Genomic DNA, 336,347 nt, shown 5'->3' on the forward strand with positions numbered 1-336,347 from the left:
CTTTCGGTGGTGCTGCCGGGAGAGACGGGGAACATCCGGGGGTTGGTCGTTTCGCTCGCCGACGGAGCCGGAGCGGAGCTCGCCGCGGACTCGCCCGCCCGGCCGCCGCTCGCCGCGGCCAGCCTGCTGCGGCGCGCCCGCAACCTGCGCAGGATGCGGCGCGCGGACAGGATCACCAGCAGCGCGCTGGCGATGGCGGTGAACCCGACGGTGAACGGGTCGTAGGTGTAGGACTGCAGCTGGATCCGCTTGGCCGGGCCCAGCTCGGTGCCCGCCTCGGTGACCACGTCCATGTCGACGGTGAACTGCCCGGCGCGGTGCACCTCGGTCTCCAGCCGGAAGTGCCTGCGGCCCTGCGCAGGCACCCGGATGACGCCGAGGTCGCGGGTCTCGATCCCGGCGGTCGCGGGGATGCGCAGCCGCACCGACACGGTCACCGGCAGGTCGTTGGTGACGGTCATCGGGATCGGCGCGTTCGACGCCGTGAGCGTGATCTTGCCGGCGAACTCGTCGAGCCGGACGCGGGCGAGCACGCCGTTGAGGGTGTCGGTGGCGACCCGCACCCAGTGCCGCGCGGCGGCCGGGTTGTCGCGCCAGGCGCTGGAGGCGCCGCGCAGCAGCCCGTTGCGCAGCGGCGTGGTCAGCGCGGCCGGGTCGAGATCGGCGGCCGGGTCCTTCTGGGTGGAGCGGTAGAGGTCGCCGACCTTGTAGTTCTGCTCCGCGAGCTGGTCGAGCACCGGCCGCGGGATCTCCTCCGCCGCGTTCTCCTGCGGGTAGTCCAGCCGGGACACCGGCAGCGCGGACTCGCTCTGCTCGGCCTGCCCGGTGGTCTCCGGCAGCCCGGCGGGCCGCACGTAGCCGGCGTCGGCCAGCCCGCGCATCCCGTCGAGCAGCGCGCGCAGGTCCTCACCGCTGAGGTTCCACCGCCGCGGCGGCGCCAGCACCGAGGTCGCGCCGCCCTGCGCTCCTGCGGTCGCGCGGAACGCGAGCGCGCCGAGGGTGTTCTGCACGGTGGCGGCACCGTTGCCGTCGGGCGACATCGCCGTGGTCTCCAGCGGGGAACCGTGCATCGGGTCCAGTGCCTCGGACAGCAGCGGGTCGACGGGCACCGCCACCGGCCCGTCCTCGTAGAGCCGGGACGGGGCCAGCGAATCGGTGGACATCGCGGACGGCTCCATCAGCATCGTGCCGATGCCGAAGTCCGCGAGCTTGCGGGCGGTGGACTCGTCCAACGCGCCTTCGATGGGCCACAGCACGCTGCGCCGCGGTTCGACGCCCAGCACCTGCTGCACCACGCCCGCGCCGTCCAGCGAGCCCTTGATCAGGTCGGGCAGGTCGGCGTGGTCCAGCGCGGCCACGTCCGAGTCGGCGTAGGGCAGCGCCAGCACGCAGCGGCCTTCGGTGGCTTCGCGCAGCTTGTTCAGCCACAGCTGCGCCGAGGCCGAGCCGGTGCCGTCGCGCAGCCCGCCGTCGGCCTGGCGCACCAGGTAGCCGCGGCTCATGGCCTGCACGGTGGCCAGCAGGTCCGGGTCGATGGCGAAGCACAGGCCGTTGCCCAGCGGGGATCCGCCGCCCGCGTTGTCCACGACGGACTGCACGAGGTCGTAGAGCCGCCCACCGGGGGTGAGCGAGCCCGCGAGCGCGTCGTCGGCGAGCACGGCGCGCTGGCCGGGCGTGCCCTCCTGCTGCATCCGCGGGTAGTCGACGATCGGCAGCAGCATCGCGACGGGCGCGGGCTCCGCGGGTTTCGCGGGCGGAGCGCCGGGCGGCGCGAGCACCGGCAGCAGGAAGTGCGACTCGCCGATGCGGGCGCGGCCCCCGTCGCCGGGCTGGCCGTTGACGTTGACCAGCAGCGGGAACACGCCGGGTTCGGTGATCTCCAGCGAGTCCGGGCCGTTGACGGGCACCCGCAGCTCGAACGGGGCCTGCTGCCCCGGAGCGAGGGTGTCGATCATTGGGCGGAAGCTGGTCTCGTTGACAGTGGCGGCGTTGCCGCGCAGCGCGTCCTGCGCGGCCGGGACGGACTGCGTCGGGTAGCCGCGCTGCACGCGGGCCTCGATGCCGTTGATCGTGGCGCCGGTCGTGTTCGTGATCCGGCCGCTGATCGTCACTTCACCCGGCGCACCCGAGATCACCGATGGGGTGACCTTGGTCACTTCGAGTCGGGTCGTGCTCGAATCGCCCTGCGCGCTCGCCGTGCGGGCCGCGGTGATCGGAATCCCGCTGACCAGCAGGACCGCGACCACAGCGGCTAGCAGACACCTCACCCCGGCTCCGTTCCCGTGTTCCGGGGAGGTTTCCGGCTCCCCGTCTCCGCCTCGCCCGTGCCCGGCAGCGCATCGCCGAGCAGCGTCAGCGCGTGCCGCACCAGACGCCGCTCGTCGGCGTAGGCCAGCACTTCGTCCAGTTCACCTAGCGGCACCCAAGCCACCTCGGTGACCTCCACGTCCTCGTCCGAAAGTTCTCCGCCGACCGCGTCCAGCAGGAAGTGGTGCACCGTCTTGTGCACGCGCCGGTTACCGGCGACGAACCAGTAGTCGATCGTGCCGATCGCCACCGTCACCCGTCCGATGATCCCCGTCTCTTCCGCGACCTCGCGCACCGCGGTCTGTTCCGGCGTCTCACCAGGCTCGATGTGGCCCTTCGGCAACGACCACAGCAGTCGCCCCCTGCGGTCGGACCTACCGATGATCGCAGCGAGCCGTTCGGCGTCGGCGACCACCAGCCCCCCGGCCGATGTCTCGTCCACGGTCTGCAGCCGCCGGCGCCGGCGCCGGTTCCGGCGCCCCGGCTGTGCGCCGCCGGAGCGGCCGGGCGACGGAGGCATGCGGCCGATGGTAATGCGATCAGAGCGGGTACCGGCGGTCGAACCGCTGCGGGCCGAGGCCCGGAGATCCTCGGCTGAGCAGCCGATATCCTCCCCCTGTGGCCCCTTCGACCCGTGATGCCCCCGACGACGCCGACCTGCGCGCCCGCGAACGCGAGGCCCAGCGCAACGCGGTCGTCGAGCTCGTGAAGGTCGCCCCGGTGGCCGAGGAGCTCGCCGAGCGGTTCGCCGCGGCGGGCCACCGGCTGTACCTGGTCGGCGGCAGCGTCCGGGACGCGCTGCTGGGCAGGCTGGGCACCGACCTCGACTTCACCACCGCCGCCCGGCCGCACCAGGTGCGGGAGCTGCTCGACGGGTGGGCGGAGACGATCTGGGACACCGGGATCGACTTCGGCACCCTCGGCGCCTACAAGCGCGGGACGACCGTGGAGATCACCACGTTCCGCGCCGACAGCTACGACGGCGTGACCCGCAACCCGGAGGTGGCGTTCGGCGACACCATCGAGGGCGACGTGCTGCGCCGCGATTTCACGGTGAACGCGATGGCCATCGAACTGGGCGCGCGCGAGTTCGTCGACCTGCACGGCGGCCTGGAGGACGTGGCCGCCGGGCGGTTGGACACGCCCGCGACGCCGCAGGAGTCGTTCGCCGACGATCCGCTGCGGATGCTGCGGGCCGCCCGGTTCGCCGCGCAGCTCGGGTTCGAACCGGCCGACCGCGTGCTCGCGGCGATGCGGGAGATGGCCGACGAGCTGGCCCGGATCACCCCGGAGCGGGTGCAGGCGGAGCTCTCGAAGCTGCTGTGCGGGAAGTTCCCCCGCAAGGGTGTGGAGCTGCTGGTGGAGACCGGGCTGGCCGAGCACGTGCTGCCCGAGGTCTCGGCGATGCGGCTGGAGATCGACGAGCACCACCAGCACAAGGACGTCTACGAGCACTCGCTGGTCGTGCTGGAGCAGGCCATCGACCTGGAGCAGGCGGCGGACCCGGACGGCGAGCCGGACCTGGTGCTGCGGCTGGCCGCGCTGCTGCACGACATCGGCAAGCCCGGCACGCGGCGGTTCGAGCCGGGCGGCGGGGTGAGCTTCCACCACCACGAGGTGGTCGGCGCCAAGATGGCCCGCAAGCGGCTGCGGGCGCTGCGCTACTCGAAGGAGGTCGTCAGCCAGGTCTGCGACCTGGTGTACCTGCACCTGCGGTTCCACGGTTACGGCGAGGGCCAGTGGACGGATTCGGCGGTGCGCCGCTACGTGACCGACGCGGGACCGCTGCTGCCCCGGTTGCACAAGCTGGTGCGGGCCGACTGCACGACTCGGAACAAGCGCAAGGCCAACGCGCTGCAGCGCTCCTACGACGACCTCGAGGAGCGGATCGCGCGGATCGCCGCGGACGAGGACTTGGCGCGGGTGCGGCCGGACCTGGACGGCAACGAGATCATGCGGCTGCTCGGGGTGCCGCCGGGGCCGCAGGTGGGCCGGGCGTGGAAGCACTTGAAGGACGCCCGGCTGGATCGCGGTCCGATGGAGCACGAGGAGGCCGTCGCGGAGCTGTACCGCTGGGCCGCCGAACAGGGCATCGAGGTCCCCGGCGAGTCCTGATCCGCGGGCCGCGCGGCGACGGTCGGGCGCGGTTGGCACCGCGTGGCGTTCGCGACTCCGCCGGATCGCGTATCTCGGCCGCGTCGGGCGGCGCAGCGGTGGCAGTCGCGGATTCATTTCAGCGTTCTTGCTGATCAGCGCGTTCTATTAATACTCAGGTGGACAACTGAGTACGCGCGAATCGCTGCTCCTAATCGTTGGACATGAACGTGCGGCTGCACCGGGCGGAAATCCGCCGCGTTCGCGGCACGGTCACGCCAGGCGGGGCTCCGCTCTGCGATCATGCGGAGGTGGAATCAGACGCGGAGGTGGAGCCGGGGACGCTGCTGGTGGCTGCTCCGCAGCTGCTCGACATGAACTTCCGCCGGACGGTGGTCTACATCATCCACCACCGGGGCGAGGGCACTCTCGGCGTCATCCTGAACCGGCCCAGCGAGGTCGCCGTCAGCGACGTGCTGCCGCAGTGGGCGCCGCACGCCAGCGAGCCGCCATCGCTCTACGTCGGCGGACCCGTGGAGCAGCGGACCGCGATCTGCCTGGCCGCGCTGCGCGCCGGGGAGGACGTCAAGCGGATCAGCGGCATGGTCGGGGTGCGCGGCCCGGTCGGGCTCGTCGACCTCGACGGCGATCCGGACGACCTGGTGCCGAGGGCGCGCGGGCTGCGGTTCTTCGCCGGCTACGCCGGCTGGGACGCCAAGCAGCTCGCCGGGGAGATCGAACGCGGCGACTGGATCATCGTGCCCGCCCTGCCCGACGACGTGATCGCCGCGCCCGGCGCGGACCTGTGGGGGCGCGTGCTGCGCCGCCAGAGCACCCCGCTGGCCTTCCTCGCCACCCACCCCGGCGACGTGAAGCTGAACTGACGCGAGCCCCGGAACAGCAGAACGCCCGCGACCGGGAAGTCGCGGGCGTTCGTGTCGTGGTCGGGGGTCAGCCGCAGCAGCCGCCGGGGCAGCCGCCGCAACCGGCGGTCGCCGGTGCGGGGATCGCCTCGGCCGCCTTGTTGCCGAGGACGCCGCCGACGACCATCAGCGCGAACGCGCCGGCGATGCCGAGCACCGCGACGACGACCGCGCTGGTCACGGTGGTCAGCAGCGGCTCGGAGACGCCCGCGAGGATCGCCACCGCGCCCCCGGCCAGCATCGCGGGCGCGCCCACCCGGTTGCCGAGCGCGAACGCCTCCTCGCTGCGCAGCGTCGCGGGCGTGCGGACTCCCACGTAGCGGTTCGGCGGCAGCTGGCTTCGCAGTCCGCGCCACCCGATGAACACCAGCGCCGCTCCGAGCACAACGAGCAGCGCGCACAAGATCACCTGCACAGCCATCACCTGGACAGGGTACGGCTGCCGCTTTTCCGACATCTGTTCGCTACCTGGCTGAGGTTCGCTGGGTCACATGAGCGCGAACAGGTTCCCCGTCGCCCTGGCCGCCGCGGTGCTCGCGATGGCGGCCGCACCGGCGGCGTGCGCCGCGCCCGCGAGGCCCGCGCCCCCGGACGGGGTGCGCCTGCTGGGCGAGCGGACCCTGCCGTGGGCGACGACGTTCCAGGGCACCGCCGTCGGCGGCCTCTCCGGCCTGGACCACGACCCGCGCACCGGCCGGTGGGTGTTCGTCAGCGACGACCGCTCGGAGCAGGACCCGGCGCGCTTCTACACCGCCGACGTCGAGGTCCGGGCCGACGGGCTCGGGGCGTGGACCCTCACCGGGACCCACCCGTTCCGGCGGCCCGACGGCGCCACCTACCCGCCGATCTCCGCCGGTGACGGCACCACCGTCGATCCCGAGGAGATCCGCTTCGACCCGTGGTCGCACGACGTGTGGTGGACCAGCGAGGGCGAACGGGACCCGCGGTCGATCGACCCGTCGATCCGCTCGGCGGCCCCGGACGGCTCGTTCCGGGCCGAGCTGCCGTTGCCGCCGAACCTGGTCCACCGCCCGGACTCGGGTCCGCGGCGCAACGAGTCGCTGGAGTCCCTCGCGTTCGCCGACGGCGGTTCGCTGGTGGTCCACGCCGTCGAGTCCGCGCTGCTGCAGGACGGCGACCCGCCGACGACCGAGCACGGCGCGCTCAGCCGGATCACCGTGCAGGACCGCGGCGGGCGGGTGCTCTCGCAGCACGCCTACCCGGTCGACCCGGTGTTCGCCGAGTCCGGCGGCGAGCCCGGCGACAACGGGATCGCCGCCGTGCTCGACGCCGGTGACCGCCTCCTCGTGCTGGAGCGGGCCTACGTCGAGGGCGCGGGCAACTCCATCCGGATCTACGAGGCGGACCTGCGCGGTTCGGACGACGTCAAGGACGTGCCCTCGTTGCGCGACGCACCGGTCCGCCCGGTGCACAAACGACTGCTCGCGGACCTGGCGCAGTTCGACCTCGGCACCGTCGACAACGTCGAAGGCCTCACGTGGGGGCCGCGCCTGCCCACCGGTGAGCGCACCCTCGCCCTGGTCAGCGACAACAACTTCTCCCCCACCCAGACGACCCGGCTCATCGTGCTGGCGCTGCGGTGAGCGGTCACCGCGGGCAGAGGTCGCGCGGGCGCTGCTCCCACAGCATCGGGACGCGGTCGTAGCGACCGGCCTGCTCGGGCAGCGTCGGCGACAGGTGGTCCAGCACCCGGTAGATCTCCGCTCGCCGCGCTGGCAGGTCCAGGTGGAAGATCGGCTCGTGGTGCATGATGCGGTTGCGCAGCTCCAGCAGGCCGGACAGCCGTTCGTGCAGGTCCCGCCGCGGGCCGCGGAACCGGGGGAACGCGCCGTGCAGGGCGGGCACCCAGAGCGTCCGGTCGTACCCGCGCCCCTTGCTCGTCAGCGACACCCAGAAGCCCAGCGACAACTTCGCCACCACGTCGTCGGCGGTGAAACCGGCCTGCTTCTGCCGCTTCAGCTTGGCGTGCTCCTTGGTCACCGCTCGCCTGCCGTAGCCGGTGAGCTGCACGAGCTCCCACCACTGCCCGCTGCCGAAGTGCTCCCGCAACCGCTCGTGCACCCCGTTGCGCAGGCCGATCTCCAGCCAGTGCAGCGGCGCGTAGAAGGCCGCCGAGACGTCCAGGTTCCACCGGTAGAGCCGCAGGGCGTCTGCGTGCTCGCCGTTCGCGGCGGTCAGGTACCGCTGGAAGCGAGCCGCGGACAGCGTGCTGTGGATCCAGGCGGGCTGGTCGCCGGACATCGAGGTCCCCCGGGTCGTGGAGTGATCGGGACGCGCCGGATTCGTGCTACGGTGGCGGCGTAAGCCCCAGGTTCGCCTCTGCGATCAGTTCGCACGCCACCTGGGGCGTTTTGCGTCTGCATCCCGCTGGTGGTGATCAGGTTAGGGAGTGCCGCGCCCGCGCTGTCGATCCGCGCCCGGTCGCGGTGTTCCCGACCGCCCGGCGGCCCCCGCCTCGGTCAGGGGCGGGCCGCGGAAAACCGGTTGGGGGTGGGCGGCACACTGGGGGTGTGCGATCCGCGCGGTGAGCAGGGAAGGAAACGCAGGTGATGAGCGGCCAGGCAGCAGGCGTGACGAGCGAGCCGACGGGAGATCCGTCGACGGGGAGCTCGGCGAACGGGAGTGAGGAGACGCCCCGGTTCCGCTACACCGCGGAGACGGCGGCGCAGGTCGAGCAGCGCTGGCAGCAGCGGTGGGAAGAGCTCGGCACCTTCCACGCGCCGAACCCGGCCGGTCCGCTGAGCACCGGTTCCGAGCTGGATGCGGCGAACAAGCTGTTCATCCAGGACATGTTCCCGTACCCGTCCGGTTCGGGGCTGCACGTCGGGCACCCGCTGGGCTTCATCGGCACCGACGTCTACGCCCGCTTCCACCGGATGCTGGGCCGCAACGTGCTGCACACGATGGGCTTCGACGCCTTCGGACTGCCCGCGGAGCAGTACGCGGTGCAGACCGGCACGCACCCGCGCACCACCACCGAGCAGAACATCGAGCGCTACCTGCGCCAGATCCGCAGGCTGGGCCTGGGCCACGACGAGCGCCGGCGGGTCGCGACCACCGACGTCGAGTTCTACAAGTGGACGCAGTGGATCTTCCTGCAGGTCTTCCACGCCTGGTACGACACCGAGGCCGACGGCGGCAAGGGCCGGGCGCGGCCCATCGCCGAGCTGGAGAAGCAGTTCGCCGACGGTGAGCGCGCCACCCCGGACGGCCGCGCGTGGAGCGAGCTGGGCCGCACCGAGCAGCGCGAGCTGATCGACTCCTACCGGCTGGCGTACCTGTCGGAGGCGCCGGTGAACTGGGCGCCCGGCCTGGGCACGGTCGTGGCGAACGAGGAGGTCACCGCCGACGGCCTGACCGAGCGTGGCAACTTCCCGGTGTTCCGCCGGAACCTGAAGCAGTGGATGATGCGGATCACCGCGTACTCCGACCGCCTGGTGGACGACCTGGACCGGCTGGACTGGCCGGACAAGGTCAAGAGCATGCAGCGGAACTGGATCGGCCGCTCGCAGGGCGCGAACGTCACGTTCCAGCTGGACGGGTCCGCCGAGCGCGTCGAGGTGTTCACCACCCGGCCGGACACCCTGTTCGGCGTGACCTACCTGGTGCTGGCCCCGGAGCACCCGCTGGTGGACGAGCTGACCGCCGCCGAGTGGCCCGAGGGCACCCGCGACGGGTGGACCGGCGGCGCGTCGACCCCGGTGCGGGCGGTCGCGGACTACCGGCGCACCGCGTCGATGAAGTCCGACATGGACCGCCAGGAGAACAAGGACAAGACCGGCGTGTTCACCGGCGCCTGGGCCACCAACCCGGTCAACGGCAGCCGGATCCCGGTCTTCGTCGCCGACTACGTGCTGATGGGCTACGGCACCGGCGCGATCATGGCGGTGCCCGGCGAGGACACCCGCGACTGGGACTTCGCGCAGGCCTTCGAGCTGCCGGTGGTGCGCACCGTGCAGCCCACCGACGACCACGTCGACGGCGCGTTCACCGGCGACGGGCCGCGGATCAACTCCGCGAACCCCGAAGCCGGGCTGGACCTCAACGACCTGGGCCTGGACGAGGCCAAGAGCACCGTCATCGACTGGCTGGCCGAGCGCGGCCACGGCACCGGCACGGTGCAGTACAAGCTGCGCGACTGGCTGTTCGCCCGGCAGCGCTACTGGGGCGAGCCGTTCCCCATCGTCTACGGCGAGGACGGCGAGCCGCTGGGCGTGCCGGAGAGCTCGCTGCCGGTGGTGCTGCCGGAGGTCGAGGACTACTCGCCGCGCACCTTCGACCCGGAGGACGCCGACAGCCGCCCCGAACCGCCGCTGGCGAAGGCCACCGAGTGGGCCGAGGTGGAGCTGGACCTGGGCGACGGGCTCAAGGACTACCGCCGCGACACCAACGTGATGCCGCAGTGGGCCGGTTCCTGCTGGTACCAGCTGCGCTACATCGACCCGGTGAACGACTCCGAGTTCGTCGACCCCGCCAACGAGCGCTACTGGATGGGGCCCCGGCCGCAGTCGCACGGCGCGGACGACCCGGGTGGGCTGGACCTGTACGTCGGCGGCGTGGAGCACGCGGTGCTGCACCTGCTGTACTCCCGCTTCTGGCACAAGGTGCTGTTCGACCTGGGCTTCCTGAGCTCGGAGGAGCCGTACCGGCGGCTGTACAACCAGGGCTACATCCAGGCGTTCGCCTACACCGACTCCCGCGGCGTGTACGTGCCCGCGGACGAGGTCGAGGAGCGCGACGGCAAGTTCTTCTTCGGTGCGGAGGAGGTGCGCCGCGAGTACGGGAAGATGGGCAAGAGCCTGAAGAACTCCGTCTCCCCGGACGAGATGGCCGACGCCTACGGCGCGGACACGCTGCGGCTCTACGAGATGGCGATGGGCCCGCTGGACACCTCGCGGCCGTGGGCGACCAAGGACGTCGTCGGCTCGCACCGGTTCCTGCAGCGGTTGTGGCGCAACGTCGTCGACGAGAGCACCGGCGAGCCGCGCGTCACCGACGAGCAGCCCGACGAGGAGGTGCTGCGCGCCCTGCACAAGACGATCGACGGGGTGCGCGAGGACTTCGACGCGCTGCGCTTCAACACCGCGGTGGCGAAGCTGATCGAGCTGAACAACCGCGTCACCAAGGCGTACTCGGGTGCCGCGGGCACGCCGCGCCAGGTCGTGGAGCCGCTGGTGCTGATGGTCGCTCCGCTGACCCCGCACCTGGCGGAGGAGCTGTGGTCGCGGCTGGGCCACGAGGGCGGCCTGGCCCACGGCCCGTTCCCGGTCGCGCAGCAGGAGTACCTGGTCGAGGACACGGCCGAGTACCCGATCCAGATCAACGGCAAGGTCCGGTCGCGGGTCGTGGTGCCCGCGTCGGCGTCGCAGGACGAGGTGCGCACCGCGGCGCTGGCCGACGAGAAGGTGGTGGCCGCGCTGGAGGGCAAGGAGCCGCGCAAGGTCATCGTCGTTCCCGGCCGGCTGGTCAACGTCGTCGCCTGACCTCCCGTTCCGCCGCGCACGGCCCGCTCCCCGGTTCTTCCGGCGAGCGGGCCGTTTCGCTCGTGGCTCCATGTCGACTTGTCGGCTGGACGACTCGTGCATGGCCCCGCACCTCGGTCCTGCGACCTGCGTCGATGCTGGGCTCGGATGGGGCGACTCCCGGCGGTTCCGCGCGAAATTGCGGGGGTGTGGATCTGACGTGGAGGGTGGCGAGAGAGGTCACATAGCTGACCTACTGGCGAGTAACTAGGCTCGATCGAGACGGCACCAGACCTGTGGAGGCTGGCATGGACATCCCGAAGACACCCGCTCGGTTCGACGCGGACGAATTGGCGAACCTGCTCGACGGGCGGTGGGCCGGGGTGCGCGCCAAGGTGCGCGAGGCGCTCGAAGGAACCGCACTGCCACCCGGTGACCACCTGGACACCGACTCGCACCGCGCGCAGACCCTCGAACAGCTGCACATGCTGGTCAAGAGCGGGATTCCGGAGATCGGCTTCCCCGCCGCGCAAGGCGGTCAGGGCGACGTCGGCGGCTCCGTCGTCTCGCTGGAGATGCTGGCCGGGAACCTGTCGCTGATGGTCAAGGCCGGCGTGCAGTGGGGCCTGTTCGGCGGCGCGGTGCAGGCGCTGGGCACCGAACGCCACCACGAGCGCTACCTGCCCTCGATCATGAGCCTGGACCTGCCCGGCTGCTTCGCGATGACCGAGACCGGGCACGGCTCCGACGTGCAGCACCTGCGCACCACCGCCGAGTACGACCCGGCGACCGAGGAGTTCGTGGTGCACACGCCGCACGAGTCGGCGCGCAAGGAGTACATCGGCAACGCCGCCCGCGACGGCCGGATGGCGGTGGTGTTCGCCCAGCTCATCACCGGTGGCGAGCGCCACGGCGTGCACGCGCTGATGGTGCCGATCCGGAACGAGGACGGCTCCGCCCGGCCCGGCGTGCACCTGTCCGACTGCGGCCGCAAGGCCGGGCTCAACGGCGTCGACAACGGGCGCATCACCTTCGACCAGGTGCGGGTGCCGCGCGAGGCGCTGCTCAACCGCTACGGCGACGTGGCCGCCGACGGCACCTACAGCAGCCCGATCGAGAGCACCGGCAAGCGGTTCTTCACCATGCTCGGCACGCTCATCCGCGGCCGGATCTCGGTGGCGGGAACCGCTGGCAGCGCCGCGAAGCTCGCCCTGGAGATCGCGCTGCGCTACGGCACGACCCGCAGGCAGTTCGACCGCCCGGGCACCGCCGAGGAGACCGTCGTCCTCGACTACCTCGGCCACCAGCGCAAGCTGCTGCCCGCGCTGGCGAAGTCCTACGCGCTGCACTTCGCGCAGGAACAGCTGGTGCAGACGCTGCACGAGGTGTCGGGTTCCGGGGACGAGCGCGCGCAGCGGGAGCTGGAGTCGCGGGCCGCCGGGCTCAAGGCGCTGACCACCTGGCACGCGACGAGCACCATCCAGGCCGCCCGCGAGGCGTGCGGCGGTGCCGGCTACCTGGCGGAGAACCAGCTGCCGCAGCTGAAGGCCGACACCGACGTGTTCACCACCTTCGAAGGCGACAACACGGTCCTGCTGCAGCTGGTCGCGAAGGGGCTGCTGACCGACTACAAGGACCAGTTCGGCGAGCTCGGCACCCTGGAGGTGGCGCGGTTCGTCGCCGACCAGTTCGTCGGCGCGGTCATCGAGCGCACCGCGGCGAAGTCGCTGGTGCAGCGCCTGGTCGACGCCGCGCAGCGCGACGACGAGGAAGCGGTGTTCGACCGCGGCTGGCAGCTCAAGCTGTTCGACGACCGCGAGCGCCACGTCCTCGACGGCGTCGCCCGCAGGCTGCGGCGGGCCACCGGCAAGGACGCGGACCCCTTCGAGGTGTTCAACAACGCCCAGGACCACGTGCTGCGCGCGGCCCGGGTGCACATCGACCGGGTGGTGTTGGAGGCGTTCGTCGCGGGCATCGAGCGCTGCACCGACGGCCCGACCGCGCAGCTGCTGGACCGGGTGTGCGATCTGTACGTGCTCGCCACGATCGAGGAGGACCGGGGCTGGTTCCTGGAGCACGAGCGGATCACGCCGCGTCGCGCGAAGGCGGTGACGGAGGCGGTGAACGGCCTGTGCCAGGGGCTCCGGCCGCACGCGGTGGAGCTGGTGGAGGCGTTCGGGCTGCCGCGCCAGTGGATCACGGCTCCGATCGCGACGGGGGCGGAGGCGGCCCGGCAGGACGCCCAGCGCGCGCACGACAGGACGCTCGCCTGATCTTCTCCCTGGAATGGCCCGTTCGACCTGATTCATTCGGTCGAACGGGCCGGTTTCTTTCGCGTCTCGTTCGTGAATGACGAAGTCGATTGATCCGCTCGGTCGAACGCGGAATTCGATCGCCCCGAAAAGGGTGCATCCGCTGCCGGCTCCCGCTTGATTCGAGACCGCGCCGTCGCGGAAGAGCGCAAAAACCGTTCGCCCGTGTGGGTTAAAAGATCGACAGGAATTTGAGCACGGATAGTGTCTTGATCTGTGTCGTGAGGCACATATAACGGAACTATCTCACCCGTCGTGGGTAGTTTGCGTCCCCATGGCATGGACCAATTTGCAACGTTCCGTAATCGCGTCGGGGCTCGCGGCCGTAGCGCTCGGAGCCGGTGTCGCGATCCCGGCGCAGGCCTTCGCGGCCGACAACGGGCAGCAGCAGCGCGTGGTCGAGCTCGTGAACGAGGCCCGAGCGGGAGCCGGCTGCGAACCGCTCACCTCCGACGAGCGGCTGACCACCGCCGCGAACGGGCACAGCGATGACATGTCCGCCCGCGACTACTTCTCGCACACCACGCCCGAGGGCGTGACCTTCGACCAGCGGATCAAGAACGCCGGCCACTCCTCACCCGGTGCGGAGAACATCGCCGCAGGGCAGAGCAGCGCCGAACAGGTCATGGACGCCTGGATGAAATCCGCCGGGCACAAGCGCAACATCCTGGACTGCTCGCTCAAGAGCATCGGAGTCGGCGTGCAGACCGACGGCTGGTACTGGACCCAGGACTTCGGCCGCTGAAACTCCGAGACGAACTGATCCGGCGCGGAATCCGCATCGCCCCGAAGAATGCGGCCGAATCGCGCCGGATCGAGAAAGACCCGGTCGGGCCGGGAAAATAAGGGGTGTCACACGTGCGGCCAGGGAACCGCTGCTCCCTCTCGCGGGCCCTGGCCGCACGCTCCCCGCTCCCCCGGCTCAGCTGACCTGCGGTCCGATGTTCCCGATGCGCACCGGGCCGTCGATCTCGCTGCTCGGCCAGGCAACGCTGATCCCGCCGCGCTGCGGCAGGTCGAACGTGATCGACGAGACCGGCTTCGGGTCGGCCGACTCCGCGGGCGTCGCCAAGTAGGCGACGCCGGGGTGCTGCTCGTCGATCGTGTAGCGCTGCTCCGAACCCGGCTCCGGGATGACCGTGCTGATGCCCTCCACCGCCTCGTCGCCGTTGAAGAAGGTCAAGGTCGACGGCTCCCCCTCGACGTCGCAGGACACACCCGGCTTCGCCTCGAAGGTGATCGCGAACAGCCGGCCGTCGTTCGGCGCGTGGCCCTCGGTCACCGACACGTTCAGATCACCGGGAGCGCACCACGGATAGGGCCCGGCGGGCGCCGCGGTGGCCGCGCCGGCGGTGAGCAGCGCACCCCCGCCGACCAGGGCGCTGAGCGCGGTGGCGGTGGCGGCGCGGCGGAACTTCGACGAGATGGCCATGGTCTCTCCCAGTGATCGGTGCAACTGCCTGTGATCACTAGGACGCGCTGCGGTGCCGAGGGATGTCCCCCGCCGGGAAGAAGTGAGATCCCGGACTCCGAGGCAACCTCGACTCGCCTCGGGCGTCTTCGCCGGGCGATCCCGGTTCAGGCGATGCCGATCTCCTTGGCCAGCTCGTCGAGCAGCGACTCGTAGAGCAGGTCCGAATCGACCAGGGTGAACGGGAAGCGCCCGAACACCTCCAGCGCCACGTGCCCGTACAACCGCACCCACCAGCGCAGCAGGACGAACACCGCGGTGGTGTCCAGGGCTTCCGCGGGCATCTCGATGCCCTCGTCGGAGAAGGCGTGCGCCAGCGCCTGCTGGTTCGACGCGAGCTCGCCGTGCAGGCCCGCGGGCGCGGCCTCGTGGTTCACCAGGTTCGTGGCCTCCACCATCAGCGGGCCGATGATGCGCATGAACACGCTCGCGAACCGGTCCTCGGAGCCGTCCGGGTGCGCGGCCCCGCCCTCCGGCTCGGAGGTCTCGTCGGCGCGGGTGGCGAACACCAGCGCGAACTCCTTCGGGTGCGCCAGCGCCCAGCGGCGGAAGCCGTGGCACACCGAGTTCAGCTTGCCGCGGAAGTCGGCCGGATCCGCGCCGCGCACCCGTTCGGTGAGCTCGGTGACGAGGTCGGTGCAGATGTCGTCGCCCAGTTGGCGGAGCAGGTCCTCCCGCGAGTCGTAGTAGCGGTACAGCGCCGGGGCGGTGATGCCGAGCTCGCGGGCGATCGCCCGCAGGGTCACGGCGTCGCGTCCCTTGGTGACGAGGAGGGCGCGAGCGTGCTCGCGGATCTCCATTTCGGTCGCCGCGCGGATGCGTTCGCGCCGAGTGCCCTGGCTCATGGTGGGTGTGCTCCATCAAGTCTGCCGCCGCACGGGTGGCGCGGATTGACGACGTCGCACGCACCGTAACGGTTCGTAGCGGCCGGATCGCCGGAGTGGCTCCTTCCCGCTGCACCGGAATAACCCGGTCCGCCGCGGCGTTGGCGCGAGCGAGGGGCAGTGGATCACCGGTGTACCCGCGGTGATCACCCGGAACAGGAAGGTGTGATCGATGAGCGCGGACGGTGAGCGGACTGACGAGGGCGGGACCGGCGCGGAGCTGATCGTCTACACCAGGCCGGGTTGCCCGTTCTGCACCTCGTTGCGCGCGGGACTGCGGCGCCAGGACCTGGAGTTCCGGGAGATCGACATCTGGCAGGAGCAGGGCGCGGCCGCCGCGGTGCGCGCGATCGCCGACGGCAACGAGACGGTGCCGACGGTCGTGCTGGGCGACTGGTCCGCGGTGAACCCCTCGGCCTCGCAGGTGCTGGACGCGGTGCGCGAGCACGCGCCCGAACTGCTCCCGGAGAGCAAGCCCGGACTCGTATCCGGAGCCCTCAACGCCTTGGGCCTGCGCCAGACCGACTGATGGTTTCCGGTCCCGGCCTGCCGTAGGGGGCAGGTCGCGGAACCTCAGCGTTCTTCTCGCTGCGGGATCTTTTTCCCGAGTGGCTCCGCCACGAGGGAAAAAGCTGTCCTCGCGAGAAGAACGCTGAGAACCCGCGGCGGTGCCGGTGGGCATGGTGGTCGCTGCTCAGCGGCTTCGCCGCTGACAAGACGAATGATCAAGAGCGCTGCTCACCTGGACTGCAGGTTGAGGCTGGTGTGAAGTAGACCAGGGCCGGCCGCACGGGGGGCGTCACGGCCGGCGCCTGGGGTTGCGATCGCCGGTGGCGCGATACCGGCGAGCAGCAACTCACCCAGTTTGACGCGCGTGCACGCCTGGTGGATGCCACTTGGTCAAGAACTACGCCCGAAAGGGTGGGAGCGGCTGGTGTTCGGCGGTCCGCGCTGCACCGAATGCTCGGCCGGAGTGCGAAGTTCGGCCCGATACGGCGATTTGTCGACATGGCGACATGTGCGCTCGCCGACAGATCGACGGGTCGACCTGTCGGCGAGCGGTCCTCATGCCTCGCGCGCGTCGCGCTCGGCGATCAACCGCGCGTAGCGCGTGCCCCCGGCCAGCAGGATGAGCCCGGCCGCGAGGAACACCAGCACCCGCACCAGCCCGGACAACGCCGCCAGGTCGAACACCAGCAGCTTCGCCAGCGCCACCCCCACCAGCACGAACCCGGCGACGCGCGCGGGCACCGAGTGGATGCCGCGCAGCAGCGACAGGAACGCCAGCACCATCCAGGAAACGGTGATCAGGGCGTGGCCCGCGAGGAAACCGGTGCGGTCCGGCGCGACCAGCAGGCTCAGCGTCAGGACCGCACCGCCCCCGCCGTAGAGCAGGCCGGCCGCGGCGGGCAGCACGGCCCGCGGGGTGCGCGCCAGCACGCCCAGCCCGATCGCGGACCAGGTGGTGGCGGTGGTGCTCGCCCCGATCAGCAGGAACGCCGCCAGCCCGGAGAGCATCGCCGAGATCCCGCCCGACGCGTACGGCTCGGCGGCGAACGCGAGGAACAGCGTCGGCGGCGCTGGCGAGACCAGCGCGATCAGCACCCCGGCCGCGCCGAACAGCGCTGCGCCCAGCAGCAGTCCCCGGCCGCGCAACCGGTGCGCGAGCAGCGCCAGCAGCAGCGCTTCCACCAGCAGGCTCAGCGAACGGCCCGAACCACCGGCCACCAGCAGCGTCGCCTGGAAGGCGGTGGCCGCGCCGACGCCCCCGGCCACGACGCCGAGCGCGGCGGGCAGGCCGCCCGCGCGGCCCGCGCACCAGACGGCGGAATACAGCGCGGCGACCAGCGCCAGGACTCCCAGCGCGGCGAAGCGGTCCAGCATCGGCGCGGCCAGCAGCGTCGGGGTCGCGGCGGTGATCAGCAGCGCGATCGCGAGCGGGTCGCGGGGACGGCGGCGCGCGGTGATCACGGCGAGCGCGAGACCGGTGGCGGTGACCGCGAGCGCGGCGCACGCCGCGGGCCACGGCGCTCCCGTGACCAGCGCGTGCCCGTCGCCCACGAGGGCGGCGATGATCGCCGGGACGGCGGAGGCCGCGGTGAGCCCGCGCCAGGACCGGCGCACCTGCACCGGCGTCGCGGCGATCTTCAGCACGACCAGGAACGCGGTCAGCAGCGCGGTGGCGGCGGGTTCGCGCAGCACCGGGCCGAACAGCAGCGGCGCGCACAGCGCGCAGCCGAGCACCACGCCGACCGCCAGCGCCTGCGACCGCCAGCGGTCGGCGAGCCACAACCCGAGCGCGCCCAGCACCAGCGCGGTCGCGAGCCCGGCCGGGGCGGGCAGGAAGCCGTAGAGCGCGGTCGCCGCGAGCACGTCCAGGTACAGCACGGCGATTCCGGTGGCGGCCAGCGCGAAGGCACCGGCGACGGCCGAGCGGTGCCGGACCCGGAACGCGCTGCCGAGCAGCACCGCGCCGAGCGCGGCACCACCGGCGACCCGTCCGAGCGGGCCGATCCACCCGTTCTGCACCGCCATCACCATCAGCAGCACGACCCCGAGCAGGGTGATCGCGGCGCCGGACCAGGCGAGCACGCGGGTGCCTTGCCGGGACGTCCAGTTCGCGAGCCGGTCCAGCATCGGTGGTTTCGGCGGGAACAGCGGCGGCGCGGGTGGCATCGCGGGGCCGGGCGGCGGTGCCTGCTCGCCACCGCCGACGGGCCGGTTCAGCCAGGTCAGGAGGCCGTCGGGCGGCGGCCCGGGGTACGCGGCCGCCGCGTGCTGCGGGAACGCGCGCTGCGCGGCGAGATGTTCAGAGCCGGGCGCGCGCGGGTGCGGTGCGGTGCCGGGCAGGGCGTGCGCGGCCTGCGGCGCGACCGCCGCACCGCCGTCCTGGTGCGCGCGGTCCTGCTGGGCGGGAACGGGCCCCGAATACGGGGCAGCCCCGGCCGCTTGCGCGGCCGGGGTCTGCGTCGGTTCTGCGAAACTGGTGTCGACGGGCTCGCCGGGGATCGGTGCCGATCCGGTGCGGATCGTCGCCTCCGGGAGCGGGATCCGGTCCGGGACGGCCGGTCGCGTCCGTCTGCTCCCCGGCGCCGGGCCGGGTGGTGCTGGTCGGTCGGGTGGTGCGGCGGCGGGGCCGCCGTTGCTGGTGCTGCGTTCCCCAGTGATCACGGTGTCACCCTCGGTGTTCGTCGTGTCTTCCCCAGTGGTTGTTGCGCGCTCCGCGTTCGGCCCGCGAAGCTGCTCCCCGAGCACGCCGAGCTCAGTGCCCAGTTCCGCGAACATCACGGCGATCCGGTCGATCGGATCGGCGAGCTTGTCGAGGTCGGAAGCGGGGCCTGCGATCGTGCGTGCTGTGCGCTGTGTTGCCATGAGCACACTCTGTCGGCCCAAGGGGTCCGGCGGGATCCGTATGGCTACTCATCGGTTACTCATCGGTTAGTGGAATCGCTGGTCCGTACGGGTACGTACCGGATCGCGATTTCACCTGACGTGCCCGTTCAGGCGGTGCGTTTCCAGGCCGATCGGATGAGCGGTGCCTACGATCGAGGAGAGGCCGCAAGAGAAGGGTATGGTCTAGACCATGTCGCTGTTCACTGGTGTCGGAGTGAGTTCCGGCCGAGCATCCGGCCCGGTCGCCAGGGTCGCCGAACCCCTACCCGAACCGGCCGCGGCCCCCGCGCCCGCCGACGCCGCAGCGGAGGCGCGCCGCATCCGCCCGGCCGCCGAAGCCGTCGCGAACCGGCTGTTCGAGCGCGCGGGAGCCGTCGGCGGTGAGGCCAAGGCCGTCCTGGAGACCACGGCCGCCATGGCGCTGGATCCGGCGCTGCTGTCCCAAGCCGAGCAACTCGTCACGAACAACGCGCTGCCCGCTCCGCGCGCGGTCCACGAGGCCGCGAACGGCTTCGCCGACGCGCTGCGCAACGCGGGCGGCTACCTCGCCGAACGCGTCCGCGACATCCACGACGTGCGGGACCGGGTGATCGCCGAGCTGCTCGGCGCGACCCCGCCCGGCGTCCCCGACCTGGACCGGCCGAGCGTGCTGATCGCCCGCGACCTCGCGCCCGCCGACACCGCGGACCTCGACCCGCGGCTGGTGCTCGCGCTCGTCACCGAAGAAGGCGGGCCGACCAGCCACACCGCGATCCTGGCGCGCGCGCTCGGCATCCCCGCCGTCGTCGCCGCGCGCGGCATCCTCGCCGCCGCACCCGTCGTCGGCGTCCTCGTCGACGGCGACACCGGCAGCGTCGAGACCTCCGGCGAGCCCGTGCGCACCCAGGCCGCCGAACGCGACGTGCGGATCGACTGGAACGGCGCCGGCGGCACCGCCGACGGCCACGCCGTGTCCGTGCTCGCCAACGTCGGCTCCGCCTCGGACGCGCGGCTGGCCGTGGACGCCGGGGCGCAGGGCGTCGGCCTGTTCCGCACCGAGTTCTGCTACCTCGGCGCCGACGAGGAACCGGACGTGCGCACCCAGCGCGCCGCCTACACCGAGGTGCTCGCCCCGTTCGCCGGTCGCCCCGTCGTCGTGCGCACCCTCGACGCGGGTGCCGACAAACCGCTGTCGTTCCTGGACATGGGCGCCGAACCGAACCCGGCGCTCGGGGTGCGCGGGCTGCGGGTGTGCTTCGAACGCCCCGGCGTGCTCGACCGGCAGCTGGAGGCCATCGCCGGTGCCGAGCAGGACTCCGGCGCGACGGTGTCGGTGATGGCCCCGATGGTCGCCACCGCGGACGAGGCGGCGTGGTTCGCCGACCGGGTCCGCGCCGCCGGGCTCGGCCGGGCGGGCGCGATGATCGAGGTCCCGGCGGCGGCGCTGACCGCCGACGAGCTGCTCGACGCCGTCGACTTCGTCAGCGTCGGCACCAACGACCTCGCGCAGTACGTGTTCGCCGCCGACCGCATGTCGGGCGCGCTGGCCGGGCTCAACGACCCGTGGCAGCCCGCGCTGCTGCGGCTGGTGGCGCTGATCGGGCAGGCCGGGCACCGCCTCGGCAAGCCCGTCGGCGTCTGCGGCGAGGCGGCCTCGGACCCGCTGCTGGCGGGAGTGCTCGCCGGGCTGGGCGTCAGCAGCCTGTCGATGGCCGCCGCCGCCGTTCCCGCCGTCGGCTCGGCACTGGCGTCGCACACGCTCGTCGACTACCAGAAGGCGGCGGAAGAGGCCAAGAACGCCCCCAACGCGGCGCGAGCCCGGGAATCCGCCTTCGCCACCCTCCAGTGAGGCGCCGCCGAGCGGTGACCGCCCGACCGGGCCTCCCGCGCGACCGGGGATGAGGTGCCGAGCACCTCACCCCCGGTCACCGGCTGCGTCCCGGCGGGGCAGTACCGGGACGCGGCGGACGGCGAGCTCCATCCCCAGCGGAGCCCGTCGTCCGCGGATGCCGCGAGGCACCCGCGTCAGGCCCGGACGTGGTCGCCGAGCATCGGCCGCACCAGCTCCCGCAGGCGCCGGGACGGTTCGATGCCCAGCTCCCGGTCCAGCAGCTGCTCGTAGCGCCGGTAGTGGCGCAGCGCCTGCGCCGGGTTCGACTGCTTGAGCAGCACCTCCACCACCGCGCAGTGCGCGGTCTCGCGGAACGGTTCGACGACGGTCGCCGCCTGCGCGACCTCCAGCGCCGTCGCCAGCTGGCTGGACTGCACCAGCCGCTCCGCGGCGATCTCCAGCGCGTGCACCTGGAGCTGCTGGAGCCGTTCCCGCTCGGCCAGCACCCAGTCCTCGTACCAACCCGGCAGCAGCGGGTCCTGCTTGGCCAAGGTGTGCCCGATCGCGGCCCAGTCCGCGATCGGCTCCACCGGGTCCTCCCGCAGCAGCCGCTCCCCCGTGGACGTCAGCTCGTGCACGTCCACCGAGAGCTGGCCGCCCAGTTCGACCTCCGCGCCGTTGCCGACGATGGCTCCCGGCACCCGCCTGCGCACCCGCCACAGCGTGGTCCGCAGGTTCGCCAGCGCGCTCTGGTCGTCGTTGGCCGGCCACAGCGTTCCGGCGACGAGGTCCCGCTGCGTGCGCCCGCGCAGCGCCAGCAGCGCCAGCAGCCGCTGCCCGTTGCTGGAGACGGGCACCCCGACGCCGTCGCAGTGCAGCGACCACCCGCCGAGCAGTGCCAGCCGCAACCGCTCCCCGGCGTGCGGCCGTGGGAGCGGGATCGGGCGCGCAGGTCCCTCGCTCATGGTTCCCCCTTCGTCCGGCAAAGACCGGCCGCACCCGAGGCGCGGCCCGTCACCGATGGCGTCGCAGGCGTGACGGCGTGCCGTTACAGGCCTACGCACCGTGACAGATCCGCAGGTCACGAGGTGCGGAGGCCGAATCGGTTGCGGGTGACCGGGGCGCGGTGGCGCGGCACGTGCCGGGGGTGCTTGCGGCGGTACCACTGGCCGATCTTGCCCCCGATGCGGATGGCGAACGCGATGCCGCCCATCCACGGCAGCAGCAGCACGAACAGCGACAGGACGGCCACCACCCCGGTGAGCACGTGGCCCTGCGCGAATCCGTCGAGACCCCAGAGCCAGAACTCGTGCCCGCGTTCCAGCGCCGTGCCCAAGTAGCGGGGGATCCGCACGAACAGCGTCAGCAACGACAGGAACAGCACCGGCACCACGATCGCCACCCAGCAGGTGACCAGCAGCCGGACCTGGGGGCGCAGACCGGCGCCGACCTGCTCCCCCGGCTGCTGCTTGCCGAGCAGTTTGCGCACGAACGGCCGCACGTGCGCGAACAGGTTCGGCACCCCCACCAGGTCGCCGAGGATGTAGTAGCCGTCCAGCCGGATCAGCGGCAGCAGCTGCTGGAGCATCTGCATGTGGCTGAGCACGATGAACACCGCCAGCGGTGCGAAACCCGTCGCCCAGAACAACCCGGCCATGCCGATGATGTAGATCGCGTTGAAGTACAGGCCGCCCAGGTCGGTGCGCAACCGGCCGGCCCGGTCGAGCCGGTAGGCGTCGGTGACGTTGGTGTAGAACGCCGGGAAGATCAGCAGGATGCCGAAGCCGATCGCGCCGGGCCTGCCGCCGCCGTAGTGGCACCCGGCGGCGTGCCCGCTCTCGTGGAACAGGGTGGACGTGACGATCAGCAGGATCAGCACGAGCACGTGCGCCGGGTCGCCCACGGACGCGTGGAACGCCGCGTCCAGCGAACCGGAGGCCACCAGCGCCACGTCCGCCACGACCATCGCGCACAGCACGGTGACCACGATGACCGGCTGGAACAGCGGGGCCAGCACGGCGGCCAGCACGCGCACCACGCCCGCGGGCAGCAGCACGCCGCGCATCGCCAGCGAGATCAGCGGGTCCGCCTTCGGCGCCTCCGCCACCGGTTCGTCCAGCTCCGCCACGCCCAGCTTGTGCAGCTTGTCGCCGATCAGGAAACCCACCCCGGCCGCGGAGATCTCCGAGCCGCAGGCCGCGGTGACCCGCTCGGCGATCTCGCGCAGGTCCCGGTGCCCGTCGATCTGCGAGGCGACCAGGTGGAGGAGCTCGGACACCAGGATCATCTGCCCGTCGGCGCGGGCGATGAGGAACCGCGGATCGGTGTACCCGGCGCCTTCGTACCGGCCGCACAACGAGACGCCGTCCGCGAGCTGCGGCACGGAGCGCTCGTCCACCTCGGCGATCTGGGCGGGGTCTCCGGCGGTGGTGGCCGCCGGCGCGACCTCCGCGCCGGTGCGGTCCGCGTCCGGCCGCTCGGGTGCGGCGCCTTGCGCGGGCACGACGGGCAGGGCGGGCTCGGTGGGAAGGTCGGGCTCGGCGGGTGCCGCCCGCCCTACCTGGGTCGCTTCTGACATGGTTCCCCTCCAGGAAAACCGGCCGGGGACGGAAGAGTTCCCGTCCCCGGCCGGCCGGCACGTCCGATATCCGCTTTTACTTTCCGTATCCGTACTGGTTGGCCAGCGCGAGTGCGTCGCCGCCGACGGCGGTCGCGACGGCGATGTTCACCGGCACGTTGACGTTGACGTTGACGAGGCCGCCCAGGGCCTCCCGGGCGGGCAGCAGCTCGGCCGGTTGCGCGGCCAGCTCCAAGCGGTCCATTCATCCTCCTCAGTGGTGTCCGGCCGCGCGCCACTGGTTTTCAACGGCGCACGGCCGGGAACTCGGTCAGGACAGGTCAGTCCTGGCTGAGGTCGACGTGCTGGTTGGCGGTGGCCCCGGCGTCGCCGCCCAGGGCGACGGCGGTGGCGGTGTTCTGCGCGGCCACCAGGCCGAAGTACTCGTTGACGTTGAAGCCGCCCAGCGCTTCGCGCTTCGGCAGCAGCTCGGCGGAGACTTGCAGCTCGGAGATCTCGAACTTCACGATGCGCTCCTACGAAGTAGAGATGGTGAGAACAGGTCGCGGCGCCAACGCCGCGGGAAAGGTGCCTCGGGGCAGGGGCCCCGAGGTCACCCCACGGCCCTGACCACGGAGTCCGTGGTCACTGACCAGGTCAGCCCTGGTCGAGGTCGATGTCCTGGTGGGCGGTCGCGCCGGCGTCCCCGCCGATGCCGACGGCGGTGGCGTTGTTCTCCGCGGCCACCACGGCGAAGTACTCGTTGAAGTTGAAGCCGCCCAGGGCCTCGCGCTTCGGCAGCAGCTCGGCGGACACTTCCAGCTCGGAGATCTCGAAAACGCTCACGGTCGTACTCCTCATCGAGTTGACGAACTTTTCGAACGGCGGCGTTGTTCGCCGCTGCCGCGAAGTACGCCAGACCCGGCGTCACCGGCCCGTCACCTGGCCGTCACGGTGCGCGGTCGGCACTCGCGTGGGCTACCGGCAGGGCGCGTTCGGTCACCTGCGGTGAAACGTGCTGGTGCGCAGGGGAAATCGCGGGGCTCGGCCGGGAACGACAAGACCCGGCGACCGTCGTGGTCGCCGGGTCGGGTGAATCGGGCGGGATCTTGCGGAAGGACCGCCGGTCAGTCCTGAGCGGCCTCGCCGTCCGCGTCCAGGCCGTGCTCGATGGCGTAGCGCGCCAGCTCGACGCGGTTGTGCAGCTGCAGCTTGCGCAGCGTGGACTGCACGTGGTTCTCCACCGTCCGGTGCGAGATGACCAGCTTGTTCGCGATCTGCCGTGCGGTGAGGCCCTTCGCGACCTGGCGCAGCACCTCGGTCTCCCGGTCGGTGAGCTGCGGCGCCTGCGACTCCGCGCCCGGTGAGATCGCCATCCGCCGGTACTCGCCCAGCACCAGCCCGGCGAGGCCCGCGGTGAACACGGCGTCCCCGGCTGCGGTGCGGCGCACGGCGTCCACCAGCTCGTCCACCGATGCGGACTTGACCAGGTAGCCGGAGGCGCCCGCCTTCACCGCCTCCAGCACGTCGCTGTGCTCGCCGCTGGCCGACAGCACCAGCACCCGCGTGCCGGGGATCTCCTGGGTGATCTGCCGCGAGGCGTCCACCCCGGAGGTGTCGCCGAGGTTGAGGTCCATCAGCACCACGTCGGGCCGCACGGTCCGCGCGATGCGCAGCGCGGACACCGCGTCCCCGCTGGTGGCGCGGATCTCGAAGCCGCGTTCGGCGAGATCCCGCGACACCCCGTCGCGCCACATCGGGTGGTCGTCGACCACCATCACCGACACGTGCGGCTCGGTCATCCTTCTCCTCCTCCGCGCGGTGCCGGGTCGGCTCGCCGGTCCTCCGGGGCCGTCGGTTCGGATCCCGGCGATGGGTCGGGCTGCGGGTCCGCGGTGCCTTGGGCGGCCGGTGCCGTCCGCCGGGTGAACATCCGCTTCGCCGCCGTTCTCGTCCGCCCGCTCGCCGCCCGGCCGGGCGGCGTGTTCGGGTGCGGTAACCGGATCTCCCACTCGGTGCCCTCTCCCGGCGTGGTGTCCAGGGAGATGGTGCCGCCGAGGTGGTCGACCCGGCCGCGGATGGATTGGGCCACGCCCATGCGCCCCTCCGCCGCCGCTTCGTCCAGCCTGCCTTCGGCGATGCCCGGTCCGTCGTCCCGGACACTGATCACGATCTCGTTCGGCAGCTCTTCGAGCAAGACCCATGCGCGGGCATCCGGTCCCGCGTGCCGGTCCACGTTCTCCACCGCTTCCCGCACGATCGAGAGCACGTCGGATCCGACCTGCTCCGGCAACCGGACCTCGGTGGCGGGGACGGACACCTGGACCTTGCCGGTGCGCAGCACCTGGAGGCGCGCGACCAGGTCGATCTCGCCGCCCGGATCGTGGTCCGGCGGCCCGGCCGCCACCAGCGACCGCAGCGCGATCTCCTGCTCCCCGGCGAGCCGGGCGAGTTCGGCGGCCTCGCCGCCCATCTCGACGCCGCGGTTGCGCACCCGGGCCAGCACCTGCAGCACGCTGTCGTGGATGGAGCGGGCGAGCCGTTCCCGCTCGGCGGTCGCCGCTTCGGCGCGCAACGCCTGGCTGAGCCGTTCGGTGGAGCGGCGGGCGGTGTCGGCGGCCAGGCCGAACAGCAGGCCGCAGCCGATGAGCAGCACCGCGTCCTGGAACATCAGCGGTTCGACGCTGTCCCGGATCAGGAAGTTGATCAGCGCCGAGACCGCACCGGACACGCCACCGCCGAGCCAGCCCCACTGCACCGCCGCCAGCGTCACCATCGACGGCTGCCACATGGTCGTCACCGAGGGGATGAGCGCGTTCATCTGCTCCTCGGTCATGATCAGCTCGTTGCCGAGGAACAGCGCGGAGATCAGCACCTGGTCGGCGAGCACCAGCGCGTTCGTCCGGCCCTCCCGGTGCCGGAACCGCCACACGGTGAACGCGGTCCAGCCGATCATGATCACGAGTTCGAGGGCCGCCAGCGCCGGTCGCGCGTAGTGCGGGAGCTGCATCCCGAACCACACGATCGCGTAAACGAGCCCGACGGAGCGGAAGAAGTTGTGCGCGCGCCACAACGGCGAGCGTCCATCGGCGACGCGAGGGCGTTGTGGTGGCGTGGACTTCGGCATGGCCACGGTTGCTCCTTCCCGATCGACCATCCTGCCGTATCGATCGAGTTCCGTGGCCCGATCATCGATCAACACGCTCAGTGTTTGTCGTCACCGACAGGGATTACACGAATGGAGCCAAGAGCCGGGTTTCCGGGCAAGATCAGGCTATGCCAGGCTCAGGAGAAGTAACCCGATCCGGTAGTTGGCTGAAGTACTACACCGCCATTCGCGCGCATTCCGAATGCCATCGGATCATGGCCCGCTCGCCCGTCCAGGCGAGGAAGAGACGTGAGGAATCATGGCGCCGTGGCCCTTGTGGCGGCTCCGGGCACCAGCACTCGTCTACGTGCTGCTCATCCAAGCCGTGGCCTTCGGACTGGTCGTCCTGGTGCTGTCGCTGAATTCGCCGCCCACGCTCGAGGAGTGGTTCCGGTTCGCGATGCTCGGCGGCACCGCCGCCGCGGTCATCGTCGCCACCTCCGTGTCCATCCACCTGCGCAGCGGCATCCGGCGCGACCCGTGGACGGTGCACATCGCCTACCTGGCGGCGGGCGGCCTCGCCCTGCCGCCGAAACTGCTGTTCCTGCTGCTGCTGGGGCCCGCGCTGCACGGCGTGCTGGAGGCCCGGCCCGATCCGCACCGCTGGTTGTTCGTGACGGCGGCGACGACGCTGGCGGTGTTCGCCGGCCGCGGCATCGTCGGCTGGCACGACCCCGAGTGGAACCCGCTGCTGGTGCTGCTCGGCGGCGTCGCGCTGCTGCTGGTGCGGGCGCTGGTGGTGGCCGTCGGCCTGCGGTTGCGCGAGCCCGCCGCCGCGCGCGAGGACGTGTTCGGGGACATGTTCGGGGAACCGATCGACGTGCTGCTGGGCATCGTGGCCGCGAGCTTCGGCGGGGTGCTGGGCATGGCGATGCTGCGCGAGCCGACCGTCGCCGTGCTGGGCGGGCCGGTGCTGGCGCTGCTGGACCTGGCGGGTCAGCTGCCGCACTGGCGGCGGTCGGCGCAGCGCGACGGCAAGACGGGACTGGCGAACGCGCTGCACTGGGACCGGGTCGCCCGCGTGGAGCTGCGGCGGGCCCGCTCGCGCCAGCGCGGCGCGGTGGTGCTGCTGCTGGACCTCGACCACTTCAAGCGCGTCAACGACGAGGTGGGGCACCTGGCGGGCGACGCGGTGCTGGCCGCGGTCGGGGTGATGCTGCGCGACAGCGTGCGCAAGGAGGACCTGGTGGGCAGGTTCGGCGGCGAGGAGTTCGTCGTGCTGCTCCCGAACGCCTACCTGGAAGTGGCGCACGCCGTGGCGGAGCGGGTGCGGCTGTCGACCGCGGCGCTGTCCGTGCCCACCCACGACACCTTGGGCGCGCCGCGCGAACTCGGCGGCTTGACGGTGAGCATCGGCGTGGCCACCACGACGCGATTCGGCTACGAATTGCCCGACCTGCTGGTGGCGGCGGATGCCGCGCTGCTGACGGCGAAAGCCTCCGGGCGCAATGCGGTCATGTTCGCTTGAGTTCGAGATTCTCGGCGAACGGACATTCTCACGAGTGGAATGCACGGTCGTTGAAACAGTTCGAGTCCGGGTCGAGAGGGCATCCGCCTTTTCGACCCGGACTCGTTTCGAATGTGGGGGTTATTCGACCGCGGTCGAACCGGAACCCGAATCGGTCCGGCCGGAGTCCTCGCCGGAGTCCGCCCCCGACTTCGCCGGCGCCTCGGCTCCGGAGTCGTCGCCGGAGTCCCGCGGTGGCTCCGCCTCGTGCGGATCGTTCGGATCGACCGGGGTCTGCGCCCCCTCCCCCGCGGCCAGCGAGCGGATCGCCGAGTTCAGCACCGCGACCATCGGCACCGCCAGCAGCGCACCGACGATGCCCGCGAGCACCACGCCCGCGCTGATCGCCAGCACAACCGCCAGCGCGTGCACCTGCACCGCGCGGCCCAGCAGCAGCGGCTGCAGCACGTTGCCCTCGATCTGCTGCACCAGCAGCACCACGAGCACGACCAGCAGCGCGTCCACCGGCCCGTTCGTGACCAGCGCGATCAGCACCGCGACCGAACCGGAGGCGACCGCACCGACGATCGGTACGAACCCGCCGAGGAACACCAGCGCCGCCAGCGGCAGCGCCAGCGGAACGCCGATGATCGCCAGGCCGATCCCGATGCCCACCGCGTCCGCGACGGCCACCAGCGTGGTCGCCCGCACGTAGCCGACCAGCGAGGCGAACCCGCGCACACCGGCGGTGTCGACCCGGTCCCGCACGTGGGACGGCACCAGCCCGAGCATGAACAGCCACACCCGGCGGCCGTCGTGCAGGAAGAAGATCAAGGTGAACAGCGCCAGCACGAGGCCGGTGAGGAAGTTGCCGAAGGTGGAGGCCGTGGACAGCGCCCCGCTGGTCAGCGCGGCCTGGTTCTCCTCCAGCCACTTCGCGGCCTGCCCGAGGTACTGGTCGATCTGCTCCTCGCGCAGGTGCAGCGGCCCCGACAGCAGCCAGCCCCGGATCTGCCCGAGGCTGCGCAGGATCTGCCGCTGCAGTTCGGGGAAGCCGTTGACGAACGCGTTGATCACGAAGGTGAGCACGCCGCCGACCAGCGCCAGCCCGCCGACGAGCACCACGGCGGTCGAGATCGCCCTCGGCACCCGCAGCCGCGCCAGCCAGGACACGGCGGGCGCCAGCAGCGCCGCCAGCAGCAGTGCGATGGCCACCGGGATGACCACTACGTTGAGCCTGCCGACGGCCTCGCTGAGCACGTACAACATGCCGAGCACCACCAGCAGGCGCCAGCACACGGCTGCGGTGACCCGCAGGACCAGCGGTACGTGGGTGGCGGCGTCGTCCGGCGCGGTGATCTTCGGGTTGCTCACCAGGCCACCGTAACCGCGTCGGAGCACGCTCAGGTGAGGTCGGGCCGATCTCGTGGGCACGGCGCGACGGCCGCCTGTCACCCGATCCGGGAGTGTTCGGCGAGATCACTACCTCTGCGGCGCGGCTGCTGACAGAGTGCCCGTCGGCAGTGGACGTCGATCAAGCCGCCGAACGGCTCAATTCCACCGTTCGAACGGCCGATCTCCGCGCCGAATGCATCCGCGACGGAAAGTGGAGCCGGGCCAGCAGATGTCGGACAGCCTCCGGAGAGCAGGCGGTGGTCGCGGTTGGCGGCTGCTCGCCCGAACTCTGGTCGTGGCGGGAGCCGCCGCGGCGGGGACGTCGGCGGGCTGGTTCGCCGGGCACGCCGGAGCTGACCCCGCGGTGCTCGACCTGCCCGGACCGGTGCTCGCCGCCGCGGACGACTCCGCGGGTGAGCGTGCTGCCGAGGACCGGCCGGAACCGTCCGGTTCGTCGCCGCTCCAGCGCCCCGTCGGCACCGTCGTGCACCACATCACCGAACCGCTGACCCGCGCTGCCGCGCCGGAGCCCGCCGAGGACGAGGAAGTTCCGGACGGCACCGGCTCCGCCGGCGACGGCGGAGCGGCCGGGAGCGCGCCGGGTCAGTCCGAAGTGGACACCGGGAGTCCGGAGTCCGCGGACCCCGGCCGGTTCTCGCTCGACTCCCTCGCGCCGCAGCGCCTCGTCGGCCGGGTGGCCGAGGCCGAACCCGTGACGACCGTGGTGCACGGCGCCGGTTCGCTGCTGGAACCGGTGCGCGGCGCGCTCGTCGCGGAACCTGGCGGCGAACGCCCCGGCCCGCCGCTGGGCGGGCTGACCCGGCCGGTGGCGCACGGACTGCACCAGCTGACGAGTCCACTGTGGAACCGACCGGCCCCGGAGCCGCCCGCGACCGCACCCCAGGTGCCCGTCGACGCCGCTCCCGCCGCCGAGCTCCCGCCCGCACCGCAGGAAGCACCTGCCGCGCGAGCGATCGCGCACCCGGCCGCGCCCGCGGCCGCCACGACCGCCGCGTTCACCGCCGACGACACCGGCGGTTCCGCAGCCGCGCCCGCCGCGCCGCGCCAGGACCGGCCGTGGACGCCGGGCAAAGCGGCCACCCCGCCGCTGCCCCCGGGCGGATCCACCGGGCACGCGGGCGACGGCTCCGGCGGCCCCGGCGGAGTCGGGCTGACCTGGCCGATGGCGGACGCCGCCGCGCACCTCGCGGCCCTCCGCTCGCTCGACCGGACCGCGATCGCCGCGCCCGGCAGCGCCTTCGCCGCCTCGCCCGGCGCCACCCCCGACTGATCCGCGGCGTGCGGCGCGCGTGCGCCGCAGACGACCGCACGTTGCCCCCGAGCCGCCGCGACCCCTGGTCGACATCCGATGACGGCGCGCCTCGAACCATTGCTCTTCCCGCTCGCGCGGGGGAAATATCCGAAGGAGACCGCATGCAGACTTGGGCGAAGCGAGGCGTTCGTGCCGCGCTGGTCACCGGTGGTGTGCTGGCCGTGGGAACGACCATGGCCGCAGCCGAAGGCACCGGCCCGTCCCGGCCTTCCGGAAACGGGAACCACGGCAGCCTGGGCACCCGATACGATCAGTCGCCAGCAGATCCGGGACGGGGAGATTCCGTGTTGCCCGCGTTCGACGCCGACGACGCCACTCGGCCGCACCTGGGACGAGCGTTCCCGGCGCACCGCGACGCGGACGCCGGGCGCTACCGGGCGCTGGTCCTGACCGGGAAGATCGACCCGGTGCGGGACCTGCTGCCCGCCGTCGAGCACGACATGACCCAGGAGATCCCGGTCCTGCGCGACCTGGACCGGCACGCCCCGCGGCACCCGGACATGCAGCTCGCCGGCTGGGTCGGCGACCCGGCCACCGCGCGCCCCGCGCCGAGCGACGGGCGGCACAGCCTGCGGTTCGGCAACACCGAGACGTCGCGGCACACGATGCGCACCCCGTCCGAGGGCTTCCACCGCTCGCTGAGCTGGGCCGGTCCGATCGGCGGCATCATCCGCAACGGCCACGGACACCCCGCCGAGGCGCAGGTGCCCGAGGTGACCGGCGAACTGATCACCCCGCTGGCGGACCCGGCCACGGTCGACCCCGAGGACGGCATCGTCGCCCTGTGGCACGGCGCCCTCGGCAACGGCGAAGCGGGACGCGCGACGTCCGACGCGGCCGAACCCGCCGCGACCGGCACCGGCCTGCTCGACTCCGCGGACGTCGACCTCACCTCCGGTGAGCTGCCCGGCCCGGTCACCCGGCTGCACCAGGTGCCGCCGTCGCTGCTCGCCGTCGCCCTCGCCGACGCCCCGCACGTCCCGGCCGCCCGCGCGGAGACCGTGGCGCTGCAGGTGCCCGGTGAGCACCAGGACTTCCCCGACGTGCCGCCCGCGCTGGCCGAACCGCTCGTGCTCGACGGGCCCGCGCCGCGCGACGGCGCCGACCCCGGCCTGCACGCGCCGCTGCCCGTCCTCGGCCAGCTCTCCGCGTTCGGTGGCGGTCAGCTCAGCGGCCCGACCCTCGGGCGGCTGACCGACGCGCTCGGCGAAGTGGGCCCGCGTGCCGACGACCGGCCCACGGTGTCGTTCCTCGCCGCGATCCCCCGGTTCAGCACCACGCCGGAGGACGTGCCGGTGCGCGTGGAGGTCCTCGACGAGCTCGACGCCGCCACCCCCGAGAGCCGGCGGATCCTCAGCCACCCGCTGCCGCCCGAGCCGCGGGCCGCCGCCGAACCGGCGGGCGTGGAACTGCCGGTCCTCGGCGAGCTGCCCTCGATCAGCGCGGCCCAGGGGCACACGGTCCCGATCCCCGGCATCGGCGCGCAGCGCGCCTCCGACGACACCGTCGAGTTCCAGCGCATCTGACGCACCAGCGCACCGAAACGGCCGCCGGACCACATCAGGTCCGGCGGCCGTTTCGCGTGCCGTGCGGGGTTCTCGGCCCGATCAGGCGGGAGCGGAGACCTGCGGCTCGTCCGGTTCGGGGGTCCGGCTCGCGAGCCGGTGCGAGCGCCACAGGCCGTAGGCGTAGTAGGCCAGCAGCGCCAGCCCGAAGTACACGTAGGCGTTGCCCACCAGGTGTTCCAGCACGTTCCAGCGCAGTTCCCGGCCCTTGCCCTGCGGCACCTTCCACATCGGCCCGAGGGTGAAGAACGACGCGGCCAGCCCGGACATCATCAGCAGGCCCCAGTCCTGGCGGCGCACCGCGGCCCCCGCCAGCAGCACCAGGCCGGGAATCGCCCACACCCAGTGGTGCGACCAGGAGATCGGCGAGATCATCAGCGACAGCAGCCCGTTGAGGGTCATCGCCATCGGCAGGTCCCGCTGCCGCAGCGCGTGCACCATGGCCGCGACCGCCAGCGCCAGCACCAGCAGCGCCACCACCACGAACACCATCGACACGTTGCCGACGCCCAGCTTGGTCAGCACCGACCGCACCGACTGGTTTCCGGCGTAGACCGAGGCGTTGCCGGTGAAGGTGGGGCCGAACGACACGTTCCCGGTGGCCATCACCTCGTGCAGCCAGTACCGCCGGGTGCCCTCGAAGGCCAGCACCATGCCGATCAGCACCGTGCCGAGGAAGCCCGCGATCGCCGTCGCGATCGGCTTGAAGTCCTTGCGCAGCAGGAAGAACAGCAGGAACGCGGCCGGGGTCAGCTTGATCCCGGCCGCGATGCCGATCAGCAGTCCGCGCGGGTACGGCAGCTTGCGGCCGGGTTCGGTGCGCCACAGGCAGTCCACCGCGACCAGCGCCATCAGCACCAGGTTGATCTGCGCGTAGGTGAGGGTCTCCATGACGGGCTCGGACAGCGTCGCCAGCGGCAGCACCACGGCGGTCCACAGCACGACGCGGTCCCGCTGCCCGCGCAGGAAGGTCGACGCGTTGAACACCAGGTACAAGGTCGTCAGCAGCGCGACGTGCGAGATCAGCATGATGATCACGACGGCCGGGATCTTCGGGACCAGCCCGAGCGGGCTGAACAGGATCGCGGCGAACGGCGGGTAGATGAACGGCAGCTTCAGCCCCGACTCCGTCGCGGGCAGCGGGCCGTACATGTCCTTGCCCTGCAACCAGGCGCGGGCGCCCAACCGGTAGACCTCGCCGTCGATGTGGTCGTGCGGGCTGATCGTGGAGACCATGAGCACGGCGAGCAGCTCGGCGACGCCGATCGCGATCAGCAGCCTGCGGTGCTCGTGGGCCAGTGCTCGTATCAGGTCGCCGAAGGGTCGTCGCGTCGCGTCGTCCGGTCCGCTCACGGCCACGGGGGTTCACCGTCCTGGTCATCGATGCGGGGGTGCCGCCGATCTCGAGCGGCCCGCACCAGCGTAGAGGCAGCCGGTGATCGCACCGGAGCCCGGCGGAACCGGAACGGCTCGCAGGGCGGTCCGCAATCGAAGATCATCCGTCTTCTGGACGGCTCGTTTCCCGCATCGGGTGGTCCTTTTTGGTTGACCCGGGTAGTTGCTGACGCAGCGTTATTCGCGCTCGGTAAATACCACCATTACGGGTGGTAGTGATGCTCTTGAATTCGGACCTCTCCGCAGAGGAGAGTCCAGTGGACTGCTCCGTTTGGTGGGGAGGAGGGGCCGAATGAGTGTCCTCGACGTGACCGCACCGTCCCAGCTGCCGCCGATCTGGGACGAGCTGATCACCGGGCTTACCGTGGGCGTGCTGCTCACGGACGAGCGCGGCCAGGTGCTCGCCACCAACGACGTCGCCGCGGACCTCATGCAATTGACGAAGTCCGATCTGCTCACCGGCGCGCGTCCCAGCGGCTGGAAGGTGCGCGACGACACCGGTGCGGCGATGCCGGACTGGTCCGAGCTGGCCGGGCAGGTGCTGCGCGCCGGCTCACCGCTGTCCACCCCGATGGTCGTCGAACGGGGTGGGCATCCGACCCGGCTCTGGGCCGATTACCACGCGGTGCGGGCGCAGGGGAAGCGCCGCGTGCTGATCCTGCTGCAGGCAGTGCAGACCGACGTCGGGCACAGCCGCGGCCTGCTCGACCCGCTCACCGGGTTGCCCGGCCGCGCGCTGCTGCTGGACCGCCTGGAGCAGTCCCTGGTGCGGGCTCGCACCCGCGGCATGCTCACCACGCTGGTCCTGCTCGACGTGCACCGGCTCGCGGCGTTCAACACCGAGCACGGGTTCGCCCGCGGCGACGAACTGCTCGGCACCCTCGCGGGACGGCTCCGCCAAGGCATGTCCGACGAGCACACCGTCGCCCGCTACGGCGGCGACGAGTTCGCGCTCGTGGCCGACCACCCGCACGGCAACGGCGAGGCCATCGCCCAGCAGGCCCGCCGGATGGCGAGCTGGCCGATGCGCATCGGCTCCACCCGGATCCGCCCCAACCTCCGCGTCTCCTGGGTGACCACCAACGGCAACGCCACGGCCCACGCGGTCCTCTCCAGAGCAGAACAACAACTCCAGCACTAGCACCCGGCGAGCAAAGCGAAGCCTGCCTTGCGGCCGAAGGCCGTGCCTGTACGCGCGTCAGGGCATAGCCCACGTCGAAAAGTCCTCACCGGCGGGTTCTCAGGTGGTCTCTCGCGAGGACAGCTTTTTCCCTCGTGGCGGAGCCACTTGGGAAAAAGATCCCGCAGCGAGAGACCACCTGAGGTTCCGCTACCCGGACACCCGGGCAGAACGACCGCCGGAACTCACTCCCCGCGAATAAAAGACTCAACCGCTTCGTAGGCTTCGGAGTCGGAGTACTGCTCGGGCGGCGACTTCATGAAGTACGACGAAGCGGACAGGATCGGGCCACCGATCCCCCGGTCCTTCGCGATCTTCGCCGCCCGCAGCGCGTCGATGATGATCCCCGCCGAGTTCGGCGAGTCCCACACCTCCAGCTTGTACTCCAGGTTCAGCGGCACGTCGCCGAACGCGCGCCCCTCCAGCCGGATGTAGGCCCACTTGCGGTCGTCGAGCCACGGCACGTAGTCCGACGGACCGATGTGCACGTTGCGCTTGTCGAGGTCGCGCTGGACCTGCGAGGTGACCGACTGGGTCTTGGACTTCTTCTTCGACTCCAGCCGCTCCAGTTCCTTCATGTTGAGGAAGTCCATGTTGCCGCCGACGTTGAGCTGCATCGTGCGGTCCACGTGCACGCCGCGGTCTTCGAACAGCTTCGCGAGCACCCGGTGCGTGATGGTGGCGCCGACCTGGGACTTGATGTCGTCGCCGACGATCGGCACGCCGGCCTCGGTGAACTTCGCGGCCCATTCCGGGTCGGAGGCGATGAACACGGGCAGCGCGTTGACGAACGCGACTCCGGCGTCGAGCGCGGCCTGCGCGTAGAACTTGCCCGCCTCGTCGGAACCCACGGGCAGGTACGACACCAGCACGTCGACCTCGGCGTCGCGCAGCGCCTGCGCCACGTCGACCGGGGACTCGTCGGACTCGGTGATCGTCTCGCGGTAGAACTTGCCGAGGCCGTCGTGGGTGTGGCCGCGCTGCACGGGCACGCCCAGCGGCGGCACGTCGGCGATCTTGATGGTGTTGTTCTCGCTGGCGACGATGGCTTCGGAGAGGTCCCTGCCGACCTTCTTCGCGTCCACGTCGAACGCGGCCACGAACTGGACGTCGCGCACGTGGTACTCGCCGAACCGGACGTGCATGAGGCCGGGCACGCGGGCGTCCGGGTCGGCGTCGGCGTAGTACTGGACGCCCTGCACCAGGGATGCGGCGCAGTTGCCCACGCCGGCGATCGCCACTCGAACCGCGCCCTCGCGACGGTCTGTGCTCATGGCAGGGTCCTCCTTGTTGATCATGTGTAGTCCTTCTTCTCGCTCATCCGCGCTTGGAGACCGCCGACGTGCGCGCGGGTCGTGAGGGGAGAGCGACGACGTCGGCGTTCTCCCCTCGGCAAGCCGTTGACCGGTGCCGCGTGGTCACCGCGGGCTCCCGCCGCCCTCCGGTGACCGGCGCGCGCACCGGTCTCCCCTGCGACAACCGCCGGTCGGCGCGCGCTGTTCCCGGAAATCGGGGGCTGTTCGCCGGGATCGGCCGGAATCGTCCGATCCGTCCCGTGCCATCGGTCACGTTCGCCGAGCGGCGGGCGGTGCGCCGAGCTCCGCGCGGCTCGGGACCGGTCCGATTGGTCCCGAAACCTGCGCCGCTGCCGAGTTTCAAGATCAACCCGGCGTGCGGGCGCGGAGCGGGTGTCGGGTAGAACATCCTGCAGCGCGACACCCGGCGGTCGCGGCCGTCCGGAGGGCGTCGTCGCAGTTCGGGCCCGGTCGGCCGGGCGTGCTGCGGGATCTCGGGCATGGCGAGTTCGCGCACCCGCACCTCCCGCGCTCGAGCCGTCCCAGCCGTACTTGCCCGAGAAAGGAGTATATCTTCGGCCCTCCCCTGGTCATCCCAGGTCGAGACCAACCTCGCTGCTGACGACATCCCAGGTCACGCGACGGAAGCAGGCCCTGCCCCTAACGGCGCATGGAGCACCGGCATCGGACACGTACCCTGTTCCTCGTGCGGACCCAACGGCAAGTGGTGGATTACGCGTTGCAGCGCAGGTCGCTGCTCGCGCAGGTCCACGCTGGTCGAGTCGGGGTGACAGAGGTCTGCGATGCCAATCCGTACCTGCTGCGGGCGGCGAAGTACCACGGTCAGCCCAGCGAGGTCCCCTGCCCGGTCTGCCGCAAGGAACCCCTCACGCTGGTCTCGTGGATCTTCGGCGACGAGCTCAAGCACGCGTCGGGCTCCGCCCGAGGTCCTGACGAGCTGGAACGGTTGGCGGGCCTGTTCGCTGAGTTCACCGTGCATGTCGTCGAGGTTTGCCGCACATGCAGTTGGAACCACCTGGTGCAGTCATACGTCCTCGGAAACGGCGACTTGAACAATCGCCGCCCACGGCGCAAGACTGCGGCCGAGTGAACCGGCCGTGACCGCAAGAAGCACCGCCCCGCAGGATGCGGGGTTACCCCGACGTGAATGCATCACCTGGCGTCGCACGACGCCTGTCCTGGAGGCCAACTCGTGAACGACGAGCGTGACGACCCAGCTCGTGGCCGCCACTCCCGGCAGCCCGAAGGTCGCAACCCCGGTTCCCCCGACGACCGGGCCACGCCCCCCACGTCCCGGCAGCAGGCTCCGCGCTCGCAGGGGCCGCCGCCTTCGGGCGGCACGCCGCCGGGCGCTCGGCCGCCCGGACCGCAGAACCAGAACCCCGCGCCGCCCGGCGGTCAGCGACCCGGTGGGCAGCAGCAGCGCCCGCAGGGGCCGCCGCCCGGCGCGCCGCAGAACCCCCCGCCGGGGCGCGGCGCCGGGCAGCGGCCCGCGGGCCCACCGCCCGGCCAAGGTCAGGGCGGCGCCCAGCAGCGGCCGGGTGAGGGCACGCGCCAGCAGCCTCCGCCCGGACGGCCCCGCCAGGGCGGCGACCAGCCGCAGTGGCCCGGCGAGAGCGCGCCGCCGCGCGGATCGGGCAAGGACGCCGAGGCTCCGAGCGAGCAGACCGGCGCCTGGACCCCGTCGTTCGACGACGAGGACGACGCGCCCACCGGCAAGCGCGCCGCCGCGGACTCCGGGGAGAGCGGTCGCAAGCTCGACCTGCCCACCTCGTTCACGAAGCAGCCGCCGCCCGCACCCGACCAGCGCGCGCAGCGCCAGGCCGGTGCCGGGCAGCAGGGACAGCCCGGCTCTCAGCAGTCCGGTGCCGCTCAGCAGCCCGGTTCGCCGCAGCAGCCCGCGTCGCCGGATCAGCAGAGCACCCAGCAGTTCGAGCCGCAGCGCCCCGGCCAGCAGCCGACGCGGCAGGTGCCCCCGCCCGGTCAGCAGAGCACCCGGCAGGTCCCGCCGCCGCCCGGCAGGCCCTCGCAGGCCGCCGTGCCTCCCGGTGAGCGGCCCACCGAGAACATTCCGCAGACCCCCGGCGACGGCAAGGACCAGGGCCGCGGCCGTGGTCGTGGAGCCGCCGCGGCCGGTGGCGTCGTGGGTGGGGTGGCCGGTGCCGCCGCGCTCGGCGGAGCCGCCGCTGCCGCAGGTGGCGGTGCCGCCGGTGGAGCCGCGGGTGCCGCCGGAGCCGGTGCCGCCGGTGCCGCGGGCATGGGCGCGGGCAGCGGTGCCTCCGGCAACGACGCCCCGCGCGAACCACAGCTGCTGACCCACGAGGCCACGCAGAGCTCCTACGACTACTACTCGTCCGACCCGTACTCCGAGGGTGGCCGGTACGACGACTACGACGACGGCTACGACGACGGCCGGTACGGGGACGGCGGGCATGGCGATGACGGGTACGGCCCCGACGACGAGCTGCTCGACCCGGACGACGAGTTGAGCGCCCGCAAGGCCAAGCGCAAGGTGATCTGGCGTCGCATCCGCCGCAGCTGCTACGTCGCCGCGGCGGCGATGCTGCTGATCGGCATCGGCACCTTCGCCTACGGCTACGCCATGTGGCCGGTGCCGAACCCCGAGGAGATCGCCAGCAAGACCGAGCAGACGATCACGATCAACTACTCGAACGGCCAGGAGCTCACCCGGGTGGAGCCCGAGGGCGGTTCGATGACGATGATCCGGGACCTCGACGCCGAGGTCTCGAAGCCGATGCGGGACGCGACGGTCGCGGCCGAGGACGCCACCTTCTACACCAACCCCGGCTTCTCGATCCGCGGCATCATGGTCGCCGTCTACAACCAGATCGCCGGTGGCGCCGGTGGTGGTTCCACGCTGACCCAGCAGTACGTGAAGCTGGCGCTCGACGCGGACGAGTACTCGATCACTCGTAAGGTCAAGGAAGTCGTCGTCGCCTACAAGGTGACCAACCAGCAGTCGAAGGACGACATCCTCAAGGCGTACATGAACACCGCCTACTACGGCCGCGGTGCCAACGGCATCCACGCCGCGGCGGAGGCGTACTTCGGCAAGCTGCCGAAGGACCTGAACCCGAGCGAGGCCGCGGTGCTCGCCGGCATGGTGCAGCGCCCCACCGACAACGACCCGAGGGTCGACCAGGAGCAGGGCCAGTGGCGCTGGACCTACGTCGCCGACCAGATGTTGAAGAACAACTTCGTCACCCAGGACGTCCGCGCGGGCATGGCGCTGCCGGAGACCCGGGAGCGCGACGCGTGGAAGAGCAAGCCCGACGGCAACGCCTCCCAGCTGCACATCCGCAAGCAGGTCCTCGCTGAGCTGGAGCGGGAAGGCTACGACGAGCAGGCGCTGACCCTCGGCGGCTACACGATCACCACGACCATCGACCCGGCCGCGCAGAAGAGCGCGGAGGACGCGGTCACCAAGGTGCTCAACGGCCAGCCGCAGAACCTGCGCACCTCGCTGGTCGCGGTCGACCCGAAGACCGGTGGCGTCCGCGCCTACTACGGCGGTGGCAACGAGGTGTACTTCGACTACGCCGACTCGCCGCAGCCGCCGGGTTCGTCGTTCAAGCCGTTCGTGGTGATGGCCGGTCTGGAGAAGGACTACGGCATCGGCGAGTACTACGACGGCAGCGACCACCAGGAGATCCTGGGCACCACGTTCGGCAACGCTCCCGGTTCGGTGTGCGACAACCCGAAGTACTGCGGTGTCCGCGAGGCCATGGACAAGTCGGTGAACACCGTCTTCGTGCGCATGGCGGAGAAGTTCGGGACGCCGTCGGTGCGGGAGGCCGCGATCCAGGCGGGCATCCCGGCCGAGTACAACGGCGAGCCCACGCTGCAGAACCCCGAGGGCGGTGTCGACGCCGGCATCGCGCTGGGCGCCTACCCGGTGCGGACCGTCGACATGGCCGCTGCCTACGCCACGTTCGCGAACGAGGGCAAGCAGGTGCACCCGCAGTTCGTGCAGAAGATCCAGAACGCGGTCAAGACCGAGGAGTTCGCTCCGGAACCCTCCAAGCCCGCGTTCGCGGACAGCGCCTCCGAGAGCAAGAACCTCGCGGCGAACGTCATCGAGTCGATGCTCGGTGTCGCCGACCGGGCCAAGCTGTCGCTGAACAAGGACCGGCCGGTGGCGGCGAAGACCGGTACGCACCAGTACTTCGACACCGAGAAGAACCAGAACGCCTGGATGATCGGCACCACGCCGCAGCTGTCCGCGGCGGTCGGCATGCTCGCCGACCAGGACGGCAAGCCGATTCCGGTGGAAGAAGCCAGCGGCAAGATCATCTACGGCAGCGGCCTGCCAGGTGACATCTGGCAGGAGTTCATGAACAGCTACCACCAGAACCTCCCGGTGGAGCAGTTCCCGAAGCCGTCCCCGATCGGCCAGTTCGAGCAGAAGCTGCCGCCGACGCCGACGACGACGAGCGCGCCGCCGCCCCCGCCGCCGACCTCGGCACCGCCGGAGACGTCCACGCAGCCGCCGACCAGCAGCGAGAGCGAGACCTCGGAGAGCGAGTCGGAGAGCTCCGACCCGTCCGGCGACTGCGGTTGGCTCGGTTGCCCGCCCGGCAGCGGCAACGACGAGGACGGTCCCGGCAACGACGGTCCGGGCGGCGCGAACGGCGTGGCCCCGACCCGCGGCCGCGACGGAGAATGATCCCGGCCCGCACCGGGTGGCTCGCGGAGCCACCCGGTGCGGGCGTGGGGGAACCACTCGAACGCCGTAGCATCCGGGCGTGTCCACCAAGCCCGAGCACGCCGTCACCGAGCCCGAGGAGCCCGACAAGGTGAGCGCGGCAGTGGACGGCGACTCGCTGGACGCGGCCGACCGGGTCGCACCGACCTGGACCGAGCCCCTCGCGGCGGCGTTGTCCCGCCCCCTCGGCGGCCCCCTCGGACGGCACGCGCAGGTCGGCAGGCAGTGGTTCTGGACCCCGCTGCGCGTGCTGCTGCTGCTGGCGATGATCACCCTCGCCGCGGCGTGGCTGTTCAAGGCGCCGTGCCTGCAGACCTACGACACCTCGCAGGGCACCCAGCTGGACTGGCGGGCGAACCGCCAGTACACGGCGATGTGCTACTCCGACATCATCCCCCGCTTCGGCATGGGCGACCTGGCCCCGGACGGGGTGTTCCCGTACAAGACGCCGTGGACGCAGAGCCCCGGAGCGGCGCCGCAGGACAAGCAGTACATGGAATATCCGGTGGTCACCGGCGTCTTCCAGTGGCTCAACGCGAAGATCACCGACGGCTGGGCGACGCTGGCGGGGATGGGCCTGCTGCCCGCGGCGATGATCACCGTCCTGTACTTCAACGTCACCGCCTTCTGGCTCACCGGGGCCTGGCTCGTCGCCGTGTGGGCGGTCATGGGACTGGCGGGCCGCCGGGTGTGGGACGCGGCGCTGGTGGCGCTGAGCCCGCTCGTGTTCGTGCACGCCTTCACCAACTTCGACACGCTCGCCGCCGCGTTCGCCGTCGGCGGCCTGCTGGCGTGGTCCCGGCGACGACCCTGGCTCGCCGGGGTGCTCATCGGCCTCGGCGGCGCGGCGAAGCTGTACCCGCTGCTGTTCCTCGGCCCGCTGCTGGTCCTCTGCCTGCGGTCCGGGCGGATGCGCGCGGGCGGGCGCGCTCTCGCGGGCGCGGTCGCCGCGTGGCTCGTCGTGAACCTGCCGATCCTGCTGCTCTACCCCGTCGGCTGGGGCGAGTTCTACCGGCTCAACGCCTCGCGCGCCGCCGACCCCGACTCGCTCTACAACGCGCTGTCCTACTTCACCGGCTGGGCCGGATTCGACGGGCCGCTCGCCGCCGGGCAGACGCCGGTGGTGCTCAACGCGGTGTCGCTCGGGCTGTTCGCGCTGGCCTGCGCCGTGATCGGCTGGCTGGCGCTGGCCGCGCCGGTGCGGCCCCGGCTGGTGCAGCTGTGCTTCCTGGTCGTGGCCGCGTTCCTGCTCACCAACAAGGTGTGGAGCCCGCAGTACTCGCTGTGGCTGGTGCCGCTGGCGGTGCTGGCCGTGGCGCGCTGGCGCTGGGTGCTGACCTGGATGATCGTCGACGCCGCGGTGTGGGCGCCGCGGATGTACTACTACCTGGGCACCGGCAACAAGGGCCTGCCCGAGGGCTGGTTCCTCGGCGCCGTGCTGATCCGCGACCTCGTGGTGATCGCGCTGTGCGCGCTCGTCGTGCACGAGATCCTGAACCCGGCCACCGACCGGGTGCGCCGCGCGCTGGACCCCGCGGGTTCGCGCGGCCGGGCGGCGGTGGACGACCCGTCGGGCGGCTTCCTCGACGCCGCGCCGGACCGGGTCACGCTGCCGTGGCCGCGCGGCGCGGCGCAGCGCATCGGCGGCTGGGCGCGCACCGTCGGCGGACCCGTCGGCTCACGCGCTCAGCACGGGGAGCGCGTCGGCTGATCCGCAATCGGCGCGGCGGTGCGCTCGTCCTCGTCGACGGTGGACCTCGCGCCCAGGAACGCCGGGAACAAGCCGACCAGCAGCGCCGCCCGGCCCCAGACCCCGATCATCAGGGCCTGCGCCGTGAACCCGTCGCCGATCCCGTTCGACTCGCCCAGCCACCGGAAGATGCTGATGCCCATCGCCAGATCGGCCAGCAGGTACGCGGCGATCCAGCCCCAGCGCACCCGCAGCAGCACGAAGAACGGCAGCAGCCACAACGTGTACTGCGGCGAGTGCACCTTGTGCAGCAGCAGGAATCCGCACAGCATCGCCGCCGATACCTGGATCCACGGGTAGGTCCCGGTCCGCCGCTGCACCCACCGCCCTGCCAGGCACGCGGCGGCGAACGACAACAGCATCGCCACCGGGGAGACGACGCTCATCGCCTCCTGGAACCCGTCGACGTCGGCGAAACCGCGCGATCCCCAGTACCAGATGGAGTTCGTGCTCAGGTCGACGTCGCGGTCCGACTGGAACTGGAACGAGGCCCACCAGCCGCGGAACCCGGCGAGCGCGAACGGCAGGTTCGCCAGCACCGCCGTTCCCGCCGCGGCCGCCACGACGGCGAGCGCACCGCGCACGTCGACCCGCTTGCCCGCGGGCAGCGCCGCCCCGTCCCGGCCGCCGGTGAGCACGAACAGCGCCAACGGCAGCACGAACAGGCCCGGGTAGATCTTGAACGCGAACCCGGCACCGAGCAGCACCGCGCCCTGCACCGCCCGGCGCCGCGGGCAGGTCCCGCCGCGGTGCACCACGAGCACCGCCGCGACCGCGCACGCCACCACCGGCAGGTCCCAGTTGTGGAACGCGTAGAGCACCAGCGGCGGGCTCAACGCCCACAGCAACGCCCGCCACCCGCTCAACCGGCCCAGCCACCACGCCACCGCCAGCCCGAACGGAGCCATGATCAGCGCGGACGCGGCGAGGAACCCGGCGTCGGTGTCCACGAACACCGCGCCCAGCCAGATCAGCAACCCGGACAGCACCGGGTACTCCACGACGCCGCCGTAGAGCGAGCCGTCCTCGTCGATCCCGCCGTGCACGTACGGGAAGACGTGCCGGTCGATGTCCCGGCCGACCCACAGGTTCTGGATGTCGGAGTAGCAGGCCTCGGTGTAGGCGCGTTCCTGGTACGCCGGTTCGGACCGGCCCCACTCGTTGAACTCGGGGCCGGTGCAGCGAGCCTTGTTCGCATAGCCCGCCGCCAGCGTCAACGCGGTGATCAGGCATAACAGCGCCAGTGCCGCGAAGGTGAGGCGCCGCCCGGCGTTCCAGGGACCGTCGGCCGCCGGTTCGGCCGGGAGCTGCTCGCGCATCGGTGTCCTTCCCCGCCGGGTCCGGTCCGCGATGCGTCCGCGCCGAGTGGAGCCGCGCGTCGCGTTCCGCCGACCCTAGCGGCCGGTCCCGATCAACCGCGCACCTTGTCGCGGAGGTAACCGATGTCGTCGGCCTGGCCGTCCCCCGGCGTCTCCACCACGACCGGCGCGTCCGCCGTGTCGCACACCGCGACCAGCACGTCCGGGTCGATCTCGCCCGCGCCGATGTTGGCGTGCCGGTCCCGGGAGGAACCGAACGCGTCGCGCGAGTCGTTGAGGTGCACCAGGTCGATGCGGCCGGTGATCGACCGCACCCGCTCGGCGATGCCCGGCAGGTCCTCCCCCGCGGCGTGCGCGTGGCAGGTGTCCAGGCAGAACCCGGCGCCGAACTCGCCGACCGCGTCCCACAGGCGGGAGAGCATGTCGAAGCGGCGGGCCATGGCGTTGGCACCGCCTGCGGTGTTCTCGATCAGCACCGGGACCGCGAAGCCGCCCTCGTCGGCCTGGCGCTCGAACAGCTTGCGCCAGTTCGCGATGCCCTCGGCCGGGTCGTCGTCCTTGGTGACGTGCCCGCCGTGCACGACCAGGCCTCGCGCGCCGACCTCGGCGGCGGCCTTCGCCTGCTGCGCCACGGACTTGCGGGAGGGGATGCGGATCCGGTTGTTCAACGAGGCCACGTTGATCACGTACGGCGAGTGGATGAACACCTCGAGGTCGCTGTCGCGCAGCTCGGCGGCCTGCGGGTGCGGTTTCGGGGCTTTCCAGCCCTGCGGGTCGGACAGGAAGAACTGCACGACCTCCGCGCCCCGCTCCGCGGCCGCGGTGATCGGATCGTCGTCCCGGACGTGAGCCCCAATGCGCATTCCCGCAGCTTAACCGCCGGGGCGGGGCCTCCTCGTCCGGCGGGTGCGGGGCACGGCGGCGCGGGCTCCGCGCTCGGCGGGCTGATCGGGTTTCTCGATCGATCCGGTTTCCCAAGATGCGGATTCTGCGAAGTTTTCATGTGCAGGCCGTCACCATTGCCATGGTTCACACGTTATTTTCCTTAGAAGAGTGAACGGGTGTCACGGGGTCGTGAAGCGGGGAGGAACCATGAGTGACGAAGGCATGCGTCCTGATCGGGGTCCGTCGTCCCAGGTCAACCCGTTGATCCGCAGAAGCCGCGCGAGCCGGTCCGGCCTCGGCCGGGTGCTCGCGGCGGGCACCGTCGGCGCTCTGGTCACCGCGAGCAGCCTGCTCGGCGCCGGCAGCGCGAGCGCCGCCGGTTCGGTCGTCGTCGAGAAGTGCGGCGGGACGACCGACAGCACCGAGTTCGGCCAGAACATCCTCGCCTCCCCCGCCACGCTGGACGACAAGGTGCACCAGGCGACGCTGCTGGTGTTCCCGTTCGGCTTCGACGTCGCCGACCAGGCGAAGCAGGAGTTCGCCGGGACCGGCGCGATCTCGCTGGGCACGGTCACCGAGGAGACCCAGAAGTTCAGCGGCAAGAGCCTCGCCCAGTCGTTCACCCCGCAGATCGACGGCCTGTCGTCGTTGCAGGGCCGCGGCGCCGAGGTGAGCAAGCACGTCCGCAACCTCGCCGCGCTCGGCTGCTTCGGCGCGAAGGTCACCGGGCAGGAGCAGCCCCCGCCGCCGCCCCCGTCCCCGGAGCCCGAGCCCACCGAGCCGTCGGCGCCGCCGTCCAGCGGTCAGCCGAACGAGCCGGGCGTGCAGCCGACCGCGCCGGGATCGGCCGTGCCGAGCGGCCCCGGGTACGGGACGGGCGCCCCGGTCGTCGTCGTGCCGCCGAGCTACGCCTCCGGCGCTCCCGGCATGCCCGGTGCGCTGCCGCCGTGGGCGCAGGCCCAGTTCGGCGCGGTGCCCGGGTTCACGCCGAACGTCGGCGACCTGCGCGAGCAGGCCGCGGCGCAGGAGAGGGAACGGGCCGAGCTGGCCGCGCAGGAAGAGGTCCGCGCCGCAGGCAAGGCGGAGGCGCTGCCGATGGGGCAGGGCAACCGGGTGGCGCTGCCGGTGCTGATCGCCGCGATCTCGTTGGCGGGCGTGACCGCCGCGCTGGTGCGCACCTGGGTGCTGCGCCGCGCCTGATCCCGCGCGGCGATCCGCGCGCGGGTCGCCGAATGCGTCGTGAAGATCGAATTCGACATTTCCGCTCCTCGCGATCGGAAATGTCGAATTCATCGTTTCCGCTCGTTCCGGCGGACGTTCGGCACCCGGCTCTCCAGGTCGTCGGACCAGGTTGCTAGCCTTGTCGAGTTCGTGAACGACCCTCCTGCCACGGAAAGTCCGTGGCCGTGAGTCCACAGGAGGTGAGTGGTCTTCATGCGTCATTACGAGCTCATGGTCATCCTCGACCCGAGCCTGGACGAGCGCACTGTGCCTCAGTCCCTGGAAAACTTCCTCAAGGTCATCCGCAACGACGGTGGCAGCATCGAGAAGCTCGATGTGTGGGGCCGTCGTCGCCTCGCCTTCGAGATCGAGAAGCAGGCCGAGGGCATCTACGTCGTGGTCGACCTCAACAGCGAGCCGGCCTCGGTCAAGGAGCTGGACCGCCAGCTGAACCTGAACGAGACGGTGCTGCGCACCAAGGTGCAGCGGCGCATCGCCGAACCGCGCAAGGCGGCCCGCGTCGCCCGTGCGGCGGCGAAGGCGACCAAGCACGCCAACCGCTCCGAGGCCTCGGCCTGAGCGACCGCGACCGGATCTTCCCGGTTCGCAGGCAGGCGATCCGTACTCAGGTGACCCGCATTTCAAGAGACCTCGCATGTCAAGGACGGAGTCCAGGCGATGGCCGGTGAAACGGTAATCACGGTGGTCGGCAACCTCACCGCCGACCCGGAACTGCGCTTCACGCCCTCCGGCGCGGCCGTGGCGAACTTCACGATCGCCTCGACCCCGCGCACCTTCGACCGCCAGTCCGGCGAGTGGAAGGACGGCGAGGCGCTGTTCCTGCGCTGCAACATCTGGCGTCAGGCCGCGGAGAACGTGGCCGAGACGCTGACCCGCGGCATGCGGGTCGTGGCGCAGGGCCGGTTGCGCCAGCGTTCCTTCGACACGAAGGAAGGCGAGAAGCGCACCGTCGTCGAGCTCGAGGTCGACGAGATCGGGCCAGCCCTGAAGTACGCGACCGCCAAGGTGAACAAGGTCAGCCGCAGCGGTGGCGGCGGCGGTGGTTTCGGTGGCGGCGGTGGCGGTGCGTCCGCGCCGCCCGCCGACGACCCGTGGGGTTCGGCTCCGCCCGCCGGTTCTTCCGGTGGCGGATTCAGCGACGAACCGCCGTTCTGACGCCCGCGCGCTCACTCGACTCGTATTAGCTTTTCAGGAGGAAGACCATGGCCAAGGCGCCTGTGCGCAAGCCGAAGAAAAAGGTCTGCGTGTTCTGCAAGGACCGCGCGGCGCAGAGCATCGACTACAAGGACACGACGCTGCTGCGGAAGTACATCTCCGACCGCGGCAAGATCCGTGCCCGTCGGGTGACCGGCAACTGCAGCCAGCACCAGCGCGACGTCGCCATCGCGGTGAAGAACGCCCGCGAGATGGCGCTGCTGCCCTACACCTCGACCGCCCGCTGATTCGAGACCGCTCATCCGCTCCGCGCCGCCACGTGCCGCGCGGATCCGGATGCCCGCGGCCTCGTGAGAGACGCTAGAAGGAGACACGTCGTGAAGATCATTCTGACTGCTGACGTGACCGGCCTGGGCGAGTCGGGTGACATCGTCGAGGTCAAGGACGGCTACGCACGCAACCTGCTGCTGCCGCGTGGCCTGGCGATCGTCGCCACCAAGGGCGCGCAGAAGCAGGTCGAGACGATCCGTCGCACCCAGGAGGCGCGCCGGGTTCGCAACCTGGAGCACGCGCAGGAGCTGAAGGCCCAGCTGCAGGAGCTCGGAGCGGTCACGCTGACCGCGAAGGTCTCCAAGCAGGGCAAGCTGTTCGGCTCGATCACCGCCGCCGACGTCGTGGCCGCGGTGCGCAAGGCCGGTGGCCCGAACCTGGACAAGCGTTCGGTGGACCTGCGCGGGCACATCAAGGACCTCGGCAAGCACGGCGTCGAAGTCCGGCTGCACCCCGACGTCAAGGCGTCGGTGAACGTCCAGGTGTCGGCCGCGAGCTGACCTGGCACGCATTCGGTGGACGGAAGTCCGGGCGCTGGCCCGGACTTCCGGTTCCGGTCGCTGATCCCGTTCGCCCCGGTTTCCGGGGCGGGCCGGATCAGCGTTCCGCGTGGTGCCGGGCGATCGACCCGCGAGTCCGTTCCGCCGCGCGGTGTCCGGCTGCTTCGGCCGTGACCACGGTGATCACCTGATCGTCGGCTTGACGGTCACGGAAATGGTTCGTGTGCCATCGAGCTCGACACGCCGAACAGGCAACTTCCCGGGGACACGCCGGGAGTTTTTCAACAGTTTTTTCCACAAGTAGTCCACATGGGATGACCTGCGCTTTTCGGATGATCTTGGTCGGTTGTCCCCAGGTTGTCCCCATCGGTTCCACCGAGTTGTCCCCAGGTATCTCCAACCTGTCCCCAGGTATCCACAGGTTGTCCCGATGCTTGTCCACAGCTCGGTTTGCTTGGTCCATGCGGGCGATCTAGCTTCGCCGACGCGCCCGCGCGTGACGGTTCGTGATCAGGTGGCGCGGCTCGCAGCCGCACACCGTCGGCGAGCGCGGTCGACGGCGTCGGCCATGGATCGCGCGACCAGTAAGGCCGCCCGCAGCGGTGGCGGGCGACGGTGTCGGAGGTGACGGGTACCGGTGGCGTTGGCAGACGAACGAGGCGCTCAACCCGCGTCGAACGGGGATCACGGCTTCGAACGCCAACCCCCGCAGGACTTGGCGGCGGAGCAGTCCGTGCTCGGCGGCATGATGCTCAGCAAGGACGCCATCGCCGACGTCGTCGAAGTGCTCACGCCCAACGACTTCTACCGCCCGGCGCACCAGGCCATCTACGACTGCGTCCTGGACCTCTACGGCCGCGGTGAGCCCGCCGACGCGATCACCGTCTCCGCCGAGCTCGAACGCCGCCAGGAGCTGCAGCGCATCGGCGGCGCCCCCTACATGCACACGCTGATCGCCAGCGTGCCCACCGCCGCCAACGCCGGCTACTACGCGGAGATCGTCGCCGAGAAGGCCGTGCTGCGCCGCCTCGTCGAAGCGGGCACCCGCATCGTGCAGCTCGGCTACCACGGTGCCGAGGGCTCCGCGATCGAAGAGGTCGTCGACCGGGCCCAGTCCGCCATCTACGACGTGACGGAGAAGCGCACCAGCGAGGACTACGCGGCGCTGGAAGACCTGCTGCAGCCCACGATGGACGAGATCGACGCCATCGCCTCGCGCGGCGGCGAGTCCCAGGGCATCCCCACCGGATTCACGGATCTGGACGAGGTCACCAACGGGCTGCACCCCGGCCAGATGATCATCGTCGCGGCGCGCCCCGGTGTCGGCAAGGCGCTCGCGCTGGACACCCCGCTGCCCACCCCCGGCGGCTGGACCACGATGGGCGAGGTCGCCGTCGGCGACGAGCTCATCGGTTCCGCGGGCCGCCCGGTGCGGGTGCTGCGCGCGACGGAGGTGCTCGCCGACCGCCCGTGCTACGAGATCGAGTTCTCCGACGGCGGCGTGATCATCGCCGACGCCGAGCACCAGTGGCGGCTCGCCGACGGCGGCGTGCGGACCACCGCGGACCTCGCGGCCGACGGCGCCCGCCCGGAACTGCCCGCGCACGGCGGCTTCCGGCTGCCCCAGCAGGAGCTGCCGGTGGCGCCCTACGCGCTCGGCGTGTGGCTCGCGGCCGGCGACGACTCCGGTGAGGTGCACGGCGACCAGGAGCTGCTGGAGCTCGCCGGGCTCGCGCACGCATCGGAATCGGAAGGCGCGCAGGTCACCCCCGTCGGCGCCGTCGTCGAGTTCCCGCCGGACCCGGACGGCGCCGGCGAGCCGGACGCCTCCCCCGCCCCCGACGACGCCGCGAAACCCGCCTTCGGCGTCGACATCCCCGCCGCGCTCGGCCGGTTCGGCGCGTGGGACGACCACGACCTGCCGCTGGTCTACCTGCGCGCCAGCGAGGAGCAGCGCCGGGCGCTGCTGGCCGGGCTGCTCGACGCGGCCGGCTCGGTCAGCGCCGACGGCGCGCTGCGCCTGGAGATCAGCGAGCCGCTGTCGGTGCGGGTCCGCGAACTCGTGCTCAGCCTCGGCTACACCTGCGGAGCGCGGATCGCCGAATCCGAGCAGGGCGATTTCGACCGCGTCGCGCTCGTCTTCGACAGCGGCGCCGACGAGGTCTTCCGGCTGCCCGCGAAGAACACCGAGCACAAGAAGGCCCGGCAGGACCACGAGCTGCCGCTGCGCGCCGTCGTCGGCATCCGCGAAGTGCCGAGCGTGCCGGTGCGCTGCGTCGAGGTCGACGCCCCGGACCACCTGTACCTGGCCGGTCGCGGCATGGTGCCCACGCACAACTCCACGCTCGGCCTGGACTTCGCCCGCACGGTGTCGATCAAGCACGGCATGGCCAGCGTCATCTTCTCGCTGGAGATGGGCAAGACCGAGATCGTGATGCGCATGCTCTCCGCGGAGGCGCGCATCCGGCTCGGCGACATGCGCGGTGGCCGCATGACCGACGACGACTGGACCCGGCTGGCCCGCCGGATGAGCGAGATCAGCGAAGCACCGCTGTACGTGGACGACTCGCCGAACCTGACCATGATGGAGATCCGCGCGAAGGCGCGGCGGCTCAAGCAGCGCGCCGACATCCAGCTCGTGGTGCTCGACTACATGCAGCTGATGACCTCGGGCAAGCGCGTCGAATCGCGGCAGCAGGAGGTCTCGGAGTTCTCCCGAAACCTGAAGCTGCTCGCGAAGGAGCTCGAAGTCCCCGTCGTCGCGATCTCCCAGCTCAACCGTGGTCCCGAGCAGCGCAACGACAAGCGTCCCCAGCTCTCCGACCTGCGTGAATCCGGTTCGCTGGAGCAGGACGCGGACATGGTGATCCTGATCCACCGGCCGGACGCGTTCGAGCGGGACGACCCGCGGATGGGTGAGGCGGACCTGATCCTGGCGAAGCACCGGGCCGGTCCGACCAGCACGATCACCGTCGCCCACCAGCTGCACTACAGCCGCTTCGTGGACATGGCCCCGGAGTAGCCGCGCGGGTTCTCGTCCGGCTTGGCGCTTTCCCCGGTCACTTGACGCCTGTTCGGTTCGACGGGCTGGTTGTTCACGAGAGCCGGCAGGAACCGGCCCGGATCCTGCCGGCCGTTCCGTGATCGTGCGTGCCGCGCAGCCCCGTCCACCGGTCGGGCTGGACGGGTACCGAAGGACTCGAATGCGACGGCCGGTCGTCGGTCGAGCGGTCGGACGATGGCCATCAAGACCGGGAACGGGTCGTTGATCGTCAGGTCGCCGAACGCGATCTTCGAGTGTTCAGGTGTCCCGGCTCCCCCGGCCGGCTTCGGGGAGGGGCGGGTCAGAGCTGGGAGCCGCCGCCGTCCACGGCGAGTTCGGCTCCGGTCGTGTAGGTGGCGTCGAATGCGAGGAACGCGACCGCCTCGGCGACCTCGGCGGGGGCACCCACGCGCAACATGGGGTTGTCCGCAGCCATCTGTGCCTTCGTTCGCGCGGCCGATTCGCGAGGCATCGTCTTCTCCAGGATTCCGGAGTCGATCGGGCCGGGGCTGACCGCGTTCACGCGGATCTTCTGCGGGAGCAGTTCCCGAGCCAGGCTGCGGGTCATCGAGCGCAGGGCCGCCTTGCTGGCCGCGTACGCGCTGAGCATCGGCATGCCCAGGACATTCGCCACCGACGTCGTGAGCACCACGCCGCTGCCTTCGGTGAGCAGCGGAGCGAGCTTCTGCACCGTGAAGTACGGGCCCTTGGCGTTGATGGCCAGCAGCTCGTCGAGGAGCTCTTCGCTCGTCGCCTCGAACGGGGCGAAACCGTTGACACCGGCGTTGGCGAACAGGGCGTCGGCCGTGCCGAACTCGGCCTTCACCCGGTCAGCCAGGGCATCGATGTCGGGCAACGACGACGCGTCGCCGCGGACCGCGATCGCGTTCTCGCCGAGCTTCTCGCGGGCGGCATCCAGGGCGGTCTGGTCGCGCCCGGTGATCAGCACGCGGGCCCCCTCGTCGACGAACAGCGATGCGGTGGCCAGACCCATGCCGCTGCTGCCTCCTGTGATCACAACGCGTCGGTCTTCATACCTGACCATGTCGGACATCCCTCGTTCTCGATGTTCTCGTGCCGGAGGGGCGGCCCCCAGCTGGATGACACCGAGTCAACAGCCGTTCGAGCCGGGCGTCCAAGACCCGTTTCGCACCCCGTCATGCAGGATCGCTATCACGCGTAGGGTTGCCGGGTGTCCGAAAATCCGCCCCCTGCGGCGCCCGATCTCGGCTCAGACCTCGACCTGCGGTTGGTTCGGTACTTCACGGTCATCGCCGAGCACCTGAACTTCGCCCGGGCGGCAGCGGCGTTGCACATCGCTCAACCTTCGCTGAGCCGCCAGATCCAGCGGCTGGAGGACGCTCTCGGGGTGCGCCTGCTGGAGCGCACCACCCAGGGCAGCAGTCTCACCGCCGCCGGCGCGGCCTTCCTCCCCCGAGCACAGGAACTCCTGCACTCCGCCCGGCGGGCGGTGCACACCGCTCGTGCCGCCGCGCCGCCGCGAACGGTCACCGTCGGATACGTGGAAGATCTCATCGTCACCCTCGCGGTGCGGGACCTGCGCCGTCGTCATCCCGACGCCCACGTCCGCACTCGTCACCTGGACTGGGACGAAACCGGCGCCCTGGCCGACCGTCGAGTCGACGTGCTGGTCGCCCGCACGCCGCTTCCGATCCCGGCCGACGACCTGGACGTGACCACGCTCTACGACGAACCCAGGTCACTGCTCGTGCCCGCGTCCCACCGCCTCGCCGGGAAGGAGTCGGTGCGCGCGGAGGACTTCGCCGACGAACCCCTCGTCGCCTGTGCCGGAATGGCGGCGGTCTGGACCGGGTTCTGGCGGCTGGAACCCCGCCCGGGTGATGGCAGGGCTCCGGTCGGCCCGATGCTCGTCGACACGTTCGAGGACAAGCTCGAAGTCGTCGCGGATGGACGCGCAGTCGCCCTCGTGCCTGCCAACGACCGGCGCTGCGCCCTCCGGGACGACCTCACCACCGTCCCGGTCGAGGGAATCGCCCCCTGCCAGGTGGTCGTCGCCACCCGCGCCGGCGACCGCAGCCCGCTGGTCGCTCAGTTCCGGGAGTCCGCGACCAGGTACCTCGTCCCCTGAGGGCGATGACACGGCCCTGCGACCCGATCCCAGGCTGAGAGACCGCAGTGCCGGCGGATGGCGAAGGCGAGAACCCGCAACCCGGTCGGCGACCGCGCGCGGCTGCTCGCGGTAGGCGAGCCTGATCAGCGCCCTCGAACCGTTCGTTGCCGCTGGTATGGCGCCCGCGAACTGTACTGTGGACAGGCCTGCCCGCGGCTCGCCGACGGTGCTGACTGCTTACGCACGCGACCGCGCGGGCCCATGCATGGGGGAACCGAGGGGACAACGCTCTACGCCCGTCCGGGCAGGACCGGCGCAGGTGCGGCCCGCGCGACGGACGGAGACGCGATGAGCAGGGCGACCACGACCACCGAGCCGCACATCGCCGACACGCACGACCTGATCCGCGTGCAGGGCGCTCGGGAGAACAACCTCCAGGACGTCAGCGTCGAGATCCCGAAGCGGCGGCTCACGGTGTTCACCGGGGTGTCCGGCTCGGGCAAGAGCTCGCTGGTGTTCGGCACCATCGCCGCCGACTCGCAGCGGATGATCAACGAGACCTACAGCGCCTTCGTGCAGGGCTTCATGCCGACGCTGGCGCGGCCCGACGTCGACGTCCTCGAAGGGCTCACCACCGCGATCATCGTCGACCAGGAGCGGATGGGGTCCGACCCGCGGTCCACGGTCGGCACCGCCACCGACACCGGCGCGATGCTGCGCATCCTGTTCAGCAGGCTCGGGCGGCCGCACATCGGCTCACCGCAGGCCTTCTCCTTCAACGTCGCCTCCATCAGCGGGGCGGGCGCGGTCACCGTGGAGCGCGGCGGGCAGACCGTGAAGGAACGGCGCAGCTTCAGCGTCACCGGTGGCATGTGCCCGCACTGCGAAGGCCGGGGCGCGGTCACCGACTTCGACCACTCGCAGCTGTTCGACGCGGACAAGTCCCTCGCCGAGGGGGCGCTCACCGTCCCCGGCTACAGCATGGACGGCTGGTACGGGCGGATCTTCATGGGCTCGGGCTTCCTCGACCCGGACAAGCCGATCCGGAAGTACACGAAGAAGGAACTCGACGACCTGCTCCACAAGGAAGCGACCAAGGTCAAGGTCGACAACGTCAACGTGACCTACGAGGGCCTGATCCCGCGGATCCGGAAGTCGTTCCTGGCCAAGGACCGCGAGGCGATGCAGCCGCACATCCGCGCCTTCGTGGACCGGGCGATCACCTTCACCGACTGCCCGGAGTGCGCGGGCACGCGGCTCAGCGCGGCGGCCCGGTCGTCGAAGATCGGCGGGATCAACATCGCCGACGCGTGCGCGATGCAGATCAGCGACCTCGCCGAATGGGTGCGGGGCCTGGACGAGCCGTCGGTGGCGCCGCTGCTGGAGAAGCTGCTGCACACGCTCGACTCGTTCGTGGAGATCGGGTTGGGGTACCTGTCGCTGGACCGGCCGTCGGGCACGCTGTCGGGCGGTGAGGCGCAGCGGACCAAGATGATCCGCCACCTCGGGTCCTCGCTCACCGACGTCACCTACGTCTTCGACGAGCCGACGATCGGGCTGCACCCGCACGACGTGCAGCGGATGAACGCGCTGCTGCTGCGGCTGCGGGACAAGGGCAACACGGTGCTCGTCGTCGAGCACAAGCCGGAGACGATCGCGATCGCCGACCACGTCGTCGACCTCGGGCCGGGCGCGGGCACGGCGGGCGGGACCGTCTGCTTCGAAGGTTCCGTCGACGGGCTGCGCGCGGGCGGCACGATCACCGGCCGCCACTTCGACGACCGGACGGCGCTCAAGGGCTCGGTGCGCGAACCCACCGGGGTGCTGGCGGTCCGCGGCGCCACCGCGCACAACCTGACCGGCGTCGACATCGACATCCCGCTCGGGGTGCTGTGCGCGATCACCGGGGTGGCGGGGTCCGGCAAGAGCTCGCTGATCCAGGGCTCGGTGTCGGGGCGCGACGGGGTGGTGACGATCGACCAGGGCGCGATCCGCGGTTCGCGGCGCAGCAACCCGGCGACGTACACGGGGCTGCTCGACCCGATCCGCAAGGCGTTCGCGAAGGCCAACGGGGTGAAGCCGGGGCTGTTCAGCGCGAACTCCGAGGGCGCCTGCCCGAACTGCAACGGCGCCGGGGTCGTCTACACCGACCTGGCGATGATGGCGGGCGTGGCCACGACCTGCGAGGAGTGCGAGGGCAAGCGGTTCCAGGCCGCGGTGCTGGACCACCACCTCGGTGGGCGGGACATCAGCGAGGTGCTGGCGATGCCGGTGTCGGAGGCCGAGGAGTTCTTCGGCGCCGGGGAGGCGCGCACGCCCGCCGCGCACAAGATCCTCGCGCGGCTGGCCGACGTCGGGCTGGGCTACCTCCGGCTGGGCCAGCCGCTGACGACGTTGTCCGGGGGCGAGCGGCAGCGGCTCAAGCTGGCGACCCACCTGGGCGACGAGGGCGGCGTGTACGTCCTCGACGAGCCGACGACCGGCCTGCACCTCGCCGACGTGGAGCAGCTGCTCGGGCTGCTGGACCGGTTGGTCGACGCCGGCAAGTCGGTGCTCGTCGTCGAACACCACCAGGCCGTCATGGCGCACGCGGACCGGATCATCGACCTCGGTCCCGGTGCGGGGCACGACGGTGGCCGGGTGGTGTTCGAGGGCACGCCCGCCGAGCTGGTCGCCGACCGCTCCACGCTCACCGGCGAGCACCTGGCGGCTTACGTCGGATGAGCGTCAGAATGGGCAGTGCATGACGTGCAGTCCGATCCGGCCGAGCTCCGGGTCGGCGAAGGCGCCGGGGACGGTGCCGATGATCGTGAAGCCGAGGCGTTCGTAGAGCCTGATCGCGGAGTGGTTCGACTCGACGACCGCGTTGAACTGCATTCCCGCGTAACCCTCGTCGCGCGCCCAGCGCAGCGCGTCCTCGCAGAGCGCGGCGCCGACGCCCCGCCCGCGCGCGTCGGCGGCGACCATGAAGCTCGCGGTGGAGATGTGCGCGCCCGGTCCGGGGCGGTTCGGGCCGCTCTTCGCGGTGCCCAGCACGCGGCCGTCGTCGTCGACGGCGACGACGGTGCGGCCGGGGGCGGTTTCCAGCCACAGCCCGCGGGCCTGCTCGGGAGTGAGGTCCGGGTCGTAGCAGAACGTGTCCTGGGCGCGGGCGATCTCCCGGATGATCGGCCACACCTGGGCCCAGTCGGCTTCGACGAACTCCCGGATCAGCATGCCGCGAACGCTAGTGCGGCCCGGTCGGGTGAACAATCGGATTTGCGCCACCACTGTGACCTGCGTCGACCGCGGTGAGGTGTGCGCCAGGGGGACTCGGTCCGACACGCCGACGCGGTCGCTGCCGGAGTGATCAACGCGGGCTCCCTACCCTCGACCGCATCGACTTCCGGGCGAAGGGCGGAGTAGATGCGCACCGTTTTCCTGCACGGCGACGGCGATCGCTTCGCCGCGTCCGCCGCGGCGCTGTCCGACCGGTTCGGCGCGCGTCCCGAGGCCCCGGACCTGGTCGACGTGCTGCTGCGGGACAAGTGCGCGCGGGACGGGCTGCTGGCGCGGTGGACCGCGGCGGACCTGACCCGGTTCCTGACCGAGGTGGTGCCCCGGCACCTGGTGCTGCCGCGCTGGTCGGCGGTGCCGGAACTGCTGCACGACTGGGTCGGCTTCCTCGACGCCGAGGGGCTGCTGATGGCGGGCGGTGATCCGGTCCGGGTGCTGCACGCCGCGATCGACCGGGCGGTGCCCGCCTACCTCGCGGCGATGGCCGAGCCCGCGGAGTGGGGGCCGGAGAAGTTCTGGGCGTTGAGCGCGCGGGAGCACGGCGTCGACCTCGGCGCGGAGGGCGCGTTCGAGCGGTTCGTGCGGCAGGTGGAGGACGGCGAGGCCGCGGTCGACCGGGAGCTGCTGCGCGGGATCGAGGAGCGGGCCGAGCGGGAGCCGCTGCCGGTCCCGGCGCACTGGCTGCCGCCGATGCGCGTGCCGGTGGAGGCGACGCCGGAGGTGGAGGCGGCGCGGTCGCCGATCGCGGGGTCGATGGCGGCGCTGCACGGCTGGGCGGGTCCGGGCCGGTTGCTCGGCGAGGGCGTGGAGCTGGCCGCGGAGCTGGGCTGCGGCCCGGAGGTCGCGCTGCTGTGCGCGGCGTGGGCGGAGCGCGTGCACCTCGTGCGGATCATCGACGGCCGGGTGGTGCCGGGGGCGATCGGCACCGCGCTGCTGGCCGAGCCGGGGGTGCTGTGGACGCGGTTGTGGCAGTCCTTCGTGCTGCTCGACGAGGTCGTCGGCCGGGAGTCGGCGGCGCTGGACGGGCTGCTCGACGGGGAGGACGCGTTCCCGGAGCTGGTGCAGGCGGTCCTCACGGCCCTCTACACCCATCCCGACGCGGTGCCGTTCGAGCAGGTGGTGAGCCTGGTGCTGCACGCGCTCGCCGAGGACGGCGGCGAGGCGCGGCCCGCGGTGGCGCGGGTGGTGGAGCGGGTGCTCGACCTGTGGGAGCGGATGGGCGTGCTGCGTCGCTACCGCACCGAGCTGCCGGAGGTGGTGGCGCGGATCGAGGCGTTCGCGCCGGGCTTAGCGGATCGCACGGTGGTGGAGCTGCTGCCGCTGGGCGTGTGGGCGGCGCACGGGTCGCTGCGCGCGTTCGGCTTCGTCGCTCCGACGGTGCCGGAGGCGGTGGCGTTGCCCGCGGAGGTGGTGGTGCTGGCGTTGCCGGGCAGCCCGCCGGACGTGGTTGAGGAGGTCGTGTCGGGCTGGGTCGCGGCGCGGGGCCGGTCGGCCGCGGCGGCGGAGCTCGGGGAGCTGCTGCGCCGGGTGGACGATCCGGAGCTGCGGTTGGGCGCGTTGTGGTTGCTGGAGCACACCGGGGACGAGGGCGTCGCGGTGGTGCGCGGGTTGCGCGCGGATCCGGTGTGCGGTCCGTCGGCCCGGATGTGGCTGCGGGTGCGGCCGGACGAGCGGGAGGAGCCGCCGCTGCCCGGTGACGAGCTGGTGGTGGCGCTGGACGCGATGGCGGTGACGGCGCAGACGGACGCGGTCGCGTTCCTCGCGGACTTCCGGACCCGGTCGACCCCGGATCAGCTGGCGGTGCTCGACGAGCTCGTCCGCGCCGAGCACGCCAGGGCCGATCTGGTGCTGGGCGTGGTCGCGGCCGAGCACCCGGACGAGCAGGTCTCGCGGGCCGCCCGGCGGTGCCTGGACCGCTTGAACACCGCGTAGCGGAGCCCGCCCGGCGGGTGTGCCGGGCGGGCTCCGCGATCACTTGGGCGCGATCACTTGGGCGCGATCACTTGGGCGCGATCAGCTCGCAGCGCAGGAGACGTCCTGGTCGGGGCGGGTTCCGTCGACCAGGAACGCGGTGGTGATGGCCGCGGCGCAGGCGTTGCCGCTGTTCATGTAGGTGCCGTGGCCGGATTCGTCCGCGCTCACCAGCCGGGCGCGGTCGCCGAACTTCTCGCGGAGCAGTTCGGCGCCGCGGTGCGGGGTGACCGGGTCGCGGCGGTTCTGCAGGATGAGCACGTTGTCCGGCCCGTCGGCGAGCACGGGCACCGGCGGTTCGGCGGGTTCGTGCGACCAGAACGCGCAGGGCAGCACGTTGGCGGTGGCGGCGCCGTACAGCGGGTACTTCTCGCGGTCCTCGGCGACGCCGCGCCGGTAGGTCTCGACGTCCTCGGGCCATTGAACGTCGTTGCAGGTCACCGAGAGGAACACCGACAGCGAGTTGTCGGCCGCCGACGGCGCGACGGGGGCGGTGCCGGCGAGCTGGCGGCGCACCGCCGCTTCGTCGGACCGGTGCAGCGACTGCCAGAGCTGCGCGGTCCTGCCGTAGGCGGGTTCACCGAACAGCCCGCCGAAGGTGGCCAGCCGGAACACGCCGCCGTCGACGCCGGCCATCGGGCTCTCGTCGAGGCGTTCGGCGAGCGCGAAGTAGGTCCGGCGCACCTCTTCCGGCGTGCTGCCCAGGCCGTAGGACCCGTGGCGTTCGGCGAGCCACGCCGCGAAGTCGGGGAAGGTCTGCTCGGTGCCGAGCGCGTAGCGGCGCATCCCGTCGCGGTCCAGGACGGTGTCGCCGATGTTGCTGTCGAGCACGACGCGGTCGGTGCGTTCCGGGAACATCGAGGCGTAGGCGGCGCCGAGCGCGGTGCCGTAGGACGCCCCGTAGTAGCTGGCCTTCTCCTCGCCGAGCGCGGCCCGGACGCGGTCCAGGTCGCGGGCCATGTTCGCGGTGGTGAGGCTGCGCAGCACGCCGTCCTGGTCGTGCTGGGCGCACTGGTCGGCGATGGTGCGGGCGACCTCGGCGCGTTCGGTGACCGCCGCGTCGTCGACCGCGTAGGGCGGGATGTTGCCGTACGTGGCCTGCTCGTCGGTGAATCCGCAGCTCACCGGCGCGGAGTGCCCCGCTCCCCTGGTGTCCATCCCGATCAGGTCGTAGCCCTCCATGACCGATGCGGGCAGCCCCTGGTTGGCGAGGTCGACCGAGAAGGACAGCCCGGAGCCGCCCGGTCCGCCTTGGTTGAGCAGCATCACGCCGCGCCGCCGGTCGGGCCGTTCACTGGCCAGCCGCGAGATCATGAGGTCGATCTGCGGGCCGTCGGGGTCCGCGTAGTTCACCGGTACCGGCACCGTGGCGCACTGCAGCGGGTGGGCCCCGGCCGCGACGTCCTCGGGGCACGGGCCCCAGGCCGGTCCGGGCGGTGCCCCTTCGGCCATGCTCGGGGCCGCCAGCAGCGAGCCCGCCAGACCCACCGCGATCAGCGTGGCCGCGCTCCGGCCCGCGTTCCTTCTGAGATCCATCTCCGCCCCTCATCTCCGGGTTGGTCTCCCCGGGGAGGAACTCAAGGCCGTGCCCTCAGGTCCAGGTCAAGCGCGGCGGGCGGAGTTGCTCCGTTCAGCCCAGCCGGTCGAGCGCGGCGGGGAGCTCGGCGATGTCGCCGAGGACGCGGTGCGCGCCGGCGAGGGCGTCCTCGGCCGGTGGGAAGTGCGGGTTGGGCACGGCGAACACGGTGGCGCCGGAGGCGGTGGCGGCGCGCAGGCCGTTGCTGGAGTCCTCGACGGCGGCGCATTCGGGCGCGGTGGTGCCGAGCAGCCGCGCCGCTTCCAGGTACACGTCGGGGGCGGGTTTGCCGGCGCCGACCTGTTCGCTGGAGAGGGTGGCGCCGACGTCGAGCCCGGTGCTGTCGAGGAAGGCGCGGATGATGCGCGGCGGCGCGGAGCTGGCGATGGCGATGGGGAACTTCGCGGCGACGGCGCGCACGGTCGCCACGGCGCCGGGCAGCACGGGGGCGTCGTCGGCGTAGACGCGGGCCATCTCGGTGATGACGGTGTCGGCGGCGTCGTCGGCGGTGAGCCGGGTGCCGAGGTCGTCGACGAGGTAGCGGGCCCACTCCGGGGTGCTCATGCCCTGCATGGCTTCGGTGGCGCCGTCGGCCCACCGGCCGCCGTGCGCTGCGACGACGTCGCGGCGGATGCGGTCCCAGAGTTGTTCGGAGTCGACGAGGACGCCGTCGAGGTCGAAGAGCACGGCTGCGGGTGGCACGCCGCCGATCGTAGGAGTTCGGGTGCGGTGTTCGCGCCTGCCGGGCGGCGCGGCGCCGAATTGCTCCGATCGCGTGCCCGCGCTGCGTCGATCGGAGTCGTGTCGGTTGTGGGCCTGCTCATGGTGGCTGGCCGGAGCCTCCCGAGAAAGTTAGCATGGCGAACGAAATAGATCGGTGGGCGTTCACCCTTGCGAGGTTCGCGGCGCGGAACGGCTCACCCCGTTCCGAGAACCGAGGAGTGGCGGCCGATGAGCGGCACGCACGACGTCCGGCTGCTGGACGTCTTCAAGGGCCAGCCCAAGGCGGTGTGGATCACGGCGTTCGCCGCGGTGATCGCCTTCATGGGCATCGGGCTGGTCGACCCGATCCTGCTGTCCATCGCCGAAGCCCTGCACGCCGGGCCCGAGCAGGTGACCTTGCTGTTCTCGTCCTACCTGGGCGTTCAGGTCGTCGCGATGCTCATCACCGGCGCGTTCAGCGCCCGCTTCGGCCCGAAGCGGACCGTGGTGACCGGCCTGGTCCTGATCGTGCTGGCCACCGTCGCCTGCGCGCTCGCCGCGTCGATCGGGCAGCTCGTGGCGCTGCGGGCGGTGTGGGGCCTGGGCAACGCGTTCTTCATCGCCACCGCCCTGTCGGTGATCGTCGGGGCGGCCAGCGGCGGGCAGCAGGCGGCGATCCTGCTCTACGAGGCGGCGCTCGGCATCGGCCTGTCCACCGGCCCGCTGCTCGGCGCGCTGCTGGGCAACATCTCCTGGCGCGGCCCGTTCGCGGGCACCGCGGTGCTGATGGCCATCGCGCTGGTGCTCTCGGCCGGTTTCCTGCCCGCCGACGAGAAGGACCCGGCGAAGCGGCCGAAGGTCCGGCTGCTCGACCCGCTGCGCGCCCTCAAGCACGGCGGCCTGCTGCGCACGGCGCTCGGCTCGGCGTTCTACACGGCGGCGTTCTTCGTGGTGCTGGCCTGGGCGCCGTTCGTGCTGGAGTTCGGCGCCATCGCCGTCGGCCTGGTGTTCTTCGGCTGGGGCCTGTGCGTGGCGGTCGCCGGCGTGACGCTCGCCCCGAAGCTCGCCGCCCGGTTCGGCGACGCGGGCGGCACGGTGCTCGCGGTGCTGCTCTACGCGGTGCTGCTGGCGGTGATGGCGATCGGGCCGAAGCCGGTCGTGGTGGTCGCGGTGATCCTCAGCGGTATCGCCTCCGGCCTGCTCAACACCTTGTTCACCGGGACCGCGATGAGCGTGAGCGACGCGCCGCGCCCGGTGGCCAGCGCCGGGTACAACTTCTGCCGCTGGTTCGGCGGGGCCGTGGCGGCGACCCTGGTCGGGCACGTCGCGGACTGGTTCGGTTCGCCGCACGCCCCGTTCGCGGTGGCCGCGGTGCTGTGCGTGATCTCGGCGTGCCTGCTGGTCGCGGACCTGCGCAAGCGGGAGGACCCGCACCGCATCCCGGTGGAGGCCGCCGCCGTCGGCGAGGAGTTCTGACCCGAACCCCGGTGAACGGACCGTTCGCCCAATCCCGTTGGACGAACGGTCCGTTCACTTTTCGGCACCGGGGTGAACGGTCCGTTCGTCCGATCCGCTTGGACGAACGGTCCGTTCACTCCTGTCGCGGACCGGGTGCTCGGCGGGATCATGCTGAGTGCCGGTGATGGCGCAGAGTGAGCAAGTCACGCGAACCAGCGACCGAAACCGCCGCTGCATGCGCAACGTGAGCGACCTAGCGTCATGATTTCGGGTGCTGTTCACCTTCTTGTCCAGGAACTCTCGCCTGATCGGCATAGCGTCACGGTGTTCCTGACTGACATCTGGAGGTCCGTTTGCCTTCCCGACCGGACAGCGGGCGGGTCGTCCCGCTCCCACTTCTGTCGAACCACTCCGCGCGCCGCGCCTCGGCGACCTGCAAGTACCGCTGCGGCAACGCCTGCGCGCACGAGGCGCCGAACACCTCGGACAACGGCTACTTCGGCGACATCGTGGAGAGCGTGCTCGACCGCCGCGGCGCGCTCAAAGCGGGCGGCGTGCTGGCGCTCGCCGTCGGGGGCGCCGCCGCGCTGTCCGGCACCGCCGCGGCCGCCGCACCACCGGCGGCAGCGGGCGGACCGGTGGTGCCGGGCACCGACTTCGCGCCGGTCGCGCCGAACAAGGAAGACCGCGTCACGATCCCCGAGGGCTACGAGCAGGGCATCGTGATCCGCTGGGGCGACCCGCTCGTCGAGGGCGCGCCGGAGTTCGACTTCCACGGCCAGACCGCGGAGGCCCAGGAGAAGCAGTTCGGCTACAACAACGACTTCGCCGGGCTCGTCCCGCTGGACGGCGAGGGCAGGCGGGGCCTGCTCGTGGTCAACCACGAGTACACCACCGAGTCGCACATGTTCTCGAACTACGACGAGGACAACCCCACCGAGCAGCAGGTCCGCATCTCGTGGGCCGCGCACGGCCTGTCCGTGGTGTACGTGGAGAAGGACCGCGCCAAGGGGCTCGTGCCGAAGCCCAGCGAGTACAACCGGCGGATCACCCTGAACACCGAGTTCGAGGTGCGCGGACCCGCGGCGGGCAGCGACCACCTCAAGACCTCGGCGGACCCCACCGGCACCAAGGTGTTCGGCACCCAGAACAACTGCGCGGGCGGCGTCACCCCGTGGGGCACGATCCTGTCCGGCGAGGAGAACTTCCACCAGTACTTCGGGCACTCCGAGCTGATCACCGATCCGGTCGCGGCGAAGCGCTACGAGCGCTACGCCGTCGGCACCGGTGAGACCGACCGCAAGTGGGAGCGCTTCGACAAGCGCTGGGACGTCTCCCAGGAGCCGAACGAGGCGCACCGCTTCGGCTGGATCGTGGAGATCGACCCGAACGACCCCGAGTCGACGCCGATCAAGCACACCGCGCTGGGCCGCTTCAAGCACGAGGGCGCGACCATCAAGATCGCCGACGACGGCCGGGTCGTTGCCTACTCCGGTGACGACGAGCGCTTCGACTACATCTACAAGTACGTCTCGAACGGGCGCTTCAAGCCCGGCAAGAGCGCGCACGCGCGGCGGCACAACTCGGCGCTGCTCGACGACGGCACCCTCTACGTCGCCAAGTTCAGCGGCAACAGCCCGCCCGAGGAGATCGACGGCACCGGGAAGCTGCCCGCGGACGGGCACTTCGACGGCACCGGCGAGTGGCTGAAGCTGGCCAGCGGCACCGAGTCCTTCGTGCCGGGCTTCACCGCCGACGAGGTCTACGTGTTCACCCGGCTCGCCGCCGACGAGCTGGGCGCGACGAAGATGGACCGCCCGGAGGACATCGAGCCCAACCCGGTCAACGGCCGCATCTACTGCGCCCTGACGAACAACTCCAACCGCGGCTCCGAGGGCAACGCGGCACCGGACGAGGCCAACCCGCGCGTCGGCAACAAGCACGGGCACATCCTGGAGTTCGACGACGACACCACCGGCACCGAGTTCCGCTGGAACCTGCTGCTGGTCTGCGGTGACCCGAACGATCCGGGCACCTACTTCGGCGGTTTCGACAAGTCCCAGGTCAGCCCGATCTCCTGCCCGGACAACGTGACCTTCGACCGGTTCGGCAACCTGTGGATCACGACCGACGGCAACGAGCTCGGCTCCAACGACGGCCTGTTCGCGGTGCCGGTCGACGGTCCGGAGCGCGGCAAGGTGAAGCAGTTCCTCACCGTGCCGGTGGGCGCAGAGACCTGCGGTCCCGTGGTGCTCGACGACCTGATCACGGTCAACGTGCAGCACCCCGGCGAGGACGCCGAGGACGCCCAGCACCCGACCTCGCACTGGCCGGACGGCGGCGATTCGCAGCCGCGGCCGTCGGTGGCCGTGGTGTGGCGGCAGGACGGCGGTGAGATCGGCCGACGCTGATCTCACCTGCGAGCGCGGGGGCCTTCCGAATCCGGGAGGCCCTCGTTGCGCTCGTCAGCCCCGTCGGCGCGAGCGCCCAGTGGTGCTCGTGCTCCGCCGCTCCCGTTCCTGCTCGGTGAGCCGCTTCGCCTGCGACGGCCGGTCGGCGGAACCGAGTCGCGACCGCGACCGGCATCGCGGGCACGCCGAGGTTCGGCAGGCACAGCAACGGCACCGATCGGGTCGCGGCCTCGCACTGGACGCGGTCGCGGCGACGTCGATGCTGGTCACCGGAGTGCCTTAGCCGTCCACCCGGGCGAGGTCAAGACCGTCCAGCGGAGTGGGACGACCGGCGACCGTGCGCCATCGTGCGACGGATACGATTCAGACCATGTCTGAACGTCCGATCGCCCTGGTCACGGGTGCTTCCCGTGGCGTCGGGGCCGCAGTCGCCCGCGCCCTTTCCGAAACCCACGACGTGCTGCTCGGCGGCCGGGACGGCGAGGCGCTGCGCGCGTTGGCGGCGGAGATCGACGGCGCCCGGCCGTGGCCGGTGGAACTGACCGACGCCGACGCGGTGGCCGCGGCGGTGCGCGACATCGACCGGCTGGACGTGCTGGTGCACAGCGCCGGTCTCGTCGAGCTCGGCGCGGTCGCGGACACCGGCGTGGACTCGTGGCGGCGCACCTTCGAGCTGAACCTGTTCGCGGTGACCGAGCTGACGCGGCTGCTGCTGCCGACCTTGCGCGCCGACTCCGGCCACGTGGTGCTGATCAACTCCGGTGCGGGCAAGGAGGCGAAGCCGAACTGGGGCTCCTACGCGGCGAGCAAGTTCGCGCTGCGCGCGTTCGCCGACGTGCTGCGCGCCGAGGAAGCGGCCAACGGCGTGCGGGTGACCTCGGTCTTCCCCGGCCGGATCAACACCGACATGCAGCGAGAGGTGCGCGACTCCGAGGGCGGCGAGTTCCAGCCGGAGCGCTACCTGCGTCCCGAGTCGGTCGCCGGGCCGGTCTGCTCCGCCGTGCGCGCCGCCGACGACGCGCACCTCACCGAGATCGTCGTCCGCCCTTCCTGAACCGCACCCGACGACGCCCGGGCGGGGCGCCGCACCTAGCGTGACGTCGTGACCGTGCTGCGTTCGATCGTGCTGTTCGCCCTGGCCGCCGTGGCGGAGATCGGCGGGGCCTGGCTGGTCTGGCAGGGAGTGCGCGAGCACAAGGGCCTGCTGTGGATGGGCGCCGGAGTGCTCGCGCTCGGCGCCTATGGCTTCGTGGCCACGTTGCAGCCGGACGCGAACTTCGGACGCATCCTCGCCGCGTACGGCGGTGTCTTCGTCGCGGGCTCGCTCGGCTGGGCGATGCTGCTCGACGGGTTCCGCCCGGACCGCTGGGACCTGGCGGGCGCCGCCCTCTGCCTGCTCGGCGTCGCCGTGATCATGTACGCGCCCCGGTCCTGAGCTCGCGGTCCGAAAGCGGCCTCAGGACGCGAGAACGGGAGGGCGTCCGCGGACACCCTCCCGTTCTCGCCACCGCGAGCCGCTACTGCACGCTGATCGTCGCGTGCCGATCGGTCTCCTGCCCGCCTTCGGCGGGACCCTTGCCGACGACCTCCAGCCGCTCGGCGGGCACGCCCGCCTCCGCGAACTTGTCCGCGACGGCCTGCGCCCGCTGCTGGGAGAGCTGCTGGTCCTCCGGCGACGGGCTGCCGGTGTTGGCGACGAAGCCTTCGACGGTGAACTTCAGTTCCTGCGGCGCGTTCTTGGCCAGTTCCGCGGCCTTCGTCGCGGTCTGCTCGCCCTGCTCGGTCAGCTCCGGGCTGTCGGCCTGGAAGGTGATCGGGCTCTGCTGCAGCGCCTGGTCGATCTGCTGCTGCAGCGCGGCCTTCGCCGCGGCCGGGTCGGGGCCCGGAGGAGGCGGCGGCGCCTGTTCCTGCTGCTGCTCCTGGGCGGGCGGCGGCGGGGCGGGCACTTGGCCTTCCTGGCCCCCTTGCCCTTGGTTCCCGCCGCCGGAGCAGCCGCTGAGCAGCGCGACGGCGAGCGTGGCCGCGGCCACGCCGTAGTGGGCTTTCGTTCGGTCCATGCCGACCTCCGCAGTCGAGCTCGCCGGGCGCGTGCGGCACCCGGTGCGTGGGCGAGTCCCATTGGATGCCGCGGACGCCTGGCGGGCAGGTCGGGATCAGCGGCTCAACTCGATCGTGTGAAACCGGTGCGGTTGCGAGATGACCCGCAGGGCCGGTGCGCGTGGCGGTCCGGCGCATGTCACACGGCGTTTCAGGTGGTTTCGGGCCCACCCGCTCGACAGAAGTTACTGCTAAGTAATACGCTGGAGTTACCGACGAGTAAGGCCATGTCCGGAGAGCGGGGCCGGCTCGGGATCATCAGTTCGGAGAGGGAGCCTGCGAAATGGGCCACTACAAGAGCAACGTCCGCGACCTCGAATTCAACTTGTTCGAGTTGTTCAAGGTGCAAGAGCGGCTGGGCACCGGGGCGTTCGAGCAGTCCGACGAGGACACCGTGCGCGGTGTGCTCAGCGAGCTCAACAGCCTCGCCACCGGGCCCCTCGCGGAGTCCTTCGCGGAAGGTGACCGCACCCCGGCGAAGTTCGACCCGAAGACCCACTCGGTGACGCTGCCCGAGTCGTTCAAGAAGTCCTACCAGCAGGTCATGGACGGGGAGTGGTGGCGGCTCGGGCTCTCCGACGAGCTCGGCGGCTACGGCATCCCGCCGACCGTGCAGTGGGCCACCTCCGAGCTGATCCTCGGCGCCAACCCGGCCGTCTACATGTACATGGCCGGGCCCCAGTTCGCCGGGATCATGCACAAGAACGGCACCGACCAGCAGAAGCGCTGGGCCGACCTGATGATCGAGCGGCTCTGGGGCGCCACGATGGTGCTGACCGAGCCGGACGCGGGCTCCGACGTCGGCTCCGGGCGCACCAAGGCCATCAAGCAGGCCGACGGCAGCTGGCACCTCGACGGCGTGAAGCGGTTCATCACCTCCGCCGACCAGGACATGACCGAGAACATCATGCACCTGGTGCTGGCCCGCCCCGAGGGCGAAGGCGTGGAGAGCAAGCCCGGCACCAAGGGCCTGAGCCTGTTCCTGGTGCCGAAGTTCCACTTCGACGAGGAGACCGGCGCCCCCGGCGAGCGCAACGGCGCCTTCGTCACCAACGTCGAGCACAAGATGGGCCTCAACGCCTCCGCCACCTGCGAGCTGACCTTCGGCCAGCACGGCACCCCGGCGCAGGGCTGGCTGCTCGGCGAGGTGCACGACGGCATCGCGCAGATGTTCCAGGTCATCGAGTACGCCCGGATGATGGTCGGCACCAAGGCCATCGCGACGCTGTCCACCGGCTACCTCAACGCGCTGGAGTACGCCAAGGAGCGCCAGCAGGGCGCGGACCTCACCAGGGCCACCGACAAGACCGCCCCGCGCGTCACGATCACCAACCACCCCGACGTGCGCCGCATCCTGCTGCTGCAGAAGGCGTACGCGGAGGGCCTGCGCGCGGTGTACCTCTACACCGCGACGTACCAGGACCAGATCGCCCAGGGCAAGGCCACCGGCGAGGACGTCGCGCTGGCCGAGCAGGTCAACGACCTGCTGCTGCCGATCGTCAAGGGCGTGGGATCGGAGCGGGCGTACGAGAACCTGACGCTGTCGCTGCAGACCCTCGGCGGCTCCGGCTACCTGCAGGACTACCCGATCGAGCAGTACATCCGGGACGCCAAGATCGACAGCCTGTACGAGGGCACCACGGCGATCCAGGCGCAGGACTTCTTCTTCCGCAAGATCGTGCGCAACAACGGCGCGGCCCTCGGCCACATCGCCGCCGAGGTGCAGAAGTCGCTGGAGGCCGAAGGCGCCGACGAGCGGCTCAAGGAGGAGCGGGCGCTGGTCGCGCAGGCGCTGGAGGACGCGCAGGGCACCCTCGGCGCCGTGTTCGGCTTCCTGACCTCCGCGCAGGAGGACGTGAACAACATCTACAAGGTCGGCCAGCACGCCGTCACGGTCCTGATGAGCATGGGCGACCTGCTCATCGGCTGGCTGCTGCTGCGCCAGGCCGAGGTGGCGCTGGCCGCGCTGGACGCGGGCGCCTCGGCCAAGGACCAGTCCTACTACCAGGGCAAGGTCGCGGTGGCGCGCTTCTTCGCGAAGAACGTGCTGCCGGAGCTGTCCTCCCGCCGCAAGGTCGTGGAGAACGCCGACAACGCGATCATGGAGCTGGACGAGTCGGTGTTCTGATCCGGACCGGTACGGCCTGACCCGACGTGGGCGCTCACTCCGAGGGAGTGGGCGCCCACGTTCGCGTTCGGGCGGGGTCGCCGCCCGGCTCCACCACCGGCGGGGCGACGGCCGAACCTGCCCGCCGCGCGGGCGAACCCGCGGTCTCCGGCGGCGGTGCCGCGGACGTGAGAAGGCCCCTCCCGGTTCCGGGAGGGGCCTTCTCGGTGCTTCGGTCAGCGCGGCGCGGGGCCGGGCGGAGGTCCGCAGTGGATGATCGGCTGCGGGTTGTAGACCGTCTTGCTCGGGCTCTCCGTGGTGACCTTGCCGCTCTTGACGTCCTTCAAGGTCCGGGTGTCGGTGACCGTGAACCCACCGGTGCCCTTGCTCGGGCTGCACGGCTCGCCGGGCGGGACGACCTTCTCGTGCGGCGGCTTCGGAGCGGTGCGCTCACCCGTCTTCGAGCTCACGTCGTACTGCTTGGTGCCCCAGAACTTCACCGTGATCGACGACGGCGTCCACTCCGTGGTGATCATGACACCGCTGGCGAGCGTGTTCTTGAACTTCACGTCGATGACGCTGCTGCCGTCGGGGTTCTGGAACACCGTCGCTTCCCGGCCCGCCGGGTAGCGGCTGATGTAGTAGCTGTGCTCCTTGTGCTCCACGTCCTTGACGCCGGCGAAGTACGAGGCGTTGTACAGCGTGGTCGCGAACTGCGAGATGCCGCCGCCGACGGCCTTCGCGGGACGGCCGTCCTCGATGATCCCGGACTCGACGTAGCCCTGGGCGGTGCCGCGCGGCCCGGTGTGGCCGTTGAGGCTGAACGTCTCGCCGGGCTTCACGACCGCGCCGTTGACCTGCTCGGCGGTCCGCCTGATGTTCACGCCGGAGGCCGTTTCGAAGCCCTCGGTCTTGAACTCGCTGATGACTTCCTTGATGCCGAGCCCGTTGGCCTGGTCGGTGTTGAACGCGGGCGGCTGCTGCTCGTAGATCGCCTGCAGGGTGCGGTCCTGCTTCTTGCGGACCACGTCGTCGAGCTTCTCGAAGCTCTTCTCCCAGTTCACGCCGCGGCCGTCCAGCGACGGGCGCACCACGGGCCCGCCGCCTTCGAGAACGATCTCGGCGTCCTTCGCGGGCTTCATCGTGTCCCTGAGCTGCGGGTCGAGACCGCCGATGAGGACCGGCGCGTCGAGGTGCGAGCGCAGCCCGCCCTTGCCGTCCGGTTCGAACCGCAGCGCGGCGGCGATGGTCTCGGGTGCGAGCGCGGCGTCGTGGCCCTCGCCCTTGACGTTCACCGGGCCGGACACCGCGGGCTGGGCCACGTTGCGCAACGCCTGGTGCACGCCGTCGGAGGTGGTGTTCACGGCCTGCTCGGTGAACGGGACCTGCACCGGTCCGCCCTTCGCCCAGTCCGCCATCACCTGGTCGGCGGCCACGCTCACGTCCACGGAACGGCCGGTGACCGGCTCGACCGCGACCGGCGTGGTGCCCTCGAACTTGATGGTGCCTTCCGAGGCGGCCCGCTCCAGCTTCGGCTTGACCTGCTCCACCGCGGCCATGACCTGCTGCTCGTCGCCATGGCTGACGGGGTAGATCTCGCGGTCGGTGAACAGCGAGGCGATCCGCGTGAACGGGTTCAGCGGCTGCTCACCGGCCTGCTCGATGGTGGCCGGCCAGTCCATCGTCAGCCCGGACTGCTCCGGCGAGATGGTGGCCGTCGCGTCGCCCGCCTTCAACTGCACCGGTTCCTGCAGGTTCGGGCCGAGCTCGTCGCGCAGCTTGCGCTGCGCGGCGGCCTCGGTGAGCCCGCCGACCTGCACGTCGGCGACGGTGGTGCCGCGCGGCACGGTGCCGCTGCTGAACATCAGGTCGCCCACGTAGAGCAGGCTTAACAAGCCGACCGCGACCCCGGCCGCGATGCCGCCGCGGATCAGCCCGCGACGGTCGCGCGGGGCGCTCGCCTGTTCCGGCGGGTCCTCGGCGAAGCCGCCGCCGATGCCACCGGCGAACCCGCTCGCCCACGGCGACGGCTCGGCGGGCACCTTCGGGATGTTCTGGGTGCGTTCCGCGTCGCCCTCGGGGAACCCGGTCTGCTCGGTCGGCAGCTGCGCGAACGAACCGGCGACGGCCTGCGTCGTCGGCGTCTGGTCCGCGGGCGGCTGCTCGACCCGGGTGGTGGCGGCGGCCGAACCGGGGAAGCCGGGGGCGCCGAGGAAGTCCGTGGGCGAGGCGTAGCCGGCGTCCGGCTCGGTCACCTTCGGGATCGCCTGGGTGCGCTCGGCGTCGGCCTCTGGGGGCTCCTGCCCGAGGCGCTGCGTCTCGTCGGCGGCGGGCGACTGCTGCGTCAGCGTCGGACGCGTCTGCCGCTCCGAGAGGTCCTCCGGCGCGGTGTCCGCCCCCGCGGCGAGCTGCTCCGGCGAGATCTGCATGGTCCGCTCCGCCGGGGATTCCTGGGGCGCGGAAGCCGGGGTGCTCGGCCGCGTCGCGTCCGCGGCGGACTCCCCGGACCGGGTGGAACGGTCCGCTTCACCGGTCGGGTCGTCGCCCGCCGGCTTCCGGTTCGGATCGTCCCCGGATGAGACGTCGTAGTTTTCCGGCACCGCTTCCCCTTCATCGGTCTGGTCGTGCGGTGGGGCACATCAGCGAACAGGCGCCGGGACGGTCCGTCAAGGACGCCGTGTGCGCGTCACCCCGACAACGGTTCGGCAGCGCCCGGGTGGTCGCGCCGACCGCACCTCGCGGTGGATCACAGGTAGAGGCCGGTGCCCTGTTCGATCTGTTCGCTGGCCACGGCGTGCAGATCCCGCTCGCGCATCACCAGGTACGGCTGGCCCTGCACTTCGACCTCGAACTGCTCCTCGGGGTTGAACAGCACCTGGTCGCCGACCTTGACGGCCCGCACGTGGCTGCCCACCCCGAAGACCTCGCCCCAGAGCAGCCGCTTGGCCATCTGGGCGGTCGCCGGAATCACGATGCCGCCGCTGCTGCGACGTTCTCCGGATTCCGCGGAGACCCGCACCATGACGCGGTCATGCAGCATCTGGATCTCGAGCTTGGCATCGGTCACCCGAAAAGTTTACGTGCCCGCCTAGACGGGCCTTCCGCGCAGGGGGCGGCTCACGCGCCGGTGTCCATGCCGCCCATGACGAGCGGCAGCCGGTGCGCTCCGCCGGGTGCGATCCGCACCGGTACGCCCCAGTCCTGCCTGGTCAGGTTGCACGTGGGGTGTTCGACGGCGGGGTCGTCGGTGCAGCTGGCGGCCTGCGCGACGACGTGCAGCACGCCGTGTTCGATGCCGTCGGCGAGCACGAGCCGCCTGCTCAGGTCCGTTCCGGTGCCCGCGCCCTCGACCAGCAGTTCCGGCGGCGAGGCGGTGACCTCCAGCCGGGTGGACGGCCCGTAGCGGTCGTCGAGCTTGCCGCCGGGAGGCGGCGTGAACACGACCGCGAGCTCCAGCTCGCCGCCGCCGATCTCGGTTGCCGGGCGCGTGACCTGCTGCGACGCGCCTTCGATGAGCTTCGCGGAGACGCCGGGCGGCACCGGCCGCTCCAGCCGGTGCGCGGCGGAGGACACCACGACGAGCTCGCCGTCGATCACCGCCGCACCGGACGGCTCGGCCAGCCGCGTGGCCAACGTGGCCAGTTCGTTCGATGCCGGATCGTAACGTCGGAGGGCGCCGTTGTAGGTGTCGCAGACGGCGATGGAGCCATCCGGCAACACCGCTACTCCGAGCGGGTGCTGCAGCAGCGCCCGCTCGGCGGGCCCGTCGGCGTGGCCGAAGTCGAACAATCCGGCGCCGACGGCGGTGCGGACCGCGAAACCGCCCTCGGTGGGCTCCACCCAGCGCAGCGCGGAGGTCTCGGAGTCCGCGAGCCACAGCCGGTCGCCGCCGGCGGCGAGCCCGGAGGGCTGGGCGAAGAACGCCTCGGCGGCGTCCCCGTCGCGCAGGCCTTCGACGGTGGTGCCCGCGAACCGCCGCACCCGCTCGCCGCGCGGGTCGAACAGGCCCAGGGTGTGGTTGCCGGCCATCGCGACGACCACCCCGCCCGCGGGTTCCCACCAGGCCACGTCCCAAGGGCTGGTGAGCGGGGTCTCCAGCGCGGGTCCGTCGTCGGTGCCGTCGCGCCACTGCGCGCCGGTGCCCGCCACGGTCGTCACCTCGCCGTCGGCGAGCCGCACGCCGCGCAGCAGGTGGTTCACCGTGTCGGCGACGACGAGGTCGTAGCCCACGTCCGCGGCGACCTCGTCGGGCAGCACGGCGATCCCGGCGGGCTCGGCGAACGAGGCCTCGTCGGGTCCGCCGTCGGCGCTGCCCCGCGCGCCGCCGCCGATGCGCCGCAGCACCGTCTCGCCGTCCTGGGCGAACTCGACCAGCGAGTGGTTCGCGGAGTCCGACACCAGGATCGTGCCGGGGCCGGCGGCCACCTTCGCGGGGAAGCGCAGCGTCGTGGACTCGGGTTCCGGCGGCACGTACGGCCCGCCACCGCGGTGCAGGGTGCCCTTCGCGTCGTGCTCGGCGACGAGCTCGCGCAGGACGCCGCGCAACGCCTCGACGTGGCCTTCACCTGCGGCGACGTGCACCAGGTAGCCCTCGGGGTCCACCACCGCCAGCGTCGGCCACGCCTTCACGGCGTAGTTCTGCCAGGTGCTCAGTTCCGGGTCGTCGAGCACCGGGTGGTGCACGGAGTAGCGCTCGACGGCGGCGATCAGCGCGTCCGGGTCCGCCTCGTGCTCGAACTTCGGGGAGTGCACGCCGACGGTGACCAGCTCCGCGGCGAACTCCTCCTCCAGCGGGCGCAGCTCGTCGATCACGTGCAGGCAGTTGATGCAGCAGAACGTCCAGAAGTCCAGCAGGACGATCTTGCCGCGCAGGTCCGCGAGCTGGATCTCCTTGCCGCCGGTGTTCAGCCACTGGCGACCGGTGAACTCGGGTGCGCGGACGCGGGTGCGGGACGCGGTACTCACGTGCGGAGTGAACAACACCGCCCCGATCCGCTGTTCCCACGTCCACATCCTGGAACGCCGACAGCCGCAGCACGGGGTGGGTGCTGAACCGGAGCGGGGAGAGCGGGAACAAATCGGGGCGGGCGGCGCTTGATGTCGGTGCGCGGGCGGTGATCGACCCCGGAAATTGGAAGGCCCCGCGGTGCTGCCAGGTCGGGGGTCCGACAGCACCGCGGGGTCACCATGCATATCGACGGGACCCCCCGCGTTGTTACACGGCGGCCTCATCGTGACTCAAGTCACCTCTCTGTGGGTGAGTTGGCGCCGTTCTCCCGGGCGGTTTCGGCTTGTTGACCAGCGCATACGGTCATTTCGGCGGGTTTCCGGGGAACACGGGACTCCACTCGTTCGGCCGAGCGCCTGCGATGTGGACGGGAGTTCCCGACGGGCCCGCTCGCAAGCATGCTGGCGGACATGGATGCACAGCTGCGCGACGTGAGCCTGCCGTCCCGGATCGCCGAGCCGGGCGAGGGCATCAGCACGGCGGAGTTGGCGCTGGCCGCGCGCAACCACGGGATCCCGCTGGAGGCGCTGCGCTACGACGTCACCCCGATCGGGCTGCACTACCTGCTCACCCACTACGACATGCCCGCGCTGGACGCGGCGAGCTGGCGGTTGTCGCTGACCGGTTCGGTGGCGGGCGCGCGGGAGTTCGCGCTCGACGAGCTGCGGTCCCTGCCGTCCCGCACGGTGCGGGTGACCATGGAGTGCGCGGGCAACGGCCGGGCCCGGATGCATCCGCGCCCGGTGAGCCAGCCGTGGCTGGTGGAGGCCGTCGGCACCGCGGAGTGGACGGGGGTGCCGCTGCGCCACGTGCTCGACGCGGTGGGCGTGGGCGACTCGGCGGTCGAGGTCGTGTTCACCGGGGCCGATCACGGCGTGGAACGCGGTGTGGAGCAGGACTACCGGCGCGGCCTGCCGCTGGCGGAGGCGCTGCGCGACGACGTGCTGCTGGCCTACGAGATGAACGGTCAACCGCTGCCGCCGCAGCACGGGCATCCGGTGCGGCTGGTGGTGCCCGGCTGGTACGGCATGGCGCACGTGAAGTGGTTGCGGGAGATCTCGCTGGTCGACGAGCCGTTCACCGGATACCAGAACGCCGTGGCGTACCGCCTCAAGCAGTCGGCGGACGATCCGGGCGTGCCCGCCACCCGCATCGAGCCGCGTTCGCTGATCGTGCCGCCGGGCTTCCCCGACTTCATGTCCCGCGACCGGGTGGTCCGGCCGGGGCCGCTGACGGTCACCGGCCGCGCCTGGTCCGGCCACGCCCCGATCACCCGCGTCGAGTTCAGCACCGACGGCGGCACCACCTGGGCGGACGCCGACCTGGACGCGGCGGGACCGCGCTGGGCGTGGCGCGGCTGGCGCGTGAGCTGGCGGGCGGAGCCCGGCGAGCACCTGCTCACCGCCCGAGCGACCGACGCCGAAGGCCACGTGCAGCCCGTGGACGAGCCCTGGAACCGAGGCGGCTTCGCCAACAACCTCGTCCACCACGTCCCGGTCACCTGCATCGAAGACTGACCCGCCCCACCCCGAACGCAACGAACGGCTTGGCGCCCCGAAAACCACCGACCCGTTCACCGATCACCGAGGGACCTCGCACCACCAACACCGACAAAGCCGCAAAGACACCCCCACGCCCCACCCGAAGGCCGTGCACCGGACAAGCGAAGCAAACCCGCCTAGCGTCGAAGCCGTGCGCTGGGCGGCGAAGCCCACCTGCCTCTCGGCCGAAGGCCGTGCTTTTGCGGCGTAGCCGTGCTTAGCGGCGAAGCCGTGCAGTGGGCGGGCGAAGCCACGCCTGCCTCGCGGCCGAAGGCCGTGCCTCGCGGCGAAGCCGTGCCTTGGGCGAGCGGAGCGAAGTCTGCCTGGCGGCCGTAGGCCGTGCCTGTATGTGCGAAGCACATAGCCCACGTCAAAAAAGTGGCCCATCCGCGGGTTCTCAGCCGGTCTCTCGCGAGGACAGCTTTTTCCCTCGTGGCGGAGCCACTTGGGAAAAAGATCCCGCAGCGAGAGACCGGCTGAGGTTCCGCCACCCAACCCCCAAAGCAGAACGACCGGCTCGAATCACCGCTCCAGGATCGCAGTGACCCCCTGCCCGCCTGCTGCGCAGACGGAGATCAGCCCACGACCGGAACCGCGTTCGGACAGCAGTTTCGACAGGGTCGCCACGATCCGTCCGCCGGTGGCGGCGAACGGGTGCCCGGCGGCCAGCGAGGAGCCGTTGACGTTCAGCTTCGCCGGGTCGATCTCGCCGAGCGGCGCGTCGAGGCCGAGCCGGTCCTTGCAGAAGTCGGGGTCCTGCCAGGACTTCAGCGTCGCCAGCACCTGCGAGGCGAACGCTTCGTGGATCTCGTAGAAGTCGAAGTCGCCGAGTCCGATCCCGGCCCGCTCCAGCAGCTTCGGCACCGCGTACGCCGGTGCCATCAGCAGGCCTTCGTCGCCGCTGACGTGGTCGACGGCGGCGGGCACGATGTCGCTGAGGTACGCGAGCACGGGCAGCTTGTGCGCTTTCGCCCATTCTTCGCTGGCCAGCAGCACCGTGGAGGCGCCGTCGCTGAGCGGCGTCGAGTTGCCCGCCGTCATCGTCGCGCCGTCGCCCTTGCCGAACACGGGCTTGAGCTTGGCGAGCTTTTCGGCGGTGCTGTCGGGGCGCAGGTTCTGGTCCCGCGTCTGGCCTTGGAACGGGGTGATCAGGTCGTCGAAGAAGCCGCGGTCGTAGGCGGCGGCGAGGCGCTGGTGGCTGCGGGCGGCGAGTTCGTCCTGGTCTTCGCGGCCGACCTGCCAGTCCAGCGCGGTGCGGGCGGCGTGCTCGCCCATCGACAGGCCGGTGCGCGGTTCGGAGTTCTCCGGGATGTCGGGCACGACGTGCTGGGGCCGGACGCCGGTGAGCGCTTTGACCTTGCCGCCGGTGGTCTTGGCGTGGTTGGCGGCGAGCAGCACCCGGCGCAGGTCGTCGTTGACGGCGATCGGCGCGTCGCTGGCGCTGTCGACGCCGCCGGCGATGCCCGAGTCGAGCTGTCCGAGCGCGATCTTGTTCGCGACGGAGGTCACGGCTTCGAGGCCGGTCGCGCAGGCCATCTGCACGTCGTGGGCGGGGGTGCGCGGGTCCAGGCCGGAGCCGAGCACGGTTTCCCGCGCCAGGTTGAAGTCGCGGCTGTGCTTGAGGACCGCGCCCGCGACGAACTCGCCGACGAGTTCGCCTTGGAGGCCGAAGCGGGCGATCAGCCCGTCCAGCGCGGCGGTGAGCATGTCCTGGTTGGACGCCTGCGTGTAGGGGCCGCCGGATCGGGTGAAGGGGATCCGGTTGCCGCCGACGATCGCGACGCGTCGAGTGGTGGGCATGCGGGACTCCTTCGAGACGGGACCGGTGGTCCGTGTGGTCGTGACTGCGGGCGGGCCGTGACCGCTGCCGGGTGCCGGCGGCGGTCGGTTTTCCGCCGGGGTGGCCGGGCGCCGGATCGGCCGGGGCGGGCCGATCGTGCCGGGGCTCTGGTGCCGACCCCTCGGACCCTCTAACCTACCCGTGGGTAGGTTAGACGTCGAGTCCGCTGCCCGCGCGTCCGCCGTGCTTCGGCGAGCGGGCCCTGCCAAGTTCACCCGACCACCCGCCTCCACGGGAGCACGCATGTCCGACCGGTACCAGCAGTTCACCTCGACCGGATTCGGTCGATCGCTCGCCCAGCGCCTCGGCCTGCCTACCCCCACGCCGCTGCGCCGCTACCAGCCCGGTGACCCGGTGGTGAACGGCCCGGTGCTCACCGGCGCCGCCGACGGCTCGCGGCTCGGCGACGCGATCGCGGCGACGTTGCGCGCCGTCGACGCCGAGGTCCGCACCGAATCCGCCGAGGACGCCCGCTACGCCGCGCTGGTCTTCGACGCCACCGGCATCACCTCCAGCGACCAGCTCAACCAGCTGCGCGCCTTCTTCGGGCCGGTGATCCGCCAGGTCGGCACCTGCGGCCGGGTGATCGTGCTGGGCACCCCGCCGGAGGAGACCACCGACGCGCGCGAGCGCGTCGCGCAGCGGGCGCTGGAAGGCTTCGTGCGCACCGTCGGCAAGGAGCTCAAGCGCGGCGCCACCGCTCAGCTCGTGTACGCCTCCGAAGGCGCCGAGCAGTCCCTCGACTCGACGCTGAGCTTCCTGCTCTCGGCGAAGTCCGCGTTCGTCTCCGCCCAGGTCGTGCGGGTCGGCCGCGCCGAGGCGCCGCAGGTCGACCGGGAGAAGCCGCTCAAGGACAAGGTCGCGCTGGTCACCGGTGCCTCCCGGGGCATCGGCGAGTCGATCGCGGAGACCCTCGCCCGCGACGGCGCGCACGTCGTCTGCCTGGACATCCCGGCGCAGGGCGACGACCTCACGAAGGTCGCCAACCGCATCGGCGGCTCCGCGCTGCAGCTCGACATCACCGCGGAGGACGCGCCGCAGCGCATCGTCGAGCACTTCGCCGAGCGCCACGACGGGCTCGACGTCGTCGTGCACAACGCGGGCATCACCAGGGACAAGACGCTCGGGCGGATGGACGACGGGCGCTGGGACTCGGTGCTGGCGGTGAACCTCACCGCGCAGGAGCGCATCAACGAGGCGCTGCTCGCGGACGGCTCGCCGCTGCGCGACGGCGGCAGGCTCATCGGCGTCGCCTCGATCAGCGGCATCGCGGGCAACGTGGGGCAGGCCAACTACGCGGCCTCCAAGGCGGGCGTGATCGGCCTGGTGCAGGCGCTGGCGCCGGTCGCGGCCCGGCGCGGCGCCACCATCAACGCCGTCGCGCCCGGCTTCATCGAGACGAAGATGACCGCGGCCGTGCCGCTGTTCATCCGCGAAGCGGGCCGCCGGATGAGCAGCCTCTCGCAGGGCGGCCGGCCGGTCGACGTCGCCGAGACCATCGCCTGGTACGCCAACCCGGCCTCCTCCGGGGTCAACGGCAACGTCGTGCGGGTCTGCGGCCAGAGCCTGCTGGGGGCGTGATGAGCACCGAAGTCGACGCGGCGCCGAACCTCTCCGCGCTCTACGCGAAGGCCGCCGTCACCGGTCCGATCCGGCGCGGCGGCGAGCTGCCCGCCACCGAGTACGTCCGGCGCGACATCACGATCGACCACGCGCACCTCGCCGAGTACGACCGGGTCTGCGGCTTCGGGCTGCGCGACGTGCTGCCCGCGACCTATCCGCACGTGCTCTCGTTCGGGCTGTCCGTGCGGCTGATGACGGATCCAGGCTTCCCGTTCCCGCTGGTCGGACTGGTGCACGTGGCCAACAGCATCACCGTGCACCGGCCGGTGCTGGTGACCGACGTGCTCACCCAGCGGGTCCGGGTGGCGAACCTGCGCCCGCACCCCAAGGGCAGGCAGCTCGACGTGATCACCGAGACCAGCGTCGAGGACGAGGTGGTGTGGCGGGAGACGAGCACCTACCTGCGCCGCGGCAGGTCCGACGATTCCGCGCCGCGCGCCGACCGGGTCGCGGAGATCGAGCCCGGCTCCCCCACCGCGTTCTGGCAGGTGCCCGCCGACCAGGGGCGTCGCTACGCGGCGGTGTCCGGGGACCGCAACCCGATCCACCTGCGGGCGCTGACGGCGAAGGCGTTCGGCTTCCCGCGCGCCATCGCGCACGGCATGTGGACGAAGGCGCGGGCGCTGGCCGCGCTGGAGGGAAGGCTGCCGGAGTCGTACACGGTGGACGTCGACTTCGTGAAGCCGCTGCTGCTGCCTTCGAAGGTGGAGTTCACCGCGATCGGGGACCCGGGCGACGGCGCCACGTTCGCCGTGCACTCCCGGTCCGGCAAGCCGCACCTGTTGGGACGGGTGCACTGACCTGCGGGAAGGCGGGGAAAGGTCCGCTGCGGAGCGGACCTGGATGAGGGAGGGCGGGGGCGGTCGAGTCGCGGGGGTCAGGTAAGCGACTCGGCCGTTCCCGCCCAGCTCAGTCCTCGTTCGCCGGGGCTTCGGAGCTCGCCGGGGCCCAGGAACGGCCTTCGACGAGGTCGCCGAAGCCCATCCAGGCGAGGTTCATCAGGCGCATCGCCAGCCCGTCCGCGGTGTGCTCGGGATGTTCGATCCACCAGTCCAGCAGCGATTCGCCCGCGCCGACGAGCGCCGCCGCGAACGGTTCCATCTGCTGGACCTGCATCGGCCGGACCGCGTTCTCGGTGGCGCGGGCCAGCAGCGTCGCGATGAGGACCACCGCCCGTTCCCGCCACTGCCCGAACTCGGTGGCGAACGGCTCGCCACCGGCGGCGGCCTGCCGGTGCACCAGCGTCCAGCTGGCGCGGTTGCGCTGCACGTAGTCGAAGAACACCCGCAGCCCGCGCCACAGCTGCTCGTCGGGCGTCACCTCGGGGTCGACGGCGGTCCCGATGGCTTCGATGAGCCGGTTGGCCTCGCGTTGGATGCACGCCACGAACAGCTCTTCCTTGGAGCCGAGGTAGGCGTAGATCATGGGCTTGGAGATGCCGGCGACTTCGGAGATCTCGTCCATCGACGCGAGGTGGAAGCCGCGGGCGGCGTAGACCTCGACGGCCGCGTCGAGGATCTGGCGTTCCCGCACCGAGCGCGGCAGCCGCCTGCTGCGGGGGCGCGGGTTCTCCTCGTGATCGTCCGGGTCGGACTGCATCCCACCTCCTGTTTCCCTGGCCGGGGCGCTCGTCGGCCGGTCTGCCGATCGGGTGTCGTAGCGTCGTTCGGCCGGTTCGGATCTGCGGGAAAGGCTAGAGCAGAACGATCAGCGGCATGCCTTGCCCGCCTAACCTACTGACGCGTAGTCTTACCGGCCAGTAGGTAAATGGAGGTCACATGTCCCAGACGGATCCGATCAGCGCGCTCGCCGAAGCGGACCCCAAGAAGATCGGCGAGGAGGAGTTCGTCGCGCTGCTCGAAGCGGCATCGACCCAGGCCTCCAATGGCACCGCAGACCTCAGCGCCCTGCGCCCCGAGCAGTTCGCCAAGCTGATCTCCCGCGCGTCCGCGAAGCAGGTCGAAGCGGTCATGGCCCGCCCCGAACTGCGCGTGCAGGTGCTCGACGAGGTCTTCCGCCGGATGAGCGAGCACTTCAAATCGGACAAGGCCCGCTCCACCGAGGCCGTCGTGCGCTGGCGCATCGGCACCGACGAGCAGGACACCGTGCGCTACGAATCCGTGCTCTCCGGCGGTACCTGCACGGTGAACAAGGAGCCGCAGCACGACGACCCGCGCGTCACCATCATGATCACTCCGGTGGAATTCCTCAAGCTGGTCTCCGGCAACGCCTCGGCCCCGGTGCAGTTCATGAGCGGGAAGCTGAAGGTCGCCGGCGACGTCGGATTCGCCGCGGGACTCACCAAGCTCTTCCAGATCCCCAAGGCCTGATCCGCCCCCACGGCTGAGAACCCGCGGCGGCCCGCGGTCGTTGCTCCGCCGGGAGGGGACAACCGGAATCGCCGCCGCGCCCGCCCCGTCGACCGCCAGGGTCGAGGTCGCGCACCCTCCACCACCGCGTCACGCACTCCGCCACGAACTGAAGGATTTTGATGAGCTTCTCCCTGGAACTGAGCGAAGAACACACCGACCTGCGCGATTGGGTGCACGGATTCGCTGAGAAGGTCATCCGCCCGGCCGCGGCGGAGTGGGACGAGCGGGAGGAGACTCCCTGGCCGATCATCCAGGAGGCCGCCAAGGTCGGCCTCTACGGCTTCGAGACCATCGCGACCTTCTGGGCCGACGACACGGGCCTGTCGCTGCCCATCGCCAACGAAGAGCTGTTCTGGGGCGACGGCGGCATCGGCATGGCGATCTTCGGCACGACGCTGGCCGTCGCGGGCATCTTCGCCGCGGGCACCCCGGACCAGATGGCCGAGTGGGTGCCGCAGTGCTACGGCGACGAGGACGACCCGAAGGTCGGCGCGTTCTGCTCCTCGGAGCCGGCCGCGGGCTCGGACGTCTCGGCGATGCGCACCCGCGCCGTCTACGACGAGGCCAAGGACGAATGGGTACTCAACGGCCAGAAGGCCTGGGCCACCAACGGCGGCATCGCCAACGTGCACGTCGTGCAGGCCGTCGTCGACTCCTCGCTCGGTTCGCGCGGGCAGGCCGCGTTCATCATCCCGCCCGGCACCAAGGGCCTGGAAGCTCCCAGCAAGATCAAGAAGCACGGGCTGCGCGCCTCGCACACCGCCGACGTGTTCCTCGACGACGTGCGGGTGCCCGGCAGCTGCCTGCTCGGCGGCAAGGACAAGCTGGACGAGAAGCTCGCCCGCGCCCGCGAAGGCGGCGGGAAGGGCGGCGGCCAGGCCGCGATGAAGACCTTCGAGCTGTCGCGGCCCACCGTCGGCGCCCAGGCGCTCGGCATCGCGCGCGCCTCCTACGAGCACGCGCTGGAGTACGCAAAGGAGCGCGAGACCTTCGGCAGGCCGATCATCGACAACCAGTCGATCGCCTTCACCCTCGCCGACATGCGCATGGAGATCGACGCGGCGCGGCTGCTGGTGTGGCGCGCGGCGTGGATGGGCCGCAACGACGTGCCGTTCACCGCGGGCGAGGGCTCGATGTCGAAGCTCAAGGCCGGCCGGGTCGCGACCTGGGCGACCGAGCGCGCCATCCAGATCCTCGGCGGCAACGGCTACACGCGGGAGTTCCCCGTCGAGCGCCTGCACCGCGACGCGAAGATCTACGACATCTTCGAGGGCACCGAGCAGATCCAGCAGCTCGTCGTCGCCCGCAACATCTCCGGCCGCCACATCCGATGAGCCGGTAGGCCGGTCTCCGGTGCGAAAGCCCCTGACGTCGTGGACGTCAGGGGCTTCCCGCCGTCGTGACCGGTCAGTCGTTCCACCGGGCGAGCACGTTCTTGACCCGCGGGACCGCGGCGTTGAAGTGGCTCCACGGGATCACTCCCGCGTGCTGCAATTTCCCCACGAGCACCGCCGGGTGGACTCCGAGCCGAGCTGCTTCCGCCTCGACCGCGGCCTTCGAAATCCGGCCCGTCGTAGCGAACCGCCCGGGGATCGCCCAGTCGGCGGCGACCGAATCCGCGTCGCGCTCCTGTTCGGTGTCGGCGGCGGTGCCCAAGTCCACGTCGATGGTGTAACCGCTGGTCACGTGCCCCAGGTGTACGTGCGCGATCTCGTGCAGAACGGTGAACAGGACACCGTCGAACCTGCCGCCGCGTCCGGAGATGCCGATCACCGGGCCCCGGTCGTCGCAGAAGGCGACACCGTCCATCTTGCCGCCTCGGAACGAATCGACGTGGACCAGGCGAACGCCGACCTCGGCGAGCAGCGCGGGAAGCGTCGACAGCGCGGCCGGTGTGATCACGGTTCGCGTCAGGTGGCGGCCCAGCGCCGCCAGCCCGTCCGGGGCGAACGGTTCGACCGGCCGATCGCGCGCCACCGCGCGAACGCAGCCCACCCAGCTCAGTTGCGCGGGTGAGAGGGCTTCCGCTTCTTCCACGCGCCGCGCGGCGACCGCGAAGGTCGGCGTCTCCTCCGGCGAGCTGATCCCGAGGAGGGCGCACACGGCGTCCTCCTGGGCGTCGATGTCGTCGCCCTCCGGTGCGAAACCTCGCTTGCGCAGTTCCGTCAACGGGGCGATACGGCGAAGCCTCGCGCGGCGTGCGACCTCGCTCAGCCGATCCGCGAGGGGCTCTCGCCGGAGCTTCCACAGCCGGTAGGTGTCCTGGAGGCCGAGCCAGGTCTCCGGTGTGGTGTCGGTCGCCGCGGCGATCTCGGTGGCGGTTTCCGGAGTGATCTCCTTGTGGTTGTTGAGGATCTGGGACACCACCTGTGGGGGGCGACCCAGGATCTCGGCGAACTCGGCGCCGGTCAGCCCGCGCGCGTCGAGCTCGTCGCGCAGGTACTCGCCGACCGGGAACGCCTCGGCCGGCCGCGACGCATCGATGATCTCCATGCCGCCTCCTCTCAGTGGTAGTCCACGACTTCGACGACCACGACGAGCTTCCCGTCAGCGTCGGTGTCGAAGAGCAGGATGAGCCGCCACTGATCCGTCAGCCGGATCGAGTGCTGACCGGACCGGTCCCCCTTGAGCTTCTCGAGCCGCAAAGCCTTGTGCCGTCGCAGTTCCAGCTCGGTCGGCACCGCCGCCAGCAGTCCGACCTTCTTGCGGAACGCGCGGATGAGTTCCGGGCCGAACCGGGGTGCGCGGAAGTCGTGATCCACGTAGAGGCGACGCAGGTCGTCGTCCTTGAACACAAGCCGCAACCATGCGCTCCTCCCTTCACCCTAGGGGTGATACGAGACTACCTCGAATTGGGCGGGAGCTTAGGTCGATCGCGAGCCGATGTGGGCTTCCGCTGCCGAAGGCGACCCGAACGATGAGTCGGGTGACTTCTGATCAAGCCCGGGGCTCGGATCGGGTCAGGGCTGCGGGGCCGGGTTGATGTTGGTGATGGTGACCGGGCCGGGGACCGTCGCGCCGTTCCACGGGAGGGTCACGGCGTAGGGGGCGACCGGGCCGGGGAACGAGATCTCGACGCCGCCGGGGGTCGCGCCGGGGATGCTGTTGCCGGTGTTCGGGTCGGTCACCGGGTAGCTGAACGCGGCGGTGGCGGGGTGGTCCTCGTCGATGCGGACGTCCTCGGCGCCGCCGCTCGGGCGCGTGGTGGGGATGTGGGCGGAATTGCCCTGCACGTCCAGGAATTCGAGGCCGGGGGCGCCGCCGAGCAGGCAGCTCGCGCCGGGCTTCGCGGTGAACCGGACGTCGCCGCCCTCGTGCATCATCGCGTGGTCGAGCGGGCCGATGGTGACGTCGACCTGCTCCGGCGTGCAGTACTCGTCGTAGTTCGGGTGGTCGCTCGGCATGGCCTGGGCGGTGCCCGCGAACGAGACCGCGGCGAGCAGGGCGGATCCGGCGATGGCGGCGATCTTGGCGCGCTGGGTGCGGAACATGGAACTCATCTCCCCGGTGTCGCCGTGCGATCCCCCCGACGGGGACCGTTGACCGTCACGGCCACACGTTCGAGTGATGTTCGGGAGCCCCTCCGCGTTGACTCGGTGTGATGCGGAACACGGCATCGAGTTCTTGCGGTGGCCCGGAATCCCCGCTGACGAGGGGTTCGCGGGAGCGGGCGCGCGAGGTTGCCGGAGCGTGGCGATCGCCACTCGGGGAATGACCGCAGCGGCCTCGATGTTGGAATGTGGGATGGAAACCTCCAGGGGTGTGCACCCTCGCGAGTGGCGCGAGGCATCATGGACTCACCCGAAGGAATGAATATCGGTGGTCGGCGCGAGGCGAACGGTCTAGTTCGCGTTTGATCGGCACGGTGAGCGCGTGGGCTCCACCGGGCCGTCGGCTGTCAGAGCCGAATCGCGCCACGAGCTCGGCGCCGCACGGGTGCCGGCTCGATCTCAGCAACACGGCTTCGAGAACGAAACGGGAGGGCGAAGCGGTGAACAAGCCCGATCCAGGTACGCCGATCTTCGGCGAGCTGAACAACGAGCTCGGCGGTCTGCCGGACATCGACGTGCACGAGTTCGACTCGCACAGCTTCGACTTCGGTGGCGGTTCGGCCGAGTCCGACGGCAGCGGCGCCGCCGCCGCACCCGCCGCCCGGCAGAGCGCGAACACGGCCGCCAAGGCGAGCAAGGGCGGCCGCGGAGGCGGCCGCCGCCGCAAGGAGGACTGATCGCCCGTCCCCGACCTGCGGGAACGGGGACCGGTAGCCGCGTGCGGAGCTGGGGGCGGCGCACGACGACAGCAGTACCGCGCACGACGGCCGGGGTGAACGCGCTCAGCGCTCACCCCGGCCGTCGTCGTCAGCGGATCAGTACGTGATGGCCAGGCTCGGGTCGGCCAGCAGCGCGCCGACGTCGGCCAGGAACTGCGAACCCTGCTGGCCGTCGACGACGCGGTGGTCGAAGCTCAACGCCAGCTGGCACACCTTGCGCGGGACGACCTGCCCGTCCACCACCCACGGCATGTCGCGGATCGCGCCGAACGCGAGGATCGCGGACTCGCCGGGGTTGAGGATCGGGGTGCCGGTGTCGACGCCGAACACGCCCACGTTGGTGATCGTGATCGTGCCGCCCGCCATGTCGGCGGGAGTCGTCTTCCCCTCCCGCGCGGTGGCGGTCAGCGCCTCCAGCGCCGCTGCCAGCTCGCGCAGCGACATGCCGTCGGCGTCCCGGACCTTGGGCACCACCAGACCGCGCGGCGTCGCCGCCGCGATGCCCAGGTGCACGTAGTCCTTGTAGACGATCTCCCCGGCCTGCTCGTCCCAGGTGGCGTTCACGTCCGGAGTGCGCCGCGCCGCCAGGCACAGCGCCTTCGCGGCGAACGCCAGCGGCGTGACCTTCACGCCCTGGAACTCCGGGTGCGACTTGAGCCGCTGCCGCAGGTCCATCATCGGCGTCACGTCGACGGTGAGGAACTCCGTGACGTGCGGTGCGGTGAACGCGCTCTGCACCATCGCCTGCGCGGTGGCCTTGCGGACGCCCTTGATCGGCACCCGGCGCTCCCGCGCGCCCGCCGGAGCGGCCGCGGCGGGGGTGACCGGTGCCGACGCGGTCTCGACGTCCTGGCGGGTGATCACCCCGCCCGCCCCGGACCCGGCGAGGGCCCGCAGGTCCACGCCGAGGTCCTTGGCGAGCTTGCGCACCGGCGGTTTGGCCAGCGGCACGGAGCCGCGAGCCGACCCCCCGGCGGGAGCCGGAGCGGGAGCCGCCGGAGCCGGAGCGGGTGCCGGAGCAGCGGGAGCGGCCGGGGCCGCGGCCTGCGCCGGGACGGCGGGTGCGACGGCCGAACCGGCCATCGCGCCCTGCAACGCCTGCTGCGCCGCCCCCGCGGCCGGCGCGGGGGCCTTGCGCGGGCGGCGCTTCGAACTCGTCGCCTGCGGCCCGTAGCCGACCAGCGTCGCGGTCTGCCCGTTGGTGTCGGCCTCTGCGGGAGCCGGGTCCGGAGCGGGCTCGTCGACCGCGGTGCCCTCCGGGTCGAGGTCGATGGAGATGATCGGCGTGCCGACCTCCACGGTCTGCCCCGCCTCGGCGAGCAGCTCGACGACCTTGCCCGCGTAGGCGCACGGCAGTTCCACCGCGGCCTTCGCCGTTTCGATCTCGACGAAGACCTGGTTGACCGCCACCGTGTCGCCAGGGCTCACCTTCCAGCTGAGGATCTCGGCTTCGGTGAGTCCTTCCCCGACGTCGGGCAACGGGAAGTGCTTGAGTTGCGGCATCGGAGACTCCCTCAGAAGGCCAGCGAGCGGTCGACGGCGTCGAGCACTCGATCCAGGTCGGGCAGGAAGTGCTTCTCCAGCTTCGTCGGCGGGTACGGCACGTCGAAGCCCGTCACCCGCAGCACCGGTGCTTCCAGCGAGTAGAAGCACTCCTGCTGCACCCGCGCGGTGATCTCCGAGGTGATCGACGACTCCGGCGGCGCTTCGCTGGCCAGCACGAGCCGGCCGGTGCGGCGCACCGACTCGAACACCGGGCCCAGGTCCAGCGGGGACAGGCTGCGCAGGTCGATGACCTCCAGCTCGGTGCCCTCCTCGGCGGCGGCGTTCGCCGCGGCCAGGCAGGTCGGCACCGTCGGCCCGTAGGTCGCGATCGTCGCCGCCGTGCCCCTGCGCAGCACGCGCGAAGCGAACAGCGGCGGCGGCTGCGCCTCGGTGTTCAGCTCGGCCTTCTCGTAGTAGCGCCGCTTCGGTTCGAAGAACAGCACCGGGTCGTCGCACTCGATGGCCTGGCGCAGCATCCAGTAGGCGTCGACCGGGTTCGAGCAGGACACCACCTTCAGCCCGCCGATGTGCGCGAACAGCGACTCCGGGGATTCCGAGTGGTGTTCGACGGCGCCGATGCCGCCGCCGAACGGCACCCGCACCACGACCGGCATCTTGACCTTGCCCTGGCTGCGGAAGTGCAGCTTCGCCAGCTGCGAGACGATCTGGTCGTAGCCGGGGAAGATGAACCCGTCGAACTGGATCTCGCACACCGGCCGGTAGCCGCGGATGGCGAGGCCCACGGCGGTGCCGATGATGCCGGACTCTGCCAGCGGCGTGTCCAGCACGCGGTGCTCGCCGAAGTCCTTCTGCAGCCCGTCGGTGACGCGGAAGACGCCGCCGAGCTTGCCCACGTCCTCGCCCATGACGAGGACCTTCGGGTCCTGTTCGAGCGCGGAGCGCAGCCCCATGTTGAGGCTCTTGGCCATCGTCACGGTCCGCGTCGCGTCCGGGCGGGCGCTGCCGTTGGTGACGTCGGTCCGTTCCATCGCTGGTGCGGCCATCAGTGCACACCTCCCTGCGCGGCGGCGGGCTGTTCGGCGAAGCCGTCGAGGTAGCCGAGCAGTTCGTCGCGCTGCGCCGTGACGGCGGGGCTGGGGTCGGCGTAGACCTCGGAGAAGATCCGGCCCGGATCGGGCTCGGGCATGCTGAAGCAGAACTCGCGGAACCGGGCGGCGAGCTCGTCGGACTCGGCCTGCACCTCGTCGAAGAACGCCTGGTCGGCGTCGTGCTCGCGCACCAGGTGGACGCGGAGGCGTTCGATGGGGTCCTTGAGCTTCCACGCCTCCAGCTCGTCGGAGAGCCGGTAGCGGGTGGGGTCGTCGGTGGTGGTGTGCGCGTCCATCCGGTAGGTGAACGCCTCGATCAGCACCGGCCCGTTGCCGTGCCTGCACTCGTCGAGCGCCCACTTCGACACGGCGAGGCTGGCGAGCACGTCGTTGCCGTCGACGCGGATGCCGGGGAAGCCGTAGCCCGCGGCGCGCTGGTACAGCGGCACCCTGGTCTGGCGTTCCAGCGGCTCGGAGATGGCCCACTGGTTGTTCTGGCAGAACAGCACGAGCGGCGCGTCGTAGACGGAGCCCCACACCATCGCCTCGTGCACGTCGCCCTGGCTGGTGGCGCCGTCGCCGAAGAACACCATGGTCGCTTCGCCGTCGTCGTCGCCGACCTTGCCGTCGAACTTCTGGCCCATCGCGTACCCGGCGGCGTTGAGCGCCTGGTTGCCGATGACGATCGTGTACAGGTGGAAACCGGTGCTCAGCGGGTCCCAGCTGCCGTGGTCGGTACCGCGGAAGATGCCGAGCAGTTCGGTGGGATCCAGTCCCCGGCACCAGGCGACGCCGTGCTCGCGGTAGCTGGGGAACGCCATGTCCCCGGAGCGCAGGGCACGACCGGCACCGATCTGCGCGGCTTCCTGGCCGAGCAGCGGCACCCAGATGCCGAGCTGGCCCTGCCGCTGCAGGGCGTTGCCCTCCCGGTCGAAGCGGCGGACCAGCACCATGTCCCGGTACAGGTCGCGCAGCTGCGCGGCGGTGAGGTCGATGTCGAAGTCCGGGTGCGTGACCCGTTCGCCTTCCGGGGTGAGGAGCTGAACGAGGTCAGCTCCGCCTTCACTTGTCGCGCGCAAACCGGCGATCACCTGCTCCCGTGTGGGTTTCGCTGCAGTAGCGGCAGGGGGGCCGGAGGTGACGCCGTTGTCTGGCTCGTCTGCTGGATGGGCCGGTCGCGTCCAGTGTTCCGGGGACATGCGGATCTCCTCGTGTCGCGCCGGACCGCCGCTTGTGACGACTGGGTCCGGCAGCTCCGGTCGGGGCCGCGCCGGCCAGGGTTGGGGCCATGCGAGTGCTCGACCGGAGTGGTTCGGATCGCTCCCCGCCATCCTGGCACGCGTACCGCCGATTCAGTGAGCCCTGCCACAGGGACGAAACCCGCGTGCAACGCCGCGGATCTTGTTCCCTACTGCACCGTAACCTTCGGAATCTCGGGCAAAAATCGCAGGTCATCCAAGCAATGGGGTTCCGACTAACGCTCTTGGGAAGATCGCGGTACCGATACTGCGGGCGGCCGATGATCGGTGGTTGCGAGAACACGCCATTCCGCGGTGGCGCGGGCGGCACACTGGCCCGCATGAGCGATCTCGAGGACCGCCCGCCCCCGGTCACGCTGCCCGACGAGTTCGTCCTGCTGCTGCACCGGCCCGGCGGCGGGCACCGCTGCGCGCAGGTGGACCTGCTCACCGCGGTGGCCGAGCTGGGCGAGCTGGCGCTGCGCGGCCGGGTGGAGGTGGCGGTGAGCGCGAAGCTGACGGTGCTCGACCCGCGCTCCACCGGCATCGGGTGGGCCGATGAGCTTTTGGGGCGGCTGGTGCGCAAGGCAGGCCCGAAGGGCAGGCCGGTGGAGCTGACCGGGGTGCTGCCGGGCCGCCTCGGCCGGTTCCGCGAGCACCGCGGCCTGCTGGCGGAGCACGGCGTGCTGCGGCACCGGCGGCGCAAGCTGCTCGGTTTCATCCCCGACGACCTCTACGTCCCCGCCGAAGGGGTGCGGGAGTCGCTGGTCGAGGAGGTGCGGGACGCGGCGCGGCTGCGGCGGCCCGTCGACGGGAGGCTGGCCGCGCTGTGCGCGCTGGTGCACGCCGCCGGGATCGGCCCGTCGCTGGGCTGCGGCGCGGACGAGCGGGCGGTGCTCGAATCGGTGTGGCGGGGCGACGGGCTCGGGGAGGCGGAGCTGCGCCCGCTGGCGGCGGTGTCCGCGGTGACGGCGGTGGCGGTCAGCGCCGCCGCGGCGGGCTCCGCCGGGTACTGATCGGGCCGAGCGGCCGGGAACGCGGTCCGGCGGCGGGCATACGATCGCGGCATGGATCGTTCCGCCGTGCGCACCGCCGTTGAACAGGCGTGGCAGGACTCCGTCCTGCCCAGCCTCTCCGAACTCGTCCGGATCCCGGCGGTCTCGCCGGCCTACGACGCGGGATGGGTGGCGGCGGGTCAGCTCGACGCCGCCATCGAGCACGTGCGGGACTGGATCACCGCGCGCGGCATCCCCGGCGCGAAGCTCGACGTGGTGCGGTTGCCGGAGCGCACGCCGGTGCTGCTGGTGGACGTTCCCGCGACCGCGCCGGACGCCGACGAGCAGGACACGGTGCTGCTCTACGGCCACCTCGACAAGCAGCCGCCGGTCGGCGGCTGGTCGGAGGGCCTGGACCCGTGGACGCCGGTGGTCCGCGACGGCAGGCTCTACGGCCGCGGCAGCGTCGACGACGGCTACGCGCCGTACGCGGCGATCACGGCGATCGAGTCGATCCGCGCGCACGGCGGCGCGCACGCGCGCTGCGTGCTGCTGCTGGAGACGGGCGAGGAGTCGGGCAGCCCCGACATGTCCGCCTACCTGGAACACCTCGCGGACCGGCTGGGTTCCGTGTCGCTGGTGGTGTGCCTGGACTCGGGGGCCGCCGACTACGAGCGGCTGTGGCTGACGACCTCGCTGCGCGGGGACGTGCGGGTGGGCGTGCAGGTGCGGGTGCTCGACGGCGGGCAGCACTCCGGCACCGCCAGCGGCATCGTGCCCAGCTCGTTCCGCGTGCTGCGCAGCCTGCTGGACCGCATCGAGGACTCGGCGACCGGCGAGGTGCTGCTGCCGGAGCTCAACGCGGAGATCCCGGCGAACCGGGTGGAGCAGGCGCGGGCCGCGGTGGCGGCGGTGCCCGGCCTGATCCGCGACTCGATCCCCGCGCGGGAGGGCATGCGCTGGGTCTCCGAGGACGAGGTCGAGCTGGCGCTGAACAACACGTGGCGCCCGACGGTGTCGGTGATCGGCGCGGAGGGCCTGCCGTCGCTCCCGGACGCGGGCAACGTGCTGCGCCCGTCCACGACGGTCGCGCTGAGCGTGCGCACCCCTCCGACGACCGACCCGGAGGTGGCTTTGGCGGCGCTGCGCGAGGCGCTGTCGGCGGACGTGCCCTACGGCGCGGAGGTGACGTTCCCGCTGTCGGACGGCGCGGCGGGCTGGAACGCGCCGGACACCGAGCCGTGGCTGGAGTCGGCGCTGGACGCGGTGAGCGAGGACGTGTTCGGCGAGCGCTGGGCGACGATGGGCCTGGGCGGGTCGATCCCGCTGATGGGCCTGCTGCAGGGCGCCTACCCGGACGCGCAGTTCGTGGTGACCGGCGCCTTGGGGCCGGGCAGCAACGCGCACGTCCCGGACGAGTCGCTGCACCTGGAGTTCGCCGCGAAGATCACCACGGCGATCGCCTACGCGCTGGACGCGCACGCCCGGCGCTGACGAACCGGTAGGACCGCCTCGTGCCGGTCACGAGGCGGTCCCTGCGGTCAGGACTTCGGGATGATGATCCACAGCACGATGTAGATCACGAACTGCGGGCCGGGGAGCAGGCACGACAGGATGAACAGGAACCGCATCAGGCCCCTGCCGATGCCGAACCGGTCGGCGAGGCCGGCGCAGACCCCGGCGATCCGCTTGCCGTGCTGCGGGCGGGACAAGTTCATCTTCTGATTCCTCCTGTTTCGCGGTGTTCGTCCCCATCGTGGGTGATCGACTCCCGCTGCGGATCAGGGGGGACCCCTGATCTCTGCTGGTTCCGGGGCACCGGGCTCGGGGTTCGAGTGGCGTTCCCGACTGCTCCGCCACTCCATCACGCGGCGGAGGCCCGTGACGGCACCCTTCCGGCCACGACCGGGTAAGCGGAAAGTCGTACTCCGCCCCCGGTCGGGCCGGGACCGGATCAGTGCGCCATCTCGACGAGCAGACCGGGGTGGTCCGTGCCGTCGACGGGCAGGTTCTCGGTGCGCTCGAACCGGAAGTCGGCGGCGGCGAACACGTGCTGCACGCCGCCGTCGCCCTTGCGGAACCAGCCGTCCGGCACGCAGTCCTGCACGTCCGGCGTGCCGCCGTGGCTGAGGTTGAAGTCGCCGCCGACCACCGCCGGGCGTCCGGCCCGGGTCGCGGCGCCCATGAGTTCCCGGCACTGCTCACCGGCGACGTCCGGGGCGTCCGCCGACAGGTGCGTGGTGCACGCGGAGACCGCGGAGAACGGCGCGCACAGCATGACCCGCTGCTCCACGCCGCCGTCCTGGGCGGTGTAGGTCCGCTCGGTGACGGCGCCGCTGGGGGCCCCCAGGTCGGGGTGGGCCAGGATCGCGACGCCGTAGTCGCCGCGGCCGTCGGTGCACTGGTACGGGCCGCCGTCCCGGCGACCGGCCGGGGCGAACTCCGCGTGGTAGCCGGTCTCGCGGGTCATCGTGGTGATGTCGTGCGCGCAGACCTCGTTGAGCGTGACCACGTCGGGCCTGCGCTCCCGGACGGTGGCGATTCCGGAGCGCACCGCGGTGTCGTCGCCGGTGTAGCAGTCGGCGGCACCGCTGTGGCAGAGGTTCAGCTGCAGCACGTCGAACGATCGGGCCGTCGTGTCGGCGACCGCGGGCGCGGCGAATCCGGCGCAGGCGAGCAGCGCCCCGGCGGCGGCGAGCGCTCCGGTGGTCGTGCGGGGGTGCTTCGGGCGGGGTAAGCGGATGTGGGTCATCGGCATCTCCTCCTCGGCGGCGCAGTCTGCCGAAGGTGGCCCGCGGAGGGCAGCAGCCGAAGGTGCGGTTCTGCGCGCTCGACCTTCGAGGTCCCCCGGACAGCGGCACGAGTGCACGGAACGTGATCACGCTGTCGCGACTCCGAGCGGCGCAACCGGCCGGGGCCGAACAGCGCAGAACCGCATCCGGCGCATGACATCTCCCACACCCCGAGCGGCTCGGCGGCGGTGAACTCGCTGTTGACCAGGGGCGTCCAGCGCATGAAACTGAGCCTCTGCGCGGCCTGGGCGTGCGGGAATCGAACGTCGAGGACGTGGTTCGCGCACGATCTCGCCGGGTGGGGCGCGGGGCTCAACGGGGGGTTCCGCTGGGGACCTCAGCAAATTTGACAGCTTCGCAACATCGCGAGCCGGGACTTGAGCCCATTCGGGTGGCACTATCTCAGCACTCGCGTTCTCACCTACTAGGAGTGACATCGTGGCGCGTCGGACCACCTGGAGAGCTCTCGCCCTGCTGCCCGCGTTGGCGCTGACCGTGGCGGGCTGCGCGCAGTCCATCGCGCCGGTCGGTGCCGACGGCGAGCTGCAGTTCAAGGAGCCCGGCAAGCTCACCACCTGCACGCACCTGCCGTACCCGCCGTTCCAGTTCGACGAGAACGGCAAGACCGTCGGCTTCGACGTGGAGCTCGTCGACCTGGTGGCCCGCGACCTCGGCCTGCAGCAGGAGCTCTTCGACACGCCGTTCGAGGGCATCCAGTCCGGCGAGGCGCTCAACACGCGCAAGTGCGACGTGGCCGCCGCGGCGATGACGATCACCGACACGCGCAAGCAGAACATGGACTTCTCCGACCCGTACTTCGACGCGAAGCAGGCCCTGCTGGTGACCAAGAAGGCGCCGTACCAGGACCTCGCCGAGCTGCGCGGCAAGAAGCTCGGCGTGCAGCTGGGCACCACCGGTGAGGAGTACGCGACCGAGCACAAGGCCGCGCACGGCTACGAGATCGTCCAGTTCGAGGACGTCGCGCTGATGCAGAGCGCCGTGCAGTCCGGGAAGGTCGACGCCGCCATCAACGACAACGGCGTGGTGCTCGACTTCGCGAAGAAGAACCCGGACACCGAGGTCACCGCCGAGTACGGCACCGGCGAGGCGTACGGCATCGGCGTCCAGAAGGGCAACGCCCAGCTCGTCGCCAAGGTCAACGAGTCGCTGCGCAAGGCGCAGGAGTCCGGCGAGTACGACCGGATCTACCAGAAGTGGTTCGGCCAGGCCCCGAAGTGACGGTCCGAGCCGGGGCCGGGCGCCGCGCAGGCCCCGGCCCCGGCCGCTGCGCGGGAGATCGGGCCTGAGCCCGGCCGAATCCCTGCGCGGTCGCGTGATCACCTGCAAGGCTCTGAGGAAATCGGCAGCACCTGGCCGGGGAGAGTTGAGGAATGGCGACAACGGACACCGCAACGCCCGCGAAGCCGCGGATGAGCAAGCGGCAGCGCACCCGCGTGATCCGCGGCGTGCAGTACGCGGTCCTCGTGGTGGTGGTCGTGCTCGCGGCGCTGTTCGCGGACTGGCCCAAGATCGCGAAAGCGTTCTTCGACGTCGACGTCGCCGTGGCGCAGTTCCCCGACATCATCACCTCGGCGCTGCTCAACACCATCGTCTACACCGCGCTCGGGTTCGCCTTCGGCCTGGTGCTGGGCGTGGTGCTCGCGCTGATGCGGCTGTCCTCGGTGGCGCCGTACCGGTGGATCGCCACGATCTACATCGAGTTCTTCCGCGGCGTGCCCGCGCTGCTGGTGTTCATCGCGCTCGGCTACGGCGTGCCGATCGCGTTCCAGCTGGTCTTCGACATCTACTCCACGGTGATGCTGAGCCTGGGCCTGGTCGGCGCGGCCTACATGGCCGAGACGATCCGCGCCGGCGTGCAGGCCGTGCCGAAGGGGCAGGTGGAGGCGGCCCGGTCGCTGGGCATGTCCTCGGCGCGCACCATGGTCACGGTCGTGATGCCGCAGGCGTTCCGGATCATCCTGCCGCCGCTGACGAACGAGCTGATCCTGCTCACCAAGGACTCCTCGCTGATCTACCTGCTGGGGCTGTCGACCGCGCAGTACGAGTTGTCGAAGTTCGGCCGCGGCGCGTTGAACCAGTACCAGTCGCTGACGCCGATCCTGCTCGCCGGGCTCTGCTACCTGATCATCACGATCCCGTTGTCGAGGTTGTCGAGCCGCCTGGAGCGCCGCTACGGCGGAGGCCGCAGCAGCAAGTGACCGGGCGCGCGAAGCACTCGAAACCCACGACCGACGCAGTGAGGAACGCCGGATGAGCGCGATGATCGAGATTTCCGGGCTGGACAAGTCGTTCGGCTCGCTGGAGGTGCTGCGCGGCATCGACCTGACCGTGCGGCGCGGCGAAGTGGTGTGCGTGATCGGCCCGTCCGGTTCCGGCAAGTCCACCTTGCTGCGCTGCGTGAACCTGCTGGAGCAGCCCACGAAGGGCCGGATCGCGGTGGACGGCGTCGAGGTGACCGACCCGGACACCGACCTCGACGCCGCGCGCAGGCACATCGGCATGGTGTTCCAGGGCTTCAACCTGTTCTCGCACCTGACGGTGCTGGAGAACCTGACCGTGGCGCAGCGCAAGGTGCTGCGCCGCGACCGCGCCGAAGCCGACCGCGTCGCGCGGGAGAACCTGGACCGGGTGGGGCTCGCGGAGAAGGCCGACTCGATGCCCGCGCAGCTCTCCGGTGGCCAGCAGCAGCGGGTCGCGATCGCGCGGGCGCTGTCGATGAACCCGAACGTGATGCTGTTCGACGAGCCGACGTCCGCATTGGACCCGGAACTGGTCGGCGACGTGCTCGGCGTGATGCGCGGGCTGGCCGACGAGGGCATGACGATGCTCGTGGTCACGCACGAGATGCAGTTCGCGCGGGAGGTCGCCGACCGCGTGCTGTTCATGGACGGCGGTGTCGTCGTCGAGCAGGGCCCGCCCGCCGAGGTGATCGGGGACCCCAAGGAGGAGCGCACCCGGACGTTCCTGTCGCGCGTCCTGGACCCCACGCACACCGGCCCGAAGGACTGATCCCCGCGCGCCGGATGCGGTGCGTAGTCGTGATTTCGGCGTCCCGTCCCGCGAACCGTCCGGCGGGGACTCCGGTGGAGTAGTCCAGTTCGGACGTTCGGTGGTTCCGCGCGGCGCCCCGCGCATTCGAGTGCGCTCCCTCGGCGGTGTCACGTGAGCCCGTCGCAACCCCAAGCTGAGTTCACGCGTCTGAGCTGTCGGTGGTAGTTGATCTACTACGCTGCGTGGAGTTCGCCGGATCGATGTCGGGGGCAGGATCGTGCCGAACAGGCCGTGGGACAACATCGGGGCGCCGACCGCCGCCGAGCAGCGACTCGACGATCTGCTCGGCCAGGGCAGAGCGTGGGGACGCCGCCCGGAAGGGCCGGTCGTCCCGCTCGACGTGCACGCTGACATGTTCGACCCGGACCGGGAGATCCGCGGCGAGTACCTGACGCGCAAGCTCGTCGAATCACCCGACGAGCAGGGCTGGCGCGCGTTCTGGCGCCGCGGCGGGCAGCAGCCCGTGGTGCGCATCGAGGACGCCGTCATCACCGGCCGGCTGGACCTGCGGGCGGCGGAACTGCCGTACCTGCTGGAATTCGTGCGCTGCCGCTTCGACATGCGGCCCGACCTGCGCCAGGCCACGCTCGCCGGGCTGGTGCTGTGGAACTGCCGCTTCCCCGGGCTCAACGGGCGGAACCTGCGCACCAGCCACGACACGGTGCTGCGCAACTGCACGAGCGTCGGCGGCATCGTCGACCTCGCCGACGCCCAGCTCGGCGGTTCGCTGCTGCTCAACGATTCCGAGCTGCGCAACCCCGGCGGGCGCGCGATCTACGCGGACCGCCTGGAGATCGCCGGGGCGATGCTCGGCCTGCGCCTGAAGGTCTCCGGCGAGGTGCGGATCCCCGGGGTGAAGATCGGCGGCAACCTCAACTTCTCCGGCGGAGCGCTGCGCAACCGGGGCCGCACGGCGCTCAACGCCAACGGGATCCAGATCGGCGGCAGCCTCCGCGGCGACGTCGACCCGATCAGCGGCGGCCCGTTCAGCGTCGCCGGGCTGCTGTACCTGCCGAGCGCGCACATCGAAGGCGACCTGCGGCTGCGCGACGCGGTGCTGGAACCGGGCGTGAGCCCGCCGAAGCGGGGCGAATCCCAGCACGACGACCCGATCAGCACGCTGCTGCTGGACCGCGGCGAAGTGCGCGGCGACGTGCAGCTCGACCAGGGATTCCGCAGCGGCGGCACGATCCGCCTGGTCAGCAGCAAGATCGGCGGCGACCTGCGAATGGCGGGCGCGCAGATCGACCTCAGCTGGTCGCGTTCCCCGTCGGCCTCCGTGGAGAAGCCGATGCGCGCCCTGCACCTCGACGGCACCGAGATCCTCGGCAACCTGGAAGCCGCGAACACGGTGCTGCACGGGCAGATGCGCATGGTGGACGTCAACGTGCACGGCAGCTTCCAGCTCACCCGGGCCCGCCTGATCGGACCGCGCACGGACACGTTGCAGGCCAACCGGATCCAGGTCGGCAGCAACTTCGACTGCCGCGAAGCCGACATCTCCGGGACGTTGCAGCTGCAGGGCGCGGACATCGGCGCCAACGTGGACCTGCGCTCCGCGCAGCTGCTCAAACCCGCGTGGCACCGCCACCGCAGCGCCTACAAGTCCTCGCTGGACCTGCGGGCGGCGAACATCGGCCGCGACCTCGTGTGCGCCGAAGGGATCCGCCCGTTCCGCGCGGAAGGCGAAGTGCAGCTGCGGCGCGCGGTCATCGGGCGGGCGGCCAACTTCTGGGGATGCGTGCTCGGCGACGGCAGCTCCACGAACGCGTTCAACGCGTTCGGGCTGGTCGCCCAAGAACTGACGCTGCTGCCCGCGGAACCGCCGCAGGGACGGGTCGTGCTGCGGCAGGCGCAGTGCGAACTCCTCGCGGACAACGCCAAGACCTGGGACGCCGTCGGCGGCGTCGACGTCGAGGACTTCACCTACTACAACCTCAGCCGACCCATCGAACCCACCGACGCGGCCCGGGTGCGGGAACGGCTCGCGTGGCTGCGCACCACCTCCGGGCGCTACCAGCCGGGGCCTTACGACCAGCTCGCGACCGTGTTCCGCAACAGCGGCAACGAAGAGCACGCCGTGACGGTGCTGATCGAGAAGCAACGCCGCCGCTACCAGGCGCTGGCCGGGGCCTCACCGCTGCTGCTGCGCCCGCCGGTGCGGCTGTGGAGCCTGCTGCAGCGCAGCACCGTGGCCTACGGGTACCGGCCGCTGCGGGCGCTGCTGTGGCTGCTGGCGTTCGCCGCGGGCGGCTCCGCGTGGTTCAGCGCGCACGAGCTGCAACCCATCAACGAAGAGGACCACCCGGTCTGGAACCCGTTCCTGTACACCGTGGACCAGCTGGTGCCGATCATCAACCTCGGCCACGACGTGATGTGGCGGGCCGACGGGCACTCGCAGTGGATCACCGTGGTGCTCATCGCGGTGGGCTGGGTCCTGGCCACAACAGTCGCAGCAGGCATTACTCGTGCTCTTCGTCGTGAGGAGCGGTGAGCCGGTCGTTCTGCTTTGGTGGTCGGGTGGCGGAACCTCAGTGCCTTCCTCGCTGCGGGATCTTTTTCCCTAGTGGCTCCGCCACGAGGGAAAAAGCCGTCCTCGCGAGGAAGGCGCTGAGAACCCGCGGGTGAGGACTTCTCGACGTGGGCTATGTGCTTCGCACATACAGGCACGGCTCCGCCGCAAGGCGGACTTCGCTTCGCTCGTCCAAAGCACGGCTTCACCGCGAAGCACGGCCCTCGGCCGCAACGCAGGCGTGGCTTCGCCCGCCCAAGGCACGGCTTCGCGCGCGCAAGGCACGGCTTCGCCGTGAGGCACGGTCTTCGGCCGTTGGGCAGGCGTGCCTTGCCGCCCACTGCTCGGATTGATGCCAGGCACGTCGTTCACTGTGCGGATTTGTTGCTGGGTGGGGCTTTTTTGGGGTGGCGGGGTCGGATTCGGGGTGGGGCGGGCCTTGGTCGCTTCTGGGGTGGTTGGGCTGAATGGCCGTCACTCGAAGTGTTGATGTCGGGGGATTGTGCGCGGATGGCGGAGGGGGAATTGCGCCGCGTGTGCTAAATCAAGGTGGCCTGATCGCGAAATTCGGAGGTCACCGTGGAGATCCGCTCTGCCCGTTCCGGCCGTCGGCGGTCCCCGAGCCCTGGTGAATCCTCTGTGGACGGTCACCGGATGTTCGTGCGGCGGTGGGGCGTGGTGTGCGCGGTGGTCGTCGCGTGCGGCGCGGCGCCGGTGGTCGCCGACGCCGCGGAGCCGCTGGACTACGTCGCGCTCGGCGACTCCGCCGCGGCCGGGCCGCTGATCCCCGGCCCGGACCCGAACCTCGCCTGCCTGCGCTCGACGCGGAACTACCCGCGCGTCACCGCCGACGCGCTCGGCGCCCGGCTCACCGACGCGACCTGCTCCGGCGCGGAGATCGAGGACTTCACCGGGCGCCAGCACGGTTTCCTGCCACCGCAGTTCGACGCGCTAAGCGCCGCCACCGACCTGGTCACCGTCACCATCGGCGGCAACGACGTCGACCTGGTGGGCGCCGCGGTGAGCTGCCTCAACGCCTTCCCCGAACCGTTCGGCAAGTCCTGCGCCGACGAGTTCACCCAGGACGGCCGCGACGAGCTGTCGAGCAGGATCGCCGGCATCGAAGGCGATCTCGACGCGGCGCTCACCGGCATCACCGACCGGGCGCCGAACGCGAAGGTGGTCGTGGCGGGCTACGGCACCTACATCCGCCCCGGCGGCTGCTACCCGAAGGAACCGATCTGGGCGCGCGACGCGGACTACGTCCAGTCCAGCGTGGACGAGCTCAGCGACCTGCTCCGGGACCGCGCGGCGGCGCACGGCGCGGAGTTCGTCGACATCGGCGCGGTCAGCGAAGGCCACGACGTGTGCGCCGCGCCGCAGGACAAGTACCTCGAAGGCGTGCTGCCGACCTCGGTGGCCGCACCGCTGCACCCCAACGCCCGCGGCATGGCGGCCTTCGGCCGCGCCATCGCCGAATCCGTGCGCGAGGGTGCGGCCCGCACGCCCGCCGACGACGCGGCCTGACCCCGCGTCGCGACGGCACCTGACCCGCCCCGGTGCCCAGGGCGGCGTCAGGGTGAGCGGCCCGTTCGTCCCGTGATGGCGGACGGGCCGCTCGCGTCGCACCACCGGCGCCGGGAGATTTCGGGAATCCCGCCCGGGTCCGCTCAGCCGCCGAGCAGGTTCGCCAACCGCGGCGAGTAGGCGTGGTCCAGCACCAGCGAAGCCGCCCCCACCGCCCCGGCGTCCTCGCCGATCAACGCCGAATGCACCTCGACGGGACGCACCCCCGCCGCCCACACCTGGGCGTGCAGCACCTTGCGCACCCGCTCCCGGATGATCTCGCCCGCGTGCCGCAGCGCCGGACCGCCCAACACCACGCGGTCCACGTCGAGCACGCTGACCACCGTCGCCAGCGTCTGCCCGAGCCTGCTCGCCGCCTGCCGCAGCAGCCGCGCCGCGGCGGTGTCGCCCTGGGCGGCGTCCCGGCAGATCCGCTGGTACACGTCGGACACGGCCGCGTCCGCGCCGTCCCCGCCCGCGGCGGCCCACTCCCCGACGACGGCCCGCATCGAGCAGTACGCCTCCAGGCAGCCCCGCTTGCCGCAGGCGCACTCCTTGCCGGTGCCGGTGGGCAGGTGCCCGACCTCGCCCGCGTTGTTGCTGATCCCCCGGTACACCTGATCGCCGAGCACCACGCCGACGCCCACCCCGGAACCGAGGTAGACGTAGACGAACGAGCCCGCGCGCTCCACCCCGCCGGCCCAGCGCTCCCCGATGGCCGCGGCCGTCGCGTCGTTGTCCATCACCACCGGCAGGCCGGCCCGCTCCTGCACCAGGTCGGCGAGCGGAACCTCCGTCCAGCCGGGCAGGTTCGGCGGGCTGAACACCCGCCGGTGGGTGTCGTCCAGCGGCCCCGGTACGGCCAGCCCGACGCCGAGCACCCGCCCGTCGCCCGCTTCGGAACGCCGCACCAGGTGGTGGACGGTGCGGGTGAGCGCGCCGACGACGGCCTCCGGGGAGGCGCCCTCGGCGACCCGCCGGGTGCTGCGCAACCGCACCCGCCCGTCGAGGTCCAGCAGCACGCCGGTGATGCGCTCCGGGTCCAGGTGCAGCCCCACCGATTGGTAGGCGTCCGGGACGACGCGCAGCATCACCCGGCGCTTCCCGCCGGTGGAGGGCGCGTGCCCGTCCTCGGTGACGAGGCCGTCGGCCATCAGCGCCCGCACGATGTTCGACATGGTCTGCGCGGTGAGCCCGGTTCTGCGGGCCAGTTCGACGCGGCTGACGCCGCCGTTCGCGCGGATCGCGTCGAGCACGACGGCGCGGTTGAACCCACCCACCCTGGGGAGGTTGGTGCCCTGCCAGAACTCCTGCTTCATGCGGGGGCTCCCCGAGGCGCTCGTGTCGTTGACTTGCTTCATCGAATGGAATTACGGTGCAGTGTGATCCTGATCTCACAGTGGGCGCAAGCGCCGAGTGGGTCAGGGGATCGCGCAGCTCCTCGAAGATCGGCCGGCCCCGCCGGGGCGGCCGCGACGGTTCCGAGATGAGTTCCTCACCGGGAGGATCGATGCGTCGCTGGCGATTACCCGTGGTCCTGACCGCCGCGCTGCTGGCCGTGACGGGCTGCGGCGGCGGAGTGGCCGATGATCCGAACACGATCAACGTGACGTACCACCGCTACGGCAATTCGACTTACGTCGACACCTTGATGCAGCGGGTGAAGCAGCAGTACGAGCAGGCGCATCCGGGCAAGCGGGTCGCGCTCGACCCGGTGGTGGCGCCCGAAGGCGAGTACCTGTCGAAGCTGCAGCTGCGGATGCGCTCCCCATCGACCGCGCCGGACGTGCTCTACGAGGACAGCTTCACCATCAACTCCGACGTGGCGGCCGGCTACCTCGCCCCGCTGGACGAGCGGCTGGCGGACTGGCCGGACTGGGACCGGTTCATCGACACCACCAAGCAGGCCGGGCTCGCCACCGACGGCCGCACCTACGGGGTGCCGCTGGACACCGACACCCGCGGGATCTGGTTCAACCGCGACCTGTTCACCCGCGCCGGGCTGCCCGCCGACTGGAAGCCGCGCGACTGGGACGCGGTGCTGGACGCCGCGCGCCAGGTCGAGCGGCGGTTCCCGGACGTGATCGGCCTGGACCTGCCGCTGGGCAAGGCGGAAGGCGAAGCGGTGAGCATGCAGACCGTCGAAATGCTGCTCTACGGCACCGAAACGGGGACCCTGCACGACGGCAAGTGGATCGCGCCGAACCGCGGCTTCACCGAGGCGCTGGAGTTCGTGTCCACCGCCGTCGAAGAAGGACTCACGCAGAGCAAGGCGCAGATCGCCGACGCCCAGTACGACAAGAAGCTGCGCGACGACCTCACCAGGCAGGGCAAGGTCGCGATGCGGCTCGACGGCAGCTTCGCCGCCGGGCAGTGGGAGGCGTCGGGCTGGCAGGACTGGCCCTCGACGATGTCGGCGGCACCGATGCCCGCGCGGAACGGCGGGGGCACCGTGTCGATGTCCGGCGGGTGGACGCTGGCGTTGAGCGCGTCGGGCACGAAGCAGGACGACGCGTTCGAGTTCGTGAAGCTGGCGCTGAACCGGGACAACATCACCGAGTACGCGCTGTCCTCCGGAAACCTGCCCTCGCGGGAGGACTCGGCGGCCGACCCGCGGATCACCGCCGCGAACCCGCTGGCCGGGTTCTGGTTGGGACTGCTGGACGACACCCACTACCGGCCCACGCTGCCGGAATACCCGAAGGTCTCCGAGGAGATCCAGCAGTCCGTGCTGGACGTGGTCGGCGGCGCCGACCCGGCGGAGGTGTCCGAGCGGTGGGCGCAGCAGGTGCGGCGCATCGTCGAACCGGCCAACACCCGGGGCGGCTGATGACGACCGCCGCGGTGGCCCGGCCGGCGGCGCGCAGGCGCGGCGCAGCGGTGTCGCGCTGGTTGCTGCCGATGGCGCCCGCGGTGCTGCTGCTCGGATTGTTCGTGGCGGGCCCGATCCTGTGGAGCGGTTACGTCTCGTTCACCAACGCGGCGCTGACCGGCGCGGCGGCGACGGATCCGGAGTTCGTGGGGCTGGAGAACTTCCGCCGCCTGTTCGCCGACCCGGCGCTGTGGCATTCGGCGTGGGTCACGGTGGTGTTCACGGTCGGCTCGGCGGTGATCGGGCAGAACGGGCTGGGGCTGCTGATCGCGGTGCTCACCCGGCACCGCAACCGCCTGCTGCGCAACACCGTCGGCATCGCGGTGGTGTCCGCGTGGGTGCTGCCGGAGCTGGTGGCGGCGTTCGCGCTCTACGCGTTCCTCAACCCGGAGGGCACGTTGAACGCGCTGCTCGGCGCGGTGGGCCTCAACGAGCAGGACTGGCTCTACAGCGCACCGCTGCTGGCGGTGATCTTGGGCAACGTGTGGCGCGGCACCGCTTTCTCGATGCTGGTGTACCAGGCGGCGCTGTCCGAAGTGCCCACGGAGCTGGCGGAGGCCGCCGAGGTCGACGGCGCGGGCGCGCTGCGCCGGTTCTGGCACGTCACGCTGCCGATCATCCGCCGTTCGGTGCTCACGAACCTGATGCTGGTGACCTTGCAGACGCTGGGGGTGTTCACCTTGATCTACGTGCTCACCGCGGGCGGGCCGGGCGACGCGACGCAGACCCTGCCGCTGCTGATGTACGACGAGGCGTTCGAGCTGGACGAGATCGGGTACGGCGCCACGATCTCGCTGGTGCTGCTGGCTGTCGGTGCGCTGTTCGCCGTGGTCTACGCCCGGACGCTGCGGGAGGAGGTATGAGCCGCCGGTCGTCGTCGCGCCTGGTCGGCGCGCTGCTGGGCGTGATCGCGCTGCTGTTCGCGGCGCCGCTGCTGTGGTTGCTCACGGCGTCGTTCGACGCGGAGGCGCCGCTGGCCGCGGCGGTGCCGGGCCGGTTCACGCTGGACAACTTCGAGCAGGTGCTCAGCTGGGAGACGAGCCTCCGTCCATTGTGGAACGGTCTGCTGCTCTCCGGCGGCGCGGCGGTGGTGTCGGTGGTGGCCGCGGTGCTGTGCGCCTACCCGCTGTCGCGCTACCGGCTCCGGTTCCGGCGGCCGTTCCTCTACACCGTGCTGTTCGCGACCGGACTGCCCATCACGGCCGTGATGGTGCCGGTCTACAGCATGTTCGTGCGGCTCGACCTGGTCGATTCGATGCTCGGCACGACGTTGTTCCTGGCCGCGACCTCGCTGCCGGTGGCGATCTGGATGACGAAGAACTTCATGGACGGCGTGCCGATCAGCTTGGAGGAGGCGGCCTGGGTGGACGGCGCCTCGGCGCTGCAGGCGCTGCGCTCGGTGGTGCTGCCGCTGATCGTGCCCGGGGTGAGCGTGGTCGGGATCTTCACGTTCATCAATGCCTGGGGCAACTTCTTCGTGCCGTTCGTGCTGCTGCTGGACCCGGCGAAGCAACCGGCCTCGGTGGGGGTGTTCGCGTTCTTCGGCCAGGGCGGCCTGATCGCCTACGGGCAGCTCGCGGCGTATTCGATCCTCTACACGGCACCGGTGATCGCGCTGTACCTGATGGTGTCGCGGTCGCTCGGTGGCGCTTTCACGCTCACCGGTGCGATCAAATGATCCGGCGCGATTCGCGGACCTTGTTATCCGAGGACCTGTTGTCCGAGGACGGAGTGCGGGTGCGGAATGGAACGAGCGGCGAGGGAATGATCTCCACTCGCCGCTCGTTCTCCCGCTGACCCCAGGTTCCCCGGAGCGTCGTCCATCACGCGTTTTCCTTTTCGTTCGCCGCTACCGGGAGATCGTTCTGATCTTCCGCGCGGGGGGCGGGAATCGTCACCGTTCCTTCTTCGTCGTCGTGTCGGTCGGGTGCGAGCAGAACCAACACGATCGCGATCAACGCCAGCAACAACAGCGCCGCACCTGCCATGACACACCTCCTCTCTCGTGATCTCTACTTCCGTAAGACGCACAGAGTGCCAGTCCGGTTCCATTCCGTCGCCGAATTTTCGGGGACCGGCGGGGAACGCACGAACGGCCGCCAACCGCGGCCCGCCGCTGGACGTCCGGGGGAACATGACCGCGAATCGAAACCTGTTCTGGGACGGCGCCTTCAACACCCGCGACCTCGGCGGCACGACCACCGCGGACGGGCGGGTGATCAGGCGTGGCGCGCTGGTGCGCTCGGCGACGCCGGAGTACCTGACCGAGACCGGCTGGGCGCAGCTGCGCGACCACGGCATCCGCACCGTCATCGACCTCACCGGCGGCGAGGACGGGCATCCGGACCTCGCGCCCCGCCCACCGGAGCTCACCACGACGACCATCCGGATGGACCCGACGGAGGACACCGAGTTCTGGGCCTACTGGGGCCGGGGCCTGCACGGCACGCCGCTGTACTTCCGCCCGTTCCTGGACCGGCATCCGCAGCGCGCCGTCGAGGTCGTGCGGGCCTTCGCTCGCGCGCCCGAAGGAGGCGTGCTGGTGCACTGCCACGCCGGCCGGGACCGCACCGGCATCGCCGTGCTGCTGTTGCTGCTCATCGCGGGGGTGGGCCAGGCGGAGATCCTCGCCGACCACCTGCGCAGCCACGAAGGGCTGCGCCCGCTGTGGGCGAAGCTCGGCACCGACGACCAGGAACCGATCATCGAGTGGGCGCTGGCCGAGATGGGCGGCTCCACCGGGGAAGCGCTGCGGGCCGCCACCGAGCTCGACGTCGACGCCTACCTGCTCGGCGCGGGCCTCGCCCCGGAGGACCTCACCGCGGCCCGGAACCGGCTGCTGGAACCCCCGGCCTGAGCCCGCGCACGAAGAAGGGCCGCCCGCGGAAGATCTCCGCGGGCGGCCCTAGCTCGGTGCGGTGGTGCGTCAGGCGGCGCCGAGGCGCTGCTTGAGCGCGTCGAACTCGTCCCGGATGGAGCTGGGCAGGTCGTCACCGATGGTGGCGAACCACTCCTCGATCAGCGGGATCTCGGCCTTCCACTCGTCGACGTCCACGTTCAGCGCGATGTCGACGTCCTCGCGGGAGGTGTCCAGCCCGGACAGGTCGATCTGGTCGGCAGAGGGAACCCGGCCGATGGGGGTGTCCTCGGCGGCGGCGGTGCCCTCGATGCGCTCGACGACCCACTTGAGCACGCGGGAGTTCTCCCCGAAGCCCGGCCACACGATCTTCTTGCCGGACTCGTCGCGGCGGAACCAGTTCACGTAGAAGATCCGGGGCAGCTTCGACGCGTCCGCCGACTTGCCCATGTTCACCCAGTGCTGGAAGTAGTCGCCGACGTTGTAGCCGATGAACGGCAGCATCGCCATCGGGTCGCGGCGCACCACGCCGACCTGGCCGGTGGCGGCGGCGGTGGTCTCCGAGGACATCGTGGTGCCCATGAAGACGCCGTGCTGCCAGTCGAAGGACTCGTTGACCAGCGGAACCGTCGTCTTGCGGCGACCGCCGAACAGGATCGCCGAGATCGGCACGCCCTGCGGGTCGTCCCACTCGTCGGCCAGGATCGGGCACTGCGACATCGGCGTGCAGTAGCGCGAGTTCGGGTGCGCGGCCTTCTCGTCGGAGTCCGGCGTCCAGTCCCGCTGCTTCCAGTCGGTCAGGTGCGCGGGCGCGTCGCCCATGCCCTCCCACCAGATGTCCTTGTCATCGGTGAGGGCCACGTTGGTGAACAGCGTGTTGCCCTGCTCGATGGTGCGCATCGCGTTCGGGTTGGTGTTCTCGTCGGTGCCGGGGGCGACGCCGAAGAAACCGGCCTCCGGGTTCACCGCGTACAGCCGGCCGTCCTCGCCGAAGCGCATCCAGGCGATGTCGTCGCCGAGGGTCTCGGCCTTCCAGCCCGGGATGGTCGGCTGCAGCATCGCGAGGTTCGTCTTGCCGCACGACGACGGGAACGCGGCGGCCACGTAGTGGACCTTGTTCTCCGGCGAGGTGAGCTTGAGGATCAGCATGTGCTCGGCGAGCCAGCCCTCGTCGCGGCCCATGGCGGAGGCGATGCGCAGCGAGTAGCACTTCTTGCCCAGCAGCGCGTTGCCGCCGTAGCCGGAGCCGAAGCTCCAGATCATCCGCTCCTCGGGGAAGTGGGTGATGTACTTCGTGTCGTTGCAGGGCCACGGGACGTCCTGCTGACCCGGCTCCAGCGGGGCGCCCACGGAGTGCAGCGCCGGTACGAACTCGCCGTCCTCGCCGAGCTTGTCCAGGACCTTCGACCCCATCCGGGTCATGATGTGCATCGACGTGACCACGTAGGCGCTGTCGGTGATCTCGACGCCCAGCTTCGGCTGCTCGGCCTCCAGCGGGCCCATGCAGAACGGGATGACGTACATGGTGCGACCGCGCATCGAGCCCCGGTAGAGCTCGGTCATGATCGCTTTCATCTCGTCGGGCTGTTTCCAGTTGTTCGTCACGCCCGCGTCCTTGCGCTCCTGGGAGCAGATGAAGGTCCGCTCCTCGACGCGCGCGACGTCGGTCGGGTCGGAAGCCGCCCAGAACGAGTTCGGCTTCTTCTCCAGCCGGGTGAAGGTGCCCGCTTCGACCAGCTCGTCGGTCAGCCGTGTCCATTCCTGCTGGGAGCCGTCACACCACACGACCCGGTCGGGGGTGGTCAGCTCGGCGACCTCGCGCACCCACGACAGCAGGCGTGCGTGCTGGGTCGGTGCCTGGTCGAGACCGGGGATGGTCAAGGCGGTCATCGCTTCGCGTCTCCTGACTGGGCGCCACAGCCCGGAATCCTGTCCGACGGCGGTGCCGTCGGCGTGTTCAGAGAATGCTCCGCCCCACCCGCAGAACGGGCGGAATGGAAAGGGATGCACCGAGGCTAACGGTGCCGGGCGCTCGCCATGGAGATCAGCTGTGTCGGTTCTCTCACAGGAACGATAAGGGGATCGATTCAGTACCGAGCCGGTGCAGAGGTCTAGACGAAAATTCGGCCGCTGTTGAGCCTGGATGACCAAGGATTTCCGGCGAAGCGGACAGTGCCGCGAACGAGAGGTGACGCGTCGGCGTCCGTCGAATGGCCGCTCGCCTTCCGGAGAGGGTCACCGGAAGGGGTTCGCGGAGCACGCGGAGGCGCCCGAAACGCACCGGAACGGGCGAATTCGGGCGGGAGATCAGCTCCAGGCGGCGTCCGAATCGGAGCACACGTCCTGCGGGGCCTGAGCGCCCAGCGGACGCGGGTCCTGCTGCGGCGGCTCCGGGGCGTCGAACGTCCAGGTCGCGTCGTCGGTCGCGCCCGCGACCGGGTGCGGAGCCGGGGTGTACTGCCCCTGCTGGTCGAGGCGCCCCTGCTCGACGACCGTCCACTGACCGGCGCCGGTGTGGTGGGTGATGGTGACCTCGCCGGTGTTGCCGATCTCCACCAGCTGGTCCGCCGAGCCGTCGCCGTCCACGTCGGTGACCAGCATCGTTCCCGTCTCGGTGGTGACCACGGCGGTGTCCGCGCGGCCGTCGTTGTCGGTGTCCTCGGTGGCGGGGCCGACCTGCTGCTCGCCGCCGGGGGTGTCGATCACCATCGACGCGCCGCCCTGCTCGCGCGGGTCGTCGTCGACGGGGTGCTGCTGCGGCTGCTCGGCGACCCAGTCGCCGCTGGCCGCGTCGTAGCGGGCCTGGCCGACGACGGCGCCTTCGGCGTCGACCGTCTGCATGATGTCGGCGCGCCCGTCGGCGTCCTCGTCGACGTAGGCGACGTAGCCGTCGTCGGTCATGATCGTGACCGCGTCGTCCACGCCGTCGCCGTCGAGGTCGTAGTTCGCCTCGGCGGTGTACTCCGCGCCCTCGACGGTGACCTTGATGTCGCCGTCGCCCGCGCCGGTCTCCTCGATGTACATGTGTCGACCCCACTTCCAGCGGCTCAGCGTTACGACGCAGCGTAGGGCCGCGCGGTTCCCCTCCGGTACCTACTCGGGTGAACCCGGGAATCAGCCCGGCGCCCCCGGGCGTTCGCACGGACATGGCTGAACAGGTCGTCGCCACCGCGTTCGGTGGCCCGGAAGTGCTGTCCGTCGTCGAGACCGAGGTGCCCGAACCCGCCGCGGGCCGGATCACCGTCGACGTCCGCGCGATCGGGGTGAACCCGATCGACCACAAGCTCTACAGCGGCGCGTTCGGTTCGGACCCGGACAAGTTGCCGCTGCCGGTGGGCAACGAACTCGCCGGGGTGGTCACCGCCGTCGGCGAGGGCGCCACCGGCAAGGCGGGCCCGATCTCGGTGGGCGACGAGGTGCTGGTCCAGCCGGCCCCCGGCGCGTACGCGAGTTCGGTGACGGTGCGCGCGACCCACGCGGTGCCGAAACCGGCCGGGCTGTCCTGGGAGACCGCGGCCGGTCTGCTGCTCGCCGGTGAGACCGCCGTGCACCTGCTGACGCTGCTCGGCGACGTCGAGGGCACCACGCTGCTGATCCACGGGGCGTCCGGCTCGGTCGGAGTGCTCGCCGCCCAGCTGGCCGTGGCCTCGGGCGCGCGGGTCGTCGGCACCGCGGGCGAGAAGCGCGCCGAGGCGCTGCGCGGCTACGGCGTCACGCCGGTGCGCTACGGCGAGGGGCTGGTCGACCGGGTGCGGGAGGCGGCGCCCGAGGGCATCTCCGGGGTGATCGACACCTCGGGCACCGACGAGGCGATCGACGCGTCGCTGGCGCTCGTGCCGCCGGACCGGGTGGTCAGCGCCGCCGCGTTCCAGCGCGCGGGCGACGGGATCAAGCTGGTCGGCGGCGGTCCGGGTGCCGATCCGGGCGCGGAGATCCGCAGCGCGGCGTGGGAGCGGCTGGTGCCGCTCGCGGCCGAGGGACGGCTCGAAGTCCCCATCGCCCGCACCTTCCCCCTGGCCGAAGCCGCCGAAGCCCACCGCCTCTCCATCGACGGCCACCCGGGCGGCAAGCTGATCCTGCTGCCCTGACCTTTAACCAGCGGCGAAGCCGTGCCTTGGGTGGCGAAGCCACGCCTGCCTTGCGGCCGTAGGCCGTGCCTGTATGTGCGAAGCACATAGCCCACGTCCAAAAGGTGACGACCCGCGGGTTCTCAGCGTTCTTCTCGCGAGGACAGCTTTTTCCCTCGTGGCGGAGCCACTTGGGAAAAAGATCCCGCAGCGAGAAGAACGCTGAGGTTCCGCCACCTGACCACTACGAGAGAAGAGCCGTGGTCATTCCGCGCGGTCGCGGAGGCCGCGGATGGCGCCGAGGAGGTGTTCGGCGCGGTCGCGGCCGGAGGTGGCTTCAGCCAAGCGCTGCTCGGCGGTGTGCAGCCGGCGGCTGCGTTCGGCGGCGTCCATCTTCAGCGCCTTGTCGACCTCCCGCAGTTCCGCCTCGATCGACTCGATGCGCCTGCCCAGCGCGTCGTCCAGCGCCAGCGACAGCTGCTGCTCGGCTTCGATGAGCTGCTCGGACACCAGCTGGTCCAGCGCGGATCGCGCGTCGGCGATGGCCTCGGTGAGCCACTGCTTGAGGTGCTGCTTGTCGGCGGCGTGCTTGCGGGTGCGCGCCATCCACCAGCCCGCGCCCAGCCCGAGCACGATCGTCACCGGCAGCACCACCGGGTTCAGCACGCCCACGCCGATCCCGGCCAGCGGCATCGCCGCCGCCCGGCCCACCCCGAGGCCGCCGGAGATGCCCATGAACACCAGCAGCTTGTCCTCGGCCGTCGGCGCGCGCTTGTCCGGTGGCCGCAGCGCGATGGGCGACTGCGCGCCGCGGGCGAACTGGGAGCGGATCACGTCGAGCTCTTCGGCGGAGAACAGCTCCGCCAGCGACACCTCCGCCACCTTCGCCAGCCGGGCCGACAGCAGCGCCGACACCCGCGAGGACACCATCTGCAACGCGGTGTCGACCTGGTGCGGCAGAGCGGTGAGCGCGCCGTGCTCGGCGGTGTCGATGGCGCGGCGGAACCAGCTCTGCACTTCCCGCATCTGCCGCGTCACCTCGTGGCTGACCTCGACGCGGGTGCGCTGGATCTCGCCGCGCAGCTTGAGCTGCCAGCCGCGGGTGGAGGAGCGCCGGGACGCGGCGAGCTCGTCGCGGCGGGCGCGCAGCGATTCGGCTTCGGCCTCGCCCACGGTCAGCGCTCGCTGCTCCGCGGCGAGCCGCACCGCGAGCTCGCCGAGCACGGTGGACAGCGCGCGCATCGTGTTCGCCTCGCCGAGCATCGCGGCCCGGCCGCCGACGAGCTGTTCCAGCGCGGAGCGCAGCTCGGTCACCCCGGAGCGCTCCCGCAGCATCGTGGCGGCCTGCTCGTTCGGCGCCTGCGCCGCGAGTTCCAGCATCCGCGCCGAGACCGGGTGGATCGGCACGTCGGCGAACCGCGGCGCGTGCTCGGCCAGCAGCCTGCGGTTCTCCTCCAGCACCTGCCGCCAGCCCCGGTGCTGGTCGGTCTTGGCGAGGGCGAACACCACGGTCTCGACCCGGTCCGCCGCGCCGTGCAGGAAGTCCAGCTCGCCGCGGGTGAAGGGGGCGGAGGCGTCGGCGACGAACAGCAGCGCGGTCGCGGCGGAGGCGGCTTCGGCGGCGAGCTCACCGTGGATGGAGTCCAGCCCGCCCACGCCGGGGGTGTCCACGATGGTCAGTTCGGCGAGCGAGTCCAGCGGCGCCTCGATGCGCAGGTGCCGGGGAGGTAAGGCGTCCGCGGGCAGGACTCCGCGCGCGGAGGCCCAGGACGGCAGCGCGTCGACGGCGAACTCGACGGGGTCGGCGTCGGCCGGGTAGCAGGCGAGTCCGCGCCACTGCTCGCCGTGGCGGAACTCCAGGTACGTCGACGTCGCCACCGAAGCGTCCACAGGGGACAGTCCGGGGCTGTCGATCAGGGCGTTCACCAGGGAGCTCTTGCCCCGGTTCGTCTCGCCGACCACCACCACGCTCGGCACCCGAGGACGGGAGAGCCGCACCTCGTCCACCCAGTCCGCCGAGGAGGGGGCGGCTTCCCGCAGCAGCGCGAACAGCCTGTCCCTGGTCTGCTTGACCTGCTGGGGCAAGGCGGTGGCCGCCACGGGCACCCCGGTCGCCGGGCCGGCCGAAGTCATGCGCACGCTCCTGTCGCTGGGTCGGATGCCGCTCGGGCGCGGGTCTCGCCGCTGGAACCGATGGGATCCGGCGCGGGCGTGAATGTACCCGCCGAGTCCCGGCCGGCGGCCCGTTCCGCGCCCGGTCCACCCGACTCGACGAGCTCATGCCCCGGTTGCCGCACGGGCCGTGGCGGGGAGCCGGTCGACGAACACCTGATCGTGCGGCGCGGTCGTCCCCGTTCGCCGCAGCCGCGCGCTCCACCGGTCGTGCTCCGCACCGCCCGTCGTTGATCTTGCCCAGGTGAGCGGCGTCGTCGGTCAGGCCGAGAGCGAAGGCGGACGTATCGGCCGATCGGCCAGGTGTGCCGCCGCAGGGCACTGGCCGGAGGTAGTAGGAGCGTCGAGCCTGTCGGCTGATCCGCGAACCCCCGCTGACCGGCGATTCTGATGTCAGCCGCGGAACAGCGGCGAAGTCACCGGCAAGGAGGCACACCATGCTCACCACCATCGGCACGGCTCTCGGCTTGATCCTCGCGTTCGCCGTTCTGCTCCTGATGTCGCTCAGCTCGGTCCTGCCCGACTTCGCCGAACCCCGTGAAGCCGCCCCGCGCCCGGAGCGGAACCGGACGTCGCCGCGGCAGTGGTTCAGCTCGTTCCGGATGTTCCCGAGCGCAGCTGGTACACGGTGACGATCGGCGCCCGCAGCACCTGGTCGCGGTCGGCGAACCCGAGCACCTCGGTCTCGGCGATGATCCCGTCCAAGGCGGGATCATCGGTGGGCGCGGTGCCGCCGGCTTCGTGCCGCGCCGGGTCGAACGGCTGCCCGTCCGGGCGCAGCAGCGCCACGCCGATGCCGTCGAGCCCTTCGGCGAGCCGCTCGACGACGCCGTTGCTGCGGGCCCGGTCCAGCGCGTACAGGCACAGCTTGATCAGCGCGGCGCGTTCGGAACGTGCCTGGTCGAGCGGGTCGATGTGCACGGCGGTCATGTCAGCCCCCAACTCGGCGTCCGGCTCCGCGGGTTCGTCCGCGCTCGGATCGGACGGCGGGGCCTCCCGCTCGGTTCCACGACCGGGTGAAGATCGTCGTCGAAGCCAGTCCCGCACCGCCGCGTCCCCTCCGCTCGCCGGTGGCTGAAGCTCAGCCGGGTATCCGGACCTGTCCGGGCTGAAGTTGCTGCCAGATCAAGAAGTACGCCCGGTGCACCACGAACGCGATGCGGCTCTGCGCCGGCGTCGCACCGAACGAGGCGTACGACCGCCACCACCCGGCCCGCTCCATCGCGTACTCGACGAGTTCGTGCTGCGGTCGCCCGGCCAACCCCAGCCGCGCACCCGGATCGGTGCTGCCCCCGATGCGCAGCACCTCCTCCACGAGATCGTCCGGCAGCACCACCGAACCCGAGGCGACCAGCGTCAACGCCTCCAGCAGCCGCAGCTGGTGCGCCTCCGGCCGGGTCAGCAGGACCTCGATCGCGTCGTGCACCCGCTGCCGTTCGCCCGCGTCACCGGACGCGTGCGCCAGCGCCGTCACCGAGGCGAGCGCGGCGGCGGCCTTGATCCCGTCGGCGCGGGCCCGGAACACCTCGTCCAGCCTGCTCAGCACTCCCGCCAGCCCGGAGCAGTCCAGCAGCGCCCGGCGCAACGCCCCCGCCGTGATCGCCGGATCGGCGTCGAGCTCCGCCAGCGCCCGCCGCACCCCGTACAGGTCCAGCCGCTCCAGCAGCCGCGCGCGGTCCCGCTCGGGGATCTCGCATTCCCAGCTCGTGAACAGGTCCGCCGACATCAGCATCGTCCGGCGCGTCGTCTCGTCCAGTTCCCCCAACGCCCGCAGCACGTCGGCGTCGGCGGACGTGAAGCCACCGGTCTCCGCGGTCTCCGCCAGCAGCCCGATCACCGGGAGCACCTCCGCCACCCGCGGCCCGAGCAGCGCGGCCTGCTCACCGGCCAGCGCGGCGGCGGCCCGCCACACGTCGCCCTCGGAACCCGGGACCGAGTCCGGTTCGACGGTGTCGGCCTTGTTCAGCACCGCGATCGCGTTCACCGGCCCCGCCTCGCGGCTCGCGGTGGCCGCGGTGAACGCCTCCAAGGCGTGCTGGTCGTCGGCCCGCACCGCCTGCGTCACCACGTAGACCACCGCCTCCGCCCCGGCGACCGCGCCGTGCGACACCGGGTCCAGGTCGTCACCGGTCGTCTCGCGGGCGCCGAGCAGCTGCTCGGTCCGCGCCACCGAGGCGGCGTCGAGCGAGCCGAGTCCGGGGGTGTCGATCACCGTGAGGTCCCGCAGCACGGCGTTGGTCAGGTAGGCCTCCAGGTGCGACACCCGGTGCAGCTCCACGCCCAGCTCACCGGGGATGCCGCCGTCGGCGTCGAACGGAACGGCCTGCTTGGTCCCGTCGTGGAAGACCACTTCGACGCGATCGACCGTGCCGTACTGGAAGCGGGTCACCAGCCGGGTGCACTCGCCGACGTCGGTCGGCGCGACCCGCCTGCCGATCAGCGCGTTCACCAGGGTGGACTTGCCGGATTTGATGCGTCCCGCCACCGCGACCTGCAGCGGCGCCGACAACCGCCGCAGCACCTCGTCGAAACCGGCCGCCGTCGTGTCCGAGACCTGGGCCCGCAACCCGGTGCACAACCGGGCGACCGACGACGACAGCGGACCCGCCCAGTGCTGCTCGACCGGCGATGTCACCCCTGCCTCCTCAACCCCGTGCTGTGATCGCGGCCATCGTGCCATGCGCGGCGGATCTTCCGGCCGGGTCGTCGGCGCTTCGCCGCGGATCGGCGGGGCAACATCGTTTGGGGAACGATCAACCCGGGAATCCGTTGCGGGCACGGACTTGCGCACAGCGCACTCGACGACGGAACTGGTGATTCCCGTGGGAACCGGACACACCCTCGCATTCCTGGTCATCGGCATCGTGCTCGTCTTCGTCGACGGTTGGCTGCTGCGCCGCAGCGGCACCACCTACCTGGAAGCCGCCTACCCGGACGGGAAGGTCGCCGACTCGGTGAACCAACTGGTCACCGTGCTGTTCCACCTGACGACGCTCGGCGTGGTCACCTTGCTCTCGACCGTCCCGATCGGCGGTGCCGACCCGTTCTACGCCGTGCTCACCCGCACCGGCGTGCTGCTGCTGGTGCTGGCCGCCGCGCACGGCATCACGATCTGGATCCTCGCCCGGCTGCGCACCAAGCAGCGCGACAAGGCCCTGCAGGAGGAGATCGCCGCCCGGACCAGCGAGCACTTCGACGCCGAACCGCACCCCCGCACCGGCTGATCGCCCGGTCACGGCCGCCGCGCGTACGACCCGGGTAGGACGCGGACCGTCTCCGAGGAGGACGAACCCGGGGTGGCCGACGCCTACGCTCGGGGCGGTGCGGAACCGGAGCGCGTGGTCGCGGAAGCATCGAATCGCCCTGGACGCGTGCATCGCGACGGTGCTGCTCGTCGCGCACCTGATGTCCGAGGCCGGTATGCACGGACCGTTCTGGCCGACGGCGGTGTTCGGCGGAGTGCTCGCCTGCGGTCCCGTCGCGCTGCGCCACCGGGCACCGGCGCTCGCTTCGGTCACCGTCGTCGCCGGGGTGGTCCTCACGAACCTGCTGCTGGGTTCGGGCCCGGTGTTCACGCCGGGTCAGGTCGCGGCGTTCTTCGTGCTGCACACGCTGATCAGCACCGGGCACCGCCGGCTCGCGGTGGCGCTGACCGCGGCGCTCAACCTGATCGTGCTGGCCGGGCTGCTCACCGTCGTCCCGCTGCCGATCGCGGCGCCGCTCACCGCCGCTTCCTGGTCGATGCTGAGCTACCTGCTGCTGACCGCGCTGATCTGGGCGTTCGGCGAGTTCATCGCCGCGCGCCGGGCGCACCTGCGGGAAGTCGAGGAGCGGTTGCGCCGCGCCGAGGCCGAACGCGACCGGCAGGCGCGGCTGGCAGTCGCCGAAGAGCGCAACCGCATCGCTCGCGAGCTCCACGACGTGCTGGCGCACTCGCTCAGCGTGATGATCGCGCAGGCCGATGGCGCGAGCTACGCCCTGCGCACCGACCCCGAACTGGCCGGACGCGCGACGCGCACCGTCGCGGACACCGGGCGGTCGGCGTTGCGCGAGCTGCGCGGCCTGCTGGACGTGCTGCACGATCCGGCCGAGGACGGCGCGTGGACGCCGCAGCCCGATGCGGCGGCGCTGGGCGAACTGGTCGAGCGGGTGCGGCGCCCGGACCTGCCGATCCGGTTCGAACTGACCGGGAACGTCGAGGAACTGCCGACCGGGCTCGGCCTCGCCGTGTACCGGATCGTGCAGGAAGCGTTGACGAACGTGCTCAAGCACGGTGGTGGCGCGGCGGAGGTGCGGGTGGACGTCGGCGGTGGAGCCGTCGTGCTCGACGTCGCCGACGGTGGAGCGCCCGGCCCGCGCGACCTGCCCTCCACCGGCAACGGACTGGGCGGGATGCGGGAGCGGGCCGTGCTCTACGGCGGAACCTTGACCGCGGGTGCTCGCCCGGGGGGCGGCTGGCGGGTGCGCGCGGAACTGCCGGTGCCGAGCGCCGATCAGGGCTGACCGCGACGGCGGGATGAGGCGTCGTCCTACTGCGGCGGGACGCGCGGCGGATCCGATTTCCCCGCCCGGACGGACGCGGGTCCAGAGTTCCGCGCCGCAGCCTGGTCCGGTCCGAACCCGACCGGCCCCGGGATGTGCCCATGACCACCACCCTCGACGTCCGTTCGGTCCGCGCCCCGCGGGGCGCGACCCCGCCGGCCCGCGTCGATCCGCCCGCGCTCGCGACCCGCCCGCTGCTGCTGATCGCGGCGGCCGTGAGCGCAGTGCTGCTGATCACCAGCGGTCGCTACGGCTACTACGCGGACGAGCTGTACTTCCTGGCCGCCGGCGACCACCTGGACTGGGGCTACGTCGACCAGCCGCCGCTGGTGCCGCTGATCGCGCTGCTCGCCGACACGGCGGCCCCCGGTTCGCTGTTCGCGCTGCGGTTGCTGCCCGCTCTCGCCGCCGGTGCCGGGGTCGTGGTGACGGCCCTGCTCGCTCGGGAATTCGGCGGTGATCGCCGCGCGCAGCTGCTGGCCGGCGGAGCGTGGGCCGTGTCGGGGCAGACCTTGGCGGGCGGGCACATGCTGGCGACCGTCTCCTTCGACCCGCTGCTGTGGAGCGTCGTGCTGTGGCAGCTGGTGCGCTGGGTTCGGCTGCGCGAGCAGGGCGTCCGGCGGGATCGCGCGCTGCTGCTCGCCACCGCCTGCACCGCGCTGGCCGTGCAGGTGAAGCTGCTGATCCCGGTGCTGTGGGCGGTGCTGGTGGTCGTGCTGCTGTGCCTCGGCCCGCGGTCGCTGCTGCGCCGTCCGGCGCTGTGGGCCGGTGCGGCCGGGGTGCTGGCGCTCGCGGCGCCCACGCTGTGGTGGCAGGCCGAGCGCGGCTGGCCGCAGCTCACCATGGGCGAGGCCGTCGCCGCCGAGAGCTCGTTCGGGCCGCTGGCGCTGCCCGCGGTGGTGCTCTGCGCCGGCGTTCCCGGCGGCGTGCTGCTGTGCCTGGGGCTGTGGCGGTTGCTGCGCGCACCGGAGCTGCGGCCGTACCGGTTCCTCGGCTGGACCGTCCTGATCGTGACTGGCCTGGTGCTGCTGGCGCAGGCGCGGCCGTACTACTTGGCCGGTTTCTACGGCTTGCTGTTCGCCGCGGGCGCTACCGGACTGCGGGCGAGGTGGCCGTCCGCGCGGCTGTACGGGATCTCCGCGCTGGTCGCGGTCCTGGCCACGTTGCCGGTGCTGCCCGTCGCGCTCATCCCGCGGTTCGACTTGGTCGGCACCGGCAGCACCGGCTGGCCGGAGCTCACCGCGGTCGTCGAGGACCACGCCCGGCGGGAGCGGGCACCCGTGATCACCGAGGACTACTGGGTGGCGAGCGCCGTGCACCACTACGGCCGCACCGAGGTGCACAGCGCCAGCCGCGGCTTCTGGGAGTTCGGCAGGCCGGCCGACGACACCGCCCGAGCGATCTACGTGGGCGCCGACCGCGAATTCCTCGCCCGGCACTTCGGGTCCGTGCGACGAGTGGACACAGTGGACTTGCCGGTGCCTTCGCGGTACCAGGGGACTCCGGTGTGGGCGGTGGCGCAGCCGAAGCGGCCGTGGGATCGGCTGTGGCGGGACCTGTGGCACGTCGGCCTCCGCCACGGCGGAACCGCGCCGACTCCGCCACCTGGAGCGACGCCCGGGGCAGCGGAGTAGCGGACCGCCGTCGCGCTCCGACCGCCCGAAAACGGTTCCAGCGCGGGAGAAGCGGACCTAGGCTTGCGGATCATGATTCGAGTGCTGCTCGTCGACGACCAGGAACTGATGCGCATGGGGTTCCGCATGGTGCTCGACGCGCACCCCGACATCGAGGTCGTCGGCGAGGCGGGCGACGGCGCACGAGCCGTGCAGCTCGCCGAGCAGGTCGAACCGGACGTGGTGCTGATGGACGTGCGGATGCCGGTGCTCGACGGCATCGAAGCCACCCGGCGGATCATCGCGGGCTGCGACGCGCGAGTGCTGGTGCTGACCACCTTCGACCTCGACGAGTACGCGCTCGCCGCGTTGCGCGGCGGTGCCAGCGGATTCCTGCTCAAGGACATCCCACCGGAGAGCCTGGTGACCGCGGTGCGCTCCGTCGCAGGCGGCGACGCCGTCGTCGCGCCGAGCGTCACCCGGCGGCTGCTCGAACGGTTCCTGGACACCGCGGACGGCGGCAGCCGGGACCGGGCGGTGCTGGACGTGCTCACCGAACGGGAACGGGAAGTGCTGGCGCTGGTCGGCAGGGGGCTCAACAACCAGGAGCTGGCCGCGCGGCTGCACGTCTCCGAAGCCACCGTCAAAACCCACATCGGCCGGGTGCTGGCCAAGCTGGGAGTCCGGGACCGGGTGCAGGCCGTGATCCTCGCCTACGAGACCGGGCTGGTCCGGCCCGGCGCTCGGTGACGGTGTCGGGGCGGGACGTTCGCGCTGGTGGGCGGTTAGCCTGGGCGGCGTGCCAGCTCCCGGATGGAAACCCAGGCTCGTCGCGCTCGACGTGGACGGAACGCTGCTCGACCCCGATCCGCAGACCATCTCGGCGCCGGTGCGCGCGGCGGTCCGCCGGGTCGCGGCCGCCGGCGCGCACGTGGTGATCGCCACCGGGCGCAGCATGCTCGGCACGCTGCCGGTGCTCGACGAGCTCGGGCTGACCAGCGGAGTCGCCCTGTGCTCGAACGGTGCGGTCACCCTCGACGCCACCACCGGCGACGCCCTCGCCGTCGAGACCTTCGACCCCGCTCCGGTGCACGCGCGGCTCACCGCGCTGCTGCCCGGAGCGAGCTACGCGGCCGAGCAGATCGGCACCGGCAGCCTCGTCACCAGCCCCTTCCGCGAATACCAGCTGCACGGGCCGCAGCGGCTCGCCGACCTGGACGAGCTGTTCGCGGAGCCGGTACCGCGGCTCATCGCGAACTGGGAAGGCCACGAACCCGCAGAGGTCACCGCCGCGCTCGCGGGAGTGGACCTGCCCGGCTGCACCGTCACCATCGACCACTACGAGCCGTGGGTGACCCTGGTGCCCGCCGGGGTGACCAAGGGCTCCGCGCTGGAGAAGTTGCGCACCGAACTCGGCGTGGCCGCCGAGGACACCTTCGCCGCGGGCGACGGCACCAACGACGTGCAGATGCTGCGCTGGGCGGCGCACGGCGTCGCCATGGGCCAGGCCCCCGCCGAAGTGCGCCTCGCCGCCGCCGAAGTGACGGGTCCCGTCGCCGAGGACGGCGTGGTTCCCGCCCTCGCCCGCTGGTTCCCGTGACGCGCTGAACACCGAGCGTGCGGCACCTCGACCGCGGGGATGAGCCGAACCCGCGCGAACTTGGCCGATAGGTGTACCCGCCATGGCCGGAAGGCCGAGGCGTCCGGCCCGGCCGGTGCGGCAGAGTTCTCCTCGTCGCTCGGACCACGCCGAGGGCCCGCCGCACACGGGAGACACCATGATCGAGGCTGTCGGCCTCACCAAACGCTACGGATCGACGGTCGCGGTCAACGACCTGTCGTTCACCGTCCAACCCGGCACCGTGACCGGATTCCTCGGGCCCAACGGCGCGGGCAAGTCCACCACGATGCGCATGATCCTCGGCTTGGACCGGCCCACCGCCGGAACCGTCCGCGTCGACGGCAAGGACTACCGCGAGCTCACCGAACCGCTGCGCACCGTCGGAGCGCTGATCGACGCCAAGTGGGTGCACCCGAACCGCTCCGCGCACGCGCACCTGCGCTGGCTCGCGCGGTCCAACCGCATCCCGGTGAGCCGCGTCGACGAAGTGCTCGAAATGGTCGGGCTCACCGCCGTGGCCAAGCGCCGCGCCGGCGGCTTCTCGCTGGGCATGTCGCAGCGCCTCGGCATCGCCGCCGCGCTGCTCGGCGACCCGAAGATCCTGCTGTTCGACGAACCCGTCAACGGGCTCGACCCGGAAGGCATCCACTGGATCCGCCGGTTCATGCGGCAGCTCGCCGACGAAGGCCGCACCGTGTTCGTCTCCAGCCACCTGCTGTCCGAAATGGCCTTGACCGCCGAAAACCTCGTCGTCGTCGGCAAAGGCGAACTGATCGCCCAGTGCAGCACCGAGGAGTTCGTCGCGGGCGCGGGCACCGGCTCGCTGAAGGTCCGCTCGCCGCACGCCGCCCGGCTGCGCGAACTGCTCGTCGACGACGGGCGCACCGTGCTCCCGTTCGACGCGGCGAAGCCCGACACCATCGTCGTCACCGGCGCGGACACCGACCAGATCGGTGAGCTCGCCGCCGCCCACCAGCTCGTGCTGCACGAACTCAGCCCGCAGCAAGGCTCGCTGGAAGAAGCGTTCATGCAGCTCACCAGCCAAGCCGTGGAGTACCAGACCGATTTCGGCGGCGTGCTCGCCACCGCCGGGGAGGACGCCCGATGACGCTGCTCGCCGTGGAACGCATCAAGCTGTTCTCCACCCGCTCGCCCTGGTGGTGCTCGGCCACCGCGCTCGCGCTCACCATCGGCTTCGCCGCGATGATGGGCTGGGCCGTCGACGGCGGCATGTCCCTGAGCCAGGCGCTGTCCGGCTACCAGTTCGGGCTGATGGTCGTGCTGGTGCTCGCGGCGCTGGCCGTCACCACCGAATACCGCTTCGGCACCATCCGGGCCACCTTCCAAGCGGCGCCGAACCGGACGGCGGTGCTGCTGGCGAAAGCGGGCGTCGTCGCCGCCCTCGCGTTCGTCCTCGGCGAGCTCGCCGCGTTCGGCTCCTGGGGCGTGGCCCAACTCCTCGCGCCCGGACCGGAACTCGCCGTCAGCACCGCGACCGAATGGCGGCAGCTCGTCGGCATCGGACCGCTGTTCGCGCTGGCCGCCGTGCTCGCCGTCGGCGTCGGCGCCCTGCTGCGCCAGACCGCCGGCGCGGTGACCCTGCTGATCATCTGGTCGCTGCTGGTGGAACAGCTCATCCTGCTGGTCCCCAACATCGGCCCGGACCTGCAGGAGTGGATGCCGTTCACCGTCGGGGCCCGCTTCCTGCAATCCGACCTCATGGGCGGCGACCCGCCGCTCGGTCCGTGGGGATCGCTGGCCTACTTCGCCGCCGTGGCGTTCGCGGTGCTCGCCACCGCAGCCGTCGTGGTGCACCGGCGAGACGCCTGATCATGCGCGGAGGGTGACGGCGCGAACCGTCGCGCCGTTACCCCTCCCGCTGGAGAGGCTGATCACGCCAGCAGATAGGATCTCGGCAAGATCGAGCCGTGATCACAGTTCCACCCGGATTCCGCGCAGGCCGAAACCTCTCCGCCGCCCGCCGGACGAAGTGGACGGATCGCGGCGGATCCGAGACCAAGGTGCCGAGCCTGGCTCGACACCTCCGGCACGGTCACCGCGCCAGTGAGCGCGGCGACCGGACGGCACAACAGAATCGACCGACTGCATTAGCGCTCGGGGGCGCCGGCGGTCGGGACGGGGGAGGGCCCGGGCTGTCATTCGGGGGATGGCCCGGGCCCTGTGCTTTTCTGGTTGTTTTCACGGCTCGTTTTGCTTTGGTGTCCGGGTAGCGGAACCTCAGTCGGTCTCTCGCTGCGGGATCTTTTTCCCAAGTGGCTCCGCCACGAGGGAAAAAGCTGTCCTCGCGAGAGACCGACTGAGAACCCGCCGGTGAGGACTTCTCGACGTGGGCTATGTGCTTCGCACATACAGGCACGGCCTTCGGCCGCAAGGCAGGCTTGGCTCCGCCAGCCCAAGGCACGGCTTCGCCGCAAGGCAGGTCTGGGTTTGCCGCCTCTGGGCGGTCAGATGGTGGGGCGTACTACTAGGACTGGGCAGGCTGCGTGGCGGACGCATTGTTCGGCTACTGAGCCTAGGAGGAGGCCGGCGAAGCCGCCTCTGCCTCGGTGGCCGACCACCAGGAGGTCCGCGCCTCGGGAAGCTGAGAGCAGGGCCTGGGGGGACGGGGAGTGCACGATGTGGCGCTGGATCGGGACGGGCGGGGGGTCGCCCAAGTGCTCCTGGACGATCTTCTCCGTCGACTCGTCCACCGACTGCTGGTAGGCGTCCATGCTCGGCACCGCGCCGGGCGGGCAGTCCGCGGGGCGCGGGGCGGTGCGCATGCTCCACGCCCGGACCACGTGCAGCGCCCCGCTGCGCAGGCCCGCCTCGTGCGCCGCGACCTCCAGCGCGCGCAGCGAAGACGGTGATCCGTCGACGCCGACGGCGACGCCGCCGTCCAGTTCGACTCGCTGCACTGTGCTTTCCACCACACCTCCACTTCACCTCCTCGCGCCCGCGCTGTCGACTTGGCCACCCGAACGAGTCCGATATGTGATGATTCGCGGCTAGGGTGGAGAACTTCACATGATCGATGCACTGTGGTAATGCATAGGCAGGACGCGTGTTTCCACACCAACGCCGCTGAGGTGCATGCGCCACGACGACCGCCACAGCGGTTCGCGTGAGTTCCCAACAGCAGATAGGTGGGTCATGGTCCATTCGACCGAGTGCTCGCCGGAGCGGCGCAACCCGCTGCTGAACCGGCGTTCCCAGACCGACGTCCAACTGGTGGCCGTGCCGCGGCTGGAGTGGTCACTGGCCACCGAAGCGCACCCGACCGTCGCCGAAGCCGCCGCGCCCGCCTCGATGCGCCGCAGCTGGATCCACACCGCTCCCGAGCAGAAGGTGCTCGAGCTCTACCGGAAGTTGCACGGACCCGCGAGCAGGCTGCCCGCGCCGTGGTGGCTGCGCGCGCTGGACCGCGGCGAGCTCGCCTCCCGCGACGAGGGCTTCGCCCTCGAAGACGACGTGCACCGGCTGCTGGCCGGTCGCGGCGGCTGGTTCTTCGTGCCCTGGGCGGGCGTCGGCGAGACCGGGTACTGGGAGTACGGGCCCTCCGAACGCGGAACCCGGCACGCCCCCACCACGGTAGCGCTCACCGACCGGCACCCTGGCTGGATCCAGGTGGTCGCGGCCTACACCGACGGGCCGTCGCAGCCGTTGCCGCTGAGCGGTCCGGACGGCTTGCTCGCCGCGTTGCCGGTCGTCGAATCCTGGTAGCCGCGCCGCCGGACGGGTTTGCGATACTGGTCCCCTGTGAGCACTTCTGACCAGCAGGTCCAGCATCGCCGCTCGATCGTGAGCTACGTCCAGCGCGGCGCTCGGATGACCGTCGGACAGCAGCGGGCGTGGGATCGGCACTGGTCCGCGATGGGCGACTCCGTCGACGCGCTGCCCCCGGGGCGGCTGGACACGGACGCCTGGTTCGGCCGGACCGCGCCCGTCGTCCTGGAGATCGGCCCCGGCATGGGCGAGACGACGGCGCAACTGGCCGCCGCCGCACCCGAGGTCGACCACTTGGCCGTCGAGGTCTACAAGCCGGGCCTGGCGCAGCTGCTGCTGCGCGCCGAACACCTGGAGCTGGCGAACCTGCGGCTGCTGCGCGGTGACGCGGTGGTGCTGCTGCGGGAGCACTTCGAGCCGGGCTCGCTGTCGGGCGTGCGGATCTTCTTCCCGGACCCGTGGCCGAAGAAGCGCCACCACAAGCGGCGGCTGGTGCAGGCGGAGACGGTGGAGCTGATCGCGTCCCGGCTCGCGCCGGGCGGGTTCGTGCACCTGGCCACCGACTGGGAGAGCTACGCCGAGCAGATGCTCGAGGTGTGCTCGGGCGTGCCGGAGCTGCGCAACCGGTACGCCGACGAGCCGGGCGGCTGGGCTCCCCGGCCGGAGTGGCGGCCCGTCACGAAGTTCGAGAACCGCGCCCACGACGAAGGCCGGGTCATCCACGACCTGATCTTCGAGCGGGTGTGAACCTCCCCGCGGTGCTCAGGCGGCGACCGGCAGGTCCAGGACGCCTTCGCTGAGCCGGACGGCGCGTCCCGCCCGGGGGCCGCGCGCGGTGCGGGGACGCTGCGCTCGGACGGTGGACCAGGTCGGGCGCTGCGCCTGGACGGTGAGCGACGGCTCCGCCATCGCCAGCACCACCGCGATCCCCGCGGCGCGGGCGGTGTCGACGAGTTCGCCGACGGTGGACTCGGTGAGGGCCGGGTCGTCCGCGAAGATCACTTTCGGGCGGTGCGCCATGGCGCGGGCGACGGTCAGCCGCTGCACCTGAGCGGTGGAGAGCTGTCCCGGGAAGCGCTCCCGCATCCCGTCGAGGCCGAAGTCCCGCAGCACGCTCAGCGCGAGCGCCATCGCCGCGGCGCGGTCGGTGCCCGCCAGCATCTGCGGCAGCGCGCAGTTCTCCTGGGCGTTGAGCTCGGGGACGAGCATCCCGTCGCCGAACACGAACCCGAAGTCGCGCCGCCGCACCTCGCTCAGCTCGTGGTCGGTGAGCCGGTCCAGGCGCACCCCGTCGAGCAGCACCGCCCCCTCGTCGGGGCGGCGCAGGCCGGCGAGCGCCTGCAGCAGCGCCGTCCGGGCCTGCGGGGACGGGCCGTCGAGCGCGGCGACCGCGCCGGGCTCGACGGTGAAGTCCACTCCGAACAGCTGCGGCAGCGCGGTCAGGTTCCGCGCCTCCAGCAGTGGTGCCGTCGATGCAGTGGGCACTGTCCGCTCCTCTCACCTGCCGGTTCGCACCGGATCGCCTTGGGGTGTGCAGAAACCTTCTCGCGAGCGAGCGGTCCGGTGCGTCGGGCGGAGGGACATCCCTCGTCGACCGATCGGCCAAGCCTTTCGAGCCGTTCGGCCAAGCCGTTCGGCGGTCGCCGGGCATTAGGGTCGCGGCGTGAGCTCCAGCCCGACGCCCCCCTCGTTGGCGCAGCGACTCAGTCGTCTCGTGCGGGCGCGATGGGTCCTCGCCACGCTGATGACGCTGCTCTGCTGCGTGGACATCGCGTTCGCCGTGCAGCGCGGCGGCCCCGAACTGATCGCCCTACCGGGAGCGGCGCTGCTCGCGTTGTTGGCGGTGCGGGGCCGTTCGCATCCCGCGTTGTGCGGGCTGGCGGCGGCGGCGGTGCTGGTGCTGTCTTCGGGGCTGTTCCGCGTGGTGGATCCATTGGGGCACGGCCCGATCCTTCCCACCGAGAACGCGGCGGCCGTGCTGCTGGTGCTGTTCGCGCACCGGAGGCTGCCGCCGTTGAAGGCACTGCCGATCACCGGTGCGCTGGCGCTGGCCGCTTTGGTGTCGCTGGTCGTGCGCTCCTCGATACCGGACACCCGGACCCTCGCGTTCGGAATGTTGCAGCTGTTGCTGGCCATGGGCACCGGGACTTACCTGCGCGGTTGGCAGCCGACGGTCGTGCGGGCCCCGCTGCTGGAGCTGTTCAGCAGGCAATGGCCGATGATCGCGGGGCTGACGGTGCTGGTGTTCCTGGAAGGCAACGCCTACCTGGAGGACCGTCCCTACGCGATAGCCATGCTGCTGGGGGCGGTCGTGCTGGCGGTACTGGCGGTGCTCGCGCCGCTGCGTCCGCTGGAGACCGCGCTGCTGGGCGCCAGTGCGCTGGCCTGCATGGGCGTCGTGAACGTGCTGCTCGGCGCGCGCGAGATGTCCTCGGCGATCCTGCCGCCGCTGCCGATCACGGCCACGGCGGCCGGGATGCTGCTGATGGCGTACCTGGTTCGGCACGCCGCATACCGGAAGGCGTGGATCGGCGGGTCCGCACTGGTCGGTGCCGCGCTGATCGCCGTGGTCCTGGACGGGGCGGCCGAGAGCCCGCTGGAGTTCAGCACCACGTTCCGAACCCTCGCGCTCGGCGGGTTGCTGCTGGCGTTGTCGGTCGGGTCGGGGGTGTACTTCCGCACCCGCGACGGCGAGCGGACCCGGACGGTGGAGACGGCGGTGGAGCAGGCCCAGCAGGCGGAGCGGCTGGCGTTGGCGCGGGAGCTGCACGACGTCGTCGCCCACCACGTCACCGGGATCGTGGTGCAGGCGCAGGCCGCGCAGATGGTCGCCGCGCAGAAACCGGAGGCCGCCGCCGAAGCCATGGAGCGCATCGCCAACAGCGGCACGGAGGCGCTGGTCGCGATGCGCAGGCTCGTGGCGAGCATGCGCGGCGCGGAACCCGCCGGAACCAGCGGCGCCACCGAGCAGGCCACCACCGACCTGGCCGCCGACCTCACGTCCTTGGCGGAAGGCGCGGGGCCGAAGGTGCGGCTGCTGCTCGACATCGGCCGCGAGGTGCCCCAGGAGGTGGCGCGCTCCGCGCTGCGGCTCGTGCAGGAGTCGCTGACGAACGCGGGCAAGCACGCCCCGGACGCCACCGAGATCCTCGTGTCGGTGCGGTCCCCGCAGGAACACCTGCACGTCCGCATCACCGACAACGGTTCCGGCAGGCGCACCGCACCGGTCGGCGGCTCCGGAGGATACGGTCTCGTCGGCATGCGCGAGCGCATCGAGTTGCTCGGCGGCCGGTTCAGCGCGGGCCCCGGCGAGGGCACCGGCTGGCGGGTCGAAGCGTGGCTGCCGCTGGCCGAACGCGCGGCCGGGTGAGTGCGCGCGTGGGGCACGACGAGGAGGATGTACCGATGATCCGGGTGCTGATCGCGGACGATCAGGAGATGGTGCGGGCCGGTTTCCGGATGATCCTGGACTCGCAGGACTCCATCGAAGTCGTCGCCGACGTCGCGAACGGGCTGGACGCGGTGAGCCGCGCCAAGGAGCTGCGCCCCGACGTGTGCCTGATGGACATCCGGATGCCCGGCCTGGACGGCTTGGAGGCGACCAAGCAGCTCGCGGGCCCGGACGTCGCCGACCCGATCAAGGTCGTCGTGGTGACCACCTTCGACCTCGACGACTACGTGGCGTCGGCGCTGGCGAACGGCGCCAGCGGATTCCTGCTCAAGGACGCCGGTCCGGCGCTGCTGATCGAGGCGATCCACGCCGCGTCGCGCGGGGACGCCCTGGTGTCGCCGCAGATCACGGTGCGGCTGCTGAAGCACTTCGCGAAGCCGCCGGAACGGCCGCGCCGCACCGTGGAACCGCTGCGGGACGCGCTCACCGAGCGGGAGCTCGACGTGGTCCGGGCGACGGCGCGCGGGCTCACCAACGTCGAGATCGGCGCGGAGCTGTTCATGTCGTTGTCCACGGTGAAGACCCACTTGGCCGCGGCCCAGACGAAGATCGGCGCCCGCAACCGCGTCGAAACGGCGTCCTGGGCATGGCGAAGCGGCCTCATGGAGGAGTGAACTGCTTGTCTCCGCTCTTGGCCTGCGTAGGGGACGGGTGGCGGAACCTCAGTCGTCTTCTCGCTGCGGGATCTTTTTCCCTAGTGGCTCCGCCACGAGGGAAAAAGCTGTCCTCGCGAGAAGACGACTGAGAACCCGCGGCGGTGCCGGTTGCGTGCGTGGTCACTGCTCAGCGGCTTCGCCGCTGACAGGACGATGGTCGGTGGTGGCGGTCGGTTGGCGCTGCAAGATCAGGGGCGAGGCGTGGGCCTGTGCGCGGTTCCGGGGGTGTGGAGGGCTGCGGCAGAATGCGTTCATGTCGACCGCTCTGCGCCTGCACGCCCCCATCGCCGTTCCCTGCGACGCCACCGGGTCGGTGATCCGCGACGCCGTGGTGGACGTGGACGAGCAGGGGCGGGTGAGCTACTGCGGGCCCCGCGAGGGCGCGCCGCCGCGCGCGCAGGAGACCGAGGTCCGCGACTGCGGCGGCATCCTGCTGCCCGGCCTGATCAACGCGCACGCCCACAGCCCGATGACGCTGCTGCGCGGCATGGGCGGTGACCTGCCGCTGCTGCGCTGGCTGCGCGAAGTGATCTGGCCCGCGGAGGCGCGGCTGCGGCCCGGCGACATCCGCGCGGGCATGGAGCTCGGCGCCGTGGAGATGCTGCGCGCCGGGGTCACCACGAGCGCCGAGATGTACTTCTCCGGCGAGTCGGTGGTCGAGGCGGTGCTGGCCGTCGGCTCCCGAGTGGTGCTGGCCCCGGCCGTGATCTCCACTCCGGACCTGGAGGGCATGGGTTCGTGGCAGGGCATGGTCGACGACATCAGCAAGTGGATCGACGCCGACGGCACCCGCTTCGGCCCGGCGGAACGCGTGGAACTGGGCTACGGCGCGCATTCCGCGTACACGCTGCCGCCGGAGGCGCTGCGGTTCATCGGTGAGTCCGCGCAGCGGCGCGGCGCGCTGGTGCAGGTGCACGTGGCCGAGGCCGCCGACGAGGACCGGGAGCAGCGGGAGAAGTTCGGTTCGGTCCCGGCGCTGCTCGACGAGGTGGGGATGCTGGACGGCCGGGTGCTCGCCGCGCACTGCGTGCACCTGTCTGACGCCGACATCGCGCTGTTCGCCCGCAAGGGCACCGGAATCGCGCACTGCCCCGGTTCCAACGCGAAGCTCGCCTCCGGCACCGCGCGGCTCGTCGACATGCTCGCCGCGGGCATCCCCGTCGGCCTGGGCACCGACGGGCCGTCCAGCAACGACGACCTGGACCTGTGGGAAGAGGTGCAGCTTGCGGGCATGCTCGCCCGTCTGTCCACGGGGGACGCGACGGCGCTGAGCGCGCGCAGTGCGCTGCTCGCGGCGACCCGCGGCGGGGCCGCGGCGCTGGGCCGCGACGACATCGGCGCGCTGGAACCGGGCCGGTGGGCCGACATCGTGCACCTGGACGTGGACAACCCGGCGTTCGCGACGGGCCTCGACACCCCCGACGAGCAGCTGCTGTCGAACCTGGTGTGGGCGGCGGGTTCGCGCAGCGTGCGCGACGTGTGGGTGGCGGGCACCGAGGTGCTGCACGACCGCGAACCGACCCGGGTGGACCGCCGCGCCGTCCAGGCCGCGGCCCGCACGGCGTCCCAGCACATCCGCGGCTGATCGCGGCACCGGCGAGGATCGAGGGCGCATGACCAGGCACATCGGCATCCTGCTGTTCCCCGGGGTCGAGGAGCTCGACGCGATCGGCCCGTGGGAGGTGCTGTCCTTCTGGACCCGCGGCTTCCCCGACGACGGCTACGCGGTCTCGACGGTGTCCCGCGACGGCGGGCCGGTCGAGTGCGCCAAGGGCCTCACCGTCTCCGCCGGGCACTCCTTCGCCGACGCCCCCGAGTTCGAGGTGCTGCTGCACCCCGGCGGCCAGGGCACCCGGCCGATGCTCACCGACGAGCGCCACCTCGCCTGGGTGCGCGAGCAGCGCGCGGCGGTGCCGCTGATGACCAGCGTGTGCACCGGATCGCTGGTGTACGCCGCCGCCGGCCTGCTCGACGGGCGGCCCGCCACCACGCACTGGCGTTCGCTGGAACTGCTCGCCGAATTGGACCCGACCGTCGAGGTGCGCGGCGAGGACCGCTTCGTCGACGACGGCGACGTGATCACCTCGGCCGGCGTCTCGGCGGGAATCGACATGGCGCTGCACCTCGTCGCCCGGTTCGCGGGAACGTCCCGGGCGCGGGAGGTCCGGCGCGGCATCGAGTACGACCCGCAGCCCCCGATCTGACCGATCCTCAGCCCTGCGGCGGGATGTTGTTGTTGAGCCGGAAGCGGTTGTGCGGGTCGTACCGCGCCTTCGCGCGCCCGAGGCGCTCCAGGTTGTCGCCGTAGGCCGACGCCCGAGCGCCGGGGTCGAGCACCGCCTCACCGCTGAAGTTCAGGTACGTCCCGGCCGCTCCGGGCATCGACTCGGCCTCCGCCAACACGTCCCGCACCCAGCGCACGGCGCGCGCGGTGTCGTCGGCGTCGGTCCAGTTGGCGTCGACGCTGAGCAGGTAGTCCGCGTTCCGGTCGCCGAACGCGGTGTCCGCGGCGGGAACCCGTCCGGCGGCGCCGCCGAGCAGCGGGACGTGCAGCATCGTCACCGGGTGCGGCCGTTCCCGGCCGCGTCGCACCAGCAGGTCGAGCACGGCGTCGTCGAGTTCGCGGAAGTACAGCGACTTCCAGTAGCTGAGCAGCCCGCCTTTCGGGAAGAACGGGTCGAAGGCCTGCTGCACCGCGGTGTAGGGAGCGGGCCCGCTGAGGTCCGCGAGCGGAGTGCCGAACCGGCGCATCGGTTCGAGCGCGGTCATCCCGTCCTCGACGTGCCCGGCGTGCACGGCACCGATGATGAGCACGTCCTGGTCGTGCAGTTCGGCGGGCAGTGCGGGGGACGCCGGCAGCGTCCAGAGCACGGCGCGGGTGGTGATCTCGTCGGGCAGCCCGCTCGCCCAATCCCGCCAGGCGCGCAGCACTTGCCCGGCGTCGGCCGCCGGGTATATCGCGGTGCCGTTGGCCACGGTCGGCCCCAACGGGTGCGCGTCGAACTCGAATGCGGTGACGACGCCGAAGTTCCCGCCCGCGCCGCGCAACGCCCACAGCAGCTCCGGGTCCTCCGGCCCGGCCCGGCGCACTTTCCCGTCGGCGGTGACGACCTCAGCGGACCGGAGGTTGTCGCAGGCCAGCCCGTGCGCGCGGTGCAGCCAGCCGATGCCGCCGCCTAGGGTGAGGCCGCCGACTCCGGTGCTGGACACGATCCCGCCGGGCACCGCCAACCCGAACAGCTGCGTCTCGCGGTCCACGTCGCCCCAGGTGGCGCCGCCTTGCACGCGCGCGACCCGGCGTTGCGGGTCCACGTCGACGCCGCGCATGGCGGACAGGTCGATCAGCAGCGCGCCGTCGTGGATGCTGTGCCCGGCGACGCTGTGCCCGCCGCCGCGCACGGCGATCAGCAGGTCGTGGTCCCGGGCGAGCCGCACGGCGTCGACGACGTCGGCGGTGCCGGAACACCGGGCGATGAGCGCGGGCCGCCGGTGGAACATCCCGTTCTGCACGACGCAGGCCTGCTCGTACAGGTCGTCGCCGGGGCCGATGAGCGGTCCCCGGAATCCGGCGCGGAGTGCGTCGAGCTCGCCGTCTTCGAGGCTCGTCTCTCCGCTGGTGAGGGTGCGCAGCAGCACCGGCATCGCACCCACCTCCTCATCGCAGTGCCCGGCAGGGTGCAGGCAGCGCACACCCGCGTCCGCGCCCGGCACAGTGCCGCCGGTCCGTTGACGCCGCGTTCGCCGAGTGCTAGTCGGCGGGAGGACCTTGTGCCCTGGGGGCGCACGACTCCGCGGCGCACCGTTGCCTTGACGGATCAGGGCGAGTTCGGGGAGTCGTCATGGCGTGGTCGACGGAGGAATCCAGCGCGGTCCACGAATCGCTGGGTCGGATGGGGCGTTCCTGGGGCTGGTTGCTGGCGTTCGGCGTGCTGTCGGTGATCGCGGGCATCGCGGTGCTGACCTGGCCGGGCGCGACGATCCTGGTGATCGCCGTGCTGCTGGGCGTGCAGCTGCTCGTGGGCGGGGTGTTCTGGTTCGGCAGCGCGCTCGCGTCCGAGGAGAAGGGCACGGCGGTGCAGATCATGCTGGCGGTGCTGGGAATCCTCGCCGGCGTGGTCGTGCTGCGGTACCCGGTGCAGTCGGCCGTGGCTTTCCCGCTGGTGCTGGGGTTGTTCTGGACGGTGAACGGGGTGCTGGAGACCTTCCACGCGGTGACCAGGACGCACGTGACCTCGCGGGGGTGGGCGATGGCGGCCGGGCTGCTCGGCATCGTCGCCGGCGTGGTGCTGCTGGCGTACCCGGGCTTGGGCCTGGTGACGCTGACGTACCTGCTCGGCATCTGGCTGATCGTCTACGGCGGGATCACCGCGGCCCGCGCGGTGGCGTCGCGCCCGGAACCCGCCGGGAGCGCCGTGCCGCCCCCGGCGGGCGCCGCGCACGCGTGATCCCGGCCCGATCGGGTTCGCGGCTCGCGGTGGCGCGGCGGAGCTCCCCGGCCTCGGCCGACGCCCGCGAGCCCGGACCCGATCCCTCCGCGGGCAGCGGTCGGACCGGTGATCGCGCTCGGCCGATCGGGTAGCGTGGAAAGGGAGGAACCGGTCAGGTGGGGGCGTGTTGCCAGCGGGAACAGCGGAGCAGCGCACGCGTTCGAGGCCGGACGGGCTCCTCGGGCAGCTCCTGCGGTTCGGCCTCGTGGGCGTGGTCAGCGCCACCGCGGACTACGGAAGCCTGCTGGTCATGGTCACCTTCGGGGTGTGGCAGGAACCGGCCCGCGCGCTGAGCTTCGTGCTCGGCAGCACCACCGCCTACCTGCTCAACCGCCGCTGGACCTTCGTCTCCCGCCGGGACGCGAAGGAGGCGGTCGCGGTGGCCGCCGTGTACGCCGCGACCTTCGTGCTCATCCTGACGATCTATTCGCTGGTCCGGCACTCGCTGCCGACGTCGCCGTGGCAGGTCACGATCGCCTGGGTGGTGTCGCAGGGCATCGGCACCTCGTTCAACTTCCTCACCCAGCGCCTGCTCATCTTCCGCCGCTGAGCGCTCGGCTCCGGCCCGCAACGGCCGCCGATTCGGTCATGATTGTCGAATGATCGACGCGACGCGCACCCTGGCCCTGATCGGATCGGCGGCGGGCGGAGTGGAGCACATCCGCACCGGGTTGATCGAACCGGCGATGGCTCGCGGCTGGCGGGTCGCGGTCACGCTCACCCCGACCGCCGGGGCATGGCTGGCGGCCTCGGGCGAGGTCGACCGGATCACCCAGGTCACCGGACTGCCCTGCCGGATCGAGCCGCGGATGCCCTCCGAACCGAGCCCGCACCCGCCGATCGACTGCTTCCTGGTGTGCCCGGCGACGGCCAACACCGTCAGCAAGCTGGCGCTCGGCCTGGGCGACAGCCAGGCGATGACGACCGTGGTCGAAGCGATCGGGGCGGGCACCGCACCGGTCGTCGTCTTCCCCACCGTCAACGCCGCGCACCACCGCCACCCGGCGTGGAAGTCGCACACCTCGACCTTGCAGGACGCGGGCGTGCACCTGCTCACCGGCGACGACCTGTGGCAACCGCACGAACCGCGCAGCGGCCTGGAGCAGAAGATCCCCTGGAACCTGATCCTCGCCAACCTCGACACCCACGTCCGCCCCCGCGGGTGAACGCGCGTCCCCTTGGCGCGCAACGGTTTCCACGATTCCTGGAGGGTGCCGTTCGGTGCGGCAGGCCTCAGGCCGGGCCGAGCAGGTCCCACCGGTTCCCGGCGACGTCCGAGAACACCGCGACCCGCCCGTACGGTTCCGCGCGCGGTGCGCTCGCGAACTCCACTCCCGCGGCGACCAGGCGTTCGTAGGTGGCGTCGAAGTCGTCGACCCGCAAGAAGAAGCCCACCCGGCCCGCGACCTGATCGCCGACCACGGCGTCCTGGCGCGCGCCGTCGGCCCGCGCGAGCAGGATTCCGGTTCCGCCGCCGGGCGGTCGCACCACGACCCGCCGCTTCGGCCTGCCGTCGTTCGTGCGCGACGGCGAGTCCTCGACCAGCTCGAAACCCACGGTGCGCACGAAGAACTCGATGGCGCGGTCGTAGTCGTCCACGACGATCGTGACCAGGTCTACTCGCACCTCGTGATCGTAGGGCTCCTCGCCGAACCGCGGACGCCGCAATTTCACCGTGGAACGACGAAGGCCCAGGTGGAGCGGATCAACGCTCTGACCTGGGCCTTCGTGTGTTGAGCGGATGACGGGAATCGAACCCGCGTATTCAGCTTGGGAAGCTGATGTTCTACCATTGAACTACATCCGCAGTGCCGTTTCCGGCGCCGCCAACTCTAACACGGCGGGCGACGAAGATCGCTGAGGGTGCGGCGGATACGCTGTGCGCGTGCTGCTGAGTGACCGGGACCTGCGCAAAGAGCTGGACGAGGGCCGACTCGAACTCGATCCGTTCGACGTCGCCATGATCCAGCCGTCCAGCATCGACGTGCGGCTGGACCGGTTCTTCCGGGTCTTCGACAACTCGAAGTACACCCACATCGATCCTTCGCAGCAGCAGGACGAACTCACCTCGCCGGTCGAGGTGACCGGTGACGATCCGTTCGTGCTGCACCCGGGCGAATTCGTCCTCGGGTCGACCTACGAGTCGGTGCGGTTGCCGGACGATCTGGCCGGGCGGCTGGAGGGCAAGTCCTCGCTGGGGCGGCTCGGGCTGCTCACGCACTCCACCGCCGGGTTCATCGATCCCGGCTTCTTCGGGCACATCACGCTCGAACTGTCCAATGTGGCCAATCTGCCGATCACGCTGTGGCCGGGGATGAAGATCGGGCAGCTCTGCCTGTTCCGGTTGTCGAGCCCCGCCGAGCACCCGTACGGCACGACGCACGCGGGTTCCCGGTACCAGGGCCAGCGCGGGCCGACGCCGTCGCGCGCCCACCTCAACTTCCAGCGCGTCGAGACCCGACGCGACTGATCTCGGCGGGCTCTCATTTCGGCAACGCCCGCGCGAGGGCGTTCGGGGTGGTCGGCCCGCTCGTCCGGTCGGATCGATCGGGTCGGCCGTTCGCGCATGCCCGTCCGGTGCAGGAGCCGCTGCGCCGTTCGGCTGAAGATCCCTCGCCCGATCGGTCTCAGGTCTGAATATCGGCGCTGGTGAGCCCGTTGGGTGCACACGTTGCGCACGCACCTAATTACCACGTGAACGATTCAGTCGCCACGGTGAGCATGCTCACCCTGAATCGTGGAAGAAAAGTGGTGGTTCAGACCCTAAAGTCCCCAGAGCCCGGCGCTCTCCCCAGGTGTGCAAGGTGGCTCACCGGCGAGCGGGCACAGGAGAACTCGATGTCGACTACGCAGTCGCGCGCCGACGGTGCCACGACCGGGCACTTGGGGCACGTTGTGATGATCGCGAGCGCGGCGGCGCTCGGCGGCTTCCTCTTCGGCTACGACACGTCCGTGATCAACGGCGGTGTCGATGCCATTCAGGCCCACTTCAACGTCGGGTCGGCCCTGACCGGGCTCGTCGTCTCGTCGGCCCTGCTGGGGTCCGCGGTCGGCGCGGCCATCGCCGGTGGGCTGGCCGACCGGATCGGCCGGATCAAGGTCATGCAGATCGCGGCGGTGCTGTTCGTCATCAGCGCCATCGCCTCCGCCGTCCCGTTCGCGATCTGGGACCTGGCGATCTGGCGGATCGTCGGTGGCATCGCCATCGGCATCGCCTCGGTGATCGCCCCCGCCTACATCGCCGAGGTCGCGCCCGCGGCCTATCGAGGCAGGCTGACTTCGCTGCAGCAGCTCGCGATCGTGCTGGGCATCGCGTTGTCCCAGCTGGTCAACTACGGCCTGGCCGCCGCCGCGGGCGGTAGCGCCTCGAACCTGCTCGGGCCGCTGCAGGCCTGGCAGTGGATGCTCGGCGTGGCCGCGGTGCCCGCCGTGGTCTACCTGGTCGTGTCGTCGCTGATCCCGGAGTCCCCGCGCTACCTCGTGGCCGCCGGCCAGGTCGACAAGGCCCGCTCGGTGCTCGCGAAGATCGAGGCCGGCGACCCCGACTCGAAGATCGACGAGATCCGCGCGGCGCTCGGCGAGCGCAAGCCGAAGCTCTCCGACCTGCGGGGCAAGTTCGGCGTGCTGCCGATCGTGTGGGTCGGCATGGCGATCGCCGCGCTGCAGCAGTTCGTCGGCATCAACGTGATCTTCTACTACTCGTCGTCGCTGTGGCAGTCCGTCGGCATCCAGGAGAGCGACTCCCTGCTGCTGAGCCTGTTCACCTCGATCGTGAACATCGTCGGTACGTTCATCGCGATCGCGCTGGTCGACAAGATCGGCCGCAAGCCGCTGCTGGTCATCGGTTCCATCGGCATGGCGGTGTCGCTCGCGGTCACCGGCTGGGCGTTCAGCTTCGCGCAGGTCGTCGGTGAGGACGCGGTGCTGCCCCCGGGCTGGGGCGTCGTCGCGCTGATCTCCGCGAGCGCGTTCGTGCTGTTCTTCGCCTCGTCCTGGGGCGTGGTGATGTGGGTGCTGCTCGGCGAGATGTTCCCGCCGCGCATCCGCGCCGCCGCGCTGGCCGTGGGCACCATGACGAACTGGGTGGCGAACTGGCTGGTCACGGTGAGCTTCCCGAGCATGCGGGACTGGAACCTGCCCGCGACGTACTTCATGTACGCGCTGTTCGCGGTGATCTCGCTGGTGTTCGTGCTGCGCTACCTCAAGGAGACCAACGGTCGTTCCCTGGAGGAAATGGGCAGCTGACCGCTCCTCCCCTCGAAGGCGCCCCGGGCTGTTCGCCCGGGGCGCCTTCGCACGTCCGCACCCGCCCGTCCGCGTAGTGTGTACCGTACAAAGTACGTAACTGGGTGCGGGAGAGGTGCGCGGTGGAGTCGTTCCGGATCGAGGTCCCCCAGCAGCAGTTGGACGACCTGGCGCAACGGCTGGCGCGCACGCGCTGGCCGGACGAGGTCGCGGACAGCGGCTGGGAGCACGGACCGCCCGTCGAGTACCTGCACGGCCTGGTCGAGCACTGGCGGCACCGCTACGACTGGCGGGAGCAGGAGGCGCGGCTCAACGAGCATCCGCAGTTCACCAGCGAGATCGACGGCCAGCGGGTGCACCTCCTGCACGTCCGCTCGCCCGAACCGGACGCGCTGCCGCTGCTGCTCACGCACGGCTGGCCGAGTTCGATCGCCGAATACCTCGACGTGATCGGCCCGCTGACCGACCCGCGTGGGCACGGAGCCGCAGGCGCTCAGGCGTTCCACCTGGTCATCCCGTCGCCGCCGGGCTACGGATTCTCCGGCCCCACGGCGGAATCCGGCTGGGGCTCCGAGCGGATCGCGCGCGCGTGGATCGAGCTGATGAGCCGCCTCGGCTACGAGCGCTACGGCGTGCAGGGCGGCGACTGGGGCACCTGGATCTCCCGCGAAGTCGCGCTCCGCGCCCCGGAACGAGTCGTGGGCGTGCACACCAACGGGCTGATCACGTTCCCCACCGGCGCTCCCGGCGAAATGGAGGAGCTCACGGAGGTGGACCACGCGCGGATGGCGTCGTGGGAGCGCTACATGAACGAGCTCTACGGCTACAAGCTCATCCAGTCCACCAAGCCGCGGTCGCTGGCGTTCGCGCTGGCGGACTCCCCGGTCGGGCAGCTGGCGTGGATCGTCGGTGCGCTGCGGGAGTGGACGGACTGCGTCGAGTCGCCGGACGAGGCGCTCGGCGTCGACCGGATCCTGACCACGGTGATGCTGTACTGGCTGACCGGCACGGCGCACTCCTCGGCGCGGTCCTTCGTGGAGACTCCCGACACCGCCGAGCACGCCGAAGCCGAAGGTGCGCTGGCCGGGCTGGAAATCGGCCGGGTCCCGCACGGCGTCGCGGTGTTCCCGAAGGACGTGCTCGCCCCCGTGCGCCCGTTCGCGGAACGCCTCAACAACATCGTCCGCTGGACCGAGCACGACCGCGGCGGCACCTTCCCCGCCGCCGAAGTCCCGGACCTGTTCACGGCCGACGTCCGCGAGTTCTTCGCCTCCCTGCCCCGCTGACCGCACGGGGTTCCGGTTTTCGAGTGAACGGCCCGTTCGTCCAACGTGATTGGGCGAACGGTCCGTTCACCCGAACCGCTCTCCACGGTCCGCCGCCGCAACGGTGCCGGTCGGGTCGAGTGAACGGCCCGTTCGTCCAATGAGATTGGGCGAACGGTCCGTTCACCCGCCAACGCGGGGTGGACTCAGGGGTAGACGAGGGCGAGGTCGTAGAGGGGGCCGAAGCGCTGGGCGGCTCGGCTCGCGGAGGCGAAGGTGGCGACCTGGCTCCTGCCGCTGGCTCGCCAGTAGACGACCGCGTGGCCCTCCGGCAGTTCCATGCCCCAGAGGCGGATCTGCTCGGGGTCGGGCTCGTCGGTGTCGGGGTCGATTTCGGCCAGGCCGAACAACTTCGCGCGTTCCATGCTGGTGTTCCTCCCGATCTGCGGACAGCTCGAAGTTCACTGTCCACACGGGACTCACGTGGCTCCGCTGCGCAGGTGGGGATCACCGGAATCGGGATTCCCGCTACCGGATTCCCGCTGCGATCATGGTGGCGGCATCGAAGCCAGTCCGGGAGGTCCGGTGGCCCGCACCAGTCCCACGTTCCGCAGGCGCCGGCTCGCGCGCACCATCAAGCGGCTGCGCGAACAGGCCGGGATGACCCAGGACCGGGCCGCGAGCGAGCTGGACATGTCGAAGAGCGCGTTGAGCCGCAAGGAAACCGGCGAAACCGCGGCCACCGTGCACGAGGTCCGCTCGATGATGGACCTCTACGACAGCTACGACCCCGACGTCCTCGACCTCGCCCGCGCAGCAAAGCAGAGAGGCTGGTGGCGGGCGTACGGAGTGGAGGATCGTGGCTATGTCGACTTGGAGACCGAAGCCTCCTGGGTCCGCGAACTCTCCCTGATGTACATCCCGGGCCTGCTCCAAACCGAGGACTACATGCGAGCGATCTTCGCGGCCGACCGGCTACGTCGGTCTCAGCGCGAGCTCGATGACCAGGTAGTGGTCCGGTCGATTCGGCAGCAGCAGCTCTTCGACTCTGAGCAGCCGCTCCGGTTGACCGCCGTAGTTGATGAGGTGGCACTCCGCAGACCCATGGTCGAGCCGAATGTGATGCGCTCACAGCTGACGCACGTGCTTGAGGTGATCAGCTTGGACACGATCGATCTTCGCGTGCTCGCTGCCTCTGCCGGACCGCACATCGGGCTCGACGGTGCGTTCACGTTGTTGGAATTCCCTGACCCGGCCGACGACGAGATGCTGTACATCGCCCATCCTGCGGGCTCGATTCACGTTGAGAAGAACAGTGAAGTGCGCCGAGCCAGGCTGGTGTTCGAGCAGCTGAGAGCCGACGCGTTGACAGCTGGCGCCACGGTCGAGTTGATTGGACGGATTGCCCGTGAGCTGTGATTGCTGAACCTGAGCGAGGAGCAATGTACTCGGTTGATCTATCGGCCGTGACCTGGAAGAAGGCTAGCCGTAGTGGCGGCGGGAACAACGGCAATTGCATCGAGGTAGCCTGCGGCCTGGCAACTTGGCGAAAGAGCAGCCGCAGCGGCGGCGGGTCTGGAAACAACTGCGTCGAAGTCGCGTTCGCCGGGCCTGCGGTTGCGGTGCGGGACTCGAAGGAACCGGACGGCCCCGCGCTCGCCTTCACCCCCGGAACGTGGCGCGCGTTCCTCCAGCGCTTACCGCGCTGACCTCACGGCATCACTCCTCCAGCAGTTCGGCGGGGTCGAAGGAGATCGGGAACGGGATCTCGGTTTCGAACCGCGCCCCGGCCGACGCTTCGACGTGGACCTCGTACCCCGTGTCCTTCAGGCGAAGCAGCGAGACCTGGGCATGCGGTTGCGCGTAGGAGATTTCGGCGCGCATGAAGAACTCGACGCCCGCTTCCGCGCAGCGCGCGGGCTTGTCGATCCGGTCGGCCCGGCGGGTCGAGGGCGGTCCGCACTCGCCGGCCAACAGCACCTGATGCGCGGGAATCCAGACTTGATCTCCCGCCGGTTCGCGGAGCACCGCGAAGTCCGGCTGCATCCAGCTGTCGGGTGCGAGCCGGATGTTCAGCGTGGTGTAAGCGCCTCCGCCTCGGTCACGAGCAGGTGGGCGCAGACGTGCGACGATCGTGCAGGCCGGGTGGGAGTTCGCGGCGCCCAAGTGCGGACTCACGAGCAGCTTGCCGTTCAGGCACTCGTACTTGACCGGCGGCATCCCGTGGATCGGCAGGTACCGGTCGGCGAGCTCCGGGGTCCACACGCCGTACAGGTCGATCAGCGGGTCGAATTCCGCCCGTTCACGAGGCAGCGCGGCATCCGTGGTCATCGTTCCTTTGCTTCCGGAGCGGGTCATGCCTCCACGCTGCCGACCCGGGCACCTCGTTCGCAAGTGTTTTCGAATCAAGCACCCGAACGCGTGGTCTGTGCTGGTTACGGCTCGTGCTCGGCGCCGCAGAAGTGACCCCGTTCTCGCGATTTGGGCCACCGGGTCGGGTGGCAGTGGCCGCTGGAGCGCGCTGAGTCGACCTTCACCCCGTAGGACTGATCCCGGCGATCGACACAGCGCGACGCCGAACCGACTGGACGACGGAGAGGTACTCATGCAGCTCTCGAAGTTCGCGAAGACCGCAGCCACCGCCGGGATCATGCTCGGCCTGAGCGCCCTCGCCGCCCCCGCGGCGCTCGCCGACGGGTACGTCACGAACAACCAGGACGGCACCAACGTCGGCGTGCACCAGAGCGGCGTCAACGGCAACGGTGTGGGCAACGGCAACAGCAAGGCCGGTCACCACAAGGGCATGCCGGTGAGCGACTTCGTCGCCGGGAAGATCGCCGGCTGACCCAGGTCACCGCGCGGGACCGACCGCCGAGCCCCGCCACCTCACCGGGGCTCGGTGGTTGAACAAGAAGAAGGGGCAGGCCCATCGCGGGCCTGCCCCTTCTTCGCGTTCTGGCGAGCTTGTTGCGATTATTTCGATTGTTGCGGATACTTCGAATGTCCGACCAGGTCGTCGTCCAGGAGGAAATCGACATGGCTCCGCTCGCGCTAGACCCGATCCAGCCCGACGGCGCCGACGCGGCGGCCGCGGACGAAGCGCTGCAACGGATCAAGGGCTACCTCGGTAGACATCGCGACCAGCGTCGAATCCCGCTCGTCGTGGACGACGACGGTGGCGAGGCGCTGATCGTGCCCCGCGGCGCGGTCGAGCTCCTCGCTCGCGTGCTGGCCCACATGGCCGCCGGGACCGGCGTCTCCGTCGTGCCTTCCCACGCCGAGCTCACGACGCAGCAGGCGGCGGACATGCTCAACGTCTCGCGTCCCTTCCTCGTCGGACTGCTGGAGGCGGGGGAGATCGAACACCGGAAGGTCGGGACGCATCGCCGGGTCCGCGCCGAATCGGTGTTGGCCTACTTGCGCCGGGATGATCAGAACCGGCGTTCGGCCGCCGACGAGCTGACCGAGCTCACCCAGGAGATGGGACTCGACTGACAGTGGCGTTCATCGTCGTCTACGACGCCAACGTGCTGTACCCGAGCGCACTGCGCGACCTGCTGATCAGGCTGGCTCAGGCAGGATTGGTGCAGGCCAAGTGGACCGATCAGATCTTGGACGAGACGTTCCGCAACCTGCGGCGCAATCGTCCGGAACTCGATTCGCGCAAGCTCGAGCGCACGCGCGAGCTGATGCTCCGAGCCGTCCGGGACTGCCTGGTCACAGGTCACGAGCCGTTGATCGAAGCGGTTTCCCTGCCCGACCCCGACGACCGGCACGTACTGGCCGCGGCGATCAAAGCGCGCGCAGGTGATCGTGACCCGGAACTTGAAGGACTTCCCCCGCAGCGCACTGGCGAACTGGAACATCGAGGCGAAGCACCCCGACGCGTTCGTGCTCGACCAGGTGCACCTCGACCACGCTGCGGTCTACGCGGCGCTCCAACGGATGGCCGACTCGTGCACCAATCCACCTCGGACCGTGGGCGATGTGCTCGGGAGGTTGGGCGGCGACGGACTGGTCGAGTCCGTGGCCGCGTTGCAGGCGATGTGAAGTCGATCGGTGGTTGAACAAGAAGAAGGGGCAGGCCCGTCGCGGGCCTGCCCCTTCTTCGCGTGAGTGCGTCAGCTCTCGGGCTTGTCCTGGTCCGGGAGCGGGGTGCCGGTCGGTTCGGCGTCGGTGCCGACGTCGGCCTTGCCGTTCGCCTCGGCCTCGCCGCCGGTCTCGGGCTTGCCGTCGGTCGCGGCTTCGCCGTCGGTGGCGGGTTCGGCGACCGGGGCGGATGCGCCGTCGCCGCCGCGCTTCACCGACGACAGCAGCAGCTGCGCCACGTCGAGGACCTCGACGTCCTCCGACGCCGCGCCTTCGTTCTGGCGGGCGGTGAGGCCGTCGTTGAGCATCACGCGGCAGAACGGGCAACCCGTCGCGATCTTCTGGGGCGCGGTGCCCAGCGCCTCGTCGACGCGCTCCACGTTGATGCGCTTGCCGGTCTTCTCCTCCATCCACATGCGGGCGCCGCCGGCGCCGCAGCACATGGAGCGGTCGCCGTGGCGCGGCATCTCGCGGAAGTTCGCACCGGAGGCGCCGACCAGGTCGCGCGGCGGCGTGTAGACCTTGTTGTGCCTGCCCAGGAAGCAGGGGTCGTGGTAGGTCACGTCCTCGGCGACCGGGGCGACCGGGGTGAGGCGCTTCTCGCGGACCAGCTTGTTCAGCAGCTGCGTGTGGTGCACGACCTCGAAGTTCCCGCCGAGCTGCGAGTACTCGTTGGCGAGGCTGTTGAAGCAGTGCGCGCAGGTCGCGACGATCTTGCGCTTGCCGGGCTCGCGGCCCTCGAAGACCGAGTTCAGCGTCTCGACGTTCTGCTGGGCGAGCATCTGGAACAGGAACTCGTTGCCCGCGCGGCGCGCCGGGTCGCCGGTGCAGGTCTCCTCGCCGCCGAGCACCGTGTACTTCACGCCCGCCATGTGCAGCAGCTCGGACACGGCGCGAGTGGTCTTCTTCGCGCGGTCCTCGAAGGCACCGGCGCAGCCGACCCAGAACACGTACTCGGTGTCCTCGTCGAGCTCACCGTCGAAGACGGGGACCTCGAAGTCCAGCTCCTCGGTCCAGGCCAGCCGGTCCTTGGCGTTCTGGCCCCACGGGTTGCCCTTGTTCTCCAGGTTCTTGAACATCCCGCCGAGCTCGGTGGGGAAGTTCGACTCGATCAGCACCTGGTAGCGGCGCATGTCGACGATGTGGTCGACGTGCTCGATGTCCACCGGGCACTGCTCGACGCAGGCGCCGCAGTTGGTGCAGCCCCAGAGGACCTCGGGGTCGATGACGCCCATTTCCTCGGGGCCGCCGACCAGCGGGCGCTCGGCCTCGGCCAGCGCGAGGGCGTTGATGCCCGCCAGCTTCTCCTCGGCGCCGTCACCGGTGATGCCGACCTCGTCGCCGGCCATGTCCTTGCTGCCACCGGCGAGCAGGTACGGGGCCTTGGCGTAGGCGTGGTCGCGCAGCGACGTGACCAGCAGCTTCGGCGACAGCGGCTTCGCGGTGTTCCACGCGGGGCACTGGGACTGGCAGCGACCGCACTCGGTGCAGGTCGTGAAGTCCAGCCAGCCCTTCCACTTGAAGTCCTCGACCTTGCCGACGCCGAACACGTCGGTGTCGGGGTCGGCTTCTTCGAAGTCGAGCTCCTTGCCGCCGGACATCATCGGCTGCAGCGCGCCCAGCGCGCGGCCGTCGCCGACCTCGCGCTTGAAGTAGATGTTGAAGAACGCGGTGAACCGGTGCCACGCCACGCCCATCGTGATGTTCGAGGCGATGACGATGACCCAGATCATCGCGGACAGGATCTTGAACCCGGCGAACAGGGAGATCGCGGCGGTGCTCGAAGGCAGGACGCTGCCGAGCGCGTAGGTCAGCGGGGAGGACCACAGCGGCGCCTCGAACAGGTCGGACGCCTGCTTGAACGCGCGCAGGCCCATGATGCCGAAGCCTTCGAGGACCACGACGGCCTCGACGAAGTACGCCTGGCCGAAGTTGGAGCCCTGGAACCGCGAGACGCGGCCCGCGCGGCGCGGGTGGTTGAGCTGGCGCACGGCGATCAGCCAGAAGCCGCCGAGCACCGTGGTGATGCCGAGCAGTTCGACGATCAGGTTCCACGGGCCGAACCAGCTCAGGACCGGGGTTTCGAAGGTGGGGACGAAGACCTCGAAGTAGGCCTCCAGCACGCTCAGGCTCAGGCCGCCGAAGCCGACCATGACGAACCAGTGGGCCACGCCGACGTGGCCCCACTTGAGCATCTTGGTGTGGCCCAGGACCTCCTTGAGCATGTTCCCGAACCGCGCCCCGAAGGGGCCACGCCTGGTCGGGTCGGGTTGTCCGAGACGGATGGACGAGATCATCCGCCGCACGGTCTTGGTGACCATGACCACCGCGACGGCCGTGACGGCCAGGCAGATCAGGCCCAGGACCAGCTGCAGAGCACCCATGCTCGCGGCCTCCATGTTCGGGGGTTGTCCGTTTGAGGAGCGTACGCCTTATTACTAGCCGGTAACCAGCGGGGCTACGCCGTGGTGGGAACAGGGGGTGATTCTGCGCAACGGCTACCGGAAAAACTAGTTGGCCACTCGCCCCACTTTCTGTTGTACGATCGCCCAGGTTTCTGGTTCCGAGCCTGGGGGCGGGCATGTCGTCATTACTGGGGTTCTACGGGTTGTCCCTGCTGGACGCGCTCAACCCGTCCGCGTTGGCGGTCACCTTGTTCCTGCTGCTGCGGGGCGGTCCATTCCGGACTCGGGTGCTGACCTACGTCGGTGCGATTTTCACCACTTACCTCCTGCTCGGGGTGTTGATCTACTTCGGGCTGGACGGATTCCTGCGCATCGCCGACTCCGCGGTCGCCGAACGAGTCGGGTACGCGCTGGCCGCGCTCGGCGGTTCGGCGATGCTGCTCTACGCGCTGTTCCCGCCGGAATCGGCCAAGCGCGGACCGCGGCTGCCGAAGATTCCCGAGCACCTGCCGCTGGGCGTGGTCTTCGGGGTCGGCGTGACCATCACGATCGCCGAGTTCAGCACCGCGTTGCCCTACCTCGGGGCGCTGGGCATCCTGCGCGGTTTCACCTCGGACGCGCTGGTCGCGCTGCCGCTGCTGGCGAGCTACGTCGCGATCTTCGTGCTGCCGCCGCTGCTGCTCATGGTCGGTTTCGGGAGGTTCGAAGGTGCGCTGCGCCCGCGGATGCGGCGGTGGCTGGACAAGCGGGCGGAGAAGAAGGACGACACGTGGCTCTGGCTGCTCGGGATCGTCGGGTTCGTGCTCGCGAGCCGCGGGGTGAAGTACTACCTCGGCGTGTTCGGGCTCGGTTGAGGGTTGATCGACGAGCCCTCCGGAGGCGGGTTCTCCGCGTATTCTCGGAGTTCTCTCGTGGAGTCGGCGGCAGGCCGGTCGCGACCTCATCGAGCACAGGGGGAAGAGATGGATGACGCCGAGCGCCCGGTGGTGCGGGCTTCCGACGCCGACCGCGAGCGGGTGGCCGAGCTGCTGCGGGCGGCGTTCGACGAAGGCCGGCTCGGGCTCGCCGAGTACGACGAGCGGGTCCGGGACGCCTACGGGGCCGTCACGCAGGCCGATCTGGTGCCGCTGACCGCCGACCTGCCTGCCGTCGCGCCCGCTCCGGTGGTCGAGCCCGAGCGGGCTCCTGCCGAGCGGTCCCGCTGGCGCGGGATGGAGAAGCAGTGGCGGGAATGGGCCCAGGTCTCGTTCCTGCTGGTCGGGATCTGGCTGGTGATCTCGTTGGCGACCGGCGCGCCGATCTTCTTCTTCCCGATCTTCCCGATGGGGATCTGGGGCGTGGTGCTCGCCTCCCAGGCGCTGTTCGGCGACTCCGACGACGCCGATGAGGACGAGGACCCCGACGGCCTGGAGGGCTCCGGACGGGGTGAGCTCGGACGCTGAACGGTCTTGCCGCAAGCGCGTGGAACTCACGTATCCTGGGACAACAACTAGGACACACGTTCAGGTTTCTCGCGAGGAGGTTCAGGTGGCGTACCTGATGCTGGTGTTGGCCATCTGCTCCGAAGTGGTGGGCACCGTGTCGCTGAAGCTCTCCGAAGGGTTCAGCAAGCCGCTGCCGTCGGTGCTGGTCGTGCTCGGCTACGGCGCCGCGTTCGCCGCGCTCGGGATCGTGCTCAAGATGGGCCTGCCGGTCGGCGTCGTCTACGCGATCTGGTCCGGCGCGGGCGTCGCGCTCATCGCGCTCATCGGTGCGGCGTTCCTCGGCGAGAGCATCACCGCCGTGCAGCTCGGCGGCCTCGCGCTGATCATCGGCGGTGTCGTGACGCTCGAAATGGGCGGTGCGCATTGACCGCGGAACCCGCCGACGGGCGCCTCGCGAAGGGTGAGCGGCGCCGCCGCGCCATCCTCGACGCCACCGCCCGCGTCGTGGAGCGCGACGGGGTGGCCGGGGTCAGCCACCGCGCGATAGCCCGGGAGGCCGAGGTGCCGCCCGCGTCGATCGCCTACTACTTCGCCGGGATCGACGACCTGCTGGTGGCGACGCTGCTGGAGAGCGTGGAGCTGCTCATCGCGGACGTCGCCCGGATGCGCGAGGACACCCCGGAGGACGGGCGGGCGTGGGCGCGCACCATCGCCGAGAACCTGGCGATCATGATCAACGAACGGCGCGGCCGCACCATCGCGGAGTACGAGCTGTACCTGCTCGCCGCCCGCAGGCCCGCGCTGCGCCCCGCCGCGCGCCGGTGGATCGAGGTCGCGACGGGCGAGATCAACGAGGGGCGCGGCGCCGACGCGGGCGTGGTCAAGGCGTTGTTCGCCGCGATCGACGGACTGCTGATGCAGGCCCTCATCGCCGACGAGCCCCCGGTCGCGGCGGACTTCGAGCCCGCGCTGCACTTCCTGCTGCAGCCCCTGTCGTACCTGCGGGAGGTCGGCGAGGTCACGGGCTGACCAGGATCGCGGCCATCTCGGTGCCGGACGGTGATCGCGGCCGCTACCGTGCGGAGGCGCAGTCCAACTAGGGGGAACGAGCATGGTGCGGACGGGTCTCGCGGTGGCCGGTGCGGCCTGCCTGCTGGTGGCGGGCACGGCCGTGAGCTGGGGCTGGGGCGATCAGGGTGGCCGGGAGGTCGTCACCGCGCTGCCCGGCATCACCGAGGTGCGGCTCGCCGAGTCGAGCGGCGAGGTGCGCATCCGGCACGAACCCGGCGCTCGGGCCGAGGTGCGGGAACGGGCGCGCAACTGGTTGGGCGGCGACGACGACCGCAGCCACCGGGTCGAGGACGGCGCGCTCGTGCTGCCCGGCTGCGGTTCCGGCTGCTCGATCGACTACGAGGTCGTGCTGCCCGCTCCGGTGCCCGTGACGGGCGCCGGTGACGCGGGATCGCTCGAGGTCGCCGGGATGGAGTCGGTGGACGTCGAGACCGCCGCGGGGTCGGTGGCGATCTCGGAGGTGAGCGGGCCGGTGCGGGTGCGCGGTTCCTCCGGCGGGATCGAGCTGCGCGACCTCGACGGCGACGTGGACGTGACGACCGGCAGCGGCGGGATCGACGGCGAGCGCCTGGCCGGTGGCAGCATCGTGGTGGGCGCCGACAGCGGGGCGATCGACCTGGAGCTGACCGGGCCCCGCGTCGTGCGGGCGAGCACCGGGACCGGTGGTATCGAGCTGGACGTGCCGGACGAGGCGTACCGGGTCACCGCCGACACCGGGACCGGGTCGCGCGACGTCGACGTGGACACCGATCCGAACTCGCCGCGGCTGCTGGAGCTGAGCACCGGCACCGGCTCCATCGAGGTCGGCCACTGAGCCTGCCGGTTTCGTCCGTTTCCGTTCGGGGCGCTCGGCGGTCGCGCCGTGCGCGTCCGATCGATCGATCCCGCTTCTCGGGAACTTCCCGTGCAGCTCAGCCGTTGTCCAGGCAGAAACATTGAGCGACTCGCGCTCAACCCGGTTTGACGGCTGCCGATGGGTGCCGGTAAAACTTGAGTCGGCAAGGCTCAACGGACTATCGGGTCCTGGGCGCATGAGCAAGGAGCAGGAGGAACCATCCATGTCGCGAGCGGTCGGTATCGACCTGGGGACGACCAACTCCGTCGTTTCCGTCCTCGAAGGCGGTGAATCGACGGTCATCGCCAACTCCGAGGGCTCGCGGACGACGCCGTCCATCGTCGCCTTCGCGAAGAACGGCGAGATCCTCACCGGGCAGCCGGCGAAGAACCAGGCGGTGACGAACGTCGACCGCACCATCCGGTCGGTCAAGCGCCACATGGGCACCGACTGGAAGACGTCCATCGACGACAAGGCGTACACGCCGCAGGAGATCAGCGCGCGAGTGCTGATGAAGCTCAAGCGCGACGCCGAGGCCTACCTGGGCGACGACGTCACCGACGCCGTGATCACCGTCCCGGCCTACTTCGAGGACGCCCAGCGGCAGGCCACCAAGGAGGCCGGCCAGATCGCCGGGCTCAACGTGCTGCGCATCGTCAACGAGCCGACGGCCGCCGCGCTGGCCTACGGCCTGGACAAGGGCGAGAAGGAACAGACGATCCTGGTCTTCGACCTCGGTGGCGGCACGTTCGACGTGTCGCTGCTGGAGATCGGCGAAGGCGTCGTCGAGGTCCGCGCCACCAGCGGCGACAACCACCTCGGTGGTGACGACTGGGACGAGCGCATCGTCGACTGGCTGGTCGACAAGTTCAAGAACTCCAACGGCATCGATCTGACCAAGGACAAGATGGCCTTGCAGCGGATCAAGGAAGCCGCGGAGAAGGCCAAGATCGAGCTCTCCAGCTCCTCCACGGCCAACATCAACCTGCCGTACATCACGGTGGACTCCGAGAAGAACCCGATGTTCCTCGACGAGACGCTGTCCCGTGCGGAGTTCCAGCGGATCACCTCCGACCTGCTGGAGCGCACCCGCAAGCCGTTCGAGGCCGTGGTGCGCGACGCGGGCGTGAAGATCGCCGACGTCGACCACGTCGTGCTCGTCGGTGGTTCCACCCGGATGCCCGCCGTGACGGACCTGGTCAAGGAGCTCACCGACGGCCGCGAGCCGAACAAGGGCGTGAACCCGGACGAGGTCGTCGCCGTCGGCGCCGCCCTGCAGGCCGGTGTGCTGCGCGGTGAGGTCAAGGACGTCCTGCTGCTGGACGTCACCCCGCTGTCCCTGGGCATCGAGACCAAGGGCGGCATCATGACCAAGCTGATCGAGCGCAACACCACGATCCCGACGAAGCGCTCCGAGACCTTCACGACGGCCGACGACAACCAGCCGTCCGTGCAGATCCAGGTCTTCCAGGGCGAGCGCGAGATCGCGGCGCACAACAAGAAGCTCGGCATGTTCGAGCTGACCGGCCTGCCGCCGTCGCCGCGCGGGGTGCCGCAGATCGAGGTGTCCTTCGACATCGACGCCAACGGCATCGTGCACGTCAACGCGAAGGACCTCGGCACCGGCAAGGAGCAGTCGATGACCATCACCGGCGGCTCCGCGCTGCCGAAGGAGGACATCGACCGGATGGTCTCCGACGCGGAGGCCCACGCTGACGAGGACAAGCAGCGCCGCGAAGAGGCCGAGTCCCGCAACCAGGCCGAGACGCTCGTCTACCAGACCGAGAAGGTCCTGACCGACAACGACGAGCAGCTGCCCGAGGAGACCAAGACCAAGGTCAAGTCGGCCGTCGACGAGGTCAAGGAATCGCTCAAGGGCGAGGACGTCGCCGCCATCAAGGCCGCGGTGGAGAAGCTCGCCACCGAGTCGCAGGCGCTGGGCCAGGCCCTCTACGCCGACGCCGGTGCGGAGGCCGCGGGCGCCGCCGGTGCCGCGGGTGCCGCCGGTGACGCGGGCGCGACCGCCGGAGCCGGTGCCACCAGCGGTGGAGCCGACGACGTGGTCGACGCCGAGATCGTGGACGACGAGGACGAAAAGAAGAAGAAGTGACCTCCGAGAGCTCAGGCAACTCCGACCGGCAGCAGTCGCCGCAGGACGGCGAGCAGGAGCCGGTGGTGGTCCGGGACCGCAGGCGGATCGATCCGCAGACCGGTGAACCCCGGGCCGCCACCGAGCAGGGGCAGGTGGCAGAGAGCATGTCCGGCACGCTGGACGAGGAACTGGCCAAGGTCGCCGAAGGCACGTCCGTCGAGGGCGCGCCGGAGGAAGCCGACGCCGACGGTGCGGATTCGGGCCTGCGCAAGCAGGTCGACGAACTCACCGAGGACCTCAAGCGGGTCACGGCCGAGTACGCCAACTACCGCAGGCGCGTCGAGCGCGATCGGGAGTCGGTGGTCAGCGCCGCCAAGGCGTCGGTCGCCGGTGACCTGCTCACCGTGCTCGACGACCTGGAGCGCGCCGAGTCGCACGGCGACCTCACCGGCGCGTTCAAGTCGGTGGCCGACAAGCTGACGGGTTCGCTGACCAACGCGGGCTTGGAGTCGTTCGGCCGGGAAGGCGACGAGTTCGACCCGTCGGTGCACGAGGCGGTCCAGCACACGACCTCTCCGGAGGTCTCGGGGCCGACCGTCACGACCGTCATGCGTCGCGGCTACCGGTTCGGCGACCGGGTGCTGCGGCCGGCGATGGTCGCGGTCACCGACCACGAACCCGAAGCCGCGGCACCGCCGGAGAGCGGTGCCGAGACCGGCGAGGACGCGGCACAGTGAGACCACGACCCCGCTCGGCGGAACGCGACGTCACCAGCACGGGAGGTCGCGTTCCGCGTGGCCTCGCCCGGTCATGGCCGGGCGGGGTCGGGTCCGCACCCGCACCGCACGCCGGTGCGGGACGGCAGCGAAGTGAGAGGAGGGGCGCCCGGTGAGTGCCAGGGAATGGCTCGACAAGGACTTCTACGGCGAGCTGGGCGTTTCGTCCGACGCGACGACCGACGAGATCAAGAAGGCCTACCGGAAGCTGGCGCGGGAGAACCACCCCGACGCCAACCCCGGCAACAGCAAGGCCGAATCGAAGTTCAAAGCCGTCTCCGAGGCGTACGGGGTGCTGTCCGACCCGGAGAAGCGCAAGCAGTACGACGAGGCGCGCCGCCTGTTCGGCAGCGGCTTCGGCGGCGGTCAAGGCGGGTTCGGGGGCTTCGGCTCCGGAGCCGGCGCCGGTGGCGCGGGCGGGTTCGACCTGGGTGACCTGTTCGGCGGCGGCGGGCCTCGGCCCGGTGGCGCCGGAGCGGGCGCGGGCGGGCTCGGCGACCTGTTCGGCGGGTTGTTCGGCGGTGGCGGCGCGGGCCGCCGCGGTGGCGGGTCCACCGCGAGCAGGCCGCAGCGCGGCGCGGACGTCGAGACCGAGGTCCGCATCGACTTCGCCGAGGCGGTGCGCGGCGCGACGGTGCCGCTGCGGCTGTCCAGCCCGGCCACCTGCCTGACCTGCCACGGCTCGGGAGCGAAGGCCGGTACCCGGCCGCGCACCTGCAGCACCTGCTCCGGCGCGGGTCTGGTGACCCGCAACCAGGGGGCGTTCGCGTTCAGCGAGCCCTGCCCGGACTGCCGCGGCAAGGGGCAGATCATCGACGACCCGTGCCCGGACTGCCGGGGCGAGGGCGTCGCCACCCGGTCCCGCACGTTGACCGTGCGCATCCCGGCCGGCGTCAACGACGGGCAGCGCATCAGGCTGGCCGGTCAGGGCGAGCCGGGGCGCAACGGCGCGGCGGGCGGCGACCTTTTTGTGGTCGTGCACGTCAACGCGCACCGGGTGTTCGGACGATCCGGTGATGATCTCACGGTGACCGTTCCGGTGACCTTCCCCGAGCTGGCGCTGGGCACTACTTTGACCGTGCCGACCCTCGACGGGAAGGTCTCGCTGAAGGTGCAGCCCGGTACCGCAAGCGGGCGGACGCTGCGGGTGCGTGGCAAGGGCGTGGGCCGGAAGACCGGCAGCGGTGACCTGCTGGTCACCCTGCAGGTCGTCGTTCCGTCCACTTTGGACGATTCGGCGGCCGAGGCGCTGCGGTCCTACGCGGAGGCCACGGCGGAGCACGATCCGCGTGCGGAGTGGGACGAGCTGCTCGGGAGGTAGGCATGGGTGACGGTCCACGCAGCGCTCGGCTGAACGTGACGATCGGTTTCCCACCAGGGGCCAACGAGGACTCACCGGTGTTCGTGATCTCCGTGGCCGCGGAGCTCTCCGGGTTGCACGCCCAGACGCTGCGCAGCTACGACCGGCTCGGCCTGGTCTCACCGGGCCGCACCCCGGCGGGCGGGCGGCGCTACTCGGCGCGGGACATCGCGCTGCTGCGCGAAGTGCAACGGCTGTCCCAGGAGGAAGGCGTCAACCTCGCCGGGATCAAGCGCATCATCGAGCTGGAGAACGAGGTCGACGCGCTGCGCGACAAGGTGCAGGGCCTGATGGACGAACTCACCGCCGCCTACGCGTCGGTCGAGCAGACCGCGGCCCGGGTCCACGCCTCGTACCGCCGGGACCTGGTGCCGGTGCACCAGGAAACGGCCCTGGTCGTCTGGAAGCCGGACTCCCGCCGCCGCTGACGAACAGCGCCCCGCCGTGCTCGCCCGAGCGACGGCGGGGCGCTCGTCAGTCCAGCGCGAACGGGTCGTAGTGGATCTGGTCCAGCGGAACCCCCGTGACCAGCAGTTTCGAGACCGTGGCCCGGACCATCGCGGGCGAGCCGCTGATGAGCACCTCGTGCCGGGACCAGTCGTGGCGGGCCACCGCTTCGGCGAGCGTGCCCTGCTCGGCGCCGGTGGCGGCCTGGTCGTCCTCCAGCACCGGGGTCACCGTGAACCACGGATTGGTCATCGCCACCCGCTGCAGGTTCGCCAGGTCGTAGAGGTCCTCGCGGGTGCGGCCCCCGTAGTACAGCCGGACCTGCGGGTTCTCGCCGTACTGCGCCAAGTCCTCGACGATCGACCGCATCGGCGCGAGCCCGGTGCCCCCGGCGATCATCAGCACGTCCCGCTCGTTCTCGCGGTCCACGTGCAACTGCCCCATCGGTGAGCCGATGCGCCACCGGTCGCCGCGCTGGGCGTGCCCGACCAGCGCGCGGCTGACCCAGCCGCCGTCCACAGTGCGGACGTGGAACTCCAGGACGCCGTCGTCGCCCGGCTGGTTCGCGGGGGTCAGGTAGCGCCACAGCCGCGGGCGCTGAGGCACTTCGACGCTGACGTACTGCCCGGGGTGGTAAGGCACCGGGTAGTCGGTCTGCACCCGGATCACCGCCAGGTCGCGGGTCAGCCGGGTGTGGCCGATGACCTCGCCGTCGTACCAGGCGGGCCCGTTGTCCTCGTTGGCCGCGCTGATCATCGCGGTGGCCAGCACGGTGTACGCCTCGGCCCAGGCCCGTTCGACCTGCTGGGTCCAGTGCGTGCCGGAGTGCTTCTTGATCGCCGCGAGCAGCGCGGTGCCCACCGCCTCGTAGTGCGCCGAGACCACGCCGAACTTGCGGTGGTCCCGGCCGAGCTGGTGCAGGAAGGGCAGCAGGTCGTCGGGGCGGTCGATCATCTGGATGATGTGCACCAGCGCCCGCATCAGCCGGTCGCGCTGGGATTCCATGTTGGCGGCGAACAGCTCGCGGGTGTTCGGCGCGATGCTGAACAGCATCGCGTAGAAGAACCGGGCCACCTCGTCGGAGCGCGCCTCGACACCCGCCCAGCTTTCCCGGATCAAGTGGACCATCTGGCTCGCGCGTTCCGGCGTCGGCCGGTTCGGGCGGGGCCCTGGGCTCAGTACGGCGTTCGCTGACATGGTTCGGTCGTGGTCTCCACGAAGTCGGGTGGCATCCGGTCAGGTGCACACTGCTGCTGGCATTTGATGTCCCCCGACGTGCAGGACCATAACGCCTCGTCGTGCTTTCACACTATTGATGCCACTTTTGCGGGCGTTTCGACTACTCCCGGTCGATCATCCTGGATATGTAGCGGGGAAACCTGCATCTGATGGTGTGGATCTCACGGTGCGCATGACACTGTGTGCGCGTGCGCCCCGAAACTGACACCGCCTATGCCGCTGCGGACTCCGCCGGAGCCGGCGCGGACGAAGCGTTCCGGCGCGAGCCGAGCCACCCCGGCCCGGACGCCGATGAGCGGGACGCGGCCGACCTGCCCGGATCCGCGGGCGAGCACCTGCTGCAGAACGCCTACGGGACCGAGAAGCGGGCCCGGCGCTTCTACGATGACCAGGTCCTCGACCACCTCAACGACCGGATGCGCGAGTTCATCGGCCGCATGGAGATGGCGTTCGTGGCCACCGCCGACGGGCACGGGGAGTGCGACTCCAGCCTCCGCGCCGGACCGCCCGGCTTCATCGAGGTCCTCGACGACCGCCACCTCGCCTACCCCGAGTACCGCGGCAACGGCGTGCTCGCGAGCCTCGGCAACATCAGCGAGAACCCGCACATCGGCATCCTCATGGTCGACTTCGCCGAGGACCTGATCGGACTGCACGTCAACGGCGCCGCGCGGATCGTCGAAGACGCCGAGCTGCGCGAACTGCACCCCGACCTGCCCGTGGAGTTCGACCGCGGCCGGACTCCCGAGCGCTGGGTGGTCGTCGAGGTCGAAGAGGCCTACATCCACTGCCGCAAGCACATCCCGCGGATGGTCCCGGTGCTGCGCAAGCGCAGCTGGGGCACGGACGACCCGCAGCGCAAAGCCGGGCACTACTTCGTCTCGAAGTGACCCCGCGGCGAGTGCTCCGCGCCGGGAGGCCCACCCCTGGGGAACGGGGCACCGAGCCCTAGGGACACTGGTGGGGCGCGGGAAGCATCGCGCCACATGCACCGACGGCGGGCGGAGAGTGCCGTGATCGAGCGGATCGAGGCGCCGGCGGACGGTCCGGCCACGAGCTCCGGCAGGACGCAGGACCGGGAACGGCGAGGCGCGGCCGAAGCGGTCGAACGCGAACTGGTGATGATGTTCCGGCGCGCCCGCAACTTCTCGATGACGGTGGCCTCGCAGGTGCACCCCGACCTCGACCCGGCCTCCTACAGCCTGCTGCTGATGGTCGACGACGCGGGCTCGCTGCGCGGCATGGACGTCGCCGACCGCACCGGCCTGGACAAGTCGACGGTGAGCAGGCAGATCGCGACGCTCGTGGAGCTGGACCTGCTGGAACGCGTGCCGGACCCGGACGACGGCCGGGCCCGGCGCATCCAGCTGTCCGCGTCCGGGCGTTCGCGGCTGGCCCAGGTCCGCAAGCAGCGGCGCAAGCACATGCACGGCGAGTTCGCGCACTGGTCCACCACGGACCTCCAAGACCTCTCCCGCCTGCTGGCCCAGCTCAACCGGATGTTCTGAGCGCGGCGACGTCGATTCCGCCGCGGCCGGGTGCCTTCGGGGCGGTCCGCGCCACACCGTTCTGTCGGCCCGTGCGCGAGCGGCGGGCGCCTGGTTCTCCCTGCCGGCCGCGGTGGCGCGTGCCACTCCCCAGTAAGTTGCCTTCTGCAACTAACATAATTATAGTTGCGTGCAGCAACTAAAGGAGTGGCTCGTGGGACCGACACCGGAGACGTGCAGCGAACTGCTGCGGCCCCTCCGTGCGCTGATGGGCCTCAAGCAGGTCGCGGTGCAGACCCTCAACCAACACGCCCAGACCGATCTGCCCTACGCGGCGACCGGACTGCTCGGCGAGCTCGTGCACTGCGGGGAGTCACGAGCCTCCGACCTCGCGGCGCACCGCGTCGTGGACGCCTCCGTGGTCAGCAGGCAGGTCTCCCAGCTCGAACAAGCCGGGCTGATCAGCCGTCGCGCCGACCCCCAGGACCGCCGGGTCTCACTGCTGCGCGCCACCGAGGAAGGCGAGCAGGCGCTGGCCCGCATCGAACAACACCGTGCCGAGTGGCTCAGCGACGCGCTGCGCGACTGGGACGAGACGAAAGTGCGCGACCTGGCCGAACTGCTCGACGTCGCCGCCGCCGACATCCGTCGCGCGGTGCTGCCCGAGCACCAGGCGCCGCACGCCGACACTTCGCACCTGGCCGTCGCCCGGCCGGTGCCCGCCGATGACCGACGCTCCGCTGCGTCGTCGCAGAAAGGAATTCGATGACCCGCTCGACGATCGGCGAAGCCGCGCCGGCGAGCTCAGCATCGACCGGCCGCTCGCTCGGCCGCTCCGACGCAGGACAGGACGGCGGTCGCCACCAGGTCGCCTCCGACTCGCCGATGACGCATCGCCAGATCCTGGAGGCCATGTCCGGGCTCATGCTGGCGCTGCTGGTCGCCATCCTGAGCTCGACCATCGTGTCCAACGCGCTGCCGCGCATCCTCGCCGACCTCGGCGGCAGCCAGAGCCAGTACACCTGGGTGGTCACGGCGATGCTGCTGACCTCCACGGCCTCCACCCCGATCTGGGGCAAGCTCTCCGACCTGTTCAGCAAGAAGATGCTGTACCAGATCGCGATCACCGTGTTCACCGTCGGCTCGGTGCTGGGCGGCTTCGCGCAGACGATGCCGCAGCTCATCGGGTTCCGCGCCGTGCAGGGCATCGGCATGGGCGGGTTGCAGGCGCTGATCCAGGTCGTGATCGCCGCCATGGTCTCGCCGCGTGAGCGCGGTCGCTACAGCGGCTACATCGGCGCGACCTTCGCGGTGGCCACCGTCAGCGGTCCGCTGGTCGGCGGGCTCATCGTGGACACCTCCTGGCTCGGCTGGCGCTGGTGCTTCTGGGTGACCGTGCCGATCGCGGTGATCGCGTTCATCGTGCTCGGCCGCACGCTGAAGCTCCCGGTGATCAAGCGGCCGGTGCGCATCGACTGGTTCGGCGCGCTGTTCCTGGTCGGCGGGGTGAGCCTGCTGCTGGTGTGGGTCTCGCTGGCGGGCAAGCAGTTCCCCTGGGCCTCGCCGGAGACCGCGGCCTACGTCGGCGGCGGGGTGCTCGCGCTGATCATCGCGGTGATCATCGAGTCGAAGTTCCCCGAACCGATCGTGCCGCTGAGCATGTTCCGCAACCCCACGGTGACGCTGGCGACCATCGGCACCATCGCGGTCGGCACCGCCATGTTCGGCGGGTCGGTGTTCCTCGGGCAGTACTTCCAGATCGCCCGCAGCTTCAGCCCGACCCACGCCGGGCTGATGACGCTGCCGATGGTGCTGGGGCTGTTCCTGTCCTCCACCATCTCCGGGCAGATCATCTCCCGCGGCAGCGGCAAGGTGAAGCCGTTCCTGATCTTCGGCTCCATCGTGCTGGTGGCGGGCATGGGTCTGCTCGCGACCATGGACCACACGACGAACCTGGTGCTCGTCGGCGTGTACCTGGCGATGATGGGCATCGGCGTCGGTTCGCTGATGCAGAACCTGGTGCTGACCGTGCAGAACGTCACCACCGGCAAGAACGTCGGTTCGGTGACCTCGGTCGTCACGTTCTTCCGCACGTTGGGCGGCTCGGCGGGCGTGTCCGTGCTCGGCGCGGTGCTGGCCGCGCGGGTCACCGACTACGTCAACGAGGGCCTCGCCAAGATGGGCGTGCCCACCGGGACGGGCGGGGGCAGCGGTTCGCTGGACGTCGGCGCGCTGCCCGGCCCGATGCAGGAGGTCGTGCGCGCCGCCTACGGCGACGCCATCGGGGACATCTTCTTCGTCTCCGCCTGCATCTCGGTGATCACCTTGCTGGCCGTGGTGTTCATCAAGGAGGTCCCGCTGCGCAGGACCATCGAATCCCAGGACGAAGTGCTGGCCGAAACTGTGGACAACCAACCGCTTCCTGTGGACAACTCGGTCGGGCAGCAGACCGCGACGCTCACTCGCCAGAGTGGTTCCGCGCAGCTTGCGGGGGTGCCGCACGCGGGCGCCCCACACTTCGGCGAGCCTGTGGACAACTCTGTGGGCAACCACTCCCGCCCCTGGTCAACGACGCCCGCGTCGAACGGCCACGGCTCCGCGGGACGCCACCTGGCCGGCGACCTCGCCGACGGCGGCGCCGACGGCAGCGGACTGTTCGTGCACGGCTCGGCGCAGGACTCCTCGGGCAATCCCGTCGCCGGGGTGGTGCTGACGCTCACCGACTCGCTCGGCAGGCAGGTCGAACGAGCCCGCACCGACCACGACGGCGGCTACCGGCTCGACCTCGCCCGCGGCGGCACCTACGTGCTCATCGCCGCGGCGGGCACCTACCAGCCGACCGCCTCGATGGTGGTGGTCGGCGACCGGCCGGTGCGCCACGACGTGCGGATGTTCGGCTCCGGCGGAGTCGCGGGCGTCGTGCGCTGCGGGGACCGCGAGATCGGCGGCGCCACCGTGGTGCTCACCGACCTGCGCGGTGAGGTCGTGGGCTCCAACGCCACCGGTGAGGACGGGCGGTACGCGTTCACCGACCTCGTCGGCGGCTCCTACGCGCTGACCGCGACCGCCGAAGGGTTCCGCCCCGTCGCGACCCCCGTGGTCGTCGCCGACGGCGAATCCACCGCGCTCGACGTGGCGCTGCGGACCGGTGCGGCGCTGACCGGCGTCGTGCGCTCGGCGAACCTCGGCCACCCGGTGCCGGACGCGCGGGTCACGCTGCTCGACGCGAGCGGCGAGGTCGTCACGGCGGTCACGACCGACGCCGACGGCACCTACGCGTTCACCGACCTGCCCGACGGCGACTACACGGTCATCGCCACCGGCTACCCGCCGGTCGCGACGCCGCTGCGGCTCGACGGGCAGCGCACCACGCACGACGTCGAGTTGGGGTACTGAGCATGACCGCGGTCCAGGACGGCAACAGCGACGTGGGCGCCGTGACGGCGACCGTGCGCACCGGGGACGGCTGGCCGGTGCCGGGAGCGGCGCTGACGCTCATCGACGGCGGCGGCGCGCAGGCGGCGCGGGCGCAGAGCGGGGAGGACGGCGTGGCCGTCGCCACCGGGATCGCGCCCGGCTCCTACACCGCGATCGTCTCCACGCTCGGCTACGAACCCGTCGCCCGCACCGCGCTGGTGCGCGGCGGGCAGGACGCCGCGCTCGGCGTGCTCGAACTGCGCCGGGCCGGGGGCACCGAACCGCCCGCGCCGGGGCGGTGGGAGATCGACCCGGTGCACTCGTCGATCCGGGTCAGCGCCCGCCACCTCGGCATCACCAGCATCCACGGGCGGTTCACCGAGTTCAGCGGCGACGTGTCGATCGGCGACCCGATCGAGACGACGGGCGTGTCGGTGCGGATCGACGCGGCCAGCGTCGACACCGCCAACGCGCAGCGCGACGCGCACCTGCGCCACGCGGACTTCCTCGACGTCGAGCGGTATCCGGAGATCACCTTCACCGGCACCGGGCTGCGGCCCGCCGGCGGCGAGCGCTGGGAGCTCACCGGGGACCTCACGCTGTGCGGCGTGACCAAGCCGGTGGTGCTGGACACGCACTACGCGGGCGTCGGCCCGGACCCGTGGGGCGGTTCCCGCGCCTCCGCCTCGGCGACCACCGAGTTGCGGCGGGAGGACTTCGCGATGACGTTCAACCAGGCGCTGCGCACCGGCATCGCCGCGATCGGCACGACGCTGCGGGTCGACATCGACATCCAGGCCGTCCAGCAGGACTGACGCACCACCCACCACGAGAGGGGCCGTCCGCCACCACGGCGGACGGCCCCTCGTGTCGTCGGGCGGCGGACGTCAGCCGATCTTCTCCGCTTCCTCCCGCTCGACCGGGGCGACCTCGCCGGTGCGCAGCTTCTCGCGGAAGCTCTTGAGCTCCCGCTTCACCACCGGCAGCAGCAGGTACAGGCCGATGATGTTGAACAGGGCCAGCGCGAACAGCACCGCGTCGGCGAAGTTCAGCACGCTGGTCAGCGTCAGCACCGAGCCGATCACGGTGCTGATGCAGAAGATCACGTTGTAGGTGATCTCCTTCGCCTTGCTCTTGCCGAACAGGAACAGCCAGGCGCGCTGGCCGTAGTAGCCCCAGGTGATGATCGTGGAGATCGCGAACAGCGCCACGGCCAGCGTCAGCACGTACGGGAACCACGGCAGCACGGTGGCGAACGCGTCGGAGGTGACGATGACGCCGTCCGGGGCCTCACCGCCGTTGAGGACGTCCTGCTGCGCGCTGGTCCAGAACTCCGTCTTCGCGATGACGATGGTCAGCGCCGTCATGGTGCAGACGATCACGGTGTCGACGAACGGCTCCAGCAGCGCGACGAAGCCCTCGGTGACCGGGTGGCGGGTCTTGACCGCGGAGTGCGCGATCGACGACGAGCCCAGTCCGGCCTCGTTGGAGAACGCGGCGCGCTGGAAGCCGATGATGAGCACGCCGATCGCGCCGCCGAGCCCGGCGGCGGGGGTGAAGGCGCCGCTGATGATCTCGCCGAACGCGGCCGGGACCGAGGTGATGTTGACGCCGATCACGACCAGGCAGGCGCTCACGTAGATGATCGCCATCGCGGGCACGAGCTTGCTGGTGACGGCGCCGATGGACTTGATGCCGCCGATGATGACCACGCCGATCAGCGTGGCGAGCACGACGCCGAACACCAGGGCCGCGCCGTCGCTGGCGAGCCAGCCCTCGTCGCCGCCGGTGACGTTGCGCAGCTGCGCGAAGGTCTGGTTCGCCTGGAACATGTTGCCGCCGGCGATCCCGAAGAACAGGATCATGATCGCGGTGATCACCGCGAGCACCTTGCCGAGGCGGGCGCCTAGGCCGCCGGGGAACCGCTCGGCCAGGCCCTTGGGCAGGTAGTGCATCGGTCCGCCGGAGACGGTGCCGTCCTCGTGGATCTCCCGGTACTTCACGCCGAGGGTGCACTCCACGAACTTCGTGCACATGCCGAGCAGGCCGCACACGATCATCCAGAAGGTGGCGCCGGCGCCGCCGACGGTGACCGCCACACCCACGCCCGCGATGTTGCCCAGCCCGACGGTGGCCGACACCGCCGAGGACAGCGCTTGGAAGTGCGTGATCTCGCCGGGGTCGTCGTCGCGCGAGTACTTGCCGCGCAGCAGCGCGACCGACAGCCCGAGCGAGCGGAACTGGATGAAGCCGAAGGCGACGGTGAACACGGCCGCGGCGATCGCGAGCCAGGCCACGATCCACGGGAACGTGACGCCGAACAGCGTGAGCTCGCCGAACACGAGGTTCGAGAACCCGTCGGAGATCGGTTCGAAGACGGTGTTGATCGTGTCCTCGAGGGTGGAGAGGGGGCCGCTTTCAGCGGCGAGCACGTCGGTGTGCGCGGGTGGGCTCGTGAACGACGAGCCGAATGCGGGTGGCATGGCGGAAAGTTAGGCAATCGGACATTCAAGGCTCAATGCTTTTAGGGGATTCACTCGCCAATTGACACCTGATTTGAGACTGAGAGTGATCGAAGTTCGACCGAACGGGCGAGCGCATCGAGGCGCGCGGCCGAAGTGCCGCTCACGGCGCGAAAAGGATGTAAGCTTGAGCGAAGTAGGCTCAACTTTCCTGCCGGAGTCCTCGATCTCGTCGAGCCGGGGCTTGTGGCGGGTGTGCACGACGGAGGTTCGGCGCGAGCATGGTGTCTCGCGAGCGATGCCCTGGCGAGGTGGAGGAATGGACGCTTTCAACCCGACGACCAAGACCCAGCAGGCGATCTCCTCGGCGGCGCAGGCCGCCACGGTGGCCGGAAACCCGGACGTCGGTCCGGCCCGGCTGCTCGGTGCCCTGCTCGCGCAGGGCGACGGCATCGCCGCACCCCTGCTCCGCGCGGTCGAGGCCGACCCCGCGGAGGTCCGCCGCGAGGTGGAAGGGCTGATCAACGCGCTGCCCGCCGCCTCCGGCTCCACGGTCTCCGCGCCGCAGCTGTCCCGGGACGCGCTCAAGGCGGTGACCCACGCCCAGCACCTCGCGACCGAGATGGGCGACGACTACGTCTCCGCCGAGCACCTGCTGGTGGGGCTCGCCGCCGAAGGCGGGCAGGTCGGCGACCTGCTGCGCAGGCACGGCGCCACCCCGGACGCGCTGCGCGAGGCGTTCACCGAGGTGCGCGGCTCCGCGCGGGTCTCCAGCCCGGACCCGGAGGGCACCTTCAAAGCCCTGGAGAAGTACGGCCAGGACCTCACCGACCGCGCCCGCAACGGCGACCTGGACCCGGTGATCGGCCGCGACTCCGAGATCCGCCGCGTCGTGCAGGTGCTGTCCCGGCGGACCAAGAACAACCCGGTGCTCATCGGTGAACCCGGCGTCGGCAAGACGGCCATCGTCGAAGGCCTCGCGCAGCGCATCATCGCCGGCGACGTGCCGGAATCCCTGCGCGGCAAGCGCGTCGTCGCGCTCGACCTCGGCTCGATGATCGCGGGCGCGAAGTACCGCGGCGAGTTCGAGGAGCGGCTCAAGGCCGTGCTCAAGGAGATCACCGACTCCGCCGGTGAGGTCGTCACGTTCATCGACGAGCTGCACACCATCGTCGGCGCCGGTGCCACCGGCGAGGGCGCCATGGACGCGGGGAACATGATCAAGCCGATGCTGGCGCGCGGCGAACTCCGCATGGTCGGAGCGACCACGCTCGACGAGTACCGCGAGCACATCGAGACCGACGCCGCGCTGGAACGCCGCTTCCAGCAGGTCATGGTCGGCGAGCCCACCCCGCAGGACGCCGTGGCCATCCTGCGCGGGCTCAAGGAGCGCTACGAGGTGCACCACGGCGTGCGCATCACCGACGGCGCGCTGGTGGCGGCCGCGACGCTCTCGGACCGCTACATCACGGCGCGGTTCCTGCCGGACAAGGCCATCGACCTCGTCGACGAGGCCGCGTCCCGGCTGCGCATGGAGATCGACTCGCGACCGGTGGAGATCGACGAGGTGGAGCGCGCGGTGCGCCGCCTGGAGATCGAGGAGATGGCGCTGGCCAAGGAGTCCGACGCCGCCTCCGTCGACCGGCTCGCCACCCTGCGCGGCGAACTCGCCGACCGGCGCGAGCAGCTCTCCGGGCTCACCGCCCGCTGGCAGGGCGAGAAGGAGTCCATCGACAAGGTCCGCGACCTCAAGACGCAGCTGGAGCAGCTGCGCGGCGAGTCCGACCGGGCCGAGCGCGACGGCGACCTCGGCAAGGCCGCCGAGCTGCGCTACGGCCGCATCCCCGCGCTGGAGAAGGAGCTCGCCGCCGCCACCGAAGCGCAGAGCGAGCGCAAGGCGATGCTGCAGGAGGAGGTCACGCCCGACGACGTCGCCGACGTGGTCAGCTCCTGGACCGGCATCCCCGCCGGTCGGCTGCTCGAAGGCGAGACGGCGAAGCTGCTGCGCATGGAGGACGAGCTGGAGCGGCGCGTCGTCGGCCAGGCCGAGGCGGTGCGCGCCGTGTCCGACGCGGTGCGCCGCACCCGCGCCGGCGTCGCCGACCCGGACCGGCCCACCGGCTCGTTCCTGTTCCTCGGGCCCACCGGCGTCGGCAAGACGGAACTGGCGAAGGCGCTCGCCGGGTTCCTGTTCGACGACGAGCGGGCGATGATCCGCATCGACATGAGCGAGTACTCCGAGAAGCACTCGGTGGCCCGCCTGGTCGGCGCCCCGCCCGGCTACGTCGGCTACGACCAGGGCGGGCAGCTCACCGAGTCGGTGCGGCGCAGGCCGTACTCGGTGGTGCTGTTCGACGAGGTGGAGAAGGCGCACCCCGACGTGTTCGACGTGCTGCTGCAGGCGCTCGACGACGGCAGGCTCACCGACGGCCAGGGCCGCACGGTGGACTTCCGGAACACGATCCTGGTGCTCACCTCGAACCTCGGGTCGCAGGCCATCGCCGACCCGAACCTGTCCGAGCAGGAGCGCGACGACGCGGTGCTCTCGGTGGTGCGCCGCCAGTTCAAGCCGGAGTTCCTGAACCGGCTCGACGACATGGTGGTGTTCCACTCGCTCAACACCGAGGAGCTGACGTCCATCGTGGACATCCAGGTGGAGCGGCTGGCGCAGCGGTTGAGCGAGCGGCGGCTGACCTTGGACGTGCGGCCCGCGGCGCGGGACTGGTTGGCGCTCAACGGTTTCGACCCGGTCTTCGGCGCCCGGCCGCTGCGGCGGCTGGTGCAGTCGGCGATCGGTGACCAGCTGGCGAAGCAGCTGCTGGCGGGCGAGGTCCGCGACGGCGACAAGGTGCTGGTCGACGTGGCCGACGACAACTCGGCCCTCACGGTCGGCCCGGCCTGACCGGCGGGCGGTGGCGCAGCCGGACGCTGCGCCACCGCCCCGTCACGTTCAGTGCCGCACGTAGGTGCTCGCCCAGGCGATCGCGGCGAAGAGCGCGGCGAGGGCGGCGAACACGAGCGTCGAGGTGACGAGCCCGGTGTAGGTGGTCAGCACGCCGAGGCTCACGCTGGGCACCGTCGCCGACAGGTACGCCACGATGTAGATCATCGACGCGGTCGCGGCCCGGTTCCGCGGATCGGCCAGGCCCGTGAGCAGCCGGAACCCGCCCATGAACATCAGGCCCCAGCCGACGCCGACGACCGCGGACCCGGCGAAGAACGCGACCGCGCTCCCGGACAGCACCGCCCCGGCCACCGCGGCCAGTCCGATGATCAGCGCCGGGGCGGCCACCCGCACCGCGCGCTGCCCGAGCCACCCGGACGCGGTGAGCTGCGCGACCGCCCCGACCCCGGTCACGGCGACGACGGCCAACCCGCCGATCAGGTAGGGCGAGCCGACGACCAGGCTCTTGGCCACCGACGGCCCCAGCGACATGAACATCCCGCCGATGGTCCAGGCGGACAGCATCGTCGTCGCCAGCAGCGCGAACGCCTTGCCGCGCCCGGCGGGCACGCCCGGCCGCTGCGGTCGCAACGCGCGGCGCAGCGCGATCGGACCGGTCCGCACCGGCTCCGGCATCAGCCACACCAGCGGCAGCGCGACCAGGAAAGCGAGGACGAGCAGCAGGTAGGCCAGTTCCGTGGGCGCGGGCGCGAACTGCACCAGCGCCCCGGCGATCCCGGAGCCGATCGCCATGCCGAGGCCCGCGGCGACCCCGTTGATGGTGGCGCCGCGGCTGGTGCCGGCCGGCTGGAAGTCCAGTAGCGATCCGCTCATCGCGCCGGTCGCGGCCCCGGTGGCGACGCCCTGCAGGAACCGGCCGAGGAACAACCATCCCACGTCCGGCGCGAAGGCCAGCACGAGCAGCGACACGATCTCCAGCGCCAGCGAGCCGAGCAGCACGGGACGCCTGCCGACCCGGTCGGACAGGGCGCCGAACAGCACCAGCGCGATCAGGATGCCGATCATGTAGGCGCCGAACACCTCGGTCAGCACCGTCGCCGAGAAGTGCCAGCGCTGCTGGTAGATCGCGTACATCGGCGAGGGCGCGGTGGAGGCCATCAGGAACAGTGCCAGCAGCGCGCCGACGAACCAGAACGCGCGTTGCGGGGTGAGCAGCGCCCGCGGGGCGCGGGCGGGGCGGTCGACGGCGAGCTCGGGCGCGGTCATGCCCCTCCTCGGAGCGCGGGCGGGTGGTTCCGCTCGGGGCCAACCGTCGAGCGGAACGGAACATTCCGCTCCGGCGTACGCTGTGTCCATGACCACAGCCCAGCGAGCGACCGGTTACGCCGACCGGGTCATCGCGGCCGCCCGCGAGGTGTTCACCGAGCAGGGCTTCGGCGCGCCGATCTCGGAGGTCGCGCAGCGCGCCGGCGTGGGCGTGGCCAGCATCTACCGCCGCTGGCCGAGCAAGACCGAACTGGCCGAGCAGGTGCGGATCAGCTGCCTGCGCCGGATCGTCGCGGAGGCCCGCTCGGCCGCCGCCGAGGAATCCGATCCGTGGCGGGCCTTCACCCGGTTCCTGTTCCGCTGCCTGGCCGAGGGCAGCGGCGTCGGCACGGTCCTCCCGCCGGACGAACCCGGCCGGTCGCACTCCGCGGAGTACGCCGAGATCCGCCGGGAGATGACCGAGTCCGTCGAGGCGCTGGTCCGCGCCGCGCACGAGGCCGGTGAGCTGCGCGCCGACTTCGCCGCAGCCGACGTGGTGCTGCTGTTCAAGCACCTCAACCCCGCGCTGCCGATCGCGGAGCCGAGGCGAGCGGACCTGCGCGCCCGCTACCTGGCGCTGGTCGTCGAAGGCCTGCGCGCCGGGGACCGCGCCGAGCTGCCCGGCGCGGCGCCGGACTGGGCCGAGGTGCACGCGATGCGCAGGCCCGGCACCGCCTGATCCCGCGGCCCGGCGAGAACGGTCGGACATCCGGACGCCGCTCCCGCGCGCCGGCGCTGCACCGGGACGCGTCGAGGCCCGGTCCGCCGGGCGCGTGCACCGGCCGGTGACGCCGGCGGATTTCTGTCTGACGTTCACCCGATCGGCCGCTACAGAGACCGGATCAGCCGGTCGATAAGAGAAGGAGACAAGGACGGGAACGGTTCGCCGCTCCCGTCCTTCTTCGTTCCCGGCCCTCGTCGCCGCACCCCGTTCGCGCCGGCTCGCGAACCTCTCCGCCGTCCTCCTCGTTCACCCCGGCCGCTGCGCGGAACGGGTTCGCGGAACGGGCCGGTGCGGCTCGCTCGAATCCGGAGCGGCACCGTCCCCGAGCATCCGTGCTGCGCACCTCGCACGGATGGCGCAATTCGCGGCGGGAGACCCCGGCGATCTTCGCGGGAGATGACGACGGGACTACCCTGCGCGGTGTGGGTATCCCTGCCTGGGTCTGGTTCCTCGTCGCCGTCCTCGCGATCGCCGCGGGCGTCGCGCTGCTGATCGCCGACCGCACACGACGCGCCCCGAACAACCGGGAGCGACGTCGCTGGGCGGCGCTGCGCGGCTGGCAGTTCGCCGAGATCGATCAAGTGCTGCCGACGCGCTGGGAACGCGGCGCGCTCGCGCAGCACAGCGGCAGCACCGCCACCGACGTCGTCGCGGGCTCCACGTTCACCGCCGACGGCCGCCGCCAGGTCTACGTCCTCGACCTCACCGTGAACAACAAGGTCGCCACCGTGCTCGCCGGCGTGCGCTGCCGCCGCAGCGTCAGCACCATCCTCGAACTCTGGCAGCCGGACGTGCCGGTGCCGCAGGACTCCGGGCTGGACCTGCTCGGTCCGGTCGGTTCGCGGTACGCCTTCGTCACCGAGGTCGCCGCCGCCCGTCCGCTGGTCACGCCGTCGCTCGTGGAGGCGGCCGAAGAGGTCGGGCCCGACGTGACCGTGGTGTGGCTGGAGCAGGACTGGGTGCTGGCCGCCATCGAACCCGACGGCGCGGACCCGGCCCGCCTGGAGCGCCTGCTGCGCTCGTTGGGCGAGCTCGCCGACATCATCGACCCGTTCGAAACCGACCCGAACGAGTCCTTGGACGAGCCGGAGCCCGCCGCGGACGCCGAACCCACCCGGCAGCTCAAGGGAGCGACCGGCGCGACCTCCCCGGCGGACACCAACGAGACGATCCGCGTCGAGCGGGCCGAGCACTCCGAGAACCAGTCCTGACGGGAGCCGGTCGGCGAGGCGATACGGTGCGAACCATGCCTACCGCACTCGTCACCGGCCCCACCGCCGGAATCGGCAACGCCTTCGCCCGCAGGCTCGCGGCCGAGGGGCATGACCTGGTGCTCGTCGCCCGCGACGCCACGAGGTTGGAGGCGCTGGCCGAGGCGCTGCGCGCCCGCCACGGCGTCACCGTCGAGGTGCTCGTGGCGGATCTCGCCGACGAAGCGCAGCTCGCCGAGGTGGAGCGGCGCCTGGCCGACGAGCGGCGGCCGGTGGACCTGCTGGTCAACAACGCTGGTTTCGGCACTTCCGGGGCGTTCTGGGACACCGAGCGGGCCACCCTGGGCAAGCAGCTCGACCTGAACGTGGCCGCCGTGCTGCGGCTGACGCACGCGGTGGTGCCGGGGATGCGGGCGCGCGGCGGCGGTGACGTGGTCAACGTGTCCAGCGTCGCCGGTTTCTTCTCGGTGGCCGGTTCGACCTACGCCGCCACGAAGTCCTGGGTGACGACGTTCTCCGAGGGCCTGTCCGCGGCGCTGACCGGCAGCGGGGTGCGCGTCATGGCGTTGTGCCCCGGCTTCACCCGCACCGAGTTCCACGAGCGCGCCGGGCTGTCCATGGGCCGCCTCCCGAAGGCGTTCTGGCTGCGAGCCGACGACGTCGTGCACGAGGGCCTCTCCGACCTGCGCCGAGGCCGCTCCGTCTCGATCCCCAGCCCCCAGTACAAGGCCCTGGTCACCGTGGGCCGCCTCATCCCCCACCGCCTCCAACGAGCAGTGGTGACCCGAGCAGTCCCCGGCCGAACCTGACCCGAACCAGCACGGCCCCCGCCTCGCGGCCGAAGGCCGTGCCTTGCGGCGTAGCCGTGCCTGTATGTGCGAAGCACATAGCCCACGTCGAAAAGGTGACGACCCGCGGGTTCTCAGCGTTCTTCTCGCGAGGACAGCTTTTTCCCTCGTGGCGGAGCCACTCGGGAAAAAGATCCCGCAGCGAGAAGAACGCTGAGGTTCCGCCACCCGACCACCCCGCCAGAACGAGCCCCACCCCCCAGTAGGATCCAAAACCGTGATTGACCAGCTTCGACGTGTTGAGCTTGCCCGGCTAGTGACGGAACTCGCCGTGGTGCACGGCAAGGTGACGTTGTCCTCCGGCAAGGAGGCGGACTACTACGTCGACCTGCGCCGGGCGACGTTGCACCACGCGGCGGCGCCGCTCATCGGCGGCCTGCTGCGGGAGCTCACCGCGGACTGGGAGCACAACGCCGTCGGCGGCCTCACCTTGGGCGCGGACCCGGTCGCGACCGCGATGATGCACGCGCCCGGCCGCCCGCTGGATTGCTTCGTGGTGCGCAAGAACGCGAAGTCCCACGGCATGCAGCGCCGCATCGAGGGCCCGGGGGTCGCGGGCCGCAAGGTGCTCGCCGTGGAGGACACCTCCACCACCGGTGGCAGCGTGCTCACGGCGGTGGAGGCGTTGCGCGAGGAGAACGCCGAGGTCGTCGGCGTGGTGACGGTGGTGGACCGGGGAACCGGTGCGAAGGAGGCCATCGAGGCCGCCGGGTTGAGCTACCGTTCGCTGCTGAACCTGGCCGATCTCGGCTTGAGCTGACCCCGTTGGAGAACGGTCGTACCTCGTGGAAGCAATCGTCCCGCTCGCGTTCGTCCTGATCGTCCTGATCCTGGTGGGCGGTGTGCTGCTCGCCGTGCTGGGGCGCAAGCGCTCCGTCGGGAACTTCCAGCGGCTGCTGCGGTCCGGGCAGGGCTGGCGGCAGGTTCCGGGCGACGAGCTGTGGCGGCAGGTGCGGGTGCTGCGGGAGTTCGCGAGTTCCCGCGGCCTGCACGACTACTTCCACTTGGCGGGGCAGCACCGCGGCCAGGCGTTCGAGGCGGTGCAGTACCGGCGTCCGCCGGGGCTCGGGCAGCGGGTGTTCACCTTCGGGTTCGCCGTGGTGCTGCCGCGCCCGGTTCCGGGCCCGGAGCTCCGGGTGGCGCGTTCGGGCGCGTTCGGCGCGCTCGGCCAGGACTTGCGGGTCGCTTCGGGTGACCCGGAGTTCGACCGCGCGTACCTGCTGACCTCGCCGGACGCGGAGTTCGCGCGCCGCGCGGTACCGCCGGGCCTGGCGCGCGCCCTGCTCACCGATGACCGCATGAAGGACGTGGTGCTGGAGTTCGCGCCGGGGCACGTCGTCGCGTTCCGCAGCGGTTCGGCGAAGCCGGAGACGGTGTTGCCGGTGCTGGACCTGCTGGTCGACGTGCACGGCGGCGTGCCGTGGGGGGAGCTGTCCGGGCGATGAACCAGGAGACGGACGTCCCCGGCCCCACCGAGTGGGGGACGGGCGTCGGCGTGGGGCCGTGGCAGGGGCCGTGGCCGGACGACGAGCGTTACGACCCGGAGCTGCTGGCCGAGGGCGACCGGCGCAACGTCGTGGACCACTACCGGTACTGGCACCGGGACGCGGTGGTCGCCGACCTCGACACCCGGCGCCACGACTTCCACGTGGCCATCGAGAACTTCCAGCACGACCACAACATCGGCACGGTGGTGCGCACCGCGAACGCGTTCGCGGCCCGCGCCGTGCACATCGTGGGCCGGCGCCGCTGGAACCGGCGCGGCGCGATGGTCACCGACCGGTACCAGCACGTGCACCACCACCCGGACCTGGTCTCGTTGCGCGAGTTCGCCGCCGAGCAGGGGCTGGCGATCGTCGCGGTGGACAACACGCCGGGCGCGACGCCCATCGAGCGCACCGCGCTGCCGGAGCGCTGCGTGCTGCTGTTCGGCCAGGAGGGGCCGGGGCTGCACTCGGATTCGCGGGACACCGCGGACGCGGTGGTGTCCATCGCGCAGTTCGGGTCGACCCGTTCGATCAACGCGGGCGTGGCGGCGGGCATCGCCATGCACGCCTGGATCGCGCAGCACGCGGACCCGTCCCGCGCCTGGTGAGGGCGTGAAAAAGCCCGGCCGGCGCGGGTCGTCCGCGTCCGGCCGGGCTCGGGTGCCAGTGGTTCAGGCGGCGTCCTTCGCCTTGGTCCGGCGTCCGCGCACGTACTCGACGATGATCGGGAGGATCGAGATGAAGACGATCAGGATCGCCATCGCCTCGAGGTTCTCCTTGATGATCGGGATGTTGCCGAGGAAGTAGCCCAGCACCGTCATGCCCGCGGCCCAGGCCACGGCGCCGATGGCGGAGTAGCTGAAGAACTTCCGCTGGTCCATCTGCCCGATGCCTGCGACGGCGGTGATGAACGTGCGCACGATCGGCACGAACCGGGCGAGGATGATCGCGCGGGCGCCGTAGCGCTCGAAGAACTCGTGGGTCTTGTCGACGTGTTCGGCCTTGAACAGCTTCGAGTCGGGCTTGTTGAACAGGGCGGGCCCGACCTTCCGGCCGATCCAGTACCCGGTCACGTTGCCGACGAACGCGCACACGGACAGCAGCAGGCAGGTCAGCCAGATCGGCGTGGAGATCGCACCGGTCGCCACGAACAGGCCCGTCACGAACAGCAGCGAGTCACCGGGCAGGAAGAACCCGATGAGCAGGCCGCACTCCGCGAAGATGATCAGGCAGACACCGATCAGCGCGAACGGGCCGAGCGAGCTGACGATGTTCTCCGGATCCAGCCAGGACGGCAGCAGGGCGAGCGTGGACGTTCCAGCGGCGTTGAGCATCGCGGGGAGTTCGGTCGTCACGCTCGCCAACGGTACCGGTGCCCGTTGAGCGCGAACCGCCAGCCCGACCCCGACCGCTCGGAGCGTGGCAAGTCGCCGCGCCGGACGGGTTCTGGTGACGTCGGACTCGTCGGGCGGCGCGGCCGCGGATCACACGACGGTGAGCAGTCCGCTGATGCCACCGGCGGCGACGCCGAGCAGCACGGCGAACAGCAGCACCGCGCCCACCGGGAGCCGGCGCCGTTCGGGCGGTCCGACCGGCGGCGGTGGCGGCGGCGGTGCGGGAACGGCGTTCCCGGGCTGCCCGCCGACCGCCTGCGCGCGCAGCGCGGCCGACAGCAGATTCTCCGGGGTGTCCCGCGAACTCTCCATGCCCGCCAGCGTAGGACGTCCTGACCGGAGGGCTCGTGCAGCGGGGCGGGTGGCGCGCGTCTTCGCCGCGGCGTCAGCGACCGGTCGAGTCCCAGACGCCCGATTTCATGACGCGCCGCAGGTCCAGGTCGTCGTCGAGCAGCACGAGGTCCGCGGCCAGGCCCGGTCGCAGCGAGCCGACCCGGTCGGCGGCGCCGAGCAGCTCGGCGGGCCGGGTCGAGGCGGCGTGCACGGCCGCCGTCACCGGCAGCCCGCCGCCGTGCACGAGGTTGCGGAACGCGGCGTCCATGGTGAGCGTGCTGCCCGCGAGCGAGCCGTCGGCCAGCCGCGGTTCCCCGTCGACCACGGTCACCGGGAGCTTGCCCAGCTCGTAGGTCCCGTCCCCGGCGCCGGTGGCGCTGATCGCGTCGGTGATCAGCACGGTCCGGCCCGCGCCCGCGTGCCGCGCGGCGAAGCCCACCACGGCCGGGTGCAGGTGCACCAGGTCGCAGATCAGCTCCACCGTGATGCGCTCGTCGTCGAGCAGGGTGCCGACCGGTCCGGGTTCGCGGTGGTGCAGGGGGCGCATCCCGTTGAACAGGTGGGTGGCGACCGTCGCCCCGGCGTCGACGGCGGGCAGCACCTGCTCGCGGACGGCGTCGGTGTGCCCGATCGCGGCGATCACGCCCTGCTCGGCGAGGGTGCGCACGGCGGGGATCGCGCCGTCGAGCTCCGGTGCCAGCGTCACCATCCGGATCGAGCCCTTGCCCGCCTTGAGCAGGGTGCGCACGGCCTGCTCGTCGGGTTCCCGCAGCAGCGCCGGGTCGTGCGCGCCGCAGCGCGCCGCGGACAGGAAGGGGCCTTCCAGGTGGATGCCGTCGAGCAGGCCGTCGACGACCAGTTCGTGCAGCGCGCCGACCTGCTTGGCCAGGTCGGCGAGCGGCGCGGTGACGAGGCTGGCGAGCGTGGTGGTGGTGCCGTGCGAGCGGTGCGCGGCCAGCGCGGCGCGGGTCTGCTCGGCTTCGAGCCCGGTGAACGAGCCGCCGCCTCCGCCGTGACAGTGGATGTCGACGAAACCGGGCACCAGCCAGCCGTCGCCGAGGTCGGTGGCCCCGGCGGGCGCGGGCCCGGTGCCGAGCTCGTCGATGACGGGGCCGGACAGCCGGATCCAGCCGTTCTCCAGCACGCCGTCCGGGGTGACGATGCGGCTCGCGGTGAGGGTGCGGGCCCCGGTGTCGTGCGCGTTCACTGGCTGTCCCCACTTTCGTTGTCGCCCGCGCCGCGGTGTCGCCGAGGCCGCGGGCGAGGCCGCGTCGGGCGGCGGTGGCTGCGGTGGTCGGCGCTGCCATCTTCCGGCACCGACCCGTTAATGGTCTACACCAGCATGGTGTGGTCTTCGCCGGCGTGCCGTCGACTCGTGGGGTGCCGTGCGCTGCCCTGCGGCAGGAGGGTGAAAACCCGACGTGGATCGGGTGATCTTGGCGTGGCCCGAACGGCCGCCGGGGGCGCGCCCGCGCCGAGGAGACCGTCTCGCGCCGAGGGTGCGGCGCCGTCCCCGGTCGTCGCGGTCCGCAGCGCGCTCACCTGATCAGCGGACCCGCGTCGGGATGATCACTGGCGGGTGGTCGTCGTTGACCCCGCCAGGCGGCCGCGCGAGGCCCGGCTGCGCGCTCAGTGCGAGCGCATGACCTTCTGCAGGGCTTCCAGGCCGCGGCTCGCGGTGGACTTCACGGTTCCCTTCGAGACGCCGGTGGCCTCGGAGATCTCCGCTTCGGTGAGGTTGCCGTAGTAACGCAGCACCAGCACCTCGCGCTGCCGCGGCGGGAGCTCGCCGAGCGCCGCCACCACCGCCTGGTGCTCCGCGGTGAGCATCGCCAGCGACTCCGCGGAACGCGCGTCGGCCTGGTGCGGCGGCTGGTACTCGCGGGCCGTCTTGCGGCGCCGCAGCACCGAGCGGCTGCCGTTGACCACGGCGGTGCGCAGGTAGCCGATGGCGGCCTTCGCGTCGCGCAGGCCGGACCAGTTGCGGTAGAGGCCGGTGAACGCCTCCTGCACCACGTCCTCGGCGGTCGCCGGTTCGTCGACCAGCAGGATCGCCAGCCGGACCATGCGCATCCGCTGCTGGCGGTACAGGTCTTCGAGGGTGAGCGGTTGGTCGGTGGCGGTGGACGCGGTGTCGATCGCACGGAGGTGGCCCAGTGTCTGCTCGACGCTGCGTTCGACCCCCGATGAGGAATCCCCGAACATGATCTGAAAGTACCGGCTTCGCCCGGCGGCTGTCCCTCGGCCGGGTAGCGTCCGGAACAGGCTCGTGATCAGGGAGGTCCGAAATGGCGAAGTTCGTGGTCGAAATGGTCTACGGCGACGACGAGGAGCGCCGGTTGGCCGTGCGGCCCGACCACCGCGTCTACGCCAAGTCGCTGGCGCAGCAGGGGATCCTGCTGGCCGGGGGTCCGTACGAGGACGGCTTGGGCGCGCAGCTCGTGTACGAAGCGGCGGACGCGGCGGCGGTGCAGCGGCTGCTCGACGAAGATCCGTACCTCCAGGAGGGCGTGATCGCCTCGACCACCGTCCGTGAGTGGAACGCGATCACCGGCTCCTGGGTTTCATGATCCACTAGCCTGTTCAGGCGACCCCGCACCCCCGAAGGTGTGAGGATTGCGACAGCGGTGCAGATCCGCACCGATCCAGTGGTTTTCCCTATGACGCGAACGGGTAGCGCTGACCTCCACAGGCCCGCGCGGACCTCGCGCGCCCTCGTAGGATTCGGCGCGGCTCCCCGCTGCCAAGAACGACTCCATCCCGAGGAGGACGACCGATGCCCATCGCTACCCCCGAGGTCTACGCGGAGATGCTGGACCAGGCGAAGTCAAGCGAGTTCGCCTATCCGGCCATCAACGTGACCTCGTCGGAGACGCTCAACGCGGCGCTGCGTGGCTTCGCCGAGGCCGAGAGCGACGGCATCATCCAGGTCTCGACCGGTGGCGCCGAGTTCGCCTCCGGTACGAAGGTCAAGGACATGGTCACCGGGGCCACCGCGCTCGCGGAGTACGCGCACGTCGTGGCCGCCAAGTACCCGGTGAACATCGCGCTGCACACCGACCACTGCCCCAAGGACAAGCTGGACGGCTACGTCCGGCCGCTGATCCAGATCAGCCAGGAGCGGGTCGACCGCGGCGAGAACCCGCTGTTCCAGTCGCACATGTGGGACGGCTCGGCCATCGAGCTGCACGAGAACCTGCAGATCGCCTCCGAGCTGCTCGACACCGCGGCCAAGGCGAAGATCATCCTGGAGCTGGAGGTCGGCGTCGTCGGCGGCGAGGAGGACGGCGTCGCCAACGACATCAACGACAAGCTCTACACCGCCGCGGGCGACTACGAGCACACCGTGGACGCGCTCGGCGCCGGCGAGAAGGGCCGCTACCTGCTGGCCGCGACCTTCGGCAACGTGCACGGCGTGTACAAGCCCGGCAACGTCAAGCTGCGCCCCGAGATCCTCAAGCAGGGCCAGGAGGTCGCCTCCCAGAAGCTGGGCCTGCCCGCCGGGTCCAAGCCGTTCGACCTGGTCTTCCACGGTGGTTCCGGCTCGCTGCTGGAGGAGATCCACGAGGCGGTCTCCTACGGCGTGGTGAAGATGAACATCGACACCGACACCCAGTACGCCTTCACCCGGCCCATCGCCGAGCACATGTTCAAGAACTACGACGGCGTGCTCAAGGTCGACGGCGAGGTCGGCAACAAGAAGGTCTACGACCCGCGCAGCTACCTGAAGGCGGCGGAGCAGGCCATGGCCGCCCGCGTCGCCCACGGTTGCGAGACGCTGAAGTCCGCGGGCCGCATGCTGGCCGGCTGACACCGCACCGCACTTCGAACGCCACCCCGGACCGAGCACCGGGGTGGCGTTCGCGCGTCGGATGACAGGATGGCGCCATGACGAACCTGCTGGAGCCACCGGAAACGCTGCTGCCGGAGAACACCACGGCGCAGGCCGCGCTCGACGCCGGAACCGACCCGGCGAAGGTCGCCGCGGAGTTCCCCGCGTTCAGCGCCGCTTGGGCGCAGCTCGGCGAGGTCGCGCTGGAGCGCGAGGAGTACATCGCCGCCTACGCCTACGCGCGCACCGGCTACCACCGCGGCCTGGACGCGCTGCGCAAGTCCGGCTGGAAGGGCTTCGGCCCGGTGCCGTGGCGGCACCGCCCCAACCAGGGCGTGCTGCGCGCCGTCGCCGTGCTGGCCAAGGCCGCGGGCGCGATCGGCGAGACCGAGGAGTTCGACCGCTGCCGCCAGCTCCTGCTCGACAGCGACCCCGCCTCGGTGGAGGCCACCGGAGTCGCGTGACGCTCCGGGAGGGCCCGGTCCGCCGGGCCCTCCCGCTGCCCGTTGGTGCAAGCGTGTTGCCCCGCGTTCGGTCCCCGTTGCCCTGCCACCACCAGGCCGTCTCAGCGACGCTGCAGGGAGGCGGGTGAGCAGGAGGCGGGATGCGGATCGTCGAGTCACGAGCCGACGCCGCACAGCGGGCCGGACGGTCCGTCGACGACCGGACATCGACGGACGTGTCACCGCGGATCGCGCGAGTGCTGGCGCTCCAGCGCACGGTGGGCAACGCCGTGGTGTCGCGGACGCTGGCCGACGACGTGGAATTGACCGACCTGGCGGGCCCGAGCCGGCCGACGGGCGCGGCGCAGCCGAACTCGGTGGAGGTCGCCTACCCATCGGCCCGGCAGCCGGTCGAACCGCCGGTCCGGCAGCAAGCTCCCCGACCGGCCACGTGGTTCCAGCTGTACTGCTGCGGAGTGCGGAGAAGCCCCCCGACGGCGGCAGCGCCCTCGGGTGGGCAGGACGGCGCTGACCGCGACTGGCGAGATTTCCTGGCCGAAGTCAAACCCGAGCTGAAGCGCATCGACAAGGACCCGAAGATCAAAATCGATGAGGCCACCCAGACCGTGCTGGTGGCCTACGACCCTCAGCTGCTGTCGGACATCTACCCGGTGCTGGAGTTCGTGCTCAAGCGGCAAGCTAAGAAGTTGTCGGACGTTTTCGGCGAGACGCTGGAGAGCCACGGGCGGAAATCCACTACTACCTCCGGTTACTGGGAAGACCACGATGAACGGCGACGGCAGCTCGGCGCGCGGGCCGCTTCCGCAGCTCGTCGGCACGCCGACGATCCGGCTCCGGCCAATCCGATCAGCGGGATGAACAACGCGTCGCCCCTCGTCGCGCTGCACGCCTTGCTGGGCGACTCGTCAGGTGGATTCATCATCGGGGAGAAGCACTCCGAGTACGCAGCCTGGAAGATGCTCGTCGATCATTTGGACGGGCTCAGGGACTCCGGTGTGCGGGTGATCTACCTGGAATCCATCCGTGCCGGTGAAATCCAGGAATGGGTGGACGAGTACCTGCGGAGCTCGGCCCAGAAGATGCCGTCCCAGCTCGAAGCGTTCGTCCTCAAGTACAAGTCGCGCTGGAACCACGACGGATTGCGGAATCTCCTGGATGCCGTCAAGCGAATGGGCGGAATGCGCATCCACGCGATCGACTCGACGACCGCGGCGCGCAAGGGCGCGGGCGACAAGTCCCTGCACGAGCGGGCGGCTCTGATGAACGCCTTCGCGACCGAACGGGTCCGGGAGGACCAGACGAGAGATCCGGGCCGGTACGTCGCGCTGGTCGGGGAAGCACACGCTGTGCAGCACGATTTCACCGGTGACCGAGGTGATCTGCCCGCGATCGTCCCCGGCCTCACCCGGTACCTCGGCGTCCCGGCGGTGCGGATCAGCGGACCGCACGACGCGCAGACGGTCGAGGCCTTGGAGTAGCGCGCGGACGCCGGGGTGACCTGGGTGATCGCCTGGGCGATCGGCGTGGCGCAGAATGGGCGCGTGCAGCGGGTGCGGCAGGAGTTGAGTCGGCGGTTGCGGCGGTTGTTCCGGTCGGGCGTGCCGATCGTGCAGTGCGCCGTGGCGGCGGGTTTGGCGTGGGCCGTGGCGAAGCACCTGGTGGGGCATCCGGCGCCGTTCTTCGCGCCGATCGCCGCGGTGGTGTCGCTGGGCGTGTCGCTGGGGCAGCGGATGCGGCGGTCCCTGGAGCTGGTCGTGGGCGTCAGCATCGGCATCGGCGTCGGCGACGTGCTGATCTCGATGATCGGCACCGGGCCGTGGCAGATCGCGCTGGTCGTCGCGCTCGCCATGAGCACGGCGGTGCTCGCCGACAGCGGCGCGATCATCGTGCTGCAGGCGGCGTCCTCGTCGGTGCTGGTGGCCACGCTGCTGCCGCCCGCGACGGTCGGCGGCTGGACGCGGATGATCGACGCGGCCGTGGGCGGCCTGGTCGGTTTCGCGGTGGCCGCGCTGCTGCCCGCGAATCCGCTGGCCGTGGCGCACCGCAACGGCCGGTTGGTGCTGGGCGCGCTCACCGAGGGCCTGCGCGGGGTGGCGTGGGCGGTGTCGCGGCGCGACGTCGACGTCGCCTCCGACACGCTGGCGGCGGCGCGCAAGAGCCAGAAGCTCGTCGACGAGTTCCGGACCGCGCTGGAGGCGGGCGGCGAGATCGCGAAGTTCGCCCCGATCCGCTGGCGGCGACGCGGCGACCTGGAGCGCTACGAGTCGGCGGCCACGCCGATCGACCGGGCGCTGCGCAACACGCGCGTGCTGGCGCGGCGCGCGATGGCCGCGCTGCGCGACGACGAGCCGGTGCCGCGTCCGCTGCCGGGGCTGCTGGAGGAGCTGGCCGGTTCGGTGGTGCTGCTGCGAGACGAGCTGGCCAGCGGCACCGAGCCGCTGCAGGCGCGGGAGGCGGCCCGTTCGGTGGCCCGCCGCTCCTCGGTGGAACTGCTCGGCGAAGGCGACTTCTCGATGCAGGTCGTGGTCCTCCAGGTCCGCTCCATCGCAGTGGATCTGCTCCAAGCGAGCGGCCTCACCCGAACCGAAGCCATCGCCACCCTCCCCCCACTACACCCCCGCCGCGAAGGCGACCACAGCTGACGACCCGAGCCGGTCGCTCGTCAGAGGTGTCCGGGTGGCGGAACCTCAGTGGCTTCCTCGCTGCGGGATCTTTTTCCCGAGTGGCTCCGCCACGAGGGAAAAGCCGTCCTCGCGAGGAAGCCGCTGAGAACCCGCGGGTGGTCGGCTTTGTGACGTGGGCTATTCGCTGCGCGAATACAGGCACGGCCTTCGGCCGCAAGGCAGGCGTGGCTTCGCCCGTCTCACTGCACGGCTTCGCCGCGAGGTGGCTGCGCCCTTCGCGGGCGTTGCTCGCTGATGAGGCAGCGCAGCGAGCAACGCCCGTTCACGCCCGAAAGGACCCTCACGCCATCGTGTGGCGGACGATCGTCTGGTCGCGTCCGGGGCCGACGCCGATCGCGGAGATGCGGGCACCGGCCAGTTCTTCCAGGCGCAGCACGTAGTTCTGCGCGTTGGTCGGCAGGTCTTCGAAGCTGCGCGCGCCGCTGAGGTCTTCGAACCAGCCGGGCATCTCTTCGTACACGGGCACGGCGTGGTGCACGCCGGTCTGCGTCATCGGCATCTCGGTGACGCGCTGCCCGTCGACGTCGTAGGCGACGCACACGGGGATGGTCTCCAGCCCGGAGAGCACGTCGAGCTTCGTCAGGAAGTAGTCGGTGATGCCGTTGACGCGCGTCGCGTAGCGCGCGATCACCGCGTCGAACCAGCCGGTGCGCCGCGAGCGCCCGGTGGTGACGCCGAACTCGCCGCCCTGCTTGCGGAGGTTCTCGCCGGCGTCGTCGGTGAGCTCCGTCGGGAACGGGCCCGCACCGACGCGGGTGGTGTACGACTTCAGGATGCCGATCACGGCGTTGATCCGGGTGGGCCCGATGCCGGAGCCCGCGCACGCGCCGCCGGAGGTCGGGTTCGACGAGGTCACGAACGGGTAGGTGCCGTGGTCGACGTCGAGCAGCGTGCCCTGCGAGCCTTCCAGCAGCACCGTCTCGCCGCGCTCCAGCGCCTCGTTGACCAGCAGCTTCGTGTCGGCGATGCGCCCGGCGAAGCGCTCGGACTGCTCCAGCACGGTGTCGACGACCTCGTCGGCGTCGAGCGCGCGGCGGTTGTAGACCTTGACCAGCAGCTGGTTCTTGAACTCCAGCGCGGCTTCGACCTTCTGCCGCAGGATCTTCTCGTCGAGCAGGTCCTGGACGCGGACGCCGACGCGGGCGACCTTGTCCTGGTAGGCGGGGCCGATGCCGCGGCCGGTGGTGCCGATCTGCTTCTTGCCCAGGTAGCGCTCGGTGACGCGGTCGATGGCCACGTGGTACGGCATGATCATGTGCGCGTCCGCGGACAGCAGCAGCCGCGAGGTGTCCACCCCGCGCTCCTCCAGGCCGGCGAGCTCGTCGAGCAGCACGCCCGGGTCGACGACGACGCCGTTGCCGATCACGTTCGTCACGCCGGGCGTGAGGATCCCGGACGGGATGAGGTGCAGCGCGAAGTCCTGCCCGTCGGGCAGCACCACGGTGTGACCCGCGTTGTTGCCGCCCTGGTAGCGCACGACCCACTGCGCCTGCTCACCGAGCAGGTCGGTCGCCTTGCCCTTGCCCTCGTCGCCCCACTGGGCTCCGATCAGCACGATCGCCGGCATGTGAAACTCCAACCTGGACTGTGGGTCCGCGCGAGCGACTTCCCGCTTCGACGCGACACTGATGCCGGTCGATCAGGGTAAACCAGGAGCGAAACGTGAGTACCACTGCACTGTGCTGCACAAACAACGATGACACCACGCGTGCGTGCGGTGACGCAGCGTGGCACTTCGTCTCTCCCGCTCCCGGGAAGGCCGAGGTCGATGCGCTCTTGCCCGACGGCCCCGGGCGAGTCGTGGTCGAGGGTACCGATGCCGATCTCGCCGCGGTGGTGCTGCGGTTGCTGCGCAAGAACCGCATCGCCGACTTGGCGGTGGGTTACGTCCCGGTGGCGGAGTCGCCCGCGACGCGGCTGTGGGGGCTGCCGGTGGGGGCCGAGGCGCGGCGGCTCGCGTTCGAGGGCGCCGCTCGGCCCGCCGCGCTGGTGCGGGACGACTCGGGTGGCTTGCTGATCGCCTCCGGGCGCGTCGAACCGATCACCGGGCAGGTGTACTGCGACGACCACCGGGTGCTGCAGGGGGCGGCGCGGAGCTTGGAGATCAGCCCCGATCCGGACGCGGCGCCGCTGCCGGAGCCCACCGCCGATCCGATGTCGGCGAACCTCGATCCGGCCGCCGACGGCCTGCGCGTGACGACGGTGCGCCGCGGCCTGCTGCGCGCTCGCCGCGAGGTGACCAGGGGGCGCGCCGTGCAGGCCGGTTTCCGGGAGGCGACGGTGCTGCGCGACGGGGTGGCGCATCCCAGGCCGGTGGGCACATGGGCCTGGTACCGCCACACCGAGGACCTGCTGCTCGTGCGGCCGTGACGACGTCGCGAAAGCGGCGAAAAGCCCTGCGCACACACAGATTCACCAGATAAGGGGGCCGGGACGTGGCGCTTTCACGACAGGTCACCGCCTAGTCACTTCGGGGCATTGTCATGGCCACTTCGCTCGATGAGGGTCAGGATCGACATCGGCGAGATCAGCCACAGCGGAGGACCCCATGACGCCGAAACGTTCGCTTCGCGCAGCCCTGACCGCTCTGCCCCTGGCCGGCGCACTGTCGCTCGGCCTGGCCCTGCCCGCCGGTGCCGAACCGCCCGGCATCCCCGACGGCGCCACCGCGCAGACCCAGCTGGACGAGCTGACGGTCGCGCCCGAGGGCTCCTCCGACGGCTACGACCGCGACAAGTTCCCGCACTGGAGCGAAGGGTCCGACGGGTGCAGCACCCGCGAGGCCGTGCTCAAGCGCGACGGGGAGAACGTCGAGGTCGGCTCGGACTGCTACCCGACGTCGGGCACCTGGAACAGCCCGTACGACGGCGGTTCCTGGACGCAGCCGTCCGATGTGGACATCGATCACGTGGTGCCGCTGGCCGCCGCCTGGCGTTCCGGCGCGTCGGAGTGGACGAACGAGCAGCGCGAGGCGTTCGCCAACGACCTCGAAGGTCCGCAGCTCATCGCGGTCACCGACAACGTGAACCAGGAGAAGAGCGACCAGACCCCGGACCAGTGGATGCCGCCGGAAGCGGGCTACCACTGCACCTACGCCTCGATGTGGGTCGGCTCGAAGCACAAGTACGAGCTCACGGTCACCGAAGCGGAGAAGACGGCCCTCAAGGACGCGCTCGGCACCTGCTGAGCCGCGATCCCGGAGAACGCCTCACGCGCCCACGCCGGGCGGGTGGGGCGTTTTTTCCTTCGCCACCCGGGTTTTCGCGCCGGGTATCACCTGGTGGGATGAGGTTTCCCAGGCGTTGACGGAGAGTTCGGGCGGGTGCGAATCTCCAGGCATGGCCGTGCGCACCGTGCTGACCGGGCGCCTGCACGTCGATCTCCGGCGGCAGGCCAGCGCGGTCTGTCGTCTTCGCTGACGCACCTCATCGCTCTCCCTCCGATCGTCCCGCGTCGACGGGCCGGTCGAGGGCCGCCTGCTCAGCGAAAGCGACACGACCTTGCACCGTCGGGATTTCCTCGCCGCCCTCGCCCTGTCCACCACGGCCGCCGGGCTGCTCGGCGCCTGCGGCCGGAGCCCGGACGCGGCCTCCGCGCCCGTGCCGCCGCCGGTCGGGGACGCCGAGCTGCGCCGGGTGCGGCTGCGCGTCGGCGACCAGAAGGGCAACTCGCAGTCCCTGCTGCGCTCCGCCGGGCTGGACCGGGCGCCTTACGCGATCGAGTGGTCCACGTTCACCTCCGGCCCGCCGCTGCTGGAGGCCGCCTCGGCCGGGGCCATCGACATCGGCGGCGTCGGCAACACGCCCCCGCTGTTCGCGGCGGCGGCCAAGCGCAACGTGAAGGTGGTGTCCGCGTCGAAGGGCAACGTGACCAGCGACGCGCTGATCGTGCCGAAGGGCTCCCCGCTGCGGCGGGTGGAGGACCTGCGGGGCAAGAAGATCGCCCTGGCGCGCGGCAGCTCCGCGCACGGCCAGGTCCTGCTGAACCTGCGCCAGGCCGGGCTCACCCCGGACGACGTGGAGCTGGTGATCCTGCAGCCCGCGGACGCGCTGGGCGCGTTCAACGGCGGCGAGGTGGACGCCTGGGCGATCTGGGACCCGTACTTCGCGCAGGTGCAGCTGGAGACGGGCGCCGAGGTGCTCGTCGACGGCACCGGGATCTCCAACGGGCTCGACTTCCAGGTCGCCAGCGACGCGGCCCTGTCCGACGCGGCGAAGAACACCGCGCTCGCCGACTACGTGGTGCGGGTGGCGCAGGCGCAGATCTTCTCCGACGCGCACCGGCCCGAGCGGGCGAAGGCGTGGGCCGAGGACACCGGCCTGCCCCTCGAAGTGACGCGCCGAGCCACCGACGCCGGGCCGAACCTGCCGATCCCGCTGGACGATTCGGTGATCCGCTCCTCGCAGGAGTTGGCGGACGCGTTCGTGCAGGCGAAGGAGATCCCGCGCGCGTTCGACTTCGCCGAGTACGTCGACACCCGGTTCGAGCAGCGGCTCGCCGCCGTCCGCTGACCTCCCGCCCTTGATCTCGCCGGTCCAGGTGAGCGGCCCGAGCAGGTCCGGCCGAGGCTCCGCGAGACCCCTGCTCAGGCCGAGATCAACGACGGGTTCCACCCCGCGCAGCACGAGTTCGGAGGGCTCCGCATGAGCATCACGGTGCACTGGTTCCTGCCCACGCACGGCGACGGCCGGTCCATCGTGGACCGCCCGCACGTGACGGCCGTGGGGGCGCAGACCCCGCGCGAACCCGACATCGACTACCTGGCGCAGGTCGCGCAGGCCGTCGAGCACCTCGGGTTCACCGGGATGCTCACGCCCACCGGCAGCTGGTGCCAGGACGCGTGGGTGACCACGGCCGCGCTGCTGGGGCGCACCAAGCGCATCAAGTTCCTGGTGGCGTTCCGGCCCGGTTCGCTGACGCCGACGCTGGCCGCGCAGATGGCCACCACCTACCAGCAGGTCTCCGGCGGCAGGTTGCTGCTCAACATCGTCACCGGCGGTGAGTCCACCGAGCAGCGCCGCTACGGCGACTGGCTCGACCACGACAAGCGCTACGAGCGCACCGACGAATTCCTCGCCGCGATGCGCGCCATCTGGTCCGGTGCCCCCGCCGACTTCGACGGCGAGCACTACCGGCTGCGCGGCGCCACCGCCTACGACGTGCCGAACCCGCAGCCGCCGCTGTACTTCGGCGGTTCCTCGCCCGCGGCGCTGCCCGTGGCGGCGCGACGAGCCGACGTGCACCTGACCTGGGGCGAACCGCCCGCGCAGGTCGGGGAGCGGATCGCCCGGCTGCGCGAGCTCGCCGCCGCCGAAGGCCGCACCCTGCGGTTCGGGCTGCGGGCGCACACCATCACCCGCGACACCTCCGCCGAGGCGTGGGCCACGGCGCAGCGCTTCCTGGACCAGATGGATCCGGCGGACGTCGCGGCCTCGCAGGCGAAGTTCGCGGTCACCGAATCCACCGCGCAGCGCCGGATGGCGGAACTGCACGGCGGCGTCCTGCACTCCGACGCGCGCGCACTCGAAGTGCACCCCGGCCTGTGGTCCGGCGTCGGGCTGCTGCGCGGCGGCGCCGGAACCGCCTTCGTCGGCAGCCACGAGGAGGTCGCCGACCTCATGTCCGAGTACCACGACGTGGGCGTCGAGGAGTTCGTGTTCTCCGGGTACCCGCACCTGGAGGAGGCGTACTGGTTCGGCGAGGGCGTGCGCCCGGTGCTGGCCCGCCGCGGCCTGCTCGCCGAGCAGGGCGCTCCCGCCGCCGCACCCCGAGTCCCGGACCCCAGCCCGGCGTCCTGACCCCGAGCCCGGAATCGGGGCGAAACCCGATGGGACCGGGCGATCCGCGCTCCTACCGTCCGAGACGACCGTGAACGGATCGGACGGGGGCGGCGATGGCGAGCGTGGCGGTGGTCGAGGTGCCGGCGGTGCCGGCGGTGGTGCGCGGCTCGATCGGGCTGTGGGTGTGCGCGGTGGCGACGGGCGTGGCGGAGACGGTGCTGCAGGTGCTGCGCGCCGTCGCCGGGGAGCTGCCCGCGGACGGGATCGCGGGCCAGCTGGGGGTTCGCGCGGTCGTGTACGCGGCGCTGCTCCTGCTGGTGCTGCGCCTGCGCCGAGGTGAGCCGGGGACCCGCTGGGCGGTGGCGGTGCTGATCGGCGGGATCGGCACGCTGAGCATGGTCGGCGGCCCGCTGCTGGAGATGGCGCACGGGGCGCCCGTCGCGGCGGCGTGGGTCGACGGGACGGGCGCGTCGGCCTGGACCTTCGCCTCCTTGCGCGCGTTCCACCTCTGCGCGGTGCTCGGAGCCCTGGCGCTGCTGTTCTCCCCCGCCGCCAACGAGCTCTTCCGGAGACGGCGCCCGTAGGCAGCGCCTCCTCCACCTGTCGCGGAGGAGGCGCGCGCCTCGTTTCAGCCCGCGTGCTCGTCGCGGGACCGGACGGCGATGTCCGGGTGGTCGCTGAAGATCCCGTCGATGCCCTGGGCGAACAGCGCGTCGAAGTAGCCGAAGACGTCGCCGAACTCGGCGGGCACGTCGGAGGAGCGGAAGTCCTCGGGCAGGAACTCGTTCTCCGCGCGAACCGTGTACGGCACGACCTCCAGCCCGGCGGCGTGCGCGTCGGCGGCGACCCGCGTGGGGCCGGTGAGGTGGCCGCTCTCGTCGACCGGCAGCAGCACCTTCGTGTCCGGCCCGATGACGTCGGCGTAGCCCGCGATCTCCCGCAGGCCCTCCGGGGTCACCAGGTCCGCGTAGGTGCGCGGGTCGCCGGCCTCGATGAAGTCCTGCGGCGCGCCGCTGCCGCTGATCAGCTGCACCAGCCGCACCCGCACCGAGCGGTCCAGCTCCCGCAGGTTCGCCACCTCGAAGGACTGCACCACGACCTTCGCGTTCGGGCGGTTGAGCCCGTTGTCGTCGAGCGCCCGCGCGACCTTCGGCTCCAGCGGCAGGCCGATGCGCCGGAAGTGGCTGGGGTGCTTGGTCTCCGGCGCGACACCGATCTCGCGGTGCAGCTCCCGCGACAGGCGGTCCGCGAGGTCGACGACCTCCTGGAAGGTGGGCACCTGGAACCGGCCGTCGTAGATCGTGTTGTTCGGGCGCAGCTCGGGGATGCGTTCGACCGCCCGCAGCGCCTTGAGCTCGGCGAGGGTGAAGTCCTCGGTGAACCAGCCGGTCAGCTCGACACCGTCGATGACCTTGGTGGTCCTGCGGTCGGCGAACTCGGGGCGCTCGGCGACGTCGGTGGTGCCGCTGATCTCGTTCTCGTGCCGCGACACGAGCACGCCGTCGCGGGTGGAGACCAGGTCGGGCTCGATGTAGTCGGCGCCCATCCGCGCCGCCAGCTCGTAGGAGGCCAGCGTGTGCTCCGGCCGGTAGCCGGAGGCGCCGCGGTGCCCGAACACCTCGACGCGGTCCGCCTCGGCGGGAGCGGACGGGGCCGCGGCGGCCGGGAGCTGCGCGAGGCTGCTCAGCGCGGCGACCGTGGACACGGCGAGCGCCGCCAAGCGCGTCCGGATCAGCATCTGTCCTCCAGTGGTGGTTCGTGCGCGGGAGGGGCCGCGCGCCCGGCTCGACCCTCGCCGGGGCGAGCGACGTCGTCGGCAAGACCACGCGACCATCGGGTGAACTCGTCGTGGGCGCCAGGCGTACCGCGCCCGGTTCTGGCTGGTCGGGGCCGATCGGCGGAATCGGCTGTCCGGTTCGCCACACCGTTGCGGGGGGCCGCCGCCGGGCGGCGGCGGGACGCTCTACGCTTCCGGGCGTGCGAATCCTCGTGATCGGGGCAGGTGGCAGGGAGCACGCGATCGTGCTCGCGCTGTCGAAGGACCCATCGGTGACCGCCCTGGCCTGCGCTCCCGGCAACGCGGGTACCGCCGCGCTCGCCGAGCCCTACGCGGTGAACGTCGCCGACCCCGCGTCGGTGACCGAGCTCGCCACGACGTGGAAAGCGGACCTGGTCGTGTTCGGCCCGGAGACCCCGCTGGTCGCGGGCGCCGCCGACGCCGTGCGCGCCGCCGGGATCGCCTGCTTCGGCCCGTCGAAGGAAGCCGCCCGCATCGAGGGCTCCAAGGCGTTCGCGAAGGACGTCATGGTCGCCGCGGGCGTGCCCACCGCGCACAGCGAGACGGTGGACAACCCGGCGAAGCTGGACGCGGCGCTGGCCCGGTTCGGCCCCACCTGGGTGGTCAAGGACGATGGGCTCGCCGGCGGCAAGGGCGTGCTGGTCACCGGTGATTTCGACGCGGCTCGCGCGCACGCGCTGACGCTGCTCGACGACGGCCACCCGGTGCTGCTGGAGTCGTTCCTGGACGGCCCGGAGGCCTCGCTGTTCTGCCTGGTCGACGGGAGCACGGTGGTGCCGCTGCTGCCCGCGCAGGACTTCAAGCGCGTCGGCGACGACGACGCGGGCCCCAACACCGGCGGCATGGGTGCCTACGCGCCGCTGCCGTGGGCGCCGGAGGGCTTCACCGACACCGTGGTGCGCACCGTGGTGCAGCCGGTCGTGGACGAGCTGGCCGAGCGCGGCACCCCGTTCTCCGGGCTGCTCTACGCGGGCCTGGCGTTGACCTCGGCGGGCCCGCAGGTGATCGAGTTCAACTGCCGGTTCGGCGACCCGGAGACGCAGGCCGTGCTGTCGTTGCTGCACACGCCGCTGGCCGGGCTGCTCAACGCAGTCGCGCACGGCGAGCTCGCCGCCGCTCCCGCGCTGGAGTGGGAACCGGGTGCCGCGGTCACGGTCGTCGTGGCCGCCGAGGGCTACCCGGGCCGCCCGCGGGTCGACGACGTGATCACCGGGGGCGACGCGACCGGCGTGCTGCACTCCGGAACCCGGCGCCGCGACGACGGCGCGGTGCTGTCGGCGGGCGGCCGGGTGCTGTCGGTCGTCGCCACCGGCGAGGACCTCACCGCCGCGCGCGACGAGGTGTACCGCCGCGTCGCTGGTGTGCGGCTGCCCGGTTCGCACCACCGCGTGGACATCGCGCTGCGCGCCTCCCGCGGCGAGATCGCACCGCCCGCCTGACGAGTCGAACCGGACGAACCGCACGCGCGCCCTCGCCGCGTGCGGTTCTTCGCGTGCGCGCCGGTGGCATTCGGCTGCTTTTCCCGGAAAACACCGCCGGTCGGCGCAGTCGCCCTGGTAATCATGGATCCGGCCGGAACGGCGCGGGTGGGGCGCGCCGGACGTTCTGCTCCGGACCGTGAACCCAGCGAGGAGTGGTCGTGGCGGACGCCGGTTACAACATGGGGGCGCTGGAGACCTGCCGCTCCGCGCTGGAGGGCAAGGCGGGCCCGGTCGGTGCCATCGGCGACGGGTTCGAGAACCAGCACGTCGACGCCGCGATCTTCGGTGAGCTGGACGCCGCCGCCGGGCTGGCCTCGGCGATCACGAACCTGGACGGCGTCGCCAAGGCGCAGTTCGACGGCGCCGAGCAGCTGCTGCGCGGCGTGAGCGGGGCGCTGGACGCGGTGCGCACCAGCGTCGAGGAGATCGAGCGCACCAACGCCGATTCGTTGCGGATCTGACCACCGCCTGGACTGGGGACGACATGGGGATCTCAGGGGAAGTCGCCGGCAAGCCCGGTGGTGCCGCGCTCGCCGAGCAGCTGCGCAAGGTCGAGAACAGCAAGCCCGACGCGATCCGCGAGATCGGTCGGCGCTGGCGCACCGCGAGCGGATCGACCGGGGACGCCGACGGCCAGGTGCAGAGCGCCGTCACCGGCCTCGACGGCGCCTGGCAAGGGGCCTCGGCGGACGCCTTCGTCGGCTACATGGGGCAGGTGCGCGGCGGTTTCGACGCGGCGAAGCAGACCTTGGAGAGCTCGGCGGACGCGCTGGACCAGGCCGCGGACGCGGTGCGGACCGCGAAGGACGCGGTGAACGCCATCGGCGAGCGGGCGCTGGCCGACGCGCGCAACGCCGAGAACACCTACCAGCAGGCGGTGCTGGCGCACCCGAACGATCCGCCCGCGCACCAGCTCGCGGCGCAGGTGCGAGACGACGCGATCCGGCGCGCGATGGACGCCCACGCGCAGGAGGCCACCACCAAGGTCGCCGAAGCCGACGACGGGCTGAACGCCGCGCTGACCTCGCTCAACGACGCCGCCGGTGGCATGAACGAGGTGTTCACGAAGATCCCGAAGGCCGGTGAGCAGGGCTTCACCCCGGCGCAGGGGCGCAGCACCGAGTGGAAGTTCCAGGACCCGGAAGGGCCCGCGAACACCGCGCCGTCGAACGCGGCACCGGGTACGACCCCGCCGGGAGGACCCGGTCAAGGCGGGCCCGGCGACTCGACCGGAGGGTCCACCGGGAACTCGGGGTCGTCGAGCGGATCCGGCGGTCCAGGCGGGAGTTCCAGCGGGAGTTCCAGCGGGTCGGAAGGGGCGAGCGGATCCAGCGGTTCCTCCGGCGGCCTCGGCTCCAGCGGTGGCCCGCCGAGCAGCGGCCCGCCGCCGGGCGACGTGGACCAGTGGATCCGCGAAGCGATCAAGATCCTGCAGGAGAACGGCATCCCCGTCACCGAGGACAACATCGACGAGATCTGGACGATCATCGAGAAGGAGTCCGGCGGCGACCCGCACGCCATCAACGACTGGGACTCCAACGCCGCCAAGGGCACCCCGTCGAAGGGCCTGATGCAGTGCATCGACCCGACCTTCGAAGCGCACAAGCTGCCGGGCCACGACGACATCTACGACCCGGTGGACAACATCATCGCCGGGGTCCGCTACACCTTCGACCGCTACGGCGGCTTCGAAGGCCACCCCGGGCTCAAAGCAATGTCCGACGGCGGCGGTTACCAGGGGTATTGATCGGCTCTTTTTGCTTTGGTGGTCGGGTGGCGGAACCTCAGCGTCCTTCTCGCTGCGGGATCTTTTTCCCGAGTGGCTCCGCCACGAGGGAAAAAGCCGTCCTCGCGAGAAGGACGCTGAGAACCCGCGGGTTGTCACCTTTTCGACGTGGGCTATGTGCTTCGCACATACAGGCACGGCTACGCCGCAAGGCAGGCTTGGCTTCGCATCCCAAGGCACGGCCTTCGGCCGCACGGCACGGCTTCGCCGCCCACGGCACGGCTTCGCCGCAAGGCAGGCTTCGCCTTGCTTGCCCTTCGCGGTCTTCGCGCTGGCCGGACGTCTTAAGCCGGGGTGGTTCGTCTGGCACGCTGGCGGGCATGGTCAGGTCAGATTCCCTTGCCGCCGCTCAGCGCGCGAACGTTCCGCCGTTCCAGGTCATGGAGGTGCTGACGGCCGCGGCGGCGCGGCAGCGCAGCCGCGGAGATGTGGTGTCGCTCGCGGCGGGTCAGCCGTCCTCGCCCGCCCCGCGGGCGGTGCGGGAAGCGGCGGCCGAGGCGCTGCAGCGGCACTCCCTCGGCTACACCGAGCAGCTCGGCCTCCCCGAGCTGCGCGACGCGGTCGCATCGCATTACCACCGCGACGGCGGCCCGGCCGTCGAGCGCGACGAGGTCGTCATGACCACCGGCGCTTCCGGCGGGTTCCTGCTGGCGTTCCTGAGCGCGTTCGACGCGGGCGATCGGGTGGCGCTGGCCCGGCCCGGTTATCCGGCCTACCGCAACATCCTGCGCGCGCTGGGCTGCGAGGTCGTGGAGCTGCCCTGCGACGAGTCCACCCGCTTCCAGCCGACCGTGGCGATGCTGGAGGAGCTCGACGAGCCGGTGCAGGGCCTGATCGTGGCCAGTCCGGCGAACCCGACCGGCACGGTGCTCACCGGGGACGAGCTGGCGGAACTCGCGGGCTGGTGCGACGAGCGCGGCGTGCAGCTGATCAGCGACGAGATCTACCACGGCATCGGCTACGGCGAGCCGCTGCGCTCGGCGCGGGAGTTCTCCACCGAGGCGATCGTGGTGAACTCCTTCTCGAAGTTCTGGTGCATGACCGGGTGGCGGCTCGGCTGGATGCTGGTGCCGCCGCGGTTGCGGCGCGCGGTGGATTCGCTGACCGGCAACTTCACCCTGTGCCCGCCCGCGCTGTCGCAGTACGGCGCGATCGCCGCGTTCGGCGCGGACGCGTACGCCGAGGCGGCCGAGCACGTCCGCAGGTACGAGACGAACCGGGAACTGCTGCTCTCCGGCCTCGCGGAGCTCGGCATCAAGCGGGTCGCGCCCGCCGACGGCGCGTTCTACGCCTACGCCGACATCGGGGACCTGACCGACGATTCCGCGTTGTGGTGCCACCGGCTGCTGGAGGAGACCGGGGTCGCGGTGGTGCCCGGCGCGGACTTCGACCCGGAGCGCGGCGACCGGTTCGTGCGCATGTCCTTCGCCGGAGCCACCGAGGACATCGCCGAATCCGTCGCCCGCCTGGCCTCCTGGCTCACCTGACCCACGCCGAGTGAACGGACCGCTCGTCCAATCCCGTTGGACCAACGGTCCGTTCACCCGTCTCCGCACAGCGCTTCGAGTCCCGCACGGCACCTGACCCGAGTGAACGGACCGCTTGTCCCATCTCCTTGGTCGAACGGTCCGTTCACCCCGTCCTGCCCGGCGAAGTCGCGCTCGTGGCGCGGCGAACTCATCGAGTGAACGGACCGCTTGCCCAATCCGGTTGGTCGAACGGTCCGTTCACTCGTTCCGCATCGGCGCGCTTGGCCTGCTGGAGGTGGGCTTGGTCGGAGTGAGCGGACCGTTCGTCCAATCTCGTTGGTCGAACGGTCCGTTCACTCCGTTGGAGCCGCGGGCCGGTGTGGTCACCCTGGTCGGGCCCTGAGATGGCCCTGATGTGCTCGGCGGATCGGGGTTCGCGGGGCTCGTGGTCTGGCAAGCTGGAGTGAGTTCTCCTGATCGGGGTGGTCGGCATGGTGTGGAAAGTGATCGGCGGCTTGCTGCTGCTGTGGCTCGTGGTCAGCGTCGCGGGCTTCGTGATCAAGGGCTTGTTCTGGCTCGCCGTGATCGGGGGCGTGCTGTTCGTGGCCACCGCCGCCATCGGCTACGCCGGCGACCAGAAGAAGAAGCTCGGCTCCAAGTGAGTCCGGTGGGGCCGGCGCGCGCCGGCCCCACCGCGCTCAGCTCCGCGCGACCGCGGGCCGCGCCGCGCCGCCCAGCTCGGCGGTGGGCACCCGGTGGGTCTCCCGCCCGGTCGCGACGGCGATGATGTTGCACGCGCAGAGCACTGCGACGAACGCGGACACCGCGATCCAGCCGTCGCGCCCGGGGCCGATGGCTTCGGCGATGCTGGGGGAGAAACCGGCGATGGCGAAGCCGATCTGGGTGCCGACGGCCATGCCGGACAGCCGCACCTTCGGCGGGAACATCTCGGCGTAGAACGACGGCCAGACGCCGTTCGGTGCGCTGTAGGCGACGCCGAACAGCAGGATTCCGGTCAGGAAGATCAGCGAGTACTGCCCGGTGGAGATCGACCACAGGTAGCAGAACATGAGCACCGCGCTGGCCGCGGTGCCACCGATGAACACCGGCTTGCGCCCGATCCGGTCGGACAGCAGCGCGCACAGCGGGATCGCGGCCAGCGCCACCACGTTCGCCAGCACCCCGACCCACAGCATGGGGCTGCGTTCCAGGCCGATGGTGTTCACCGCGTAGCTCAGCGCGTGCACGGTGAAGATCGTGCTCACGGCGGCGACGGTGGAGGCCACGACGACGCGCAGCACGCTCGCCCAGTGGTCGCGGAACAGCACGGCCATGGGCAGCTCCTTGTCGGCCTTGTCGACCTCCTGCCGGAACACCGGGGTCTCGTCGAGGGTGCGGCGGATGACGAGGGCGACGATGACGACGATGCCGCTGAGCCAGAACGGCACCCGCCAGCCCCAGCTGAGCAGCTGCTCCTGCGGCAGCGCGGCGATCGGCAGGAAGATCGCGGTGGCGAGGATCTGCCCGGCCTGGGTGCCGCTGAGCGTGAAGCTGGTGAAGTACCCGCGCCGGTGCTCGGGCGCGTGTTCGAGCGTCATGGAGCTGGCGCCGGACTGCTCGCCCGCGGCGGAGAACCCTTGCAGCAGGCGCAGCACGACGAGGGTGATGGGCGCGGCCACCCCGATCTGCTCGTAGGTCGGCAGGCAGCCGACGCCGACGGTCGCGACGCCCATCAGCAGCACCGTGAGCACCAGCACCTGCTTGCGCCCGAACCGGTCGCCGACGTGGCCGAGCACGAAGGCGCCGATGGGGCGTGCCAGGTAGCCGACGCCGAAGGAGGCCAGCGCGAGCAGCGTGCCGGTGGCGGGCGAGGACGCCGGGAAGAAGATCTTGTTGAAGACCAGCGCGGCGGCCGTGCCGTAGATGAAGAAGTCGTAGTACTCGAGCGCGCTGCCGATCCAGGCCGCCCACGCGGCTTTGCGGTGTTCGCCCGGCGTCGTTGCGGGTGTGCGGGTCTCGGTCACCGAGAGGCTCCTGACGTCCTTGCTCCGTTGCTCAGGAACAGCGAGAAGCGGTTATGTACCACCTGGTTAGTCCGCAACTCTGCGGTGGCGGCCCACGCCTGTCAAGGTTCCGCTCCCGCCGAGCGCCAGGGGCGTTCCGCCGCCGCCCGGCTAGATCACGTGCGCGCGCCCAGGTAGCTCAGGACCAGGTCGCCGATCATGCGGCGGTAGTGCTCGCGGCGATCCGGAGCGAGCATGTCGCGGTCGAAGATCGCCTGGAAGGTGTGCCGGTTCGCCGTCCGGAAGAAGCAGAACGAGCTGATCGCCATGTGCACGTCCAGCGCGTCCACGTCCGCGCGGAACAGGCCCGCCTCCCGGCCGCGCTCCAGGATGCCGGTGAGCACCTCCAGCGCGGGCGTGCCGAGGCCGGGCAGCTCGGCGGACTTGGCCAGGTGCCTGCCGTGGTCGATGTTCTCGATCGACACCAGCCGGATGAACGCCGGATGCGATTCGTGGTGGTCGAAGGTCGATTCCGCCACCCGCCGGATCGCCTGCACCGGGTCCAGGTGCGCCACGTCGAGCCGCTGCTCGATGCCGCGGATCGCGGCGTAGGCGCGTTCCAGCGCGGCGATGTAGAGCTGCTCCTTGCCGCCGAAGTAGTAGTAGATCATCCGCTTGGTGGTGCTGGTCCGGGCCGCGATCTCGTCGACGCGGGCCCCGGCGTAGCCCTTGTCGGCGAACTCCGCGAGGGCCACGTCGAGCAGTTCCGCCCGCGTCCGCTCGGCGTCGCGCTGCCGAGGTTCGTCCGCGGGCCGCTCGGCGCCGTTCGGTTCGGGCGCTGCGGCGTCGGACGGCGGTGCCACCACGGGGACTCCTGCTCGGTCTCGGTGCCGGCTCGCGAGCGGAACTCGCCGGTCAGCGCCGGTTCGATCGGGTTCGGTTCCGCCCACCCTAATGCGCGGTCCTTGGCCGGGGTTCCACGCCGGGCTAGTGTGTACTAGCTAGTTCGTTCATTCGTCCGCCCGGTTCGGGTGCAGGGGGTGGCCGTCATCGGCGACGTCGGCAACGGGGTCCTCACCGGACTGATCGGCGCGGGCATCGGCCCTTCGCTGAGTCCGGCCTTGCACGAGCGGGAAGCCGCCGAACTGGGCCTGCGCTGCCTGTACCGGCGGCTCGACCTGGACGAGCTGGGCCTGCCCGCCACCGCTGTCGGCGACCTGCTCCGCGCGGCCCGGCTCACCGGGTTCACCGGGCTCAACATCACCCACCCGGCGAAGCAGCTGGTCATCGAGCACCTCGACGAGCTGTCCGCGGACGCGGCGGCGCTGGGCGCGGTGAACACCGTCGTGTTCACCGCGAGCGGGGCCGTCGGGCACAACACCGACTGGTCCGGGTTCGCCCGCAGCCTCAGCCGGGGCCTGCCGGACGTGCCGCTGGACCGGGTGGTGCTGCTCGGCGCGGGCGGAGCGGGAGCCGCCGTCGCCCACGGACTGCTCACCCTCGGCGCCGGCGCGGTGCACGTGCTCGACCTGGACGCGGCGCGGGCGGAGGACCTGGCCGCGTCGCTGCGCGGTCGCTTCGGCGCGGAGCGGGCCGTGGCCGGCGGTCTCGACGCCGGGCCCGCCGCCGCGCTCGCCGCAGCCGACGGGCTGGTGCACGCCACGCCGGTGGGCATGGCCGCGCACCCCGGACTGCCGGTGCCGGCCGAAGCGCTGCGCCCGGAGCTGTGGGTGGCCGATGTCGTGTACCGGCCGCTGGAGACCGAACTCGTGCGCACCGCCCGCGCCCGCGGCTGCCGGGTGCTCGACGGTGGTGGCATGGCGGTGTTCCAGGCGGCGGACGCGTTCCGCCTGTTCACCGGGCGCGAACCGGACGCGGACCGGATGCTGCGCCACTTCGAGACCCTCGTGACCGACCCCGGAGGCCCCCGTGTCCACGCCGCCCGCTGAACGCGCCCGCTCCATCGCCACGGTCTGCCTGTCCGGCTCGCTGGAGGACAAGCTCACCGCCGCGTCCGCCGCCGGGTTCGCCGGGGTGGAGATCTTCGAGAACGACCTGATCGCCTCCGCCGCGTCGCCGGAGCGGGTCCGCGAGCGCTGCGCGGAACTCGGCCTGTCCATCGACCTGTACCAGCCGTTCCGGGACTTCGAAGCGGTCCCTGGCGACGTGCTGCGGGCGAACCTGCGCCGCGCCGAGCACAAGTTCGACCTGATGGCGCGGCTCGGCGCGGACACGGTGCTGGTGTGCTCCTCGGTGTCCCCGGACTCCGTGGACGACGACGACCTGGCCGCCGAGCAGCTGCGCGAACTCGCCGAGCTGGCGGCCGGGCGCGGCATCCGGGTCTGCTACGAAGCGCTGGCCTGGGGCAGGTTCGTGAACACCTACGAGCACGCCTGGCGCATCGTGCGCCGCGCCGACCACCCGGCGCTGGGTGTGTGCCTGGACAGCTTCCACATCCTGTCCCGCGGCGGTGACCTCACCACGATCCGCACCATCCCGGCGGAGAGGCTGTTCTTCCTGCAGCTCGCCGACGCGCCCCGGCTGAACATGGACCTGCTGCAGTGGAGCAGGCACCACCGCCTGTTCCCCGGGCAGGGCGAGTTCGACCTGGCGGAGTTCGTCGGCACCGTGCTCGCCGCCGGGTACGCGGGCCCGCTGTCGCTGGAGGTCTTCAACGACGTCTTCCGCCAGGCCGATCCGGGCCCGGCGGCGGTCGACGCGATGCGTTCGCTGCTCGCCCTGGAGGAGTCGGTGGCCGCGCCCGCTCCCGCGCTGCCCGCGCCACCGGAGCTGTCCGGTCCGGCGTTCGTGGAGCTCGGTGCGGACGAGTCCTCGGGTGAGCGGTTGAACTCGACGCTCGCCGCGCTCGGGTTCCGGTCCGCGGGGTGGCACCGGTCGAAGCCGGTGCGCCTGTGGCAGCAGGGCGCCGCGCGAATCCTGGTGAACACCGCCCCCGACCAGCCCGAACACCGCGGCGGCGGTGCGCTGGCGGCGATCGGGGTGCACAGCGCGGACCCGCCCGCTTCGACGCGGCGCGCGGAAGGGCTGCTCGCGCCGGTGCTGCCCCGGTCCGCTCGTCCCGACGAGGCCGATCTGTCTTCGGTCGCCGCGCCGGACGGCACCGCGCTGCTGTTCTGCCGCACCGACGCGGACCGCGACGCGGGCTGGCTGGGTGATTTCGGGGCGTCCGAGCCGGAAGCGCCGGCGGCGGGCGTCACCGGCATCGACCACGTGGCGCTGACCCAGCCGTTCGACCACTTCGACGAGGCGATCCTGTTCTACCGCTCGGTGCTGGGACTGCGCCCGGCGCCGCCGGTGGAGTTCGCCGCCCCGTTCGGCCTGGTGCGCAGCCGGATGGTGCTGGACCGGGACGAGACGGTGCGCATCGCCCTCGATTCGGCGGTGCTGCGCCGCGGCCCGTGGGCGCCGGGCGTGCGGCATCCGCAGTGCGTGGCGTTGAGCAGCGACGACGTCTTCGCCAGCGCGCGCGCGATGCGGGAGCGGGGCGCGGCGGTCGTGGCGATCCCGGACAACTACTACGACGACCTGGACGCCCGGTTGCGGCTCGCGCCGGACCTGCTGGCCGCGCTGCGCGAGCACTCGGTCCTCTACGACCGCGACGGCGACGGCGAATACCTGCACTTCTCAGTAGCCGTGCCCGGTTCCCGAGTCTTCTTCGAGATCGTCCAGCGCACCAACGGCTACCGAGGCCGCGGCGAGATCAACGCCCCCGTCCGCATGGCCGCCCACCGCCGCCGCCGCCTCGAAGCGCAATAACCCGAGCCTCCGCCCCAGCGGCGAAGCCGTGAGTGGGGCGGCGAAGCAAGCCTGCTTTGCGGCCGAAGGCCGTGCGTTGCGGCGTAGCCGTGCTCTGGGCGGCGAAGCACGCCTGCCTTGCGGCGAAGCCGTGCCTGTATTCGCGCAGCGAATAGCCCACGCCGAAAAGCCGACCACCTGCGGGTTCTCAGTCGGTCTCTCGCGAGGACAGCTTTTTCCCTCGTGGCGGAGCCACTTGGGAAAAAGATCCCGCAGCGAGAGACCGGCTGAGGTTCCGCCACAGGACCACCCGAGCAGAAAGAGCCCAGCTCACCCAGCCTGAGGAATCCCGGCGGGACGGTCTGTGCTGTGGGAGATGCGGCGGAGCACGCCCTTGATGTCGCGTTCGGTCACGTCCCGGTGCGTCACGAACCGGACGTTGCCGTCCATCGGCACCGCGAGCACTCCGATCTCCTGCAGCCAGTCCAGGGTGAGCCGCACGTCCGGCACGGCGGCGAGCACGATGTTCGTCTGCGGTTCCGTGATGTCCCAGCCGAGTTCGGTGAGGCCGTCGGCGAGCAGCTTCGCGTGCCGGTGGTCGGTCGCCAGCGCGGGGACCCGGTCGAGCGCCACCAGTCCGGCCGCGGCGAGCACTCCGCCTTGGCGGACTCCGCCGCCGAGCATCTTGCGCATCCGGCGGGCTTCGGCGACGAAGTCGCTGGTGCCCGCCACGACGGAGCCCACGGGGGCGCCGAGCCCTTTGCTCAGGCACGCCTGCACGGTGTCGACGCCGACGGTGAGCGCGGCGGGCGGCAGTTCCAGGGCGGTCGCGGCGTTCCAGATCCGGGCGCCGTCGAGGTGCACGCGCAGCCCGCGGTCGCGGGCCGCCGCGGCGAGCTGGGCGTGCTCGTGCGGCGGGATGACGGCGCCGCCCGCGGCGTTGTGGGTGTTCTCCAGGCACAGCAGCGTGGTGTGCAGCGCGTCGTAGCGCCGGTCACCGCTTGCGTGCGCACGGACCGCGTCGGCGGTGGGGCGTCCCGGTCCGGCGTTCCAGTCGAGCGGTTCCGGCATGCCGCCGGCGAGCCACGCGGCGGAGCCGAGTTCGTGGTGCAGCACGTGCGCGCCGCGCGGCGCGAGGAACCGGTCTCCTCTGCGGAGGTGGATGGAGAGGGCGATCAGGTTGCCCATCGTGCCGCTGGGCACCCACAGCGCCGCGGCCGTGCCCAGCAGCTGGGCTGCTTTTTCCTCCAGCGCGCGCATCGTGGGGTCGTGGTCCAGCACGTCGTCGCCGACCTCGGCTTCGGCCATCGCCGCCGCCATCTTCTTGTCGGGACGCGTGACCGTGTCGGAACGCAGATCTGTGGATGCCGTTTTGGTCACGAACCGATCACACCACATCGGCGGGGGGGCGAGGCAACTGGTTGGGGGATACCGGTTCGCCCGGACGCGTTCCTCGCCTGTTCGTTCTCGGACACCGCGCGTTCGCTCATCCCCTGAACGGCCGATCGCCGCGGGTGGGCGTCGAGCGCGGCGCTCCACCGGTGCGCACCGAGGCGGAGCGGATCGGGCGCAGGCTCTAAGGTTCCTCACGCGTGCCGCCGGTCCGCGGTGTCCGAGATCGGGGCCGGGTGGCATGCAACCGTAGGGGCCGGTAGCACCGTCCCAGGAGTGCAAGCACGGACGAGCGGAGAGTCCGCGTGGACCAGCGCGAGGAGCAGGAGTTCGCGGAGTATTTCGCGGCTCGGCGGGAGGCGGTTCGTCGGATGGCGTACATGATGTGCGGTGACTGGCACCGCGCTGACGATCTCGCCCAGACCGCGTTCATCGCCTTGCACCGCCACTGGCGCAAGGTGCGGGACAAGGGGGCGCTCGACGCGTACGTGCGGCGAACGCTCAGCCGAGCGGTGATCGACGAGTCCCGGCGTCCGTGGCGGCGGGAGCGGTTCACCGACGTGCTGCCGGACCGGCCCGCGGAGTCGGGTGCGGTCGACGACGGCATCGCGACCCGCCAGACGCTGGTCGCCGGTCTGCGCGAGGTTCCACCGAAGCAGCGGGCCGTCCTGGTGCTGCGATTCCTGGAGGGGCTCGACGTCGCCGGGGTCGCCGAGGTCATGAAGTGCAGCGAGGGCACCGTGAAGAGCCAGTCGGCCCGTGGGCTGGAGGCGCTGCGGGAAGCCCTCGGCGGCCAACTCGACGATCTTCGATCGACGTCGTGAGGAGGTGCGGCAAGTGAACGAGACAGAGCTGGAGCAGTTGTTCCAGAACGCGGCGCGCGGCGCTCCCGAGGCGTCGTTCGACGAGCAGGACGTGCTGCGCGGATCGCGCCGGGTCACGGCGCGCCGCCGCACGGCGCTCGCCGGCGGCTCGCTGGTCGCCGCGGCCGTGCTGGTCGGCGGGGTCGGTGTGGGCACCGGCCTGTTCGGCGAGTCCGCTCCGGTGGCGCAGGCTCCCGCGACGCCGACGCAGTCCCCGATGGCGTTGCCGCAGGCACCGGCCGATCCGAAATCCGCGCCCGCCACGCCCAAGTCCGGGCCCATCTCGCTGGGCGACCCGGTCGGGGGCGGCGAGTGCGGCCCGCCGGACTCGGAGCTGGCGAGCGCGCTGTCGGAGCGGCTCCCCGAGGCCAGGGGCACCCGGCCGACCGGCGCCGACGGGTCCTGTCCGATCGGGGCGAAGACCGCCGCCGTGGTGATCCGGGAAGGCCAGGCGTCGGGCAAGGTCGCGGTGCTGGTCAGCCCGACGGGCGCGAAGCCCGCCGCGGCGGCCGGGCGGGCGCCGAACACCGCCGTGGTGGAGGTGCCGACGCGCAGCGGCCGGACGTTGACCGTGCTCAGCGAGCCGAAGGGCGCGGAGCACGCCCCCTACGCCGACCGGATCCAGGAGATCGCCGACACCTTGGCGCCCCGCTTCTAGGCGCTCCCACCCGTCACGGTGTGGACGACTCCCGCGATTTCGCGAGAACTTGAACCACCCGAACGGGGCGAACACCCCGCCCGCACGCAGCGGCACCCCGGATGACCAGCCCGAACAGTCGTCCACAAGGGGTGTCCGACACGCCAGGCGCGTTCAATCTCTCGCGAAATCGCGGACCCCGGGGGATCAGGCGAGTTTGCGGCGGAGCATGCGGCGGGCCGCGGCGCGGGGGTCCGGGTCGCTCTCGATGAGGGCGTTCACCACGGCGCCGTCCACGAGCGCGATCAGCTCCAGCAGGCGTTCCCCGTCGACGGGCATGCCGCTGCGGGCGAGGATCTCGGAGAGCAGTTCGTGCAGCTCACCGCTGAGCTCCCGCATCAGCGGCGCCAGGTACGGCCGCCGCGGCGAGCCCACGAGCCGTTCGTAGCGCAGCAGCACCGGCTTCGTCCCGCCTTCCCGGGACTCGTGCCCGAGCAGCAGGTCCAGCAGCAGGTCGGTCACCACGTCCACCGTGCGCAGCTCGTCGGCGAGCTCGTCGAGCCGGGCGCGGCCGGTGGCGAGCTCGGCCCGGCCCTCGTGCTCCACCGCCGCCGCGACGAGGTCGTCGAGCGAGGTGAAGTAGTAGGTCGTCGAGGCGAGGGGCAGCCCGGCCCGCTCCGCCACGGCCCGGTGGCGCACCGCTTCGAGGCCGCCTTCGGAGAGCAACTCCACCGCCGCCTCGACCAGGGCCTGGCGGCGGCGCTCGCCCTTCGGGGTCGCCGCTGTCATGACCGCTGATCCTAATGAGTCCTCACGGCACGATCCGCGCAGCTGGCCGGGTGGCGGCACCCCCCGACCCTTTCGGTGCGGCCGCGCTTTCCCGGGCCGCGCCCCCGGCACGTCGAATCCGGGAAGCCGTGCCCGGTCACTGCTCAGCGACGACCGAGACCCGGGGCTACTCCCCGAAAGCGGCGCGGTGCAGCGCCGCGTAGGACCCGTCGGCGGCCAGCAGGTCCCGGTGCGCGCCGAGTTCCACGACGCGCCCGCCGTCGACGACCGCGACCCGGTCGGCGGTGCGCGCGGTGTGCAGCCGGTGCGCGATGGCGATCACCGTGCGGCCCGCCAGCAGCGTCGACAGCGATCGTTCCAGCTCCCGCGAGCTGTCCCCGTCGAGCAGGGAGGTCGCCTCGTCGAGCACCAGCGTGTGCGGGTCGGCCAGCACCACCCGTGCCAGCGCGAGCTGCTGCGCCACGGCCGCGGGCACCGGGTGGCCGCCGGATCCGATGATGGTGTCCAGCCCGTCCGGCAGCCGGGCCGCCCAGTCCGCGGCGCCGACCGTGCCCAGCGCGTCGAGCAGTTCCGCGTCGCGCCACTCCCGCGCCTCCGGCAGCGACAGGTTGTCCCGCAGGCTCGCGGTGAACACGTGGTGCTCCTGGGTGAGCAGCACGACCTCCCGCCGGGTGCGGGCGGTGGGCATCGCCGTGATCTCCACGTCGCCGAACGCCACCGAACCGGAGTCGGGGACGCTGACCCCGGCGATGAGCCGCCCGATCGTGGACTTGCCCGCCCCGGACGGCCCGACGATCACCAGCCGCTCCCCGGCGGGCACCCGCAGGTCGATGCCGTGCAGGACCTCGCGGCCCGCGCGGTAGGAGAACCGCACGTCGCGCAGCACCAGGTCGTGCCCGGCTCCGCGCGGAGCCGGGTCCTGCGGGGCGCGGTCGGGCGGTGAGTCCGGCACGCCGAGGATGCGGGTCAGCGCGGCGTGGCCCAGCTGCATCTCCTCCAGCCACGCGAACAGCTCCGCCAGCGGCGCCGACAGCGTCGCCGCGTACAGCACGACCGTGGTCACCGTGCCGAGCTCCGCCCAGCCCGCCTGGTAGCTCCAGCCGCCGATCAGCAGGATCGCCGCGATCGGCAGCACGTAGGCAAGTTCCAGCGTCGGCAGGAACACCGACAGCAGCGTGCGGTGCCGCCGCTCGCCGTCGATGGCCCGCTCCAGGACCTCGTCGTTGTGCGCGCGGCGCCGCTCGGTGAGCCGCAGCGAGTCGATGGTGCGGGCGCCGCGCACCGTCTCGTGGATGCTGGACTGCACCCCGGCCCAGTCCCGCAGCATCCGGCTGATCGTCGTCGCGGCGCGCGGGAAGTACCACCGGCTCACGGCCACCAGCAGCGGCACCGCGACGAGCATCCCGCAGGCGAGCAGCGGCGAGGTGAGCAGCATCGCGACGACGGTGAGCGCGATGGTGAGCACCGCCGCCGTCAGCTCCGGCGCCGCTTCGCGGACGGTGAAGTCGAGCCGGTCCACGTCGGCGGTGGAGCGGCTGAGCAGGTCGCCGGTGCCCGCGTCCTCCACGGTGCCCAGCGGCAGCCGCAGCGCGCGGGCCACGACGTCCTCGCGCACTTCGGCGAGCACGGACTCGCCGAACACGGCGGCGCGCAGCCGGGCGGCGCGGGCCAGCAGCGCGTGCACCACCAGCACCGCGAGGAAACCGCCCGCGAGCGCGTCCACCCGCCAGGCCGCGGTGCCCGCGGACACGGAGTCGACGAGCCGCCCGAGCAGTTGCGGGCCGATCAGCCCGACCACCGTGGTCAGCCCGAACAGCAGCATCACCAGGGTGAACTCGCGGCGGTGCGCGGCCCCGGTGCGCCGCAGCCAGCGCAGCACCTCGGTCCGGTCGGCCAGCGGCAGGCTCACCGCGCACCTCCTGTCACGCGCAGCGCGCGGTCGGCCGTCGCGTGCCACAGCGGGCTCTGGGTGAGCACGATCGTGGTGCGACCTTTGCGCAGGTCCCGGACTCGGCGCACGATCCGCGCCTCGGTGTGCGCGTCGACGGCGGAGGTCGGTTCGTCGAGCACGAGCACGTCGGCGTCGCTGCACAACGCGCGCGCCAGCAGCAGCCGCTGGCGCTGCCCGCCGGACAGCGAGCGGGCCTGCTCGGTGAGGGCGCCGTCGGCGGGCAGCGCGTCGAGCACGTCCTCGGCGTCGGCGGCGTGCAGCGCGGTCTCGACCAGCACCGCGGACCCCAGGTCGAGCCCGGCGCGGACCGGCCCGGCGAACAGCAGGTCCTGGTTGTGCGCCAGCACGATCCGCTCCCGCAGCGCGCCGATCGCGACCTCGTCGAGCGGGACGTCCCCGGCGTGCACCCGGCCGTCGGCGGTGTGCCGGGCGAGCCGTTCCGCCAGCGCCTCCCCGTCCCCGCCCGCGTCGATGGCGGTGAGCGCGCCCGCTTCGGCGCGGGCGCCGGTGCGCTCGTCGACCAGGGCGAGCGGCCCGAGGGGCAGCGCGCGCGGCTCCGGCGGGTCGGCGGGTTCCGGGCGCAGCCGAAGCAGCCCGCACGCCCGGTTCGCCGCGACCACGGCGGCGGCGAAGGTGCTCGCCGCCTCGGTGGCCGTGCGCACCGGGATCACCAGGAAGCTGGACACGCCGTAGAACGCGACGAGTTCGCCGACGCTGATCGTCCCGCTCAGCGCCATCCGCGCGCCCAGCCAGGTGACGAGCACCGTCACCAGTCCGGGCAGCAGGATCTCGGCGCCCGCCAGCCACGCGGTGATCCGCCCGGCGGCGATTCCCGCGTCGCGCACCTCGCGGCTCGCGGCGACGAACCGGGCGTGGAACCGGGCTTCGCCGCCGACGCCGCGCAGGATGCGCAGGCCGGAGACGATGTCCGCGGCCAGCGTGCTGAGGCCGGTCAGGTTCTCGCGCTGGGCCTCTTCGCGCCGGCGCAGCGGGCGCAGCAGCGGGCCGATGCCCAGCGTCGCCAGCGGCACCCCGATCAGCGCGACCGCGCCCATCAGCGGGGAGATCGTGATCAGCGCGGCGGCGGCGACCAGGAAGGCGACGACGGCGCCGGTGAGCCTGGCGAGCACTTCGAACGCCTTGCCCACCTGGTAGATGTCGGAGGAGCCGACGGCCACGACCTCACCGGTGCGGACCCGCCGGGTGAGCGTGCCGCCGAGCCCCGCCACGTGGTGCAGCACCGCGCGTTCCGCGCTGCCCGCGCCGTGCAGCCACAGCGTGTGCGCCGTCCACCCGAGCGCCGCCGCGCCCAGCGCCTGGACGAGTCCGAGCCCCAGCACCACCAGCACCCACCCGAGCAGCGCCGAACCGTCCCGGCCCGCGATGCCCGCGTCCAGCGCCCGGCCGATGACCAGCGGCAGCACCGCGGTCGACAGCAGCCACGCCGATCCGGTCAGCGGCGCGAGCACGAGCAGTCCGGGCCGGTCGCGCAGCAGCGACCACAGGAAGCGGACCGGGCCGCGCGCGTCGGGAGTCATGGCGCCCCGAAACTAGCCCGCACCCGACGCCGGAGGCGACCGCTTTTCCGCGCACCTCACATCCGCGAACCGGCAGCGGAGGAGGCGCGAGCACCGGAGCTCCGGGACCGGGAAGTATCCTGGCCAGCCGTGACGGTCAAGCCCCACCTCCCGAACGTGCTCGCCCACCGCTACGCCTCGCCGGAGCTGGTCGAGCTGTGGTCCCCGCAGCACAAGGTCGTGCTGGAACGCCAGCTGTGGCTGGCGGTGCTGCGCGCCCAGGCCGACCTCGGCGTCGACGTGCCGGACGGCGCGGTCGCCGACTACGAGCGCGTGATCGACCAGGTCGACCTGGACTCGATCGCCGAGCGCGAGCGCCAGACCCGGCACGACGTGAAGGCCCGCATCGAGGAGTTCAACGCCCTCGCCGGTCACGAGCACGTGCACAAGGGCATGACCTCCCGGGACCTCACCGAGAACGTCGAGCAGCTGCAGGTCCGCCGCAGCCTGGAGCACGTGCGCGACCGCGTGGTCGCCGTGCTGGCCCGGCTCGCGCGCTTGGCGGCCGAGCACGGCGAGCTCGTCGTGGCGGGCCGTTCGCACAACGTCGCGGCGCAGGCCACGACGCTGGGCAAGCGCTTCGCGACGGCCGCCGACGAGCTGCTCGTCGCGTTCGGCCGGGTCGAGGAGCTGCTGGCGCGCTACCCGCTGCGCGGTGTGAAGGGCCCGGTCGGCACCTCGCAGGACATGCTGGACCTGCTCGGTGACGCCGGGAAGCTCGCCGAGCTGGAAGACCGCGTCGCCGAGCACCTCGGGTTCGGGAAGGTCCTCACCAGCGTCGGGCAGGTGTACCCGCGGTCGCTGGACTTCGAGGTGCTGACCGCGCTGTCGCAGCTGGCGGCGGCGCCGTCCTCGGTGGCGAAGACGATCCGGCTGATGGCGGGCCACGAACTGGTCACCGAGGGCTTCCAGCCCGGCCAGGTCGGTTCGAGCGCGATGCCGCACAAGATGAACACCCGTTCCTGCGAGCGCGTCAACGGCCTGTCCGTGGTGCTGCGCGGGTACGTGTCGATGGGCGGCGAGCTGGCCGGGGACCAGTGGAACGAGGGCGACGTGTCCTGCTCGGTGGTGCGCCGCATCGCGCTGCCGGACGCGTTCTTCGCGTTCGACGGGCTGCTGGAGACGTTCCTGACGGTGCTCGACGAGTTCGGCGCCTACCCGGCCGTGGTCGCCCGCGAGCTGGACCGCTACCTGCCGTTCCTGGCGACGACGAAGGTGCTGATGGCGGCCGTGCGCGCCGGCGTGGGCCGCGAGACGGCGCACGAGGCGATCAAGGAGAACGCCGTCGCGGTGGCGCTGGCCATGCGCGAGCAGGGCGTCGAGCGCAACGACCTGCTGGCCCGGCTCGCCGCCGACGACCGGCTGCCCCTGGACGAGGCGGCCCTGGAGGAACTGCTCGCCGACCGCCTGTCGTTCACGGGTGCGGCCGCTGATCAGGTCCACGCCGTCGTCGCGGCTGTGGATGACGTCGTGGCTCGGTACCCCGAAGCCGCGAAGTACGCTCCTTCGCCGATTCTCTGACGTTCTCGCAGTCGGGACGACCGAAGCCGTCCCGACGGTGAGACCTGCTTTGCGGCCGTAGGCCGTGCCTGTACGCGCGAAGCGCATAGCCCACGTCCGCAAACCGACCACTGGCGGGTTCTCAGCGGTTTCCTCGCGAGGGCAGCATTTTTCCTCGTGGCGGAGCCACTTGGAAAAATGATCCCGCAGCGGGGAAACCGCTGAGGTTCCGCTACCCGGACACCCGAGACGAACGAGCCGTGAAAGCGGCGGTGGGTGCGCCCGGTCGTTGCCGGTCAGGGGTGGTGGGAGAGAATCGGGGCGTGGTCGCACTCTCCGATTACCCGCAGATCGCCGCGGGCAAGGTTCGCCAGCTGCACGCCGTGGACGACGAGCACCTGCTGATGGTGGCGTCGGACCGCATTTCGGCCTACGACCACGTGCTGGACACGCCGATCCCCGACAAGGGCCGGGTGCTCACGGCGATGAGCGTGTTCTGGTTCGACCTGCTCGCCGACGTGGTGCCGAATCACGTGGTGTCCGCCGACGACCCGCGGATCCCCGCCGAGGTGCGCGGTCGCGCGCTGCTGGTGCGCAGGCTGGAGATGCTGCCGGTGGAGTGCGTCGCGCGCGGCTACCTCACCGGGTCCGGCCTGGTCGACTACCGCGCCACGGGCGCGGTGTGCGGCGTCGAGCTGCCGGGCGGTCTGACGGAGGCCTCGAAGCTGCCGGAGCCGATCTTCACCCCGGCGACGAAGGCGGAGCTGGGCGCGCACGACGAGAACGTCAGCTTCGACGCCGTCGCCGCCCAGGTCGGCCGGGAGCGCGCCGAGCAGCTGCGGGAACTGACCTTGCGGGTGTACGCGCGGGCCGCGGAGCACGCGGAGAGCCGCGGCGTGATCCTCGCCGACACCAAGTTCGAGTTCGGCCTCGGCGCGGACGGCCTGGTGCTGGGCGATGAGGTGCTCACCCCGGATTCCTCGCGGTTCTGGCCCGCCGACGGCCACGAGCCGGGCCGGGTGCAGCCGTCGTTCGACAAGCAGTACGTGCGGAACTGGCTGACGTCGCCGGAATCCGGGTGGGACCGCGCGTCGGACGCGCCCCCGCCGCCGCTGCCGGAGGACGTCGTCGCCGCCACCCGAGCCCGCTACGTCGAGGCCTACGAGTGGATCTCCGGCCGCGACCTCGCCGACTGGCCGTCCCCAGCCTGACCCCAACGCAGGAGACCGGCGTCCGTTGCCGTTGGTCGTTGTCCTGTCAGCGGCGAAGCCGCTGAGCAGCGACCACCAGAGCAACCGGCACCGCCGCGGGTTCTCAGTGGCTTCCTCGCGAGGACAGCTTTTTTCCTCGTGGCGGAGCCACTTGGGAAAAAGATCCCGCAGCGAGGAAGCCACTGAGGTTCCGCCACCCGACCCGCTCAGCAGGCCCGGTCCGCGAGCATTCGTTCGGACTGTGCTTTTCGGTTACCTGCTGGTCAGGGCGTCGACATCCGGGGCGGGCCCAATGATGTGCCGTGGGCATCCCGATGGTCGTCTCGTTGTCCGGGATCGGAGATCGGTCCCTGGAGCACTGCGCCGAGTTCGCCGCCGAGCTGGACCAGCGGCGCACGCCGTTGACGTTGCTGGTCGCGCCGCGCCCGAGCGGTTCCGCGCCGCCCGGACCCGACCGGCCCGCCGTGAGCTGGGTGCGGGCCCGGCAGCGTCGCGGGGATGCGCTGGCGCTGCACGGCTTCGACCACGCCCCTTCGGGGCAGCGCATGTTGCCCAGGGTGGCGTCGTCGGGTCCGGCGGCGGCGGTGCGCGGCGCCGAGTTCGCGGCGCTCCCGGCGCACGAGGCGGGGCTGCGGCTGCACGCCGCGACGGCCGCGCTGGACCGGTTGGGCCTGCGCACCGAGCTGTTCGTGCCGCCGCGCTGGTTGTCCTCGCCGGGCACCGTGACGGCGCTGCGCGGACGTGATTTCCAGGTGTGCGCGGACGCGCTGGCGGTGCACGAGCTGGCCACCGGCCGGGTGCACCGGGCTCGGGTGCACGCGTTGGGGCCGGGCGCGCGCGTCGAGCACTGGTGGTGCCGGGCGCTGGTGCTGGGCGTGGGGCGCGCGGCGCGGCGCGGGCGGATGGTGCGGCTCGCGGTGGACTCGGCGGACCTCGCTCGTCCCGGACCGCGGCGGGCCGTGCTGGATTCGATCGATCTTGCGCTGCACCACGGCGCGGAGCCCGCGACGTACGAGTCCTTCGCCGGCGCCGTCGTACCCCGGCAGCGCCGGGCGCCCGGGATGGGCGGGCGGCTGCCGAACCTGGATCCGCTGTCGAGCTGACCCCTCGATCCGCGTGGTGAAAGGGCTTTCACCTTGTGCTCAGGGAAACCTCATGCCGGCCCGCGAAGCTTCTTCTCGTCAGGGAGAGCGAGACGGAAGAGGCAGGACCATGAGGATCAGGAAGCCGAGCAGGGCAGTGCTGACCACCGCGGCGATCATCGGCGTGCTGGGCATCGGCGGCGCGGGCGTCGCGCTGGGCGGCGCCGAGGGGCCGCGGGAGCCCGCTCCGGCATCGGCGGTCGGCTGGGACGACGACGGGCCGTGGGACGACGACCGCTGGGAACGCGACGACCGGGACGACGGGCCGGGTGAGGACGACGCGGACGACCGCGACGACGTGCCCGCCGGTCTCCCCGGAGCGCCGCTGCCGGACGACGACCGCTTCGACGACGACCGCGACGACCACCTCGACGACCGGGATGACCGGGACGACCACCGCGACGACCGGGACGACGATCGCGATGACCGCGACGACTACCTGGACGACCGGTTCGACGACCGCGATGACCACCGGGACGACCGGGACGACCGCCTCGACGACCACTTCGACGACGACCGGTTCGACGACCACCGCGACGACCGCTTCGACGACGGCCCCCACGACGACTGACCCCGAGCGCCGGAACGGACCGTCCGGCCGGACGGTCCGTTCACCTGGGGCTCACAGCGAGGTCGCCGCCGCGCGGTCCAGCACCGCGACGTCGGTGCCCTGCGGCCCGAGCTGCTCGAACATCCCGTAGTGCATGGCGGGCGAGGCCAGCACCGCTTCGTGGATCGGCACCGCGACGCGAGGGCTCACGGCGCGCAGGAAGTCCACGGCCTCCGAGAGCTTCAGCCACGGCGCCCCGGTCGGCAGGCCCAGCACGTCGATCCGCTGCTCGGGCACGTGGAACGAGTCGCCGGGGTGGTAGAAGCCGCCGTGATCGACGAGCAGGCCGATGTTGTCGATGACCGGGATGTCGGGGTGGATCACGGCGTGCTGCCCGCCGACGACGTTCACGGCGGAGCCGCCCAGCTCGAACGCGTCACCGGGGCGCGCGGTCTCCGGCTGGAAGCCCTTCTCGGCGAGGATCCCCACCGTGGACGGGTCGGTGATGAGCCGCGCGTCCGGGTTGTCGTCGAGCAGGCCGGGCAGCCGGTCGGCGTCGTAGTGGTCGAAGTGCTGGTGCGTGATGAGCACGGCGTCCAGGTCCCGCACGTCCTCGAACCCCTGGGAGAAGGCGCCGGGGTCGATCAGCAGGCGGGCTCGGCCGGTGTCCACCAGCACGCACGCGTGTCCGAAGTGAGTGATCTGCATCGGCTCGCCTCTCTAGGCTGCATCAGGTCCGGCCCCCAGCGTCTCAGAGCCCTGTCTTTGGTCTCGGCTTGAGTAGTGGGTCGGGTGGCGGAACCTCAGCGTTCTTCTCGCTGCGGGATCTTTTTCCCGAGTGGCTCCGCCACGAGGGAAAAAGCTGTCCTCGCGAGAAGAACGCTGAGAACCCGCCGGTGGTCGGCCTGCTCTGGTGGTCGCTGCTCAGCGGCTTCGCCGCTGACAGGACAACGACCGACGACCGCGCTCACCTGGAAGGGCAAGATCAAAGACAGGTGGTCGGGGCCCGTCAGCGGGGGGGGGGGGGGGGGGGGGGGGGCGTTGCCCGCGCCTCGTCTTCGCAGCAGCGCGGCCTCGGTCGCCGTGCTGAGCCCGGCTTCGCGCGGCCGGTCGAACCCCAGCGCGCGTTCGGTTTCCAGCGCCGCGCGGGCGGTGTCGCCGAGCGGTCTGATCCGCAGCCCGGCGGCGAGCGAGGGCGCGGCGTCGCGGCTGACGAAGCCGTGGTGCGTCGCCGGGGCCCACAGCGGGAAGGAGTCCGGCCCGGCCCAGCGCGCGACGCCCGCCGCGTCCAGCGCCGCGGCGTCGACCGGCACGAAATCGGTGCCGGGCGGCGCGACGGCCGCGGCGATCCCGTCGAGCAGGGAGCCGAGGTCGGTGACGGGCGCGATGCCGTCGAAGGTGCCGGTCAGGCCGGTTTCGGCGGCCAGCACGATCCAGTCGGCGAGGTCGCGCACGTCGATGTGCTGGATCGGCTGCTCGCGCGGCGGTACCGGGATGCGACCGCCGCGGCTGATCCGGTTCACCCAGTACCCGAAGCGGTCCTTGACGTCGCCGGGCCCGGTGATCAGCCCGGGGCGCACGAGGAACGCCCGATCGCCGAGGGCGGCGCGCACCGCGTCCTCGCAGGCCACCTTGGTCCCGCCGTAAGCGGTGACCGGGTCGGTGCCGGGCTCGACCACTTCCAGCGGTGCCAGCAGGTCGGCGTCCGTGCTCCGGCCGGGCGTCTCGGTGTCCGTGTAGACGTTGATGGAGGACACGAAGGTCCAGTGCGCGGTGCCCGCGCCGAACGCCGCCAGCGCCCGCGCCACCCAGGGCAGCGACATGGTGGCGACGTCGACGACCGAGTCGAAGCGTTCCCCGGCGAGTTCGCGCAGCCCGCCGGGATCGTCCCGGTCGACGGGGACCAGCGCGGCACCGGCCGGGACCGTTCCGCTGGTGCCGCGCGCGGCGCAGGTCACGTCGTGGCCGCGGTGCACGGCCGTCGCCGCCACTTCGCGGGAGAGGAATAGCGTGCCGCCCAGAATCAGCATTTTCATGATTCGAGACTGCCATTCGGGTGAGACCGGGGATACACGTATCGCTGGGAGCGGAAAAATGGTGGTCGGGGGCTTCTCGTTGCGCCGCTGCTGGGGGGAGTGCGGCGCAACGAGAAGCGTTCCGGAGATTCCGCCGGGGGGTGGGCGGAATCCCCGCCGCCCCGCGTCGCGCGGAAGGGGGAGGTCGCGCGCCTGCGGTGGCGGATCTGCCCGGCCTGTTCGAGCGCGAGGCCGGGAGCTGGTGGTTCGTGCCTGGTGAGTGGTCGGGCGTCGGCGTCTCGGTCCGCCGTCCGTGGTTCGTCGGGTGCGGTGGCCGTGGATCGTGGCGGCGGTGTTTTCGGCTGCTACGTGTAAGACGTGCGAACCCCGGTGAATGTTCCGCGAAATCGGGGAGAAGTGTGCGAGGACACAGCGCCGAAAAGCGTTCCGGATAATCGTGCTGAATTCGGCTGAGTAGCGCTACTCAAAATGCTGGACCCCATTTATCCGCGCATCGCCCGATCGGGTCAGGCGCGGGCGCGCGGCACCCGCGCGCCCGCCTGACCACGCGCCTGCGCGGTCCGGGGTGTGGCGCACGGCGCTTCCGGTGCACCTGTCTGCGAGGGCGAACCCGCAGCTCAGTTACCCTTTGCAGGTACTGCTGGACATCCATCGCTGCTCTGCACGGAGCAGCTGGATCTGCACGAATCCGGGAGCATCGCCCGTGGCCCGAGTCGTCGTCGACGTCATGCCCAAGCAGGAGATCCTCGATCCGCAGGGTCAGGCGGTGGCCACCGCGCTGCCCCGGCTCGGTTTCGCGGGCATCTCCGAAGTCCGCCAGGGGAAGCGGTTCGAGCTGGAGGTCGCCGACGACGTCGACGACGCCACGCTCGCCCAGATCGCCGAAACGCTGCTCGCCAACCCCGTGATCGAGGACTTCGCCGTCCGCAGGGTGGAAGCATGAGCGATTTCGGGCCCACTTCAGCCCTGCGCAACCGCGCCTCAGGGGAACGTGACGCAAGCCGGCCACGAGAAACCGCGACACGCGAGGTCCGGCCGGGCGCAACCACCACTGCGACTCGCGGAGAGGCGGTACCGGCATGAGCGCGAAGATCGGTGTCATCACCTTCCCCGGCACGCTCGATGACGTGGACGCCCAGCGTGCCGCGCGCCGGGCCGGTGCCGAAGCGGTCCCGCTGTGGCACGCCGACGCGGACCTGCGCGGCGTGGACGCGGTGATCGTGCCCGGCGGGTTCTCCTACGGGGACTACCTGCGCTGCGGCGCCATCGCGAAGTTCGCCCCGGTGATGGGCGAGGTGGTGCGCGCCGCCGGGCAGGGCATGCCGGTGCTCGGCATCTGCAACGGCTTCCAGATCCTCTGCGAGGCAGGCCTGCTGCCGGGTGCGCTGACCCGCAACTCGGCGCTGCACTTCGTGTGCCGCGACCAGTGGCTGAAGGTGGAGAACAACACCTCCGCGTGGACGTCCCGCTACGACGCGGGCGCCGAGCTGCTGGTGCCGCTGAAGTCCGGTGAGGGCGCCTACATGGCCGACGCGGCCGTGCTCGACGAGCTCGAAGGCGAAGGCCGCGTGCTGTTCCGCTACGCCGGGGACGACCCGAACGGGTCGCTGCGCGGGATCGCGGGCATCACCGACGCCCGAGGCCGGGTCGCGGGCCTCATGCCGCACCCCGAGCACGCCATCGACCCGCTGACCGGGCCCACCGACGACGGCCTCGGCATGTTCCTGTCCGTTCTCGACGTACTGGTGGCAGCGTGAGCAACAACCCCGAAGACGCGACCGCGGCGGCGGTGAGCGCCGTCGCCGACGGGCCGGAGAGCGACCCGGTCGCCGAGCGCCCGGAACTGGACACCGTGGGCATCGCGAAGTCCTCCCCGGAGCTCGACCAGCCGTACCGCGAACTCGGCTTGAAGGACGACGAGTACCAGCGCATCCGCGAGATCCTGGGCCGCCGCCCCACCGACGCCGAACTGGCGATGTACTCGGTGATGTGGAGCGAGCACTGCTCGTACAAGTCCTCGAAGGTGCACCTGAAGTACTTCGGCGAGACCACGACGCCGGAGATGCGGGAGAAGATGCTGGCGGGCATCGGCGAGAACGCCGGTGTGGTCGACATCGGTGACGGCTGGGCCGTCACGTTCAAGCTGGAATCGCACAACCACCCGTCGTACGTGGAGCCCTACCAGGGCGCGGCCACGGGCGTCGGCGGCATCGTCCGCGACATCATGGCGATGGGCGCTCGGCCGGTCGCGGTGGCGGACCCGCTGCGCTTCGGCCCGGCGGACGCCCCGGACACCCGCCGGGTGCTGCCCGGCGTGGTCGCGGGCGTCGGCGGCTACGGCAACTGCCTGGGCCTGCCGAACATCGGCGGCGAGGTCGTCTTCGACGAGTCCTACGCGGGCAATCCGCTGGTCAACGCCATGTGCGTCGGCGTGATGAAGACCGAGGACCTGCACCTGGCGCACGCCAGCGGCACGGGCAACAAGATCATCCTGTTCGGTGCGCGCACCGGTCTCGACGGCATCGGCGGCGTGTCCGTGCTGGCTTCGGAGACCTTCGACGACGCCGAAGGCGGGACTGGTCGCAAGAAGCTCCCGAGCGTGCAGGTCGGCGACCCGTTCACCGAGAAGGTCCTCATCGAGTGCTGCCTGGAGCTGTACCACTCGGGCCTGGTCGTGGGCATCCAGGACTTGGGCGGCGCGGGCCTGTCCTGCGCGACCTCCGAGCTGGCGTCGGCCGGTGACGGCGGCATGCGCGTCGACCTGGACCTGGTGCCGCTGCGCGCGGAGGGCATGAACCCGGCGGAGGTGCTCTCCAGCGAGTCGCAGGAGCGCATGTGCGCCGTCGTGCGTCCGGAGGACGTGGACGCCTTCATGAAGGTCTGCGAGAAGTGGGACGCCCTGGCCACGGTGATCGGCGAGGTCACCGACGGGGACAACCTGGAGATCTACTGGCACGACGAGCTCGTCGTGGACGTGCCGCCGCGCACCGTCGCCCACGAGGGCCCGGTCTACGAGCGCCCGGTGCAGCGCCCCGGTGAGCAGGACCTGATCGCCGCGGACAACGCGAACACCCTCGCCCGCCCGTCCACCGCAGACGAGCTGCGGGACACGGTGCTGAAGATGGCGGCCTCGCCGAACCTGTGCTCCCGCGAGTGGGTCACCGACCAGTACGACAGGTACGTGCGGGGCAACACGGTGCTCGCGCAGCCGTCGGACGGCGGTGTGCTGCGCATCGACGAGGAGACGGGCCGCGGCGTCGCCATCGCCACGGACTGCAACGCCCGCTACACGCGGCTGGACCCGTACGCGGGCGCGCAGCTGGCGCTGGCGGAGGCGTACCGCAACGTCGCGGTGACCGGCGCGACCCCGATGGCGGTGACGAACTGCCTGAACTTCGGTTCGCCGGAGGACCCGGGCGTGATGTGGCAGTTCCAGCAGGCGGTGCGCGGTCTCGCCGACGCGTGCGTGGAGCTGGGCATCCCGGTGACGGGCGGCAACGTCAGCTTCTACAACCAGACCGGCAGCCAGCCGATCCTGCCGACTCCGGTGGTGGGCGTGCTGGGCACGATCGACGACGTGACCCGTCGCATCCCCACCGGCATCGGGGGCGAGGAGGGCGAGACGCTGCTGCTGCTCGGGGACACCCGCGAGGAGTTCGGCGGCTCGGAGTGGGCGCGCGTCGCGCACGGCCACCTCGGCGGCACCCCGCCGAAGGTCGACCTGGCGCGGGAGAAGCTGCTCGCGGACGTGCTGCTCGCCGGTTCCCGCGACGGCATGATCTCCGCCGCGCACGACCTGTCCGAGGGCGGGCTGGCGCAGGCGCTGGTGGAGACCGCGCTGATCGGTGAGTGCGGTGCCCGCGTGATCCTGCCCGAGGGCGCGGACCCGTTCGTGGCGCTGTTCTCGGAGTCCTCGGGGCGCGTGCTGGTGGCGGTGCCGCGCAGCGAGGAGCTGCGGTTCACCGAGATGTGCGCGGCGCGGGAGCTGCCCTGCGCGAAGGTCGGCGTGGCCGACGCGGGTTCGTCGAGCCTGGACATCCAGGACATCGCCGACATCCCGCTGACGGAGCTCCGCGCGGCCTGGGAGGGCACCCTCCCGGCCCTGTTCGGCTGACGCACCAACGGAAACGGCCCGTTCTCACCGCACCGGCGGGAGAACGGGCCGTTTTCCGTCGCTCGCTCGGTGGGGTATCGAAAGCCGTTGGGTTGATATGTTCGGCTTCCCGTGTTCGTTGCAACTTCTGTCCGATGGATTCTGCGTCCTGCCAGATTTCTCCGCGCTCGTACGACGCCGCCGCCGATCGGGCGGCGGCCGGTGCCAGGCGCTGACTTGTTCGGGCAAGGGTGTAGAACCTGCGTCAACACCTGCTATGCGACGAATCCTCCCTTGACTCTTCGGTGTCGCTAATCGTGGAGTTGTCGCCCGCGTTGCACATTCTTTCGTCGCGGCGGCTTAGTGGGAAGTTATCTAGTGCTCCAGTGATCGCCATGGAATCTGCGGCCTCGCGAATGCGCTCGTGGAAGTCGGGATCTGCGCGGCCGGCGCTCGACAGTAGTGGGTTGGCGCTTCGCGTGCTATGCGGTACTTGTCGCAGTTCGCGAGATAGATCATTTACCCGGGCCGTCTGAAACGAGCCTGAATGGTCCATGCCTTCAATTATGATGTCTAGCTTCTTCTCGAGGGAGGTCAGGCGCTTTTCGACGTCGTTCGATGTGCTCGTCTTGGTCGTGGAGTTTGGATTCTCTACTGCTGACTCAAGTATTTTTCGCACGAGGGAAGTGTATCTGTCGCCGTTCTTCTTGGCGATCTCCTGGAGGGACTCCTTTAGTTCTCGAGGGAGTCGCAAAGATGTGGATACCATAGGCCTTGGATCTTCCCACTCAAGACCTTGCTCCATCTCGTCGCTAGTATCATGATCGTCATAGAAAGCAGCGAGACGTTCCAGCTTTTCGAGCGGGAATGGAATCCTCTCGCCACTCTCGGTGAAGTGATCGGCGTTGTTGTTGGTGTCATTCATTATGGTCAACCCCTCCGGTTGGGTTACGAAGGGCGGGGTGCTGTTATCGCGCCTCACGCTGGAAAATCTTCTTTTCCTTGGCGTCCATGTCCCTAGCGGTGATGATGAAAGCAAGGCTCGGGTCGGCCGTGTCTTGAGTAGCGACCACGAACAGGTATCGGCCTGCGTACGTGCGCCCGTACAGGTGACGAGTGCCCTCGCGTCCGGTTCGCGCGGCGTGAGGGCGCTCCAGGATCGCTTCTCGTACTTCGCGGAGCGTAACCCCGTGACGTGCGATGTGGTCCGCTGACCAGTCGCTGTCTTTGACTCCCCGGAACACCTCACCACTGTATTACAAACGTGGTACGCCATGATCGCAAGGTGTTGGGGAGCGCGGAACGGCCTCCCGCTGCCGCGACGTCGGTACCCCGACCCGGCGGAACGCGCGCGGGAGGCCGAGCGGGGGCGCGCCGCCCACACCCGGTGCGCCCCCGCTCCCACGCCGACGTGCCCCCCGCGCGCCGGTGTGCGCGGGTACGACGTCGCTGAGCGGCCGACGTTGCGCCGCTGTGGTTCATCGCATAGCCGAGCATCCTGCGCGGCGCGCGGACGTCTTGTGGGTCAAGAAGTCCGATCGAGCCAGGAGGCAGACCATGAAGCTCACCCGCACCCTCGCCGCCACCGCCGTCGCGGGCGTCGCGCTCGGCCTGTCCGGCCTGACCGCCGGTTCCGCGCTGGCCAACCCCAGCGACACCCTGTGCACCAGCGACGACGTGAACATCGAGGTGACCAGGGACCTCGCCGACCCGGGCGAGTACGAGGCGTTCCTGGTCAAGTACACCGCCGCGACCCCCGAGACCAACTGCAAGCTGGAAGGCGGCTCCGCCGACTTCGCCTTCTTCGACGGCGCGGACAAGATCAAGGGCGTCGAGGTGCAGGTTGACCACGGCCCGAACGAGCCCGTGAACGTGGACGGGAGCCTGTTCGGGATCTCCCGGATCGCGCAGAAGGTCGACGCCCCGGCCAACCCGGCCGTGCCCACCACCGTCGAGTTCAACCTCCCCGGCATCCCGGACGGCCCGGCCGCGCACGAGGTCGCCGCCTGGCCCGCCGGTGAGCCCATCAAGGGCGACGTGCTGATCGCCACCCCCATCAGCCAGAGCGCCGCCGAGTGACGCGCCCCTGCGCGAGGTGAAAGCCCCGTTCGCCCGATCCGCTCGGGCGAACGGGGCTTTCAAGCGGATCAGCAGCCCTTGATCATCTTCTGGATGGAGCCGCTGAGGCCGTGGTTGAACTCCTTGCTGCTCTTCTTGCCTGCCGGCATCGACAGGCACTCCAGCCAGGTGTTCTCCGCGTCGGCCAGCTGCACCGAGACCTTCGCCGTCGTCGAGCAGTGGTTGTTGAAGTACACGCGGGTGTTGATGGTGCCGGTCGACCAGGACAGGTTCGCCTTGCCGCCCTTGCACGTCACCGAGTAGCTGTGGTCGGCCTTGGTGGTCACGTCCGGAGCGGCCGAGGCGGGCGCGACGAGCAGCGCCATGCAGGCGGCGGTGGCCGCGGTGGTTCCGGTGACGAGGCGGAAAGCCTTCGAGCGCATGAGATGTCCTCCCAGTTCGGGCCGATCCCTACCGGCCGTGTCATCAACGGCGCTCCACCCCCGGAGCACCGCTCGACGACGACGCTAGGCACCGCGGCAGCCGCGCTTCCAGCCAACATTGGGCGCGGTCGATCCTTGGCCGCGGGCCAATGACCCGCCCGCGCCGCGAACAATGCGCACAATGCGCTGACCTGGTGAGATGCTCGCGCGCCGGTGTTCAGATCCGGCGGAGCCCGTCGACGAGCAGGCCCACCACGTGGCGCGCGTCGTAGCGCGGATCGGTGCCCGCGCCGATGCAGAGGTTCCCGACGCCGCGCATGAGCTCCAGAGCCCGCACGTCGGAGCGGACCTCCCCGGCTGCCTCGGCGGCGGCGATCAGCTCGGCGCACACCGGCACCAGCCGATCCAGGAAGTACGCGTGCAGCGCGTCGAAACCCGCGTTGTCGGAGCGCATCGCGTGCGCCAGCCCGTGCTTGGTGACCAGGAAGTCCACGAACTTCTCGATCCACCGCCGCAGCGCCTCGTACGGGGTCGCGCTGCTCGCCAGCAGTTCCGGGCCCGCTTCCGCGCAGGCATCGACCTGGTGCCGGTACACGGCGATGATCAGGTCCGCGCGCGTCGGGAAGTGGCGGTAGATCGTGCCCACGCCGACACCCGCCGCCGCCGCGACGTCGCGCACCGGGGCGTCCACACCGGAGGCGACGAAGACCGCGGCGGCGGCGTCGAGCAGCGTCCGCTCGTTGCGCCGCGCGTCCGCCCGCTTCGGCCGCATCGTGCCCTCGTCCACCGCGCCGCTCCCTCCCAGCGCCGCCGGAGCGCTGTTCCGCTTCCCATGGTGGCAGAGCCCGGAACCGCCAAGCTCAGCGCGGCTACTCCCGTTCGGACACGACGGCGGCTTCGCCCAGCAGCGCGTCCAGGTCGGCGTCGGCGCAGGTGACCTCGGCGAACTTCGCCACGCCCTCGAAGCGGCAGCCCGCGAAGCTCACCTGCGAATGCAGCGCCGCACCCCGGAAGTTCGCCACGCCGTGGAAGACCGAGCGGTCGAACACCACCGGTCCGCCGAACTCGACCCCGGCGAACTGGGCCCTGCCGCGGAACACCGCGTCCCGGCAGCGAAACCGGCCGCCCGCGTGGGTGGAGGCAGCGGTCATCCACACCGGGCCCAGCACCTCGCACCGGCTCAGGTTGTTGTCGTGGAACAGCCGCGCGTAGCGCGCCACCAGCGTCCCGATCCGGCGGCCGGAGAGGTCGAAGTACTCCAGCGTCGCGTTCGTGAAGTCCAGGTCGTAGGCGGGAGCGTCCGGCGCCGCCTCCGGGAGCAGGTCGGTGACGAGCCGCTGCGCCGTCAGCCGCACCTGGAGCTCGCGGTCCGCCGCGTTGCGCTCGTCGCGCTCCCACTCACCGCCGTCGTAGCGCGGATGCGCGAACGGCCGCCGCAGGTAGGAGCACAGCACGTCGAGCACCGTCTGGGTGTGGCCGGGCGAGCTGCGGGCCAGCCCCGCCAAGGCGTGCAGCGCGCCCACCCGCACCTGATCCGCCTCGTGGCCGAGCAGTTCCACGGCGCGGGCGAAGCGCTCGTCGGCGATGCGCTCCCGGTCGAGCTCGGTGCGGTCGCCCTCCAGCTCCTGGCGCCGTTCCTCGACGCGGCGGCGCCGGTCGTTGAGCCACAGCGCGTAGAGCGCCACCACCGAACCCGCCGCCAGACCGCCGGTGCGCAGCGCGTCGGCGCCGTTGACCCGGCCGTCGAACACCGGCAGCGCCGCGCTCACGCCGAACAGCGCCAGCGCCGCGAGCGCGATCGTCGCGGCCAGCCCGTACCTACGCATGGGGCTGTACCTGGCGCGCTGCGGCGGAATCCCACTCCGCGGGGAGGGTGGAACCGTCGGCGACCAGCAGATCGTCCAGCAGCGCCTTGGGCGCCGGGGCGCGCAGCCGCAGCTGGATGCCGCCGTCCAGCCGCGCCGAACGCAGGTCCAGCTCGCCGCCGAACTCGACGTCCCGCGCGAACCACGAGCTCGCGCAGCTCATCCGCTTGAGGTCCGCGTTCCGCGCGAACCACGCGCGGTCGAAGTCGCACGGCTCCAGCGTCCGGATCCCGCGCAGCTCCACGGTGCGGTGGAACTCCGCGCCGGTCGCCCTGATCCGGCCCAGGAACACCGAATCCCGGAAGTGCACGCTGCCGTGGAACACCGCGCTGCTGAAGTTCGTGGTGTGCCGGAACCGGCAGCGGTAGGCCGCGATCCGGCCCACCACGCGGTCCGCCAAGTTGAACCGCTCCAGCCAGGCGCGGGTCAGATCGAGGTCGTAGATCGGCGGATTCGGGTCGTCCCGCGTCGGCAGCAGCTCGATGATCAGGCGCTGCGCGGTCTGCCGCGCGTGCCGCTCCCGCTCCAGCTCGGGAGCGATCGACGGCGGCTCGCCCGCGGGCAGCAGCTCCGGCAGCGTCCACTTCGGATGGTCGAACGGGCGGCGCAGGTAGGAGCACAGCACGTCCAGCACGGTCTGCGTGTAGTACGGGCGGCTGCGCGCCAGGCCCGCGAGCGCGTGCATCGCGCCCACCCGAACCTGATCCGCCTCGTGCCCGAGCAGTTCCACCGCCCTGGCGAAGCGCTCGTCGTCGGCGCGGTCCCGGTCGTGATCGGTGCGCCGGTCCTCCAGCTCCTGGCGCCTGCGCTCCAGGTCGTAGCGCTCCTGGTCGAGCTCTTGGCGCCGCTGGTCCAATTCCTGGCGGCGCTCCTCGACGCGGCGGCGCCGGTCGTTGAGCCACAGCGCGTAGAGCGCGACGACGGACCCGGCGGCGAGCCCGCCGGTGCGCAGCGCGTCCGCGCCGGTGCTGCGCTGGTCGAACAGCAGCAGCCCGGTGCTCGTCGCCGCCAGCACCACCACGGCCAGCGAGATGGTCAGCACCAGCCCCGCGCGGCGCTCCCGCCGCGCCGGCGCCCCGGAACGAGCGTCGACCTCACCCATGCGAGTGATCATCGCAGCTCGATGCCCGTCGGCGGTGCGGATCCGGCGACTCGGCCCCCGCACGACGAACGCCCCATCCGTCCCGGCACGAGCGGGACGGATGGGGCGCGTCGGGGCGAGCGGTCAGCCGCGGGCGATGGCCTGCAGCTGCTCGTAGCCGCCGTTGAACGCGTTCTGGTCGATCGGCGTCGAGCTGTACTGCCAGAACGTGTGGAAACCCCAGTTGTAGGGCAGCGGCCCCACGCTGCTCGAGTACCGCGCGATCCACAGCGGACTCGTCGAGCTGAAGTCGCCGTTCGCGCACTGGTTCCACCAGTTGGTGCTGGTGTAGATCACCGGGTAGCGGCCGGTGCGGTGGAAGTACGTGTCGCTGAAGTCCTTGATCCACCCGGTCATGGAGCCCGGCGAATGCCCGTAGCAGGTGTCGCCGTACGGGTTGTACTCCATGTCCAGCGCGCCCGGCAGCGTCTTGCCGTCCGGGGACCAGCCGCCGCCGTGGTCCACGAAGAAGTTCGCCTGCGCCGCTCCGCTGGAGACGTCCGGCAGCGCGAAGTGGTACGCGCCGCGGATCATGCCGACGTCGTAGGAACCGTTGTACTGCTGCGCGAAGTACGGGTTCCGGTAGGTGGTGCCCTCGGTCGCCTTGACGAAGGTGAACCGCTTGCCCTGGTTCCAGTGGGCGGGCCAGTCGACGTTGCCCTGGTGCCCGCTGACGTCGATGCCCTCGACGGTGGCCAGCGGCGACTTCTCGGGCGCGGTGCGGGGTTCGCCGCCGCCCTCGTGCTTGCGGATCTGCGAGCCCATCGCGTGGTCGGTGTCCGGATTCGGGTCGTTCACCTCGGAGCTCATCGCTTGCTCCATTCGGAGAGGGGATGTGCCTGCGTGCGCGGGGAACGTCAACAGCGTGCACGCCCAGGTGATCGAGAGTAGGCAGATGAGCCCGCGCGTGCGAGCGCGTCCACTCGAATGCGTCATCGAAGGGGCCTCTCGGGGGAGTCGGAGCCGGAACGGTCCCCGGCTCGAAAATTCTGGCGAGCTCGTCCCGTTCCCGGCAGCGCAGAAGTAGGCAATTAACCGGAATGGCGCAATCCGGACCGCACGACCACGTCGAGCGACATCTCAGCCGCGGTGAGGGGAATCCGCATGTTTTGGACTTCCCGCACTCGACCGTCGGGTGAATCGGGCGCGACGGCCGTCCCAGCGCAGGGGCTACTGGCCTGCCGGTTCGACACGAATGGCTACCCTGGGTGGGCGGAAGTACGGGTTCGACCTCTCAGCGACACCGGTCGTATGCTCCGAACGACCCGATCCACCAGGGCAGGCCGGACCAGGGCAGGGGCCAGAGGGCGAGCCGAGGACGAATCGAGTGGAGGGGCGCCACGGGCATGACGGGGTGGACCACACCGGTTCCCAGCGCTCAGGAGACGGAGCCGGCGGTGAGCAGAACCGACCGCAGGCGATTCGCAGCGGTCTGGGCCCAGGCCTTGATGGGCACCAGCTACGTCCCCATGACCAGCGCGGAAGTCGAAGGCAGGCTGCTCGGCTACACCGACCGGCTGGTGGAAGCGCTGCTGTCCGACCCGTTCGACCCGGCACCCGGCCACGACGTCGGCGACGACCTCGTCGCCGTGCACTTCACCAGCGCCGACTCGCTGGCCCGCACCATCGACCTCATCGGCGACGAATTCCTCGACGTCCTGCACCTCGACGAAGGCCCCGGCTGGCGGCGGCGCATCGCCGCGCTGCAGGGCTCCGTGTGCACCGGGTTCGTGCAGGCCGCCCGCAAGCGCACCCTCGACGAGCAGGAAGCCATCCGGCAGGCCGTGCTCGACGCCCGCGACGCCGTCGAACAGGCCCTGCGCACCAGCGAAGCGCGGTTCCGGGCGATCTTCGCCGAAGCCGCCATCGGCATCTGCATCGCGGACATGGCCGGGCAGGTGCTGGAGGTGAACTCCTCGCTGCGGCGCATCCTCGGGCGCCCCACCGACGAGCTCCGGCGGATGACCATGCACGACTGGTTGCACCCCGCGGACTCCGAGGGCTTCTGGCGGCTCTACGAGGAACTCGTGCGCGGCGAACGCGACCAGTACCGCGTCGAGAAGCAGTTCACCCGCCCCGACGGCGGACGAGCCTGGACCGAGGTCATCGTCTCCCTGGTGCGCGGCGAGGACGGCATGCCGCTGTACCAGGTCGCCATGGTCGAAGACGTCACCGAGCGCAAGCTGCTGCAGGACCGGCTGCGCCACCAGGCCATGCACGACCCGCTGACCGGGCTGCCGAACCGGGCGCTGTTCATGGAACGCCTCACCTCCGCGATGCGTTCGCGGCAGCAGGGCGACCGGGTCGCGCTGTGCTACATGGACCTCGACGGGTTCAAGGTCATCAATGACAGCCTCGGCCACCACGTCGGTGACGACCTGCTCGTGGCCGTGTCCGAGCGGCTCGCGCTGTCCGTGCACGGCGAGGACCGGCTGGTGGCGCGGATGGGCGGCGACGAGTTCGTCATCCTGATCGAGGACTCGCCCAGCACCGAGCAGGCCATCGAGATCGCCGACGAAATCCTCGACACGCTCATCGAGCCCATCCGCATCGGCGGTCACGAGCTGTCGGTCTCCGCCAGCATCGGCATCGTCGAACGCGAGGTGCACGGCCAGAGCGCCGCGGAACTCATGCGCGACGCCGACGTGACGCTGTACTGGGCCAAAGCCGAGGGCAAGGGCCGCTGGGCGCTGTTCGACCCGGACCGCAACGCCACCGAGGTCGCGCAGTACCGGCTGTCGGCCACCATGCCCGCCGCGCTGGAACGCGAGGAGTTCTTCGTCGAGTACCAGCCGCTGGTGGGCCTGCGCGAGTTCGGCGTCGTCGGCGTCGAAGCCCTCGCCCGCTGGTGGCACCCGGACCTCGGCAGGCTCGGACCGGACCGGTTCATCTCGCTGGCCGAGGAGACCGGGCTGATCGTTCCGCTCGGCCGCTGGGTGCTGCGCCAGGCGTGCAGGCAGGCCAAGCAGTGGCAGGACGAGTTCGGCGACGCCGCCCCGTTCGTCAGCGTCAACCTCGCGGTCCGCCAATCGCGCGACCCGAACCTCGTCGCCGACGTCGAGACGATCCTGCGCGAAACGGACCTCGACCCGTCCAGGTTGCAGCTCGAACTCACCGAGAGCGCCGTGATGGGCACGGCCGACGAGCCCATCGAAACCCTGTGGGCGCTCACGAAGATGGGCGTGCGCATCGCCATCGACGACTTCGGGACCGGCTACTCGAACCTCGCCTACCTGCGGCACCTGCCGGTGCACGAGCTGAAGATCGCCGGGTCGTTCATGCACGGGCTGCGCGACCCGGAGAAGGCCGACCCGGTCGACGCCCGCATCGTCGGCACCCTCGTCGACCTCGCGCACACGCTCGGGCTGACCGTCACCGCCGAAGGCGTCGAGACCCACGCCCAGGCCCGCCGGATGGCGGAGATCGGGTGCGAGACCGGGCAGGGCTACTTCTTCGCCCGCCCCTGCTCGCCGGAGCGCATCCGCGCCTTCATCGCCGACCACGTCGGCTGACGGACCGCCACCGTCCACTTCGGTCCGAACTGTCCGTTCACCTGTGCGGATCCAGGTGATTCGGCGAGCGATCCGAAATTTTCGACCGGTCGCGCAACTCGCCGCGCAGGCGGACGTCCTACGGGTAGAGAAGCGCGGGGGACACCGGCGCGCACCCGAGGGAAGGCTGAAGTGATGTTGAAGCGGACTCGTACGGCGACCACGGCGGCGGCATTGGTCGGGGGCGCGCTGCTGCTCGCCGGCTGCGGCGGCCAGGCGGCGACGAACTCCGCGGTGGGCCAGGAGGGCATGGGCTCCGACACCGCACCCGCCACGGAGGGCATGGGGTCCGACCTCGCCCCGTCCGACGACCACGCCAGCGGCACGCACGACGACATCTCCGCCTCGAACTGCTCGGCGGCGGACTTCAAGGTCACCATGCAGGCGCAGCCCTCCGACGCGGGTGCCGACAGCAGGTTCCTGATCCAGCTGGAGAACACCTCGGACAAGTCCTGCGAGCTCGGCGGCTGGGTGAACCTCACCCCGACCAACATGGCGGGCGAGGCGATCGACGTGCCGACCGAGAACGTCAACCTGCCCGGCCCGGACGCGGACCTGACCCTGGAGCCCGGCAAGAGCGCCTTCGCCGGTGCGAAGATCGAGCGCGCCGAGAAGTCCGACCCGGACGCCCAGGTCGCCTCCGGCTTCACCGCGACCCCGTCGGACATGAACGGCGAGGTCAACGCCGAGGTCTCCGACCTCAACGGCGGCAACGGCCCGGTGGAGATGGCGGTCAAGAGCATGCAGATCGGCACCCTGCAGCCGTCCCCGCAGGGCGTCGTCGCGTTCTGATCCACCGCGGACACCGCGAGCCCGCGCCGATCGCCGGCGCGGGCTCGTCGCGTCTCAGGCCTGCAGGTCCACCACGGGTTTCACGTCGTCGTCGGCCCGGGTGAGCACCTCGGTCCACGAGTCCAGCGGGACGCGGCGGCTGATCAGATCGCCCAGCCACGCCGGATCCGCGTCCGCTAGGGAACGCACCGCCTGCTGGTAGTGGCGCAGGTTCGCGTTGACGCTGCCCACCACCACGTCGTTGTCCAGCACCAGCTCGTCGTTGATCGCCCCGGCGGGCACCGGCAGCGTCCGGTCGTGCCCGGCGATGCCGGTGAGCACCGTGATCGCGTTGCGGGCGGTGCGGCGCAGCACGTCGAAGACCACCTCGCCGGCGCCCGTCGCCTCGATCACCACGTCCGGTTCGCAGCCCAGGTCGTCCAGCGAGGTGTGGTACGTCGCGCCCAGGCGCCGCACCAGGTCCGGCTTCGGCCCGTCGGTCACCTGGTCCAGGACGTGCACGTCCAGCCCGCGCTGCACCCCGAGCAACGCGCCCAGCAGCCCGATCGCGCCCGCGCCGGTGACCAGCGCGTGCCGCGGCGCGTAGTAGGCGCGGCGGCCGATCAGCTCGGCCTGCTCCCACGCCTTCGTCACCACCGACGCCGGTTCGGTGAGCACGCCGAGATCGCCCAGCCGGGCCGGGACCTTGATCGCGAACCGGGGCTCGATCGTCCAGCGCTGCGCGCCGAAACCGTCCAGCTCCTTGATGCCGCACTCGGTGAACTCGCCGTTGAGGCAGAAGTCCCACTGCCCCGCCGCGCACGCCGGGCACGGCCGCGGGTCGGGGCGGCGCACCACGCCCACGACCAGGTCGCCCTCGCCGAAACCGCTGATGGCCGGCGCGTACCGCACGCGGCCGAGCGATTCGTGGAACAGCACCATCCGGTCCTGGCCGGGCGGCAGCACGCCGTGCGACGCGTGCGTCACGTCGTGATCCGTCGCGCACGCCCCCACCAGCAGGCCCTCCACCAGCAGTTCGCCCGGTCCGGGAGTCGGCTCCGGCAGTTCGGAGACCGCCGCCAGTTCCGGCTTGCCGGGCACCACCGTCGCCGCCTTCACCGCGGATCCCTCCCGTTGCGCCTGCTGGACTCGTCCCGAGTGTGCCCGCCGTAGAGCACGGCGGACGAGTTGACCAGCGCCAAGTGGCTGAAGGCCTGCGGGAAGTTGCCGGTGAACCGTCCGGAGTGGACGTCGTACTCCTCGGCGAACAGGCCGACGTCGTTGGCGAGCTCGATGAGCTCGTCGAACATCGACACCGCCTCGTCCCGCCGCCCGCTCAGCGCCAGCGCGTCCACCAGCCAGAACGAGCAGGCCAGGAACGAGCCCTCGCGCCCGGTGAGCCCGTCGACCTCGTTGGTGTCGTCGCCGGTCGTGTAGCGGTCCACCAGCACGCCGTGGCGCAGTTCCCGCTCCACGACCCGGATCGTGCTGCGCACCCGCTCGTCGTCGCCGGGCAGGAAGCCCACCGACGGGATCAGCAGCGTCGCCGCGTCCACGGTGGTGCCGCCGTAGTACTGGGTGAACGCGCCCAGCTCCTGGTTCCAGCCCTTCTCCAGCACTTCGGCGTGCACCGCGTCCCGCAGCTCCCGCCACCGCTGAACGGGCCCCGGCAGCCCGTCCTCCTCGGCGGCCCGCACGGCGCGGTCGAACGCGACCCACACCATCACCCGCGAGTGGGTGAAGTGCCGGTCCGGTCCGCGCACCTCCCACAGGCCCTTGTCCGGCTGCTGCCAGATCGTCTCCAGGTGCTTGAGCATGCCGCGCTGCAACGCCCACGTGTCGGCGTTCTCCGCGAGCCCGCGTTCCCGGGCCAGGTGCAGCGCGTCCATCACTTCGCCGTACACGTCGAGCTGCTGCTGGCGGTAGGCGCCGTTGCCGACGCGCACCGGCTGCGCGCCCTGGTAGCCGTCGAGCCAGTCGAGCTCCCACTCCAGCAGGTGCCGCTCACCGTCGACGCCGTACATGATCTGCACGTCCGCCGGGTCGCCCGCGACGGCGCGCACCAGCCAGCGCCGCCACGCCGCGGCCTCCGCGGAGCACCCGAAGTTGTCCAGCGCCAGCAGCACCAGCGTCGCGTCCCGCAGCCAGCAGTAGCGGTAGTCCCAGTTGCGGTTGCCGCCGAACGCCTCCGGCAGCGACGTGGTGGGCGCGGCGACGATGCCACCGGTCGGGGCGTAGGTGAGCGCCTTGAGCGTGGCCAGCGATCGGTACACCGATTTCGCGTGCGGGCCGGTGTAGTTGATCTTGTCGGTCCAGTCGCGCCAGAAGTCCTCGCTGTCCTGGGTCTCCTGCACCGGATCCATCCGCGGCGGGATCTCCTCGTGGTCGCTGGACCACTGCATCACCCAGGACCGGCGCTGCCCCTCGCGCAACGTGAACACCAGCTCGTGGGCGCGCCGCTCCGGAACCCGCTGCGGCAGCAGATCTCCGCGCAGCACCACGGTGTGCGGGCCCGCGATCGCGAGGATGTACTCGTCGAGCTCCGGTTCGCTCTGGCGCACGTGGCGCATCCACGGCACCGCATCGCCGTAGGCGAACCGCACGACCCAGCGCATCCGGACGTCGACCTCGCCGGAGACGCCCTCCACCATGCGCACCAGGCACGGCGGGTCGTGCTGGTTCTTCTCGTGCGGCGGCATGCTGTCGACCAGCCTGAACACGCCGCCGTCGGTCTCGAAGTACGTCTCCACCACCAGCGAGTTGTCCCGGTAGCGGCGGTGCACCTCGCGCACCGGTTCGGCGGGGGCGATCTGCCAGTGGCCGTTGCGGTCGTCGCCGAGCAGGCGGCTGAAGCAGGACGGCGAGTCGAACCGCGGCAGGCACAGCCAATCCACCGAGCCGTCGAGGCCGACGAGCGCGGCGGTCCGCAGGTCCGAGAGCAGCGCGTAGTTCTCGATGTCGCCGGGCGGCCCGGCGGATTGATCGCTCACCCCGCCGAGGCTAGGCACCGCGACCCGCCCCCTGCCACCTCCGACCCGCCGCGCGCGCGAAACCGCCCCGCCCGGGAACCGAGCGGGGCGGACGCGACCCGGAGTGCGCCGGGTCCGGTCGTCGTCTTGCCGGCGAGCCGCTGAGCGGTGATCAGCTTGCGCTCGCCGATCACCGGTCGCCGAGGTTCAGGTACCCCGGATCGAGAACGAGGGCACCGTCAGTTCGGCGAGGAGGCGTCGTTGAGGACGTGGTGCGGGATGACGGCGCGGACCGCGTCGTCCAGGTTGAGGCCCAGGTCCAAGCCGCCCAGCAGCTCCGGGAGTTCGCCGCCCGGGACCCGGCGCGAACCGGGCCAGCTCTCCGGCACCCGCTCCACCGAGGTGCACGCGGGCACCAGCTGGCTGCCGTCGTCGAGTTCCGCGACGTACACGGCGGGCTCGCCCTCGCCGTTCTCCGGGTCGTAGACCAGCACCTCGGCGGCCAGCACCGCCGGGGCGAGCTCGGTGTCCGGGGCCTCGCCGGTGGCGATGCGGTGCAGCACCCGCTCCAGCTCGTTGACCGGTTCCGGCAGCGCGAACGTGAGGTCCGAGGGCTCGTACTCGTCGTTGTACTGGAACTCCGGATCGATCTCGCCGTCGGCGTCGATGTGGTAGGCGCCGACGACGCCTTCCGGCGGCACGTCGTCCCCGGATTCCTGGTAGCCGGGGTCGACGATGTAGAGCCAGCTGTTCGGAGTCTGCCTGGCCTGCTCCCGCATCTCGTCGGTGATCGGCGGCGGTCCGGGGCGGTCGGGTTGCTCTGACATGGTGCTGGCGTCCTTCGACTGGGAGTTGCGGAGCTCGCGGGTGCCGACGGCGCGATCTTCGAACGATCCGCCCGCCTCGTCCGTGCGAGGTGTACCCGTGAGCGTGCCAGTTCTACCGGCCGGTGCCGGGTGGCGCGGGCGGCGGGTCCGTCCATTCCGGTCGGACACTCGGGTGGCCCGCGCGGCGCGCGCCCGGAATCGCCGTCGCCGCAACGGGTTCCGGAAGCGGGTCGGGACCGATGCTTCCGGTCACGGATACACCTTTCCGAGGTGCCGGTGCGGCGGCGGCCGGGGCAGACTGGGCGAGCGGCGAGTTCGGGGAGGCGATCGGGCATGATCGGTCAGCGGGAAGCACTGCACCTGTTCGGGTGCGAGGTCTTCGATCCGGCGGGACATCGGATCGGGATCGTCGGGCAGCTCTTCCTCGACGAGGCCACCGAGCAACCCGCGTGGATCACCGTGCAGACCGGCCTGTTCGGCACCAACGAGAGCTTCGTGCCGCTGGACGGCGCCGCCTTCGACGGGGACACGCTGACCGTCTCGGTGCTCAAGGAGACGGTGCGCCAGGCACCGCACGTCCGGCTCGACGACGGCGACCTGATGCTGGAGCAGGAGCACGCGCTGTACCTCTACTACGGCATCGAGTACGGCGTGACTCCCGCCGAACCCGAGCCGGTCCGGCAGGAGGACGCGCCGGCCGAGCCCGCCGAGCCCGCCGAGCAGGGCGAGCTGCCGCCGGAGTACGTCGAGGCGGTGCGGCTGAAGCTGCGGCGCTGGGTCGCGGCCACCTGATCGCGAAATCGACGCGTCCACCGACTGGGAACCCGCACCGGGCCCGAGACCGTTCGGTGACCTTTTCCGTGCGCTTCACGAATGGCCGAGCGAGACCGGAGCCAGGATTGCGGCACCGTTTCCCCATCGCCCGTTCATGCCGCCATCGGAGTGACGAAAGCGGCATTTCTCGAACAATTCCGAGAGCTGAGAGTGCGCGTCCTCATCAGCTCGCCGAGGTGGCCGCGGGCATCTGGGCGAACACTGCCGGAAAGCGCGAGCGCGTTGCGTGGTCGACTCCAGGAGTACCGTAACCGCAGGTAGATCCACATTTTTCGGTATTCTCGACAAATCCGTGGAATGCCGTTACATCGACGACACAAGAGGTTGGCGACAAATCGCCAAGTGGTCCTTTTCGCTTGTTTTCATGGTTTACGTTCGGATTGCACCATCAGATCGCCGTCCGGCCCCACCCGGATGGCGCTGAAGGAAGAGGGACCATGAGAAAAGTGCTCTCCCGAAGCAGGTTCGCGGGCGCCGGAATCACCGCGGCCGCGCTCGTGTTCGCCGGTGCCCCCGCTTTCGCGGCGCCGGCGCTCGCACCGTTGACCCTGCACCCGGAAGCCGGGGTGCTCTCCGCCGACGGCAACGCCGACTCCTACATCGTCAACCTGAAGGACGGTGAGAACGCCGCCGCGGTCGCCGCGGACCTGGGCGTGCGCACCGAACACCTCTACGAGCACAGCCTGAACGGGTTCTCGGCGACGCTGAGCCCCGAGCAGCTCCAGGCGGTGCGCGCCAGCCACGACGTGGAAGGCGTGTCGCAGAACTTCCAAATCCAGGTCGAGCAGCCGCAGCAGCCCACCGCCGTGGGCTCCTGGGGCCTGGACCGGATCGACCAGCCGGCCTTGCCGCTCGACGACACCTACGCCCCCAACGGCACGGGTGCGGGCGTGACGGCCTACATCGTCGACACCGGCATCGCGCCCGATCACCCGGACTTCGGCGGCCGGGCCTCGATCGGGTTCGACGCCACCGGCGGCGACGGCAGCGACGGGCACGGCCACGGCACGCACGTGGCGGGCACCATCGGTTCCGCGACCTACGGCGTGGCGACGGAAGCGGAGCTGGTCGGGGTGAAGGTCCTCGACGACAACGGCAGCGGCACCACGGCCGACATCATCGCCGGTCTGGACTGGGTCGCCCAGGACGCCGACGGTCCATCGGTGGCGAACATGTCGCTGGGCGGCAGCAAGGACCCCGCGCTGGACGAGGCCGCCACCGGCCTGGTCGACCAGGGCGTGTTCCTCGCGGTCGCGGCGGGCAACGAGTCGCAGGACGCCGAGAACGTGTCCCCGGCCAGCGCGGAGGGCGTGTTCACCACGGCGGCCTCCGACGAGAACGACGGTTCGGCGTACTTCACGAACTTCGGTGCGACGGTGGAGGGCTACGCGCCCGGTGTGGACATCGTCTCGCTCGCGCCCGGCGGCGGGACGGCCACGATGAGCGGTACCTCGATGGCCAGCCCGCACGTGGCGGGCGTCGGCGCGCTGTTCCTGGAGGCGACTCCGGACGCCGCGCCGGCGGACGTGATCAGCGGGCTGCAGGGCGGTGCCGCGACGGGCGTGATCGCGGACGCGCCCGCGGACACGATCGCCGATCTGCTCCAGACCGGCGAGCTGTGATCCGGAGTACGTGACCGCGCCGGGTCCCGCCTCGTTGATTCGGGGCGGGGCCCGGCGCGGATCCGGTGTTCGCTGGGGCATTCGGCCGAATTCGGGGCGCCGCCGAATGGTGCTCTACAAAGGTTGAACGGTGTCCTACTGCAAAAGTGGGTTCCCGCGACGGTCTCAAGATGGTTACGTTCCCGTTCGAGGGGGCCGATCGCTGCCTGTCGCGGAACTGGTCCAGACCAAGATCGATCAAGGTCCGACTGAGCCTGTGAAGGCACGTCACGAAAGGGTGTGCCGTGTTATCCGGATACACCGAGGCGCCTGAGCGCGCACAGCCGACCTCGTCCGAGCGGGCCGTGCCCGGCCAGGGCCGGGCCGGAACGACGGACACCGAACGAGCCGTCCGATCCCAGGTGGAAGCGCGGGAGGCCGTCGTCTCCGTGGCGCGAGCCGCCAAGGCCCAAGCGGGCAGCGCGGGCGGTGTGCTGCAGGTCGTGCACGGCGCCCGCCGAGTCGGCTGGGCCGCCTACGAACTGCAGCGCAGCGCCACGGAACTCGTGCAGGGCGTCGCGAAACCGCCGTACGCCGCCACCGGATCGTTGGATTCGCTGGAATCCCGCAAGCTCGCCGAAGGCGTCAACTACCAGGTGCTCTACGACCGCTCGGCGCTCGCGCGGCCACCGCAGCTGGAGCTGACCTCCCGGCTGGTGGCGCTCGGCGAGCAGGCGCGGGTGATCCACGTGGCGCCGACGAAGATGATCCTGGTCGACAACGAGGTGGCGCTGCTGCCGCTGACCGCCACCGACCAGACGGTGGAGAGCGCGGTCGTGATCCGCAGCTCCGCCATGCTCGTCGCGGTGATGCGCATCTTCGAGGACATGTGGCGCTTCGCCGCGCCGTTCACCTGCGAGCAGGAACGGCTCAGCGGCGAAGACCAGCCCTCCGAGGAGGAACGCTGGATCCTGTCGCTGCTGGCCTCCGGCGCGACCGACGACACCATCGGCAGGCTGATGGGCTTCAGCGCCCGCACCGCGCACCGCCGCGTCCGGGAACTCATCGCCCGCCTCGGCGTCGAAACCCGCTTCCAAGCAGGAATGCAAGCAGTCAAACTCGGCTGGCTCTGAGGCTGCGTCGCTGGTCGTTCTGCGTTGGTGGTCGGGTGGCGGAACCTCAGCGTTCTTCTCGCTGCGGGATCTTTTTCCCGAGTGGCTCCGCCACGAGGGAAAAAGCCGTCCTCGCGAGAAGAACGCTGAGAACCCGCGGCGGTGCCGGTTGCTTTGGTGGTCGCTGCTCAGCGGCTTCGCCGCTGACAAGATCAACCGATCGTTCCCCGCTGGGGAAGAGCGTTGCCGGGTGCGTCTTAAGGTGGGGGCATGCCTTCGCGTCGGCGGGTGGATCCGCAGGAGTTGCGCGGTGCGATCGAGGTGGTCGGGCCGTGGCTGGCGGACGAGCGGTTGGAGCGCCCGCGCCGCGCCGAGCTCGCCGCGGCGGTCCGGTTGAGCCTGCGCACGCTGGAAGACCTCGCACCGGGGCGGACCGTCGAAGTGCGGGTGCCGCCGTTCGCCGCCGTGCAGTGCGTCGCCGGACCGGAGCACACCCGCGGCACCCCGCCGAACGTGATCGAGACCGATCCGCGCACCTGGCTGCTGCTGGCCACCGGCCGAGCGGACTTCGCCGAAGCCGTCGAGGAGGGCGCGGTCAGCGCCTCCGGCTCCCGCGCCGACCTCACCCGCTGGCTCCCGCTGGTCCGCACCACCGCCTGACGAGCGGGGACGGCCGCGCCCCCGATTCCGCGCCGGGCCGCCGCTGCGGCTAGAAACGTCCGCATGATCTCCCGCTCCGACCCCGCGTCGCGCAGGCCCGAGCACATCGCCTCGGTGCTGCGCGAACGCGTCTACGGCAGCATCGCCTGCCTGAGCACGCTGCTCGTGCTCGTCCGGCACCCGGGCGAGCACCTGGAACCGTGGGCCGCCGTGCTCGACGTCGTGGTGGCTACCGGCGGGCTGTGGGCGGCGAGCCTGCTCTCCGAGTACGTCGCGCACCTGGCGGTCCGCGAGATCGTGCCGGAGCGGGCGCACCCCGTCGAGATGCTGCGCTCCTCCGGGCAGATCCTGCAGGCCGCCGTGCTGCCGGTGGTGCTGCTCGTCGCCGCCGCGCTGGGCCTGATCCCGGTCGGCGTCGCCGGGTGGATCAGCATCTGGTTCCTGGTCGCCACGATGGGCCTGTTCGCCGTGCTCGCGGTCCGCCGCACCCGCCTGCCGTGGTGGAAGCGCGCCGCGTTGGTGCTGGTGCTGATGGGCATCGGCCTGCTGGTGATCCTGCTCAAGACCGCCCACTGAGCGCACGCCCGCGTGCTCGACCGTGCGCGCAGCGCGACCGGAACCCCGATGACCGGGTTCACACCGCCGCCGCGGTGCCGGCGAAACTCCTGGTGAGCCGGGGGCGTCCGGCGGGCTTGCGGAGGCGGCCGGTCATCGGGGCTTCGGGTCCCGTTTACACTGAGGCGTAAGCCCGACTCCGTCCTCCAGGGAGTTCTCGGTGGTCTTCGACCGGCCAGACGGCAGTGCCCCCAGTGCGTCCGACTCGACGCTTCCCACCGATCCGTTCGAGCAGGACGTGCCGCACGAGGAGTGCGGTGTCTTCGGCGTGTGGGCGCCTGGCGAGGAAGTCGCCAAGCTCTCCTTCTACGGCCTGTTCGCGCTCCAGCACCGCGGCCAAGAAGCCGCGGGCATCGCCGTCGGCGACGGCTCGCAGGTCCTGGTCTACAAGGACCTCGGCCTGGTCAGCCAGGTGTTCGACGAGCAGGTGCTCGCCTCGCTGCGCGGCCACGTCGCCGTCGGCCACAACCGCTACTCCACGACCGGCGGCGCGAGCTGGGAGAACGCCCAGCCCACGTTCCGCACCACGGTCTCCGGCCGCGGCCTCGCGCTGGGCCACAACGGCAACCTGGTGAACACCGCCGAGCTCATGGAGCGGGTCGTCGCCGAAGGCGTCGACACCGTGTCCGCGAACAGCTCCTCGCCCGCCTCCGCGTGCGACCGCGCCACCACCGACTCCGACCTGGTGTGCGCGCTGCTGGCCGCGCACGCCGCGGACAAGGGCATCGAACAGGCCGCGATGGAGCTGTTCCCCACCGTCCAGGGCGCCTTCTCGATGGTGTTCTCCGACGAGACCACGCTGTACGCGGCCCGCGACCCGCAGGGCGTCCGCCCGCTGGTGCTGGGCCGCCTGGAACGCGGCTGGGTCGTGGCCAGCGAAACGGCCGCGCTGGACATCGTCGGCGCGTCCTTCGTCCGCGAGGTCGAGCCGGGCGAGCTGCTCGCGATCGACGAGGACGGCCTGCGCTCGCAGCATTTCGCACACCCGAAGCCGAAGGGCTGCATCTTCGAGTACGTCTACCTGGCCCGCCCGGACACCACGATCTCCGGTCGTTCCGTCAACAGCACGCGCGTGGAGATCGGGCGCAAGCTGGCCCGCGAGCACCCGGTGGAGGCCGACCTGGTCATCCCGGTGCCGGAATCCGGCACGCCCGCCGCGATCGGCTACGCGCAGGGCTCCGGCATCGACTACGGCAACGGGCTGGTGAAGAACTCCTACGTGGGGCGCACCTTCATCCAGCCGTCGCAGACCATCCGCCAGCTCGGCATCCGGCTCAAGCTCAACCCGCTGCGCGAGGTCATCCGCGGCAAGCGGCTCGTCGTCGTCGACGACTCGATCGTGCGCGGCAACACGCAGCGCGCCCTGGTGCGGATGCTCCGCGAGGCCGGCGCCATCGAGGTGCACGTGCGGATCGCGTCGCCGCCGGTGAAGTGGCCCTGCTTCTACGGCATCGACTTCGCCTCCCGCGCGGAGCTGATCGCCAACGGCACCGACACCGACGGCATCCGCCGCTCCATCGGGGCCGACTCGCTCGGCTACGTATCGCTGGACGGGCTGATCTCGGCCACGGAGCAGCCGCGCACCCGGTTGTGCGCCGCCTGCTTCGACGGCCACTACCCGATCCCGCTGCCCGAGGAGGCACAGCTCGGCAAGTACCTGCTCGAAGGCGTGCCGGACACCGCGGAGAAGGGTGTCGCCGGGCCCGCGGAGCCCGTGCTGCCCAGCGGTTACGGCGGCGCCGACGCGCTGCGCAGGCCCTGATCGCACGCGGCGGCGGCCGATCCCGGCCGCTCGTGCCCGCGTAGCGTGGTGCCGCCGTCCGGCCCGCTCCCACCGGGAGGGACGGGGAATCCGCACCGGCCGGAGCGGGATTCGGCGGGTACGCCTGTGGTAGGCAAGGGGCGGTGGTCGTTGTGGGATGCCCCACATCGCCCGCGCGGGCCGGGAGGCCCGCCACGACCTGGGCTCCCGCGAGCCCGCCAACAGCAAACGCACATCAGATGTGGAGTCAGTCGTGTCCGAAGACCTGCTCGCAGGGGCGAAAGCCGCCGAAGCGGAGAAGGCCACCTACGCGAACGCGGGGGTGAGCATCGAAGCCGGCGATGAGGCCGTGCAGCAGATGCTGCCCTGGGCGAAGCGGGCGAGCAGGCCGGAAGTGCTGGGTTCGCTCGGCGGCTTCGCCGGCCTGTTCCAGTTGAAGCTGGACCGGTGGACCGAGCCGGTGCTGGCCTCCTCCACCGACGGCGTGGGCACCAAGCTCGCCGTGGCCCAGGCGCTCGACAAGCACGACACCGTCGGCATCGACCTGGTCGCGATGGTCGTCGACGACCTCGTGGTCTCCGGGGCGGAGCCGCTGTTCCTGCAGGACTACATCGCCGTCGGCAAGGTCGTCCCGGAGCGGATCGCGGACCTGGTCAAGGGCGTCGCCGAAGGCTGCGTGCAGGCCGGTTGCGCGCTGCTGGGCGGGGAGACCGCCGAACACCCCGGCATGATGGCGCCCGGCGAGTACGACATCTCCGCGACCGGTGTCGGCGTCGTCGAGGCCTCCGCGATGCTCGGCCCGGACAAGGTCCGGCCCGGCGACGTGGTGATCGGCATGGGTTCCTCCGGCCTGCACTCCAACGGCTACTCGCTGGCCCGGCACGTGCTGCTGGAACTGGCCCGGATGCCGCTGACGGGGCACGTGGAGGAGTTCGGCCGCACCCTCGGCGAGCAGCTGCTGGAGCCGACGCGGATCTACGCGAAGGACTGCCTGGCGCTGGCCGCCGAGACCGAGGTCCGGACGTTCGCGCACGTCACCGGTGGTGGCCTCGCCGCGAACCTGGCGCGGGTCGTCCCGGCGGGCCTGACCGCGGTGCTGGACCGCGGCACCTGGACCCCGGACCCGGTGTTCCGCCTCATCGCGCAGCGCGGCCGGGTCGAGACCGAGGAGATGGAGCGCACCTTCAACATGGGCGTCGGCATGGTCGCCGTCGTCACCGCCGAGGACGTGGACCGGGCGCTGGCGGTGCTCACCGCGCGGCACGTGCCCGCATGGGTGCTGGGTGAGGTCGCGAAGCAGCCGACCGTGGAGGACGCCGCCGAGGACCAGCGCGTGGTCGTGCGCGGCAACCACCCGAGGTTCTGAGCTCCTGATCGACGACAGGGCCGCGACCGGTTGGTCGCGGCCCTGTTCGCGTCCGCGGAATGCGGCCGCGCCCGGTGGGTGTTGTGGTCGGCGGAGGCGGACCGCGAGCCGGAGGAGAGCCGTCATGACCGACCACCGCGAGCACGGTCCGGGCGCCGCTTCGTGGGCCGTGGCGGTATCGGCGACGCTGCACTGCCTGACGGGCTGCGCGATCGGCGAAGTCCTCGGCATGATCATCGGTACCTCGCTGGGCCTGCACAACGCGGGCACCGTGGTCCTGTCCGTGGTCCTCGCGTTCGCCTTCGGCTACGCGCTGACGATGCGCGGAGTGCTGCGCACCGGGGTGGGCCTCGCCGCCGCGTTCCGCGTCGCGCTCGCCGCCGACACGGTGTCCATCTTCGTGATGGAGGTCGTGGACAACGCGGTGATGGTCGTGGTCCCGGGCGCGATGGACGCGGGCGTGGGCAGCGCGCTGTTCTGGGGCTCGCTGGCGTTCTCGCTGGCCGTCGCGTTCGTGCTGACGGTGCCGGTGAACAAGTGGCTCATCGCCCGCGGCAAGGGCCACGCCGTGGTGCACGGGCGGCACTGACCGCTGCCGAGCGGCCGGGGCGAAGAAATCCGAGCCGCCGGGAATTCCGGGCAGGGCCCGTCCGTTGTACGGGTTGGTCGGTGTGCGCGTGCCCCCGGGCTCCATCACGAGCCTGCAGGGAATACCGTTCGGCTGGAGCCCTGCAGCGCCACCCGCCGAGAGGCGGCCCGCACACCGGCCCTCTACTTGTTCCCCTCGGCCCCGGGCACGAAAAAAGTGCGCCGGGGTGACCGGCGCACTGATTTTCGGTTCACCGGGCGCGCACGGCGATCACGCGCCCGTTCCGGCCGCCGACATCACTCGCTGATGCCCGACACACGGCCTGTTCCGCCCGGTCGATGTGCATCAATGATGCGCACCGGCCGGGCGGTCTCGACAGGACCCAGCTCGTAGTTCTCGCCCACGGCAACGACATCGGGAACGCTACGACGGCTACCGGCGACACAGAGCACCGAGTGGACGAACAAGCGTCCACCCGGTGCGCACGTGCCGTCAACGCCGGTAGTCGTCGTACCCGTCGTCGTATGTGTCGTCGCGGTCCTCCTCGGACCATTCGCCAGGCGGTTCCGTGGACAGCTCCCGCTGCAATGCATCGACGTCCATGGTGGGCGAGCTGTACTTCAGCTCGCGGGCCACCTTCGTCTGCTTGGCCTTAGCCCGGCCGCGCCCCATGGCTCGACCCCCTCGCGCAGGGTGTGCGGGGCGGCCAGGGGAACGGCGGCCCCGCATGATCTCGACAACTTTTCCTGTAACTACCGTACCGTGCCGATGCGGTTCTACGCGACGTGGTCTCGTGGAGAGTCTCCGTGTCGCGCGTGACCTTCCCCCTAGATCGCGAATCGGCGGTCGGCGATCATCGTGTCGTGGCTCGCCGTGGAACGCGGGCAGCCGAAGACACCATCGGGGCGCATGGCACGATACTCGCGTGCCAGAACCGTTCGTCGCCTACCTGAGGGTTTACGAACCCCTGTCGTCGATCGATTCCCCGCTGCGCGAGCGGCTCGCCGCCACCCTGGAGCAGGGCGCGCTGGAGCCGACGGTCGCGGCGACCAGGGAGCAGGACCAGTGGCTGCGCACCCAGGTGACGGCGCCGCCGAAGCTGCTGCCCGGCGACGGCGCCGACGGCACCGCCGAGCAGTCCGGCGACGTCCTCACCCTCGACCCCGAGTCCGTGCCCAGCGGTCCCGCGGCCACTGTCGGCCCCGGCCCGCTGGTGTGCCCGCTCGACCTGCGCGGCCGGTCCGCGGCGGCCCTCGTCGGGTTCCTCGGCGCGGCGGAGGTGCCGCTGCGCGCGGCGGTGGTGTCGCTGCCGGTGCAGAAGGCGAAGAACCAGGCCAGCGCGGTCGTCAGCGAGCTCGCGGAGAACGCGGTGCACGTGCTGTCGTCGACCTGGACGGTGCCGCTGCCGTGGTTCGTGCTCGTCGACCCGGCGGAACGGGTGACCGAGGACGAGGACGGCAAGCGGCGGGTCTGCTGGCGGGTCGCGATGGCCGACGCGCGGCGCCGGGTGGCGCGGGCGCACTCGGTCGCGCGGGACTCCATCGGCGACGGCGGGCCCACCAAGATCCTCCGGGAGACCGGGCGCTGGCTGGAGCGGTTCCACCCGCACTCCGCGGTCGAGCTCGACTACGGCGGCCTGGTGCAGATGATGAGCCGCAGCGACCTCGACGCCGACACCTCGGCCGAGGACGTGCACGCGATCATCGACGCGATGGAGTCCGGCGACACCGTCGAGGTCGGCGAGCGCTACGAGGCGCTGCGCGACTTCTGGTCCGAGTTCGCCGCCCACGAGCGGTACAACTGAGCTCCGGTCCGCGAGCTCACAGCGGGCGCTTCACCGGCGGCAGCGGATCTCGCCGTTGAGGACCGCGAACCAGGCCGAGTCGGAGTGCGTCCACTCGCGCCAGGCACCGCTCAAGCGCTCCAGTTCCGCGCGGGTGGCCAGGCCCCGGTCCAGTGCCTGCTCGGCGAAGGCGGAGTCCAGCACGCGGTCCGCCCACAGCCCGCCCCACCACTCGCGTTCGGCGGGCGTGGCGAAGCACCAGGCCGTGGCGGTGGCGTCGACGTCGCCGAAGCCGTCGAACCCGGCGTCGCGCGCCCAGCCGAGCAGCCGCCGCCCGGCGTCCGGTTCGGCGTCGTTGCCGCGCGCCACGCGGTGGTAGAGGTCGAGCCAGTCGGTGAGCGCGGGCAGCTCCGGGTACCAGGTCATCGCGGCGTAGTCGGCGTCCCTGGCGGCGACGATCCCGCCGGGCCGGCACACCCGCCGCATCTCGCGCAGCGCGGCGACGGGGTCGGTGAGGTGCTGCAGCACCTGGTGGGCGTGCACCACGTCGAACGACCCGTCCGCGAACGGCAGCGCGCAGACGTCGGCGACCTGGAACGTCGTGTTCGCGGGGGCGTCCGCCGCGGCCTGCTCGACGATGCCCGCTGCGTTGTCGACGGCGGTTACGTGGCCGGGGGCGACGCGGTCGGCGAAGTCGCGGGTGATCGTGCCGGGCCCGCACCCGACGTCGAGCACGTTCGTGCCCGGCAGCAGGTCGCCGAGCAGGTAGCCGGCGGAGTTCTCCGCGGTCCGCCACCGGTGCGAGCGCAGCACGCTCTCCTGGTGACCGTGCGTGTACACGTCTCCGTGCGCCATCCGGACTCCCGGCTAGTGGGACGGAAATTCCGGGATCTGAGCCTACGGCGGGGCGCGACCGGCAACAAGCCTCCGGGCGGCAGCGGGTTCGCCGCCGCCGAGCTCAGGCGTCGAGCGCGCCGGGGATCACGCGCAGGACGCCGACCTGCCGGTCGCCGCCGAGCAGCGGTTGCTCGGCGAGGTCCCGCACGCGCCCGCCGGTGATGTCGACTCCGAAGGCGCGCAGCACCTCCACCGCCACCGGCCCCCTGGCGCGGGAGGCGCCGTCGCTGATCTTCACCGCCGCGGCCCGGCCGTCCGGCAGCGCGAGCGCGAGCACGCCCTCCGCGCCGATCTTCGAGAGCACGCCGGGCACGGCGGTCATCAGTTCGGTGTCGTCCCGGTCGGTACCGGCGACCAGCCACGGATGGGCCCGCATGGCGTCCGCGACCCGCCCGGCCGCGCCGCCCGCGGTGACCATGCCGCGGAACAGCCGCGCCAGCCCGATCAGCGGGATCGCGAACAGCGGCGCCCCACAACCGTCCACAGTGGCCGTTTCGATCGGTTCACCGGCGAGCTCGGAGATCGTCTCCCTGGCGCCCAGCTGCAACGGGTGCTCCGGGTCCAAGTAGTCCTCGACGGGCCAGCCGAGCTGCGCGCACGTGGCCAGCATCGCCGCGTGCTTGCCCGAGCAGTTCATCGCGAGCCTGCGCTTGCCGGTGCCGTCCGAGAGCCACCGCTCCCGCGTCGGCTCGTGCATCGGCTGGTCCGGCGGGCAGCGCAGCGCGTCCTCGTCGAGTCCGTGGCGCGCGAGGATCGCCGCCGCCCGCTCGATGTGGCCGGGCTCCCCGTTGTGCGAGGCGGCGCCCAGCGCCAGGTCGGCGTCGTCGGGCAGTTCCAGGCCCGCGCGCAGCATCGCGAGCGCCTGCGCGGGTTTCACCGTGGAACGCGGGAACATCGGAGCGGTCACGTCCCCGACGGAGCGCAGCACCGAGCCGTCGGCGTTCAGCAGCACCGCCGAACCGAAGTGCACGCCTTCGCGCAGTCCACCGCGCACCAGCTCGACGAGCGGAGCGGGAGCGTTCACGGACGGTCCCGCTCCGCCGCCAGCAGGTCGTCCACCGACGCGGCGCCTTCCCGGTAGCGGCGGGCGATCTCGGCGTTGAACAGGTCCACCACCGCCTGCACCTCGCGGCGGCGCTGCGAGACCGAGTCCTCCTCCGCGGTGTAGGCCGCGAGCGCGGTGTTCAACTTGGCGTCGGACAACGACAACACGTTCGACAGGTCCACGTCCGAGACCAGCGCTTCCACGTGCCTGCGGTGCGCCTCGGCCCGCGACGGCTCGGTGGTCTGGTAGCGCCCGGAACCCGTGGCCGGGCCGACGGCGTTGTCGGAGAGGATGTTCACCAGCTGCTCCACGACCGAGGCGGAGCCGTTCTCGGAGCGCCTGCGCTGCTCGGCGCGCACGATGTCGATCCGCGCGTGCAGCATCCGGCGCAGGTACGAGAGGTCCGTTTCCTCCTGAGCGGCTTCGTCGCGAAGGCCGCGGACCTCGCCCAGTCCGAGCTCTTCGATCCCGTCGGCGTAATCCGGGTCCAGGACCCGGTCGATCCGGCGGCGCCCACCGGGGCGGACTTCGATCACGTGCCCATCCTCCGTCGATCGTGCCCACCGGCACTCGATGCCCTGGCGGCATCGTCACGGCCGGCGCGGCTGGTGCGTCCAGTGTGCATGTCCTGCAAGCGCTCCCGCATCACGTCTTGATCCCGAGTGCCAGGGCCGCCTGGTCCGGGGGCAGCGGCGCGCGCTGCGCGATCTTCGCGACGCCGGCGGCCCTGGCGACCAGTTGCGCGTCGTCCCGGGCCGGTGTCCCCGGCGCGTAGTCGGGGGTGTCGGCGCGTCCGATCCGGACGTGCGCCCCCGCGGCGAGCGCCGCGAGCAGCACCGGCAGTCCCGCGGGTCCGACTCCGGCGGCGGTGCATCCGGTTCCCCGCGGCAGCAGCTCCATTGCGGATGCAAATTCGGTCACGGCGTTGGGCGCACCCACCTCGCCGGCTCGGGAGCCGGGTGATCCTCGGTCGTCGTCCGAGCCCGGGAGTTCCGCTCCGGTCGAGAACCGGGCTTCGCCGGTGAACGCGAGGATCACGTGCGCCGGGTCCGGAATCTCGCGCAGCACGGCCAGATCGGCCGCGCAGCGGGCCAGGAAGTGCACGGCCGTCCCGCGTTCGCGCGCACCCGCGCGCAGGTCCCGCACGAACTCCGGTGACGCGTCGAGCGGGCAGCTCAGCGCGTTCGCGCCGCAGGCCACCAGCTCCGGCAGCGGCGTGGTCTCGGAGGCCGTGACCCGCACGAGCAGACCCGTCTGCTCCCGCACGGTCGTGACCAGATCACCGAGCGGTACTCCCGCAACGGGCGGCAGATCGACGACGGACGCGCCGACCCGCGCGCATCCGGCGGCGGACCGCACGAGCTCTGCGACCGATGTGGACGTGCCGTCACCAGGCTGAGCGGCGGCGACGGCGAGCACCGTGCCGGTCGGTTCCGGCGACCCTGTCATGGGGGTGATCTTGGCACACCCACGGGGCCGCGTAGTTGTTCCGATCCGTCAAATGACCATCGGACGGGTGATCGGCGCGGCCGACATCACCCAGGGTGGTCACGATCGCCCGCTGTGCACGGGAATCCGGCCGTGCGCGACGGGCGAACGCCTCAGCGCCCGCGGAGACCTTGCGCGGCGATCCGGCCCGGCGGCTCCCCGGTGTCCGGCGGCACCGAATCCGGGTCGACGGCCGCCGCGACGGCCCGGTCCTGCTCGGCGTCGCCCGCGACGAGCTCCACGTCCACCGGCGCGGTCCGCTTCAGCAGCGCCAGCACCACCGGGCCCAGCTCGTGGTGCAGCACCACCGAGCCGACCCGGCCGACCTTGCGCTCGCCGTGCCACACCGGATCACCGGTCTCCGGGCGGATCTCCACCGAACCGTCCAGGTGCAGCAGCACCATGCGCCGCGGCGGCTTGCCCACGTTGTGCACCTTGGCCACCGTCTCCTGGCCCCGGTAGCAGCCCTTCGCGACGTGCGCGGCGGTGTGGATCCAGCCCATCTCGTGCGGGATCGCCCGCTCGTCGGTGTCGACGCCGACCCGCGGGCGCAGCGCCTCCACGCGCAGCGCCTCGTAGGCCATCGTGCCCGCCGGGCGCACGCCCGCGTCGGTCAACCGCGTCCACCAGTCGACCAGCGAATCCCGCGGCACCACCAGGTCCACCGTGTACAGCCCGCGGAACGGCACGGCGCGCGCGAAGCCGCCGCCGGGCAGGCCCACCACCTCGTACGGGGCCGTCGGCACCGAGCTCACGCCCGCCTTGCCGAGCAGGTCCACCGCGTCCGGGCCGAGCACGCTCAGCAGCGCGAACTCGCCGGAGGCGTCGCGCGGTTCGACCTTCGACCAGAAGCGCATGGCCTCCAGGTACTCCAGCAGCGACTGCTTGCCGTCCACCCCCATCGAGGGCAGCGCGCTGGAAGCTCGCGCCGCCGCCTCGGTGTCCAGGTACACCACGCCGTCGTGGTGGGCGACCATCGCGTGGCAGTCGATGTGGCCCTGGCTGTCGAGCACCAGCGCCTCGGTGCCCTGGCCCTCGGGCAGTTCCGTGAGGTGCTGCGAGAGCACCAGGTGCAGCCAGCTCAGCCGCTCCTCGCCGGGAACCGCGATGATCGCGCGGTTCGACCGGTCGACCACCACCGCGGATCGCGTCGCCGAGCGCTGCTCGGCGAACGGGTCGCCGAAGTGCCACGCCACACCCACGTCAAGCGAGGTGTCCAGCGAGGCCTCCTCCGGGGCCGCGACGGCTCCGGGCAGCTCCAGCAGGGGTGAGTTCATCGTGTCTCCTCGACCGCGCGCTCCAGGTGGTCGGCGTCATCGGTGCCGCGGCAGCCGCGGCACGTTCCCGACAACGCCAGATGCGTGGCGTCCAGTTCGAACCCGCTTCGCCGCCGCAGCAGCTCCGCGAGGTCGTCCAGCAGATCGCACGGCACCTCGTCGATCTCCCCGCACCGGTGGCAGACCAGGTGCACGTGCTCGTGCTCATCCGCCGAGTACGTCGGGGCGCCGTGCCCGAGGTGGGTGTGGCGCACCAGCCCGATGTCCTCGAGCGCGTCCAGCGCACGGTAGATGGTGGTGATGTTCACGGTGCGCGCGGTGCTGCGCACCCGGCGGTGGACTTGATCCGGTGTGGCGTGGCCGAGCTCCCGCACGGCATCGAGCACCAGCCGCCGCTGCGGGGTGACCCGCATGCCGTGCCGGTGCAGCGTGGTGCGCAGCGATCCCGTCTCACCCACTGCCGGCTCCCGTGCTCGACGAACCTGACGTACCCCTCCGATCGTATGCCTTGCCGCTTCGCGGGATCAGCCCGCTCGCTCCGCCTCCGCGAGGAGCCCGCACCGCGCGGCACGCGGTGCGGACATGCATGAGAAATCGATCCCGCAGCGAGGAAGCCGCTGAGGTTCCGTCACCCGACCCACTGCTCAAGCCAAGATGAAAAACAGGCGGTTAGGCTGCGGGTATGCGCGTATTGGCTCTGCTGGACGGGACGTTGGCCGACCCCGAAGCGCCGTTGATGCGGGCCGACGACCTGTCGGTCACCCGTGGCGACGGCATCTTCGAAACGATCTTGGTGGTGGCGCGGGACGCCCGCGAGATGGGGCCGCACCTGGACCGGCTGGAGCGCTCCGGCGCGCTGCTGGACATCCCCACCCCGCCGCGCGCCGTGTGGGAGCGCGCCGCGCAGGCCGTGATCGACGCGTGGCCGTGGGAGACCGACCGCGAGATGGCCCTCAAGCTCGTGTGCAGCCGGGGCGTCGACGGCGGCGACGGCACGCCCACCGGGTTCGCCATGGGCTCCCCGGTCGGGCCGGACACGCTGCGCAAGCGCCGCGACGGCCTGGTCGCGGTGACGCTCGACCGCGGGTTCGCGCCGGACCTCAAGGAGCGCGCGCCGTGGCTGCTGCTGTCGGCGAAGACCCTGTCGTACGCGGTGAACATGGCCGCGCTGCGGGAAGCGGAACGCCGCGGCGCCGACGAGGTGATCTTCACGGCCACCGACGGATCGGTGCTGGAAGGCCCCACGTCGGCGGTGGTGCTGGCCCGCGGCAAGACGCTGATCACGCCCCCGCCGAGCACCGGCATCCTGCCCGGCACCACGCAGGGCGCCCTGTTCCGGGCCGCGGAGAAGGCCGGTTGGGAGACGAAGGTCGAGCCCTTCGACCAGGCTGAGCTGCGCACCGCCGACGGGGTGTGGATGACCTCCAGCGTCCGGTTGGTCACCCCGGTGCACACCCTCGACGGCACACCGATCAAGGCGGACCCGGAGCTGCACCGGGAGCTCACCGGCCTCTACGAATCCCTCTACTGACGAGAGCGGCCCCGCGACCTCGGGGAGGTCGCGGGGCCGGTCGTCAGCCGACGACGCGTTCGAGCTTCGCGGACAGCCGGGGCTGCAGTTCGTGCTCCGAAGTGGCGCGTTCCTCCACGTAGGCCAGCGACCCGTCGACCACGCCGTAGAGCCGGCTCGCGGCCGTCGCGTCCTCGGCGGTGGGAGTGCGGATCACCGCGTCCGTGGCAAGCTGCCACGTCGTCTTGTTCCGCTGCTGCCCGAAGAACATCTCGGAGATGCCGGTGCTGTGCACCAACAGGAGTTCGATCGTGTCGTCGGGCTGCGGTCGCCACCAGCCGACCTCGCGGAACGCGGGGGCCACCACCGAGCCGCCCTCGCCGTCGAGCCGCCACGCCCTGCTCTCGTAGTACAGGAACGGGCGCCCGTCGTGGGCGAAGGTGACCTGCTGCAGGAAGCGGTAGCTCTCGTCCTGCGACGGGTGCGCCGCCTCGCCCTCGCCGCGCCACACGCCGACCAGCGGCAGCAGCATCAGGCAGGCGCTGTGCAGGTCGGGGCCTTCGCGGAGGTTCGCGGTGTCGCCGACACCGGGCAGGTCGTCGAAGGACGGAACGTTGCGCTCGCGGGTGACCTCGGCACGCTCGGCGGCGGCCTGCACGGCCGCGTCGCCGCTACCGGGCTCCGGCTGGTTGGACGTCGTGGTCATCGTTCGCAGATTACCCGCGACACCGGTGCGGCAAGCCTCGCGGGTCAGTCGTTGTACAGCCGGAACAGCACGTACCCGGCGAACCACAGGACCATGATCGTGGCGATGACGAGCAGCGAGACGAGGCCGTAGTGCAGGAAAGGTATGAGTTCCACGCGCAAAGGATAACCACCGCGAGCGCCCCGTGGAGTGTGGCGTCGGGCATGATTCCGGAGCACAGATCGCCAGAGCAGGGGGGAACCGGGCCGCATGACCGATTTCGACACGCTGCGCGAGCACGCGCTGGCGTTCCGGGAGGATCTGCTCGCGCGCAAGGAGAAGCTCGCGCCCGCCGAGTTCGACTGGTACCCGTACGACACGATGGCGAACATCTTCCACCTGGACCGGTTGCTGTCCGGTCCGAACCGGTCGGTGTTCGACACCCTCGCCGGGAGCCGGATCGCCGACATCGGCGCCGCTGACGGGGACTTCGGCTTCTTCCTGGAGCACGAACTGGGCTGCCAGGTCGACGTGGTCGACAACCCGCCGACGAACTTCAACGGGCTGCGCGCCGCGCGGCGGCTGGTGGAGGAGCTGTCCTCCTCGGTGCGGGTGCACGAGATCGACCTGGACTCGCAGTTCGCGCTGCCCGCCGAGCGGTACGGGGCGGTGTTCTTCCTCGGGCTGCTCTACCACTTGAAGAACCCGTTCTACGTCCTGGAGGCGCTCGCCCAGCGGGCGGAGCTGTGCTTCCTGTCCACCCGCGTCGCGCGGCAGGCGCCGGACGGCACGCCGTTGCGCGACCAGCCGGTCGCCTACCTGCTGGACCCGGTGGAGGCGAACAACGACGCCACCAACTTCTGGATCTTCTCCGAGACCGGGCTGAAGCGGTTGTTCGAGCGCACCGGCTGGGAGGTCGTCGAGTTCGTCACCGTCGGCTGCGAGGAGGGCTCCGAACCCGCCCGCGCCGACCGCGACGAACGGGCCTTCGCCATGCTCCGCTCCCGCCGCACCTGACCCGAACAGCAGAAGGGCCGGTACCCGAGGGGTACCGGCCCTTCTGACTGAAGTCCGCGCAGTCCTTGATCCGTGTCTTGTCAGCGGCGAAGCCGCTGAGCAGCGACCACGCACGCAGCCGGACCACCGGCGGGTTCTCAGGTGTCTTCTCGCGAGGACAGCTTTTTCCCTCGTGGCGGAGCCACTTGGGAAAAAGATCCCGCAGCGAGAAGACACCTGAGGTTCCGCTACCCGGACACCCGCGCAGATCCCCCGCGAGAATCAGGCGACAGCGATGTCCACGGGGTGGACGCCCGGTCCGGAGGCGGACACGTCCGACTGGCCCTTGCCGTCGCGGTGCAGCGCGCGCACCGTCCACGATCCGGGCGCGGCGTAGAACCGGAAGTCGCCCTCCGGGGAGGACACGACCTCGGCGGTGAACTCACCGGTGGCGTCCAGCAGCCGCACGAACGCGCCGCCGACCGGCGTGGAACCGGAGTGCACCTTGCCGGTCACGACGATCTGGTCGGTGTCCTCGGCGACGGCGGTCGAAGTCTGCTGCGGCGCACCGCATCCGTCCAGGCTCATGCTCACGCTCCCTGTTGGCTCGGGTTCTCGACCGGCACGCCCACCAGCGAGCCGTACTCGGTCCAGGAACCGTCGTAGTTCTTGACGTTGGCGTGCCCGAGCAGCTCACGCAGCACGAACCAGCTGTGCGACGAGCGCTCCCCGATGCGGCAGTAGGCGATGGTGTCCTTCGAGTCGTCCAGGCCGGCCTCGGCGTAGATCTTCTTGAGGTCGTCGTCGGACTTGAAGGTGCCGTCCTCGTTGGCGGTCTTGCTCCACGGCACGTTCACGGCCTGCGGGATGTGCCCGGCGCGCTGCGCCGACTCCTGCGGCAGGTGCGCCGGCGCGACCAGCTTGCCCGCGAACTCGTCGGGCGAGCGCACGTCGACCAGGTTCTGCGCGCCGATGGCGTCGACGACCTCGTCGCGGAACGCGCGGATCGAGGTGTCGGGCTCCTGCGCCTGGTAGCTGGTGCCCGCGCGGTTCGGCTCGTCCTTGACGAGCTTGCGGCCGTCGAGCTCCCACTTCTTGCGCCCGCCGTCGAGCAGCTTCACGTCCTGGTGGCCGTAGAGCTTGAAGTACCAGTAGGCGTAGGCGGCGAACCAGTTGTTGTTGCCGCCGTAGAGGATCACCGTGTCGTCGTTGGCGATGCCCTTGGCCGAGAGCAGCTTCTCGAAGCCGGCCCGGCTGACGAAGTCGCGGCGCACGTGATCCTGCAGGTCGTTGCGCCAGTCCAGCTTGATGGCGCCGGGGATGTGGCCACCGTCGTAGGCGGTCGTGTCCTCGTCCACCTCGGCGAACACGACCTTGTCGGTGTTCAGGTTCTGTTCGGCCCAATCGGTGGAGACCAGGACCTCTGCACGGCTCATCGAGCGACTCCTTCTTGTTCTCGTTGCTTGCACGTGTGTTGTGGACTCACCCGGTGTGGGCCTGCTTCGCCGGGACGACCCGGCGCAGCACCAGGTACAGCTGGCAGCCGAGGCAGTAGCCGAAGGCCGCGTTCAGCAACGCCGCCACCAGGGCGAACGCGTTGGCGACCATGCCCAACGTGGTCCATTCCAGGGCGTATCCGGCGGTGGCGACCACCGTGAACACGAAGCCGACCCCCTGCGAGAAGCGCACCGGCGCCGGGGCTTCCCGCTCGGATTCCGGGATCGGCGGCAGCTTCGGCGCCACGGCGGAGCGGAACACCGCTCCCCACGGGTTGAGACCCATGCCGACGAAAGCGCATAACGCGAACAGCACCGTTTGCACCGCGAGCACGCGCCAACTCCCGGTGACCAGGCCGATGGCCAGGATCACGCTGGTGATGGCGGCGGTGAAGCGGACTCCACGCGGGTCCAGGGTGGCGGGCATGAGCATCCTCCGTAGCGGTACCGACAGGGTGGACCGGATCTCGTGGACCGGCTGATCGGCCGGTCCGTCCGGCGGCGCTGGATGCGGGCTTCTGCGCAGGAGGAATTCCTTGCGAGCGCCACGGGCATCCGTCCTACCGCCCGTTCAGTGCCTGGGACACAGGCTGCTGCCCACGCGGCAGAAGTCCACCGCGCGCCGTCGGGTCAGCAGTACATGCACGGCTCGGAGGCTACCCGTTTCGACCGATCGGCGGGAAGAACGTTCACTGGGTGAGACGCATCGCGTACTCCGGTTCGCCGCGTCGGCGCGGTGAAACAGCAGCTCACCGGGGCTGCGGGGGATTTCCCCGGCGGTCGCGGTGCTGGTGCTCGCGATTCGCCCTGCCGGGTTTCCCAGCATTCGGATAGCCGCGGTGGCGCTCATGGCAGGTGCGGTCGCAGCGCGGCCGTGAGCTCGTCGCGGCGGGGCACCCCGCCGACGCGGAACAGCTCGGTGCCGGAGCCGTCCAGTGCGAGCGTCGTGGGCGTGCGGTGCACGCGCAGCGGCGTGGACCACTCCGGGTGATCGGTGAGGTCGACCTCGACGTGGCGCATGCCCTCGGTGCGCTGCGCCAGGTCGGCCAGCAGGATGCGGGTGTGCCTGCAGGGCGCGCAGAACGTGGTGGACAGCTGCAGCAGCGTCACCCCGGTTCCGTCGAGGTCGCCGAGCCGGGCGCGCAGGCCGTCGGGGAGTTGATCGGGCACGTCCGGTGCAACGCCCGCGGGCGCCGCGGTCTTCCCGGATCCGGTCGCGGGTTCGCCCGCCCCGAGCGGGGTGGTCGTCGCCGCCGGGCGCACCCGGCCCTCGCGGGCGCGCCAGACCGCCCCGAACACGAGCGTCGCCGCGACGACGGCGAGCAGCACGACCCAGCCGGTCATCCGGTGGTCACCCCGCCGGAGCCGATCGTGACGTCCTGCGCGGTGCCCTCCATGACCAGCGCGCCCCGCTCCACCCGAACCGCGGTGGGCGTGACGGAGAACGGCAGCACGCCGGGGTCGATGGTGGTGGTGAACTGCTGCAGGATCGACTTCTCGAACACGTCGCCCAGCGGGATGTCCGACAGCGCCTGGTCGGCGATGTCGAGCTTCTTCGGCTCGATGGTGATCTGGCCGTTGAGCAGCGACAGCACCCCGATGACCTTCACCCGCACGTTGTTGCCCGCGATGTCGAGGGAGCCGTCGAGCGCGACCGTGGCCCGGCTCGGGTCGCTCGCGCCGGTCCCGGTGGTGCTGCCCGATCCGTCGTTTCCGTCGGCCGGTTCGTCGAGGGCGTCCTTCGGTGCCGGGTTGATCGTCAGGTCCGTGATGCCGATGTAGCGGCCCACGTCGGAGGCCTTGAGCTTCACCCGGCCGACCAGCTCGTCGACCTGGATCTCGTCGGCCTTGCCGGCGATCACGTCGCCGAGCGCGACCCGGGCGTGGTGCAGGTTCGCCTCGACGCCGAGCTCGCTGAGCTCCCCGACCCGCACGGCCTTCGCGGCGAGCTCCACGTCCTGGTAGTCCCCGGCGACGGCCTGGGTGAGGAACGGGAAGCCGTGCACCCGCACGGACGGGTCCTCGTCGAGCTTCAGCTGTTCGCGGACCTTCTGCGACACCTGGTACTCGGCGACCGACGCCGCGCCGTAGTCGGCGACCACCAGCAGGCCGAGGACGATGACGAGGGTGACGACGAGCTTCTTCACCGCGAGCGGTCCGTTCTGTCGGGGTCTCGGATTCGGGGCGGAGTGGATCGTGCGGGGTTGATCCGGTTCACCTTCGCACTTGACCGCCCGCGACCGACAGGTGTGCTCGGCAACAGGTGGTTCGCGGAGCTCAGCGCGCCGCTGCTCGCGGTGGCGGGCCGACCGCGGTGCGCGCCCAGGCCGCCATCCGGTCGACGAGGGCGCCGCCGGTGGCGCTCTCCGCGTGCCGCATGCCCGGTTCCAGCCACAGCTCACCGCCCGCGGCGGCGTGCAGCGCCTCCGCGTCGGCCACCGGGAAGTAGTGGTCGTCGGTGCCGTGCACCAGCAGCGTCGGGGTCGGGGCGAGCCGCGGCGCCAGTTCGATCGGGGAGGCGGGGACCTCGGGCCACTCGCCGCCGAGCCGCACTCCCAGCAGCCGTGCGGTCCACCGGCCGTGCGGCTGCTCCAGCAGCCAGTGCACCCGGCGCATCGCCGGGGTGTCCCGCACCCACCAGCGCGCCGGGCCGCTCACCGAGATCATCGCGTCCGGGCGCTCGGCCGGTGCGGCCAGCGCCGCGTGGCGCAGCACCACCGAGCCGCCGAGCGAGAACCCGAGGGTCACCACGCGCCGGTGCCCCAGTTCGCGCAACCGGGTCAACGCGGCCGTGATGTCCTGGACCTCCGTCGGCCCGACGGAGGTGACCCCGGCGGAGCGGCCGTGGCCGCGGAAGTCGACGGCGAGCACCGACCCGTGCTCGGCGAGTCGCCGCAGCACTCGGCGCACCGCGGGTTTCCGGATGTGGTTGGTGAATCCGTGCCCGACGGCGAACGCCAGGTCAGAGCCGCGCGGGCAGCGGTGGTAGAGGCCGCGGAGCCGGACTCCGTCGGCCGCGGTCAGCGTGATCGGGCGCGGCCGAAACGTGGCCGTAACGTGGCTTCGCGGCCCATTCACAAATGTGACGCCGTCGGTTTCACCTGGGGTTTTCGCACTCATCAGGGTTATTGTGCTTGGCATCCACAGGCAACGAAGCCGGGTCGTCCGGCCCAGCACGCTGGCTGAACGGCCTTCGCGAGCCAGCCGCTTCGGTGTTGGCCCTGGGACGGGAGGCCCCCGCATGAGTTCCGAACTGCTGCTGTTGACCAGCGATCAGAACGGCGAAGCCGCACTGCCGGCACTGGCCCTGCTGCCGCACCGCGTGCGCGTCCTGCCGCCCGACCCCGGCGCCATCCTCTCCGCGGGCACCCACGACGTGGTGCTGGTCGACGCCCGCACCGATCTGGCGGGGGCGCGGGACCTGTGCCGCGTGCTCGCCTCCGGCGACGCCCCGGTGATCGCGATCGTGAACGAGGGCGGCCTCGTCACGATCAGCGCCGAGTGGGGCGTGGACGACATCCTGCTGCCGACCAGCGGCCCCGCCGAGGTCGACGCGCGGATGCGGCTGCTGACCACGCGCCGCACCAGTGAGAACGCCACCGCGGACGGTTCGCTGTCGGTCGGCGACCTGGTCATCGAGGAGGCGACCTACACGGCGCGGCTCAAGGGCCGGGCGCTGGAGCTCACCTACAAGGAGTTCGAGCTGCTGAAGTACCTGGCGCAGCACGCGGGCCGGGTGTTCACCCGCGCGCAGCTGCTCCAGGAGGTGTGGGGCTACGACTTCTTCGGCGGCACCCGCACCGTCGACGTGCACGTGCGACGGCTGCGCGCGAAGCTCGGCGCCGAGTACGACTCGATGATCGGCACCGTGCGCAACGTGGGCTACAAGTTCGTCCGCCCCGCCCGCCCCGGCCAGGCGCAGCCGAAGACCCCGGTGGACGCCGACGCGACGGCCGTCGCCGAAGCCGAAGCGATCATCGCCTCGCACGCCTGACCCGCCCGGACGGTCGGCGGGCGAGTTCGCCGCCGCTCGTGCGACGCCCCTTCGCCCTCGCGGCGAGGGGGCGTTGTGCCGTGCACCGGCCGACTTCATCACGTGTCGCGGCGGGGCGGTCGGTGGGTAACGTCGGGGCCGTGCAGCTGACGTGGCGAAACGGACTGGACAAGGCCGAGGTGGCCGAGGTGATGGCGCTGCTCGGCGCGGCGGAGCAGGCCGACGGGGTCGCTCCCGCCGGGGAGCACGTGATCTTGCGGTTGCGCGCGCACCGCGATGTGGCGCAGCAGATCGAACCGGTGCAGGCGGACGTGCGGTCGGAGCACTTCGTGGTGCGCGACGCCGCGGACGCGCTGCTCGGCTACGCCCACCTCGACGTCGGCGGCGAACCGGGCGAGCCGCTGGTGGCGGAGCTCGCCGTGCACCCCGAGCACCGGCGCCGCGGCGTCGGCGCCCGGCTCGTCGAGGCGCTGCTGGAACGCGCCGACCTCGCGCAGGCCCCCGAGGACGACACCGGCCGGTTGCGGGTGTGGTCGCACGGGGAGCACCCGGGTGCGCTGCGGTTGGCGGCCCGGTTCGGCTTCGCCCGGCCGCGCGAGCTGTGGCGGATGGGGGTGCGGCTCGCCGACGCGGAGCTGCCGGAGGTGTCGCTGCCGGAGTCGGTGACGATCCGCGCGTTCCGGCCCGGCGCGGACGAGGCCGAGGTGGTGCGGGTCAATCACCGTGCGTTCCAGTGGCACCCGGAGCAGGGCGCGATGAGCGAGGCGGACCTGCGGGAGAAGGAGGGCGAGGACTGGTTCGACGCGGCCGGGTTCTTGCTCGCAGTGGACTCGCGGGACCGGTTGCTCGGCTTCCACTGGACGAAGGTGCATCCCGGCGGCGAGGGCGAGGTCTACGTCGTCGGAGTCGACCCGGACACGCAGGGTAATGGCTTGGGGAAGTCGTTGACGGTGGCCGGTTTGCGGTATTTGCGCCAGCTCGGCTGTTCCTGGGTGCTGCTCTACGTGGAGGGCGATAACGCGCCCGCCGTCAAGGTCTACCAGCGGTTGGGCTTCGAGCGGACGGACGTCGACGTGCAGTTCGGTCGCTGAGCCCGAGCCGGGCAGCTGGATCACTGATTGCGAACGGCGAAGTCACGGGAAGATTGCGTGTCACCCGTTGGAACGTGGCGCTGCTTACTAAGCGTGCCATGTTCACTTCTCGTTCACTTGCTGCATGGCGCCAGTCCACTCCCGCTGCTTAGCGTTCGGAGGCGAGCGGCAGCGTGCCGCGTCCACGGTGTTTCCCTGATCATGGAGGAACAGAAGTGAAGATCAAGCGCCACAGTGCCGCGCTGGGCTTCCTCGCGGCGGGCACGCTCGTGCTGTCGGCCTGCGGTAGCGACCAGAACGTCAAGGCGGAGGACGTCAACCCCGCCCTGTCGAACCTGAACGTGGAATGCGGCACCCAGCCCGTCTCCTCCGAGGGCTCCTCCGCGCAGAAGAACGCCATGGACGTGTTCGCCCGCGACTACAGCTCCAAGTGCGAGGGCCAGGAGCTGCGCTACACCAAGTCCGGTTCCGGCAAGGGCGTGTCCGCCTTCAACGCCGGCCAGATCGACTTCGGCGGATCCGACTCGCCGCTGGACGAGGAGGACGGCGAGGTCGCGAAGGCCGCGGAGCGCTGCCAGGGCAACCCCGCCTGGAACCTCCCGATGGTCTTCGGGCCGATCGCGATCTCGTACAACATCCCGGGCGTGAGCGACCTGACGCTGAACCCCGAGCTGATCGGCAAGATCTACCAGGGCCAGGTCAAGAACTGGAACGACCCGGCGATCGCGGCGCTCAACCCCGGCAAGCAGCTGCCGGACCTCGACATCGTGCCGTTCTACCGCTCCGACGAGTCCGGCACCTCGGACAACTTCCAGAAGTACCTGAAGACCTCCACCAACGGCGCGTGGACCGGTGAGGGCAAGCAGTTCCGCGGTGGCCCCGGCGTCGGCCAGGGCAAGGAAGGCAGCGACCAGGTCTCCCAGGCCGTCCAGGCCACGCCCGGCGGCATCAGCTACATCGAGTGGTCCTTCCCGAAGAACCTCGGCCTCGGCATCGCCAAGATCGACAGCGGTGCGGGCCCGGTGGAGCTGACCACCGCCAACGTCGGCAAGGCCATCAACGAGGCCAAGATCGAGGGCGAGGGCAACGACCTGCGCGTCGACCTCGACTCGATCTACGGCAACAAGGCCCCCGGCGTCTACCCGATCGTGCTCAACACCTACGAGATCGTGTGCTCGAAGGGCTACGAGCCGGAGACCGCCAAGGGCGTCAAGGCCGCGCTGACCGTCGCCGCGAACGCCAACCCCACCGAACTCGAAGAAGCCGGGTACGTGCCGCTCCCGCAGGAGTTCAAGGACAAGGTGCTGACCGCGGTCAACGCCATCTCCTGATGCTGAACCTCGGCGCACGTCCCGAAGTGAGAGGCTGCGAACCGCAGTGACCGACTCGACCCGAGCCGATCAACGCCCCGCGGGCACCGGTGACGACACCGGCGCCCGTCGGGGCGTTCCGGCGTCCAGCTCCGGACCGGAGGCCCCCATTTCCGCTCCCGAAGCACCCGCCGCGGACGAACCGAAGAAGGTAGTCCGCGCGGGTGATCGCGTATTCCAGTCCCTGGCCACCGGCTCCGGGATCTTCATCGTCGCGCTGATCGCGGCGGTCGGCATCTTCCTCCTGCTGCGGGCCTTCCCGTCGCTGCAGGCCAACCAGGTGAGCTTCCTGTTCAGCCGGGTCTGGGACACCAGCGACCCGAACAACCTGAAGTTCGGCATCACCGACCTGGCCTGGGTCACCGTGGCGAGCTCGCTGGTGGCGCTGGTGATCGCGATGCCGGTCTCCTGCGGCATCGCGCTGTTCCTCACCCAGTACGCGCCGCGCTCGCTGGCCCGGCCGTTCGCCTACATCGTCGACCTGCTGGCCGCGGTGCCGTCGGTGGTCTACGGCCTGTGGGGCGTGGTGGCGCTGGCGCCGGTGCTGAACCCGGTCGCGACCTGGCTGAACACCAACCTGGGCTGGGTGCCGATCTTCGCCGACGGCAACGTGCCCGCCAACAGCGGCGCGAACATCTTCACCGCCGGGATCGTGCTGGCCGTGATGATCCTGCCGACCATCACCGGCGTCACCCGCGAGGTCTTCCAGCGCACACCCACCGCGCACATCGAAGGCGCCCAGGCGCTCGGCGCGACCCGGTGGGAGGTCGTGCGCACCACGGTGTGGCCGTTCGGCCGCAACGGTTTCATCGGCGGTTCGATGCTCGGGCTCGGCCGAGCCCTGGGCGAGACCGTCGCGCTGACGATCATCCTCAGCGGCGTGAACATCGGTCCGAACTTCAGCGTCTTCGACGCCGGCGCCACCTTCGCCTCGAAGATCGCCCTCGGTTCCGCGGAGTTCGTCAACGACATGCAGGTGGGCGCCTACATCTCGGCCGGTCTGGTGCTGTTCGTGCTCACCTTCGCGGTGAACGCGATCGCCCGGTGGATCGAGAGCGCCAGCGGTAAGGGGAAAGCATGAGAACGGACACCGCTGACGTGGAACGGCCCGCCGCGACACCGGCGTTCCAGCCCCTCGGGTTCGGGCGGAAGCTGAAGAACGGCGCGGCGACCGCGCTGTTCGGGGCCGCGTTCCTGATCGCCGTGATCCCGCTGCTGTGGGTGCTGTTCACGCTGCTGCAGAAGGGCCTCGCGCCGCTGCTGCGGCCGGACTGGTGGAGCCACTCGTTCAACGGGCTGACCGCCAACGACTACAACGGCGGCATCTACCACGCGCTGATGGGGACGCTGCTCGAAGGCCTCGTGTGCGCGATCATCTCGGTGCCGCTGGGCGTGCTCGTCGGCGTCTACCTGATCGAGTACGGGCAGGACTCGCGCTTCGCGAAGGTCGCCACGTTCACCGTGGACATCCTCAGCGGCCTGCCCTCGATCGTGGCCGGGCTGTTCATCTACGCGCTGTGGATCACGACGTTCGGCTTCAACCGCAGCGGTTTCGCGGTGGCGCTGTCGCTGGTGCTGCTGATGGTGCCGGTGGTCGTGCGGGTCACCGAGACGATGCTGCTGATCGTCCCGGACGAACTGCGCGAAGCCTCCTACGCGCTGGGGGTGCCGAAGTGGAAGACGATCGTCAAGATCGTGCTCCCCACCGCGCTGTCCGGCATCCTGACCGGTGTCATGCTCGGCTTGGCGCGGGTGCTCGGCGAGACCGCGCCGCTGCTGATCCTGGTGGGCTACGCGAAGGCCATCAGCTTCAACCTCTTCGACGGCGGCCTGGCTTCGCTGCCGCTGGTCATCTACACCGAGCGCAGCACCGGCACCGAGGCCGGCGACTACCGCGTCTGGGGCGCCGCGCTCACCCTCGTTCTCGTCATCATGCTGATCAACCTCGCTGCGTCGCTGCTGTCGAGGCTGTTCGCCGTCAAGACCAAGTAGGGCGGTTTTCATGGCCAAGCGCCTCGATATCAAGGACCTGAACCTGTACTACGGCAAGTTCCACGCCGTGCAGGACGTGACCCTGCAGGTTCCGGCTCGCAGCGTCACCGCGTTCATCGGCCCCTCGGGCTGCGGCAAGTCGACCGTGCTGCGCTCGCTGAACCGGATGCACGAGGTCATCGCCGGTGCTCGCGTCGAGGGCAAGGTGCTCATCGACGGCGAGGACATCTACGGCGCCCACGTCGACCCGGTGCAGGTCCGCCGCACCATCGGCATGGTGTTCCAGCGGCCGAACCCGTTCCCCACGATGTCCATCCGGGACAACGTGGTGGCGGGTCTGAAGCTCGCCGGGGAGAAGAACAAGAAGCGCCTCGACGAGGTCGCGGAGCGGGCGCTGCGCGGCGCGAACCTGTGGGAAGAGGTCAAGGACCGGCTGGGCAAGCCCGGCGGCGGCCTCTCCGGCGGTCAGCAGCAGCGGCTCTGCATCGCGCGCGCCATCGCGGTGCAGCCGGACGTGCTGCTGATGGACGAGCCGTGCTCGGCGCTGGACCCGATCTCCACGCTGGCGATCGAGGACCTGATCTCGACGCTGAAGCAGGAGTACACGATCGTCATCGTCACCCACAACATGCAGCAGGCGGCGCGCGTCAGCGACCAGACCGCGTTCTTCAACCTGCGCGCCGTGGGCGAGCCCGGTCAGCTCGTCGAGATCGACGAGACCGGCCGCATCTTCTCCAACCCCAGCCAGAAGGCCACCGAGGACTACATCTCGGGCCGCTTCGGCTGATCCGGCCGCGCACCACCCGGGGCGCCCGCGACTTCACCCGAAGTCGCGGGCGCCCCGTCGTTGGAGGGCGGGTTCCAGCATCGGGACGAGGAAGCGCTCGGCGACCGCGCGGACCTGCTCGTCGTCGTCGAGGTCGACGAGCTCGCTGGGGATGACCAGGAACGACGCGGAGACGCGGACCATCAGCTCGGCCACGAGCTCCACGTCCACCTCGCCGGAGACGTGCCCGGCGCCCTGCTCCCGGCGCAGCTGCCCGGCCAGGAACCGCCGCACGGTGGCCAAGGTCCGCCCGCCGTCGTTGATCATCGAGGGCAGCACGACCTCCGGCTCGACCTCCATGAGCCCGCCGATCAGCGGGTTGCGCCGGATGGCGCGCAGCGCGCTCGCGAAGCCGAGCACCACCCGGTCCGCGACCGTCTCGGCACCGCGGATGTCGGTGCGGAAGCGGTCGAAGTACCGCCGGAACTAGGACCTGCGGGCGTTCATGACGCGAGCACGCCGCCTCCCGGACTGGGCGGACCAGCGGAAGCTGGAGCTCGCGGCCGAGTTCAACAAGTCCAGGGGCCTCTACCTCAACCTGCTCAACGGGGTCGGCGGCGGCATGTTGAGCACCGCCATCCCGAAGGAGGCCCGCGCCGTCTACTACTCCAAAGGCGGCGCCGACATGGAGGACCGGGTCGCGAAGACGAGCATCCTCGGCTTCGCCGTCGGCGATCCGAACGCCTACCGGCCCGACGGGTCCGTGGTGGTCGAGTCGGTCAAGACCCGGCTGGTGCACTCGGCCGTGCGGCACCTGCTGCAGAGCTCGCCGGGCTGGGCGCAGACCAGCGGCGGGCAGCGGATCCCGATCAGCCAGGAGGACATGCTGGTCACCTGGCACACGCTGCCGACCTTCGCGATGCGCCGGATGCTCGACTGGGAAGTGCCGATCACGCGGGCGGAGTCCGACGCGTACCTGCACCTGTGGCAGGTGACCGCCTACCTGCTCGGCATCCGCGAGGAGTACATCCCCGCGACCTGGGCCGCCGCCTACCGCCAGTCCGACCTGATCCTCGGCCGGAACATGGGGCCCACGCCCGAAGGCGTGGAGCTCACCGACGTCCTGCTGGGGCAGCTCGCCGAGCAGACCAGCCCGCCGCTGGGCGTGACCAGGCCGCTGTGCAACGCGCTCGCCCGGTACCTGGTCGGTGACGAGGTCGCGGCCTGGGACGCCATTCCCCGGGAACCGGTGTGGGATCCGCTGATCAAGGAGGCCTGGCCGCTGCTGGTGAAGTTCCGGGAGAACCTCGTTCCGCTGCCCGCGGTGCCGGAGGTCGCCTGGACCATCGACGAGGCCGCTCGGCAGTACATCCTCTTCTACCTCACCAAGGGCGAGGAAACGAAGATCGAGATCCCGACGACGAACCGGCCCGGCTGAGCACGTTCTCCCCGGCTCGATCGCGAAACCCCCGAACGGCGTCCCCCGGCACGAACCGCCCCCCTTCCCCGACGCGACACGACCGTCGAGGTCGATCCTCGATTTGCGGACCTGGACGCCACCGACGAGGTCACCACCATCGAAGGACTCCCGGCCGCGGTGGACGCCGAGCTGCACCCGGTGCAGCGGGCGTGGCTCGACAACGACGTCGCGCAGTGCGGCTACTGCCAGCCCGGCCAGATCATGACCGCCGTGGCGCTGCTGCGGCGAGTCGCCGCCGAGGACCGCGAGGTCACCGAGGCCGACCTCGACGACATCCGCAACATCTGCCGCTGCGGCACCTACCCGCGCATCCGCGCCGCGATCAGGGACGCGGCGCGCGACATGTGAACCCCGGTCAGGCCTTCCAGTCGTCGGCCACCGCCGAGATGAAGGCGCTGGAGTCCTTCGGCGGCAGGGCGACGCCGCAGACCCGCTCGAAGGCCGTCAGGTAGTCGCCGGTGTCGGCCGGCTTGTCCAGGAAGCGCGAACCGGCGGCGTCGCCCACGTGCACCACCTGCGGGTCGGCGTCGTCCGGGAAGGAGAACACCGAGATCCGCTCGCCCATCAGCGGATGTCCGCCGTGCCCGAACGGCAGCACCTGGATCGTCACGTTGCGGCGGTACCCCATCAGCACCAGGTGCTCCAGTTGCTGGCGCATCACCACCGGCCCGCCGACCGATCGGCGCAGCGCCGCCTCGTCGAGCACCGCCCACAGCTCCAGCGGCTCGTTGCCCAGCAGCCGCTGCTGGCGGGTCGTGGTGACGGTGAGCCGTTCCTGGCGGTCGGACTCACCGGGCACGTGCAGTTCGGTGTCGAACAGGGCCGCGCCGTACTCCGCGGTGTGCAGCAGCTCCGGGATGGGGTCGGCGCCGAAGCAGCTCACCGCCTTCGCGGCGGTCTCCAGCCCGAGGTGCGTCTCGAAGCCGGGGCGCTGCGCGGTCGTCGGGTACTGCTGCCACCAACCGCGCTCCTTGGAGCCCTGGGCGAGTTCGATCAGATCGGTGATCCGGTCGCCGCCGATGCCGTAGAACTCGGCCATCAACCGCACGTCGGAGGTGCGCACCGGCACCCGGCCCAGTTCGATCTGGCTGATCTTGCCCTGGGAGCAGTCCAGGTGGGCGGCCACCTCGCGGTGCGTGCGGCCCGCCTTCTCCCGGAGCTTGCGCAGTTCACCGCCGAGGCGCCGGCGGTGCACGGTCGGACTGTTATGCACCCTCGACCTCCGAACGGACGGTGTCAGGGCGCGCCTCATCGCTGCTGGTCACGTCCACGACGATCGCACACGGCATTCGGGTCATCGACTGGTGAGACCGAGTATTAATACACCGGTTGCCGTATCGGGTCTGATCATTTCGGTTCCGCGATCACTCGGCCACTCGCCGCAACCGGCCGCTGACCTGCCCGAACACCCCCGGAAAACGACGACGCCCGCCGGGAGATCCCGGCGGGCGTCATCGCTCGATCAGGTCAACTCGTGGGCATGCTGCCCGTCACGGTGAACACGACCCGGCGGCCGACGGCGACCGCGTGGTCGGCGAACCGCTCGTAGAACCGGCCGAGCAGGGTCACGTCGACGGCGGCGGCCACCCCGTGCGACCAGTCGGGCCGCATCATCACGGTGAACAGGTGCCGGTGCAGGTCGTCCACGGCGTCGTCGGCGGCCTCCAGGTCGCGGGCGGCCTCGATGTCCCGGGAGCGGATCACCGCGGCGGCGCGGCCGCACAGGTCCACGGCGACGCGGCCCATCTCGGCGAAGTACTCCTGCACCGGTTCGGGGAGCACGGGCTGCGGGTGCCTGCGGCGGGCCGCCTTCGCGACGTGCAGCGCCAGGTCGCCCATGCGCTCCAAGTCCTCGGCCGCGTGGATGGTGGAGATGACGGTGCGCAGGTCGCCCGCGACGGGCGCCTGCAGGGCCAGCAGGCCGAACGCCTGCTCCTCGGCACGTGCACGGGCCTCGTCGACGTGCACGTCCTCCTCGATGACCTGCTCGGCCAGAGTCAGATCGGCCTCCAGCAGCGCCTTCGTGGCACGTTCCATCGCCGTTCCGACCATGGTCGACATCGAGGCGAGCTCCTCGGCGAGATCGCCGAGCTGTTCCTGGTAGACCTCACGCATGCCGGTCACCTTACTTCCGGGAAGAATCGGACAAGACGCACGATGGTGAATCAGCGGTGAACGGACCATGATGTGCCCGTTCGAGTGGTATCGCAGGGCTCACCATCCGATCAGAGGCGCCCGTACCGCGACAAGGCGGAAATGGAGCAAATCGGACACCGCCGGATGTCGGCTCAGCCGCACATGTCGGTTCCCGCGTTCACCGTCGAGAGATCGCTCGGCATCTCCGGCTGCGCCCCGCCGGGCGCCTGGACCGGCCCGGTGAAGCCGGTGCCCAGCTCCAGGCGCAGCTCGTCGCCCGCCGCCGGGTCCTGCTCGGTCGTCGCGCCCGGTACCGAGGACGCCAGCAGCCGAGCCGCCGCCGCGTTCGCCGCGCTGTGCCGCACGACCGTCCGCGAACCCTGCTGCGCCAACGTCTCCGAGCCGGAGACCACGTACCCGGCCTTGCCGAGCTGATCCGCGGTGCGACCGGCCAGGCCGTCCGCGCCGGAGGCGTTGACGACGCGCACCGGCACGTCGGAGGGCTTCGCCGTGGCCGCACCGGCGCCGAACGCGGCCGGAGCGGTCGATGCGGGTCCCGCACCGCCCGCGGGCCCCGCGGCGGCCGGTTGCTGCTGCGCCACCGGGCCGTCCTCGATGATGGCGCGGAAGAGCCCGGCCGCGTCGGCCTGGTCCAGCTCCTCCATCCCCTCGTCGTTGGCGTAACCGGTGGTCGGGACCGTGATGAAGGTGATCTTGCCCGCGTCCATGCCCTGCATGGAGCGGCCCAGTTCGAGCAGCTGGTCGGTGCCGACGTTCTCGCCGAACGTGTTCGCCGCGACCGCGTCGACGAAACCGCCGAGCTTGTTCGGGTCCATCAGGACCTGCCCCGACATCGCCTTGCGCAGCAACGAGGACAGGAACAGCTGCTGGCGCTGCATCCGCCCGTAGTCCGAGGTCGGGTCGCCCTCCACGTAGCGGGCGCGCACGTAGTTCAGCGCCTGCGTGCCGGTGAGGGTCTGCGGGCCCGCGTTCGGCAGCACCACGCCGAGCTTGCGGTCCACGATCGGGATCTCCGAGCAGATGTCCACGCCGTGCATCGCGTCGACCATGGACTTGAAGCCCGTGAAGTCGATGCCGAGGAAATTCGTCACCGACAGGCCGGAGAGCTGCTGCACGACCTTGGTGGTGCACTTCGGCCCGCCGACCGCGTACGCCTCGTTCAGCTTCGTCGCCGGCCGCGCCGGGACCTGCTCGCCGGTGTACTCGCCGGTGTCGGGGTTCCAGCGCTCGCAGCTCGGGATGTCGACCTGCAGGTCGCGCGGGAAGGAGACGACGAGCACGCGGCTCCGGTCCGCCGGGATGTGCGCGATCATCGTCGAGTCGGCGCGCGCGCCGGGCTCGTCGGTGGTGTCGCCGACGCCGTCCGCGGCGGTCGAGCCCGCGCGGGTGTCGGAACCCAGCAGCAGGAAGTTGCGGTCACCGGACTGCTTCGAGATGTCCTTGATGGACGAGGAGTTCGGGTCGAGCGCCGCGATGTCCTTGAACTTCGCGTCCACCCACGCCTTCGCGCTCCAGCCGATCCCGGTCGCCACGAAGATCGTCAGCGCGGCGGCCACCGCGAGCGCCTTGAGGATGCGGATGGTGCGGCGCTTGCGCTGCTCCTTCTTCCAGTCCATCCGGGAGGCGCCCGCCTCGCGGCCCTCGACGAAGTCGAACGGCATGTCGCGGCCCAGCTCGGGTTCCTTGCGCATGCCGAACAGCCACGAGTACTTCTTGCGCCGCGCGTCCTCCTCCACGGCGATCTGGTCGTGCACCGCGGAGAACCGGGCCAGCGTCGCGTCGATCTGGCGGATCTCGTCGCTGTCGCCGCTCGCGTCGTCCTCGTCGGCGTCGGCACCGCTGACCGGTGCGACGACGGCCGTCTCGTCCGCGGCCTTGTCGGGACGCGAGGCCTTGTCGGGACGGGCCGCCTTGTCGGGGCGTCCGGGCTTGGCCGGGGTGCGGGTGACCTTGGTGCCTTCGTCCGCGGCGGGCTCCGGTTCGGCAGGCACGGCGGGGACCACCGCGGTCGCCTCGGGGTCCTCGGACGGGGCCGAAGCCGGACGCGCGGGCCCCGGCCGTCCCGGACGGCCGGGCCGGCCCTGGGCCGGGCGTTCGCCGTCGCCGGCCGGTGCCTCCCGGCGCCTGCGCGGAGCCTCGGGCTCCGCCGCGGGTTCCCCGGAGAGCGCCTGCGTGATGTGGGTGGCCTCGGCGTCCTGAGCGGCTCCCAGCGCGCCCGCGGCGGCCTGCGGCGGGGACGGGCGGCGGCGCTGCTGCGGCTCCTGCGGAGGACGCGGCTGGCGCCCGGGAGCGGGCTGCCTGCCGGTCTGCGGATGACCGGGCCGGCCGGGCGGGCGGGACTCGCCCTGGTCCGCCGGCGGCTCGGCGGCCCGGCGGCCACCGGTCCGAGGTTCTTGCGGCGCGGCGGGTGCCTGCGGCGCGGCCGCCCGGCTCTGCGGCCCGGCGGGGCCTTGCTGCGCGGGTCCCTGCGGCGGCCGAGCCGGCGCCGACCACTCCTGCGCCTGCCGATCTTGCGGCGCGGGCGGCTGCGCCGGGCCCTGCGGAGCTGCGGGCGGCTGCTGGGGGCGTTGCGGCGCCTGCCGGTTCGGCGGCGCGGGCTGCTGGGCGCCGCGCGGCTCGGAGTGCCTGCCCTCGCCCGGAGGGCGGGTCGGGGCGGCGGGCCGGGTGCGCCCGGTCGGGGGGCGGGAGGCCGACTCCGGCGGGGTCCAGTCGGATCGGCGTTCGGCGGGCGGGCCGCTGCGGGTGGGGCGTCCGCGCGACGGCGCCTGCGCCGACGCCTGCGGTGCGTGCGAACCGGGAGCCTCGGCACCGCCCTGCGGACCTGCCGGGGGTTGCTGCGCCGGGGGCTGCGGCTGCTGCGGGGAGGACTGCGGGGGTTCGGGTCGAGCGCGGCGCCCGCCGCCGCTCGGGGCTTCGGGTTCGGCGGCTCGGCGGTGCGAGCCGGTGCCCGCGCCGGGCGCCTTGCCGTGCTTGGAGAGCAGGTCGAACACCCGCGTACCGCCGGTGCCGTCGTCACCTAATGCGCGGCGGCGGCGCCCGGACTGCTGGTCGGGGGCGTTGTCCTCGTCCGGGCCCCCGTCTTGGTGGGGACTGTGGTGCCCGTGCTGGCCATGCCGGGGGTCCTGCGGCACCCGTGTTCCCTCCCCACCGTCGAAGTCGATGGTGTCGTCGTTCGGTATGGGCGTCAGCGGTCGACTCCCCGAAGTCCTATCGCTGAACGCTCCCGAGATAGTACGGCTGATCGCCCGAACTGACGATAGTGGGCGACAATTTCTTCACAATCAGTGCACGATTCACTGAGATTGTGCGCCGTATCGGCCAACTGTGTTACGCCACCTGACCGGCGTAGACACCCAATGTAGGTACGACCGGTTCCCAGATGATCGCTCTCAGTAGCCGAGCAATCTGGCCCCGGTCCGGCGCTCCGCGGCGAGCCCGGCGATGTGCACCTCGCTGGCGGAGCGGTAGGCGACCGCGTTGCGCCCGGACTGCTTCGCCGCGTACAGCAGCGCGTCCGCGCCGATGAGCTGCTGCTCGGCGGTGGCGGCGGGCGAGGTCTGCTGGCCGGTGTCGGGTTCGTGCGCCATCCCGATGCTCACGGTGACGCGCAGTCCCGGAGCGAGTTGTGACCAAGGGAACCGTTCGATGCGGATCCGGGCCGCTTCGCACACCGCGACGGCGCGGGCGGCGTCGATGGTGGGCAGCACGAGCACGAACTCCTCACCGCCGTAGCGGGCGCAGAACGAGCCGGACGGCAGCGCCTCCTGCAGCAGGTCGACGACGCGTTGCAGCACGCGGTCGCCGAGCAGGTGCCCGTAGGTGTCGTTGACCTGCTTGAACCAGTCGAGGTCGACGAGCCCGACGGCGAGCCCGCCAGCGCTGTCCACGGCGAGCAGGTCGGCGAGGCGTTCGTCGAGGTACCGCCGGTTGTAGCTGGCGGTGAGGCTGTCGCGCAGGCTCTGCTCGCGGGCTTCGGCGTGTTCGCGCCGGAGCCGGTTCACCTCGTGCCGCAGCTGTTCCGGAACGCGCGGGGTGTCCTGGGTGGAGAGCAGGTCCAGCGCGGAGCGCAGGTGGTGGTAGGCCTGCCGCCACTGGCCCCGGGAGGCGAGCAGCGCCGCGATCGACTCGTGCAGCTCCACCATGCCGCCCTCGTTGGCGAGCTCGTGGCGCGTGCGTCGGGGCCCGAGGTCCGGCGGTGGCGCCGGCGCGGGGCACAACGAACGAGCGACGTCCTCGCGCAGAGGTTCGGGTCCGGCGACACCGTCGCGCAATCCGGTCATCGCTGTCACCTCCCGTCCGTGGTGTCGTCGGCTCCGGCGGGTCGCTTGAGGCGCCGGGACGCGCGTACTGCGGAATTCGCTCATCCGGCTTACCTGTCCTTGCTCCGAATTGGTGAGTGCGTCTCACGTAGCCGGACTGTCTTGGTGTGTACCGGGCCGGGAGATCGGGTGGAAGCGAATCGACGTGTCCCCACCCGCACGGACGAACCGATCACGCTGTGTTCCACATCACTGCTGGGCAAAGCGCCGCTCTCCGCTCGTGTCATGAGCCGCTGCCGTTGGGGCAGGGCGCGAATCCGTGCACTCGGCCGTCGAGGAGCACGAGGTGCTGCGATCCGATCTGCCTGCCGGTGATCGTGCCCTCCTGGCGGACCGTTACTTCCACGCCGATCACCCACACTTCGCCGCGCGGCGGCCCGGTCTCGTCCGGCGCGTAGGCCGGGTCGGGCCGCAGCGTGCTCAGCGCCGGGTCGAGTTCCACGGTGAGCCCGTCGAGTTCGCAGGTCCGGTCCGCGTAGTCGGGGTGCTGGGTCCGGCCGAAGAAGTCCTGCTGGGCTTGCGGTCCGTGCCGGGCGGTGGCGTTGTTCGCGGCGAAGTACTCGCGGACCTGCTGCTCCCGCGGAGGTCCGTCGGGCGTGCCGGAGCACCCCGCGAGCGCGCACGCCGCGAGGCACAGGAGTGCGGTCCGCATCGTCCGGTCAGCCGCCGCTGTGATCGATCTCGGCGCCCGACGGGACGCACCTGTCCTCGGGGTCGTCGAGCCAGCCTTCCGGCAGCACGACTTTCCCAGCGGAGCCCTGCCGCCCGCGCGGACCTTCGGCGTCCTCGGGGAACGGCACGTCCGGGTCGAGCCCAGCCAGCAGGTCGTCGAGTTCGGCGAGGCTGGACACGAGCCCGAACCGCTTCCGCAGGTCGGATCCGATGGGGAAGCCGCGCAGGTACTGCGCCATGTGCTTGCGCAGGTCCCGCACGCCCTTCTGCTCGCCCATGTGCTCGCTGAGCAGCTCGCCGTGCCTGCGCAGCACCCGCCGGACCTCGCCGAGGTCCGGTCCGGGCGGGACCTCCCGCCCCGCGAACGCGGCCTGCAGGTCGCGGAACAGCCAGGGCCGCCCGAGGCAGCCCCGCCCGACGACGACGCCGTCGCAACCGGTCTCGGCCATCATCCGCAGCGCGTCGTCGGCGCTGAAGATGTCGCCGTTGCCCAGCACCGGGATGCCGCGAACGGTCTCCTTGAGCCGGGTGATCGTGGACCAGTCGGCGGTGCCGGAGTAGCGCTGCGCGGCGGTGCGCGCGTGCAGCGCCACGGCCGAGGCACCGGCCTGCTCGGCGATCCGCCCCGCGTCGAGGTAGGTGAGGTGGTCGTCGTCGATGCCGATGCGGAACTTCACGGTCACCGGGACGCCCGCGGGTTCGGCGGCCCGCACGGCGGCGGTGACGATGTCCTCGAACAGCCGCCGCTTGTACGGCAGCGCGGAGCCCCCGCCCTTGCGGGTGACCTTCGGGACGGGGCAGCCGAAGTTCATGTCGACGTGATCGGCGAGGTCCTCGTCCACGATCATCCGCACGGCCTGCCCCATGGTCACCGGGTCGACGCCGTAGAGCTGCATCGAACGCGGCCGCTCATCGGCGTCGAACGTGATCATCTGCATGGTCTGCGGATGCCGCTCCACCAGCGCCCGGCTCGTGATCATCTCGCAGACGTAGAGCCCCGCGCCGTACTCCCGGCACAACCTGCGGAACGCCACGTTCGTGATCCCGGCCATCGGAGCGAGCACCACCGGCGGATCCACGGCGTACGGCCCGATCCGCAGCCCATCCCGAGGCGGGTGTTCAGCGGTCGGCACCATCGAATCGAGCACGGTCACGCGGACCATTGTCCCTGACGCCGAAGTCGCCCTCGCATTCCCGGTTCGCGCCCCGCGCAGTCGATCATCGCGCCCCTCAGCGCGGTGCCGCTGCCCTGCGAACACCGCGCTCACCGACTTCGGCCCACCGTCACACGAGATGACCACGCCCTTGTAGGCTGCCCCTGCGGGGCGTTAGCTCAACTGGCAGAGCAACGGACTTTTAATCCGTGGGTTCTGGGTTCGATCCCCAGGCGCCCCACCATCCCGCCTGGTCAGAGCGTCGTTCGGTTCTCGGATCAAGATCGCATCCACACAGAACCCACACGAAACTAGTTTGACTCTTTAGCGAAGGCGGCTTCGAGCGCGGTCGCAGCGTCCCGGCTGACCGTCTTCCGAGCCATGTAGACGTCCTGTGTGAGCGACGGCCGGGAGTGGCCGAGCTGGTCGGCCACGAGCCGTGGCGTCAACCCCGCTTCGTCCAGGATGGTCGCCGCAGTCTTCCGGAACACGTGCGAAGTCACCCAGGCGAATCCTTCGCTGCCGCGAGCGTTGCGGAGATCGCGAAGAGTGTTCGACGGGTCGCGGAGTCCGCCGATGCTGTCCGGGAAGATCGGCCCGTCTTTGTCCTCAGCGAGGTAGTAGCGTCGCCGGAGCATGTCGACGGCCCACGAGGGCAGCGGCAGCGTCCGTTCCCCCGCGCTGGTTTTGGTGGACTTGCGGATGAGCCCCTTCCCCTTCCGCCGGGCCACGGTGAAGTTCACCGCGACCGTTCCGGCCGTCAGGTCGAGATCGGGCCAGCACGCGGCCAGCGCCTCACCGATGCGGACGCCGGTGGCGAGCATGAAGCGGGAAAGATCCGGCAGGTCCTTCCGAGAAGCGACCTCATCCGCTTCGAGCTGCGCCAGCCAAAGCTGACGTTCCTCCAAGGTCAGCGCACGCGGAGTCTTCCGCCGGCCACCCTCGATGCGTGTCGTCTCGCGGGTGGGGTTGGCGCCCAAAGCGCCATGCCGGACGGCCAGGCCCAACACGTTGGAGACGATCGTTCGAGCGGTCTTCGCGGTAGCCGTGCCCGTGTTCTGGCGAAGCGTGACCAAGAAGGCGTCGACGCGCGGCACCGTCACCTCCCGAACGCGGAGTTCCGCGAGCGCGGGAAGCACGTGGCGGTCAAGGTGACTGCGGTAGACGTCCGCCGTCGTAGGTGAGCGGGTCCCGTGGTCGACGGCGGCCAGGATGGACACGAACCATTGCTCGGCGACGTCCCGGAACTTGGTGTTGGGGCTGATCGAGCCACCCTGTGAGGTGGTCCGACTGGTCAGCGCCTGCTTGAGTTCCCGCTCAGCCGCCGCCTTCGTCTTCCCGGAACGCTCCACAGGACGGGTCACACCGTCGAAGTCCCGGTACTTGGTCATGGCACGCCAGCCCGCACCGGTTTCGTACGTCCGGATCTTTCCGTGAGATCCGATGGGCAGGGGAGGACGTGGCATCAGATCACCCCCTCTGGCTGTGCGTCGAACCAGGCTTCGACGTCTTCGGGCCTGTAGCGGACGTGCTTGCCGACCCGCTTGCCGGTGGGGCCTGTGCCTCGGGTGCGCCATTGGTAGACGGTGCCGACCGGGACGCCGAAGTAGTCGGCGACGTCCTGCGGTCCCCAGAGCTTCTGCATGGCTGTTCAGTCCTTTCGTTCGGTGGTGTGGTGGTGTTTGCGGGTGTCGCGTCGTCGTTGGGCGATGCCTTCGGCGATGTCGCGTTCCTCTGGGGTGCGGTGTCCGACTGAGGTCATGTCCCAGTGGTTGACCACGGTCACGGTGTCTTCGGTGACGCCGAGTTCGTCCAGCGCGGCTTCAAGCCGGAAGCGTTGGCGATCGCCGCGGATCTGCTTGAACGTCGTGGAGAACGCCTTGGACTTGCTGAGGAAGTGGCCGCGGAAGGCGAGCATGTGGCACCAGCGCCGCAGGTTGAGGTGATCCAGCTCCGGGCGGTCGCCGAGTGCCCAGGCGGTGCGCATGAGCTGCTTGTAGTGCTCGTTGATCCGCAACTGTTCGATGTGCGCGTCGGAGCGGATCGGCCGGTCGGCCGCCTCGGACTTCCCGGTGCCCTTGGTGGCGTACTTGGCGACGTAGGAGGAGAGGCGGTCGTCGGTGATCTCGCCGTCGCCGTCTTCGAAGTCCGGGGCGTTGGCGGGTTTGATCGTGCGGACGTCGATCTGCCTGCCCCACGCAAGTTCACGCACCTGACCGTCGATCTCCGGTGTCGTGATCTGAACCTGCGCGTGCGCCGAATGAATGGCATCGGCCAGCAGATCCGGAGTCGCCCAAGCTGGTGCCTGGTCCGAGGCGCCGCCGGGTCCGTCGAGGCGGATCACGGCGTGGAAGTGGATGGCGCCGCGTCGCTGGTATTCGGCGACTTTGGCGTAGGAGAGCCGGGCGTGGTCGGCGAAGTCCCGGACCCGGATTCCGGCCGCCTTCGCGAGGTGGCGGCGTAGTGCGATGACGAACCGGTGCCAGAGCTGCCCGGCGTGCGCGTTGAACAGGACATGCCCCGTGTAGTCGTACCGAGTCGGAAACCTCGGCTGCCCGTCATCGCGGACCGGCCCGAACGACGGAGCGGTCAAGGTGAGGAACACCCGAGGCCGCTCGGTGACGTGCTCGGGGACGCCTTTGGTTCCGCCGGACAGGCCCGCGCGGAGGAGGTGGAAGGCGTCGGCGGCGTACCGGTCGGAGCAGGCGGCACAGACGCTCTCGCGGCGGTTCCCGCACGGCACCATCACGTGCCCGCCTTTGTGGGCGAGGACCTGGCTGGTGTTGTTGTCGGTGACGGTCCAGGCGCCGGTCATGCGGACGGGGTGGGTGCATCCGCCGGTGGCTTCGACCTGCTCACGCCAGCGGCCGTAATCGGTGGACTGGAGTCGTCGTTGGTAGCGGTCCACGACCGCCCGGTCAGTACGCACCATCAGGTGAGTCCCTTTCGAACATGACGAAGGCGGAGCACCACCGGTGTCGTTCGGTGGCAGTGCTCCGCCTTCGGGGGGTTGTGCTTATTCAGTTGTGCCAACGGTTTCCGGTCAGGTGGTGATGAGGTCGGCATGGATGGCGGTGGCCATCGCGTCCGGGACCTTCACCACCTGTTGCACGTCCGCCGGCGCGAAACCCCGGCCGTCTTCGGCCGCTTGGTCGCGGGCGCGCTTGAGCGCGTCGACGACGTGCGCGGGCAGACGCGGACCCCGTTTCACCGGCTCAGCCGGAACTGCCGGAGGCGTCGGCGTGGGTGCTTCCGGCGTGGCCGGAGCCGGGGCCGGCTGCGGGACTACTTTCTTGGTTTCCGCAGGTGAGTCATGCTCTGCTGCGTCGGCGTAGCCCTGCATCACGACTTGCCGTGACCGGGCCTGAATCACCGGGATCACCTCGGCCAGGCCGTAGACGACCACCGGAATGATCAGGTGCACCGCCAGCGACCCGAGCTGGAACCGGGCCGGGTCGAGTTGCGGGATCACGTTCATGAACAGCGTCGTGCCGAGTAGGACCCGTTTGATCCGTGTCCACCAGTGGTGACCGGGCTCGACCCCGTGGGCGAGGATCACGGCTTCGAAGTTGAGCAGCAGGATCAGCAGCCCCGCGAACATCGGTTCCACCGTCCAGGCCGCCCACCACACCGGATCACCCGTACCCGCGTCACCAGCGAGGAAGGCTTGGACTCCGGTGGTGGTGAACGAGAGCCCGAGGGCGAGGAAGAACCACAGCCCGGCCACGGTCCGGCGCCGGGTGCGTTCCATCGCGACGGCGATCAGGTCGGGGTCGAGTGACAGGGGGCGGAGTCGTTTGGACTCGGCGATGCGTTCGCCCAGCCGCTCCACCCGCCGAGTCCGCCCCGACCCCCGATCAGAGTTCTTGCGGAACGGCCACATACCCGCCCCCTTTCCTATTCCTCGGTTGTGGTGGTGATCAGGGCTTTGACGCCCTGCACGATCAGCGCGAGCACGAGCAGCACCAGGAGCCCGGCAGCCGGACCGGCCAGCGCCCAGACGAGGGCCACCAGGCCCACGGCCAGCAGCCCGGTCAGGGCGAGCGCGGCTAACGAGCCGAGGGTCAAATGCACGTGGAACATGGCGAATCTCCAATCACAGCAAGGGAAAAGGAACTTCCGGCTAGGCGGCGTCGTGGTCTTCGTCGTCGCCGTCGAAGGAGTCGATCTGTTCGATGTCGGCTTCGGTGATCTCCGCGATGGCACTACGTCGAGGGCGCGGCGGTGTCGCGGGCTGCTCAGTACGCCGGATCGGGGTGACGCTGGCGCCGACGCAGTAGGCGACGAGGGCGGCGATGTCGTCGTCGCTGGTGAATGCGGCCCGCACGCGGAGGGGTTCGCGGCGGCCGTCGTGTTTGACGTAGCCGACGCCGGGCATGATCTCCGGAATCTGATCCGCCAGAGCCCCGCGGTCACGGACGCCTTCGCCCAAGGTCATGTCGACGTACGAGGCCTCATCGAGTCGCAGGGCGATCTTGGTGGGGAACAGGCCCCGCATCGGCACGTTGTCCTTGTGCGGCTCCTGCACCGCCCCCACAACCCGACCGAGCACGGCCCGGTACTGGGTCAGGGCCTTGCCCAGCAGTGGTTCGAACTCCCGGGCAATGTCGCGGGTGCAGTACTGGGTCATCGCGGCCAGCTCGTCCACGATCAGCACATCCATCGGCGTCTCAGCCGACGCCGTAGCCGTGCGCACGCCTTGGCGGCCGAGGTCTTCCTTCCGGGCGTCCAAGGTCGTGACGTACTCGCGCATGAGTTCCAGGCCGGTTTCGTCGCTGTCGGCGAAGCGGTGGAACATCTCCCGCCCCGCCCCGAACTCCATCCCGCCCTTCGGGTCGATCACCCACAACCGCACCGACCCCGCCCGAATCAACGGCGCAAGCTGCCGGATCAAGCCCCACAACCAGGAGCCCTTCCCCGAACCGGTGGCCCCGGCCAACAGGATGTGCAGACCCCGTAGGAGGTCGAGGGCGAAGTCTCGGCCGTACTCGGTCCGCCCGATCACCAGGCGGGCCAGATCCACCGACTCCACCGACTCCGGCAACGCAGGCAGCGGGACGGGCATCTCATCGAACGGCTCGCGACGCTGGAAATCCAGGCTGATCACACCCGGCTTCAGCGTGCGCACCGTGGCACGGCGTGCCCGGTAGGCGTTGGCGAGGCGTTCGAGTACGGCTTCGAAGTCGCCGGGTTCCTGGGTCTTGACCATCCGAATGCGCACGTGGTCCCAGCACCACGAAGACGACACCCGCAACACCTTCGGCGCCCACGAACGGCCCCGGTGATCGGTCACGACGAGCCCGGCTCGATACGCGAGGTCGAACCACTGGCGCTGGTAGACCGCCCACCGTCTCCACCACGCCCGCAACAACCGGCCCGCGAACCGGTCGAACGTCGGACGATCCAACAAGCACCAGGACGCACCGGCCACCACCGCGATACCGGCGGCACTGAGCACCACCAGGTAACCCAGCCACACCACCGACGCACCCAGCACGACCGTGCTCGTCATCGAACGCGGATGCCGTGCCACCCACTTCCCCGCAGCCCGTGCCGGAGTCGTTCCCACCGCTACCCGTGTGTCCGTCATGTGTGCTCCCCGGAAAAGAAAATGGGGTGCCGGACTCCGATGTGGAATCCGGCACCCTGGTGCCGATGTGTTCTGTTCTGCTGGTCTAGCTGCGCCGTTCGGCCATCTCCAACTGTGCGATGACCTCACCGACCGCGGTTTTCACCGCCTTCAGTTCGGATGCGACTTCTTTCGGTGTTCCGAATTTGCGCAGGACTCGGTTCATCGCGGCCATCGAGGAATCGATCCGCCGCACCGTCCCGTACACGCTCTCGCCCCGTGTCATCACTTGTATCCCTTCGCCACCACGGCCCCGCCGTGTGCAGCCAACGCATCCCGCAACCGGGTCAACGCCACCTGCGCCTGCTGCGCCTGGTCCTCGATATCGGCGAACCGGCGGGCGTCGACGATGTCGTCTTCCAGGAACGCCACCCGGCCCAAGTCCTGGTCCAGCTCATCCACGAACCGCGCCAACACCTCCAGACGTGTCACCGCCGCCGACGCCGGCCCCACCCGCTTGAGAGCCTGCTCAATAGCCACGAAGAACCACCCCTTTCCTTCTCACTCGCCGTCGTCGACGAGATGCCGCCGGCCACCCACGCAGCCGGAACCGTGAAACCAGAAATCCCGATCAGAACGAACCCGCATCATCTGGTCCTCTCAGCATGGACAAGGCCATGAAGACCCCCGAGCCACCAGCAACACCAGCAGACTCGGGGACCAACAAAGCCCTACCGGCACACACATTTCGTGCCGGAAAAAGGCATAGATCGGCCCACTATGGAATTCGTCAAAGAACAAGCAGCCCACGAAAACGGCTTGAGGAATTGCTTTAGATAAGGACCGTCACGCCCGTACGGGCGGAGATCAGATCTGCGGGGTCAGTCCTGCCGCGCGGTAGGCGAGCCCGGAGGCGTAGCGGCCGTTGCGCTCGGTCTGCCACGGCGACACCGTCGCATCGATCAACTGCACGTACGTGCCCTCTTCGAACCCGTCACCGGGGTCTGCGGTGAGGGTCACCTTGATCTCCTCGCCCTTCTCCGCGAACTGGCCTTCCTGCGGGCGCTTCTTCGCGAACAGCGACACCACGAAGTGCTGAACCCCAGACCGGTCCGTGACCACCTCTTCGACGCCGTTGTCGTTCTCCCGCATCTTCAACGCCGGAGACTCCGTCACCATCAACTTGTAGCCCTGCAAGTTCACCGGGATGTTCCGCACTTTGACCTCCAAGCCCCGTCTTCGGGGCTTTCGACTGCCTGACATCAATCAACATACAGGTGTTCTAGTACACCGTCAACTGGTGTTCTGGTACAGCATCAATAGGGCTTGTACCAGGGAAGATGCCGCGAGTAGGGTGCTGTCCTAGAACACCGCGATCCTCTAGCTAGGAGCTGAAGTGCCGACGATCGACCGCGCCGAGCCGCCTTACCTTCAGGTGGTCCGGCACATCCGGGACCGCATCACCAGCGGTGAGCTGAAGGACGGCGACATGATCCCGTCGGCTCGCCAGATCGCGCGGGAGTGGGACGTCAGCCTGGCTACGGCGACGAAGGCTCTGAGCACGCTCCGGACGAGCGGGCTGGTGCGAGGCGTCAAGGGTGTCGGCACCGTCGTGCACACCGAGGGGCAGGCGCATCAGTCCGCGCGTGACCGGACCGTCTCGATCAACCGAACCGGCAAGATCTACCCGCCCGGTCACTACGCCAAGATCCGGTCAGCGCAACTCGTCTCGGCCACGAAGCGGGCCGCTGATGCATTGGGGATCGAGGAAGGCGCGCCGGCCATCCGCCGTCAGCGGACTACCTACCGCGAGGACCACAGCCCGATCTCCACATCGGTTTCGTGGTTCGCGGGTGATCTCGCGGCCCTGGCCCCGTTGCTGCTGACGACCGGCCGCATCGTCCAGGGCACGACGCAGTACGTCGAGGAGCAGACCGGCCGGGGGATCGTCGCGACCTACGTCGAGCACGCCGCAGGCACCGCTTCCGCCGACGACGCGGGAGAACTCGGGGTTCCGGAGGGTTCCCCGGTCCTGCTGAGCCGGAACAGGTTCATCGACGGCAACGGCGCGGTGATCGAGTACGGCGAGTCGACGGCACAGCCGGATCACTGGATTTTCTACGAGTACAGCATCGAAGACGGCGAATAGTAGTCGAACCAATCCGCTGAACAATCGAATCAGCTAGCCAGCGACACCAGTAATGGTGCCGCCGGGGGGAGTTTGTCTTGGATACGACCTATTTTCAGTATCGTGCGGGAATCGTGTCGCAGTCCCACCGGGTTGTGCACTGCGCATTCGGTGAGGCGGAGGAGTCCGCCGCCTGGACTTCATGGTGCAGGCGTGAATTCCCCGGCCACCTGGTCGAGATCACTGCAAAGCCGGGGGAGTGCCCCGAAGCCGGTCAAGCGACACCGTGCGCGCCCTGCGTGCAGTGTCTCCTAGCGTTCACGGCCGCCATCGAAAGTCCGGCAGACGATCCGATGCCGGTTCGTGCTCCTGATGAGAAGCCCGTAGCCGTCATCTTGCGGAAGGCTCAGTGGTTGCTCGATGACGCTGCCGACCACATCAACCAGGGGCGATGTGGGAAGACTGAGTACGCCGAGTTGGCGACGACCTTGGACGACCTGGCGAAGATGATGCGAGAGCGGGCGGAGGTTCCTCATGTCGTCGAAGAGCCGCACGATTGACCGGAGGCGGCACGTCATGGGCAGGCACAGCCAGAGCAAACGCATCATCGGCTACATGACGGTTTGGACCGGCGATCTCAGTAGCGACCTTGCCGAGCCGGTTCCGCTCCGAGAACCGCAGCGTCCGGCCGCACTGGGCGGAGAGTGGGCGGAGCCGACTCCGGAGCTGCTACGCGCGGTGCTCGAAGGTTTGCAAGAACTCTGATTTCTCTAATTCTTCTTTCTGCTTCTGAAGTATCCCTCGCTCTTAATTCGGGTAGCCCATCAGCGCGCACGATGGCGACAAGCCCGTGTAGTAGGATGCGCAGGTCAGAGCCGCCGAGGTGCCCGCGATGAGAGCAGTCGAGGAATTCAATGAAGCACATTCACGCCGGTAAGGTCAGGGACCTTTACGAACTGGACGGCGACATCATCTTGGTCGCGTCCGACCGGGTCTCTGTCTATGACGTGACGCTGCCCACGGCGATCCCCGACAAGGGCGCTCTGCTGACCCAGCTCTCCGCCTGGTGGTTCCGCGAACTCGGCGACGTCGTCCCGAACCACGTCATCTCCACCACCGACGTCCCCGCGGAGTTCGGCCGGAACGCGCTGCGCTGCAAGCCGCTGGAGATGATCCAGGTCGAGTGCATCGCTCGCGGCTACCTGGCCGGGCTCGGCCTCCGCGAGTACCAGAAGTACGGAACCGTCTCCGGCGTCCCGTTGCCCGCCGGTCTGGTCGAGGGCAGCAAGCTGCCCGAGCCGATCTTCACGCCGACCACGAAGATCTCCGACACCGGCCACGACGAGTTCATCACCTTCGACGACGTGGTGAACCAGGCCGGCCGCGAGACCGCCGAACGGCTCCGCGATCTCACGATCGAGATCTACCAGCGGGGCGCGGCGCGTGCGGAGCAGAAGGGCATCATCATCGCCGACACGAAGTTCGAGTTCGGCCGCGACGCGGACGGCACTCTGACGCTCGGAGACGAGGTGCTGACGTCGGACTCCTCCCGGTTCTGGCCCGCCGACCAGTGGAAGCCCGGCGGCCCCCAGTTCGCCTTCGACAAGCAGTTCGTCCGCGACTGGTCCAGCACGCTGGAGTGGGACCGCACCCCGCCCGGCCCGGAGGTTCCGGCGGACATCGTCGAGGCCACCCGGCAGCGCTACACCAACCTGTACGAACGCATCACCGGCGAAACATGGACCCCCGGGAGCCAGTCATGACCGAACCATGGGACACCTACCCAGCCGCCAAGCTCGTCAACGACGTCGCCGAACTCCTCCAGGAGCGCGGCGTGACGCCCCACCCGGCCGAGGACCGCGAGGCCGAACGCATCCAGGCAGCCCGCAAGCTCCTGTCCAGCCTCGGCGTCACCCCGACGCTGTCCCCTGAGAAAAGCTTGGACCTGAACGGCCACACGAACTACAACGCTCGGGTCCACGGGGACTGACCCACAACGCTGAACGCCTCGCACCGATCCGGTGCGAGGCGTTCTTGCAGGCAAGATGAATAAGATCAACTGAACGTCACCCCGATGACAGACCGTCACCAGCATGCGCTAGAGTGTCACTCGCAAGCACGAAAACTCGGCACACGCTCAACATCTGATGAGCGTGTGCCGAGAACACTTTTTCAGAGTCGAAGCTCCTACTGTCAGTCTCCGCGGCAACGGAGACTGACAGGTCCAACTATACAGCAAAGGTTTCAAACGTTGCACGGGCCTCGAAGCAGGGGTGTTGTTGCAGGCCAGAGTATATGTGGACCAAGTCGGAGCTTCCCAGTCGTAAGGGAAGGCTTCATGTTCGGCATGTTTAAGGCGGCTTTGGACCGTCTGTTCGCGACGCGGATGGATGTAAACAAGATCATCGCGCTCGCGATCGTGATGTGTGGCTTGGTGACGTGCGTTGCCATCACCCAGGCGCAGGCAGATGTTCGAACGCAGGTCTGGCTGTGCGGAACGTTGATTGTGCTCGTCTGGATCGCAGTGGTGCACGCGCGACGGTAGACCGGTGCCCTGGCGCGGCATCAGGTGGTCGCGCCAGGGGGCGTCACTCGATCTTCGAACGGGAGCCTGTGCTTCGCAGCACCCGTGTTCAGAGTTTCTTCTCTCCTTCAAGGGCGGCCCCTCCGGGGCCGCCTGCCTGCTGTCTGGTGCGCCCGGCCAAGCCGGACGCCGGGCGTGCGGCTGGCGCCGGTCCCGGCGTCCGGTGTCCGGGCGCGGAAGGAAAGCAGGCGGCCGGAAACCACGGAGGGGCCGCAGAGAAGAAGGAATGTCCTCGCCGGACGGGCAGGCCCACAGGGTGAGGGGGCAGGGCGCGCGGGCTGCGGTTCGGTCGTGGCTGGTTCCTGTCCTCACCCCATCGACCTCCCCAAGGGCTATCAGGCCGCGTCATGGGGGCAAGCCTGGCATCGCAGGTCCGGTCGGCGTCGCAGGTTGCCCCCATGACACGTCCTGATTGGGCTGACGCCAGGTCGACGGGGTGAGGACAGGAAGCTCCTTCCTTGCAGAAAGGCAAAACCCCCGGCCATGTGCGAGACACGCCCAAGGGTAGCGAACCGAGGGATTCAAGATCAATCAACACTTTACCGCGTAAAACAACGTCAAATGACACATGGAGCCCATCATCAATGGCCACTTTCTTTTGCTATTGCCGTCGATAATGTGAGGGTTTGCCAATCAGTGTCAATCGCCAACAATCCCAGCCCGGCAATCTGCAGAAAATTCAATTCGACGAGCCATCCTATCTGCTCCGCCCTCACTTTTAACGCCGTTCAACACCAGATTCGTCACTATCTTCAGATACAGTCTCTTCTATCAGTACGGGCGGAGGATCGGTAACTGAAGCACCGTACTCGACCCCGATGGTGAACCAATCTTCGAGCTTTTTACCAGCCTCGCTGATAATCTCTCGCCACTTTTTCGCTGTCACCCGCGGAAGGCCCTGCTGTTGGATCACGCTGACGCCCTCTTCGTCCAGGACGGCTTCCAAATCCATGAGGCCATCCTGAAGCGCGTGCAACGCCTTGGAGACAACTCGTTGAGCTTCCATGAACGGATCGCTGGTGTCATCCGTCTGCCCGCGACCATCCCGCGGAAACAGTTCATAGCGAAGCTGCTTGTCCGTCAACGAGACGGGCTTACCTTCGCCGTTTCGGACGGGCTCTCCGCTGGCGTCCCGCAAGACAGGGCAGGAGCCATCTCGGCCATCCTTAATAATGTTCTCGAGCTGACGGATGCCAGCCGGAGTCCGTGTCATCGCCTCAAGCACGTCAGCGACCTTGCGCCGATCCGACCTAGAGCCAAGGTCGTTACGCGGAACCCTCAACACATCGTGCACAGCGACGTAGTACAGGGCTCGGACCGCCAACTCCGTGGAAGCTGCTCCGATTTCTCCGCCTTCGACCTCATGCTGAGCAGCCTTTACCAAAGCAGAAAGACTACGCCCCGTCGAACGCCACGGAGCCTTCATTGCGATTGGACCACCGTTAGTCATCACCTTGATGATGCGCTCCATGGCAGTATCTGGATACCGTAAAGTACCCCTGAACTCACGAGCCGCTAGCTCGATAGCAAAGGGGAGTTTTGTAGTCTGCCGGACCTGCACACGGCCCTTTTTCTCCCTACGGAGCACGAATGCGATCGGTTGCCGGATCACGTCATGCACCGCGGGATCCTTCGTCGTAAACAGCCACAATAGTCGCGCGAACCTGTCATCCAGGTATTCGGCCAAACCACGGTCAACAGCTTCCTTGTGGAAAATTCCACCCGCCAGCCACGAATATTCGTTTTCATTATGCAGAAGTCGTCCTCGGAAGGCTGCCTTAAGGCAGTCATCCGCAAGTACCGCGTTCTGGGCATTCTCAGCCCAGTCCACCTTAACGTTCAGGTGTTCCTGAGCAACCTTGACCTTAATCGCTTCTTCGAGATCGACGCTTCCCGGCTCATCTGGCTCAAATCCGACGATTAAGATAAAGTTCGTAGTGGCACAACGCACTCGCGCACGGTTAGCACTCGTGATCTCCTTGGCGGGCTGCTCAACGATCGCGTTGATCTCATCGAGGAAGTCTTTCATCGGCTTAGCACTCGAGGGCGTCCGAAAGAGCGTGTCCTCCGGCATACACTCGAGTTCCTGTTGAGCCCAGCTGACTCGGGTCGAACCTTCCCGCACGTGCGGTACAGCGAGGTCAGCGCTACCATCGTCAAATTTGATCACTGACATCACGCCGAACGGGGCATCCATGATGCCTTGTTCCCCGATCTTCGGGTACGGCTTGTTCTTGGCGCGTGTCTTCTCCATCGCCCGGTTAAGTGCAATGGCAAGCTGATCCCGCCCCGGCACGGTTAAGGTAAGTTCAGCGGCCTGCGCTTCAACTGCAGTGTTGAATATATTGTCGCCCTCTTCGACCGTTCTTCCAGCCACAGGATAGGTGTAGTCAGCAGCGTTGCGCGGATTGTTGAAGTCGGCCATTAGACGTGGCGTCCAAACCAGGCCCTCAATGTACAGGAGGTCTCCACCCGGAATCCTCATCCGGCGTGTGTTCTCTAGCTGAGGCAGTATCTGATCTGGATGTACAAACAGGGTGGACATAGCACCTGCTGCACGATCGCCCATTCCGAGCTTCTTCTTGGCCGCCGCACGCAAAGATCTGATGAGCTCCGGATCAGGCAGGGAAGGCAAGCGCCGAAGCGGGCGCGGCATCCTGGTTTCTTCGCCTTCAACTTCGGCCGGAAGCTTATTGTCACTGGCCAAGGTTTACTCCTTCAGTTTAGAAACCGCAGGAGACTCTCTCCCGCGAACACTTCGCGCGGGAGCTAACGCCGACCAGCTCACGCCTCGAACTTTCAGCGGATCATGCCCGCATCTGCTCGAACGGCTTAGACTGCCTATCGCGGCGTTTGCGTGACCTCTAGCTGCTTATACAGCTACTACGGGTACTTGCTACGTCCTCACGGGTCGGCGCCCGGATTCAGCCAGCCGCGACGCAGTATCACGTCGTGAAAGATCATAGCACGCTGCCAGTACGGAAGGTGGTGCGTGGATGCATCTTTTGCAGCACTGCCAGGAACCCCGACGTCGTCTACCGCATTAGACGAGCACGCGCCAGGAAATCATTGCCGAGTCAATGACCCTGAGGGTGTGCTGGCCTACCGTAGTGATCAACACCGCTCCTCCAGCTTCGGTCGATTCAGCCGAAGTGGGGGAACAAGATCGTCCAGCCGGCCAGCATGTGATCGTGACAGATAGAGCATTGCCCGAGCCGGGCTCCCCTGACCTCGACATCCTTCCGACAGAAGCACACCGGATGCTCTACCGTTATCTGTACGAGCGGCGATCCGACCCACCAACGATGCTTGAGATCCGAGCATATGCCGCGGAACAGACAGGAGAAGCGCACTCCCAGACTGACCGTCGTGTCCGTGACTTGCGGGATCACTTCGATGTACCGGCAGTGCGGTACGGACGCGAGCATCGCTATGTACTTACAGGCTGGTCGGCTGTAAAGAAGGCCGGTTCCCGGAAGTCCGTCAGTAGCCGTGTTCGCGCGGAAGTTCTCTCCCCACAGCGGTGTGCCCAGTGCGGGCGGAGGCCCCTCGAACACGGTATACGTCTTGAGGTTGACCACAAAGTACCCCGAGAATGGGGCGGAAACGACGAAATCGATAATCTTCAGCCTCTATGCGACGAATGCAATGCCGGAAAAAAGTCGTTTTATGTGACTTACGACGACTATGCTAATGAGATCCGAGAAGCGTCTATGCATCCTGAACCGCACGGACGAATCGGTGAACTACTCAAGGCTTTTCGTGGAGAGTGGGCCCCATCCAGCCTAATTGGCGTGGTGGCCTCAATGCAGCAGTACCAAGAGGATTGGCAGAAGCGGCTACGGGAACTGCGATTTTTAGGCTGGATAATCGAGAGCAAGAGAATGAAGGATCCTATTTCGGGAAGAGTAAACACCTCTTACCGGGTTTCACACTGGGAGCCATGGCCGGAAGGATCCATTCGGGCCGAGGTTGCCAGGCGCGACCCTTCGAACAAGAAATATAAGCCTCGGGATTAGTGGACTGATCCGTCGGCCTGCTACGGATTATCCTCAAAACCGTGCAGGCCGACGGGCTTCCTAGTTTGCTAGCTAATGCGAGCTCGATGCTTCAGGAAGAGTTCATGACGGGCATGGTCGTCCTGGCCAGTAAAGGCTCGGAACTGTCCAAGACGATACGCCGTGGCGGCCTCCCCGTTGCGGACTTCTACGTCGAAATCGTGACTGAGAAGGCTGATGCGGCGCTCGATTTCGGAGGCGTCGATCGATGCGCCTACAGCCTGGATTATCTGCCCCTGGGTCATAAAATCATTGGCAGATTTGAGCACTTTATAAATGGGGTCGTGCTCAAGGGGTGTCCGCTCGACTGGGCTGCCTTCGTGCCTGAAGGCACGGATGATCGCTGCCCCGACCGCGGCGGCGACTGGCGGCGGGAAGGCATTAGCAATTTGCCGGTACTTGCTCGTTTTTCGAGCTGGTATTTTCCATTCATCAATGTCAAATCCCAGAGACGGGAGCCATCCCTGCAGGCGAGCGGCCATATCCGTGGTGATCTTAGGCCCGACCTCGAACTTATCCCCGGGGTGTGGCGCGTCGTTTGCGATACCGAGAGCGTCGACGCCCATCTCTGCCCAAGCCCGCTTGGCCCGGGTAGGGCCGAGGTCGGCGCCTCCGTGCTTCTTCGACCCCCCGACGATCGTGGGAGCGATCTTGTTGGCTTGCTGCACCCACTTGGCGGTGCCCTCCCAGCCATGCGTCCCCATCAAGCCCTCCAGAGCCTGGCCCACGGTGCCCGGATCACCCTGCGGCTCAGGCCATGCAAAGTAGGCGGCATCGTCTGGGCGAAGCGCGACGAGGACGAAACGAGGCCGAAGTTGCGGCACTCCAAAATCAGAGGCCTGGAGAAGCTTCCATTCGGCGACGTAGCCGAGCTCTGTCAGGCGGTCGAGGATGTGCTGACGGTAGCCGGCAAAACGGGGCATGCTCAGGCCGCGGACGTTCTCCAGCAGGAGCGCTCGAGGCATGACGACCTCCATCTGTTCAACTGCCCAGGCGAAGAGGTCGCGCTCGTCCGTAGAGCCAAGCTGTTTGCCCGCGATCGTGAACGGCGGGCAGGGGACTCCTCCGGCGAGCAGGGAGACTCCCTTGGATCCAGCGGGGTCCCACACCTCAATGTCTGCTACGTCTCCTTCTGCGACCTTCCAGCTCGGCCGGTTCTCACGCAGCGTGTTGCAGGCGTTACTGTCCAACTCAACCGCAAGTGCATGTTCAAAGCCTGCTTTTTCCAGGCCGAGAGCCTGGCCGCCCGCACCGGCACAAATCTCAACGACGTCGAAAGCCGACATCAATACTCCTCTCAGGGGCTCGGCACGGCCACGGACACCTGTCAGGAGTATCTTGCCCCGTGCATGTGCTGGTACCCGTCACCGCCCTACGGTTGGTGTCTTCGTGTCTGGTAGCGACCGCAGCGAGGCTCGGCAGCGAGCCCACGACGCAGGCCTGTATCCCGCCCCTCTGAACGCCGGGCGCTCTCGCAACATGCAGGCGAACCGGCGGGTGAACACCAAGCCGGAAATGGTCCTACGCAAAGCCTTGCATGGGCTCGGCTACCGGTATCGCAAAGACCTCTTGCTGCGGCTCGAGGAAGGCATCCGGGTCAGACCGGACATCGTGTTCACAGCCCGCAAGGTCGCTGTATTCGTTGACGGCTGCTTCTGGCACGCCTGTCCGCAACACGGTCGGCAGCCGACGACGAATGAGTGGTACTGGACTCCGAAGCTCCAGCGGAACGTTGATCGTGACCAGAGAGTGAACGCGGCACTGCGCAGCAGCGGTTGGCAGGTCGTCCGGGTCTGGGAGCATGAGCCACTGGACGACGCGATCTTGCAAGTTGAGCGAGCCATCCAGCTTGCCTACGAACTTAGGTTCGAATCTAACGGCCCCCTCTGACAAAACCTGGCCTGCACCAGGGCAGGACCAGGAGTGCCCGGCCTGCTGCTAACCCCCTCAGTGCTCTCGCCTTGTTGCTGATCAGCATTCGTCCGCCTTAAGTGATCACCTCGCGCAAGCCCCACTTTTCCCTCACAAATCAGTGACAAACACCCTCAAGTGGCCATGAATAGCGTCGATTTTCTTTTGCGAAGAACCCAGTTCCTGGGCAACGTTGATGAGCACTAGCGAACAACGACAGCCGACTGCTCCTAAAGCCGGTATCGCAGGTTCGACTTCGACCGACACCACGGCAGCCAGGCCATCGGCCGCCAGCATGACTCAACCGGCACCGGGGTTCGCCCGCGAGGAGTCCAGGCACTCCCAGGGGCTCACGAATGTGCGTGACAACGTCCCGCCGGAGATGCTGTCTGGGGCCACTTGAGGCCCACAGATGACGAAGGCGACGGGGCATCGTGACTGGTTGCCGCACGAAGGGCCAGCCGCGCCGCAGGTAGACGACAGTCTGGAACGCCCTCCGGAGGCAGGATTCAGCAGCAGGCAGGGGAGCTGGTAGCTCCATAGATGACCTGAGTCCCACACCTTACCCGTACAAAACAACGACAAAGGACCCGAGAAGGCCGCGTTTAGTGCGCATGTGCGTTTGCAACCCTGCCTGGTAGCGGGGAACGTCGACTGACAGCGTCAGACGTCGACAAGCGCCGATTGGTAATCCGTGGGTTCTGGGTTCGATCCCCAGGCGCCCCACCATCCCGCCTGGTCAGAGCACTGGGCATCTCGTTGCTGAGCCCGGTTGCCAATTGGTTGCCAACTTCGTCGGATTGCCCGTCGGAGTCCACGAACGCCAGCGCGTCGGCGCTCGCGCGGGACTGCTGGCCTCGCCCGAAGTAGGTCATCGACACCCGGGAGCGCCCGAGCAGGTCGGCCACTTGGCGGGTGTTGAGACTGCGGTTGCCGTCGACCGAGTGTCCGGTTCCGCGCTTCCGCTGATCCGTCGGGACCGTGTGGTCGGCGCGGACGGCTGGTCGGTGATCAGCGCCTCACGACGAGTGCTTGCGCAGCAGGGACGGCGATGGCCGGAACAGCCATCGTCCTGCCACGACGTTGCCGATGGTCAGCGCGATCGGCAGGGCCGGCAGCACCAGGTATCCGAGGATGGCCGGTGTGTAGTGCACCTCGGGTCGAGGGGCGAATCCGCTCGACGTGGCGATCATCTTGGTCATGAGCCATATCGAGACACCACCGGAGAAGATCGTCCCCCCGGCCATCACGAGCATGACCCGGCGGGCTTGCCGTGCTTGAGTGGTGTTCAAGTACCCGCTCGACACGTAGGGCCGTCCGCTGACGAGCACGATCGCCGACAGCAACGCGAAGAAGTCGGCGATCACCCCGGCGCCTACGACCACGACCGTGACGGGGTTGTAGGACGTGGGGAGCGCGTATCCGAGCGGCACGACCAGGGCGCCGCACGCGACGCTCATCAGGACGGCGATGGTCCAGAGCAGGGTGGACCACCTGCGGATGGCGGTGACGGTGCCTTGCGGGACGTGCGCGAACCGCTGGGCCGGGTGGGGGCCGTAGATCACGAGCGAGCCTGCCGTCCGCAGTCGTCGTCGGAGAGGTCGGTGTTCGACCACTCGGTGCCGAGGTCGTAGATCTTCTGCTCGACGGTCGTGCCGTTCGTCGCCGTGTTGCCGGTGGTGAGCGCGTTTCGCGCGCAGGTCACGAGGATCGGCCGACTTTCGGGTGTCGTCCGCGACTTCCACTTCGCGCGCTTCGGTGGTGCGGCTTCGCGCAGGCCGGAGCGGAATCGAAGATCCTCGCGACTCCGCCCGTACATGTACAGTGGGGCGTACATGTACGTTTTCGCAGTTCGCGGTCGACCAGGAAGGGGTGGGGTGTGGCGTCGAGGGTGGTGCGGGAGCGGGTTCGGGGTGAGGTGCGGCAGGGCATCCTGGACGAGGCCGAGCGGCTGATCCGCGAGGAGGGCCTGCCGGGGTTGACGATGCGCAAGCTCGCCTCCCGGCTCGGGTACGCGCCGATGTCGCTGTACTCGTACTTCGCCGACAAGCAGGCGCTGCTGCGCGAACTCGGGCGCCAGGGCTTCGAGGTGATCGCGCGCCGCCTCGAAGGGGCGGTCGAGCGCGGCGGCGTGGACGGGGTGCGCGAGCTGCTGGTGGAGTTCGTGCGCTACGCCCACGAGGACCCGGTGCACTACCGGGCGCTGTTCCTGGGGGACAGGCCCGTCACCGATCGGCCGGAATGCCCGGACGCGGTGAACCCGGCGTTCGCGCTGCTGTCCGAGCACGTGGCGGAATGCGTCGCGCGGGGAGCTCTCAGCGGTGACGTGCTCGCGACGAGCACGGTGCTGTGGACCGCGGTGCACGGTGCCGCCACCGTCGTCGTCACCTTCGAGCATTGCCCGTTCGGGTCCTGGGAAACCTACGCGGAAACGATGGTGGACACGGCGTTGGCCGGGGTCCGCGCCCGCCCGTTGACGGGCGGCTGAACCGTCGCCGCCGAGAGCGCGACGGAGTCGAAGCAGCGGGTTCCGGCGAACCCGATCCCCACTGGAGGGTTGAGATGACCACGCCCCAGGAACTTGTGGCGATCCCGCAACCGAAGCCGAAGCCGATCGTCGGCAACCTCCCGGAGCTCGACGCGGACAAGGGCGTCTTCCGCTTCGTGGAGCTGGCCGAGCAGTACGGTCCGATCTTCCGGTTGCAGCTGCTGAACCGGAAGCTGGTCGTCGTGCAGTCGCAGGAACTGGTCGACGAGCTCTGCGACGAGGAGCGGTTCGACAAGGAGCTCAACGCGCCGCTGCGCAACGTCCGGGACTTCGCCGGCGACGGGCTGTTCACCGCGTGGACCGACGAGCCGAATTGGCAGGCGGCGCACCGGATCCTGATGCCCGCGTTCGGGCCGGCGTCGTTGCGCGACATGTTCGACGGCATGGCCGACATCGCCGAGCAGCTGCTGCTGATGTGGGAGCGGCGCGGGCCGGAGCACCGCATCGACGTCGCCGACGACACGACGCGGCTCACCCTGGACACGATCGCGCTGTGCTCGTTCAGCCACCGCTTCAACAGCTTCTACGCGGAGCGGATGAACCCGTTCGTCGAGTCGATGGTGCGGGCGCTGGTCGAGTCCGGTGCGCGCGCCGGTCGGCTGCCGGGGCAGGAACTCCTGATGCGCGGCACCCGCAAGCAGTACGCGGCGGACAAGGAGCTGATGCACCGGGTCGCCGACCAGCTCATCGCCGACCGCCGGGAGCACCCACTGCCCGAGGGGCGGCACGACATCCTGGACACGATGCTCACCGCGACCGACCCGAAGACCGGGGCGCGGCTGCCCGATGAGAACGTGCGCTACCAGCTGGTCACCTTCCTCATCGCCGGGCACGAGACCACCAGCGGGCTGCTCACGTTCACCTTGCACGAACTGCTGCGGAACCCGGACGTGCTGGCGAAGGCGCAGGCCGAAGTGGACCGGGTGCTGGGCACCGAGGCGCCGCGGTTCGAGCACCTGAGCGGGCTCGGCTACCTCGACCAGATCTTCAAGGAGTCGCTGCGGCTGTGGCCGACGGCGCCCGCGTTCGCCGTCACCCCGCGCGCCGACGGCACCGTGCTCGGCGGGCGCTACGAGCTGGACCGGGACGACACGCTGCTGGTCGTGGCGCCCGGCCTGCACCGGGACCCGGCGGTGTGGGGCGCGGACGCGGAGACCTTCGACCCGGAGCGGTTCTCCTTCGAGCGCGCGGAAATGCTGCCGCCGAACGCGTGGAAGCCGTTCGGCAACGGGCAGCGCTCCTGCATCGGGCGCGGATTCGCGTTGCAGGAGGCCACGTTGTTCCTCGCGATGCTGCTGCAGCGCTTCGACATCTCCGCGGCCGACCCGGACTACCAGCTCAAGATCAAGCAGACGTTGACGATCAAACCGGAGGGCCTGTACCTGCACGCCCGTCGGCGCGACGTGCGGATCAGCTCCGCGGAACCCGCCGAGCGGGCCACTCCCGCCGCCGTGCGGGCCGAGCCGAACGGCGTGCCGGTGCGGGTGCTCTACGGCTCGAACGCGGGCACCGCGCAGGCGTTCGCGCAGCGCATCGCCAACGACGCCACCGCGCGCGGCTGCACGGGCAGCCTCGAACCGCTCGACGACGCCGTCGGCGACCTCGCGGGCGACGGGGTCGTCGTCATCGTCACCGCTTCCTACGAGGGGCAGCCGCCGGACAACGCGCGGGAGTTCGTGCGCTGGCTGCGGGAACAGCCCGACGGGGCGCTGGACGGGGTGCGGTACGTGGTGTTCGGCTGCGGCAACACCGACTGGGCCCGCACCTACCAAGCAGTTCCGTCCGAAGTGGACGAACAGCTCGCGCGGGCCGGGGCGAAACGGCTCGTGGAGCGCGGCCGGGCCGACGCGCGCGGCGACTTCTTCGGGCAGTTCGACGACTGGTACTCCGGATTCTGGGGCCCGGTCGCCGCCGAGTTCGGGTTGGCCGACACCGCCCCGGAGACCGCCGGGCAGCTGTCGGTGGAGTTCGCCGGAACCACCCGCGACCCGATCGTGCGGGCCAACGACCTGCAGTGGGGCACCGTCGTCGAGAACCGGGAGCTCACCGACCTCGCCGCCGGGTCCAAGCGGCACCTGGAGATCGCGCTGCCGGAAGGCGTGCGCTACCGCGCCGGGGACTACCTCGCGGTGCTGCCGCTCAACCCGCCCGCCGTGGTGGCGCGGGCGCTGAGCCGGTTCGGCCTCGCCCACGACGACCAGGTGGTGCTGCGCGGCGAGCGGACCTTCCTGCCGACCGGATCCCACGTCGCCGCCGGAGAACTGCTCGGCAGCTACGTCGAACTCGCCCAGCCCGCGACGCGCAGGCAGATCGAGCTGCTCGCCGACGCCGCCGCCTGCCCGCCGGACGTGCGCGCGCTGCACGCGCTGAGCCGGGACGCCGACGCGCACGCCGAGCAGGTCCTGCGGCCGCGGGTGACCCTGCTCGACCTGCTGGAGCGCTTCCCGTCCTGCGCGCTCACCTTCGGCGGATTCCTGCGGCTGCTGAGCCCGTTGACGCCGCGGCAGTACTCCATCTCCAGCTCGCCCCGGTGGAACCCGGCGCACGCCACGCTCACCGTGGCCGTGCTCAACGAGCCCGCGCGCTCCGGCAGCGGGACCTACGAGGGCGCCGCGTCGAACCACCTCGCGCAGGCCCGGCCGGGCACGAAGGTCGCGGTGACGGTGCGGCCGTCGAACGTGGCGTTCCACCCGCCGGAGTCGCTGGAGACGCCGCTGGTGCTGGCCTGCGCGGGCAGCGGCATCGCCCCGTTCCGCGGTTTCCTGCAGGACCGCGCGCTCGCCGCGCGGGAGCAGGGCGTGACTCCGGCGCCCGCGCTGCTGTTCTTCGGTTGCCACGGACCGGAATCCGACCACCTGTACCGCGAGGAGCTCGCCGCGTGGGCGGCGGACGGCGTGGTCGACGTGCGGCCCGCGTACTCCGCGGAACCGGTCGACGGCGTCCGCTACGTGCAGGACCGGCTCTGGGCCGACCGCGCCGACGTGATCGACCTGGTCGAGCGCGGGGCGACGGTGTTCGTGTGCGGCGACGGGCAGCGGATGGCTCCGGCCGTGCACCGGACCTGCGCCCGCATCTACGAGGAGGCCACCGGCGCCACCGCGGAGCAGGCCGAGCAGTGGATGATCGAGATGGAGCGCGACCACGCCCGCTACGTCGCCGACGTCTTCGCTTGAGGAGTCCGTTCGGAGTGACCTGCAGCGGAACCTCAGCGGCTTGCTCGCTCCGGGATCGATTTCTGATGTAGGCGCCCCTACACGGCGAAATCGTTGTCCTCATGAGGAAGCCGCTGAGAACCCGCCGGTGGTCGTTGTGCTCAAGCCGGTCACTGCTCAGCGGCTCCGCCGCTGACAAGACGACGACCGAAAGATCATTCTGCAAGGACCTCTGAGCCGGTGCGGGGCTTTGGCCCCTGGGACGGCGCTTCCCGGCGGGGGCACCGTGGTCACCGTGCGGTGCCCGTCCGGGGGCGGAGGTGAGTCGTGGGCCTGCAGATCCTGCCGTTGGCCATCACGATGCTGGCCGGGCCGCAGATCATGTCGGCGATCGTGTTCGTGACGACCGCGCGCCCGGTGCGGGTCTCGGTGGCGTTCGTGCTCGGCGTGCTGGTGGCGACGACGTTCGGCGTGCTCGTGGCCCGCGGGCTGGCGGCGTTGCTGGGCGGCGCGATCCCGGTCGACGGCGAATCGCACGCGGCGGGCGCGCTGGGCGAAGGCATCCAGATCGCGCTGATGGCCCTGCTGGCGCTGGCGGCGCTGCGCAACTACCTGCGGCGCAGGACGGCCGAGCCGCCGAAGTGGCTGGGCACCTTGCTCGCGGCCGGTCCGGGCACCGCGCTCAAGACGGGGCTGCTGGTGGTGCTGGCGATGCCGTCCGACCTCGTGATCATGCTGACGGTCGGCGTGAACCTCCAGCACCACGGCGCCGGCCTGGCCGGCGCGATCCCGTTCATCGCGGCCACCGCGTTGATCGCGGCCCTCCCGCTGCTGCTCTACCTCCTGTTCCACCGGCGCGCGGTGACGGCGATGCCGAAGCTGCGAGATTGGATGAACACCCACAGCTGGCTGGTCAACATCATCGTCTGCCTGTTCTTCATAGCCCTGATCGCCACCGGCGGCTGACGTGCCGAGGTCCAGGCCGGGCCCTCGGCACGTCGTGCCTCAGCGGGCTTCCGTGCTCGCGCCGTTGAAGGGCGGGCTGGGGACGCACGGGGGTTCGACGGCGTTGTCCGGGTCGAGGGCGTTGAGCACGTACTGCTCGGCGCGGCGGTCGAACGCGATGCCGATGTGGTCGGTGAGGTTGATCTCGCAGCCGTCCTGCAGCAGGACGTTGGTCACCTGCGGGCCGTCCAGGAAGGCCGAGGTGTGCGGGGTGACGACTTCGTCGTACTTGGTCTGGATGACGGTGTAGTCGACGCCGGGCACGGTGTCGTCGCCTGCGTTGAGCTCGGCCATGAACTCGGAGTCCGCCAGCTGGTCGCGCACCGAGTCGCCCAGGCCCGCCTGCAGCAGTTCGGGAACTCCGGGCAGCTTCGAGAGCCCGAGCACGTCGGTGCCGTGGTTGGACGGGGACAGGCCCACGAGGTGCTCGACCGCGTCCGCGCCGCCGAGTTCGCCGAGGTAGTAGCGGGGCAGCATGCCGCCTTGGGAGTGCCCCACGATGTCGACCTTCTCGCTGCCGGTGGTGTCGCGGACCTCGTCGACGAACTCGGCGAGTTCGACGGCGGAGTCGGGGATCGCGGCGGTGCCGCCCGCGGGGAAGGTGCCGGGAGCTCCGACGCCGAGCCCGCTGTCCTGGCCGTAGTTGAACGCGAACACGCAGTAGCCCTCGTTGACCAGGCGCGGCGACAGCGAATACCAGTTGAAGGTCATGTTCTCGACGGTTCCGTGCACCAGGACCACGGGCCGCGGGTGTTCCGGCGAGGGCGTGCAGGAGTCGTCGTTGGCGCCCGCTGGGGCCGTGTCGGGGTGGGCCGCTGCGTGGGCGAAGGCCGCCGCACCTGAGTTGATCACCGGGAGCGCGTCGTCGGCCGCCGCGCTCGCCGGGAAGGTCGCGCTCACCGCCGCGGCGGCCAGCACGACACCGAGTCGTCGTCTTCTCCGAGCGGTTCGCGCGGAGCGGTCACGAGTCAGGTTCGCCATTGAACCCACCACCTCTTCTGAGCTTCGTCGCACAGATCAGGGAGTTCAACTCTTGCGCGCTCAACGAAGAAGTGGTCGTGTGATCCTATTCACATGTTCGTATCCGGGAGGGCGCGTTGCCCGAGTCGACCCCGATGCGACTCGGGCAACGCGCGGGTCACCGCGGCCCCGTCGCGCGGTGACGTCTTCGGTCGGATCCCGTCAGGTGCGGTGGCGGGCGGAGGAGCGGTCGGTGCCGGAATACTCCGCCGTTTCCGAGATGGATGGTATTGCCGGATATCCGCGGAACTCGTCGAACATCCGGATGCGCCCGAAGCGCCGAGCTCCCCGCCGCGGAATCAGCGCGGTGCGCAGTCCTGCGGCGTCCACCGCGGCGGTCCTCTCGGCGCGTCGCGCGGTCGTCGGAACGCGATGGTCGGAAGGCATTGCCCGGTCCTTCTGGTGCTGGATGCGAGTGTTCGCTGCGGACGACAATGCCGTGGGATCGGCGAGAGGAAAACGCACGGTTGCGGGTTTAGTCGGAATAATCTGAGATTTCTCGGAGCCGCGGTAAATCCGTCACGATGATGCTGCGGTAACCGCGCTGCAGCACGTCCTGTTCGTGCAGGTCGCGCAGCGCCTTCTCCACCGTGCGCAGCCGGACCCCGGCCAGCGTCGCCAGCTCCTCGTGGTTGAGCGGGGGCCCGATCCGCCAGTTGCCGTCGGAGTCCTGCTCGCCGTAGGTGTCCACGACCTCCAGCAGCACGCGCGGCACCCGCTTGGTCGCCGAGAGGTTCGCGTTGTCGATCCGGCGGCGGTTCGCCCAGCGCAACCGGGCGTTGACCATGAGGACCATCGCGACCGCCGCGTCCGCGTGCTCGCTCAGGAAGCGGCGGAAATCGCTCGATTTGATCAGCCGCGCCCTGGTGTGCGCCCCCGCGGTGACCGTGGCCGACCGGGCTCGCCGCTCCAGCGCGGCCATCTCGCCCACCAGGTCACCGCCGAAGCGGATGCCGAGCAGCGTCGGGCCGCCCGATTCCGACAGCGCCTGCACCTTCGCCGAGCCGCTGAGCAGCAGCACCACGTGCGAACTGTCGTCGCCCTGGCGCAGAATCGTGTGGCCCGCTTCGAAGATCACTTCGGGGCCGAGGTCGAGCAACGTCCGCTGGGTTTCGCGGCGCAGCCGGGCGAGCAAGCTGAACTCCGGCCACTGCGCCTGAGGTGGATCAGTGATGACCGCTCCTCTCCTCCCGAAGCGCGAGGTGGCGTTCGGCCGAACTCGAATTCAGCCGAATCGCGGTGCGCCCGCAGTAGCCGGTCGCCGTTCATTCTGGAACCGGCCGGGCGAAACCAGTCACCGCTGACCGGGTGATCACACCCGGCGAGCGGCGGTGGAAACATCGGGTCCCCCTCGCGGGTTATTCGATTCAGCGGAGATCTTCACTAATCCGGTCGCCGGATCGGGCCATTCCGGTAGCAACTCACTCGTTCGGACTAACGATTGTGCGGATCGTGGAGCATTCGAGGCAGATCCGCTCGCCTGAAACTCCTTCGAAAGGCGATCCGGACGGCGGCCACCGCCGGTGACCGCCGTCCGTTGATCGGGTTATGCCAACTCCGCCAGATGGGCGCGGGCGAATTCGCGGAACGAGCGCGGCGGCCGTCCCAGGATCTCCGCCGCTGTCGTGGTGGTGCAGTCCTCCGCGCCGTCGCGAATACCGGCGTCTACCGCTCCCAACGCCGCCGCGAACGCATCCGGCATCCCCGTCGCGCGGAATATTTCGGTGCGCTCGGCGACGCTCACCGCGCGATGCCGGATCCGGCGACCGGTGACCTCGCTGAGCACCTCGGCGACCTCCGGGTACGACAGCGACTCCGGTCCGGTGAGCAGGTGCTCGCCCTCCGGAGCGGGGCCGGTGAGCAACCGGGCGGCGACCGCGGCGATGTCATCGGCGTCGATCCAGCCGAGCCTGCCGTCGCCCGCCGCGCTGACGAGCTCGTCGTGCTCGCGCAGCCCATCGCCCAGCGGATGGCCGCCGAGCACGTTCTGCATGAAGCCCGACGGACGCAGCACCGCCGACTCCGGCATCCGGCGAACCTCCCGCACGAGCTCGTCCACGCCCGGCGCGCCGGGCAGCACGATGAGCGAACCCAGCAGCACCACCCGGCGCACCCCGGCGGCGGTCGCCTCCGCCAGGAACGGCGCCACGAGCCGCATCGGTTCGAGCTCGGCCAGCGGCGGCACCAGGTATGCGGCGCGGACGCCCGCGAGCGCCGGCCGGAAGGTGGTGGGGTCGTTCCAGTCGAACCGGACCCGGCCGGGGCCGGGGTTGCGGGAGGCGACCCTGGCCGCCGGCAGCAGCCGGGACAGCGGGCGGCCGGTCTTGCCGGTTCCGCCGATCAGCAGCACCGTCATGCCCGCGCCTCCAGCGATTCGATCAGCGCGGGCAGTTCCCCGGCGGCCTGCGCCGCCAGCACCGGGCTCCAGTAGTCCCGGTAGTGGGTGATCAGCCCGTCCCGCACCGTCAGCACCGCGATGTAGTGCATGACGTACGGCTCGCCGGTGCGCACGGTGCGGCCGTGCGCGGTGAACTCGGCGATCACCTTCTCGGGATCGGTCGTCTCGTGCAGCTCGTAGGCGGGGAAACCGGTGATGTCCACGCGGTCCGGGTAGCCGTCGAGGTATTCGCGCATCCCGTCGCGCCCGTCGACGCGGGCGGGCGTGCCGGCGGCGAACGGCGCTTCGAACACGATGTCCGGCGCGAACAGCTCGATCGCGCCGGCCATGTCCTTGGCCAGCAGCAGTGCGGTGAACCGGTCGATCACGTCGGCCGGTGTGGTCGGGGTCGTCACGGGTCGCTCCTCCGCGTCGGTGTCGAGGTCCACGTTCGGCGCTGCGGCGCGGCGCGGGAACGTCCGGTTCAGCCCCGGACCGGCGGTCCGTGGATGGCGGCCGGAGTCCGTGCCAGGCTGGCTCGGTGAGCAAACGGGACCTCGGCGACTTCCTGCGCACCAGGCGCGAAGCGCGCACGCCCGCGGCGGCCGGCCTGCCCGCGGGCCCGCGCAGGCGCACCCCCGGTCTGCGGCGCGAGGAGGTCGCGGTGCTGGCCGGGGTGTCGGTGAACTACTACGAGCGGCTGGAGCAGGCCCGCGGCCCGCACCCCTCACCGCAGGTGCTGGATGCGCTGGTCGTCGCGCTGGGCCTGTCCGCGACCGAACGGGAGCACCTGGCCACGCTCGCCGAGCACGCCCCGGCGCACTCCGGTCCGCCGGAGGAGCCGCCGCCTGCCGTGCTGCGGTTGCTGGACCGGCTGGGGACGGTGCCCGCCTACGTGCTCAACGCGCGCCACGACGTGCTCGCGTGGAACCCGGCGGCCGCCGCGCTGCTGGTGGACTTCGCCGCGCTGCCCGCGCCGGAGCGCAACATCCTGCGGCTGGCGATGCGCGGCGGGCCGCTGCGCTGCGAACCGTCCGGGGACGGCTTCACCCGGCAGGCTGCCTCCGAGCTGCGGCAGGCGTCCGCGCGCTACCCCGCGGACCGGCGGCTCGGCGAGCTGGTGCGGGACTTCGCCGCGCACAGCCCGGAGTTCGCCGCGCACTGGCGGGACCAGGAGCTGGGCGTCGGCGAGGCCGTGCCCAAGCGCCTCCGGCACCCCCGGCTCGGCCTGGTCGAGCTGGAGATCCAGGAACTGCGCGTGCCCGGCCACGACCACCGGGTGGTGCTGCTGACCGCCGAACCGGGGTCGGCGTCGGCCGCGAAGCTCGATGCCCTCCGACCCGGGCCGCGGCTGCGCGCCGTGCCGTGATCGATCGTTTCCGCGCGCGTCCCCCTCGCCGCGCCGGTTCGTGGGTGATCATGGGGGTTCGGGCGGGAACGGGGAGGGCGGATGGCCGACATCGATGTGGGGCCGGGCGAGAGCACCGGGCTCGAAGGCGAAGCGCGGCGGCCCGGTGACGTCCTCGCGCGGGTGCTCACCGAGGTGTTCTCCCCCGCGGTGATCGTCCTGCTGCTGCCGATCGCCGTGGCCTGGCGCGCCACGCACTCGCCGGGACCCGCGCTCGGGTGGGGCGTGTTCGTCGCGTTCACCAGCAGCGTGCTGCCGATGGCGGGGATCGTCGCCGGTTCCCGGCTGGGCTGGTGGGACGGCCACCACGTGCGCGATCGGGAGGGCAGGCTGGTGCCGTTCGTGCTGCTGATCGTGCTCAGCTCGCTCGGCCTGGCCGTGCTGGTGCTCGCGGGCGCGCCGCGGCTGATGGTGGCGCTGGACGTGGCGATGCTGTCGGCGCTGCTGGTCGTCGGCCTGATCACGGTGTGGTGGAAGGTCTCGGTGCACGCGGCCGTGGCGGCGGGCGCGACGGCGATCCTGGCCGTGGTGTTCTCGCCGTGGTTGCTGCTGCTGTGGGTGCTGACGGCGGCGGTGGGCTGGTCGCGGGTCCGGCTCGGCGACCACACTCCCGCGCAGGTGGCGGTCGGCGCCGTCATCGGCGTCGCGGCGGGCGCCGTCGGCTACCTCGCGGTCATGTGAGGCCGTCCGCGCGTCAGAGCGGGACCTCCGCGTGGACGAGCTCACCGCGCACGGCCTCCGCCGCGCCGCCGGTGGCTTCGGCGAGCCACACGTCGAAGGCGTCGAGCTCCGGCTCCGGGACCTGGACCACGAACCTGACGTGCTCCGAGTAGTCCACATCGGACACCAGGAATCCCTGCGACCGCAGGTCGTTCTCCAGCTTGCCCGCCACCAGGTAGTCCACGGCGGTCGACATCAGCCGCATCGGGCGCAGCTCGGCGAGCGCCACGTGCTCCAGCGCCGCCGAGACGGCCCCGCCGTAGGCGCGCACCAGGCCGCCCGCGCCGAGCAGCGTGCCGCCGAAGTACCGCGACACCACGGCGACCACGTGCGTGATCTCGTTGTGCCGCAGCACTTCCAGCATCGGCACCCCGGCCGTGCCGCCCGGCTCGCCGTCGTCGCTGGAGCGCTGGGTCCGGCCGTCCGCGCCCAGCACGTAGGCCGAGCAGTGGTGCCGCGCGTCGTGGTGCAGCTTGCGCCGCTGCGCGATGAACTCCCGCGCCTGCTCCTCCGACTCGGCTCGGGACAGCGCGCAGAGGAACCGGGACCGCTTGATCTCCAGCTCGAATTCGCCTGATCGCCGGATTGCGCGCACCCGCGCCCCTTCCCATTCGCAACGCTTCTACCTGCGGTTATGGTGACGTCGATCACCTGAACAAGCTCGATTCGCGTGATCCGGGCCGGTGAGAGAGGTCGATACCGCAGGTCACGGTATTCACGTGCACGTCACTCGGACGCGGTTTTCCGTTCCGCCACCACGACACGTAACGTCCTCCCTCATGGAGCAGTCATCGAGTCCGCTGGAGCCTGGCACGCGGGTGCGTGCCTCGTTCGGCCGGTTCCGCGATCAGGTCGGCACGGTGGTGGAGACGGCATCGGGGCTTCCCGAGGTCTTCGACGGCCCAGTGCTGTGGGTCCGGTTCGACGGCAGCGAGGAGCCAGGCCTGGTAGCGGGTCGCTTCCTGGAGGAAGCGGCCGCCTGACCTCCGAACGCCGGCCCGCCGCGGCGGCCGGCGGCGGAACCTCCCCGCTCCCGCCTCCCGCTCGTCGGTTCCGGCGAGCCACGAGCCGGGCGCCCCGGCTTCACCCCCAGATCTCCTCCGCCGCGCGCACGACCAGGCTCAGCTTCGCCACTTCCTGCTCGTAGCTCAGGGCGTTGCCCTCCTGGGTGGAGGCGAAGCCGCACTGCGGCGACAGGCACAGCTGGTCCGGGTCGACGTAGCGGGACGCCTCCTCGACGCGCCGCTTGAGGTCGTCGACGGACTCCAGCTCGCCGCTCTTGGTGGTGACCAGTCCGAGCACGACGTGCTTGCCCTTCGGCAGGAAGCGCAGCGGCGCGAACCCGCCGGAGCGGGCGTCGTCGAACTCCAGGAAGAATCCGTCCACGTCGAGCTCGTTGAACAGGGCTTCGGCGACGAAGTCGTAGCCGCCCTCGGCCACCCACGACGAGCGGTAGTTCCCCCGGCACAGGTGCGTGGTCACGGCCATCGACGCGGGCCGGTCCCGGATCGAGGCGTTGATCAGCTCGATGGTGCGCAGGTGCTCGTGCTCGGCGTCGTCGCCGCGCGCGGCGAGCTGCTCGCGCTGCCTCGGGTCGTTCAAGTAGGCGAGGCCGGTGTCGTCGAGCTGCAGGTAGTGGCAGCCCAGCCCGGCCAGCGCGTGCACCTCGGCGCGGTAGGCGGCGGCGAGGTCGGCGCGGAACTCGGCGAGGTCCGGGTACACCTCCGGGTCGATCGAGGCGCGGCCCCCGCGGTAGAGCACCATGCCCGGCGACGGGATGGTCAGCTTCGGCGTCGCGGTCCGGGCGCGGTCGGCGAGCGCCTTGAACGCGCTCTCGAAGATCGTGTGATCGAGGCCGAGCTTCGCGTCGATCCGCATCTCGGGGGTGGCGAACTCGACGTCCCCGTCGGCGTTGTGGAACCGCACGGTCAGCGAGGAGTCCTCGACCCGGTTGATGCCGCGCAACTGGTACAGGAAGTCCATGTGCCAGGAGGCGCGGCGGAATTCGCCGTCGGTGGCGCTGGAGAGACCGATCTCCTCCTGCATGGCCACGACGTCGGTGATCGCCTCGTCCTCGATCCGCTCCAGCTCGGCGGCATCGATGCGTCCGGCGGTGAACTCGTCGCGGGCCGCCAGCAGGTGCGGGGGGCGGAGGAGGCTGCCGACGTGGTCGGCGCGGAACGGTGGGGCTACGCGAGGACTCATGCCCCGGCAACCTACTTCCCCGCGGAGCGGGTGACCGCACCCCGCTGTCGCCCAGTGGATTACCCTCGCGCATTACTCCATTCGAGAGATGTTCATCACTGTATGTGAGGAGCGACAACTCGGATCCGCCGGACGCTTGGGTAAAATCGGCGAGCCAGCCAGCTTCGCAGGACGGATGGATACGATGCGCGTTCTCGTCATCGGAGCCGGGATCGGTGGCCTCGCGGTGGCCAAAGGTCTCATCGACGCCGGTCACGACGTTGCGGTCTTCGAACACGCGGACGCGCTGCGCGACGGCGGCGCTGCGGTGACCGTGTGGAGCAACGGAACCGCCGCGCTCGGCCAGCTCGGCGTCACCCTCGAAGACGTCGGGCGCCCGCTGCACTCCTTGAAGTCCATCACCGACACCGGTCGGCTGCTGTGGGAAGCAGACCTGGCCGACGTCACCGAACGCCTCGGCTCGCCCACCATCGAAACCCCGCGCCGCCTGCTCACCGGCAAGATCGCGGCGGCGCTGCCCGCGCACGTGCTGCACTTCGGCCGCCGCTGCATCGCCGTCACCGAGACCTCCGACCGGGTCATCGTGGACTTCGCCGACGGCACCAGCGCCGAAGGCGACGTGCTGATCGGCGCAGACGGGCAGCGGTCCGCGGTGCGCCGCGAAGTGCTCGGCGGCAGCCCCGCGCGGCTGACCGGCTGGGCCAGCTGGCAAGGCCTCACCCGCAGCGACCTGCCCGTGGCGCACGGGCACCAGACCGTGAACATCGCCGGCCGCGTGGCGCACTGCGGGTTCATCCCCGCCGGCAACGGGCTGCTGCACTGGTGGTTCGACCTGCCGTGGCGGGAAGGCGACACCCCGATGTCGCTGCGGGACCTGCGCCGCATGTTCGCCGGCTGGGCGGACCCGGTGCGCCCGCTGCTCGCCGAAGTGGGGCCGGACGACCTCGGTTTCTTCCCGCACATCCGCCACGTCGTGCCCCGCGTCTGGGGCGGGGCACGCAGCACGCTGCTCGGCGACGCGGTGCACGCGATGCCGCCCGCGGTGGCGCAGGCCGCGAACCAGACGCTGGAGGACGCCTGGCTGCTCTCGCACCGGCTCGCCGACGTCACGGGGGCGCCGGAAGAGGCGCTGCGGGCCTACGAGCAGGAGCGGCGCTCCCGGGTGCTCAAGGTCTCGCGCACCGCCGCGTTCACCTCCGCGCAGCGCAGCACCCCGCTGCAGCGCGTCGGCAGGCTCCCGAAGTGGATCGCCACCCGCAGCCAGGTCGCCTCGCTGCGCTCCGGCAGCACCGTCCTGCGGCCCGTTCCCGCCTGATCGTCGCCCGCTGAGCGGCGGCGGACCCGCCTCCGGACGTGCGAAAGCCCGCCCGACACCTCGTCGAGCGGGCTTTCGGGCCGATGCGGGATCAGGCGCCGAGGACGTCCGGGTCCGGGCCGACGCGGGTTCCGGTGTCCAGGCCCGCGATGACCGCGAGGTCGTCGTCGGCGAGCTCGAAGTCGAACACCTGGATGTTCTGCCGGATGCGCGACGGCGTCGCCGACTTCGGGATCACCACGTTGCCGAGCTGGATGTGCCAGCGCAGCACGATCTGCGCGGGGCTCTTGCCGTACTTCTCCGCCAGCGAACCCAGCGTCGGGTCCTCCAGCAGGCCCTTGCCCTGGCCGATCGGACTCCACGCCTCGGTGAGGATGCCGTGCTCGCGGTGGAACGCGCGCAGGTCGCCCTGCTGGAGGTTCGGGTGCAGCTCGATCTGGTTCAGGGCGGGCACCACGTCGGTCTCCTCGAACAACCGGCGCAGGTGCGGGATCTGGAAGTTCGAGACGCCGATGGACTTCGCGCGGCCGTCGGCGCGCAGCTTCTCGAACGCCTTCCACGTGTCGACGTACTTGTCCTGCCCGGCGGCGGGCCAGTGGATCAAGTACAGGTCGACGTAGTCCAAGCCGAGCTTGCCGATGCTGTCGTCGAACGCCTTCAGGGTGCTGTCGTAGCCCTGCTGGTCGTTCCACAGCTTGGTGGTGACGAACAGGTCCTCACGCCGCACACCCGATTCGGCGATCGCCTTGCCGACGCCTTCCTCGTTGCCGTAGGCAGCAGCGGTGTCGATGCTGCGGTACCCGGCCTCGATCGCCGTGGCCACCGGCTCGATCACTTCTTCCGGCGGCACCTGGAAGACGCCGAAGCCGAGCTGCGGGATCGACGCTCCGCTGTTGAGCGTGAGGTTCGGAACCTGGGTCATCTACTCGTTCCTCCCAATGGGTCGAACGTTGCCGGGGCACCCGCGACCTCGCCCGCGGATCACCACTCGGTGCAACCCGCCCGCCCGGCCGCGGATTCCCGGTTCGAGGCGTCCTCCATCACAGCACGCACCCCGACCCGAAGCTATCCGGCGAACCAGTGCCCGGACGTTCCCGCGCACGGCGCCGGTCGAGGTTCAGGACCTTCGTCCCGCCACCGGGAGCAGCGCAGACGTGCACGGGGCCGGTCACCGCGGTGAGTGACCGGCCCCGTGCAGTCCGAGGGTTCTCAGTGCGCGGGGGCGGCCGCCTCCGCCTGCTCGGTCTCGCAGCGGTGCGAGGCGACGACCTCGCCGGAGCGCGGCGTCCGGTCCAGCCAGCCGGACAGCAGCGCGAAGCCGAGTCCGACCACGGCGAGGATCGCGCCGACCCAGCTGGGCGCGGTCAAGCCGAACCCGCCCGCGATGACCAGGCCGCCGAGGTAGGCGCCGAGCGAGTTGGCGATGTTGAACGTGGACTGGATGCTCGCCGAGCCCAGCGCGGGGGCTTCCTTGGCCTCGTCCAGAATCCGCGCCTGGATGCTGGGGATCGCGGCGAAGCCCGCCAGCCCGACTACGAACACGTTGATCGCGGTCAGCACCATGCTCTGCGAGGTGACCAGGAAGGCCAGCAGCGACACGGCCAGCAGCGAGAGGAAGACGTACAGCGTCCGCATCGGTGCCCGGTCCGCGAGCCGCCCGCCGATGACGGTCCCGGCGGTCATGCCCAGGCCGAACAGCGCCAGCAGCGCCGTGGCCATCGTGGGCGTGAAGCCGGTGACGTCGGTGAGCAGCGGCTTGATGTAGCTGTAGAAGGAGAACGTGGCGGCGAAGCCGAACACGACGACGGCGAACGCGAGCCACACCTGCGGGCGCTTGAAGGCGACGAGCTCGCCGCGCAGGCTCACGTCGGTCGGCTTGGGCTGCTGCGGCACCAGGGCGGCGACGGCGATCAGGGCGATCACGCCGATGGCCGCGACCACGCCGAAGGTGAAGCGCCATCCGAAGGACTGCCCGAGCAGGGTGCCCAGCGGGACGCCGACGATGTTGGCGACGGTGAGGCCGATGAACATCATCGAGATGGCCTGGGCGCGCTTGTCCCGCGCGACCAGCCCGGCGGCGACGACCGCGCCGACGCCGAAGAAGGTGCCGTGCGGCAGTCCGGCGATGAACCGGGCGGCCAGCAGCGTCTCGTGGGTGGGGGCGAACGCGGAGGCCAGGTTCCCGACGACGAACAGGGCCATCATGCTGATCAGCATCGTCTTGCGCCGGACGCGCATGCCGCCCGCGGTGAGCAGCGGCGCGCCGACGACGACGCCCAGCGCGTACAGCGAGATGTAGCCGCTGGCGTCGGACAGCGACACGTGCAGGTTCGAGGCCACTTCGGGCAGCAGCCCCATCATGACGAACTCGGTGGTTCCAATGCCGAAAGCTGCGATGGCCAGTGCCAACAGGGCAATGGGCAAGGAGGTCTCCTGAATGCGAAAGTGCCGGACCGGGTCAGTGCCCCGAACCCGCCTTCCGGCTGAGGGCGCGCGTGATCCCCGCTGCTGTGGCGGTCGTCGGTGCTCGGAGCTCTCTCAGGAAGACCGGCTGTCGCTGGCGGCTCCCCGGGCACGTTCAACACTAGTGCCCGCCGATGGTGTTCCCAGCGGGACTATGAAGCGGACCACTGCCGCGCGGGCCGGTTTCCACTCGTTCGGTTCAGTGCGAACGCGCCATGGGAGGCATCGGCCACAGTGGAGCGGCCGTTACGGTTCCGACCCCTGTTTGAAACGATTTGTGCGAGGTCAGTCCGCCGGGCGTGCCACGTTGTGCAGTATGCCCAATTCGCTCGGTTGTCCTTTGTGGACTATCTGAATCCGATCGCGGGAAATGGTCGATCCAGGGAAGCAGCGAGTTGATCTTCGAATGCGCCGCGCACGCGCGGGAATCGTTTCCCGGAGATCATCCGCGTTCGCGGGATTCCGCCCCTTCGGAAGCGGAATGCCGTCCGACCACGTGCGCCTCCACCTCCATCCGGCGCCGCATGTGCGGGTAGTGCAGCTCGAACGCGGGCCGCACCGACCGGATGCGCGGCAGCTCCGTGAAGTTGTGCCGCGGCGGCGGGCAGGACGTCGCCCACTCCAGCGAGTTCCCGTGCCCCCACGGATCGTCCACGTCGGCCTTCGTCCCGAACCGGTGGCTGGCGAACACGTTCCACAGGAACGGCAGCATCGAAGCGCCCAGGATGAACGCGCCCACGGTCGAAGCGACGTTCATGCCGGTGAAGCCGTCCGTGGACAGGTAGTCCGCGTAGCGCCGCGGCATCCCGGCCCCGCCCAGCCAGTGCTGCACCAGGAACGTCGTGTGGAAACCGATGAACGTGAGCCAGAAGTGGATCTTGCCGAGGCGTTCGTCCATCATCCGGCCGGTCATCTTCGGGAACCAGAAGTACATCCCGGCGAACACCGCGAACACGATCGTCCCGAACAGCACGTAGTGGAAGTGCGCCACCACGAAGTACGTGTCGTGCACGTGGAAGTCCAGCGGCGGCGCGGCCAGCAGCACGCCCGTGAGCCCGCCCAGCAGGAACGTCGCCAGGAACCCGACGGAGAACAGCATGGGCGTCTCGAACGTGAGCTGCCCGCGCCACATCGTGCCGATCCAGTTGAAGAACTTCACGCCCGTCGGCACCGCGATCAGGAACGTCGTGAACGAGAAGAACGGCAGCAGCACCGCGCCCGTCGCGAACATGTGGTGCGCCCACACCACCACCGACAGCATCCCGATGAGCAGCGTCGCGTACACCAGGCCGGTGTAGCCGAACAGGGGTTTGCGGCTGAACACGGGGAAGATCTCGGTGACGATGCCGAAGAACGGCAGCGCCACGATGTAGACCTCCGGATGCCCGAAGAACCAGAACAGGTGCTGGTAGGCGATCGCCCCGCCGGTGGCCGGGTCGAACACGTGCGCCCCGAGGTGCCGGTCCGCCAGCAGGCCGAACAGCGCCGCGGTCAGGATCGGGAACGCCATCAGGATCAGGACGCTGGTCACCAGGATGTTCCAGGTGAAGATCGGCATCCGCCACATCGTCATGCCCGGAGCGCGCATGCACACCGTCGTCGTGATCATGTTGACCCCGCCGAGGATGGTGCCCAACCCGCTGACCAGCAGCCCCGTGATCCACAGGTCGCCGCCGAAGCCGCCGCTGTAGATCGAGCGCGACAGCGGCGCGTACGCGGTCCAGCCGAAGTCCGCGGCGCCGCCCGGCATCACCAGCCCGCTCACCACGGTCAGCCCGCCGAACAGGAACAACCAGTACGAGAACGCGTTGAGCCGTGGGAACGCCACGTCGGGAGCGCCGATCTGCAGCGGCAGGATGATGTTCGCGAAGCCGAACACGATCGGCGTCGCGAACAGCAGCAGCATGATCGTGCCGTGCATCGTGAACAGCTGGTTGTACTGCTCCTGGGACAGGAACTGGAGCCCCGGCTGGGCCAGTTCGCCGCGGATGAGCAGCGCCATCGCCCCGCCGACGATGAAGAAGCCGAACGCCGTCGCCAGGTAGAGCTTGCCGATCTCCTTCGGGTCGGTGGTGCGCAGCATCCCGAGGAACCGGGACCCCTTCGCCGGGCGCTCGCCGCTGTGCGCGCGGGTCGGGACCGGGGACGGCCGTTCGTGCACGGTGGCCATGCGTGCTCCTCTGGGCGTGGGCTCCGCTGATCGGTCGGGTCGCTGCTGAGCTGCGCGAACGCGGTCTCGTCCGTCAGTCTTGACCCGGTCCGGAGGGTCGGCAATCCGGTCCGCGGGCGAACTCGGGACGACCGGTCCTTGAGCCGGAGCGCTCGGTCTGCTCGGCTCGTACCGAGCCGTCGCGCCACCGGGTGCGGCGGCAGGACTCGGAGGGATCCAGATGGCACTGACCCTGGGCGGCGGACCGCTCACGACTCGCCCGCCGGAGGCGGTCAACTACCGGATCGACGGACCCCCGCACCGGTTGTTCCTGCACGACTTCCCGCGCCGGGTCCGGGCGCTGTTCGGCGGTGAGGTGGTGCTCGACAGCGACCGCGCGCGGCTGCTGCACGAGAGCAACCTGCTGCCGCAGCTCTACGTGCCCACCGAGGACGTGCGGACGGACCTGCTGCAGCCGACCTCGCACAGCACGCACTGCCCGTTCAAGGGCGACGCGGCGTACCACTCGGTGCGGGCGGGCGACCGGATCGCGGAGAACGCGGTCTGGCACTACCCGCGGCCTACGGAGTCCGCGCCGTGGCTGGAGGGCCTCGTCGCCCTCTACTGGGGCTCGATGGACGCCTGGTTCGACGAGGACGAAGAGGTCTTCGGCCACATCCGCGACCCGTACCACCGGTTCGACGTCCGCAGCACCGGCAGGCACGTGCGGGTGCTGGCCGGGGACGTGGTGGTCGCTGAGAGCAGGCGCGCGAAGCTGCTGTCCGAAACGGGACTGCCGAACCGCTACTACCTGCCGCGCGAGGACGTGCGCACCGAGCTGCTGGAACCGAGCGCGACGCACACCGTCTGCCCGTACAAGGGCACCGCCTCGTACGCGTCGCTGCGGGTGGGCGAGCGGCGCCTGCCGGACGCGGCGTGGTCGTACCCGGAACCCTTCGACGGCGCGCTCGCCATCGCCGACCGGCTCTGCTTCCTAAGCGATGACCTCACCACCGAGATCGACGGCGAACCGCTCTGACCGCTTGCCGTTGGTCTTGGCTTGAGTAGCGGGTCGGGTGGCGGAACCTCAGCGGCCTTCTCGCTGCGGGATCGATTTCTCATGTAGCTCCCTACACAGCGAAATCGCTGTCCTCGCGAGAAGGCCGCTGAGAACCCGCCGGTGGTCGTTTTGCTCAAGCTGGTCACTGCTCAGCGGCTTCGCCGCTGACAAGACGAAGATCAAAGACAAACGGTCGCCACCTCGCCGCCACTTCGAGAACGTCAGCCCGTCAGTGCGGACATGGCCATGCGGTGCAGCAGGGCGGTCATGGCCGCGGTGTCGAGGTGCGCGCTGTAGGGCGTCGAGTTGATCAGGCCGAGCACCGCGTGCACGGTGGCGCGCGCGGTGGGCTGGTCGAGCTCGGGCCGCGCCAGGCGCAGCACCTCCACCCACACCTCCACGTAGCCGCGCTGGGCTTCCCGGACCCGGTGCCGCTCGTTCGCGGCGAGGCTGTCCAGGTCGCGCAGGTGCACGCTGATCAGCGCCGGGTTGGTGAGGGCGAACTCGACGTGCCTGCGCACCAGTTCGTCCAGCGTGCGCAGCGGTTCGGCGGTGGAGCTGGCCCGGCTGCGCCCCGCGTCGAGCAGCCGGTCGCTGATGCCGGTGAGCATCTCGGCGAGCATCGCGTCCTTGCCGCGGAAGTGCCGGTACAGCGCGGGCCCGGAGATGCCGACGGCCCGGCCGATGTCGTCGATGCCGACGCCGTGGAACCCGTAGCGCGCGAACAGCTCCGCCGCAGCGTCGAGGATCTGCTCGCGGCGGCTCGGTCGGGAGGTGGCCGGCTCGCTCATCGGCGCCGATACTAGACGCCGAGGTTAGTCATCGTTAACATCTGGGCGGCGGTTAACGATGACTAACTTGACCGGATCCAGCCTGAGCGGGAGGAACGTCGGTGGATGCGCCCGTCCTGACCAGCACGATCGATGCGGAGGCCGAACGGCCCGCCCGGTTCGCCGCCGAACACGCGGCCCTGGTCGACGACCTCAACGCCCGGCTCGCGACGGCCAGGCTCGGCGGACCGGAGAAGTCCCGCCTGCGCCACGTCGAACGCGGCAAGCTGCTGCCCCGCGACCGGGTGGACGCGGTGCTGGACCGGGGCTCGCCGTTCCTGGAGCTGTCCCCGCTGGCCGCGCACGAGCTCTACGACGGCGACGCGCCGTCGGCCGGGATCATCACCGGCATCGGCCGCGTCTCCGGGCGCGAATGCGTGATCGTCGCCAACGACGCCACCGTCAAGGGCGGCACCTACTACCCGATGACGGTCAAGAAGCACCTGCGCGCCCAAGAGGTCGCGCTGCACAACAACCTGCCCTGCCTGTACCTGGTGGACTCCGGCGGCGCGTTCCTGCCCAGGCAGGACGAGGTGTTCCCGGACCGCGAGCACTTCGGGCGGATCTTCTACAACCAGGCCACCATGTCCGCGCGCGGCATCCCGCAGATCGCCGCCGTGCTCGGCTCCTGCACCGCCGGCGGCGCCTACGTGCCCGCGATGAGCGACGAAGCGGTGATCGTGCGCGAGCAGGGCACGATCTTCCTCGGCGGCCCGCCGCTGGTGAAGGCCGCGACCGGTGCCGAGGTCACCGCCGAAGAGCTCGGCGGCGGCGACCTGCACTCGCGGACCTCCGGCGTCACCGACCACCTAGCGGAGGACGACGCGGACGCGCTGCGCATCGTGCGCTCCATCGTCAGCACCCTCGGTCCGCGCGCGCCGCGGCCGTGGGAGGTCGTCGCGCCGGAAGAGCCCGCCGTGTTGCCGGACGACCTCTACGCCGTCGTGCCCACCGACAGCCGCACCCCCTACGACGTGCACGAGGTCATCGCCCGCATCGTCGACGGCAGCCGGTTCCAGGAGTTCAAGCGCGACTACGGCACCACGCTCGTCACCGGCTTCGCCCGGCTGCACGGACATCCCGTGGGCATCGTCGCCAACAACGGCATCCTGTTCGGCGAGTCCGCGCTCAAGGGCGCGCACTTCATCGAGCTCTGCGACAAGCGCTCGATCCCGCTGGTGTTCCTGCAGAACATCTCCGGGTTCATGGTCGGCCAGGAGTACGAGGCGGGCGGCATCGCCAAGCACGGCGCGAAGATGGTCACCGCCGTGGCCTGCGCGCGGGTGCCGAAGTTCACCGTGGTCATCGGCGGCTCCTTCGGCGCGGGCAACTACTCGATGTGCGGACGGGCGTACTCGCCGCGGTTCCTGTGGATGTGGCCCAACGCGCGGGTCTCCGTGATGGGCGGCGAGCAGGCCGCGTCGGTGCTGGCCACCGTGCGCCGCGACCAGTTCGACGCGCGCGGCGAGCACTGGTCCGACGAGGCCGAGGACGAGTTCAAGAACCCCATCCGCGAGCAGTACGAGCAGCAGGGGCACCCGTACTACTCGACGGCGCGGTTGTGGGACGACGGCGTCATCGACCCGAAGCAGACCAGGTCCGTGCTGGGGCTGGCGCTGTCGGTCGCGGCGAACGCGCCACTGGACCCGGTCGGCTACGGCGTCTTCCGGATGTGAGTCGTCAGGATGGTCTTCGTAGCGGGTCGGGTGGCGGAACCTCAGCGGTTTCCTCGCTGCGGGATCTTTTTCCCGAGTGGCTCCGCCACGAGGGAAAAAGCCGTCCTCGCGAGGAAACCGCTGAGAACCCGCGGGTGGTCGATCTGCGTGCGTGGTCGCTGCTCAGCGGCTCCGCCGCTGACAAGACATAGATCAAGAGATCGCGAAGCTGGTCCTCGGTGCGAGGTGTTCGGTGAACGGGATTGTTCGTGCGCGGCAACGGAATGAGGTGAGTGCGGTGGCGAGCGAGGCGGTGCCGGCTGAGGGTGGCCGGATCGACGCGGTGCTGGTGGCCAACCGCGGGGAGATCGCGGTCCGGGTGATCCGCACCCTGCGTGCGCTGGGCATTCGGGCCATCGCGGTGCACAGCGACGCCGATCGCGACGCTCGGCACGTCGCCGAAGCCGACACCTCCGTCCACATCGGACCGAGCAGTGCGGCGCAGAGCTACCTGTCCGTGCGGCGGGTCGTCGACGCGGCGGTGCGGTCCGGTGCGCAGGCCGTGCACCCGGGCTACGGATTCCTGTCCGAGAACACCGAGTTCGCGCGGGCCTGCGCCGAAGCCGGGCTCCTGTTCATCGGGCCACCGGCCGCGGCGATCGAGGCGATGGGCGACAAGATCCGCGCCAAGGCCACCGTCACCGAAGCGGGCGTGCCCGTCGTGCCCGGCCGCAGCGACCCGGGCATGACCGACGCCGACCTGGTCGACGCCGCGCACGACGTGGGGTTCCCGGTGCTGCTGAAGCCGTCCGCCGGTGGCGGCGGCAAGGGCATGCGGCTCGTCTCGGACCCCGCGAAGCTGCCCGAGCAGATCGCTTCGGCCCGGCGGGAAGCGGGCGCGGCCTTCGGCGACGACACGTTGTTCGTGGAGCGCTTCGTCGCCCGTCCCCGGCACATCGAGGTGCAGGTCCTCGCCGACGCGCACGGCGGCGTGGTGCACCTCGGCGAACGCGAGTGCAGCCTGCAGCGGCGCCACCAGAAGATCATCGAAGAGGCGCCGTCGCCGCTGCTCGACGAGCAGACCCGGCAGCGCATCGGGACCGCCGCGGTCTCCGTCGCGCGCTCGGTCGGCTACGTCGGGGCGGGCACCGTGGAGTTCATCGTCTCCGCCGACCGGCCGGAGGACTTCTTCTTCATGGAGATGAACACCCGGCTGCAGGTGGAGCACCCGGTGACCGAGCTCGTCACCACCGTCGGCGGCCGGCGCGGCTTCGACCTCGTCGAGTGGCAGGTCCGGATCGCCGCTGGCGAGCGGCTGCCGTTCGCGCAGCAGGACCTGTCGCTGGAGGGCCACGCCGCGGAGGCCCGCGTCTACGCCGAAGACCCCGCCCGCGGTTTCCTGCCCAGCGGCGGGCGGGTGCTGGCGGTGCACGAACCCACCGGTGCGCGGGTCGATTCCGGCATCGCGGCGGGCACCGTCGTCGGTTCGGACTACGACCCGATGCTGGCCAAGGTCATCACCTGGGGGCCCGATCGCGGCGCGGCGCTGCGCAGGCTCGACGCCGCGCTTGCCGAGACCGCGGTGCTGGGCGTGACCACGAACGTCGCGTTCCTGCGCGCGCTGCTCGGTCACCCCGAGGTGCGCGCGGGCGAACTCGACACCGGGCTCGTCGAGCGGAACCTGGCGGAGCTCACCGCCGAGTCGGTGCACCCGGAGGTGCTGGTCGCCGCGGCGCTCGCCGACCTCGCCGCCGCCGAACCCGACGACGCCGTCGCCGACCCGTGGCAGGTGCCCGGCGGCTGGCGGCTCGGCGAACCCGCCTGGAGCACGTGGCGCTACGCCGACGCCGAGGTCCGGGTGCGCGGTCGCGCGGCCGACGCGGAGGTCTCGCTGGACGGCGAGGCGGGCCCGGCGAGCGCGGTGCTGCACGGCGACCGGCTCACCGTCACCTACCGCTCCCGCGTCCGCCGCTACCGCCGGGCGCGCGAGGGCGACACCACCTGGCTCGCCGCGGACGGCCGCACCTGGGCCGTCACCGAACACCGGCTGCTCGCCGAACGAGCCGAGCGCGGCGCCGGATCGGGCGGCGCGATCACCAGCCCGATGCCGGGCACCGTGCTGTCGGTCGAGATCAGCGCGGGCCAGGAAGTCCGAAGAGGACAGACGTTGTTCGTGGTGGAGGCGATGAAGATGGAGCACACCGTCACCGCCCCGCTGGACGGGACCGTCACCTCGGTCACCGCCCGCCCCGGAACACCGGTGGCGCTCGACGAAGCGCTCGCCGTGCTCACCGCACACCCTTCCCACCCCGAGGAGCACTGACATGATCGACCACCGGCTCGGCGAAGATCACGAAGCGCTGCGCGACTCGGTGCGGACCTTCGCGCGCAAGGAGATCGCTCCCGTCATCGGCGGCTACTACGAGCGCGAGGAGTTCCCGTACCCGCTGGTGCGGACCATGGGGTCGATGGGCCTGTTCGGGCTGCCCGTCGGCGAGGAGCACGGCGGCATGGGCGGCGACTACTTCACGCTGTGCCTGGCGCTGGAGGAACTCGCGCGGATCGACTCGTCGGTGGCGATCACGCTCGAAGCGGGCGTGTCCCTCGGCACCATGCCGATCTACCGCTTCGGCACCGCAGAGCAGCAGCGGGAGTGGCTGCCCCGGTTGTGCGGCGCGGAGGTCCTCGGCGCGTTCGGACTCACCGAACCGGGCGGCGGTTCCGACGCCGGAGCCACCCGCACCACCGCGGTGCTCGACGGCGACGAGTGGGTCATCAACGGTTCCAAGGCGTTCATCACGAACTCCGGAACGGACATCACCGCGTTCGTCACCGTCACCGCCGTGACCGGCACCAAACCCGACGGCGGCAAGGAGATCTCCACGATCATCGTGCCCTCCGGCACGCCCGGGTTCACCGTCGCGCCCAAGTACTCCAAGGTCGGCTGGAACGCCTCCGACACCCACGAGCTGGCCTTCGACGACTGCCGGGTGCCCGCCGCGAACCTGCTCGGCGAACGCGGCCGGGGCTACGCGCAGTTCCTGTCGATCCTCAGCGAGGGCCGCATCGCCATCGCCGCGCTCGGCACGGGGCTCGCGCAGGGCTGCGTGGACGAGTGCCTGCGCTACGCGGGCGAACGCGAAGCGTTCGGCCACCACATCGGCGAGTACCAGGCGATCCAGTTCAAGATCGCCGACATGGAGCTGCGCGCGCACAACGCGCGGCTCGCCTACTACGACGCCGCGTCCCGGATGCTGCGCGGCGAACCGTTCCGCAAGCAGGCCGCGCTGGCGAAGCTCACCTCGTCCGATGCCGCGATGGACAACGCCCGCGACGCCACCCAGATCTTCGGCGGCTACGGCTTCATGAACGAAACCCCCGTGGGCCGCTTCTACCGCGACGCCAAGATCCTGGAGATCGGCGAAGGAACCAGCGAAGTCCAACGAATGCTGATCGCCCGAGAACTAGGCCTCTAACCCCCAGCGTCTCGGGCGCGGCGAAGCAACCCCGCCTTGCGGCCGAAGGCCGTGCCTGTATGCGCGTCAGCGCATAGCCCACGTCAAGAAGCCGCTCACCCGCGGGTTCTCAGTCGGTCTCTCGCGAGGACAGCTTTTTCCCTCGTGGCGGAGCCACTTGGGAAAAAGATCCCGCAGCGAGAGACCGACTGAGGTTCCGCCACTGGACCACCCAAGCAGAACGACCGGCTAAGCCCCAGAAAGAAAACTGCCGGCAGAGGCGGTCGGGGGGCGCCTCTGCCGGCAGAGCCGGGGTTTTCGGGGTTGTGGTCGATGTCGGGGGTTGGTCGGGGGGTCGGCCGCACGCCGCGGCGCGCGGCAGGGGATCAGCGGATGCGTTCGCGCGGGACCGTGATCTCGGCGTCGGTTTCGCCGCCGTAGGCGTAGGCGTACGGGTCGTAGCCGGGCTGCTGCCCGTAACCCGCTTCCTGCTGCGGCCACGCGGGCGTGCCGTCGAGCTGTCCGTGCTGCTGCACCGGGCCGCGCGGCGGTTCCGGCAGTGCCGGTTCCGGTTCGGCGGCCTGCGACAGGTGCTGCATCACCCAGTCCCGAGCCAGCGCACCGGGGGAGGTGCCTTGCCGGGCGGCGAGCTCCTTGAGCTGCTCGTTGGCCATCAGCGGCAACCGCAGCTGGTGGACCTCCGCCCCGCCGAAACCGCGGCCGGTGCCGGTGGTTTCGAGGTCGTCCTTCGGGGCCAGGGCCGCGAGGTACGAGTCGAGTTCGTGATCCGGCTCGTTGGCCTGCTGCTGGTTGGCGGACTTGCCCCGCTGATCCTGCTGCCGGCGTCCGGTCTTGATTCGTCCTAGAGCCACGCGCACACGATAACGGTTTTGTTGCGAAACATGGAGTGCTGTGTCCGCATTCATGGCGGCGTGTCGGACGTACCGCGCCCCCGCGGGTGGCCGGAATGGGAGTCTCCACGGGTGAACCAGCCGCCCTCGCTCCTGCGCGCGAGTTCCGCGCCGCGTCCGCTTCGTTCGCGATCGTCGCTGGTGATCGGCGTTCTCGGCGTGCTCGCCGCGCTGCTGCTGCCGTTCGCTCCGGTGCTCGCCGACCAGACCACCGTGACGTGGCCGCAAGCGGGAGCCGCCCCGGAATCGACCACGGCTTTTTTCGTGCCCTACGCCCCCGCCGAGACGCACGTCGACGTGCCGTGCCCGGTCGTGCGCGCAGGGCAACGGGAACCGGGGCCGACGACGTTGGTCGCGAGCACCCGTCCCGGCGCGCCGTCCACGGGCTTCGCGGTGGTCGCCGCGGACGGTGATCTGCTGGTGCAGATCGGTGGCAGGCAGGTGCACCGCGGACCGATCCCCGCCGGTGACTGCGCGGTGCGGCTCGACGCCACCGGCGCCGGGAGCACGGTGCGGATCGGCGCGGACACCGCGGTGCTGCCCGGTGACCGGGTGCGGGAGGTCTTCGCGTTCACCACGGACCTCCCCGCCGAGCAGGCCCGAGGCTTGGCGGTGCACGCCCGCACCAGCACCTGGTTCGAGAACTCGCCCACCGGCGCGAAGATCGCGCTGATCGGCGCGCAGCTCGCCCTCGCGGCGGCCGCGCTCACCTTGCTCGCCCGCGCCGACCGGCGCCGCGGGCGCGGGGACCGGCCGGCCGACGAGCCCCTCCCCGACGGAGGCGCGGACCCCGATCAGCACGCGCCGGCCGGAGCCACCGGACGTCGGCGGATCGGCTCCTGGCCGCTGGACCTCGGCGTGCTCGTCACCCTGCTGATCTGGGCGGTCCTCGGCCCCCGCACCCCCGACGACGGCTTCACCGAGGGCATCGTGCGCAACGCGCTGCACTCCGGCGCGTTCACGAACTACTACCGCTGGGAGAACGCGGCCGAATCCCCGTTCACCGCGGTGCTCTTCCTCGTCGAGCCGCTGATCTCGCTGCACGCGAACCCGCTGGTGCTGCGGTTGCCGAGCCTGCTGGCGGGGTTCCTCACCTGGCTGCTGCTGAGCCGCGGCGCGCTGCCCGTGCTGCTGCCCGGCCACGCCCGCCTCGGCCGGGTGCGCGCGCTGCTCGCCGGTGCGCTGCTGCTCTGGTGGCTGCCGTTCGACCTCGGAGTGCGCCCCGAGCCGTTCGTCGCGTTCGGCGCCACCGTCGTGCTGACCTGCGTGCTGCGCGGCACCCGGCGGGAGGGCCGGTTGCTGCTGCTCGGCTGCGGCGCGCTGGCGGCGGGGCTCACCGTCGCGGTCAACCCGGTCGGCGTCACCGCGGCCGCCCCGCTGCTCCTGCTGGCCCCGCGGATCTGGCGGACGCTGCGCGCCGGGGGCTCGCCGTGCGGAGCGATCGCGCTGCTGGCCTGCGTCGGGGCGGTCGGGCTGGTGGCGATGTTCGCCGACCAGTCCTGGTACGGCGTCAGCCGAGCCACCGAGCTGCATCGGTTCTACGGGCCGAACGTGCCGTGGTTCGAGGAGATCCGCCGCTACGAGTACCTGCTCGGCTTCGACGACGAGCAGGGCGGCCTCGGCCGCCGGTTGCCGGTGCTGATCACGTTGCCGCTGCTGGCCTGCTCGGTGCTGCTGCTCGCGCGCGGGAGCCGGGCGCTGCCCGGCCTGCGCGCCGCGCACGTGGCGCCGGTGGCGTTCGCGCTGGGACTGGGGATGTTGTGGCTGACCCCGTCGAAGTGGACGCACTACTTCGGCGCGCTCGCCGGTCTCGGCGCGCTCGCGCTGACGGTGTCGGTGGTGCTGCTGGTGGCGGCACGCGACGAGCTCGTCGGCCTGGTCGGGACCGTGCTGCTCGTGGTGGGGATCAGCGTGGCGTTCGCGGGTCGCAACGAGTGGTTCCTGCACTCGGACTTCGGGGTGCCGCGCGCGCAGGCCCCGTTCGCGCCGTTCGACGGCCCGCTGTCGTGGATCGCGCTCACCGGGGTCGTGCTGCTGTTCGGCAGGCGGCGCTGGCGGGCGGTGCTCGGCCGGATGCCCGCGGTGCTGGGCGTGACGGCCGTCGTGCTCGGTGTGGCGGTGCTGCTGGTGTCGTTCGTCGTCGCCCCGTTCCGGCAGCTCGGCGGCTACTCGGTCGGCGCGCAGAACATCGGGCACCTGACCGGCGGCGACTGCGGCATCGCCGACCGGATCGTGACCACCCGCGATGCTCCCGGCGGACCGCTGCGGCCCGTCGCGGGCGGCGGCGACCGGTCCCGCGGCTTCGTCGAACGCGGCGGATTCCCGAAGTTCCAGGCGCCGCCCGCCCCGCCGGGCACCGGCAGCGCCACCTACCTGTGGGGCAGCCTCGACGGCGGCGGTGCCGCGACGGGCGAGCTCACCAGCCGCTGGTTCGCGCTGCCGCCGCCGCGGGCGGATCAGGAGCTCGCGCTGTCGGTGGCCGGGCGCACCGGCGACGGCAACCGGCTCGTGCTGGAGTTCGGCCGGGACTCGCGGCCGATCGGGCAGCGGGTGCTCGACGACTCCTGGAAGGACGACGACGAACGCCGCACCTACCCCAGCGACCGCGTCGTCGAGGACGCGCCGCAGGACCGTCCCGAGTGGCGGGAGGTGCTCCTCGGCGCCGCCGAGGTGCCCGCGGGCGCGAACACCGTGCGCGTCCTCGCCGCCGACGCCACCACCGACGACGGCGGCTGGCTCGCCACCACCGGGCCGCGGCTGCGGGACGTGGCGCCGTTGCGGGCTTCGCTCGGGGGCGCTGTCTACGTGGACTGGGCGATGGTGTGGGACTTCCCGTGCGAGCGCAGGTCACCGCGGGTCGCGGGCGGTCTCGCGCAGGCGCCGACGACGCTGCTGACGCCGCCCGACGACCTCGGTTTCGCCGGGCAGGCCCCGTTCGTGCGGGAGATCGGCGGCAGCTTCGCCGGAATCCGCGAGGTCGGCGTCGAAGGCACCGTCGCGACGCGGCTGCTGGGGGCCCAGCGGCGACCGCAGGACGCGGACTGGGGCGAGCTCGTCCGCGTCGCCTACCCGATGCGGCGCGACGCCTACGACACCGCGACCAGCACCGAACGGCGCTGGGGCTGGGAAGGCGACCGCACTCCGCTGGGCTACCCGGACAGCGCGGCGAGGCCGAGCGGCTGATCGGTGCCCGGGACCCGGGAACGAGGTACCCCGGACAGCGGAGGACCCCCACGCCAGGGGGAGGAGCGCGGGGGTCGGAGGGGATCTCCACAGTCGCTGACCGGGGGTGGATCAGCTTCACGATTGTGGCATGGCTTTCCCATTTTTGGGAGGGACAGCCGGGAAACGTTGCTACCCGTTGTCACCTGAATCGCCCAAACGTCAGCGAGCTTCACTCGAAGGTGAGCATCCGGCCACCGTTGGACGAGGGCGAGCGGGCCGCCGCCCTCCGCGATCACGCCCACCTGCTCGATCCACCCGGAAAGAGCAATCCCCACCCGCGCTGGGGCGGGAGGAGCCCGTGCCCGAGAGCTCCACCGGCACGTCCGCGGCACCCCGCCCCTAGCCCCGCGCGACGCGACGGGCGCTCTCCACGCGTGATCGCCGGAGCTCGGGCCGTGGCCTCACGAGCTGCGATGATCCGCGCTCACCGGCCGGTCCTCCCGGCAGGACCGGGCGATCGACGACGGCGGCTTTCCAGAGTGGACGAGACATCAGGTTCGGCTTGGACGGTCGGCCGGTCCGAAGTGGATCGAATCAGCCCGAACGATTACGCAGCGTCTCAAGCGAATCACTCTGTGGGGGGCTGCGGCTGTGTACAAGCTGTGGATAACCTGCGGCCGAAACCCGAGCCGGGGAGGCACCATGTACGGGTCGCTGGACGTACGGAAGTTCTTGTCGCAGCAGGAAGAAACCGCTAGCCGATCAGCCTCGGTGGTGCCTGCGCCGCGCAGCGGCGAGCCCTCCGGGATCACCGACGAGCAGGTGCACCGGGCGCGGGTCGCGGTGGCGCGCAGTTCGGAGGACGCCGAGGACTGCCGGCTGCTGCTGGACATGCTCGGACTGGTCCCGGACGAGGACGGCGAGCCGCCGGTCACGCAGTGAGCCGCCCGGCCGTGATCGGAGCCGATCACCGCATCCGGGTCGGCACTGGTCCGGAGCGGCTGGAGCGGTGTCCGGTGCGGGCGGGCGGCGGCCCGGTGATCGGCGGCGACATCGCTGGGCACCGGCGTACCGGTGTCCGGACGGCGAGCCGGCGGCGGCGCCGCGGTCAGGGCCGGGTGCCGTCGAAGCAGGGCTGTCTTCCCGCGAGGGCGGGCACCCCCCGGTGGCTCGCCTCGCGGGAAGACGTCGAGCCCAGCGGCGGGCTCGGTGAAAACATACCGTGCGGTTTCTTTTGCGTTCCCTCCAGGTCACCGGTCGGTTCCAGCAAGATCACCGACGGGACACGGGAACGGCGGATGGGCACGTGCAGGGGCGGCGGGGTAACTTCGCGTGGCGTAGTTGATCATCCTTTCGTGGGCCGTGTCACCGGATCTAGTTACGCCGAGATCTCGCGCTGAGCATGGCCGACACTCCAGCCGCCGGAGCCGTGCCATGCCCCAGCAGCGTCGGGCGCAAGTCACCCGCCGTGCCATCGTCATCGCTGCTGCCGAGGAGTTCGACCGCGTCGGCTTCGACGCCACGCCGCTGAGCGCGATCCTCCGCCGAAGCGGTGTCACGAAGGGCGCGTTCTACTTCCACTTCCCGTCCAAGGACGCCGTCGCGGCCGCGCTCGTGCGCTTCCAGGCCCAGGTGTGGGCCAAGATCTGGCAGCGCTGGACGTCCCGGGGCCTCGATCCGCTGTCCACCGCCGTCGAACTCGTCGACGAAGTGGTCCGGATCCTGGAGCACGACGTGGTCGTCCGCGCCGGCGCCCGGCTCGCGATGCGGGACCAGGACACCGTCGCCCGCTGGGAGCAACTGCTCACCGGGCTGCTGCGGAGCTCCGCGGAGAACGGCCTGCTGCGCCCCGAAGTCGATCCCGTGGCCGCCACTCGTGTCCTCTACGCCACGCTCGTCGGCGTCCGCGTGCTCAGCGCGAGCCGCGCGATCGGCGCGGCCCAGCAGACCGGCGAGATCTGGCGGCTCATCCTCGGCGGCATCGCCACCGCCGACTGGTTACGAAACAACCCCTCGGTCCCCGCCGCCGCCCCGCGCCCAAGCTGAGACCGCCGTCACAAAGATCGTTTTTCGCCCCGAAGTCCTCCCGGGCGAGCCTGCGCCCCTGTTTCCGTCGCCGCTCCGCTCCGTCGCGCCCCGCCGGACCGAGGTGCCGACCGAGTGAAAAAAGCTGGTCAGGTGGCTACACTCGTCCGTGGTCGCGCTCGCAGGAGCGAGCGTGGAGCGGGCCCGCGCCGCTTAAGCACCCCCCGGTGCGAGGCCCCTTGAGGCGTGTCGTAAGCTTTCATCACTGCCAACGGGGCGCCCCGAAAGGGAAAAGCCGGTTGGAGGTAAGGCCGGGTCGGTGTCGAATCGGCCAAGCCCCCATCGTCTAGCGGCCTAGGACGCCGCCCTTTCAAGGCGGTAGCGCGGGTTCGAATCCCGTTGGGGGTACGCAACAACAGAACATGGCCCAGTGGCGCAGTTGGTTAGCGCGCCGCCCTGTCACGGCGGAGGTCGCGGGTTCAAGTCCCGTCTGGGTCGCCAGAGCGTTCGGCTGAGAGCCGGCCGCCATGGCCAGGTAGCTCAGTTGGTACGAGCGTCCGCCTGAAAAGCGGAAGGTCGGCGGTTCGACCCCGCCCCTGGCCACCGCTCTTGAGCTGGCACAAGCAAGCCCCACCGGGTTCCGGTGGGGCTTCTTGGTCTCAGTTGGACGTCTCAGTCTCGGCCACAGCACAAGCCGGTGAGCTGTGAGGCCACGTCCCGCCGGATCTCGTCGGTGACGTGCATGTCGCGCTTCTTCATCATCGGGGTCGGCCGATCCCATGAGACCCATGGACGTCCGGTCCAGGCGCCCAGCGCCAGGAGCGTGGTCGCCGCGGTGTGACGAGCGTTGTGCAGTCACCGTCAGCGTCCGGAGTGGACGACTCACCACCGTGCGAGACCTTCTGCAAGTGGCCTTCCGGTCAGCCGAGGGTCTTCGAAGTGTCCCGCTCCCGCGGGGCTGCTTGACCTACCGCGTGCTGGCCGCCGAGCACCGGGTATGTGGCTGGTGCTCGGCGGCTGGGACCGAAACGGGAGGCCGGTGGCCGGGGATCACGCAGGGACGCTAAGGGGCGTCCCTGATCCAGGCGCTTGGAGCTGGTGTTGCTTATGCGGTCAGCTTGCCGATCAGCAATGCCTTTGGCGCTTCGCCATGGAGTCCTCGTGAACCAGCTCGCCTGCTTGCGGTTGCGTGAAGAACGAACGGCGTAGGACATTGCCTCGCAGCTATCAACTGACAGACTCCAGAACGCGGCCGATCTCGGTGATCCTCCGCTGCTGCTTTGTCAGTCCAGGATTTCGAGGAGGAACTGCCCGTTCGAAAGCTGGTACGTGCAGCGGTAGTCCGAGTAGCCGTGATTCAGGTAGATTTCGCCGCCGCCCTGGCACTGGCTCTTCGTGTCGTAGAAGCCGGCGTACTCCCATCCGCTCATCGTCGATGAGGCGGAGGTGCTGGACAAGGGCGCCGCCCCAGCGGGTGCGGCCAGGGCGACGCCTGCCAAGCCGAGAATCGCACTCGCTGTGACCGCGAGACGCGAGACCCATGCACGCATGTGGTTCCTCTGTTGAGGGGTCCGAACAAATGTCGACCCGTCGGTTTTCAGGTGATGGGAATGCTTGTTGGTCTGAACGTCAACGGCCACGGTCATGGCACCGATGGGTGCATCCCGGAACATGCTTTTCATTTGTATGATCCCCTCAGTATTTCTTCGAGTGTGCCGAGTCACCAGGTCTGGCATGACCAAGATAAGGGCGCGGCCACAACTGGTGAATCCGCAGATCGCAGGTGCCGCTGCATTCCTTCGTAGCGTGCACGCCCTACTTTGGTTGCAACGTCGCTTCGGTACCCAGGGTCGGGACTTCGTGGTGCTGCCACTGCTGGTTAGGCGGGGGCGGCGTGGGTGCTCCGCTAGAAGGCGGGGTGTAGGCAGCCGAGCTGGCACAAGCAAGCCCCACCGGATCGCGGGGCGGGGGGCGTTTGTCAGCTGATGGTGTCGTTCGCGCGATGAACGCAGCCCTCGTCGGATGACGAGGGCTGCTCGGCGTCGGGCCCGGTGCGTGCCGCGGATCCGGGTCAGGCGGGGGTCACTGCACGGGGGACTGCTGCAGCGAGGGGGTCAGCGTGTACTTGTAGATCCACACGCCGTGCGGGCGCTGGTGGTCCTTGACGTACGCGGCCATGGGTTCCTCGCCGTCGCGCGGCACGGGTAGCGGGGACAGCGGTCCGCCCGCGGCGCCGGTGGGCAGGGTGATCTCCCGCCCGTCTTCGGGCCCACCGAACAGTTCGATCCGGGTGTGCAGGTCCACGGGCGATCCCTCCCCATAGTGCGGAGTCGTGAGTACGGCCATCGGGTTCGACCGCGGGCGGCGGCGGCAGGTTCCCTTGCCCACTCAAACGAGTGAAGCGGAACTCGGTTGCGTAGGAAAACAAATTACACCCGAACGTAGGACGCCCCCGCGCTCAACCGGCCTGGGGGTCACCGGGAGTGCGGGGGCGTGAAGTCCACCCCTGGGGGTCAGGTGGACACTTCTCAGGTTACTTGGGCGGGATGCGGATTGTCTCTAGCTGCAGAGATCTTTTTTCGCGGGATCGGGGTGAGCCGGGTCCGACCTGGCCACTCACGTGTCGGCCGATCGCACCAACGCCAGCGCCTGATCGTCGTGGCGCTTCGGTCGAGGCCAGCGAACCCCGTCCGGATCCGACAGCTCCGCGGCCCTGACCTGGTCGAGCACGACCTCCGGTCCGTCCCGCAGTGCCACGTCCAGCATCGCCGCCCAGTCCGGGTAGATCCCGTAGTCCTGCACGCCGCAGGACACGCCGTCGGTCATCACCATGGCCGCCGTGACATCGCGTCGGGCCAGCCGGAGGCGGGCCGCGTGCGCTGCGGCCTCCGGGACGGCCTCGGCCACCCAGAAGCCTCCGTCGACGTTGCGCCAGCGCGAGGTGCGGTCCATCGACGTGCCCAGCGCGTCCCGGTGCCCGGTGCCGAATCCCGCGCCGGAGCGGAGCCGGTCGCGGTATCCGGTACCGGGGCGGGAGCGCAGCGACGCCAGCTGTTCGTCGAGCACCGGCCGGAGCCCCTCGGTGGTGCTCAGCACGATCGGGCTGTCGGCGAGCACCAGGGCGTCCACGTGCTCGTCGTCCCAGCGCAGCAGGGAGGCCGTGCTGGACGGGGATGCTCCGGGGCGCAGGTCGAAGGCCGCCACCAGCTCGGCGATGGCGTTCGCGAGCACGTCGGCCAGGTCGGCTCCCGGCTCCGCCAGCCGGGGCTCCAGCGCCTCCGCGAGCCTGGCCGCGTACCAGCCGCCGCTGCGCGTTCCGGGGTGCAGGGAGGTCGCGCCGTCGAGCACCGCCACCGCGTTCGGCAGTACCAGCACCACGTCTTCGCTCGGCTTCGCCGCCGAGTCCGGTGGGGTCAGCCGATCTCCCGCCCGTTCGGCCACCTCGACATTCGCCATGCCCCGATTATCGGGTGCCGCGCACGGTCACGAAGGGCAGGAACAGCTGGGTGATCGCTCCGATCGACGTCGCGTACAGCACGGTTCCGAGGCCCACGCTGCCGCCGAGTCCCCAGCCGACCGCCAGCACGCCGATCTCGATCCCGGTCCGCACCAGCCGCACCGACCAGCCGGTCCGCGCGTGCAGGCCGGTCATGAGGCCGTCCCTCGGTCCCGGGCCGAGGCGGGCGCCGACGTAGATCGCGGTGGCCAGCCCGTTGAGCACGACCCCGGACACGATCAGCGTCAGCTGCCACGGGAGCCACTGCGCCGGTGGCACCAACCCGAGCACCACGTCCACCGACAGCGCGATGACCACGACGTTCGCCACCGTTCCGATGCCCGGTCGTTGCCGCAGCGGCACCCAGAGGGCGAGCACGATGACGCTGGTGAGCGCGGTGATCGCGCCGAAGCTCCAGTCCAAGCGATGGGTGAGGCCGTCGTGGAGCACGTCCCACGGCGACAGGCCGATCTCCGCGCGGACCATCAACGCCATGCTCGTGCCGTACAGCGCCAGGCCGGCGAACAACTGGGCCAGGCGGGTGGTCGGGCGGACGGTGACGGGTACCGAGGAAAGATCCACCTTGGGTGGTGTTGCAGCCATGTGTCCGTAGTACCGACTGATTGGCCTTGTTTTCGAGTGCCAATCTGAAACTATTGGACTCATGTCTCGCGTAGTAGGACGAATCGGCGCCCGTGGCATTGCGGAGTTGCTCGGCACCTGGAACTCCGGCCGGGCCACGTCCACCGGGCTGCACCAGGCGGTGCGGCGGCTGGTGCTCGACGGCAGGCTCCCGCCCGGGACCCGGCTGCCCGCGGAACGCGAGTTCGCCGAGGCGATCGGCGTGAGCCGCACCCTCGTCGTGCGGGCGCTCGACCTGCTGCGGGAGGAGGGGTTCGCCGCGAGCAGGCAGGGCTCCGGTTCGTGGGTGCGGCTGCCGGGGGACCGGGCGAACACCGATCCCGGCGGCTGGCAGCCCGCGACCCCGGATCTGATCAACCTCGCGCAGGCCACGCTGCCCGCGCCGCCGGAGCTCACCGAAGCACTGGACCGGGCGCGCTGCCGGTTCCCTGAGCACCTCTGTGGCCACGGCTACCAGGCGTTCGGCCTTCCCGAACTGCGCGAACGCATCGCGGAGAGCCACACGCGACGCGGGCTGCCCACCTCGCCGCAGCAGATCCTCGTCACCAACGGCGCTCAGCACGGGTTCGCGCTGGTGCTGCGCGCGCTCGTGTCCCCAGGTGAGCGGGTGCTGGTCGAGCACCCGACCTATCCGAACCCGCTGCAGGCCATTCGCGGCGTGGGGGCCGATGCGGTCGCGGTGCCGATGCTGGCGCAGGGGTGGGACCTCGACCTGATGGCGGCGACGTTGCAGCAGGCGATGCCGAAGCTGGCCTACCTGATCCCGGACTTCCAGAACCCCACCGGCATCCGGATGACCGCGCAGGACCGGGAACGGCTGGTCGCGGTGCTGCGCCGCACCCGCACCACGGCGGTCGTCGACGAGACCCTGATCGACCTGGACCTCACCGGCGGGACTCCGCCGCCACCGGTGGCGGCGTTCGGTGAGGACCGGGTGATCACGATCGGGTCCGCGGGGAAGTCCTTCTGGGGCGGGCTGCGGCTCGGCTGGGTCCGGGCCTCGGAGGACCTGGTGCAGCGGTTGCTGCTGGACCGGGCCGCGGTGGACCTGGGCAGTCCCGTCCTGGAGCAGTTGTTGCTCGCCGAGCTGCTGGCCGACCCCGAGCCGGTGCTGCGGCGGCGGCGAGCGCACGTGGCCGAGCTGCGGGAGGCGTTGATCGCGGAGCTCGCCGAGCAGTTGCCCACCTGGACGTTCCGGGTGCCCGACGGCGGCCTGGCGCTGTGGTGCGACCTGGGCGTCCCGGTGAGCAGCAGGCTCGCGGTCGCCGCCGAGCAGCACGGGCTGCGGCTGGTGCCGGGATCCCGGTTCGCGGTGCGGGGAACGATGGAGCGGTACCTGCGGCTCCCGTACACGCTGCCGGTGGAGCAGCAGCGCGAGGCGGTGCGCCGGTTGGCGCTGGCGGCGGCCGGGTTCGACGGTGCGCCCGACCCGTGCCCGTGGGACATGGCGATCAGCTGACCCCGGACCGCCTTCCGGCACGGCCCCTCGTCGTGCCGGAAGGCGACCTCGGGTGTGGTCCCGGCGCCGCAGGGGCAGCGCGACACCGGGACCGGGGCGCTCGGACGGTGATCAGGACAGGTCAAGGTTCCTGTGCACGCATGCCGAGAGTCGCCCCCGATACCGGTCCTGCCGGGCGCAGTCGGCTGGACCGGAGACTGCGGTGGGCGTGTTCGCACGCGAGCCCGCGGGCCGGTGCGATCCGTTCGGATCAGTCAGGTGAGGCGGACGGCTCGATCAGCGCGATGCCGCGCAGCGCGACCGTTTCGACGTGGCCGCCCGCGGCCCGCACGGGGCCGGGCAGGCAGGGCTGCGTCGGCAGGATGGCGTGCGTCCAGCGCAGGCCGTGGCCCGGGCCGGTGGGTGCGGCGGTCGCGGTGGCGACGGGTGCGGTCGGTGGGCAGGCAGGCGGCACCGGCTGCGGGGTCGACGTGGTCGGGTGCCCGCGGTCGCCGTGCGCGTGGGGTGCCGGTGAGCCGCGGTCTCGGCTGGCGTGGTCGGTTCCGGTGCCGTCGGCGAGGTGCTCGGATTCCACTGCGATCGGTCCCGCTGCGGGAGCCGGCGGGAGTGCGGGGTCGGAGAGCCGCGGTGCGGTCGGCCGAGGAGCTCCACCGTCGTGATCGGAACGCCGCGGAGCGTCGGTGCCCGGGTGTCGTTCCGCGGGGCGCGGTGGGTCGGCGTCGGGTTCGGTGAGCGAGGACTCGACGGGGTCGGTGACCTCGGGGTCGCCGACCGGGCCGAGCCGGGAGTGGACGTCGGAAGCGATGCCGCCGACGAGTTCGGCGACTTCGTTCGCGGCGGTCGGTTCGTCGTGGGCGGTGTTCGTCTCCGCGGCGGTGACCGAAGCGCTGCCGGGCTCCGCGGCGGAACCGGGCCGGGTCTCGTCGCCGCCGTCGGATTCCGGTTCCGCTTCGACGGCGGGTGCCGTGACGGCGACCGCGGGGACCGTCGAGAGGTGCACCTGCGGTGCGCTCGGCGCCGCCGTGGCGAGACCGGCTCCCAGCAGCCAAGCGCCGCCGGTGATCCCGGCGACGGCGAGGCTCCGCGCGGTCCACGCGCGCACGAGCGACCAGTGTCTGCGCTGCGCGCAGCTACCGGTCACCCTCACCACCGCCTGTCGGTCGGATCGCGCCGAGCACGAGGGATCAATGGTCCCTCCGCCATAGGATGGGTGGCAGCCCTTCTCGGTATCAACCACCCGGATAGGCGGTGTCATACCACCGGTTGCGGCGAATCTCCCTGGCTCGGTGCCACTGGTGTGCCGTCGGATTTCACCCGACAGCATGCCCCAAGTGGACGATCATAGTGACTGATCGCACAGTGTCTCCTGTGGATCCAACGGTGGGGACCAGCGTGACGCTCGCGGAGCTCGGTGCGCACTGGGCCCGCTACGGGCACGACCTGCTGGTGCACGATCCCGGCGGTCCGGGGGAATGCCTGGTCCGCCGGGGTGAGCTCATCGCCCCGCGCGGATCGCTGGACCCGGCGCTGTCCCGGTTCCGGCGCTGGGTGGACCGCGTCGAGCACGACGACGACCTGCAGCTGGCGCGTGTCCGGCTGCGGACCTCCGAACGGGACCGCTGCCTCGACATCGCGGGTGAGGTGCCGGAGGTCAGCGCCAACCACGTGCACGTCGGTTCGACGACGATGTTCGGCACTCCGGTGATGTTCGGGACCGGTGCCGATCCGGGTCCGGCGGCACCCGTGGCGGAGCCCGTCCGGCAGCGGTGGGACGTCACCGTCGCGGTCCTCGACACGGGGTGCGATCCGCATCCGTGGTTCGCGGACCGGGACTGGTTCGAAGCGGTGCCGGAAGTGCTCGACGCGGACGACGACAACGATCAGGACCGGCAGGCGGGGCACGGCACCTTCGTCTCGGGCGTGCTGCTGCGGCACGCTCCGGGCGTCACGATCCGGCCGCGCCGGGTGCTGTCCTCGCTGGGGTTCACCGATGATCTGACCGTCGTCGCCGGATTGCGGGCGCTGCGGCGGGAATCCGGCGCGCGAGGCGAGCGGATCGACGTGGTGCTGCTGACCGCCGGATGCCACACCGCGAGCGATCGGTGCCCGCCCGCGCTGCGCGCCGAGCTCAAGTGCTTCGGCGGCACCGCGGTGGTGGCCGCCGCCGGCAACCACGGTTCGTCGCGCCCGTTCTGGCCCGCGGCGTTGCCGGAGGTGGTGGGTGTCGCGGCGACGGGATCGGACGGCGCGCTCGCCGGGTTCTCGAACTCGGGCGGCTGGGTCGACGCGTGCGCGCCGGGTGTGGACGTGGTGAGCAGCCACGTCCGGCTGCTGCCGGGAACCGGTGGCACCCGGCGGTACGGATTCGCGCGCTGGAGCGGGACGTCGTTCGCAGCGCCGCAGGTCGCGGCGGGGGTGGCCGCGGCCTTCCGGGACGGTCGCGATGTGCGGGAGGCGGTGCGCGCCGCCGTTCGGCGTTACCCGTTCGGGGGTTAATCGGCCCGCGATGAATCTGTTCGGGGTCCTCGCGCCTCTTACTCGTGACCCGATCATGAGGGGAGGGGGCGAGATGCACGCCGTGCACGAGAACTCGGAGCCGGGCGGTGCGCCGGATCTGCTGGAACGCGCCGCGACCGGTGAGGCGGCGGCCTGGCGGGAGCTGGTGGACCGCAACACCGCGGTGGTGTGGGCCGCTGCGAGGGCGTATTCGCCGACGGCGGCCGACGCGGAGGACGTGTGCCAGGTGACCTGGCTGTCGCTGGCGGAGAACTTGGGCAACCTGCGCGATCCACGGGCGTTGCCGGGCTGGTTGGCCACGACCGCGCGGCGGGAGGCGGTGCGGTTGTCGAAGGCCCGGCACCGGGAGTCGCCGGTCGATTGGGACACCGGCATGTTCGACATTCCCGATCACGCCGACGGCCCGGAGGTGAGCGCGTTGCGTTCGGTCGCGGTGTCCCGGATGTGGCAGGCGTTCGCCGGGATGTCCCGGCGCTGCCAGCAGTTGCTGCGGGTGGTGGCGGTGGCCCCGGACGCCAGCTACGCGCAGGTGAGCCAGGCGCTCGGCATGCCGAGGGGCAGCATCGGCCCGAAGAAGGGCCGCTGCCTCGCCGCGTTGCGGGAGCGCCTGGCCACCGGCGGGTGCGTCGAGGAGGCAGCGGGATGAGCCCGCGGATGCCTGCCGAGCTGCGCGTGCTGCGCGACCTGTTCCAGCTCTGCGATCCACCACCCGGGCAGGTGCGCACCGCGGCGTACGCGGCGGCGGGGCTGGCGCGCGGTCGGGCCGACGCGGCGGCGCTGGAGCTGGTCGGCGACTCCGCCGACGCTCCCGCTCCGGTGCGGTCGTCCGCGTCCGGGCCGGGTGATCCCGAGCCGCGAGTGCTGACGTTCCTGATGCCGGGCCGGATCGTGGAGCTGGACCTGGTGCCGATGGTGCAGGGGTTGTTCCGGGCGTCCGGCATGGTGATCAGCCGCGCCGGGCAGGGGCGGCCGGAAGGGGACGTGCTGCTGCGGCATCCCGGTGGCGAGTGCGTCGCGGAGCTCGACGAGTTCGGCGCGTTCCGCGCGACCGACGTTCCGGCGGGTCCGCTGGGCGTGGTGTTCCGGCAGGTGGGCTCGACGCCCGCCGTGGCGGATTGGCTGGTCTGTTGAGCGCCGGGGTGGTGCTGGCGCCGGTCTCGGATCCGATCGCGGCCGCGGTGCGGTGGCGGGAGCAGGTGGGCGCCGACCCGGACGGCGCGGTTCGGGCCGCGGAGCACTGGCTCGCGCACGCCGGGGATCGGGAACTGCGGGTGTTGGCGCGGCACATCTGCGCGCTGGCGGCCGTGGAGCGGGGCCGGTCCGCGGAGGCGCGGCAGCACGTGCGCCTCGCGTTGTCGGCGGCGCGGTGCGCGCGGCTCGGGGAGCGGGCCGCGCAGGTGCTGCTGACCTCGGCGTGGATCGAGCTGAACCGGGGCGACCCGGACACCGCGTGGCGGCAGTTGGCGGAGGCGTCGGAGCAGCTCACCGGGTTGGACGCGGTCCGGGCCGAGTGCCTGCGCGGAGTGCTGCTGTGCCACCAGGACCTCTTGGCGGAGGCGGAGGTGGCGCTCTCCGCGGCGTTACCGCGGTTGCTCGAACACCGCGACCACCAGTGGGCCGCGAACGCCTACGTCGCGCGGGGCTTGGCGCACCTGTACCGCAACGGCCTGGACGCGGCGGAGTCCGACCTCGCGGTGGCGGAGCAGCTGTTCGGTGCCGACGGCCGGGACGGCCGTGCCGCGCTGTGCAGGCACAACCGGGGTTGCGTGGCGCTGCGGGCCGGGGACTTGCCGCGTGCGTTGCGGTTGTTCGACGAGGCGCGGGCCGCGGGGGTCGATCCGGACGAGCACCCGGAGGTCCGCATCGACCGGGCCGAAGCACTGGCGGAGGCCGGGCTGCACGAGCAGGCCAGGGGCGAACTGCACCGGGCGGCGGATCGGTTGCGGCGGCTCGGCAGGGAGGCACGGCTCGGCGACACCTGGTTGACGCTCGCCGGATGCGCGCTGCGCGCGGGTGCTCCGGAGGCGGCGATCGGTCCGGCGCGGCGCGCCGCCAGGTTGTTCCGCTCGCAGCGGCGGCGTTCGTGGGCCGCGCTCGCGGTCGCCACCGAGTGCCAGGCGCGGCTGCGGGCGGGGCAGGTGTCGCGGTATTCGCTGGCCGCGGCGAAGCGGGCGGGCCACGCGTGCGCGGCGCACGGCTGGACCACGGCCGCCGCCGAGCTGTGGCTCGCGGCGGGGCGCGAAGCGACCCGGCTGGGCAGGCGGGTCACGGCCCGGACCTTGCTGGAGCTGGCCGCGACCGGCCGTGGTCAGGTTCCGGGTTCCACCCGGCAGCTCGCCGTGGGCTGGCTCGGGGAGGCGCTGCTCGCGGCGGACGCGGGCGACGACGGCAGGCTGTTCGACAGCTGCCGCCGCGGACTGCGCGCGGTGGAGAGCTACGCGAGCGGAATCGCCGCCTGGGAACCGCGGATCGAGGCGTTCGGCCTCGCCGAGGAGCTCGGTGGGGTCGCGATCGGTGCGGCCCTGCGTTCGGAGGACCCGCGACTGGTGCTGCGCTGGGTCGAGCGGTACAGGCTCGGGTCGGCGCACCGGAGAGCGGTGCGCCCTCCCGACGATCCCGAGCTGGGGTCGGCGCTGGTCCGGCTGCGATCGGCGGTGTCCGGTGCGACCGCGGCCGACGGTTCCAGGCTGCGGACCGCGCTGTCCGAGATCGGTGTCCTGGAACGACAGGTGCGGGACCGGGCGCTGCTGGTCGCCGGGGGTTCGGCGGGCGAGGCTCAGGTGGCCGGGGTCGACGAGGTGCTGAGCGCGTTGGGCGACGACGTGCTGCTCAGCCTGTTCGCGCACGACGGGGAGCTGCACGCGGTCTCCGTCGTCGACGGCCGGCCGCGGCTGCACGACCTCGGGGCCGAGGCGACGGCGGTGCTCGAAACCCAGCGGCTGCGCTACCTGCTGGCACGGCAGGCCGAGTCGGGCGACGGCCGGGTGGGCGCCGTCTACGCGGGAGGTGCCGCCGAGGCGGCGGCGGCCGTGCAGCGGCAACTGCTGGCGCCGGTGCTCGCGGCGCTGCCTCCGGGACGGCGGCTGGTGGTGGTGCCGACCGGACCGCTGCACGCGGTGCCGTGGGCGGCGTTGCCCGCCTGCCGGGGCCGGGGCGTGACGGTGGCGCCGTCGTTGCGGACCTGGCTGCGCGGCCGGGCGGATGCCGGGCTGGACCGGTCTCCGGGCGAACCGGTGTGGGTGTCCGGTCCGGGGCTGGAGCACGCCGAGCGCGAGGTCGCCGCCCTGCACGCGGCCGGTGGCGGGCGCTTGCTGTCGGGGATCGACGCCCGTGCGGAGCGGGTGCTGGACGCCGTGGACGGAGCCCGGATCGCGCACATCGCCGCGCACGGCCGGTTCCGGGACGACCAGCCGCTGCTGTCCTGCCTGGACCTCGCGGACGGTCCGCTCTACGGCTACGACCTGGACCGGCTGCGGCGCGGACCGCGCACCGTGGTGCTCTCGGCGTGCGAGGCAGGGCGTTCGGTGGTGGGCCGCGCAGGTCAGCTCACCGGTCTGGCCGCCACCTTGCTCGGGCGCGGCACGGCGACCGTGATCGCCAGCGTCGTCCCCGTGCCCGACGAGCGCACCGCGGACGTGATGCTCGCGCTGCACTCCCTGCTGCGCGGCGGCGCACCACCGGCCGAAGCCCTCGCCACCGCTCAAGCCACCTACGGCGAATCAGGCTTCCTCTGCCTGGGATACGGAGGCTGACTCGACACCACTAACCCGGAAGCCCGTGGCGTTGCCGCTGACACGAAGCCGTTCACCTGGAAGGACAAGATCAGAGACCCGCACACCAGGTCAGCAGAGAGGGAGTCAGGCGAGGCCGTGCAAGCGGCGGATCGCTTCGTCGAGCACTTCGTCCTGCTTGCAGAACGCGAAGCGCACCAGGTGCCGCACCGGTTCCGGATCGTCGCAGAACACCTGCACGGGGATCGCCGCGACGCCGACCCGCTCCGGCAGCGCCCGGCACAGCTCGGCGCCGTCGGTGAACCCGAGCGGCCGGACGTCCGCGCAGATGAAGTAGGTGCCTTCGGAGGCCAGCACGTCCAGGCCGGCCTCGGTGAGGCCCTTGGACAGCCGGTCCCGCTTGCGTTGCAGGTCGTCGCGCAGGCCCCGGACCCAGTCCAGTTCGTTGCGCAGCGCGTGCGCCACGGCGGGCTGGAACGGGGCGCCGCCGACGAAGGTGAGGAACTGCTTCGCGGCGCGGATCGCACCGATGAGCTCCGCGGGCCCGCACGCCCAGCCGATCTTCCACCCGGTGGCGCTGAAGCTCTTGCCGACGCTGGAGATCGTCACGGTGCGCTCGGCCATGCCCGGCAGCGTGGCCAGCGGGGTGTGCGCCCGTCCGTCGAAGAGCAGGTGCTCGTAGACCTCGTCGGTGATGGCGATCAGGTCGTGCTCGCGGCAGACCTCGGCGATCGCGTGGAGCTCGGCGTCGGTGAGCACCGTGCCGGTCGGGTTGTGCGGCGAGTTCAGCACCAGCGCGCGGGTCCGCGGACCCGCGGCGGCGCGCAGGGCGTCCAGGTCCAGCTCGAACCGGTGATCGGGTCCTTGCCGGAGCCCGACGGTGCGGCGCACCCCGCCCGCCATGGCGACGGCCACCGGGTACGAGTCGTAGTAGGGCTCGATGAGCACGACCTCGTCACCCGGTTCCAGCAGCGCCAGCATCGAGGCGGTGATGGCCTCGGTGGCGCCGACGGTCACCAGGATCTCGCCGTCCGGGTCGTACTCGATGCCGTAGTGCGCCTGCCGGTGCTCGGAGATCGCGGCCCGCAGATCCGGTTCGCCCGCGCCGGGCGGGTACTGGTTGACCCCGTCGGCGATCGCCTGCTGCGCGGCTCGGAGCATGCCCGCGGGACCGTCGGTGTCGGGGAAACCTTGGCCGAGGTTGACCGCTCCCGTCTTGCGGGCCAGCTCGGTGATCTCGGCGAAGATCGTCGACGTGAACGGGCGCAACCGGGAGGTGAGGGCGGGAGTACGCACGGCTGGAACCCTACCGGCATTTTTCGATCTTGTTCGGTTCGGCGCGAGCGGCGGCGCACCGTGCGCGGGAGGCGACGAACGGTCACCGGGGGACGTTTCCGGCACGATCCCACCGGTGTCCCCGTCCGCTGCTGCAACAATCGTGGAGTGGCACAGACAGCGGTACCCGATTCGGACGAGCTCAAGCGGCGGGCGCTGCGACGGATGAAGGCCGTCGCGGGCGGGCTGCTGCTCGCGGCCACGGTGATCTACGTGATCGCCCGCTGGCAGGAGAACGCCGGTGCCGCCGCGTGGGTCGGCTACGTCCGGGCCGCGGCCGAAGCGGGCATGGTCGGTGCGCTGGCGGACTGGTTCGCGGTGACGGCGCTGTTCCGGCGCCCGCTGGGGCTGCCGATCCCGCACACCGCGATCATCCCGACCCGCAAGGACGCGCTGGGCCGCAACCTCGGCGCCTTCGTCGGGGAGAACTTCCTGGCCGAGCCGGTGGTGCGGGACAAGCTGGGCCGCGCCGAGATCGGCGCCCGCGTCGGCACCTGGCTCGACGACGAGGCCCACGCCGAGCGGGTCACCTCGGAGCTGGCCACCGCGGTGCGCGGCGCCGTGCAGGTGCTGCGCGACGACGACGTGCAGGCCGTGCTGGAGCAGTCGGTGCTGCGCAAGGTCCTGGACCAGCAGTGGGGACCGCCGCTGGGGCGGATCCTGTCGCAGGTGTTCGCCGACGGCACCCACCACAAGCTGGTCGACCTCATCTGCGATCGGGCCTACGACTGGGCGCGGGACAACCACGACACCGTGCTGCGCGTGGTGAGCCAGCGCGCCCCGTCCTGGTCGCCGCGGTTCTTCGACGGCATGGTCGCCGACAAGATCTACGCGGAGGTGCTGTCGTTCGCGTGGGCGGTGAAGACCGACCCGGACCACCAGATGCGCAAGGCCGTGGACCGGTTCCTGGTCGACTTCGCCCACGACCTGCAGCACGACCCGAAGACCATGGAGCGCGCCGAGCAGATCAAGCAGCAGGTGATCGAGCACCCGGAGGTGCAGAACCTCGTCGGCTCGGCCTGGAGCACAGCCAAGAGGATGCTGCTGGACGCCGCGGAGGACCCGTCCAGCGAGCTGCGGCTGCGGGTGCGCGACGGCCTGCGCGGTTTCGGGCGCAGGCTGGCGACGGAGCCGGAGCTGCGCGGCAAGGTGGACGGCTGGGTGGAGGGCGCGGCCGTCTACGTGGTGTCGCACTACCGCACCGAGATCACCACCCTGATCACGGACACCGTGGAGCGCTGGGACGCGGAGGAGACCTCCCGCAAGATCGAGCTCCAGGTGGGCCGGGACCTGCAGTTCATCCGCATCAACGGCACCGTCGTGGGCGCCCTGGCCGGGCTGGTGATCTACACGGTGTCCCAGCTGCTGCTGTGATCAGCTCTCGGTGGCGTGCCGTTCGCGCCAGGAGCGGGCCTTCTCCCGGTTCCCGCAGACCCGCATCGAGCACCACGTGCGGGACTTGTTGCGCGAGCGGTCGTAGAACGCCCACAGGCAGTCGTCCGCCGGGCAGATCTTGATCCGGTTCCAGTGGCCGGTGTGCACCAGGTGCACGGACGCGGCCAGCACGGTGCCGAGCGCGTCGTGCCCGCCGAGCACCGGCACGCCGTCGTGCAGGACCACGGGCACCGGCCAGGTGATCGTGTCGACGGGTGCGGGTGCGGACGGGTCGTAGGACACGGCGCCGCGCATGGCGTCGCGGATGCGCCGCGCCGCGCCGCGTTCGCCCGCTACTCCCAGACCGCGTCCGGTGGACCACTCCCGCCACTGGTCGGCGGAGTCCAGGACGTCCGTGTCGGCTTCGGCGTCGCAGGTGTTGAGGAAGGCCAGCACCAGCTCGACGTCGCGCTCGGCGTCCTGGTCCGCGGCGTGGTTCGCAGGGACTCGGTCAGCGACGGCTCTGCTGTTCACGAACACCATCGTAGGCGATTAGCCGGTTGCAGCGTGCGGTGATAACTCGTGTACTTCGCAAGACGGTTACTAACCCCTGTATATCAGACGATGGTTATGTCACGATGTGGCTCGTCGCAGTGACGGTGCGGGGGCGGCGGCAAGGCGCTGAGCAGGGCGGCTCCGGCCGTTCGGCCCGCGGCGCCCGATCTCGTTCTCGCGCCTCGCTGAATCCGTTCCCGATGGAGAGGACTCGCCATGAGTACCGCAGCACCGTTGTCGATCGCGGCGTTCGCGATCGACACCCCCGATCCGCGTGCGCTCGCCGAGTTCTACGGGCGCTTGCTGGGCTGGGAGATCGACGAGGCCGAGGCGGAGCCCGACTGGGTGGAGCTGGCCGACCCGGCGGGCGGTCCGCCGCTGGCCTTCCAGCTCGATCCGCACTTCGTTCCGCCGACCTGGCCGGACCGGACGCGGCCGCAGATGATGCACGTCGACGTGCGGGTGGCGACCTTGGAGGAGGGGCACGAGCGCGCTGTGGGTGCCGGGGCGCGGCTGCTGCCGCAGCCACCGGATCGGCAGGGGGTGAACTGGCGCGTCTACGCCGATCCCGACGGTCATCCGTTCTGCGTGTGCGCGCAGCAGTGATCCGCCGGTAGCGGTGTCGGTGCTGGTGGCGGCCTTGTGCGGAGTGCCTGCCGTCTCACTCGGAAGGTGCAAGCTGACTGCTTGCAATAGTTAGCACTCGTGGCTACCGTGGAACGCAGCCGGAAGGAGCAAGGGCGATGGAGCGGGTGGACAAGACCGTCAACAAGGCCGTGAACCAAGCGGTCAGCGACCTCGGCGGTTACATCCGGGCGCAACGCAGCAACGCCCAGATCTCGCTTCGCGAGCTCGCCAAGAGCGCGGGGGTGTCCAACCCCTACCTCAGCCAGATCGAGCGCGGCCTGCGCAAGCCGAGCGCGGAGATCCTCCAGCAGATCGCCAAGGCGCTGCGCATCTCCGCGGAGGCGCTCTACGTGCAGGCCGGGATCCTGGAGCAGCGCGAGGGCGGCCCGGTGGTGGACGCCATCATCGCCGACCCCGATCTGGGCGAGCGGCAGAAGCAGGTCCTGCTCGACATCTACGCCTCGTTCCGGCGCGAACACGACGGCCTCGCCGACGGGCCGGACCAGCACCGCACCGATTCCCCCGATGAGGAGTGAGCATCATGCCGACGAACGAGAACAGCACGAAGACCCCCGGTCAGGCGCAGTCCGGTCCCGCGCTCGGCGAAGCCGCCGAGCAGGCGCGCACCCCGCTGCTCGCCGCGCTCGGCGCCGGTGACCTCGCCGCGCAGACCATCGCCGACACGCTCAGCAAGCTCCGCGGCCGGTTGAACGAGGGTGCGGAGTCGGCGCGCACCGGGGTCAACGAGCTGCCCCACGACCTCAAGGAGCGCTTCGACCCGGCGGAGCTGCGCAAGCGCGTCGACGCCTACACGCAGTCCGCCGTGCAGCTCTACGGCTACCTCGCCGACCGGGGTGAGACGACCTTCGAGCGCATCCAGGCCCAGCCCCAGGTCAAGCAGGCGTGGAGCCAGCTGGAGCAGGTGCAGGGCCGGGTGGACACCGCCGTCGGGGACGCGCGGGTCATCGCCGACGACGTGCTGGGCAAGGTCACCCGGACCACCCGCTCCTGGGGTGAGAAGGCCGCGGAGACCACGGAGAAGACCACGACCGTCGCGGCCGAGAAGGTCCGCGAGACGGCGGCCGACGTGGCGGACGCGGTCGAGGAGACCGGTTCGGACGCGGCGACCGCGACCCGCAGCACCAGCCGCAAGGCCGCCAACCGCACCGCTGCGGCGAAGACCGCGCCGAAGACCACCGGCGCAGCGAAGACCGGCACCGCGAAGAAGGCGACCGGCAAGTCCGAGAACTGAGCCGCGTCCGCGGACTCGGCCGCGAGCAGCGGCGGGTTCGGGCGCGGTACGACCGAGCGGGACCCCCGGGACGGCTACTCCGGGGTCCCGCTCACACGTAGGGTGGAGTGGTGGAGTTGTCATTCAGCGGTCCGCCGGAGTTGCTGCTGCAGTTCTGGATTCTGAAGGTCATCTGGCTGGCCGGTCTGCCGCTCGGGCTGTACGCCTTCGTGCACGCGCTGCTGCAGCGGGCCGACGCGTTCACCGCGGTCGGCAAACTGTCCAAGCCCGCGTGGCTGGGCATCACCGGCGCCGGGCTGGTGATGCTGGCGGTGTTCACCAGCGGGCCGATCACGATCATCTGGTTGGCGGGGCTGGTGGGCGTCCTGGTCTACCTGCTCGACGTGCGCCCGAAGGTCACCGACGTGCAGCGGGGCAGCTCCTGGTAGCCGAGGGCTCGGTGGCGCCCGCTGCCGGCGCGCTTCCTTCCGGTGCCCGGTGGCGTTCCTACGGCAGGGGCGAGCCGATCACGCTGGTGGCGCACGGCCTGGGCGCGACGCCGGGTGAGGCACGCATCCCCGCCTCGGGGTTGCCGGGCACGCGCGTCGTGCTCACCTTCGCGGGCCACGGCGAGGCGGCCGACCCGCCTGCGGGGTATTGGGATCACGGCGTGCTGGCCGCGGACGTGCTGGCCGCGGCGGATGCCACCGGCGCCACTCGCGCGGTCGGCGTCTCGTTGGGAACGGGTGCGCTGACGAGGGCGGTCGCGACCCTCCCGGACCGGTTCGAACGGCTCGCGCTGCTGCTGCCCGCCGTGGTGGACGGAGCGCGCGAGGTGTCCTCGGCGTGGGCGCTGGAGCGGCTGGCCGAGGCGGTCGACGCGGCGGAGTCCGACGGCGGTGCCGCGCTGCGCGAGCGGGTGGCCGGTGAGTTCCCTCCCGGCGTGGACCTGGGCGAACACCTCGACCTCCGGGTGGCCGCGCTGCGCAGGCTCGGCCCGGCGCTGCACGCCTTGGCGGACCGGCCGGTCCTCGACGACGCCGCCGCGTTGAGCTCGGTGCGGGCGGACGTGCTGGTCGTGACCGGTACCGACGATCCGCTGCACCCGGTGTCCGCCGCGCGGCGGACCGCCGCAGCGATCCCCGGAGCCCGGCTGGAAGTGCTGCCGTCGGTGGCTCCGATGTTCACGCACCGGCGCGAACTGCGGGCGCTGCTGGGCGACTTCCTGGGCAGCTGAGGCGGTAGCCGCCCGCGCTCGTATCGTCGGTGCATGGCTGATTGGTCGCTCGCCGCGGGAACGCTCGCGGTGGCCCCCGCGCCGGACCGTCCCGAGCTGCTCGCCGATCCCGTGCGCGACGCGGTGACCGCGTTCCCGCCGGTGGAGGCGTCGCTGGTCGGGGTCGCCGAGATCGACCCGGAGTTCGCCGACACCGCGGCGTTCTGCGCGCGGTACGGATCGCCGCCCGAGCTGTCGGCGAACTGCGTGATCGTCGCGGGCAAGCGCGGCGGGGAGGTCCGGTACGCGGCGTGCCTGGTGCTCGCGACGGCGCGCGCCGACGTCAACGGCGTGGTCAAGCGCCGCCTCGACGTGCGCAAGGCGTCGTTCGCGGCGATGGACGAGGCCGTGCGGCTGACGTCGATGGAGTTCGGCGGGATCACGCCGTTCGGGCTGCCCGCGCAGTGGCCGGTCCTGGTGGATCAGGCCGTGGCGTCCGCTCCTGCCCTGGTCGTCGGAAGCGGCCTGCGCCGATCCAAGATCATCGTCTCGGGTGCGTTGCTGTCCGCGCTGCCCGCGGCGGAGGTCCTGGACGGCTTGGGCCGGGAGATCCCGGCGGACTGACCGGCGCGGGGCTCAGAACACGACCGTGCGCTTGTCGTGCACGAGGACGCGGTCCTCCAGGTGCGCGCGCAGCCCGCGGGCCAGCACGATCTTCTCGATGTCGCGACCCTTGCGGACCATGTCGGTGGCCGCGTCGGTGTGATCGACCCGCGTCACGTCCTGCTCGATGATCGGCCCCGCGTCCAGCTCCGGGGTGACGTAGTGGCAGGTCGCCCCGACGAGCTTCACACCGCGCGCGTACGCCTGGTGGTACGGGCGGGCGCCCGCGAACGAGGGCAGGAAGCTGTGGTGGATGTTCAGCGCCCGGCCCGCCCACTCCTCGCACACCTCGGGCGGCACGATCCGCATGAACCGGGCCAGCACGATCGCGTGCGGGTCGTGGCCCTCGACCAGCGCCCGGACCTCGTGGAACGCGCCGTCCTCGGCGTCCTGGTCGGTTCCGGAGGGGAACGGCACGTGGTGGAACGGCACCCCGTGCGCCTCGGTGATCGCGCGCAACCTCGGATGGTTCCCGATGACGGCCCGCAGGTCCACGTCGAGCTCCCCGGACGCGACGCGCCCGAGCAGGTCGTGCAGGCAGTGCCCTTCCTTGGAGACCAGCAGCACGACCCGGCGCCGCTCGGAGGTGTCGCTCACCCGCCAGTTCGTGCTGCCCAGCTCGTCGGCGACGCGGGCGAAGCGCTCCCGGAGCTCCGCGACGCCGAACGGCAACGAGTCGGCGCGCACCTCTTGGCGGGTGAAGAACCAGCCGGTCTCCGGATCGGTGTGGTACCCGGCTTCCACGATCCAACCGCCCCATTCGGCGAGGAACGAGGCGATGCGCGCCACGATCCCGGTGCGGTCCGGGCAACCGAGGGTGATGACGAATCGAGAGGGCACGGTTGCGGAGTATCGCACTGCCCCAGCTGCGCGTTCAGCGAAGCCGCCCTGACCGGTCGTGGCGTGTCGGACCCCTCCGGTGGTCGCCCGCCGAGCGGCGACGGCGACGCGCGGTGACCGCCGCCGGGCAGCGCGACGTCCGGTCCGGGGCGGTGCGGTCGCTCAGGAACCGTCGCCGGGCAGGGGCGCGACCGAGGCCCAATCCACAGTGAGCTCGCCCAGCCGCCACCGCCGCGGCCGGTCCCGCACCGGCCAGCCGAGCGCGGCGAGCAGCCGCACCGACTCCGCCCAGCGCGCTCGCGGTCCGAACGGGGCGCGCGGCGCCGCCCTCGCCCAGCAGGCGTCGAGGTCGGTGAACAGCGCGTGCACCTTCTCCCCCGGCACGTTGCGGTGGATCAGCGTCTTCGGCAGCCGCTCCGCCAGGTCCGAGGGCCGCTCCAGGTCCCCGGGCAGGCAGGCCAGCGTCAGCGTCCGCGGTCCCGACCGGTCCAGCGCGACCCAGCAGCAGCGTCGCCCGATCTCGTCGCAGGTGCCCTCGACCAGCAGCCCGTCCGGGGCGAGGCGCCCGCGCAGCTCGTCCCAGGCCTTCCACGCCTCCGGCTCGGTGTACTGGCGCAGCACGTTGAGCGCCCGCACCAGCGCCGGGCCGTCCTGGCCGCCGATGCCCGCGGCCAGCCCGGCGAGTTCGAAGCCACCGCGGCGGAACTCCAGCGCGGGCGGGTCGGCGACGGCCTTGCCCGCGGTCACCCGATCCGGGTCGATCTCGAGGCCGAACACCCGCGCGTCCGGGCGCACCGGGCGCAGCCGGGCCGCGAGTTCGACGGTGGTCACCGGGGTCGCCCCGAACCCGAGGTCGA

General features: G+C 70.9%; 305 protein-coding genes, 5 tRNA genes and 3 pseudogenes (1 of these 313 cut by a window edge). 180 read left to right on the forward strand and 133 right to left on the reverse strand.

Features of this window, described 5'->3' with window-relative positions; genetic code table 11:
* Window positions 1-2,267, reverse strand: partial view of a DUF6049 family protein gene (locus BJ969_RS28225; RefSeq protein ID WP_184484035.1) — the 5' portion only. It extends 19 nt beyond the left edge of the window; 2,267 of the gene's 2,286 nt are visible here — the first part of the coding sequence; it begins with the start codon at window positions 2,265-2,267; its stop codon lies beyond the left edge, outside the window.
* The gene (locus BJ969_RS28230) at window positions 2,264-2,827 is read right to left on the reverse strand and encodes an NUDIX hydrolase (RefSeq protein WP_184484037.1); all 564 of its coding nucleotides are present in this window, start codon (window positions 2,825-2,827) and stop codon (window positions 2,264-2,266) included. The genes BJ969_RS28225 and BJ969_RS28230 overlap by 4 nt, the downstream gene beginning before the upstream one ends.
* A 98-nt stretch (window positions 2,828-2,925) precedes the next feature.
* On the opposite strand from BJ969_RS28230, the gene BJ969_RS28235 reads away from it, so the two are divergent.
* Together BJ969_RS28235 and BJ969_RS28240 are read left to right on the forward strand one after the other, a co-directional pair.
* The gene (locus tag BJ969_RS28235; protein WP_184484040.1) at window positions 2,926-4,422 is read left to right on the forward strand and encodes a CCA tRNA nucleotidyltransferase; all 1,497 of its coding nucleotides are present in this window, start codon (window positions 2,926-2,928) and stop codon (window positions 4,420-4,422) included.
* A gap of 290 nt (window positions 4,423-4,712) precedes the next feature.
* A complete protein-coding gene (locus BJ969_RS28240; RefSeq protein WP_343071642.1) occupies window positions 4,713-5,285 on the forward strand; it encodes a YqgE/AlgH family protein in 573 nt (190 codons plus the stop codon).
* Window positions 5,286-5,352: 67 nt separating this feature from the next.
* On the opposite strand, the gene BJ969_RS28245 is transcribed toward BJ969_RS28240, so the two are convergent.
* Window positions 5,353-5,745, reverse strand: coding sequence for an SdpI family protein (locus tag BJ969_RS28245; protein WP_184485997.1), 393 nt, complete (start codon window positions 5,743-5,745; stop codon window positions 5,353-5,355).
* A 70-nt stretch (window positions 5,746-5,815) separates the two neighbouring features.
* Between BJ969_RS28245 and BJ969_RS28250 the strand changes: the two genes are divergently transcribed.
* Window positions 5,816-6,928, forward strand: coding sequence for an esterase-like activity of phytase family protein (locus tag BJ969_RS28250; protein ID WP_184484044.1), 1,113 nt, complete (start codon window positions 5,816-5,818; stop codon window positions 6,926-6,928).
* Between the two features lie 4 nt (window positions 6,929-6,932).
* Here the strand turns inward: BJ969_RS28250 and BJ969_RS28255 are convergent, their stop codons facing one another.
* Window positions 6,933-7,586: a hypothetical protein gene (locus BJ969_RS28255; protein ID WP_184484046.1), complete on the reverse strand. Its 654-nt coding sequence runs from the start codon at window positions 7,584-7,586 to the stop codon at window positions 6,933-6,935.
* A 308-nt stretch (window positions 7,587-7,894) separates the two neighbouring features.
* On the opposite strand from BJ969_RS28255, the gene leuS reads away from it, so the two are divergent.
* The 3 genes and pseudogenes from leuS to BJ969_RS28270 form a co-directional block, all read left to right on the forward strand.
* Window positions 7,895-10,828 carry a leucine--tRNA ligase gene (gene leuS / locus BJ969_RS28260; protein WP_184484048.1) on the forward strand — a complete coding sequence of 978 codons (2,934 nt, stop codon included), beginning with the start codon at window positions 7,895-7,897 and terminating at the stop codon, window positions 10,826-10,828.
* Window positions 10,829-11,115: 287 nt separating this feature from the next.
* Window positions 11,116-13,080 carry an acyl-CoA dehydrogenase family protein gene (locus BJ969_RS28265; RefSeq protein ID WP_184484050.1) on the forward strand — a complete coding sequence of 655 codons (1,965 nt, stop codon included), beginning with the start codon at window positions 11,116-11,118 and terminating at the stop codon, window positions 13,078-13,080.
* Between the two features lie 430 nt (window positions 13,081-13,510).
* A pseudogene (locus BJ969_RS28270) lies at window positions 13,511-13,864 on the forward strand (CAP domain-containing protein); the annotation flags it as partial.
* Window positions 13,865-14,041: 177 nt separating this feature from the next.
* Here the strand turns inward: BJ969_RS28270 and BJ969_RS28275 are convergent.
* Both BJ969_RS28275 and BJ969_RS28280 read right to left on the reverse strand, forming a co-directional pair.
* A complete protein-coding gene (locus BJ969_RS28275) occupies window positions 14,042-14,551 on the reverse strand; it encodes an immunoglobulin domain-containing protein (protein WP_184484054.1) in 510 nt (169 codons plus the stop codon).
* A 146-nt stretch (window positions 14,552-14,697) separates the two neighbouring features.
* Complete coding sequence (locus BJ969_RS28280) at window positions 14,698-15,435, reverse strand: TetR/AcrR family transcriptional regulator (protein ID WP_184484056.1); 738 nt, start codon at window positions 15,433-15,435, stop codon at window positions 14,698-14,700.
* Between the two features lie 211 nt (window positions 15,436-15,646).
* On the opposite strand from BJ969_RS28280, the gene BJ969_RS28285 reads away from it, so the two are divergent.
* Entirely contained in the window at window positions 15,647-16,003 is a 357-nt protein-coding gene (locus BJ969_RS28285; RefSeq protein ID WP_184484058.1) for a glutaredoxin domain-containing protein, read from the forward strand.
* A gap of 536 nt (window positions 16,004-16,539) precedes the next feature.
* Here BJ969_RS28285 and BJ969_RS28290 read toward each other — a convergent pair.
* Complete coding sequence (locus tag BJ969_RS28290; protein ID WP_184484060.1) at window positions 16,540-18,846, reverse strand: DUF2339 domain-containing protein; 2,307 nt, start codon at window positions 18,844-18,846, stop codon at window positions 16,540-16,542.
* Window positions 18,847-19,057: 211 nt separating this feature from the next.
* Between BJ969_RS28290 and ptsP the strand changes: the two genes are divergently transcribed.
* Window positions 19,058-20,695, forward strand: a complete 1,638-nt coding sequence (gene ptsP / locus BJ969_RS28295) for a phosphoenolpyruvate--protein phosphotransferase (protein WP_184484062.1) — start codon at window positions 19,058-19,060, stop codon at window positions 20,693-20,695.
* Between the two features lie 176 nt (window positions 20,696-20,871).
* On the opposite strand, the gene BJ969_RS28300 is transcribed toward ptsP, so the two are convergent.
* The 7 genes from BJ969_RS28300 to macS all read right to left on the reverse strand — a co-directional run bounded on the left by BJ969_RS28300 (window position 20,872) and on the right by macS (window position 26,361).
* Entirely contained in the window at window positions 20,872-21,642 is a 771-nt protein-coding gene (locus tag BJ969_RS28300; RefSeq protein ID WP_184484064.1) for an AfsR/SARP family transcriptional regulator, read from the reverse strand.
* Window positions 21,643-21,758: 116 nt separating this feature from the next.
* A complete protein-coding gene (locus BJ969_RS28305) occupies window positions 21,759-23,255 on the reverse strand; it encodes a hypothetical protein (protein ID WP_184484066.1) in 1,497 nt (498 codons plus the stop codon).
* Between the two features lie 76 nt (window positions 23,256-23,331).
* Window positions 23,332-23,499 (reverse strand): hypothetical protein, encoded by a 168-nt coding sequence (locus BJ969_RS28310; RefSeq protein ID WP_184484068.1) that lies wholly within the window; start codon window positions 23,497-23,499, stop codon window positions 23,332-23,334.
* Between the two features lie 76 nt (window positions 23,500-23,575).
* Window positions 23,576-23,761: a hypothetical protein gene (locus tag BJ969_RS28315; protein ID WP_184484070.1), complete on the reverse strand. Its 186-nt coding sequence runs from the start codon at window positions 23,759-23,761 to the stop codon at window positions 23,576-23,578.
* A 130-nt stretch (window positions 23,762-23,891) separates the two neighbouring features.
* Complete coding sequence (locus tag BJ969_RS28320; RefSeq protein WP_184484072.1) at window positions 23,892-24,080, reverse strand: hypothetical protein; 189 nt, start codon at window positions 24,078-24,080, stop codon at window positions 23,892-23,894.
* A 281-nt stretch (window positions 24,081-24,361) separates the two neighbouring features.
* Entirely contained in the window at window positions 24,362-25,036 is a 675-nt protein-coding gene (locus BJ969_RS28325) for a response regulator (RefSeq protein ID WP_184484074.1), read from the reverse strand.
* Window positions 25,033-26,361 (reverse strand): MacS family sensor histidine kinase, encoded by a 1,329-nt coding sequence (gene macS / locus BJ969_RS28330; RefSeq protein WP_184486000.1) that lies wholly within the window; start codon window positions 26,359-26,361, stop codon window positions 25,033-25,035. The genes BJ969_RS28325 and macS overlap by 4 nt, the downstream gene beginning before the upstream one ends.
* 280 nt (window positions 26,362-26,641) lie before the next feature.
* Between macS and BJ969_RS28335 the strand changes: the two genes are divergently transcribed.
* Window positions 26,642-27,850: a GGDEF domain-containing protein gene (locus BJ969_RS28335; protein WP_184484076.1), complete on the forward strand. Its 1,209-nt coding sequence runs from the start codon at window positions 26,642-26,644 to the stop codon at window positions 27,848-27,850.
* A gap of 120 nt (window positions 27,851-27,970) precedes the next feature.
* On the opposite strand, the gene BJ969_RS28340 is transcribed toward BJ969_RS28335, so the two are convergent.
* Window positions 27,971-29,203 (reverse strand): AI-2E family transporter, encoded by a 1,233-nt coding sequence (locus BJ969_RS28340; RefSeq protein WP_184484078.1) that lies wholly within the window; start codon window positions 29,201-29,203, stop codon window positions 27,971-27,973.
* A gap of 250 nt (window positions 29,204-29,453) precedes the next feature.
* Here BJ969_RS28340 and BJ969_RS28345 point away from each other — a divergent pair, with 250 nt between their 5' ends.
* Both BJ969_RS28345 and BJ969_RS28350 read left to right on the forward strand, forming a co-directional pair.
* Entirely contained in the window at window positions 29,454-30,515 is a 1,062-nt protein-coding gene (locus BJ969_RS28345; RefSeq protein ID WP_184484080.1) for a hypothetical protein, read from the forward strand.
* A 326-nt stretch (window positions 30,516-30,841) separates the two neighbouring features.
* Window positions 30,842-32,083 (forward strand): hypothetical protein, encoded by a 1,242-nt coding sequence (locus tag BJ969_RS28350; protein ID WP_184484082.1) that lies wholly within the window; start codon window positions 30,842-30,844, stop codon window positions 32,081-32,083.
* Between the two features lie 81 nt (window positions 32,084-32,164).
* Here the strand turns inward: BJ969_RS28350 and BJ969_RS28355 are convergent, their stop codons facing one another.
* The gene (locus BJ969_RS28355; RefSeq protein ID WP_343071643.1) at window positions 32,165-33,475 is read right to left on the reverse strand and encodes a glycosyltransferase 87 family protein; all 1,311 of its coding nucleotides are present in this window, start codon (window positions 33,473-33,475) and stop codon (window positions 32,165-32,167) included.
* Window positions 33,476-33,809: 334 nt separating this feature from the next.
* Between BJ969_RS28355 and BJ969_RS28360 the strand changes: the two genes are divergently transcribed.
* The gene (locus BJ969_RS28360) at window positions 33,810-34,658 is read left to right on the forward strand and encodes a GGDEF domain-containing protein (protein ID WP_184484084.1); all 849 of its coding nucleotides are present in this window, start codon (window positions 33,810-33,812) and stop codon (window positions 34,656-34,658) included.
* A 224-nt stretch (window positions 34,659-34,882) separates the two neighbouring features.
* On the opposite strand, the gene BJ969_RS28365 is transcribed toward BJ969_RS28360, so the two are convergent.
* Window positions 34,883-35,971, reverse strand: a complete 1,089-nt coding sequence (locus BJ969_RS28365; RefSeq protein WP_184484086.1) for an inositol-3-phosphate synthase — start codon at window positions 35,969-35,971, stop codon at window positions 34,883-34,885.
* 727 nt (window positions 35,972-36,698) lie between these two features.
* Here BJ969_RS28365 and BJ969_RS28370 point away from each other — a divergent pair.
* The 3 genes from BJ969_RS28370 (at window position 36,699) to BJ969_RS28380 (ending at window position 42,450) form a co-directional block, all read left to right on the forward strand.
* Window positions 36,699-37,103 carry a DUF5318 domain-containing protein gene (locus tag BJ969_RS28370; protein WP_343071644.1) on the forward strand — a complete coding sequence of 135 codons (405 nt, stop codon included), beginning with the start codon at window positions 36,699-36,701 and terminating at the stop codon, window positions 37,101-37,103.
* 102 nt (window positions 37,104-37,205) lie between these two features.
* Complete coding sequence (locus tag BJ969_RS30935; protein ID WP_221315967.1) at window positions 37,206-40,700, forward strand: transglycosylase domain-containing protein; 3,495 nt, start codon at window positions 37,206-37,208, stop codon at window positions 40,698-40,700.
* Between the two features lie 79 nt (window positions 40,701-40,779).
* Entirely contained in the window at window positions 40,780-42,450 is a 1,671-nt protein-coding gene (locus BJ969_RS28380; RefSeq protein WP_425503588.1) for a glycosyltransferase family 87 protein, read from the forward strand.
* Here the strand turns inward: BJ969_RS28380 and BJ969_RS28385 are convergent.
* Together BJ969_RS28385 and BJ969_RS28390 are read right to left on the reverse strand one after the other, a co-directional pair.
* On the reverse strand, window positions 42,426-43,808 hold the full coding sequence (locus BJ969_RS28385) for a glycosyltransferase family 87 protein (RefSeq protein WP_184484092.1): 1,383 nt from the start codon (window positions 43,806-43,808) through the stop codon (window positions 42,426-42,428). The genes BJ969_RS28380 and BJ969_RS28385 overlap by 25 nt on opposite strands.
* 92 nt (window positions 43,809-43,900) lie before the next feature.
* Complete coding sequence (locus tag BJ969_RS28390; protein WP_184484094.1) at window positions 43,901-44,671, reverse strand: deoxyribonuclease IV; 771 nt, start codon at window positions 44,669-44,671, stop codon at window positions 43,901-43,903.
* Between the two features lie 229 nt (window positions 44,672-44,900).
* Between BJ969_RS28390 and BJ969_RS28395 the strand changes: the two genes are divergently transcribed.
* The 6 genes from BJ969_RS28395 to dnaB all read left to right on the forward strand — a co-directional run bounded on the left by BJ969_RS28395 (window position 44,901) and on the right by dnaB (window position 50,942).
* Entirely contained in the window at window positions 44,901-45,893 is a 993-nt protein-coding gene (locus BJ969_RS28395) for a hypothetical protein (protein ID WP_184484096.1), read from the forward strand.
* Between the two features lie 234 nt (window positions 45,894-46,127).
* A complete protein-coding gene (rpsF, locus tag BJ969_RS28400; protein WP_184486008.1) occupies window positions 46,128-46,493 on the forward strand; it encodes a 30S ribosomal protein S6 in 366 nt (121 codons plus the stop codon).
* Window positions 46,494-46,592: 99 nt separating this feature from the next.
* A complete protein-coding gene (locus BJ969_RS28405) occupies window positions 46,593-47,090 on the forward strand; it encodes a single-stranded DNA-binding protein (RefSeq protein WP_184484098.1) in 498 nt (165 codons plus the stop codon).
* 47 nt (window positions 47,091-47,137) lie between these two features.
* On the forward strand, window positions 47,138-47,377 hold the full coding sequence (rpsR, locus tag BJ969_RS28410; RefSeq protein ID WP_184484100.1) for a 30S ribosomal protein S18: 240 nt from the start codon (window positions 47,138-47,140) through the stop codon (window positions 47,375-47,377).
* A 90-nt stretch (window positions 47,378-47,467) separates the two neighbouring features.
* A complete protein-coding gene (gene rplI / locus BJ969_RS28415; protein ID WP_184484102.1) occupies window positions 47,468-47,920 on the forward strand; it encodes a 50S ribosomal protein L9 in 453 nt (150 codons plus the stop codon).
* Between the two features lie 637 nt (window positions 47,921-48,557).
* Entirely contained in the window at window positions 48,558-50,942 is a 2,385-nt protein-coding gene (gene dnaB, locus BJ969_RS28420) for a replicative DNA helicase (protein ID WP_184484104.1), read from the forward strand.
* A 322-nt stretch (window positions 50,943-51,264) separates the two neighbouring features.
* On the opposite strand, the gene BJ969_RS28425 is transcribed toward dnaB, so the two are convergent.
* Window positions 51,265-52,017 carry an SDR family oxidoreductase gene (locus tag BJ969_RS28425; protein ID WP_221315968.1) on the reverse strand — a complete coding sequence of 251 codons (753 nt, stop codon included), beginning with the start codon at window positions 52,015-52,017 and terminating at the stop codon, window positions 51,265-51,267.
* Window positions 52,018-52,155: 138 nt separating this feature from the next.
* Between BJ969_RS28425 and BJ969_RS28430 the strand changes: the two genes are divergently transcribed.
* Together BJ969_RS28430 and BJ969_RS28435 are read left to right on the forward strand one after the other, a co-directional pair.
* Window positions 52,156-53,073, forward strand: a complete 918-nt coding sequence (locus tag BJ969_RS28430) for a LysR substrate-binding domain-containing protein (RefSeq protein ID WP_184484106.1) — start codon at window positions 52,156-52,158, stop codon at window positions 53,071-53,073.
* A gap of 330 nt (window positions 53,074-53,403) precedes the next feature.
* The gene (locus BJ969_RS28435; RefSeq protein WP_184484108.1) at window positions 53,404-55,779 is read left to right on the forward strand and encodes an ATP-binding cassette domain-containing protein; all 2,376 of its coding nucleotides are present in this window, start codon (window positions 53,404-53,406) and stop codon (window positions 55,777-55,779) included.
* Window positions 55,780-55,782: 3 nt separating this feature from the next.
* Here BJ969_RS28435 and BJ969_RS28440 read toward each other — a convergent pair whose 3' ends face one another.
* Complete coding sequence (locus BJ969_RS28440; RefSeq protein WP_184484110.1) at window positions 55,783-56,271, reverse strand: GNAT family N-acetyltransferase; 489 nt, start codon at window positions 56,269-56,271, stop codon at window positions 55,783-55,785.
* 189 nt (window positions 56,272-56,460) lie between these two features.
* Between BJ969_RS28440 and BJ969_RS28445 the strand changes: the two genes are divergently transcribed.
* Window positions 56,461-58,263: a hypothetical protein gene (locus BJ969_RS28445; RefSeq protein WP_184484112.1), complete on the forward strand. Its 1,803-nt coding sequence runs from the start codon at window positions 56,461-56,463 to the stop codon at window positions 58,261-58,263.
* A gap of 81 nt (window positions 58,264-58,344) precedes the next feature.
* Here the strand turns inward: BJ969_RS28445 and BJ969_RS28450 are convergent, their stop codons facing one another.
* Complete coding sequence (locus BJ969_RS28450) at window positions 58,345-59,838, reverse strand: alpha/beta hydrolase (RefSeq protein ID WP_184484114.1); 1,494 nt, start codon at window positions 59,836-59,838, stop codon at window positions 58,345-58,347.
* Between the two features lie 94 nt (window positions 59,839-59,932).
* Window positions 59,933-60,580, reverse strand: coding sequence for an HAD-IA family hydrolase (locus tag BJ969_RS28455; protein WP_184484116.1), 648 nt, complete (start codon window positions 60,578-60,580; stop codon window positions 59,933-59,935).
* Window positions 60,581-60,829: 249 nt separating this feature from the next.
* Between BJ969_RS28455 and BJ969_RS28460 the strand changes: the two genes are divergently transcribed.
* The 4 genes from BJ969_RS28460 to BJ969_RS28475 all read left to right on the forward strand — a co-directional run bounded on the left by BJ969_RS28460 (window position 60,830) and on the right by BJ969_RS28475 (window position 65,884).
* On the forward strand, window positions 60,830-62,056 hold the full coding sequence (locus BJ969_RS28460) for an MFS transporter (RefSeq protein ID WP_184484118.1): 1,227 nt from the start codon (window positions 60,830-60,832) through the stop codon (window positions 62,054-62,056).
* 335 nt (window positions 62,057-62,391) lie between these two features.
* Window positions 62,392-64,449 (forward strand): PhoX family protein, encoded by a 2,058-nt coding sequence (locus tag BJ969_RS28465; protein WP_184484120.1) that lies wholly within the window; start codon window positions 62,392-62,394, stop codon window positions 64,447-64,449.
* 370 nt (window positions 64,450-64,819) lie between these two features.
* Window positions 64,820-65,503, forward strand: coding sequence for an SDR family oxidoreductase (locus BJ969_RS28470; RefSeq protein WP_184484122.1), 684 nt, complete (start codon window positions 64,820-64,822; stop codon window positions 65,501-65,503).
* A 48-nt stretch (window positions 65,504-65,551) separates the two neighbouring features.
* Window positions 65,552-65,884, forward strand: a complete 333-nt coding sequence (locus BJ969_RS28475; protein WP_184484124.1) for a YnfA family protein — start codon at window positions 65,552-65,554, stop codon at window positions 65,882-65,884.
* 82 nt (window positions 65,885-65,966) lie between these two features.
* Here BJ969_RS28475 and BJ969_RS28480 read toward each other — a convergent pair whose 3' ends face one another.
* Window positions 65,967-66,506: an OmpA family protein gene (locus BJ969_RS28480; RefSeq protein WP_184484126.1), complete on the reverse strand. Its 540-nt coding sequence runs from the start codon at window positions 66,504-66,506 to the stop codon at window positions 65,967-65,969.
* A gap of 323 nt (window positions 66,507-66,829) precedes the next feature.
* On the opposite strand from BJ969_RS28480, the gene BJ969_RS28485 reads away from it, so the two are divergent.
* On the forward strand, window positions 66,830-68,674 hold the full coding sequence (locus BJ969_RS28485) for an acyl-CoA dehydrogenase (protein ID WP_184484128.1): 1,845 nt from the start codon (window positions 66,830-66,832) through the stop codon (window positions 68,672-68,674).
* Window positions 68,675-68,889: 215 nt separating this feature from the next.
* On the opposite strand, the gene BJ969_RS28490 is transcribed toward BJ969_RS28485, so the two are convergent.
* The 3 genes from BJ969_RS28490 to BJ969_RS28500 all read right to left on the reverse strand — a co-directional run bounded on the left by BJ969_RS28490 (window position 68,890) and on the right by BJ969_RS28500 (window position 73,666).
* Window positions 68,890-71,253, reverse strand: a complete 2,364-nt coding sequence (locus BJ969_RS28490) for a VanW family protein (RefSeq protein ID WP_343071645.1) — start codon at window positions 71,251-71,253, stop codon at window positions 68,890-68,892.
* 146 nt (window positions 71,254-71,399) lie between these two features.
* Window positions 71,400-71,720, reverse strand: coding sequence for a GroES family chaperonin (locus tag BJ969_RS28495; RefSeq protein ID WP_184484130.1), 321 nt, complete (start codon window positions 71,718-71,720; stop codon window positions 71,400-71,402).
* A 50-nt stretch (window positions 71,721-71,770) separates the two neighbouring features.
* On the reverse strand, window positions 71,771-73,666 hold the full coding sequence (locus BJ969_RS28500) for an NHL domain-containing thioredoxin family protein (RefSeq protein WP_184484132.1): 1,896 nt from the start codon (window positions 73,664-73,666) through the stop codon (window positions 71,771-71,773).
* 405 nt (window positions 73,667-74,071) lie between these two features.
* Here BJ969_RS28500 and BJ969_RS28505 point away from each other — a divergent pair, with 405 nt between their 5' ends.
* Window positions 74,072-75,178 carry a sulfite oxidase gene (locus BJ969_RS28505; protein WP_184484134.1) on the forward strand — a complete coding sequence of 369 codons (1,107 nt, stop codon included), beginning with the start codon at window positions 74,072-74,074 and terminating at the stop codon, window positions 75,176-75,178.
* A 546-nt stretch (window positions 75,179-75,724) separates the two neighbouring features.
* Here BJ969_RS28505 and BJ969_RS28510 read toward each other — a convergent pair.
* A complete protein-coding gene (locus BJ969_RS28510) occupies window positions 75,725-77,002 on the reverse strand; it encodes an acetyl-CoA C-acetyltransferase (protein ID WP_184484136.1) in 1,278 nt (425 codons plus the stop codon).
* Window positions 77,003-77,285: 283 nt separating this feature from the next.
* Here BJ969_RS28510 and BJ969_RS28515 point away from each other — a divergent pair, with 283 nt between their 5' ends.
* Complete coding sequence (locus BJ969_RS28515; RefSeq protein WP_184484138.1) at window positions 77,286-78,623, forward strand: 3-oxoacyl-ACP reductase; 1,338 nt, start codon at window positions 77,286-77,288, stop codon at window positions 78,621-78,623.
* Entirely contained in the window at window positions 78,620-79,465 is an 846-nt protein-coding gene (locus BJ969_RS28520; protein WP_184484140.1) for a MaoC/PaaZ C-terminal domain-containing protein, read from the forward strand. Before BJ969_RS28515 ends, BJ969_RS28520 begins: the two co-directional genes overlap by 4 nt.
* Window positions 79,466-79,574: 109 nt before the next feature.
* Here BJ969_RS28520 and BJ969_RS28525 read toward each other — a convergent pair whose 3' ends face one another.
* Window positions 79,575-80,264, reverse strand: a complete 690-nt coding sequence (locus BJ969_RS28525) for a TetR/AcrR family transcriptional regulator (RefSeq protein WP_184484142.1) — start codon at window positions 80,262-80,264, stop codon at window positions 79,575-79,577.
* 179 nt (window positions 80,265-80,443) lie between these two features.
* Here BJ969_RS28525 and BJ969_RS28530 point away from each other — a divergent pair, with 179 nt between their 5' ends.
* Together BJ969_RS28530 and BJ969_RS28535 are read left to right on the forward strand one after the other, a co-directional pair.
* The gene (locus BJ969_RS28530) at window positions 80,444-80,995 is read left to right on the forward strand and encodes an SCP2 sterol-binding domain-containing protein (protein ID WP_184484144.1); all 552 of its coding nucleotides are present in this window, start codon (window positions 80,444-80,446) and stop codon (window positions 80,993-80,995) included.
* 161 nt (window positions 80,996-81,156) lie between these two features.
* The gene (locus BJ969_RS28535) at window positions 81,157-82,371 is read left to right on the forward strand and encodes an acyl-CoA dehydrogenase family protein (protein WP_184484146.1); all 1,215 of its coding nucleotides are present in this window, start codon (window positions 81,157-81,159) and stop codon (window positions 82,369-82,371) included.
* Window positions 82,372-82,444: 73 nt separating this feature from the next.
* Here the strand turns inward: BJ969_RS28535 and BJ969_RS28540 are convergent, their stop codons facing one another.
* The 3 genes from BJ969_RS28540 to BJ969_RS28550 form a co-directional block, all read right to left on the reverse strand.
* A complete protein-coding gene (locus tag BJ969_RS28540; protein WP_184484148.1) occupies window positions 82,445-83,530 on the reverse strand; it encodes a HigA family addiction module antitoxin in 1,086 nt (361 codons plus the stop codon).
* An 11-nt stretch (window positions 83,531-83,541) separates the two neighbouring features.
* On the reverse strand, window positions 83,542-83,832 hold the full coding sequence (locus BJ969_RS28545) for a type II toxin-antitoxin system RelE/ParE family toxin (protein ID WP_343071736.1): 291 nt from the start codon (window positions 83,830-83,832) through the stop codon (window positions 83,542-83,544).
* A 165-nt stretch (window positions 83,833-83,997) separates the two neighbouring features.
* A complete protein-coding gene (locus BJ969_RS28550) occupies window positions 83,998-84,537 on the reverse strand; it encodes a DUF4232 domain-containing protein (protein WP_184484152.1) in 540 nt (179 codons plus the stop codon).
* 491 nt (window positions 84,538-85,028) lie between these two features.
* Here BJ969_RS28550 and BJ969_RS28555 point away from each other — a divergent pair, with 491 nt between their 5' ends.
* Window positions 85,029-85,265, forward strand: a complete 237-nt coding sequence (locus BJ969_RS28555; protein WP_184484154.1) for a hypothetical protein — start codon at window positions 85,029-85,031, stop codon at window positions 85,263-85,265.
* A 138-nt stretch (window positions 85,266-85,403) separates the two neighbouring features.
* Here BJ969_RS28555 and BJ969_RS28560 read toward each other — a convergent pair whose 3' ends face one another.
* The 3 genes from BJ969_RS28560 to pdhA are packed head-to-tail and all read right to left on the reverse strand — an operon-like array spanning window position 85,404 to window position 89,100.
* The gene (locus tag BJ969_RS28560; RefSeq protein ID WP_184484156.1) at window positions 85,404-86,810 is read right to left on the reverse strand and encodes a dihydrolipoamide acetyltransferase family protein; all 1,407 of its coding nucleotides are present in this window, start codon (window positions 86,808-86,810) and stop codon (window positions 85,404-85,406) included.
* 11 nt (window positions 86,811-86,821) lie between these two features.
* A complete protein-coding gene (locus BJ969_RS28565; protein WP_184484158.1) occupies window positions 86,822-87,856 on the reverse strand; it encodes an alpha-ketoacid dehydrogenase subunit beta in 1,035 nt (344 codons plus the stop codon).
* The gene (gene pdhA / locus BJ969_RS28570; RefSeq protein WP_184484160.1) at window positions 87,856-89,100 is read right to left on the reverse strand and encodes a pyruvate dehydrogenase (acetyl-transferring) E1 component subunit alpha; all 1,245 of its coding nucleotides are present in this window, start codon (window positions 89,098-89,100) and stop codon (window positions 87,856-87,858) included. The genes BJ969_RS28565 and pdhA overlap by 1 nt, the downstream gene beginning before the upstream one ends.
* Before the next feature lie 380 nt (window positions 89,101-89,480).
* Between pdhA and BJ969_RS28575 the strand changes: the two genes are divergently transcribed.
* Both BJ969_RS28575 and BJ969_RS28580 read left to right on the forward strand, forming a co-directional pair.
* The gene (locus tag BJ969_RS28575; RefSeq protein WP_184484162.1) at window positions 89,481-90,155 is read left to right on the forward strand and encodes a GOLPH3/VPS74 family protein; all 675 of its coding nucleotides are present in this window, start codon (window positions 89,481-89,483) and stop codon (window positions 90,153-90,155) included.
* Between the two features lie 51 nt (window positions 90,156-90,206).
* Window positions 90,207-91,628, forward strand: coding sequence for a M20/M25/M40 family metallo-hydrolase (locus BJ969_RS28580; RefSeq protein ID WP_184484164.1), 1,422 nt, complete (start codon window positions 90,207-90,209; stop codon window positions 91,626-91,628).
* Window positions 91,629-91,675: 47 nt separating this feature from the next.
* Here BJ969_RS28580 and BJ969_RS28585 read toward each other — a convergent pair whose 3' ends face one another.
* Complete coding sequence (locus tag BJ969_RS28585; protein WP_184484166.1) at window positions 91,676-91,852, reverse strand: PspC domain-containing protein; 177 nt, start codon at window positions 91,850-91,852, stop codon at window positions 91,676-91,678.
* A gap of 236 nt (window positions 91,853-92,088) precedes the next feature.
* Window positions 92,089-92,886, reverse strand: coding sequence for an endonuclease/exonuclease/phosphatase family protein (locus tag BJ969_RS28590; RefSeq protein ID WP_184484168.1), 798 nt, complete (start codon window positions 92,884-92,886; stop codon window positions 92,089-92,091).
* A gap of 478 nt (window positions 92,887-93,364) precedes the next feature.
* Between BJ969_RS28590 and BJ969_RS28595 the strand changes: the two genes are divergently transcribed.
* The 5 genes from BJ969_RS28595 to BJ969_RS28615 all read left to right on the forward strand — a co-directional run bounded on the left by BJ969_RS28595 (window position 93,365) and on the right by BJ969_RS28615 (window position 100,037).
* Window positions 93,365-94,165, forward strand: a complete 801-nt coding sequence (locus BJ969_RS28595) for a transporter substrate-binding domain-containing protein (protein ID WP_184484170.1) — start codon at window positions 93,365-93,367, stop codon at window positions 94,163-94,165.
* A 191-nt stretch (window positions 94,166-94,356) separates the two neighbouring features.
* A complete protein-coding gene (locus BJ969_RS28600; protein ID WP_184486017.1) occupies window positions 94,357-95,145 on the forward strand; it encodes an amino acid ABC transporter permease in 789 nt (262 codons plus the stop codon).
* A 52-nt stretch (window positions 95,146-95,197) separates the two neighbouring features.
* A complete protein-coding gene (locus tag BJ969_RS28605; protein WP_281398380.1) occupies window positions 95,198-95,956 on the forward strand; it encodes an amino acid ABC transporter ATP-binding protein in 759 nt (252 codons plus the stop codon).
* A 259-nt stretch (window positions 95,957-96,215) separates the two neighbouring features.
* Window positions 96,216-98,492: a bactofilin family protein gene (locus BJ969_RS28610; protein ID WP_184484172.1), complete on the forward strand. Its 2,277-nt coding sequence runs from the start codon at window positions 96,216-96,218 to the stop codon at window positions 98,490-98,492.
* 672 nt (window positions 98,493-99,164) lie between these two features.
* Window positions 99,165-100,037 (forward strand): SGNH/GDSL hydrolase family protein, encoded by an 873-nt coding sequence (locus tag BJ969_RS28615; protein ID WP_184484174.1) that lies wholly within the window; start codon window positions 99,165-99,167, stop codon window positions 100,035-100,037.
* Between the two features lie 143 nt (window positions 100,038-100,180).
* Here BJ969_RS28615 and BJ969_RS28620 read toward each other — a convergent pair whose 3' ends face one another.
* Window positions 100,181-101,395 (reverse strand): ROK family transcriptional regulator, encoded by a 1,215-nt coding sequence (locus BJ969_RS28620; RefSeq protein ID WP_184484176.1) that lies wholly within the window; start codon window positions 101,393-101,395, stop codon window positions 100,181-100,183.
* Between the two features lie 191 nt (window positions 101,396-101,586).
* Here BJ969_RS28620 and BJ969_RS28625 point away from each other — a divergent pair, with 191 nt between their 5' ends.
* From BJ969_RS28625 to BJ969_RS28635, 3 genes are read left to right on the forward strand one after another with little or no spacing between them, the layout of a single operon-like run.
* Window positions 101,587-102,906, forward strand: coding sequence for an extracellular solute-binding protein (locus BJ969_RS28625; RefSeq protein WP_184484178.1), 1,320 nt, complete (start codon window positions 101,587-101,589; stop codon window positions 102,904-102,906).
* Entirely contained in the window at window positions 102,906-103,811 is a 906-nt protein-coding gene (locus tag BJ969_RS28630; RefSeq protein ID WP_184484180.1) for a carbohydrate ABC transporter permease, read from the forward strand. Before BJ969_RS28625 ends, BJ969_RS28630 begins: the two co-directional genes overlap by 1 nt.
* On the forward strand, window positions 103,808-104,626 hold the full coding sequence (locus BJ969_RS28635) for a carbohydrate ABC transporter permease (protein WP_184484182.1): 819 nt from the start codon (window positions 103,808-103,810) through the stop codon (window positions 104,624-104,626). Before BJ969_RS28630 ends, BJ969_RS28635 begins: the two co-directional genes overlap by 4 nt.
* Window positions 104,627-104,771: 145 nt before the next feature.
* Here the strand turns inward: BJ969_RS28635 and BJ969_RS28640 are convergent, their stop codons facing one another.
* Window positions 104,772-104,936, reverse strand: coding sequence for a hypothetical protein (locus tag BJ969_RS28640; protein WP_184484184.1), 165 nt, complete (start codon window positions 104,934-104,936; stop codon window positions 104,772-104,774).
* 146 nt (window positions 104,937-105,082) lie between these two features.
* Here BJ969_RS28640 and BJ969_RS28645 point away from each other — a divergent pair, with 146 nt between their 5' ends.
* Window positions 105,083-105,805 (forward strand): tyrosine-protein phosphatase, encoded by a 723-nt coding sequence (locus BJ969_RS28645; RefSeq protein WP_184484186.1) that lies wholly within the window; start codon window positions 105,083-105,085, stop codon window positions 105,803-105,805.
* A 69-nt stretch (window positions 105,806-105,874) separates the two neighbouring features.
* Here the strand turns inward: BJ969_RS28645 and BJ969_RS28650 are convergent, their stop codons facing one another.
* Window positions 105,875-107,695: a phosphoenolpyruvate carboxykinase (GTP) gene (locus BJ969_RS28650; RefSeq protein ID WP_184484188.1), complete on the reverse strand. Its 1,821-nt coding sequence runs from the start codon at window positions 107,693-107,695 to the stop codon at window positions 105,875-105,877.
* Window positions 107,696-108,112: 417 nt separating this feature from the next.
* Window positions 108,113-108,829: a DUF6802 family protein gene (locus tag BJ969_RS28655; protein ID WP_184484190.1), complete on the reverse strand. Its 717-nt coding sequence runs from the start codon at window positions 108,827-108,829 to the stop codon at window positions 108,113-108,115.
* 122 nt (window positions 108,830-108,951) lie between these two features.
* On the opposite strand from BJ969_RS28655, the gene BJ969_RS28660 reads away from it, so the two are divergent.
* On the forward strand, window positions 108,952-109,893 hold the full coding sequence (locus BJ969_RS28660; protein ID WP_184484192.1) for a quinone oxidoreductase family protein: 942 nt from the start codon (window positions 108,952-108,954) through the stop codon (window positions 109,891-109,893).
* A gap of 243 nt (window positions 109,894-110,136) precedes the next feature.
* Here BJ969_RS28660 and BJ969_RS28665 read toward each other — a convergent pair whose 3' ends face one another.
* The 3 genes from BJ969_RS28665 to BJ969_RS28675 all read right to left on the reverse strand — a co-directional run bounded on the left by BJ969_RS28665 (window position 110,137) and on the right by BJ969_RS28675 (window position 114,679).
* Entirely contained in the window at window positions 110,137-112,005 is a 1,869-nt protein-coding gene (locus BJ969_RS28665) for a dynamin family protein (protein ID WP_184484194.1), read from the reverse strand.
* Window positions 112,006-112,632: 627 nt separating this feature from the next.
* Window positions 112,633-112,986: a nucleotide exchange factor GrpE gene (locus tag BJ969_RS28670; RefSeq protein WP_425503589.1), complete on the reverse strand. Its 354-nt coding sequence runs from the start codon at window positions 112,984-112,986 to the stop codon at window positions 112,633-112,635.
* A gap of 139 nt (window positions 112,987-113,125) precedes the next feature.
* Window positions 113,126-114,679 carry a dynamin family protein gene (locus BJ969_RS28675; RefSeq protein WP_184484198.1) on the reverse strand — a complete coding sequence of 518 codons (1,554 nt, stop codon included), beginning with the start codon at window positions 114,677-114,679 and terminating at the stop codon, window positions 113,126-113,128.
* Between the two features lie 187 nt (window positions 114,680-114,866).
* Here BJ969_RS28675 and BJ969_RS28680 point away from each other — a divergent pair, with 187 nt between their 5' ends.
* The 7 genes from BJ969_RS28680 (at window position 114,867) to BJ969_RS28710 (ending at window position 121,650) form a co-directional block, all read left to right on the forward strand.
* Window positions 114,867-115,268: a hypothetical protein gene (locus tag BJ969_RS28680; protein WP_184484200.1), complete on the forward strand. Its 402-nt coding sequence runs from the start codon at window positions 114,867-114,869 to the stop codon at window positions 115,266-115,268.
* A gap of 97 nt (window positions 115,269-115,365) precedes the next feature.
* Window positions 115,366-116,547 carry a sensor histidine kinase gene (locus tag BJ969_RS28685; RefSeq protein WP_343071646.1) on the forward strand — a complete coding sequence of 394 codons (1,182 nt, stop codon included), beginning with the start codon at window positions 115,366-115,368 and terminating at the stop codon, window positions 116,545-116,547.
* A gap of 140 nt (window positions 116,548-116,687) precedes the next feature.
* Window positions 116,688-118,220, forward strand: coding sequence for a glycosyltransferase family 39 protein (locus tag BJ969_RS28690; protein ID WP_184484202.1), 1,533 nt, complete (start codon window positions 116,688-116,690; stop codon window positions 118,218-118,220).
* Window positions 118,221-118,292: 72 nt separating this feature from the next.
* Window positions 118,293-118,949, forward strand: coding sequence for a response regulator (locus tag BJ969_RS28695; protein WP_184484204.1), 657 nt, complete (start codon window positions 118,293-118,295; stop codon window positions 118,947-118,949).
* A gap of 49 nt (window positions 118,950-118,998) precedes the next feature.
* Window positions 118,999-119,799 (forward strand): HAD family hydrolase, encoded by an 801-nt coding sequence (locus tag BJ969_RS28700; protein ID WP_343071647.1) that lies wholly within the window; start codon window positions 118,999-119,001, stop codon window positions 119,797-119,799.
* 178 nt (window positions 119,800-119,977) lie between these two features.
* A complete protein-coding gene (locus BJ969_RS28705; protein ID WP_184484206.1) occupies window positions 119,978-120,928 on the forward strand; it encodes an ABC transporter ATP-binding protein in 951 nt (316 codons plus the stop codon).
* A complete protein-coding gene (locus BJ969_RS28710; RefSeq protein WP_184484208.1) occupies window positions 120,925-121,650 on the forward strand; it encodes a hypothetical protein in 726 nt (241 codons plus the stop codon). Before BJ969_RS28705 ends, BJ969_RS28710 begins: the two co-directional genes overlap by 4 nt.
* A 635-nt stretch (window positions 121,651-122,285) precedes the next feature.
* On the opposite strand, the gene BJ969_RS28715 is transcribed toward BJ969_RS28710, so the two are convergent.
* The gene (locus BJ969_RS28715) at window positions 122,286-122,750 is read right to left on the reverse strand and encodes a universal stress protein (RefSeq protein WP_343071648.1); all 465 of its coding nucleotides are present in this window, start codon (window positions 122,748-122,750) and stop codon (window positions 122,286-122,288) included.
* Window positions 122,751-122,973: 223 nt separating this feature from the next.
* On the opposite strand from BJ969_RS28715, the gene BJ969_RS28720 reads away from it, so the two are divergent.
* Window positions 122,974-123,543, forward strand: a complete 570-nt coding sequence (locus BJ969_RS28720; RefSeq protein WP_246457122.1) for a hypothetical protein — start codon at window positions 122,974-122,976, stop codon at window positions 123,541-123,543.
* Between the two features lie 105 nt (window positions 123,544-123,648).
* Window positions 123,649-124,293 carry a tRNA (guanosine(46)-N7)-methyltransferase TrmB gene (gene trmB, locus BJ969_RS28725; protein ID WP_221316986.1) on the forward strand — a complete coding sequence of 215 codons (645 nt, stop codon included), beginning with the start codon at window positions 123,649-123,651 and terminating at the stop codon, window positions 124,291-124,293.
* Window positions 124,294-124,308: 15 nt separating this feature from the next.
* Here trmB and BJ969_RS28730 read toward each other — a convergent pair whose 3' ends face one another.
* Complete coding sequence (locus tag BJ969_RS28730; protein WP_184484212.1) at window positions 124,309-125,031, reverse strand: ATP-binding cassette domain-containing protein; 723 nt, start codon at window positions 125,029-125,031, stop codon at window positions 124,309-124,311.
* 229 nt (window positions 125,032-125,260) lie between these two features.
* Here BJ969_RS28730 and BJ969_RS28735 point away from each other — a divergent pair, with 229 nt between their 5' ends.
* The 4 genes from BJ969_RS28735 (at window position 125,261) to BJ969_RS28750 (ending at window position 129,857) form a co-directional block, all read left to right on the forward strand.
* The gene (locus BJ969_RS28735; RefSeq protein WP_343071649.1) at window positions 125,261-126,916 is read left to right on the forward strand and encodes a sensor histidine kinase; all 1,656 of its coding nucleotides are present in this window, start codon (window positions 125,261-125,263) and stop codon (window positions 126,914-126,916) included.
* Between the two features lie 35 nt (window positions 126,917-126,951).
* On the forward strand, window positions 126,952-127,611 hold the full coding sequence (locus tag BJ969_RS28740; protein ID WP_184484214.1) for a response regulator: 660 nt from the start codon (window positions 126,952-126,954) through the stop codon (window positions 127,609-127,611).
* 295 nt (window positions 127,612-127,906) lie between these two features.
* Window positions 127,907-129,238, forward strand: coding sequence for an amidohydrolase family protein (locus BJ969_RS28745; RefSeq protein ID WP_184484216.1), 1,332 nt, complete (start codon window positions 127,907-127,909; stop codon window positions 129,236-129,238).
* Window positions 129,239-129,266: 28 nt separating this feature from the next.
* A complete protein-coding gene (locus tag BJ969_RS28750) occupies window positions 129,267-129,857 on the forward strand; it encodes a DJ-1/PfpI family protein (protein WP_184484218.1) in 591 nt (196 codons plus the stop codon).
* Window positions 129,858-129,864: 7 nt separating this feature from the next.
* On the opposite strand, the gene BJ969_RS28755 is transcribed toward BJ969_RS28750, so the two are convergent.
* Window positions 129,865-131,295, reverse strand: a complete 1,431-nt coding sequence (locus tag BJ969_RS28755) for an FAD-binding oxidoreductase (RefSeq protein WP_184484220.1) — start codon at window positions 131,293-131,295, stop codon at window positions 129,865-129,867.
* Between the two features lie 197 nt (window positions 131,296-131,492).
* On the opposite strand from BJ969_RS28755, the gene BJ969_RS28760 reads away from it, so the two are divergent.
* The 3 genes from BJ969_RS28760 to BJ969_RS28770 all read left to right on the forward strand — a co-directional run bounded on the left by BJ969_RS28760 (window position 131,493) and on the right by BJ969_RS28770 (window position 133,306).
* Window positions 131,493-132,098: an HdeD family acid-resistance protein gene (locus BJ969_RS28760; protein WP_246457123.1), complete on the forward strand. Its 606-nt coding sequence runs from the start codon at window positions 131,493-131,495 to the stop codon at window positions 132,096-132,098.
* A gap of 166 nt (window positions 132,099-132,264) precedes the next feature.
* Complete coding sequence (locus BJ969_RS28765) at window positions 132,265-132,690, forward strand: GtrA family protein (protein ID WP_184484222.1); 426 nt, start codon at window positions 132,265-132,267, stop codon at window positions 132,688-132,690.
* Window positions 132,691-132,739: 49 nt separating this feature from the next.
* A complete protein-coding gene (locus BJ969_RS28770) occupies window positions 132,740-133,306 on the forward strand; it encodes a flavoprotein (RefSeq protein WP_184484224.1) in 567 nt (188 codons plus the stop codon).
* A gap of 67 nt (window positions 133,307-133,373) precedes the next feature.
* Here BJ969_RS28770 and BJ969_RS28775 read toward each other — a convergent pair whose 3' ends face one another.
* Together BJ969_RS28775 and BJ969_RS28780 are read right to left on the reverse strand one after the other, a co-directional pair.
* The gene (locus BJ969_RS28775) at window positions 133,374-133,766 is read right to left on the reverse strand and encodes a VOC family protein (protein WP_184484226.1); all 393 of its coding nucleotides are present in this window, start codon (window positions 133,764-133,766) and stop codon (window positions 133,374-133,376) included.
* Between the two features lie 110 nt (window positions 133,767-133,876).
* Window positions 133,877-133,947 (reverse strand) — tRNA-Gly (locus BJ969_RS28780).
* A gap of 78 nt (window positions 133,948-134,025) precedes the next feature.
* On the opposite strand from BJ969_RS28780, the gene dcd reads away from it, so the two are divergent.
* From dcd to BJ969_RS28795, 3 genes are all read left to right on the forward strand, one after another.
* On the forward strand, window positions 134,026-134,610 hold the full coding sequence (gene dcd / locus BJ969_RS28785) for a dCTP deaminase (RefSeq protein WP_184484228.1): 585 nt from the start codon (window positions 134,026-134,028) through the stop codon (window positions 134,608-134,610).
* Between the two features lie 368 nt (window positions 134,611-134,978).
* On the forward strand, window positions 134,979-136,385 hold the full coding sequence (locus BJ969_RS28790; RefSeq protein WP_184484230.1) for a sugar porter family MFS transporter: 1,407 nt from the start codon (window positions 134,979-134,981) through the stop codon (window positions 136,383-136,385).
* A 122-nt stretch (window positions 136,386-136,507) separates the two neighbouring features.
* Entirely contained in the window at window positions 136,508-137,671 is a 1,164-nt protein-coding gene (locus tag BJ969_RS28795) for an alpha/beta fold hydrolase (protein WP_184484232.1), read from the forward strand.
* Window positions 137,672-137,856: 185 nt separating this feature from the next.
* Here the strand turns inward: BJ969_RS28795 and BJ969_RS28800 are convergent, their stop codons facing one another.
* Window positions 137,857-138,075, reverse strand: a complete 219-nt coding sequence (locus BJ969_RS28800; protein ID WP_184484234.1) for a hypothetical protein — start codon at window positions 138,073-138,075, stop codon at window positions 137,857-137,859.
* A gap of 160 nt (window positions 138,076-138,235) precedes the next feature.
* Between BJ969_RS28800 and BJ969_RS28805 the strand changes: the two genes are divergently transcribed.
* Both BJ969_RS28805 and BJ969_RS28810 read left to right on the forward strand, forming a co-directional pair.
* Window positions 138,236-139,069, forward strand: a complete 834-nt coding sequence (locus BJ969_RS28805; RefSeq protein ID WP_184484236.1) for a Scr1 family TA system antitoxin-like transcriptional regulator — start codon at window positions 138,236-138,238, stop codon at window positions 139,067-139,069.
* A gap of 23 nt (window positions 139,070-139,092) precedes the next feature.
* A complete protein-coding gene (locus BJ969_RS28810) occupies window positions 139,093-139,359 on the forward strand; it encodes a DUF397 domain-containing protein (RefSeq protein WP_184484238.1) in 267 nt (88 codons plus the stop codon).
* A gap of 10 nt (window positions 139,360-139,369) precedes the next feature.
* Here BJ969_RS28810 and BJ969_RS28815 read toward each other — a convergent pair whose 3' ends face one another.
* Window positions 139,370-139,981 (reverse strand): Uma2 family endonuclease, encoded by a 612-nt coding sequence (locus BJ969_RS28815; RefSeq protein WP_184484240.1) that lies wholly within the window; start codon window positions 139,979-139,981, stop codon window positions 139,370-139,372.
* Between the two features lie 274 nt (window positions 139,982-140,255).
* Here BJ969_RS28815 and BJ969_RS28820 point away from each other — a divergent pair, with 274 nt between their 5' ends.
* The 4 genes and pseudogenes from BJ969_RS28820 (at window position 140,256) to BJ969_RS30945 (ending at window position 141,700) form a co-directional block, all read left to right on the forward strand.
* Window positions 140,256-140,495, forward strand: coding sequence for a hypothetical protein (locus tag BJ969_RS28820; RefSeq protein WP_184484242.1), 240 nt, complete (start codon window positions 140,256-140,258; stop codon window positions 140,493-140,495).
* A gap of 155 nt (window positions 140,496-140,650) precedes the next feature.
* Window positions 140,651-141,145, forward strand: a complete 495-nt coding sequence (locus BJ969_RS28825) for a helix-turn-helix domain-containing protein (RefSeq protein ID WP_246457124.1) — start codon at window positions 140,651-140,653, stop codon at window positions 141,143-141,145.
* A 32-nt stretch (window positions 141,146-141,177) separates the two neighbouring features.
* Window positions 141,178-141,396: pseudogene (locus tag BJ969_RS30940) on the forward strand (PIN domain-containing protein); the annotation flags it as partial.
* A gap of 67 nt (window positions 141,397-141,463) precedes the next feature.
* Complete coding sequence (locus BJ969_RS30945; protein ID WP_343071738.1) at window positions 141,464-141,700, forward strand: VapC50 family PIN domain-containing toxin; 237 nt, start codon at window positions 141,464-141,466, stop codon at window positions 141,698-141,700.
* 71 nt (window positions 141,701-141,771) lie between these two features.
* On the opposite strand, the gene BJ969_RS28835 is transcribed toward BJ969_RS30945, so the two are convergent.
* Window positions 141,772-144,123 carry a (Fe-S)-binding protein gene (locus BJ969_RS28835; RefSeq protein WP_184484244.1) on the reverse strand — a complete coding sequence of 784 codons (2,352 nt, stop codon included), beginning with the start codon at window positions 144,121-144,123 and terminating at the stop codon, window positions 141,772-141,774.
* Between the two features lie 197 nt (window positions 144,124-144,320).
* On the opposite strand from BJ969_RS28835, the gene BJ969_RS28840 reads away from it, so the two are divergent.
* From BJ969_RS28840 to BJ969_RS28880, 9 genes are all read left to right on the forward strand, one after another.
* Window positions 144,321-144,998 (forward strand): GAP family protein, encoded by a 678-nt coding sequence (locus BJ969_RS28840; RefSeq protein WP_184484245.1) that lies wholly within the window; start codon window positions 144,321-144,323, stop codon window positions 144,996-144,998.
* A gap of 108 nt (window positions 144,999-145,106) precedes the next feature.
* Complete coding sequence (locus BJ969_RS28845; RefSeq protein WP_184484247.1) at window positions 145,107-145,586, forward strand: DUF1707 SHOCT-like domain-containing protein; 480 nt, start codon at window positions 145,107-145,109, stop codon at window positions 145,584-145,586.
* 85 nt (window positions 145,587-145,671) lie between these two features.
* A complete protein-coding gene (locus BJ969_RS28850; RefSeq protein ID WP_343071650.1) occupies window positions 145,672-145,995 on the forward strand; it encodes a DMT family transporter in 324 nt (107 codons plus the stop codon).
* The gene (locus BJ969_RS28855; protein WP_184484249.1) at window positions 145,992-146,597 is read left to right on the forward strand and encodes a TetR/AcrR family transcriptional regulator; all 606 of its coding nucleotides are present in this window, start codon (window positions 145,992-145,994) and stop codon (window positions 146,595-146,597) included. The genes BJ969_RS28850 and BJ969_RS28855 overlap by 4 nt, the downstream gene beginning before the upstream one ends.
* Window positions 146,598-146,679: 82 nt before the next feature.
* Entirely contained in the window at window positions 146,680-147,453 is a 774-nt protein-coding gene (locus tag BJ969_RS28860; RefSeq protein ID WP_184484251.1) for a DUF4097 family beta strand repeat-containing protein, read from the forward strand.
* A 244-nt stretch (window positions 147,454-147,697) separates the two neighbouring features.
* Window positions 147,698-149,584, forward strand: a complete 1,887-nt coding sequence (dnaK, locus tag BJ969_RS28865) for a molecular chaperone DnaK (protein ID WP_184484253.1) — start codon at window positions 147,698-147,700, stop codon at window positions 149,582-149,584.
* Window positions 149,581-150,303 (forward strand): nucleotide exchange factor GrpE, encoded by a 723-nt coding sequence (grpE, locus tag BJ969_RS28870; RefSeq protein WP_343071651.1) that lies wholly within the window; start codon window positions 149,581-149,583, stop codon window positions 150,301-150,303. The genes dnaK and grpE overlap by 4 nt, the downstream gene beginning before the upstream one ends.
* A 151-nt stretch (window positions 150,304-150,454) precedes the next feature.
* Window positions 150,455-151,663, forward strand: coding sequence for a molecular chaperone DnaJ (gene dnaJ, locus BJ969_RS28875; protein WP_184484255.1), 1,209 nt, complete (start codon window positions 150,455-150,457; stop codon window positions 151,661-151,663).
* A 2-nt stretch (window positions 151,664-151,665) separates the two neighbouring features.
* Entirely contained in the window at window positions 151,666-152,130 is a 465-nt protein-coding gene (locus tag BJ969_RS28880; protein ID WP_184484257.1) for a heat shock protein transcriptional repressor HspR, read from the forward strand.
* 46 nt (window positions 152,131-152,176) lie between these two features.
* On the opposite strand, the gene BJ969_RS28885 is transcribed toward BJ969_RS28880, so the two are convergent.
* Window positions 152,177-153,277 carry a globin domain-containing protein gene (locus BJ969_RS28885; RefSeq protein WP_184484259.1) on the reverse strand — a complete coding sequence of 367 codons (1,101 nt, stop codon included), beginning with the start codon at window positions 153,275-153,277 and terminating at the stop codon, window positions 152,177-152,179.
* Window positions 153,278-153,576: 299 nt separating this feature from the next.
* Between BJ969_RS28885 and BJ969_RS28890 the strand changes: the two genes are divergently transcribed.
* From BJ969_RS28890 to BJ969_RS28910, 5 genes are all read left to right on the forward strand, one after another.
* A complete protein-coding gene (locus tag BJ969_RS28890; protein WP_425503590.1) occupies window positions 153,577-154,278 on the forward strand; it encodes a pyridoxamine 5'-phosphate oxidase family protein in 702 nt (233 codons plus the stop codon).
* 123 nt (window positions 154,279-154,401) lie between these two features.
* Window positions 154,402-154,896 (forward strand): MarR family winged helix-turn-helix transcriptional regulator, encoded by a 495-nt coding sequence (locus BJ969_RS28895; protein WP_343071652.1) that lies wholly within the window; start codon window positions 154,402-154,404, stop codon window positions 154,894-154,896.
* Window positions 154,897-155,089: 193 nt separating this feature from the next.
* On the forward strand, window positions 155,090-155,644 hold the full coding sequence (locus tag BJ969_RS28900; protein ID WP_184484263.1) for a MarR family transcriptional regulator: 555 nt from the start codon (window positions 155,090-155,092) through the stop codon (window positions 155,642-155,644).
* Between the two features lie 116 nt (window positions 155,645-155,760).
* A complete protein-coding gene (locus tag BJ969_RS28905; RefSeq protein ID WP_246458545.1) occupies window positions 155,761-158,271 on the forward strand; it encodes an MFS transporter in 2,511 nt (836 codons plus the stop codon).
* A 2-nt stretch (window positions 158,272-158,273) separates the two neighbouring features.
* Window positions 158,274-159,107 carry a YceI family protein gene (locus BJ969_RS28910; RefSeq protein WP_184484267.1) on the forward strand — a complete coding sequence of 278 codons (834 nt, stop codon included), beginning with the start codon at window positions 158,274-158,276 and terminating at the stop codon, window positions 159,105-159,107.
* A gap of 72 nt (window positions 159,108-159,179) precedes the next feature.
* Here the strand turns inward: BJ969_RS28910 and BJ969_RS28915 are convergent, their stop codons facing one another.
* Window positions 159,180-160,775 (reverse strand): alanine/glycine:cation symporter family protein, encoded by a 1,596-nt coding sequence (locus BJ969_RS28915; RefSeq protein WP_184484269.1) that lies wholly within the window; start codon window positions 160,773-160,775, stop codon window positions 159,180-159,182.
* A 298-nt stretch (window positions 160,776-161,073) separates the two neighbouring features.
* On the opposite strand from BJ969_RS28915, the gene clpB reads away from it, so the two are divergent.
* Window positions 161,074-163,656: an ATP-dependent chaperone ClpB gene (clpB, locus tag BJ969_RS28920; protein WP_184484271.1), complete on the forward strand. Its 2,583-nt coding sequence runs from the start codon at window positions 161,074-161,076 to the stop codon at window positions 163,654-163,656.
* 48 nt (window positions 163,657-163,704) lie between these two features.
* On the opposite strand, the gene BJ969_RS28925 is transcribed toward clpB, so the two are convergent.
* On the reverse strand, window positions 163,705-164,925 hold the full coding sequence (locus tag BJ969_RS28925) for an MFS transporter (protein WP_184484273.1): 1,221 nt from the start codon (window positions 164,923-164,925) through the stop codon (window positions 163,705-163,707).
* A gap of 88 nt (window positions 164,926-165,013) precedes the next feature.
* Between BJ969_RS28925 and BJ969_RS28930 the strand changes: the two genes are divergently transcribed.
* The 6 genes from BJ969_RS28930 to BJ969_RS28955 all read left to right on the forward strand — a co-directional run bounded on the left by BJ969_RS28930 (window position 165,014) and on the right by BJ969_RS28955 (window position 169,842).
* Window positions 165,014-165,643 carry a TetR/AcrR family transcriptional regulator gene (locus BJ969_RS28930; protein WP_184484275.1) on the forward strand — a complete coding sequence of 210 codons (630 nt, stop codon included), beginning with the start codon at window positions 165,014-165,016 and terminating at the stop codon, window positions 165,641-165,643.
* A gap of 467 nt (window positions 165,644-166,110) precedes the next feature.
* Window positions 166,111-166,899: a type III secretion system chaperone family protein gene (locus BJ969_RS28935; RefSeq protein WP_343071653.1), complete on the forward strand. Its 789-nt coding sequence runs from the start codon at window positions 166,111-166,113 to the stop codon at window positions 166,897-166,899.
* A 35-nt stretch (window positions 166,900-166,934) separates the two neighbouring features.
* On the forward strand, window positions 166,935-167,708 hold the full coding sequence (locus BJ969_RS28940) for an SDR family NAD(P)-dependent oxidoreductase (RefSeq protein ID WP_184484277.1): 774 nt from the start codon (window positions 166,935-166,937) through the stop codon (window positions 167,706-167,708).
* Between the two features lie 256 nt (window positions 167,709-167,964).
* The gene (gene pyrE, locus BJ969_RS28945) at window positions 167,965-168,507 is read left to right on the forward strand and encodes an orotate phosphoribosyltransferase (protein ID WP_425503592.1); all 543 of its coding nucleotides are present in this window, start codon (window positions 167,965-167,967) and stop codon (window positions 168,505-168,507) included.
* A 25-nt stretch (window positions 168,508-168,532) separates the two neighbouring features.
* Window positions 168,533-169,192 carry a hypothetical protein gene (locus tag BJ969_RS28950; RefSeq protein ID WP_184484279.1) on the forward strand — a complete coding sequence of 220 codons (660 nt, stop codon included), beginning with the start codon at window positions 168,533-168,535 and terminating at the stop codon, window positions 169,190-169,192.
* Window positions 169,189-169,842, forward strand: a complete 654-nt coding sequence (locus BJ969_RS28955; protein ID WP_184484281.1) for a TrmH family RNA methyltransferase — start codon at window positions 169,189-169,191, stop codon at window positions 169,840-169,842. The genes BJ969_RS28950 and BJ969_RS28955 overlap by 4 nt, the downstream gene beginning before the upstream one ends.
* 63 nt (window positions 169,843-169,905) lie before the next feature.
* On the opposite strand, the gene BJ969_RS28960 is transcribed toward BJ969_RS28955, so the two are convergent.
* From BJ969_RS28960 to BJ969_RS28975, 4 genes are all read right to left on the reverse strand, one after another.
* On the reverse strand, window positions 169,906-170,568 hold the full coding sequence (locus tag BJ969_RS28960) for a VTT domain-containing protein (RefSeq protein ID WP_184486057.1): 663 nt from the start codon (window positions 170,566-170,568) through the stop codon (window positions 169,906-169,908).
* A gap of 150 nt (window positions 170,569-170,718) precedes the next feature.
* Entirely contained in the window at window positions 170,719-170,940 is a 222-nt protein-coding gene (locus BJ969_RS28965; protein ID WP_184484283.1) for a hypothetical protein, read from the reverse strand.
* Between the two features lie 73 nt (window positions 170,941-171,013).
* Window positions 171,014-172,168: an N-acetylglucosamine-6-phosphate deacetylase gene (gene nagA, locus BJ969_RS28970; protein ID WP_184484285.1), complete on the reverse strand. Its 1,155-nt coding sequence runs from the start codon at window positions 172,166-172,168 to the stop codon at window positions 171,014-171,016.
* A 422-nt stretch (window positions 172,169-172,590) separates the two neighbouring features.
* Window positions 172,591-173,166: a SigE family RNA polymerase sigma factor gene (locus tag BJ969_RS28975; protein ID WP_184484287.1), complete on the reverse strand. Its 576-nt coding sequence runs from the start codon at window positions 173,164-173,166 to the stop codon at window positions 172,591-172,593.
* Window positions 173,167-173,249: 83 nt separating this feature from the next.
* Here BJ969_RS28975 and BJ969_RS28980 point away from each other — a divergent pair, with 83 nt between their 5' ends.
* The 5 genes from BJ969_RS28980 (at window position 173,250) to BJ969_RS29000 (ending at window position 177,899) form a co-directional block, all read left to right on the forward strand.
* A complete protein-coding gene (locus BJ969_RS28980) occupies window positions 173,250-173,531 on the forward strand; it encodes a YciI family protein (protein WP_184484289.1) in 282 nt (93 codons plus the stop codon).
* A gap of 206 nt (window positions 173,532-173,737) precedes the next feature.
* Window positions 173,738-174,772: a class II fructose-bisphosphate aldolase gene (gene fbaA / locus BJ969_RS28985; RefSeq protein WP_184484291.1), complete on the forward strand. Its 1,035-nt coding sequence runs from the start codon at window positions 173,738-173,740 to the stop codon at window positions 174,770-174,772.
* Window positions 174,773-174,849: 77 nt separating this feature from the next.
* A complete protein-coding gene (locus tag BJ969_RS28990; RefSeq protein ID WP_184484293.1) occupies window positions 174,850-175,257 on the forward strand; it encodes a DUF3151 domain-containing protein in 408 nt (135 codons plus the stop codon).
* A gap of 140 nt (window positions 175,258-175,397) precedes the next feature.
* Entirely contained in the window at window positions 175,398-176,735 is a 1,338-nt protein-coding gene (locus tag BJ969_RS28995) for a hypothetical protein (RefSeq protein WP_184484295.1), read from the forward strand.
* A gap of 15 nt (window positions 176,736-176,750) precedes the next feature.
* Window positions 176,751-177,899, forward strand: a complete 1,149-nt coding sequence (locus BJ969_RS29000) for an FUSC family protein (RefSeq protein WP_343071654.1) — start codon at window positions 176,751-176,753, stop codon at window positions 177,897-177,899.
* Between the two features lie 322 nt (window positions 177,900-178,221).
* On the opposite strand, the gene BJ969_RS29005 is transcribed toward BJ969_RS29000, so the two are convergent.
* The gene (locus BJ969_RS29005) at window positions 178,222-179,508 is read right to left on the reverse strand and encodes an adenylosuccinate synthase (protein ID WP_184484297.1); all 1,287 of its coding nucleotides are present in this window, start codon (window positions 179,506-179,508) and stop codon (window positions 178,222-178,224) included.
* Window positions 179,509-179,741: 233 nt separating this feature from the next.
* Here BJ969_RS29005 and BJ969_RS29010 point away from each other — a divergent pair, with 233 nt between their 5' ends.
* The 6 genes from BJ969_RS29010 to BJ969_RS29030 all read left to right on the forward strand — a co-directional run bounded on the left by BJ969_RS29010 (window position 179,742) and on the right by BJ969_RS29030 (window position 184,305).
* Window positions 179,742-180,311: a hypothetical protein gene (locus BJ969_RS29010; RefSeq protein ID WP_221315972.1), complete on the forward strand. Its 570-nt coding sequence runs from the start codon at window positions 179,742-179,744 to the stop codon at window positions 180,309-180,311.
* Between the two features lie 178 nt (window positions 180,312-180,489).
* The gene (locus tag BJ969_RS29015) at window positions 180,490-181,128 is read left to right on the forward strand and encodes an HNH endonuclease family protein (RefSeq protein WP_184484301.1); all 639 of its coding nucleotides are present in this window, start codon (window positions 180,490-180,492) and stop codon (window positions 181,126-181,128) included.
* Between the two features lie 151 nt (window positions 181,129-181,279).
* Complete coding sequence (locus BJ969_RS31075) at window positions 181,280-181,360, forward strand: putative leader peptide (RefSeq protein ID WP_425503622.1); 81 nt, start codon at window positions 181,280-181,282, stop codon at window positions 181,358-181,360.
* An 81-nt stretch (window positions 181,361-181,441) separates the two neighbouring features.
* Entirely contained in the window at window positions 181,442-182,452 is a 1,011-nt protein-coding gene (locus BJ969_RS29020) for an ABC transporter substrate-binding protein (RefSeq protein ID WP_246457125.1), read from the forward strand.
* Window positions 182,453-182,584: 132 nt separating this feature from the next.
* The gene (locus tag BJ969_RS29025) at window positions 182,585-183,739 is read left to right on the forward strand and encodes an LLM class flavin-dependent oxidoreductase (RefSeq protein WP_184484303.1); all 1,155 of its coding nucleotides are present in this window, start codon (window positions 182,585-182,587) and stop codon (window positions 183,737-183,739) included.
* A gap of 95 nt (window positions 183,740-183,834) precedes the next feature.
* Complete coding sequence (locus BJ969_RS29030; protein ID WP_184484305.1) at window positions 183,835-184,305, forward strand: hypothetical protein; 471 nt, start codon at window positions 183,835-183,837, stop codon at window positions 184,303-184,305.
* Between the two features lie 44 nt (window positions 184,306-184,349).
* On the opposite strand, the gene BJ969_RS29035 is transcribed toward BJ969_RS29030, so the two are convergent.
* Complete coding sequence (locus BJ969_RS29035) at window positions 184,350-185,459, reverse strand: glycerophosphodiester phosphodiesterase (RefSeq protein ID WP_184484306.1); 1,110 nt, start codon at window positions 185,457-185,459, stop codon at window positions 184,350-184,352.
* A gap of 239 nt (window positions 185,460-185,698) precedes the next feature.
* Here BJ969_RS29035 and purD point away from each other — a divergent pair, with 239 nt between their 5' ends.
* The 5 genes from purD (at window position 185,699) to BJ969_RS29060 (ending at window position 190,917) form a co-directional block, all read left to right on the forward strand.
* On the forward strand, window positions 185,699-186,958 hold the full coding sequence (purD, locus tag BJ969_RS29040; RefSeq protein ID WP_184484308.1) for a phosphoribosylamine--glycine ligase: 1,260 nt from the start codon (window positions 185,699-185,701) through the stop codon (window positions 186,956-186,958).
* A 200-nt stretch (window positions 186,959-187,158) separates the two neighbouring features.
* Complete coding sequence (locus BJ969_RS29045; protein ID WP_184484310.1) at window positions 187,159-187,461, forward strand: hypothetical protein; 303 nt, start codon at window positions 187,159-187,161, stop codon at window positions 187,459-187,461.
* Window positions 187,462-187,484: 23 nt separating this feature from the next.
* Complete coding sequence (locus BJ969_RS29050; protein ID WP_184484312.1) at window positions 187,485-188,747, forward strand: transglycosylase SLT domain-containing protein; 1,263 nt, start codon at window positions 187,485-187,487, stop codon at window positions 188,745-188,747.
* A 359-nt stretch (window positions 188,748-189,106) separates the two neighbouring features.
* Window positions 189,107-190,273, forward strand: a complete 1,167-nt coding sequence (locus tag BJ969_RS29055; RefSeq protein WP_184484314.1) for a pyridoxal phosphate-dependent aminotransferase — start codon at window positions 189,107-189,109, stop codon at window positions 190,271-190,273.
* A gap of 473 nt (window positions 190,274-190,746) precedes the next feature.
* The gene (locus BJ969_RS29060; protein ID WP_184484316.1) at window positions 190,747-190,917 is read left to right on the forward strand and encodes a hypothetical protein; all 171 of its coding nucleotides are present in this window, start codon (window positions 190,747-190,749) and stop codon (window positions 190,915-190,917) included.
* A gap of 36 nt (window positions 190,918-190,953) precedes the next feature.
* Here BJ969_RS29060 and BJ969_RS29065 read toward each other — a convergent pair whose 3' ends face one another.
* Together BJ969_RS29065 and BJ969_RS29070 are read right to left on the reverse strand one after the other, a co-directional pair.
* Window positions 190,954-192,279 carry an MFS transporter gene (locus BJ969_RS29065; protein WP_184484318.1) on the reverse strand — a complete coding sequence of 442 codons (1,326 nt, stop codon included), beginning with the start codon at window positions 192,277-192,279 and terminating at the stop codon, window positions 190,954-190,956.
* Between the two features lie 155 nt (window positions 192,280-192,434).
* Window positions 192,435-193,022, reverse strand: coding sequence for a TetR/AcrR family transcriptional regulator (locus BJ969_RS29070; RefSeq protein ID WP_221316998.1), 588 nt, complete (start codon window positions 193,020-193,022; stop codon window positions 192,435-192,437).
* Between the two features lie 276 nt (window positions 193,023-193,298).
* Between BJ969_RS29070 and BJ969_RS29075 the strand changes: the two genes are divergently transcribed.
* Window positions 193,299-194,207, forward strand: a complete 909-nt coding sequence (locus BJ969_RS29075) for a shikimate dehydrogenase (RefSeq protein ID WP_343071655.1) — start codon at window positions 193,299-193,301, stop codon at window positions 194,205-194,207.
* The gene (locus tag BJ969_RS29080; protein ID WP_184484320.1) at window positions 194,188-196,035 is read left to right on the forward strand and encodes a TIM barrel protein; all 1,848 of its coding nucleotides are present in this window, start codon (window positions 194,188-194,190) and stop codon (window positions 196,033-196,035) included. Before BJ969_RS29075 ends, BJ969_RS29080 begins: the two co-directional genes overlap by 20 nt.
* A gap of 309 nt (window positions 196,036-196,344) precedes the next feature.
* Here BJ969_RS29080 and BJ969_RS29085 read toward each other — a convergent pair whose 3' ends face one another.
* Entirely contained in the window at window positions 196,345-197,394 is a 1,050-nt protein-coding gene (locus BJ969_RS29085) for a threonine aldolase family protein (protein WP_343071656.1), read from the reverse strand.
* Between the two features lie 317 nt (window positions 197,395-197,711).
* On the opposite strand from BJ969_RS29085, the gene BJ969_RS29090 reads away from it, so the two are divergent.
* Together BJ969_RS29090 and BJ969_RS29095 are read left to right on the forward strand one after the other, a co-directional pair.
* Window positions 197,712-198,230 (forward strand): SigE family RNA polymerase sigma factor, encoded by a 519-nt coding sequence (locus BJ969_RS29090; RefSeq protein WP_184484324.1) that lies wholly within the window; start codon window positions 197,712-197,714, stop codon window positions 198,228-198,230.
* A 13-nt stretch (window positions 198,231-198,243) separates the two neighbouring features.
* Window positions 198,244-198,927 (forward strand): hypothetical protein, encoded by a 684-nt coding sequence (locus tag BJ969_RS29095; protein ID WP_184484326.1) that lies wholly within the window; start codon window positions 198,244-198,246, stop codon window positions 198,925-198,927.
* Window positions 198,928-199,113: 186 nt separating this feature from the next.
* On the opposite strand, the gene BJ969_RS29100 is transcribed toward BJ969_RS29095, so the two are convergent.
* From BJ969_RS29100 to BJ969_RS29110, 3 genes are all read right to left on the reverse strand, one after another.
* Window positions 199,114-199,695 (reverse strand): TetR/AcrR family transcriptional regulator, encoded by a 582-nt coding sequence (locus tag BJ969_RS29100; RefSeq protein WP_184484328.1) that lies wholly within the window; start codon window positions 199,693-199,695, stop codon window positions 199,114-199,116.
* Between the two features lie 166 nt (window positions 199,696-199,861).
* The gene (locus BJ969_RS29105) at window positions 199,862-201,604 is read right to left on the reverse strand and encodes an ABC transporter ATP-binding protein (RefSeq protein WP_343071657.1); all 1,743 of its coding nucleotides are present in this window, start codon (window positions 201,602-201,604) and stop codon (window positions 199,862-199,864) included.
* The gene (locus BJ969_RS29110; protein WP_184484331.1) at window positions 201,601-203,184 is read right to left on the reverse strand and encodes an ABC transporter transmembrane domain-containing protein; all 1,584 of its coding nucleotides are present in this window, start codon (window positions 203,182-203,184) and stop codon (window positions 201,601-201,603) included. The genes BJ969_RS29105 and BJ969_RS29110 overlap by 4 nt, the downstream gene beginning before the upstream one ends.
* 129 nt (window positions 203,185-203,313) lie before the next feature.
* Between BJ969_RS29110 and purB the strand changes: the two genes are divergently transcribed.
* From purB to BJ969_RS29130, 4 genes are all read left to right on the forward strand, one after another.
* A complete protein-coding gene (gene purB, locus BJ969_RS29115) occupies window positions 203,314-204,744 on the forward strand; it encodes an adenylosuccinate lyase (protein WP_184484333.1) in 1,431 nt (476 codons plus the stop codon).
* A 302-nt stretch (window positions 204,745-205,046) separates the two neighbouring features.
* Window positions 205,047-205,934, forward strand: coding sequence for a phosphoribosylaminoimidazolesuccinocarboxamide synthase (locus BJ969_RS29120; protein ID WP_184484335.1), 888 nt, complete (start codon window positions 205,047-205,049; stop codon window positions 205,932-205,934).
* Between the two features lie 302 nt (window positions 205,935-206,236).
* Window positions 206,237-207,037 carry a DUF2334 domain-containing protein gene (locus tag BJ969_RS29125; protein ID WP_184484337.1) on the forward strand — a complete coding sequence of 267 codons (801 nt, stop codon included), beginning with the start codon at window positions 206,237-206,239 and terminating at the stop codon, window positions 207,035-207,037.
* Between the two features lie 109 nt (window positions 207,038-207,146).
* Window positions 207,147-207,647 (forward strand): hypothetical protein, encoded by a 501-nt coding sequence (locus BJ969_RS29130; RefSeq protein ID WP_184484339.1) that lies wholly within the window; start codon window positions 207,147-207,149, stop codon window positions 207,645-207,647.
* Window positions 207,648-207,698: 51 nt separating this feature from the next.
* Here BJ969_RS29130 and BJ969_RS29135 read toward each other — a convergent pair whose 3' ends face one another.
* Together BJ969_RS29135 and BJ969_RS29140 are read right to left on the reverse strand one after the other, a co-directional pair.
* Window positions 207,699-208,334, reverse strand: coding sequence for an MBL fold metallo-hydrolase (locus tag BJ969_RS29135; RefSeq protein ID WP_184484341.1), 636 nt, complete (start codon window positions 208,332-208,334; stop codon window positions 207,699-207,701).
* A 95-nt stretch (window positions 208,335-208,429) separates the two neighbouring features.
* A complete protein-coding gene (locus BJ969_RS29140) occupies window positions 208,430-209,662 on the reverse strand; it encodes an NAD-dependent epimerase/dehydratase family protein (protein ID WP_343071658.1) in 1,233 nt (410 codons plus the stop codon).
* Window positions 209,663-210,365: 703 nt separating this feature from the next.
* Here BJ969_RS29140 and purS point away from each other — a divergent pair.
* The 3 genes from purS (at window position 210,366) to purL (ending at window position 213,776) form a co-directional block, all read left to right on the forward strand.
* The gene (purS, locus tag BJ969_RS29145) at window positions 210,366-210,605 is read left to right on the forward strand and encodes a phosphoribosylformylglycinamidine synthase subunit PurS (RefSeq protein ID WP_184484343.1); all 240 of its coding nucleotides are present in this window, start codon (window positions 210,366-210,368) and stop codon (window positions 210,603-210,605) included.
* A 136-nt stretch (window positions 210,606-210,741) separates the two neighbouring features.
* Window positions 210,742-211,419: a phosphoribosylformylglycinamidine synthase subunit PurQ gene (purQ, locus tag BJ969_RS29150; protein WP_184484345.1), complete on the forward strand. Its 678-nt coding sequence runs from the start codon at window positions 210,742-210,744 to the stop codon at window positions 211,417-211,419.
* Window positions 211,420-211,505: 86 nt separating this feature from the next.
* A complete protein-coding gene (gene purL / locus BJ969_RS29155) occupies window positions 211,506-213,776 on the forward strand; it encodes a phosphoribosylformylglycinamidine synthase subunit PurL (protein WP_184486076.1) in 2,271 nt (756 codons plus the stop codon).
* Window positions 213,777-214,020: 244 nt separating this feature from the next.
* Here purL and BJ969_RS29160 read toward each other — a convergent pair whose 3' ends face one another.
* Complete coding sequence (locus BJ969_RS29160) at window positions 214,021-214,680, reverse strand: hypothetical protein (protein ID WP_184484347.1); 660 nt, start codon at window positions 214,678-214,680, stop codon at window positions 214,021-214,023.
* A gap of 632 nt (window positions 214,681-215,312) precedes the next feature.
* Here BJ969_RS29160 and BJ969_RS29165 point away from each other — a divergent pair.
* Complete coding sequence (locus tag BJ969_RS29165; RefSeq protein ID WP_184484349.1) at window positions 215,313-215,834, forward strand: DUF4232 domain-containing protein; 522 nt, start codon at window positions 215,313-215,315, stop codon at window positions 215,832-215,834.
* Window positions 215,835-215,902: 68 nt separating this feature from the next.
* Here the strand turns inward: BJ969_RS29165 and BJ969_RS29170 are convergent, their stop codons facing one another.
* The 5 genes from BJ969_RS29170 to BJ969_RS29190 all read right to left on the reverse strand — a co-directional run bounded on the left by BJ969_RS29170 (window position 215,903) and on the right by BJ969_RS29190 (window position 220,072).
* On the reverse strand, window positions 215,903-216,256 hold the full coding sequence (locus BJ969_RS29170) for a hypothetical protein (protein ID WP_184484351.1): 354 nt from the start codon (window positions 216,254-216,256) through the stop codon (window positions 215,903-215,905).
* A gap of 217 nt (window positions 216,257-216,473) precedes the next feature.
* Entirely contained in the window at window positions 216,474-217,028 is a 555-nt protein-coding gene (locus BJ969_RS29175; protein WP_184486079.1) for a TetR/AcrR family transcriptional regulator, read from the reverse strand.
* 97 nt (window positions 217,029-217,125) lie between these two features.
* Window positions 217,126-218,082 (reverse strand): pentapeptide repeat-containing protein, encoded by a 957-nt coding sequence (locus BJ969_RS29180; RefSeq protein WP_184484353.1) that lies wholly within the window; start codon window positions 218,080-218,082, stop codon window positions 217,126-217,128.
* Window positions 218,075-219,223 carry a pentapeptide repeat-containing protein gene (locus tag BJ969_RS29185; RefSeq protein ID WP_184484355.1) on the reverse strand — a complete coding sequence of 383 codons (1,149 nt, stop codon included), beginning with the start codon at window positions 219,221-219,223 and terminating at the stop codon, window positions 218,075-218,077. The genes BJ969_RS29180 and BJ969_RS29185 overlap by 8 nt, the downstream gene beginning before the upstream one ends.
* A gap of 123 nt (window positions 219,224-219,346) precedes the next feature.
* Complete coding sequence (locus BJ969_RS29190; protein WP_184484357.1) at window positions 219,347-220,072, reverse strand: lysozyme; 726 nt, start codon at window positions 220,070-220,072, stop codon at window positions 219,347-219,349.
* Between the two features lie 587 nt (window positions 220,073-220,659).
* On the opposite strand from BJ969_RS29190, the gene BJ969_RS29195 reads away from it, so the two are divergent.
* Together BJ969_RS29195 and BJ969_RS29200 are read left to right on the forward strand one after the other, a co-directional pair.
* Window positions 220,660-222,774: a putative bifunctional diguanylate cyclase/phosphodiesterase gene (locus tag BJ969_RS29195; RefSeq protein WP_343071660.1), complete on the forward strand. Its 2,115-nt coding sequence runs from the start codon at window positions 220,660-220,662 to the stop codon at window positions 222,772-222,774.
* A 174-nt stretch (window positions 222,775-222,948) separates the two neighbouring features.
* Complete coding sequence (locus tag BJ969_RS29200) at window positions 222,949-223,605, forward strand: DUF4232 domain-containing protein (RefSeq protein ID WP_184484361.1); 657 nt, start codon at window positions 222,949-222,951, stop codon at window positions 223,603-223,605.
* Between the two features lie 54 nt (window positions 223,606-223,659).
* Here the strand turns inward: BJ969_RS29200 and BJ969_RS29205 are convergent, their stop codons facing one another.
* From BJ969_RS29205 to BJ969_RS29215, 3 genes are all read right to left on the reverse strand, one after another.
* Window positions 223,660-224,703 carry an alcohol dehydrogenase catalytic domain-containing protein gene (locus BJ969_RS29205; RefSeq protein ID WP_184484363.1) on the reverse strand — a complete coding sequence of 348 codons (1,044 nt, stop codon included), beginning with the start codon at window positions 224,701-224,703 and terminating at the stop codon, window positions 223,660-223,662.
* Window positions 224,700-226,574 (reverse strand): glycoside hydrolase family 15 protein, encoded by a 1,875-nt coding sequence (locus tag BJ969_RS29210; RefSeq protein ID WP_343071661.1) that lies wholly within the window; start codon window positions 226,572-226,574, stop codon window positions 224,700-224,702. Before BJ969_RS29210 ends, BJ969_RS29205 begins: the two co-directional genes overlap by 4 nt.
* A gap of 218 nt (window positions 226,575-226,792) precedes the next feature.
* Window positions 226,793-227,380 carry a type VII secretion system-associated protein gene (locus tag BJ969_RS29215; protein ID WP_184484367.1) on the reverse strand — a complete coding sequence of 196 codons (588 nt, stop codon included), beginning with the start codon at window positions 227,378-227,380 and terminating at the stop codon, window positions 226,793-226,795.
* A 333-nt stretch (window positions 227,381-227,713) separates the two neighbouring features.
* On the opposite strand from BJ969_RS29215, the gene BJ969_RS29220 reads away from it, so the two are divergent.
* The 8 genes from BJ969_RS29220 to BJ969_RS29255 all read left to right on the forward strand — a co-directional run bounded on the left by BJ969_RS29220 (window position 227,714) and on the right by BJ969_RS29255 (window position 235,919).
* Window positions 227,714-228,172 (forward strand): PRC-barrel domain-containing protein, encoded by a 459-nt coding sequence (locus BJ969_RS29220; protein ID WP_184484369.1) that lies wholly within the window; start codon window positions 227,714-227,716, stop codon window positions 228,170-228,172.
* Between the two features lie 479 nt (window positions 228,173-228,651).
* Window positions 228,652-229,836 carry a S8 family peptidase gene (locus tag BJ969_RS29225; RefSeq protein ID WP_184484371.1) on the forward strand — a complete coding sequence of 395 codons (1,185 nt, stop codon included), beginning with the start codon at window positions 228,652-228,654 and terminating at the stop codon, window positions 229,834-229,836.
* Window positions 229,837-230,120: 284 nt separating this feature from the next.
* Window positions 230,121-230,948 (forward strand): helix-turn-helix domain-containing protein, encoded by an 828-nt coding sequence (locus tag BJ969_RS29230; protein WP_246457126.1) that lies wholly within the window; start codon window positions 230,121-230,123, stop codon window positions 230,946-230,948.
* A gap of 249 nt (window positions 230,949-231,197) precedes the next feature.
* Window positions 231,198-231,587, forward strand: a complete 390-nt coding sequence (locus BJ969_RS29235) for a sterol carrier family protein (protein ID WP_184484373.1) — start codon at window positions 231,198-231,200, stop codon at window positions 231,585-231,587.
* Window positions 231,588-231,650: 63 nt separating this feature from the next.
* Complete coding sequence (locus BJ969_RS29240; protein ID WP_184484375.1) at window positions 231,651-232,163, forward strand: hypothetical protein; 513 nt, start codon at window positions 231,651-231,653, stop codon at window positions 232,161-232,163.
* 277 nt (window positions 232,164-232,440) lie between these two features.
* On the forward strand, window positions 232,441-233,964 hold the full coding sequence (gene purF / locus BJ969_RS29245; protein WP_184486081.1) for an amidophosphoribosyltransferase: 1,524 nt from the start codon (window positions 232,441-232,443) through the stop codon (window positions 233,962-233,964).
* Between the two features lie 157 nt (window positions 233,965-234,121).
* A complete protein-coding gene (gene purM, locus BJ969_RS29250; RefSeq protein WP_184484377.1) occupies window positions 234,122-235,330 on the forward strand; it encodes a phosphoribosylformylglycinamidine cyclo-ligase in 1,209 nt (402 codons plus the stop codon).
* Between the two features lie 124 nt (window positions 235,331-235,454).
* Complete coding sequence (locus BJ969_RS29255; RefSeq protein WP_184484379.1) at window positions 235,455-235,919, forward strand: DUF4396 domain-containing protein; 465 nt, start codon at window positions 235,455-235,457, stop codon at window positions 235,917-235,919.
* 492 nt (window positions 235,920-236,411) lie between these two features.
* Here BJ969_RS29255 and BJ969_RS29260 read toward each other — a convergent pair whose 3' ends face one another.
* Window positions 236,412-236,591 carry a DUF3073 domain-containing protein gene (locus tag BJ969_RS29260; protein WP_184484381.1) on the reverse strand — a complete coding sequence of 60 codons (180 nt, stop codon included), beginning with the start codon at window positions 236,589-236,591 and terminating at the stop codon, window positions 236,412-236,414.
* Between the two features lie 253 nt (window positions 236,592-236,844).
* Between BJ969_RS29260 and BJ969_RS29265 the strand changes: the two genes are divergently transcribed.
* Window positions 236,845-237,723: a DUF8083 family protein gene (locus BJ969_RS29265; RefSeq protein WP_184484383.1), complete on the forward strand. Its 879-nt coding sequence runs from the start codon at window positions 236,845-236,847 to the stop codon at window positions 237,721-237,723.
* A gap of 30 nt (window positions 237,724-237,753) precedes the next feature.
* On the opposite strand, the gene BJ969_RS29270 is transcribed toward BJ969_RS29265, so the two are convergent.
* The 6 genes from BJ969_RS29270 to BJ969_RS29290 all read right to left on the reverse strand — a co-directional run bounded on the left by BJ969_RS29270 (window position 237,754) and on the right by BJ969_RS29290 (window position 242,867).
* Window positions 237,754-238,557, reverse strand: a complete 804-nt coding sequence (locus BJ969_RS29270) for a methyltransferase domain-containing protein (RefSeq protein ID WP_184484386.1) — start codon at window positions 238,555-238,557, stop codon at window positions 237,754-237,756.
* 103 nt (window positions 238,558-238,660) lie between these two features.
* A complete protein-coding gene (locus BJ969_RS29885; protein ID WP_343071662.1) occupies window positions 238,661-239,623 on the reverse strand; it encodes an asparaginase in 963 nt (320 codons plus the stop codon).
* Window positions 239,620-240,180, reverse strand: a complete 561-nt coding sequence (locus BJ969_RS29890; protein ID WP_343071663.1) for an RsiG family protein — start codon at window positions 240,178-240,180, stop codon at window positions 239,620-239,622. The genes BJ969_RS29885 and BJ969_RS29890 overlap by 4 nt, the downstream gene beginning before the upstream one ends.
* 109 nt (window positions 240,181-240,289) lie before the next feature.
* The gene (locus BJ969_RS29280) at window positions 240,290-241,093 is read right to left on the reverse strand and encodes a 3-keto-5-aminohexanoate cleavage protein (RefSeq protein WP_184484388.1); all 804 of its coding nucleotides are present in this window, start codon (window positions 241,091-241,093) and stop codon (window positions 240,290-240,292) included.
* A 152-nt stretch (window positions 241,094-241,245) separates the two neighbouring features.
* Window positions 241,246-242,409, reverse strand: a complete 1,164-nt coding sequence (gene ygfZ, locus BJ969_RS29285) for a CAF17-like 4Fe-4S cluster assembly/insertion protein YgfZ (RefSeq protein WP_184484390.1) — start codon at window positions 242,407-242,409, stop codon at window positions 241,246-241,248.
* Window positions 242,406-242,867 (reverse strand): Fur family transcriptional regulator, encoded by a 462-nt coding sequence (locus BJ969_RS29290; protein ID WP_425503593.1) that lies wholly within the window; start codon window positions 242,865-242,867, stop codon window positions 242,406-242,408. Before BJ969_RS29290 ends, ygfZ begins: the two co-directional genes overlap by 4 nt.
* A 224-nt stretch (window positions 242,868-243,091) precedes the next feature.
* On the opposite strand from BJ969_RS29290, the gene BJ969_RS29295 reads away from it, so the two are divergent.
* Window positions 243,092-243,940: an aminodeoxychorismate lyase gene (locus tag BJ969_RS29295; protein WP_184484392.1), complete on the forward strand. Its 849-nt coding sequence runs from the start codon at window positions 243,092-243,094 to the stop codon at window positions 243,938-243,940.
* A 43-nt stretch (window positions 243,941-243,983) separates the two neighbouring features.
* On the opposite strand, the gene BJ969_RS29300 is transcribed toward BJ969_RS29295, so the two are convergent.
* Window positions 243,984-244,625 (reverse strand): heme-binding beta-barrel domain-containing protein, encoded by a 642-nt coding sequence (locus BJ969_RS29300; RefSeq protein ID WP_184484394.1) that lies wholly within the window; start codon window positions 244,623-244,625, stop codon window positions 243,984-243,986.
* Between the two features lie 249 nt (window positions 244,626-244,874).
* On the opposite strand from BJ969_RS29300, the gene BJ969_RS29305 reads away from it, so the two are divergent.
* Window positions 244,875-245,621, forward strand: coding sequence for a methyltransferase domain-containing protein (locus BJ969_RS29305; protein WP_184484396.1), 747 nt, complete (start codon window positions 244,875-244,877; stop codon window positions 245,619-245,621).
* A 261-nt stretch (window positions 245,622-245,882) separates the two neighbouring features.
* Here BJ969_RS29305 and BJ969_RS29310 read toward each other — a convergent pair whose 3' ends face one another.
* From BJ969_RS29310 to BJ969_RS29335, 6 genes are all read right to left on the reverse strand, one after another.
* A complete protein-coding gene (locus tag BJ969_RS29310) occupies window positions 245,883-246,188 on the reverse strand; it encodes a DUF1416 domain-containing protein (RefSeq protein WP_184484398.1) in 306 nt (101 codons plus the stop codon).
* A gap of 2 nt (window positions 246,189-246,190) precedes the next feature.
* The gene (locus BJ969_RS29315) at window positions 246,191-247,036 is read right to left on the reverse strand and encodes a sulfurtransferase (RefSeq protein ID WP_184484400.1); all 846 of its coding nucleotides are present in this window, start codon (window positions 247,034-247,036) and stop codon (window positions 246,191-246,193) included.
* Window positions 247,037-247,082: 46 nt separating this feature from the next.
* The gene (locus BJ969_RS29320) at window positions 247,083-247,529 is read right to left on the reverse strand and encodes a DUF4395 domain-containing protein (RefSeq protein ID WP_184484402.1); all 447 of its coding nucleotides are present in this window, start codon (window positions 247,527-247,529) and stop codon (window positions 247,083-247,085) included.
* Window positions 247,530-247,942: 413 nt separating this feature from the next.
* Complete coding sequence (locus BJ969_RS29325) at window positions 247,943-248,440, reverse strand: TlpA family protein disulfide reductase (RefSeq protein ID WP_184484404.1); 498 nt, start codon at window positions 248,438-248,440, stop codon at window positions 247,943-247,945.
* Window positions 248,437-249,243: an LmeA family phospholipid-binding protein gene (locus BJ969_RS29330; RefSeq protein ID WP_184484406.1), complete on the reverse strand. Its 807-nt coding sequence runs from the start codon at window positions 249,241-249,243 to the stop codon at window positions 248,437-248,439. The genes BJ969_RS29325 and BJ969_RS29330 overlap by 4 nt, the downstream gene beginning before the upstream one ends.
* Window positions 249,244-249,373: 130 nt before the next feature.
* Complete coding sequence (locus BJ969_RS29335) at window positions 249,374-250,174, reverse strand: alpha/beta hydrolase (protein WP_343071664.1); 801 nt, start codon at window positions 250,172-250,174, stop codon at window positions 249,374-249,376.
* A gap of 163 nt (window positions 250,175-250,337) precedes the next feature.
* Here BJ969_RS29335 and BJ969_RS29340 point away from each other — a divergent pair, with 163 nt between their 5' ends.
* The 6 genes from BJ969_RS29340 (at window position 250,338) to pstB (ending at window position 256,330) form a co-directional block, all read left to right on the forward strand.
* Complete coding sequence (locus BJ969_RS29340) at window positions 250,338-251,090, forward strand: winged helix-turn-helix transcriptional regulator (protein WP_184484410.1); 753 nt, start codon at window positions 250,338-250,340, stop codon at window positions 251,088-251,090.
* A gap of 140 nt (window positions 251,091-251,230) precedes the next feature.
* Window positions 251,231-252,181 (forward strand): mycothiol synthase, encoded by a 951-nt coding sequence (mshD, locus tag BJ969_RS29345; RefSeq protein ID WP_425503594.1) that lies wholly within the window; start codon window positions 251,231-251,233, stop codon window positions 252,179-252,181.
* A 215-nt stretch (window positions 252,182-252,396) separates the two neighbouring features.
* Window positions 252,397-253,512 carry a phosphate ABC transporter substrate-binding protein PstS gene (gene pstS, locus BJ969_RS29350; protein WP_184484412.1) on the forward strand — a complete coding sequence of 372 codons (1,116 nt, stop codon included), beginning with the start codon at window positions 252,397-252,399 and terminating at the stop codon, window positions 253,510-253,512.
* Between the two features lie 148 nt (window positions 253,513-253,660).
* The gene (gene pstC, locus BJ969_RS29355) at window positions 253,661-254,632 is read left to right on the forward strand and encodes a phosphate ABC transporter permease subunit PstC (protein ID WP_343071737.1); all 972 of its coding nucleotides are present in this window, start codon (window positions 253,661-253,663) and stop codon (window positions 254,630-254,632) included.
* On the forward strand, window positions 254,629-255,543 hold the full coding sequence (gene pstA, locus BJ969_RS29360) for a phosphate ABC transporter permease PstA (protein ID WP_184484416.1): 915 nt from the start codon (window positions 254,629-254,631) through the stop codon (window positions 255,541-255,543). The genes pstC and pstA overlap by 4 nt, the downstream gene beginning before the upstream one ends.
* Window positions 255,544-255,553: 10 nt before the next feature.
* On the forward strand, window positions 255,554-256,330 hold the full coding sequence (gene pstB, locus BJ969_RS29365; protein ID WP_184484418.1) for a phosphate ABC transporter ATP-binding protein PstB: 777 nt from the start codon (window positions 255,554-255,556) through the stop codon (window positions 256,328-256,330).
* Window positions 256,331-256,363: 33 nt separating this feature from the next.
* Here pstB and BJ969_RS29370 read toward each other — a convergent pair whose 3' ends face one another.
* Entirely contained in the window at window positions 256,364-256,729 is a 366-nt protein-coding gene (locus tag BJ969_RS29370; RefSeq protein WP_246457127.1) for a hypothetical protein, read from the reverse strand.
* Window positions 256,730-256,814: 85 nt separating this feature from the next.
* Here BJ969_RS29370 and BJ969_RS29375 point away from each other — a divergent pair, with 85 nt between their 5' ends.
* Both BJ969_RS29375 and BJ969_RS29380 read left to right on the forward strand, forming a co-directional pair.
* Window positions 256,815-257,747 carry an oxygenase MpaB family protein gene (locus tag BJ969_RS29375; RefSeq protein WP_221315973.1) on the forward strand — a complete coding sequence of 311 codons (933 nt, stop codon included), beginning with the start codon at window positions 256,815-256,817 and terminating at the stop codon, window positions 257,745-257,747.
* A 108-nt stretch (window positions 257,748-257,855) separates the two neighbouring features.
* A pseudogene (locus tag BJ969_RS29380) lies at window positions 257,856-258,137 on the forward strand ((2Fe-2S)-binding protein); the annotation flags it as partial.
* Window positions 258,138-258,144: 7 nt separating this feature from the next.
* On the opposite strand, the gene BJ969_RS29385 reads toward BJ969_RS29380, so the two are convergent.
* From BJ969_RS29385 to dusB, 6 genes are all read right to left on the reverse strand, one after another.
* Window positions 258,145-258,984, reverse strand: coding sequence for a Scr1 family TA system antitoxin-like transcriptional regulator (locus tag BJ969_RS29385; RefSeq protein ID WP_184484420.1), 840 nt, complete (start codon window positions 258,982-258,984; stop codon window positions 258,145-258,147).
* 272 nt (window positions 258,985-259,256) lie between these two features.
* Complete coding sequence (phoU, locus tag BJ969_RS29390) at window positions 259,257-259,904, reverse strand: phosphate signaling complex protein PhoU (RefSeq protein ID WP_184484422.1); 648 nt, start codon at window positions 259,902-259,904, stop codon at window positions 259,257-259,259.
* 173 nt (window positions 259,905-260,077) lie between these two features.
* Complete coding sequence (locus BJ969_RS30950; RefSeq protein WP_343071666.1) at window positions 260,078-263,077, reverse strand: LCP family glycopolymer transferase; 3,000 nt, start codon at window positions 263,075-263,077, stop codon at window positions 260,078-260,080.
* Between the two features lie 258 nt (window positions 263,078-263,335).
* Complete coding sequence (locus BJ969_RS29400; RefSeq protein WP_184484424.1) at window positions 263,336-264,226, reverse strand: GGDEF domain-containing protein; 891 nt, start codon at window positions 264,224-264,226, stop codon at window positions 263,336-263,338.
* Between the two features lie 262 nt (window positions 264,227-264,488).
* On the reverse strand, window positions 264,489-264,917 hold the full coding sequence (locus BJ969_RS29405; RefSeq protein ID WP_184484426.1) for a hypothetical protein: 429 nt from the start codon (window positions 264,915-264,917) through the stop codon (window positions 264,489-264,491).
* Window positions 264,918-264,924: 7 nt separating this feature from the next.
* Window positions 264,925-266,073 carry a tRNA dihydrouridine synthase DusB gene (gene dusB / locus BJ969_RS29410; protein ID WP_184486099.1) on the reverse strand — a complete coding sequence of 383 codons (1,149 nt, stop codon included), beginning with the start codon at window positions 266,071-266,073 and terminating at the stop codon, window positions 264,925-264,927.
* Between the two features lie 186 nt (window positions 266,074-266,259).
* On the opposite strand from dusB, the gene BJ969_RS29415 reads away from it, so the two are divergent.
* Window positions 266,260-266,335 (forward strand) — tRNA-Lys (locus tag BJ969_RS29415).
* A gap of 67 nt (window positions 266,336-266,402) precedes the next feature.
* Here the strand turns inward: BJ969_RS29415 and BJ969_RS29420 are convergent.
* The 9 genes from BJ969_RS29420 to BJ969_RS29460 form a co-directional block, all read right to left on the reverse strand.
* On the reverse strand, window positions 266,403-267,482 hold the full coding sequence (locus BJ969_RS29420; RefSeq protein ID WP_343071667.1) for a site-specific integrase: 1,080 nt from the start codon (window positions 267,480-267,482) through the stop codon (window positions 266,403-266,405).
* Window positions 267,483-267,556: 74 nt separating this feature from the next.
* Window positions 267,557-267,736 (reverse strand): helix-turn-helix transcriptional regulator, encoded by a 180-nt coding sequence (locus BJ969_RS29425; RefSeq protein ID WP_184484430.1) that lies wholly within the window; start codon window positions 267,734-267,736, stop codon window positions 267,557-267,559.
* A gap of 6 nt (window positions 267,737-267,742) precedes the next feature.
* Window positions 267,743-269,023, reverse strand: coding sequence for a replication initiator (locus BJ969_RS29430; protein ID WP_184484432.1), 1,281 nt, complete (start codon window positions 269,021-269,023; stop codon window positions 267,743-267,745).
* Between the two features lie 111 nt (window positions 269,024-269,134).
* Window positions 269,135-269,818, reverse strand: coding sequence for a hypothetical protein (locus BJ969_RS29435; protein ID WP_343071668.1), 684 nt, complete (start codon window positions 269,816-269,818; stop codon window positions 269,135-269,137).
* Window positions 269,819-269,988: 170 nt separating this feature from the next.
* Window positions 269,989-270,174 (reverse strand): hypothetical protein, encoded by a 186-nt coding sequence (locus BJ969_RS29440; protein WP_184484436.1) that lies wholly within the window; start codon window positions 270,172-270,174, stop codon window positions 269,989-269,991.
* A gap of 40 nt (window positions 270,175-270,214) precedes the next feature.
* Window positions 270,215-271,603, reverse strand: coding sequence for an FtsK/SpoIIIE domain-containing protein (locus BJ969_RS29445; RefSeq protein WP_246457128.1), 1,389 nt, complete (start codon window positions 271,601-271,603; stop codon window positions 270,215-270,217).
* Between the two features lie 163 nt (window positions 271,604-271,766).
* Window positions 271,767-271,946, reverse strand: a complete 180-nt coding sequence (locus BJ969_RS29450) for a hypothetical protein (RefSeq protein ID WP_184484440.1) — start codon at window positions 271,944-271,946, stop codon at window positions 271,767-271,769.
* The gene (locus BJ969_RS29455; RefSeq protein ID WP_184484442.1) at window positions 271,946-272,200 is read right to left on the reverse strand and encodes a hypothetical protein; all 255 of its coding nucleotides are present in this window, start codon (window positions 272,198-272,200) and stop codon (window positions 271,946-271,948) included. The genes BJ969_RS29450 and BJ969_RS29455 overlap by 1 nt, the downstream gene beginning before the upstream one ends.
* 327 nt (window positions 272,201-272,527) lie before the next feature.
* Window positions 272,528-272,878: a hypothetical protein gene (locus tag BJ969_RS29460; protein ID WP_184484444.1), complete on the reverse strand. Its 351-nt coding sequence runs from the start codon at window positions 272,876-272,878 to the stop codon at window positions 272,528-272,530.
* A 178-nt stretch (window positions 272,879-273,056) separates the two neighbouring features.
* Between BJ969_RS29460 and BJ969_RS29465 the strand changes: the two genes are divergently transcribed.
* The 6 genes from BJ969_RS29465 to BJ969_RS29490 all read left to right on the forward strand — a co-directional run bounded on the left by BJ969_RS29465 (window position 273,057) and on the right by BJ969_RS29490 (window position 276,333).
* The gene (locus BJ969_RS29465; RefSeq protein WP_184484446.1) at window positions 273,057-273,809 is read left to right on the forward strand and encodes a GntR family transcriptional regulator; all 753 of its coding nucleotides are present in this window, start codon (window positions 273,057-273,059) and stop codon (window positions 273,807-273,809) included.
* Between the two features lie 77 nt (window positions 273,810-273,886).
* Complete coding sequence (locus tag BJ969_RS29470) at window positions 273,887-274,348, forward strand: hypothetical protein (protein ID WP_184484448.1); 462 nt, start codon at window positions 273,887-273,889, stop codon at window positions 274,346-274,348.
* Window positions 274,349-274,364: 16 nt separating this feature from the next.
* On the forward strand, window positions 274,365-274,553 hold the full coding sequence (locus BJ969_RS29475) for a hypothetical protein (protein ID WP_184484450.1): 189 nt from the start codon (window positions 274,365-274,367) through the stop codon (window positions 274,551-274,553).
* A 149-nt stretch (window positions 274,554-274,702) separates the two neighbouring features.
* On the forward strand, window positions 274,703-275,551 hold the full coding sequence (locus tag BJ969_RS29480; RefSeq protein WP_184484452.1) for a phosphoribosylaminoimidazolesuccinocarboxamide synthase: 849 nt from the start codon (window positions 274,703-274,705) through the stop codon (window positions 275,549-275,551).
* A complete protein-coding gene (locus BJ969_RS29485) occupies window positions 275,548-275,778 on the forward strand; it encodes a hypothetical protein (RefSeq protein WP_184484454.1) in 231 nt (76 codons plus the stop codon). The genes BJ969_RS29480 and BJ969_RS29485 overlap by 4 nt, the downstream gene beginning before the upstream one ends.
* Before the next feature lie 348 nt (window positions 275,779-276,126).
* A complete protein-coding gene (locus tag BJ969_RS29490; RefSeq protein ID WP_184484456.1) occupies window positions 276,127-276,333 on the forward strand; it encodes a hypothetical protein in 207 nt (68 codons plus the stop codon).
* A 757-nt stretch (window positions 276,334-277,090) separates the two neighbouring features.
* Here the strand turns inward: BJ969_RS29490 and BJ969_RS29495 are convergent.
* A complete protein-coding gene (locus BJ969_RS29495; protein ID WP_184484458.1) occupies window positions 277,091-279,079 on the reverse strand; it encodes a hypothetical protein in 1,989 nt (662 codons plus the stop codon).
* A gap of 598 nt (window positions 279,080-279,677) precedes the next feature.
* On the opposite strand from BJ969_RS29495, the gene BJ969_RS29500 reads away from it, so the two are divergent.
* A complete protein-coding gene (locus BJ969_RS29500; protein ID WP_246458560.1) occupies window positions 279,678-280,391 on the forward strand; it encodes an HNH endonuclease in 714 nt (237 codons plus the stop codon).
* Between the two features lie 68 nt (window positions 280,392-280,459).
* On the opposite strand, the gene BJ969_RS29505 is transcribed toward BJ969_RS29500, so the two are convergent.
* Window positions 280,460-281,716: a DNA cytosine methyltransferase gene (locus BJ969_RS29505; RefSeq protein ID WP_184484460.1), complete on the reverse strand. Its 1,257-nt coding sequence runs from the start codon at window positions 281,714-281,716 to the stop codon at window positions 280,460-280,462.
* Window positions 281,717-281,819: 103 nt separating this feature from the next.
* On the opposite strand from BJ969_RS29505, the gene BJ969_RS29510 reads away from it, so the two are divergent.
* Complete coding sequence (locus tag BJ969_RS29510) at window positions 281,820-282,320, forward strand: very short patch repair endonuclease (RefSeq protein WP_343071669.1); 501 nt, start codon at window positions 281,820-281,822, stop codon at window positions 282,318-282,320.
* A 1,040-nt stretch (window positions 282,321-283,360) separates the two neighbouring features.
* On the opposite strand, the gene BJ969_RS29515 is transcribed toward BJ969_RS29510, so the two are convergent.
* Window positions 283,361-283,906 (reverse strand): hypothetical protein, encoded by a 546-nt coding sequence (locus tag BJ969_RS29515; RefSeq protein ID WP_184484462.1) that lies wholly within the window; start codon window positions 283,904-283,906, stop codon window positions 283,361-283,363.
* Window positions 283,903-284,046: a hypothetical protein gene (locus BJ969_RS29520; protein WP_184484464.1), complete on the reverse strand. Its 144-nt coding sequence runs from the start codon at window positions 284,044-284,046 to the stop codon at window positions 283,903-283,905. The genes BJ969_RS29515 and BJ969_RS29520 overlap by 4 nt, the downstream gene beginning before the upstream one ends.
* Before the next feature lie 174 nt (window positions 284,047-284,220).
* Between BJ969_RS29520 and BJ969_RS29525 the strand changes: the two genes are divergently transcribed.
* The 3 genes from BJ969_RS29525 (at window position 284,221) to BJ969_RS29535 (ending at window position 289,007) form a co-directional block, all read left to right on the forward strand.
* The gene (locus tag BJ969_RS29525) at window positions 284,221-284,829 is read left to right on the forward strand and encodes a TetR family transcriptional regulator (RefSeq protein WP_184484465.1); all 609 of its coding nucleotides are present in this window, start codon (window positions 284,221-284,223) and stop codon (window positions 284,827-284,829) included.
* Between the two features lie 74 nt (window positions 284,830-284,903).
* Window positions 284,904-288,062, forward strand: a complete 3,159-nt coding sequence (locus BJ969_RS29530; protein WP_184484467.1) for a bifunctional cytochrome P450/NADPH--P450 reductase — start codon at window positions 284,904-284,906, stop codon at window positions 288,060-288,062.
* A 306-nt stretch (window positions 288,063-288,368) separates the two neighbouring features.
* Window positions 288,369-289,007, forward strand: coding sequence for a GAP family protein (locus BJ969_RS29535; RefSeq protein ID WP_184484469.1), 639 nt, complete (start codon window positions 288,369-288,371; stop codon window positions 289,005-289,007).
* A 39-nt stretch (window positions 289,008-289,046) separates the two neighbouring features.
* Here the strand turns inward: BJ969_RS29535 and BJ969_RS29540 are convergent, their stop codons facing one another.
* The 5 genes from BJ969_RS29540 to BJ969_RS29560 form a co-directional block, all read right to left on the reverse strand.
* Window positions 289,047-290,027, reverse strand: coding sequence for an esterase/lipase family protein (locus BJ969_RS29540; RefSeq protein WP_184484471.1), 981 nt, complete (start codon window positions 290,025-290,027; stop codon window positions 289,047-289,049).
* A gap of 201 nt (window positions 290,028-290,228) precedes the next feature.
* A complete protein-coding gene (locus BJ969_RS29545; protein WP_184484473.1) occupies window positions 290,229-290,453 on the reverse strand; it encodes a hypothetical protein in 225 nt (74 codons plus the stop codon).
* Window positions 290,454-290,541: 88 nt separating this feature from the next.
* Window positions 290,542-291,201: a Crp/Fnr family transcriptional regulator gene (locus BJ969_RS29550; RefSeq protein WP_184484475.1), complete on the reverse strand. Its 660-nt coding sequence runs from the start codon at window positions 291,199-291,201 to the stop codon at window positions 290,542-290,544.
* Window positions 291,202-291,612: 411 nt separating this feature from the next.
* Complete coding sequence (locus BJ969_RS29555; RefSeq protein WP_184484477.1) at window positions 291,613-292,422, reverse strand: Rossmann-fold NAD(P)-binding domain-containing protein; 810 nt, start codon at window positions 292,420-292,422, stop codon at window positions 291,613-291,615.
* Window positions 292,419-292,859: a nuclear transport factor 2 family protein gene (locus tag BJ969_RS29560; protein ID WP_343071670.1), complete on the reverse strand. Its 441-nt coding sequence runs from the start codon at window positions 292,857-292,859 to the stop codon at window positions 292,419-292,421. The genes BJ969_RS29555 and BJ969_RS29560 overlap by 4 nt, the downstream gene beginning before the upstream one ends.
* 125 nt (window positions 292,860-292,984) lie before the next feature.
* On the opposite strand from BJ969_RS29560, the gene BJ969_RS29565 reads away from it, so the two are divergent.
* Together BJ969_RS29565 and BJ969_RS29570 are read left to right on the forward strand one after the other, a co-directional pair.
* Window positions 292,985-293,812, forward strand: coding sequence for an MmyB family transcriptional regulator (locus BJ969_RS29565; protein WP_184484479.1), 828 nt, complete (start codon window positions 292,985-292,987; stop codon window positions 293,810-293,812).
* An 81-nt stretch (window positions 293,813-293,893) separates the two neighbouring features.
* Window positions 293,894-294,532: a phosphatase PAP2 family protein gene (locus BJ969_RS29570; protein ID WP_184484481.1), complete on the forward strand. Its 639-nt coding sequence runs from the start codon at window positions 293,894-293,896 to the stop codon at window positions 294,530-294,532.
* A gap of 13 nt (window positions 294,533-294,545) precedes the next feature.
* Here the strand turns inward: BJ969_RS29570 and BJ969_RS29575 are convergent, their stop codons facing one another.
* Entirely contained in the window at window positions 294,546-295,166 is a 621-nt protein-coding gene (locus tag BJ969_RS29575; RefSeq protein ID WP_184484483.1) for a YigZ family protein, read from the reverse strand.
* Window positions 295,167-295,350: 184 nt separating this feature from the next.
* Here BJ969_RS29575 and BJ969_RS29580 point away from each other — a divergent pair, with 184 nt between their 5' ends.
* On the forward strand, window positions 295,351-295,554 hold the full coding sequence (locus BJ969_RS29580) for a hypothetical protein (protein WP_184484485.1): 204 nt from the start codon (window positions 295,351-295,353) through the stop codon (window positions 295,552-295,554).
* A 100-nt stretch (window positions 295,555-295,654) separates the two neighbouring features.
* Here the strand turns inward: BJ969_RS29580 and BJ969_RS29585 are convergent, their stop codons facing one another.
* Window positions 295,655-296,776, reverse strand: a complete 1,122-nt coding sequence (locus tag BJ969_RS29585) for a 5-methyltetrahydropteroyltriglutamate--homocysteine S-methyltransferase (protein ID WP_184484488.1) — start codon at window positions 296,774-296,776, stop codon at window positions 295,655-295,657.
* A gap of 184 nt (window positions 296,777-296,960) precedes the next feature.
* Between BJ969_RS29585 and BJ969_RS29590 the strand changes: the two genes are divergently transcribed.
* A complete protein-coding gene (locus BJ969_RS29590; protein ID WP_246457130.1) occupies window positions 296,961-298,091 on the forward strand; it encodes an FAD-dependent monooxygenase in 1,131 nt (376 codons plus the stop codon).
* Window positions 298,092-298,182: 91 nt separating this feature from the next.
* Here BJ969_RS29590 and BJ969_RS29595 read toward each other — a convergent pair whose 3' ends face one another.
* The 3 genes from BJ969_RS29595 to ctaD form a co-directional block, all read right to left on the reverse strand.
* Window positions 298,183-299,013 carry an aldo/keto reductase gene (locus BJ969_RS29595; RefSeq protein WP_184484492.1) on the reverse strand — a complete coding sequence of 277 codons (831 nt, stop codon included), beginning with the start codon at window positions 299,011-299,013 and terminating at the stop codon, window positions 298,183-298,185.
* 287 nt (window positions 299,014-299,300) lie between these two features.
* Entirely contained in the window at window positions 299,301-300,515 is a 1,215-nt protein-coding gene (locus tag BJ969_RS29600; RefSeq protein WP_184484495.1) for an MFS transporter, read from the reverse strand.
* A 481-nt stretch (window positions 300,516-300,996) separates the two neighbouring features.
* Window positions 300,997-302,724 (reverse strand): aa3-type cytochrome oxidase subunit I, encoded by a 1,728-nt coding sequence (gene ctaD / locus BJ969_RS29605; protein ID WP_184484497.1) that lies wholly within the window; start codon window positions 302,722-302,724, stop codon window positions 300,997-300,999.
* A gap of 220 nt (window positions 302,725-302,944) precedes the next feature.
* Between ctaD and BJ969_RS29610 the strand changes: the two genes are divergently transcribed.
* Entirely contained in the window at window positions 302,945-303,742 is a 798-nt protein-coding gene (locus BJ969_RS29610) for a DUF427 domain-containing protein (protein ID WP_184484499.1), read from the forward strand.
* Between the two features lie 242 nt (window positions 303,743-303,984).
* Here the strand turns inward: BJ969_RS29610 and BJ969_RS29615 are convergent, their stop codons facing one another.
* Window positions 303,985-304,554, reverse strand: a complete 570-nt coding sequence (locus BJ969_RS29615) for an SACE_7040 family transcriptional regulator (protein WP_184484501.1) — start codon at window positions 304,552-304,554, stop codon at window positions 303,985-303,987.
* A 101-nt stretch (window positions 304,555-304,655) separates the two neighbouring features.
* Between BJ969_RS29615 and BJ969_RS29620 the strand changes: the two genes are divergently transcribed.
* From BJ969_RS29620 to BJ969_RS29630, 3 genes are all read left to right on the forward strand, one after another.
* Window positions 304,656-306,269: a carboxyl transferase domain-containing protein gene (locus BJ969_RS29620; RefSeq protein WP_184484503.1), complete on the forward strand. Its 1,614-nt coding sequence runs from the start codon at window positions 304,656-304,658 to the stop codon at window positions 306,267-306,269.
* Between the two features lie 277 nt (window positions 306,270-306,546).
* Window positions 306,547-308,571: an acetyl/propionyl/methylcrotonyl-CoA carboxylase subunit alpha gene (locus BJ969_RS29625; RefSeq protein WP_343071671.1), complete on the forward strand. Its 2,025-nt coding sequence runs from the start codon at window positions 306,547-306,549 to the stop codon at window positions 308,569-308,571.
* Window position 308,572: 1 nt separating this feature from the next.
* The gene (locus BJ969_RS29630) at window positions 308,573-309,724 is read left to right on the forward strand and encodes an acyl-CoA dehydrogenase family protein (protein ID WP_184484505.1); all 1,152 of its coding nucleotides are present in this window, start codon (window positions 308,573-308,575) and stop codon (window positions 309,722-309,724) included.
* 365 nt (window positions 309,725-310,089) lie between these two features.
* Here the strand turns inward: BJ969_RS29630 and BJ969_RS29635 are convergent, their stop codons facing one another.
* Window positions 310,090-310,575, reverse strand: a complete 486-nt coding sequence (locus BJ969_RS29635) for a hypothetical protein (RefSeq protein ID WP_184484507.1) — start codon at window positions 310,573-310,575, stop codon at window positions 310,090-310,092.
* A 180-nt stretch (window positions 310,576-310,755) separates the two neighbouring features.
* On the opposite strand from BJ969_RS29635, the gene BJ969_RS29640 reads away from it, so the two are divergent.
* From BJ969_RS29640 to BJ969_RS29665, 6 genes are all read left to right on the forward strand, one after another.
* Complete coding sequence (locus BJ969_RS29640) at window positions 310,756-313,797, forward strand: arabinosyltransferase domain-containing protein (RefSeq protein ID WP_343071672.1); 3,042 nt, start codon at window positions 310,756-310,758, stop codon at window positions 313,795-313,797.
* Window positions 313,798-314,550: 753 nt separating this feature from the next.
* Window positions 314,551-314,721, forward strand: coding sequence for a hypothetical protein (locus BJ969_RS29645; protein ID WP_343071673.1), 171 nt, complete (start codon window positions 314,551-314,553; stop codon window positions 314,719-314,721).
* Between the two features lie 492 nt (window positions 314,722-315,213).
* A complete protein-coding gene (locus tag BJ969_RS29650; protein ID WP_184484513.1) occupies window positions 315,214-315,825 on the forward strand; it encodes a ScbR family autoregulator-binding transcription factor in 612 nt (203 codons plus the stop codon).
* A gap of 314 nt (window positions 315,826-316,139) precedes the next feature.
* Window positions 316,140-316,212, forward strand: a tRNA-Glu gene (locus BJ969_RS29655).
* Between the two features lie 16 nt (window positions 316,213-316,228).
* Window positions 316,229-316,305 (forward strand) — tRNA-Asp (locus BJ969_RS29660).
* Window positions 316,306-316,333: 28 nt separating this feature from the next.
* Window positions 316,334-316,407, forward strand: a tRNA-Phe gene (locus tag BJ969_RS29665).
* A 680-nt stretch (window positions 316,408-317,087) separates the two neighbouring features.
* Here the strand turns inward: BJ969_RS29665 and BJ969_RS29670 are convergent.
* The 4 genes from BJ969_RS29670 to yczE all read right to left on the reverse strand — a co-directional run bounded on the left by BJ969_RS29670 (window position 317,088) and on the right by yczE (window position 319,903).
* The gene (locus BJ969_RS29670; protein ID WP_184484515.1) at window positions 317,088-317,486 is read right to left on the reverse strand and encodes a hypothetical protein; all 399 of its coding nucleotides are present in this window, start codon (window positions 317,484-317,486) and stop codon (window positions 317,088-317,090) included.
* 400 nt (window positions 317,487-317,886) lie between these two features.
* Complete coding sequence (locus BJ969_RS29675; protein WP_184484517.1) at window positions 317,887-318,108, reverse strand: hypothetical protein; 222 nt, start codon at window positions 318,106-318,108, stop codon at window positions 317,887-317,889.
* Between the two features lie 312 nt (window positions 318,109-318,420).
* Window positions 318,421-319,260, reverse strand: a complete 840-nt coding sequence (locus BJ969_RS29680; protein WP_184484519.1) for a protein phosphatase 2C domain-containing protein — start codon at window positions 319,258-319,260, stop codon at window positions 318,421-318,423.
* Between the two features lie 7 nt (window positions 319,261-319,267).
* Window positions 319,268-319,903 carry a membrane protein YczE gene (gene yczE / locus BJ969_RS29685; RefSeq protein ID WP_184484521.1) on the reverse strand — a complete coding sequence of 212 codons (636 nt, stop codon included), beginning with the start codon at window positions 319,901-319,903 and terminating at the stop codon, window positions 319,268-319,270.
* Window positions 319,904-319,964: 61 nt separating this feature from the next.
* Between yczE and yczR the strand changes: the two genes are divergently transcribed.
* Window positions 319,965-321,401: a MocR-like transcription factor YczR gene (yczR, locus tag BJ969_RS29690; protein WP_184484523.1), complete on the forward strand. Its 1,437-nt coding sequence runs from the start codon at window positions 319,965-319,967 to the stop codon at window positions 321,399-321,401.
* A 250-nt stretch (window positions 321,402-321,651) separates the two neighbouring features.
* Here yczR and BJ969_RS29695 read toward each other — a convergent pair whose 3' ends face one another.
* Window positions 321,652-322,503, reverse strand: coding sequence for a hypothetical protein (locus tag BJ969_RS29695; RefSeq protein WP_184484525.1), 852 nt, complete (start codon window positions 322,501-322,503; stop codon window positions 321,652-321,654).
* A gap of 278 nt (window positions 322,504-322,781) precedes the next feature.
* Between BJ969_RS29695 and BJ969_RS29700 the strand changes: the two genes are divergently transcribed.
* The 4 genes from BJ969_RS29700 to BJ969_RS29715 all read left to right on the forward strand — a co-directional run bounded on the left by BJ969_RS29700 (window position 322,782) and on the right by BJ969_RS29715 (window position 327,670).
* Window positions 322,782-323,897, forward strand: a complete 1,116-nt coding sequence (locus tag BJ969_RS29700; protein ID WP_343071674.1) for a S8 family peptidase — start codon at window positions 322,782-322,784, stop codon at window positions 323,895-323,897.
* 73 nt (window positions 323,898-323,970) lie between these two features.
* Window positions 323,971-324,564 (forward strand): RNA polymerase sigma factor, encoded by a 594-nt coding sequence (locus tag BJ969_RS29705; protein ID WP_221315976.1) that lies wholly within the window; start codon window positions 323,971-323,973, stop codon window positions 324,562-324,564.
* The gene (locus BJ969_RS29710; protein WP_184484527.1) at window positions 324,561-325,049 is read left to right on the forward strand and encodes a hypothetical protein; all 489 of its coding nucleotides are present in this window, start codon (window positions 324,561-324,563) and stop codon (window positions 325,047-325,049) included. Before BJ969_RS29705 ends, BJ969_RS29710 begins: the two co-directional genes overlap by 4 nt.
* Window positions 325,046-327,670 carry a CHAT domain-containing protein gene (locus tag BJ969_RS29715; protein ID WP_246457131.1) on the forward strand — a complete coding sequence of 875 codons (2,625 nt, stop codon included), beginning with the start codon at window positions 325,046-325,048 and terminating at the stop codon, window positions 327,668-327,670. The genes BJ969_RS29710 and BJ969_RS29715 overlap by 4 nt, the downstream gene beginning before the upstream one ends.
* Before the next feature lie 105 nt (window positions 327,671-327,775).
* Here the strand turns inward: BJ969_RS29715 and BJ969_RS29720 are convergent, their stop codons facing one another.
* The gene (locus tag BJ969_RS29720) at window positions 327,776-328,945 is read right to left on the reverse strand and encodes a pyridoxal phosphate-dependent aminotransferase (RefSeq protein WP_184484529.1); all 1,170 of its coding nucleotides are present in this window, start codon (window positions 328,943-328,945) and stop codon (window positions 327,776-327,778) included.
* Between the two features lie 204 nt (window positions 328,946-329,149).
* Here BJ969_RS29720 and BJ969_RS29725 point away from each other — a divergent pair, with 204 nt between their 5' ends.
* A complete protein-coding gene (locus BJ969_RS29725) occupies window positions 329,150-330,358 on the forward strand; it encodes a DUF445 domain-containing protein (protein ID WP_184486122.1) in 1,209 nt (402 codons plus the stop codon).
* Here the strand turns inward: BJ969_RS29725 and BJ969_RS29730 are convergent, their stop codons facing one another.
* Window positions 330,359-330,901, reverse strand: coding sequence for a CGNR zinc finger domain-containing protein (locus tag BJ969_RS29730; protein WP_184484531.1), 543 nt, complete (start codon window positions 330,899-330,901; stop codon window positions 330,359-330,361).
* A gap of 228 nt (window positions 330,902-331,129) precedes the next feature.
* Here BJ969_RS29730 and BJ969_RS29735 point away from each other — a divergent pair, with 228 nt between their 5' ends.
* The 6 genes from BJ969_RS29735 to BJ969_RS29760 all read left to right on the forward strand — a co-directional run bounded on the left by BJ969_RS29735 (window position 331,130) and on the right by BJ969_RS29760 (window position 334,611).
* Window positions 331,130-331,519, forward strand: coding sequence for a VOC family protein (locus BJ969_RS29735; protein WP_184484533.1), 390 nt, complete (start codon window positions 331,130-331,132; stop codon window positions 331,517-331,519).
* A gap of 137 nt (window positions 331,520-331,656) precedes the next feature.
* Window positions 331,657-332,076: a helix-turn-helix domain-containing protein gene (locus BJ969_RS29740; RefSeq protein ID WP_184484535.1), complete on the forward strand. Its 420-nt coding sequence runs from the start codon at window positions 331,657-331,659 to the stop codon at window positions 332,074-332,076.
* A gap of 5 nt (window positions 332,077-332,081) precedes the next feature.
* Window positions 332,082-332,792: a hypothetical protein gene (locus tag BJ969_RS29745; protein ID WP_184484537.1), complete on the forward strand. Its 711-nt coding sequence runs from the start codon at window positions 332,082-332,084 to the stop codon at window positions 332,790-332,792.
* A 110-nt stretch (window positions 332,793-332,902) separates the two neighbouring features.
* Window positions 332,903-333,220, forward strand: a complete 318-nt coding sequence (locus BJ969_RS29750) for a DUF2516 family protein (protein ID WP_416309375.1) — start codon at window positions 332,903-332,905, stop codon at window positions 333,218-333,220.
* Window positions 333,221-333,231: 11 nt separating this feature from the next.
* The gene (locus BJ969_RS29755; protein ID WP_184484539.1) at window positions 333,232-334,008 is read left to right on the forward strand and encodes an alpha/beta fold hydrolase family protein; all 777 of its coding nucleotides are present in this window, start codon (window positions 333,232-333,234) and stop codon (window positions 334,006-334,008) included.
* 33 nt (window positions 334,009-334,041) lie between these two features.
* The gene (locus BJ969_RS29760) at window positions 334,042-334,611 is read left to right on the forward strand and encodes a YbaK/EbsC family protein (RefSeq protein ID WP_184484541.1); all 570 of its coding nucleotides are present in this window, start codon (window positions 334,042-334,044) and stop codon (window positions 334,609-334,611) included.
* A 12-nt stretch (window positions 334,612-334,623) separates the two neighbouring features.
* Here BJ969_RS29760 and purU read toward each other — a convergent pair whose 3' ends face one another.
* Complete coding sequence (gene purU / locus BJ969_RS29765; RefSeq protein ID WP_184484543.1) at window positions 334,624-335,490, reverse strand: formyltetrahydrofolate deformylase; 867 nt, start codon at window positions 335,488-335,490, stop codon at window positions 334,624-334,626.
* 162 nt (window positions 335,491-335,652) lie between these two features.
* The coding region (locus BJ969_RS29770; protein ID WP_184484546.1) for a class I SAM-dependent methyltransferase at window positions 335,653-336,347 on the reverse strand (695 nt) is incomplete at its 5' end.

This window comes from Saccharopolyspora gloriosae (assembly GCF_014203325.1).
Lineage (GTDB): Bacteria > Actinomycetota > Actinomycetes > Mycobacteriales > Pseudonocardiaceae > Saccharopolyspora_C > Saccharopolyspora_C gloriosae.

Bases quoted from the DNA above. Each gene is read 5' to 3' on its own strand.
- BJ969_RS28230 (WP_184484037.1), bottom strand. From the start codon at position 2,827: ATGCCTCCGTCGCCCGGCCGCTCCGGCGGCGCACAGCCGGGGCGCCGG.
- BJ969_RS28245 (WP_184485997.1), bottom strand. From the start codon at position 5,745: ATGGCTGTGCAGGTGATCTTGTGCGCGCTGCTCGTTGTGCTCGGAGCG.
- BJ969_RS28250 (WP_184484044.1), top strand. From the start codon at position 5,816: ATGAGCGCGAACAGGTTCCCCGTCGCCCTGGCCGCCGCGGTGCTCGCG.
- BJ969_RS28255 (WP_184484046.1), bottom strand. From the start codon at position 7,586: ATGTCCGGCGACCAGCCCGCCTGGATCCACAGCACGCTGTCCGCGGCT.
- leuS (WP_184484048.1), top strand. From the start codon at position 7,895: ATGAGCGGCCAGGCAGCAGGCGTGACGAGCGAGCCGACGGGAGATCCG.
- BJ969_RS28265 (WP_184484050.1), top strand. From the start codon at position 11,116: ATGGACATCCCGAAGACACCCGCTCGGTTCGACGCGGACGAATTGGCG.
- BJ969_RS28275 (WP_184484054.1), bottom strand. From the start codon at position 14,551: ATGGCCATCTCGTCGAAGTTCCGCCGCGCCGCCACCGCCACCGCGCTC.
- BJ969_RS28280 (WP_184484056.1), bottom strand. From the start codon at position 15,435: ATGAGCCAGGGCACTCGGCGCGAACGCATCCGCGCGGCGACCGAAATG.
- BJ969_RS28285 (WP_184484058.1), top strand. From the start codon at position 15,647: ATGAGCGCGGACGGTGAGCGGACTGACGAGGGCGGGACCGGCGCGGAG.
- BJ969_RS28290 (WP_184484060.1), bottom strand. From the start codon at position 18,846: ATGGCAACACAGCGCACAGCACGCACGATCGCAGGCCCCGCTTCCGAC.
- ptsP (WP_184484062.1), top strand. From the start codon at position 19,058: ATGTCGCTGTTCACTGGTGTCGGAGTGAGTTCCGGCCGAGCATCCGGC.
- BJ969_RS28300 (WP_184484064.1), bottom strand. From the start codon at position 21,642: ATGAGCGAGGGACCTGCGCGCCCGATCCCGCTCCCACGGCCGCACGCC.
- BJ969_RS28305 (WP_184484066.1), bottom strand. From the start codon at position 23,255: ATGTCAGAAGCGACCCAGGTAGGGCGGGCGGCACCCGCCGAGCCCGAC.
- BJ969_RS28310 (WP_184484068.1), bottom strand. From the start codon at position 23,499: ATGGACCGCTTGGAGCTGGCCGCGCAACCGGCCGAGCTGCTGCCCGCC.
- BJ969_RS28325 (WP_184484074.1), bottom strand. From the start codon at position 25,036: ATGACCGAGCCGCACGTGTCGGTGATGGTGGTCGACGACCACCCGATG.
- macS (WP_184486000.1), bottom strand. From the start codon at position 26,361: ATGCCGAAGTCCACGCCACCACAACGCCCTCGCGTCGCCGATGGACGC.
- BJ969_RS28335 (WP_184484076.1), top strand. From the start codon at position 26,642: ATGGCGCCGTGGCCCTTGTGGCGGCTCCGGGCACCAGCACTCGTCTAC.
- BJ969_RS28345 (WP_184484080.1), top strand. From the start codon at position 29,454: ATGTCGGACAGCCTCCGGAGAGCAGGCGGTGGTCGCGGTTGGCGGCTG.
- BJ969_RS28360 (WP_184484084.1), top strand. From the start codon at position 33,810: ATGAGTGTCCTCGACGTGACCGCACCGTCCCAGCTGCCGCCGATCTGG.
- BJ969_RS28365 (WP_184484086.1), bottom strand. From the start codon at position 35,971: ATGAGCACAGACCGTCGCGAGGGCGCGGTTCGAGTGGCGATCGCCGGC.
- BJ969_RS28385 (WP_184484092.1), bottom strand. From the start codon at position 43,808: ATGCGCGAGCAGCTCCCGGCCGAACCGGCGGCCGACGGTCCCTGGAAC.
- BJ969_RS28390 (WP_184484094.1), bottom strand. From the start codon at position 44,671: ATGCGCATTGGGGCTCACGTCCGGGACGACGATCCGATCACCGCGGCC.
- BJ969_RS28395 (WP_184484096.1), top strand. From the start codon at position 44,901: ATGAGTGACGAAGGCATGCGTCCTGATCGGGGTCCGTCGTCCCAGGTC.
- rpsF (WP_184486008.1), top strand. From the start codon at position 46,128: ATGCGTCATTACGAGCTCATGGTCATCCTCGACCCGAGCCTGGACGAG.
- BJ969_RS28405 (WP_184484098.1), top strand. From the start codon at position 46,593: ATGGCCGGTGAAACGGTAATCACGGTGGTCGGCAACCTCACCGCCGAC.
- rpsR (WP_184484100.1), top strand. From the start codon at position 47,138: ATGGCCAAGGCGCCTGTGCGCAAGCCGAAGAAAAAGGTCTGCGTGTTC.
- BJ969_RS28425 (WP_221315968.1), bottom strand. From the start codon at position 52,017: ATGTCCGACATGGTCAGGTATGAAGACCGACGCGTTGTGATCACAGGA.
- BJ969_RS28435 (WP_184484108.1), top strand. From the start codon at position 53,404: ATGAGCAGGGCGACCACGACCACCGAGCCGCACATCGCCGACACGCAC.
- BJ969_RS28440 (WP_184484110.1), bottom strand. From the start codon at position 56,271: ATGCTGATCCGGGAGTTCGTCGAAGCCGACTGGGCCCAGGTGTGGCCG.
- BJ969_RS28445 (WP_184484112.1), top strand. From the start codon at position 56,461: ATGCGCACCGTTTTCCTGCACGGCGACGGCGATCGCTTCGCCGCGTCC.
- BJ969_RS28450 (WP_184484114.1), bottom strand. From the start codon at position 59,838: ATGGATCTCAGAAGGAACGCGGGCCGGAGCGCGGCCACGCTGATCGCG.
- BJ969_RS28460 (WP_184484118.1), top strand. From the start codon at position 60,830: ATGAGCGGCACGCACGACGTCCGGCTGCTGGACGTCTTCAAGGGCCAG.
- BJ969_RS28470 (WP_184484122.1), top strand. From the start codon at position 64,820: ATGTCTGAACGTCCGATCGCCCTGGTCACGGGTGCTTCCCGTGGCGTC.
- BJ969_RS28480 (WP_184484126.1), bottom strand. From the start codon at position 66,506: ATGGACCGAACGAAAGCCCACTACGGCGTGGCCGCGGCCACGCTCGCC.
- BJ969_RS28485 (WP_184484128.1), top strand. From the start codon at position 66,830: ATGGGCCACTACAAGAGCAACGTCCGCGACCTCGAATTCAACTTGTTC.
- BJ969_RS28500 (WP_184484132.1), bottom strand. From the start codon at position 73,666: ATGTGGACGTGGGAACAGCGGATCGGGGCGGTGTTGTTCACTCCGCAC.
- BJ969_RS28505 (WP_184484134.1), top strand. From the start codon at position 74,072: ATGGATGCACAGCTGCGCGACGTGAGCCTGCCGTCCCGGATCGCCGAG.
- BJ969_RS28510 (WP_184484136.1), bottom strand. From the start codon at position 77,002: ATGCCCACCACTCGACGCGTCGCGATCGTCGGCGGCAACCGGATCCCC.
- BJ969_RS28515 (WP_184484138.1), top strand. From the start codon at position 77,286: ATGTCCGACCGGTACCAGCAGTTCACCTCGACCGGATTCGGTCGATCG.
- BJ969_RS28525 (WP_184484142.1), bottom strand. From the start codon at position 80,264: ATGCAGTCCGACCCGGACGATCACGAGGAGAACCCGCGCCCCCGCAGC.
- BJ969_RS28530 (WP_184484144.1), top strand. From the start codon at position 80,444: ATGTCCCAGACGGATCCGATCAGCGCGCTCGCCGAAGCGGACCCCAAG.
- BJ969_RS28535 (WP_184484146.1), top strand. From the start codon at position 81,157: ATGAGCTTCTCCCTGGAACTGAGCGAAGAACACACCGACCTGCGCGAT.
- BJ969_RS28540 (WP_184484148.1), bottom strand. From the start codon at position 83,530: ATGGAGATCATCGATGCGTCGCGGCCGGCCGAGGCGTTCCCGGTCGGC.
- BJ969_RS28550 (WP_184484152.1), bottom strand. From the start codon at position 84,537: ATGAGTTCCATGTTCCGCACCCAGCGCGCCAAGATCGCCGCCATCGCC.
- BJ969_RS28560 (WP_184484156.1), bottom strand. From the start codon at position 86,810: ATGCCGCAACTCAAGCACTTCCCGTTGCCCGACGTCGGGGAAGGACTC.
- BJ969_RS28565 (WP_184484158.1), bottom strand. From the start codon at position 87,856: ATGGCCGCACCAGCGATGGAACGGACCGACGTCACCAACGGCAGCGCC.
- pdhA (WP_184484160.1), bottom strand. From the start codon at position 89,100: ATGTCCCCGGAACACTGGACGCGACCGGCCCATCCAGCAGACGAGCCA.
- BJ969_RS28575 (WP_184484162.1), top strand. From the start codon at position 89,481: ATGAGCGATCTCGAGGACCGCCCGCCCCCGGTCACGCTGCCCGACGAG.
- BJ969_RS28580 (WP_184484164.1), top strand. From the start codon at position 90,207: ATGGATCGTTCCGCCGTGCGCACCGCCGTTGAACAGGCGTGGCAGGAC.
- BJ969_RS28585 (WP_184484166.1), bottom strand. From the start codon at position 91,852: ATGAACTTGTCCCGCCCGCAGCACGGCAAGCGGATCGCCGGGGTCTGC.
- BJ969_RS28590 (WP_184484168.1), bottom strand. From the start codon at position 92,886: ATGACCCACATCCGCTTACCCCGCCCGAAGCACCCCCGCACGACCACC.
- BJ969_RS28600 (WP_184486017.1), top strand. From the start codon at position 94,357: ATGAGCAAGCGGCAGCGCACCCGCGTGATCCGCGGCGTGCAGTACGCG.
- BJ969_RS28605 (WP_281398380.1), top strand. From the start codon at position 95,198: ATGAGCGCGATGATCGAGATTTCCGGGCTGGACAAGTCGTTCGGCTCG.
- BJ969_RS28615 (WP_184484174.1), top strand. From the start codon at position 99,165: ATGTTCGTGCGGCGGTGGGGCGTGGTGTGCGCGGTGGTCGTCGCGTGC.
- BJ969_RS28620 (WP_184484176.1), bottom strand. From the start codon at position 101,395: ATGAAGCAGGAGTTCTGGCAGGGCACCAACCTCCCCAGGGTGGGTGGG.
- BJ969_RS28625 (WP_184484178.1), top strand. From the start codon at position 101,587: ATGCGTCGCTGGCGATTACCCGTGGTCCTGACCGCCGCGCTGCTGGCC.
- BJ969_RS28630 (WP_184484180.1), top strand. From the start codon at position 102,906: ATGACGACCGCCGCGGTGGCCCGGCCGGCGGCGCGCAGGCGCGGCGCA.
- BJ969_RS28635 (WP_184484182.1), top strand. From the start codon at position 103,808: ATGAGCCGCCGGTCGTCGTCGCGCCTGGTCGGCGCGCTGCTGGGCGTG.
- BJ969_RS28640 (WP_184484184.1), bottom strand. From the start codon at position 104,936: ATGGCAGGTGCGGCGCTGTTGTTGCTGGCGTTGATCGCGATCGTGTTG.
- BJ969_RS28645 (WP_184484186.1), top strand. From the start codon at position 105,083: ATGACCGCGAATCGAAACCTGTTCTGGGACGGCGCCTTCAACACCCGC.
- BJ969_RS28650 (WP_184484188.1), bottom strand. From the start codon at position 107,695: ATGACCGCCTTGACCATCCCCGGTCTCGACCAGGCACCGACCCAGCAC.
- BJ969_RS28655 (WP_184484190.1), bottom strand. From the start codon at position 108,829: ATGTACATCGAGGAGACCGGCGCGGGCGACGGCGACATCAAGGTCACC.
- BJ969_RS28660 (WP_184484192.1), top strand. From the start codon at position 108,952: ATGGCTGAACAGGTCGTCGCCACCGCGTTCGGTGGCCCGGAAGTGCTG.
- BJ969_RS28665 (WP_184484194.1), bottom strand. From the start codon at position 112,005: ATGACTTCGGCCGGCCCGGCGACCGGGGTGCCCGTGGCGGCCACCGCC.
- BJ969_RS28690 (WP_184484202.1), top strand. From the start codon at position 116,688: ATGACCACCACCCTCGACGTCCGTTCGGTCCGCGCCCCGCGGGGCGCG.
- BJ969_RS28695 (WP_184484204.1), top strand. From the start codon at position 118,293: ATGATTCGAGTGCTGCTCGTCGACGACCAGGAACTGATGCGCATGGGG.
- BJ969_RS28705 (WP_184484206.1), top strand. From the start codon at position 119,978: ATGATCGAGGCTGTCGGCCTCACCAAACGCTACGGATCGACGGTCGCG.
- BJ969_RS28710 (WP_184484208.1), top strand. From the start codon at position 120,925: ATGACGCTGCTCGCCGTGGAACGCATCAAGCTGTTCTCCACCCGCTCG.
- BJ969_RS28720 (WP_246457122.1), top strand. From the start codon at position 122,974: ATGGTCCATTCGACCGAGTGCTCGCCGGAGCGGCGCAACCCGCTGCTG.
- trmB (WP_221316986.1), top strand. From the start codon at position 123,649: ATGACCGTCGGACAGCAGCGGGCGTGGGATCGGCACTGGTCCGCGATG.
- BJ969_RS28740 (WP_184484214.1), top strand. From the start codon at position 126,952: ATGATCCGGGTGCTGATCGCGGACGATCAGGAGATGGTGCGGGCCGGT.
- BJ969_RS28745 (WP_184484216.1), top strand. From the start codon at position 127,907: ATGTCGACCGCTCTGCGCCTGCACGCCCCCATCGCCGTTCCCTGCGAC.
- BJ969_RS28750 (WP_184484218.1), top strand. From the start codon at position 129,267: ATGACCAGGCACATCGGCATCCTGCTGTTCCCCGGGGTCGAGGAGCTC.
- BJ969_RS28755 (WP_184484220.1), bottom strand. From the start codon at position 131,295: ATGCCGGTGCTGCTGCGCACCCTCACCAGCGGAGAGACGAGCCTCGAA.
- BJ969_RS28760 (WP_246457123.1), top strand. From the start codon at position 131,493: ATGGCGTGGTCGACGGAGGAATCCAGCGCGGTCCACGAATCGCTGGGT.
- BJ969_RS28770 (WP_184484224.1), top strand. From the start codon at position 132,740: ATGATCGACGCGACGCGCACCCTGGCCCTGATCGGATCGGCGGCGGGC.
- BJ969_RS28790 (WP_184484230.1), top strand. From the start codon at position 134,979: ATGTCGACTACGCAGTCGCGCGCCGACGGTGCCACGACCGGGCACTTG.
- BJ969_RS28800 (WP_184484234.1), bottom strand. From the start codon at position 138,075: ATGGAACGCGCGAAGTTGTTCGGCCTGGCCGAAATCGACCCCGACACC.
- BJ969_RS28810 (WP_184484238.1), top strand. From the start codon at position 139,093: ATGTACTCGGTTGATCTATCGGCCGTGACCTGGAAGAAGGCTAGCCGT.
- BJ969_RS28815 (WP_184484240.1), bottom strand. From the start codon at position 139,981: ATGACCACGGATGCCGCGCTGCCTCGTGAACGGGCGGAATTCGACCCG.
- BJ969_RS28820 (WP_184484242.1), top strand. From the start codon at position 140,256: ATGCAGCTCTCGAAGTTCGCGAAGACCGCAGCCACCGCCGGGATCATG.
- BJ969_RS28825 (WP_246457124.1), top strand. From the start codon at position 140,651: ATGTCCGACCAGGTCGTCGTCCAGGAGGAAATCGACATGGCTCCGCTC.
- BJ969_RS28835 (WP_184484244.1), bottom strand. From the start codon at position 144,123: ATGGGTGCTCTGCAGCTGGTCCTGGGCCTGATCTGCCTGGCCGTCACG.
- BJ969_RS28840 (WP_184484245.1), top strand. From the start codon at position 144,321: ATGTCGTCATTACTGGGGTTCTACGGGTTGTCCCTGCTGGACGCGCTC.
- BJ969_RS28845 (WP_184484247.1), top strand. From the start codon at position 145,107: ATGGATGACGCCGAGCGCCCGGTGGTGCGGGCTTCCGACGCCGACCGC.
- BJ969_RS28860 (WP_184484251.1), top strand. From the start codon at position 146,680: ATGGTGCGGACGGGTCTCGCGGTGGCCGGTGCGGCCTGCCTGCTGGTG.
- dnaK (WP_184484253.1), top strand. From the start codon at position 147,698: ATGTCGCGAGCGGTCGGTATCGACCTGGGGACGACCAACTCCGTCGTT.
- BJ969_RS28880 (WP_184484257.1), top strand. From the start codon at position 151,666: ATGGGTGACGGTCCACGCAGCGCTCGGCTGAACGTGACGATCGGTTTC.
- BJ969_RS28885 (WP_184484259.1), bottom strand. From the start codon at position 153,277: ATGGTCCACTTGATCCGGGAAAGCTGGGCGGGTGTCGAGGCGCGCTCC.
- BJ969_RS28905 (WP_246458545.1), top strand. From the start codon at position 155,761: ATGACGCATCGCCAGATCCTGGAGGCCATGTCCGGGCTCATGCTGGCG.
- BJ969_RS28910 (WP_184484267.1), top strand. From the start codon at position 158,274: ATGACCGCGGTCCAGGACGGCAACAGCGACGTGGGCGCCGTGACGGCG.
- BJ969_RS28915 (WP_184484269.1), bottom strand. From the start codon at position 160,775: ATGCCACCCGCATTCGGCTCGTCGTTCACGAGCCCACCCGCGCACACC.
- clpB (WP_184484271.1), top strand. From the start codon at position 161,074: ATGGACGCTTTCAACCCGACGACCAAGACCCAGCAGGCGATCTCCTCG.
- BJ969_RS28925 (WP_184484273.1), bottom strand. From the start codon at position 164,925: ATGACCGCGCCCGAGCTCGCCGTCGACCGCCCCGCCCGCGCCCCGCGG.
- BJ969_RS28930 (WP_184484275.1), top strand. From the start codon at position 165,014: ATGACCACAGCCCAGCGAGCGACCGGTTACGCCGACCGGGTCATCGCG.
- BJ969_RS28940 (WP_184484277.1), top strand. From the start codon at position 166,935: ATGCCTACCGCACTCGTCACCGGCCCCACCGCCGGAATCGGCAACGCC.
- BJ969_RS28955 (WP_184484281.1), top strand. From the start codon at position 169,189: ATGAACCAGGAGACGGACGTCCCCGGCCCCACCGAGTGGGGGACGGGC.
- BJ969_RS28960 (WP_184486057.1), bottom strand. From the start codon at position 170,568: ATGCTCAACGCCGCTGGAACGTCCACGCTCGCCCTGCTGCCGTCCTGG.
- BJ969_RS28965 (WP_184484283.1), bottom strand. From the start codon at position 170,940: ATGGAGAGTTCGCGGGACACCCCGGAGAATCTGCTGTCGGCCGCGCTG.
- BJ969_RS28975 (WP_184484287.1), bottom strand. From the start codon at position 173,166: ATGTTCGGGGATTCCTCATCGGGGGTCGAACGCAGCGTCGAGCAGACA.
- BJ969_RS28980 (WP_184484289.1), top strand. From the start codon at position 173,250: ATGGCGAAGTTCGTGGTCGAAATGGTCTACGGCGACGACGAGGAGCGC.
- fbaA (WP_184484291.1), top strand. From the start codon at position 173,738: ATGCCCATCGCTACCCCCGAGGTCTACGCGGAGATGCTGGACCAGGCG.
- BJ969_RS28990 (WP_184484293.1), top strand. From the start codon at position 174,850: ATGACGAACCTGCTGGAGCCACCGGAAACGCTGCTGCCGGAGAACACC.
- BJ969_RS28995 (WP_184484295.1), top strand. From the start codon at position 175,398: ATGCGGATCGTCGAGTCACGAGCCGACGCCGCACAGCGGGCCGGACGG.
- BJ969_RS29005 (WP_184484297.1), bottom strand. From the start codon at position 179,508: ATGCCGGCGATCGTGCTGATCGGAGCCCAGTGGGGCGACGAGGGCAAG.
- BJ969_RS29015 (WP_184484301.1), top strand. From the start codon at position 180,490: ATGACGCCGAAACGTTCGCTTCGCGCAGCCCTGACCGCTCTGCCCCTG.
- BJ969_RS31075 (WP_425503622.1), top strand. From the start codon at position 181,280: ATGGCCGTGCGCACCGTGCTGACCGGGCGCCTGCACGTCGATCTCCGG.
- BJ969_RS29025 (WP_184484303.1), top strand. From the start codon at position 182,585: ATGAGCATCACGGTGCACTGGTTCCTGCCCACGCACGGCGACGGCCGG.
- BJ969_RS29030 (WP_184484305.1), top strand. From the start codon at position 183,835: ATGGCGAGCGTGGCGGTGGTCGAGGTGCCGGCGGTGCCGGCGGTGGTG.
- BJ969_RS29035 (WP_184484306.1), bottom strand. From the start codon at position 185,459: ATGCTGATCCGGACGCGCTTGGCGGCGCTCGCCGTGTCCACGGTCGCC.
- BJ969_RS29050 (WP_184484312.1), top strand. From the start codon at position 187,485: ATGGGGATCTCAGGGGAAGTCGCCGGCAAGCCCGGTGGTGCCGCGCTC.
- BJ969_RS29055 (WP_184484314.1), top strand. From the start codon at position 189,107: ATGGTCAGGTCAGATTCCCTTGCCGCCGCTCAGCGCGCGAACGTTCCG.
- BJ969_RS29060 (WP_184484316.1), top strand. From the start codon at position 190,747: ATGGTGTGGAAAGTGATCGGCGGCTTGCTGCTGCTGTGGCTCGTGGTC.
- BJ969_RS29100 (WP_184484328.1), bottom strand. From the start codon at position 199,695: ATGACAGCGGCGACCCCGAAGGGCGAGCGCCGCCGCCAGGCCCTGGTC.
- BJ969_RS29110 (WP_184484331.1), bottom strand. From the start codon at position 203,184: ATGACTCCCGACGCGCGCGGCCCGGTCCGCTTCCTGTGGTCGCTGCTG.
- BJ969_RS29130 (WP_184484339.1), top strand. From the start codon at position 207,147: ATGAGGATCAGGAAGCCGAGCAGGGCAGTGCTGACCACCGCGGCGATC.
- BJ969_RS29135 (WP_184484341.1), bottom strand. From the start codon at position 208,334: ATGCAGATCACTCACTTCGGACACGCGTGCGTGCTGGTGGACACCGGC.
- BJ969_RS29140 (WP_343071658.1), bottom strand. From the start codon at position 209,662: ATGAAAATGCTGATTCTGGGCGGCACGCTATTCCTCTCCCGCGAAGTG.
- purQ (WP_184484345.1), top strand. From the start codon at position 210,742: ATGAGCGCGAAGATCGGTGTCATCACCTTCCCCGGCACGCTCGATGAC.
- BJ969_RS29160 (WP_184484347.1), bottom strand. From the start codon at position 214,680: ATGAATGACACCAACAACAACGCCGATCACTTCACCGAGAGTGGCGAG.
- BJ969_RS29165 (WP_184484349.1), top strand. From the start codon at position 215,313: ATGAAGCTCACCCGCACCCTCGCCGCCACCGCCGTCGCGGGCGTCGCG.
- BJ969_RS29170 (WP_184484351.1), bottom strand. From the start codon at position 216,256: ATGCGCTCGAAGGCTTTCCGCCTCGTCACCGGAACCACCGCGGCCACC.
- BJ969_RS29175 (WP_184486079.1), bottom strand. From the start codon at position 217,028: ATGCGGCCGAAGCGGGCGGACGCGCGGCGCAACGAGCGGACGCTGCTC.
- BJ969_RS29180 (WP_184484353.1), bottom strand. From the start codon at position 218,082: ATGCGTAGGTACGGGCTGGCCGCGACGATCGCGCTCGCGGCGCTGGCG.
- BJ969_RS29185 (WP_184484355.1), bottom strand. From the start codon at position 219,223: ATGGGTGAGGTCGACGCTCGTTCCGGGGCGCCGGCGCGGCGGGAGCGC.
- BJ969_RS29190 (WP_184484357.1), bottom strand. From the start codon at position 220,072: ATGAGCTCCGAGGTGAACGACCCGAATCCGGACACCGACCACGCGATG.
- BJ969_RS29200 (WP_184484361.1), top strand. From the start codon at position 222,949: ATGTTGAAGCGGACTCGTACGGCGACCACGGCGGCGGCATTGGTCGGG.
- BJ969_RS29215 (WP_184484367.1), bottom strand. From the start codon at position 227,380: ATGTCAGAGCAACCCGACCGCCCCGGACCGCCGCCGATCACCGACGAG.
- BJ969_RS29220 (WP_184484369.1), top strand. From the start codon at position 227,714: ATGATCGGTCAGCGGGAAGCACTGCACCTGTTCGGGTGCGAGGTCTTC.
- BJ969_RS29225 (WP_184484371.1), top strand. From the start codon at position 228,652: ATGAGAAAAGTGCTCTCCCGAAGCAGGTTCGCGGGCGCCGGAATCACC.
- BJ969_RS29235 (WP_184484373.1), top strand. From the start codon at position 231,198: ATGCCTTCGCGTCGGCGGGTGGATCCGCAGGAGTTGCGCGGTGCGATC.
- BJ969_RS29240 (WP_184484375.1), top strand. From the start codon at position 231,651: ATGATCTCCCGCTCCGACCCCGCGTCGCGCAGGCCCGAGCACATCGCC.
- purM (WP_184484377.1), top strand. From the start codon at position 234,122: ATGCCCCACATCGCCCGCGCGGGCCGGGAGGCCCGCCACGACCTGGGC.
- BJ969_RS29255 (WP_184484379.1), top strand. From the start codon at position 235,455: ATGACCGACCACCGCGAGCACGGTCCGGGCGCCGCTTCGTGGGCCGTG.
- BJ969_RS29260 (WP_184484381.1), bottom strand. From the start codon at position 236,591: ATGGGGCGCGGCCGGGCTAAGGCCAAGCAGACGAAGGTGGCCCGCGAG.
- BJ969_RS29270 (WP_184484386.1), bottom strand. From the start codon at position 238,557: ATGGCGCACGGAGACGTGTACACGCACGGTCACCAGGAGAGCGTGCTG.
- BJ969_RS29280 (WP_184484388.1), bottom strand. From the start codon at position 241,093: ATGACAGGGTCGCCGGAACCGACCGGCACGGTGCTCGCCGTCGCCGCC.
- ygfZ (WP_184484390.1), bottom strand. From the start codon at position 242,409: ATGAACTCACCCCTGCTGGAGCTGCCCGGAGCCGTCGCGGCCCCGGAG.
- BJ969_RS29295 (WP_184484392.1), top strand. From the start codon at position 243,092: ATGCGCGTATTGGCTCTGCTGGACGGGACGTTGGCCGACCCCGAAGCG.
- BJ969_RS29300 (WP_184484394.1), bottom strand. From the start codon at position 244,625: ATGACCACGACGTCCAACCAGCCGGAGCCCGGTAGCGGCGACGCGGCC.
- BJ969_RS29305 (WP_184484396.1), top strand. From the start codon at position 244,875: ATGACCGATTTCGACACGCTGCGCGAGCACGCGCTGGCGTTCCGGGAG.
- BJ969_RS29310 (WP_184484398.1), bottom strand. From the start codon at position 246,188: ATGAGCCTGGACGGATGCGGTGCGCCGCAGCAGACTTCGACCGCCGTC.
- BJ969_RS29315 (WP_184484400.1), bottom strand. From the start codon at position 247,036: ATGAGCCGTGCAGAGGTCCTGGTCTCCACCGATTGGGCCGAACAGAAC.
- BJ969_RS29320 (WP_184484402.1), bottom strand. From the start codon at position 247,529: ATGCTCATGCCCGCCACCCTGGACCCGCGTGGAGTCCGCTTCACCGCC.
- BJ969_RS29325 (WP_184484404.1), bottom strand. From the start codon at position 248,440: ATGACCGGCTGGGTCGTGCTGCTCGCCGTCGTCGCGGCGACGCTCGTG.
- BJ969_RS29340 (WP_184484410.1), top strand. From the start codon at position 250,338: ATGAGTTCCGAACTGCTGCTGTTGACCAGCGATCAGAACGGCGAAGCC.
- pstA (WP_184484416.1), top strand. From the start codon at position 254,629: ATGAGAACGGACACCGCTGACGTGGAACGGCCCGCCGCGACACCGGCG.
- pstB (WP_184484418.1), top strand. From the start codon at position 255,554: ATGGCCAAGCGCCTCGATATCAAGGACCTGAACCTGTACTACGGCAAG.
- BJ969_RS29375 (WP_221315973.1), top strand. From the start codon at position 256,815: ATGACGCGAGCACGCCGCCTCCCGGACTGGGCGGACCAGCGGAAGCTG.
- phoU (WP_184484422.1), bottom strand. From the start codon at position 259,904: ATGCGTGAGGTCTACCAGGAACAGCTCGGCGATCTCGCCGAGGAGCTC.
- BJ969_RS29400 (WP_184484424.1), bottom strand. From the start codon at position 264,226: ATGACCGGATTGCGCGACGGTGTCGCCGGACCCGAACCTCTGCGCGAG.
- BJ969_RS29405 (WP_184484426.1), bottom strand. From the start codon at position 264,917: ATGCGGACCGCACTCCTGTGCCTCGCGGCGTGCGCGCTCGCGGGGTGC.
- dusB (WP_184486099.1), bottom strand. From the start codon at position 266,073: ATGGTGCCGACCGCTGAACACCCGCCTCGGGATGGGCTGCGGATCGGG.
- BJ969_RS29420 (WP_343071667.1), bottom strand. From the start codon at position 267,482: ATGACCAAGTACCGGGACTTCGACGGTGTGACCCGTCCTGTGGAGCGT.
- BJ969_RS29425 (WP_184484430.1), bottom strand. From the start codon at position 267,736: ATGCAGAAGCTCTGGGGACCGCAGGACGTCGCCGACTACTTCGGCGTC.
- BJ969_RS29430 (WP_184484432.1), bottom strand. From the start codon at position 269,023: ATGGTGCGTACTGACCGGGCGGTCGTGGACCGCTACCAACGACGACTC.
- BJ969_RS29440 (WP_184484436.1), bottom strand. From the start codon at position 270,174: ATGTTCCACGTGCATTTGACCCTCGGCTCGTTAGCCGCGCTCGCCCTG.
- BJ969_RS29445 (WP_246457128.1), bottom strand. From the start codon at position 271,603: ATGACGAGCACGGTCGTGCTGGGTGCGTCGGTGGTGTGGCTGGGTTAC.
- BJ969_RS29450 (WP_184484440.1), bottom strand. From the start codon at position 271,946: ATGACACGGGGCGAGAGCGTGTACGGGACGGTGCGGCGGATCGATTCC.
- BJ969_RS29475 (WP_184484450.1), top strand. From the start codon at position 274,365: ATGGGCAGGCACAGCCAGAGCAAACGCATCATCGGCTACATGACGGTT.
- BJ969_RS29480 (WP_184484452.1), top strand. From the start codon at position 274,703: ATGAAGCACATTCACGCCGGTAAGGTCAGGGACCTTTACGAACTGGAC.
- BJ969_RS29485 (WP_184484454.1), top strand. From the start codon at position 275,548: ATGACCGAACCATGGGACACCTACCCAGCCGCCAAGCTCGTCAACGAC.
- BJ969_RS29490 (WP_184484456.1), top strand. From the start codon at position 276,127: ATGTTCGGCATGTTTAAGGCGGCTTTGGACCGTCTGTTCGCGACGCGG.
- BJ969_RS29500 (WP_246458560.1), top strand. From the start codon at position 279,678: ATGCTTGAGATCCGAGCATATGCCGCGGAACAGACAGGAGAAGCGCAC.
- BJ969_RS29505 (WP_184484460.1), bottom strand. From the start codon at position 281,716: ATGTCGGCTTTCGACGTCGTTGAGATTTGTGCCGGTGCGGGCGGCCAG.
- BJ969_RS29530 (WP_184484467.1), top strand. From the start codon at position 284,904: ATGACCACGCCCCAGGAACTTGTGGCGATCCCGCAACCGAAGCCGAAG.
- BJ969_RS29540 (WP_184484471.1), bottom strand. From the start codon at position 290,027: ATGGCGAACCTGACTCGTGACCGCTCCGCGCGAACCGCTCGGAGAAGA.
- BJ969_RS29545 (WP_184484473.1), bottom strand. From the start codon at position 290,453: ATGCCTTCCGACCATCGCGTTCCGACGACCGCGCGACGCGCCGAGAGG.
- BJ969_RS29555 (WP_184484477.1), bottom strand. From the start codon at position 292,422: ATGACGGTGCTGCTGATCGGCGGAACCGGCAAGACCGGCCGCCCGCTG.
- BJ969_RS29570 (WP_184484481.1), top strand. From the start codon at position 293,894: ATGGCCGACATCGATGTGGGGCCGGGCGAGAGCACCGGGCTCGAAGGC.
- BJ969_RS29580 (WP_184484485.1), top strand. From the start codon at position 295,351: ATGGAGCAGTCATCGAGTCCGCTGGAGCCTGGCACGCGGGTGCGTGCC.
- BJ969_RS29585 (WP_184484488.1), bottom strand. From the start codon at position 296,776: ATGAGTCCTCGCGTAGCCCCACCGTTCCGCGCCGACCACGTCGGCAGC.
- BJ969_RS29590 (WP_246457130.1), top strand. From the start codon at position 296,961: ATGCGCGTTCTCGTCATCGGAGCCGGGATCGGTGGCCTCGCGGTGGCC.
- BJ969_RS29595 (WP_184484492.1), bottom strand. From the start codon at position 299,013: ATGACCCAGGTTCCGAACCTCACGCTCAACAGCGGAGCGTCGATCCCG.
- ctaD (WP_184484497.1), bottom strand. From the start codon at position 302,724: ATGGCCACCGTGCACGAACGGCCGTCCCCGGTCCCGACCCGCGCGCAC.
- BJ969_RS29610 (WP_184484499.1), top strand. From the start codon at position 302,945: ATGGCACTGACCCTGGGCGGCGGACCGCTCACGACTCGCCCGCCGGAG.
- BJ969_RS29615 (WP_184484501.1), bottom strand. From the start codon at position 304,554: ATGAGCGAGCCGGCCACCTCCCGACCGAGCCGCCGCGAGCAGATCCTC.
- BJ969_RS29630 (WP_184484505.1), top strand. From the start codon at position 308,573: ATGATCGACCACCGGCTCGGCGAAGATCACGAAGCGCTGCGCGACTCG.
- BJ969_RS29650 (WP_184484513.1), top strand. From the start codon at position 315,214: ATGCCCCAGCAGCGTCGGGCGCAAGTCACCCGCCGTGCCATCGTCATC.
- BJ969_RS29670 (WP_184484515.1), bottom strand. From the start codon at position 317,486: ATGAAAAGCATGTTCCGGGATGCACCCATCGGTGCCATGACCGTGGCC.
- BJ969_RS29680 (WP_184484519.1), bottom strand. From the start codon at position 319,260: ATGGCGAATGTCGAGGTGGCCGAACGGGCGGGAGATCGGCTGACCCCA.
- yczE (WP_184484521.1), bottom strand. From the start codon at position 319,903: ATGGCTGCAACACCACCCAAGGTGGATCTTTCCTCGGTACCCGTCACC.
- yczR (WP_184484523.1), top strand. From the start codon at position 319,965: ATGTCTCGCGTAGTAGGACGAATCGGCGCCCGTGGCATTGCGGAGTTG.
- BJ969_RS29705 (WP_221315976.1), top strand. From the start codon at position 323,971: ATGCACGCCGTGCACGAGAACTCGGAGCCGGGCGGTGCGCCGGATCTG.
- BJ969_RS29710 (WP_184484527.1), top strand. From the start codon at position 324,561: ATGAGCCCGCGGATGCCTGCCGAGCTGCGCGTGCTGCGCGACCTGTTC.
- BJ969_RS29725 (WP_184486122.1), top strand. From the start codon at position 329,150: ATGAAGGCCGTCGCGGGCGGGCTGCTGCTCGCGGCCACGGTGATCTAC.
- BJ969_RS29730 (WP_184484531.1), bottom strand. From the start codon at position 330,901: ATGGTGTTCGTGAACAGCAGAGCCGTCGCTGACCGAGTCCCTGCGAAC.
- BJ969_RS29735 (WP_184484533.1), top strand. From the start codon at position 331,130: ATGAGTACCGCAGCACCGTTGTCGATCGCGGCGTTCGCGATCGACACC.
- BJ969_RS29740 (WP_184484535.1), top strand. From the start codon at position 331,657: ATGGAGCGGGTGGACAAGACCGTCAACAAGGCCGTGAACCAAGCGGTC.
- BJ969_RS29745 (WP_184484537.1), top strand. From the start codon at position 332,082: ATGCCGACGAACGAGAACAGCACGAAGACCCCCGGTCAGGCGCAGTCC.
- BJ969_RS29760 (WP_184484541.1), top strand. From the start codon at position 334,042: ATGGCTGATTGGTCGCTCGCCGCGGGAACGCTCGCGGTGGCCCCCGCG.